436 protein-coding genes, 3 tRNA genes, 1 other RNA gene, 1 pseudogene and 2 riboswitches (2 of these 443 cut by a window edge) are annotated in these 454055 nt (G+C 68.7%); of the genes and pseudogenes, 213 read left to right on the forward strand and 228 right to left on the reverse strand.

What is annotated here, in order from left to right:
* From L3Q65_RS33730 to L3Q65_RS33765, 8 genes are all read right to left on the reverse strand, one after another.
* Nucleotides 1–500, reverse strand: partial view of an ABC transporter permease gene (locus tag L3Q65_RS33730; protein ID WP_182892650.1) — the start only. The gene continues 502 nt to the left of window position 1, outside the view; 500 of the gene's 1002 nt are visible here — the first part of the coding sequence; its start codon is at nucleotides 498–500; the stop codon falls past the left edge of the window.
* Between the two features lie 87 nt (nucleotides 501–587).
* A complete protein-coding gene (locus L3Q65_RS33735) occupies nucleotides 588–2264 on the reverse strand; it encodes an ABC transporter substrate-binding protein (RefSeq protein WP_182892651.1) in 1677 nt (558 codons plus the stop codon).
* 426 nt (nucleotides 2265–2690) lie between these two features.
* On the reverse strand, nucleotides 2691–3167 hold the full coding sequence (locus L3Q65_RS33740) for a uridine kinase (protein ID WP_237597529.1): 477 nt from the start codon (nucleotides 3165–3167) through the stop codon (nucleotides 2691–2693).
* Nucleotides 3168–3211: 44 nt separating this feature from the next.
* The gene (locus L3Q65_RS33745) at nucleotides 3212–3649 is read right to left on the reverse strand and encodes a DUF2304 domain-containing protein (RefSeq protein WP_237597530.1); all 438 of its coding nucleotides are present in this window, start codon (nucleotides 3647–3649) and stop codon (nucleotides 3212–3214) included.
* Between the two features lie 10 nt (nucleotides 3650–3659).
* Nucleotides 3660–4415, reverse strand: coding sequence for a glycosyltransferase family 2 protein (locus L3Q65_RS33750; protein WP_182892653.1), 756 nt, complete (start codon nucleotides 4413–4415; stop codon nucleotides 3660–3662).
* A gap of 6 nt (nucleotides 4416–4421) precedes the next feature.
* On the reverse strand, nucleotides 4422–6377 hold the full coding sequence (locus L3Q65_RS33755) for a DUF6541 family protein (protein WP_237597531.1): 1956 nt from the start codon (nucleotides 6375–6377) through the stop codon (nucleotides 4422–4424).
* Nucleotides 6378–6460: 83 nt separating this feature from the next.
* Nucleotides 6461–7744 carry a hypothetical protein gene (locus L3Q65_RS33760; protein ID WP_237597532.1) on the reverse strand — a complete coding sequence of 428 codons (1284 nt, stop codon included), beginning with the start codon at nucleotides 7742–7744 and terminating at the stop codon, nucleotides 6461–6463.
* The gene (locus L3Q65_RS33765; RefSeq protein WP_182892656.1) at nucleotides 7741–8760 is read right to left on the reverse strand and encodes a glycosyltransferase family 2 protein; all 1020 of its coding nucleotides are present in this window, start codon (nucleotides 8758–8760) and stop codon (nucleotides 7741–7743) included. Before L3Q65_RS33765 ends, L3Q65_RS33760 begins: the two co-directional genes overlap by 4 nt.
* A gap of 86 nt (nucleotides 8761–8846) precedes the next feature.
* Here L3Q65_RS33765 and L3Q65_RS33770 point away from each other — a divergent pair, with 86 nt between their 5' ends.
* Together L3Q65_RS33770 and L3Q65_RS33775 are read left to right on the forward strand one after the other, a co-directional pair.
* Nucleotides 8847–9944, forward strand: coding sequence for a UDP-N-acetylglucosamine 2-epimerase (locus tag L3Q65_RS33770; protein ID WP_237597533.1), 1098 nt, complete (start codon nucleotides 8847–8849; stop codon nucleotides 9942–9944).
* 145 nt (nucleotides 9945–10089) lie between these two features.
* Complete coding sequence (locus L3Q65_RS33775; protein WP_237597534.1) at nucleotides 10090–10560, forward strand: hypothetical protein; 471 nt, start codon at nucleotides 10090–10092, stop codon at nucleotides 10558–10560.
* 51 nt (nucleotides 10561–10611) lie between these two features.
* Here L3Q65_RS33775 and L3Q65_RS33780 read toward each other — a convergent pair whose 3' ends face one another.
* The 4 genes from L3Q65_RS33780 to L3Q65_RS33795 all read right to left on the reverse strand — a co-directional run bounded on the left by L3Q65_RS33780 (nucleotide 10612) and on the right by L3Q65_RS33795 (nucleotide 15751).
* Nucleotides 10612–11067 carry a hypothetical protein gene (locus L3Q65_RS33780; RefSeq protein ID WP_182892659.1) on the reverse strand — a complete coding sequence of 152 codons (456 nt, stop codon included), beginning with the start codon at nucleotides 11065–11067 and terminating at the stop codon, nucleotides 10612–10614.
* Nucleotides 11068–11077: 10 nt separating this feature from the next.
* Entirely contained in the window at nucleotides 11078–14593 is a 3516-nt protein-coding gene (locus L3Q65_RS33785) for a chemotaxis protein (RefSeq protein WP_237597535.1), read from the reverse strand.
* A 201-nt stretch (nucleotides 14594–14794) separates the two neighbouring features.
* On the reverse strand, nucleotides 14795–15391 hold the full coding sequence (recR, locus tag L3Q65_RS33790; protein WP_182892661.1) for a recombination mediator RecR: 597 nt from the start codon (nucleotides 15389–15391) through the stop codon (nucleotides 14795–14797).
* A 3-nt stretch (nucleotides 15392–15394) separates the two neighbouring features.
* The gene (locus tag L3Q65_RS33795) at nucleotides 15395–15751 is read right to left on the reverse strand and encodes a YbaB/EbfC family nucleoid-associated protein (protein ID WP_067577153.1); all 357 of its coding nucleotides are present in this window, start codon (nucleotides 15749–15751) and stop codon (nucleotides 15395–15397) included.
* 103 nt (nucleotides 15752–15854) lie between these two features.
* Between L3Q65_RS33795 and L3Q65_RS33800 the strand changes: the two genes are divergently transcribed.
* Both L3Q65_RS33800 and L3Q65_RS33805 read left to right on the forward strand, forming a co-directional pair.
* Nucleotides 15855–16712 (forward strand): N-acetylmuramoyl-L-alanine amidase, encoded by an 858-nt coding sequence (locus L3Q65_RS33800; RefSeq protein ID WP_237597536.1) that lies wholly within the window; start codon nucleotides 15855–15857, stop codon nucleotides 16710–16712.
* 105 nt (nucleotides 16713–16817) lie between these two features.
* Nucleotides 16818–19922 carry a TIM-barrel domain-containing protein gene (locus L3Q65_RS33805; RefSeq protein WP_237597537.1) on the forward strand — a complete coding sequence of 1035 codons (3105 nt, stop codon included), beginning with the start codon at nucleotides 16818–16820 and terminating at the stop codon, nucleotides 19920–19922.
* A gap of 67 nt (nucleotides 19923–19989) precedes the next feature.
* Here L3Q65_RS33805 and L3Q65_RS33810 read toward each other — a convergent pair whose 3' ends face one another.
* Nucleotides 19990–22059, reverse strand: coding sequence for a DNA polymerase III subunit gamma and tau (locus tag L3Q65_RS33810; protein WP_237597538.1), 2070 nt, complete (start codon nucleotides 22057–22059; stop codon nucleotides 19990–19992).
* A gap of 87 nt (nucleotides 22060–22146) precedes the next feature.
* Between L3Q65_RS33810 and L3Q65_RS33815 the strand changes: the two genes are divergently transcribed.
* Nucleotides 22147–22956 (forward strand): spermidine synthase, encoded by an 810-nt coding sequence (locus L3Q65_RS33815; protein WP_237600977.1) that lies wholly within the window; start codon nucleotides 22147–22149, stop codon nucleotides 22954–22956.
* A gap of 8 nt (nucleotides 22957–22964) precedes the next feature.
* On the opposite strand, the gene ffs is transcribed toward L3Q65_RS33815, so the two are convergent.
* The 4 genes from ffs to L3Q65_RS33835 form a co-directional block, all read right to left on the reverse strand.
* An RNA gene (gene ffs, locus L3Q65_RS33820) (signal recognition particle sRNA small type) lies at nucleotides 22965–23064 on the reverse strand.
* 5 nt (nucleotides 23065–23069) lie between these two features.
* Nucleotides 23070–23564 carry an ATP/GTP-binding protein gene (locus tag L3Q65_RS33825; protein ID WP_182892665.1) on the reverse strand — a complete coding sequence of 165 codons (495 nt, stop codon included), beginning with the start codon at nucleotides 23562–23564 and terminating at the stop codon, nucleotides 23070–23072.
* Between the two features lie 3 nt (nucleotides 23565–23567).
* Nucleotides 23568–23987 carry a roadblock/LC7 domain-containing protein gene (locus L3Q65_RS33830; protein ID WP_009084595.1) on the reverse strand — a complete coding sequence of 140 codons (420 nt, stop codon included), beginning with the start codon at nucleotides 23985–23987 and terminating at the stop codon, nucleotides 23568–23570.
* The gene (locus tag L3Q65_RS33835) at nucleotides 23984–26311 is read right to left on the reverse strand and encodes an ATP-binding protein (RefSeq protein ID WP_237597539.1); all 2328 of its coding nucleotides are present in this window, start codon (nucleotides 26309–26311) and stop codon (nucleotides 23984–23986) included. Before L3Q65_RS33835 ends, L3Q65_RS33830 begins: the two co-directional genes overlap by 4 nt.
* Nucleotides 26312–26571: 260 nt before the next feature.
* Between L3Q65_RS33835 and L3Q65_RS33840 the strand changes: the two genes are divergently transcribed.
* Entirely contained in the window at nucleotides 26572–27477 is a 906-nt protein-coding gene (locus L3Q65_RS33840) for a serine/threonine dehydratase (RefSeq protein ID WP_182892667.1), read from the forward strand.
* Here the strand turns inward: L3Q65_RS33840 and L3Q65_RS33845 are convergent.
* The 3 genes from L3Q65_RS33845 to L3Q65_RS33855 are packed head-to-tail and all read right to left on the reverse strand — an operon-like array spanning nucleotide 27464 to nucleotide 31517.
* On the reverse strand, nucleotides 27464–29257 hold the full coding sequence (locus L3Q65_RS33845) for a glycosyltransferase family 39 protein (RefSeq protein WP_182892668.1): 1794 nt from the start codon (nucleotides 29255–29257) through the stop codon (nucleotides 27464–27466). The genes L3Q65_RS33840 and L3Q65_RS33845 overlap by 14 nt on opposite strands.
* A gap of 45 nt (nucleotides 29258–29302) precedes the next feature.
* Nucleotides 29303–30790, reverse strand: a complete 1488-nt coding sequence (locus tag L3Q65_RS33850) for a cell wall metabolism sensor histidine kinase WalK (protein ID WP_237597540.1) — start codon at nucleotides 30788–30790, stop codon at nucleotides 29303–29305.
* Nucleotides 30765–31517 (reverse strand): response regulator transcription factor, encoded by a 753-nt coding sequence (locus L3Q65_RS33855; RefSeq protein WP_009084604.1) that lies wholly within the window; start codon nucleotides 31515–31517, stop codon nucleotides 30765–30767. The genes L3Q65_RS33850 and L3Q65_RS33855 overlap by 26 nt, the downstream gene beginning before the upstream one ends.
* A gap of 170 nt (nucleotides 31518–31687) precedes the next feature.
* On the opposite strand from L3Q65_RS33855, the gene L3Q65_RS33860 reads away from it, so the two are divergent.
* Both L3Q65_RS33860 and L3Q65_RS33865 read left to right on the forward strand, forming a co-directional pair.
* Nucleotides 31688–32257 carry a hypothetical protein gene (locus tag L3Q65_RS33860; protein WP_182892669.1) on the forward strand — a complete coding sequence of 190 codons (570 nt, stop codon included), beginning with the start codon at nucleotides 31688–31690 and terminating at the stop codon, nucleotides 32255–32257.
* A 63-nt stretch (nucleotides 32258–32320) separates the two neighbouring features.
* Nucleotides 32321–32515: a hypothetical protein gene (locus tag L3Q65_RS33865; RefSeq protein ID WP_182892670.1), complete on the forward strand. Its 195-nt coding sequence runs from the start codon at nucleotides 32321–32323 to the stop codon at nucleotides 32513–32515.
* Nucleotide 32516: 1 nt separating this feature from the next.
* Here L3Q65_RS33865 and L3Q65_RS33870 read toward each other — a convergent pair whose 3' ends face one another.
* Nucleotides 32517–32966 (reverse strand): nitroreductase family deazaflavin-dependent oxidoreductase, encoded by a 450-nt coding sequence (locus tag L3Q65_RS33870; RefSeq protein ID WP_182892671.1) that lies wholly within the window; start codon nucleotides 32964–32966, stop codon nucleotides 32517–32519.
* A 125-nt stretch (nucleotides 32967–33091) separates the two neighbouring features.
* Here L3Q65_RS33870 and L3Q65_RS33875 point away from each other — a divergent pair, with 125 nt between their 5' ends.
* Genes L3Q65_RS33875 through L3Q65_RS47430 form a run of 4 tightly spaced genes read left to right on the forward strand, consistent with a single transcriptional unit; the run spans nucleotide 33092 to nucleotide 35788 of the window.
* Nucleotides 33092–33772, forward strand: coding sequence for a TetR/AcrR family transcriptional regulator (locus L3Q65_RS33875; protein WP_182892672.1), 681 nt, complete (start codon nucleotides 33092–33094; stop codon nucleotides 33770–33772).
* Between the two features lie 46 nt (nucleotides 33773–33818).
* The gene (locus L3Q65_RS33880; protein WP_182892673.1) at nucleotides 33819–35336 is read left to right on the forward strand and encodes a 3-hydroxyacyl-CoA dehydrogenase; all 1518 of its coding nucleotides are present in this window, start codon (nucleotides 33819–33821) and stop codon (nucleotides 35334–35336) included.
* Between the two features lie 34 nt (nucleotides 35337–35370).
* A complete protein-coding gene (locus tag L3Q65_RS33885; RefSeq protein ID WP_255751113.1) occupies nucleotides 35371–35679 on the forward strand; it encodes a VOC family protein in 309 nt (102 codons plus the stop codon).
* Nucleotides 35588–35788, forward strand: a complete 201-nt coding sequence (locus L3Q65_RS47430; protein WP_370648139.1) for a VOC family protein — start codon at nucleotides 35588–35590, stop codon at nucleotides 35786–35788. The genes L3Q65_RS33885 and L3Q65_RS47430 overlap by 92 nt, the downstream gene beginning before the upstream one ends.
* Before the next feature lie 447 nt (nucleotides 35789–36235).
* Here L3Q65_RS47430 and L3Q65_RS33890 read toward each other — a convergent pair whose 3' ends face one another.
* From L3Q65_RS33890 to L3Q65_RS33905, 4 genes are all read right to left on the reverse strand, one after another.
* A complete protein-coding gene (locus tag L3Q65_RS33890; protein ID WP_182892675.1) occupies nucleotides 36236–37198 on the reverse strand; it encodes a threonine/serine dehydratase in 963 nt (320 codons plus the stop codon).
* The gene (gene folP, locus L3Q65_RS33895) at nucleotides 37195–38046 is read right to left on the reverse strand and encodes a dihydropteroate synthase (protein ID WP_237597541.1); all 852 of its coding nucleotides are present in this window, start codon (nucleotides 38044–38046) and stop codon (nucleotides 37195–37197) included. Before folP ends, L3Q65_RS33890 begins: the two co-directional genes overlap by 4 nt.
* A gap of 25 nt (nucleotides 38047–38071) precedes the next feature.
* Nucleotides 38072–38162, reverse strand: a riboswitch (ZMP/ZTP riboswitch).
* A 78-nt stretch (nucleotides 38163–38240) separates the two neighbouring features.
* Nucleotides 38241–41222, reverse strand: coding sequence for a PQQ-dependent sugar dehydrogenase (locus L3Q65_RS33900; RefSeq protein WP_237597542.1), 2982 nt, complete (start codon nucleotides 41220–41222; stop codon nucleotides 38241–38243).
* 92 nt (nucleotides 41223–41314) lie between these two features.
* Nucleotides 41315–41947, reverse strand: a complete 633-nt coding sequence (locus tag L3Q65_RS33905; RefSeq protein ID WP_182892678.1) for a L,D-transpeptidase — start codon at nucleotides 41945–41947, stop codon at nucleotides 41315–41317.
* A 262-nt stretch (nucleotides 41948–42209) separates the two neighbouring features.
* Between L3Q65_RS33905 and L3Q65_RS33910 the strand changes: the two genes are divergently transcribed.
* Nucleotides 42210–42722 (forward strand): hypothetical protein, encoded by a 513-nt coding sequence (locus tag L3Q65_RS33910; protein ID WP_182892679.1) that lies wholly within the window; start codon nucleotides 42210–42212, stop codon nucleotides 42720–42722.
* On the opposite strand, the gene L3Q65_RS33915 is transcribed toward L3Q65_RS33910, so the two are convergent.
* Nucleotides 42712–43599: a serine/threonine-protein kinase gene (locus L3Q65_RS33915; protein ID WP_182892680.1), complete on the reverse strand. Its 888-nt coding sequence runs from the start codon at nucleotides 43597–43599 to the stop codon at nucleotides 42712–42714. The two genes, L3Q65_RS33910 and L3Q65_RS33915, sit on opposite strands and share 11 nt — an antisense overlap.
* Before the next feature lie 17 nt (nucleotides 43600–43616).
* On the reverse strand, nucleotides 43617–45359 hold the full coding sequence (locus L3Q65_RS33920; RefSeq protein WP_237597543.1) for a class I SAM-dependent DNA methyltransferase: 1743 nt from the start codon (nucleotides 45357–45359) through the stop codon (nucleotides 43617–43619).
* 77 nt (nucleotides 45360–45436) lie between these two features.
* Here L3Q65_RS33920 and L3Q65_RS33925 point away from each other — a divergent pair, with 77 nt between their 5' ends.
* From L3Q65_RS33925 to L3Q65_RS33960, 8 genes are all read left to right on the forward strand, one after another.
* A complete protein-coding gene (locus L3Q65_RS33925) occupies nucleotides 45437–46186 on the forward strand; it encodes a PP2C family serine/threonine-protein phosphatase (RefSeq protein WP_182892682.1) in 750 nt (249 codons plus the stop codon).
* 63 nt (nucleotides 46187–46249) lie between these two features.
* A tRNA-Ser gene (locus L3Q65_RS33930) sits at nucleotides 46250–46334 on the forward strand.
* A 261-nt stretch (nucleotides 46335–46595) separates the two neighbouring features.
* Complete coding sequence (locus L3Q65_RS33935; RefSeq protein ID WP_182892683.1) at nucleotides 46596–47564, forward strand: pentapeptide repeat-containing protein; 969 nt, start codon at nucleotides 46596–46598, stop codon at nucleotides 47562–47564.
* A 360-nt stretch (nucleotides 47565–47924) separates the two neighbouring features.
* Nucleotides 47925–48302, forward strand: a complete 378-nt coding sequence (locus L3Q65_RS33940; protein WP_237597544.1) for a nuclear transport factor 2 family protein — start codon at nucleotides 47925–47927, stop codon at nucleotides 48300–48302.
* 361 nt (nucleotides 48303–48663) lie between these two features.
* Complete coding sequence (locus L3Q65_RS33945; RefSeq protein ID WP_009084635.1) at nucleotides 48664–48924, forward strand: hypothetical protein; 261 nt, start codon at nucleotides 48664–48666, stop codon at nucleotides 48922–48924.
* 5 nt (nucleotides 48925–48929) lie between these two features.
* On the forward strand, nucleotides 48930–49178 hold the full coding sequence (locus tag L3Q65_RS33950) for a hypothetical protein (RefSeq protein WP_009084637.1): 249 nt from the start codon (nucleotides 48930–48932) through the stop codon (nucleotides 49176–49178).
* A gap of 7 nt (nucleotides 49179–49185) precedes the next feature.
* A complete protein-coding gene (locus tag L3Q65_RS33955) occupies nucleotides 49186–51936 on the forward strand; it encodes an FtsK/SpoIIIE domain-containing protein (RefSeq protein ID WP_237597545.1) in 2751 nt (916 codons plus the stop codon).
* A complete protein-coding gene (locus L3Q65_RS33960) occupies nucleotides 51933–52304 on the forward strand; it encodes a hypothetical protein (protein ID WP_037808549.1) in 372 nt (123 codons plus the stop codon). Before L3Q65_RS33955 ends, L3Q65_RS33960 begins: the two co-directional genes overlap by 4 nt.
* A 61-nt stretch (nucleotides 52305–52365) precedes the next feature.
* Here L3Q65_RS33960 and L3Q65_RS33965 read toward each other — a convergent pair whose 3' ends face one another.
* Nucleotides 52366–54759: an endonuclease/exonuclease/phosphatase family protein gene (locus L3Q65_RS33965; protein ID WP_304504529.1), complete on the reverse strand. Its 2394-nt coding sequence runs from the start codon at nucleotides 54757–54759 to the stop codon at nucleotides 52366–52368.
* Nucleotides 54760–54992: 233 nt separating this feature from the next.
* Between L3Q65_RS33965 and L3Q65_RS33970 the strand changes: the two genes are divergently transcribed.
* The gene (locus L3Q65_RS33970; protein WP_237597546.1) at nucleotides 54993–56009 is read left to right on the forward strand and encodes a CapA family protein; all 1017 of its coding nucleotides are present in this window, start codon (nucleotides 54993–54995) and stop codon (nucleotides 56007–56009) included.
* Between the two features lie 378 nt (nucleotides 56010–56387).
* Here the strand turns inward: L3Q65_RS33970 and L3Q65_RS33975 are convergent, their stop codons facing one another.
* The gene (locus tag L3Q65_RS33975) at nucleotides 56388–57086 is read right to left on the reverse strand and encodes an alpha/beta fold hydrolase (protein WP_182892687.1); all 699 of its coding nucleotides are present in this window, start codon (nucleotides 57084–57086) and stop codon (nucleotides 56388–56390) included.
* 92 nt (nucleotides 57087–57178) lie between these two features.
* Between L3Q65_RS33975 and L3Q65_RS33980 the strand changes: the two genes are divergently transcribed.
* Nucleotides 57179–57742 (forward strand): TetR/AcrR family transcriptional regulator, encoded by a 564-nt coding sequence (locus L3Q65_RS33980; RefSeq protein WP_182892688.1) that lies wholly within the window; start codon nucleotides 57179–57181, stop codon nucleotides 57740–57742.
* 2 nt (nucleotides 57743–57744) lie between these two features.
* Here the strand turns inward: L3Q65_RS33980 and L3Q65_RS33985 are convergent, their stop codons facing one another.
* A complete protein-coding gene (locus L3Q65_RS33985) occupies nucleotides 57745–58671 on the reverse strand; it encodes a TauD/TfdA family dioxygenase (protein ID WP_182892689.1) in 927 nt (308 codons plus the stop codon).
* A 325-nt stretch (nucleotides 58672–58996) separates the two neighbouring features.
* Here L3Q65_RS33985 and L3Q65_RS33990 point away from each other — a divergent pair, with 325 nt between their 5' ends.
* On the forward strand, nucleotides 58997–59290 hold the full coding sequence (locus tag L3Q65_RS33990) for a hypothetical protein (protein ID WP_220507595.1): 294 nt from the start codon (nucleotides 58997–58999) through the stop codon (nucleotides 59288–59290).
* Nucleotides 59290–59859, forward strand: coding sequence for a hypothetical protein (locus L3Q65_RS33995; RefSeq protein ID WP_237597547.1), 570 nt, complete (start codon nucleotides 59290–59292; stop codon nucleotides 59857–59859). The genes L3Q65_RS33990 and L3Q65_RS33995 overlap by 1 nt, the downstream gene beginning before the upstream one ends.
* On the opposite strand, the gene L3Q65_RS34000 is transcribed toward L3Q65_RS33995, so the two are convergent.
* The 5 genes from L3Q65_RS34000 to L3Q65_RS34020 form a co-directional block, all read right to left on the reverse strand.
* Complete coding sequence (locus L3Q65_RS34000) at nucleotides 59856–60650, reverse strand: SAM-dependent methyltransferase (RefSeq protein WP_182892692.1); 795 nt, start codon at nucleotides 60648–60650, stop codon at nucleotides 59856–59858. The genes L3Q65_RS33995 and L3Q65_RS34000 overlap by 4 nt on opposite strands.
* Before the next feature lie 21 nt (nucleotides 60651–60671).
* Nucleotides 60672–60995 (reverse strand): hypothetical protein, encoded by a 324-nt coding sequence (locus tag L3Q65_RS34005; protein ID WP_182892693.1) that lies wholly within the window; start codon nucleotides 60993–60995, stop codon nucleotides 60672–60674.
* A gap of 243 nt (nucleotides 60996–61238) precedes the next feature.
* Nucleotides 61239–61325, reverse strand: a tRNA-Ser gene (locus L3Q65_RS34010).
* Nucleotides 61326–61368: 43 nt separating this feature from the next.
* The gene (locus L3Q65_RS34015) at nucleotides 61369–61809 is read right to left on the reverse strand and encodes a nucleoside deaminase (RefSeq protein WP_237597548.1); all 441 of its coding nucleotides are present in this window, start codon (nucleotides 61807–61809) and stop codon (nucleotides 61369–61371) included.
* Between the two features lie 23 nt (nucleotides 61810–61832).
* On the reverse strand, nucleotides 61833–62315 hold the full coding sequence (locus tag L3Q65_RS34020) for a tRNA adenosine deaminase-associated protein (RefSeq protein ID WP_037354362.1): 483 nt from the start codon (nucleotides 62313–62315) through the stop codon (nucleotides 61833–61835).
* 76 nt (nucleotides 62316–62391) lie between these two features.
* On the opposite strand from L3Q65_RS34020, the gene L3Q65_RS34025 reads away from it, so the two are divergent.
* Both L3Q65_RS34025 and L3Q65_RS34030 read left to right on the forward strand, forming a co-directional pair.
* The gene (locus tag L3Q65_RS34025) at nucleotides 62392–63621 is read left to right on the forward strand and encodes a M20 family metallopeptidase (RefSeq protein ID WP_237597549.1); all 1230 of its coding nucleotides are present in this window, start codon (nucleotides 62392–62394) and stop codon (nucleotides 63619–63621) included.
* Nucleotides 63622–64135: 514 nt separating this feature from the next.
* A complete protein-coding gene (locus L3Q65_RS34030) occupies nucleotides 64136–65038 on the forward strand; it encodes a dihydrodipicolinate synthase family protein (protein ID WP_237597550.1) in 903 nt (300 codons plus the stop codon).
* 4 nt (nucleotides 65039–65042) lie between these two features.
* On the opposite strand, the gene L3Q65_RS34035 is transcribed toward L3Q65_RS34030, so the two are convergent.
* Complete coding sequence (locus L3Q65_RS34035; protein WP_237597551.1) at nucleotides 65043–66008, reverse strand: RNA polymerase subunit sigma-70; 966 nt, start codon at nucleotides 66006–66008, stop codon at nucleotides 65043–65045.
* A 210-nt stretch (nucleotides 66009–66218) separates the two neighbouring features.
* Between L3Q65_RS34035 and lysA the strand changes: the two genes are divergently transcribed.
* Complete coding sequence (lysA, locus tag L3Q65_RS34040) at nucleotides 66219–67553, forward strand: diaminopimelate decarboxylase (RefSeq protein ID WP_237597552.1); 1335 nt, start codon at nucleotides 66219–66221, stop codon at nucleotides 67551–67553.
* Here the strand turns inward: lysA and L3Q65_RS34045 are convergent.
* Nucleotides 67550–69076 (reverse strand): APC family permease, encoded by a 1527-nt coding sequence (locus tag L3Q65_RS34045; RefSeq protein ID WP_237597553.1) that lies wholly within the window; start codon nucleotides 69074–69076, stop codon nucleotides 67550–67552. The two genes, lysA and L3Q65_RS34045, sit on opposite strands and share 4 nt — an antisense overlap.
* 191 nt (nucleotides 69077–69267) lie before the next feature.
* Between L3Q65_RS34045 and L3Q65_RS34050 the strand changes: the two genes are divergently transcribed.
* Nucleotides 69268–69765, forward strand: coding sequence for an Lrp/AsnC family transcriptional regulator (locus L3Q65_RS34050; protein WP_009084674.1), 498 nt, complete (start codon nucleotides 69268–69270; stop codon nucleotides 69763–69765).
* A gap of 1597 nt (nucleotides 69766–71362) precedes the next feature.
* Here L3Q65_RS34050 and L3Q65_RS34055 read toward each other — a convergent pair.
* Together L3Q65_RS34055 and L3Q65_RS34060 are read right to left on the reverse strand one after the other, a co-directional pair.
* The gene (locus L3Q65_RS34055) at nucleotides 71363–73192 is read right to left on the reverse strand and encodes a LamG-like jellyroll fold domain-containing protein (protein WP_237597554.1); all 1830 of its coding nucleotides are present in this window, start codon (nucleotides 73190–73192) and stop codon (nucleotides 71363–71365) included.
* A gap of 124 nt (nucleotides 73193–73316) precedes the next feature.
* Nucleotides 73317–73763: a DUF6328 family protein gene (locus L3Q65_RS34060; protein ID WP_043834838.1), complete on the reverse strand. Its 447-nt coding sequence runs from the start codon at nucleotides 73761–73763 to the stop codon at nucleotides 73317–73319.
* A gap of 1183 nt (nucleotides 73764–74946) precedes the next feature.
* Between L3Q65_RS34060 and L3Q65_RS34065 the strand changes: the two genes are divergently transcribed.
* The gene (locus tag L3Q65_RS34065; protein ID WP_182892701.1) at nucleotides 74947–75534 is read left to right on the forward strand and encodes a superoxide dismutase; all 588 of its coding nucleotides are present in this window, start codon (nucleotides 74947–74949) and stop codon (nucleotides 75532–75534) included.
* Between the two features lie 10 nt (nucleotides 75535–75544).
* Here L3Q65_RS34065 and L3Q65_RS34070 read toward each other — a convergent pair whose 3' ends face one another.
* Both L3Q65_RS34070 and L3Q65_RS34075 read right to left on the reverse strand, forming a co-directional pair.
* Nucleotides 75545–75946, reverse strand: a complete 402-nt coding sequence (locus L3Q65_RS34070; RefSeq protein WP_182892702.1) for a TIGR03667 family PPOX class F420-dependent oxidoreductase — start codon at nucleotides 75944–75946, stop codon at nucleotides 75545–75547.
* A 182-nt stretch (nucleotides 75947–76128) separates the two neighbouring features.
* On the reverse strand, nucleotides 76129–78699 hold the full coding sequence (locus L3Q65_RS34075) for a DUF2339 domain-containing protein (RefSeq protein ID WP_237597555.1): 2571 nt from the start codon (nucleotides 78697–78699) through the stop codon (nucleotides 76129–76131).
* A 94-nt stretch (nucleotides 78700–78793) separates the two neighbouring features.
* Between L3Q65_RS34075 and dusB the strand changes: the two genes are divergently transcribed.
* The 3 genes from dusB to L3Q65_RS34090 all read left to right on the forward strand — a co-directional run bounded on the left by dusB (nucleotide 78794) and on the right by L3Q65_RS34090 (nucleotide 80705).
* The gene (gene dusB / locus L3Q65_RS34080; protein ID WP_182892703.1) at nucleotides 78794–79966 is read left to right on the forward strand and encodes a tRNA dihydrouridine synthase DusB; all 1173 of its coding nucleotides are present in this window, start codon (nucleotides 78794–78796) and stop codon (nucleotides 79964–79966) included.
* A gap of 303 nt (nucleotides 79967–80269) precedes the next feature.
* Nucleotides 80270–80422, forward strand: coding sequence for a hypothetical protein (locus L3Q65_RS34085; protein WP_237597556.1), 153 nt, complete (start codon nucleotides 80270–80272; stop codon nucleotides 80420–80422).
* 49 nt (nucleotides 80423–80471) lie between these two features.
* A complete protein-coding gene (locus L3Q65_RS34090; RefSeq protein ID WP_182892705.1) occupies nucleotides 80472–80705 on the forward strand; it encodes a DUF2306 domain-containing protein in 234 nt (77 codons plus the stop codon).
* Nucleotides 80706–80878: 173 nt separating this feature from the next.
* On the opposite strand, the gene L3Q65_RS34095 is transcribed toward L3Q65_RS34090, so the two are convergent.
* On the reverse strand, nucleotides 80879–81298 hold the full coding sequence (locus L3Q65_RS34095) for an Hsp20/alpha crystallin family protein (RefSeq protein WP_134727607.1): 420 nt from the start codon (nucleotides 81296–81298) through the stop codon (nucleotides 80879–80881).
* A 165-nt stretch (nucleotides 81299–81463) separates the two neighbouring features.
* Between L3Q65_RS34095 and L3Q65_RS34100 the strand changes: the two genes are divergently transcribed.
* The 5 genes from L3Q65_RS34100 (at nucleotide 81464) to phoU (ending at nucleotide 89004) form a co-directional block, all read left to right on the forward strand.
* Nucleotides 81464–82297 carry an alpha/beta fold hydrolase gene (locus L3Q65_RS34100; RefSeq protein ID WP_182892706.1) on the forward strand — a complete coding sequence of 278 codons (834 nt, stop codon included), beginning with the start codon at nucleotides 81464–81466 and terminating at the stop codon, nucleotides 82295–82297.
* Between the two features lie 148 nt (nucleotides 82298–82445).
* Nucleotides 82446–83009, forward strand: coding sequence for an isopentenyl-diphosphate Delta-isomerase (gene idi / locus L3Q65_RS34105; protein ID WP_182892707.1), 564 nt, complete (start codon nucleotides 82446–82448; stop codon nucleotides 83007–83009).
* Between the two features lie 115 nt (nucleotides 83010–83124).
* Nucleotides 83125–83784 carry a GGDEF domain-containing protein gene (locus L3Q65_RS34110; protein WP_182892708.1) on the forward strand — a complete coding sequence of 220 codons (660 nt, stop codon included), beginning with the start codon at nucleotides 83125–83127 and terminating at the stop codon, nucleotides 83782–83784.
* 3072 nt (nucleotides 83785–86856) lie between these two features.
* Nucleotides 86857–88245 carry an LCP family protein gene (locus L3Q65_RS47720; protein ID WP_182893018.1) on the forward strand — a complete coding sequence of 463 codons (1389 nt, stop codon included), beginning with the start codon at nucleotides 86857–86859 and terminating at the stop codon, nucleotides 88243–88245.
* A gap of 84 nt (nucleotides 88246–88329) precedes the next feature.
* Nucleotides 88330–89004 carry a phosphate signaling complex protein PhoU gene (gene phoU, locus L3Q65_RS34120; protein WP_182892710.1) on the forward strand — a complete coding sequence of 225 codons (675 nt, stop codon included), beginning with the start codon at nucleotides 88330–88332 and terminating at the stop codon, nucleotides 89002–89004.
* A gap of 109 nt (nucleotides 89005–89113) precedes the next feature.
* Here the strand turns inward: phoU and pstB are convergent, their stop codons facing one another.
* From pstB to L3Q65_RS34150, 6 genes are all read right to left on the reverse strand, one after another.
* Nucleotides 89114–89890, reverse strand: a complete 777-nt coding sequence (gene pstB, locus L3Q65_RS34125; RefSeq protein ID WP_237597558.1) for a phosphate ABC transporter ATP-binding protein PstB — start codon at nucleotides 89888–89890, stop codon at nucleotides 89114–89116.
* Nucleotides 89891–89893: 3 nt separating this feature from the next.
* A complete protein-coding gene (pstA, locus tag L3Q65_RS34130) occupies nucleotides 89894–90808 on the reverse strand; it encodes a phosphate ABC transporter permease PstA (RefSeq protein WP_037718612.1) in 915 nt (304 codons plus the stop codon).
* A gap of 2 nt (nucleotides 90809–90810) precedes the next feature.
* Entirely contained in the window at nucleotides 90811–91731 is a 921-nt protein-coding gene (pstC, locus tag L3Q65_RS34135; protein ID WP_037808608.1) for a phosphate ABC transporter permease subunit PstC, read from the reverse strand.
* Between the two features lie 185 nt (nucleotides 91732–91916).
* Nucleotides 91917–93044, reverse strand: a complete 1128-nt coding sequence (gene pstS / locus L3Q65_RS34140) for a phosphate ABC transporter substrate-binding protein PstS (protein ID WP_182892711.1) — start codon at nucleotides 93042–93044, stop codon at nucleotides 91917–91919.
* A 239-nt stretch (nucleotides 93045–93283) separates the two neighbouring features.
* A complete protein-coding gene (gene mshD, locus L3Q65_RS34145; RefSeq protein ID WP_182892712.1) occupies nucleotides 93284–94183 on the reverse strand; it encodes a mycothiol synthase in 900 nt (299 codons plus the stop codon).
* 22 nt (nucleotides 94184–94205) lie between these two features.
* The gene (locus L3Q65_RS34150) at nucleotides 94206–94937 is read right to left on the reverse strand and encodes a response regulator transcription factor (protein ID WP_037809366.1); all 732 of its coding nucleotides are present in this window, start codon (nucleotides 94935–94937) and stop codon (nucleotides 94206–94208) included.
* A gap of 175 nt (nucleotides 94938–95112) precedes the next feature.
* Here L3Q65_RS34150 and L3Q65_RS34155 point away from each other — a divergent pair, with 175 nt between their 5' ends.
* The 10 genes from L3Q65_RS34155 to L3Q65_RS34200 all read left to right on the forward strand — a co-directional run bounded on the left by L3Q65_RS34155 (nucleotide 95113) and on the right by L3Q65_RS34200 (nucleotide 102536).
* Nucleotides 95113–96015, forward strand: a complete 903-nt coding sequence (locus tag L3Q65_RS34155) for a DUF2993 domain-containing protein (RefSeq protein ID WP_182892713.1) — start codon at nucleotides 95113–95115, stop codon at nucleotides 96013–96015.
* 5 nt (nucleotides 96016–96020) lie between these two features.
* Nucleotides 96021–96455 carry a thioredoxin family protein gene (locus L3Q65_RS34160; protein ID WP_182892714.1) on the forward strand — a complete coding sequence of 145 codons (435 nt, stop codon included), beginning with the start codon at nucleotides 96021–96023 and terminating at the stop codon, nucleotides 96453–96455.
* Between the two features lie 422 nt (nucleotides 96456–96877).
* The gene (locus L3Q65_RS34165; protein WP_182892715.1) at nucleotides 96878–97312 is read left to right on the forward strand and encodes a DUF4395 domain-containing protein; all 435 of its coding nucleotides are present in this window, start codon (nucleotides 96878–96880) and stop codon (nucleotides 97310–97312) included.
* A 31-nt stretch (nucleotides 97313–97343) separates the two neighbouring features.
* Nucleotides 97344–98180 carry a sulfurtransferase gene (locus tag L3Q65_RS34170; protein WP_182892716.1) on the forward strand — a complete coding sequence of 279 codons (837 nt, stop codon included), beginning with the start codon at nucleotides 97344–97346 and terminating at the stop codon, nucleotides 98178–98180.
* Nucleotides 98180–98485, forward strand: a complete 306-nt coding sequence (locus L3Q65_RS34175; RefSeq protein ID WP_009084726.1) for a DUF1416 domain-containing protein — start codon at nucleotides 98180–98182, stop codon at nucleotides 98483–98485. The genes L3Q65_RS34170 and L3Q65_RS34175 overlap by 1 nt, the downstream gene beginning before the upstream one ends.
* 101 nt (nucleotides 98486–98586) lie before the next feature.
* A complete protein-coding gene (locus tag L3Q65_RS34180; protein ID WP_182892717.1) occupies nucleotides 98587–99921 on the forward strand; it encodes an MFS transporter in 1335 nt (444 codons plus the stop codon).
* 129 nt (nucleotides 99922–100050) lie between these two features.
* A complete protein-coding gene (locus L3Q65_RS34185) occupies nucleotides 100051–100662 on the forward strand; it encodes an FABP family protein (protein ID WP_182892718.1) in 612 nt (203 codons plus the stop codon).
* A gap of 16 nt (nucleotides 100663–100678) precedes the next feature.
* Nucleotides 100679–101281: an allophanate hydrolase subunit 1 gene (locus L3Q65_RS34190; protein WP_182892719.1), complete on the forward strand. Its 603-nt coding sequence runs from the start codon at nucleotides 100679–100681 to the stop codon at nucleotides 101279–101281.
* A complete protein-coding gene (locus tag L3Q65_RS34195; protein ID WP_182892720.1) occupies nucleotides 101281–102132 on the forward strand; it encodes a biotin-dependent carboxyltransferase family protein in 852 nt (283 codons plus the stop codon). Before L3Q65_RS34190 ends, L3Q65_RS34195 begins: the two co-directional genes overlap by 1 nt.
* 2 nt (nucleotides 102133–102134) lie before the next feature.
* Nucleotides 102135–102536: a hypothetical protein gene (locus L3Q65_RS34200; RefSeq protein WP_182892721.1), complete on the forward strand. Its 402-nt coding sequence runs from the start codon at nucleotides 102135–102137 to the stop codon at nucleotides 102534–102536.
* Between the two features lie 43 nt (nucleotides 102537–102579).
* Here the strand turns inward: L3Q65_RS34200 and L3Q65_RS34205 are convergent, their stop codons facing one another.
* The gene (locus tag L3Q65_RS34205) at nucleotides 102580–103425 is read right to left on the reverse strand and encodes an aminodeoxychorismate lyase (protein WP_182892722.1); all 846 of its coding nucleotides are present in this window, start codon (nucleotides 103423–103425) and stop codon (nucleotides 102580–102582) included.
* A gap of 31 nt (nucleotides 103426–103456) precedes the next feature.
* Between L3Q65_RS34205 and L3Q65_RS34210 the strand changes: the two genes are divergently transcribed.
* The 3 genes from L3Q65_RS34210 to L3Q65_RS34220 are packed head-to-tail and all read left to right on the forward strand — an operon-like array spanning nucleotide 103457 to nucleotide 106135.
* Nucleotides 103457–104578, forward strand: coding sequence for a folate-binding protein YgfZ (locus tag L3Q65_RS34210; protein WP_182892723.1), 1122 nt, complete (start codon nucleotides 103457–103459; stop codon nucleotides 104576–104578).
* A gap of 49 nt (nucleotides 104579–104627) precedes the next feature.
* Nucleotides 104628–105194, forward strand: a complete 567-nt coding sequence (locus L3Q65_RS34215; protein WP_182892724.1) for an aerial mycelium formation protein — start codon at nucleotides 104628–104630, stop codon at nucleotides 105192–105194.
* Nucleotides 105191–106135, forward strand: coding sequence for an asparaginase (locus L3Q65_RS34220; RefSeq protein WP_237597559.1), 945 nt, complete (start codon nucleotides 105191–105193; stop codon nucleotides 106133–106135). The genes L3Q65_RS34215 and L3Q65_RS34220 overlap by 4 nt, the downstream gene beginning before the upstream one ends.
* Here the strand turns inward: L3Q65_RS34220 and L3Q65_RS34225 are convergent.
* The gene (locus L3Q65_RS34225) at nucleotides 106116–107012 is read right to left on the reverse strand and encodes a hypothetical protein (protein ID WP_182892726.1); all 897 of its coding nucleotides are present in this window, start codon (nucleotides 107010–107012) and stop codon (nucleotides 106116–106118) included. The genes L3Q65_RS34220 and L3Q65_RS34225 overlap by 20 nt on opposite strands.
* 207 nt (nucleotides 107013–107219) lie before the next feature.
* On the opposite strand from L3Q65_RS34225, the gene L3Q65_RS34230 reads away from it, so the two are divergent.
* From L3Q65_RS34230 to L3Q65_RS34240, 3 genes are all read left to right on the forward strand, one after another.
* Entirely contained in the window at nucleotides 107220–107402 is a 183-nt protein-coding gene (locus L3Q65_RS34230) for a DUF3073 domain-containing protein (RefSeq protein WP_037716129.1), read from the forward strand.
* 114 nt (nucleotides 107403–107516) lie between these two features.
* Nucleotides 107517–108377, forward strand: a complete 861-nt coding sequence (locus L3Q65_RS34235; protein WP_078870267.1) for a 3-hydroxybutyryl-CoA dehydrogenase — start codon at nucleotides 107517–107519, stop codon at nucleotides 108375–108377.
* A 68-nt stretch (nucleotides 108378–108445) separates the two neighbouring features.
* Nucleotides 108446–109279: an alpha/beta fold hydrolase gene (locus L3Q65_RS34240; protein ID WP_237597560.1), complete on the forward strand. Its 834-nt coding sequence runs from the start codon at nucleotides 108446–108448 to the stop codon at nucleotides 109277–109279.
* Here the strand turns inward: L3Q65_RS34240 and L3Q65_RS34245 are convergent.
* The 4 genes from L3Q65_RS34245 to L3Q65_RS34260 are packed head-to-tail and all read right to left on the reverse strand — an operon-like array spanning nucleotide 109272 to nucleotide 113365.
* On the reverse strand, nucleotides 109272–110057 hold the full coding sequence (locus L3Q65_RS34245; protein ID WP_182892728.1) for an ECF transporter S component: 786 nt from the start codon (nucleotides 110055–110057) through the stop codon (nucleotides 109272–109274). The genes L3Q65_RS34240 and L3Q65_RS34245 overlap by 8 nt on opposite strands.
* On the reverse strand, nucleotides 110054–111652 hold the full coding sequence (locus L3Q65_RS34250; RefSeq protein ID WP_182892729.1) for an ABC transporter ATP-binding protein: 1599 nt from the start codon (nucleotides 111650–111652) through the stop codon (nucleotides 110054–110056). Before L3Q65_RS34250 ends, L3Q65_RS34245 begins: the two co-directional genes overlap by 4 nt.
* The gene (locus tag L3Q65_RS34255; protein WP_182892730.1) at nucleotides 111649–112728 is read right to left on the reverse strand and encodes a CbiQ family ECF transporter T component; all 1080 of its coding nucleotides are present in this window, start codon (nucleotides 112726–112728) and stop codon (nucleotides 111649–111651) included. Before L3Q65_RS34255 ends, L3Q65_RS34250 begins: the two co-directional genes overlap by 4 nt.
* Nucleotides 112715–113365, reverse strand: a complete 651-nt coding sequence (locus tag L3Q65_RS34260; protein ID WP_237597561.1) for a hypothetical protein — start codon at nucleotides 113363–113365, stop codon at nucleotides 112715–112717. The genes L3Q65_RS34255 and L3Q65_RS34260 overlap by 14 nt, the downstream gene beginning before the upstream one ends.
* Before the next feature lie 12 nt (nucleotides 113366–113377).
* Nucleotides 113378–113507: riboswitch (cobalamin riboswitch) on the reverse strand.
* Nucleotides 113508–113554: 47 nt separating this feature from the next.
* Between L3Q65_RS34260 and L3Q65_RS34265 the strand changes: the two genes are divergently transcribed.
* Both L3Q65_RS34265 and L3Q65_RS34270 read left to right on the forward strand, forming a co-directional pair.
* The gene (locus tag L3Q65_RS34265; protein ID WP_182892732.1) at nucleotides 113555–114451 is read left to right on the forward strand and encodes a Gfo/Idh/MocA family protein; all 897 of its coding nucleotides are present in this window, start codon (nucleotides 113555–113557) and stop codon (nucleotides 114449–114451) included.
* Between the two features lie 176 nt (nucleotides 114452–114627).
* Complete coding sequence (locus L3Q65_RS34270) at nucleotides 114628–115359, forward strand: GNAT family N-acetyltransferase (protein WP_237597562.1); 732 nt, start codon at nucleotides 114628–114630, stop codon at nucleotides 115357–115359.
* Here L3Q65_RS34270 and arfB read toward each other — a convergent pair.
* The 7 genes from arfB to L3Q65_RS34305 form a co-directional block, all read right to left on the reverse strand.
* The gene (gene arfB / locus L3Q65_RS34275; RefSeq protein WP_182892734.1) at nucleotides 115356–115784 is read right to left on the reverse strand and encodes an alternative ribosome rescue aminoacyl-tRNA hydrolase ArfB; all 429 of its coding nucleotides are present in this window, start codon (nucleotides 115782–115784) and stop codon (nucleotides 115356–115358) included. The genes L3Q65_RS34270 and arfB overlap by 4 nt on opposite strands.
* Nucleotides 115785–115817: 33 nt before the next feature.
* Nucleotides 115818–116888, reverse strand: coding sequence for a phosphoribosylformylglycinamidine cyclo-ligase (purM, locus tag L3Q65_RS34280; RefSeq protein ID WP_182892735.1), 1071 nt, complete (start codon nucleotides 116886–116888; stop codon nucleotides 115818–115820).
* A gap of 31 nt (nucleotides 116889–116919) precedes the next feature.
* The gene (purF, locus tag L3Q65_RS34285) at nucleotides 116920–118458 is read right to left on the reverse strand and encodes an amidophosphoribosyltransferase (protein WP_182892736.1); all 1539 of its coding nucleotides are present in this window, start codon (nucleotides 118456–118458) and stop codon (nucleotides 116920–116922) included.
* Nucleotides 118459–118911: 453 nt separating this feature from the next.
* Nucleotides 118912–119304 carry a hypothetical protein gene (locus tag L3Q65_RS34290; RefSeq protein ID WP_182892737.1) on the reverse strand — a complete coding sequence of 131 codons (393 nt, stop codon included), beginning with the start codon at nucleotides 119302–119304 and terminating at the stop codon, nucleotides 118912–118914.
* On the reverse strand, nucleotides 119291–119530 hold the full coding sequence (locus L3Q65_RS34295; RefSeq protein WP_020664000.1) for a DUF397 domain-containing protein: 240 nt from the start codon (nucleotides 119528–119530) through the stop codon (nucleotides 119291–119293). The genes L3Q65_RS34290 and L3Q65_RS34295 overlap by 14 nt, the downstream gene beginning before the upstream one ends.
* Before the next feature lie 489 nt (nucleotides 119531–120019).
* A complete protein-coding gene (locus L3Q65_RS34300; RefSeq protein ID WP_116204924.1) occupies nucleotides 120020–120898 on the reverse strand; it encodes a helix-turn-helix transcriptional regulator in 879 nt (292 codons plus the stop codon).
* Between the two features lie 169 nt (nucleotides 120899–121067).
* A complete protein-coding gene (locus tag L3Q65_RS34305) occupies nucleotides 121068–121448 on the reverse strand; it encodes a sterol carrier family protein (RefSeq protein ID WP_182892738.1) in 381 nt (126 codons plus the stop codon).
* A 59-nt stretch (nucleotides 121449–121507) separates the two neighbouring features.
* On the opposite strand from L3Q65_RS34305, the gene L3Q65_RS34310 reads away from it, so the two are divergent.
* Together L3Q65_RS34310 and L3Q65_RS34315 are read left to right on the forward strand one after the other, a co-directional pair.
* A complete protein-coding gene (locus tag L3Q65_RS34310; RefSeq protein WP_182892739.1) occupies nucleotides 121508–122161 on the forward strand; it encodes a type VII secretion system-associated protein in 654 nt (217 codons plus the stop codon).
* A 119-nt stretch (nucleotides 122162–122280) separates the two neighbouring features.
* Nucleotides 122281–123069, forward strand: a complete 789-nt coding sequence (locus L3Q65_RS34315; RefSeq protein ID WP_220507647.1) for a lysozyme — start codon at nucleotides 122281–122283, stop codon at nucleotides 123067–123069.
* Between the two features lie 46 nt (nucleotides 123070–123115).
* On the opposite strand, the gene L3Q65_RS47435 is transcribed toward L3Q65_RS34315, so the two are convergent.
* Nucleotides 123116–123250 (reverse strand): hypothetical protein, encoded by a 135-nt coding sequence (locus L3Q65_RS47435; RefSeq protein WP_255443103.1) that lies wholly within the window; start codon nucleotides 123248–123250, stop codon nucleotides 123116–123118.
* Here L3Q65_RS47435 and L3Q65_RS34320 point away from each other — a divergent pair.
* The 4 genes from L3Q65_RS34320 (at nucleotide 123243) to L3Q65_RS34335 (ending at nucleotide 126754) form a co-directional block, all read left to right on the forward strand.
* Nucleotides 123243–124133 (forward strand): lysozyme, encoded by an 891-nt coding sequence (locus L3Q65_RS34320; protein ID WP_182892741.1) that lies wholly within the window; start codon nucleotides 123243–123245, stop codon nucleotides 124131–124133. The two genes, L3Q65_RS47435 and L3Q65_RS34320, sit on opposite strands and share 8 nt — an antisense overlap.
* 189 nt (nucleotides 124134–124322) lie before the next feature.
* A complete protein-coding gene (locus L3Q65_RS34325; protein WP_237597563.1) occupies nucleotides 124323–125129 on the forward strand; it encodes a hypothetical protein in 807 nt (268 codons plus the stop codon).
* Between the two features lie 4 nt (nucleotides 125130–125133).
* Nucleotides 125134–126075, forward strand: a complete 942-nt coding sequence (locus tag L3Q65_RS34330) for a pentapeptide repeat-containing protein (RefSeq protein WP_182892743.1) — start codon at nucleotides 125134–125136, stop codon at nucleotides 126073–126075.
* Between the two features lie 16 nt (nucleotides 126076–126091).
* Complete coding sequence (locus tag L3Q65_RS34335; RefSeq protein WP_182892744.1) at nucleotides 126092–126754, forward strand: nitroreductase; 663 nt, start codon at nucleotides 126092–126094, stop codon at nucleotides 126752–126754.
* Nucleotides 126755–126790: 36 nt separating this feature from the next.
* On the opposite strand, the gene purL is transcribed toward L3Q65_RS34335, so the two are convergent.
* Nucleotides 126791–129097: a phosphoribosylformylglycinamidine synthase subunit PurL gene (gene purL, locus L3Q65_RS34340; protein ID WP_237597564.1), complete on the reverse strand. Its 2307-nt coding sequence runs from the start codon at nucleotides 129095–129097 to the stop codon at nucleotides 126791–126793.
* Nucleotides 129098–129205: 108 nt separating this feature from the next.
* Between purL and L3Q65_RS34345 the strand changes: the two genes are divergently transcribed.
* From L3Q65_RS34345 to L3Q65_RS34365, 5 genes are all read left to right on the forward strand, one after another.
* Nucleotides 129206–130840: an ABC transporter ATP-binding protein gene (locus L3Q65_RS34345; protein ID WP_182892745.1), complete on the forward strand. Its 1635-nt coding sequence runs from the start codon at nucleotides 129206–129208 to the stop codon at nucleotides 130838–130840.
* Entirely contained in the window at nucleotides 130837–132579 is a 1743-nt protein-coding gene (locus L3Q65_RS34350) for an ABC transporter ATP-binding protein (RefSeq protein ID WP_182892746.1), read from the forward strand. Before L3Q65_RS34345 ends, L3Q65_RS34350 begins: the two co-directional genes overlap by 4 nt.
* A 108-nt stretch (nucleotides 132580–132687) precedes the next feature.
* Nucleotides 132688–134037: a PQQ-binding-like beta-propeller repeat protein gene (locus L3Q65_RS34355; protein ID WP_237597565.1), complete on the forward strand. Its 1350-nt coding sequence runs from the start codon at nucleotides 132688–132690 to the stop codon at nucleotides 134035–134037.
* Nucleotides 134038–134073: 36 nt separating this feature from the next.
* Nucleotides 134074–134256, forward strand: coding sequence for a hypothetical protein (locus L3Q65_RS34360; RefSeq protein ID WP_237601043.1), 183 nt, complete (start codon nucleotides 134074–134076; stop codon nucleotides 134254–134256).
* Nucleotides 134257–134399: 143 nt separating this feature from the next.
* Nucleotides 134400–134819: a pyridoxamine 5'-phosphate oxidase family protein gene (locus L3Q65_RS34365; RefSeq protein WP_182892748.1), complete on the forward strand. Its 420-nt coding sequence runs from the start codon at nucleotides 134400–134402 to the stop codon at nucleotides 134817–134819.
* 63 nt (nucleotides 134820–134882) lie between these two features.
* Here the strand turns inward: L3Q65_RS34365 and purQ are convergent, their stop codons facing one another.
* Nucleotides 134883–135560 (reverse strand): phosphoribosylformylglycinamidine synthase subunit PurQ, encoded by a 678-nt coding sequence (purQ, locus tag L3Q65_RS34370; protein ID WP_237597566.1) that lies wholly within the window; start codon nucleotides 135558–135560, stop codon nucleotides 134883–134885.
* Nucleotides 135557–135796, reverse strand: a complete 240-nt coding sequence (purS, locus tag L3Q65_RS34375; RefSeq protein WP_037808692.1) for a phosphoribosylformylglycinamidine synthase subunit PurS — start codon at nucleotides 135794–135796, stop codon at nucleotides 135557–135559. Before purS ends, purQ begins: the two co-directional genes overlap by 4 nt.
* Nucleotides 135797–135889: 93 nt before the next feature.
* Between purS and L3Q65_RS34380 the strand changes: the two genes are divergently transcribed.
* The 3 genes from L3Q65_RS34380 (at nucleotide 135890) to L3Q65_RS34390 (ending at nucleotide 139237) form a co-directional block, all read left to right on the forward strand.
* Nucleotides 135890–136765, forward strand: coding sequence for a hypothetical protein (locus L3Q65_RS34380; RefSeq protein WP_237597567.1), 876 nt, complete (start codon nucleotides 135890–135892; stop codon nucleotides 136763–136765).
* Between the two features lie 82 nt (nucleotides 136766–136847).
* Complete coding sequence (locus tag L3Q65_RS34385) at nucleotides 136848–138428, forward strand: GMC family oxidoreductase (RefSeq protein WP_237597568.1); 1581 nt, start codon at nucleotides 136848–136850, stop codon at nucleotides 138426–138428.
* Nucleotides 138425–139237, forward strand: coding sequence for a bifunctional 2-polyprenyl-6-hydroxyphenol methylase/3-demethylubiquinol 3-O-methyltransferase UbiG (locus L3Q65_RS34390; protein WP_237597569.1), 813 nt, complete (start codon nucleotides 138425–138427; stop codon nucleotides 139235–139237). The genes L3Q65_RS34385 and L3Q65_RS34390 overlap by 4 nt, the downstream gene beginning before the upstream one ends.
* Here L3Q65_RS34390 and L3Q65_RS34395 read toward each other — a convergent pair.
* Nucleotides 139234–140418 (reverse strand): glycosyltransferase 87 family protein, encoded by a 1185-nt coding sequence (locus tag L3Q65_RS34395; protein ID WP_182892753.1) that lies wholly within the window; start codon nucleotides 140416–140418, stop codon nucleotides 139234–139236. The two genes, L3Q65_RS34390 and L3Q65_RS34395, sit on opposite strands and share 4 nt — an antisense overlap.
* A 98-nt stretch (nucleotides 140419–140516) precedes the next feature.
* On the opposite strand from L3Q65_RS34395, the gene L3Q65_RS34400 reads away from it, so the two are divergent.
* Complete coding sequence (locus tag L3Q65_RS34400) at nucleotides 140517–140858, forward strand: hypothetical protein (protein WP_182892754.1); 342 nt, start codon at nucleotides 140517–140519, stop codon at nucleotides 140856–140858.
* 4 nt (nucleotides 140859–140862) lie between these two features.
* On the opposite strand, the gene L3Q65_RS34405 is transcribed toward L3Q65_RS34400, so the two are convergent.
* Both L3Q65_RS34405 and L3Q65_RS34410 read right to left on the reverse strand, forming a co-directional pair.
* The gene (locus L3Q65_RS34405; protein WP_237597570.1) at nucleotides 140863–142026 is read right to left on the reverse strand and encodes a lactate 2-monooxygenase; all 1164 of its coding nucleotides are present in this window, start codon (nucleotides 142024–142026) and stop codon (nucleotides 140863–140865) included.
* Nucleotides 142027–142035: 9 nt separating this feature from the next.
* Nucleotides 142036–143532, reverse strand: a complete 1497-nt coding sequence (locus L3Q65_RS34410) for an aldehyde dehydrogenase family protein (protein ID WP_182892756.1) — start codon at nucleotides 143530–143532, stop codon at nucleotides 142036–142038.
* Between the two features lie 200 nt (nucleotides 143533–143732).
* Between L3Q65_RS34410 and L3Q65_RS34415 the strand changes: the two genes are divergently transcribed.
* On the forward strand, nucleotides 143733–144368 hold the full coding sequence (locus L3Q65_RS34415) for an MBL fold metallo-hydrolase (protein ID WP_182892757.1): 636 nt from the start codon (nucleotides 143733–143735) through the stop codon (nucleotides 144366–144368).
* On the opposite strand, the gene L3Q65_RS34420 is transcribed toward L3Q65_RS34415, so the two are convergent.
* The 6 genes from L3Q65_RS34420 to L3Q65_RS34445 form a co-directional block, all read right to left on the reverse strand.
* Nucleotides 144365–145063, reverse strand: a complete 699-nt coding sequence (locus L3Q65_RS34420; protein WP_182892758.1) for a DUF2334 domain-containing protein — start codon at nucleotides 145061–145063, stop codon at nucleotides 144365–144367. The genes L3Q65_RS34415 and L3Q65_RS34420 overlap by 4 nt on opposite strands.
* A 90-nt stretch (nucleotides 145064–145153) precedes the next feature.
* On the reverse strand, nucleotides 145154–146014 hold the full coding sequence (locus L3Q65_RS34425) for a class I SAM-dependent methyltransferase (RefSeq protein WP_182892759.1): 861 nt from the start codon (nucleotides 146012–146014) through the stop codon (nucleotides 145154–145156).
* 71 nt (nucleotides 146015–146085) lie between these two features.
* A complete protein-coding gene (locus L3Q65_RS34430; RefSeq protein WP_370648233.1) occupies nucleotides 146086–146610 on the reverse strand; it encodes an NADPH-dependent FMN reductase in 525 nt (174 codons plus the stop codon).
* A gap of 449 nt (nucleotides 146611–147059) precedes the next feature.
* Nucleotides 147060–147896, reverse strand: a complete 837-nt coding sequence (locus L3Q65_RS34435; protein WP_182892761.1) for a patatin-like phospholipase family protein — start codon at nucleotides 147894–147896, stop codon at nucleotides 147060–147062.
* A gap of 30 nt (nucleotides 147897–147926) precedes the next feature.
* Entirely contained in the window at nucleotides 147927–148748 is an 822-nt protein-coding gene (locus L3Q65_RS34440) for a helix-turn-helix transcriptional regulator (protein WP_182892762.1), read from the reverse strand.
* A 62-nt stretch (nucleotides 148749–148810) separates the two neighbouring features.
* On the reverse strand, nucleotides 148811–149692 hold the full coding sequence (locus tag L3Q65_RS34445) for a phosphoribosylaminoimidazolesuccinocarboxamide synthase (protein ID WP_182892763.1): 882 nt from the start codon (nucleotides 149690–149692) through the stop codon (nucleotides 148811–148813).
* 47 nt (nucleotides 149693–149739) lie between these two features.
* Here L3Q65_RS34445 and L3Q65_RS34450 point away from each other — a divergent pair, with 47 nt between their 5' ends.
* Entirely contained in the window at nucleotides 149740–150534 is a 795-nt protein-coding gene (locus tag L3Q65_RS34450; protein ID WP_182892764.1) for an S-adenosyl-l-methionine hydroxide adenosyltransferase family protein, read from the forward strand.
* On the opposite strand, the gene L3Q65_RS34455 is transcribed toward L3Q65_RS34450, so the two are convergent.
* From L3Q65_RS34455 to L3Q65_RS34490, 8 genes are all read right to left on the reverse strand, one after another.
* Nucleotides 150417–151304, reverse strand: a complete 888-nt coding sequence (locus tag L3Q65_RS34455) for an MOSC domain-containing protein (protein WP_237597571.1) — start codon at nucleotides 151302–151304, stop codon at nucleotides 150417–150419. The two genes, L3Q65_RS34450 and L3Q65_RS34455, sit on opposite strands and share 118 nt — an antisense overlap.
* 178 nt (nucleotides 151305–151482) lie before the next feature.
* On the reverse strand, nucleotides 151483–152223 hold the full coding sequence (locus tag L3Q65_RS34460) for an amino acid ABC transporter ATP-binding protein (RefSeq protein ID WP_182892766.1): 741 nt from the start codon (nucleotides 152221–152223) through the stop codon (nucleotides 151483–151485).
* Nucleotides 152220–152963 (reverse strand): amino acid ABC transporter permease, encoded by a 744-nt coding sequence (locus L3Q65_RS34465; protein WP_182892767.1) that lies wholly within the window; start codon nucleotides 152961–152963, stop codon nucleotides 152220–152222. Before L3Q65_RS34465 ends, L3Q65_RS34460 begins: the two co-directional genes overlap by 4 nt.
* A 4-nt stretch (nucleotides 152964–152967) precedes the next feature.
* Nucleotides 152968–153729 carry an ABC transporter substrate-binding protein gene (locus L3Q65_RS34470; protein WP_237597572.1) on the reverse strand — a complete coding sequence of 254 codons (762 nt, stop codon included), beginning with the start codon at nucleotides 153727–153729 and terminating at the stop codon, nucleotides 152968–152970.
* Nucleotides 153730–153749: 20 nt separating this feature from the next.
* Nucleotides 153750–154553, reverse strand: coding sequence for an ABC transporter substrate-binding protein (locus L3Q65_RS34475; protein ID WP_237597573.1), 804 nt, complete (start codon nucleotides 154551–154553; stop codon nucleotides 153750–153752).
* A gap of 145 nt (nucleotides 154554–154698) precedes the next feature.
* Entirely contained in the window at nucleotides 154699–156126 is a 1428-nt protein-coding gene (gene purB / locus L3Q65_RS34480; RefSeq protein ID WP_182892770.1) for an adenylosuccinate lyase, read from the reverse strand.
* A gap of 34 nt (nucleotides 156127–156160) precedes the next feature.
* Nucleotides 156161–157309, reverse strand: coding sequence for a galactonate dehydratase (gene dgoD, locus L3Q65_RS34485; protein ID WP_237597574.1), 1149 nt, complete (start codon nucleotides 157307–157309; stop codon nucleotides 156161–156163).
* A gap of 8 nt (nucleotides 157310–157317) precedes the next feature.
* Nucleotides 157318–157998, reverse strand: a complete 681-nt coding sequence (locus L3Q65_RS34490; protein ID WP_182892772.1) for an SDR family NAD(P)-dependent oxidoreductase — start codon at nucleotides 157996–157998, stop codon at nucleotides 157318–157320.
* 79 nt (nucleotides 157999–158077) lie between these two features.
* On the opposite strand from L3Q65_RS34490, the gene L3Q65_RS34495 reads away from it, so the two are divergent.
* Genes L3Q65_RS34495 through L3Q65_RS34505 form a run of 3 tightly spaced genes read left to right on the forward strand, consistent with a single transcriptional unit; the run spans nucleotide 158078 to nucleotide 160382 of the window.
* Nucleotides 158078–158692, forward strand: coding sequence for a bifunctional 4-hydroxy-2-oxoglutarate aldolase/2-dehydro-3-deoxy-phosphogluconate aldolase (locus L3Q65_RS34495; protein ID WP_237597575.1), 615 nt, complete (start codon nucleotides 158078–158080; stop codon nucleotides 158690–158692).
* The gene (locus L3Q65_RS34500; protein ID WP_182892774.1) at nucleotides 158689–159675 is read left to right on the forward strand and encodes a beta-propeller fold lactonase family protein; all 987 of its coding nucleotides are present in this window, start codon (nucleotides 158689–158691) and stop codon (nucleotides 159673–159675) included. Before L3Q65_RS34495 ends, L3Q65_RS34500 begins: the two co-directional genes overlap by 4 nt.
* Nucleotides 159672–160382: a FadR/GntR family transcriptional regulator gene (locus L3Q65_RS34505; RefSeq protein WP_182892775.1), complete on the forward strand. Its 711-nt coding sequence runs from the start codon at nucleotides 159672–159674 to the stop codon at nucleotides 160380–160382. The genes L3Q65_RS34500 and L3Q65_RS34505 overlap by 4 nt, the downstream gene beginning before the upstream one ends.
* Here the strand turns inward: L3Q65_RS34505 and L3Q65_RS34510 are convergent.
* Nucleotides 160358–161290, reverse strand: coding sequence for a GlxA family transcriptional regulator (locus L3Q65_RS34510; protein WP_237597576.1), 933 nt, complete (start codon nucleotides 161288–161290; stop codon nucleotides 160358–160360). The genes L3Q65_RS34505 and L3Q65_RS34510 overlap by 25 nt on opposite strands.
* Nucleotides 161291–161362: 72 nt before the next feature.
* Here L3Q65_RS34510 and L3Q65_RS34515 point away from each other — a divergent pair, with 72 nt between their 5' ends.
* Nucleotides 161363–162019: an HD domain-containing protein gene (locus L3Q65_RS34515; protein ID WP_220507599.1), complete on the forward strand. Its 657-nt coding sequence runs from the start codon at nucleotides 161363–161365 to the stop codon at nucleotides 162017–162019.
* A 13-nt stretch (nucleotides 162020–162032) separates the two neighbouring features.
* Nucleotides 162033–162446 carry a RidA family protein gene (locus L3Q65_RS34520; protein ID WP_237597577.1) on the forward strand — a complete coding sequence of 138 codons (414 nt, stop codon included), beginning with the start codon at nucleotides 162033–162035 and terminating at the stop codon, nucleotides 162444–162446.
* A gap of 6 nt (nucleotides 162447–162452) precedes the next feature.
* Here L3Q65_RS34520 and L3Q65_RS34525 read toward each other — a convergent pair whose 3' ends face one another.
* Genes L3Q65_RS34525 through L3Q65_RS34535 form a run of 3 tightly spaced genes read right to left on the reverse strand, consistent with a single transcriptional unit; the run spans nucleotide 162453 to nucleotide 164287 of the window.
* On the reverse strand, nucleotides 162453–163058 hold the full coding sequence (locus tag L3Q65_RS34525; RefSeq protein ID WP_182892778.1) for a TetR/AcrR family transcriptional regulator: 606 nt from the start codon (nucleotides 163056–163058) through the stop codon (nucleotides 162453–162455).
* A 37-nt stretch (nucleotides 163059–163095) separates the two neighbouring features.
* Entirely contained in the window at nucleotides 163096–163785 is a 690-nt protein-coding gene (locus tag L3Q65_RS34530; protein WP_237597578.1) for a hypothetical protein, read from the reverse strand.
* Nucleotides 163778–164287 carry a SigE family RNA polymerase sigma factor gene (locus L3Q65_RS34535; RefSeq protein ID WP_237597579.1) on the reverse strand — a complete coding sequence of 170 codons (510 nt, stop codon included), beginning with the start codon at nucleotides 164285–164287 and terminating at the stop codon, nucleotides 163778–163780. The genes L3Q65_RS34530 and L3Q65_RS34535 overlap by 8 nt, the downstream gene beginning before the upstream one ends.
* 141 nt (nucleotides 164288–164428) lie before the next feature.
* On the opposite strand from L3Q65_RS34535, the gene L3Q65_RS34540 reads away from it, so the two are divergent.
* Both L3Q65_RS34540 and L3Q65_RS34545 read left to right on the forward strand, forming a co-directional pair.
* Complete coding sequence (locus L3Q65_RS34540) at nucleotides 164429–165445, forward strand: low specificity L-threonine aldolase (protein ID WP_237597580.1); 1017 nt, start codon at nucleotides 164429–164431, stop codon at nucleotides 165443–165445.
* Between the two features lie 16 nt (nucleotides 165446–165461).
* A complete protein-coding gene (locus tag L3Q65_RS34545) occupies nucleotides 165462–166043 on the forward strand; it encodes an HAD family phosphatase (protein WP_237597581.1) in 582 nt (193 codons plus the stop codon).
* Nucleotides 166044–166111: 68 nt separating this feature from the next.
* Here L3Q65_RS34545 and L3Q65_RS34550 read toward each other — a convergent pair whose 3' ends face one another.
* Entirely contained in the window at nucleotides 166112–166297 is a 186-nt protein-coding gene (locus tag L3Q65_RS34550) for a hypothetical protein (RefSeq protein WP_182892783.1), read from the reverse strand.
* Between the two features lie 386 nt (nucleotides 166298–166683).
* Here L3Q65_RS34550 and L3Q65_RS34555 point away from each other — a divergent pair, with 386 nt between their 5' ends.
* Both L3Q65_RS34555 and L3Q65_RS34560 read left to right on the forward strand, forming a co-directional pair.
* Nucleotides 166684–167859, forward strand: coding sequence for a S53 family peptidase (locus L3Q65_RS34555; RefSeq protein ID WP_237597582.1), 1176 nt, complete (start codon nucleotides 166684–166686; stop codon nucleotides 167857–167859).
* Nucleotides 167860–168042: 183 nt separating this feature from the next.
* Nucleotides 168043–169020: a hypothetical protein gene (locus L3Q65_RS34560; RefSeq protein WP_182892785.1), complete on the forward strand. Its 978-nt coding sequence runs from the start codon at nucleotides 168043–168045 to the stop codon at nucleotides 169018–169020.
* Between the two features lie 98 nt (nucleotides 169021–169118).
* Here the strand turns inward: L3Q65_RS34560 and L3Q65_RS34565 are convergent, their stop codons facing one another.
* From L3Q65_RS34565 to purD, 8 genes are all read right to left on the reverse strand, one after another.
* Nucleotides 169119–170285, reverse strand: a complete 1167-nt coding sequence (locus tag L3Q65_RS34565) for a pyridoxal phosphate-dependent aminotransferase (protein WP_182892786.1) — start codon at nucleotides 170283–170285, stop codon at nucleotides 169119–169121.
* Between the two features lie 41 nt (nucleotides 170286–170326).
* Nucleotides 170327–171475, reverse strand: a complete 1149-nt coding sequence (locus L3Q65_RS34570) for a transglycosylase SLT domain-containing protein (RefSeq protein WP_237597583.1) — start codon at nucleotides 171473–171475, stop codon at nucleotides 170327–170329.
* A gap of 22 nt (nucleotides 171476–171497) precedes the next feature.
* The gene (locus tag L3Q65_RS34575; protein WP_037808762.1) at nucleotides 171498–171809 is read right to left on the reverse strand and encodes a hypothetical protein; all 312 of its coding nucleotides are present in this window, start codon (nucleotides 171807–171809) and stop codon (nucleotides 171498–171500) included.
* A 188-nt stretch (nucleotides 171810–171997) separates the two neighbouring features.
* Entirely contained in the window at nucleotides 171998–172756 is a 759-nt protein-coding gene (locus L3Q65_RS34580; protein ID WP_182892789.1) for an ESX secretion-associated protein EspG, read from the reverse strand.
* Nucleotides 172753–174363 carry a hypothetical protein gene (locus L3Q65_RS34585; protein ID WP_182892790.1) on the reverse strand — a complete coding sequence of 537 codons (1611 nt, stop codon included), beginning with the start codon at nucleotides 174361–174363 and terminating at the stop codon, nucleotides 172753–172755. The genes L3Q65_RS34580 and L3Q65_RS34585 overlap by 4 nt, the downstream gene beginning before the upstream one ends.
* Nucleotides 174364–174372: 9 nt before the next feature.
* Entirely contained in the window at nucleotides 174373–174975 is a 603-nt protein-coding gene (locus L3Q65_RS34590) for a DUF3558 domain-containing protein (protein ID WP_237597584.1), read from the reverse strand.
* Complete coding sequence (locus L3Q65_RS34595; RefSeq protein WP_037354127.1) at nucleotides 174956–175345, reverse strand: PE domain-containing protein; 390 nt, start codon at nucleotides 175343–175345, stop codon at nucleotides 174956–174958. Before L3Q65_RS34595 ends, L3Q65_RS34590 begins: the two co-directional genes overlap by 20 nt.
* A gap of 99 nt (nucleotides 175346–175444) precedes the next feature.
* Nucleotides 175445–176704 (reverse strand): phosphoribosylamine--glycine ligase, encoded by a 1260-nt coding sequence (gene purD / locus L3Q65_RS34600; protein WP_237597585.1) that lies wholly within the window; start codon nucleotides 176702–176704, stop codon nucleotides 175445–175447.
* A gap of 241 nt (nucleotides 176705–176945) precedes the next feature.
* Here purD and L3Q65_RS34605 point away from each other — a divergent pair, with 241 nt between their 5' ends.
* Entirely contained in the window at nucleotides 176946–178082 is a 1137-nt protein-coding gene (locus L3Q65_RS34605; RefSeq protein WP_182892793.1) for a glycerophosphodiester phosphodiesterase, read from the forward strand.
* A gap of 68 nt (nucleotides 178083–178150) precedes the next feature.
* On the opposite strand, the gene L3Q65_RS34610 is transcribed toward L3Q65_RS34605, so the two are convergent.
* Complete coding sequence (locus L3Q65_RS34610; protein WP_237597586.1) at nucleotides 178151–178597, reverse strand: nitroreductase family deazaflavin-dependent oxidoreductase; 447 nt, start codon at nucleotides 178595–178597, stop codon at nucleotides 178151–178153.
* Between the two features lie 291 nt (nucleotides 178598–178888).
* Here L3Q65_RS34610 and L3Q65_RS34615 point away from each other — a divergent pair, with 291 nt between their 5' ends.
* Together L3Q65_RS34615 and L3Q65_RS34620 are read left to right on the forward strand one after the other, a co-directional pair.
* Complete coding sequence (locus L3Q65_RS34615; protein ID WP_237597587.1) at nucleotides 178889–180424, forward strand: amino acid permease; 1536 nt, start codon at nucleotides 178889–178891, stop codon at nucleotides 180422–180424.
* Between the two features lie 603 nt (nucleotides 180425–181027).
* Nucleotides 181028–182665: a Na+/H+ antiporter gene (locus tag L3Q65_RS34620; RefSeq protein ID WP_182892796.1), complete on the forward strand. Its 1638-nt coding sequence runs from the start codon at nucleotides 181028–181030 to the stop codon at nucleotides 182663–182665.
* Here the strand turns inward: L3Q65_RS34620 and L3Q65_RS34625 are convergent.
* Complete coding sequence (locus tag L3Q65_RS34625; protein WP_182892797.1) at nucleotides 182646–183548, reverse strand: TIGR03564 family F420-dependent LLM class oxidoreductase; 903 nt, start codon at nucleotides 183546–183548, stop codon at nucleotides 182646–182648. The two genes, L3Q65_RS34620 and L3Q65_RS34625, sit on opposite strands and share 20 nt — an antisense overlap.
* 150 nt (nucleotides 183549–183698) lie before the next feature.
* Here L3Q65_RS34625 and L3Q65_RS34630 point away from each other — a divergent pair, with 150 nt between their 5' ends.
* Complete coding sequence (locus tag L3Q65_RS34630) at nucleotides 183699–184196, forward strand: OsmC family protein (RefSeq protein ID WP_182892798.1); 498 nt, start codon at nucleotides 183699–183701, stop codon at nucleotides 184194–184196.
* 9 nt (nucleotides 184197–184205) lie between these two features.
* On the opposite strand, the gene L3Q65_RS34635 is transcribed toward L3Q65_RS34630, so the two are convergent.
* Entirely contained in the window at nucleotides 184206–185420 is a 1215-nt protein-coding gene (locus L3Q65_RS34635) for a pentapeptide repeat-containing protein (protein ID WP_237597588.1), read from the reverse strand.
* Nucleotides 185421–185459: 39 nt separating this feature from the next.
* Complete coding sequence (locus L3Q65_RS34640; protein ID WP_067577432.1) at nucleotides 185460–186746, reverse strand: adenylosuccinate synthase; 1287 nt, start codon at nucleotides 186744–186746, stop codon at nucleotides 185460–185462.
* A gap of 76 nt (nucleotides 186747–186822) precedes the next feature.
* Here L3Q65_RS34640 and L3Q65_RS34645 point away from each other — a divergent pair, with 76 nt between their 5' ends.
* From L3Q65_RS34645 to L3Q65_RS34655, 3 genes are all read left to right on the forward strand, one after another.
* The gene (locus L3Q65_RS34645) at nucleotides 186823–187494 is read left to right on the forward strand and encodes a hypothetical protein (RefSeq protein WP_237597589.1); all 672 of its coding nucleotides are present in this window, start codon (nucleotides 186823–186825) and stop codon (nucleotides 187492–187494) included.
* A gap of 151 nt (nucleotides 187495–187645) precedes the next feature.
* Complete coding sequence (locus L3Q65_RS34650; RefSeq protein ID WP_043834747.1) at nucleotides 187646–188284, forward strand: HNH endonuclease family protein; 639 nt, start codon at nucleotides 187646–187648, stop codon at nucleotides 188282–188284.
* 49 nt (nucleotides 188285–188333) lie between these two features.
* A complete protein-coding gene (locus tag L3Q65_RS34655) occupies nucleotides 188334–189233 on the forward strand; it encodes a glycosyl hydrolase family 18 protein (protein ID WP_182892801.1) in 900 nt (299 codons plus the stop codon).
* Here the strand turns inward: L3Q65_RS34655 and L3Q65_RS34660 are convergent.
* Nucleotides 189223–191100: an FAD/NAD(P)-binding domain-containing protein gene (locus L3Q65_RS34660; RefSeq protein ID WP_237597590.1), complete on the reverse strand. Its 1878-nt coding sequence runs from the start codon at nucleotides 191098–191100 to the stop codon at nucleotides 189223–189225. The two genes, L3Q65_RS34655 and L3Q65_RS34660, sit on opposite strands and share 11 nt — an antisense overlap.
* A 317-nt stretch (nucleotides 191101–191417) precedes the next feature.
* Here L3Q65_RS34660 and L3Q65_RS34665 point away from each other — a divergent pair, with 317 nt between their 5' ends.
* The 3 genes from L3Q65_RS34665 to L3Q65_RS34675 all read left to right on the forward strand — a co-directional run bounded on the left by L3Q65_RS34665 (nucleotide 191418) and on the right by L3Q65_RS34675 (nucleotide 194869).
* The gene (locus tag L3Q65_RS34665; protein WP_182892803.1) at nucleotides 191418–192677 is read left to right on the forward strand and encodes an MFS transporter; all 1260 of its coding nucleotides are present in this window, start codon (nucleotides 191418–191420) and stop codon (nucleotides 192675–192677) included.
* A gap of 323 nt (nucleotides 192678–193000) precedes the next feature.
* The gene (locus L3Q65_RS34670) at nucleotides 193001–194188 is read left to right on the forward strand and encodes a GGDEF domain-containing protein (protein WP_246412172.1); all 1188 of its coding nucleotides are present in this window, start codon (nucleotides 193001–193003) and stop codon (nucleotides 194186–194188) included.
* Nucleotides 194189–194350: 162 nt separating this feature from the next.
* Nucleotides 194351–194869, forward strand: coding sequence for a GNAT family N-acetyltransferase (locus tag L3Q65_RS34675; protein WP_237597591.1), 519 nt, complete (start codon nucleotides 194351–194353; stop codon nucleotides 194867–194869).
* On the opposite strand, the gene L3Q65_RS34680 is transcribed toward L3Q65_RS34675, so the two are convergent.
* Together L3Q65_RS34680 and L3Q65_RS34685 are read right to left on the reverse strand one after the other, a co-directional pair.
* Nucleotides 194850–195743 carry a Scr1 family TA system antitoxin-like transcriptional regulator gene (locus L3Q65_RS34680; RefSeq protein ID WP_182892805.1) on the reverse strand — a complete coding sequence of 298 codons (894 nt, stop codon included), beginning with the start codon at nucleotides 195741–195743 and terminating at the stop codon, nucleotides 194850–194852. The genes L3Q65_RS34675 and L3Q65_RS34680 overlap by 20 nt on opposite strands.
* Before the next feature lie 111 nt (nucleotides 195744–195854).
* Entirely contained in the window at nucleotides 195855–196265 is a 411-nt protein-coding gene (locus L3Q65_RS34685; protein WP_182892806.1) for a DUF3151 domain-containing protein, read from the reverse strand.
* Between the two features lie 234 nt (nucleotides 196266–196499).
* Between L3Q65_RS34685 and L3Q65_RS34690 the strand changes: the two genes are divergently transcribed.
* Nucleotides 196500–197669, forward strand: coding sequence for a hypothetical protein (locus tag L3Q65_RS34690; RefSeq protein WP_237597592.1), 1170 nt, complete (start codon nucleotides 196500–196502; stop codon nucleotides 197667–197669).
* Between the two features lie 12 nt (nucleotides 197670–197681).
* The gene (locus L3Q65_RS34695; RefSeq protein ID WP_237597593.1) at nucleotides 197682–199610 is read left to right on the forward strand and encodes a UvrD-helicase domain-containing protein; all 1929 of its coding nucleotides are present in this window, start codon (nucleotides 197682–197684) and stop codon (nucleotides 199608–199610) included.
* On the opposite strand, the gene L3Q65_RS34700 is transcribed toward L3Q65_RS34695, so the two are convergent.
* Complete coding sequence (locus tag L3Q65_RS34700; protein ID WP_237597594.1) at nucleotides 199607–201373, reverse strand: hypothetical protein; 1767 nt, start codon at nucleotides 201371–201373, stop codon at nucleotides 199607–199609. The genes L3Q65_RS34695 and L3Q65_RS34700 overlap by 4 nt on opposite strands.
* 196 nt (nucleotides 201374–201569) lie before the next feature.
* Here L3Q65_RS34700 and L3Q65_RS34705 point away from each other — a divergent pair, with 196 nt between their 5' ends.
* Together L3Q65_RS34705 and L3Q65_RS34710 are read left to right on the forward strand one after the other, a co-directional pair.
* The gene (locus L3Q65_RS34705; protein ID WP_237597595.1) at nucleotides 201570–202985 is read left to right on the forward strand and encodes an alpha-L-fucosidase; all 1416 of its coding nucleotides are present in this window, start codon (nucleotides 201570–201572) and stop codon (nucleotides 202983–202985) included.
* Nucleotides 202986–203020: 35 nt separating this feature from the next.
* Nucleotides 203021–203200, forward strand: a complete 180-nt coding sequence (locus L3Q65_RS34710) for a type II toxin-antitoxin system Phd/YefM family antitoxin (RefSeq protein WP_182892810.1) — start codon at nucleotides 203021–203023, stop codon at nucleotides 203198–203200.
* A gap of 158 nt (nucleotides 203201–203358) precedes the next feature.
* Here the strand turns inward: L3Q65_RS34710 and L3Q65_RS34715 are convergent, their stop codons facing one another.
* The 3 genes from L3Q65_RS34715 to L3Q65_RS34725 all read right to left on the reverse strand — a co-directional run bounded on the left by L3Q65_RS34715 (nucleotide 203359) and on the right by L3Q65_RS34725 (nucleotide 206096).
* Nucleotides 203359–204015, reverse strand: coding sequence for an MBL fold metallo-hydrolase (locus L3Q65_RS34715; RefSeq protein WP_182892811.1), 657 nt, complete (start codon nucleotides 204013–204015; stop codon nucleotides 203359–203361).
* Nucleotides 204016–204138: 123 nt separating this feature from the next.
* A complete protein-coding gene (gene fbaA, locus L3Q65_RS34720) occupies nucleotides 204139–205170 on the reverse strand; it encodes a class II fructose-bisphosphate aldolase (protein WP_182892812.1) in 1032 nt (343 codons plus the stop codon).
* Between the two features lie 104 nt (nucleotides 205171–205274).
* Entirely contained in the window at nucleotides 205275–206096 is an 822-nt protein-coding gene (locus tag L3Q65_RS34725; RefSeq protein WP_182892813.1) for an LLM class F420-dependent oxidoreductase, read from the reverse strand.
* Between the two features lie 62 nt (nucleotides 206097–206158).
* On the opposite strand from L3Q65_RS34725, the gene L3Q65_RS34730 reads away from it, so the two are divergent.
* From L3Q65_RS34730 to L3Q65_RS34740, 3 genes are all read left to right on the forward strand, one after another.
* Nucleotides 206159–207073, forward strand: coding sequence for an aldo/keto reductase (locus tag L3Q65_RS34730; RefSeq protein WP_237597596.1), 915 nt, complete (start codon nucleotides 206159–206161; stop codon nucleotides 207071–207073).
* A gap of 82 nt (nucleotides 207074–207155) precedes the next feature.
* Complete coding sequence (locus tag L3Q65_RS34735; protein WP_182892815.1) at nucleotides 207156–208046, forward strand: SDR family oxidoreductase; 891 nt, start codon at nucleotides 207156–207158, stop codon at nucleotides 208044–208046.
* 8 nt (nucleotides 208047–208054) lie between these two features.
* Nucleotides 208055–208528 carry a pyridoxamine 5'-phosphate oxidase family protein gene (locus tag L3Q65_RS34740; RefSeq protein ID WP_182892816.1) on the forward strand — a complete coding sequence of 158 codons (474 nt, stop codon included), beginning with the start codon at nucleotides 208055–208057 and terminating at the stop codon, nucleotides 208526–208528.
* Here the strand turns inward: L3Q65_RS34740 and L3Q65_RS34745 are convergent.
* Nucleotides 208525–209568, reverse strand: coding sequence for a zinc-binding dehydrogenase (locus L3Q65_RS34745; protein ID WP_237597597.1), 1044 nt, complete (start codon nucleotides 209566–209568; stop codon nucleotides 208525–208527). The two genes, L3Q65_RS34740 and L3Q65_RS34745, sit on opposite strands and share 4 nt — an antisense overlap.
* Nucleotides 209569–209636: 68 nt before the next feature.
* Here L3Q65_RS34745 and L3Q65_RS34750 point away from each other — a divergent pair, with 68 nt between their 5' ends.
* The 4 genes from L3Q65_RS34750 to L3Q65_RS34765 all read left to right on the forward strand — a co-directional run bounded on the left by L3Q65_RS34750 (nucleotide 209637) and on the right by L3Q65_RS34765 (nucleotide 213801).
* A complete protein-coding gene (locus L3Q65_RS34750) occupies nucleotides 209637–210404 on the forward strand; it encodes a helix-turn-helix transcriptional regulator (RefSeq protein WP_182892818.1) in 768 nt (255 codons plus the stop codon).
* Nucleotides 210405–210479: 75 nt separating this feature from the next.
* Nucleotides 210480–211949, forward strand: coding sequence for an NAD(P)/FAD-dependent oxidoreductase (locus L3Q65_RS34755; protein ID WP_182892819.1), 1470 nt, complete (start codon nucleotides 210480–210482; stop codon nucleotides 211947–211949).
* Nucleotides 211946–212806 carry a metal-dependent hydrolase gene (locus tag L3Q65_RS34760; protein WP_182892820.1) on the forward strand — a complete coding sequence of 287 codons (861 nt, stop codon included), beginning with the start codon at nucleotides 211946–211948 and terminating at the stop codon, nucleotides 212804–212806. Before L3Q65_RS34755 ends, L3Q65_RS34760 begins: the two co-directional genes overlap by 4 nt.
* Nucleotides 212803–213801 (forward strand): PDR/VanB family oxidoreductase, encoded by a 999-nt coding sequence (locus L3Q65_RS34765; RefSeq protein ID WP_182892821.1) that lies wholly within the window; start codon nucleotides 212803–212805, stop codon nucleotides 213799–213801. Before L3Q65_RS34760 ends, L3Q65_RS34765 begins: the two co-directional genes overlap by 4 nt.
* Here the strand turns inward: L3Q65_RS34765 and L3Q65_RS34770 are convergent.
* The gene (locus L3Q65_RS34770; protein ID WP_182892822.1) at nucleotides 213798–214082 is read right to left on the reverse strand and encodes a YciI family protein; all 285 of its coding nucleotides are present in this window, start codon (nucleotides 214080–214082) and stop codon (nucleotides 213798–213800) included. The genes L3Q65_RS34765 and L3Q65_RS34770 overlap by 4 nt on opposite strands.
* 197 nt (nucleotides 214083–214279) lie before the next feature.
* Between L3Q65_RS34770 and L3Q65_RS34775 the strand changes: the two genes are divergently transcribed.
* The 4 genes from L3Q65_RS34775 (at nucleotide 214280) to L3Q65_RS34790 (ending at nucleotide 217502) form a co-directional block, all read left to right on the forward strand.
* Complete coding sequence (locus L3Q65_RS34775; RefSeq protein WP_051172562.1) at nucleotides 214280–214855, forward strand: SigE family RNA polymerase sigma factor; 576 nt, start codon at nucleotides 214280–214282, stop codon at nucleotides 214853–214855.
* A gap of 52 nt (nucleotides 214856–214907) precedes the next feature.
* Nucleotides 214908–216098, forward strand: coding sequence for an N-acetylglucosamine-6-phosphate deacetylase (nagA, locus tag L3Q65_RS34780; RefSeq protein ID WP_237597598.1), 1191 nt, complete (start codon nucleotides 214908–214910; stop codon nucleotides 216096–216098).
* A 32-nt stretch (nucleotides 216099–216130) separates the two neighbouring features.
* On the forward strand, nucleotides 216131–216655 hold the full coding sequence (locus L3Q65_RS34785; protein ID WP_182892824.1) for a hypothetical protein: 525 nt from the start codon (nucleotides 216131–216133) through the stop codon (nucleotides 216653–216655).
* 142 nt (nucleotides 216656–216797) lie between these two features.
* Nucleotides 216798–217502: a DedA family protein gene (locus L3Q65_RS34790; protein ID WP_037808826.1), complete on the forward strand. Its 705-nt coding sequence runs from the start codon at nucleotides 216798–216800 to the stop codon at nucleotides 217500–217502.
* A gap of 63 nt (nucleotides 217503–217565) precedes the next feature.
* Here the strand turns inward: L3Q65_RS34790 and L3Q65_RS34795 are convergent, their stop codons facing one another.
* The 3 genes from L3Q65_RS34795 to L3Q65_RS34805 all read right to left on the reverse strand — a co-directional run bounded on the left by L3Q65_RS34795 (nucleotide 217566) and on the right by L3Q65_RS34805 (nucleotide 220548).
* Entirely contained in the window at nucleotides 217566–218960 is a 1395-nt protein-coding gene (locus tag L3Q65_RS34795) for an FAD-binding oxidoreductase (RefSeq protein WP_182892825.1), read from the reverse strand.
* A gap of 50 nt (nucleotides 218961–219010) precedes the next feature.
* A complete protein-coding gene (locus tag L3Q65_RS34800) occupies nucleotides 219011–219592 on the reverse strand; it encodes a bifunctional 2-polyprenyl-6-hydroxyphenol methylase/3-demethylubiquinol 3-O-methyltransferase UbiG (RefSeq protein WP_182892826.1) in 582 nt (193 codons plus the stop codon).
* A 74-nt stretch (nucleotides 219593–219666) separates the two neighbouring features.
* Complete coding sequence (locus tag L3Q65_RS34805) at nucleotides 219667–220548, reverse strand: NAD-dependent epimerase/dehydratase family protein (RefSeq protein WP_237597599.1); 882 nt, start codon at nucleotides 220546–220548, stop codon at nucleotides 219667–219669.
* Between the two features lie 90 nt (nucleotides 220549–220638).
* Between L3Q65_RS34805 and L3Q65_RS34810 the strand changes: the two genes are divergently transcribed.
* Complete coding sequence (locus L3Q65_RS34810) at nucleotides 220639–221214, forward strand: TetR/AcrR family transcriptional regulator (protein ID WP_237597600.1); 576 nt, start codon at nucleotides 220639–220641, stop codon at nucleotides 221212–221214.
* A gap of 266 nt (nucleotides 221215–221480) precedes the next feature.
* On the opposite strand, the gene L3Q65_RS34815 is transcribed toward L3Q65_RS34810, so the two are convergent.
* Nucleotides 221481–222995 (reverse strand): MFS transporter, encoded by a 1515-nt coding sequence (locus L3Q65_RS34815; RefSeq protein WP_182892829.1) that lies wholly within the window; start codon nucleotides 222993–222995, stop codon nucleotides 221481–221483.
* A gap of 89 nt (nucleotides 222996–223084) precedes the next feature.
* Here L3Q65_RS34815 and L3Q65_RS34820 point away from each other — a divergent pair, with 89 nt between their 5' ends.
* Nucleotides 223085–223657 carry a TetR/AcrR family transcriptional regulator gene (locus L3Q65_RS34820; RefSeq protein ID WP_182892830.1) on the forward strand — a complete coding sequence of 191 codons (573 nt, stop codon included), beginning with the start codon at nucleotides 223085–223087 and terminating at the stop codon, nucleotides 223655–223657.
* 493 nt (nucleotides 223658–224150) lie between these two features.
* Here L3Q65_RS34820 and L3Q65_RS34825 read toward each other — a convergent pair whose 3' ends face one another.
* A complete protein-coding gene (locus L3Q65_RS34825) occupies nucleotides 224151–224576 on the reverse strand; it encodes a PPOX class F420-dependent oxidoreductase (protein ID WP_237597601.1) in 426 nt (141 codons plus the stop codon).
* A gap of 252 nt (nucleotides 224577–224828) precedes the next feature.
* On the opposite strand from L3Q65_RS34825, the gene L3Q65_RS34830 reads away from it, so the two are divergent.
* From L3Q65_RS34830 to L3Q65_RS34845, 4 genes are all read left to right on the forward strand, one after another.
* Nucleotides 224829–225356 (forward strand): MarR family winged helix-turn-helix transcriptional regulator, encoded by a 528-nt coding sequence (locus L3Q65_RS34830; protein WP_182892832.1) that lies wholly within the window; start codon nucleotides 224829–224831, stop codon nucleotides 225354–225356.
* Nucleotides 225353–227980: an MFS transporter gene (locus L3Q65_RS34835; RefSeq protein WP_237597602.1), complete on the forward strand. Its 2628-nt coding sequence runs from the start codon at nucleotides 225353–225355 to the stop codon at nucleotides 227978–227980. The genes L3Q65_RS34830 and L3Q65_RS34835 overlap by 4 nt, the downstream gene beginning before the upstream one ends.
* Nucleotides 227977–228801, forward strand: coding sequence for a YceI family protein (locus tag L3Q65_RS34840; RefSeq protein ID WP_182892834.1), 825 nt, complete (start codon nucleotides 227977–227979; stop codon nucleotides 228799–228801). Before L3Q65_RS34835 ends, L3Q65_RS34840 begins: the two co-directional genes overlap by 4 nt.
* Before the next feature lie 165 nt (nucleotides 228802–228966).
* A complete protein-coding gene (locus tag L3Q65_RS34845; RefSeq protein WP_182892835.1) occupies nucleotides 228967–229644 on the forward strand; it encodes a DedA family protein in 678 nt (225 codons plus the stop codon).
* Between the two features lie 4 nt (nucleotides 229645–229648).
* Here the strand turns inward: L3Q65_RS34845 and L3Q65_RS34850 are convergent, their stop codons facing one another.
* From L3Q65_RS34850 to L3Q65_RS34885, 8 genes are all read right to left on the reverse strand, one after another.
* A complete protein-coding gene (locus tag L3Q65_RS34850) occupies nucleotides 229649–230059 on the reverse strand; it encodes a VOC family protein (RefSeq protein WP_182892836.1) in 411 nt (136 codons plus the stop codon).
* A 132-nt stretch (nucleotides 230060–230191) separates the two neighbouring features.
* Nucleotides 230192–230935: an SDR family oxidoreductase gene (locus tag L3Q65_RS34855; RefSeq protein ID WP_237597603.1), complete on the reverse strand. Its 744-nt coding sequence runs from the start codon at nucleotides 230933–230935 to the stop codon at nucleotides 230192–230194.
* Between the two features lie 3 nt (nucleotides 230936–230938).
* A complete protein-coding gene (locus L3Q65_RS34860) occupies nucleotides 230939–231463 on the reverse strand; it encodes a hypothetical protein (protein ID WP_220507670.1) in 525 nt (174 codons plus the stop codon).
* An 18-nt stretch (nucleotides 231464–231481) separates the two neighbouring features.
* Nucleotides 231482–232117, reverse strand: coding sequence for a nucleoside/nucleotide kinase family protein (locus L3Q65_RS34865; RefSeq protein ID WP_009084950.1), 636 nt, complete (start codon nucleotides 232115–232117; stop codon nucleotides 231482–231484).
* Nucleotides 232114–232980, reverse strand: coding sequence for a PfkB family carbohydrate kinase (locus L3Q65_RS34870; protein ID WP_237600978.1), 867 nt, complete (start codon nucleotides 232978–232980; stop codon nucleotides 232114–232116). Before L3Q65_RS34870 ends, L3Q65_RS34865 begins: the two co-directional genes overlap by 4 nt.
* 7 nt (nucleotides 232981–232987) lie before the next feature.
* Nucleotides 232988–233809 carry an ATP-binding cassette domain-containing protein gene (locus L3Q65_RS34875; protein ID WP_237597604.1) on the reverse strand — a complete coding sequence of 274 codons (822 nt, stop codon included), beginning with the start codon at nucleotides 233807–233809 and terminating at the stop codon, nucleotides 232988–232990.
* The gene (locus tag L3Q65_RS34880) at nucleotides 233806–234795 is read right to left on the reverse strand and encodes an ABC transporter permease (RefSeq protein ID WP_182892840.1); all 990 of its coding nucleotides are present in this window, start codon (nucleotides 234793–234795) and stop codon (nucleotides 233806–233808) included. The genes L3Q65_RS34875 and L3Q65_RS34880 overlap by 4 nt, the downstream gene beginning before the upstream one ends.
* Nucleotides 234792–235811 carry a substrate-binding domain-containing protein gene (locus L3Q65_RS34885; protein ID WP_182892841.1) on the reverse strand — a complete coding sequence of 340 codons (1020 nt, stop codon included), beginning with the start codon at nucleotides 235809–235811 and terminating at the stop codon, nucleotides 234792–234794. The genes L3Q65_RS34880 and L3Q65_RS34885 overlap by 4 nt, the downstream gene beginning before the upstream one ends.
* 131 nt (nucleotides 235812–235942) lie before the next feature.
* Between L3Q65_RS34885 and L3Q65_RS34890 the strand changes: the two genes are divergently transcribed.
* A complete protein-coding gene (locus tag L3Q65_RS34890) occupies nucleotides 235943–236965 on the forward strand; it encodes a LacI family DNA-binding transcriptional regulator (RefSeq protein WP_182892842.1) in 1023 nt (340 codons plus the stop codon).
* Between the two features lie 134 nt (nucleotides 236966–237099).
* Nucleotides 237100–237966, forward strand: coding sequence for a LacI family DNA-binding transcriptional regulator (locus tag L3Q65_RS34895; RefSeq protein WP_182892843.1), 867 nt, complete (start codon nucleotides 237100–237102; stop codon nucleotides 237964–237966).
* 3 nt (nucleotides 237967–237969) lie between these two features.
* On the opposite strand, the gene L3Q65_RS34900 is transcribed toward L3Q65_RS34895, so the two are convergent.
* Nucleotides 237970–238860, reverse strand: coding sequence for a glycoside hydrolase family 76 protein (locus tag L3Q65_RS34900; protein WP_237597605.1), 891 nt, complete (start codon nucleotides 238858–238860; stop codon nucleotides 237970–237972).
* Between the two features lie 60 nt (nucleotides 238861–238920).
* Between L3Q65_RS34900 and L3Q65_RS34905 the strand changes: the two genes are divergently transcribed.
* Nucleotides 238921–239160, forward strand: coding sequence for a hypothetical protein (locus L3Q65_RS34905; RefSeq protein ID WP_237597606.1), 240 nt, complete (start codon nucleotides 238921–238923; stop codon nucleotides 239158–239160).
* A 417-nt stretch (nucleotides 239161–239577) separates the two neighbouring features.
* Here L3Q65_RS34905 and L3Q65_RS34910 read toward each other — a convergent pair whose 3' ends face one another.
* The 10 genes from L3Q65_RS34910 to L3Q65_RS34955 form a co-directional block, all read right to left on the reverse strand.
* Nucleotides 239578–240237 carry an RNA methyltransferase gene (locus L3Q65_RS34910; protein WP_237597607.1) on the reverse strand — a complete coding sequence of 220 codons (660 nt, stop codon included), beginning with the start codon at nucleotides 240235–240237 and terminating at the stop codon, nucleotides 239578–239580.
* A 16-nt stretch (nucleotides 240238–240253) separates the two neighbouring features.
* A complete protein-coding gene (locus tag L3Q65_RS34915) occupies nucleotides 240254–240652 on the reverse strand; it encodes a DUF2784 domain-containing protein (RefSeq protein WP_067577513.1) in 399 nt (132 codons plus the stop codon).
* A 492-nt stretch (nucleotides 240653–241144) separates the two neighbouring features.
* A complete protein-coding gene (locus L3Q65_RS34920; RefSeq protein ID WP_237597608.1) occupies nucleotides 241145–241447 on the reverse strand; it encodes a hypothetical protein in 303 nt (100 codons plus the stop codon).
* Nucleotides 241444–241806, reverse strand: a complete 363-nt coding sequence (locus tag L3Q65_RS34925; RefSeq protein WP_237597609.1) for an Asp23/Gls24 family envelope stress response protein — start codon at nucleotides 241804–241806, stop codon at nucleotides 241444–241446. The genes L3Q65_RS34920 and L3Q65_RS34925 overlap by 4 nt, the downstream gene beginning before the upstream one ends.
* Nucleotides 241803–242360, reverse strand: a complete 558-nt coding sequence (locus tag L3Q65_RS34930; protein WP_182892847.1) for an Asp23/Gls24 family envelope stress response protein — start codon at nucleotides 242358–242360, stop codon at nucleotides 241803–241805. Before L3Q65_RS34930 ends, L3Q65_RS34925 begins: the two co-directional genes overlap by 4 nt.
* On the reverse strand, nucleotides 242351–242905 hold the full coding sequence (locus tag L3Q65_RS34935; RefSeq protein ID WP_037808869.1) for an RNA polymerase sigma factor: 555 nt from the start codon (nucleotides 242903–242905) through the stop codon (nucleotides 242351–242353). The genes L3Q65_RS34930 and L3Q65_RS34935 overlap by 10 nt, the downstream gene beginning before the upstream one ends.
* 92 nt (nucleotides 242906–242997) lie before the next feature.
* Entirely contained in the window at nucleotides 242998–243561 is a 564-nt protein-coding gene (pyrE, locus tag L3Q65_RS34940; RefSeq protein ID WP_182892848.1) for an orotate phosphoribosyltransferase, read from the reverse strand.
* Nucleotides 243562–243601: 40 nt separating this feature from the next.
* Nucleotides 243602–246025: an ABC transporter permease gene (locus tag L3Q65_RS34945; protein ID WP_370648140.1), complete on the reverse strand. Its 2424-nt coding sequence runs from the start codon at nucleotides 246023–246025 to the stop codon at nucleotides 243602–243604.
* Nucleotides 246026–246039: 14 nt separating this feature from the next.
* The gene (locus L3Q65_RS34950) at nucleotides 246040–246786 is read right to left on the reverse strand and encodes an ABC transporter ATP-binding protein (RefSeq protein WP_182892850.1); all 747 of its coding nucleotides are present in this window, start codon (nucleotides 246784–246786) and stop codon (nucleotides 246040–246042) included.
* A 78-nt stretch (nucleotides 246787–246864) separates the two neighbouring features.
* Complete coding sequence (locus tag L3Q65_RS34955; RefSeq protein ID WP_182892851.1) at nucleotides 246865–247632, reverse strand: SDR family oxidoreductase; 768 nt, start codon at nucleotides 247630–247632, stop codon at nucleotides 246865–246867.
* A gap of 61 nt (nucleotides 247633–247693) precedes the next feature.
* Between L3Q65_RS34955 and L3Q65_RS34960 the strand changes: the two genes are divergently transcribed.
* Together L3Q65_RS34960 and L3Q65_RS34965 are read left to right on the forward strand one after the other, a co-directional pair.
* Nucleotides 247694–248563: a hypothetical protein gene (locus L3Q65_RS34960; RefSeq protein WP_220507605.1), complete on the forward strand. Its 870-nt coding sequence runs from the start codon at nucleotides 247694–247696 to the stop codon at nucleotides 248561–248563.
* A gap of 240 nt (nucleotides 248564–248803) precedes the next feature.
* The gene (locus L3Q65_RS34965; RefSeq protein ID WP_237597611.1) at nucleotides 248804–251995 is read left to right on the forward strand and encodes an arabinosyltransferase domain-containing protein; all 3192 of its coding nucleotides are present in this window, start codon (nucleotides 248804–248806) and stop codon (nucleotides 251993–251995) included.
* A gap of 50 nt (nucleotides 251996–252045) precedes the next feature.
* Here L3Q65_RS34965 and L3Q65_RS34970 read toward each other — a convergent pair whose 3' ends face one another.
* Nucleotides 252046–253194 carry a glycoside hydrolase family 105 protein gene (locus tag L3Q65_RS34970; RefSeq protein WP_182892854.1) on the reverse strand — a complete coding sequence of 383 codons (1149 nt, stop codon included), beginning with the start codon at nucleotides 253192–253194 and terminating at the stop codon, nucleotides 252046–252048.
* A gap of 281 nt (nucleotides 253195–253475) precedes the next feature.
* On the opposite strand from L3Q65_RS34970, the pseudogene L3Q65_RS34975 reads away from it, so the two are divergent.
* Nucleotides 253476–254129 (forward strand): annotated as a pseudogene (locus L3Q65_RS34975) (hypothetical protein); the annotation flags it as partial.
* A 240-nt stretch (nucleotides 254130–254369) separates the two neighbouring features.
* On the forward strand, nucleotides 254370–254912 hold the full coding sequence (locus tag L3Q65_RS34980) for a hypothetical protein (protein WP_237597612.1): 543 nt from the start codon (nucleotides 254370–254372) through the stop codon (nucleotides 254910–254912).
* Nucleotides 254913–254955: 43 nt separating this feature from the next.
* On the opposite strand, the gene clpB is transcribed toward L3Q65_RS34980, so the two are convergent.
* The 4 genes from clpB to L3Q65_RS35000 form a co-directional block, all read right to left on the reverse strand.
* A complete protein-coding gene (clpB, locus tag L3Q65_RS34985; RefSeq protein WP_182892857.1) occupies nucleotides 254956–257550 on the reverse strand; it encodes an ATP-dependent chaperone ClpB in 2595 nt (864 codons plus the stop codon).
* 93 nt (nucleotides 257551–257643) lie between these two features.
* Nucleotides 257644–258831, reverse strand: coding sequence for an MFS transporter (locus tag L3Q65_RS34990; RefSeq protein WP_182892858.1), 1188 nt, complete (start codon nucleotides 258829–258831; stop codon nucleotides 257644–257646).
* 138 nt (nucleotides 258832–258969) lie between these two features.
* Complete coding sequence (locus L3Q65_RS34995) at nucleotides 258970–261090, reverse strand: MFS transporter (protein ID WP_237600979.1); 2121 nt, start codon at nucleotides 261088–261090, stop codon at nucleotides 258970–258972.
* A gap of 38 nt (nucleotides 261091–261128) precedes the next feature.
* The gene (locus L3Q65_RS35000) at nucleotides 261129–261614 is read right to left on the reverse strand and encodes a MarR family winged helix-turn-helix transcriptional regulator (RefSeq protein ID WP_182892859.1); all 486 of its coding nucleotides are present in this window, start codon (nucleotides 261612–261614) and stop codon (nucleotides 261129–261131) included.
* Between the two features lie 345 nt (nucleotides 261615–261959).
* Here L3Q65_RS35000 and L3Q65_RS35005 point away from each other — a divergent pair, with 345 nt between their 5' ends.
* Both L3Q65_RS35005 and L3Q65_RS35010 read left to right on the forward strand, forming a co-directional pair.
* Nucleotides 261960–263138, forward strand: a complete 1179-nt coding sequence (locus L3Q65_RS35005; RefSeq protein ID WP_182893026.1) for a globin domain-containing protein — start codon at nucleotides 261960–261962, stop codon at nucleotides 263136–263138.
* A gap of 4 nt (nucleotides 263139–263142) precedes the next feature.
* Nucleotides 263143–263850: a dienelactone hydrolase family protein gene (locus tag L3Q65_RS35010; RefSeq protein ID WP_182892860.1), complete on the forward strand. Its 708-nt coding sequence runs from the start codon at nucleotides 263143–263145 to the stop codon at nucleotides 263848–263850.
* On the opposite strand, the gene L3Q65_RS35015 is transcribed toward L3Q65_RS35010, so the two are convergent.
* Nucleotides 263829–264527 (reverse strand): hypothetical protein, encoded by a 699-nt coding sequence (locus L3Q65_RS35015; protein ID WP_237597613.1) that lies wholly within the window; start codon nucleotides 264525–264527, stop codon nucleotides 263829–263831. The two genes, L3Q65_RS35010 and L3Q65_RS35015, sit on opposite strands and share 22 nt — an antisense overlap.
* Nucleotides 264528–264662: 135 nt before the next feature.
* Here L3Q65_RS35015 and L3Q65_RS35020 point away from each other — a divergent pair, with 135 nt between their 5' ends.
* Both L3Q65_RS35020 and L3Q65_RS35025 read left to right on the forward strand, forming a co-directional pair.
* Entirely contained in the window at nucleotides 264663–265721 is a 1059-nt protein-coding gene (locus L3Q65_RS35020; RefSeq protein ID WP_237597614.1) for a sensor histidine kinase, read from the forward strand.
* The gene (locus L3Q65_RS35025; RefSeq protein WP_182892861.1) at nucleotides 265714–266373 is read left to right on the forward strand and encodes a response regulator transcription factor; all 660 of its coding nucleotides are present in this window, start codon (nucleotides 265714–265716) and stop codon (nucleotides 266371–266373) included. Before L3Q65_RS35020 ends, L3Q65_RS35025 begins: the two co-directional genes overlap by 8 nt.
* Here the strand turns inward: L3Q65_RS35025 and L3Q65_RS35030 are convergent.
* Nucleotides 266370–267296 (reverse strand): SDR family oxidoreductase, encoded by a 927-nt coding sequence (locus L3Q65_RS35030; protein ID WP_237597615.1) that lies wholly within the window; start codon nucleotides 267294–267296, stop codon nucleotides 266370–266372. The two genes, L3Q65_RS35025 and L3Q65_RS35030, sit on opposite strands and share 4 nt — an antisense overlap.
* 100 nt (nucleotides 267297–267396) lie before the next feature.
* Between L3Q65_RS35030 and L3Q65_RS35035 the strand changes: the two genes are divergently transcribed.
* The gene (locus L3Q65_RS35035) at nucleotides 267397–267966 is read left to right on the forward strand and encodes a TetR family transcriptional regulator (protein ID WP_182892863.1); all 570 of its coding nucleotides are present in this window, start codon (nucleotides 267397–267399) and stop codon (nucleotides 267964–267966) included.
* Nucleotides 267967–268438: 472 nt separating this feature from the next.
* Here the strand turns inward: L3Q65_RS35035 and L3Q65_RS35040 are convergent, their stop codons facing one another.
* From L3Q65_RS35040 to L3Q65_RS35070, 7 genes are all read right to left on the reverse strand, one after another.
* Nucleotides 268439–268873 carry a heat shock protein transcriptional repressor HspR gene (locus tag L3Q65_RS35040; RefSeq protein WP_037808901.1) on the reverse strand — a complete coding sequence of 145 codons (435 nt, stop codon included), beginning with the start codon at nucleotides 268871–268873 and terminating at the stop codon, nucleotides 268439–268441.
* Nucleotides 268874–268878: 5 nt separating this feature from the next.
* A complete protein-coding gene (gene dnaJ, locus L3Q65_RS35045) occupies nucleotides 268879–270060 on the reverse strand; it encodes a molecular chaperone DnaJ (protein WP_237597616.1) in 1182 nt (393 codons plus the stop codon).
* Between the two features lie 33 nt (nucleotides 270061–270093).
* Nucleotides 270094–270804: a nucleotide exchange factor GrpE gene (grpE, locus tag L3Q65_RS35050; RefSeq protein WP_182892865.1), complete on the reverse strand. Its 711-nt coding sequence runs from the start codon at nucleotides 270802–270804 to the stop codon at nucleotides 270094–270096.
* Nucleotides 270801–272666 (reverse strand): molecular chaperone DnaK, encoded by a 1866-nt coding sequence (dnaK, locus tag L3Q65_RS35055; RefSeq protein WP_043831585.1) that lies wholly within the window; start codon nucleotides 272664–272666, stop codon nucleotides 270801–270803. Before dnaK ends, grpE (L3Q65_RS35050) begins: the two co-directional genes overlap by 4 nt.
* Nucleotides 272667–272853: 187 nt before the next feature.
* Complete coding sequence (locus L3Q65_RS35060) at nucleotides 272854–274260, reverse strand: alpha/beta hydrolase (protein WP_182892866.1); 1407 nt, start codon at nucleotides 274258–274260, stop codon at nucleotides 272854–272856.
* Nucleotides 274257–274475: a hypothetical protein gene (locus L3Q65_RS35065; RefSeq protein WP_182892867.1), complete on the reverse strand. Its 219-nt coding sequence runs from the start codon at nucleotides 274473–274475 to the stop codon at nucleotides 274257–274259. The genes L3Q65_RS35060 and L3Q65_RS35065 overlap by 4 nt, the downstream gene beginning before the upstream one ends.
* Nucleotides 274476–274494: 19 nt before the next feature.
* Nucleotides 274495–275271 carry a DUF4097 family beta strand repeat-containing protein gene (locus L3Q65_RS35070; protein ID WP_182892868.1) on the reverse strand — a complete coding sequence of 259 codons (777 nt, stop codon included), beginning with the start codon at nucleotides 275269–275271 and terminating at the stop codon, nucleotides 274495–274497.
* A gap of 162 nt (nucleotides 275272–275433) precedes the next feature.
* Between L3Q65_RS35070 and L3Q65_RS35075 the strand changes: the two genes are divergently transcribed.
* Nucleotides 275434–275973 carry a YbhB/YbcL family Raf kinase inhibitor-like protein gene (locus tag L3Q65_RS35075; protein WP_182892869.1) on the forward strand — a complete coding sequence of 180 codons (540 nt, stop codon included), beginning with the start codon at nucleotides 275434–275436 and terminating at the stop codon, nucleotides 275971–275973.
* 8 nt (nucleotides 275974–275981) lie between these two features.
* Complete coding sequence (locus L3Q65_RS35080) at nucleotides 275982–276479, forward strand: NUDIX hydrolase (RefSeq protein ID WP_182892870.1); 498 nt, start codon at nucleotides 275982–275984, stop codon at nucleotides 276477–276479.
* Here L3Q65_RS35080 and L3Q65_RS35085 read toward each other — a convergent pair.
* The 3 genes from L3Q65_RS35085 to L3Q65_RS35095 are packed head-to-tail and all read right to left on the reverse strand — an operon-like array spanning nucleotide 276457 to nucleotide 277824.
* Nucleotides 276457–276897, reverse strand: a complete 441-nt coding sequence (locus tag L3Q65_RS35085; protein WP_116199406.1) for a GNAT family N-acetyltransferase — start codon at nucleotides 276895–276897, stop codon at nucleotides 276457–276459. The genes L3Q65_RS35080 and L3Q65_RS35085 overlap by 23 nt on opposite strands.
* A gap of 43 nt (nucleotides 276898–276940) precedes the next feature.
* On the reverse strand, nucleotides 276941–277501 hold the full coding sequence (locus L3Q65_RS35090; RefSeq protein WP_009085017.1) for a TetR/AcrR family transcriptional regulator: 561 nt from the start codon (nucleotides 277499–277501) through the stop codon (nucleotides 276941–276943).
* Complete coding sequence (locus tag L3Q65_RS35095) at nucleotides 277498–277824, reverse strand: multidrug efflux SMR transporter (protein ID WP_182892871.1); 327 nt, start codon at nucleotides 277822–277824, stop codon at nucleotides 277498–277500. The genes L3Q65_RS35090 and L3Q65_RS35095 overlap by 4 nt, the downstream gene beginning before the upstream one ends.
* 169 nt (nucleotides 277825–277993) lie before the next feature.
* Here L3Q65_RS35095 and L3Q65_RS35100 point away from each other — a divergent pair, with 169 nt between their 5' ends.
* From L3Q65_RS35100 to L3Q65_RS35110, 3 genes are all read left to right on the forward strand, one after another.
* Complete coding sequence (locus L3Q65_RS35100) at nucleotides 277994–280285, forward strand: (Fe-S)-binding protein (protein WP_182892872.1); 2292 nt, start codon at nucleotides 277994–277996, stop codon at nucleotides 280283–280285.
* A 172-nt stretch (nucleotides 280286–280457) separates the two neighbouring features.
* Nucleotides 280458–280676: a hypothetical protein gene (locus tag L3Q65_RS35105; RefSeq protein WP_182892873.1), complete on the forward strand. Its 219-nt coding sequence runs from the start codon at nucleotides 280458–280460 to the stop codon at nucleotides 280674–280676.
* A gap of 10 nt (nucleotides 280677–280686) precedes the next feature.
* Nucleotides 280687–281679, forward strand: coding sequence for a cation diffusion facilitator family transporter (locus tag L3Q65_RS35110; RefSeq protein ID WP_182892874.1), 993 nt, complete (start codon nucleotides 280687–280689; stop codon nucleotides 281677–281679).
* On the opposite strand, the gene L3Q65_RS35115 is transcribed toward L3Q65_RS35110, so the two are convergent.
* The 4 genes from L3Q65_RS35115 to L3Q65_RS35130 form a co-directional block, all read right to left on the reverse strand.
* Nucleotides 281673–282356: a CAP domain-containing protein gene (locus L3Q65_RS35115; protein WP_237600980.1), complete on the reverse strand. Its 684-nt coding sequence runs from the start codon at nucleotides 282354–282356 to the stop codon at nucleotides 281673–281675. The two genes, L3Q65_RS35110 and L3Q65_RS35115, sit on opposite strands and share 7 nt — an antisense overlap.
* Nucleotides 282357–282525: 169 nt before the next feature.
* Entirely contained in the window at nucleotides 282526–285135 is a 2610-nt protein-coding gene (gene rph / locus L3Q65_RS35120; RefSeq protein WP_237597617.1) for a rifamycin-inactivating phosphotransferase, read from the reverse strand.
* Nucleotides 285136–285308: 173 nt separating this feature from the next.
* Nucleotides 285309–289304 (reverse strand): hypothetical protein, encoded by a 3996-nt coding sequence (locus L3Q65_RS35125; RefSeq protein ID WP_237597618.1) that lies wholly within the window; start codon nucleotides 289302–289304, stop codon nucleotides 285309–285311.
* 63 nt (nucleotides 289305–289367) lie between these two features.
* A complete protein-coding gene (locus L3Q65_RS35130; RefSeq protein WP_182892878.1) occupies nucleotides 289368–289838 on the reverse strand; it encodes a MarR family winged helix-turn-helix transcriptional regulator in 471 nt (156 codons plus the stop codon).
* A 71-nt stretch (nucleotides 289839–289909) separates the two neighbouring features.
* Here L3Q65_RS35130 and L3Q65_RS35135 point away from each other — a divergent pair, with 71 nt between their 5' ends.
* Nucleotides 289910–291109 carry an NAD(P)/FAD-dependent oxidoreductase gene (locus tag L3Q65_RS35135; protein WP_237597619.1) on the forward strand — a complete coding sequence of 400 codons (1200 nt, stop codon included), beginning with the start codon at nucleotides 289910–289912 and terminating at the stop codon, nucleotides 291107–291109.
* Here L3Q65_RS35135 and dcd read toward each other — a convergent pair.
* Together dcd and L3Q65_RS35145 are read right to left on the reverse strand one after the other, a co-directional pair.
* Nucleotides 291106–291687 carry a dCTP deaminase gene (dcd, locus tag L3Q65_RS35140; RefSeq protein ID WP_037354328.1) on the reverse strand — a complete coding sequence of 194 codons (582 nt, stop codon included), beginning with the start codon at nucleotides 291685–291687 and terminating at the stop codon, nucleotides 291106–291108. The genes L3Q65_RS35135 and dcd overlap by 4 nt on opposite strands.
* Nucleotides 291674–292882 (reverse strand): oxygenase MpaB family protein, encoded by a 1209-nt coding sequence (locus L3Q65_RS35145; protein ID WP_182892880.1) that lies wholly within the window; start codon nucleotides 292880–292882, stop codon nucleotides 291674–291676. The genes dcd and L3Q65_RS35145 overlap by 14 nt, the downstream gene beginning before the upstream one ends.
* A 114-nt stretch (nucleotides 292883–292996) precedes the next feature.
* Between L3Q65_RS35145 and L3Q65_RS35150 the strand changes: the two genes are divergently transcribed.
* Nucleotides 292997–293067 (forward strand) — tRNA-Gly (locus tag L3Q65_RS35150).
* A gap of 766 nt (nucleotides 293068–293833) precedes the next feature.
* Here the strand turns inward: L3Q65_RS35150 and L3Q65_RS35155 are convergent.
* From L3Q65_RS35155 to L3Q65_RS35170, 4 genes are all read right to left on the reverse strand, one after another.
* On the reverse strand, nucleotides 293834–294247 hold the full coding sequence (locus L3Q65_RS35155) for a type II toxin-antitoxin system VapC family toxin (protein WP_237597620.1): 414 nt from the start codon (nucleotides 294245–294247) through the stop codon (nucleotides 293834–293836).
* 378 nt (nucleotides 294248–294625) lie between these two features.
* Nucleotides 294626–295942: an amino acid permease gene (locus tag L3Q65_RS35160; protein WP_237597621.1), complete on the reverse strand. Its 1317-nt coding sequence runs from the start codon at nucleotides 295940–295942 to the stop codon at nucleotides 294626–294628.
* A gap of 196 nt (nucleotides 295943–296138) precedes the next feature.
* The gene (locus tag L3Q65_RS35165; protein ID WP_182892883.1) at nucleotides 296139–296789 is read right to left on the reverse strand and encodes a hypothetical protein; all 651 of its coding nucleotides are present in this window, start codon (nucleotides 296787–296789) and stop codon (nucleotides 296139–296141) included.
* Nucleotides 296790–296791: 2 nt separating this feature from the next.
* On the reverse strand, nucleotides 296792–297460 hold the full coding sequence (locus tag L3Q65_RS35170; protein WP_237597622.1) for a hypothetical protein: 669 nt from the start codon (nucleotides 297458–297460) through the stop codon (nucleotides 296792–296794).
* Between the two features lie 114 nt (nucleotides 297461–297574).
* Between L3Q65_RS35170 and L3Q65_RS35175 the strand changes: the two genes are divergently transcribed.
* Both L3Q65_RS35175 and L3Q65_RS35180 read left to right on the forward strand, forming a co-directional pair.
* Nucleotides 297575–297952, forward strand: a complete 378-nt coding sequence (locus tag L3Q65_RS35175; RefSeq protein ID WP_182892884.1) for a nitroreductase family deazaflavin-dependent oxidoreductase — start codon at nucleotides 297575–297577, stop codon at nucleotides 297950–297952.
* A 12-nt stretch (nucleotides 297953–297964) separates the two neighbouring features.
* Complete coding sequence (locus L3Q65_RS35180; protein WP_237597623.1) at nucleotides 297965–298495, forward strand: GNAT family N-acetyltransferase; 531 nt, start codon at nucleotides 297965–297967, stop codon at nucleotides 298493–298495.
* Between the two features lies 1 nt (nucleotide 298496).
* Here the strand turns inward: L3Q65_RS35180 and L3Q65_RS35185 are convergent, their stop codons facing one another.
* From L3Q65_RS35185 to mug, 4 genes are all read right to left on the reverse strand, one after another.
* Nucleotides 298497–298772 (reverse strand): GlsB/YeaQ/YmgE family stress response membrane protein, encoded by a 276-nt coding sequence (locus L3Q65_RS35185; RefSeq protein WP_043831620.1) that lies wholly within the window; start codon nucleotides 298770–298772, stop codon nucleotides 298497–298499.
* Between the two features lie 159 nt (nucleotides 298773–298931).
* On the reverse strand, nucleotides 298932–300776 hold the full coding sequence (locus tag L3Q65_RS35190) for an acyl-CoA dehydrogenase (protein WP_182892886.1): 1845 nt from the start codon (nucleotides 300774–300776) through the stop codon (nucleotides 298932–298934).
* A 158-nt stretch (nucleotides 300777–300934) separates the two neighbouring features.
* On the reverse strand, nucleotides 300935–301723 hold the full coding sequence (locus L3Q65_RS35195) for a response regulator transcription factor (protein ID WP_182892887.1): 789 nt from the start codon (nucleotides 301721–301723) through the stop codon (nucleotides 300935–300937).
* A 245-nt stretch (nucleotides 301724–301968) separates the two neighbouring features.
* The gene (gene mug, locus L3Q65_RS35200) at nucleotides 301969–302547 is read right to left on the reverse strand and encodes a G/U mismatch-specific DNA glycosylase (RefSeq protein ID WP_237597625.1); all 579 of its coding nucleotides are present in this window, start codon (nucleotides 302545–302547) and stop codon (nucleotides 301969–301971) included.
* A gap of 29 nt (nucleotides 302548–302576) precedes the next feature.
* Between mug and L3Q65_RS35205 the strand changes: the two genes are divergently transcribed.
* Nucleotides 302577–303215 (forward strand): bifunctional 2-polyprenyl-6-hydroxyphenol methylase/3-demethylubiquinol 3-O-methyltransferase UbiG, encoded by a 639-nt coding sequence (locus L3Q65_RS35205; RefSeq protein WP_237597626.1) that lies wholly within the window; start codon nucleotides 302577–302579, stop codon nucleotides 303213–303215.
* Between the two features lie 183 nt (nucleotides 303216–303398).
* Here L3Q65_RS35205 and L3Q65_RS35210 read toward each other — a convergent pair whose 3' ends face one another.
* Nucleotides 303399–304040 carry a VanZ family protein gene (locus tag L3Q65_RS35210; protein WP_182892889.1) on the reverse strand — a complete coding sequence of 214 codons (642 nt, stop codon included), beginning with the start codon at nucleotides 304038–304040 and terminating at the stop codon, nucleotides 303399–303401.
* Nucleotides 304041–304143: 103 nt separating this feature from the next.
* Nucleotides 304144–304335, reverse strand: a complete 192-nt coding sequence (locus tag L3Q65_RS35215) for a hypothetical protein (protein ID WP_237597627.1) — start codon at nucleotides 304333–304335, stop codon at nucleotides 304144–304146.
* Nucleotides 304336–304439: 104 nt separating this feature from the next.
* Here L3Q65_RS35215 and L3Q65_RS35220 point away from each other — a divergent pair, with 104 nt between their 5' ends.
* Together L3Q65_RS35220 and L3Q65_RS35225 are read left to right on the forward strand one after the other, a co-directional pair.
* Complete coding sequence (locus L3Q65_RS35220) at nucleotides 304440–306128, forward strand: bifunctional UDP-sugar hydrolase/5'-nucleotidase (protein ID WP_182892890.1); 1689 nt, start codon at nucleotides 304440–304442, stop codon at nucleotides 306126–306128.
* Nucleotides 306129–306234: 106 nt separating this feature from the next.
* Nucleotides 306235–306567, forward strand: coding sequence for an MmcQ/YjbR family DNA-binding protein (locus L3Q65_RS35225; RefSeq protein WP_182892891.1), 333 nt, complete (start codon nucleotides 306235–306237; stop codon nucleotides 306565–306567).
* On the opposite strand, the gene L3Q65_RS35230 is transcribed toward L3Q65_RS35225, so the two are convergent.
* The 3 genes from L3Q65_RS35230 to L3Q65_RS35240 are packed head-to-tail and all read right to left on the reverse strand — an operon-like array spanning nucleotide 306557 to nucleotide 310583.
* Nucleotides 306557–308395: a VanW family protein gene (locus L3Q65_RS35230; protein WP_182892892.1), complete on the reverse strand. Its 1839-nt coding sequence runs from the start codon at nucleotides 308393–308395 to the stop codon at nucleotides 306557–306559. The two genes, L3Q65_RS35225 and L3Q65_RS35230, sit on opposite strands and share 11 nt — an antisense overlap.
* 24 nt (nucleotides 308396–308419) lie before the next feature.
* Nucleotides 308420–308752: a co-chaperone GroES gene (locus tag L3Q65_RS35235; RefSeq protein WP_037808959.1), complete on the reverse strand. Its 333-nt coding sequence runs from the start codon at nucleotides 308750–308752 to the stop codon at nucleotides 308420–308422.
* 1 nt (nucleotide 308753) lies between these two features.
* Complete coding sequence (locus L3Q65_RS35240) at nucleotides 308754–310583, reverse strand: thioredoxin-like domain-containing protein (protein WP_182893030.1); 1830 nt, start codon at nucleotides 310581–310583, stop codon at nucleotides 308754–308756.
* A 169-nt stretch (nucleotides 310584–310752) separates the two neighbouring features.
* On the opposite strand from L3Q65_RS35240, the gene L3Q65_RS35245 reads away from it, so the two are divergent.
* A complete protein-coding gene (locus L3Q65_RS35245; RefSeq protein WP_182892893.1) occupies nucleotides 310753–311325 on the forward strand; it encodes a hypothetical protein in 573 nt (190 codons plus the stop codon).
* Between the two features lie 3 nt (nucleotides 311326–311328).
* Here L3Q65_RS35245 and L3Q65_RS35250 read toward each other — a convergent pair whose 3' ends face one another.
* Both L3Q65_RS35250 and L3Q65_RS35255 read right to left on the reverse strand, forming a co-directional pair.
* A complete protein-coding gene (locus L3Q65_RS35250) occupies nucleotides 311329–311784 on the reverse strand; it encodes an SRPBCC family protein (protein WP_182892894.1) in 456 nt (151 codons plus the stop codon).
* 17 nt (nucleotides 311785–311801) lie between these two features.
* The gene (locus L3Q65_RS35255) at nucleotides 311802–314105 is read right to left on the reverse strand and encodes an oxidoreductase (protein WP_182892895.1); all 2304 of its coding nucleotides are present in this window, start codon (nucleotides 314103–314105) and stop codon (nucleotides 311802–311804) included.
* Nucleotides 314106–314373: 268 nt separating this feature from the next.
* On the opposite strand from L3Q65_RS35255, the gene L3Q65_RS35260 reads away from it, so the two are divergent.
* The 4 genes from L3Q65_RS35260 to L3Q65_RS35275 are packed head-to-tail and all read left to right on the forward strand — an operon-like array spanning nucleotide 314374 to nucleotide 317490.
* Entirely contained in the window at nucleotides 314374–314880 is a 507-nt protein-coding gene (locus tag L3Q65_RS35260) for a PE domain-containing protein (protein ID WP_182892896.1), read from the forward strand.
* Nucleotides 314881–315486, forward strand: a complete 606-nt coding sequence (locus tag L3Q65_RS35265) for a DUF3558 domain-containing protein (RefSeq protein WP_182892897.1) — start codon at nucleotides 314881–314883, stop codon at nucleotides 315484–315486. It begins immediately after the preceding gene.
* Between the two features lies 1 nt (nucleotide 315487).
* Nucleotides 315488–316714, forward strand: a complete 1227-nt coding sequence (locus L3Q65_RS47440) for a hypothetical protein (RefSeq protein WP_182892898.1) — start codon at nucleotides 315488–315490, stop codon at nucleotides 316712–316714.
* Between the two features lie 26 nt (nucleotides 316715–316740).
* Nucleotides 316741–317490 carry an ESX secretion-associated protein EspG gene (locus L3Q65_RS35275; RefSeq protein ID WP_182892899.1) on the forward strand — a complete coding sequence of 250 codons (750 nt, stop codon included), beginning with the start codon at nucleotides 316741–316743 and terminating at the stop codon, nucleotides 317488–317490.
* A 540-nt stretch (nucleotides 317491–318030) separates the two neighbouring features.
* Here the strand turns inward: L3Q65_RS35275 and L3Q65_RS35280 are convergent.
* From L3Q65_RS35280 to L3Q65_RS35290, 3 genes are read right to left on the reverse strand one after another with little or no spacing between them, the layout of a single operon-like run.
* Nucleotides 318031–318804 carry an amino acid ABC transporter ATP-binding protein gene (locus L3Q65_RS35280; protein ID WP_182892900.1) on the reverse strand — a complete coding sequence of 258 codons (774 nt, stop codon included), beginning with the start codon at nucleotides 318802–318804 and terminating at the stop codon, nucleotides 318031–318033.
* Nucleotides 318801–319760 (reverse strand): amino acid ABC transporter permease, encoded by a 960-nt coding sequence (locus tag L3Q65_RS35285; RefSeq protein WP_182892901.1) that lies wholly within the window; start codon nucleotides 319758–319760, stop codon nucleotides 318801–318803. The genes L3Q65_RS35280 and L3Q65_RS35285 overlap by 4 nt, the downstream gene beginning before the upstream one ends.
* A 23-nt stretch (nucleotides 319761–319783) precedes the next feature.
* Nucleotides 319784–320701, reverse strand: a complete 918-nt coding sequence (locus tag L3Q65_RS35290; protein ID WP_182892902.1) for an ABC transporter substrate-binding protein — start codon at nucleotides 320699–320701, stop codon at nucleotides 319784–319786.
* A 166-nt stretch (nucleotides 320702–320867) separates the two neighbouring features.
* Between L3Q65_RS35290 and L3Q65_RS35295 the strand changes: the two genes are divergently transcribed.
* The 3 genes from L3Q65_RS35295 to L3Q65_RS35305 are packed head-to-tail and all read left to right on the forward strand — an operon-like array spanning nucleotide 320868 to nucleotide 324332.
* A complete protein-coding gene (locus L3Q65_RS35295) occupies nucleotides 320868–322529 on the forward strand; it encodes a circularly permuted type 2 ATP-grasp protein (RefSeq protein WP_037808973.1) in 1662 nt (553 codons plus the stop codon).
* Nucleotides 322530–322545: 16 nt separating this feature from the next.
* Entirely contained in the window at nucleotides 322546–323493 is a 948-nt protein-coding gene (locus L3Q65_RS35300; RefSeq protein ID WP_182893031.1) for an alpha-E domain-containing protein, read from the forward strand.
* Nucleotides 323490–324332 (forward strand): transglutaminase family protein, encoded by an 843-nt coding sequence (locus L3Q65_RS35305; RefSeq protein WP_182892903.1) that lies wholly within the window; start codon nucleotides 323490–323492, stop codon nucleotides 324330–324332. Before L3Q65_RS35300 ends, L3Q65_RS35305 begins: the two co-directional genes overlap by 4 nt.
* Here the strand turns inward: L3Q65_RS35305 and L3Q65_RS35310 are convergent, their stop codons facing one another.
* Entirely contained in the window at nucleotides 324333–325313 is a 981-nt protein-coding gene (locus L3Q65_RS35310) for an iron chelate uptake ABC transporter family permease subunit (RefSeq protein ID WP_182892904.1), read from the reverse strand.
* On the reverse strand, nucleotides 325310–326326 hold the full coding sequence (locus L3Q65_RS35315) for an iron ABC transporter permease (protein WP_182892905.1): 1017 nt from the start codon (nucleotides 326324–326326) through the stop codon (nucleotides 325310–325312). Before L3Q65_RS35315 ends, L3Q65_RS35310 begins: the two co-directional genes overlap by 4 nt.
* 62 nt (nucleotides 326327–326388) lie before the next feature.
* On the opposite strand from L3Q65_RS35315, the gene L3Q65_RS35320 reads away from it, so the two are divergent.
* Nucleotides 326389–327402 (forward strand): ABC transporter substrate-binding protein, encoded by a 1014-nt coding sequence (locus L3Q65_RS35320; protein ID WP_182892906.1) that lies wholly within the window; start codon nucleotides 326389–326391, stop codon nucleotides 327400–327402.
* 96 nt (nucleotides 327403–327498) lie between these two features.
* Here the strand turns inward: L3Q65_RS35320 and L3Q65_RS35325 are convergent, their stop codons facing one another.
* Nucleotides 327499–328920, reverse strand: a complete 1422-nt coding sequence (locus L3Q65_RS35325; protein ID WP_237597628.1) for a M20/M25/M40 family metallo-hydrolase — start codon at nucleotides 328918–328920, stop codon at nucleotides 327499–327501.
* Nucleotides 328921–329281: 361 nt separating this feature from the next.
* Between L3Q65_RS35325 and pdhA the strand changes: the two genes are divergently transcribed.
* The 12 genes from pdhA to L3Q65_RS35385 all read left to right on the forward strand — a co-directional run bounded on the left by pdhA (nucleotide 329282) and on the right by L3Q65_RS35385 (nucleotide 340444).
* Nucleotides 329282–330487, forward strand: a complete 1206-nt coding sequence (pdhA, locus tag L3Q65_RS35330; RefSeq protein ID WP_182892908.1) for a pyruvate dehydrogenase (acetyl-transferring) E1 component subunit alpha — start codon at nucleotides 329282–329284, stop codon at nucleotides 330485–330487.
* Nucleotides 330487–331479 (forward strand): alpha-ketoacid dehydrogenase subunit beta, encoded by a 993-nt coding sequence (locus L3Q65_RS35335; protein WP_182892909.1) that lies wholly within the window; start codon nucleotides 330487–330489, stop codon nucleotides 331477–331479. Before pdhA ends, L3Q65_RS35335 begins: the two co-directional genes overlap by 1 nt.
* Before the next feature lie 16 nt (nucleotides 331480–331495).
* Nucleotides 331496–332845 carry a dihydrolipoamide acetyltransferase family protein gene (locus L3Q65_RS35340; protein WP_237597629.1) on the forward strand — a complete coding sequence of 450 codons (1350 nt, stop codon included), beginning with the start codon at nucleotides 331496–331498 and terminating at the stop codon, nucleotides 332843–332845.
* Between the two features lie 110 nt (nucleotides 332846–332955).
* Entirely contained in the window at nucleotides 332956–333528 is a 573-nt protein-coding gene (locus L3Q65_RS35345) for a TetR/AcrR family transcriptional regulator (RefSeq protein ID WP_237600981.1), read from the forward strand.
* 20 nt (nucleotides 333529–333548) lie between these two features.
* On the forward strand, nucleotides 333549–335483 hold the full coding sequence (locus tag L3Q65_RS35350) for an ABC transporter ATP-binding protein (protein WP_304504589.1): 1935 nt from the start codon (nucleotides 333549–333551) through the stop codon (nucleotides 335481–335483).
* 31 nt (nucleotides 335484–335514) lie between these two features.
* Complete coding sequence (locus L3Q65_RS35355; protein WP_237597630.1) at nucleotides 335515–336099, forward strand: ATP-binding cassette domain-containing protein; 585 nt, start codon at nucleotides 335515–335517, stop codon at nucleotides 336097–336099.
* Nucleotides 336096–337280: a hypothetical protein gene (locus L3Q65_RS35360; protein WP_237597631.1), complete on the forward strand. Its 1185-nt coding sequence runs from the start codon at nucleotides 336096–336098 to the stop codon at nucleotides 337278–337280. The genes L3Q65_RS35355 and L3Q65_RS35360 overlap by 4 nt, the downstream gene beginning before the upstream one ends.
* Nucleotides 337281–337297: 17 nt before the next feature.
* Nucleotides 337298–337798, forward strand: a complete 501-nt coding sequence (locus L3Q65_RS35365; RefSeq protein WP_237597632.1) for a DNA topology modulation protein FlaR — start codon at nucleotides 337298–337300, stop codon at nucleotides 337796–337798.
* Nucleotides 337799–338097: 299 nt separating this feature from the next.
* Nucleotides 338098–338355 (forward strand): hypothetical protein, encoded by a 258-nt coding sequence (locus L3Q65_RS35370; protein WP_237597633.1) that lies wholly within the window; start codon nucleotides 338098–338100, stop codon nucleotides 338353–338355.
* A gap of 54 nt (nucleotides 338356–338409) precedes the next feature.
* Nucleotides 338410–338877, forward strand: a complete 468-nt coding sequence (locus L3Q65_RS35375; protein WP_037808993.1) for an FxsA family protein — start codon at nucleotides 338410–338412, stop codon at nucleotides 338875–338877.
* A gap of 12 nt (nucleotides 338878–338889) precedes the next feature.
* Nucleotides 338890–339318: a very short patch repair endonuclease gene (locus L3Q65_RS35380; RefSeq protein ID WP_101436811.1), complete on the forward strand. Its 429-nt coding sequence runs from the start codon at nucleotides 338890–338892 to the stop codon at nucleotides 339316–339318.
* 10 nt (nucleotides 339319–339328) lie between these two features.
* Nucleotides 339329–340444, forward strand: a complete 1116-nt coding sequence (locus tag L3Q65_RS35385; protein WP_237597634.1) for a DNA cytosine methyltransferase — start codon at nucleotides 339329–339331, stop codon at nucleotides 340442–340444.
* A gap of 102 nt (nucleotides 340445–340546) precedes the next feature.
* On the opposite strand, the gene L3Q65_RS35390 is transcribed toward L3Q65_RS35385, so the two are convergent.
* Complete coding sequence (locus tag L3Q65_RS35390) at nucleotides 340547–340999, reverse strand: very short patch repair endonuclease (RefSeq protein ID WP_370648141.1); 453 nt, start codon at nucleotides 340997–340999, stop codon at nucleotides 340547–340549.
* An 86-nt stretch (nucleotides 341000–341085) separates the two neighbouring features.
* Between L3Q65_RS35390 and L3Q65_RS35395 the strand changes: the two genes are divergently transcribed.
* Nucleotides 341086–342372: a DNA cytosine methyltransferase gene (locus L3Q65_RS35395; RefSeq protein WP_237597636.1), complete on the forward strand. Its 1287-nt coding sequence runs from the start codon at nucleotides 341086–341088 to the stop codon at nucleotides 342370–342372.
* A 22-nt stretch (nucleotides 342373–342394) separates the two neighbouring features.
* Here L3Q65_RS35395 and L3Q65_RS35400 read toward each other — a convergent pair whose 3' ends face one another.
* The 4 genes from L3Q65_RS35400 to L3Q65_RS35415 form a co-directional block, all read right to left on the reverse strand.
* Nucleotides 342395–343354 (reverse strand): NaeI family type II restriction endonuclease, encoded by a 960-nt coding sequence (locus L3Q65_RS35400; protein WP_237597637.1) that lies wholly within the window; start codon nucleotides 343352–343354, stop codon nucleotides 342395–342397.
* 57 nt (nucleotides 343355–343411) lie between these two features.
* Nucleotides 343412–345238 carry a DEAD/DEAH box helicase gene (locus L3Q65_RS35405; RefSeq protein WP_237597638.1) on the reverse strand — a complete coding sequence of 609 codons (1827 nt, stop codon included), beginning with the start codon at nucleotides 345236–345238 and terminating at the stop codon, nucleotides 343412–343414.
* Nucleotides 345239–346636: a transcriptional regulator gene (locus tag L3Q65_RS35410; RefSeq protein WP_237597639.1), complete on the reverse strand. Its 1398-nt coding sequence runs from the start codon at nucleotides 346634–346636 to the stop codon at nucleotides 345239–345241.
* Nucleotides 346637–346703: 67 nt separating this feature from the next.
* A complete protein-coding gene (locus tag L3Q65_RS35415) occupies nucleotides 346704–347474 on the reverse strand; it encodes a hypothetical protein (protein WP_237597640.1) in 771 nt (256 codons plus the stop codon).
* A 591-nt stretch (nucleotides 347475–348065) separates the two neighbouring features.
* Between L3Q65_RS35415 and L3Q65_RS35420 the strand changes: the two genes are divergently transcribed.
* Entirely contained in the window at nucleotides 348066–348740 is a 675-nt protein-coding gene (locus L3Q65_RS35420) for a hypothetical protein (RefSeq protein ID WP_237597641.1), read from the forward strand.
* Between the two features lie 524 nt (nucleotides 348741–349264).
* Here L3Q65_RS35420 and L3Q65_RS35425 read toward each other — a convergent pair.
* Together L3Q65_RS35425 and L3Q65_RS35430 are read right to left on the reverse strand one after the other, a co-directional pair.
* Nucleotides 349265–349843, reverse strand: coding sequence for an alkyl sulfatase C-terminal domain-containing protein (locus L3Q65_RS35425; RefSeq protein WP_182892920.1), 579 nt, complete (start codon nucleotides 349841–349843; stop codon nucleotides 349265–349267).
* Nucleotides 349844–349873: 30 nt separating this feature from the next.
* Nucleotides 349874–350518 (reverse strand): SCP2 sterol-binding domain-containing protein, encoded by a 645-nt coding sequence (locus L3Q65_RS35430; protein WP_237597643.1) that lies wholly within the window; start codon nucleotides 350516–350518, stop codon nucleotides 349874–349876.
* Nucleotides 350519–350639: 121 nt separating this feature from the next.
* Here L3Q65_RS35430 and L3Q65_RS35435 point away from each other — a divergent pair, with 121 nt between their 5' ends.
* A complete protein-coding gene (locus L3Q65_RS35435; RefSeq protein WP_037808998.1) occupies nucleotides 350640–351299 on the forward strand; it encodes a TetR/AcrR family transcriptional regulator in 660 nt (219 codons plus the stop codon).
* On the opposite strand, the gene L3Q65_RS35440 is transcribed toward L3Q65_RS35435, so the two are convergent.
* On the reverse strand, nucleotides 351288–352127 hold the full coding sequence (locus L3Q65_RS35440; protein WP_182892922.1) for a MaoC/PaaZ C-terminal domain-containing protein: 840 nt from the start codon (nucleotides 352125–352127) through the stop codon (nucleotides 351288–351290). The genes L3Q65_RS35435 and L3Q65_RS35440 overlap by 12 nt on opposite strands.
* A gap of 3 nt (nucleotides 352128–352130) precedes the next feature.
* The gene (locus tag L3Q65_RS35445; RefSeq protein ID WP_182892923.1) at nucleotides 352131–353465 is read right to left on the reverse strand and encodes a 3-oxoacyl-ACP reductase; all 1335 of its coding nucleotides are present in this window, start codon (nucleotides 353463–353465) and stop codon (nucleotides 352131–352133) included.
* A 95-nt stretch (nucleotides 353466–353560) separates the two neighbouring features.
* On the opposite strand from L3Q65_RS35445, the gene L3Q65_RS35450 reads away from it, so the two are divergent.
* Nucleotides 353561–354850, forward strand: coding sequence for an acetyl-CoA C-acetyltransferase (locus L3Q65_RS35450; RefSeq protein WP_043831675.1), 1290 nt, complete (start codon nucleotides 353561–353563; stop codon nucleotides 354848–354850).
* Between the two features lie 49 nt (nucleotides 354851–354899).
* On the opposite strand, the gene L3Q65_RS35455 is transcribed toward L3Q65_RS35450, so the two are convergent.
* Nucleotides 354900–355406, reverse strand: a complete 507-nt coding sequence (locus L3Q65_RS35455) for a DoxX family protein (RefSeq protein WP_182892924.1) — start codon at nucleotides 355404–355406, stop codon at nucleotides 354900–354902.
* A 185-nt stretch (nucleotides 355407–355591) separates the two neighbouring features.
* Here L3Q65_RS35455 and L3Q65_RS35460 point away from each other — a divergent pair, with 185 nt between their 5' ends.
* The 5 genes from L3Q65_RS35460 (at nucleotide 355592) to L3Q65_RS35480 (ending at nucleotide 359556) form a co-directional block, all read left to right on the forward strand.
* Nucleotides 355592–356350 (forward strand): MerR family transcriptional regulator, encoded by a 759-nt coding sequence (locus L3Q65_RS35460; RefSeq protein WP_237597644.1) that lies wholly within the window; start codon nucleotides 355592–355594, stop codon nucleotides 356348–356350.
* A 130-nt stretch (nucleotides 356351–356480) separates the two neighbouring features.
* The gene (locus L3Q65_RS35465) at nucleotides 356481–357671 is read left to right on the forward strand and encodes an ATP-binding protein (RefSeq protein ID WP_182892926.1); all 1191 of its coding nucleotides are present in this window, start codon (nucleotides 356481–356483) and stop codon (nucleotides 357669–357671) included.
* 256 nt (nucleotides 357672–357927) lie between these two features.
* Complete coding sequence (locus tag L3Q65_RS35470) at nucleotides 357928–358077, forward strand: hypothetical protein (RefSeq protein WP_162836041.1); 150 nt, start codon at nucleotides 357928–357930, stop codon at nucleotides 358075–358077.
* Between the two features lie 222 nt (nucleotides 358078–358299).
* The gene (locus L3Q65_RS35475) at nucleotides 358300–359268 is read left to right on the forward strand and encodes a GNAT family N-acetyltransferase (RefSeq protein WP_370648142.1); all 969 of its coding nucleotides are present in this window, start codon (nucleotides 358300–358302) and stop codon (nucleotides 359266–359268) included.
* A complete protein-coding gene (locus tag L3Q65_RS35480) occupies nucleotides 359269–359556 on the forward strand; it encodes a hypothetical protein (RefSeq protein WP_182892928.1) in 288 nt (95 codons plus the stop codon).
* Here L3Q65_RS35480 and L3Q65_RS35485 read toward each other — a convergent pair.
* Entirely contained in the window at nucleotides 359544–360119 is a 576-nt protein-coding gene (locus tag L3Q65_RS35485) for a peroxidase-related enzyme (protein ID WP_182892929.1), read from the reverse strand. The two genes, L3Q65_RS35480 and L3Q65_RS35485, sit on opposite strands and share 13 nt — an antisense overlap.
* 106 nt (nucleotides 360120–360225) lie before the next feature.
* On the opposite strand from L3Q65_RS35485, the gene L3Q65_RS35490 reads away from it, so the two are divergent.
* Entirely contained in the window at nucleotides 360226–360876 is a 651-nt protein-coding gene (locus tag L3Q65_RS35490; protein WP_237597646.1) for a hypothetical protein, read from the forward strand.
* Between the two features lie 7 nt (nucleotides 360877–360883).
* Here the strand turns inward: L3Q65_RS35490 and mctP are convergent, their stop codons facing one another.
* Together mctP and L3Q65_RS35500 are read right to left on the reverse strand one after the other, a co-directional pair.
* Nucleotides 360884–362548, reverse strand: a complete 1665-nt coding sequence (gene mctP / locus L3Q65_RS35495; RefSeq protein WP_182892931.1) for a monocarboxylate uptake permease MctP — start codon at nucleotides 362546–362548, stop codon at nucleotides 360884–360886.
* A complete protein-coding gene (locus L3Q65_RS35500; protein WP_182892932.1) occupies nucleotides 362545–362823 on the reverse strand; it encodes a DUF3311 domain-containing protein in 279 nt (92 codons plus the stop codon). Before L3Q65_RS35500 ends, mctP begins: the two co-directional genes overlap by 4 nt.
* Before the next feature lie 304 nt (nucleotides 362824–363127).
* Here L3Q65_RS35500 and L3Q65_RS35505 point away from each other — a divergent pair, with 304 nt between their 5' ends.
* The gene (locus L3Q65_RS35505; RefSeq protein WP_182892933.1) at nucleotides 363128–363397 is read left to right on the forward strand and encodes a helix-turn-helix domain-containing protein; all 270 of its coding nucleotides are present in this window, start codon (nucleotides 363128–363130) and stop codon (nucleotides 363395–363397) included.
* A 139-nt stretch (nucleotides 363398–363536) separates the two neighbouring features.
* On the opposite strand, the gene L3Q65_RS35510 is transcribed toward L3Q65_RS35505, so the two are convergent.
* Nucleotides 363537–364388 (reverse strand): LysR family transcriptional regulator, encoded by an 852-nt coding sequence (locus L3Q65_RS35510; RefSeq protein WP_182892934.1) that lies wholly within the window; start codon nucleotides 364386–364388, stop codon nucleotides 363537–363539.
* A 76-nt stretch (nucleotides 364389–364464) separates the two neighbouring features.
* Here L3Q65_RS35510 and L3Q65_RS35515 point away from each other — a divergent pair, with 76 nt between their 5' ends.
* A complete protein-coding gene (locus L3Q65_RS35515; protein WP_182892935.1) occupies nucleotides 364465–365178 on the forward strand; it encodes an SDR family oxidoreductase in 714 nt (237 codons plus the stop codon).
* 4 nt (nucleotides 365179–365182) lie between these two features.
* On the opposite strand, the gene L3Q65_RS35520 is transcribed toward L3Q65_RS35515, so the two are convergent.
* From L3Q65_RS35520 to L3Q65_RS35580, 13 genes are all read right to left on the reverse strand, one after another.
* Nucleotides 365183–365758 (reverse strand): EndoU domain-containing protein, encoded by a 576-nt coding sequence (locus tag L3Q65_RS35520; RefSeq protein WP_182892936.1) that lies wholly within the window; start codon nucleotides 365756–365758, stop codon nucleotides 365183–365185.
* A gap of 46 nt (nucleotides 365759–365804) precedes the next feature.
* On the reverse strand, nucleotides 365805–367073 hold the full coding sequence (locus L3Q65_RS35525; protein WP_237597647.1) for a DUF6297 family protein: 1269 nt from the start codon (nucleotides 367071–367073) through the stop codon (nucleotides 365805–365807).
* Entirely contained in the window at nucleotides 367067–367672 is a 606-nt protein-coding gene (locus tag L3Q65_RS35530) for an ABC transporter ATP-binding protein (protein WP_182893034.1), read from the reverse strand. Before L3Q65_RS35530 ends, L3Q65_RS35525 begins: the two co-directional genes overlap by 7 nt.
* Nucleotides 367669–368562 carry a TIGR03621 family F420-dependent LLM class oxidoreductase gene (locus L3Q65_RS35535; RefSeq protein ID WP_237597649.1) on the reverse strand — a complete coding sequence of 298 codons (894 nt, stop codon included), beginning with the start codon at nucleotides 368560–368562 and terminating at the stop codon, nucleotides 367669–367671. Before L3Q65_RS35535 ends, L3Q65_RS35530 begins: the two co-directional genes overlap by 4 nt.
* 85 nt (nucleotides 368563–368647) lie before the next feature.
* Entirely contained in the window at nucleotides 368648–370468 is a 1821-nt protein-coding gene (locus tag L3Q65_RS35540; RefSeq protein ID WP_182892939.1) for a phosphoenolpyruvate carboxykinase (GTP), read from the reverse strand.
* A 439-nt stretch (nucleotides 370469–370907) separates the two neighbouring features.
* The gene (locus L3Q65_RS35545) at nucleotides 370908–371603 is read right to left on the reverse strand and encodes a DUF6802 family protein (RefSeq protein WP_182892940.1); all 696 of its coding nucleotides are present in this window, start codon (nucleotides 371601–371603) and stop codon (nucleotides 370908–370910) included.
* Between the two features lie 100 nt (nucleotides 371604–371703).
* Entirely contained in the window at nucleotides 371704–372255 is a 552-nt protein-coding gene (locus L3Q65_RS35550; RefSeq protein WP_182892941.1) for a hypothetical protein, read from the reverse strand.
* A gap of 7 nt (nucleotides 372256–372262) precedes the next feature.
* Nucleotides 372263–374089, reverse strand: coding sequence for a dynamin family protein (locus tag L3Q65_RS35555; RefSeq protein WP_182892942.1), 1827 nt, complete (start codon nucleotides 374087–374089; stop codon nucleotides 372263–372265).
* Nucleotides 374086–374550, reverse strand: coding sequence for a nucleotide exchange factor GrpE (grpE, locus tag L3Q65_RS35560; RefSeq protein ID WP_182892943.1), 465 nt, complete (start codon nucleotides 374548–374550; stop codon nucleotides 374086–374088). Before grpE (L3Q65_RS35560) ends, L3Q65_RS35555 begins: the two co-directional genes overlap by 4 nt.
* 68 nt (nucleotides 374551–374618) lie before the next feature.
* A complete protein-coding gene (locus L3Q65_RS35565; protein ID WP_237597650.1) occupies nucleotides 374619–375221 on the reverse strand; it encodes a TetR/AcrR family transcriptional regulator in 603 nt (200 codons plus the stop codon).
* 7 nt (nucleotides 375222–375228) lie between these two features.
* Nucleotides 375229–375708 carry a hypothetical protein gene (locus L3Q65_RS35570; protein WP_182892945.1) on the reverse strand — a complete coding sequence of 160 codons (480 nt, stop codon included), beginning with the start codon at nucleotides 375706–375708 and terminating at the stop codon, nucleotides 375229–375231.
* Between the two features lie 76 nt (nucleotides 375709–375784).
* Nucleotides 375785–376378: a hypothetical protein gene (locus tag L3Q65_RS35575; RefSeq protein ID WP_067577726.1), complete on the reverse strand. Its 594-nt coding sequence runs from the start codon at nucleotides 376376–376378 to the stop codon at nucleotides 375785–375787.
* A gap of 32 nt (nucleotides 376379–376410) precedes the next feature.
* A complete protein-coding gene (locus tag L3Q65_RS35580; protein ID WP_182892946.1) occupies nucleotides 376411–377955 on the reverse strand; it encodes a dynamin family protein in 1545 nt (514 codons plus the stop codon).
* 166 nt (nucleotides 377956–378121) lie between these two features.
* Here L3Q65_RS35580 and L3Q65_RS35585 point away from each other — a divergent pair, with 166 nt between their 5' ends.
* The 8 genes from L3Q65_RS35585 to trmB all read left to right on the forward strand — a co-directional run bounded on the left by L3Q65_RS35585 (nucleotide 378122) and on the right by trmB (nucleotide 385176).
* A complete protein-coding gene (locus tag L3Q65_RS35585; protein WP_237600983.1) occupies nucleotides 378122–379333 on the forward strand; it encodes a sensor histidine kinase in 1212 nt (403 codons plus the stop codon).
* Entirely contained in the window at nucleotides 379330–379986 is a 657-nt protein-coding gene (locus tag L3Q65_RS35590) for a response regulator transcription factor (protein ID WP_037364307.1), read from the forward strand. The genes L3Q65_RS35585 and L3Q65_RS35590 overlap by 4 nt, the downstream gene beginning before the upstream one ends.
* Nucleotides 379987–380221: 235 nt before the next feature.
* The gene (locus L3Q65_RS35595) at nucleotides 380222–381157 is read left to right on the forward strand and encodes an ABC transporter ATP-binding protein (RefSeq protein WP_182892947.1); all 936 of its coding nucleotides are present in this window, start codon (nucleotides 380222–380224) and stop codon (nucleotides 381155–381157) included.
* A gap of 28 nt (nucleotides 381158–381185) precedes the next feature.
* Nucleotides 381186–381932: an ABC transporter permease gene (locus L3Q65_RS35600; protein WP_182892948.1), complete on the forward strand. Its 747-nt coding sequence runs from the start codon at nucleotides 381186–381188 to the stop codon at nucleotides 381930–381932.
* A gap of 157 nt (nucleotides 381933–382089) precedes the next feature.
* Nucleotides 382090–382998, forward strand: coding sequence for an ABC transporter ATP-binding protein (locus tag L3Q65_RS35605; RefSeq protein ID WP_182892949.1), 909 nt, complete (start codon nucleotides 382090–382092; stop codon nucleotides 382996–382998).
* Nucleotides 382995–383738 carry a hypothetical protein gene (locus tag L3Q65_RS35610; RefSeq protein ID WP_182892950.1) on the forward strand — a complete coding sequence of 248 codons (744 nt, stop codon included), beginning with the start codon at nucleotides 382995–382997 and terminating at the stop codon, nucleotides 383736–383738. The genes L3Q65_RS35605 and L3Q65_RS35610 overlap by 4 nt, the downstream gene beginning before the upstream one ends.
* Before the next feature lie 215 nt (nucleotides 383739–383953).
* Nucleotides 383954–384448 carry a hypothetical protein gene (locus L3Q65_RS35615; protein ID WP_220507610.1) on the forward strand — a complete coding sequence of 165 codons (495 nt, stop codon included), beginning with the start codon at nucleotides 383954–383956 and terminating at the stop codon, nucleotides 384446–384448.
* A gap of 20 nt (nucleotides 384449–384468) precedes the next feature.
* Nucleotides 384469–385176, forward strand: coding sequence for a tRNA (guanosine(46)-N7)-methyltransferase TrmB (gene trmB, locus L3Q65_RS35620; RefSeq protein ID WP_182892951.1), 708 nt, complete (start codon nucleotides 384469–384471; stop codon nucleotides 385174–385176).
* Between the two features lie 338 nt (nucleotides 385177–385514).
* On the opposite strand, the gene L3Q65_RS35625 is transcribed toward trmB, so the two are convergent.
* Nucleotides 385515–387785, reverse strand: a complete 2271-nt coding sequence (locus L3Q65_RS35625; protein ID WP_237597651.1) for an FtsX-like permease family protein — start codon at nucleotides 387783–387785, stop codon at nucleotides 385515–385517.
* Nucleotides 387782–388477: an ABC transporter ATP-binding protein gene (locus tag L3Q65_RS35630; protein ID WP_037809043.1), complete on the reverse strand. Its 696-nt coding sequence runs from the start codon at nucleotides 388475–388477 to the stop codon at nucleotides 387782–387784. Before L3Q65_RS35630 ends, L3Q65_RS35625 begins: the two co-directional genes overlap by 4 nt.
* 187 nt (nucleotides 388478–388664) lie before the next feature.
* On the opposite strand from L3Q65_RS35630, the gene L3Q65_RS35635 reads away from it, so the two are divergent.
* Genes L3Q65_RS35635 through L3Q65_RS35645 form a run of 3 tightly spaced genes read left to right on the forward strand, consistent with a single transcriptional unit; the run spans nucleotide 388665 to nucleotide 392455 of the window.
* A complete protein-coding gene (locus L3Q65_RS35635) occupies nucleotides 388665–390467 on the forward strand; it encodes a sensor histidine kinase (RefSeq protein WP_182892953.1) in 1803 nt (600 codons plus the stop codon).
* Complete coding sequence (locus L3Q65_RS35640) at nucleotides 390464–391117, forward strand: response regulator transcription factor (protein ID WP_182892954.1); 654 nt, start codon at nucleotides 390464–390466, stop codon at nucleotides 391115–391117. Before L3Q65_RS35635 ends, L3Q65_RS35640 begins: the two co-directional genes overlap by 4 nt.
* Before the next feature lie 30 nt (nucleotides 391118–391147).
* A complete protein-coding gene (locus L3Q65_RS35645) occupies nucleotides 391148–392455 on the forward strand; it encodes an amidohydrolase family protein (RefSeq protein WP_237597652.1) in 1308 nt (435 codons plus the stop codon).
* A gap of 39 nt (nucleotides 392456–392494) precedes the next feature.
* Here the strand turns inward: L3Q65_RS35645 and L3Q65_RS35650 are convergent, their stop codons facing one another.
* The 6 genes from L3Q65_RS35650 to L3Q65_RS35675 all read right to left on the reverse strand — a co-directional run bounded on the left by L3Q65_RS35650 (nucleotide 392495) and on the right by L3Q65_RS35675 (nucleotide 400386).
* The gene (locus L3Q65_RS35650; protein ID WP_237597653.1) at nucleotides 392495–393172 is read right to left on the reverse strand and encodes an SDR family oxidoreductase; all 678 of its coding nucleotides are present in this window, start codon (nucleotides 393170–393172) and stop codon (nucleotides 392495–392497) included.
* A 52-nt stretch (nucleotides 393173–393224) separates the two neighbouring features.
* A complete protein-coding gene (locus L3Q65_RS35655; protein ID WP_182892957.1) occupies nucleotides 393225–394907 on the reverse strand; it encodes a hypothetical protein in 1683 nt (560 codons plus the stop codon).
* 82 nt (nucleotides 394908–394989) lie between these two features.
* Nucleotides 394990–396387: an SdrD B-like domain-containing protein gene (locus L3Q65_RS35660; RefSeq protein ID WP_237597654.1), complete on the reverse strand. Its 1398-nt coding sequence runs from the start codon at nucleotides 396385–396387 to the stop codon at nucleotides 394990–394992.
* A 54-nt stretch (nucleotides 396388–396441) separates the two neighbouring features.
* Nucleotides 396442–398523 (reverse strand): PhoX family phosphatase, encoded by a 2082-nt coding sequence (locus L3Q65_RS35665; RefSeq protein ID WP_182892959.1) that lies wholly within the window; start codon nucleotides 398521–398523, stop codon nucleotides 396442–396444.
* 160 nt (nucleotides 398524–398683) lie between these two features.
* Nucleotides 398684–399904, reverse strand: a complete 1221-nt coding sequence (locus L3Q65_RS35670; RefSeq protein WP_182892960.1) for an MFS transporter — start codon at nucleotides 399902–399904, stop codon at nucleotides 398684–398686.
* On the reverse strand, nucleotides 399901–400386 hold the full coding sequence (locus tag L3Q65_RS35675) for a MarR family winged helix-turn-helix transcriptional regulator (RefSeq protein WP_182892961.1): 486 nt from the start codon (nucleotides 400384–400386) through the stop codon (nucleotides 399901–399903). Before L3Q65_RS35675 ends, L3Q65_RS35670 begins: the two co-directional genes overlap by 4 nt.
* 85 nt (nucleotides 400387–400471) lie before the next feature.
* Between L3Q65_RS35675 and L3Q65_RS35680 the strand changes: the two genes are divergently transcribed.
* Together L3Q65_RS35680 and L3Q65_RS35685 are read left to right on the forward strand one after the other, a co-directional pair.
* The gene (locus L3Q65_RS35680) at nucleotides 400472–401128 is read left to right on the forward strand and encodes an HAD family phosphatase (protein ID WP_237597655.1); all 657 of its coding nucleotides are present in this window, start codon (nucleotides 400472–400474) and stop codon (nucleotides 401126–401128) included.
* An 85-nt stretch (nucleotides 401129–401213) separates the two neighbouring features.
* Nucleotides 401214–402071, forward strand: a complete 858-nt coding sequence (locus L3Q65_RS35685; protein WP_182892963.1) for an SAM-dependent methyltransferase — start codon at nucleotides 401214–401216, stop codon at nucleotides 402069–402071.
* Nucleotides 402072–402134: 63 nt separating this feature from the next.
* Here the strand turns inward: L3Q65_RS35685 and L3Q65_RS35690 are convergent, their stop codons facing one another.
* Nucleotides 402135–403223, reverse strand: coding sequence for an inositol-3-phosphate synthase (locus L3Q65_RS35690; RefSeq protein ID WP_182892964.1), 1089 nt, complete (start codon nucleotides 403221–403223; stop codon nucleotides 402135–402137).
* 66 nt (nucleotides 403224–403289) lie between these two features.
* Nucleotides 403290–403847 (reverse strand): PadR family transcriptional regulator, encoded by a 558-nt coding sequence (locus tag L3Q65_RS35695; RefSeq protein WP_037716279.1) that lies wholly within the window; start codon nucleotides 403845–403847, stop codon nucleotides 403290–403292.
* A 245-nt stretch (nucleotides 403848–404092) separates the two neighbouring features.
* On the opposite strand from L3Q65_RS35695, the gene L3Q65_RS35700 reads away from it, so the two are divergent.
* The 3 genes from L3Q65_RS35700 (at nucleotide 404093) to L3Q65_RS35710 (ending at nucleotide 410328) form a co-directional block, all read left to right on the forward strand.
* On the forward strand, nucleotides 404093–404494 hold the full coding sequence (locus L3Q65_RS35700) for a DUF5318 domain-containing protein (RefSeq protein ID WP_182892965.1): 402 nt from the start codon (nucleotides 404093–404095) through the stop codon (nucleotides 404492–404494).
* Nucleotides 404495–404564: 70 nt separating this feature from the next.
* Nucleotides 404565–407468 (forward strand): transglycosylase domain-containing protein, encoded by a 2904-nt coding sequence (locus L3Q65_RS35705; RefSeq protein WP_237597656.1) that lies wholly within the window; start codon nucleotides 404565–404567, stop codon nucleotides 407466–407468.
* A 532-nt stretch (nucleotides 407469–408000) separates the two neighbouring features.
* On the forward strand, nucleotides 408001–410328 hold the full coding sequence (locus tag L3Q65_RS35710) for a transglycosylase domain-containing protein (RefSeq protein ID WP_220507712.1): 2328 nt from the start codon (nucleotides 408001–408003) through the stop codon (nucleotides 410326–410328).
* Nucleotides 410329–410395: 67 nt separating this feature from the next.
* Here the strand turns inward: L3Q65_RS35710 and L3Q65_RS35715 are convergent, their stop codons facing one another.
* Entirely contained in the window at nucleotides 410396–411454 is a 1059-nt protein-coding gene (locus L3Q65_RS35715) for a Gfo/Idh/MocA family oxidoreductase (protein ID WP_182892967.1), read from the reverse strand.
* A 57-nt stretch (nucleotides 411455–411511) separates the two neighbouring features.
* Here L3Q65_RS35715 and L3Q65_RS35720 point away from each other — a divergent pair, with 57 nt between their 5' ends.
* Nucleotides 411512–412579: an ROK family transcriptional regulator gene (locus tag L3Q65_RS35720; protein WP_237597658.1), complete on the forward strand. Its 1068-nt coding sequence runs from the start codon at nucleotides 411512–411514 to the stop codon at nucleotides 412577–412579.
* Nucleotides 412580–412614: 35 nt separating this feature from the next.
* Complete coding sequence (locus tag L3Q65_RS35725; RefSeq protein ID WP_237597659.1) at nucleotides 412615–414186, forward strand: glycosyltransferase family 87 protein; 1572 nt, start codon at nucleotides 412615–412617, stop codon at nucleotides 414184–414186.
* 54 nt (nucleotides 414187–414240) lie between these two features.
* On the opposite strand, the gene L3Q65_RS35730 is transcribed toward L3Q65_RS35725, so the two are convergent.
* Nucleotides 414241–415014: a deoxyribonuclease IV gene (locus L3Q65_RS35730; RefSeq protein ID WP_037809070.1), complete on the reverse strand. Its 774-nt coding sequence runs from the start codon at nucleotides 415012–415014 to the stop codon at nucleotides 414241–414243.
* Between the two features lie 116 nt (nucleotides 415015–415130).
* Between L3Q65_RS35730 and L3Q65_RS35735 the strand changes: the two genes are divergently transcribed.
* The 9 genes from L3Q65_RS35735 (at nucleotide 415131) to L3Q65_RS35775 (ending at nucleotide 421094) form a co-directional block, all read left to right on the forward strand.
* Entirely contained in the window at nucleotides 415131–415955 is an 825-nt protein-coding gene (locus L3Q65_RS35735; protein ID WP_182892970.1) for a hypothetical protein, read from the forward strand.
* Nucleotides 415956–416090: 135 nt separating this feature from the next.
* Complete coding sequence (locus L3Q65_RS35740) at nucleotides 416091–417032, forward strand: hypothetical protein (protein ID WP_182892971.1); 942 nt, start codon at nucleotides 416091–416093, stop codon at nucleotides 417030–417032.
* A gap of 129 nt (nucleotides 417033–417161) precedes the next feature.
* On the forward strand, nucleotides 417162–418082 hold the full coding sequence (locus tag L3Q65_RS35745) for a hypothetical protein (protein ID WP_182892972.1): 921 nt from the start codon (nucleotides 417162–417164) through the stop codon (nucleotides 418080–418082).
* 101 nt (nucleotides 418083–418183) lie between these two features.
* Nucleotides 418184–418507: a 30S ribosomal protein S6 gene (gene rpsF, locus L3Q65_RS35750; RefSeq protein WP_093572314.1), complete on the forward strand. Its 324-nt coding sequence runs from the start codon at nucleotides 418184–418186 to the stop codon at nucleotides 418505–418507.
* A 29-nt stretch (nucleotides 418508–418536) separates the two neighbouring features.
* Entirely contained in the window at nucleotides 418537–419067 is a 531-nt protein-coding gene (locus L3Q65_RS35755; RefSeq protein WP_037809077.1) for a single-stranded DNA-binding protein, read from the forward strand.
* Nucleotides 419068–419101: 34 nt separating this feature from the next.
* Entirely contained in the window at nucleotides 419102–419350 is a 249-nt protein-coding gene (gene rpsR, locus L3Q65_RS35760; RefSeq protein ID WP_009085242.1) for a 30S ribosomal protein S18, read from the forward strand.
* 14 nt (nucleotides 419351–419364) lie between these two features.
* Nucleotides 419365–419829, forward strand: a complete 465-nt coding sequence (rplI, locus tag L3Q65_RS35765; protein ID WP_009085244.1) for a 50S ribosomal protein L9 — start codon at nucleotides 419365–419367, stop codon at nucleotides 419827–419829.
* Between the two features lie 238 nt (nucleotides 419830–420067).
* On the forward strand, nucleotides 420068–420475 hold the full coding sequence (locus L3Q65_RS35770; protein ID WP_237597660.1) for a hypothetical protein: 408 nt from the start codon (nucleotides 420068–420070) through the stop codon (nucleotides 420473–420475).
* 7 nt (nucleotides 420476–420482) lie between these two features.
* On the forward strand, nucleotides 420483–421094 hold the full coding sequence (locus tag L3Q65_RS35775) for a DUF3558 domain-containing protein (protein WP_237597661.1): 612 nt from the start codon (nucleotides 420483–420485) through the stop codon (nucleotides 421092–421094).
* Nucleotides 421095–421097: 3 nt separating this feature from the next.
* Here the strand turns inward: L3Q65_RS35775 and L3Q65_RS35780 are convergent, their stop codons facing one another.
* Nucleotides 421098–421613 (reverse strand): hypothetical protein, encoded by a 516-nt coding sequence (locus L3Q65_RS35780; protein WP_237597662.1) that lies wholly within the window; start codon nucleotides 421611–421613, stop codon nucleotides 421098–421100.
* On the opposite strand from L3Q65_RS35780, the gene L3Q65_RS35785 reads away from it, so the two are divergent.
* The 3 genes from L3Q65_RS35785 to dnaB all read left to right on the forward strand — a co-directional run bounded on the left by L3Q65_RS35785 (nucleotide 421587) and on the right by dnaB (nucleotide 425417).
* Nucleotides 421587–422489 carry a hypothetical protein gene (locus tag L3Q65_RS35785; protein ID WP_237597663.1) on the forward strand — a complete coding sequence of 301 codons (903 nt, stop codon included), beginning with the start codon at nucleotides 421587–421589 and terminating at the stop codon, nucleotides 422487–422489. The two genes, L3Q65_RS35780 and L3Q65_RS35785, sit on opposite strands and share 27 nt — an antisense overlap.
* 11 nt (nucleotides 422490–422500) lie before the next feature.
* Nucleotides 422501–423298, forward strand: coding sequence for an ESX secretion-associated protein EspG (locus L3Q65_RS35790; RefSeq protein WP_237597664.1), 798 nt, complete (start codon nucleotides 422501–422503; stop codon nucleotides 423296–423298).
* 715 nt (nucleotides 423299–424013) lie between these two features.
* Nucleotides 424014–425417 carry a replicative DNA helicase gene (gene dnaB, locus L3Q65_RS35795; RefSeq protein ID WP_037809085.1) on the forward strand — a complete coding sequence of 468 codons (1404 nt, stop codon included), beginning with the start codon at nucleotides 424014–424016 and terminating at the stop codon, nucleotides 425415–425417.
* A 238-nt stretch (nucleotides 425418–425655) separates the two neighbouring features.
* Here dnaB and L3Q65_RS35800 read toward each other — a convergent pair whose 3' ends face one another.
* Nucleotides 425656–426189: a YciI family protein gene (locus L3Q65_RS35800; protein ID WP_182892976.1), complete on the reverse strand. Its 534-nt coding sequence runs from the start codon at nucleotides 426187–426189 to the stop codon at nucleotides 425656–425658.
* Nucleotides 426190–426292: 103 nt separating this feature from the next.
* Here L3Q65_RS35800 and L3Q65_RS35805 point away from each other — a divergent pair, with 103 nt between their 5' ends.
* Nucleotides 426293–427072, forward strand: coding sequence for a dioxygenase (locus L3Q65_RS35805; RefSeq protein WP_182892977.1), 780 nt, complete (start codon nucleotides 426293–426295; stop codon nucleotides 427070–427072).
* Nucleotides 427073–427153: 81 nt separating this feature from the next.
* Here the strand turns inward: L3Q65_RS35805 and L3Q65_RS35810 are convergent, their stop codons facing one another.
* Together L3Q65_RS35810 and L3Q65_RS35815 are read right to left on the reverse strand one after the other, a co-directional pair.
* Nucleotides 427154–430261 (reverse strand): PE-PGRS family protein, encoded by a 3108-nt coding sequence (locus L3Q65_RS35810; protein WP_237597665.1) that lies wholly within the window; start codon nucleotides 430259–430261, stop codon nucleotides 427154–427156.
* A gap of 191 nt (nucleotides 430262–430452) precedes the next feature.
* On the reverse strand, nucleotides 430453–431487 hold the full coding sequence (locus L3Q65_RS35815; protein WP_237597666.1) for a hypothetical protein: 1035 nt from the start codon (nucleotides 431485–431487) through the stop codon (nucleotides 430453–430455).
* A 299-nt stretch (nucleotides 431488–431786) separates the two neighbouring features.
* On the opposite strand from L3Q65_RS35815, the gene L3Q65_RS35820 reads away from it, so the two are divergent.
* The 3 genes from L3Q65_RS35820 to L3Q65_RS35830 are packed head-to-tail and all read left to right on the forward strand — an operon-like array spanning nucleotide 431787 to nucleotide 434793.
* Nucleotides 431787–433007, forward strand: coding sequence for an AI-2E family transporter (locus L3Q65_RS35820; RefSeq protein WP_182892980.1), 1221 nt, complete (start codon nucleotides 431787–431789; stop codon nucleotides 433005–433007).
* Nucleotides 433004–434140: a MacS family sensor histidine kinase gene (macS, locus tag L3Q65_RS35825; protein ID WP_182892981.1), complete on the forward strand. Its 1137-nt coding sequence runs from the start codon at nucleotides 433004–433006 to the stop codon at nucleotides 434138–434140. The genes L3Q65_RS35820 and macS overlap by 4 nt, the downstream gene beginning before the upstream one ends.
* Nucleotides 434137–434793 (forward strand): response regulator transcription factor, encoded by a 657-nt coding sequence (locus tag L3Q65_RS35830; RefSeq protein WP_182892982.1) that lies wholly within the window; start codon nucleotides 434137–434139, stop codon nucleotides 434791–434793. The genes macS and L3Q65_RS35830 overlap by 4 nt, the downstream gene beginning before the upstream one ends.
* Before the next feature lie 2 nt (nucleotides 434794–434795).
* On the opposite strand, the gene L3Q65_RS35835 is transcribed toward L3Q65_RS35830, so the two are convergent.
* On the reverse strand, nucleotides 434796–435845 hold the full coding sequence (locus tag L3Q65_RS35835; RefSeq protein WP_237597667.1) for a hypothetical protein: 1050 nt from the start codon (nucleotides 435843–435845) through the stop codon (nucleotides 434796–434798).
* A gap of 72 nt (nucleotides 435846–435917) precedes the next feature.
* Here L3Q65_RS35835 and L3Q65_RS35840 point away from each other — a divergent pair, with 72 nt between their 5' ends.
* Nucleotides 435918–436580 carry a DUF1707 domain-containing protein gene (locus L3Q65_RS35840; protein ID WP_182892983.1) on the forward strand — a complete coding sequence of 221 codons (663 nt, stop codon included), beginning with the start codon at nucleotides 435918–435920 and terminating at the stop codon, nucleotides 436578–436580.
* A 58-nt stretch (nucleotides 436581–436638) separates the two neighbouring features.
* On the opposite strand, the gene ptsP is transcribed toward L3Q65_RS35840, so the two are convergent.
* From ptsP to L3Q65_RS35855, 3 genes are read right to left on the reverse strand one after another with little or no spacing between them, the layout of a single operon-like run.
* Entirely contained in the window at nucleotides 436639–438312 is a 1674-nt protein-coding gene (ptsP, locus tag L3Q65_RS35845) for a phosphoenolpyruvate--protein phosphotransferase (RefSeq protein WP_182892984.1), read from the reverse strand.
* On the reverse strand, nucleotides 438305–439036 hold the full coding sequence (locus L3Q65_RS35850; RefSeq protein WP_182892985.1) for a hypothetical protein: 732 nt from the start codon (nucleotides 439034–439036) through the stop codon (nucleotides 438305–438307). Before L3Q65_RS35850 ends, ptsP begins: the two co-directional genes overlap by 8 nt.
* Before the next feature lie 28 nt (nucleotides 439037–439064).
* Nucleotides 439065–439937 carry a ribokinase gene (locus L3Q65_RS35855; protein ID WP_237597668.1) on the reverse strand — a complete coding sequence of 291 codons (873 nt, stop codon included), beginning with the start codon at nucleotides 439935–439937 and terminating at the stop codon, nucleotides 439065–439067.
* A 343-nt stretch (nucleotides 439938–440280) separates the two neighbouring features.
* Between L3Q65_RS35855 and L3Q65_RS35860 the strand changes: the two genes are divergently transcribed.
* Nucleotides 440281–441018, forward strand: a complete 738-nt coding sequence (locus tag L3Q65_RS35860) for a TetR/AcrR family transcriptional regulator (RefSeq protein ID WP_182892987.1) — start codon at nucleotides 440281–440283, stop codon at nucleotides 441016–441018.
* On the opposite strand, the gene L3Q65_RS35865 is transcribed toward L3Q65_RS35860, so the two are convergent.
* Entirely contained in the window at nucleotides 441015–441752 is a 738-nt protein-coding gene (locus tag L3Q65_RS35865; protein WP_182892988.1) for a 3-oxoacyl-ACP reductase family protein, read from the reverse strand. The genes L3Q65_RS35860 and L3Q65_RS35865 overlap by 4 nt on opposite strands.
* Nucleotides 441753–441905: 153 nt before the next feature.
* Here L3Q65_RS35865 and L3Q65_RS35870 point away from each other — a divergent pair, with 153 nt between their 5' ends.
* Entirely contained in the window at nucleotides 441906–442781 is an 876-nt protein-coding gene (locus L3Q65_RS35870; RefSeq protein ID WP_182892989.1) for an ABC transporter ATP-binding protein, read from the forward strand.
* A complete protein-coding gene (locus L3Q65_RS35875; RefSeq protein WP_182892990.1) occupies nucleotides 442778–443545 on the forward strand; it encodes a hypothetical protein in 768 nt (255 codons plus the stop codon). The genes L3Q65_RS35870 and L3Q65_RS35875 overlap by 4 nt, the downstream gene beginning before the upstream one ends.
* Before the next feature lie 7 nt (nucleotides 443546–443552).
* On the opposite strand, the gene L3Q65_RS35880 is transcribed toward L3Q65_RS35875, so the two are convergent.
* The 3 genes from L3Q65_RS35880 to L3Q65_RS35890 all read right to left on the reverse strand — a co-directional run bounded on the left by L3Q65_RS35880 (nucleotide 443553) and on the right by L3Q65_RS35890 (nucleotide 448451).
* A complete protein-coding gene (locus L3Q65_RS35880) occupies nucleotides 443553–444191 on the reverse strand; it encodes a hypothetical protein (protein WP_220507613.1) in 639 nt (212 codons plus the stop codon).
* 51 nt (nucleotides 444192–444242) lie between these two features.
* Complete coding sequence (gene leuS / locus L3Q65_RS35885; RefSeq protein WP_182892992.1) at nucleotides 444243–447131, reverse strand: leucine--tRNA ligase; 2889 nt, start codon at nucleotides 447129–447131, stop codon at nucleotides 444243–444245.
* A gap of 159 nt (nucleotides 447132–447290) precedes the next feature.
* Nucleotides 447291–448451, reverse strand: a complete 1161-nt coding sequence (locus L3Q65_RS35890) for an esterase-like activity of phytase family protein (RefSeq protein ID WP_182892993.1) — start codon at nucleotides 448449–448451, stop codon at nucleotides 447291–447293.
* A gap of 65 nt (nucleotides 448452–448516) precedes the next feature.
* Here L3Q65_RS35890 and L3Q65_RS35895 point away from each other — a divergent pair, with 65 nt between their 5' ends.
* Nucleotides 448517–448936 carry an SdpI family protein gene (locus L3Q65_RS35895; protein ID WP_009085294.1) on the forward strand — a complete coding sequence of 140 codons (420 nt, stop codon included), beginning with the start codon at nucleotides 448517–448519 and terminating at the stop codon, nucleotides 448934–448936.
* On the opposite strand, the gene L3Q65_RS35900 is transcribed toward L3Q65_RS35895, so the two are convergent.
* Nucleotides 448933–449514 (reverse strand): YqgE/AlgH family protein, encoded by a 582-nt coding sequence (locus tag L3Q65_RS35900; RefSeq protein WP_037809108.1) that lies wholly within the window; start codon nucleotides 449512–449514, stop codon nucleotides 448933–448935. The genes L3Q65_RS35895 and L3Q65_RS35900 overlap by 4 nt on opposite strands.
* A 1022-nt stretch (nucleotides 449515–450536) precedes the next feature.
* On the opposite strand from L3Q65_RS35900, the gene L3Q65_RS35905 reads away from it, so the two are divergent.
* From L3Q65_RS35905 to L3Q65_RS35920, 4 genes are all read left to right on the forward strand, one after another.
* On the forward strand, nucleotides 450537–451850 hold the full coding sequence (locus L3Q65_RS35905; RefSeq protein WP_237597669.1) for an MFS transporter: 1314 nt from the start codon (nucleotides 450537–450539) through the stop codon (nucleotides 451848–451850).
* An 80-nt stretch (nucleotides 451851–451930) separates the two neighbouring features.
* Nucleotides 451931–452233 carry a hypothetical protein gene (locus L3Q65_RS35910; protein WP_182892995.1) on the forward strand — a complete coding sequence of 101 codons (303 nt, stop codon included), beginning with the start codon at nucleotides 451931–451933 and terminating at the stop codon, nucleotides 452231–452233.
* 20 nt (nucleotides 452234–452253) lie between these two features.
* Complete coding sequence (locus tag L3Q65_RS35915; protein ID WP_370648143.1) at nucleotides 452254–453624, forward strand: TNT domain-containing protein; 1371 nt, start codon at nucleotides 452254–452256, stop codon at nucleotides 453622–453624.
* On the forward strand, nucleotides 453625–454055 hold the 5' end (the start) of the coding sequence (locus L3Q65_RS35920; protein WP_182892997.1) for an ADP-ribosylglycohydrolase family protein. It continues 1798 nt past the right edge of the window; 431 of the gene's 2229 nt are visible here — the first part of the coding sequence; the start codon lies at nucleotides 453625–453627; the stop codon falls past the right edge of the window.

Consider the following 454055-nt stretch of genomic DNA (forward strand, 5'->3'; position numbering starts at 1 on the left):
TGCCTGCCCTGCGACGGCAAGCCGAGCGGCGTGGAAAGCAGGTCCTGCATCATGTAGCCGAGGAAGAAGATCGGCACCGCGACGCCGACCAGGGTCAGCACGATGATGACGTTGTCGACGATCTGCCCGCGGAACCGCGCGGCGAGATAGCCGAACGAGATCCCGAGCGCCACGGCGATGATCATCGCGGTGATGCCCAGTTCAATGGTGGCCGGAAGGAACGTGCCGATCTCCGACATCACCGGCCGCGACGACACGAGCGAATTGCCGAAATCGCCGGTGACCGCGCGGCCGAGGAATTTGAAGTACTGCACGAAAATCGGCTGATCGAGGCCGAGCACGTGGTTCAGGTTCGCGAGTTTTTCCGGAGTCGCCTTGTCCCCGAGCAGAGCGGACGCGGGCCCGCCGGGGAGTGAGCGCAACCAGGCGAACACCAGGATGGACAGGATGAGCAGCGTCGGGATCGCTTGTAGCAGCCGACGCACGAGAAAACGGAGCACGAGTAGTCCTTTGTGTACAGCCCGGGAACGAGGCCAAGGGCAGGCGCGGTAGCACCTGCCCTTGGCCTGGCTGCTCAGTGGAGCACGTCAGCCGATCGTGACGTTGTTGAAGCGTTCGTCAGTGAGCGGGCTGGCCACCACGCCCTTGATCTTCGGGCCGACCACGATCGCCGGCGTCGGGTAGGCGATCGGAATGGCGGGCAGGGCGTCCATGATCTTCTTGTTGGCGTCCTGGTAGGCCTTGGTGTGCGCGTCGCCTGCCGGCGAGGCGTCCGCGGCGGCGAGCGTGTTGAAGATGTCGGTGTCCTCGAGGCCGAATTCCGGCTTCGGGCGGCCGAAGAAGGTGCCGACGAAGTTGCCCGCGTCGTTGTAGTCACCGGTCCAGCCGAGCAGGTGGATGTCCTGCTTGCCGTTCTGCTGCACGTCGTCCTTGTACCCGCCGTTCCAGGACTCGGCGACCGGCTGCACGTTGATGCCGATGGCCTTCAGGTCCTCGGAGATCGCGGTGTAGGTGTCGGCCGGGTTCGGCATGTAGGGCCGGGTGACCTCGGTCGGGTAGTAGAACTTCAGCGTCATGCCCTCGGCGCCGGCGTCCTTCAGCAGCTGCTTGGCCTTGGCCGGGTCGTACGGGTACTTGGTGACGTCGTCGGTGTAGCCGGAGATCGCCTTCGGCACGAACTCGGTCGCGACCTCGGAACCCTCGGCCAGCTTGGAGCGCACGAACTGCTCGCGGTTGATGCCGTAGGCCAGCGCCTTGCGGACCTCGGGCTTCTTGAGCAGCGGGTTGCCCTTTTGGTTGATGCCGAGGTAGAGCACGTTGAACGACGGGCGGATCAGCACCTGCTCGCCGTCGTTGCGCAGCAGGCCGTAGTCGGCGGGGGCCGGGAAGTCGTACCCGTTGATGTCGCCCGCCTTGAGCGCCTGCTTGCGGGCGTTCTCGTCCGGGATCACCTTGAACACGAGCTTGTCCAGCTTCGCCGGTGCGGGCATCGTGCTGGTTTCGTTGCGCACCAAGGTGATCTGGCCGTTGCCCTGGTCCCAGCTCTCGAACTTGAACGGGCCGGTGCCGGTCGGGTGCTTGTAGGCGTACTCGGAGTACGTGATCGAGGTGCCGGAGCCGGTGACCTTGTCCGCGTTGTACTTCTTCAGCGCGGTCGGGCTCTGGATCGCGAACGACGGCAGGGTGAACGCGGCCGGGAAGGCGCCCTTCGCGCGGGTCAGGTTCAGAACCGCGGTGTGGTCGTCCTTCGCTTCGCAGCTCTTGTAGAGCGGATCGCCCTTGGTGATGCCTTCGTTGTGCGCGAAGCCGCCCCAGACGTCGCCGTAGTAGATCATCTGGCTCTGGGCGGTGGCGCCCTTCATGTTGTACCAGCGGTCGAAGTTGAAGCAGACCGCCTTGGCGTCGAACGGGGTGCCGTCGCTGAACTTGACGCCCTGCTTGAGGTCGAAGGTCCAGGTCTTGCCTTCGTTGCTCGACGTCCACTTCTCGGCGAGCGACGGGGCCAGGTCCGCGGTGCCCGGCTTGTTCTGGATCAGCGTGTCCAGCATCTGCCGGGTGATCCGGAGCGTCTCGCCCTCGTCGGCGAAGATCGGGTCGAACACCTTCGGGTTGCCGGTGTTGCCGAAGACCATGGTGCCCCCGGACCCACCGCCTCCGGCCTCGTCCCGCTTCGATTCCGCGCACGCGGACAGCGAGACCGCGAGCACGCCCGCGAGCCCGATCAGAGCTGCCCGGCATGTTCGGGTCAGCCGCAATTGCTGCATCTGGCACCCCTTGGGAATGTTCGGTGTATCGAAATGCACCGTCGGCGGTCAGTTCGGGAAGACCAGTGCGATCGGTGTGTTCGGTGACACTAGCGGGAACTCGGCCGCCGCTTAAGCACGTGAGGTTACGATCGCGCTACGTAAGGCCCAAATTGAGTGCAATGTGTCGGCAATTATGCGCGCAGCGTAGCGAAAACCGCCGGTTTGGTACGTTGAGTGGCGGTTTGCTCACCCGGTTGGCCTAGCGGTCCGGGTTGTCCGTTCCGGGTGCCGTGGATGTTCCGGAACCCCGCCGGAGGGCCTTTGGCGTTGCCCGCGAAGGACCCGGAAAGCGCCCGAATGTACTCGAGTCGCCAGTGCTCGCGCATTCCGCGCAATAGCCGTTTCGCCTGCCGCAAACCGATGTCGAGCCGAGATTCCGGTTGTTCAGACCAGCTGGTCGGCGGCCTCCCGGGTGCCGTCCACCGCGAACCAGCCGCGCTCGAACAACTGCCAGCGGCGGAGTTCGGCCCGAGCCGTCTCGCCGTCCCGGGCGACTGCCCTGGACAACCGTTCAGCCTCGGTGCCGCCCTCGATCCAGCACAGCCACGATAGCCGGGACCGCAGTGCGCGGCGTCCGCTCGACACGCCTTCCAGCACCAGCACCTCGGGAACTTCGACGCGCACCAGCTCGCCGGGACGCGGAGCGCCGGAGGTCCAGTCCATCCGCCGATACTCGCCGGGCAGGCCCTGTGCCAGCGGCGTCAGCACGCCGTCCTCCAACTGCGGCCACCACGCGACAGGATCGTCCCAGGTAGCGAAGGCATCCGTGCTGACCAGCGCGGCACGCGAACCGAGAGCTTCGACCGTCTCGGCGGCGAGAGTGGATTTCCCGGCTCCGGACGGACCGTCGACGGCGAGCACCCGGACGCCGCCGAGCCGGGGCGGAGCGGCGAGCAGTGCGGAGATCAGAGAACGCGTGCCGGCCTCGCTTCGGGCAGGCCGTCCACAGTGTCCGGCGCGGTCGTGCGCTTCTCCAGTTCGGCGATGCGTGCTTCGAGGGCGCGCTGGGTGTCTTCCAGTTCGCAGCGCAGCAACGCGGTCTCCTCGACCGCAGTCCGCACCTCTTCCTCCAGGTGCCCGACCTCGGTCGAGAGCTGCAGCGAAACCATCGCGAGGACCACTCCGGACAGGAAGAAGACGAAGTTGGACGGGGTCTCCACGCCCGTCAGGTGCGCCACGAAGTTCGCCACCGCCGGCACCACCGCGAGGATCACGACGCCGATGGCCACCACGAGCCAGATGCCAGCGTACTTCTCGCGCAGCTTGCGCCGCCGCATCATCTCGATGACGACGAACAGCACGAGACAAGCGATGACGATGCTCAGTACGCGCCAGCCTGCCATGGTGGCCTCCTTACGCGGCGTCGGAAGAATCGACGGACGGACGGCGGCGGACCAGCGCCAGCAGCAGCGCCAGCCCCGCGCGACCCAGGTACACGGCGGATTTCACCGGCGATTGGCTCGGTGTGCCGCCCGCCCGCTCCCGCATCAGGACCGGGGTTTCCGCGATCGTGAGCTTCGCCCGGATCGCCAGCACGAGCGCCTCGATCGTGTCGCCGAGGTATTCGGCCGGATAGCTGGCGGCGAACAGCCGGATCGCGCGCGGCCCCATCGCCTTGAACCCGGACGTGACGTCGCTGAGCCTGGTCCCGGCCAGCTTGCTGAACACCAGCGACAGGACGGCCATCGCGCACTTGCGCGGACCGACCGCCCGGTACGAGCCCTTGCCCGCGAACCGGGAGCCGATCGCGAGGTCGGCCCCCTCGTCGAGCAGTCGCAGCAGCGCGCCGACCTCAGCCGGATCATGCTGTCCGTCGGCGTCGACCTGGACCACCGCGTCGTAGCCGCGCGAGACGGCGTAACGGAACCCGGTGCGCATCGCGCCGCCCACGCCGAGGTTCACCGACAGCCGGACCACCCTGGCTCCCGCCTCGCGGGCGAGTTCGGCGGTGCGGTCGAGCGAACCGTCGTCGACGACCAGCACGTCCATGCCCGGCAGCGACCGCTTGATCTGGGCGAGCACTGCCGAGACGCTGTCCTGCTCGTTGAAGGCCGGGATCACGATGAGCACGCGGCGGGTGTTCACGAGCGTGCCGGACAAGTCAGCCATGAGCGCTCACTCCCCGTGCGAAGTGCTCGGCGCGGGTTCGGCGGCGACGCCGGACTGTCCCGCGATCTCGTAAATCGTCGCGTCGGAATTGCGGAAGACGACGTGGAACATCGGGCCCTCGGCGATCCGGGCGACGCCCGCCGACTGGATCGCGGTGACGGTGGCCAGTCCCTTGCCCTGGATGACATAGCGCACGTGCAGGTCGGTGAGGTCCCTGCGGACTCGCGGCGACCTGCCGACCTGGTCTACTTGGTCGCTGAGGTACGCGGCCGTCGTGCCCGGACCGGCTCCGTAGAAGCTCCACTCGACCGGCGTCACGCCGGACAGCGCGTACATCCACGCCGAACCGTCGGCCTTGTTGTTCATCACGCGTTCGCCGGGCACTGTGTGCTGCGCGAGCCAGTCGTACGCGGCTTCCTCCGCTTTGGACACCGTGGGCCCGTCCTGGTACCTGGCTGCCAGCCGCACCGCGTTGCGTCCGATGTAGCCGCCTCCGCTCAGCCCGCCGAGCACCACAGCCAGCAGCAGCACGGCAACGCCGGTGAGCACGACCGGCTTGAGCTTCACCCGCGGCTGCGCCTTGCGCACCAGCCAGGCGACGAAAGTGTTCGTGAACTCGCCGAAGGCCACCGCGCCGGCGAGCGGCACGAGCGCGGCGATCCGCCAGTGGTCGTTGTAGAAGACGCTCGTGACCGCCCGCACGAGGTTCGAATCGAGCGATACGGTGACCATGAACAGGCCGCCGAACACGACGTACGCGCCGACCAGCCACAGCATCCGCCGGTGCCGCACCATCAACACGATGCCGATGAACGCGGGAACGCCGACCCACCACTGCGGGAACTCCGACATCGGGGAGAAGGTCAGCGTCTCGCCGAGGCCCCCGGCGACGGTCGCCTCCGACGGCCAGTGCGCGCTCGTCACGCCACTGGCGTTGTACAGCGACGGCAGCACGAGAGGCACGCCGAGCACGATCGCCAGCCCGACGGTCGCGATCAGCGAAGGCGCGCTGCGCCGCCATTCGATCTTCTCGTAGCGCAGCAGCACCGCGAGCAGGATGAGCAGGAAGTACACGCCGAGCACGAATACGAGACTGGTGTGCAGGCCGCACAGTCCGGCGACGCCGACTCCGAGCGCGACCGGGCCCGCCACGCCGTCCGGCTTCAGCAGGTACCGCGCGAGCACGAGCATCGCCGGGATCAGCGCGACGCCCGCGACGTACGGCCACAGAGGACCACGCCACAGCGAGTCGTACGGGAACGCGCTGAACCACGTGGTGACCGCGGCGGCCGCGGCGGCGCCCAGCGCGGGCATCCCCCACACCCGGCACAGTGCCGCGACGCCGACCGGCACGGTGAAGATCACCGCCAGCGCGGCCAGATTCAGCGTGGGCATCATGGTGAGCCCGGCCTTGCCGAACACCAGCGAGAGCAGCGCGTGGTAGGTGTCCGGGTAGAAGTAGTCGGTCTGGTCGGGCAGGTTCGCGATCGTGCCCACGGTGGACGGCCGGGCGTCGCCGTGTTCGGCGATCCAGCGGATGAGGTTGCCGTGGAACGGCGCGTCCCAGCCCTGCTGGACGGAGTTGATCCCGTTGGTGCCACGCAGGAAAGCGACCGCGCCCACGGCGAGGCCCGCGGCGACGCCCGCCGCCATCACGACGTGGTCGCGCAGCGGGAGCTTCGGAAGCTCCTCGACCGTCCAGTCCGGATGGCGGCGTGCGCGAAGGCGACGCACGGCGAACGCCAGCCCGAAGCCGGCGATCGCGAGCACCAGCGTCCAGAGCGCGACGGCGAGCATCGTCCAGCGGATGCCGAGCCCGCCGAGCACCGGGACGCCGAGCGCGACGACTCCGAAGGTGAGCAGAGGCGCGGTGGCGGCGAGCGTCCATCCGCGCAGCCGGACGGCAGCCCCGAAGACGAGCCCGGGCACCCAGAATGCGAGCAGCACCAGAAGAACGTTCATCGGATTCGCGTTCCAACCGTGAGCACCATTTTGCCTTCGCCGCACACCGATGCCGGAGGCTGCCAAGTCACACTACTGCGGCGCTATTCCGCCGTTTCATCGGAGTCGCGCATTGCCCTCGCCGACGAATTGACGAGAACGAATGCGAGCACAACCGCGAGGCCGGTCATTGGCGCGGCGGCGAGTGCGACGACTGCACGAAACACGGTGTCTCCGGGCACGGCCAAAAGCAGCACCGAAGCCGTGGCCGCGACCACCGTCCAGGTGATCAACACGCGCCTGGCCTGGGCGCGCGCGACGAGCACGGCGGTGAGCAACTGCATGGGCACCAGCAGCACCGAGGACCAGACGAGCCCGGCTACCGCCCAGCCGTCCACCTGGTAGCCGGCGCCGTAGACGAACCCCACTGCCCACGGGCCGAGCAGCAGGCCGACCAGCGCGCCGAACGCGGCCAGCGCGAGCGAGGCGGAGGTGCCGAGCAGCAGCACGCGCCGCAGCCGGTGCCGTCCGGCCTCGCTCGCGGAAAGCCGTACGACGAACGGCACCGCAAGCGATTGCACCGGCCCTACCAGCGTCAACGGCAACCGCGCGATGACCAGCGCGGCGAAGACCGCACCGAGCCGGTCGCGGTCGCCGCCCGGGGCGAGCAGGCCGACCAGCGCGGGATATCCGGTGATGACGCTCGCGGTGAGCGCGGCGCCGAGCAGCAGCATCAGCATCCGGCGGACAGTCACCGGCCAGCCGTCGCCCTCGGCGCGGACGTCGAGCAGCCGCCAGCCCTGGCGGACGAACAGCAGCCAGGCGAACGAACCCGCCGCGACTGCCAGCGCCAACGGCACCAGCTGGTAGGCCGTCGCGATGACCAGCAGGCCCAGGACCAGGGCACGAACCGCCGGTTCGGCCACCACCAGCCAGGCGAAATGCTTCACCTGGTGCTGTCCGATCAGCAATCCGCGGATGCCGAACTGGCAGGCGAACGCGACGCCGCCGGCCAGCACGACCAGGGCGAGCTCCCCGGATCCAGGGAAAAGCCGGTCGTTGACCGGCGGGACGAACAGCGCTAACCCGAACGCGGCGGCCACCGCGGCGGCGGTGGCCACGGCCCGGAGCGCACCCCGGCCGGCGAGGCCGCCGGTGAGCGCCGCGACCGCGGACTGCCGGGAAAGTTCCTGCTCAAGCGGGGAAAGAGCGCTGCCGAGGCCCATCAGCAGGCCCCAGAAAGTGACGAACGTGGCGTACTGGTCGGGCGGGAGAAGCCGCGCACAAGCGACGGTGAGGACGTAGCCGAGGACGATCGACGCGATCAGCGAACCGCCGAGTTTTCCTGCGGTGCGGTGGGTGTCGCGGACGACTCCGGTCACGCTCATCGACGCCGCAGCCGTGCGCGTAACGCGAGGTAGAGCCCGCGAAACACCCCCGAGCCGAAGCCGACCGCGAAGACCGGCAGCAGGGTGCCGACCGCGCGCGCCTCGGCGTTGGTGGCCCCGCACTTCTTCACCACAGCGGCGGCCGCGACGCTTCCAGCCACGCCGAGCGCGGCCGTTGTCTTCGGCTTTTTCACCGCCAGTCCGGCACCCATCGCGCCTACAGCGAGCGAACAAAATAACGCGTTTCTCGCTGGACCGGGTGAATTTAGGTAGGAATCAACATAGGTTGTCCCCCGAAAGAATGACTGAGCGTAGAACTTTGTGAAGGAATCACGCCCGTGGTAGATCGCGGAGAACTGCGGGGCCAGAAAAATCCGCGATCGTTCGGCGATCCAGCGCAGCATCCGGGTGTCGTCGCTGGCGAGCCGGACGTCGTCGAACAGCGAGGCGAACGCGGCCGCCGAGCCCTCCAGCAGGTCGCGGCGCGCGCAGAAGAACGTGGTGCCCTTGGGGTAGCCGTCGAACTCCTCGATGCCGAACGACGTCAGCTTCGGGTCCGCGAAGTACCGCCGCCAGCCGATGGCGACGAGGCCGGACATGAAGCCCGCGTAGGGGTTGTGCTCGGAGGCGACGTGGATGTGGCCGTTCCAGACCGCGCGCTCCGGGTGTTCGACGAGTTGCTCGCGCAGGAACGCGAGGCTGCCCGGGTCGACGATGACCCGGCTGTCGAGCAGCAGCAGCCAGTCGCCGGAGGCCTTCGCCATCCCGGCCCGGCGAGCCTCGAACCGGCCGCCGTTGGGCTGGGTCAGCACCGTGATGCCGTGCTTCTCCTGCAGCCGGGCGAGCCGTTCGGGCGTGCCGTCGGTGCTCCCGTCGTCCACGACGAGCACCTCGACCGGCCACCGGGCCGCCGCCGCGGAGGCGATCAGCGCGCCCACGCTGCGTTCGATCCAGTCCTGTTCGTTGCAGACCGGGATCACGACGCTGAGCGACGGAACGAGCGGGTGAGCACTCACGCGGCGAGGCTACCCTGCGCCTGACCGGCGCGAATGCCCAGTATCCTTGCCGCCGTCGCTAACCCTCTGTTGATTGGGCGTCCTCGGTGATCTCCTTCGTCGCCGGCACCACCGCGGAACTGATCAAGATCGCGCCGGTCTTCCACCGCATCGCCGAGCGCGGAGCGACACCGAAGCTCTGGTTCACCGCACAGCACGTGGACGAGGTCGCCGACGTCCTGTCCGATCTGCGGCTGCCGGAACCCCACTTGTGGTTCGTGCCTCGCGCACAGGCGCGCGACCTCGAATCCCCGGCGCAAGTGCCCGGCTGGGCCGCGCAGGTCATGCGCACGGCGTGGAGCCGCCGCGCCGAACTCCGCGCCCAACTGACCGCGGACGGCCGCCCGCCGCTCGTGCTCGTGCACGGCGACACGTTCACCACGCCGTACGGGGCGTTGATCGGCAAGAAGATCCTGAAGGCCCGCGTCGGGCACATCGAGGCGGGCACGCGGTCGGGCAGCATCCTGTCGCCGCTGCCGGAGGAGCTGAACCGCAAGATCGCCGGGAAGTTCGTGGACATCCACTTCTCGCCGAGCGAGCGCGAAGTGCACAACCTGCGGGGCGCCCGCGGTGTCGTGGTGAACACCGAAGCGAACACGGCGATCGACTCGATGCGCCAGGTCGTCGATCAGCCGCTCGACGTGCCGAACCTGCCGGAGAAGTTCGGCCTGGCGACGCTGCACCGGTTCGAACTGGTGTCGCGGGCGGACAAGTACCGCGAGGCACTGGAAATCCTGCGCGCGCAAAGCCGCACGATGCCGGTGCTCTACCTGGCCGGCGCGCCGGAGCGGGAGAAGATCCGCGCGCTGGGCTTGGACAGCCTGTTCGACGACAAGTTCATCGCACAGCCGAAGATGCGGTACCTGAAGTTCCTGCCGCTGGTCGCGCGAGCCGAGTACGTCGTCACGGATTCCGGTGGGCTGCAGGAGGAATGCGGCTACCTGGGCGTGCCGTGCGCGGTCCACCGGGCCCGCACCGAACGGCACGTGGGAATCGGCGAGAACGTCGTCCTGACCGAGATGCGCGGCGACCGGCTGCGGGAGTTCCTTGCCACGTACCAGAATCGCCGCGGGGTGTCCTGGACGGACAAGTACCATCCGTCGGACATCGTGGTGAACTCGCTGGCACAGCTGGGTTATTGCTGACCGGGCTGCCAAGGCTCCCGCACTGGGCTGAACGCGCTAACCAGCACGCGTTTTCCTACGCCTTGCCCACTTTTCGTGGACGGGGTTTCCCGCACCATGGTAGGCATATTCCGCACTTTTGGGATAAACCATGGGGAGTACCTCGATGCAGACACTGAGAAGATCCTTCGCCGTCACCGCAGTCGCCGCACTTGCCTTGACCGGAACCGGTACCGCCGCGTTCGCCGACGACGGACCGCCGCCCATCGTCGAATACTACGACTACCCGGGCGCAGACCAGATTTTTGCGGAGCATGGAATTCGCCTGCTCAAGGGCGACGGACACATTTTGTTCACCGACTGCGCGGCGCCCGGAAGCCGAGTCGAGATCTGGAGCCGCACCAGCACAAAGTCATTCTGTTTCCGGATCACCGCGGACAAGGGATACCTGAGCCTCGACCTGGCCAAGGTTTACCTGATCTGGGGCGACAACCACGCGATGACCGCGACGATGACGACCAACGGCCAGACCAAGCAGGTCAAGATCGAGAAGAATCAATGGAATTCGGTCGGCGAGCCGACCGATCCGGACAAGAACCCGTCCTCACTGGTGGAGCTGAATTCCGGACCGGCCTGATTCCGGGTTCCGGCGGCGCACCGATGTCGATGCGCCGCCGGAACGCAGCGTTCACTCCCCAGTCAGTTTTCGCATCTCCGCGCCAAAACCCCGCGCCGTCAGCTCGGTCATCTTTTCGTAGAACTCCACCCCGCCCGCGACGAGCGCCGACAGCAGTTCTTTCTCTCCTGCCACCGAAGTGCGCTTCCAATCTTTGCCGCTCACCGTGATTCGCAGCAGACCTCGCGGCACCGGCTCGAGCGCGATGTCCACCGGTTGATCCGGAAAGGAAGACTCCGCGCGCCCGTTCTTCCGATAGCCGTCGACCAGATTGCCGACGGAACCCCACAGCGATTCGATGTCCGTGACCAAATCCTCGTCGATCACGGGCACCTGCGACACCGTCAGCATGATCACGCCGCTGAGGTCGTCCGCATACCGCACGCGCGGAAGTTCCGTGCACTCCCGGATGTCCACGAACACCGGTTCCACCCAGAGAACCGTCCGGACCCGCTCTACCCCGTTCATTCCGACGATCCTACTTCGGGAAGAACTGGACGACCCGGCCGCCGCGGACCGCACCCTTGTAGGTCACGCCGTTGACGATCCCCTCGATTTCCGTATTCGCCATGGTGCCGCCGTTCTGGATGATCTTGGCCTGGTTCTGGTTGATCACCTGGCGAAGGGCGTCCTCGATGTCCTGGATCGTCGTCCGTGCGTCGAAGAACGATTGGTCCTTCGCGAAACTGCCGTCCCAGTACTTCGGGTGGTGCCGTTCGAGGATGTGCGCCATCCGTTCCCTCGTCAGCAGCGCGCTGTCCCCGCCGATATTGATCGTCTTGCTCGTCCAGTTGGTCAGGATGCCCGCGGATCTTCCGGGAAGAAGCTTGAGCTTGTTCGCGACCTCCCCGGCCGCCTTGAGCTTGAGCATCCGCTGCAGCATCTTCGAGAATGGCTTCCCGATGCCCATTTCCTGCGGGATCATCAGGTAGCCCTCGAGGGACTTCAACTGCTCGCGCAGTGCGGCGCTGCACTCCCCGCCCTTGTCGCAGTACTCGCGAAGCAGCAGGTCGGCCAGGTCGCCACCCGCGGCCGAAGCGTTTCCGTACTCGTCGGCGTGTTCGGTGAGCCACCGGTCGAAGTTGCGGCCGACTGCTTCGCACGCGGAGAGGCCGTAGTCCTTGAACGGCAGGACGTACCCGTTGACCAGGCAGGTCCCGTCGGTGAACAGGACCATCACGCCGTTCTCGAACTGCGCGGCACGGTACCTCTGGGGTTCGCCGTTCGCCTGCTCGTTGTTGTGCGTACGCAGAAACGCCTCAGCAGCCTCGGCGGCCGCGTCCGCTGCTTCCCGGGCGCTCTTTCCGGCGTCCGCGGCCGCTTGCCGAGCCTTTGCCGCCGCGTCAGCGGCACGTGCTGCCATGGCCCGCGCCACGGCAGCGGAATGCGCGGCTTTGGCCGCGGACGCCGCCGCGCTGGCTGCGGCTTGCTGCGCTGTCGCAGCCGCGTCGCGTGCCTGTTTAGCCGACTGCGCGGCCCGCTCCGCTGAAGCCTGCGCGTCCTCCGCCGACTTCTTGGCCTGCGCCGCGTACGTCTTCGCGTCATCAGCTGACTTGCGCGCGGCTGCGGCGTATCCGGCTGCCGCGTCGGATGCCTTCCGTGCGTTGGCTGCGGCCTCTCCGGCCTTCGCGGCGGCTTCCTGTGCCGATGCGGCAGAAGCCGCAGCCTCGGACACATACCGCTGGACCACCGAAACGTGCGTCGCGGTGTCCTGATCACGGCGCTGTGCCTGCGCCTGGCCGACCTGCATGAACTCGCGCAATGCCTCGTCCGGGCCGGACAGCGCGATCTGCGCCGCCGCCTTGACCTCAGGGCTGCCGTTCGCCAGCGCCTGCGCGACGGCGATGCGGTCGTCCTTTACCGCAGCGGCGAACTGGCCAGTACGAAGGAAATCGCGTCGGTCAGCCGCGGTCCCGTTGAGCGCGGCCTGCGCGGCTTCGCGCGTGGCCGAACCACCGGTCGTGAGCAGTTGCGCGATAGCGACGCGCTCGTCGTGTTCCCGGCCTTCGTAAGGCTGGTAGCGCAGAAATTCCGTTACCTGGGCACCGGTTCCGTTCAACGCAGCTGTCGCGGCCTGTGCCAGTGCGGTGTTCTCGTTCTTGGTCAGGTACCCGACACGGGCTCGGTCGTCCTGCTCGGCCGCGGCGGTGAGGCCACCGGCCACATAGGCGACGACGTCGTCGTCAGTGCCGCCGAGCACTGATTCAGCGCGCGACCGGGTGATCGGCCCCGCGGCGGTGAGCTGCTTGACGGCGATCTTCCGGCCGTCCGCGACTACGGTCTCATGCGGCGCACCGGGTGCGGACGCTTCGGCCAGCAGTCGTTTGGCCTCGGCATCCATCCGGTCGATTTCCGGGATGTCCCAAGGGGTTTCCGCCGGAACTGCTTCGGCCGCGGCACGCAGCGCCTGCGCGAGTTCGACCGCTTCCTCGGTTTCCGTCGCCAGCCGCTCGGCTTCCGCCTGCCGTGCCTTTTCCTGCGTCCGGCTCGCCTGTGCGGCTGCCGCGGACGCCGCGTCCGCGGCCAGCTTCGCGGCCTTGGCGTGGGCTTCGGATTCGGTTGCCGCCTTGTCGGCTTCGCCCGCGTGCAAGGCCGCTTCGTCAGCTGCCGACGCCGCGGCGTCGGCATGCTGGGCAGCGCTGTTCGCGGAGGCCTGTGCTTCCTGCGCGGCAGAGGCGGCCTCGGCGGCCAAGGCACCAGCCGCATTGGCCGCACGAGTCGCACGGCCCGCCGCGCGCTTCGCGTCGGCGGCAGCTCGTTTCGCGCGCTCAGCCTGCACACCGGCCGCGGCGGACTGGCCGGCGGCAGCCGCTGCCGCGTCGCCTGCCTTTTGCGCGTTCGACGCGGCGGAACTCGCTGCCGACACTGCGGCACCGGCGGCTCGCGCCGCGTCGCCGACTGCCCGCGCGGCGTCGGCGGCTAGCCGAGCGCTGACCGCTGCCTGCCGGGCCCCGATAGCCGCTTTGCGGGCGTCGTCCGCGTGGCCCGCGTCGATCCGCGCATCGGCCGCCGCACGCTGCGCGGTACCAGCCGCTTGTCCGGCGAGAACCGCTGCGACAGCTGCTCGTTGCGCTGCCGCGGCGGCTACCCGGGCAGCCCTCGTCGCTTCATTGGCCGCTCCGATCGCTTCCCGGGCCGCCGCCGCGGCTCGCGTCGCTGCATCGGCCGCTCGGCCGGCCGCGGAAGCGGCTTTCGCGGAGTCGTCTTTCGCCGCCTCGGTTTCCGCGGCCGCGGTCTCGGCGGCCTTACGTGCTAGTTCGGCAGCCTGGACAGCGCGATCCGAGGCTTCCTTCGCCAGCTTCGTTTCCATCGCGGCGCGATCGCCCGCTTCCTTCGCCGCCGCGGCGAGGCTGGCTACGGTCGCGACCTCGTTGTCCCGTTCGCGAGCGGCGAACTGGCCCGTCTCCAGGAAGTCTTTCTTCTCTTCCCGCGTACCGGACAGCGCGATTTGAGCCGCGTGCTTGACCGCCGGCCCGCCCGTCGCAAGCAGGTGCGCGACCTCGACTCGCTCGTCCTGCTCCTGCGCGATGTCCCGGCCGGTCAACACAAACCGGGCGAGGTCCGCGACAGTACCGCTCAACGCGGCCTGCGCGGCTTCCTTCACCCCGGGGCCACCGACAGCGAGCGCCTCCGCGACGCGCACGCGAGTGTCCTGCTCCCACGGTGCTTGCACCCCGGTGGAAAGGAATTCCCGCATCTTCTCCGGCGGTCCGGACAAGGCCGCCTGCGCCGCTGTCTTCACCGCCGGGCCCGCGGTGGCCAGCAACTGGGCCACCTGTACCCGGTCATCCTGCACGCGGTAGTCGGCGAAACCTTGGTCGAGGAACTGCCGGACCGCGGCATCGGTGCCGGTGAGCGCGGCCTCGGCCGCCTCTCGCACCCCAGGACCGCCGTTACGCCAGGCTTCGACGACCTTGTTCCGGTCAGTGAGAACCGGAGTCGGGTCTCCTTCGTCGGCCGTCGCCGGCTCGGCAACCGCAGGAGTGGTCAGCAATCCAGCCAGAACACAAAAAAGGAACGCGACGATCGTCGCGTTCCTCAAATGTGTTGTCGTGCGTCTGAACACAGCTCTGAGCTTCATCGCGGGCTTCCCCCCTGAGTGGCGCGCGTAGACAAACCAGACAGTAAAGGGATGGTGATCAACAGGTCAATGACCTGTCACCCGATGCGACGCAGCCGGATGCCGCAACCGCCCTCAGAGCGCGCGCCGCCCGGACAACGCACGTCCCAAGGTCAGCTCGTCCGCGAACTCCAGGTCCCCGCCCATCGGCAACCCCGACGCCAGCCGTGTCACCGACAGCCCCGGGAAGTCGCGCAGCATGCGCACCAGGTACGTGGCCGTCGCCTCGCCCTCGGTGTTCGGGTCTGTCGCGATGATGATCTCCCGGACGTCCGCCTCGCCGATGCGCTTCAGCAGTTCCCGCATCCGCAACTGTTCCGGGCCGATGCCGGACAGCGGGTCCAGTGCGCCGCCGAGGACGTGGTAGCGGCCCTTGAACTCGCGGGTCCGCTCGACCGCCAGCACGTCCTTCGGCTCCTCGACCACGCAGATCACCGTGAGGTCGCGGCGTTCGTCGCGGCAGATCCGGCACGTTTGCTGTTCCGAGACGTTGCCGCAGATCTCGCAGAACTGCACGCCTTCCTTGACCTTGCCCAGCACGTCCTGCAGCCGCGCGATGTCCGCGGGGTCGGCGGCCAGCAGGTGGAACGCGATGCGCTGGGCACTCTTCGGACCGACGCCGGGCAAGCGGCCCAGTTCGTCGATCAGGTCTTGGACGACACCTTCGTACAAGTGTCAGCCGCCGAAGCCGAGGCTGCCGAGGTCCGGCATGCCGCCGCCGAGGCCGCCGGCCAGCGGGCCCAGTTTCTGCTCGGTGAGCTTCTGCGCGCTCGCCGACGCGTCGCGCACCGCGGCGACTACCAGGTCGGCCAGGGTTTCGACGTCGTCGGGGTCGACCACCTTCGGGTCGATGACGAGGCTCTTCAGCTGGCTGTCGCCGGACACCGTCGCGGTGACCAGTCCGCCGCCCGCGGTGCCGGTGACCTCGGTGTTGGCGAGTTCCTCCTGGGCCTCCACCAGCTTCTGCTGCATCTGCTGGGCCTGCTGCATGATCTGCGACAGGTCGAAGCCGCCGCCGCCGGGTTGCACCATGATCGCACTCGGTCCTTCCGCGTTTGGGTGTTCCTCCCCAGCCTAGCCGCGCGCCCGGCGCGTCCGTCCCTGCGGCACGCGTGTGCTGTGGCACCGTTGTCGCGTGCGAGCGAAGACACTCCCGCTGCTGACCGGCTTGCTGCTGCTCACAGCGTGTTCCGGCGGCGGCGAGACGCCTCCCTCACCGGCCGCTGCGCCGACGTCGCCGCCGAGCTCAGCGGCCCCGAGCCCGTCGTCTTCGAGCCCGCCGCCGGCGCCGTCCTCGTCTTCGAGTCCGCCCTCGACGTCCGCGGTGCCACCGGTCGGCTCGGGCAAGGTCGTGGTGCTCGATCCCGGCCACAACGGCGGCAACGCCTCGCACCCCGGCGAGATCAACCGGAAGGTGCCCGCCGGACGCGGGCAGACGAAGCCGTGCAACACCACCGGCACGTCGACCAACGCCGGGTACCCGGAGCACGCCTTCACCTTCGCGGTCGCGCAGGAGGTCGGGAATGCGTTGGCGGCCAAGGGAATCAAGGTCGTCTACACCCGGCAGAACGACTCCGGCGTCGGCCCGTGCGTCGACGAGCGCGCGAAGATCGGCAACGACGCGAACGCTGACGCAGTGGTCTCGATCCACGCCGACGGCTCTACTTCGCCGACCGCGCACGGCTTCCACGTCGCGTACTCCGCACCGCCGTTGAACGCGGCGCAGGGCGAACCGTCTCTGAAGCTGGCACGCACGATGCGCGACGGAATCCGCGACGACGGCTTCGCCACCTCTACTTACATCGGCTCGGCGGGTCTTTCGCCGCGGAATGATCTGGGCGGCCTCAACTTGTCGACCCGGCCCGCGGTGCTCGTCGAGTGCGGCAACATGCGCAACGCCGACGAGGCTGGGCAGATGTCGTCCGCCTCGGGCCGGGCGCACTACGCGCAGGCCATCGCGAAGGCGATCGAGGCGTACCTGGCCGGTGCCTGACGCAGGGAGCCGAAAGGGCTACTGAACGGACAGAACACCGGACACCGTCTTCTCTCTTGATCGGTCCCGACCTACCGTCGCTGGGAACCTGTCGAGGAGGCGCCGGTGGCAACTTCACTCCGAGGACGACTGGCACGGCTTTTCGCCGTGACAGCCATGGCGGGCACGCTCGTGTCGACGGGAGTCGCCGAGGCCGCTCCGCAATCGGTGACCGCCGGGCCAGCGCGGTTCGAAGTCCTGTCGCCGACGCTCATCCGCACCGAATACGCGGGTGACGCCAAGTTCGTCGACGCGGGCACGTTCAACGCGGTCGGCCGCGACAGTTTCCCAAGAACCCCCTACACCGCAACCAAACGCGACGGATGGCTGACCATCCGGACCAGTGCCGTCCAGTTGCGCTACAAGCTCGGCTCGGGCGCGTTTTCCGACGACAACCTCACCGTCCAGCTGCGAACCGGCGGCCAGGACGTCACCGCACGGCCATGGGCGGGCAAGCTGACTCCGGTCTGCGCGTTCAACACCCTCTGCGAGGCCGAACAACTGCAGCTCAATGGGCCAGGCGCGGCCAGTGACCACCGCGGCTACACCGGTGACGGTTTCGCGGCGGGCTTCGCCAACTCCGGCGACAACCTCGCCTTCCGCAGCACCGCTTCCGGTGAGCACCAGCTGGATCTGCGCTACGCCAACGGAACCGGCGGCGACGGGCAGCACACGACCCGCACGCTCAGCGTCCTCGTGGACGGCACCAACGCACGCACCATCACGCTGCCAGCCACCGCTGACTGGGACACCTGGGCGCTCGCGACCGTGCCGATCACGCTCCCCGCGGGAGAGCACCAGGTGACCGTCAAGCGCGGCCCCACCGACTCGGGCAACGTCAACATCGACAGCCTTGCCCTGGTCAACACCGGTGCCGAGTACCCGCAACCCGTGCCGCCCGCGCCGACGCCGTGCGCGTTCGGTGTCCTTTGCGAGGCCGAGCAAGGCGCGCTGTCCGGCGGCGCGCGCCCGGCCAGCGACCACGACGGTCACTCCGGCAAAGCTTTCCTGGCAGGTATGGAGCGACCCGGCGCGTCGGACGCGCTGACGATCACCGGCGTCCCCGCCGACGGTGCCTACGACCTCCAGCTCCGCTACGCGGACGCGACCGCCGCTTCCGGCCAAACCCAGCCAACTTCGTTGACCCTCCAAGCCGGCGGCACCTCCACCAACCTGACTCTTGCGTCGACCAGCAGCTGGAATTCGTGGCGCACCAAGGCAATCCCGGTCAACCTCAAGGCCGGCACCAACACCGTCACACTGTCCTGTCCGGACTCGAACTGCCACGTCAACCTCGACACCGTCGCCGTCACGGCCGCGCATTCGGTGTTGCTCGCCCCGCACGCACCGCTCGGCGGTTACCGACGCGGACTCGACGGTGTCGACGGAAGTGCAGTCTCCGCACCCGGAATCCTTTACCAGGACGGCTGGTCGCTCCTCGACGACACCGCATCGGCGCTGTACGACCCTCGCACCAAGAGCGTCACCCAGCGGTCCAGCAGCGAGAACTACCAGGACGGCTACGTCTTCGCTTACGGCCAGAACTACGACCAAGCGCTGCGGGAGCTGTCGCAGCTGACCGGACCGTCGCTCTTGCTGCCCCGCTGGGCTTACGGCGTCTGGTACTCCGAGTACTACGACCGCACAGCTGCCGACTTCGAGCAGACGATCGTGCCGAAGTTCCGCGCACAGCACGTGCCGCTCGACATGCTCGTCGTCGACACCGACTTCAAGTCGCCGGACCGGTGGAACGGCTGGGAAATCGACCCGAGCCGCTTCCCCGACCCGAAGGCGTTCTTCCAGTGGGCCCACGACCAGGGCCTGCACACGTCGCTGAACATCCACCCGAGCATCCGCGGCGACGACCCGCAGTTCCAGGCCGCACAGGCGACCGCGAAGGGCAAACTCCAGTCCAGCTGCGGAAAAGACTGCTACGTCTTCGATTTCGGCGACCCCGACCAGCTGCGGGCCTACTTCGACCTGCACCGGCCGATGGAACAGCAGGGCAACGACGTCTGGTGGCTTGACTGGTGTTGCGACGCCTCGAAATCCAGCCTCGCCGGCGTCACCCCGGATGCGTGGATCAACCAGCAGTACGCAGAGCACGGCGGCTTCGCTTTCTCCCGCGCGTACGGCTCGCTGCAAGCCGGCGGATACAGCTCGCCGACCGCCGTGCCGACCGGCCCGTGGGCGGACAAACGCACCACTCTGCACTTCACCGGCGACACCATTTCCGACTGGGCGACGCTGGCCTTCGAGGTCGGCTACACTCCCGGCGAATCCGCCGCGACCGGCCTGGCTTCAGTGAGCCACGACATCGGCGGCCACACCGGCGGATTGCAGCAGCCGGGCACGGAACCAGGCAGCACGAAACTGCCGGACGATCTGTACGCGCGCTGGGTGCAACTCGGGACGTTCCAGCCGATCGACCGGCTGCACTCCAACCACAGCGACCGGCTGCCCTGGCAGTACGGAGCCGCCGCGGACACGTCAGCGACGAAATTCCTTAACCTGCGCGAAAATCTCGTGCCGTACACGTACACGCTCGCGCAGCAGGCGACCGCGACGGGAATGCCGATCGTCCGGCCGCTGTACCTGCAATATCCGGACCAGCAGGAGGCGTACGCCCAGGCTGGCGGCGAATACCTGTACGGCCCGGACGTCCTCGTGGCTCCGGCGACCAGCCCGGGTGCCACGGCGACCACGAGCGTCTGGTTCCCGCCGGGCAACGACTGGACGGACTACTTCACCGGCAAGACCTACCGCGGCGGCACCACCGCGCAGATCACCACGGGCTGGGACACGATGCCGGTGTTCGTGCGCTCGGGCGGAATCATGGTCACCCGTAGCGGAAACGTCGCTGGCGACGCGCACGATCCGCTTGCCGCCGCGACCGTCACGGTGGCTGGCGGCCACAGCGGCGCGTTCACTCTCCAGGAAGAACGGTCGGCGACTGCGTTGCGCTACACCGAAAATGCGCACTCGGCAACGCTGACCATCGGTGCCTCGCAACGCGCTTGGACCGTCCGGTTCACCAACGCTGCGGCACCGTCGGCGGTGTATGTGGACGGTCGGCGCAGCGGAGCCTGGAGCTGGGACGCCGCTACCCGGACGGTGACCGTGCAAGCGCCGCCAGCGCAGCATCCGCACATGGTCCGCCTGGTGTCGTGACACCAGCGGACGGCGGGCCGGAGCTTGCGACGGGCCTGCTGCCGCGGCACCGCCACTCACGAGGCGGCTAGTCGAGCGGACGCGCGCCGAGGTGGTCCGAGAGCAGTTTCCGCGCGATCTGCTCCGGGTCCTCCTCCGCGGGCGGCGGCGGAGGCGGCGGGACCGGGCTGGAGTCCTCGGAGTAGATGTCGTCGTCCTCGTCCGTGGGCTCGGGCGGGAGCGGGATGTCCGGTTCGCTCGTGGTGACGCGCGGTCGGCTCGGCGCTTCCGCCGCGGGCTTCGGCGGGGCCGGCGGAGCGGCGGCCGCCGGGGCCTGGGCCGCCGCGGACGGACGCGTGAACGACCGTTCCGGAGCCGGTGCCGCCGGTTGCTGCCGGGGAGCCTGCCTCGCCGGGGCGGCGGCCGCGGCCGCGCCGTGCACGCAGCGGACCTGCCATTCGCCGCCGAGCACCTCGCTCAGCCCGGCCGCGATCTTGCTCGCGTTGCCCTGGTCGCTCAGCCGCCGGGCGAGCGGTTCGGACTTGTGCGTCAGCGTGACCGCCGAACCGTCGACCTCGGCGACCGTCGCCTGCGTGAGCATGGCTTCGAGCGCGCGGCCGCCGGTGAACTTCCGCAGCGACGCCAGCAGTTGCGGCCATTTCTCGCGCACCTTGGCCGCGTCGATTCCGCCCGCGACCGGGGCTTCCTCCGCTACCGGCGCAGCAGCGGGCGCTTCCGAAACAGGGGCAGGCTGTTGCGCGGGGGCAGGCGGTTCCGCGGGTGCCGGACGGCTGACCTCCGGCCGGGCCGGACGCGCCGGTTCCTCCGCGGCCGGACGGGCCGGTGCGGCGGGAGCTTCCTGCGCCGGACGCTGCGAAGGCCGCTGGAACGACCGCGCCGGAGCGTCCGCGGGAGCAGCGGCGGCAACCGGAGCAGGCCCGGCGGCCGGAGCGGGAGGAGGACCGGGCGCGACGGCGGGACCAGCCGCAGCGGGCGCGCCGGCGGGCCGCCGCTCGAGCCGCTCGATCCGCGCCAGCAAGGCTTTCTCCGCCTCGGTAACCGACGGCAGCAGCATGCGCGCGCAGAGCAGTTCGAGCACGAGCCGCGGCGACGTCGCGCCGCGCATCTCGAGAAGTCCACTGTGGACGATGTCGGCGTAGCGGGACAGCGTGGCCGGGCCGAGCTTCTCGGCCTGCTCGGTCATCCGCTTCAGCTCGTCGTCCGGCGCGGCGACCAGGCCGCGTTCGCCCGCTTCCGGGACCGCGCGCATCAGCAGCAGGTCGCGCAACCGGTCGAGCAGGTCGGTGGCGAACCGGCGCGGGTCGTGTCCGGCGTCGGCCAGTTTCTCGACGGTGCCGAACACTTCCGCCGGGTTGTCGTTCGCGAGCCCGTCGATCACCGCGTCGATCAGCGCGGTGTCCGTGACGCCGAGCAGCGACACCGCCCGCGGGTACGTGACGCCTTCCGGACCGGCCCCGGCGAGCAGCTGGTCCAGCACCGACTGCGTATCGCGAGCCGAACCGCCGCCTGCCCGGATCACCAGCGGGTACACCGCCGGTTCGACCGTCGCGCCCTCGGCGGCGACGTTGCGCTCCAGCAACTCTCGCATCGAACTCGGCGGGATCAGCCGGAACGGGTAGTGGTGCGTGCGCGAGCGGATGGTGGTGAGCACCTTGTCCGGCTCGGTGGTGGCGAAGATGAAGATCAGGTGCTCAGGCGGTTCTTCGACGATCTTCAGCAGGGCGTTGAAGCCCTGCGTGGTGACCATGTGCGCCTCGTCGATGATGAACACGCGATAGCGCGATTCGGCGGGCGCGTAGAACGCCTTGTCCCGCAGTTCGCGGGCGTCGTCCACACCGCCGTGGCTGGCCGCGTCGAGTTCGGTGACGTCGACGCTGCCAGGGCCTTCCGGCGCGAGCGCGCGGCACGAGTTGCACTCGCCGCACGGATCCGGGGTCGGGCCTTTGGCGCAGTTGAGCGAGCGCGCCATGATCCGCGCACTCGACGTCTTGCCGCAGCCGCGCGGCCCGGAGAACAGGTACGCGTGGTTGATGCGCCCGGCGGCCAGTGCCGTGCGCAGCGGTTCGGTCACATGCTCCTGGCCGACGACCTCGGCGAAGGTCGCCGGACGGTACTTCCGGTACAGCGCGAGAGCCACGAGCCCGAGACTACAGTGAGCACGGTGAGCCCCTCCCGTTCCGGTCGCGGCCGTGCGCCGAGCGGCCCGCGACCGGGCACGTACCCGGTGCGGTTCGGGACCGCCGAGCTGCTGCGCGACGCCGATCGGCCCAACGCGTGGATGCTTTCGGTGGACGGGGTGGCGCAGTCCTACGTCGATCTGGACGACCCGACGAACCTGGAGTTCGACTACGTGCGCCGGCTCGGCGATCTGGTCGACTTCCTTCCGCCCGGCCCGCTCGAAGCACTGCACGTCGGCGGCGCGGGCTGCTCTCTGCCGCGTTATGTCGCCGCGACGCGACCGGGTTCGCGCCAGCTGGTCTTCGACGCCGACGAGCCGCTGATCGACCTGGTCCGTGAACAGCTCGACCTGCGCAGCGTCCCGAAGCTGCGGGTACGGATCGAGGACGGCCGCGCGGGCGTGCGCAGCAGGCACGACGCGACAGCGGACTTGATCGTGATCGACGCCTTCGAACGCGCGACGCTGGCCGGCGGCTTGGCGACCGTGGAGTTCGTGACGGATGTGGCCCGCGTGCTGCGGCCGGGCGCGACGATGCTGGCGAACATCTCCGACGGCCCTGGGCTGCCGTTCGCCCGCCGGTTCCTCGCGACGCTGGCGGAGGTGTTTCCGCACGTCGTCCTGCTGGCCGAGCCCAGCGTGCTGCGCGGCCGCCGATTCGGGAATCTCGTGCTGGCCGCCTCCCGGCTCGACCTGCCGACCGCGGAGCTGACCCGGCGCGCGGCGTCCTCGCCGTATCCGGCGCGAGTGGTGCACGGGGCTGAGCTGCGGCAGCTGCGAGGGAAGGCCGCACCGGTCTTCGACGCGGAATCGCTGCCCTCGCCGACGCCGCCGGACGACGTGCTGGGGCTGTTCTAACCGCATAAAAAAAGCGGGTTCCCCCCGTACCCGCCAGAGCCCGCTTATCCTTGCTGCCTTCCGGCCCTGGGGAAGTTCACAGGGTGGACGCCACGGGGGGTCCCCGCAGACGACTATAGCGGACTCGGTTGCCGCGCCCGCGCCCCCTCGGTCACCCCCGCCGCGACTAGGTCGAGCACCTCCCGCACGGACGCCGGGTCGCGGGCGTCGAACGGGTGCACCGGAATGCCGTCGCGCACGGTCAACGCCCAGCGCACGTCGTGCAGCGGTCGAGTGAGCAGCCCGTCGAAGCAGTTCACCCCGACCACGAACGGCAGCCGCAGCCCTTCAACCGCGTCGAGCACCGGATAGGCGTCCGCGATCCGCCGCGGGTCGACCACGACGAGCGCGGCGTCCGCGCCTCGCACGAGGTCGGGCCAGCGGAACCAGAACCGGGCCTGTCCCGGCGCGCCGAACAGGTACCGCCGCCGCTCGCCCTCGCCGAGTCTGCCGAAGTCGAGCGCCGCGGTGGTGTCGCCGGCGTCGGTGCGCACCGGCGCGATCTCCGAAACGGCGTGCACCGCCGTCGTTTTCCCGGCTCCGGCCGGGCCAAGCACGAGAATCTTCACGGGTCAGGCGAACGCGGTGTTCTTCAACTCCTCGACCAGCGCGGGGGTAAGGACTTCGGAGGCGCGGTTGGCGAACATCGCCATCTCGTAGGCGATCGTGCCGAGGCTGGCCTGCTTGTTGGCCAGCACGCCGAGCGAGCAGCCGATGCTGATGGTGCAGACCACGAGGTAGCCGCGTTCCAGCTCGACCACGACCTTGTCCGGATCGCCGAGCGGATGGCTTTCGGACACGCTCTGCGCCAGCGCGAGCATCGCCGAGCAGGTCGCCGCGAGCCGGTCGGCGTCCGCGCGGTCGAGGTCCTGCGACGCGGCGATCAGCAGCCCGTCCGCGGACACGGCGAGCGCGGCGATCGCGCCGGCGGTGTGCAACGCGAAGCGGTTGACCAGCCAGTTGAAGTTCTGCGCGGCGGCGGGAACGGTCATGATCCTCCTTGATCGGCCTGCTGAGCGGTGACTTGCTGTGCTTTGGCGACGCCGTCGGAAAACGAGTCGAAGGTGGCCCGTTCGGCGGCCGGATCGCGCAATTCGCGACGCGGCAACGGGGTGCGGACGATCTGCGGCAGTTTGAGCCCCGGGGCCAGCTGCGCGCCGGGGACGCGGCGGAACACGCCGTCGCGGGATTCCGGTTGCACCACGGTGAACTGGTGCGTCGGCGACGGGTCCGCGGTGTCCTGCGCGTCCGGAACGTCCTCTGTGGACTCTTCGGTTTCCTCGGGGAGTTCCAGTGTTCCGGCGAGGGAGGCGAATTCCGGCTCGGCTTCCGGCCATTTCGGAGCTTCTTCCGGGTTCGCGTCGCCGGCTTCCGGCTCCGGCGGGTCGGTGAACCAGCGGAACCCGGCCGGGGTCGGCGTGGACAGCGCGGCGATCGCAGGCGCGGGGAGCAGCACCGGTCGCGGGTCGGGCACCTGACCCGGCTCGAAAAGCCCGGGCCCGCGGCGGAAATCGACGTCGCGGGTGAACAGCGCCTGCGGCACCGAGACCATTGCCGTCACCCCACCGTCCGGAGTGGACTCCAGTTCGACGCGCAGCGAATGCCGCTGCGCGAGCCGTCCGACCACAGCCAGGCCGAGTTGCTGCCCGGACGCCGCGTCGACCGGTTCGGCGAGCCTGCGGTTCTCCTGCGCCAGCCGGTCCGCGGACAGCCCGACGCCGTGGTCGGCAATGCTCACCAGCAGATCGCCGGACGGCTGGAACTCCGTCGAAATCTCCACCGCCGACTCCGGCGGCGAGAACGCGGCGGCGTTTTCCAGCAGTTCGGCGAACAGCAGCACCAGGTCGATCCCCAGCGACGGCGCGAGCAGTGCCTCCGCCGGTTCGCCGAGCCGGATCCGGGATTCGTCGTCGATTTCCGCGGCCGCCGAACGCAGCGCGGTGGCCAGTTCGATCGGACCGCCGACCCGGGTCTCGTCGCGGTTTCCGGTCACCACAAGCAGATCGTCCGCGGTGCGCCGCAGCCGGAGCGCGGCGTGCCCCACGCGGTGCAGTCCGGCGAGCAACACCGGATCGTCGGCGCTGCGCGTCAATTCCTCGAGCACCGTGCGCTGGCCCGCGACCAGGTTCTGCGTGCGCTTGGCCGCTCCGACCAGCAGCTGCACCCCCGCTCGCCGCAAGTTCGCCTGTTCGGTCACCGCTTCCGCCCCGGCGCCGCGGAGCCGGTTGAACGCATCCGCCAGCTCGGCCAGTTCGCCGCCGGTGTCCGCCTCGATCGCGGGCAGCAACGGTTGCGGCGGACCCGATTCCGGCTCGGCGACCTGAACCAATTCAGGGGCGGCCAGATCGGCGGTCGAGCGGGCTTGGCTCGCTAACCGCCGCAACGGCCGGGCGACGGATCGCGCGGCCAGCACCGACAATGCGGCAACCAGTCCGAAAAGGACAATCGCGGCACCGCCGACGATGAAGGCCGTCCGGGTGGCGCTGGACGCTTTCGCGGAGGCAGCATCGGCGATCGCCCCGGCGATCCGGGTCTCCGCCGCGTCGCGCTGATCGGCGAGCTGAGTACCCGCAGTGACCACATCGGACACAAACTGCCGGTCTTGCCGCGGCGCCGCGGCGAGCCGGTCGAGTTGCTGGGCCGTCGCTCCGGTCTCGACCGCGACGAGCTGCGCGGCGTCCTGCTTCCCGGCCAGCCGGGCGAACTGTTCTCCGTAGACGGCAGCGCGCTGACCTGCTCGATCAGCTCCAGTGGACGCGATCAGCGCGGTCGCCCGGGCCGCTCGCTGTTCGTCGGCGCGCAGCAGGGCGTCGAGCGTCCTGGCATCGGAGCTGTCCGAAGTGGCCAGCCCCAGCGCGTCGATCAGGCTTGCGGACATGGAATCGTAGCCAGACGCGATATCAACTGCGGAAATCTGACGATTGAGCGCGTTCTGCCGCAGTTTCGACAGTGCGCCACCGGGGCTGACCAGGCTGTCCGCGACGCCGTGCGCAGCCCTGTCCACTGCCTGCTGCTGCCGGACGAGCGCCGAATTGGTGGCCGACGGGTCAGCGAAAAAAGCGGCCGCGAGCAGGCTTTCCCGCTGCAACTGGCCAACCAGGCCGCCCACCCGCTGCCCCCGGGCCGCGGTGTCCGAAGTGGTCGCGGCCGCCGACGCGGCGGCGACCTGGGTGACGACGAGCGGAACCGCCGCCGCCACGACCAGGACCAGCGGAGCCACGACCAGCACGGTCACTCGCGCCTGCACGGTGCGGATCCCGAGGCGGTCAAGCAGCCGCGCAGCGGATTCCCGCGACCGGGCCGAGCCGTCGCGCATCCACGTCACCTTCCGTTCCCGAGGAGTCCCGACGAGACCGAGGCGTGAAGTGCACCGAACGGGGACACCCGCAGGACGCTACTACTCTCGGTAGTACTCGTCGCGGTACGCACATGGTCGGACACCCCACGTCTGCGCAGAGCTTAGCGAGATCCGCAAGATCTAGACAATGCCCTCTTGTCCCGTGTCGCGCCCTGACACGCTGGGGTTTTCCCGGCGAGCGGCACCCGAGCGAGGATGCCGGGAGGAGAATGGCCGATATGCGCACCGCACCTGTCGCCGCCGACGTCGCCGCTGCCCATCTCCGCCTCCGACCACACGTCCGGTGGACGCCGCTGTTACGCACCGAAATCGACGGTCGTCCCCTCGTGCTCAAGCTGGAGCAGCTCCAGCGGTCTGGTTCGTTCAAGCTCCGCGGCGCGGCAAACGCCCTGCTCACCGGGCCGAAACCGAAGCGCGTGGTCACGGCGTCCGGTGGCAATCACGGCCTCGGCGTCGCCACCGCCGCGCAGGCGCTGGGCGTCCCCGCAGTCGTCTACGTGCCGGAGTCCGTGCCCGAGGCGAAGGCCGCCGGCATCGAAGCGGCCGGCGCGAAGCTCATCCGGCACGGCGCGACGTACGGCGAGGCCGCGGCAGCCGCGCTGACCGTCGCAGAAGAACCCGGCACCCGCTACCTGCACGCGTACGACGACGCCGACGTGATCGCCGGACAAGGAACCGCGACCGCGGAGATCGTGGCCGACGCACCGGACGTCGACGCCATTGCCGTCGCAGTGGGCGGCGGCGGGCTGGCGTCCGGCGCGACACTGGCCGCGGACGGCCGTCAGGTGTTCGCGGTGGAGCCGGAGCACTGCCAGGCCTTGCACGCCGCCCTCGCCGCGGGCGAGCCAGTGGACGTCACCATCGACTCGGTCGCCGCCTCCGCACTTGGCGCGACCCGCGTCGGCGAGTTGGCGTTCGGCGTCCTCAGCTCGCCAGGCGTCACGTCCGTGCTGGTGTCCGACGCCGAGATCCTCGCCGCGCGCGACCTGCTGTGGCGCGACTTCCGGCTCGTCGTCGAACCGGCCGCCGCAGCTCCGCTGGCCGCCTGGCTGGCCGGACGCGTACCGGCCGAATTGCCGTGTTTCGTCTTGTGCGGAGCCAATACCTCGGTCACTTTTGCATGAGGTCGTAGACCTTCGCGCCGCCGACTGCGGCGGGATGGAAATGCTGCTCGACCCAGGCAGCGATCTTCCCGGAGGTGCCGCGGCTGCCGTTCGGGCCGCCGCGGCCGTTTCGCGCGCCGACGACGAAGTAGTGGATGTCCCCGCTCGCCACGTACTGCTGGAATTGCGCGAGTGTCGGAGCTGGATCGCCGCCGCTGAACCCGCCGACCGCGAGCACCGGTTTGCCGCTGCCCAGCGCGAGCCCAGCAGCCTGCATCGCACCGGTTTCCGCGGCAGCCCACTTCGTCGTCGTGGTCTCGAGCAGCCGGTTCAACTCCACATTGGACTGCTGTGGCCCGCCGAAGCTGGTGCGTCCCTTGTGCGGCGGCCCGGACGCCGGACTTCCTCCGGTATGCGCCGTCGCCGCGGTCGCCACGGTGAAGGACGCCATCCCCAGCAGGGCGGCCACCAGCGCCAGCAGCGCGACAGCACGGCGGGCGGCCCCGAGCGCCAGCGCGACCACGCCCAAGACACCGAGCACCAGCACGGTGTACCGCACCCACGGCTGCCAGTTCGGCGTCCGATCCAGCAGCACGAAACTCCACGCGACGGTCGCCGCCAACATCGTCGCGAGCACCGCGCGTGGGGCGAAATAGGCACGTCCGCGCCATAGTTCCGTCGTGGAAATCGCTACAGTGGCGGCGATTCCCGGGGCGAGTGCGACTGTGTAGTACGGGTGGATGATCCCGCTCATGTAGCTGAACACGAGGGCGCTGATCACCGTCCACGCACCCCACAGCAGCAACGCCGCGCGAGTCCGGTCAGTGCGCGGCGCACGCCGGGTAAACCACAACCCGGCCGCCAGCCCGATCAACGCGGCGGGCAGCAGCCACGACGCCTCGCCGCCGAACTGCTGAGTGAACAGGCGCGTCAAGCCCGCCTGGCCGCCGAAGCCATGTCCGGCACCGGAAAAATCCGGCATTTTCGGTCGTGCGTCGCCGCCGTGCGACTGTCCGAAAATCCGGCCGAGCCCGTTGTACCCGAATGCCAATTCCAGCACGCTGTTGTTCGTCGATCCGCTGATGTACGGCCGATCCGCAACGGGCCACAACGCCACCGCGAGCACCCACCAGCCCGCGGAAACCACCACCGCACCGGCGGCGGCGAGCAATTGCCGCACCCGCCGTCCCCACGAAGTCGGCGCGGCAACCGCGTAGGCGAGCACGAAGGCAGGCAACACCAGGAATGCCTGCAACATCTTGTCGAGGAACCCGAAGCCGATCGCGACGCCCGCCAGCAGCAGCCATTTCGTACTCGCGTTTTCCAGCGCCCGCACCAGGAAATACGCACCCGCGACGAGCAGCAGGACCAGGAACGCATCGGGGTTGTTGAACCGGAACATCAACGCGGCCACCGGGGTGAACGCGAGCAACGCTCCGGCGAGCAATCCGGCGACCGGGCCGGAAAGCCGCCGCACCGCCAGGTACAGCAGGCCGACCGAACCCACGCCCGCCAACGCGTCCGGCGCCAGCATGCTCCAGCTGGAGAATCCGAAGACCCGCCCGGACAATCCCATCATCCACAGGGAAAGCGGCGGTTTGTCGACGGTGACCACATTGCCCGGGTCGAGCGAACCGAAGAACCATGCTTTCCAGTCCCAGGCGCCCGCTTGCACGGCCATCGCGTAGAAATCGTTTCCCCAGCCGGAAATCGCGACATTCGTGAGATACAACGCGGCGGTGCCCAGCAGCAGCACCGCGACGGCGGGGCGCACCCAGCGTGGCGCGACGACAGTCGTCATGCCCGTCATTCTCACGGTCCGTGCTGTGCGCGGGCTGTGAATCGCTCACGAAGAAGTGTTGCCACCGTCACGCAATTGCGGGAACGAAGCCACGAATTCGGTGCGCCCTGGACCGCTGTTGACCATCACACGTCCGGAATGCGCGGCCACGACCGCGGCGACAATCGCCAGCCCCAGCCCCGTGCTCCCGGCAGCGCGCGAACGCGAATTGTCGCCGCGGGCGAACCGCTCGAATACCTCGGGCAGGATTTCCGGCGGAATTCCCGGCCCATCGTCCACAACGGACAAAGTAACCCAGCCGTCTCGTGTGGACAGTGCGGTGGTCACCGTGGTGCCCGCGGGCGTGTGCGTGCGGGCGTTGCCGAGCAGGTTCAGCACCACCTGGTGCAGTTGCCCGGAATCGCCGAGCACCGCGATCGGCTCGCCGGGAAGTTCCAGCAGCCACTTGTGTTCCGGACCGGCGACGTGCGAATCGGCGACCGCGTCCGCGACCAGCCGGGACAAATCGACCGGCTCGTGCACGACCGCACGTCCGGAGTCGAGCCGGGCGAGCAGCAGCAGGTCTTCCACGAGCGTCGTCATCCGGGCCGATTCGGATTCCACCCGGCTCATCGCGAACGCGATGTCCGGCGGCACCTGTTCGCTGCCGCGCCGGGTCAGCTCGGCATATCCGCGAATCGCGGCGAGCGGCGTACGCAATTCATGGCTCGCGTCCGCGACGAACTGCCGGACGCGGCTTTCGCTGGCGTGCCGGGCGGCGAGCGCTTCGGCGATGTGCCCCAGCATCCGGTTGATCGCCGAACCGACCTTGCCGACCTCGGTGCGCGGGTCGGTGTCCACCTCGGGCACTCGCTCGGACAACGCGACCTCGCCGCGATCCAGCGGCAGCTCGGACACCCGGGAAGCGGTGGCGGCGAGCCGATCCAGCGGGGCCATCGTGCGCCGGATCGTCACCGCGCCGGCGAACCCGGCGACGAGAATCCCGCCGAGCGCGACACCGCCGAAGATGAAACCCAGCCGCCACAACGTTTCCGAAACCCGGCTCATCGGCAGCCCGATCACGGTGAACTCGCCGCGCGGCGAATACGTCGCGATCACGCGATATTTCTTGAGACTCCCGGGAAGCTCGACCGTGCGGCTCTGACCGTTCGGCGCGAGCACGAGCAGAACCCGGTCCTGCTCCGGCGTCAGCGGGACGAGGCCGAACGGACCGATCACCTGCCCGTTGACCTGTCCGTCGCGCACGACCAGGCTGAGCGTCCCCTCGGGCTGGCCGAGCACGCGCAGCGGATCGGGCGGCAGTTTGCCGGAGCCGTTGATGGGCGGACGCGGCACGCCATGCCGGAACCCGCGGTCGCTCGCCGCCGACAGCTGCTGGTCGAGCTGCCCGACGAGAAAGCCGTTCAACGCGAATTCGGTGACCACGCCGACCACCACGCAGACCAGCGCGAGCAGCGCCGCCAGCTGAACGATCAGCCTGCGGCGCAACGACCACGGACGGCGGCGCTCAGCCCGCGGCGGGTTTGAGGACATACCCGGCGCCGCGCATGGTGTGGATCATCGGTTCCCGATCGGCGTCGATTTTCTTGCGGAGGTAGGAAATGTACAGCTCGACGATATTCGCCTGGCCGCCGAAATCGTAGCTCCACACGCGGTCGAGGATCTGCGCCTTCGACAGCACCCGGCGCGGATTGCGCATCAGGTAGCGGAGCAATTCGAACTCGGTCGCGGTCAGCGGCACCAGATCGCCGCCGCGGTGCACCTCGCGGCTGTCCTCGTCCAAGGTCAGATCGCCGACCACCAGCTGCGACCCGGTCGCGCCGGAAACACCGCCCGCCCTGCGCAGCAGCGCGCGCAGCCGCAGCGCCACTTCTTCCAGGCTGAACGGTTTGGTCACGTAATCGTCGCCGCCCGCGGTGAGCCCGGCGATCCGGTCTTCCACCGCGTCTTTCGCGGTCAGGAAAAGAACCGGCAGATACGGCGTTTCGGCGCGCATCCGGCGCAACACCTCGAGCCCGTCGAAATCGGGCAGCATCACGTCGAGCACCACGGCGTCCGGCCGGAAATCGCGGCCGATGCGCACCGCCTCGGCACCGGTGCCCGCGCTGCGCACCTCCCAGCCCTCCATCCGCAGGGCCATGGACACGAGTTCGGCCAGCGTCGACTCGTCGTCGACGACCAGCACGCGGACCGGGCTGCCGTCCGCGCGGCGCAGTTCGGCCTTGCCCCGGCCGGCAGACGCGGCGTTCACACTGCTCATGGTGCCATCTTCGGGCCCTGTCTTCAGGTCGAGCTGTGCCCCGGCTGTGTGTTTCCTGTGCGACGTTCCCCCGCTGAGGTGCACAGGTGTCCCCCACGTCCGGCACAGCTTCCGCACAGCGGCTGCCCCGACGCTCGGGAAGAACCAGCTCGAACGTTCCGGAGGAGACCATGACGACCGATCCAGCAGAGGGCGCGACCTGGGGAGAGCAGCCCGCTCCCGCTTCCGGCGGCAGCGGCCAGGGGAGGGCGTGGTCGGGCCGGAAAACCGCGATCGCGGCGGGCGTCGCGGTCGTGATCGCGGTCGGCGGCGGGCTGGCGATCTGGGCGGGCACCAGCGGCAACAACGCGACCGCGCAGCAAGGTCCCGGCGGATTCGGCGGTCCAGGCGGGCCCGGTGGGCAAGGCGGCTTCGCCGGCCGCGGCGGCATGGGCGGGATGGCCGCGCTGCGAGACGCGCTGCACGGCGATTTCGTGGTGACGGATCCGGCAGGCGGGTACGTGACCGAACGACTGCAGACCGGGACGATCACCGAACTCAGCGCCACCTCGGTGACCCTGACCAGCAAGGACGGCTACAAGCAGACCTACACGCTGGATTCGGCCACGCAGAAGACCGGTTCGCCGAAGTCCGGCGACAGCGTCACCGTGGTCGCGAAGGTCCAGGGCACCACCGCCACCGCGACCTCGCTCGGCGAGGCACAGCAGTTCGGCAACGGACAGCCGCGCCGCCGCGGGTAACCCGTTCGGAAGGGAACCTTGAGACACTTCCCCGAGGTTCCCTTCCCGAGCGAGGAGATGGTCGTGAAGCGGTGGATCACGCTGGCGTGCGGTGTGGTGCTGGTGCTCGTCGGCGCGGTGTGGGTGCTGCAGGGCGTTGGCGTGCTGACCGGCAGTTTCATGACCGGCCAGAAGCTCTGGTTCCTCATCGGACTGGTCGCGTTCCTGGTCGGCGTGGTCCTCGTCGCGGCCACCGCGTTCCGCAAACGCGCTCGCTGACTCATCGGGTGAAGACCTCGAACACCGGGTAGCCCGGCGCGATCTCGAGCAGCTTCTCCTCCGGTGCCTTCGCGTCCACGCCTTCGAAGAACGTGCCGACCTCGAACGCCCAGCGCTTGAGGTACGAGCGCAGGATGGCGGGCTTCTCCTCGTCGGACAACTCGCGGTAACCGAACGTCTCAGTGCGGCGTCCGACGGTCAGCTGGCCCTCGCCCGCGGCGCGCAGGTTCCGCACCCACTGGGTTTCGCCGCGCGCGGCCACCAGGTACTGCTTCCCCTCGAATGGCAGCAAGTTGACCGGCACCTCGCGCAGTTCGCCGGACTTGCGGCCGCGGACGCCCAGCACCCGGCTGCCCCACACGCTGAAGCCCCGTTTGGTGAGCCAGCGGACGCAGCCGTTGAACGCCGCCGACGCCTTGCCCGGTTCGAGGTAACGAGTGCTGCTGGTCATGGGGTCCTCCTCGGTTTTGAGAGCGGTGCTCTCTGTTGTGAACAGTGAACACCTGCGCGCTTGCCGCTGTCAAGAGCAGTGCTCTCGGTTTTGCGCAGCGCTCTCATTCGAGGCACACTGATCGCATGACTGCCGCACCCCGGACCGCCCGCGAACGGGTCCGCGCCGAGCTGACCCGCGAGATCAAGGACGAGGCCCGCCGTCAGCTGGCCGAGGTCGGCGCGCACGGACTTTCCCTGCGCGCGGTCTCCCGTGCGCTGGGGATGGTCTCGTCGGCGCTGTACCGGTACTTCCCGAGCCGGGATCACCTGCTCACCGCACTGATCGTCGACGCGTACAACGCGGTCGGCGAGGCCGCCGAACAGGCCGATCCGCACACCGGCGACCCGCGCGAACGCTGGCGAGCCATCTGGCGCGCGACCCGCGACTGGGCCCGCGCGAACCCGCACGAATACGCGCTCATCTACGGCTCGCCGATCCCTGGCTACCAAGCTCCGCAGGACACCGTCGGCCCCGCCGGGCGAGTGGCGTTCGCGCTGGTCGCGGTGCTGCGCGACGCACATCCGCACGAGCCGGCGGTCACCGCGCCGATGTCGGAAGAGCTGCGCGCGCAGGCCGACCAGCTCACCCGGATCCTGGACCTCGACGCGCCCGCGGAGGTCGTCATGCGCGCCATCGCCGCCTGGACCCAGCTGTTCGGCGCGCTCAACTTCGAGCTGTTCGGCCAGTACGTCGGCAGCGTCGCCCCGGCGGACGCGTACTTCGAGCACCTCGTCGGGCAGATGGCGGACTTCGTCGGCCTGTAGTCCGGGGTAAGTTCGCCGTGGCGCCAAAGCGAAAGGCAGGTTCGACGTGACGGGATGGGCCGGACGGGTCGGCAGGATCCGGGTGATCGGCACCGGGGTGATGGGACGCGGCATCGTCCAGCTCGCCGCGACCGGCGGGGTCACCGTGGAACTCGCGGATGTACAGCCGGAAGCGGTCGCGGCGGCGATCGACCACGTCGGCGCGATGGTCGACCGGCTGGTCGCCAAGGAGAAGCTGACCGAGGAGAACGGCCGCGCGGCGAAGGAACGCCTTGTTCCGGTCGACGGCCCGCTCGCTCCCGCCGACGGCGTCGACCTGGTGCTGGAAGCCGTCCGCGAAGACCTCGAAACGAAGCAGACGCTCTTCGCGGGTCTCGAGAAAATCTGCGGCCCTGACACGATCTTCGCGACCAACACCAGCTCGCTGTCGGTCACCGAAATCGCCGCCGGAATCTCTGACCCGACGCGAATGATCGGTCTGCACTTCTTCAACCCCGTCCCGCTGATGCGCCTGGTCGAGGTCATCCCCGGCGCGCGCACCGCCGACTGGCTGCCCGGCGAAGCCCTCGAACTCGTCCGCGGCTGGGGCCACGAACCGGTGCTGGCGAAGGACGCTCCCGGCTTCCTCGTCAACCACGCGGGCCGCGGCCTGAACACCGAGGCGCTGCAGATTCTTTCCGAATCCCTCGCCGCTCCCGCCGAGATCGACCGGATCGCGCGCAACGTCCTCGGCCTCAAGCTCGGCCCGTTCGAACTGCTGGACCTCACCGGTTTGGACGTCTCGCACGCGGTGCTGGAAAGCATCTGGAGCGGATTCCACGCCGAACCGCGCCTGCGCCCGTCGTGGCTCACCCGCCCGCGCGTCGCCGCCGGGCTCTTCGGCCGCAAAACCGGCGAAGGTTTCTACCGCTATGTCGACGGGAAACAAGAAATCCCTCCGGAGCCCACGGCCCCGCCCGCTCCCGCCATGCCGGTCTACGCCGCCGACGAACGCCTAGGCCGCCTTCTGTCGGCAGCAGGCGTCGACGTCGTCCCGGACGCCTACCCCGACACCGTTCTCCTGGTGACCCTGCGCGGGGAGTCCACTGTGGAGGCTGCGCGGCAGTTGGAACTGCCCGCCGCGCGCGTCGTCGGAATCGACGCCCTTGGCTACGAATCTCGCTTCACCATGTCTGTCCACCCTGGACTGGACCCGCACTACGGCCGCGCCGCCTGGGGCGCTTTGGCCGCAACCGGAACCCCCGTAACCGTCGTCCGCGACGGTGCCGCCCCCATCGCCCAACGCCTGCTTGCCTCGATCATCAACACGGCTTGTTACATCGCCGACCAAGGTCTCGCGGCCCCCGCCGACATCGACACCGCGGTGCGCCTGGGACTCGGCTATCCCCGCGGCCCCCTGGAATGGGGCGACCTGGTCGGCCCGGAAAAGGTCCTGCGAATCCTGAACGGTCTCCTCCGCGCTACTGGGGACCCGCGCTACCGCCCGAGCAACTGGCTGACCGAACGGGTGGCGCTGGGCCTGCCGCTCGCCTCCACGGGCACCCGTCCGGCTGATCTGGCCTGAGTTTTTGTCGGTGGTGGGCAGTAGCTTTTCTGGCATGACTGTCACCTTCGACCTGACCCTGGACTGCACCGACGCACAACTTCTCGCGGCCTTTTGGAAGACGGCACTGGGTTATGTCGACAAACCTCCGCCGCCGCCGTTCAGAACCCGCGGGGAATGGCTCGCGCAATTCCACCTGCCCGAGTCCGCTGGGGATGACGCCTGGCTTGTGCCATCCCCAGCGGGCTGGGCCTCGGCTGGCGATCCTGAAGGTGCCGGAACCGAAGACGGTGAAGAACCGGCTGCATATCGACATCCGGGTGCCTCGGGATGGGGATCCGGCTGCGCAGTGGGCACGGGCTGAACGTTTGGCGGGGGCGGGAGGGGCGATCCTGGTGGAGGCAGAGGGACATCATGTGGTGCTGGGGGATCCGGAGGGGAACGAGTTCTGCGTCGCGGCCGCATCGGCTTAGGTCCGGCCTGATGCGGACGCCATGCGGCGACGGGCTCCGGAGCAAGACCAGTTCCGCATCGCCGCCGCCTCGGCACAGGTCGCCGGACTGCTGCATAGACCAGGCGGCGGCAGGTCTGGTTTGGGGCGAGCCCTGGGCCCGGCTGCCTCGGCACAGGTGCCGGACTGCTGCATAAACCAGGTGGCGGCAGGTCTGGTTTGGGGCGAGTCCTGGGGCCCGGCTGCCTCGGTGCGGGTCGTTGGGTCGCTGCGGACACCGTGCCGTGATGGCGCTTCCCGAGCGGAACGAACTCTGTGTCGCCGCTGCCTCAGTGTAGGTCGCTGGACTAGGTTGCGGCGCAACGAAGTCACAGCGAAGGGACCCTTCACAACCCAAGATTCCTTAGCAGAATTCCTTCAGCCGCCGCGAAAACCGTCCCAGCCCTTCCGCCGCCCCAGCGAAACCGGGTCAGGATTCCGCCCCGATCCAGCGGCGGTAGGAAGCTGCGTCGACATTGCTCCCGCAAACGACAGTGACCACATGCCGTCCAGCAAACCGGTCAGGGTCTTCGAGAATCGCCGCGACGCCGAGCGCGGCCGACGGCTCGACGATGAGTCCGGCGCGCTCGAACAGCATCCGCATACCAGCGATGATCGACGCCTCTTGGACCAGGACAGCGTCGTCGGCAACGAGAAGGAGGTCGTTCAAGACAGCCGGGATGGGGAACCGGCCGGCGACGCCGTCGGCGATGGTGTCGGTCGAGTCGGTTGAGATGACGCGTCGTTGGTGCCAGGAGCGCGTCATCGCCGGTGCGCCCAGTGGCTGGACGCAGATCACCTCGACCCCTGGCGCGCACTCCTTGAGCACGTGCCCCACCCCGGTGGCCAGCGCGCCTCCGCCCAGAGCGATCAGTACGGCATCGAACGCGGGGACCGCATCCACCAGTTCGAGGCCGATGGTTGCCGCGCCCTCGCAGGTCTCGAGGTCCAGGCTGTCTTCGACCAGCCGGATGCCGTCGTGCCGCGCGATGGCGGCGGCTCGGTCGCGCGCCGTCTCGATGTCGCCGTCCACCAGTTCCAGCCGGGCGTCCAGTGCGCGGATGCGATCGAGCTTGGCGGCGGGTGCGAAGCGGGAGGCCACCACGGTGACGTCGAGTCCCCGGCCGCGCCCGGACCAGGCGAGGGCCTGGCCAAGGTTTCCCGCGCTCGCGCACACGACAGCGGAGGCACGGCTGTCGGCGAGCGCGCTCGCGACGACTTCGGTACCGCGCGCCTTGAAGCTGCGGACGGGGTTCGCCGTTTCGAGTTTGATGCTCACCGCGCAACCGAGGTCGCGCTCCAGCGCCTCACAGCGGTACAGCGGAGTGTCGAGGAAAGCAGGGTCGATCCGCTGGCGAGCAACTCGGATCCGAGCGGTGTCGAGGCGCGTCATCGGCTGGCTCCTGCGTACTGGTTCAAAGCAGTGAGGACGGTGAGCGCGTCCCGAAGCGCCGCGACGTCGTGAGTCCGGATGAAATCGACGCTGTGACTGGCGGCGTACAGCTCAGCGGCCAGGCTGGCCGGTCCGATCTCCGCGAGCTCGCGCCCGGTGATCGCGCGGAGAAACGACTTCCGGGACGGCGAGACCATGATCGGGACGCCGAACCGGGTCCTGATCGCGCGAAGCGCCGCCAGCACTGCCAGCGACGGTTCCGGCGTGGCACCGAGAAAGTATCCGAGCCCGGGATCGATGATCAGCCGTTCGCGGTCGATGCCCGCCGCTTGGAGCGCGGCCAGCCGCTGATCGAAGAAACGCTCCAGAGCCGTCAGCACCGTCTGCGGATCGGTGCGCACTTTGGTCGCGGGGCCCCGCCGCTGCACCGAGTGCATGACGACGAGGCGGCATCCGGTATCGGCCAGCTCCGCATACCGGGCAGGGTCCGGAAATCCCTGGATGTCGTTGAGAAACGCGGCACCACGAGCGGCGGCGAACCGGTGGGTCTGCGGCTGGAACGAGTCGACCGACACGGGGATGCCTTCGGCGACCAGGCGGTCCAGGACCAGATCCAGCCGCCGCACTTCCTCGTCGGCGGTCACCGGCTCCGAGCCCGGATGACTGGCCGCGGGGCCGAGTTCGACGACGTCCGCGCCGGCCGCCAGCAATCGGCGCGCATGGGCGAGCGCGTTCGCCGGGGCAAGGAATCTGCCGCCGTCGGAGAACGAGTCCGCGCTGACGTTCACGATTCCCACCAGCCGCGGCCGGTGCCAAGACTCTTCCGAAAAGGCCAGAGGTTCAACCATCGCCGTGTCTCCCGGATCTCGATCCCACAAGAGCCCAGGCGTACGGCACGACGTCACGAGGACGAGGCCGCTCCCCGATGGTGATCCATCTTCACACGCCAGTCACGGCCTAACGACACAGTAACAAGAAATCCCGGTGCGGAGCCAGCGGCAGCCGTCGGCGATGGTGCGCCGACGGCCGCCCCGAGAATGGCTCACCACCGGTAATTCGTGGTTACCCCATACCGGAAAATCACGTATCCGCCCTGGAAATCGCTTCGGGCACCTCCGCTGATCGGATACTCATCCGAGGTCGGCAATCCCAAATACCCCCGTTCCCATCCCAGCGCGGCCCACCGCTTCCGAATCTCTCCCTGCACCATGTGCGCCCCGGTACGCGGGCTCCAGTAGATCGACCCGCCTCCGTTGAAGTGGTTGTAGCGCGCGATCCCGTTCGGAGTACCGGTTTCGTCGGTAGTGGGATAGCCGAGACCGCGCTCCCAGCCGAGCGCAGCCCACTTATCCCGGATAGCCCCGCCGATTTGGTGCGCACCGGTAGACGGCGTCCAATAGATCGACCCGCCGATCGTGAAGTGGTTGTACCGCCCGACCCTGTCCGGCGTCACGGACTCATCCGTGGTCGGGTAACCAAGACCCCGCTCCCAACCCAGCGAAGCCCACTTATCCCGGATAGCGCCGCCAATCTGATGCGCTCCGCCGGTAGGCGTCCAATAAATCGACCCGCCGGTGAAGTGGTTGTACCGCCCGATCCCGTCGGGAGTCCCGGACTCGTCGGTGGTCGGATACCCCACCCCGCGTTCCCAGCCGAGCGCGGCCCACTTAACCCGGATCTGCCCCTGGACCGAATGCGCTCCCGTAGAAGGCGACCAGAAAATAGACGTGGCCTGGCTGCCCGGCGTGCCGATCAAATGGTTGTACCGGCCCACCCCGTCCGCCGTGCGGGTCTCATCGGTCGTCGGCGGCCCGTACACCTGATGCCCGCCGATCGCGAGATACCGGGCCAGGATCGCCCCGCCGATCTCGCGCACCCCGGTAGCCGCGGACCAGTACAACCGCCCGTTCGCATACGGCCGATACCGCACCGGCCCGTCGACAACCTCAGGACCCGTCGGCGCGCCAAGCGAACTCCGCAACTCCGGCTCAGCCGCATACCGCTGGTCGATCGCCGTCAGATAGTCGGCAGTCAGCGTCAGGTCACCAGCGCCGACGGTGATCGACCACGAAGGCGTAGCCGGACCGCCCTGCCAACCGGTGAACTTGGAAACCCCATCGGTGCCAACCAACGCGGCAGTCACGTCAAACGTCGCACCCTCAATGACCATGGCACTGCTGACGCCGCCCTCGCTAGGGATGCTCAACGCGGCGGGCTGCGTGCCCACCAACGTCAACCGATGCTGGCGCGGATAAGCGACATATGTCTTGCTCGCCTGCACCCCGGCGCTATCGGTGACCGTCGCGGTGAATTCCATCCGGGAATCCGTGTGATCGGTAAACGGAACCGTCAACGTCGGCCCCGTCGCACCATCGCCGGGATGCACGTGGCAGGCACCGAGATCCGGACAGTGCCGAATCAACGACGTCCACGTAACGGGAAGCCCGCCATCCTCGGCATCAGTCGCCTTGGCGGACAACGAAACCTGCTCACCCACCGCGAAAGTCTTGTCCGGCGCGGTCAGAGTCAGCACCGGCGAGTGATTGCCCGGCGCGACAGCGATCTTCGCCGTCCCGACACCGCCAAGCGGATCCGAAACGGTCAACGTCGCGGTGAACGAAGCACCGTCCCCGTACTGATGGCTGGCCTGAACCCCGGTGCCGGTGCTGCCGTCGCCGAAGTCCCAGGAATAGGCAAGACGATCGCCGTCAGCGTCAGTAGAACCACTGGCGTCAAAGGAAACCGTGCGAGTATCCGGATCCGTCGAGGAAGTGGCCTTTGCCACCGGTGGAGCGTTGTTGGTCGAGTAGCTCAACCGGCGCAGCACCCCAGAGTTGAGATCAGTGAAGACGATGTCCCCGTTGGGCGCGGCGGAAATCCGGGTAACTCCGCCGACGTTCTGGAATGGCGCGGGGCTCGTGGGCGCTTGCGTGAGCTTGCCCTGCGCGTCATACCGCAGCGTCCAGATCTTCTGCCCCGCGTAGTCCCCGAAGAAGTACGCACCCTGGTAAGCGGCCGGATAGGTCGTGCCGCCATACACAATCCCGCCAGTGACGCTGTTGCCCTGCGCAGGACCGGTGCCGTGCTGGTAGTCCCACAACGGCGGAGTGTTCACCGCCAACGCACAACGCGCGTCAGCCGAATAGCCCGGCGTGAGATGATTCCCCTCGTAGCAGGGCCAAGCGAGATTCGCGCCCGGCTGCACGACATCCAGCTCTTCCCACGTGTACCAGCCGACGTCGCCGACCACCGGCAGCCCGCTCTTCGGGTCGAGGCTGAACCGGAACGGGTTGCGGAATCCGCTCGCGAACACCTTGCTGCGAGCGGAATCCGGCGCGGCGGCGTTGTAGTACGGATTGCTCGGCACCCCCTTGCCGTCCGCGGTGAGGTGCAGGATCTTGCCGAACGGCGAATCGAGGTCCTGTGCGACGAAGGCGACCGGATTGGTCTTGCCCGCGTCGCCGTTGTCGCCGACGGAGTACCAGAGGGTGCCGTCCGGCGCGGGGTAAACCGTGTCGAGGCCGTGGATGTAGTACGGACTGCCGGGCAGGTCGAAAATCACCTTCTCGCCGGTCAGCCCGGACGGATGCCCCGCGCCGTCGAGCTGAACGGTGAACTTGGCGGCGCGCAGCGTGTACTGGCCGTTGCCGAGCGAGACCGAACGGTTCAGGTAGATCTGGTGCGAGGTGGCGTAGTCCGGCGCGAGCGCGATGCTCGTGAGCCCCATGTCGCCCTGCGTCTCGACCGGGAAGGTCGCGATCCGCTCCGGCGCGCCGCCGCCCGCGGCCGGGACCCAGTTGACGACGCCGGACTTGCCCAGCGCCAGCACGCTGTCGTCGGGCAGCCAGGCGAAGTCGGTGAACTCGTACTGCCCGAGTCCGGTGGGCAGGTCCCGCAAGACGAACCCCGGCGGCAGCGCCGGGGTGTCGGCTGCTGCCGCCGGGGCGACGGCGGTGACCAGGGTGGGGACGGCGAGGGCCGTGAGTGCGGCCACCAGCAGGGAACGGAGCTTGCGCCAGGCCATTCAGGCCCCCTTTCTCAGCGACCGGTAATCGCTCAGAAGGGGGAGGAAGTTGCCTCTATCGGGTGATATTTATTCGACCGTGACGCTCTCGGTCAGGGCACGACCTGGACCACGTCGCCGATGTGCAGGGTGTTGAAGAACCGCAGCGACGACGTCGCCGACAGGTGGATGCAGCCGTGCGAGTACACCTTCAGGCTGCCGGTGTGGAACGCGTCGCCCGGGTAGAAAAAGACCGAGTTCGGCATCGGCGCGTTGTCGAACTGCTTGCTCAGGTGCAGCTTTTCCTTCGACAGCACGTGGAACGTGCCGGTCGGGGTCGCGTGCCCCTTGCGTCCGGGCAGCATCGAGACAGGCCCGTAGATCACCTTGCCGTCCTGCAGCAGCCAGGCGCGGTGCGCGGAGATGTCCACGCAGGCGCTGGTGCCCGAAGCGGCGGCGGCCGCCGCGCACGGGACGTCGGCGGTGCTCGGCTCCGGGTCGGCCTTCGGCTTGGGCGCGGGCTTCGGCGTCGGTTTCGGGGTCGGCTTCGCGCTGGTGCTCTCCGGGCTGCTGCTGGTCGCCGGGGCAGAACTGCTGGTCGGCGCGCTGGACGACGACGAGGTGGGCACGCTCGCCGCCGCGGGCACCGCGCCGCCGCCGGAAGCCGACCCGGCCGTGCCGCCGGAGCACGCCACGAGCCCGAAAGCCGCGGCCAGCGCCGCCATCCCCACCAAAACCCTTTTCACGATCCGGTACCCCCGCGTTCGGTCGGGTCGCATTCGGCAGGACCCGTATCACCCGAATAGACGACCATCACCCCTTCGTGGTTGCTCGGCAATGGTCACGATCCGGCGTCTCCACCTCCGGGTTGAGCCGCGGATCCACCCGATGCCAGCCCGTACGCCGACGAAAACCGCACCGGTCCCGGCGAGGCTGGAAGCACGCCGGGCAGCCTCCCGGCACCCGCCGCCGGCCGGGCGAAGCCGACCAACTCCGCGAAGGAGCACCGTGAACCTCGGCCCGCTCACCATCGTTCTCTACGCCGCGATCGCCGCACTCGTCCTCTACCGGGTCGTCTACCGGCAGTGGCGCGGCACGCTGCTCAGCCGCAAGCGGTTGCTGACGCTCCCGTTCATCCTGACCGCGATCGGCGTGTTCTCCGCCGCCACCGCCTTGCAAAGCGCGACCGCGACGGAGTACGCGCTGCTGGCTGGCGACGTCGTGATCCTCGGACTGCTGGGCGTCCTGCGCAGCTCCACTTCGGTCCTCAGTGCTCGCGAAGGCACGACGTTCGTGAAGGGCACTCCGCTTACGCTGGTGCTGTGGTTCGCCACCATCGGCGTGCGGGTCGGCTTCTCCTTCCTCGGAGCAGCGCTCGGTGTCAGCAACACCGTGACGTCCTCGACGATCATGCTCACGATCGGCGTCAGCATCGGCGTACAGAACGCCTTCACCTACTACCGCATTCAGAAGCGCGGTCTGCCGCTGTCGGAGCAGACGCCCGTGAGCATCAGCCGCTAAGCCCCACCATGCGCGCGTACATCCGCGAAGGACTCAGCACCGTTGCCGGGTGCAGGAATCCCGGCAACGGCGGCAAGTCCCGCGCGAAGGGCACGAGATGCGCGTACAGCACTTCCGCCCCAGACGGTCGCGCTGAAGGATCCTTCGCGAGCGTCGCGGCGAGAAGCGTGTTCAGCTCGCGAGGTACGCCGGGAACGACTGGAGCTGGCTCCTTCACCTGCTTGTCGAAGACCGCGTACGCCGTCGGCCCGGTGAAGACCGGACGGCCAGTGAGCATCTCGTGCAGTACGCAACCGAGCGCGTACAGGTCGCTTCGCGGCTCCGCGTGCCCACGCTGGATCTGCTCCGGAGCCATGTACGACGGCGTACCCAGCAACTGTCCCGCACGCGTGAAGCGAGCAGTGTCGGCTTCGCGCAACACGGCGAGCCCGAAGTCCATCACCTTCACACTGCCGTCCGGACAGAGCATGAGGTTGGCCGGCTTGAGGTCACGGTGGCAGACCGCGCGAGCGTGCGCCGCTGACAGCACCGCAGCCGCTTGCGCCGCGATCGCTGCCGCCCAGGACACCGGCAGCGGACCGTGTTCGGCAAGCAGATCGTCCAGCGTCACGCCTTCGACGAACTGCATGACCTGGAACAACCGGTCGTCATGGGCACCGAAGTCATACAGTGTGGGCGCGCCGGGATGGTCGAGCGTGGCAAGGATCCGCGCTTCGCGGGCGAAGCGTTCCTCTAGCTCTTCGTCGCCGCCGGGAAGCCGAAGCAGCTTGATCGCGACTTGCCTGCCGAGCCGCCGGTCGAGCCCGCGGTGCACTGAACCCATGCCGCCCCGGCCGAGCGGCAGATCGTCGACCTCGTAGCGGTCCGCGATCAGCATGGGCCCCCTCACAGCGCTCACCCGCCACCGGGCTTCAGCCGTCCTTCGGCGAGTGCGGCAAAGCCTAGCCGCACCAGGTCGCGGCCGATTTCCGCGGTTTGCCGCAATGCCCGGTCGAAGTCCGCGAGCGCGCGGAAAGCGACGCCGTACGCACGCTGCGTTTCGAGCGGATGCCGCGGCACCTTGAGCCGGCGCGCGTCGATCCGGGTCGACGCACTGTGCACCGGGAAGTCCGCGGCGCGCAGACATCCGGCGAGGAATTGCGCATCGAGCAGCTGCGGATCCACGCGATAACGGGAAAGCGCGGGCCCGAGCCGCACCGGAGCTCCACTGTGGACGATCACCGCGCCGGTGACCGACGCGACCACGTCGCCTTCCTTGGCGAACACCGCCGCCGGATCCGGCGCGGCGTGCCCGGTCGGCGGGCCGCCGATCAGGACGTCGTCGGTGGTCAGCACGGGTTCGTCACCGTCGGCGGTGCGCGGCGGCGCGTGCGTGATCCGCAGCGCGCCCGCCTTCACCAGCTCGCCGACAGTCGTGTACGCCGTCTCGCCGGACGCCGGTTCCAGCGCGGGCAGCTCGATCCCGATTTGCCCGAAGAGCCGTTGAGCGGCAAGGAAAGCCTCGCCGGAATCCGTCTCGCCAGGACGGCCGGACGGGGTCAGGTCGACGTCGTCGTCGAGCACGTCGATGATGCGTTCTCCGGTGTCCGGATCGGCCAGGAAGTCCTGCCACACCTGTTCGACGTCGTCCGCGGTGGTGTCGGCGATCAGCACCGTCGCCGGCGCGCGCTGTTCCGGTTCCGGTCGCGTGAGCAGCCAGAGATCGGTGCCCGGCGCGAGCGTGCACACCGCGCGCAGCGCGCCCGCCCGAAGCAAGTTCGCCCGGATGCGTTTCCCGCTCCGCCGTCCGGCCGCTGCTCCCGGCATCAACACCGCCACCGCGCCACCGGGTTTCACGTGCGCGAGGCAATGCTGCACCCACGCCAGCTCCGACTCGCCCCGCGGCGGCAGCCCGTACTCCCACCGTGCGTCGCCGACGAGTTCCTCGTGCCCCCAGCCGCGCTCGTTGAACGGCGGATCGCACAGCACGACGTCGGCCAGCCGGTCGGCGAAAGCGTCCGCGCGCAACGCGTCCGCGGCGTGCACCTCGGTGTCCGCGCCGTGCAACCGCAGCCGGATGCCCGCGATCCGCGCGGTGTCCGAGTCGATGTCCTGCCCTCGCGCCCGGGTCGCCGCGGCGGCCAGCAACAGCGACCCGAACCCGCACGCCGGGTCGAGCACCGTGGCCCCCTTCGCGCCGGTCAGCCGCACCATCAGGTCGGCGTACGCGGTCGGCGTCGTGGAGAGCCGACGAGCGTGCGCCTCGAAGAACCGGTCGCAGAGCTGCTCGAACGTCTCCGCCGCGCCTTCGTTCGAGGCCAGCTGGGAGATCAGCGCCAGCAGCTCCGGATCGCCGGGCCCCTCAGCGTCGTCCGCGAGGTACTCGCCGACCGCCGCCAGCCGCGCACCGAGGTCAAGATCGTCGCCGAGCGCGCGCAGCCGTTGCCACGCTTCGTCGATCGGCGACAGCTCGAACGGCCGACCGCGCCCACGCAGCCACGCCTGCACCTCCGGAAGCGAAAACAACGGGCTGGACGCCGTGCCGCCCACCGGTTTGGGAAAATCGTCATGGCGGCGCCGCCAGTTGCTCACCGCCGCCCGGCGCACGCCCGCCAGGCGCGCGATGTCGGCCGCACTCACCGCCGCGTCGTCTGCCATGTCGAGCACGATAGCCGACGACAGCGGTTTCCATCGTTTTGCTTGTTAACTCAGTCAACCAATGGTTTTATGGGGGCATGGCCACCGAGCAGACCCGGTTCACCCTGCGCTACTCCGCGGGCTCAGACCAAGGGCGACGACGCACCAACAACGAGGACTCCGTCTACGCCAGCGGGCGGATGCTCGTGGTGGCCGACGGGATCGGCGGCCAGCCGCACGGCGAAGTCGCCAGCTCGACCGCGGTCAGCGTGCTGGCCTCGCTGGACGCGGAACTGCGCACGCTCGACCTCACCGCGCACAACCTGTCGAACCTGCTCTCCGACGGCGTCCGCCGGATCGCCGAAGAGCTCGCCCAGGTGGCCGAGGAAACCCCAGCCACGCAAGGCATGGGCACCACCCTCACCACGCTGCTGTTCGACGGCACCCACTTCGCCGCGGCGCACGTCGGCGACTCCCGCGGCTACCTCCTGCGCGACGGCGAACTGCAGCGCATCACACGCGACCACACCCTGGCCCAGGCCCTGGTCGAAGACGGCACCATCAGCGCCGCCGACGCCGACCACCACCCGCGCGGCTCAATGCTGATGAAGGCGCTCCTGAGCACCGGCTCGGCCGAACCGGACGTCTGGGAGTTCACGCCGCAAGCAGGCGACCGCTATCTGCTCTGCTCCGACGGCCTCACCGCGGGCGCCAGCGAACCGGCCATCCTGGACGTCCTCTCCGATGGCGCCCCCGAGGAAATCGTCCCGCGGCTCATCGCACTGGCCAACGAGGGCGGCGGCCCGGACAACATCACCATCGTGGTCGCCGACGTCGTACCGGCCTGAGCCCAACCCCGCAGGTCGGACCACCTGCGAAAGGCCGGAGGACCATCCGGTATTCTTCCCCACGGAGGATTGGCCGAGCGGCCTAAGGCGCACGCTTGGAAAGCGTGTTGGGTTCACGCCCTCGCAGGTTCGAATCCTGTATCCTCCGCCGCAGTAACCAGCGGAAACGCCGGTCGACCCAGCTTCGGGCCGACCGGCGTTTCCCGTCTTAGCCTCATTTCCAGTCTCAGTTGACCCTGGCTAGGCCACCTTCAGCTCTTCGCGGAAGTCGATGCCACGCCAGTCGGGTCATCGCGCGCGCTTCCGCGGAGCCCGGCTTCAGTAGGCGAGACTGGACAGCGTGAACTTGATCAGGAGTGTCAGCCGCGGGTGGCGTCGGCGTGGCGGGACGTGGTGGTGGAACATCCTCGTGATCGTCGTGCCGGTCGCGGTCATCGCCGCGACCGCAGTGACAGTGCTGCTGTTGTTCGTCGGCGGCTCCACCCCTTCGGACCGGATCGAGCTGATCAAGACCGGTCTCACAGTCGGCGCGGGCACCGGCGGGATGGTCGCGCTGGTCCTCAACGGGCGGCGGCAGACGACTACCGAGCACGATGCCAGCGAACGCAGGCTCACCGACCTCTACCTCAAGGCGGTCGAGCAACTGGGGTCCGACAAGGCCGCCATACGGCACGGCGGCTGTTTCGCGCTCGAACGCGTCGCACAAGACAACCCCGGTCAGCGGCAGACCGTCGTCAACGTGCTTTGTGCGTACCTGCGTACGCCCTACACAGAACCGGCGCCCACGAAGACAGGGGTACGGCGGCCGCTCGTGGCCAACCGCCGGCTTGGCCTGCGATTGCCTCCTCCAGGGGTGGACAGGCTGGCCGGCGAAGTGCGACAGGAACGGGGGGTCCGGCTCACCGTCCAGCGGATCCTTACCCAACACCTCAACCCAGGCACGGACCCAAGGCATCCGGACATCACGTTCTGGCCTGGCATCGACCTAGACTTAACCGGTGCCACCCTCGTCGAGTTCAGCCTTCTCGGCTGTCGCGTCCGCGAAGCAATCTTCGCCGGTGCCACTTTCCTCGACGACGCCTGGTTCGACTTCACGACCTTCACCGACGTCGCCACGTTCGAAGGCGCAACGTTCACCTCTGACGCCAGGTTTAACCACGCGGTGTTCGGCAGCGCCGCGTGGTTCCTCGACACCACCTTCGCCGCTAACGCTGGGTTCAACGGGACGGAGTTCCTCGGAGGCACGATGTTCACCCGAAGCATGTTCGCCAAAAACGCCGCTTTTGACGGAGCGATCTTCGCCGAGGACCGCGAGATCGACGGTGCCAGTTTCGCTCGATCGCCGACCTTCGAAGATGCTGAGTTTCGCGGGCGCTAGAGCGGAGGAATCACGACGTCTGAGTGTGCTGCGCCTTCGGCGTTGACGTCCAGGTTCCCACACTCGACTACCAGCGCGCGACTAAGAAGAACTCTTTCGCTCCCCAGACGTCGGAGCCGAACCCGGGTCTGGCCTGGTCGCATTCCCCCCGGGTCGCCCCGGTTCCCCGACCACTCCATAGGGCGCTGACCTGGGCATCCGCAACCCGAGTCCCCCGGTGAACACCCGTGAGCAGACTTGGAAAGCGTGGTGGGTTCACGCCCTCGCAGGTTCGAATCCGGCATCCTCCGCCGCAACGCCGAAGGTGTTTTTGCGTAAATCCCTTGCCTGGCAACGATATTCCGCTGGCAGAATCCATTCATGGACCACAGTGCAGCTCAAGAGTTCGCCGCGCATTGGGCACAGGCTTGGAACGCCCACGATCTCGACGCCCTGATGACCCACTTCGCCGACGACGTGACCTTCCGGTCACCGGTCGCGGTCCAGGTAGTCGGCGGCGACGGCGTCATCCGGGGCAAAGCCGCGCTGCGCACGTACTGGGCCGAGGGGCTGCGCCGGATCCCCGATCTCCGCTTCGAGGTCGTCGGCGTCTACGTCGGGCTCGGCGCGCTGGTCATCAACTACCGCAACCAGAAGGGCGGATTGGTCAACGAGGTCCTGGTCTTCGACGGCCCACTCGTCGTCGAGGGCTACGGGACTTACCTCGGCGACGACCCGAATCCGGCGGGCGCTCGCTGAAGCCCGTCGCTGTCCGCAACCGCGGCAGGGGCTGGGATCGGCCGAACGGTCCTACCCGCTAGGCTTCGCCGCAGACTTGATCGCAGCTGTCCGGAGAGGTTCGCCGGTGTCACGAATACCGTTTTGACCTGGGCGTTGGCCGTCGCGCACGCACCACGAACCCGCAGGTCAGAAGGCTGACACGCGGGTTTCGGGCCCCGCGTGCGCACCCATGGATCCAACGCCCGACTGGCCCCGGACTGCCGACCGCGTCCGGGGCTTTGTCGATTCTCCCGCCCTCACTTACTTACCGAAAACACTTGATCACGCTAAGTTTGTACGTGGTCGTTCCAGCCCCTGACGTACCGAGGAGCCCGCCCCCATGGCCGGAGTGGAAGAGATCCGCGCTGGTATCGCGCTCGCGAACGAGAAGGCGTCCGCGAGCATCGCCGCGCTGCAGCAGGCAGCGCAGGCACTCGAAGAAGCACAGCTGTCGCTGTCCCAAGCCACCCAGGGCAGCAGCCAGCACGAGGTGAACCAGGCGCACGGCCTGCTCGCCGAAGCGCTGCAAGGGATCACCGGCATGCAGAGCACCATCCAGGCCGGCATCTCGTCGGCCGATTCCTACTCGGCGCGGCTTTAACGCCGATGTCGGGGCTCGCCGAAATCCACCAGTTGCTCACCGCCGCGCGAGCGGGGGTCGGCGACGGACGGGCGCACGCCGAGCGGGCGAGGACCCTGCTCGGCGACGCCCGGCGCGCACTCGTCGACGCGCAAGCCAAGGCAGATCCGTGGCTGCCGGGGCAATTGGCGCAGGCCGACGAGGCGCTCGAGCACCTCCTCACCCGTTTAGCCGCCGCCGACGATTTAGTGGGCGGCTACCAGTCACGCCTGTAGGGATGAGATGGCCAGCAAGGCAGCCGAGCAACGCAATCGTGTGCAAACCGCCCTCGACCGGGTCCGGCACCAGATCGGGCTCGTGCTCGGGGCCGCGGCGGGCGCGCGCGAAATGGCCGAGGCCGAGGTGGCGCGGCTGACGCTGGAACAGGAGATCGTCCGGGTCGGCATGGACCACGCCGATCCGGCGCAGCAGACGGAGTGGGCCCGGCATCCGGCGGCGCACGAGGTGTTCGCCGCGCTCGGCGGCACCCGCACCGCCTTCTACACCGACTGGAGCGCCGGTCCCGGCGAACTGCGCGACCTCGTCGCCGCGCACGCGCCGGGCCCGGCCGGACGGCCGCCGAGCGAATGGCTCGGCCGCGTCGGCACGAATCCCGGCGTCGCCGCGCCCGCGCTGTGGCGGGTCGGTTCGGCCACCGCGGCCGGACGCGACATCTCGCGCACGTTCGACGTCGCCGTGCCGTTGCTGGACGAATCGCACCTGGCCATCACGTCCGCGCCGAAAACGCGGCCGGTGGTGGACGGGATCGTGCAGGGCCTGCTGATGCGCGTGCTGTCGGCGTTCGAGCCCGGTGCGGTGAAAATCCACCTGTGGGACGTCGGGCAGCTCACCGCGATCCTGCCGGACCTGTACCCGCTCAGCCGCACGAGCGCGCTGTCGCTGTACGACCCGACACGGCTGGAGGATCTGCTCGACGAACTCGCCGGGCACATCCGCCGGATCCACGCCACCGGCATGCAGGCGGGCCACACCTCGTTGCGGGAGCTGCGAAAAGCCACCAACCAGCGCCTGGAGCCGTACCGGATCGCGGTGCTGTACGGCAACGGCGAAACCCTCGACGCGGAACGCGCACGCGACCTCAAACGCGTGGCCAGCGGCGCGCTCGCGGCTGGGATCTGCCTGATCCTCGTCGATGTGCCCACCGCGGTGAGCGCGTCGATCGAAACGCTCAGCCTGCTGGACGAAAGGCGCGCGGTCAGCAGCATGACCGGCAGCGACCTGGTCGTGGACCTTGATCCGCCGATGCCGTCCGGGCAGGTCATCCGCGCGGCCAATCGCATCGCCGAAGCGCTGATCGCTCGCCAGGGCGGCCCGCGGTCGTTCGCCGACCTGATGCCCGCCGAGATCGGCCAGGAAAGCTCCGCGCGGGAGCTGCGCGCGCCGATCGGGTTCCACGAGGGCGAAGCCGTCGAAGTGGTGATCGGCGACGCGAGCCCGCACGCGCTCATCGGCGGCCCGAGCGGTTCCGGGAAAACGAACTTCCTGTACGCCTTGCTGGGCAGCCTCGCCGCGCGCTACACGCCGGACGAGCTGGCGTTGTACCTGCTGGACTTCAAGGAAGGCGTGTCGTTCGCCGGTCTCGCACCCGGCCGCAAGGACTCCAGCTGGCTGCCGCACGCGAAACTGGTCGGGGTCAACGTCAACACCGACCGCGAATTCGGGTTGGCGCTGCTGCGTTTCCTCGCCGACGAATTGCGCCGCCGGTCTGCCGCGGCCAAGGAACACGAGGTCACGAATCTCGCTGACCTGCGGGAACAGGATCCGGGCGGACACTGGCCGCGGATCGTCGCGGTGATCGACGAATTCCAGTACCTATTCGCCGGACGCGACCAGGTCACCGCGCAGGCCACGCAATTGCTCGAAGACATCGCGCGGCGCGGACGTTCGCAAGGCATCCACCTGGTGCTGGCCAGCCAGGACGTCGCCGGGATCGAGGCGTTCTGGGGCAAACCCGCGGTCTTCGAACAGTGCACGCTGCGCATCGCGATGCCGAAGGCGCGCCGGGTGCTCGCGGAAACGAACAACGCGGCCGTGTCCGCACCCAAGTGGCACGCGGTGATCAACCACGATTCCGGTGTCGCGCACGGTAATCAGCTCGCGCACGTCCCGGATGCGAGCACTCGCAACGTTTTCGTGAACCTGCAGCAAAAACTGTGGGAACTCTACGCTGGCCGCTTCACCCGGCCGCGACTGTTCGACGGTGCGCATTCGCCCGTGCTGGAACAGTTCCCGGCCTATCTGGAGCTCAAGCCGAGCCCCCAGCCGCGGGCGATTCTCGGCCAGTCGATCGACGTCACCGAGGCTGCTTGCGGCGTCGAACTTCCTCGGGTCCCCGGCCGGAACGTCGCCGTGCTTGGCGGCGCGACGGCGGAGGCATTGTCCATTATGGACTCCGCGGCTCGCTCGCTTTCCAAACAGCTCAAGGAAGGCGAGGTCGAGTTCCTGCTTCACTGTCCGATCGAAGCGAGCTCTTCGGCGGTCTTGGACCTCAAGGACCGGCTAGTCGCCGAAGGACATCTCGCGACGCTGACCGACAACCTGTCGGCCGAACTGGAGACGATCGTCGAATCGCTCTCCACGACGACGCCGCGCATCCTGCTGCTGTACGGAGTGGACGCCGCGCTGCCCGCTTTGGAAGCCAAGGCTGTCGGCCAGCTGAAGAGCGGTCTGGACCACCTTCGCACGCTGCTGAAGAACGGGCCCTCGCACGGCGTCCACACCATCGGCTGGTGGCGCAGCACCGCACGGCTCAAGGACACCCTCGGCTTCGGCGGCACAGACGACATCGGCACTTGGGCCGCGCTGGACGTTCAGGGCAATGATCTGTCGCCGTTCGCCGCGGGTCAGGTCGTGCACTGGTCGCCGCGACCGGGCCGGGCTTTGTTCTTCGACCGCACCACGCACGGGGCGCCGGAAGTCATCATCCCGTTCCAGCGCCCAGAAACCGAGCCGACCGCGGGAGGCACGCCGTGACCGAAGGAACCACCAGCCCCGCCATGCGGTACAAGGAAATCGTGGGCTTGGCCCGCGGTTCGGCGGACAGCCTGCGCGCATGGGAACTGGCCCGAGCGGACGAAATCGAACGCCAACTGGCGGACGCGCACGCCGCGGTTGCTGCCGCGCAGGATCGGGAGGAGAAGACCCGGGAGCGCGCCAATCGGTGGTGGAAGATGGCGCTGCATAACGTTTCGCGGCTGAGTTTCGTGGAGGCGCTGGACGATCCGCAGCCGGTGACTACTGCTCGGCCACAGTATTTGGACCGGTATTTGGAAGAGGTCAAGCCGAGTTATCAGGAGCTGGTACAGGCGGTGCTGGGGCTTGGCTGGCGGGCAAAGCGCTAAAGCCGTGAGGGGAATCCTGAGGGAATCTGATTCCCGCAGGGTTCCCCTCACGGACAACTAGCTACGCCGTCCGGTGAAAGAACCGGTCCAGCTGATCAAGCAGGTCGTTGGCGAAGTCCGCGAACGCATTCCCCGCCGAAGGACGGAACCGCACCACCTGCGGGTCATGATCGCTGGCCTGGTCAGCGAACTCGGCATTGACATGCACCACGTCGTAATCCACGCCACGCGGAGCAGCCGAGGCCAAAATGTGGTCCAGCACCTGCGACTGCCCCTCGAACACATAGCTGTACCGCTCAGCCGGAGGCAACGTCGAGATCAGGTCCTTCAACAACCCACCCGACGTCAGCTTCGCCAGCGCGGGCGAGAACTGGTAGTCGTTCAAGTCACCGGCCACCACGACGTTCGCCCGCGGGTCCGCGCCCAGCAGCTGTGCCACGAAACCCTGCAGCACAGTCGCCTGCTTCTGCCGCTGCACCTCGGAGCTGCGCGTCGGCGGCTGGTAGCGGCCGTGTGTCGGCTGGTCGCCGCCCTTCGAGTTGAAGTGGTTGGCCAGCACGAAAACGGTGCGGCCGCGGAACACGAACTCCCCGGCCAGCGGTTTGCGGCTGTCCTCCCACGCTTCGTTGCCCGGGTCGACCCGGCCCGGCGACTGCGTCAGGTGCGCCTTGCCGTGGTCGGAGACCACGCCCACCGAGGCCGTCGGGCTGCCGCCCGGTCGATCCACAAAGGACACTCGGGCGGGATTGAACAGGAAGCCGACGCGGATGTTGCCGCCCGGCTGTCCGCCGTCCTCGTCGTTCACCGGGTTGATCTGCCGCCACTGGTACCGCGGGCCGCCGGCGGCGACGATCGCGTCGGTGAACTTCTTCAGCGTCGCGTCGGCGTCGACCGTTCCGTCGTCGGTCGCGCCGCTGTTGTCCTGGATTTCTTCCAGGGTAACGATGTCCGGCGTCGCGAGGTTGTCGACGATGCCGTGCGCGAGCTGCGCGTACTTGGTGTCCGAATCGGACGGTGCGAGGTTCTCGACGTTGTACGTCGCCACCGAAAGCTCGCCAGGACGCTGCTTGCGCGTGGTTTCCTTCTGCAGCTTGTTGTCCTTGGCCGCACCCAGCTTAGACGCGAACAGCGTGTACCCGCCGAAGTTGCTGTACTCCACCGGACCGGAGGTGACGCCGGTGAGCACGTCGCCGGTGTTGACCTTCGGAGCCGCCTGCTGCGCGGAAGGAATGATCGACTGAACCTTCAGCACGCCGGTGTTGATCTTGTCGTAGCCGAGGTAAACCGTGCCACCGCGCGGAGTCGGGTTCTGCTGCGGCTTTGTGGTCACGTAAAGCTCGCCGTACTTGTTGCTCGGACCGACCACGCGCGCGTCGGAAACCTGGACGATCTCGCTTTCGTGCGCTTCCCAGAAGTCCAGTGCGTACTTCGACGGCTCGAGCGGCAACGGCTCGATGTTGCCGTCCGCCTTGGGAGCCAGCACATCCGGCACCTGGTCCGGTGTCAGCACGGTCGGGGCGGGCAGCGGGTTGCCCGAAGAATCGACCGTCCACTGTGCACTCGTCAGCTCGGTGAGCGACTGATAGTTCGAGGTCGCGGGTGCGTCCGGGTAGTACTCCTTGACCTTGCCCTGCGCGGTGACCGCGTCGCCGACCGCCACCGCCGGGGTCGTCGATCCGGTGAACACGAACAGGCCCTCGCTGGTGCGCGGGTCGCTGTCCGGATGCGGGTCGGTGATCCAGAACCCGCGTGCCGAACCGAAGCTCCGCACCGCGGTGACGATGCCGGTGACGTCCTCGACCTGCTTGTCCTTGAACGGCGAAATCCGCGTCGTGCCCTGGATGTCGTGGATCTTCGCCGGAACGCCGGGTTCGCCGGGCTGGGTGCCGGTGGTTTCGCCCTTGGTGTTGGTGGGCGTCGGGTCGCCGACCGCGAAATCCGCACTGTTGTCGTCGGTGTCGGCGAGCGTCGCCGCCCGCGCGACCGAAGTCGTGTTCGACGGCGCGGCGGCCGGATTCCCCTCGCGGACAACGGCATCACCGAAACCGACGAGGTCTTTTACGCGGCTGTCGGCCGCGCAGTCGGCGGCGCTCTTGCAGGTCAGCGGCGCGCTGTCGGACACGAGCGCGACGGTGCCCGCGGTAGCGGACATCGCGATGCCCCCGGTCGCGTCCGGCGTCGGCAGCGCGACCGTGCCGCCGTTCCCCTTCCCCTCCGCGACGAGGTAGCGGCCCTTCGGCGCGACGGACCCGGCGAGCGGCGTGACCTGCCACTTGCTCGACGCGCTCGCCGAAGCGGGCAGGTACTGGACGCTGTAACCGTCGAGCGCGACCGGCGCGCCGCCGTGGTTGGCCAGCTCGATGAAGTCGTTGGTCAGCGTGGCGCCGGAATTGCCGCCCCCGCCGTAGACCTCGGCGATCAGGGCGTCCGCGCTCGGCGCCGCCGAAGCGGGCACGGTCAGTCCGCCGAGCGCGAGAGCAGCGGCGGAGGCGGCAACCGCGCCTCTGGTCAGTCTTGCCCCACCGGCGCTGCGGCCCCCGGCGGGACGACGGGATATGGTCACCCTGAGTCCCCTCTGCATGTCAACGGTCGAGGCATCGTCCCCCGAACAAGCGAAGCAGAGGAAGACGAAAGGGCAACGATTCGTAACGAGCTGGAGGGATTTCCTCCTTTGGACGGGTTGACGCAATGATCACGCTCGTACTCGGCGGAGACGTCAACCTGCAGGGCCGCGCGAACCCGGAAACGGCGTTCCACCCGTTGACCTCGCTGCTCACCGGCGCCGACGTGCGGTTCGTGAATCTCGAAGGACCGCTGTCCGGCTCGACCGGGTTGGACATCCCGCACAAGCCGAACTGGCGGCACTCGCCGCCGGAGATGGTCACCGCGCTGACTGCCGCCGAGATCGACGTCGTATCCGTCGCCAACAACGTCACCTACCCGCCGGCCGCGGCGATGGCGAGCCTCGCCGTGCTGGATCGCGCCGGAATCGCGCATTGCGGCGCGGGCGCGAACCTCGCCGAGGCGCGCGCGCCGGCGATCCTCGAACGGCCCGGCGGCCGGATCGCGTTCCTCGCCTACACCTCGCTGTGCTGGCCCGTCGGACAGGAAGCGACGGAAGACTCGCCGGGTGTCGCCGCGGCGGGCGCTTACACGTCGTACCAACCGGATCCGCGCGTCCTGGACGTCCCCGGCCGCCCGCCGATCGTGCACACCACGCCGGTCCGCCGCGACCTGGAGCTGCTGCTGGCCGACATCCGTCGCGCCCGCACCGAGGCCGACCACGTCGTGGTGTCGATGCATTGGGGCATCCCCGGCGAAGAACTGACCGAGTACCAGGTGACCTACGCGCACGCGATCATCGACGCCGGCGCAGACCTGGTCGTCGGGCACGGACCGCACACCGTGCAGCCGGTCGAGGTGTATCGCGGCCGCCCGATCCTCTACAGCCTGGGCAATCTCGTCTTCGACTGGCCCGCCATGCGCGACCGGCACCGCGACGGCCTGCTCGCCGGCTGCGTCGTCGGCGAGCAGATGCGGGTCGAATTAGTGCCGATCCGCCGCGACGAAGACAACGAATGCGTACCGTTGACGGGGGACGACGCCGATGAAGCACTGCAGCGGTTCGTGGAGCTGTCCGCGCGCCGCGGCACGAGCGTGACGGTCAGTGACGGCTTCGCGACCGTTGAAGGACTTCGCGGCTAGACCGCTGGTCCCGCCTTCACCCGGACGGCGCATCTGCCTTAAATGCAGCTCAAGCCCGGGGTCGACTGGTACCGGGCGGGAGTACCTTACCGATGAGCACGGAAACTGTGGCCCAGACCACTTTTGGGCCGCACCGGCGCTCACGGGTAGCACCTCGCGGGGGAGGCGACACGGTCACGTGGGGGTTGACCGTCGTCGAGTGCGCAGGTGCCACCACCGGAGGAAAACAGCCGCGGGCGCGGGACTTTCCGCTTCGCCCGCGACCGCGGCTCCACGGATTTGCCCCGGGGAAGCCTCGCGAGTGGCGAGGCGCCGCCTTGACCGCGCGGGGGAGCGCGGGAGGGGGAGGAAGGCGGCCCGCCTCGCCACTCGTGAGCATTAATCGCTGAGCAAAGCCGTCGCCCCGGCAACCGCTCGCGCGCAGATCTCGCCGTGGGTGAGCGGCAGGTAGTGACCGGCGCCCGGCACGATCTGCAGCGCGCCGTCCTGGCAGGCAGCCAAAAATCGGCGTTCGCCGAGGCGGAAGTGATCGCGGCGGCCGTTGAGCAGCAGTACCCGCCCTGGGTACCGCGCGAGGTCGGCGAGCGGATCCATCCCGGCCGCCATCACGTCGGGGATGACTTCGGAAGCGATTCCCGCCGCGATGACCGGCTCGGCGACTTCCGCGGGGAGAACCCGGCGGAGCAGCCACGCGCTGAACGAAGCGCCGTCGTCAGCGGTCGTCGCCAGGCCCCGGCGCGCGAACCGGAATCCGCCGCGCAGCACCGAACTGGGCACCAGCGAACATCCAGCTCCCACCAGGGAAATGACCCGCTCCGGATGACGGGCCGCAGTCGCGATCGAGACATAGCCGCCGAGCGAATGCCCCACCAGAACCGCCCGTCCGCCCACCTCGTCGATGGCCTCGGCGACCGCGTCAACCGCACCGTCGAGCGTGAACCGTTCCCCGCGCCGGGCCCCGTGTCCCGGCAGGTCCGGCGTCGCGACCCGACCGCGTGCCAGGCGTTTCTGCTGCTGCCAGCACGCTCCCGACAGCCGGATGCCGTGCACGAAAACCACCGGCAGTACTTCGCTCATGTCTCCACCTTCGCCCAGTTTGCAACGGAGCGTTGCATGCCACCGGTCTACCGAATGCAACGCACCGTTGCAAACCGGGCTAGGATCAGGCCATGGACCGGACCGCCTCCCGCCCGCGCAAGGCGGACGCCATCTTCTCCGCGACCCTCGCGCTGCTGGCCGAACGCGGTTACGACGCACTGACGGTCGAAGCGGTCGCAGCGCAGGCCGGAGTGCACAAAACGACGATCTACCGCACCTGGGCGACCAAGGACGAGGTCCTCGCCGATGCCCTCGTGCAGGCCCCGGAACTCGCCTTCGCGATCCCCGACACCGGTTCCCTGCGCGGCGATCTGCTCGAACTGGCGAAGCAGATCCACCGTCTGCTGTCCGATCCGGCGACCCGGCGCGTCATCACCGCCGTCGTCTCCGCACTGCCGGACCGGCCCGCCACCGCCGAGGCCGCCGGACGGTTCTTCGCCGACCGCCTCGGCCGCGAGCAGGCCGTCTTCGACCGTGCCCACGACCGAGGCGAACTCGCCGACGCCGCGGATTCAGAGATGATCATGGATCTGCTGGGCGGAAACCTCTGGTTCCACACCCTGATCCGGGCGAAATCCGCCGACGACGCCTATCTCGAACGACTTGTCGACACCGTCCTCACCGGAGTCTCGTGAGGTCAGTACGGCCGGTCCCCGACGATCGCGACGCGCTCGGCGATCCGGACGTGCGGGTGGTAGTCGTTGACCGCGTAGTGCTGGGTCGCGCGGTTGTCCCAGAACGCCACCGAATCCGGCTCCCAGCGGAACCGCACCTGGAACTCCGGCGTGTGCGCCTGGAGGAACAAATACCGCAGCAGCCGGTCGCTTTCGGCGCGGTCGAGGCCGACGATGTGCGTGGTGAACGCCTGGTTCACGAACAACGTCCGCCGCCCGGTCTCCGGATGGGTCCGCACCACCGGGTGCTCGACCGGCGGGTACGCGTCCTGCCACTGGGCCAGCAGGTCCGGGTCGGTGAACCGGTCGAAACCGGGGACGAAATCGTGCACCGCGGTGAGTCCGTCGATCCGCTCGCGGACGTCGGCGGGCAGGTTGTCGTAGGCGGCGGCCATGTCGGCCCACATCGTGTCGCCGCCGATCGGCGGGACCTCGACCAGCCGCAGCACCGAACCGAGCGCCGGATTCGGCCGCCAGGTGACGTCGGTGTGCCAGATGTTCTCGTACCCGGGCATCCCGGCGGTGCGGGTGAACCGCACGACCTGATCGGAATCTCCGCGCGGGATGAACGGGTTGGTTTCCAGCTCGCCCCAGTTCGCGGCGAACGCGCGCTGCTGCTCAGAGGTGATGTGCTGGTCGCGGAAGAACAGCACCTTCCACTCCAGCAACGCGCGGTTCAACTCGGCGCGCAGCCGCGGCGACACCGGCGCGCCGAGGTCCACTCCGGAGATTTCCGCGCCGATCACCCGGCCGAGCGGACGCAGGGTGAAAAGCTCGTAGGGACGTTCTTCAACGCCGTCCGGAAGGCGGCGCAGCACGCGCGGTCCTTCGAGGATCCCGTCGTCCGGGGTGACGGACGAGCGCAGGCGGGCAGGCAGGTCTACAGACATGGCGGTACTCCCGGAAGAATAGGTGAATTCGGCTGCAGCAGCGGAAAAACGCCTACGCGGGAGGAGAGCCGAGACGACCGCGACGCCTCAGGAGAGCGGCTACGCCCTCGCCGTCCGACCGCGCCGGGGCACGGCCGGCTTGCGGCACTACCCGGTTCTCTGGCATGACTCCAATTCTGGCCGGGTACGGATCCGCCGGTCAAGGATCCCCACGATGTGGAATCGTCGCACGCCCGGCCGAGTGACCCGGGCGGCCTCGATGGGGTTAGATCTCTCCAGAGGGTGGCGGGCCGCGGTTCGCGCTCTCCCGGCAGCGGAGGTCCCCATGGCAGGTTCGACGAGCGAGCGGCTCAACGCCGCCGCGGACGCGCTCGATCGAGCAGCTGCCGACGCGGACCGTGCGGCGGGCCGGTTCGCCGAAGCCCGTCTCGAATCGACGCCGTGGGGCATTTCCGCGCCCGCGCGGGAAATCGCCGCCCGATGGGAGGCCGCGCTCGCCGCACGGGACGTCGACGCGCGCATCCTCGGCGACGCGACGTCCGACCTCGCCGGCCAGCTGCGGATGGCCGCCCAAGGCCACCACCACCGTCCGACGATCGCGACGGCGCTGCTGAGTTGATGCCGTTCCTCCACCCGGCGCTGGACAACGCGGCCGCCGGGCTTGCTGCATTGGGCGCCGCGGCCGCCGCGATCGGTGCCCCGGACCCGATCGCCGCGTTGCGCCAGATCGACTGTTCCCCGCAGACGATCCGCGAATCCGCGCGCACGTTGTCGGGCGGCCGCGACGTGTTGGTGATGGCACGGCTGGAGTTCGAACGCGGGGCGCACAGCGCGGAACGCAAATGGGGCGGCGAACCGGCGGCGCAATTCCGGGGCAGCGCGGACGAACTCGACGCGCACTACCGCCAGGCCGCCGAAGCCGCCGCGCGGACCGCGTCGGTCGGCCTCGATCTGGCGGATTTGCTTGACCGGCTGGCAGATCAGACCGCGGCGCGCGTCATGCTGATCGCCGAAGGAGTGTCCCCGGCGGCCGTCGCGCTGCTGGCGGGCGACCGATCCGCCGAGCCAGCGGTGCGGGAGGCGTGCGAGACCATCGCGGAAGCAGTCACTCGCGGCGTCGCAACCATAGGAGAGGCAACGACTTTCCTCGACGCTTTCGGCACACCGGTGTTGCAGGACGAGAATTAGCGGGTCGCGATCACGAATCCGCCGCGCGTGTGGTCCAGTGGCTCGCGTCCGTAACGGACGGAAAGTTCAGCCACCGTAACGGTTTCCGGCCGCCAGCCGCGCTCGGTAAGCCACTCCGGAGCATCTCCCGCGAGACCGCCGCGCCAGAGCGCCGTGACCTCGCCGCCGTATTTGCGCGCCCGCTCCAGCAATCCGTCCTGATCGCCGTCCGGCCGGTGTTCGAACGAAACCCGGCTGCCCGGCGCGGACAACTCGGTGACGGCCGTGAGCATCCGTTCCGCCTCGTCGCGGCTGAGGTAGACGAGCAGCCCCTCGGCGAGCCAGACGGTCGGCTGGTCCGGGTCGAATCCCTCGTTTTTCAACGCAGCGACCCAGTCGTCGCGCAGATCCACCGGAACCGTCGTGCGCTCGCAGCGAGGCCGCGCGCCTTTTTCGGACAGCACGGATTCCTTGAAGGCGAGCACATCCGGCAGGTCGACCTCGAACACGCGCGCACCGTCGGGCCAGTCGAGCCGGAACGCACGAGCGTCGAGACCGGCCGCGAGAAGCACCGTCTGGGTCCCGCCGGAGACGAAGTCGTCGAAGAACCGAGTGCGGATCGCGACCTGGTGCGCGAACACCATCCCGAGCTGGTGATGGCGTTCCTGGCCCGCGAAGAGCGCGCGCCCAGCCTGGAAGAACGCGCCCGCGTAGGGATCCTCGAACAGCCGATCCGGCCGCCCGCTCTCCAACGCCCGAAGCCCAGCCACCCCAACCGCGGTCTTGCCGACCGGCGGAAGCTCTTCGCTCATGCGGCCAGCCTACGGAAGAAGCTACTTCGGCATCGCCGCCTTGATGGCCTCGACCAGCTGCCGCACCTTCTTCCGGTCGGACGAGCTGTAGTAAAACGTGCACATATCGGCTTTGTCTCCGCCCGAGGCCGGGTTCTCGATGACCGCCGTCGACGCCCCGGTCACCTTGAACTTGAGACACCCCGGGCTGAACGCGCGGGGTTCGGTGTTGCTGACGTCGCTGATCCGGCTGACCGTGAAGGTGTGTCTCTTGTCCGCTCCGAACAGGCCGTCCTTGACCGCGGCCTTGATCGTGACCTGCTTGCCGCTGAACGTGAGCGAACGACGCCGGGCATAGATGTACAAAGCGCCACCTCCGGTACCAGGGACCAGCTACCGAAGCACTAAACGAACACCCCCCACCCAAAGTGCCCGCCAGCTACGCCCGCTAAGCCCCAGCGTGCGTCCCAAGACCAAGGCGACCCACCACCTCCGGGGGGGTCCGGGGGGCGAAGCCCCTCCGGGCGGGGCCTGGGGGTTGCACCCCCAGAAACGAGGCGAGCGGGCCATGCCGACGCTTCCTGTCGGCATAGCCCGCCCACCCGCGAGCGGTGGCGGTGGGATTTGAACCCACGGACGGGATTAACCGTCACACGATTTCGAGTCGTGCTCCTTCGGCCGCTCGGACACGCCACCGCCGAGAACAATACCGGACCCCCTCCGCGGCTTGCGGCGGGGGCTACTCGGCCCCTAGCCGCCGGTCCGCGAAGTACGCCTCGAGCAGGGCGGCGCAGTCGCTTTCGAGCACTCCGCCGTGGACTTCCGGCCGGTGGTTGAGGCGGCGGTCGCGCACGACGTCCCACAGTGACGCCACTGCGCCGGTCTTGGGCTCCCATGCCCCGAACACCAGCCGCGCGACGCGGGCGAGCACGAGCGCGCCGGCGCACATCGTGCAGGGCTCCAGGGTGACCGCGAGCGTGCAGCCCTCCAGCCGCCAGCCGTCGCCGAACTCGCGGGCCGCCGCGCGCAGCGCGAGGATCTCCGCGTGCGCGGTGGGGTCGGCCAGTTCGACGCGCGCGTTGCGAGCCGCTGCCAAGGGGCGCCCGTCGGGGTCGAAGACGACCGCGCCGATGGGCACGTCGGCACCAGGGGCGCGGGCCGCGTCCAGCGCGGCCCGCACGGCCTCGGTGTCGTCCGGCCGTCTCAGAGCTGGTCCAGCAGTTTCGAGAACTCGGCCTCGAACCCGCACCGCTGGGCGATCATCTGCAGCTGTTCGTCCGGGTAGAGGTCGACCTCCCCGACGATCACCTCCAGTTCGCCGCCGGGCAGGCCGAGGTCGGCCAGGATTTCGAGGTCGCCCTCGGGCCAAACGGCGTCGTCGTCCTCGTCCGGAGGGTCTACGCGCAGGACGTCGAGGACGTCGGCCGCGATGTCGTAGTCGAGCGCCGCGGCGGCGTCCGACAGCAGCAGCGACGGTCCCCTCGGGCTCGGCCGGACGATCACGAAGAACTCGTCGTCGACGGCCAGCAGGCCGAACGCCGCTCCGGTCGACCGGAGCTTGCCCAGCTCGGTGATCGCCGCATCCAGCTCTGTGAGCGCCGAGGAATCGAGCGCACTGCACCGCCACCGACCGTCTTCACGGACCACAGCTATCGCGAAGCCCGTGACCGGCTCTTGCACCGCCATGCGCACACCGTATTCCGCCTCGCTGGCGAACGCACGCACGGTGCGCCGGAAGCGTGCGAGGTGCCACTATCGAGCCATGACCGGACCCACCGACCTCCCCACCCTGCCCGGCAACCGGCACGCCGGGCTGCTCGACGCCGCGCGGCAGCTGCAGGACCGCACTGTCGAGCTTCGCCGCGCTGTGCACCGGCATCCTGAACAGGGCTTGCAGCTGCCGCGCACCCAGGCGGCGATCCGCGCCGCGCTGGCCGACCTGCCGATCGAACTCACCGACGGCCGCTCCACGACGTCGCTCACCGGCGTCCTGCGCGGTGCTCGTCCTGGCCCGGCTGTGCTGCTGCGGGCGGACATGGACGCGCTGCCGCTGACCGAGGACACCGGTCTGGAGTTCTCGTCCGAGATCGACGGTTCGATGCACGCCTGCGGACACGACACGCACGTCGCGATGCTCGCCTCCGCGGCGCGGCTGCTGTCCGAGCGGGTCGACGACCTGGCGGGCTCGGTCGTGTTCATGTTCCAGCCGGGCGAAGAGGGCATGCACGGCGCGCGGCACATGATCCACGAGGGAGTGCTGGACGCGGCGGGCACGCGCGTCACGCGAGCCTTCGGCCTGCACACGATCGCCAACAGCCCGAGCGGCGTCCTGCAAGTGCGCGGCGGGCCGATGATGGCGTCGGCCGACACGTTCAGTGTCGAGATCACCGGCCGCGGCGGCCACGGTTCCGCCCCGCAGGACGCCATCGACCCCGTTCCCGCCGCGGCGGCGATGGTCGGCGCGATCCAGACGATGGTCACGCGCCGGATCAGTGTCTTCGACCCGGCGGTGGTCTCGGTGACCCGCATCCAGGCCGGAACGACGACGAACATCATCCCCGAGACGGCGGTGCTCGAGGGGACCATTCGCACCCTGTCGGAGTCGACGCGGTCCTTCGTCCGCGAGGAACTGCCGAAGGTGTGCGAGGCAGTCGGTGCGGCGCACGGCTGCCGCGTGTCGGCCGGCGTGGACCCGGGCTACCCGACGACGGTCAACGACCCGGCAGTGGCGGCCGAGGTGTTGTCGCTGGGCGCCGAGGTGCTGGGAGCGGACAACGTCGAGGAGCTGAGCACGCCGATCATGGGCGCCGAGGACTTCTCGTATGTCCTGCAACGAGTTCCGGGCACGTTCGCGTTCATCGGCGCCCGCGAGCCGGGAGCGGATCCGGCTACCACCGAGGACAACCACTCGAACCGGGTGAAGTTCCACGAACCGGCGATGGCCGCCGGGGTGGCCATGTACACGGCGTTCGCGTTGGACGCCCTGCGCTGAGGATTCGGCACGTCCCCTTCGCCGGGGGCGTGCCGACTCACTCGGCCTTGGCGAGGAAGACGAACTCGCGGTCCGGGCGGTCGGAGCCTTGCCGGACGTCCAGGACCCGATAGCCCTCGACGCGCCTCGACCTCGCCCTGACTGCGGAATCGGAGGGTCGAGTCCGAGGTGAGGACGCTGCCGTCGGCCAGGAACGCGCACTTGGTGCGGAACGAGGCGAGCGGCAGCCGGACTTCGGTGACCTCGACCCGCTGCTCCACCGCCCCGATCCCCGGCACTTCGCGGGTGTGCGGCGGCACGTCCCAGGTCTCCCACGCGCGGTAATCCGGCCGGCGGGTCTCGGACACCAGGTATCCGCCGGGCCGCAAGACGGCCAGGCAGCCGGCCCTACAGCCGGTCGGGCCGCCCTTCGGCATTGACCTGGGACGCATATCCCAAAGATCAGGACGATTGTCCTGCCCGCTCGTGTTACCCTCCGACGGTCGAGACATCATATATCAGATCGGATCTGCTCGTGGCGTTCGAGAAACAGCGACAGCGGCTCGCCGGCGTGGTGGCGATCCCGGTGACCCCCTTCACCGCGGCCGGGGACGTGGACGCCGAGACGTACGAGCGGCTAGTCGAACGGCTCGTGCTGAGCGGCGTCGAGGTCGTCACGCCGAACGGCAACACCGGCGAGTTCTACGCGCTCGAAGAGCAAGAAACGCGACAGTGTCTCGAAGTCACCGCGAAGGCTGCGCGGGAGGCGAGCGTCCTCGCAGGCGTCGGCCACGACGTGCGCACAGCCGTGAAGGCCGCGAAGCACGCGCGCGCTTCCGGAGCGGACATGGTGATGATCCATCAGCCCGTGCACCCGTACGTATCGCGCGCGGGCTGGATCGACTACCACCGCGCTATCGCGAACGAAGTGCCCGAACTCGGGGTTGTCCTGTACGTGCGCAACCCCGCCATCGAGGGTGAAGATTTGGCGCAGCTCGCCGACGTCGCGCCGAACGTGCTTGGCGTGAAGTACGCGGTGCCGGACCCGGTGCGCTTCCGCACCGTCGCACGCGACGCGGGGTACGAGCGCTTCGTGTGGATCGCCGGCCTCGCCGAACTGTCCGCCCCTGGGTACTTCGCAGTCGGCGCGACAGGCTTCACCTCCGGCCTGGCGAACGTCGCACCGCAGATCTCGCTCGACCTGTTCCGCCGTCTCCGCAACCGCGACTTCGACGGAGCGATGGAGATCTGGGACCGCATCCGCCCGTTCGAAGAGATGCGCGCCGCGCACGGGAACGCCAACAACGTCAGCGTGGTCAAGGACGCCCTCTCGCAACTCGGCCTGTGCCGCCCCGACGTGCGGCCGCCGAGCAGGCTGCTGACCGCGGCGGAACGGGACCAGCTCTTCGGAATCCTGTCCTCGTGGGGGCTTTCGTAACGCGTCAGGCGAGCGCGGGCGGGAGGTCGAAGGCCGGGAACACTTCCGGACCGAACGTGGTCACCTCCGCGACACGGCCGCCGTCCAGCCGCAGTGTCACCAGCCCGAAGGCCCGGAACTCACCGACTGTGCGCGCGTACGTGGCGAGCGCGGGCAAACCGTTCGAGCGGGTCTCGACAACGCGGAACTCGGCAGCGTCGCCACCGTGGAATGCCGGAGCCCAGCTTTCGAGCACTGTGTCCCGCCCCGCGTACCAGGTCGGCTCCGACCCCATGTGCCCGCCAGCGCCGGGAGCGTGACTACAACGCACGTCTTCGCGCAACAGTTCAGCGAAGGCCGCTTCGTCGTGCTCTACGAGCGCCTTCACGTACTTCGCGACGACAGCGCGTTCCTCCTCGCTCGCGGACGCAGACGCCCACTCCGTACGTCGCGTAGGCAAGTGCTCCTGCAACTCGGCCCGCGCGCGCAACACATTGCTGTTCACCGACGCGGGCGTCGTACCAAGCGCTGAAGCCGTTTCACGCGCAGACCAGCCGAGTACGTCGCGAAGCACCAACGCAGCACGCTGTCGCGGCGAAAGATGCTGAATGGCGGCGAGGAACGCCAGCTCCACCGTCTCGAGCGCGACGACGACACCGTCCGGCTGAAGCGCGCTGTCGGGTGCAGGCTGCAACCACGGCACCGCGACATCGGGACGCGGTGCGAGGTCGGAGTCGTGCGAAACCGGCAGATCGAGCACCGGCAACTCCCGCGGGTGTGCTTCGAGGTGATCGAGACACGCGTTGGTCGCGATCCGATACAGCCACGCCCGCAGGCTCGCGCGGCCCGCGTACGTCGAACGGCCGCGCCACGCGCGCAGCAGAGTCTCCTGGACCAGGTCTTCCGCCTCGTCGAACGAGCCCAGCATCCGATAGCAGTGCACCCGAAGCTCGTGCCGGTACGGCTCGGTCTCGTTCGCGAAGTCCGTCATCTGTTCAACCATGGCCGATAAGACGGCCGAACTCCGGAAAACTCAGCAAAGCCCAGCTCAACCAGGGTGTGGCGGAAGTTACTCGCGCGTTAAGAACGCGTCAGCACGACCGCCGGGGCCGTCAGAGGCCCGTTTCCGGGACGTTCCGGTCCGGGGTCGGCGCAGTGTGCTGGCGATGTTCGCCGCGATCGACATCGACCGGAGGTAACCGTGACACTCAGCGAGCTGCTCCCGAGTCTCGGCTGCGAGGCCGCCGACCATCTAGAACCGGGACTCTGGCCGCAAGGCACAAAGCTCGGCGAAGGCGGCGAGTTGCTCTTCGCCGGCGCACCGGTCAGCCACCTGGCGGCGCGCTTCGGTACGCCCGCGTACCTCCTCGACGAAGAACAGGTGCGCGAAACAGCCCGCGCGTACCGCCGTGCGATGCCGGAGGCCGACGTCGCCTTCGCGAGCAAGGCACTCTGCACGCGAGCAGTGTTGCGTTGGGTCGCTGAAGAAGGACTGTCGCTCGACACGTGCTCCGCTGGAGAGATCGCTGTCGCACGCGCTGTTGGCTTTCCCGCGGAGCGCATCCTATTACACGGCAACGCGAAGACTCCTGAAGATCTGAAAGCTGCACTGCAGTACGGCGTCGGCCGCATCGTCCTCGACTCTCTCGACGAAGTCGAACAACTCGGCGCGCTCGCGCACGGCGCACAACGCGTCCTTATCCGCGTCACGCCCGGCGTCAGCGGCGACACGCACGCTGCGATCACCACCGGCACCGAAGGACAGAAGTTCGGCTTCTCGCTACGCCCCGACGTACGCGACAACGTTGACCGCGCTGTCGCCGCAGTGCTTTCGCAGCCGAGTCTGCAACTGACCGGACTGCATTGCCACATCGGCTCGCAAGTGTCCCGTGTGGACCGTTACGAGGAAGCCGCACGACGGATGGTCGAAGTGCTCGTCCACATCCGCGACCAATACGGAATCACATTGCGCGACTTGGATCTCGGCGGCGGACACGCGGTTCCGTACGCCGACCGTGAAGCGTCCTTCGACCTCGACGGGTACGCACGCCGCCTCCGCGTCGCCCTGAGCTACGAATGCTTGTCCCACGACTTTCCCGTGCCACGCCTGACAATCGAGCCCGGTCGCGCGATCGTCGGACCGGCCGGGATCACCGTTTACCGCGTGTGCGCTGTGAAACGCGGCGCACGCACCTTCGTCGCTGTCGATGGCGGCATGAGCGACAACCCGCGCCCCGCGCTGTACGGCGCGCGCTACACCGCGCGTCTCGTCGGCCGCCGCACGAAGGCCGCGCGTACGCCGATGACGGTGGTCGGACGACACTGCGAGTCCGGCGACGTACTGGCGGACGTCTGCCTGCCCGACGACATCCACGTTGGCGACCTGTTGGCCGTACCGTGCACCGGCGCGTACCACCACTCGCTGGCGTCGAACTACAACCTCGTCGGCCGCCCACCGCTTGTCGGCGTACGCGACGGGCACGCGACGCTCCTCGTACGCCGCGAAACCGAAGAAGACCTGCTTCGCCGCTGCTAGCTTTCGATGGTCTGACCGCCGCGGGCAACGGCGCCGCGCGTCAGACTTCGCCCGGCGAAGAAGTCACGGCAGGCGCGTTGCACGGCGAACATCAACGGAAAGCCCACGAGGATCGCGACGACACCAATCACCGCGACACCGCCGATGCCGAACACAGTGGTCTCTCCGGAGTCAGGCCTCGCGTACGCGATCGCCGCGAGCACCAGTACCGCCAGGAAGAACACGCCACCCACGAAGGGTAGTAAGCCGCGAAGCAGGAAATTGCGCACGCTCGACAACAGTGTCCGGCGAAACACCCATACGCACGCAAGCGCCGTCACCGTGAACTCGATCGCGATCGTGAGCCCGACCGCGTCGACCGAATCCGCGAGCACGTTCCGGCTCCACAACGCCAGCAGCACGTACAAGGCGAGCGACACCAGCCCGAACGCCCAGGTGGTCACCGACGGCGTCTGATACTTCGGGTGCACGCGGCCGAACACCTTGGGCAGTGCGCCGTGGCTGGCCATCGACAACGTGGTGCGCGCGGCGGGCATGATCGTGGCCTGGCTCGTGGCCGCGCCGCTGGTCAGCACGGACACGATCAGCAGCAACCCCATGACCTTGCCGAACCCGGACGTCCCGAACACCGCGCCGCCCAGCCCGGCGAGCACGTCCTCGGCGTTCGCCTCGTTGGCCAGCCCGATCCCGTGCTCGCCCACGCCCGCGAAAGCCAGCGACGCGACGGTCACCAGCAGGTAGTTGAGCACCAGCAGCACGGTCGACAGGATCGCCGCCCGGCCCGGCGCGTGCCGCGGATCAGCCGATTCCTCGTTCACCGAAAGCGAACTCTCCCAGCCCCAGTAGATGAAGACCGCGAGCAGCACCGCCGACACCGCCGTCCCGACACTCACTCCGCTCGGCCACAGCCAGTCCCACTGCGGCGTGGTCGCTTGCGGGCCCGCAGTGCCGCTGTAGACGCGCGTGAGCGCTACAACGGAAAAGATCACCAGGACGGCGAGTTCGATGCCGAGGAGGACCCACTGCGCCCGCGCGGACACCTCGATGCCGCGGTAGCAGAGCCAGCAGAGCGCGAGCAGCCACGCGCATCCGATCGCGGTCGTCACCGCACGGTTGTTCGCGAGGTCGTCTAGACCAAACAGCAGCAGCGTGTACCGGCCGGTCAGCGCGGATTGACTGCTCATCACCAGCAGCTGCTCCACCAGGACGACCCACCCGGTCATCCAGCCGACGCGGCTGCCGAACGCGCGGGTGGCCCAGGTGAAGTTGGTGCCGCAATCGGGTTCGGCGGCATTCAGTTCCCGGAAGGCACACGCGACGAACAGCACCGGGACGAACGACAAGAGCACGAACGCGGCGGCTTTGAACCCCGTTCCGGCGAGCACGATGAACCCGAGCGTCGCGGCGATCGAATACGCCGGGGCGGTCGACGACATCCCGATCACCGTCGAGGACACCATGCCCAGCGCGTTCGAACGGAGTCCCTTGGCCGGCACCACAGGCGCGGCGACGGCTTCGGTCATTGGAATATTCCTCCTCGGGATCGGCGGTTCGCGACCGTACCCGCTGTTTGCCGGAGCCAGAACGGGGGCGTGCGGGAGCGCACATGTCCGCCATCTGGAGAAGAAAACGGGAAAGGGTCTCCTGCTCTCCGGCTCCTGCCGATACGCTGCGCGTCTGACGAATCACATGCCGAAACACAGGGAGGGACGGCATGGGTGACGAAAACCGTACGAAAATCGAGGAACCGCGTGCTCCGAGAGCGCTAGACGGGACCGACCGGACGCTCATCACGCTGTTACAGGAAGACGGCAGGGCGTCGTTCACCGCACTGGCCAAGGCGGTGGGTCTTTCGGAGGGCGCGGTGCGGCAGCGAGTACAACGGCTGCTGCGAGAGGAAATGGTGCAGATAGTCGCCGTGACCTCGCCGGAACACGTCGACCTGACCCGAAGGGCGATGGTCGGCATCACGGTGGACGGAGACGCCCGCGAAGTGGCCCAGCAACTGGCCAAGGTCGCCGACGTACACCAGGTGGCACTCTGCTCGGGCCGCTTCGACCTGCTGGCGGAACTGCTCTGCCGCGACGACGACCACCTCCTGTCCGTACTCGGCGACGAGGTACGGCCAATCGCGGGCGTCGTCTCGACGGAGCTGTTCGTGTACCTGAAGCTCGCGAAACAGGACTATTCGTGGGGACGGCTCACCGCCTGATCCACGGGTTTCGCGGCCGGGTGCGGGCAAGGTGCACGGTCGGGTTTCGCCGATCGGGTTTCGCGGCAGGGCACAGGGCTGGGTTCACGGGTTGGCGTGCTCAGGCTGAGTTCTCGGTGGGGTTCTCGGTCTGAGGTGCCGGCTGAGCTTTCGGCGCGGCGCGGCCGGACTGCTTGCTTGGCGGGGTCCTTGAGCTGGGCTCGTGGTCTCGGTTCGGGGCTGCCGTGCCCGGACTCGGGTCCTCCGGCGAGGTCCACGGGCTCCTGCGGGCCAGCGCGGTCGGCCCGACGCTCCGGCTGCGCCGGACTGGTTCAGGCTGGCACCTGGACTGGACCGGCTGGCTCTCGGGCAGAACCAAGTGGTTCCCAAGGCGCGGTCCTCGGACACAGCTCCCGGCTGGTATTCCCAGCCCGGATCGGCTGTTCCTCGGACTGGACCACCTTGGTTCCGCGGCACGCTCCCCGTCCGCGGCGAGTTTCCCCGGCCTCGTTCGGCCGAATCCGGGACTTGCCAAGGCGGGACCGTCCAGGCCAGAGCACCGGCTTCGGAGTTCCGTTCCAGCATCAACGCCGGTCCCGGTTCTGAAAGCCCAGCACGAGCGTCAGTCCCGGCAGCTCCGGCCAAGCCGCCAGCCCGGCGCGCTCCACTGCTGGCCCAGCAACGACGCTGGCCAGCACGGGCTTCCACCCGTTCCGGCAACGACGCTGGCGCGGCATCCGGTTCCGGCCGCAGCCAGCAACGACGCTGGCCGCACCTGATCCATCGCTCCGGCAATGACGCTGGCGCACCGCACAGTTCCGGCCGTTGGCTCCAGCAACGATGCTGACTCCACCGGCTCAGCAACGACGCTGCCCGACCGGCGAAGCGGGCCTAGCCGCCAGCTCCGGCAACGCACCCGGTCCCGGCACCAGGCCCGAACACCGGTTCCAGCACCCGTGCTGATCTCGGCAACGAACTCCAACCGCCGGCAGTACCTGGCAACGAGTTCCGACACCAGCGATCAGCCTCCACGCCGGACCCGGCAGCGGGCCCAAGCCATCCGCGTCCATGCCCCCAGGCACGGACGCGAGCCACCGGCACCCGTGCCGACCAGGCAACCGGGACTCCGACCCCAGCACCGACGCTGGCAGGAATCCCGGCAACGGTCCAGCATCGACGCTGGCAGGAATCCCGGCAACGGTCCAGCATCGACGCTGGCCCGCCTGAGACCGCACACCGACGTTCCCTGCCCCAGTCCCCGGCACGGGAACGCTCGCCGATCCCAGCACGCCTTCAGCAAGCCCGGTCCCGCTCACCGGCACACCGCCGGCCTAGGCGAATTAACCGGATCGGCACTCGCCCGAACGAATTCACCCCGCTCCGGCCCTGCTTCACGAAGACTATTACCGCCTTTCCCCGATTAGACCGACTGGCCGAAGCCATCAGTTTCGCTAATACCCCCGAACGGCCGCACTGGTCGAATGTGCCCACCGCGCAATCGGAATAACGTGCCCGGGGTTCCGTATCGACGTTCGGTCAACAAGCCCGTTCCGGATCCAATCCCAGGCCCGCGCACCCCGCCTTCCGCAATTGCCGAGCAGCCAATCGGCGCGGCTTATCACCCCAGCAGAAATTCCCGCGGCGCGAGCGCCCGGTCGACCACGCGGGCTTCGCCGATCTCGCCGTAGAAGCTGCGCTCCACCTTGCCCCGGTACGACGAGGCGCCGACCAGCCAGCTGCCGCCCGGGTTGGCCAGACCGATCGCCGGCGTCTTGGGATTGCGCAGCAGCGGGCAGCCGTCGACGTAGAGCGTGCTGCGCCATCCGTCGTTGACGACCGCGACGTGCCACCACTTCGCCAACGGCAGTTCGTGGCCCCAATTGGTCGAAATCCCGTTCTGGTTCACCGGGAACACCGCCCACTGCAGCTCCGCGCCGTCCGAGACGCTGAACGTCGCGGCGGATTCGTTGGGGTCGTCGCCGGACTTCCCGGCCGCGCCGCCGTTGCCTAGGCGCGCGAAGATGCCGCACCAGCCGTGGGTGCCGTCGCGGAAGTCTTCGGGCAGCCGGATGAACGCTTCGACGGTATAGCCGCGCTGGAAGGTCAGGTTGTTCATCGGCGCGCTGTCGACGGTCTGGAGATACGCGCCGCGGCCAGGGTTGCGCGCGCCGTCGAACCGAAGGCTCGCCCGCGACGGTTGGCGGGGCGAGAAATCCGCCGAGTAAGTCAACGCGTCAGGCCCGCTGCCCGGCACGGTCGCGCGGCGCAGGTCGTTGCCGCGGCCGGTGAGGTCCTTGATCAGCGCGTTGTCCGGAACCGGAGCCCCCGCGCGGCCGCCCTCGAACCGCCAATACGCGACGGTGCCCGGCACGAGCTGCGGCTTCACCGGACGGGCAGGCGGCACCGGCACGGGCGCGAAACCGGCGAACCGCTTGTCGAAGTCGATGTCGATGCTGAAGTAGTCGACGTCGGTGCTGCGCTCCGCTTCGATGCGCTCGAGTTCGGTGAGGTCGCGCCGCCCGTCGAGCCACGGCGAGAAGGTGCGGACGTCGATCACGCCGCGGGCAACGTCGAACTGGTACAGCCGGATCATGCCGCTGCCGCCGTAGTAGCGGTCCTGGTAGTTCGTGAGGTGCAGGTGCACGTCGTGGCCGGCGGCGTTGCGCTTCACCAGACGACTCGGCGGCCAGTAGTGGCCGTTGAGGGTCAGGAAAATCTGGTCGCTTTCGTTGACGAACTCGTCCCAGACCTGTTTGCCGAAGTCCGACAGGAACGCTTTGCCCTGCTCGTCGGAGTTGACCAGCTCGTGGATCGTCAGGATGGCAGGCATCTTAGGGTGCTGCGCGAGAACCTGCTTCGCCCATGCGAATCCGCTCGCCGACGGACGCCAGTCCATCGCGAGCACCAGCCATTCCCGACCGGCGGCCCGGAACACGTGATAGGTGTTGTAGCCGTCCTTCGAGGAACCGCGGAACGTCGGCGAGTTCCGCTGCCGCTGCGGCCCGAACGCGTCGAGGTACGGCGTCCGGCCGCGCTGGTCGTCGGTGGAACCGTCGATGTCGTGGTTGCCCGCGAGCGTGCTGTACGGGAACCGGAACCGGTCGAGCACCTGGAACGACCGGCTGATGCCAGCGAACTCCCGAGCTTGGCCGTTCTGCGTGAGGTCGCCGAGGTGCGCGAGGAAGACAACGTTGTCGTCCTGCGCGTGCCGCAGCAGGTACGACAACGAGGCGTCCACCGGCGTCGAGTCGCCCCGGTCCTCGTCGAACAGGTACTGCGTGTCCGGCATGACCGCGATCGTGAACCGCGGGCTGTCACCGTCCGGCCGCCGAGCGACACCGGGATCAGCCGCGGCGATCCCGTTCAGACCAGGAAGCGCGGACACCGCCGCACCGGCACCGAGGATTCCGGCACCGCGTAGGAAGTTCCGCCGTGAAGAGTCAGTCACGAGCAGGAAGCTACGGGCCGGTCCCGACCGCTACGGCAACAATTGCCGACGGCTCGATGAACAGCTCCGCGCCCCCGGCGTTTCTGTCCTGCGCAGGACAAACAGCGGTCCGCACCGACGCCGCTCAGTGACCGTCGCGTCGCCTTTGGTCGCCGACAAGCATGCCCGGCACCGCAAACCACAGCAGCCCGAACAGCAAGATCGCCATCCCGCCGACGAGCCCCATCGCAACCGGTCCGAATGAGACCTTCGCGATCAGCGCGACAGTCACCGTGATCGCCGCGGCAAGACACCCAAACCCAACGAGCACGACCCGGTTGCCGACCCGCAGGATCTGCTCCCTTCGCCCAGTCCGGAACAGCATCCGATGCCACGCCGCAGGAGCGATCAGCAATGCCGTCGCCGCGACGGTGAGCAGCACCGCGAGCAGATGCAGCGTCTTCTCGAACCCGCTGGCGTCATGGAACCGGCCCGTGAAGACCACCGACAGCAGGAACCCGAACAGGATCTGGACGCCCGCCTGCGCGACCCGCAGCTCCTGCAGCAGTTCGCCGACGTTCCGCTGCAACATCTGGTTCCGTGTCTCACCGGTGTGCTCGACGTCGTCGACAACCTCCGCCGGTCCGTCGACGCCCGCCGGTCCGTCGACCCCCGCCGACCCCTCGACGTCCGCCGACCCAGCGACCTGCGCGGGACCACCGGCCTGCACCGATTCGCCCGCCTCAGCCGACCGAGCGGCCGCTGCCGATCCCGGGGCCTGCACCGACCCACCGACCACAGCCGACCGACTGGCCTCCGCCGATCCCGCGGCCTCCGCCGATCCCGGAGCCTCCGCCGACCCACGGCCCTGCACTGGTCCGCTGTCCTGCGTCGATCCGGTCGCCTGCACAAGCCCGTTGGGTTGCGTCGACCCGGTCGCCTGCACAAGCTCGCTGGGTTGCGTCGACCCGGTCGGTTGCCCCAGTCCGGCACTCTCCGCCGCTCCGCTAGCCCGCGCCGACCCGCTCGATCGCGGCGGTCCAGGGACCTGCGCAGATTCTCCAGCCCGCGCTCGCCCGCTGGAGTGCGCTGGCCCGCCGCTGCCCGCCGGCCCGCCGCCGCTCGATCCGCCGTCAGCCGACCCGCCACTGCTGGCCTGCCCTCTGGAGTCCGCCGACCGACCGCTCTCCGACGGCCCACCGACCTCGGCCGACCCACTAGTGGCTGCCTGCTCGTGGTCGTCCGCGCGACGGCCGTCAAACCCCATGGCGCTGTTCGGGTCATCAGGCATGTCAGGCTCCACCGGTGCTCGCCAAAGCATCGCCGGGCAAGTCCGACGCTGCCACGCTGCCAAGTACCCAAGGCGGCAAGGCCCGAAAACTCGCCAGGCCAGCCGGGCGACCTGCAAGGCCGCCACAGCCGCCGTTCCGAGCTCCGTCACCTCGCCAGCCGCTCTTGCACGCAGCGCATGCCTCGAACCGCACCAGAGCGCCTCGGAGCCTGTCCGCGACGAGCACGAGCGAGCACCAGCACTGGACTCGCCCTCACGCCCCACATCCGGACAGAGCCCCAGGCCCTGTCTGACCAGGCCCACGTCTGACCTGTCCCTCGTCCGGCCCAGCCAACTTCTGAATCTGGCTGATCCCGACGCTGTCCCGCCCAGCGACCCCACGCACCTCACTCCGGCAGGGAAAGCCATCCCGAGATCCGGGCGACCTCCACACGTTCGAGTGGAGAACATGGCACGGCACGCACCGACTGGTTAGAGAAGTTCCATGCGTTTCCTCCCTAAGTTCCTTTCCGCGGCCTTCGCCGCCGGTCTCTCCGTCACGAGCCTCTCGGCCACTTCCGCCGCAGCCGCTCCGGCCACAGCCTCTCCGCTGCACTTCACCGCCGCCCGCGGCACATTCGAGGCATACGCACCGGGCAGCCATGCCGTCACCTACCGTCCGGATCTCGTGCCCGCCGGTGCCAAGGCGCACGTCTCCGCCCTGTCCGCCAGTCGCGTCGGCACCACCACCGTGCTGGTGATCAGCGGCCTCCTGCCGCAGCACGAATACGGTGCACACGCGCACGTCAACTCCTGCGGCGCCACCGGTGACGCCGCGGGCGGACACTTCCAGCACGTGCCGGACCCGGTGAAACCGTCGGTGGATCCGGCCTACGCCAACCCGCGCAACGAGATCTGGCTCGACTTCACCACCGATCGCTCAGGCATCGGTCATGCAACCTCCATTGTGGACTGGACATTCGACGGACGACGGGCGAAGTCCGTGGTGATCCACGAAACCCACACCCACACCAACCCCGGGCACGCCGGAACCGCGGGTGGACGGCTGGCTTGCCTGGACGTCGGCTTCTAAGGGGCCGCCCTCAGAATCCCCAGGACTTCTCCGGCACGATCCGGATCCGCACGGAGTAGTCGGCGTCGAAGGCCGCTGGATCGGCGAACCCGATACCGGCGTAATGCCGCTGGTACTTCGCCAGGTAGCCGGGCGCTTCGGAGGCCTTGGCCTCGTCGATGTGCGCACGTCCGTTGACGACGATGATGCTCCCGCCGTGTTCGTCGCTGTTCAGGTGGAAACTCACCTCGGGATTGGCGGCGAGGTGCCGGAGTTTGGCGGTGCCTGGCCGGCTGAAGACCACGATGTCCTCGCCGTCGAGCACGAACCAGACCGGCCGCGGCGCGGGGCGGCCGCTGGGAGTCACGGTGGTGAGCCAGGCGACGGATTCGCCCGCGCGTTCAATGAGTTTCGAGTCGTGAGTGTAGGTCATGGTCGGATACCTCCTCGGTAGGTTTCCCAGGTAACCACGAGCCACCGACAGTTCTGCCCCGCCGACCTTCACGCACCATCTAGAACCACCGCCCTGAGACAACTCACTTTTGTTGCCACACAAGGAAAAACCCCGATCCGAGATCAATCTCGATTCCCCGGATCGGGGGACTTCCCGCAAGCTCAGCGCGACGCGACAACCTTCGCGTACCGGGCACCCGCCACAAGCAGGATCACCCCAGCGCCGAGGAACGCGCCCACGCGAGCCAACCCGTCCAGTGCGGCAAGGTCGAACAACACGAGCTTCGCGACAGCAGCGGCCACCAACACCAGCCCGGCGATCCGCAACGCGACCACCTCGATCCCCCGCAGAAGAAGAACGAACGCCACCACGGTCCAGGAAACCGTGACGAGCGTGTGGCCAACCAGGAATCCGACGCGACCAGGGGCTACGAGCATGGACGCGGCGAGCACCAGCCCAGCAGCGCCGTAGAGCGCGCACAATCCCGCAGGCAGCCAAGGCGCAAGACTGGCCGACTTCACCACATCGAGCCGAATTGCCGCCCACGGCAACGCAATCGCCGCAGCGAGGAGAAGCGCGGCCGAGGCCAGCGCGGTCAGGAGAAGGTCTCGCGGATGCCAATGCGGGAGCACCAGCAGCGCCGGGGTCACCTCCGACCCGAGCGCGAACAGTCCACCGATCACGGCGAAGACGAGAGAACCGCCTAGCGCGAAACGGTTTCGAGCGAACTTCGCCGCGAACGCGAGCACTACTGCTTCGCCAAGCAAGACAGCCCCGCCATCGAACTGCGTGACGGTCGCCTGCATCGCGGCGACGAGACCAGCGATTCCCGCGACAGTACCGGAATTCCCTCGAACGAGGATCCAGGTCGCGATGAGCACGGCCGCCGTTCCGCCCGCGAGAAGCACCGATTCCGGCCTGTGCAGAACCAGCGCGGCAACCAGGATCGGCAGCGGGGAAACAGCCAGGACGGACAGCGAGTAGGGCTCATTGTCATTGCGCCGCAACGAGATCAGCGCTGCCGCCGCGCTGGCCACACCAGCGGCGAGCACTGCCCACACCGGCAACGTGCGCAGCCCGATACCGATCATCGCCGCTGTCAAGGGAGGAATGGCCGCAGTAAACGAAAGGGGCCACCACGACCGTCGAAGCTGGACAGGGACGGTCGCGATCTGGATCATGAGAAGGAACGTCACGAGTTCATCGGTGAAGCCCCAAGTGATCAGGGGCGCACACACTCCGCATCCTCCCACCACGGCAGTCGCCAGGAGAGGGGAATCCCATTTGACCGCAAGCACAAGTCCGCCCACCGCGATCGCCAAGCCGACCGCGAGCCCGGCGGGAACCGGCAAGAAATCGAACAAGGAGGTGGCAGCGACAGTGTCAAGGTAGAGCGTCGCGATCCCAGTGGCGACAAGGGCGAATGCTCCCGTGCGCGCCGCCGGCTTGCGGTGCAGCCAAGCACCCGCGCCGACCAGGATCCCGCCGAACGCAGCACCGACCGCGACCCGCGGCAACGGTCCGAGCCAGCCGCGCTGGATGGCCAGGATCAGCAACAGGACGACCCCGAGCAACGTCACCGCGCCGCCGACCCACGCCAGCAGCCGCGAACCGGCACCTTCACGGCCGAGTCGCTCCCGCAGCGTCGGAGGCGGGGTGTAAAGCGGCGGAGCGTAAGGCGGCTGACCGTATGGCGGCTGGCCATACGGTGACTGTTGGAAGGTTGCCTGCGGGTGACCTTGAGCGGACTGGTCGGCGGTCGGCTGCCCGTGGCTCGGTTGGGCGGCGGACTGTCCGGCTGCAACATCGCCAGAGGCGGGTTGCCCAGTCCCGGTTTGTGGCGTCGACGGGTGGGTCGCGCCAGCCATGGGTTGGGCGGAATACGTTGCTGCGTAAGGGTTGTACGCGTAGTAGCCCGGGTGGGGGTGGAAGGCTGCCCCATGCGCGGCTGAGTAGGCCGGGTACAGGTACGGACCCGTGCCCTGCGCAGCTTGGTAGCCCTGGGCGGGCGAGTGACCAGGAGCAGTCGGATAGCTGTGGCCAGGTGCAGGAGGCTGGCCAGGTCCGGCAGGGTGGCCCGGTGCGACGGCATCGCCCGGTTCGGCAGCTGTGCCCGGCTCGGCAGGGCGACCTGACGCGGACGGCTCGCCCGGTGCGGTGGCCTTGTCCGACGCGGACGGCTCGCCCGGCGCCGCGGTCTTGCCCGACGCGGACGGCTCGCCCAGCGCCGCGGTCTTGCCCGACGCGGTCGTCTTGTCCGGCGCGTCGGTCTCGCCCGGCGCAGCAGCCTGGTTCGGGCCAGCGGCGGTCCGGTCCGGCGCAGGGGCGACTTGGTCCGGCTCAGCGGCAGTCTGATCTGGCAGGGCGGCAGCCTGTTCCGGCGCGACGGAAGGGACTGCCTTGTCGGCAGGCCCCTGCGCAGCCGGGCCGTCGGAGCCGAAGCCTGGCGCGGCCGGGTAGCCGGAGCCGACGGGCTGAGTGCCGCCAAGCGGGTAATCCGCCTGCGACGCCTCCCCGGTCGACGCTGCCGGCTCGGCGTGGCCGCCCGGGTGGCCCGGCGTCGGCTGGGAGCCCGCGGCCGTGTCCAGGACGGATGCCTCGTCGGGCTGGTCGGTGGCCGGCTCAGGCTCGGGGCGCACTGCGCGAAGTTCCGCGCCGACGTGGGTCAGGCGGCGGCCGAGGTCGTCCAGTTCGCCGGCCAGGCGGTGGAGCGTTGCAGCTTCCGTGGTCATACCGGACAGCGTGGGTGAAACGGCACGATGATCGGATCCGTAGCACTACTCAAGGCTGGACACGAGATGGTCTCGCGACCGCCGACCTGCCCGGATGCGTGTGCCGTACGTCACGGGCGACAATGGAAGAGTGACTGCCACCTTGAGCGCGCCCACGTTGAAGATCGGCCCCTACCAGGTCGATCCTCCCGTCGTGCTCGCGCCGATGGCGGGGATCACCAACGTGGCGTTCCGGCAGCTCTGTCAGGAGTACGGTGCCGGCATCTACGTGTGCGAGATGATCACCGCCCGCGCGGTCGTCGAGCGGCATCCCGGCACGATGCACATGATGACCTTCGGCGAGCACGAAAAGCCGAGGTCCATGCAGCTTTACGGGGTCGACCCGAAGACGATGGCCGAGGCGGTCCGGATCATCGTCGGCGAGGGGCTCGCCGACCACGTGGACAGCAACTTCGGCTGTCCGGTCGCGAAGGTGACGCGCAAGGGCGGCGGTGCGGCGCTGCCGTTCAAGCGGCGGCTGTTCGCGGACATCGTGCGCGAGTCGGCGAAGGCGGCGGCTGAGGGCGGCGTTCCGTTCACCGTGAAGTTCCGGGTCGGCATCGACGACGACCACCAGACGTTCCTCGACGCCGGGCGCATCGCCGAAGCCGAGGGCGCGGCTGCCGTCAGCTTGCACGCGCGCACGGCCGCTCAGCGCTACTCCGGTCAGGCCGACTGGTCGAAGATCGCAGCACTGAAAGAGGCGGTCACCAGCATCCCGGTGCTGGGCAACGGCGACATCTTCAGCGCGGACGACGCACTCCGCATGGTCGCCGAGACCGGCTGCGACGGTGTGGTCGTCGGGCGCGGCTGCCTCGGTCGGCCGTGGCTGTTCGGCGAGTTGGAAGCCGCCTTCCAAGGTCGCGAGATTCCGGAGGGACCGAACCTCGGCGAAGTCGCGCGTGTCCTGCGGCGGCACACGGAGCTGCTGATCGAGCACGACGGCCCGGACAAGGCCATGCGCGACATCCGCAAGCACATGGCCTGGTACCTGATGGGCTTCCCGGTCGGCTCCGAGCTGCGGCGCGGCTTCGCGATGGTGACGAGTCTGAACCAGCTCGACGACCTGATCGCGCAGCTGGACCACGACGCTCCGTTCCCGAGCGCGGCGACCGGACCGCGCGGGCGGCAGGGCTCGCCGGGCAAGGTGACGCTCCCGCACGGCTGGCTGGACGACCCGGACGACGATTGCGTCCCCGAGGCCGAAGACATGCACTCCGGCGGCTGATCGCGACCTGGTCAGGGCAATCGAACGCGCCCTGACCACGTGGGGACCAGCGCGACCAGGTCAGTCGGCGGCAACAGCAGACACGGCAGTGGTCCGAGGGAAACCTCGCCGCGCGCACCAGCGAAGCTCAACAGGCGACCACGAACTCCCAGCCGCGGCAACCGCATCGCATACCACCGATGTACGCAATTCTCACCGACGCGGCCATCCCGAGACGCTCCCTGCACAAAGCCAGTCTGAGCAGGGGTTTCGTGATGACTTTCGCCGTTTCCCACAGTAGCCGTCGCCTGGGCCGCGGTCGCGGTGTCCGCCATCGGCGTCGAGCTGTTCTCCGCCGCGACTTACCTGACCGGCGGCCCGACGCTGAGCCGGATCCCGCTCAACCCGGCGACCCCCTCGCCCTACCTGACGATCGTGCTGCGCGCCGCGCCCGCGCGCCTGGTGCTGCCGATCTGACCGTTCCCGTTCGCGACGAGATTGCGCCAGACAGCCAAAACTGCACCGCGTGCTCGGCCGGATCTACGTGGTGAGCATGATCTTCGCCGCGGTCGCGGCGGCGACGTTCTCAGTCGACGGCATCTCGGCGCAAACCACCTTCTGCCTGCTGTCCGTCGCGTGGCTTTACACGCTCTACCGCAGCTACCCCTCCATCCGGCCGGGCCGGGTCAAACTCCACCGCATCCGGATGATCCGCAACTACGCGCTGGGCTTCGCCGACATCTGCCCGACGAGCGCTTAGGGCTCGATGACGGTGCGCTCGTCGCGGAAGACTTGATCCTCAACCGGACGATCGCTCCTCTGGTGCGCAGGCGGTTGCAAGCCTAGCCGGGTTCACCTGCGCAGATAGCAACTGTCCCCAGGTTATCCACAACCCACTGTGGACAACCTGGGGACAACTTGGGTACAGCGACCTCAGGCGTCGATCTCCTGCGGCGCGCCACCGACGGTGATCTTGCGCGGCTGGGCCTTCTCGGCGACCGGAATGCGCAGCGTCAGCACGCCGTCGACGTAGTCCGCGGCGATGCGCGTGGTGTCGAGCGTGTCACCGAGGAACAGCTGGCGCGAGAACTTGCCACGCGGCCGCTCGGACACCTGGACCTGCGCGTCCTCGACCGCGACAGGCGTGCGCTCGGCGCGGACGGTGAGCACGTTGCGCTCGACGCTCACGTCAATGGAGTCGCGGGCGATCCCCGGGAGGTCGAACTGGATGACGTACTCGTCGCCGGCGCGGTAGGCGTCCATCGGAACGGAGCGCGGCGCGGTGCCCTGACCGCCGAAGAACTGCTGGGTCAGACGGTCGAACTGGGCGAACGGGTCGGTGCGGATCAGCATTGTCGAATCCCCTTTCGGACAACTGCGGCCAGCCGCTGGGGCGCTGACCAAGCCTTGCAAAGTTGCCAACGCACGACTCAACTTATTTGTTCCCTTGTAGCTCACATCACAGCGCAGGCGCGATACCGGCCAAAACTGTCGGCACCAGTCCGTAGAGTGCGTCTCGTGATCGACCAGCTGACCATCCCGACCGACGCGGGATCCTTCGACGCCATCGCCGCCGGACCTGAAGACGGCCGCCCGGTACTGCTGCTGCACGGCTTTCCCCAGGCCGCCGTGGAGTGGGAGCACCAGGTGGCGACGCTCGGTGTGCTCGGCTACCGCGCGGTCGCGCCGGATCAGCGCGGTTATTCGCCGGACGTGCGGCCCGAGCGCCCGGCCGAATACGGCATCGCGACACTGGTGTCCGATGTCGTGGCCATCGCCGACGCTCTCGGCTGGAGCAAGTTCGACCTGGTCGGCCACGACTGGGGCGGCGCGGTCGCTTGGTGGACGGCGGACGAGCACCCGGAGCGCCTGCGCAGCGTCACCGTGGTGTCCACTCCGCACCCGGGCGCGCTCGCCGAGGCGATGCGGACTGACGAAGACCAGCACCTGCGGTCGGCGTACATGACGGAATGGCGCCAGACCCCCGCGACCGAGCGTCGCATGCTGGCCGACAACGCCAAGGCGCTGCGCGACATCTTCGACCGGCGCATCCCGCCGAGCAAGATCGACGAGTACGTGCAGCGACTGTCCGAACCGGGCGCGCTCACCGCCGCGCTGAACTGGTACCGAGCCGGCCGTCCAGGCGGGAAGATCGGCAAGGTCTCGGTGCCCGCGATGTACGTGTGGTCCACAGAGGACGTCGCCTTCGGTTCCACCGCCGCGCTCGACACGGCGAATTGGTGCACCGGGCCGTATCGGTTCGAGATGCTGGAGGAGGTGTCGCACTGGGTAGCGGAGGAAGCGCCGGAGGCATTGACCTCGTTGATCGTCGAGCATCTCGGCAGCCGGTGACACCGGGGCTGGCCTGCGCCATCGTTCGGTTGGGTGTCCGGCGGACTGGGGATTCGAGCGGTGTGTGAAGGTCTGACACTCGAATCGGGCGAAACGGCCACCCGGCTCGCGGTATCGGCCGGTTGGTGCGTGGTGTTCAGTATCCGGAGTGGACACCAGCACTGAAGCCGAAACCGAACGCGTCGTCTTCGTGACCGAGGACGGCGTGCCGACCGGGGAGACCGGGCCGAAGCTCGCCAGTCATCACGCGGAGACGCGACTGCACCTCGCGTTCTCCTGCTACGTCCTGCGCCGTTCGGACAACGCCCTGCTGATCACCCAGCGCGCGCTGCACAAGAAGGTGTGGCCTGGGGTGTGGACCAACAGCGTGTGCGGTCACCCGGCTCCCGCCGAAGCACTGGAGACCGCAGTGCGCCGGCGGGCTTCATACGAGCTCGGGTTGCCCGAACTCGACGACCTCGAGTGCGTGCTGCCCACGTACCGCTACCGCACGCCGCCCTTCCAGGGGATCGTGGAGAACGAGTTCTGTCCGGTGTTCGCCGCCTGGACGGAGGTCGACCCGCGGCCGAATCCCGAAGAAGTGGGCGGCTGGCGATGGATTTCCTGGGCCGATTACACACAGTGGATCACAGATCCGGCGACTGACGCGAGTTACTGGGCGCGTGATCAATTCGCGCAGCTCAAGGACAAAAAGCCCTTCTCCGCGCTCTGAGGCGAAGAACTCCGCTGAGTGACAACAGCGGAAGTCCGTCGTCCACTTGAGCGAAATTCACCTTCGTACGTACCGATCACTCAAGCCACCGCTCCTTTACGACGAAAACGATGGAGTGGCGGAGGTCAGAGTGGCGACGGACGACGAGCTCGGAACGGGGGATACCGCACCAGACTTGCTCACGTTGCACGAGTCCATCGCGGACCTGTTCGCGACGCGCGGCGACTGGCGGCGGGCCTACCGGCACCTGCGCTCCGCGCTCGACATCGCGCGAGCGGGCAGCCTGCGCGATCCGCTCACCTCCAGCTACAACCGCCGGTACCTCGACCAGCGGCTGCCTGAACTGCCCGCCGCGGTGGCCGTCGCACTGGTCGACCTCGACCGGTTCAAGTCCGTGAACGATACGTACGGTCACCTTCTCGGCGACCGCGTTCTCTGCCGGGTCGCTGATCTCCTGCAAGAGGGACTGCCCGCCGATGCGTTCTGCGCACGCTACGGCGGCGAGGAATTCGCTCTCGTCCTGCCGGGAATCGATCACCGGGGCGCCATCCGGGTCGCCGACGCCGCCCGCCTTCGAGTTGCCCGTCATCCCTGGTCAGAACTCCAGGCGGGCCTGCGGGTTACGATCAGCGTCGGCCTCGCGCACGGCACCGAATCCGGACCGCGCCAGCTCCACCGAGCCGACAATCTCCTTTACGCCGCGAAGCGGGCGGGGCGCAACAAGGTCGCTTTCCATGACCGCGAGACCGCTCAGGTAATTACGCACTCTGAGTAACGCACCTCTGCGATTACTCCATTCACTGAACCCGATCTTCACCTGTTCGTCCGCTTCAGTGCGCCTTAGGGCGACGCATGGTGAAGAAATTCGCGGGAGGGTGTCGTCACGAACGGCGGGTATCCGTACGATAACGAAAAGCTCCCCCGGTACGACGAGTCCTGGGAGACCCGGCGAAGCCGTCGGGTGTTCAAAGGTAAGCCGCCCCAGCCTGGCGCCTGACGTGCGAGAGGAGACCGAGTGCCCGACGAGCGCAACACCCCCGGCACCGGTCGCCATTCCGACACCACGGCTCGCCCCCGCGGCGGACGCCGCCGTTCGATGGACACTCACGGCGGCATCAGCGTGTCCGACGTGGTCGCGCGGCACACCGGCGAACGCCCCGCCTTCTCCGACGATCCCGGAACCCGCCATGCGGAACCGGTGAGCCGGCTCGCGGAACCGGGCACCCGCCGGGCTGAGGCTGGTCGTCGCCGAGCGGATGCCGAGCGACCCGAGCCAGGACGACGGCGAGCGGAACCGGACGCCGGTTTCCCGGGGGCGAACGGTCGCGCTGGGTTGCCTGCCGAGCCGGGTCGACGGCGGGCGAATGGGCACGCCAACGGGGCCGGCAGTCGGCACGCTGGAGCCAGCTCGGATCTGGGCGAGCTGGCAAATGGACAGGTAAACGGGGTTGGCGGGCGGCACGGCGAGCCTGCGGAAGGCGACGCTGCGCCAGCCGGTGGACGAGCGAACGGGGTCGGCAACCGCCACGCCGAGGCGGCCGGAGGAGACACTGGCTCGACCGGCAGGCGGGCCAAGCGGCACAGCGAGCCTGCGGAAGACGCCGGATCAGCTGGTGGGCGGACGAACGGGCACGTCGGCGAAGTCGACGGTCGACACGGCGGGGCTGCTGGAAACGACACTGATTCGGCCGGCAGGCGAGCGAACGGGCGCGGCAGCCGACACGGTGGCCCGGCAGCAGACGATGCCGGGCCAGCTGGCGGAAGTGGGCCGGTCAATGGCCTCGGCGGTGTCGGCAATCGGCACAGCCGGGAGGTAGCCGACGGTTCCGAGTTCAGCAACGGAGTCAGCAGGCCAGCTGACGATGTACCTGCGCTGGGGACTTCGGCCAACAGGGTCGAAGACCGGCGCAGTGGTCCTTCAGGCGGACGTCGGAATCGGCGGGATGGCAGCTCGGACGTCGAGAACGGCAATGGTTCCGGGCCCGCGCGAGTGGGTGGGCGTGCGCTTCTTGGCGGAGCGGTGCCGGACGGCGTCGGCGAACCGGATGCTGTCGCCCGAGACGCGCGGACTCGGAAGACTGGGGCCTACCAGGACGAGTCGGGTGAAGGGCTTGGCGAGACTGGCTCCGCGATGCCAGGTGGCCGGCGGGCTCCGTCTGCCGACGTTCGCGGCGGGACCAGGCATGCCGCGCCGGATTCTGAGCTTGGCGAGTATCCGAGCGGGCCTGGACGTCGCAGCGGTTTGAGCGAGCGGCCCGGCGAAGCGGTCCCCGGCGGACAGGCCGAGAGGGCTGGCCGTCGCGGGGAGCCGAGTGGGGCTCGTGTGCTGGGGCCCGGCGGGCAGTTCGACGGTCCTGACGCTTCTTCGGTGGGGCCGGGCGGGCAGGTTCGGCCTGGTCCTGGTGAAGCCGCTGGGTCGGGGCCGCAGAGTCGGCAGTCCGGGCCTGGGGCGGTGGACGACAGTGCACAGCCGGGGAGCGCCGAGCTTGGTTCTCCGGAGTCGGGGATGCGACCGCGGCGCCGGCGGGCGGATGGTCTTCCGCCTCGGCCTCGGCAAGGTGGCGGGGCCCCGGTTTCGCCGGAGCCGCCCGGGCCGCGGCGTCCGCACGGTGCGGAGAACGCTCCTGGGCAGCGAATGCCCGGTTCGGAAGTGGACGGGCCGCGAGTGTCCGGGCCGGACGCAGGCGGGTTGCCTGGGCCGGAGCTGGACGGGCCGCGGATGGCTGGACCGGATTCCGCTGGGCAGGCGCTGGCCGGGCCCGGTTCGGCGGGGCAGCGGAGGTCCGTCGAGCAAGCGCCGCGGATGCCTGGCGGCCCCGGGCCCGCTGCGGATTCGGCGGCGCCGCCGATGCCGGGAGGGCTCGAACCCGATGGGCAGCGAGCGCCGGGAGCTGACTTCGCTGGGCGGCGGAAGCCCGGACAAGACTCTGGCGGGCACCGGGTGCCTGGGCCGGAAACAGGCGGGCCGCGAATGCCCGGTCCGGCGAGGCGACGGGCGGCTGCGCCCGAGGCCGTCGGACAGCCGATGGCCGGGGCCGAGTCGGCCGGGCTGCCGATCGAGCCTGACGGGCAGCGCGCGGCCGGGCAGGACTCCGGCGGGCACCGAGTGCCGGGGCCGAACGCGCCTCGTCGTCGTCCGGCAGGCCCTGGACCGGCCGGGCGACGCCCCGGTGATCTCGACGGAACGCCTGGCGGAGCGGAACCTGAGGACGAGCTTGAGCGGACGCAGCTGAGCCCGGCGCTCGAGCCGGATCGGTTGCGGGGCAAGCAGGCTGGTCAAGGGCGCAACGGGCAGGCTCCGTCGCCGCGGCGTGGGCGAGTCGGCGCGCCGGACGGAGCCGAGCGCGGTGGGCCGGGTGCGGCTCAGGGGCTTGAGCAGACCCAGCTCAGCCCGGTGCTGGACGGCGGCCGGAGCGCAGGTCCTCAGCTCGAGGGCGGCCGAAACGCGGCCCAAGACCCCGAACGAACCCAGCTCAGCCCCGCGCTCGACGCTGACCTGGACGGCGAACGCCCACAGCGCGCCTCCGCGCCCAAGGACGGACGTCCCCGCCGCAGACCCGCGCCGAACGCCCGGCCGCGGGGCGGTCCGGAAGTCGAGGGCGAACGGACCCAGCTCAGCCCGGTTCTAGACGGAAAGCAGCCCCTCGCAGCGGATCGGACGCAGTTCACCCCGGTCAAGGGGATCGGGCTCGGCACTGCCGAGGACGCCGAGCAGACGCAGCTCAGTCCGGCGGCGAAACCCGCCTCCGATCCGGAGCGCACTCAGCTGAGCCAGGCCGTCGAGGGGCCGAATGGCAAGCGGCCTCGGCGCACCCCGGCCAGGCCGGCCGCGGCGGTTCGGGCGGAGATGGATCCGCTCACGATGACCGACGAGATGGAGGCGATCGACGAGGCGACTCAGTACCGTCGCAAGATCGATCACAGTCTCGCTCGGTTCTCGGCCGCGCATGATGACGCGGCTGCCGAGGAAGCGAAGCGCCGGGAGCGGCGGGAGCGGCTCACTACCCGGTCGATGGCTTTGTTCGAGCAGACTCGGACTGCGTTGCAGCGGGTCGTATTGCTCGACAAGGAAGAGGAAGAAGAGCAACCCGCCGAGAAGCCGGAGCAGACTCGGCTTCAGGAGAAGAAACAGCGGCATACCGCGCGCAACGTCCGGATCGGGCGGATCGCGCTGATCGTCGTTGTCGTGCTTATTTTTGTCGGCACGGGCGTCGCGTGGGGTGCGGTTACCTGGTTTGACGCTAAATTCGCCCAAGTGTCCGCGCTGGACGAAAACTCCTCGGACATCCAGAACGCCGACGCGCAGGCCAACGACGAGAACTTCCTCATGGTCGGCTCCGATTCACGCGACGGTGCTTCCGCCGAGGAGAATGTCGGGGACGCGTCCAATATTCCGGGCGCGCGGTCGGACACGGTGATGGTGGCGCACGTTCCCGCGGACCGGAAGCGGGTCGTGGTCGTTTCGTTCCCGCGCGACCTTGAGATCGACCGGCCGGATTGCAACCGGTGGGATCCGGCGAAATCCCAGACCACCGACGAGGTCGTGCGCGAGCAGAAGATCGCCAAGCTCAACACGGCCTACGCGGTCGGCGGCCCGCAATGCATGACGAAGGTGATCCAGAAAATCACCGGGCTGCGGATCAACCACTTCGTCGGCATCGATTTCAACGGGTTCAAGGAAATGGTCGACGCGGTGCACGGGGTGACCGTGCACAACGAGAAGCCGATCATCGACACCACGCTCGGCAAGGTGCTGACCGAAACCGGCGACGTGACCATTTCCGGCGACCAGGCGCTGAGTTACGTGCGCGCCCGCCATGTCATCGGCGACAAGACCTCCGACTACGGCCGGATCAAGCGGCAGCAGGGATTCATCGGAGCGCTGCTCAAAAAGGTCATGTCCTCGGATGTCGTGCTGGACCCAGGAAGACTGTCCGGCTTCATCACCGCGTTCGCGCACGCCACGTTCGGCGACAACCTCGGGGTGCAGCAGATGATGACGCTCGCGCAATCGATGCGCGGGCTCGATCCGGCCAACATCAACTTCCTCACCGTGCCCACCGTCGGCCTGCCGAACAAGCGCGGCAACGAAGTCCTGATCCAGGAAAAGACCAAGAGCCTCTTCGACGCGTTGCGCGACAACACTCCGCTGCCGGGCAGCCAGCCCGCCGAAACCGCGGCCAATGCGCCGCCGCCCGCGAACGCGGGCTCGGGCAAAAACACCAACACCGGCTGAGCACTTCGGATTCGTTAGGCGGGGTTCATATGCGGTTCACCCAGCGATGCGGTATTCGGCCAGTCCACGTCGTAGGGTGTGCTCATGCGTGAGGCCTACCATGTCGAACTCGATCAGCTCGCCGAAAACCTGGCCGCGATGTCGGTCCAGGTTGCCGACGCCATGGAGCGGGCCACCAAGGCACTGCTGGAGGTCGACCTCGGCCTCGCCGAGCAGGTGATCAGCGACGACGCGAAGGTCGACGACGCGCGCGCCGAATGCGAGGAGCAGGCGTACGCGCTGCTGGCGCTGCAGGCCCCGGTCGCGACCGATCTGCGCACCGTGCTCGCCGCCATCCACGCGGCGGAAAGCCTGGAGCGCATGGGAGATCTCGCCCTGCACGTCGCCAAGGCCGCCCGCCGCCGCCACCCGGACCCGGTGCTGCCGGACGCCGTCAAGCCCTACTTCGCCGAGATGGGCCGGGCCGCGGTCAAGCTCGCCCGGCAGGTCGAGGCGATCATCAAGACCAAGGACGTGTCCGCGGCCAAGGACCTCGAGACCGAGGACGACCAGGTCGACGACCTGCACCGGCACCTGTTCACCGTGCTGATGGACCGCGAGTGGCCGCACGGCGTCGCCTCCGCGGTCGACGTCACGCTGCTCGGCCGCTTCTACGAGCGCTACGCCGACCACGCGGTGTCCGTCGCCAAGCGGATGATTTTCGTGGTCACCGGCCGGATGCCCGGCTACGGCACCGACGACGAAGACCTGACCATCTGACCTACCACGAGAAAACCGCCACCTGAGCCAACAGGTGGCGGTTTTTTAGTACCCAGTAATGAAAACGGCCGCCCTGGCACGGAAACCAGAGCGGCCGTCCACAGTGGAATCAGCCGAAGCGGCCCGAGATGTAGTCCTCGGTGGCCTTCTCGTCCGGGTTGGAGAAGATCTTCTCCGTGTCGTTCAGCTCGATCAGCCGACCGGGCTGGCCGACGCCGGCCAGGTTGAAGAACGCGGTCTGGTCCGAAACCCGCGCCGCCTGCTGCATGTTGTGCGTCACGATGACGATCGTGTAGTCCTTCTTCAGCTCGCCGATCAGGTCCTCGATCGCGAGCGTCGAGATCGGGTCCAGCGCCGAACAAGGCTCGTCCATCAGCAGCACGTCCGGCTGCACCGCGATCGCCCGCGCGATGCAGAGCCGCTGCTGCTGGCCGCCGGAAAGGCCGCCGCCCGGCTTGTTCAGCCGGTCCTTGACCTCGTTCCACAGGTTCGCGCCGCGCAGCGCGCGCTCGGCGACCTCGTCGAGCTGCTTGCGGCCCTTCACCCCGCCGAGCCGGAGCCCGGCCACCACATTGTCCTTAATGGACATCGTGGGGAACGGGTTCGGCCGCTGGAACACCATGCCGATGGTGCGGCGCACCTGCACCGGGTCCACCGCCGAGGCGTAGATGTCCTCCCCGTCGAGCAGCACCTGGCCGTCGACCCTGGCACCCGGAATGACCTCGTGCATCCGGTTCAGCGTGCGCAGCACGGTCGACTTGCCACACCCCGACGGGCCGATGAACGCGGTCACGTTCCGCGGCGGGACGTTCAGCGTGACGCTGTCCACGGCGTGGAACTTGCCGTAGTAGATGTCCAGGTCTTTGACGTCGATTCGCTTGGCCATGACTCACTTCTTCTTCGGGGCGACGATGCGGGAAAGGACCGTGGCGAGCAGGTTGATCACGGCGATGATGAGCACCAGGGTGAGCGCGGCTCCCCAGATCCGGTCGAAGCCGACGCTGCCGGGGTCCATCGAGTTGGTGGCGCGTTCGTTGTTCATCACCAACGGAAGCGACGCCTGCTCCCCGCTGAAGATGTTCCAGTTGACGTAGGACGTGTACCCGACGAGCACCAGCAGCGGCGCGGTTTCGCCCATCACGCGGGCGAGCGCCATCATGATGCCGCCGAGAATGCCCGACAGCGCGGTCGGAAGCACGATCTTCATGATCGTCTTCCACTTCGGAACGCCCAGTGCGTAAGAGGCCTCGCGCAGGTCGTCCGGCACGATCCGCAGCATTTCCTCCGCGGAGCGGACGACCACCGGGATCATCAGCAGCACCAAGGCGAGCGACACCGCGAACCCGCTGCGCGGCAGGCCGAGCGTGGTGACCCACAGCGCGTAAATGAACAGAGCGGCCACAATGGAGGGAACACCGGAGAGGATGTCCACCATGAACGTGGTGGCCCTGGCCAGCTTGCCGCGGCCGTACTCGACGAGGTAAATCGCGACCAGCAGGCCGATCGGCACCGAGATGACCGCGCACACCAGACCCTGCAGCAGGGTGCCGATGATCGCGTGCAGCACGCCGCCGCCGACCTCGTCGCCGAGCACCGAACCGAAGTCCTGGCCCCACCAGTTGCTGTACGGGATCCGCTTGATCCCGTTGGCGATCACCGTGTACAGCACCCACACCAGCGGGATCACGGCGATCAGGAACGACAGCCACACCAGCACGGTGGCGACGCCGTTCTTGACCTTGCGGGCCGCGCTCACCTGCTGGAAAGCCGGTGTCGTCGCGGGCCGTTCGAGGGTGGTCGACACGGTCACTCCCCCTTCTTGCCGACGATCGAGCGGGCGGCGAAGTTGACCAGGAACGTGAGCACGAACAGCACCAGTCCGGCCGCGATGTAGGCGCCGGCCGAGGTCGGGTTGTTGAACTCGCTGTAGTTCTGGGCGATCTTCGAGGCGAACGTCGCGCCGCCGTCGAAGAGGCTCCAGTCGAAGTTGCGGCCCTGCGGGATCAGCAGAATCACCGCCAGCGCAATGGTTTCACCGAGCGCGCGGCCGAGACCGAGCATCGACGCACCGACGAAACCGGCCTTGCCGAACGGCAGCACCGTGGTGCGAATGACCTCCCAGCGCGTGGCCCCGAGCGCGAGCGCGCCCTCGACCTGCGCGGTCGGCGTGCGCTCGAAAACCTCGCGGGTCAGCGACGTGATGATCGGCAGGATCATCACCGCCAGCACGATTCCGGCGGTGAAAATGGTGCCGCGCACGTTCGGCGCGATGTTGCCCGGCGCGAAAATCGGAATCCACGAGAAGGTGCTGTTGACCCACTCGGAAAACGGCTCGATCGCGGGCGCGAACACGAGAATGCCCCACAGGCCGAAAATGATCGACGGCACCGCGGCGAGCAGATCCACGACATAGGCGAACGGCCGGGCCAGTTTCGCGGGCGCGTACTGGGTGAGGAAAAGCGCGATGCCCAGCGAAATCGGCATCGCGATGATCAGCGCCACCAGCGAGGTCGCGACGGTGACCTCGGCGAGGTCGGCGATGCCGAACGCCATGTTCGCCGGGTCGTTCGTCGACCACCCGTGGTTGAACAGGAAGTTGACCTTGTCCGCCTTCAGCGCCGGGATCGCCTGGACGACCAGGAAAATCCCGATCAAGGCGATCAGGGCGACGACGAAGATCCCGGCCCCGGTGGTCAGATTCTGGAAGATGCGGTCACCGGCTCGCACCTTCGTCGGCTTCTTCCGCGCGGGCGGCGCTTCCGGCGCCGGCGCGGGTGGCTTGTCCGAAATCGGATCCTCCGGGAACGCTCGGGCGAACGACGAACGCCCACCGGGGTCGCCGGTGGGCGTTCGCGTCGAGGATTGGTCGCTCATCGACAGTCTCTAGTCAGCCTTTGTACCAGTCAGGCGATTCAGGAGATTTCCTTGACGGCCTTCAGCACCTTGTCCTGGAGGCTCTGCGGGATCGGCACGTAGCCCTTGGCCGACAGCGGCTGCTGGCCCTCGGTGGCGGCCACCGTCAGGAACGCCTTGACGGCCTTCGCGACGTCCGGGTTCGAGTACTTCGAGCACACGATCTCGTAGGTCGTCAGCAGCAGCGGGTAGGCGCCCGGCACGTTGCTGGAGTAGATGCCGTTGAGGTCCATCGCCAGGTCGTTGGTGCCCGGGTGGGCGAACTTGGCGGCGTCGAGGGACTTGGCCACGTTCTCCGCGCTCAGCGCGACGCCGCCGGAGCCGCTGTCGATCTTGGCCGGGGTGACGCCGTCCTTGGCGAACGCGCTCTCCACGTAGGTGATCGAGCCGTCCGCGCCCTTGACGGTGCTCGCGACACCGTTCGAGCCCTGCGCACCGTTGCCGACGCCGCCGGCGAACTTCTTGCCCGCACCCTGGGTCCAGACGTCCTTGGCAGCCGCGCCGAGGTACTTCTGGAAGTTGTCGGTGGTGCCGGACTCCTCGGAGCGGGAGACGACCTGGATCGGCTTGTCCGGCAGGTTCAGGCTCTCGTTGCCCTTGACCGCCTTGATGGCCGGGTCGTTCCAGTTCTTGATGCCGCCGTTGAAGATCTTGGCGATGACCTGCGGGGTCAGCGTCAGGTTGTCCACGCCGGACAGGTGGTAGCCGACCGCGATCGGGCCGACGACCAGCGGGATGTTCAGCGCGGGCGAGCCGCAGCGCTTGGTGGCGGCCTCGAGGTCGGCGTCCTTGATCGGCGAGTCCGAACCGCCGAAGTCGACCTGGTTGGCATTGAACTGCTTGACGCCGGCGCCGGAACCGGTGCCGTTGTAGTTCACCTTCTGGCCGGAGCACTTCTTGTTGTAGGCCTGGTTGAACACCTCGATGGCGTTCTTCTGGGCCGTCGAGCCCTCAGCGGAAAGCGGGCTCTTGCCCCCGCAGTCGACCTGGGCGGTTCCGGTGGCGGCGGGAGCGGCGGAGTTCGAGCCCGCGTTGTTCGACGCCGAAGGGTCGGAGCCACAAGCGGCGAGCACGAGCGCGGCGCTCGCCACGATGCCGACGGCACCCAGGGGCCGCATGATCTTCACTGCATTTCCTCCACTCGGAGATGTGCCTTTTTGAATCCGGTCGGGATTGGCGGCGGGTGAGCCGCACCGGAACCGGACACTAGGCAGCCTCGGTGGACGGTCGTCCTTGGTTGCATGAACGGGAGGTGAACAAGTCACCGGTTGTGAGCAGGACTACTACCCCGAACGGGTGCCGTGGCCTGGTCGTGACCTGCTAGTACGCAGAAAGTAACACGGGTCACCAGTCGCGTCGACCGTGATCACTCACCGTACTGGACGTCGGTCTCGAAACGCTGGAACCCCAGCTTGTTGTACACAGCCAAAGCCGCGGCGTTGTCGCCCTCGACGTAGAGGATCACCCTCGGTAGTCCCCGAGAACGCAGGTAACGGAGTCCGGCCAAGGTCAGCGCCTTGCCGAGGCCACTACCCTGAGTAGCAGGATCGACGCCGACCACGTAGACCTCCCCGACCGGGTCGCCGTCGAACCGGCCGGGCACCGGATCGTGCACCTTCGTCCAGTGGAAGCCGGCGACCTCGCCGTTCTCGTTCTCCGCGAGGAAGAAGCCCGCCGGGTCGAACCAGGCCTGAAGTTCCTCGGCGCGCACCTCGGCGGCGGTCAGCGCGCCCTGTTCCGGATGCCAGTCGAACGCGCGCGCGTTGACCGCGACCATCGCGTCCTCGTCCTGGCCGGGCACGAAGGTCCGCAACCGGAAACCGTTGCGCAGCACCGGTTCCGGCCAGTCCGCAGCGGACACGGCGACATGCAGGACCAGCAGTTCGCGCTGCCTGCCGAGGCCGAGTTTCGCCGCGATCGCCGCCGCGCCAGGGTGATCGCCGTGCGCCCACACGCGCAATCCCGCGTCGGCGCGCTCGACTACGGCCTTCGCGAGCGCGGTGCCAACGCCGCGACGCCGGAAATCCGGGTGCACGACAAGCTCCGCGACCTGATGACCGTGGGAATCGCCTTCGGTGTCAAGGTGGACGTATCCCGCGGGCGCGCCGTCGAAGCGGGCGAGGAGATGCAGCCCGCCTTCGAATTCGCGCGGCAGCGGCCCGGTCGCGTCGACCTCGGGACGGCCGTCAGTCGCTTTGACCGCGAGCAGCACTTCGCGCACCGCGTCGTCGGGATCGGTCGTCCAGTCGCCAAGGTCGATAGCCACAAACCGACCTTACCGGCGAACGTCAGCGAGAGGTCAGCTCCGAAGCGTCGGCCGGAACGGCGACAACCGGCTTCGCGCCCTTCGCCGGCCGCTCGAACTTGTAACCGACGTTTCGCACAGTGCCGATCATCTGCTCGTGCTCCGGACCGAGCTTCGCGCGAAGCCGCCGTACGTGGACATCGACCGTGCGCGTGCCGCCGAAGAAGTCGTAACCCCACACTTCCTGCAGCAGCTGCGCGCGAGTGAACACGCGACCGGCGTGCTGAGCGAGGTACTTAAGGAGCTCGAACTCCTTGTACGTCAGCTCAAGCGTGCGACGGCGCAGCTTCGCCGTGTACGTCGCTTCGTCAATGACAAGGTCGCCTACGCGCAGTTCGGCGTCTGCCTGCAGTCCGATGCCGTCACGAGTGGTGGCCAGCCGCAGCCGGGCGTCGACCTCCGCGGGACCAGCAGTGGGCAGCAGGATGTCGTCCGTGCGCCACTCGGCGTTGACCGCGACCAGACCGCCTTCGCCGACGACCGCGATGACCGGCGTGCCCGATTCGTCCTCCGCGCCCTTAAGCAGGCGGCACAGGCTTTTCGCGGACGCGAGGTCGCTGCGCGCGTCGAGCAGGATGACGTCCCGGTGACCCGCGTCGAGCAGGGCCGTCACTTCCGGCTCGCGTACGCGTACGGTGTGCGGCAGCAGGTCCAGCGCGGGTAGTACGGAGGTAGCGTCGAGTTCCCCCGTCAGCACCAGCAGGTCCAAGCTCATGATTCCGCACCGCCTTCAGATTCGTCGCCTCAAACGTGGCGTCGGTCGGTGCTAAGTGAGAATAGCGGGTGAACACGCCGGTACCTAGCTCCTGCTGGATCGATCACACCTGGTCGAACAGTCCCGGCGTGACCCGCACCACGACGAAATCCACCCGAACAGGAGAACCGAGGCGATGGCGAGCAGGCCCGTGACCCGGGACGACCGACCGGCCCAAAACCCCGGCAGCGGCCGCCGCGGCAGGCGCGTGCGGCGGTGGCTCATCGTGCTGGGAGTGCTGGTGCTCCTGCTGGTCGGTGCGGATTTCGGAGCGGCGGCCTTCGCCGAGCACACGATCTCGCAGAAGGCCCGCGCACAGCTCGGGCTGAGCGACGATCCGTCGGTCAATATCCACGGCTTCCCGTTCACCGTGCAGGCGCTCTCCGGTGACTACAGTCACATCACGGTTTCCGCGGACGGCGTCCCGGTCGGCAACGAACTGCGCGACCTGCGCGTGAGCGCCGAACTGGAGGACGTGATCGCGCCGCTGTCGGATCTCACCTCCGGCAACACCAAGGCGGTGAAGATCGGCAAGCTCACCGGTGCGGTGACGATCAAGGCGTCCGACCTCGCCCGGGTCTCGCCGCTGAACAAGATCCAGAACCTGAAGATCGAGCAGTCGACCCAGGCGTACGTGAAGTACGGCGACACCGAACAGGGCAAGCAGCCGGACCCGACGCCGACCAACGCCGACGGCGAACCGGCCGACGGCACCAGCGCGGGCGTGCGGATCTCCGGCGACGTGCAGGTGGCCGGCCAGAAGGTGGAGATCTTCTGCTTCGCGCTGATCCAGCTCAAGGAGAAGACGATCTCGATCGTGCCTTACCGGTTGCAGTTCGGGAATGACCAGAGCACCACGATCGTTCCGGAAGCTGTGCAGAAAGCTCTGCTGCCGAACTTCCGGGCCAGCATTTCGACGACCCGGCTGCCGCTGTCGGTCACCCCGACCGCGGTCCGCGTCGACAGCGGTTCGGTGACCATCAAGGGCGAAGCGCACGACGTCAACTTCGCCGACCTGTCCACCAACCACGGAGGCTGATCCCGGTGACCGGAGTGTGGGTGCTGCTGGCGACGCTGGTCGTCGCGACGGCCGCGGGCCTGGTCCTGCGCGCCCGCAACGGCCGGATCCGCGCGGCCAAACCGGCCGCCGCGACCCGCTCGCTCCCCGCTCCGGTCTCCGAGGCCCTTGATCCGGAATCCGCCGTCACCCTGGTGCAGATCTCCACCACGTTCTGCACCCCGTGCCGGCACACGCGGGCGATTCTCTCGTCGCTCGCGGAGAAGACCGACGGCCTGCACCACGTCGACCTGGACGTCACCGAACGTCCCGAGGTCGCGCAGGCGCTGTCGGTGCTCAGCACGCCGACCACGCTCGCGCTGGACCCGGAGGGCCGGGAACTGCTGCGCGTGGGCGGCGTGCCCAAGGGCCCGGAGCTGCTGGAAGCGCTCCGCCCGCATCTGGCCGCCGCGCCACGCTGACTCTCGCCGCCCGGCTCCAGCTGCCCCTCGCACCCAGCCCCGTCAAAGCTCCCCAATGTGGCATTGGGTGCATCTGACGCACCCAATGTGGCCTTCGGTGCGTCCCGCGCACCCAATGCCACATTGGGGCAGTGCCCAGCCGGGCGTCCGCGGCGGTTGATTCTCAGGATCCGGACCTCGTCCCAAGGAATGAACATGGTTCCGGGAGCGAGCGAGCCTGGGTACCCTCCCCCCTGTGGACGAGCTGCCCATCACCCTTCTGACGCAGCGCCGCGCGGTCGATTTCTGCCGCGTGCGCAGCAGCTTGTGTCTGCCTTTTTCCGGCCGGCGCTGAAGCACGTCTCGCGCCGTTTCGCAGCTCCGCCCGTCTTCGCCGCGTGCTGTCCGCACGCCTTTCCCCTCGCACTGAGCAGGAGGAACCCATGTCCGCCGGACCGGCCGTAGACCCGCGAGGTCCCAGGTTCGCCGCGATCGTGACCACGGTGGTGCTCGCCGTCGTGCTGGTCACGCAGTGGTGGCCGTTGCTCGCACTGCAGACCGTGGTCTTCGCGATCGGTGCGTTCGTCGGGCTCAAGCCAGCGCCGTACTCGGTGCTGTACCGGCTCGCGATCGCGCCGCGGCTCGGGCCGCCGACCGAACGCGAGGACGCCGCCCCGCTGCGGTTCGCGCAGGCGGTCGGGTTCGTGTTCGCGCTCGTCGGCACGATCGGCTTCGCGACCGGCGTGACGCCGCTCGGCGTCGTCGCGACCGCGTTCGCGCTCTTCGCGGCGTTCCTCAACGCGGCGTTCAACTACTGCCTCGGGTGCCAGATGTACCTGCTGATCAAGCGTTTCAGCCCCGCGCGGGCGTCCTCGTAAAACCCTTAACCCAGAAAGAGAGTCAGTCTCCATGAGCCGAGAAGACGTCCTGGTCACCACGCAGTGGGCCGAGGAAAACCTGGACACCCCGGGCGTGGTGTTCGCCGAGGTCGACGAGGACACGACCGCTTACGACAACGGGCACATCCGCGGCGCGGTGAAGCTCGACTGGCGCAAGGACCTCCAGGACGGCGTCCGCCGCGACTTCGTCAACAAGGAGGGCTTCGAGAAGCTCCTGTCGGAGAAGGGCATCTCGAACGACGACCGCGTGATCCTCTACGGCGGCAACAACAACTGGTTCGCCGCCTACGCGTACTGGTACTTCAAGCTCTACGGCCACGAGAACGTGCAGCTGCTCGACGGCGGCCGCAAGAAGTGGGAGCTCGACGGCCGCGAGCTGAACTCCGACGAGGTCAAGCGCGAGGCCACGAACTACCAGGCCAAGGACCAGGACCTGTCGCTGCGTGCGTTCCGCGACGAGGTCGTCCAGTCGATCGGCTCGAAGAACTACATCGACGTGCGCTCGCCGGACGAGTTCTCCGGCAAGCTGCTCGCCCCGGCGCACCTGCCGCAGGAGCAGTCGCAGGTGCCGGGCCACATCCCGGGCGCGCTGAACGTGCCGTGGGCGAAGGTCGCCAACGAGGACGGCACCTTCAAGTCCGAGCAGGAGATCAAGGACCTCTACGCCGAGGCAGGCTACGACGAGGGCAAGCCGACCATCGCGTACTGCCGCATCGGCGAGCGTTCCTCGATCGCCTGGTTCGCCCTGCACGAGCTGCTCGGCCAGTCGGACGTGAAGAACTACGACGGTTCGTGGACGGAATACGGTTCGCTGGTCGGCGTTCCGGTCGAGTTGGGAGCTAAGTGATGGCAGACGGCTGCAGCGCACCGGCACAGGTCGCGACCCCGGCAGACTTCGACACCAACGGCCAGGTCGTCCTGGCAGGCAAGGTCACCGGCGCCGAGGGACCGGTCGGCGGCGCGTTCGTCCGGCTGCTCGACGGCGGCGGCGACTTCGCGGGCGAGGTCGTGTCCTCGGCGGACGGCGACTTCCGTTTCTACGCGGCCGAGGGTTCCTGGACGGTGCGCGCGCTGCACCGCACGGGCAACGGCGAGGCCAACGTCACCGCGGAAGGCCCTGGCCTGCACCAGCTGGCCATTTCGGTTGCCTGACAACGCTTTCGCGCAGAAGGGCCCCTCGGTTTCCGAGGGGCCCTTCTCGTGTCCCGGGGAGACTTGACCTCAAGTCGGCTTGAGGACCCAAGCTCGCGGACGTGTCGCAAACGAAAACCATTGCGCGGAGCCCGCTGCTGGCCACCGCTGTGTTCCTTGGCAGCTTCATGGCGTTGCTCGACGCGAGCGTGGTGAGCGTCGCGCTGCCGACCATCCAGCGCGAGTTGCACGCCGAATTCACTGACCTGCAATGGATTGTGGACGGGTACACCGTCGCGCTCGCCGCGCTGATCCTCACCGGCGGCACGCTCGGCGACCGCTATGGCCGCAAGCGGATCTACCTCGGCGGCCTCGCGGTGTTCACGCTCGCTTCGCTGGGCTGCGGCCTCGCCCCGACGCTCGGACTGCTCATCGCCGCGCGCGCAGGCCAAGGAATCGCGGCCGCGGCGGTCATCCCGGGCGGCATCGCTCTCCTCGCGCACGCGTATCCAGAGCCGCGGGAACGGGCCCGGATGCTGGGGGCGTGGGGCAGCGTGGCCGGATGCGCGCTGGTCATCGGTCCCCTCATCGGCGGACCGATCACCGACGCGCTCGGCTGGCCGACCATCTTCCTGATCAATCTGCCGATCGGCGTTCTCGCGGTACTCGCAGGTCGCCGGGGCCTCGACGAATCGTCCGATCCAGCGCACGGCGCGCTGGACCTGCCCGGGCAGGTGCTCGGCGCGTTGTGGATCGGTTCGTTCACCTACGCCGTGATCGCGTCGGACGCGGTGGCCGCGGCGGTTGGCGCGCTCGGGCTGATCGCGTTCATCGTCGTGGAACTGCGCGCCCCGCATCCGATGCTGCCGATCCGGCTGTTCGGCAAGTTCCGGTTCGCCGCTTCGATCTTCACCTCGTTCGTCATCGGCTTCGCCTGCTACCCGCTGCCGGTGCTGATCGCCGTGTACCTGCAGCAGGCCTGGGGCAGCACCGCCTCGACGACAGGGGTGCAGATGCTGCCGTACGTGGTCGCCAACGCCGTTCTCGCGTTCTTCTCCGGACGGCTGGCCGGCCGGTTCACCGCGGAACGCGTGCTGCCGATCGGTCTCGCCATCACCGCGGCGGGGAGTTCCGCCTTCCTGCTGGTCGACCCGGCGAGCCCGGATTGGCTGCTCAGCGTGCCGCTGACGCTGTCCGGCGTCGGGCTCGGCTTGAGCATCACCCCGACGAACATCGTCGGTCTCGCCGGGCTCCCGGCGCAGCGCACGGGCACCGCGGCGGGCACGGTGAACGCCGCGCGCCAGGTCGGGATGGCGCTCGGCGTGGCCGCGCTCGGAGCGCTTCTCGATCACGGGAGCACGCTGACGACCGGGCTCCAGACCGCGATGGCGGTGGCCGGCGCGGCGCTGCTGGCGGTGACCGTCCTCACCGCCGCGACCCTGCGCAGCGCTAGATGAGCCGGGGCGGACTATTGTCCTCGCTGTGGAGACCTTGTTTACGACCCTGTTGATCATCGCGGGCATCGCCACCGTGTGGTTCGCGGTCTACGTCGTCTACCGGCTGTACGCCGACCAGCGCTGATCAGCATGACGAGTGGCGACGAAGCCATCGCAGCAGCCGAGGAGCGGGCCGCCAGCACGCGCGACCGCAACCTGCCGTTGTGGGACGACCTGCCGATCCCGAACGACACGGCGAACCTGCGCGAGGGCCCGAACCTGAACGACGCGTGCCTCGCCCTGCTGCCGCTCGTCGGCGTCTGGCGCGGCGAGGGCGAGATCGACTACCCAACGATCGACGGGCCGATCAAGTTCGCCCAGCAGCTGACCGTCTCCCACGACGGCCGCCCGTTCCTGTTCCACGAGGCGCGCTCGTGGCTGCTGAACGAGGACGGCAGCGTGCTGCGGCCCGCCGCCCGCGAAACCGGGTTCTGGCGGCCGCAGGAGGACGACACCCTGGAACTGCTGCTCACGCACAGCTCCGGCATCGTCGAGCTGTACTACGGCAAACCGCGCAGCCAGACGGCCTGGGAACTCGGCACCGACGCGGTCATCCGCACCGCGACGGCCAAGGAGGTCACCGGTGCGCAGCGGCTGTACGGCCTGGTGAACGGCGACCTCGGGTACGTCGAGGAACGCGCGATGGTCGGACAGGAAATGCAGCCGCACGCCTCCGCGCTGCTGCGCCGCGTGGTGGGCTGAGGCTCCGGGAGACGCCGTGCGCTGGCGGCGGTACGGCGAACACGCCGCCCTGCTCGACTGCGCCTCGCTCGAGGAGATGAGCGCGGCAAGGGCGACCCTCACCGAAGCCGCGCTCGACGGCGTCACGGAGATCGTTCCCGGGGCCCGCACCCTGCTGGTGGTCGCGTCCACGAGCGCTCTGGAAGCTGCGCGTTCCTTGCTGGCTTCGGCCGATCTGGATCATCCGCCTGCCGGGGATGCCCGCGAAGTCGTTTTGGACGTCCGGTACTCCGGCGAAGACCTTTCCCTGGTCGCTGAGGACGCGGGGCTCAGCGTGGCCGAGGTCGTCGCTCTCCATACTCGTGCGGTCTACACGGTCGCGTTCACTGGTTTCGCGCCCGGTTTCGGTTATCTCGCCGGGCTTCCCGCCGAACTCCAGCAGTCGCGGCTCAGTTCGCCACGCACTCGCGTCCCCGCCGGGTCGGTGGCCATCGCCGACGAGTACACCGGCGTCTATCCGCGGGAATCCCCTGGCGGCTGGCGGTTGATCGGGCACACCGAGGTGACGCTCTTCGAGCCTTCCGCCGCGCAACCGGCGTTGTTCACGCCCGGTCTCCGCGTGCGGTTCCGGAGCGTTTGATGCGCGCGCTGGAGATCGTCTCGCCCGGTTCGCTGGCTTTGGTGCAAGACCTCGGCCGTCCCGGCTACGCACATCTGGGCGTCCCACCGTCGGGTGCTCTTGACGTCGCGGCACTGCGACTCGGCAACCGGCTGGTCGGCAATCCCGAGGACGCCGCCGGGATCGAAACCGTGCTGGGCGGGCTCACCGTCCGGGCCGTGGTTTCGTGCACCGCGGCGGTGACCGGACCGCCGGTCGCGGTGTCCGTGGACGGAAGGGAAACCGGCTCGCACACGCCGATTCCGTTGCGGCCAAGCCAAAAACTGACAATCGGCCGACCCGCCACCGGACTGCGCTGCTACCTGGCGGTGTCCGGCGGCATCGCGGTGCCACCCGTCTTGGGGAGCCGATCGACCGACGTCCTGTCCGGACTCGGCCCCTCGCCGCTGGAAGCTGGCGCGAGCGTCCCCCTCGGCCCCGTCACCGGTGTTCCGTCCGGTGCCGACGTGGTCACCGCCTCGTCCGCGCCGCCCCAGCTGGCAGTGCCGGTTTTGCTCGGCCCTCGCGACGATTGGTTCGCCGACGCGCGGGCCTCGCTCAACGCACAGTGGACAGTCACCGCGGAATCCAACCGAGTGGGGGTCCGCCTTGACGGGCCGCCATTACGTCGAGTGTCCACTTCGGAGTTACCGAGCGAAGGCGTGCTCACTGGCGCGATTCAGGTCCCGCCGAACGGATTGCCGCTGGTCTTCCTCGCCGATCACCCGACCACGGGCGGTTATCCGGTGATCGCGGTCGTGAGACGGGGGTCACTCGGAGCACTCGCTCAAGCACGCCCCGGAACCTTGGTGCGGTTCCACGCGTCCTTCTGAGCGTGGAACGGGTAACGATCACCGGCGGCGCGGGTTTCCTGGAGCTGAACACCGGAGGACGGGCGGAGCTGCCGCAGTCGCTGCGCATCGCGCTCGCGACCGGTCAGCTACGCCTCCCGCTGGCGGAAACCCTGCGCGAGCTGCTGGCGTTGCTCGTCGACGGCCAGTACCGGGTCAGCGGCCCGCAGCGGTTCGAGGCGGTGGATCTGATCCCGGCGAGCGACTGGCCGGACGACGACGATGCCCGGGTCGCGTACTACCGCACGGCGATCCGGTCGGGACACCGGCCGGTGGCGGTGGTTTTGTCCGGTACGCGGCCGTTGCTGGTGGACGGGCACCACAAGATCAGCGCTTACCGGGCGGAAGGGGTCACGCCGTCGGTGGTGCTGATCAGCGGGTCGTGAGTGTTCATGCCGGTGAGAACCGGCACCAACACTCACGAGACGCTCAGTACTCGCTCTCGTAAGCCGCCACCAGCTCCTCGTGCAGCGCCGTCGAATCCGGCAGCTGCGTGCCGTTCAGCGTGTGCACCCGGGTCACCTTCCGGACCGACGACGTAAGAAAAACGCCGTCCCCGTCCAGCAAGTCCACCACCGAAAGCGGCTCCACCTTCACCGACCAGCCCGCCTTCTCCGCGCCGCGGAACAACGCGTACTGAGTCGTTCCTGGCAGGATGCCAACAGTGGCCGGCGGGGTGTAGAGCGTCCGCTCCTTCGCCAGCACGACCGTCGACGTCGGTCCTTCGAGGACCGAATCGTCGGTAGCGGTGAAGATCACATCTTGAGCTCCGCGACGGGTCGCCTCGCGCAGGGCGGCCATGTTCATCGCGTAGGAAACCGTTTTCGCGCCGAGCAAAAGCCACGGGGCGCGCTCGGCGAGTTCGGGGCCGAAACCGCGTTCCAGGGTCACCACGGAAACACCTTCGGTGCGCGCCCGCAGGACCTTCTCGTCGACCTCCAGGCCCATCGCGAACGCCGTCGGCTTGCCTTCCGGATCGCCGTCGACACCCCGCGTGTACACGAGTTTCAAGGCAATCTCCGGGCCGCCCCGCCACGCGTCGACGACTGCCTGCGCGGCTCGGGCGAAGCCGTCGAGGTCCGGGGCGGGCAGGTCCAGCATCGCCGCGGAACGGGCGAGCCGGTCGAGGTGCGGACGCATTTCCCGCGGCTTTTTCACTGCTACGAGGATCGTTTCGAACACCCCGTCTCCGCGCAGCAGGCCGAGGTCGTCCACCCGGAGGTGAGCGGCTTCGGGGTCGGCCAGTGAACCGTCTAGGAAGGCGAGAACGCGCATCCCCTCAAGGTACTCACTTACCCTTAGAGCTATGCCGTACAGCTCGCCGCTGCTCGAAATCCCCCGCGCGGTCGCCGCGCCCGAGGGCCATCCGGAAGCCGGAGTTCCGTGGCACTGGGGCGATCCGTTCGCCGAGCAGCGCACCGCCGCCCGAGGAGTGGTCGTCATCGACCGCTCGCACCGAGAAATCCTCGCCGTCACCGGCGAGGAACGCTTGTCCTGGCTGCATTTGGTGATCTCGCAACACGTCACCGAACTCGCCGCGAACACCGGCACCGAAGCGCTCGTCCTCGACAGCCAAGGCCACGTCGACACCCATTTCGTGCTCGCGCACACCGGCGAGACGGTGTACCTCGACAGCGACCCCGGCCCGCTCGTGACGAGCGCGTTGCCCAAGGGCGGCAAGCAAACCCTGCGCGAGTACCTCGAAGCGATGAAGTTCTGGTCCAAGGTCGAGATTCGCGACGCGACCGAAGAACTGGCCGTTCTTTCGGTGCTCGGCCCGGAGACCGACAGCGTGCTCGGCGTCGAACTCGGCACCGAGCCGTATTCGGTGGCCGCGTTGCCCGAAGGCGGTTTCGCCCGGCGGATGCCGTGGCCGACGCGAGCGGGCGCGGATCTCGTGGTGCCGCGCGCGCAGCTCACTCAATGGTGGCAACGGCTCACCGACGCGGGGGCGCGTCCGGCTGGTTCGTGGACCTTCGACGCGCTGCGCGTGGAATCGCGGCATCCGCGGCTCGGCGTCGACACCGACGAACGGACGATCCCGCACGAGGTCGGCTGGATCGGCTCGGCCGCGCACGTCGCGAAGGGCTGCTACCGCGGCCAGGAAACCGTCTCGAAGGTGCACAACGTCGGCCGCCCGCCGCGGTATCTGGCGCTGCTGCACCTCGACGGTTCGCCGGAGATCACGCCGGAGACCGGCGATCCGGTGAAGCTCGGCGAGCGCGTGGTCGGCCGGATCGGCACGGTCGCGCAGCACCACGAACTCGGGCCGATCGCGCTCGCGCTGGTCAAACGCTCGGTTCCGGGCGGGGCGGAGCTGCTGGCAGGCGACGAGGACCGAGTGGTCCAGGCCACTGTCGATCCGGACTCGGTGCCGGGCGAGCACGCGGCGCCCGGACGGGAAGCGGCGCAGAGACTGCGGGGCTGAAGTGAACTCGACGGTAGCGTCGTCGCCGAATGTGGAGCAGGATGTGCCCGTGATCGAAGTGCGTCCCGGCGGGCGGCGACGGATCGACCGCGTCCTCGGCCCGGGATATCTCACCGGATTAGGCGACTTGCCGCTCCCGGTGCTGCGCGAGCGGCGCGACGAGGCCGCGCAGGAAGAGACAGACCTGTCCTACCTGCGCCGGCTCCTGCACGCCCGCATCGACATCGTGCGCGCCGAACAGGAGCGCCGCTCGTCCGGCGGGGAAAGCAGCATTGTCGACCGGCTCGCGTCCATCCTCGCCGACAACGCGCTCGGCCCGGCCGCCGGTTCCGGCCGCCACCAGCAACTCGAACCGTCCCGCGCGGGCGAGCACCGCAGGCACGCGGAGGCGCTGATCGGCGACACCGGGCTCACCGACGTCGGCTCGCTCACCGACGACAAGCTCGCCGCCGCGCTGGACACGTACGCGGCCGAGGAAGCCTCCGTGTCCTCCTTTCGCCGCCAGGTCCAGGGCGTGATGGACACGCTCAACGCCGAGATCGCCGCGCGCTACAGCAGCGGAGCGGCCACTGTGGACCAACTGCTGGACAGCGAACTGGGGCGCGTCGAGGAATGACCGGCCAGCCGATCCTCGTCGAGGTCGTCCGGAATGGGTTCGTCGAGAGCGTCCACCACGGATGTCTTGTCGTCACCGCGCCCGACGGCTCCGTCCAGTTCTCCGCGGGCGACGTGACCAGCCCGTTCTTCCCCCGGTCGGCGAACAAGCCGCTGCAAGGCGTCGGGATGCTCCGGGCCGGGCTCGGCTACGACGGCGCGGACCTGGCGCTGGGCTGTGCCTCGCATTCCGGCGAAACCGGACATGTCGAGCGCGTCGCCACGATGCTGTCCGGCGCCGGGCTCGACCCGGCCGCGCTGGCCTGCCCGGCCGAACTGCCGATCGGCGAGGACGCCCGACGTGCGGCCGACGAGCCGCGGAAGATCACCATGAACTGCTCGGGCAAGCACGCCGCGATGCTCGCCACGTGCGTCGCGAACGACTGGCCGACCGAGGGCTACCAGCTGCCGGACCACCCGTTGCAGGTCCAGCTGGCGAAGACGGTCGAGGAGCTGACCGGCGAATCCATCGCCGCGGTCGGGGTCGACGGGTGCGGCGCGCCGCTGTTCGCGTTCTCGCCGACCGGCCTCGCGCGGTCGTTCGGCAGGCTCGTTCAGGCCGAGCCGGGCACCGACGAGCGCCGGGTGGCCGACGCGATGCGGGCCCACCCCTGGCTGGTCGCGGGCACCGACCGGGAAGACACCCGGCTGATGCAGGGCGTGCCGGGATTGCTGTCGAAGAGCGGCGCGGAAGGTGTCCTGGCGTTCACGCTGGGCGACGGCACCGCGTGCGCGATCAAGATCGCGGACGGCAACAAGCGGGCCTTGGCTCCGCTGGCCATGGCCGTGCTCGCGCACCTGGGCATCGAGACACCGGAAGAGCTGTCCGACCTGGCTCACCCGCCGGTTCTCGGCGGCGGCAAGCCCCAGGGCGAGCTGCGGGTCAGTTGGAGTGTTCCTTAGCCGCGAGGTCGCCCCAGAACTCGCGCAGCTGCGAAAACAGCTCGGCCAGCTCTTCGACGTTCCCGGTGCGCAGTGCGTCGAGGATGTCGTGGACCTCCTCCGCGGTGGAGTCGGCGTCGAGCAGCGAGTCGGCGAACAGCTGCACGAGCCCGCCGTAGTCCAGTTCGACGACCGAGTCCGGGTCGAAGCTCTCCAGCCACTGCCGGGTCTGCGAGAGCACCCGGCCGGGACCGGAGTCGCCGAAGGTCGTCTCGATCAGCTCGCCCGCCTCGGACGCCCGCCGGAGCGCGGCTGACATCGGCGTGCGCCAGGACGCCTCCCGCGCGGGGTCGGCCGGGCCGCTGCCGAGCACGAGCTTGCGTTCGTCCGGATCGACCAGCGAGAACCAGGGCAGCGGGACAGTCCAGGTGGTGGTGAGGGTGTGCGCGGCGGTGGCGGTGAGGTCGGTCATCGCGGCCTTGGTCTGCGCGCGGGCCTTGTCCGCGGTGACGCCGCCCGCGTCGAGGACCGCGATCCGCAACGCGGGCTCGGCGTCGGCGAGGAAGGTGCTCAACGCCGCGGCGGAGCGGGCGCGCAGTTCGAGCGGGCACGCGAACGGGCCTTCGGCCGAGTGTCCGGCGGGGACCTCGGCCGGGTCGAGCACGAGCACGTCGGTGACGAGACTCGGCGAGGGCCGTCCGTCGCGCAGCTGCGCGGGCAGCAGCCGCACCGGCGCGGCCGCCTGTGACTTGAGCCACATCTGCTGTTCGCGTTCGCCGATCCCGATCCGGCTGAGCCCGCCCGCGGAAACGGCCTCGACCAGCTGTTGCGCGGGCGGATCGCCCAGCGCGCGCAGAGGTTCGTACACCCGCAGATAGGCCACGAAGGGTCGGAGCACCCGAGCATCGTGGCACGCCGACCAGCGCCGATCGGCATCGACGTGCCGGTAACCGGCGTCCGGCGGACACTGTCGCGACGAGCACACCGTGCCACGTCGCATCCAACCCCCGGGACACGGTACGGTGTCAGCAGGAAAGAACTGTCGAGACGATGCGGGGCCGCCGATTCCCCCGGCCGCCCCGCCCCTGTGCGAGGGGGTCGAGCCATGGGGCGCGGCCGGGCTAAGGCCAAGCAGACGAAGGTGGCGCGCGAGCTCAAATACAGCTCCCACGAAACCGACTTCGATGCTTTGCAGCGCGAGCTGTCGAGTAGTTCCTCGGACAACCACGAGGACGACAAGCGGTACGAGGACCCGTACGACGACGGGTACGACGAGTACCGCCGTTGACGCAGGCACACGACACGCGAGGGCGGAATCGGACCTAGGTCCGAGACGCCCTCGTGCGTTGTGTGCTGCCCGTTTTCTCGGCACTGCCGGTGAGGTGACGAAGGAGTTGGACGGGTGAGCGACATCGCACGAGTAGGTGTGGTCGGGGCCGGGCTGATGGGCTCCGGCATCGCCGAGGTGCACGCCAGGTCCGGGTTGGACGTGCTGGTCACCGAGGTGAACCAGCCCGCCCTCGACGCGGGCAAGGCGCGCATCGAGAAGTCGCTGCAACGCGGCGTCCGCAACGGCAAGCTGGCCGCCGAGGACGCCGAGGCGGCGCTCGGGCGGCTGCGCTTCACCACGGACATCGCCGAGTTCGCTGACCGCGATCTCGTCGTCGAGGCCATCCTGGAACAGGAGCAGGCCAAGGTCGACGTGTTCCGGGCACTGGACAAGATCGTCGAGCGCGAGGACGCGGTGTTCGCGTCCAACACGTCGTCGATCCCGATCATGAAGCTCGGCATGGCCACCGGCCGTCCGCAGCAGGTCGTCGGCATCCACTTCTTCAACCCGGTGCCGGTGCTGCCGCTGGTGGAACTGGTGCCGTCGCTGCTGACCAGCGAGGAGACCGCCCGCCGGGCCGAGGAGCACGCCACCGGCGCGCTGGGCAAGACGGTGATCCGGTCGCAGGACCGGGCCGGGTTCATCGTGAACTCGCTGCTGGTGCCGTATCTGCTGTCGGCGATCCGGATGATCGAATCAGGCTTCGCCTCGGCCGAGGACATCGACCGCGGCATGGAGCTGGGCACGGCGCATCCGATGGGTCCGCTGCGGCTGTCCGACCTGATCGGCCTCGACACCATCAAGGCCATCGCGGATTCGATGTACGCGGAGTTCAAGGAGCCGCTGTACTCGTCGCCGCCGCTGTTGCTGCGCATGGTCGACGCCGGACTGCTCGGCAAGAAGACCGGCCGCGGCTTCTACTCGTACTCCTGACTTTAGTTGCGGGTCTGATCAACTTTCCCCCGCTGTGCGCGGCGAGGCGGATCGCTTGACTGTGCGGCATGACTTCGACGTTCGTCTTCGCCGCCGGCGCCAACGGCGTGTCCGCCGCCCCGCCGGAACTCGTGCTGCGCGGGTATCGCGGGGTGGGAGTGCCGCAGCCGGAGCAGCAGTTCCGCCTGTCGTACCAGGCCCCGCAGGATCTCGACGCGTTCGCCACTGAGCCGTCGGCGTTGGCTGGGGTCACCGTGGCGGATCAGGTCGCGACCACTGTGGACGTCGTCCGCCGGGCCGCCGAGCTCGGTCCGGTCGTGCTGGTCGGGTCGAGCATCGGCGGCGCGCTGGCCACGCTCGTCGCCGAAGAGGTCCCGGAGCTAGTGTCGGCGCTGGTCTACGACGCCGCGTTCTGCTGCGTCGAACTGCCGACGCCGGAGGAATACCTGGCCACGCCAGAAGCCGCGTCGTCGCAGGTCGGAGCGATGCTCGGGTTCATCGCGGCCGACCCGGCGGTGATCGGCGCGATGCGGTTCAACTGGCGATCTTCGTCGGCGGAGGCGTTGACGGCGGCGAAAGCGGCACTCTGCGCGGACGCTACCGACGGCGAGTTCTACGCCCTGCTCAACGCGATGGCTCCGGACGACATCATCGGCCGCAGCTCGACCGACTCGCGCGGCACGCCGGAGCGGTGGGGGCGCGTCCCGCGGTACTACGTCCGGCATCTCCAAGACCGTCTGGTGCCGCTCGCCCTGCAGGACCGGATGATCGCCGAGGCCGACGCGCGCACGCCCGGCACGCAGTTCGAGGTGCACGACATCGACACCTCGCACTTCCCGAACGCGGCCGCGATGGCCCAGTTCGTCGAGGTGCTGGACAAGGTCGGCCAGTCGGTCAGCTGAATGCCGCTCGTCGTGCGGCCCGGCGCAGCACCGTCAGGATCGCCGGGCCCAGCACGAGGATCGCGACCAGGTTCGTGAGCGCGCGGCCGGTGTCCCAGCCCAAAGTGGACGTCAGCACGGTGAAGACCAGGAACCGGTGCAGGTTCTCGCCGAGCGGGCCGCCCGGGACGAAGTCCAGCGCGGTGTGGCTCGCCAGGAACGGCCAGGTGAACAGGCTCATCGCGAGGCCGTAGAAGTAGGCGGCGACCACTCCGTAGAGCGCCAGCAGCGCGATCTCCCACCGGCCCTTCACCCGGCGCGGCAGCAGCCCGGCGCCAAGGCCGACCAGCGACGAGGCCAGCATCTGGAACGGCAGCCACGGCCCGACGCCGCCGGTGAGCAGCGCGGACGCGAACAGCGACGTCGAGCCGAGAACGAATCCGAAGCCCGGTCCGAAGACCCGTCCGGCCAGCACGAGCAGAAAGAAGACCAGCTCGATCCCGCCGGTGCCCGCGCCGAGCGGACGCAGCGCGGCGTTCACCGCGGACAGCACGCCGAGCAGCGCGAGCGCCTTCGCGTCGAGTCCGCCGCTGGACAGTTCGGCCAGCACGATCAGGATCAGCACCGGCAGCGTCACGAGGAAAACGAACGGCGCGTCGGTGACGTGCGCAGAGGTGCCGACGGTGCTGCGGGCCAGCAGCGGCCAGCAGAACATCGCCAGCCCGACCACGACGGCCGTCGTCAGCACCAGCGCTGTGCGGTGCCGGATGCGGACGGCTGGCCCCAGGAAATCGGTCACGCCAGCGCCTTCGCCACCGCGTCCACGGTCAGCCACGGCTCCGGCGCGAGGATCTTCGCCACCTGCGGCGCGAAGGCGGGCGAGGCCACGACGACGTCCGCGGTCGGGCCGTCGGCGACCACCTCGCCCTCCGCCAGGACCACGACGCGGTGCGCGGCGGAGGCGACGAACTCGACGTCGTGGGTGGCCAGCAGCACCGCGTGCCCGTCGGCGGCCAGGTCGGCGAGGATGGTCGCGAAGTGCCGTTTCGCCGGGTAGTCCAGACCGCGGGTCGGCTCGTCCAACAGCACGACCGGCGGGGCGGCGGCCAACTGCACGGCCAGGACCAAGGCGAGCCGCTGGCCTTCGGAGAGGTCGCGCGGGTTGGTGTCGTCTTTGATACCGGGCACGAGCCGGTCGAGCAGCTTCCGGGCAGTGCCCGCGGCGACACCGGATTCGACGTCGGCCTGGCGGCATTCCGCCCCGACCGAATCGAGATACAGCAGGTCAGACGGGGTTTGCGGGACCAGCCCGACGCGCGTGCGGGCGGCCCGCGACCGGAGCGTCTTCGGGTCCGCGCCGAGGACGTCGACTATGCCTTCGGAGCGGGGCCCGCTGCCCTGCAACGCCCACAGCAGCGAGGATTTGCCGGAGCCGTTCCGGCCCATCAGCGCGACGACCTCGCCGCGGTCGAGCCGCAGGTCAACGCCCCGCACCGCGTTCACGCCGCCGTACCGGACCCGCACGCCGCGCGCACTGAGGACCGCTTCGCCAGAGCTTTGCGCTGCTTGAGCGGGTCGTCGCTCGGCGAGGCGTTCTCGGAGCGGACGGGCGAGACGGCGGGCATCGCGGACCGAGAGCGGCAGCGGCGACCAGCCCGCGAGGCGGCCCAACTCCACGATCGGCGGGGCGACATCGGTCTCGGCGAAAACCTCCGAGGGCGGCCCGGAGACGACGGTGCCGTCGCCGGGCAGGTAGAGCAGGCGGTCCGCGTACTGCGCGACGCGTTCCATTCGGTGCTCGGCGACGACGACAGTCGTGCCCAGGTCGTGCACCAGGCGGGTGATCGCGGCCAGGACCTCCTCGGCCGCGGTCGGGTCGAGCGCCGACGTCGGTTCGTCCAGCACCAGCACGTTCGGGTGCGGCGTGAGCACCGCGCCGATCGCGACGCGTTGCTGCTGACCGCCGGAGAGCGTCCGAAGTGGACGGTCGCGAAGTTCGGCGATGCCCAGCAGGTCAAGGGTTTCCTCAACGCGCTTGCGCATCACGTCTGGCGCGACGGCGAGCTGCTCCATCGCGTACGCGAGTTCCTCCTCGACGGTGTCGGTGACGAATCCGGCCAGCGGATCCTGTCCGACCACCCCGACGACCGACGCCAGTTCGCGCGGCGGATGCGTCGCGGTGTCGAGGCCGCCGACCTTGACACGGCCGGCCAGCGTGCCGCCGGTGAAATGCGGGACCAGGCCGTTGATCGCACCGAGCAATGTCGACTTGCCGACACCGGTGCGTCCGGCGACGAGGCAGAGTTCGCCCTCTTCGATCGTGCCGTCGACGTCGCGGAGCACTGGCCGGTCCGCCCCGTCGTAAGTGACGCTGACGTGTGAAAACTCGATCATCGGGCGACCTCCGACACCAGCGCCGGACGCGGCGCGAACCAAGCGGGCAGCACACTGATCAGCACCGCGACGGCCGGCAACGGCGGCAGCTCCGGCCAGGTCAGCGGGCTGGCCGGGGTGGTGAGCGAAACCGGGTCGGCGAGCAGCACGAGCACCGCGGTCGCGACGCCGCACAGCACGACCAACGTCTCCGGCAGCCGCCACGGATCGGGCCGGTAGGTCGTGCGGCGGATCTGCCGTCCGCCCAGCACGAATCCGGCGACGGCCAGCACCAGACCGGCGATGAGCATCGGCACGCCGAGCCACGACGCGGACCCGTCGAGCACGCCGTAAACCCCAACCGCGACGCCGACCAAACCGGCCAGCACGCAGGTCGCGATCAGCATCCGGACGCGCGGCGAGAGGTAGCTGCGCCGTCCGTAGCCGCGGGAATCCATGGCCGCCGCGAGTTGCAGCGACCGGTCCATGGCGTCGGCGAGCACCGGCACGAAAATCCCCTTCACGAAGCGCAGGCCGCGCGTCTTCCCGGAGCGCAGCCGACGCGCGCGACGCACCCGCTGCACGCTCTCGACCAACTGCGGAGCCACGGACAGCGCGACGGTAACTGCCGTCCCTACCTCATACAGCGCCCCGGGTACGGCTTTGAGCAGGCGTTTCGGGTTCGCCAGCGCATTCGCGGCACCAACGCAGAGCACGATCGTCGCCAGCCGGAGCCCGTCATACAGCCCGCCGAGCAGTTCCTCGGCCGAAGTGGGGCCGAGCAGCTGAATGCCGGCCGCGACGCTCGGGAGCGGGATGGTCGGCAGCGTGAACAGGATGTGGCCGCCGTCCTCGCCGCCGATCAGGATCCGGAACAGTACGCGGGAGGCCAGGATCACCGCGGCGATCCAGGCGTACATCCGGAACGCCAGAGCCCACGGCGCGTCGCCGCGGCGGAGCACCACGACGAACCCGGCCACCGCGATCACCAAGGCGAGCAGAACTGGATTCGTGGTCCGGCTCGCGGCGACGGCGAGCGCGAGCGCCCACACCCACCACGCGCCGGGATGGAGCGCTCGCGGACTACTCCGCAGCACGCCTGCGGCGCACCGCGACGACCGTCCCAGCCACCACGAGCAGCACGACGACCACGATGCCGATCACCAGGCCCCACGGGAATCCACTGTCCGAAGTGGACTCCGGAGCCGCGGCGGGCGCGCTGGCCTTGCGCACCGGCTCGGTGCGCGGCGGCGGATACTCGGTGTAGGACTTGCCGATCGCGAACGACCAGCCCTCGAACGCCCCGGCGGGCGGCTTCCAGCTCTGCGCGCCGACCTGCGCCGACTCCCATTTGCCGCCGTTGGTGGCGGTCCAGAAGCTCCACGACGCCTTCTCCGGCGGCATCCCGGTGCAAGTCTGGTCGGCAGGCTTGTTCTCGATCTTGCACATCACGGCCAGGCCGTATTTGCCCGCGCCAGTGAGTTCGAACCCAGCGTTTTGCAGGGCGGTGACGCCGTTTTCCTGTTTGCCGGGCGCGCACCGGATGAGGGTTTCACCGCCAAGCCCCTGGAAGTCGACGATCACCGTGACGCCGTTGTCGTCCTGGCAGTAGCCGTCGGTGCCCTTGCCGGGCGTGGTGGCCGAGGCGGAAGAAGCACCGCCGAGGCCGGTAGCGACGAGAAGAGCGCAGCCGGCGAGGACTCGCCCCCAGTGCCGCGCGTGCACGAACCGCATGTCAGATGTACCTCGCATCGATCGGACCACGACGGGCGATCCGGCTCGCGGTCCCTCCGGGGCCGCTCACGGTTGCGGGCCAGCGCCGGATTCTCACCGGCTTCCCCCGTTCGTGGCGAAGAACTTGTCGACGTTAACGCACCGCAGGCCCCGCCGGTAGCGACCGCGGCCACACCTACACTTCCGGGCGTGGGACAGGACCAGCTGCGCGTCGGCCTCGTTGGAACCGGACCGTGGGCCACCACGGTGCACGCTCCCGGCCTCGCGGATCATCCAGGGACCGTGCTCAGTGCTGTGTGGAGCCGACGGCCGGAAGCCGCCACCGCGCTCGCGCAGGCCTACGACGCCGTCCCCACCAGCGACCTGGACGAGCTGTTCGAGCAGGTCGACGCACTCGCGTTCGCCGTGCCGCCGACTGTGCAGGCCGAGCTGGCGACCCGGGCCGCGGAGGCGGGCAAGCACCTGATCCTGGAGAAGCCGATCGCCCCCGACCTCGCCTCGGCGCAGCGTCTCGCCGACGCCGTGACGTCCGCTGGCGTCGCGTCGCTGGTGATGTTGACGCTGCGGTTCGCCCAGCAGACGCGCGACTGGCTGGACGGCGTCACCGCTGCTGGCGGCTGGCGCGGCGGCAGCGTGCAGTGGCTGTCCGGTGCCCTGCTCGCTGGCAAGTACGCGACCTCAGCCTGGCGGCAGGATCCGGCGGGCGGCGCGCTCGCCGACATCGGCCCGCACGCGTTCGACCTGCTCGACGCCGCCCTCGGCCCGATCACCGACGTCCTCGCCGCGCACCGCGGGCCCGAGGACCTGTGGCAACTGCTGCTTGAACACGAAGGCGGCATCACGAGCACTGCGACGCTCAGCCTGCGCCTGCCGGTGCAGCCGACGGTGGTCGAGTACTCGGTCTTCGGCGAACACGGCCTCCGCACCCTCGGCCGCACCGGCACGGCGAACGACGCGTACACCGCGCTGCTGGACGATTTCGCCGCGATGGTGTCGTGCGGAACGACCACGCATCCCTGCGACGTCCGCCGCGGCGTGCACCTGGCCCGGATCGTGGACCAGGCCCGCGCCGCGCTGAGCCGTTAATTCGGTTGCCCGGCCTGAGAGGATGAGCGGGAAGTTCGTTTCGGACGAAGGAATGCCTATGTGCTCCGCCACGGCCCACCCCGGCCGCTTGGCCTGAGCTGTTCGGCCTGCGCGCCCGGCGTGGGGTTGCCGATTTCGTGCTGCCCTTCCTTCTTCTCGAAAGGCTTCCACCAGAGATGTCCGCCCTTCAGGCATACGTCCGCGCGACCGCACCGATCGGCCGCGACACCGAGCGAATCGGCCCGTTCCTGGCGACTTTCGCCAAGGACAGCGCTCATCCGATGGAGAACTACGCCATCCCCGACGACGGCGCGAAGCCCTCGCCCGCCGAGATCGCTCTCCTGATTTCCGCTTACCGGCAACGAGATCTCCTGCCCCGGCTGGAGTTCTTCACCGACGCCGCCCCTGACGTCGAGGCAGCCCTCGTCGCCGCCGAGTTCACGTTGGAACGACGAGTGCCGGTGATGACCTGCGGCACCGAAGACCTCGTCGATTGTGATGCGCCAGAACACATTCAGCTGCGCGAACCGTCGTCCGACGACGAATTCCGCCGCCTGAGGTCCGTACAGAACGTCGCTTTCGGCGAGTCGCCCGATGTGTCGGACGCCGATGTCGAACGCAACCGCAACTACCTGACCGTTCTAGCCGAACACGGCGAAACCATTGTGGGCGGCGGAATCGCGTTGGACATCGTGTCCGGCGCGACGGAAATCGTCGGCATCGCCGTGGCCGCCGAACACCGCGGCCAAGGCATCGCGGCGGCGATCACCGCGCACCTCACGCGCCTCGCCCACGAACGCGGTGCGCGCACGGCGTTCCTCACGCCAGGCGATGTGGGGATCGGAACGGTGTATCGCCGTGCTGGGTACCGCGTTGCCGGCGAGTGCGTGCACCTGTCGCTGAGCTAGTCGTCGTACCGGCCGCCGCGGCCGCGCTTCACGTCGCTGCGGCGTTTCTTCGCTGCCAGACGGCGTTCCTTCGAGCCTCGCGAAGGCTTGGTGGGACGCCGTTTGGCCGGCGGCGGCGCGGAAGCCTTCGCCAATACCTCGGCGAGCCGCTCCCGTGCCGCGTCGCGGTTCATCAGCTGCGAGCGGTATTCGCTGGCCGCGATGGTCAACACCCCGCCGACCAGCCGGGCGCCGAGGCGAGCCGTGATGCGTTCCTTCAGCGCAGGCGGGATCACGGCGGAGCTCGCGACGTCGAACGACAGCTCGACGCGCGAGTCCGTCGTGTTCACGCCCTGTCCGCCCGGTCCCGAGGATCGGGAGAACCGCTCGCGCAGTTCGGCGCCCGGGATCACGAACCGGGCGCCGACGCGTACGTCCTCCGCCATGTCCTCAGTGTCTCAAGACGAGGCAAGCGGCTTTCAGAACCGCGGGTGGTCGCCGGACAGCACCGCGCGCGGGCCGTCCGGGTCTTCGGCGGGCTGGACGTCGCCGAGGATCCACGCGGGCACGTGCCGCGCGGTGAGCACCGCCAGCGCCCGGTCGACGTCCTCGGCGGACACGATCGCGACCATTCCGACGCCCATGTTGAACGTCTTCTCCAGCTCGGCGCGCTCGACCTTGCCGCGCTGCCCGATCAGCGCGAACACCGGGGCCGGCGTCCACGTGCCGCGTTCGAGCTTGGCGACGAGGCCGCGCGGCATCACGCGCGCGAGGTTGGCCTCGAGGCCGCCGCCGGTGATGTGCGCGAACGTGCGCACCTCGGTCTCGGCGACCAGCGCGAGGCAGTCCTTCGCGTAGATCTTGGTGGGCTCGAGCAGTTCCTCGCCGAGGGTGCGGCCGAACTCCTCGACGTGCCCGTCCAGCGGCATCCGCGCGATGTCCAGCAGCACGTGCCTGGCCAGCGAGTAGCCGTTGGAGTGCAGCCCGGACGAGCCCATCGCGATGACGACGTCGCCGGGACGGACCTTCTCCGGCGACAGCAGCGCGGACGCCTCGACCGCGCCGACGCCGGTGGCCGACAGGTCGTAGTCGTGCTCGCCCATCAGGCCGGGGTGCTCGGCCGTCTCGCCGCCGAGCAGCGCGCAGCCCGCCTGGACACAGCCCTCGGCGATGCCGCCGACCAGCGCCGCGATCTTCTCCGGCACGACCTTGCCGACCGCGATGTAGTCCTGGAGGAACAGCGGCTCGGCCCCGGTGACGACCAGATCGTCGACGACCATCGCGACCAGGTCGATGCCGACCGTGTCGTGCTTGTCGAGCGCCTGCGCGACCGCGATCTTGGTGCCGACGCCGTCGGTCGACGACGCGAGAATCGGCTCTTTCCACTTGTCGAGCTTGAGCGAGAAGAGCCCGGCGAACCCGCCGACCCCGCCGCGCACCTCGGGCCTTGTCGCCCGCTCGGCGTGTGGCTTGAGCAGCTCGACGGCCTGGTCACCGGCGTCGATGCTGACCCCGGCGGCTGCGTACGTGGCGCTCGTGGACTCGCTCACGGAAGCGGACTCCCTACTGGACATGCTTGGTTCACGGACGCCGGACGGCGTCTTCGGCACCGTACCCGGCGGCGCTGACGGGAGTCGCCGCGCCACCTGCGGCGTCCATGCTCTCGAGCAGGTGCTTGCCGATGAGCGCGTCCTCGGGCAGCGGAATCGGGTACTCGCCGGAGAAGCAGGCCGTGCACAGCCGCGACTTCGGCTGTTCGGACGCCGCGACCAGGCCGTCCAGCGAAATGTAGCCGAGCGAATCGGCCCCGATCGAACGGCGGATGCCGTCGAGGTCGACGCCGTTGGCGACGAGTTCGGCGCGCGAGGCGAAGTCGATGCCGTAGAAGCACGGCCACCGCACCGGCGGCGACGCGATCCGCACGTGCACCTCGAGCGCACCGGCCTCGCGCAGCATCCGCACGAGCGCGCGCTGGGTGTTGCCGCGGACGATCGAGTCGTCCACCACGACCAGGCGCTTGCCGCGGATGACGTCGCGCAGCGGGTTCAGCTTCAGCCGGATGCCGAGTTGCCGGATGGTCTGCGACGGCTGGATGAAGGTGCGCCCGACGTAGGCGTTCTTGACCAGGCCGGTGCCGTACGGCAGGCCGGAGCCCTGCGCGTACCCGATCGCGGCCGGGGTGCCGGACTCCGGCACCGGCATCACGAGATCGGCGTCGACCGGGTGCTCGGCGGCCAGCTTGCGGCCGATCTCGACACGCGTGGCGTGCACGCTGCGGCCGGCGATCGACGTGTCCGGACGGGCGAGGTAGACGTATTCGAAGACGCAGCCCTTGGGCTCCGGGTTCGCGAAGCGAGAGGAGCGCAGCCCCTCGGCGTCGATGGCGATCAGCTCGCCCGGCTCGACCTCGCGCACGAACGACGCGCCGCAGATGTCGAGCGCGGCGGTCTCGCTCGCCACGACCCAGCCGCGCTCCAGCCGACCGAGCACCAGCGGGTGCACGCCGTGCGGGTCACGCGCCGCGTAGAGGGTGTTCTCGTCGGCGAAGACCAGGCAGAACGCGCCCTTGAGGGTCGGCAGCAGTTCCAGCGCGGCGGCCTCGATGCCCTTGTCCGCGGCGTTCGCGGCGAGCAGCCCGCAGACCAGGTCGGAGTCGCTGGAGGACCCGGTGAGCCCGGCGTGCGGCTTCAGCCCCGCGGCGACCGTGCGATCGCGCAGTTCGGCGGTGTTGACCAGGTTGCCGTTGTGCGCGAAGGACAGGCCGCTGCCGGTGTCCGTGGTGCGGAAGATCGGCTGGGCGTTCTCCCAGATCGTGGCCCCGGTCGTGGAGTACCGGCAGTGCCCGACGGCGATGTGCCCCTGCAGCGACTGCAGGACCTGCTCGTCGAAGACCTGGCTGACGAGCCCGAGGTCCTTGAACACGACGATCTGCGAGCCGTCCGAGACGGAGATGCCCGCTGCCTCCTGCCCGCGGTGCTGCAGGGCGTAGAGGCCGTAGTAGGTGAGCTTGGCGACCTCTTCCCCGGGAGCCCAGACGCCGAAGACGCCGCACTCCTCACGGGGTTCCGGTTCGGGTTGATCTTCGGGTCGATCAGTACTGGCGGAGGGGTCGGAAACCACCGAGGAGCTCCCAGGAAGACGCGGGCGGGCCGAGTCCAAGTGTAAGGGGTGGATGAGGGGGTGCGGCGGGTTGCGGGGTGGTTCTGACCACTACGGGGGAGTTCTTTGTGAGCGGTGATCTCGGTTTGGAGCGGATGTTCGGCTCGTCGCCTGACGGCGACGTTGCCGCGGGGTTGGCGGGCAGGCACCCCGAAGCCGAGTGCGCTGACGGCCTGAGGGCGGCTTCGTACCGGGGTGCAGGGCGGGGATGGCTGCATGGATCAGCGGGCGTGCGAGTTGCGGTTGTCGGCGGAGGCGGCGCGCGGGGTCGTCCGCGAACGCAGACAGGGTGGCCGTGAGGGGAACGGCGGGGAAGAGAAATGAGCCAGGCCCCGTACGAAGTGGATTGGGCCACTTCGTACGGGGCCTGAAATCAGGGGCACCGGTGGGGAACAGCGCGGAGCGAGAGGTGAATCAGCGGGCGGCCAGCCACTTCGAGCGGCCGCCTCGGCCTGGGACCCAGCAGCCGTTCGCGGTGGAAACGGCAGTGGAGGCCGGTTGGCGCTCGGGGAGGGCCAGCACTTCGCCCAGTACCTGGCTTGCTTCGCCGCGCGAGCGCCACAGCGTGGACGCGGGGGCGAAGATGTTCTGCTCGCTGCCAGGGAGGCGCGTGGCCTCGACGTCGTCTTCCGCGTTCAAGCGGACGACGTCCACCACGTTGTCGTGGACTCGCACTCCGACCACGGCCTGCACTTCGCCTGCTCCGTTCGTCGGGTGGACGAACTGGTAGCCGCGGGCGATGAGCTGCTGCAAGCCCTGCTCGATGTCGAAGGCAGAGCCTACGACGTCGGTCTCAGCCGAGGACATCGTCGAATTCGCCGTCCTTCGCGCCGGCGAGGAACGCGGCCATTTCCGCACGCGTGTAGACGAGCGCCGGACCCTCCGGGAAACGGGAGTTCCGCATCGCGATCTCGCCCGAGGTCAGCGGGGCCACTTCGACACAGTTGCCTACCGCGCCGCTGTAGCTCGCCTTGCGCCACTGTGCGCCGGTCAGACGGTCGGCCGGAATACCGTTCTCGAACCGCTCAGCCATGATGCCACCTTCCGGGAAGGACGATGAAAAGCTCAGGAATCTGCATGTGCATCTGCCTGTGACTTCGACGCTAGCACGCGCGCATGCAGCGGTAAATGCACGTGCAGAATTTTCTGCAAATTTCTCACTGCGTGACGACACGGTTCAGTAGAAGTTCCCAAATAGGTGATTCGAGCACTACCCTAACGGGCTAATTATTACCTTAAGTCACGATATTGGCGTTCTGATAACGCACCGCGTTCGTGACTCGCCGCCTCCGGGTGCAGCGGGTGAATGAAGAACACTTACCGTGATGGCCGGAGCAACGATAGGAAGGACTGCGACCGGGTCAGTGGAAGCTGGTTTCCGGACTTATGCACGCTCGGTGATGAGAATGCGGTGAGGCGTTCTCTATTCGGCTACCCGACAGCTCGGACGGGCGGAGCGGAATTCCCGGCAGGGAGAATTTCACCGGGGACGGTGCCTCGGTGCGGCAATAAGAAGGAAGGCTTAGATCTCGGCCTTGCGCTTGGCGATGCGGGCCCGGCTGCGTTCGGGGGTCTCCGCGTCGACCGCGAGCAGGTCCAGTGCCCGGCCGTACTTCTCGATCTCGTCGCGCTTGTCCAGGTAGTGCGCGCCGGTGAGGTACTCGACGTAGACGATGTTCGGCAGTTCCGCCTCGGCGAAGCGCAGCAGCGAGAACGCGTGCTCCGCCGACAAGCCGCTTCGGCAGTACGGCAGGATCTGCACCGAAACGTGCGGCAGAGTGGTGACCTCGAGCAGGTACTCCAGCTGCTGCCGGAACACCTTCGGCCCGCCGATCGGCCGGTACAGCACCGATTCGTCGAGCACCGCCCAGATCCGCGGCGCGTCCGGGCGGGCCAGCATCTTCTGCCGCCGCATGCGCAGGGCTACCAGCTGGTCGACGCGTTCGTCGGCCATTTCCGGGCGGCCGTGGCTGAAGATCGCTCGCGCGTAGGGCTCGATCTGCAGCAGGCCCGACACGAACAGCGGCTCCCAGATCTGGATGCGGGACGCCGCTTCCTCAAGGCCGACGAGATCGGTGAACCAGCCGGGCACCGTCTCCCCGAACTTGCGCCACCAGCCCGCCTCGTTCGACTGCTTGACCATGTCGAGGAACGCTTTGCGCTCGTCCTCGTCGGAGACTCCGTACATGGTGAGCAGGTCGGCGACGTCGCGTTCCTTGAAGCCGACGCGACCGAGTTCCAGCCGGGAGATCTTCGATTCCGAACCGCGGATGTTGTAACCGGCCTGCTGGCGCGTGATCCCGGCTTCCTCGCGCAACCGGCGAAGCTGCGAGCCGAGGATCATCCGGCGCGCTGTCGGGCCGAGGCTCTGCTCGCCGGCGGACACGCCTACCGCGTTCATGACCAGGGCCCTTCCATCGCCGCTCGTTCATCTCGGGAATCGCAATCCGACTACCCAAAGTACACGCAAGGCACTGCCCCGGACAGCGTGGCACAGGCCTCGGCTCAGGGGATTCTACGGAGTGTGTGCCTCAGAAGACACTCCTGAGAGAACAATTGCCCTCGGAAAATCAGATCCGCACGACCGGAAGCCAGTGCGAAAGGTCCGCGCGGCTGCCCGAGGCGGACACCCGGGCGGCGCCGAGCGCGTCGTCCCAGTCCAGGAGGCCGGTGGCCAGTTCGAGCCAGGTCCGCGGGTCGGTCTCGACGACGTTGGGGGGCGTGCCGCGGGTGTGCCGCGGGCCTTCGATGCACTGCACCGCGGCGTACGGCGGCACCCGGACCTCGACCGTGTGACCTGGCGCGTCCTGCGCGAGCGTCCGCAGCGTCGCGCGCACCGCGGCGGCCAGCTCAGTGCGCGCCGGATCCGGTCCGGCACCACGCAACCAGTCCGAAACGGCCAGCACCGCCGCTCGTAACTGAGCGGGATCGACCGAACGCGAAGAGGCCATGCGACAACAGTAGAGTGGCCGCGGACGGAGTTTCAGGCACCCGGCACCGAGGGACGGCGATGGCGCAGCGGGACGAGGCAGATCGGATGGTTTCCCGGACCCCGGCGGGCAAACGCGCGCGCCGGAACGCTTATCCCCGCCGCGGCCCGCAAGGAAAACCCGAGATCACTCCCGAGATGCGGGCCAACGCGCGGACGAACCCGAACAGCTGGCTGTATGTCATCGACGAGGCCTTCGACGCCCGCGGTCCGGTGCCGTCGTGGGCGGTCGTCGGCGCGTATCCGGTGAACGGGACGGGAGAGGTCGTCGAGGACTTCCACCCCAACGACCGGTACCGGCCCTCGCCGAAGGCGCTCGGTTTTCCCGAACCGCGCAACGAACTCGAGCGGCTGCTGCAAATGGTCCGGACCGAACACCGGCCCGCCGAGGACCTGCCGCGCGTCATCCTCGATTCGACGCTGCTGGTCTACGCCCTGTCCCCGGTGCAGCGCACGGTGATCGGCTTCCACAACGCCGACGGCAGGGTGATGGTGCCGGCGTACACGTCGAAGTCGCTCGTGCCGCGCGAATGGCCGCACGCCCGGGCGGTGCTCGGCCGCGACATCGTCGGGCTGCTCGCCGGGCATCCGCTCGCGATCAACCCGCACGACCTGATCACCGCCGTCGTCCCGGCCGAGCACCTGATGAAGGCGCTGGCCGAAGAACGGCGCTGACCTGGGCAGACCACACTGCCGAGTGATCATGATTCGCCGAAACCCGCGCATCCGGGCATCGTGACGCAGTAGGAGTACACGCGTCCGGTGAGGAGTCCTGGGTGAAGCGTCATCTGCTGCTGCGCTGGAGCGCGGTTCTCTTCGCCGGGATCACCGGCACGTCCCTGTGCGAAACGGCGGAGGCGGCGCCGAGCTACGCCGGGGCCGCAGACAACTACGCCGGTTCGCAAATCGCGAAGCACGAAGGCGTTCTGGGAGCGCCGAACATCTCGTACACCGCGCAAGACCAGTACCTCGGCCACGACGTCAGCGGACACCAGGGCCCGGTCGACTGGCCCGCCGCGGCGGGAGCGGGCGCGAAGTTCGTGTACGTGAAAGCGACCGAGGGCACCGGGTTCGTCAGCGGGCAGTTCGCCCAGCAGTACAACGGTTCCTACCAAGCCGGGATCGTCCGCGGCGCCTACCACTTCGCGCGGCCGGACGTGTCCGACGGCGCCTCGCAGGCCAACTACTTCCTCGCGCACGGCGGCGGATGGTCGGCCGACGGCAAGACGCTTCCGGGCGCACTCGACATGGAATACAACCCCTACGGCGAAACGTGTTACGGCAAGGACGCGAACGGGATGGTCGCGTGGGTCCGCGCGTTCTCCGACACCTATCGCGCCCGCACCGGGCGGCTGCCGACGATCTATACCTCGACCAGTTGGTGGAAACGCTGCACCGGAAACAACCCTTCTTTCGGAGGGAATCCACTCTGGATCGCGCGCTACAACTCCTTCATCGGCGAGCTCCCGGCCGGCTGGGGACAGCACGCCATCTGGCAGTTCTCGAACAGCGGGACCCTGCCCGGCGACCAGAACTGGCTCAACGGAACCCAGACAGCGCTACGCAATCTGGCATTCGGGTGAACATTCGTGACGTTGTCACGAATTAGTCATCACCGCCCGATGAAAATCACCCACTCGCCCATTCATCTTCACGGAACTTGATGACAAACGACGATTCGTCCTCAAGAATCTCCCCCGTGGCGGCTACCTGCACATAGCCGCCCTCCGCGAGGGTATCTGTGAAGGGATCGACGATGTCCACTTCCCGAAGAGGGCGGCGCACCGCGCTGCTTTCCGCTCTGACCGTCCCGGTTGTCGCGCTCCTGCTCGGCGCTTCGACCGAGGCGACGGCCGCCCCGGCGGCTTCCCCGCTTTCGGCGCGGGAGATCAACGCCGTCAACACCGACATCCAGGCGAACAATCACGCCATGGGGTCGCAGATCCGGCGAGTCGAGGGGGATCAGTCCACCCCGGAGACAAAAGCCGCCGCCCAGCAACCGCAACCCGCCGCCGCGCTGCCGAACCAGGTGGCGGCCACCGTCGCGGGCATGGACGTCGCCAGCTACCAGGGCAACGTCAACTGGGGCAACTGGTGGAGCCAGGGCAAGCGATTCGTCTGGACCAAGGCGACCGAGAGCACCAGCTACACGAACCCGTACTTCGCCCAGCAGTACAACGGTTCCTACAACCAGGGCTTCATCCGCGGCGCCTACCACTTCGCCACTCCGAACACCTCCAGCGGCGCGGCGCAGGCGACCTACTTCGTCGCGCACGGCGGCGGATGGTCGGCCGACGGCAAGACGCTGCCCGGCGCACTGGACATGGAGTACAACCCCTACGGCGCGACCTGTTACGGCCTGAGCAAGGCGTCGATGACGGCGTGGATCAAGGACTTCCACGACACCTATCACGCGAAAACGGGCCGCTGGCCGGTGATCTACACGTCGACGAACTGGTGGAACCAGTGCGTCAGCGGCGATTTCTCCAGCACCGCGCCGCTGTGGGTCGCTCGGTACGCGTCCTCGGCCGGGACGCTTCCGTACAACTGGGGCTACTACACCGTGTGGCAGTACACCTCGAGCCCGCTGGACCAGGACACGTTCAACGGCGCCTACGACCGGCTGCAGGCACTCGCCAACGGCTGACCTGACGGCGCGCACGGACGCGGCTCCCGGTTCTCCCCGCCTCCTGCCGGGCGGGGCGGCCGGGAGCCGCTTTTGTGCGAGCTTTACCCGCCTTGCACAATGCAGACCTGGGGCGGAGACGGAACCGCCTGAGCCGGCGGGGCGTCAGACCGCGGCGCGAGTCGGTGCAGCAGGAAGGCGGAACCGGACATGACTTACCCACCGCAGCCCGGACAGGGCGGGGACCCCTACGGCCAGGGCTGGCAGCAGCCCGGCTCAGGCGGGGTGCCGCAGCAGCCGGGGTGGGACCCCAACCAGGCCCAGCAGCCGGGCGGATACCCGAACGCCCAGCAGCAGCCCGCGTGGGATCCGAACGCCCAGCAGCAGTACCCGGGGTACCAGCAGCAGCCGTACGGCGGCACCCAGCAGTTCCCGCAGCAGGGCTGGGACCAGGGGCAATACCCGGGCGGGCCGGGCGGCGAGCCGCCGAAGAACAACAAGACCGGCCTGTGGATCGGCATCGCCGTCGCGGTCGTCGTGGTGGTCGCGCTGGGCATCACCGGATTCGTCGCGCCGGGGTTCTTCCTGAGCAAGGACGACAAGGGCACCACGCAGGCGCAGCCGCCCGCCCCGGCCCCCTCCCAGTCGTCGGAGGCCCCGCTGCCGAGCGACTCGTCGTCGCCGTCCACGGATTCGAGCGAGGACCCGGGTTCGAGCGGGGCGTCGGGCGAGGCGAAGCAGGTCATCGACGACTTCCTCGCGAAGCTCAACGCCAAGGACGCCGCCGGGGCGACCGCGATGGCCTGCCAGGGCACCGAGAGCATGTCGAAGCGCAGCATCGACGAGACCACCAGCGGCGACCCGCAGCTCACGCTGAGCAAGGTCACCGCGGGCAGCGCCACCACGAGCGCCCGCATCACCGGCAAACTGTCGGGCAAGGACGCCAGCGGCACGATGGTCATCATGAACCGCAGCGGCGGCTACTGCGTGGGGCTTTACCTGATCCTGGCGTTCTGACCCGGTGCGCTCGCCGCTGCTGTGGACGTTGATCGCGTCCGTGGCACTGCTGTGCGGGGTCGGTGGCTGGTTGCTCACCGACCCCGCGACGAGCCGCAGCGAAGCGCTGAAAACCGCCGGCCTCGCCGGTGGCGCGGTCGTGGCGCTGTACGCACTGTGGCTCAACGATCGCCGTCGCCGCGTCGAGGAGGCGCGGCAGGTGATCGAGCAGCAGCGGCACGACGTCGACCGCGAGCGGATCTCCGACGAGCGGTTCGCCAAGGCGGTCGAATTGCTCGGCCATGAGGCCGATCAGGTGCGGGTGGGGGCGTTGCACGCGCTGGCCGGGCTGGCACGGACGCGGCCGGAGTATCGGCAGACCGTGCTGGACGTGCTGTGTTCTTATCTGCGGCGGCCGTTCACGCACGGCCGCTATGCCAAGTCGGAAAAGAGCGGCACTCCGGAAGAGGAACGCGAGCTGCAGGTGCGGCTCACCGCGCAACGGCTCATCCGGGATCTGCTGCCACCGTCCGATGTGGACGGGCCAGGGCCGGATCTCGATCTGACCGGCGCGGTGCTGGAGTATTTCGACCTTTCCCACCGCCGGATCGGCGGACTGCTGCTGCGGCACGCTTCGCTGTACAGCAGCACGAATCTCAGCGGCTGCGTCTTCACCGGGCAGGTCTATTTCACCGCCGCGGGCACCGGGCCCGGCCGTCTGGTGGGCGTTTTCCGTTGCCGCGGAACGACTTTCCTCGACCGGGCCTGGTTCTCCGGCACCGAGTTTTCCGAGCGGGCCGACTTTTCCGGCACCGCCTTCGCCGGGCGGACCACCTTCAAGGGTGCGACTTTCGCGAAGGAAGTCCTGTTCGGCGGGACGACTTTCGCGAACGCGACGGAGGCGCGGCCGCCGGACGGATGGGAACTGAAACCGCAGAATGGCGGCTATGTCGCGGTGCCGATCTGAGTAGCATCAAGAAACCGTGGACGTCTACGAAGCGGTGCGTTCCCGGCGGTCTGTCCGCGGCTTCCTCGGCAAGCCAGTACCCGGCGAAGTCCTGACCCGAGTCCTCACCACGGCGTTGCGCGCCCCTTCCGGGGGAAATCTGCAGCCGTGGCGGATTTACGTCCTGTCCGGCGCGAAGCTGGCCGAGCTGAAATACCTGGTCGGGGAGCGCATCGCGGACGGCGATACCGGCGATCCGCCTCAGGTGCTGCCCTATCCGCCAGCCCTGCCCGAGCAGTACGCGCGGCGGATGGAGGAGCTAGGAGCGCTGCGCTACGGCGCGGTCGGGGTCGCGCGGGAGGACCACGCGGGCCGCGAGCGGGTCCGGGTCCGGAATTGGGACTGCTTCGGCGCTCCGGTCGCGCTGTTCTGCTACCTGAACGAACAGATGCTTCCCCCGCAATGGCTGGACGCGGGGATGTTCCTGCAGACCGTGATGCTGCTGCTCCGCGGGGAAGGGCTCGACAGCTGCGCGCAGATCGCGTGGGGCCGTTACCACCGGAGCGTCACGGCGATCGCGGAGCCGCCGGCCGGATATGTCCTCGGCTGCGGCATGTCGATCGGATATGCCGATCCGGACGAGCCTCGGCCAGCGATTCCGCGGGCAGAGCTGGCGGAGGCGGTCACCTTCCGGTCGTGAGTGCCGGTGCCGGTCAGCACCGGCACTCACGAGGGCTCAGTCGAACAGAGCCGGGAGCGTCTTCTCCCAAGTCTCGCGGAGCTCCTCAAGGGAGAACTCCGTGATGCCCTGGATCTCCAGCGTTCCGGAATCCGGGTCGACGACGCCGGTCTTGCGCCACGGCAGGCCGCGGGCGGTGCACATCTCGGTGAACCGCAGCTCCTCCGTGCGCGGGACCGCCACCAGAACGCGGCCGGACGACTCGGAGAACAGCTGCACGAACGGGTCCTGGTCGCGGTCGAGGAACACCCGGGCCCCGCACTGTCCGATGAGGACAGTCTCGGTGAGGGCCTGTGCCAGACCGCCGTCGGCGAGGTCGTGCGCGGCGGAGATCATGCCGTCGCGCGAACCGGCGACCAGGACGTCGGCCAGCAGCTTCTCGCGGGCCAGGTCGACGCGGGGCGGGACGCCGCCGAGGTGCCCGTGCAGTTCGCGGGCCCAGGCCGAACCGTCCAGCTCGTCGTGGGTGTCGCCGAGCAGCAGCAGGGTCTCGCCCGCTTCCGCGCCGATGCCGGTCGGGATGCGGCGGGTGACGTCGTCGATCACGCCGAGCACCGCGATCACCGGGGTCGGCAGGATCGCCGTGTCGCCGGTCTGGTTGAAGAAGCTGACGTTGCCGCCGGTGACCGGGATGCCCAGCTCGACGCACGCGTCGGCGAGACCGTGCACGGCCTGCTCGAACTGCCACATCACGCCCGGGTCGGTCGGGGCGCCGAAGTTGAGGCAGTCGGAGACCGCGACCGGGGTCGCGCCGCCGGTGGCGACGTTCCGGTACGCCTCGGCCAGCGCGAGCTGCGCGCCGCGGTACGGGTCGAGGTAGACGAACTTCGCGTTGCAGTCGGTGGCCACCGAGACGCCGCGGTTGCTCTCCTCGTCGATCCGGATCATGCCCGAGTCGGACGGCTGGGACAGCACTGAATTCCCGCGCACGTAGCGGTCGTACTGCGCGGTCACCCATTCCTTCGACGCCTGGTTCGGCGACGCGATGAGCTTCAGGAAGTCCGCGCGCAGTTCCTCGGGCGTCGACGGACGCGGCAGGTTCGCGGAGGTGTCGGCGATCAGACCGTCCTGGAACGCGGGGCGCTCGATCGGGCGGTCGTACACCGGGCCCTGGTGCGCGACGGTGTGCGCGGGCACGTCGACCACGATCTCGTCGTTCCAGGTGATCACGAGGTGCTCGCCGTCGGTGACCTCGCCGATGTCGGTGGCGATGACGTCCCACTTGGCGCAGACCGCCATGAACGCCTCGACGTTCTCCGGCGAAACGACCGCGCACATGCGCTCCTGCGATTCGCTGGAGAGCACCTCGGCGGGCGTCATTCCGGTGGCGCGCAACGGAACCCGGTCGAGGTAGATGTGCATGCCGCCGTCACCGGCCGCGGCCAGCTCGGACGTCGCGCAGGACAGTCCGGCGCCGCCGAGGTCCTGGATGCCGACGACCAGCTTCTCCCGGAACAGGTCGAGACAGCACTCGATGAGCACCTTCTCGGTGAACGGGTCGCCGACCTGCACGCTGGGCAGCTTGCGCCGGCCGGCCGCGGATTCGTCGCCGGAGAAGGTGTCGCTGGCGAGCACGGACACGCCGCCGATGCCGTCGAGGCCGGTGCGCGCGCCGAACAGGATGATCTTGTTGCCCGAACCGGACGCGAACGCCAGGTGCAGGTCCTCGGTGCGCATCGCGCCCACGCACAGCGCGTTGACCAGCGGGTTGCCCGCGTACGACGGGTCGAAGACCAGCTCGCCGCCGATGTTCGGCAGGCCGAGGCAGTTGCCGTAGCCGCCGACGCCCGCGACCACGCCGGGCAGCACGCGCTTGGTGTCCGGCGCGTCGGCCGGGCCGAAGCGCAGCGCGTCCTGCACCGCGAGCGGCCGCGCGCCCATCGCCATGATGTCGCGCACGATGCCGCCGACGCCGGTGGCCGCGCCCTGGTACGGCTCCACATAGGACGGATGGTTGTGGCTTTCCACCTTGAAGGTGACCGCCCAGCCGTCGCCGATGTCGACGACGCCCGCGTTCTCCCCGATGCCGGCCAGCATCTTGGCCTTCATCTCGTCGGTGGCGGTCTCGCCGAAGTAGCGCAGGTGCTTCTTCGAGGACTTGTAGGAGCAGTGCTCGCTCCACATCACCGAGTACATCGCGAGTTCGGCGTCGGTGGGCCGGCGGCCGAGGATTTCCCGGATCCGCGCGTACTCGTCTTCGGCGAGGCCGAGTTCGACGTACGGCTGGCTCGTTTCCGGGGTCGCCGCGGCCACTGCGGTGGTGTCAACTGTGCTGGTCACGGTGTCCGTGTCAGGGTTCGCCACAAGGCCAAGACTACGTGTCGGCCGGGTCACACCCGCAGCCGCCCAGGCTGCTCGCGCGGGGATAAATCAGTCGCGCTGGACACTCCCGGCGGCTTAGCGTCAGTGATCGTGCTTTCCGCCACGTACCGCTTTCCCGACATCCGACTCCCAGAACGTCCGACGCCGGTCCGGTATCTGCTGGCGGTCCTGCGCGCACGGCCGGGGCTCGTCCTCGCCGCGATCGTCACCGGGGCCGGCTGGTCGCTGCCGAGCGCCCTGCTGCCGCTGGTGATCGGCCGGGGCGTCGGGGCGATCGCCGCGGGCGACTCGTCCGCGCTGTGGCGCTGGGCGCTGATCGCGGCCGCGCTCGGCGTGACGCAGGCGCTGCTCGGCACCGGACTGCACTTCGCTTCGTACGGCATGTGGATCCACGGCGCGGGCACCACCCAACGCCTGGTCACCGACCACACGACCCGGATCGGCGCGTCCCTGCGCGACGCCACCACCACCGGCAACGTCGTCGCGGTCACGTCGTCGGACATGAACTGGGTCGGCAACGCGTTCGAGGTCATCGGCCGCACGTTCGGTTCGATCGTGGCGTTCGTGGTCATCGGGATCGCGATGCTCGGCACCTCGCCGGTGCTGGGCACGATCGCGCTGGTCGGCGTCCCGCTCGCGGTGCTCGGCATCGGTCCGCTGCTCGCGCCGCTGCAGAAGCGGAAAACCGCGCAGCGGGAGAATCTGAGCGAGGTGAACGCGCTCGGCGCGGACATCGTGTCCGGGCTGCGGATCCTGCGCGGCGTCGGCGGCGAACGGCGGTTCCTCGCCCGGTTCCGCGACGCCAGCCAGCTGGTGCGGCGCTCCGGGGTCGAGGTCGGGCGCAGTGAATCCTGGCTGGCGGGCGCGGAGGTGCTGCTGCCCGGTCTGGTCACCGTAGCGATCACCTGGCTGGGCGCGCGGCTCGCGCTCGACGGCACGATCAGCGTCGGCGAACTGGTGGCGTTTTACGGGCTTTCGGCGTTCCTGGTGGTGCCGGTCGCCACGGCGACCGAACAGGTCAGCTCGCTCAGTTCGGGGCTGGTCGCGGCGCGCAAGGTGTGCGGGCTGCTGGCTCTGCGGCCGAAGCTCGCCGAGCCGGTGTCGCCGCAGCCGCTGCCGGACGGACCGCTGGAGCTGGTGGACACCGCCAGCGGAATCCGGATCGCGCCGGGCAAGCTGACGGTGGTCGACCTTGGCGCCGAGGCGGAGGCGATCGCCGCGCGGATGAGCCGGTTCGCGGACGCGGACGAGGGCGAACAGGCGCTGATCGGCGGGGTACCCGCGGATCGCGTCGCGATCGCCGAACTGCGCAGGCGGGTGGTGTACGCGCACAACCAGGACCTGTGGTTTTCCGGTGTGCTGCGCGATCAGCTGACCCCGGAGCACCCGCGCGGGGTCGACATCTTCTCGGCGCTGCGCGCAGCGGACGCCGAGGACATCATCGAGGCCCTGCCGCGCGGCGTCGACGAGCTGATCGGCGAACGCGGCCGCGAGGTGTCCGGCGGACAGCGGCAGCGGCTGAGCCTGGCCCGCGCGCTGGCGATGGACTCCGACGTGCTGCTGCTCGACGAGCCGACGTCGGCGGTCGACGCGCACACCGAGGCCCGGATCACCCAGCGCACCAAGGAATTGCGGACCGGAAGGACCACGGTGGTGTTCAGCCAGAGTCCACTGTGGAGGAACGTGGCCGACGAGGTCGTGCACGGAAAGGCAGTGACGGTATGACGACGCGGCTCCCGCTGGCGTCGAAACGCGAAGTGCGGCGCTGGGCGAAACGCGTGGCGGTCGAGCACCGGCGCGAGTTCTCCGTGATGCTCGGGCTGTTCTGCCTGGCCACCGTGGTCGGGCTGGCCGGTCCGCAGTTGCTCGGCAAGCTTGTGGACGGCGTGGTCGAACACGGCACGACGCTGCAGGTGGACCTGCTGGCAGTGGCGTTCGTGGTGGTGCTCGTGCTGCAGGCGTGGGCGAGGAAGGCGGCGCGGCTGCGCGGCCGGATGTTCGGCGAGCGGGTGCTGGCGCAGACCCGCGAACGGTTCGTCACGAACGCGCTCGACCTGCCGCTCGGCACTGTCGAGGCGGCCGGCACCGGCGACCTGCTCAGCCGGGCGACCACCGACATCAACCGGCTGGACGTCGCGGTGCGGTTCGCCGCGCCGGAGATCCTGATCGCCGCGGTAACCCTGCTGTTCACCACCATCGCGATGATCGTGACCTCGCCGCTGCTCGCGCTGGCCCTGCTGGTGGCGGTTCCGATCCTGGTGCCGGTGAACATCTGGTATCAGCGGAAGATCCCGAGCGCGTTCGCGTGGATGCTCGACCGCTGGGGCGATCTGCAGTCGATCACCCACGAGACCGTGGAGGGCGCGCGGACGTCGGAGGCGCTCAGCCTCACCGAACGGCGAGTCCGCGCCGGGCATCACGCGCTCGACCAGGCGACGCTCGGCGAACGCCGGATGCGTGCGCTGCAGATGCGCTGGCTGCCGTCGCTCGAGATCAGCTACGTGCTGCCGATCGCCGCGCTCCTGCTGCTGGGTTTGTTCGCCTACAGCCAGGGCTGGGCCGGGCTCGGCACGATCACCACGATGCTGGCGTACGCGCAGGCGATGACCGCTCCGCTCAGCGAGGCGTTGTTCTGGCTGGAGGACTTGCAGGTCGCGATAGCCGCGACGCGCCGGATCATCGGCGTGCAGCCGGCCGAATCGGCGGACAAAGTCACCGAGGTGCCGCGCGGGCGCGACATCGAGGTGCGCGACGTCCGGTTCGGCTACACCTCCGACCGCGAGGTGCTGCACGGCATCAGTTTGAGCGTGCCGCGAGGAGAACGGCTGGCGATCGTCGGGCCGTCCGGTGCGGGCAAGTCGACGCTGGGCAGGCTGCTGGCCGGGATCTCGGCGCCGACGGCGGGTTCGATCCGCGTCGGCGGCACCGAGGTGTCGACACTCGCGGACGACGTGCTGCGCGGCGAGGTTCTGCTGCTGACGCAGGAGCACCACACGTTTTCCGGCACGCTGCGCGAAAACCTGGCGCTGCCCGCCCGGCGCGACGGCGGGGATTGGACCGACGAGGAACTGATGGCCGCGCTCGCATCCGCCGGTGCCGCGGAGTGGGCGGCCGGGCTGCCGGACGGGCTGGACACGAAGCTCGGCTCAGGCGCGTACGCGGTTCCGGCCGGTCTCGCGCAGCAACTGGCGCTGGCCCGGGTCGTGCTGGCCGACCCGCACACGCTGGTGCTGGACGAGGCGACCTCGCTGCTGGACACCGGTTCGGCGCGCGAGCTGGAACGGTCGCTGAACGCGGTGCTCGAAGGCCGCACAGTGATCGCGATCGCGCACCGGCTGCACACGGCCGCTGCGGCGGACCGGGTCGCGGTGGTCGAGGGCGGCCGGATCACCGAGCTCGGCCCGCATCAGGACCTGATCGCGGCTGGCGGCCCGTACTCGCGGCTGGTTGAGGCGGCGAGCTAAAGCGCGATTCCCGGACGACAAATCTGGCGCGGCGAAAGCTGCCGCGGAACTTTGGTGAGATCAGATTTCCCCAAATACACTACCCGCATCGAAAGGGGGGAGCGGGTAGTGATTGAGAAAATGGGTGGCCGGCGGGCTCTCCTCGCAAGCTCGGCATTTCTGGCCGCCGTGGTGATCGCGGCGATCGCGGTACCGCTCGCACTCAACAGCGGCACGGTGCCCGGCCACGCGATCGCGGTGTCCCAGGCGGGTCCGTGGCAGCTGGGATCGGACCGGGTCCCGCCCTACGAGAACGGCATCGATTCCTGGGTCGTGGGCGACGATCTGGTGCTGGTGAACGACACCTATGCGGTCGCGTACGCACGGAGCGACGGCAAGGAACGCTGGAGGATCCCCTCCCCCTCCGGCCATTTCTGCGGGGCGAGCACCTCTGTCGTCGATAACCACATCGCCGTCGGCTATGGGGATCTCTGCTCGAGCGCGGCCGTGCTGGATGTCAACGCGGGAAAGCTGCTGTGGCAGCGGGCAATGCCCATCACCTCGTCGGGAAGCCCATCGGAGGCGAAACTCGACGAGCACGCAGTGCTGGAGATCGTCGGCGGTTCGGTCGTGGTCGTGCACTACCAACAACTTCTCGGGCTGGACGCGGCCACCGGCGCCGTCCGCTGGTCCGAGGTCACGCCACCGACCGACGAGAAGGTGTACTCGAACTGCATCCCGTCGGACGGGATGCCGCGGAGCACGGACTTCGTGCTGCTGTCCCACTGCAGCGCCAAGGACTCCGGCGACGACTTGTACGTCGCCGTTGCCGTCGATCCCGCGACCGGAAAACCCAAGCAGCACAACGAGTTCGTGAAGAGCAAGTCCTACCTCACGATGGCGTGGGTGAGCGCGTCGCCACTGGTCGCCTACCTCAGCGATGCATCGAAAGGGGTGTACGAAACTCTCGACGACTCGCTCGAACCGGTTTCCACCATCGAGGCCGGAGACGCGTTGAACGGCTTCATGGGCGACGACGGATTCGGCTACAGCCTGAGCGGGATCTCCAACGGCACGTCACATCGACGTTCGCGAGCACTCGTCACGGGCACCACGATGCTCGCGCTGACAAGCCCGCAGAAGCCCAATCGCCTCGCCGCGTTCGACCTCCGCACCGGTGCCAAACGCTGGGAAGCCCCGGCGCCCGGCGGCGGCATTGTCGCGGCACCGCTCGCGGTGGACCACGGGCAGGTGATCGCCGTGGTCTCCGCTGGCCAGGACAGTCCCGATCAGCGCATCGTCAAGTTCTCACTGGACACCGGAGCTGTGACTCCCGTGCGCACGGTCTCGCTCAGGGGTTCCGGCGATCGCCGCTTGGCACCGTGGTTCTGCCGTTTGTTCTGGGCAGACGGGGTCGTTTTCGGAGTCCGCGGGATCTACAGCGGGCAGTCCGCGGCACTGGTGTTCCGACTCGGCTGAACACGGTCAGCCCAGCCCAAGTCCGTGAAGGGAACTGTGCGGGACTCGGAGTCCCGGCTGATTCCCTTCACGGATCTGGACGAGGCGACGTCTCTGCTGGACACCGGTTCGGCGCGAGAGCTGGAACGATCGCTGAACGCGGTGCTCGAAGGCCGCACAGTGATCGAGATCACGGAGCTCGGCCCACATCAGGACTTGATCGCGGCGGGTGGTTCTTGATCAAGCCTGGTCGAGGCGGCCAGCTGAGCAGTGTTATCTGCCGCTGCTTCGCCGAGGCAGCAAGCTGAATCCGGAATGTTCGCCATAAATCCGGCGTTGGCCTCAAGCGGATCCTGATCTTCCTAGCCTGGGGGTGACGCCGGATGGCGGTCATGACGGTGGACGAACGAGAGAAGTTCCTCGCCGAGAAGCGAGTGGGCGTGCTGTCGATCGGCCGGGACGGCGCGGCTCCGCTCGCCGTGCCGGTCTGGTACGACTACGAGCCCGGCGGCGACCTGCTGATCTGGATGGACCGCGGATCGGCGAAGGACCGCGCGATCGAGGCGGCGGGCCGGCTGAGCCTGACGGTGCAGCAGGAAACCCAGCCGTACAAGTACGTCACGGTGTCCGGTCCGGTCGTGGACCGGTCCTCGGCGCCGACCGAGGAACAGGCGCTCGCCATCGCTACGCGGTACGCGCCCGAGGCCGAGGCGCGGAAGTTCGTCGAGGGCTCGCTCACGGAGAATTCGGTGCTGGTGCGGGTGCGCACCGAGCGCTGGCTCTCCAGCGATCACAGCAAGTAAAAGCCGTGAGGGGAACCTTGAGGGAATCCGCTTCCCTCAAGGTTCCCCTCACGGACGTTTGGTTCAGGCTTTCACGAGCGCGTCGACCGCGCTGTAGAACATGCCGAGGCCGTCGTCGGACGGGCCGGTGAGGGCGTCGATCGCGTGCTCCGGGTGCGGCATGAGACCGACCACTCGGCCGTTCTCGCTGGTGACGCCCGCGATGTCGTTGCGGGAGCCGTTCGGGTTGCCCCCGACATAGCGGAACGCCACCCGGCCCTCCGCCTCCAGCATGTCCACAGTGGACTGCTCGGCGACGTAGCAGCCGTCGTTGTTCTTGAGCGGAATCAGGATCTCCGCGCCCGCCTCGTAGCGCGTGGTCCACGCGGTGGCGTTGTTGTCCACGCGCAGCCACTGGTCGCGGCATACGAAGTGCAGGCCGACGTTGCGGATCATCGCGCCGGGAAGCAGACCGGCCTCGCACAGGATCTGGAAGCCGTTGCAGATGCCGAGCACCGGCATGCCCTTGCGCGCGGCGTCGATGACCGAGGACATCACCGGCGCGTAGCGGGCGATCACGCCGGCGCGCAGGTAGTCGCCATAGGAGAAGCCGCCCGGGACGACGACCGCGTCGACGCCCTTCAGGTCGTCGTCGGCGTGCCAGAGCGAAACCGCCTCGGCCTCGGCGTAGCGGACCGCGCGGGCGGCGTCGCCGTCGTCGAGCGTGCCCGGGAAAGTAATGACGCCGATGCGGGCGCTCACGCCTCCACCCGCCGGATCGTCCACTGCTCGATCACCGGGTTGGCGAGGAAGCCCTCGGCCATCTTGGCCAGCGTCTCGTCATCGACGTCGTCGTCGACCTCGAGTTCGAAGTGCCGCCCCTGGCGCACGTCGGCGACCCCGGAGAAGCCCAGCCGCGGCAGCGCGCGCGCCACCGCCTGGCCCTGCGGGTCGAGGATCTCGGGTTTGGGCATGACGTCGACAACGACTCGAGCCACGGCTGGCTGCTCCTTATTTCTGCAGGTCGTGGGTGCACTTGAAGCGTACTTCACTAGCCTGACCGGCAGACAGACCGGTATCGAGGGGGAGACATGAACCACCCGCCGCAGGGCCCATACCCGCAGCAGGGTCCTGTTCCGCCGCGCGGGCCGCGGCCTGGGCAGTTCCAGCAGCAGTACCCGCCGTCTTTCGGGCACTACCCGCAGCCGCCGAAGAAGAAGTCGAAGGCCGGGCTGTGGATCTCGCTCGGCGCGGCGGTCGTGGTGCTCGGCGGCGCGGTCGCGTTCACCGGCTGGGTGACGCCGGGGTTCTTCAAGGAGAAGCTGGACACGACGTCGCGGGGCACGCCGGAGCAGACGGCCCAGTCGGTCGCGAACTCGATCACCGAGCAGACCGGGCTGGATCGGCTGTGGTGCAAGATCCGGTCGAAGCGGACCTACACCGCCGACGAGTTCTTCCGGAACGCGAGGGGCGAGGCGAAGATCAGCAATCCGGTGCATCCGACCGGCCAGCAGGAGCGCGCGGCCACGATCACCGCGGGCGACCTGACCTACGGCATCGCGATCATCCCGGACGGCAACGGGTGGTGCGTGCGCGACGCCAAGTCGGGCGGCGAACCGGCGCCGCTGGCCAGCCTGTCGACCGATCCGAAGCCGCGTCCCCAGGTCAAGGACGGAACGGACGCCGCGACGAAGTTCATCGACGCGGTCAACGCGCGCGACATCCCGGGGGCGTTGTCCGTCATGTGCCGGGACGCGCCGGACACCACCCGCAGCGGCACCCAGCAGTGGATCTACGGCGAAACGAAGCTGACCGTTCGCAAGACGGACGTGCTGCGGACCGCGGGCCGGACCATCGTGCACGTCGACGCCAAGGTCGACGGCACCTCCAGCGAGGGCCGGGTGGAGACCGACGACGACGCGGCGGACGGCGCGTGCGTCACCTCCTTCGACCCCACTTCCGACTGATCGGTTTTCCGGGGACTTGCGCGTAGCGTGACCTGCGCCATGATGTGTCGTTGACAGGGTGTCAACACCACCGGGAGGCAGCGTGCCAGAGCAGGACTCCTTCGACTACGTGATCGTCGGCGCGGGCAGCGCGGGCTGTGTGCTGGCGAACCGGCTGAGCGAGGACCCGTCCGCGCGGGTGCTGCTGCTCGAGGCGGGCGGCGAGGACACCGCGAACGAGGTCCGGATCCCGGCGGCGTTCGCGTCGCTGTTCAAGACGAAGTGGGACTGGAACTACGAGACCGTCGAGCAGAAACACACCGGCAAGAAGGAGTACTGGCCGCGCGGCCGGATGCTCGGCGGCTGCTCGTCGATCAACGCGATGATCTACATCCGCGGCAACCGCGCCGACTACGACGGCTGGCGCGATGCGCACGGAGCCGCCGGCTGGGGCTGGGACGACGTGCTGCCGTACTTCAAACGCGCCGAGGGCAACCAGCGCCTCGGCGGCCCGCTGCACGGCACGGACGGCCCGCTGCACGTCGAGGACCGGCGGTTCACCCACGAGCTGTCGCACGCGTGGGTGGACAGCGCCGTCGCGTGGGGGCTCAAGCACACCGACGACTTCAACGGCGAATCGCAGGAGGGGGCCGGGCTCTACCAGGTCACTTGCAAGCGCGGCCGCCGCTGGTCCACGGCGGACGCCTACCTGCGGCCCGCTTTGTCGCGGCCGAACCTGACCGTGCGGACGAACGCGCAGGTCACGCAGGTGGTCTTCGAGGGCACTCGCGCGGTCGGAGTGTCCTACCTGGACAAAGGCGTGCCGACCACGGTCCGGGCGGACGCCGAAGTGCTGCTCTCCGGCGGTGCGATCAACTCGCCGCAGTTGCTGATGCTGTCCGGCGTCGGACCGGCCGAGCATCTGCGCGAGCTAGGCATCGATGTGGTCGCCGCGCTGCCGGGCGTCGGCGACAACCTGCACGATCACCCGGCGGTCGGCGTGATCTGGTCGACGAAGGGCACCACCGACATCGCGGACTCCGCGACGCCTACCGGACTGGTGCGCTACCAGCTGACCAAACGCGGCCCGCTCGCGTCGAACATCGGCGAGGCAGGCGCGTTCTACTCGACCCGCGACGGACTGGCCGCGCCGGACATGCAGATCCACGTGGCCCCGACGTTGTTCTACGACAACGGAATGCGCGAACCGACGTGTCCCGGCTTCACCTCGGCGGCCACGCTGGTCGACGTCGCGAGCCGCGGCCGGCTGCGGTTGAAGTCGGCGAATCCGTTGTGGAAGCCGGAAATCGACCCGGCTTACTACGCGGAGTCGATCGATCTGGAGTCGGTGAAGTCCGCCTTGCGATCGCTGATCGAGATCGGCCGGTCGGGTCCGTTGGCGAAGTTCCTGGACCGGCCGTTCTTGCCTGCGACGCATGAGCTGTCGGACGAGGCGTTGACCGAGCATGTCCGGGAGAACACGCAGACGCTGTATCACCCGGTCGGCACGTGCGCGATGGGCAGTGGCGAGCACGCGGTCGTCGACCCGGATCTGAAGGTGCGCGGGGTTTCGGGGCTGCGGGTGGTGGACGCTTCGGTGATGCCGGTGGTGCCGCGCGGGAACACGAACGCGCCGACGATCATGGTGGCGGAGAAGGCGGCGGACCTGATCCGGGCTCGATGACCGCTCTGTCAACCTGGCGGGATCTCCTTGCCGCCTGGGCGATTCCGGAAACCGTGCACCCTCCGGAATCGCCTTGGGTCCTCCCGCGTGAGGTGTTCCTGCGGCGTGCCGACCGGCAGATCGCCGCGCCGATCGGGGCGACTCACCAACTGGCTGCCGAGGCGTTGCAGGAGCCGGGCACGGTGCTCGACATCGGCGCGGCGGCCGGGGCGGCGAGTCTGCCCCTGGTCGGCCGGTCGAACGTCACCGCGGTGACAGCGGTGGACACCGACGACGAGTTGCTCACGGCGTTCGCCGAGCGGGCCGCGGGCGTGGAGCATCGGCTGCTGTCCGGCCGGTGGCCCGATCTCGCCGACGAAGCCGGTGCGGCGGACGTTGTCGTGTGCGGGAACGTGGTTTACAACGTGCCCGACCTGGCCCCGTTCGCCGCGGCGCTCACTGCGGCGGCGCGGCGGCGGGTGGTGGTCGAGACGGCCGCGCGGCATCCGTTGACGGAGCTTAATCCGTTGTGGCAACGGTTTCACGGCATTGAACGACCGGAGGGGCCGACTGCCGCGGACTGTCTCGCGGCGCTCGCGGAAGCGGGGATCGAGCCGGAAGTCGTGGAATGGCGGCGGCCGCCGGAGCCGGAGTACGCGGAATTCGCGACCATGGCGGACGTCGTCCGGCGGCGGTTGTGCTTGCCTGCCGACGCGGCCGCAGACGTCGAGCGGGCGTTGGCGGACCTGGGGGTTGACCCGGAAATGCCGCCCGATCTCGGATCCTCCGGCCGGGATCTGGTGACCCTGACATGGCCCGGTTCCGCTTAACGGACCCGTTCCAGCGCGGGGACACGGGCGAACTGCATTGCGAAGAGCTGCCAGGCAAGGAAACCCAAGCCGAGGAGGACGTAGGCGTCGCCGACGAGGTGCTGCCACGGTTCCCACGCGAGTTCCCTCATCCCGCTGGAGGGCACGAAGGTGTGCGGCGCGGCGATGAAGACCGCCGCGCCCGCCGCCAACGCCGCGCCGGCGCGAAGTGTGCGGACGCGGGCGGCGAGGATGAGCATTGCGGGCACGACCCAGACCCAGTGGTGCGACCAGGAAATCGGGGACAGGACAAGCACCGCCGCCGCGTTGACGACGAAGCCGAGCGAACTGTCGACGCGCCGCATGACCAGTACGGCGGCGACCAGGACGAACGCGGACAACGACAGCCACAGCAGGTCGTGGGCCCGCGGCAGCAGCGCGAGGCGGTTGAGGGCGCCTTGGATGGTCTGGTTGGTCGCGTAAGGCGAGCCGCTGAAGCCGTCGGCGCCGGTGAGTCCGCCGCCGAAGAAGTACTCGACGGACGCGTGCGGGGCGACCAGGAAGCCGAGCAAAGTCGTCCCGGCACCGGTGAGCAGTGCGTTGCGGGCGGCGCGGAAATCCTTGGCGATCAGGAAGAACAACAGGAAACCGGCGGGTGTCACTTTGATCGCGGCGGCCAGGCCGACGAGTATTCCGCGCGGCCAGCGCGGGTTGGGCGCCAGGCAATCCACGCCGACCAGGGCCATCAGGACGAGGTTGATCTGTCCGAAGCCGATAGTCGAACGCACGGGCTCGAAGGCAAGTGCCGCAACGGTCAGCGCGGAGGCAGTGAGCACCGCGGACCGGCGATTCCAGTCGCGCCACAGGCGGCGGACCGTGGTGTACAAGACGATCCAGAGCGACGCGGCGGAGAGGAGGTCGAGCAGAACTGACGCGACCGGCAGCGGCGGGAGCGCCAGGGCGGAGAAGAGCATCGCGGCGAAGGGCGGGTAGATGAACGGCAGCATGGACCCGGCCGTGGTGGTCGGGAGCGGACCGTACAGGTCGCCGCCACGGACGGCGGCATCCGCTCCGAAGCGGTAAACCTGCAAGTCAACCGGGTTGAAGCTGCTGATGACGGCCGCTGCGCCCGCGACGAGGGCTACCGCGCCGAGTGCGGACGACCAGGCGAGGATCCGCCCGGCCTTTCCTTGAAACCACATACGGGCGGCGATTGTAGCTGCCTGCGCAACAAGCGGGCGGACTGTTCCGGATGACCGTTTTCACGGAATTGTCGTACCCCGTCGTTACAGTCGGCCCCATGAGCACCTCCCTCTACTACAACGCGAGCCGGGCATCCGCGCTCACCGCTGCCGAGACCACCGCCATCGAGCGCATCGTCACCGCCCGGCAGGCGTCTTTTCCCTGTCCCGACGAGGAATCCCTCTTCCTGTACGAGGAGGGCGGCGACGAGCCGGACGCGATCGTGGCCGGGTCCACCAAGATGCCGTTCGAAGTCGACCACGTGATGCCGGTGCTCGAACACGTCCTTGGTTCGGTGACCGAGTTGCGCCGTGCCCTCCCGGACGCGCAGTGGCACGTGCACCTGGACGATTTCGACATCCCGTGGGACGAGAGCGAGGGGTATTTTCTGCCCTCGTAAGCGGCTAGCCGACTCTCCGCAGTGCCTCGCGGGTGAGGTCGGCCAGGGTCGGATAGCCGTCGACGGCCATGATCAAGTCAGCTTCGGCGAGCAAGGTACGCAGCACATGGACAACGCCGTCCTCACCAGCCAACGACAATCCCCAGGCGTACGGGCGGCCGACGCCTACCGCGGTCGCGCCCAAGGCCAGCGCCTTGACCACGTCGGCTCCGGAGCGAACGCCGGAGTCGAACAGCACCGGCGTGCCGTCCGCGGCGTCGACCACTTCGGCCAGGCAGTCCAGCGCCGGGAGGCCGCCGTTGGCCTGCCGTCCGCCGTGATTGGAGCAGTAGATCCCGTCGACCCCGCCGTCGATCGCGCGGCGGGCGTCGTCGGGATGCTGGATGCCTTTCACCAGCAGCGGAAGCTTGGTCAGGGACCGCAGCCAGGGCAGGTCTTCCCAGGTCAGCGGGTTGCCGAAAAGCTGAGCCCACAGTCCGACGGCGGCCGCCGGGTCGTCGTCGGGAGCCTTGCCGAGCCGTTTCCGGAACACCGGGTCGGTGAAGTAGTTGGCCAGGCAATGCCCGCGCAGCTGCGGGAAGTTCGCCGTCGACAGGTCGCGCGGCCGCCAGCCGGTCACCCAGGTGTCGAGCGTGACCACGATGCCGCGGAAGCCCGCCGCCTCGGCGCGTTGCACGAGCGAGGCGGCGACGTCACGGTCAGTTGGCGTGTACAGCTGGAAAAATCCGGGGGTGTCGCCCAGTTCCGGGACGAGCGTTTCCATCGGGTCGACGCTCAGTGTCGAAGCGACCATCGGCACGCCTGTTCGGGCGCTGGCCCGCGCGGTCGCCAAGTCGCCGTGGCCGTCCTGCGCGCACAGGCCGATAACGCCGACCGGCGCAAGGAACAGCGGCGACGGCAGGTTCATGCCGAACAGGTCCACCGACAGGTCGCGTTCCTGCGCACCCACGAACATCCGCGGGACCAGACCCCAGCGCTCGAATGCCTCGACGTTCCCGCGCTGGGTCCGCTCGTCGCCCGCTCCACCGGCCACATAGGACAGTACAGACGGCGGAAGCGCTTGTGCCGCACGCGCTTCCAGTTCCGCGTATGCCATCGGCAGGTCCGGAACGCGGCCGGACAGCCCGGCGAAGTAGATCTCGTGCTGGAAATCGCCGAAGCCGGGCAACAGTTCTCCTCAGCGCTTGCCGTGCAGGACGGTCACCAGCTTGGCGACCAGTGCGTCCGTGGATTCCTTGCGGGAGAAGGAAGTGAGCGTGAGCGGCGCGGTGAACCGCTGCCGGGCCACTGCCTTCGGGCGGGCGAACTCGCGCAGCCCCTCCGGGCCGTGGATCCGGCCGAACCCGGAGTCGCCGACGCCGCCGAAGGGCAGCGAGGCGATGCCGGCGAACGAAAGCGGCGCGTTCACCGAGGTCATGCCCGCGCGCAGCCGCGAGGCCAGCTCGGCGCCGCGCGCCCGCGAGAACACCGTGGAGCCGAGGCCGTACTTGGTCGCGTTCGCCTTCTCGATCGCTTCGTCCATGTCGCGGACCCTGGCGATGGTGACCGTCGGGCCGAACGTCTCCTCGCGCACCGCCTCGGAGTCCTCCGGGACGTCGACCAGCACGGTCGGCTGGACATAGCGGTCGCCGACGCTCTCCACGCCGCCGACCAGCGCTTTCCCGCCGCGCTTCAGTGCGTCCTCGATGTGGCTGCGGATCACCGAAAGCTGCGAGGGCATGGTGATCGGACCGTACTGCGCGTCCTCGTCGGAGCCGGCGCGCACGTTCTTCGCCTTCTCCACCACCCGCGCGACGAACTCGTCGGCCACGCGTTCGTGCACGTAGACGCGCTCGACGCCGATGCAGGTCTGACCGGAGTTGGAGAACGCGCCCCAGACAGTGGCGTCGGCCGCGGCTTCGAGGTCCGCGTCCGTGTCGACCAGCAGCGCGTCCTTGCCGCCCGCCTCGATCACGACCGGGGTGAGGGTGTTCGCGGCGGCGGCCATGATCTTCTTGCCGGTGGCCGCGGAGCCGGTGAACGCGATCTTGTCCACGCCGGAGCCGACCAGCGCGGCACCGGTCTCGCCGAAGCCAGTGATCAGCTGCAGCACCGGCTGCTCGGGCACGATCTCGGCGAACGCGTCGACCAGCCATTTTCCGACGCCGGGGGTGTACTCGCTGGGCTTGAAGACGACGGCGTTGCCCGCGGCCAGCGCGTACGCGATGGAGCCGAGCGGGGTGAACACCGGGTAGTTCCAGGGCCCGATCACGCCGACGACGCCGAGCGGGAGGTACTCGACGGTCGCGGCCTGGTTGGCCATGAGGAGGCCGGACGAACGGCGGTGCTTGCCGAGCACCTTGCGGGCGTTCTTCGCCGCCCACGCGATGTGCTCGATCGCCAGCACGCTCTCGAGCTGGGCGTCCGCGATCGGCTTGCCGGTTTCGTCGCGCACGACCTGGCACAGCTGCGGGAGCCGCCGGGTGAGCACGCCCTTCCAGCGCTGCAGCCGCTCCGCGCGCCCGGCGAAGCCGAGGCCGTCCCACCAGCGCGCGGCCGCCCTCGCCCGTTCGACAGCGGCGTTGACCTGCTCGGCCGTGTGCACCGGGTAGGTGCCGACGACCTCGTCGGTGGCCGGGCTGAGCGAATCGAACGTCTCGCCGACGGGCGTCGGCTTCGGCTGGACCGCGGTCATCGGCGTCTCCCCGTGTCGGTGAACCCCCAGGCTACGAGGTTGCTGACACTCTGCCAACAGTTGCCCGGGCTTCCCGCCAGCATGGCATCTCAGGAGCTGGCGCGGAAAGTCCTCCGACCGGGAGTCCTCGCTGCACACCCTCGTGGACCAGGCACGGAGCGTAGGGTTGAACCGACCGATCTTGGTAAGGAGAAAACCTGATGCGGATCGTCCATTTCGGACATTCCTGCGTACTGCTCGAGACCGCCGCGGAGCGGATTCTGCTCGACCCTGGCACGTTCTCCACCGGTTTCGAGAACGAGCGCGAACTGTCCGCGGTGCTGATCACCCACCAGCACTTCGACCACCTCGACGTCGAACGGCTGCCCGGCCTGCTCAAGGCCAACCCGGACGCGAAGCTGATCGTCGACCCGGGCTCGGCCGAGGCGATCGAGAAGCTGCACCTGGAGTTCGAGGTCGCACGGCCCGGCGACGCGTTCGAGTTCGGCGGCACGTCGGTGTCGGTCGTCGGCGGCGAGCACGCGGTGATCCACGCCGACATCCCGGTGATCCCGAACATCGGCTACCTCGTCGACCACGGCGCGTTCTACCACCCGGGCGACTCGTTCTTCGTGCCCGAGCAAAAGGTCGACGTGCTCGGCCTGCCCACCGGGGCCCCGTGGCTGAAGGCGGGCGAAGCCGTGGACTTCCTGCGCGCGGTCGCGCCGCGCCGTTCGGTGCCGATCCACGAGGCGGTGCTGGCCAACCCGGCAATGCACTACGGGCTGTTCCAGAACCTCGCTCCCGAGGGCACCGAGGTGAAGGTGCTGGATCGAGGCGTCGCGACGGAACTCTAGGCGGGAGCGGTGTGGCGCAGGGAGCCGTAAGTGCTCCCGAAAGCCCGGTTTTCCAGGGCGACGTCCACCGCGTCCAGCAACGCCTGCCGCAAGCCGGGGCGGCTGAGGTCAGCGGCGTCAATGCCAAGCCGCACCAACCCGCCTCGGCGCGCGGCCCGCGCGGAAGCCAGTACGAGCGCGAAGCAGCGGACAGTCTCCGTACGGTGGGACTGACTCGTGAAGTCCTGCACCCGCGCGCGCCGGACCTCGCCGGTCACCAGGTCCCGTACGGCGTTCTGGTCGGCGCACAGCGTGAAGCCATGCTCCCGCAACGCCTGCACAGTGCCAGGCGACGCCAGCCAACGCGGCGGCGCGAAGCCGTCGACAGTCACGCCGGTCGCATCGAGGGCAGCCTTCGCGGCGATGAGCCGAAGCCGTGCTTCGTGCGCGGGGAGCACGGCGAACTCAGCCTTGCGCCCCAGGTGCACGGCGCGATGCGTCGGCGGAATGCGGTGGTCGTAGCCATTGAGCAACACCGAGTCGCCCGCCGCGGCGCGCGTACGGACCCAGGCCGTGACGGGCCCGTCCTCGGTGCGCGCGACATGCAGGATCGACAGCGGGACGTGCCGACGTTCGAGTTCGGCCGCCAGATGCGCACAACGGTGCAGCGTGCGCGTGGTGACCCCGGACAGCGAGACCAGCAGGCGAGCATCCACACCACCATTGCGCCGCAGCCGTGTGGCGACCGCCTGACCGCTCCGTGAACTGCGAGTGAGACTTACCCGGCGGACAGTCACCGCTGGGTTTTATCCGGCTTTGCGGCAGTGCCAGATGAGCAGCGACGGCACGTCTTTCGCCGCCGCGGCCAACGCGTCCGGCACCAGGCCGTTCAGCGACCACGGCCAGAGATCCCACGGCCCGCCACCAGGCACGTAGCGCGGTTCCGCAGGTGCGGGCCTCGGTTCCTGACAGCTCACCGGCGCGAGGCCCGCAGCGAAGAACGCACGCAAGTAATCACCAACGCGGTGCTGCCTAGTCCGCACCCGAGCCGGGTCACCGCCGTCCGTGCGCACGGACGGGATCGATCCGCGCTGGACCTGCTCAGGATGCACATCCGAGAGAACAAGGTGCCCACCCGGCGCGAGTACCCGGGCAAACTCCGCGACCACCGGCATCAGATCCGGCACGTGCGGCAGTGCGAGGCCGCACAGCACGACGTCCTGCGACCCGTCGTCAACCGGAAGTTCATGCAGGTCAGCGACAAAAGTCGAGTCGGCCTCAGCGTGACTGAGCATCTCCGGCGAACCGTCGACGGCGACGACGCGGTGGCCGCGTTCGACCAGGAGGCGGGTGAGACGTCCGGTGCCGCAAGCAGCGTCGAGCGCACGCCCCGGCGGGATGGCGTCGAGGATCGCCGCGACGTGGGGCTCGTCAGCGAACGCGGCGTTCTCACCGGAGTCATACGCCGCTGCCCAGCGCGCATAACCGTCTCGCGGGGCGAGCTGCGCTACCTCGACCCCCTTGGCCAGGCCTTCGTCCGCCAGCAGCGCACGAATTTCAGCGAGCCGCGCTTCGACGAACTCGCGATCATGCTCGCCGGTGAACGCGCGGAGCAACGCCGCGCCTTCGATGCCGACGAGGTAAGCGAGGGGATGCTCGTAACTCACGCCTGCGGACGCTAACCGGGCAAATGCCGCAGTGCCACCGATTTTCGCGCTAGCCGACTGGGCTCAGCAACTCACGGATTGGCCGGTTTGGCCGCCTCCACCAGTCGCCGCACCGCGACCGCGATCCGCCCCCGCAGGTCGGGATCGATGAGGGCCCCGTTCTCGACGGCTTGGCGGGGAATCGGAATCCGCGCACAAGCGTCGTCGACGATGCGAGTGCCCGCGTAGGTGAGGGTTTTGCGGAGAGATTCGTGCGCGTCCGCACCCCCAGTCGGCGCGGCAACCGAAGACGCGTTGATCCACGCGACGGGTTTGCCGTACATCTCGCCGCCGCCGATCGTCCAGTCGAGCAGATTCTTGAAGGAACCCGGCAGGCCGCCGGCGTACTCCGGGGTGCAGAACAAGACGCCGTCCGCCGCCCCGATCGCCTCCCGCAACGCCGCGACTTCGACCGGCAACGGATCCCGGTCAAAGTCCGGATTGAAGTGCGGCAGCCCAGCGAGCCCACCGTACACAGTGGACGCCGTAAAGCCAGCCGCGGTCGCGATGACAGCCGCGTTGACCGAACCGGCCCGCAGGCTGCCGCTGATGAGCAGAAGCACGAGGCCCAGTGTGCCAGTGCCAGGGCGGCCGCGGGGTCGGCTTTTCGGGGCGCGCCTGACTTTCACCCACTGCAACCGCCCGAACGCAATCACCACCCGATGCCAGCCCTGACGCGCTTCCGGCGCGCGCCGACCTTGGCGGTGAACGCTTGGTGACGAACCGGGTTGCCCAGCGGAGCGCAGACTCCGGAGCAGCCTGAAGCCAACGCGTCCCGCTCCGACGCTGGCAGGGCTCGGCGACAGCCGGCCGGACACGACCTGCGCGCTGGCCTGGAGCCGACAGCGACCAGCCCTCGTCTGAATGCGGTGCCCAGCCCGCCGAGGTCAGCGACCAGCCCTCGCCTGAACGCGGCGCCCAGCCCACCGAGGCCAGCGACCAGCCCTCGCCTGAATGCGGTGCCCAGCCCGCCGAGGTCAGCGACCAGGCTGGTGCCAGGACGAACTCACTCCCACACCACCCCACCCCGTTGTCCCTGTGCCAAACCGGCCGCCGCGGCTGCGGAGCGGGTTTCCGGGTCCAGCGGGTTCGGACCGATCGCCGCGACCGATGCCTCGTCTGGTTCCAAGACCGCGACCTTCGCGCCTGCCGAGCGCAGATCCGCCACCACCTGACCGAACGGTCGCTCCGTCGGGAATGCCTCTGCCGCGCCCATCGGGACGACCACTGTCACCTGGGCGAAACCTGTTGCATAGTCGGCATTCGCGGAGGAGCGGACGCCGCCGTCGACATACCATCCTCCGTTGATCGGCACCGCTGGCCAGACGCCGGGCACTGCGCAGCTTGCCTCCACTGCGGCGACCAGCGAGACACCGGACGAGCGCTCGAACACCGATGGCTCACCGGTTTCCGCTTCTACCGCAACGATTTTCATCGCACGATCGGGCCAATCGTGGGACGGCAGGCGGGATTCGATCACTGCGCGCCGCCGCGGTTCCGGGACGGTTTTCGCGGCCAGGGCGTATTCTCCCATCGCCTGGCGGATTTCCGCCGCGGTGCCGCCGTCGGCCAGCACCGCGGCGAAATCCTCGCCGAACTTTTCCGGGTCGAACTCGGCCGCGATCTCCGCCGCTTGCAAGGACGGGTCGGTTTGCCTCGCGTACAACTGCGGCAGCGGCAGTCCGCTGCCCAGCTGTGCCGCCACCGCCGCACCCGCTGACGTGCCGATCAGCACGTCGGCATCGGTCACGTCCTGGCCCGCTTCCGCCAGCCCGGTCAGCAAACCGGTCGCCCACGCGATCCCGGCGACGCCACCGCCGCCCAACACCAAAGCTCGGCTCATGCCGCTCCTTTCACCGGCACCCACTCTGCCCTACGGCACCGACAACTTCCGAAGCGCCGACTCCAGCAGGGCGTCCGTCTCGGGTTTCGGCAACGACAGCTCCAGCAGCGTTTCCGCTACCTCACGGTATTTCGCGACCCGCGCAGGACTCGAACTGCTGGCACTTTCCCGCAGCAACCGCTCGTGGACGATCGAGGGCAGGTCCGCGAAATCGAAAATCGTGAACGCCCTGCCCAGATCGGGGCGGCGGTCCGCCGGGACCACTCGCACCTCGACCTTGCCTTCCGCCAGCCGCTCGCGCAGATGCCACAGCTGTTCCGCCATCGCTTCCGCGCCACCGATCTTCTTGTGCAGCGCCGTTTCCCCCAGCACCAACACACACCGCGCGCCCGAATCGAGCACCACTCGCCGCGACAGCCTCTCGGCTACGCGCGCATCCACTTCGTCCGCGGCAACGGCCGCAGAACTCGACAGCAGCGCTCGTGCGTACCCGCTCGTCTGCAACAGCTGCGGCACTGCTTCCGGCTCCCAGCCGAACACTGCCTCCGCCGTGCGTTCCCACTCCAGGTACGGCTCTTCTCCGCCGCTGTCTATCCAGTCCTGCTCTCGCGCTCCTCGCGCCATCTCCACTATTCGCCTGCGGTCCGGCCCGATCACCCTGCAGTGCGCCAGGACCGCTCCGATGTCCTCCGGCTTCGGCAGCCGCAGTCCTCGTTCCCAGTTCGTCACGAAACCAGGCGTCATCCCCAGCAACCGGGCCAACTCTCTTACACCCAGTCTTCTTCTCTCCCGCGCCGCGCGTAACTCCAGGCCCAATGCCCTCGCGCGCGGTGTTGCGTACGGTGTGGTCATGGTTGCAGTGTGTCAGGGGGTGCCGACAGTTTTCGGGGTTCTCTCCCCAGGACCCCCTCGGGCTACAGCCAGTCCTCCAGCGACAACCCCGTCATCCTCTCGTACGCCTCCACGTACCTTCCCCTCGTCGCCTCCACCACTTCACTCGGCAACGGCGGCGGCTGTACGTTCGACGCCCTCTCCCAGCCCGACTCCGGGCCCGTCAGCCAATTGCGCACGTACTGCTTGTCGAACGACGGCTGCACCCTTCCCGGCTCGTACCCCTCCGCCGGCCAGTACCGCGACGAATCCGGCGTCAGCACTTCGTCCGCCAGCACCAGCGCGCCCGTCTCGTCCACGCCGAACTCGAACTTCGTGTCCGCCAGCAGGATTCCGCGCTTCGCCGCCACTTCCGCGCCACGGCGGTACACCGCGAGCGTCGCCTCGCGTAGCTCCTCCGCGCGCTTCGCACCGATAGTCGCGACCACTGCGTCGAACGAAACGTTCTCGTCGTGCTCGCCGAACGCCGCCTTCGTCGCGGGCGTGAAGATCGGCGACGGCAGCTTCGAGGCCTCCACGAGCCCTTCGGGCAGCTCTACGCCGCACACTGCGCCCGTGCGCTGATAGTCCGAGTAACCGGACCCCGTGAGGTACCCGCGCGCGACAGCTTCGACCGGAAGCATGTCGAGACGGCGGACGAGCAGCGCGCGCCCGCGTACCTCTTCAGGGATGCGCGGGTCGTCGTACGCGACAAGGTGGTTCGGGACCAGGTCCGACAGCTGCTCGAACCAGAACACGCTCATCGCCGTGAGCACGCGGCCCTTGTCGGGGATGGGCGTGTCCAGGATGAAGTCGTAGGCGGAGATGCGGTCCGAGGTGACCAGCAGCAGGTGGTCGTCCCCGACCGCGTACAGGTCCCGGACTTTTCCGGCAGCGATCTTCGGGTAATCGGCGAGCGTCGTCACTGCTGCACCCTAACCCGAGCACCGCTACAGCGAGGATGATGCAGGTCATGGCCTACCGCTGGATTTCGTTCACCTCCGACTACGGGCTGCACGACGGCTTCGTGGCCGCTTGCCACGGGGTCATCGCCGGCATCGCGCCCGACGTACGCGTTCTCGACGTGACTCACCTCGTCCCGCCGCAGCAGGTGCGCTCAGGCGCGGCAGTGCTCGCGCAGACCGTGCCGTCGCTGCCTAAGGCAGTACACCTCGCTGTCGTCGACCCAGGCGTCGGCACTGAGCGCCGCGGCATCGTGGTGGTCGCGACGCACGGCATCCTGGTCGGCCCGGACAACGGCCTGCTCCTACCCGCCGCAGAGGCACTAGGCGGCGTGTACGCGGCGTACGTGATCGACGTGCGCACCCCGACGTCCGCGACCTTTCACGGCCGCGACATCTTCGCGCCGACCGCCGCGCGGATCGCGATGGGCGCACACCCCGGTTCCTTCGGCCCCGCCATCCGCGACCTGGTGCGACTGCCGGAACCGCTGGTCGCGGCGTTCCCGGGCAAGCTCGTGTCGGACGTGCTGACGGTCGACCACTTCGGCAACGTCCAGCTCGCCGCCACCCCCGCCGACCTCGAACTGACCGGGTTGACCGGTGCGGTGACCGTGCACAGCGAGCACGTCGCGGTGCCCGCCACGATCGGCCGGACCTTCGCCGACGTGCCGCGGGGCGCGAACCTCGTCTACACCGACTCGGCGGGCAAGCTGGCCGTCGCGGTCAACGGCGGTTCGGCGGCTTCGGTGCTGCGGATCGGGCCGACCGAGGAATGCACCATCACCTCGTCGCCGACCGCCAGCTGACCGGGCCGGGTCACTGCCGCCTTCATGCCGAAGAGGACGCCGCCCGCCGGGTCGCGGTGGTACGCCGCGAGCGAGCGAATCGGCTCCGGGCCGGACCGCTTGCCGGTTTCCTGATCGACCATCGGCACCGCGCAGCGGACGCACAGCTTCGCGTAGGCGAACTCGGCTCCGCCAGCTTCCATCCGGCGCACCGAATCCTCGGCGTGCGGTTCCGCCCAGCCGCGGATCACGAGATTGGGCCGGAACCGGTCCATGGGCACGGGTTCGCCGCCGCGCTCGGCGATGCGTTCGTTGAGGTGGTCCAAAGAGGACTCGGAGATGACGAGGATCGCGTGGCCATCGGCGAACCGCGCGGTGCCAGCGGTCTCACCGCTCGTGACGCGGTCATGCTCCGGGGTGACGCCGAGCAACACGGACGGCTGGCCGACCACGGTGGAGAACCACTCAACGGCGTCGGCGCCCTGGTGGACGCCCTCGCCGGTCCAGGTGAAGGTGGACGCGGGGTGGCGTTGGCCGTCCTTCTGGACCTCGATGGTCAGGTCTTCGATGCCGGGCGCGGACAGGGCGAGGCGAGCGCCGCCGTCCAGGAGGCGGGGCCGGATTGCGGCCATGACCGGGAAGCGGCGCTGGCTTCGGAAGTCGCCGTCGGCCGCGGCGACGATGAACTCGCGGTCGTGCGCGAGACCGGCCGGGGTCACGTCGGCGGACTGGACGGTCGTGCCGGCACAGCCTTTGACCGGGTAGTACGTGAGCCGCGAGATCGTCCCCATGGGGTTCACGGTACCTGCTCGTCCGAAGGGGACCGGGCGTCGCAGCCATCCCGCTGGGGCCGCGTTCCCGCGAAAGTCCGTGCGGGGAACCCCGACGGAATCAGATTCCCCCAGGGTTCCCTCGCCGACCTCGGCATCGCACGCCGGGCCGTCGCCGGGCGTTAGGGCGGTCAGCCGATCACAACACCTGTGACAAAAACTGCTGCAACCGAGGGCTAGCCGGTGCCTCGAACACCTGCTCCGGCGTCCCCTGCTCCACGATCCGGCCAGCGTCCATGAACGCGACCTCGTCGGCCACGCTCCGGGCAAACCCCATCTCGTGCGTCACCACGATCAACGTGAGACCCCGCGAAGCCAACCCAGCCATCAGGTCCAGGACGCCCTTGACCAACTCCGGGTCCAGCGCACTCGTGGCCTCGTCGAAGAGCATCACTTCCGGTTCCATCGCCAGCGCACGAGCGATCGCCACCCGCTGCTGCTGGCCGCCGGACAGCGCAGCCGGGCGGTACGGGGCCTTGTCCGCGAGCCCGACTTCCGCCAGGCGCGTCCGGGCGACCTCGGCCGCGTCCTCTTTGGACAGACCGCGCACGCTGCGCAGCGGCAGCACGATGTTGTCCAGCACCGAACGATGCCCGAAAAGGTTGAAGTGCTGGAAAACCATCCCGACCCGCTGGCGCAGCGCGTCCGGATCCGAGGCGATAACGCTCTCCCCGTCCAGCAGCAAATCACCGCTGTCGGGCTCCTGCAAGCGGTTCACACAGCGCAGCAAAGTGGACTTGCCGGAACCGGACGGGCCGATCACGCACGTGGTGCTGCCGCTGGGCACCTTCAGGTTCACCCCGCGCAGCACCTCCAGCGTCCCGAAACGAACGTGGATGTCCTTCAGTTCCACCGAAGAAGAACGAATCGCCGTGCTCATATCGCCGCTCCGCCCGCGAGCATTTCGTTGTTCTCCGCTGTCACCTTGCGGCCGGTTTGCAGCCGCTTGTCGATGTAGTTCACCAGGTGCGTCAGCGGAACCGTGATCACCAGGTAGACGGCACCGGCGGCCACCAGCGGCGACAAGTTGCCCGTGTTGGCCGCGAGGTCCTGGCCAATCCTGAACAGTTCTCGTTGCGAGGTAAGGAAACCGAGGAAGTACACCAGGGTCGAGTCCTTCACCAGCGCGATGAACTGGTTCACCAGCGCGGGCAGCACCCGCCGAACGCCCTGCGGGATCACCACCAGCAGCATCGCCTTGGAGTAGCTCATGCCGAGCGCGCGGCTCGCCTCCAGCTGTCCTTTGTCGACGCTCTGGATGCCCGCCCGGAAGATCTCGCCGATGTACGCGGCGGCGATCAGGCTCAGCGCGGCGATGCCCAGCGGGTACGGGTTGTTGCCCACCACATTGCGGGCGAGCAGGCCGACGCCCTGACCGATCACCAGGATGGTCAGGATCGCGGGCAGCCCACGGAAAATGTCCGTGTACACCCGCGCCGGCCAGCGCAGCCAGCGTTTCGCGGACAGGCCCATCACCGCGAGCACCATGCCGAGCAGGGTCCCGATGACAGCCGCCGCCACCGAAAGGATCAGGGTGTTCAGCAGGCCGGTCTTGAGCAGGTCCGGGAAAACCTCCCAGATGTACTGCCAGTTCAGGAAAGTGTCGAAAAACTGATCCATCAGGCTACTTCGTCTTGAAATCCGCGGGAACCGGAATGCTCGGCTCGAACTGCTGGTGCACCTTCGCCCAGGTGCCGTCCGCGACGGCCTTCTTGATGCCGTCGTTCAGCTTGCCCAGCAGTTCGGTGTTGCCCTTCCGCACCGCGTATCCGTGCGGGATGCTGGTCGTGATCGCCTTCGTGACCTTCAGCTCGGGGTTCTTGGTCGCGTAGTCCTCCGCGGACACCTGGTCGAACACCGCGCCGTCGATCGCCGAGGACTTCAGCGCGCTCAGCGCCGCCGCGTCGTTCGGGAACCGGACCGCCTGCGCTTTCGGCGCGTTCGCGGCGAGCCAGGTGTCCGACACCGTGCCCTGCACCACGCCGATCCGCTTGCCGGTCAACGAGTTCTCGTCACTGATGCCCGCGCTCGCCTTCGCTTCGATGCCGAGCGACTGGTAGTTGTACGGATCGCTGAACGCCACCGTCTTCTTGCGCTCGTCGGTCTGCGCGATCGCCGAGCTGCCGATGTCGAACCGGCCGTTCGCGACGCTGCCGAGCAGTGCCGAGAAATCGGTCGCCACGAATTCCAGCTTCAGGCCCTCTTTCGCGGCGATATCCTTCAGCAACGCGTTGTCGAAGCCGGTGAATTCGCCGTTTTCCTGGTACGCGTTGGGCCGGGAATCGCTCAGCGTCCCGACTCGCAGGGTCTCGCCCGCGTCGCCACCGCACGCGGTGAGACCGGCGACCAGTGCCGCCGCGAAGGCGGTGACGATCAGTTTCTTCATGCCACCAGTGTGCCTGGGCATCAGGAGTTCGCCACCGGGAGGCCGGGGCCGCCCTTCTCCAGCTCCTTCGCGACCGGCGCCTCCTTGAAGAACTGCGCGTGCAGCCGGGCCGCGGTGCCGTCGGCGATCGCCTTGGCCAGTCCGTCGTTGATCTTCTTCAGCAGCTCGGGGTTCGACTTGGCGACCGCGAAAGCCGACGGGGTGTCCTTGTCCGCGACCGTGTAGCCGAATTCGAGCGGAATCGTCGGGTTCTGGTCGATGTACTTCTGGCCGATGTCCTTCGGCACGACCCAGCCGTCGAGACCGCCGGTCTTCAGCTGCGCGAAACCGGCGTTGTAGTCCGGGAACCGGACAACCTGCGCACCGGCGAGCTTGCCGGCGAACTCGTCCTGCACCGAACCCTGCACGACGCCGACCCGCTTGCCCGCGAAGGAGTTAGCGGCGGGCAGCGCGGCGCCCTTCTTGCTGACGACGGTCGTGTAGCTGGTGTCGTAGCCGTTGCTGAACGCCACGGTCTTCTTGCGCGCGGCGGTCGCGGAGATCGTTGAGCTGCCGATGTCGAGCTGGCCGCCGGCCACCTTCGCGAGCAGGCTGGAGAACTCGGTGCCGACGAAGTCGACATTGAAGCCCTCGCGCTTGGCGATGTCCCGCAGCAGTTCGTTGTCGTACCCGGTGAACTGGCCGTTTTCGAGGTAGATGCTGGGCGGGGCGTCGGTGAGGGTGCCGACGCGCAGGGTCTCCCCGGAAGCGTCCGAGGATCCGCACGCCGTAAGGCCCGCGGTGGCGGCGACTACGACGGCGAGCGTGCTGAGGATCTTTCTCATGACTTCTTCCTGAATATCCGGCGTGCGCAGACAAGAAGCGCCAGGCCGCGGGGTGGCGGCCTGGCGCTTCCGGGTTCGGCACGAAGACTAAAAGCTTCGCCCGATCGAGTAATGCCGTCTCAGCACGTGGACGACGTGCGCGCACTCACAGAATCGGCTGCGGCGCGTACGCCGCGGCCTCCGGGAATCGCTTGAGCACGTCCTCGACGCGCGCTGCGACCTCTTCGACCTGGCGCGGGGCGACGCCGGTGAACGAGATCCGGTCGGCGAGGAGTTCGTCCAGGTCAGCGCGGTCGAGCGGGAGGCGTTCGTCGGCCGCGAGCCGGTCGAGGAGGTCGTTCTCCGCGCCGCGTTCACGCATCGCTAGGGCGACCCCGACGGCGTTCTCCTTGATGGCCTCGTGAGCCGTCTCACGCCCGACGCCCCGGCGCACCGACGCCATGAGCACCTTCGTGGTCGCGAGGAACGGGAGATAGCGATCAAGCTCACGCTCCACGACGGCCGGGAACGCGCCGAATTCGCCGAGCACGGTGAGGAAGGTTTCGAGCAGGCCGTCGAGCGCGAAGAACGCGTCCGGCAGCGCGACGCGGCGCACCACGGAATCCGAGACGTCGCCCTCGTTCCACTGGTCGCCGGCCAGTTCGCCGATCATCGACAGGTAACCGCGCAACACCACCGCGAGACCGTTCACGCGCTCGCACGAGCGGGTGTTCATCTTGTGCGGCATGGCCGACGAGCCGACCTGGCCCGGTTTGAAGCCCTCGGTGACCAGCTCGTGCCCGGCCATCAGCCGGATCGTCTTGGCGAGGCTGGACGGCGCGGCGGCGAGCTGGACCACAGTGGACAGCACGTCGAAGTCGAGCGAACGCGGGTACACCTGCCCGACGCTGACGAACCGGTTGCCGAAGCCGAGGTGCTCGGCGATCCGGGATTCCAGCTGGTCCAAAGTGGACTCGTCGCCGAGCAGGTCGAGCATGTCCTGCGCGGTGCCGACCGGGCCCTTGATGCCGCGCAGCGGGTAGCGCTCGATCAGGTTGTCCAGCCGCGAGAACGCGACGAGCAGCTCGTCGGCGGCGGTCGCGAAGCGCTTGCCGAGCGTGGTCGCCTGCGCGGCGACGTTGTGCGAGCGGCCGGCCATCACCAGGTCGGAGTGCTCGACGGCGAGCGCGGCCAGCCTCGACAGCACCGCGGCGACGCGGCCACGGACCAGCTCCAGCGAGCGCAGCTGCTGCAACTGCTCGACGTTCTCGGTGAGGTCGCGCGAGGTCATGCCCTTGTGCACGTGCTCGTGCCCGGCGAGGGCGTTGAACTCCTCGATCCGGGCCTTCACGTCGTGCCGGGTGACGCGTTCGCGCGCGGCGATCGAGTCGAGGTCGACCTGCTCGACCACGCGCTCGTAGTCGTCGAGGACGCCGTCGGGCACCTCGACGCCCAGTTCGGCCTGAGCCCGCAGCACGGCGAGCCACAGCCGCCGCTCGAGCACGACCTTGCGTTCGGGCGACCAGAGCGCCACCAGCTCAGGCGAGGCGTAGCGGGCGGCGAGCACGTTCGGAATGCGGGGCTTGTCCGTCACGCGGCCACGATACCTGCGCAGGTCAGCGCTGCGGTCACCACTCCGTGAAGCTGCCGTCGGGCAGCCGCCACACCGGCGACCGCCAGGCGTGCCCGGTCTCGTCGGCGCGGCGGACCGCCGCCTCGTCCACCTCGATGCCGAGGCCGGGCGCGGTCGGACGCGCGGCGTAGCCGTCGGCGAACCGGAACAACGCGTCGTCGGCGAGATAGGCGACCGGTTCGCGGCCGTCGTGGTAGTGCATGCCGAGGCTTTGCTCCTGGATGAGGAAGTTCGGCGTCGCGAACGCCACCTGCAGCGCGGCGGCCAGCGAGATCGGGCCGAGCGGGCAGTGCGGGGCGAGATTCGCGCCGTACACCTCGGCCAGCGCGGCGATCCGGCGCAGCTCCGAGATGCCGCCCGCGTGCGACGGATCCGGCTGCACCACGGCCACACCCGCGTCGAGCACGGGTTTGAACTCCCAGCGCGAGAACAGCCGTTCCCCGAGCGCGATCGGCACCGTCGAGGCCTCGACCACCGATCTGACCACGTCAGCGGGCAGTTCCGGCAGCACCGGCTCCTCGACGAACATCGGCTGTACCTCTTCGAGCATCTTCACCAGCCGGCGCGCCATCGCGGGCGAGACGCGGCCGTGGAAGTCGATCGCCAGGTCCCGGTCGGGTCCGAGCGCTTCCCTCGCCTCCCGGGCGCGGGCCAGCGCCGCACTCGCTTCGGCCGGAGTGGCGATCGGCCCGAGCGGACCGGCGACGTTCATTTTCACGGCGGTGAAACCCCGCTCGACCTGCGCGGACACCGCGTCGAAGATCCCCGACGGACGGTCGCCGCCGACCCACGAATACACCCGCACGCGGTCGCGCACCGGACCGCCGAGCAGCTCGTGCACCGGCGCGTTCCTGGCTTTGCCCGCGATGTCCCACAACGCCTGGTCGAACCCGGCGAGCGCGCTGGAAAGCACCGGACCGCCGCGGTAGAAGCCGCCGCGGCGAAGCACCTGCCAGTGGCCCTCGATACGCAGCGGATCCTTCCCGACCAGCAGCTCGGCCAGCTCGTGCACAGCCGCGCGAACGGTTCCGGCGCGCCCTTCCACGACCGGTTCGCCCCAGCCGGTGATGCCCTCGTCGGTGCTGATTTTGAGGAACAACCAGCGCGGCGCGACGAGAAACGTTTCGATCCCGGTGATCTGCACCTTGTCTCCTAAGCGGAATCTTTCGCGGCCGACCAGCCGCCGTCGACGGTCAGCTCGGCTCCGGTGACGAACGACGCCGCGGGCGAGAGCAGGAACGCGATCACCGCGGCGACCTCCGCCGGGTCGCCGAGCCGTCCGGCGGGTGTCGCGCGAGTGCTGCGTTCGCGATCCTCCACGCTGATCCGGCCCCATGCCTCGGTCTCGACCGGACCGGGAAGCACCGAATTCACCCGCACCTCGGGCGCGTACTCGACGGCCAATTGCCGCGCCAGAGATACCAACGCGCCTTTGCTGGCCGCGTATGCCGGATGTCCGGGCAGCCCGAAACGCGCGTGCACCGAGGAAACCAGCACCACTGAGCCGCGCCGAGACCGCAGCGAAGGCAGGCACGTCCGGACGGCCAGGTACGACGCGGTGAGGTTCACGTCGAGCTGTCGTTGCCATTGCGCGCGATCGGTTTCGTGCAGTGGGCCCAAAGTCGGCAGGTACGCGTTGCTGACCACCGCGTCGACCTCGCCCGCCAGGTCGAGAACTCGTTGCCAGGTCTCGTCATCCGTCACATCGCCCCGTACGCCGCCCGGCACCGGGGCGAGGTCGACGCCGATCACCCGGTAGCCGTCGGCTTCGAGCTGAAGGGCGGTCGCGGCTCCGATCCCGGACGCCGCACCAGTCACCACGGCAGTGCGCATGGTTCGCCAGCATGCCGCACCGCTGCAAGGTCGGCAAGAATAATTAGTAATTTATAATTTGCCTGCTAGGCTGGCCGCCATGGGATACCGGTGGGAGATCACGCGCGAAGCGGTGCGCCAGGGCGTCGTCGGAATCGTGCGGACGGCGGACGCCGCCTCGGCCGTCGCCGCCGCGCGGGCAGTGCTCGACGCCAGGTTGAAGTCGGTCGAAGTCCCGCTCACCAACGCGGGCGCGCTCGCCGCGATCGAGGAGCTCGCCGCCGCGTATCCGGACGCGACGATCGGGGCGGGCACGGTGCTCGACGAGTCGTCCGCGACGGCCGCGATCCGGGCAGGGGCCCAGTTTCTCGTGTCCCCGTCGCTGCACACCGAGGTCTTGCGTACCGCTCATCGGTACGGCGTCGCGGCGCTGCCCGGCACCGGTTCGGTCACCGAAATCGTGCGCGCGATGGAGGAAGGTGCTGACGCCGTAAAGGTTTTCCCCGCGTCCGCGCTCGGCCCGCAGTGGATCAAGGACGTGCGCGCCGCGCTTCCGCAAGCCCCGCTCGTGCCGACGGGTGGAATCGCTCCCGAGGACGTGCCACGCTGGCTCGACGCGGGCGCCGTCGCCTGCGGGATCGGGTCGGCGCTGACCCGAGGATCCGCTGAGGACATCCGGGCCCGAGTGGCCGCATTGGTGAGGGAGAGCTCGTGAGCGACGTCGTACTCGTCGGCTGCCGTACCGCCGAAACCGGCGGGAACGGCACAGGAATCGCGGTTTTCCGGCGCTCCGGCGGCGAACTGATCGCGGATTCGACGCTGCCGATGGTGTCGCCGACCTGGCTGACCCAGCATCCCGCGCTGCCGATGGTGTACGCGACCAACGAGACGAGCTACGGCGAGATCACCTCCGTTTCGGTCGCCGACGGCCTGGTCGCGCTCGACGTGGTCGAATCCGGCGGGGCAAGCCCGTGCCACCTCGCGGTGACACCGGACGGCCGGTTTCTGTTGTGCGCCAATTACGGGGGCGGCAGCCTCGCCGTGTTCGCCTTGCGCGAGGACGGCCGGATCGACGGCCGCACGGACCTGGTGCAGCACACCGGAAGCGGGCCGCGCGCCGACCGGCAGGACGGTCCGCACGTCCACATGGCGGTGTCGTCGGCGGACAGTTCGGTGGTGAGCGCCGTCGACCTCGGCACCGACGAAATCCGCAGCTACACCCTGTCGCCGAAAGGAAAGCTGACTCCGCTGGCCGTTTCGTCGCTGCCGCCGGGAACCGGACCGCGGCAGCTCGTGCGCGGCGCGGACGGAATCGCTTACGTCGCCGGGGAATTGTCCGGCGAGCTGATTACCCTGCGGGAGACTTCGCCGGGAGCGTTCGAGTTCGTCGCGGCGGCTCCGGCGACAGCGGCCGGCGGCGAATCCCTGGTGGCGCACCTGGAAGTCCTCGAATCCGGGATCTACCTGTCGAATCGCGGCCCGGAATGCATCACGTCGTTCGCCGGAACCCCGCTGCGCGCGACGGCCGATCAGCCGTGCGGCTCGTACCCGTGGAATTTCGCGGTCGCGGACGGAACCTGCTACACCGCCGCTTTCCGGGACGACGTCATTTCCGTTTTCCCGTTGAAGGACCTGGGGAACGCGGAGGTCCGCAACTACCCGACCGGCTCCCCGACGTGCGTGCTCCCGCTTCGGTGACCGACCATCGCCCGCGCGGCCTGCACGAACAGACCGTGGAAACGCTCGCCGCGCGTATTCTGTCCGGCGAATGGCACGAGGACATGGTGCTGGACCTTCCCGCGTTGCGCGAGGAGCTGGACATCAGCCTCACCGCCCTGCGGGAAGCACTGAAGGTGTTGGCAGCAAAGGGAATGATCGGGGCGCGGCAGAAGCACGGTACTTACGTGCGGCCGCGCGAGAGCTGGCAGCTTCTCGACGCCGACGTCATGCGCTGGCAAACCACCGCCCGTGGAAACGCCGGCCTGCTGGACGAATTGGCCGAAGTCCGCGCCGTCGTCGAACCCGCGGCGGCACGGATGGCTGCGGAACGCGCGACCGCCGAAGACCTCGCCGCACTCGAATCCGCGCTTGACGCGATGGTCGCCGCGCCGGACCTGGAAGCGAGCGTCGAAGCGGATCTCGCGTTTCACCGCGGACTGTTGACCGCCGCGCACAACAACTTCCTGCTCCAGATCGAACGCGTCATCGCGATCGGCTTGGCGGAGCGGGACAAACTCGTCCACAGCGCCGGTCCCACGGACGATCCAGTGCCGAGTCACCGCCGGGTGCTGGAGGCCATCGCCGAACACGACCCGGACGGCGCGGAGAACGCGATGCTGGAACTGCTGGTGAAATCCGCCGCCGACGCGAAGCGGACGGGTCAGGAAGTGAACGCGCGGCGGTAGGCAGTCGGCGTGGTTCCGAGGGTCCGCCGGAAGTGCAGCCGCAGGTTGGCCGGGGTGCCCAATCCGCAGTCTCGCGCGACCCGGTCCACCGAACAGTCCGTGGTCTCCAGCAGTTCGCGTGCTTTGCCGAGACGCGCGTTGAGCAGCCACTGCAACGGCGTCGTCCCGGTTTCCTCGGCGAACCGGCGCAGGAAAGTCCGCTGCGACATCCCCGCGTGCCGGGCGAGCAGGCGGATGCTGAGCGATTCGTCCAGTCGCTGCAACGCCCATTCGCGCGTAGCCGACAGCGAAGCGTCGCCCGCATCCGCGAGCGGCGCGGGCACGTACTGGGCCTGCCCGCCTTCTCGATGCGGAGCAGCGACCAGACCGCGCGCGATCCGATTAGCGACCGCGGCGCCCAGGTCGCGGCGCACGATGTGCAGGCACAGGTCGATGCCGCAGCACACGCCTGCTGAGGTGAGCACGTCGCCCTCGTCGACGTAGAGCACATCCCGGTCGACCTGTACCGAAGGATATTCCCGCTCGAATTCGTCGATATATTCCCAATGCGTCGTGGCGTGCAGACCGTCGAGAATTCCTGCCGAGGCCAGCGCGAACGCACCCGTGCAGATGGACACCACCCGCCGGCCCCGGTCACGGGCTTCGGCCAGGAGCTCGATCGCCGCTTCCGGCGTCTCGCGGATCGGGTCGTACCCCGGCACGATCACCGTGTCCGCCGCGCGCAGCTCCTCGACCCCGCCTTCGGCGGCCAGCTCGAACCCGGCGCTGGTGGGAACCGTCGGACCGAGCGCGCACAGCGACATCTCGTAGCGGGTTTGCGGCCGGGCCTGAAACACCTGCGCCGGTATCGCGAGGTCCAGCGGGAGGACCCCGTCGAGCGCCAGCACCGCGACCCGATGCACCGTCATGGCAAGATTCTATCGAAGTCCGGCAAACTTGCCACTCACCAGGTCAGGGCCTTGCGAGCCACCCTTGAAGGCATGACCGAACTCCTTCCGGACCCGGTGATCGCCCTGCCCGCGACTCCGCTGGCGGACGCCGTTCTCGACGTCGTCCGCCCGCTGGAATCGCAGTCGGTGTTCAACCACAGCGTCCGTAGCTACCTGTTCGCGCGGCTGGTCGCCGATCGGCTGGCCGAGTCCGATTTCGACGACGATCTATTGTTCGCCGCGTGCGTGATGCACGACATCGGCGTCGCGCCGGACGGCCCGCATGTGGAGCGATTCGAGGTCGAAGGCGCCGACCGGGCTGCCGGGTTCCTCGCGAAGCAAGGGATTTCCGCCGCGGACGCCGACGAGGTCTGGCAAGCCATCGCCCTGCACACCTCCGCGGGCATCGCGGAACGCCGCGGCCCGCTGTGCGTGCTCGTGCGCGCCGGGGTCTCCGTCGACTTCGGCGGCCCGGTCGGCGCCGAATACCTCGAAGCCGTCACCGACGAGCAGGGTGCGGCGATCCACGCCGCTTACCCCCGGCTCGAGATGGTCCGCTCGCTCACCGACGCGATCGTCGCGCAGGCCGCGAAAAACCCGAAGAACGCGCCGGTCCCGTCTGTTCCCGCAGATTTCCTGCGGGAGCGTGAGGCCGACGGCGAAACCCGGCTGGAACGCGCCAGCCGTGCGTCCCGCTGGGGCATCTGAGAAAGGGATCCACATGCACTCCGTCACAATCCCCGAGGACTCCGAGGTTTTCGGCCCGTCCGGGGCGTCCGCCTTCTCCCGCTTCGGCTACTCAGCCGCCGTTCGCGCGGGGAATCTCCTGTTCATCGCGGGCACGATCGGCCGCCGCCCGGACGGTGCGATCGCGGAAACGATCGAGGAGCAGACCGAGATCGCGCTCCGCCGGATCGAGGAAATCCTTCGCCTGGAAGGACTCGGCCTCTCCGCGCTGGTCGACATCACGAGCTACCACGTCGACATCCACCAGCACCTGCCCGGTTTCCTGGAAGCCAAGAAGCGCCTCGTGACCGCCCTGCCTTACCCGGCGTGGTCGATGATCGGCGTCAGCGGGCTCGCCAGCCCGGGCTTGCTGATCGAAATCCGCGCCACGGCGGCGTATCCGGAGTAACTGTCCTCAGTGGACGGACTCGGCGAGCGCGGTCCGCAGCATCCGCCCGGCCGCGGCGCGCGGAGCCGGGTCGACCGCGATGAGCGCGTTGACCACGGCCCCGTCGACCAGAGCGACCAGCCGGTCCAGCTCGTCCTTGGCCACCGGCGTCCCGGAACGGGCGAAGATCTCCGTCAGCAGTTCGTTGAGCTGCTGGGACAGCGTCCGCATCAACGGGCGCAGGTACGGCCGTCGTCCGGTCGCGACCAGGCGTTCGTAGCGCAGCAGGACCGCCTCGGCGTCGGCTTCCGGATCGCCGCTCTGCGGGCCGAGCAGCATGTCCAGCACGAGTTCCACGGTCGCCTGCACGCCCCGGTTCCGGGTCGTCAGGTCGTCGAGCTGCCGTCGCCCGTTCTCCAGCTCGGTCTGCCCGTGGTGCTCCACCGCGGCGGTGACGAGCTCTTCCAGCGAGTCGAAGTAATACGTCGTGGACGCCAGCGGCAGACCAGCCCGCTCGGCGACCGCGCGATGCCGGACCGCGTCGAAACCGCCCTCGGCCAGCAGCTCAGCGGCGGCTTCGACGAGCGCCGCCCGTCGTCGCTCGCCCTTGGGGGTGGTGGCTGCTGCCGTCATGTCCGGTCATTCTGCCAGCCGCCCCGATAGCCGCCGATCAGAACCGGGTGGCCAGCGAAGCGGCGAAGCGCGCGAGGTCGGTTGCGTACGGTGCTGGGTGACCGGAAGTCCCTGGCACGCTGACCAGCACGAGAGTCCCGCCACTGCCGGTTTGCTGACGCACGGTGACGGCTCCGGCTGGTTGCGTGGGCACGTTCACCGCGGCACCGCGAGCGAACACCGCCGCGCCGATCATCCCGTCCGGAAGCGGGAACCCGGCACCGCGCGACGACGTCGTACAAACGCTGCCTGGGGAAGCCTGCGCGGCATTCAAGTGGCCTGGGAGCTCGCCAGCGAGGGCAGTGGCGAGCTCCCAGTCCACCCGTCCGCACCCGGAGGTGCCTTCGACCCGAGGGCCGGTCCTCCCGGTTTCGCCGGCTCCCTGCCGAGACGGCTGACCCGGGAAGTCATCCCCATTGCTGAAAGGACGCGCCGCCGACCCGCCGGGTTGCACCGGCGCGGCCACGGAATTCGCGCTTGAATCGGACTTCTCGCTCGAAATGCCCACAATTCCCCAGGTGCCGAACCCGGCGGCCACGACCACGGCCGCCGCGCCGGCAGTGATCCGGTTGCGCCGGCGCAGCGTCTCGCGCTTCGAACGGCGCACCACGTCGTCCACCGAGAACGTCGGCGGCGGCACCTCGCCGGGAGCGGCGGAGAACAACGTCTCGGCTTCCCGCTCATCCATTGGTCTCCACCTCCCGTTCCAGCACCTGACGCAGATTCGCCAGCCCGCGCGCCGTCTGGCTTTTCACGTTGCCTTCGCTGCAGCCCAGCGCCGTCGCCGCGGCCCCGACGTCCAGTCCGTCGAAGAACCGCAGCACCAGCACCGCCCGCTGCTTCGGCGGCACTTCCTTCAGCGCCGCGAGCAGGTCCTCGCGAGTCGCGACGCGTTCGGCGAGCCCGGGACTGTCGTCCACGGGCTCCGGCAGCACCTCGGACTGCCGCTCCCGCCGCCACGGACGGCGGGACTCGTCGATGACCGCGCGCACGAGCGTTTTGCGCACGTACGCGTCGGTCGCCGCACGGTCTCTGATCTTCTTCCACCTCCGGTGCAACGCGACGAACGCCGTCTGCGCGAGGTCGTCGGCTTTGTGCCAATCCCCGCACATCAAATAGGCAGTCCGGCGCACGGCGTCCCTCCTCGCGGCGAAGTACTCCGCGAACTCCTGTTCGTCGCGCTGGTCCACGCGCTTTGCAGCTCCGCTCTGGCCATGTCCGGTGAAGGGACGGATCCGGGGGCGTCCACGGTTGCACGTCCGGCCGGAAACGTTCCACCCCCCGTCGCATTGATGCCGCGCCCACCTGTGTGATGTGATCGGACTGTGACCATGACTGGGCAGCTGATCGACTTCCGTTCCGACACCGTCACCCGCCCGGACGCGATCATGCGCGCGGCCATGGCCGAGGCCGAGGTCGACGACAACGTCATCGGCACCGACCCGACCATCGCCGAACTCGAACGCCGGGCCGCGCAGACGCTCGGGATGCCCGCGGCGCTGTGGACGCCGAGCGGGACGATGGCGAATCTCATCGCGCTGAGCGTCCACCTCCAGCGCGGCGACCGGTTCCTCGCCACCCGCGGCGCACATGTGCTCGTCAACGAACTCGGCTCGGCCGCCTGGCTGGCCGGCGGCATGCCGGACATCCTCGAACACGACGCGGGCCCCGGCCGGTGCCTGCCGGAAACGCTCGAAGCGGCGATCGGCAACCCCGGCCCGTACTTCACGCTCCGCACCACGCTGCTGTGCCTGGAGAACACGCACAACGCGGCCGGCGGCGCGGTCACTCCGCCCGACGAGCACGCGCAACTGCTGTCCGTCGCGAAGCAGGCCGGGCTCACCGTGCACCTCGACGGCGCGCGGATCTGGCACGCGGCCGTCGCGTTGCAGGTACCGCCCGCCGCGCTGACGGTCGGCGTGGACTCGGTGTCGGCGTGCTTCAGCAAGGGCCTCGGCGCGCCGGTCGGCTCGGTCGTCGCGGGCAGCGTCGAGTTCGTCGAGCAGGCCCGCCGGATGCGGCAGATGCTCGGCGGCGGCGTGCGTCAGGGCGGGGTGCTCGCCGCCGCGTGCCTGGTCGCGCTGGACCGCGTCGACGAACTGGCCGAGACGCATGAGTTCGCGAAACGGCTGGCCGGCGGTCTCTCCGAACACGGCTGGGACGTGCGGACGCCGGATACCAATATCGTTCTCGCCGGGGTGCCGGACGTGCCGACCGCGCTGAACTGGCTCGGCTCGCTCGGCATCCAGGCTCTGCCCATGGCGGGCAAGGTCCGGTTCGTGACGCACCGAGACCTGTCGTCCGCTGACATCGACGAAGCACTGCGCCGGATCAAAACCGGTGCCTGAACCCTGGGGGACTTAGGTGACCAACTGGATCGTGTTCGACTACGGCGAGGTACTCAGCGTCCGCACCGCCGCGGTGCCGAAGCTGGCCGCCGCGATGGGCGTCTCGCTCGAGACGTTCGAACCGGTGTACTGGAGCGTCCGCGACCCGTACGACCGCGGCTGTCCTGACCTGGAGTACTGGACGTCGATCGGCGACCAGGTGGGCGCGAAGGTGGACGACGCGCTGTCGGCCGAACTGACCGCGCTCGACGTCGCGGGCTGGGGACAGCTCGCGCCGGGATCGCTGGACCTGCTGCAGTCGCTGTCCGACGCCGGAGCCTCGCTCGCGCTGCTGTCGAACGCGCCGTCGGCGTTCGGCGTCTGGGTCCGCGAGCAGGAGTGGGCGAAACTGTTCAAGCACACGCTGTTCTCCGGCGACGTGAAGGTCGCGAAGCCGGACGCCGAGATTTTCCAGCTGCTGCTGGACAAACTGGGTGCGAAACCGGACGAGTGCCTGTTCTTCGACGACCGCCAGGTCAACGTCGACGGTGCCCGTGCGGTCGGCATCCGCGCACACCTGTGGGACGGCGCCGAGGCCGCCCGCGCAGCACTGGCCTGAACCGCGAACGGCTCCCGCACTTTCTCGGTGCGGGAGCCGTCGGGTGCCTCAGTATGGTTCGGCGCCGGTCAGCGGGTGATCCGCTTCGACTGCTTCTTCCCGGTGATCGCCCCGTAGGCCGCGGTGCCCAGGAACAGCACCCCGCCGATGATGCCGATCCACAGCACGGCCTTGAACAGGAAGCCGATCACAGACCCGACCACCATGAAGGCGATCCAGGCCACGACGAGCGCTCCGACGATCTTCCAGAACATGGCTCCTCCGATGCCGTTTCCGCGCCACGTCGGCCCGGTGCCCTCCAGCGTGCCATCCGTGCGACGGAAACTCTCTACGCCAGCCCAACGTTCAGGGGGATCTCCGGGTTCCCCCTGAGCCGGCTTACCTGATCGTCTCGTCCGGCGGGTCCGGCTCGAGTGCCCGAACCCAGCGCCGTGACCAGTGCCGCCCGCGCGGCGGCAGAGCGACCTGACCCCCTTGGTCATCGGACCGGCCGGGCACTGGCCGAGATCTCACGGAACGCAGTTTTTACGGCTTTCCGACTGTCCGTTGAAAGGCACCTACTATCGGCCCGTTGTTCACTCGGCACCCCGGACCAATTATTAATGGTGAATTATTCACCACTGAGTCGGGAGCAAAATCAATGCGCAAGAAATTGATCGCAGGCGGTGCCTTCGCCGTCGCGCTCGCCCTTACCACCGGTGGAACTGCCACCGCGCAGCAGTTCTCCGCCGCCCCCGCGGCCGCCAGTGGTCCGACGGTGAAAAACGCCTGTGCGCAGGTGCGCGCGGCAGGCCACATGTCCTGCTTCGCACAGGTGCGCACCGACATCAAGCAGGCCCGGCGCGCCCCCGGCGCCGCCCCCTCCGGCTACGGCCCCGCTGAGCTGCAAGCCGCCTATCAGCTGAAGGCCGACGGCGGTGCGGGCCAGACTATCGCCGTCACCGAGTCCGGCGATTATCCCTCTCTCAAAGCAGATTTGGCCGCCTACCGCAAGCAGTTCGGATTACCCGCGGGCGACGTGCAGATCGTGAATGAAGACGGCCAGGAGAGCCCGCTGCCGGCCGCCGACCCGGACTGGGCCGTCGAGACCGCGCTGGACGTCGACATGATCGCGGCGACCGCGCCGAACGCCAAGATCCTCGTGGTCGAGGCCAAGCAGGCCAGCACTGACGACCTGGGCAAGGCGGTGGACACCGCGGTCAAGCTCGGCGCGAAGTTCGTCTCCAACAGCTGGGGCGGCGACGAGTCCGAGGGCGGCGCGGGCGACGCGCACTTCAAGCACCCCGGCGTGGCGATCACCGCGTCCAGCGGTGACAACGGCTACGGCGCGAGCTGGCCGGCGTCCTCCCCGTACGCCGTCGGCGTCGGCGGCACGACCCTGAAGAGCAGCGGCGGCTCGTACACCGAGACGGCGTGGAAGGGCGCGGGCTCGGGTTGCTCCAGCTACGCGGCGAAGCCCGCTTACCAGACCGCCGCGACCGGCTGCGACAAGAAGGCCATCGCGGACGTCTCCGCGGTCGCCGACCCGGCCACCGGTGTCGCGGTGTATGACACCTTCCAGCAGAGCGGTTGGCAGGTCGTCGGCGGCACCAGCGCTTCGTCACCGATCATCGCGAGCGTCTACGCCGATGCCGGCACCCCCGGTGCGCAGGACTGGCCCGCCCAGTACCCGTGGTCGCACACCGACCAGCTGACCGACGTCACCTCGGGCAGCAACGGCAGCTGCGACACCAAGCAGTGGTGCAACGCGGGCACCGGCTGGGACGGCCCGACCGGGCTGGGCACCCCGAAGGGCACCGCCGCCTTCACCAAGTAAGAATCAACAATTTCAGATAGTTCACCTTAATCGGGCATAATAGCGACCAGCGGTCGGGCGGAACAAATACGACGTTCCTCCCGATCGCTCGTCGTTACCTTTGTCTAGCCCCTTTCACTCGATAGGGTTCCGAACGAGGGAAGGTGCCACCGGCACAGGGAGCCGCAGCGGAGGTGACGCGCGTTGACGCTCCACGATTATTCGAACGCGGCGCACAGTCCCGATCAGCAGAACAATTTTGACTCCCTCGGCCTGGCCGGGCCCTCCTTCGCCGAAACGCTGCGCGGCGCGATCGATGCCAGCGGCCTCACCCTGGAACGCATCCGGGCCAGGCTGACCGAGCGCGGGAGCCGGGTCAGCCTGGCGACGCTGAGCAACTGGCAGTCCGGCAGCCGCCAGCCCGAACAGCGCCGGTCGATAGAAGCAGTGCGCCAACTCGAGAACGTCCTCGAACTGCCGATGGGCAGGCTGTCCGGCAGGCTGGGGCCGCCCCGGCCGAGGGGCAGGCAAGTCGCCGCCGAGGAGTCCGCCGCGCCCGACGAGCAGTGGCTGGACTCCAGTGGCCTGTCGGCGCTGATGACCGACGCCGACATCGCACCGCAGAACGGACTGCGCCGGATCAGCTTGCACCTGCGCTGCCACCTCGACTCCGACCGGGCTGTGCACCGGATCAGCTACCGGCACGTCCTGCTGGCCGAACAGGACGGCATCAGCCAGGACCTCAACCTGCTGGAGCTCTCCCCGGGCTCCCGCAGGCGGCCAACGCTCATCCCGACGTACAACTGCAGGCTGGGCCGCCAGTCGGTGAGCGAAGAGAAGCACCTGATGATCAACGAACTGCTCTTCGACAGTGCGCTTCGCCGCGGCGAAACCGTGGTCCTCGAATACGAGATCGAGTTGTACCCCGAGCCTGGACAGCCGTCCGACAACGGCTGGACCGCCAGTTTCCGGCTGCCCATCCAGGAGTTCCTGATCGAGGCCCGGTTCGGCCCCGGTGCCGTCCCGGTCCGGTGCCGGGAGGTCCGCCGCCCGTTCAGCGATCCGACCCCGACCGAACGACCTGTGCGCATCGGCGAATCGGCCAACACGCACGCCGTCATGCTCGGACTGCGCGCCGGGAGGTACGGGCTCGAATGGGACTGGCCCGAGCAGCACGGCTGACCGGACCGCTCAAGCCCGCGGGGCGGAACCACGCTGCCTCGACGCACCAGCAGGTCAGCGGCCGATGGCCAGAGATCTCCGGGTTCCCCTGACCGGTTTCACCCCAGCCAGCCGCCCAGCCGACGCAGCCCCTCGGTCACGTCCTCGGTCGCGCCCGCGAAGGAAAACCGCACGTAACGGCCGCCGTCGACCGGGTCGAAGTCGATACCCGGGGTGATCGCGAGGCCGGTGTCGGCGAGCAGCCGCTGGCACCAGCTCAGGCTGTCGGTGGTGTGCTCGGAGACGTCGGCGTAGGCGTAGAACGCGCCGTCGGCCGGGGCGAGCTTGTCGAGGCCGATCTCGCGGAGCCCGGCGAAGAGCAGGTCGCGGTTGCGGCGGTAGTGCTCGACGTGCGCGTCCGCTTCGGCGTAGGACTCCGGCGTGAAGGCCGCGACCGCCGCGTACTGCGAAACAGCGGGCGGGCAGATGGTGAAATTGCCGGTCAGGACGTCGACCGCGCGGTGCAGCCGCTGCGGCACCAGCATCCAGCCGAGCCGCCAGCCGGTCATCGCGAAATACTTCGAGAACGACCCGAGCACCAGCGCTTCCCGGCCGTACTGCCAGGCGCAATCGAGCTGCTTGCCGTACGAGATGCCGTGGTAGATCTCGTCGCTGATCAGCTGCACGCCGTGCGAGGCGCACCAGCCGGAGATCGCCGCCAGCTCGCCCGGCGGCAGCACGGTCCCGGTGGGGTTGCTGGGACTCGCGACGATCAGCCCGTCGATCGGCCCGAGCCGGTCGAGCTGCTCGACGGTCGGCTGGAAATTCGTCTCGGACGTGGTCGCGAACTCGACGACCTCGCAGCCGAGGACGTTCAGCAGATTCCGGTACGCCGGGTAGCCCGGGCGAGCCATCGCGACCCGCGCGCCGGGGTCGAACGCGCTGAGGAACGACAGCAGAAACCCACCGGACGAACCGGTGGTCATGACCACGTCGGAGGCGGACACGTCGATGTCGTACGTGCGCCGGTAATGCCCGGCGACGGCTTCGCGCAGCTCAGGAATGCCGAGCTGCTCGGTGTAGCCGAGGGTGTGCCGGCTCAGTGCTTCCTGCGCCGCTCGCAGCACCGCCGCCGGAGCGGGCACGGACGGCTGCCCGGCGGCCAGCGAAATCAGGTCGCCGTGGCTGCGCTGCCGGGCCTGTGCCGCGGACAGCACGTCCATCACGTGAAAAGGAGGCACGCCTGCCCGCAACGCGGGCCCGCCGAAAGCACCGATGTCGACCATGCGGCCAGGCTAACCGGCGGAACCGCGTGCGGGGTGTGCCGTCAGTAACCGCGGTACGCACCGCCGTGCGCCATCGCCGCGATGCCCGGGACGTTGGACATCGAGCCGTACCGGTCGAGCGAGTACCGCACGCCAGCGATGATGTTGTCGACCGGGTTGTAGATGTTGTCGTGCCCCGGCAGCTTGTGCGCGTTGAACGTCGAGTCGATGCACTGCATCAGGCCCTTGGACGGATGCCCGGCCGCGGCGTTCGAATCCCAGTTGTTGATCGCGTTCGGATTGCCGCCGGACTCGTGCTGGATGATCGCCCAGATGTTCTTGATGTCCGCGTCGGTCACGTTCACGCCCGCGGCCTGCAATGCCTTGATCGCTTCCTGGATCCACTGCTGAACGTTGCCGGGCGGAGGCGAGGAGGGCGGACCGCCGCTCGGGCCGAGACCGCCGCCGCCACCGGACGCACCGCCGCCACCGCCGCCGTGGTGACCGCCTCCGCCGCCACCCCCGCCGCCGTGTCCGGTGTGCAGACCGCCGGTGCTCTGCGGGACGGTGCCGTCGGAGTTGGGCAGCGGGACCTTGGAGTAGCCGCCCTCGATCTGGGTCTTCATCAGATCCTGCGACTTCTTGACCATGTCATCGGCCTGCTTCAGCAGCGGGTCGATGGTCTGCTCGGCCGCGGTCGCGTCCTTCTGGTTCGCCTCGTTCGCGTCGGAGATGATTTTCGCCGACGTCGGGCTGGGCGGCGGGCCCTTCTTGTCCGACTTATCGTTGGCGTACGCCGCCTCGGCCGCCTGCGTCTTCTGCGCTTTGTCCGACTCGGTCTTGATGCGGTTGTCGATGTTCGTCTTGGCGGTGTTGAAGGCCTCGGTGACCTTGCTCTTGATCCCGCCGAGGTCGCTCGACAGCTGGGTGAGGTCCTTGCCGACCTCGTCAAGATGCCCCTGCACCTTGTCGCCCGCTTTGGTGATCTGCGTGACGTACTCGACGAAGGAGTCCGCCGCCGGACCCTCCCATACTCCGCCAGCCAACGACTTCGTGGAATTGTTCAGCGCGGCACTGTGGTCGCCCGCCTGCTTCGCGGCGTCGCTGAACTGCTTCCCGGCGTTGCTGATCGCGCCCGGGTTGATCTTGTCGACCTTCTGTGCTTTTTCGACAACGCCGTTCCAGTTCGGCGGGTAGTCGATCAGCGCCATGCTCTTGCCCCCTCGTGCCTGCTCAGCGGTCTTCGTGGACGGTCAGGTCGGTCTTGTGGACCTGATCGGTCTCCTGGATCAGCCCCGCGGCCTTCTTGATGATGAAGCTGGTCGCCTCCATCAGCTTCCCGGCCGCGTCGAACTCGCTGTGCACGCCCTGTTTGAACGTGCCGACCGCGCCGTGCACGTCCTTCGAGCCGCCCATCGTGCCGAACGGGCTTTCCGGCTCGTCGTCAACGCCGGTGAGGTGCTTCTTGGACTTTTCGAACTCGTCCTTCAGCTTCTCCACGTTCCTGGCGGCAATGGCCATGGAATCCGGATCGTAGACAGGCACCGTTCGTCATCCCCTTCGCGCGACACTCGCTTCCCGACCAGTTCGGACGCTCCGCTCACCAGGTCGGTTCCCTGCTTACTCTAAGACTTCGAGCGCGTGCCGTGTGCAGTTCCGTCCGACTTCCGGCCGCGAACCCCCGGACCGGGTTAGAGCGCGATCGAAAAGGGGTAAAACGGTCACGCCAAGCGTCAAATCGCGGCCTGCAACTCCCGCACCCGCTCCGCCAGCATCGCGTTGTCCGCCGGACTCACCGTCGCCCACGTGTGCCCGTCCGAATCGTCGGTGAGCTGGAACAGATACCGCCCGGAATCGGTGTCGTAAAACGCCGCCACGTGCGGCGACCGGCGCACCGTCCCGTCCCGAAGGACCCGTTCCGCGCAGAACTGTCCCCGGGCGGCCTGTCCCATCAACATGCCCGCCAGTTCCTGCGCTTCCCACAACGCCATGCCTCGGTCTTCCAAGGCCGTGACCAGCGCTTTCGGATCGCCCGCGGCAGCCGTGTCGGCGGCGACGAGCGTGCTGTGCGGTACCGAGATCGACTGGCCGATGCCTGGGTCGAGCGATCCGGCCACCGACACCACGGCGTCGGCGAGCCCGCTGGCGTCAGCGGGGATCAGCCACACCTCGTCCCGGTCGACCACCGCGAGCACGGCTTGGCTGCCCCGGCTCACCGCGCGGCCGCGGATCTCGCGGTCCGCCCACACCCAGACGTCCACCGCTTCCCGTGGACGCGCCAGCAAATGCAGCTGATCGAGCACTGTCCCGGAAGGACGGCGGCCGCGCGCGAGCCGGCGTTGCGCCAGCGAGTCCCAAACGGACTCGATCAGCTCGGCCCGCTCGGTGTGCGTGCGCCCTGGCGACGGAACCGCGAGCGCGGCCGGACGCCCGCCCAGGTCCAGCGATTCCCACAGCACATCGAATTCAAGGGCGGTCAGTACCAGGTTCACGGCCGGCGCACGTCTCCCGTGCCGTCGCCGAGGACGTCGCGCGTCACCATCCGGCCGTCGGCGAACAGGTCCTTGTCGTCGACGCCGAAGCGGCGCACGTGCTCGTCGTCGCTTTCCTGCGGTGCGGCTTCGGAGAGGTACTTGGCTTCGCCACCGGCCGATTTGGGCGCGATCTGCTCGGCTTTCCGCAGTGCGACGGCTTCTTCCTCGGGAAGCTCGTCCACCGGCAACGGCCGCACCAGGCCCTTCGGCTGACCGTCTTGTGCGCGGCCTTGCCGTTCGCGGTCGCCGGAAAGCGCGCCACCGGCCACTCCCGCGCCCAAAGCCGCGGCGCCTGCTCCGATTTCTCCGGCAGACGCGCCTCCCGCACGCGGGGCCGGAGCGTTGCCGGGGGTTTCGGCGACGGGAGCAGGCGGCGGCTGTTGGACGCTGCCGACCAGACGACCTCGTTGCAGCGCTTGGTTTTCGTGCCCGCTGCCGGAGTAGTTGCCCCCACCCGGGCCGCCGACCGCGGGACGGCTGGAACCGCTTGCGCCGCCAAGACTTTCGGACACAGTTCCCCGGTTGACCGGCGTGCCCTCGGACCCGCTGCTCGTCCCGCGCGGACCAGTCGGCAGGAACGTGCCGGATTCCCCGGGCCGTGCCCCGCTCGGAACCCGCGTCCCGCCTGAGGCGCCTGGGCCGCCCGAAGTGCTTGGCCCGCTGGGGATTCCCGGCCCGTTGGTCGAACCGACCGACCGAGGCGGATTGGCGTGCGGTGCCGGTCCCTTCTCCCATCCTGCGGGCGGCGGCGAGGTCGGCGGCACGTAGCTGGCCGCGACCACCGGCGCGGCTGGCCGAGCAGCCGGTGCCTGCGAGGGGGTGCCGTACGCGGGCGTCGGCGGATCCACCACCGAAGCGGCTGGAGGGGCCGGAGGCGGCGGGGGAACGTATTGCGACTTCACCGACGCCGCGGCGGGCCGCACCTGGCCGTCCGGCGTCACCTCGACCGCCGCGGCCGCGCGGTCGACCGGGCTCGGCCCGCTGCCGGGCTGGACCATGGTGAGCGACTGCGGCTGGCTCAACGGTTCGGTGGACAGCAGGTTTTCGCCGCTCTGCTGGGCGTAGGCGTTCAACGCCTCGACCGCTTGGCCGCGCGCGTTGTCCGCGGCCTGCACCGCGGCCGCGTGATCGGTCTCGAATCCGAGGAAGCTCGCCACCGAATCGACGAGCGTGAGACTCTCCGCGCCTTTGCGGACCGCGGCGGGGTCGGGCAGCTTGTACTTGGTGCGATTGAACGCTTCCCCTTGCGCGAAAAGCATTTCCGCGGTGTGCGCGACCTTCTGCATCGCGTCGTGGGAGAAGCCGGCCTGGTCCGACAGCACCTGCCCGGCCTGCCCGCCCGCCTGGCTCTGCCATTCGACGCCGAGCTTCGCCAACTGGTCGCGCAGCGTGTGGTCGGTGCCCGCGAGCGCGGTCGCGATTTCCCGCAGCGCCTCGACCGCGGTGGCGATGCTGGCGATTCCGTCGCCGGTGCCGAACTTCTCGATCTCGTCGGCGATGGCGGTGTCGGTCCACCCGTCGAAACGGTGGTCGCGGATCCTGCCCGCGAGTTCAGAGATCTCCACGCGCCCTCCCTAGGTCCGGTTCTTCAGGCCCTGCACGGCCAGGCCGGCGGCCTGGGTGGCGATTTCGCACAACTGCGGCTGGCTGAACGCGCCCGCGGTGACCGCGAACTCCTGTGCCGCCATGGTCTGTCCCGCGGCGACGCCGACGAGCACCTCGCAGTCGGCGGGGGTGCCTGCCGCGCGGTAATTCGTGATCGCCGGATAACCCTCGACGCTGGTGGCCGCGGTGGTCATGCTGTTCTTGCGCCGCGATCCGGTGAGCCACTCCTGCACGTCCGCGTTGACGATCCGCAGGTGCAGCGCGTGGAACGGTTCGGCCTTGTCCGAATCGAACACGCAGGTGGGCCCGTCCTTCGGCTCGGCGGCCTTGCGCGGCACGCTCGTGACCTTCAGCAGGTCGAGCTGCGCTTGGCCGAGCAGGGCGCACGGATCGGTCCCGGCGATCGGCAAGTCCGACGGCCGCTGCGGCAGTGCGGCCGCTTTCGTCTGCTGCGCCAGGGAACTCATCGCGGGCTGTACGGGGTACGCGGTGCCCTGCTCACCCGACGAGCAGCCAGCGACCCCGAGCACCGCGACGACGGCGAGAATCGGTTTAGTGGATGCCGTGCGCACCGCGGTCCCCGAAAGCCGCGGCCTTGTCCGCGTCGCTGGCCTCGTACGTCTTCGCTGCTTCGCGCAGCTGTCCGACAAGCTTGTGCAGATTGGCGACGTACGCGCGCACCTGCGCGGCGTACGACTGATCGCCTTCCGCGACCACGGTGTTCCACGCAGCCATCGCGTTCACGCTCACCGTGTCCGACGAAGGAGTGTCGACGCGCAGTTCGCCCAGCCGCGTGAGGAGCTTGTCCTCAAGCGCGCTGACCTGCTCATCGACCACTCGCGCGACCTCGAGCAGCTTCGCCGGCTCGACCACGATGTCCGCCACGCCCGGCGCTGCCGGAACCGACGAAGCCAGGTCGGTGAGCGGTGTGCTTCCCGGCATGCGCTAACCCCTCCCGTGATACGGACGGTGACCGTACGGACCCGTTTCGAGGCTACCAACCGGCGCGTGAACCCGAGGCGAACTTCGTGGAGAAGCTGTTCAGGCGGGAGCGCTTACTTCCCCGTTGGCCGCGCGCAGTGCGATATCGGTGCGATGGTGCGAACCGGCGAGGTGTACGCGCTCGACAGTCTCGTACGCGTGCTTACGCGCCGCCTTAAGCGACTTACCGGTGCCGACAACTGACAGCACACGTCCGCCAGCCGAGATCACCGCACCGTCGTCGCGACGCCGCGTACCTGCGTGAAGCACGCCTTCGATCTCTCCGCCGGTGATGACGTCACCAGTGCGCGGCTTGCCCGGGTACCCGTCCGCAGCGATCACGACGGTGACCGCGGCCCCGCCCGACCACTCCAGCGGCGGCAGCTCGGCCAGCTTCCCGGTAGCCGTCGCGTTGAGCACAGTGGCCAGCGACGTACGCAGCAGCGCGAGCACAACCTGCGTCTCGGGGTCGCCGAAGCGGCAGTTGAACTCGATCACCTGCGGGCCTTCCGAGGTGAGCGCGAGACCGGCGTAGAGCAGGCCGGAGAACGGGCTGCCCCGGTCGGCGAGCTCGTCCACCACCGGCTGCACGACCCGCGCGACGACGTCGTCCACCAGGTCGGCAGGTGCCCACGGCAGCGGTGCGTACGCGCCCATGCCGCCGGTGTTCGGGCCGGTGTCGCCGTCGCCGACGCGCTTGAAGTCCTGCGCGGGCAGCATCGGCACCACGGTGCGGCCGTCGACGAAACAGAAGAGCGAGGCCTCAGGGCCATCCAAAAAGGACTCCAGGAGGACCGGGTGACCGCCGTCGAGCAGCATCAGCGCGTGTTTGCGCGCGACCTCGACGTCCTGGGTCACGACCACGCCCTTGCCTGCGGCGAGACCGTCGTCCTTCACGACCCAGGTGGGCCCGAAGCGCTGAAGCGCGGCGTCGAGGCGCGCGGGAGTGTCGACGACCTCACTGCGGGCCGTCAGCACCTTCGCGGCCGCCATGACGTCCTTCGCGAACGCCTTCGACCCCTCGATGCGCGCGGCCGCGGCAGACGGTCCGAAGCAGGCGATGCCGGCGTCGCGCACCGCGTCGGCGACGCCCGCGACAAGCGGCACCTCCGGCCCGATCACGACGAGGTCGGCCTTCCACTCCTTGGCCAGGGCCGCGACAGCCTCCGGCTCGGCGAGCTCGACCCCGAGCTGCTCCGCGACCGCAGTCGTGCCGGCGTTGCCGGGGGCGCAAGCGAGCGCCGTGACCGCGGGGTCGCCTGCCACCGCGAGGACGAGTGCATGCTCCCGGGCGCCGGAGCCGATTACCAGTACGCGCACGCCGGACAGCGTAACGGTGCGTGTCGCGCCGCGGCAGCGCGCCGTCCGCGACCCCGGCCCGGACCAGGTGCGCGACTGGTCCGGTCCCGGTCGCGCGGTGTCCGGATTCGCCTGCCATCCACCGTTTACCCGGTTGTCAACCGCCCGTCCGGCTGGTGCCGCGCGCCCGACGCTTGCGGCGGTGAGGGTGACGCGGTAGTCGTGGCGAGCTGCGGATCGCCCGGTAGAGAAAGGTCCCCCCATGAAGCGCAAACGCCTCGGCGTGCTCGCCCTGTCCGGCCTGGCCCTGCTCGGCGTCGCGGGTCTCGCGATCGGCCCGGCCGCCGCGAGCGAGGAGACGGCCGCGGGTGCGGCCGCGCACGGTCCCCGGCACGATGGCCCGGTGATCGTCGGACACCGGGGCGCGCCCGGCTACCGCCCGGAGCACACGCTCGCGTCGTACGAACTCGCTTACCGGATGGGCGTGGACTACGTCGACGTCGACCTGGTGCCGACCAAGGACGGCCAGCTCGTCGCCCGGCACGAGCCGGAAATCGGCGGCACCACCGACGTCGCGGCCCACCCGGAGTTCGCCTCGCGCAAGACCACCAAGGTCATCGACGGAACCAAGATGACCGGCTGGTTCACCGAGGACTTCACCCTCGCCGAGCTGAAGACGCTCTACGCCAAGGAGCGGATCCCGCAGAACCGGCCGAACAACCAGCTCTACGACGGCCGCTACCGGATCGCCACCTACCAGGAGGTGCTCGACCTGACCCGGCGGCTCGGCCACGAGCTGCACCGGACGCTGGGCACCTACCCGGAGGTCAAGCACTCGACGTACTTCAGCTCGATCGGCAACCCGACCGAACCGAAGCTCGTGTCGATCCTCGACCGCAACGGCCTGAACCGGCCGAACGCGCCGGTGATCATCCAGTCGTTCGAGGTGTCGAACCTTCAGGCGCTGCACAAGCAGGTGCGGGTGCCGCTGCTGCAGCTGACCGAGGCGAAGGGCGCTCCGGCCGACTTCGTCGCGAAGGGCGACAAGCGCACGTACGCCGACCTGGTCACGCCCGCCGGCCTGCGCGAGATCGCGAAGTACGCGAAGTACCTCGGCCCGGAGAAGGGGCAGATCATCCCGCGGGACGCGCAGGACAACCTCGGCAAGCCGACCACGCTGATCGCCGACGCACACCGCGCCGGGCTTGAGGTGCAGCCCTACACCTTCCGCAACGAAAACCCGTTCCTTCCGGCGAACCTGCGCTCCTCGGCCAGCCCGAGCGCGTTCGGCAACGTGTTCGCGGAGGAAGCGGCGTTCCTGAAGGCCGGGGTCGACGGATTCTTCGCCGACCAGCCGGACACCGCGCTGGAATCGGTGCGGGACTTCACCGGTCGCTGACTTTCCCTTCACGGATCTAGCTTTTCTTTCGGCCCGTCGGTGCCAGGTCACCGGCGGGCCGTTTCGCGTCAGCCTTGCGGAGCGAGCAGAACGATCGGGATCACGCGGTCGGTTTTCTGCGCGTACTCGTCGTACAGCGGGAAAACGCGCGCCATCTGCGGCCAAAGCACCTCGCGCTCTTCCGGAGACGCGACGCGAGCGCGAGCGGTCAACCGGCGCGCGCCGACCTGCACACCGACGCTCGGTTCCGCCCCGATGTTCTTGAACCACTCCGGGTCCTCGTCGGCTCCGCCCTTGGAAGCGACGACCACGAATTCGTCGCCGGAGGTGCCGTAGATCAAGCAGGTGCGCCGGGGCACGCCGGTCTTGCGTCCGGTCGTGGCGAGCACGAGCATGCGGAGACCGTCGGATTCGTGGCCCTCCGCGCCGTTCGAGGCCAGGTATGCCCGAGTCTGCTCGGCGACCCAGTCCCACTGGGAGTCAGTAGCGCGGTCAATGTCTTCGGCGACAGCCATGGCGGCGATCCTTTCCGGTGCGGACGGTGAGTCTCTCGCCCCGGGGACGGAGCCGCCGCGTCCTTCTCGACATCATGGCGGCGCCGAACAGAGCACCGTTTCGAGTGATGCGCACTCGAACAATTGTTCGACATACTGGTCCCATGTTGATCACTCAGCCCCGGACCGCCCTGCGCCGTTCGGAGGAGCTTCCGCCCAGCCACCAGCGAAACCTTGACACCCGCGAACGCCGGGGGCTAACTTCTGCGCACTCTCAATGGTCTGTCCGCATACCTTTCAGGTGGGTGCCCGATGGATGTCTCCGACCAGCAGACCGGACAACCCGACGAAGACAGCGCTCGCCTGCACGCGCTCGGCTACGCGCAGGAACTCAAACGCACGATGTCGGCGTTCTCGAACTTCGCCGTGTCGTTCACGATCATCTCGATCCTGTCCGGCTGCCTCACGCTGTACGGCTTCGGCATGAAAACCGGCGGCCCGGCGGCGATGATCTGGGGCTGGCCGCTGGTCGGGCTGTTCGTGGTGCTGGTCGGACTGGGCATGGCGGAGGTGTGCTCGAGCTACCCGACCGCGGGCGGGCTTTACTACTGGGCCGCGAAACTGGCGACCCGCAACGGTCCGGCGTGGTCGTGGTTCACCGGCTGGTTCAACCTGATCGGGCAGATCGCGGTCACCGCGGGCATCGACTTCGGAGCCGCGCTCTTCCTCAACGCGTTCCTCGATCTGCAGTGGGGCTTCAGCGCGACGCCGGGCCACACGATTTTGTTGCTGGCCATCATTCTTGTCGTGCACGGGGTGCTGAACACCTTCGGCGTGCGTGTGGTGGCGGTGCTGAACAGCGTCAGCGTGTGGTGGCATTTGCTTGGCGTGCTGGTGATCGTGGGCGTGCTCGTGTTCGTGCCGGCGAAGCATCAAGAAGCGTCGTTCGTGTTCGGCAGCTTCGCAAACCAGACCGGCTGGGGATCCGCGCCGTACGTGTTCTTGCTGGGTTTGTTGCTGGCGCAGTACACCCTCACCGGCTACGACGCCTCGGCGCACATGACGGAGGAAACCAAGAACGCCGCGAAAGCGGGCCCGCGCGGAATCATCAACTCGATCCTCGTGTCGCTGGTCGCGGGCTGGATCCTGCTGATCGGCCTGACATTCGCGATCCAGGACTACGACGGAGCCGTCAACTCGGCGACCGGCGTGCCGCCAGCCCAGATCTTCATCGACGCGACCGGCGCGGTGACCGGCAAATTCCTCCTCCTGATCTGCATCGGAGCCCAGTTGTTCTGCGGCATGGCCTCGGTGACCGCGAACTCCCGGATGATCTACGCCTTCGCCCGCGACGGAGCGATCCCGGGTTCGAAGATCTGGCACAACATCAACAAACGAACCCAAACCCCAACCAACGCAGTATGGCTAGCAGCGGGCGGCGCGTTGGTGCTAGCGCTGCCGTATCTGTGGAGCGCGACGGCTTACGCAGCAGTCACTTCGATCGCGACAGTAGGCCTATACGTCGCGTACGTGATCCCGGTCTTCCTCCGCGTCCGCCGCGGCGACAGCTTCGAGAAGGGCCCCTGGAACCTGGGCCGCTGGGGCAAACCAATCGGCATCGTCGCGACGGTCTGGGTCGTGGTGATCTTCGTGCTCTTCATGCTGCCCCAAGCAAGTCCCGTCACGGTCGACACGTTCAACTACACGCCGATCGCCTTCCTGGTCGTCCTTGGCGGGGCAGCCCTGTGGTGGGTCTTGTCAGCACGGAAGTGGTTCACCGGCCCGAAGGTGCAGGGTTCGGCGGACGAGTTGGCCGCGGTGGAAAAGGAACTGAAGGAACTCGGCTAGGCCGGAGGGTGCTCGCGACGGACGACCGTTCTCCACCAGGTGTCGCTCCGTTCCGCAGCACTCCACCCAGCATCGCTCCGTTCCGCGTCGCTCCACCCAGCGGCGTTCCACCCGACACCGCGTCGGAGCTGAGCACCTGACCGGAGTCCGCGAGCAGGACCGACCTTTGCCGAACCAACGCGGGCCGACCAAGCCTCACGTGCGGCGAGGTGAACCGGTCGTCACTACGCCGCCGCGCCGGTCTGCTCCGACTCCGCGGTGTCGCCCGCCCCACTCGCGCGGCAGCGACCGGCTATCTCGCCCGTCGCTGCCCCGACCGCCACACCGCTGCCCGACCGCCGCCCCGGCGATTCGCCTCCGCGTCAACGCCAAACGGCCGTTCCCTCCGAGCGGGCACGCCGCTGCCCGCCCTCACCGTCCGCCGACCACCAGCCAAACCCGACCCTTGAAGCCCCATGCCCACCCCATTCACCAACGCCCCGCGCGCCCCACCACCGAGCCGTCCGCTTCCCGCAACCGACCCGTCCACCTCGTCCGAAGGGAGTCCCGACACGAACCCACACCATCCGCGTCCGGCCGGATTCATGAGTCAAGATGCGAAGCATGGAGACCTTGACGCTGGTCGGCGTGCTCGCCGGGTCGCTGGGGCTGACCGCGGTCGCTCGGCGGTTCAACCTGTCCGCGCCGCTGCTCATCGTGGTGGTCGCGCTGGGGATCGCGTTGATTCCCGGTGTTCCGCGGGTCGAGCTGGAGCCTGAGCTGATCCTGACCGTCGTGCTGCCGCCGTTGCTGTACTCGACGTCGCTGGAGAGTTCGATCTCCCACTTTCGTGCGAACTTGCGGCCGATCATCACGCTCGGCGTGCTGCTCGTGGTGGCTACCGCGTTCGTGATCGCGTTCGTCGTGCATCTGCTGCTGCCCGATTTGCCGTGGGCGTCGGCGTTGGTGCTCGGGGCGGTCGTGTCTCCGCCGGATGCCGTGACAGCTGTCGCGATCGGGCGGCGGCTGGGGCTGCCGCGCGGGGTGATGACGGTGCTCACCGGCGAGAGTCTGGTCAACGACGCGGCCGCGCTCACGTTGTACAAGGTCGCGCTCGCGGCGGTGGCCGGGACGGCCGGATCGCTCGGGCACGGGTTCGCGGTCTTCGCCGTCGCGACGGTGGTCGGCATTCTCGTCGGGCTGGTCGCGGGCGGGGTCGTCGAGCTGATCCGCACGAGGCTGGACGATCCGCTGCTCGAATCGGCGTTCGGGATCGTGGTGCCGTTCGCGGCGTACGTCACCGCCGAACATTTGCATCCGTTCGGGGCGGAGTTCAGCGGGTCCGGCGTGCTGGCGGTCGTCACGGCGGGGCTGTTCCTGGGGCACCGGTCGTTGCGGGCGTCGCCCGCGACGCGGGTGCAGGACCGGTCTGTCTGGGCATCGATCGACGTCATGCTCGAGGCGCTGGTGTTCGCTTTGATGGCGTTGCAACTGCCGTTCGTGCTCGACGGGGCGCAGCATGCGGCGCGGGACAACGGGACGCTCGCGTTGTCGGCGATCATCGTGTTGCTCGCGACGATGTTCGTGCGGATTCCGGCGGTCTTCCTGTCCAGCTATCTGCCCCGGCCCCTGCAACTTCTCAGACGCACCAAGCACGACCCGCCTGCCTGGCGGTCGCTGGCGGTGATCTCCTGGACCGGTATGCGCGGCGTCGTCACCATCGCCGCCGCGTCCGGTGTGCCCGCGGATACGCCTGGCCGCGCGGAGATTCAGCTGTTCGCGTTCGCCGTCGCGGTCGGGACCGTGCTGATCCAAGGGCTCACGCTGCCGCCGCTGATCCGGTTGCTCAAAGTCCAGGATCCGGACGAGGACGCCCGCGACCAGGCCGAGGAGCTGGCCGCGCGCAAGGTCGCGCAGAAAGCCGCGCACGAACGGTTGCGCGAGCTTGCTCGCGACCAACTATCCACTTTGGACATGGAACCGGAGAAGATGAAGCGGCTCGAACAACGGCTCGAACGCGTGGTGGACACTCGCTACCGGTTCGCGCAGGCCGCGATCACCCTGTCCGGCGAGGAGCGGCGCGACAGTCCGCAGGCGCAGTTCGCCAAGGCGCGGCGGGAACTTCTCATCACCCAGCGCGCGGCGATGATCGAGGAGAACCGCGCCGGCCGCCTTGACGACGACGTCCTGCAAAAAGTCCTGCGTGAACTCGATCTGGAGGAAATGTCCGTAACGACAACCCTTACGAACCGGATGAGTTGAGCTCGCCCGTCAGCCGCCAGGTACGGCGGCGGTCCTCGTCGGTGTGCAGGGCGGTCTGGGTGAGCAACACGTCGGTCGCACCCGCGTCGAAGTAGCGCCGCACCCCGGCGGCGACCGTCTCCTCGTCGCCGATCAGCACCAGTTCCGCCGCGTTTTCGACGCCGCCCTCCTTCAGCACACGCTGGTACGACGGGATCGAGCCGTAGAAACCGAGTTCCCGTGCCGCGATCTCACGGACCGCGTCGACGTCGCTGGTCACCACAGCCGGGACAGCAGCGATCACTCGCTTGCCCGGGCCGATCCCAGGCACGATCAGGTTCGAGAGCGCACGCGGGCTGGCCAGGTACGGCAGTGTGCCGTCGGCCAGTTCGCCGGTGACGCGCAACGCCTGCGGACCCATCGCGGCGACGATCACCGAGATCGGTGCCGCAGGCGCGGGCTCCGACAGATGGGCTTCCACCGTCGAACCGGAGAAGTCGACTTGCTCCCCGGCGAACAACGCACGCAAGACGGTCAAGTACTCCCGAAGGTGCCGCACCGGCGGCGGATACGGCGTGCCGTAAACAGGTTCGAGGAAGTTCTTCGCGCCAAGGCCGATGCCCAACGTGAACCGTCCGCCGGACGCCTCGCTCGCCGTGCGCGCGGCAGCCGCCAGCGCCAGCGGATGCCGCGGGTAAATCGGGACGACGGACGTGCCGATTTCGGCCCGGGAGGTCACCTGTCCGGCCAGCGCGGCCAGCACCAGTGCGTCGTGACCCGAGGGCAGTTGGGAAAACCAGATCGACGCCGCGCCAGCCTCCTCGGCCTCGCGCGCCTGGTCCAGCACTTCGGTCACGGTGATGTTCGCCTGCGGACGGGCAGGCACGGTCAGTCCGACGCTCATACCTTCAAATTATTCAGGCACACCACCGGTTTCTCACCAGCCGAAACAACCGTACGGCTTTGTGCCAGCCGGATTCTCAGCCGACGAGAGCCCCTGCCCGGCACCGCGGCAGACCCGCACCCTGGACGCCCGACGACTCCAGGAGGACCGATGTCACTGACCGACGTCATCGACGGCACCCGGCAAGCCGTGCAGACGGACCGGCACAACGCGGCGGTGTCGTTCAGCGTCGACCACGCGCTGGCCGCGAACACCGCGACGGTGGTGGACGTCCGGGTGCGCGACCACGCGTTCACCGTGGACGAGCCGCCCGCCCTCGGCGGCACCGACCAGGCGGCGAACCCCGTCGAGTACGCGCTGGCCGCGCTCGGGTCCTGCCAGGTGATCACGTACCAGTTCTGGGCCGCCCGCCTCGGCATCCCGCTGGACGGAGTGCGCGTGAAGGTGGACGGAGACCTGGACCTGCACGGCTTCTTCGGCTTCGACGAATCGACCCGGCCCGGCTTCAGCGACGTGCGGGTGACCGTGGAACTCGACGGTCCGGCCGCGCCCGAGGTCTACGAACAACTCCGCCGCGCGGTGGACGAGCACTGCCCGGTGCTCGACCTGTTCCGCAACCAAACCCCAGTCACCACAACGGTTCGCTGAGCACGCCGATCACGACGGATCCAGTTCGCCGCGATAGGTCAGCGTCCCGTCAGCGCCAACACGCCACCGGTCGGGCAGCGTCGGCTCCTCCGCCAGCTGCCCGATCCTGGCACCCCGGAAGTTGAAGCGGGTGCTGGGAAATTCGTCCCACGACCACGTACCGCCGACCTGCTCACCGAGCTTCGGCCGCTCGTCGAACTCGATGAATCGAGCGAACTCCCCGTCGCGGAAATCGCATATTCCGCAAAACTCCGAGGGAGTAAACCAGGCTCCGCCGAGAAATCGCGTGCCTCTCGCCAGGAGATTCCAGCCGAACCGGGCACCCGTGAAGACGGCCCGATCGACAAACTTCGCCCCGGAGAAGCTCGCCAGCCGGTCGAAATCGGACTGATAGAACCAGGTCTCTCCGTGGAAGACGGTGTTGTCGAACCTGGCCACGACCAAGAACAGGGTGCCGCGGAACCGGGCTTTGCCGACAGCGCACCCCTCAAACCGGAAATCGATCAAGACCGCGCGGCTCAGGTCCAGGTCGAGGGGACCCCATTTCTCCGGGGAGCCGTCCGCCTCCCGGAGGTGATCCGCCAGCACTCCCTGCGCGGCGAGCCGTACCGGAAGTTCCTCGCGTTCCCGCCGCTCGGCCTCCGACATGCCGCTTTCCAGCTCGGCCGCTCTCGAGCTTTCGTAGTCCCACGAAGGCTTCGGAAACGGCATCCGGAGATACGCGCAAATGACATTGACGACGGCCTGTCGAAGCGTCGGATTCGCGTTGGCCAGCCGTTCGAGCGCATACAACCCGCCCAGCCGAACCGGTGCCTTGTCCGAACCGATCTGTTCGACAGCCTTGGCGTACAGCTCGGTGATCCGCCGCTCGGTCAGGTCGAACTCCGTCGCGAGCTGGACCCGCTCCCGGTGGCGCTGGTCCTCGGCGGTGGCGGCGATCGTCTCTCGGATCTGGATTTCCGTCGACCGCTGCCGTCGCGCGGCGAGCCACAGCGCGAACGCGCCGCCCGTGCCGACCGCGAGGCTCAGTGCCGTGCGGATGGCGTCCAGTTCGGCTCTGGCCGTGTCCGACGTCGGAGCCGTCGCTACCTGGCTCACGAGCAGCCAAGTAGCCGCGGCGATCAGGACCGCGGTCGCCGCGGCGGCAGCGGCTACCCACCACCACCGCAGCTCCGGCAGTTTCTGCACCCGGCCTGGCCGACCGGCAGCGTCGTCCGTCGTCATGCCGCTCTCATCGAACGGCAGACGACAGACGCAACAAACTCAGGCGAACTCGTGCCGCACGATCGTCTGCTCCCGGCCGGGGCCGACGCCGATCGCCGAAACCCGTGCGCCCGACAATTCCTCGATCCGCTCGACGTAAGCCCGCGCGTTGGCAGGCAGCTCGTCGTACGTGCGGCAGTTCGAGATGTCCTCGAACCAGCCCGGCAGCTCTTCGTAGATCGGGACCGCGTGGTGCACGTCGGTCTGCGTCATCGGCATGTCCGAGGTGCGGAAGCCGTCCACCTCGTAGCCGACGCACACCGGGACCTTCTCCAGGCCGGACAGCACGTCCAGCTTGGTCAGGAAGTAGTCGGTGATTCCGTTGACCCGCACCGCGTACCGGGCGATCACCGCGTCGAACCAGCCGGTGCGCCGGGAGCGGCCGGTGGTGACGCCGAACTCGCCGCCCTGCTTGCGCAGGTACTCGCCGGACTCGTCGTCGAGCTCGGTCGGGAACGGGCCGGAGCCGACGCGGGTCGTGTATGCCTTCAGGATGCCCAGCACGGTCGTGATGCGGCCCGGGCCGATGCCCGAGCCCGAGCCCGCGCCGCCGGACGTCGGGTTCGACGACGTGACGAACGGGTACGTGCCGTGGTCCACGTCGAGCAGCGTGCCCTGCGAGCCCTCCAGCAGCACCGTCTCGCCGCGCTCCAGGGCCTGGTTCAGCTGCAGCCGCGTGTCGGCGATGCGGTGCGCGAACTTCTCGCCGGCGGCGAGCACCTCGTCGGCGACCTGGTCGGCGTCGAGCGCCTTGCGGTTGTAGACCTTGACCAGCACCTGGTTCTTGAATTCCAGTGCCGCCTCGACCTTCTGCCGGAAGATCTTCTCGTCGAGCAGGTCCTGCACGCGGACACCGACCCGGGCGATCTTGTCCTGGTAGCACGGGCCGATGCCGCGGCCGGTGGTGCCGATCTTGCGGCTGCCGAGGTAGCGCTCGGTGACTTTGTCGATCGCCACGTGGTAGGGCATGATCAAGTGCGCGTCGGCCGAGATCAGCAGCTTGCTGGTGTCGACGTCGCGCTCCTCGAGACCGGCCAGTTCGTCCAGCAGCACGCCGGGGTCGATGACCACGCCGTTGCCGATGACGTTCGTCACGCCCGGCGTCAGGATCCCCGACGGGATGAGGTGCAGCGCGAAGTTCTCGCCGTTCGGCAGCACGACCGTGTGGCCCGCGTTGTTGCCGCCCTGGTAGCGGACGACCCACTGGACGCGGTCGCCGAGCAGGTCGGTGGCCTTGCCCTTGCCCTCGTCCCCCCACTGGGCACCGATCAGCACGATGGCCGGCATGTGACACTCCAGGTGTTCGGCAATAGGAATAGTGACCCCGGACGGGGACACGGGTGGCGCTGGTAAATGCCGGTGCATGACTTTAACGGAGGACGCCGGAGTGCGCGGAATAGTGGTGGCCTGCGGCGCCGCGGCGGATCTCCCCGCGCGGCTCGGCGACGTCCCGCTGGTGCACGCCGGACCCCGTCCCGGCAAGACGGAAATCGACCCCTTGCTGGGGGAACACGACCGGCTCGTCGTGCTGGGCTCCGACGCCGACCTCGCCACCGTGGTGGTGCGTCTCATGCGCCGCGAAGTCCTCCCGGGCGTGTCAGTCGGTTTCGTGGCCACTGAGTCCGCCTCTCGCGTCGCCGCGCACTGGCGGCTGCCTTCGGACCCGGACGAGGCGTTCGCGCTCGCCTGGAAGGGCGAGGACGCCGAGATCTCCCTCGTCCGCGACGACACCGGCGGCGTGCTCCTCGGGCACGCGACCCTGCGCGATGTCAAGGGCCAGGCGTATTGCGACGAACAGGTGGCTTTCGACGGTTCGGTTTCCGGCATCGAGGTCGCACCGGACGACTCCGGAGTGACCGCTCGAATCACCCGCGGCAAGCTCCTCAAACGGTCCGCGACGTTCCGCGGGCGCGCCTTCCAGCTCGGCTGCGTGCCGACGTCTTCGCTGGTCATCGATGGTGTCGCGCAGGATCGCGAGATTACCCGGCGAACCTGGTACCGGCACACAGTCGATCTTCGAGCGGTCCGCGGCTGACCCGATAGCGCGGACGAGGTTCAAGCAAACTTGGACTCTCGGTGACTTTCCGTTTACAGAAGGTCGGCTTCCTGTCACCTGACGGTGTTGCGCACGCCACTTTCGTGGTCAAAGGTGAATCAGTCCCGCATCTGACCAGGAAGGCAGCAATATGCCGACCACACGTACAGTTCGCAACTCCTTGACCGTCCTGGCCGGCGTCGCGCTGCTCGGCTCGGTCACGGTCGGCGTCGCCGACGCCACCCCGCCGGGCATTCCGTCGGCGGACACCGCGAAGAGCCAGCTCGCCGGTCTCACCGTGAAACCGGACGGCTCGCAGGACGGCTACAGCCGCGACAAGTTCCCGCACTGGATCGACCAGGGCAACAGCTGCAACACGCGCGAGATGGTGCTCAAGCGCGACGGCACGAACGTCCAGGTCGGCTCCGACTGCTATCCGACGTCGGGCAAATGGACCTCGCCGTACGACGGGGCGACCTGGAGCTCTCCGTCCGATGTGGACATCGACCACGTGGTGCCGCTCGCCGACGCGTGGCGCACCGGAGCCTCGTCCTGGACCCAGGACCAGCGCCAGGCCTACGCCAACGACCTCTCCGACCCGCAGCTGATCGCGGTGACTGACAACGTGAACCAGGAAAAGGGCGACAAGTCGCCGGACCAGTGGAAGCCGCCGTCCACCGGTTACTGGTGCACCTACGCCAAGATGTGGGTGACGGTCAAGTACAAGTTCAAGCTCACCGTGAATTCGGCGGAGAAATCTGCGCTGACGGACATGCTGGGCCGCTGCTGAGTCGATCGGCCCTACCGCGGGCACCGCTGCCGTCCTATGGTCCGAAGCCATGCGGAAGATCACGGCGGCGGTGCTGGCGGTGTTCCTGGTGCTCTGCGGGGCAGTCCCGGCGACGGCGGCGACCGGACGCAGAGTCGTTGTCTACTACCAAACGACGCACCAAAACGGGTCGTACATCTCTCCGTTGGGGCTCACCGATCACGACACCGGCGTCACTGACGTGATCGTCGGAGCCGTGCACCTCAACGACGGCGGAACCATGACGCTCAACGACGATCCGCCGTCGGACGCCAAATTCACGCAGATGTGGGCTGATCTCGCCACGATGCGAAGCAAAGGCGTGCACACGCTCGCGTTCGTCGGCGGTGCGGCGAAGGGCAGCTTCCAGCGCCTCGAGCAGGACTTCGACACCTACTACCCGTTGCTGCGCAACCTGATCCGCGACCATTCGCTGTCCGGCATCGACCTCGACGTCGAGGAGCAGATGTCGAACGACGCGCTGAACCGGGTGATCGACGCGCTGCGCAACGACTTCGGCCCGGACTTCCTGATCACCCTCGCGCCGGTCGCGACCGAACTCAGCGGCGGGGGCGGTCTTTCCGGCCTCGACTACGACCGGCTCTACCGCGAACGCGGTGACAAGATCTCCTGGTTCAACGCCCAGTTCTACTGTGGCTGGGGCTCGCTGGCGGACACCTCGGGCTACGATCAGATCATCGGCCACGGCGTCGTTCCGGCGAGCAAGGTCGTGGCCGGAACGGTCACGAATCCGGCTAACTGCAACGGTTACGTCGACATGCCGACGCTGAAGAACACGGTCGGCGGCCTCGTTCAGAAGTACTCGGATTTCGGCGGCATCGACGGCTGGGAGTACTTCAACTCGCTGCCCGGCGACACCGCCGCGCCGTGGGAATGGGCGCAGCAGATCGCACCGGCGGTCAAGGGTTAGCCAGCCGCAGGATTTCCCTTGCCAGCGCGTCGTTCTGCCGAAACGAGATCGCATTCGTGCGCGGCCTCGTGAAGGCTCCTGCCGAGCGGACGCTCGTGTGCGGGCCCACCGCGAACCGCCGCGGATGCGCCGATCCGTCCACAGTGACCAGCCGGAAGTCGTTGAGCGTCGTGGCGATCCGCCCGGACGGCAACGTCGCGCCATCGACGTCCGGCACGGTTTCCTCGGCCAGCGCACCAGTATCCCGCAGATTGCGCAGCAGCGGGTCGGACACTCGCGGAACGCTCGCGTCCGGCAGGCGCGCCTCGATCAACGTACGCGCGGCGACGGTGTCCGGATGACTGGTGCTCGACGCGACGAACGTTCCGGCCGTCTCGTCCGCGGCGATCGAGATGTCCGCGCCGAGGAACGACACGACGCCAGCGTCCGCTAGAGCGAGCAGTTCGTCGAGCCGGCGCGGCGGTGGGCCGCTCGCGTAGTAAGAGAAGAATCCGTGGAACCAACCGTCCATATCGGATACTTGAGACGCGGCGGTCAGCCGCCCGGTCGCGAGCAGCGCGGGCAGTTGACCGATCACGGACAGCAGGGCCATGAACGCGCCGAGGTCCGCGCTGTAGTGCACGTCCGCCCGGCGTGCCAGATCGGACTCGATGTATTTCCGTACCGCTTTCCCGAATTCCTCGCCGGAATCGAACCGGCGGCCCGCGAACGGCCGGTCCAGCCGCTCCAGATCGAGCCGGTCTTCCAGCGCGGGCACCGCAGTCGCGATCAGATCGCCCATTTCGGACGAACACCACGGCAGGTCGGCGAATTTGTCCGCGAAGATCGCGAAATCCGTGCGCACGCGATCCGGATGCCCGGTGAACAGCTCGGTGTAGTACGCCCAGGCGAGTTCCTTCGCGATGAGCGGCCACACGTCCGCGCGGAAGTCGAGCGGACCGGTCAGCCCGTCAATGGCGCGCTTGTCAAAGAATCTGGGCAGCTGCAACGGTTTCCCGCGCAACCGGTAGCCAGTCTTCGCGTGATACGGAACCCCGCGCCGGGAGCCGACGTGCAGCACCGGCTCGGCGCCGCTCGGGTGGTAGCGCAAGCCGCCACACGGCAGTTCCTCGAACCGGCCGCCCCGCCCCTCCGTGAGCAACAGCATCAGATCGACGAACGCGAGGCCAAAACCGCGTACTAGCACCGGTTCTCCGGCGGGCACCGCGGAGTAGTCGACGTCCGCGGTGTAGCCAGCGGGGTAGTAGGACAGCTCGTGCTGCTCGGCGAACGACTCCAACTCGCGTTCGCGAGAGTCGGGGACCGCGTCGAGGTGGCCGACAGTCAGCACCACGGCGTCGGCGGACACGGTCGTGCCGTCGGAAAGCCGCACGGTCTCGTCGTCGTCGATGCTCTCGGCCGTGGCGAGGTGCTCGACCACCGTGATGCCGGGCGGCAATTCGGCCACCACCTCGCGGTAGAACCACTCCAGGTACCGGCTTTGCAGCCGCCGGGTCGGGAAATCCGTAGAGGCGAGGCTGTCGAACTCGGCGCGGACGTCGTCCGGCACCGGATAGGCGAGCTTGCCCGCGCGCACCTGCCGCACCCACTCGATCAGCGACGGACCCGGCCGCACCGGACCGTCGATCCGGACGGTGTCGTCGGTGAACACGGTGACGTCCTCGGGCATCGAGTTCATCCGCAGCAGCGGCGACTGCTCGTACCGCCACACGCGGCCGGGGCCGGGCGGGAACGGGTCGATGAGATGGACTTCGATCCGCCGGTCGCCGAGCAGGCCGGCGGCGTTCGCGGACAGCCGTTCGAGGACGCCGACCCCGCGAGGTCCGGCGCCCACGATGGCGAGCGTGAACGTCGGGAGAGCGGTCACTCGGGCGAAGCTACGCGGCTGGGTGGCCGCGCGGCGGCCGTTCCACTCTGCGGACGGGCCGCTCGAACGGATGTGGCACAAACCACAAAGATCGAACCGGCCCCGGCGGGGAGTGCGGAGCGCTATCGTCTGGACACGTGGCGAACTGACCGTGACCTGTCGGATACCGGCGAAAGAACCTAGAGAATCACCAACAGTCACGAGACACTGAGCTTGACAACTCACTTCGTGTGACCGACCCGTGACCAGGAGGATCTAGGGTCACCCGTTGGTCACAAGTGCGGCACCGTCCGCGCACAGCAGCGGGGAGAACACGCATGACGACAGCACCACACCGGGTCACTTTCCGCGAGGTGTTCGGAGTCGCCGAGTTCCGCGCGATGTGGTTCGGCGAACTGCTGTCTATCGCCGGTGACCAGCTGGCCCGAGTCGCGTTGTCCGTCCTCGTCTACGCCAACACCGGTTCGGCGACGCTGACCGGTCTCACCTACGCGCTCACGTTCTTCCCGTCGCTGCTGGGCGGCATCTTCCTCACCGGACTCGCCGACCGCTTCCCGCGCCGGGCGGTCATGGTCACCGTCGATGCCACACGTGCGGCGCTGATTCTGTGCGTTGCCATTCCCGGATTGCCGTTCTGGGCACTATGCGTGCTCGTCGGCTGTGTTTCACTGCTGAATCCGCCGTTCAAGGCGTCTCAGCTGGCATTGCTGCCACAGGTGCTCGAAGGCGACCGATTCGTGGTCGGCATGGGCATCCGGAGCATGACGGTCCAGTCGGCGCAGCTGCTCGGTTTCGCCGGCGGCGGCGCGCTGCTGCTCGCGATGGACGCCCGCCTCGCCCTGGTGCTCGACGCGGGCACCTTCGTGCTCTCCGCGCTCTTCCTCCGCTTCGGACTGAAGGCCCGCCCCGCGGCGGCCAGCGGCGAAAAACGCAAGCCGTTCTTCTCCTCGCTGAGCGCGGGCGGCCGCGTCGCCTTCGCGACCACGGCGTTGCGTTCCTTGATGGTCTTCACGTGGCTCGCCGGGCTGATGCCGGTGTATGAGGGCATTGCCGCGCCGTACGTCGCTTCCTCGGGCGGCGGGTCCGAGATGATCGGCTTCCTGCTCGCCGCCGACCCGGTGGGCAGCGTGATCTTCACGTTCGTCTACACGCGCTGGGTGCCCGCCGGGATCCGGCCGAAGCTGATCGGCCCGATGACCGCGCTCGCCGCGATCCCGCTGCTGCTCTGCTTCCTGCAGCCGGGCCCGGTCGTCTCGGTGATCCTGTTCGTGATCTCCGGCGGCTTCGGCACGATCGCGCTGCTGCAGGCGACGGCGTCGCTGACGGTCGCGGTCCCGGACGAGAGCCGGGCGCAGACGATGGGGCTGTCGAACACCGGATTGACCACGACGATGGGCGTGACGCCGCTGATCGGCGGGGTCATCGCGGACCACGTGAGCGCGCAGACGACGGTCGGGATCTTCGGATTGGCCGGCCTGCTGATCACGATTCCGCTCGCGATCGCGTGGCAGCGGAGTGTTTCCGGGCAGGCTGAAGACGGGTCAGCGAAGGAAGCCACACGCGCCGAACATGCCTAAGTACCCCGACATGCCCCGCGCGTGAGGCTCTGACCTGCGCGACCTTGCGGTGCTGCTACGCGGTCACTGTTCCTTGCTGCGCATCGCTGGTCACCCTTCATCCGGCGTGTTCGGGAAAAATGTACACACCTAAGGCCCTTGTGGACAGGCGGCAAACGGTCTGAAACTGTGAGTAAGGCGAGTGTCACTGGAGATCCGCGCAAGACCCGGGGGGAAGAATGGTCACATTGGGGGAATTTTCTGGTCTGGGGCTGCGCGATGCGGTTTCCCGGTGGTCGCTCTGGACTCGACCGCGTCAGTGGGTCGCGGTCACGCTGACGAGCATGGCCGTCACGGTGGTGCTCACCGTGGTCAGCACGCTGGTGTTCCCGGTCAGTCTCGGCCAGATCGGCATCCTGTGCATGCTCGTCGGACTGGCGATCGCGCAGACTGAGGTCACCCGGCAAATCGAGCGGCAGCGCCGGATGCTGAGCCAGGGCCCGCACATCACCGTCACCTCGGTGTGGCTGCTTCCGGCGGCACTGCTGGTGCCGCCGCAGCTGGTGGCCGCGCTGGGCGTGATCATCTACGTCTACCTGGCGTTCCGCAGCTGGAACGGCACGCGCCCCGGTGAGGCGCACCGCGTCGCGGCCAACGCGACCACGATGATCCTTTCCGGTTTCGGCGCCGCGCTGGCCGGACACCTCGCGGACGGCCACAGCGTCACCACCGTGGTGGCGGGCGCACTCGGATACTTCCTGGTCAACACCGCGCTGACCGGCCTTGGTCTGTACCTCGGCGACCCGGCGAAGGCGACGGCCGAATCGTGCCTGGGCACGATGGACGACAACCTGCTGGAACTTGCGACCCTGTGCGTCGGCGGGCTGCTCGTGATGGTGCTGAGCCACGAACCGCTGCTGTCGGTGCTGGTGATCCTGCCGCTCTACGTGCTGCAGCGGTCGATGCTGATCAAGCGGCTCGAGGAACTCGCGACCACGGACCAGAAAACGCAGCTGCTCAACGCCACCACCTGGCAGGACGGCGCGCAGCGCGAGATCTCCCGCGCCGAGCGCGAGAACGGCAGCTTCGGCGCGCTGATGATCGACCTCGACCACTTCAAGCGGATCAACGACACGTTCGGCCATCTCGCGGGCGATGACGTGCTCAAAGCCGTTGCCGCCGTGGTGAAACAGGAAACCCGGGCACACGACCTCGTCGGCCGGTTCGGCGGCGAGGAGTTCGTGGCGCTGCTGCCGTCGACGTCGAAGGAAGACGCGATCGTGACAGCGGAACGAATCCGGCAGCGGATCAGCGAGCTGGTGATCCCGACCCAGACGAACGAAGGCGAGGCGGTCTCGATCGAGAACCGGACCGCGTCGATCGGGGTGGCCGCGTTCCCGCTGGACGGGACAAGCATCGAGGAAGTGATGGCCGCGGCCGACGCCGCGGTGTATGCGGCGAAGAACAGCGGCCGAAACCGGGTCGTCGGCTCGGTCACGCCGCCGACCCGGGAACTCGCGGCAGTCGCCTGACGACCTCGGACCCGGCCGGCACCCTCCCCCGGCCGGCCGGGTCCATCCTTCGTCAGCCCCGGAATTCGGAGACACTGTGCCGATGATTGCTAATCCGGCCACCGTCACGGCCTAATGGCTTCGTAGCAACGGTTACGTACCGAAGGGGGGTCCGGCCTACTTATGGTCGGATTAGTAAAACCTGTGCCGCTCACCGAGATCCGCCCAGCCCGCGACGACGAACTCCCCGCCGTCGCCGCGTTGCGCTGGCGGTGGGTCACCGACCAAGGCGGTCCGCTGCACTGTGCTCAGGCCGATTTCGTCCGCGAGTTCGCCGCTTGGGCTCGCGCGCACGCCGAAACGCATCACTGTCTGGTCGCGGTGCGGGACGAACACGTGCTCGGCATGGCCTTCCTCGCGCTAACCCCCAGAGTGCCGACACCGCACGACTTTTCGCGGGTCTGCGGCGACGTGCAATGCGTGTACGTGGTGCCGGAGGCGCGTGACAGCGGCGTCGGCGGGCTCCTGATCGAGGCGACGCTGCGGCTGGCCGCGGAATTCGGGATGGAGCGGGTGACCGTGCATTCCTCGGATCGCGCGATCCCGGCTTACCTGCGGCACGGGTTTTCGGTGTCGAAGAACCTGCTGCAAAGCGAACTGCGGATCGCGGTCGACGTACCGGCTAACCGAGCATATTCCTAGGCCCCTCCGGCTTTTTCCCCTGCGCGATCTCCCTGAACTCCTGCGCGGTGCGCTGCACGAACGCCGCCGACGCGCGGGAATCCAGGGAGACTTCGCGGATCCGGTCCGCGACCTCGCAGTAGGTGTCGGTCCCCTCGTCGAGGAGGAAGGCCCCCGAGTGCTGGTGCTCGAAGTAGACGATCGGGTCGCCGACCTCCACGTAGTACACGCAAAACCGGCCGGCCAGACCGGGATGTCCGCCGTAGCCCGCGGGCACGACGCGGACCGACAGCTTCGCCGACGTCGCCATGAGATCGGCGAGGAAACGCAGCTGCCGGGCCATCGTCGCCGGTCCGCCGACCGGATTGCGCAATGCTGCCTCGCCCAGCAGCACCTCACACGGAATCGCGCCGGGGCCGACCACCAGCGGACGGCGCATCATCCGGATCTCCGCCTGGCGTTCCGCGTCCTTCAGCGGCAATCCGTCGGCGAGGAACAGCGCCCGCGCGTAATCCGGGATCTGCAGCAGTCCCGGCACGAGAAGCGGCTGCCATTCGACGACCGACGTCGCGGCGCGTTCGCACGCGAGCAGCCCGCCGAGATGGTCCGGGTCGGACTGTTTGCCTCGGGCGACCCAGCCCGGTTCGGCGGTGCCGCGCGCCAGTTGCAGGATCCGTTGTTTCTCCGCACCCACGACGCCGAGCGCGCCGAGGATGCCCGCGACGTCCTCGAGCGCGGGAACCCGTTGTCCCAGCTCCCAATTCGACACCAGCGCGGGGTTGGTGCCGACTCGCCGGGCGAGTTCGCGCAGTCCGAAACGGGCGTCGATCCGGGCCTCGCGCAACGCGGTGCCGAGGGTGCGGATCCGGGGGGTGAGCATGGCCGTGCCTCGCATGGCCGCCTTTGTAGGTGTCACCAAATGCGAACACCTCTAGCTGTCACCCGAAGGTGGGCAGGCGGCCCGGTCGCGCCCGGGTTTTCGCCGGGGCGCGACCGGCGGCCCGCGTCACTTCAGGCCGGTCGCCTCGGCCGCGGCCGGGTCGGAGTCGGCGAGGAACGTCTTGCAGCGTTCGTACTCCTCGGACTCGCCGATCCGGCCCGCCGCGGTGCCGAGCGCGGCGAGCGCGCGCAGGAAACCCTGGTTCGGCCGGTGTGCCCACGGCACCGGGCCGAAGCCCTTCCAGCCGGCGCGGCGGAGCTGGTCGAGACCGCGGTGGTAGCCGGTGCGGGCGTAGGCATAGGCGGCGACGGTCTCGCCGTCGGCGAGCGCGCGTTCGGCGAGCGTGGCCCAGGCCTCGCTGTAGTCGGGGTGTTCGGCGGCCACGGCGGACGGGTCCGTCCCGGAGTCGAGCGCGGCCTGCGCGTCGGTGTGCTCGGGCAGCAGCGTGGGCTCGGGGCCCAGCAGGTTGTGCGTCATGCCGCCATTGTGCCCACGATGCTCCCGGCTCAGAGGAACAGGCTGGTCAGCACGCCTCCGCCGGCCAGAACGAGTGCTGCGATCAGCACGGCGGCGACGGCTCGTTTCGGCATCATGGGCCGACACCCTGCCGTGCCGGGCGGCGCGAGGGCAAGTCCGCCACCCGTAGGGGTGAACCCCGGTTTTTGCCCCTTCTCCCGCCGCGTCCTCTTGCGGCAGGGAATGATGGCGCCTATGACAAAGGCGGTTGAAGACGTCGCCTGCCCCGCGGTCCCGCGCGGACCCGTGGGCAAGACCAGGCTTTTCTTCGCGACGCACTGGCACCGCGGCGCGCCGGGAGCACCGACGCCGGCGTGGGTGCTGCGGTTCTGTTACGGCATGTGGCTGACCGCGTTCGCGTTCAAGCTCGTCGGGTCGTCGTGGGACATGTCGTGGCACTTCAAGTGGCTGCGCGACGACCTCGCCCCGCCGCACCTGATCAACACCGTCGGCACGGTGATCGTCGTCGTGCTGGTGGCGATCCACAGCTACACCGGCCTCGGCTGCGACCGGCGCTCGCTGCGGCTCATGCAGGCCGGGCTGATCGTGTTCCTGGTCGCCGCGCCCCTCGACGTGATCAACCACCGCGTGAACGGCCTCGACCTGACCGCGTGGAGCCCGTCGCACATGATGCTGTACCTCGGCACCGGCATCATGCAGGCGGGCGTCCTGCTCGGCTGGCTGCGGCTGTCCCCGCCGGGCCGTTTCCGCACCGGGGTGCTGCTCGCGCTGTGGGCGTTCTTCCTGGAGAACACCTTCTTCCCGAACGGGCAGCAGGAGTACGGCATCCTCGGCCTGCGGGCCTGGGAACGCGGCACGCCCGAGGCGGAGCCGACACTGCTTTCCTTCGCCGCCAACCAGATCGGCCACCCGGTCGACCGGGCCGCGGTGGTGCACTTCACGATGCCGATCCCGGAGTGGGTGTACCCGCTGTGGGGCATCGGGGTTTCGGCGCTGATCCTCGTGCTCGCCCGCAAGACCGTCGGACGGCGCTGGGCCGGGCTGACCGTGGCCGGCGCGTATGTCGCGTACCGGTGCGTGATGTGGCCGCTGCTGCTGGCGCTGGGCTTCCCGGTGTCGACGGTGCCGTTCTATCTGCTGGCCGTCGGGATCGCGGTGGACCTGGCCTTCCTTCTGCCGCGACCGGCGCTGACGGGGGCGGTTTTGGTGACCGTGCTCGGGTACGGCGCGTTCTGGGTGCAGTCGCGGATGCGGCCTTGGCTGCTCGGGGAACGGCAGACGGAGTCCGCGCCGCCGGTCGCGTACTGGACGGCTTTGGTCGCTGTGGTGGCGGTGTTCGCGTTGTGGGCCGGGGCTGGCCCGGCGAAGGAGTGGTGGGCTTCGCGGCGTGCGGTCGCGGCGTAACGCGGGGGTTCCGTGGGACTCAGCACGCACGCCCGCAGGCAGGTCCAGCGGCAGGCCACGCGACTGATCGCGGAGCGGTTCCGGGATCCCCTGCGGCGCAACGCGCTGGCCGGGTTGCTGGAGCGGACCGCCGAAGGCTGGCATCTGGCGGTGCGCACCGGAGCCCCGGGGACCGCCGACGCCTTCCTGATCGGCCGCGCCGGGGTGTTCGCAGTTGTTGTCACCGATCCCGCGCCGGACGAGGCGACGATGCGAGAGGTGGCGCGGGACGCGGAAGAACGGTTCGCCGGACTGCCCGGCCCAGGCGGACAGCGCATTGCCCGGAGCGCGGTGACGCTGGTCGCGATCGTCGGCGCGGATTCTCCGCCGGGGCCGCGCAACGCCGGGCCGTTCTGGTCGTTGCCAGCGGCCAAACTGGACCAGCTTTTCCGGCGCGACACGGTGCATCTGACCGCGCGGCAAGCCGCCAAGATCGCCGACGGGCTCGCCGCGCGGTTGCGTGGCTACGAGTGGCTGACGGTCTCGGCTCCGGAGAAGGAAGCCGGGTCGTTCGAGCTGCTCTCGGCCGAGAGCGTCGCGGACGAGCAGTTGATCGCCGCGGTGGAGCGGCCGTTCGAAACGTGGATGACGTTTCTGCATCCCGACCAGGCCGCGCTGGCGGCGCGGAACTACTCCGGTCCGGCGCGGATCAGCGGTCCGGCCGGGACCGGGAAGACCGTGGTCGCGCTGCACCGGATGCGGCACGTCGGCCGCCGGAGCACCGGCCCGCTGCTGTTCACGACGTTCGTGCGCACGCTGCCGCCGGTCAACGAGACCACGTTCCGGCGGCTGGCCCCGGAGCTGGCCGATCGAGCGCAGTTCGTCAGCCTGCACGCGTGGGCGCGAGCGTTCCTCCAGCGGCGGGGCATCGAGCTGAACACCCATTCGCGGCTCACCAAGGACGCGTTCGGGCGCGCGTGGAAGGAGCATCGCGAACCCCTGGAGCGGCTGGGTCCGAACTACGACTACTGGGAGACCGAGGTCCAGCGCATCATCAAGGGCCAGGGCATCCGGACGCTGGAGAAGTACCAGTCCATTCACCGAGCCCGGCGCGGGCTCCGGCTCGACCGCGGCCAGCGCGAGAAGGTCTGGCAGCTGTACACCGCGTACGAGGAAAATCTGGCCGCGAACGGGTTGCACGACTTCCATGACCTGCTGTCCCGGGCGAGCATCGAACTCGAACGACAGCCGCTCGAAGAGCCTTATGCGTCCGTGGTGGTGGACGAGGCGCAGGACATGACGTTGACCGGCCTGCGGCTGTTGCGCACGATCGCCGGCGACGGGCCGAATCAACTGCTGCTCGTCGGCGACGGACAGCAGCAGGTCTATCCCGGTGGCTGGCGGTTGTCCGACGCCGGGATCCCGATCCAGGGCCGCGGCGAGGTGCTCAAGGTCAACTACCGCAACCGTGCGAGCATTCTCGACTTCGCCCGGCGGATCAACGCGGTGGACGATTTGGACGGCGCGGCGGGGGTTGCGCTGCGGGACGCGGATTCGGTCAACGAGGGCGGCGTAGTGCAGTCCTGGACCGGCACCCCGGCCGAACTGCCGGACGCACTGGCTACGGCTGTCCGTGCGCTGGAGATTCCGCTCGGGGAGACAGCGTTGATCACCTTCAGCAATGCGGATGCCGATCAGTGCCGGCGGCTGCTGGAATCCGCTGGCGTTCCGACGCGTGCTCTCGAACGGTACGTCGGAGCGGCCGAGGACCGGCTGCACGTCGGGACTGTGCACCGGGCGAAGGGGCTCGACTTTCGCGCGGTGCTGGTCGTCCAATTGCCGCGTCCTGCGCCGGAAGACCCTGCGGAGCAAGAGGAACAGCACGAGTTGCGCAGTCGGCAGCGACTGGTCGCGGCTACCCGGGCGCGGGACTTTCTGTGGTGGGGCGTCGTTCAGTCCTAACTGGACAGAAAGCGACGGTAATAGTCGGTGGCCGGTTTGATGCCGTGGTCCGGGTCGGCGTTGTACAGCCCGTCCGGGCCTTTCGGGCCGAAGCTGTACGGCTGGTACAGCGTCGCGCAGGACGGCTCGGCTTTCGCAAGTCGTTGCCAGCGTTGCCATTCCGCGTCGTAGCAGGCGAGGTGGTAGCGCAGCACGGCTTTGTCGTACCCGCCAGCGTAACCGCGCAGCATTACTTCCCAGCCGTGGTGCACGACGCGGTGCCAGGATTGACCGTAGCGCGCGGACACTCGCAAGTAGGTTCGGTCAGCGTGATCCCGCAGCGGAAGCGTGCCGGACAGCGCGACGATTTCGTCCCACATCCGGGCCGCGGCGGCTTTCTCGGCGAGCACCGACTCGACCCGCCCCATTGCGATGATTGCATCATAATCGCTGGCCAGATCCTTGTCGGAGCCGCCGAGGAACTGGTCGCGGGTCCACATCAGCCTGCCCATCGGGTGCACCGCACTGTAGTGCCCGCGCAGTACGGCGGCCGCCGACAGCAACGCCAGCCGGCGGAAGCGGCGGACCTGGTCGCCGTGCAGGCCGAGGCGCGTCGTCGCGTATTCGGTGAACGCGCCTTCCTCGCCGAGGCCGGTGTCGCGAGTCCAGCGGGCGATGACCCAGGTGTTGAGGTCGCACCACAGTTCGTTCCGCAGATACGGTCCGCGCCATCCGCCGCCGCGGGACCAGGTCCAGATGCCGGCGACGATGGGATTGTCGGCGACCTCGGCGAGCCCGATCGGACCGGTGCGCGGCTGGGTGCGGAATTCTTCGAAACCGTTGACTACGCCATCGATCACGTAATTCGGGAACGCGCCTTTGCCCTCGTATTCGCGCTGGCATTCCACTTCGATGATCTGCCGGTGGTTGCCGACCCCGATGGTGCGGTTGAACGGGATGGTCCGCCAGAAGTCTTTCGCGGTGTGCTTGATCGAGAAGATCAGGTTTTCGTGCGTTTCGACCTGGTCGGTGACCTGCCGGTAGAAGTCCGGGTCGCTGGTGAGCTTGTCGCCGCCGGTCGACCAGGTGCGGTAGAAGACCCGCTTGCCAGCGCGTACGCACAACTCGTCGCGGAGGATGCCGAGCAGGGTCAGATGACTGGTGGCGCCGTTGGTGATCGGATTGTTTCCAGTGTGGAACGGGACGTTCTGCACGTACGTCTCGCCGGTGCGCACGACAATTCCGTCCAGGCCGGGAAAACGCGCGCAGATCTCGCGCAGCATGCGCCGGTGGATCTGCTGCGTGAGCGGGCGGTCGAAACTGATTCTGCCTTGACTGTCGAGAATTTGGTCGCCGTACAGTTCGACCAGGCGTTTCGGCAGCACGATGATGTCGGTGAAGAAATACGCCGCGATGCCCGCCGCGTGCGCTCGCGCGATGTGCGCGTCGATCTTCTCCGCGGTGGCATCGACCCACGCGCGACCCGTTGAGCCAGCGGGGAAAATGCGCTCGTCGAACGTCTCGAAGGTGATCGCGGTTTGCGGCGGGGTGAATTCGTTGATCACCTGACCGTCGTAGCCGTACGCCTTCAACGTCGCAGGATCGTTGAAGCGACTGGAAAACAGTGGTTCGCCGGGATTGTTCTGGACCATGTCGAGCAGGAACGGCAACCGTCGCCCCGGCTTCGGATCAGCGAACGCGGTCCCCGCGGTGGCAGCCAGAGCCGCGAGGACTGCCCCGCCGCGCAACGCCGTCCGCCGACTGGTTTCCCACGCTGCACCCATGGCGGCCACCCGTCGATAGATCTGATGTATTCACTCGACCATAAGAACGGCACTCGACCGCGTCAATCGGCCAACCGTCGTGTTCATGCTTGTGAACAACTGTCTCGGCGAGACAGGAGGCTTGCCGGTCGTTCGCCGAGCTGGTACGCCTGAAAGGCCAAGACATCTGATGACCGCCGCCAACGGGAGTGGATGCATGGACCAGGCAGGAATCAGCCGCCGCAGCGTACTCGCCGCCGCGGGCGCCGCCGGTTTGCTCGGACTCACCGCGACACCGGCCCAAGCCGCCGCCACGCCTTGGTACCCCTCCGCCAAATTCGGCGTGTTCATCCACTGGGGCGCTTACTCAGCCGCCGCTTGGGGCGACGCCAAACACGCAGCCGAGTGGTACCTGTACGCCATGAACGTCACGGACCCCGCGCGCGGCACCGGAACCCGGGACCACCACCTGAAAACCTACGGCGCGGATTTCGCCTACGACCAGTTCATCCCGCGCTTCACCGCCCGCCGCTACAACCCGCACTCCTGGGTACGCCTGTTCGAACAAGCCGGAGCCCGGTATTTCGTGCTGACCTCCAAGCACCACGACGGTTTCCAGCTGTTCCGCAACACCGCGTCCGACCGCAATTCCGTCCGCCTTGGCCCAGGCCGCGACCTGGTCGGAGAGCTCTTCTCGGCCGCCGCGAACACCCGGCTCAAACGGGGCCTCTACTACTCCCTAGGCGAGTTCTACAGCCCCGCGCTCGGCACCGCTCCCAGAAACCCTTACACCGGCGCGGAAATCCCCTACACCGGTTATCGCCCAGTCACCGACTACGTGTCTCAATACGAGCACGTACACCTGAAAACCCTGATCGACCACTACGATCCGGATATTCTCTGGGCCGACGGCCAGGGCTACCACGAATTCGGCGGCGGCCCGATCTTCCGGTCGAAGACGTGGGACTGGCGCAGCGACGAAATCCTGGCCTACTACTACCGCAACGCCGCCGGCCGCCCGCACCCGAAGAGCGTCCTGGCCAACGACCGCTTCGAGGCTTCGCACGCGGATTTCGCGACCGTCGAAGGGGATAACAAGAAGTACGTCCTGCGTCCGGATCCGTGGGAAGCCTGCCTGAATATCGGAAAGTCCTGGGGCTACAACGAGAACGAGGATCCAGCGAAGATCAAATCCTCGGTGCAGCTGATCCGCTTGCTCGCCGAGGTGGTGAGCAAGAACGGAAACCTGCTGCTCAACATCGGCCCCCGAGAGGACGGCACGATCGCGGACTGGATGAGTTCGCGCCTGCTGGACATGGGCCGTTGGCTGCGCATCAACGGCCGCGCGATCTATGGGTCGAAGCCTTGGATTCGGGCGATGGACGGGGACCTTTGCTACACGCGGGCGCGCGGCGCGTTCAACCTGATCCCGCTCCATTGGCCGGACGGTCGGCTTCTCGTACCGGGTGACGTGCCGATCAACGATCGCTCGCGAATCCGCTTGCTGGGCGGGCATTCCCGACCGCTGCCGTGGACCCGCACAGCGGACGGGATCGTGATCGACCTGCCCCGGCACCGGACAGATGACTTCACGGAGGAGTTTCCGGCGGTGCTCTCGGCGACGGATTGGTAGGGCGAACCGCCGCGACAGCAGGCTACGTTGATGTCGTGAAGGTGATTACTCAGCGCGAGTTCCGCAACAACTCCGCTGCCGTCATGGACGCCGTCGAAGCGGGCGAGGTCTATTGCGTCACTCGCAACGGCGTCGAGGTGGCCGAGTTGCGGCAGGAAGCTGACGAATTCTTCGGCACTGAGGACCGGCTAGATCCTGACGACGCGTGGGAGTGATCTCATGACCGAACGCCACGAGAAAGGCGTGCTCGACACCAGCACTTGCATCGACCTGGGCTTGTCGCGCTGGTTCTCATGATCGCCGCCATCGCATCCTCACGAGAACTGCCGCTCTGCACCCGTAACGCAGACGACTCCAAAGGACTGGGCACCATTCACCAGCCGCGTTCGCGCCACTCGGGGAGCTTCGGCCGTTCCGCCCCCAACGTGGAATCGCCGCCATGTCCAGGATAGAACCACGTCTCGTCCGGCAACTCCCCGAAGATTTTCTCCTCCACATCCTTCAGCAACGAAGCGAAGCGAACCGGATCCTGCTCCGTGTTCCCGATCCCGCCCGGGAACAGCGAGTCCCCGGTAAAGAGATGCGGAATCCCCTCCGGATCCCGGTAAACGAGCGCGATACTCCCCGGCGAATGACCGACAAGATGCCGAGCCGTCAACTCGACCTCGCCGACGCGGACAGTGTCGCCGTCGTCCACCGGAACGTCGATGCGAGCCTTGATTCCGTCGACGTCGTCGCGCCCAGCATAGGTACGGGCCCCGGTTGCCTCGGCGACTTCCGCGAGCGCGATCCAGTGGTCCCAGTGCTGATGCGTGGTCACGATCGATGCCAGACCACCGTCGCCGGCCAGGGCGAGCAGCGTTCGCGGGTCGGCGGCCGCGTCGATCAGCAGTTGCTCTCCGGTGGCTCGGCAGCGCAGCAGGTACGCGTTGTTGTCGATCGTGCCGACGGAGACTTTCGAGATGGTCAGCCCGCTGGTTTCCCGCACGTCGGCGGGGCCGCCGGTGGTCACCACTCCGGTGTAGGTCATGGAGTTCCTCCCTCGTCACGGTCCAGCCAACCGATGCCGCGAGCAACCGTCAACAACTGACCACCCCGCGCAAAAAGGGAGGCCGCCCCGACCTAGATCGAGACGGCCTCCCCGAAAACAACGTCAGCCCAGCTTCTTACCAGCCGAGCCCAGTGCCTGCGTAGCCTCGACCACCCGGGTCGCCATGCCCGCTTCGGCGGCCTTCAGGTAGCTGCGCGGGTCGTACACCTTCTTGTTGCCGACCTCGCCGTCGATCTTCAAGACACCGTCGTAGTTCTTGAAGAAGTGGTCCGCGATCGGGCGGGTGAACGCGTACTGCGTGTCGGTGTCCACGTTCATCTTCACCACGCCGTACGAAACCGCCTCGCGGATTTCCTCCGGGAGCGAGCCCGAGCCGCCGTGGAAGACGAGTTCGAAGGGCTTCGAGCCGGCGTCCAGGCCGAGCTTCTTCGCCGCCGCTTCCTGGCCGCCCTTGAGCACGTCCGGGCGCAGCTTCACGTTGCCCGGCTTGTACACGCCGTGCACGTTGCCGAACGTCGCGGCCAGCAGGTAGCGCCCCTTTTCGCCGGCGCCCAGCGCGTCGATCGTCTTCAGGAAGTCGCCCTCGGCGGTGTACAGCTTCTCGTTGATCTCCGCCTCGACGCCGTCTTCCTCACCGCCGACGACGCCGATCTCAACCTCGAGGATGATCTTCGCCGCCGCGGCCTTGGCCAGCAGTTCCTGCGCGATCTGCAGGTTCTCGTCCAGATCGATGGCCGAACCGTCCCACATGTGGGACTGGAACAGCGGCAGGCCGCCGTTACGCACGCGCTCGGCGGAGATCTCGATCAGCGGGCGGACGAAGCCGTCCAGCTTGTCCTTCGGGCAGTGGTCGGTGTGCAGCGCGACGTTGACGTCGTACTTCGCCGCCACCACCTGAGCGAACTCGGCCAGCGCGGTCGCGCCGACAACCATGTCCTTCACCTTCTGCCCGGACGCGAACTCCGCGCCGCCGGTGGAGAACTGGATGATCCCGTCGCTCTCCGCCTCGGCGAACCCGCGGATCGCGGCGTTCACGGTTTCCGACGAGGTCACGTTGATGGCCGGGTAGGCGAATTCGTCGTTCTTCGCCCGGTCGAGCATCTCCGCGTACACCTCGGGGGTGGCGATGGGCATCGGTTCCTCCTCGAGACGACTGGCTTCTACAGCGGCATCGTACGAGGTGGACCGGCCGGGCCGACCGGTCCTACCTCACACGAGACGAAACCGACTGGAGCGATTCAGAGCAGCTCCGCCGCGATTGCCCGGTAGGCAGGGAACGGATCCTCGTCCAGCGACTGCACGCTGACGTGCTCGGCTCCCGCGTCGAGGTGTGCTTGCAGGCCCGTGGCCAGCGCTTTTCCGTCGCCGTGGACGGCGAGCGCGTCGATCAGCCGGTCGCTGCCCTTCCCCGCGATGTCCTCCTCGGAGAAGCCGTACTTGCGCAGGTTCGCGGTGTAGTTGGACAGGCCGAGATAGAACTGCACGGTCTTGCGGCCGGTCTCGCGCGCCCGCTCCGGATCGGTGTCGAAGACGACCTTCTGCTCGGGGGCGAGCAGCGCGCCAGTGCCGACGATCTCCCGCGCGGCCCGGGTGTGCTCCGGAGTGGTCAGGTACGGGTGCGCGGCCGCGGTGCGGTCGCGAGCGAGTTCGAGGACCTTCGGGCCGAGCGCGGCCAGCGCGCGCGATTCCGCGGGCACCCCGGCGGCGTCGAGTGCGTCGAGGTAGTCGACCAGCGCCGCGTACGGCTTCTTGTACTCCTGCGTGTGCTCGCGGTGGCCCGCGCCGACGCCGAGCAGGAAGCGTCCCGGGTGCTTGCCCTCGATGCGGTGGAAGGCCCGCGCGATGTCCTCGGGTGCGTCGGCCCAGATGTTGACGATGCCGGTGGCGATCTTGATCCCCTCGGTCGCGGCCAGCAGTTCGTCGACGATCGCCAGGTCGCCGCCGGGAGAGCCGCCGAGCCAGATCGTGCCGTAGCCCAGTTTCTCCACCTCGGCGGCGAACGTTCCGTCCACCGCGGCCGACATCCGCCACACGCCTAGCTTGCCCAGTTCGATAGCCATGTCCCGCCCAACGCGCGAGAACCCGGTTTTCCTCCCGCCCCGGCCGGATTAGGTTCGAAAGCATGACGAAGCTCGGCACTACGGAACTGGACATCCACGGCCTCAACCTCGGCTGCAACGTCTTCGGCAACACCGCGGACGAACCCACGTCATTCGCTGTTCTCGACGCGTACACCGCGGCCGGCGGCAATTTCCTGGACACCGCCAACATCTACGGCGGCGGAGGCGGTTCCGAAACGATCATCGGCAACTGGCTCGCCAAGCGCGGCCGCCGCGACGACATCGTCATCGCCACCAAGGTCGGCGGGGGAGACCAGCGACCCGGCCTCTCCGCGAAGAACATCGCCGCGGCGGTCGACGAATCGTTGCAGCGTCTGCGAACCGACCACATCGACCTGTACTACGCACACGTGGACGATCTCGACACCCCGCAGGAAGAAACCGTGGGCGCGTTCGACCAGCTCGTCCGCGACGGCAAGGTCCGCTACATCGCGGCGTCCAACTACGAACCGGACCGGCTCGCGTCCGCGCTGTCCATTTCGGACCAGAACGGGCTCGCCCGATACGTTGCCCTGCAACCGCATTACAACCTGGTCGAGCGGGATTACGAGCGCGAGCTGGCCCCGCTGGTCGCGCGCGAGAACCTGGCGACGCTGCCGTATTTCGGCCTGGCCAAAGGATTCCTCACCGGCAAGTACCGGTCGAAGGACGAGCCGGGCGACTCGCCGCGCGCTCCGCGCGCACTGGCGTACCTCGACGCCCGGGGCGAACGAGTGCTCGCCGCACTGGACGAGGTGGCCGCCGCGCACCGCACTTCGGTCGCCAGTGTCGCGCTCGCGTGGCTGCGTCAGCAGCCGACCGTCGCCGCGCCGATCGCCAGCGCGCGGACCCCGGAGCAGCTCGTTGACCTGCTCGCTTCGGTCGAGCTGAACCTGACCGACGCCGAACTCACCGCTTTGGGCGAAGCGTCGAACTGATACTTACCGAAGAGTAGCTTACTGCGGGTAGGTTGTTGTACGGTGCCCTCCGGACAGGCAAAAACCGGCTCAGGAGGGCACCGTGGCTCAGAAGCAGGTCGACGGCAAGGTCGTGCTCATCACCGGAGCCGCTCGCGGGATCGGAGCCGGCCTGGCCGAGCGGCTCGCCGCGCGCGGAGCCAAGGTCGCGCTCGTCGGCCTCGAGGCCAGCGAACAGGAGGCGGTCGCCAAGCGGATCGGACCGAACGCGAAGTCCTGGGAAGCCGACGTGACCAGCTGGGACGACCTCGAGCGCGTCACCGAGGGCGTGGTCGAGCACTTCGGCGGCATCGACATCGTCATCGCCAACGCGGGCATCGCGACCGCCGGATTCGTGCGCTCGGTGGACCGCGCCGCGTTCGAGCGGGTGATCGAGGTCGACCTGCTCGGCGTGTGGCGCACGTTCCGCGTCACGATGCCGCACGTCATCGAACGCCGCGGCTACCTGCTCGGCATTTCCTCGCTCGCCGCGATCACGCACGCGCCTGGCATGGCGAACTACGCCGCCGCGAAGGCCGGCGTCGAGGCGTTCTGCAACAGTCTCCGCGCGGAGGTCGCGCATCTCGGCGTGAAGGTCGGCGTCGCGCACCCGACCTGGATCCGCACCGACCTGGTCGAAAGCGCCGACGCGCACCCGGTGTTCGGCAAACTGCGTTCCGGGATGCCGGGTTTGCTCGGCAAGACCTACCCGCTGGACGTCGCGCTCGACGACCTGGAAGCCGGGATTCTGCGCCGCGCGCGGACGATCCACGTGCCACGCTGGGTCGGCGGCCTGAAGCTGCTGCGCTCGTTCCTGCCGCCGATCGTCGAACTCGGCGCGCGGACCCGGGTGCCGGCGGCGGACCGGGCCGCGCTGAAGGACGTCGAGGAGCGCGGCGCGTTCGAGTCGTCGGTCAACGGCCACGGCGGACGCGCGGCCACCAAGCGCAGCTGAGGAGCGCCATGTCCCGTCGCGACCAGATCCGGATGACTCCGGACGAAGTGCAGGCCTACCTGGCCGAGCAGAAGGTCATCAACGTGGCCTCGGTCGGCCCGAACGGCAGGCCGCACCTCACCGCCCTCTGGTACTACCCGCACGAGGGCGGGGTCGCGACGTGGACCTATGGCACCTCGCAGAAAGCGAAGAACCTGCGCCGGCTGCCCGAGGCGACCGTGCTGATCGAAAGCGGCGATTCGTACGACCAGCTGCGCGGGCTTTCGTTCGAGGCGGACGTCGAGTTCGTCGAGGACACCGAGCAGGTCACGGCGATGGGGATCGCGCTGATGATGCGCTACTCCGGAGCCGAACCGGGCGCACCGGCACCCGACGAACTGCGGACCTTCATCGAACGGCAGGCCCCGAAGCGGGTCGGGCTGATCCTGCGTCCGACGAAGATCGCGAGCTGGGATCACTCGAAACTCGGCGGCGGCTACTAAGGGACGAGAGCCACGAAGCTCAGCCCGGAGGTACGTTCAGCCAGGTCGAGAGCGCTTTCTGGATCGTCCAGGCTGGCCTTCAGCAGTTCGACGGCGGCAAGGTCCAGCGCACCCGAGCGGACGAGGTTCCACACCGTCCGCACCGTCTCGTCGTCGCTCATCCAGGAACCGCGCAGGGTGAGCCTGCGGTGCATGAATTCGCCGTACGGAATGGTCAAATCCTGGCGTACGCCGCCGACGAGCACCAGGGTGCCGCGCACGCGCAGGCTGTCGTAGGCCGCCATCGTCGCGTCCGCCGTCGGGGTGGCACCGAGAGCGTCGAGGGCCACGTCCACCGGGCCGATCGCCGCCGCGTCCGTCGTGCGATCGCCGGTCAGCTGGTGGGTACGCACGCGCGGACCGAGCTCGCCCAGCCGGTCGAGTGCCTCCTTGTTGCGGCCCACCGCCGTCACGGTCGCCGCGCCTTCCGCCAGCGCCAGCAACACGGCAGCGCCGCCCATCTGACCGGTCGCGCCGATCACCGCGACGTCGCGTCCGGCCAGCGGATCCGCGGTGTGCAATCCCGCGGCGGCAACGCAGAGCCACGGCAGAAACGCCAGCCGTGCCGGGTCGGGGTAATTTTCGGCACCGGGCAGCTTGACCATCGTTTCCTTGGCACACAACGCTTTTTCCGCGAACGCACCGTCGCGCCAGACCTCGCGCATGCGGTCCGTGCGTTCGGTGCTGCCAGAAGCGCCGAGGCCCACCCAGCCGACCAGGATCTCGTCGCCGTCGCCCGCGTTGAGCAACGCCGTATCCAGCACGATGTCGCCCGGCGCGACATGGAATACGTCCGGCGCGACGTCAGTCACGCGGCCAACGCACGAAGGGCCGAGGATCAGCGGAATCGGCAGGCCACCGCGGCCTCCCGCCACCACCGCCTTCGTGTAGGCCGGGAGGTGCGCGGCGAGCACCTCCACGACTACGCCACCGCCCTGCAGCGTGGGTTCCGGTGCCTCCGAGAGGCGCAGGCCTTGTGCGTCAACAGTCCAAGCTCGCATGAATCCAGCCTCGCGCGCCGTTAAGCTGGTATCCAGAATCGCGTTATTCTGGTACTGGAGGTTCTAGGGTGAGCGCCGAACTGGGCACCTTCCTGCGCAGCCGCCGCGAGCGGATCGCCCCTGCCGACGCGGGCCTGCCGGTCACCGGACGCCGCCGCACCCCCGGATTGCGCCGCGAGGAGCTGGCCCTGCTGGCCGGGATCAGCGCCACCTGGCTCACCTATCTCGAGCAGGGCCGCGACGTCCGCCCGTCCGACCAGGTGCTCGACGCCCTGGCCCGGGCACTGCGGCTGACCAGCGCCGAGCAGGAACACCTGCGCCGCCTCGCCGATGGCGGAGCAACCGCCGAGGACGCGCCCGAGGAAGCCGCGCCCGAGGTCGCGGGCGTCCCGGCGATGCTCGGCGACAACCCCGCGTACGTCACCGGCATCTGCTACGACCTGCTCGCGTACAACGACGCCGCCGCGGAACTGTTCCAGCACATCGAGCCGGGTGCGAACGTCGTCCGCTGGATGTTCACCGAGCCCGCCGCCCGCGAGATCCTCGTCGACTGGGAGCAGGAGGCGCGCAACATCCTGGCCCGGCTGCGCGCGATCGCCGGGCGGCATCCCGGCCACCCGCGCGTGACCCGGCTCGTAGCCGAGCTGACCGAGGCGAGCCCCGAGGTGCGCGAGTGGTGGCCGCACTACGAAATCCAGTTCAGCCACGCAGGTCAGAAGCGCTTTCGGCACCCCCGGCTAGGCGTGGTGACGGCGACGCACGCCGCGTTCCACGTGGCCGAGCGTCCGGAGCAGACGCTGGTGGTCTACCGCCTGCCGAGTGATACTGACGAGTAGGAAGTACTTTCGAGTAACTGTTACCTGAGGTAACATCAACGCTGCCAGACCCCCAGCGCAGCGGAGGCCGACAAGATGACCGAGCGGTTCAAGGTCGTGATCGTGGGCACCGGGTTTTCCGGGCTCGGCCAGGCGATCCAGCTCGAAAAAGCAGGCATCCGGGACTACGTGATCCTGGAGAAGGCCGACGAGGTCGGCGGCACCTGGCGGGACAACTCGTACCCGGGCTGCGCGTGCGACGTGCAGTCGCACATGTACTCGTTCTCCTACGCGCAGAACCCGGACTGGAGCCGGTCGTTCTCGCCGCAGCCGGAGATCTTCGACTACCTCAAGGGCGTCGCCGACAAATACCGGCTGCGGGACAAGATCCGGTTCGGCACCGAGATCACCGGTGCGCACTGGGACGAGAGCGAACGCCGCTGGACGGTGGAGACCAAGGGCGGCACCGAGTTTTCCGCGCAGTTCCTCGTCGCAGGCGTCGGCGGACTGCACATCCCGCAGATCCCGAAACTGCCGGGCATCGCCAAGTTCAAGGGCCAGACCTGGCATTCGGCGCAGTGGAACCACGAGTTCGACCTGGCCGGCAAGCGGGTCGCGGTGATCGGCACCGGCGCGAGCGCGGTGCAGTTCGTGCCGAAGATCGCGCCCGAGGTCGGCGAACTGACGCTGTTCCAGCGCACTCCGCCGTGGATCATGCCGAAGCCGGACCACGCGATGCCGGGCTGGGCGAGGCAGTTGTTCAAGCGCGTTCCGGGCACGCAGCGGCTGTATCGCAACGCGTTGTACTGGATGCTCGAATCCCGCGCGATCGGGTTCAACGGGCATCCGAAACTCATGCAGGCCGCCGAGGTCCTCGCGCGCAGGCACATCGCGAAGGGCATCAAAAACCCCGCGCTGCGCCGGAAAGTCACGCCCGACTACACGATGGGCTGCAAACGCGTCCTGCTGTCGAATGACTACTTCCCCGCACTGGACCGGCCGAACGTCGATGTCGTCACCGACGGCGTCGCCGAGGTCCGCGCGCACAGCATCGTCGACACCGCCGGGGTCGAGCACGAGGTCGACGCGATCATCTACGGCACCGGCTTCAAGGTGACCGACGCGCTGGAGTACCTCGACATCACCGGCGTCGGCGGCCGCGATCTCGCGAAAACCTGGGCCACCGAAGGGATCCAGACGCACAAGGGGATCACCGTGTCCGGGTTCCCCAACCTGTTCTTCCTGCTCGGCCCGAACACCGCGCTCGGCCACAACTCCGTGGTGTTCATGATCGAATCGCAGTCCCGCTACGTGGTCGACGCGATCCGGCTGGCCGATTCCCGCGGCGCGGCGGCACTGGACGTGCGCCCGTCGGTGCAGGACGAATTCCAGGAACAGATCCAGGACAAGCTGGTCAAGGGCGTGTGGACGCAGGGCGGCTGCAAGAGCTGGTACCTCGACGCGAAGGGCGTCAACCGGACGATCTGGCCGGGCTTCACCTGGCGGTACTGGCTGGAGACGCGGCGCGTCGAGCCGAGCGACTACGAGCTGAGCGGCCGGTCATGAGTGCCGATCACGAGCAGATCGTGCTCCACGCGCGCGACGTGGAGTTCGACTGGTCGAAGCTGCCGATGCACTGGATTCCCGGGCAGCCGCAGGCCACGCACAGCATCAACGTGCTGCACCTGGCGCTGCCCGAGGGCGAACGCTGGTTCGTCGAGGTGTTCAAGCAGGCTGTCCCGCTGATCCGCGACGAGCGGCTCAAGGAGGACGTGCTCGGCTTCATCGGCCAGGAGGCGATGCACGCCGTGGCGCACGATGGCGCGGCAGAGCACCTGGAGTCCGCCGGGGTTTCCGTGCGGCCCTATATCGCGCAGATGGAGTGGATGTTCCGGCGGCTGCTCGGCGACCGGCCCGGATCGAGCCGGGAATGGCTGATCGAACGGCTCGCGCTGGTCGCGGCGATCGAGCACTACACGGCGTTTCTCGGCCAGTGGATCCTCGACGCGAAGGAACTCGACGCGGCGGGCGCGGACGAAACGATGCTGGATCTCCTTCGCTGGCACGGCGCGGAGGAGGTCGAGCACCGATCGGTGGCCTACGACCTGTTCTGCCACCTCGACGGCCGCTACGGTCGGCGAGTGCGTTCGATGCTCGTAGTGACGCCGGTACTGGCGTGGATTTTCCTTCGTGGCACCCGATTCCTGATGAAGAACGATCCGACTCGACCCGGCCGCACCAGCTGGCGGGCCTACCGGCGCGCCGCCCGGCAAGGCTTGCTGCCCGGACCGCGCGAACTGCTGCGCGAGATCCGGCCGTACTTCCGGAAGTCGTATCACCCCACCGAAACCGGCAACACCGACCAGGCGGTGGCGTACCTGGCGAGTTCGCCCGCGGCCAAGGCCGCCGACGCTCCGCGATGACCGCACCGCAGTTCCCGCCCCGGCTCGACGGCAGCGGCAGGCGCGACCGGCTGATGTCCACATTGGTCGCGGTCGGCGCGGCTTATCGAAGGCTGGCCGAGGTTTCCGGCCGGCGTCGTCCGCCGGTGCGGGAGGTCGACCGTCGCCTTCCGTTGGTGATCGACGCGGTGCGCGCCGAGGCCGTCGGCGTGGTGAGTCTCCGGCTCGTGCGGCCCGATTCAGCACCGTTGCCCGCGTGGCGTCCGGGCGCGCACATCGACTTGATGCTGCCTTCGGGAGAAGTGCGGCAGTACTCGCTGTGCGGCTCGCCTTCGGACCTGTCGCACTACCGGATCGCCGTGCGGCGCATCGGTTCCGCGTCCGCCGAGGTGCACGCGCTCACCGCCGGAACCCGCGTCACTGTGCGCGGCCCACGTAACGCTTTCCCGTTCGTCGCCGCGCCCGCGTATCACTTCGTGGCGGGCGGAATCGGGATCACGCCGATCCTGCCGATGGTGCGTCGCGCCGAAGCGAGCGGCGCGGATTGGCGGCTGGTTTACACCGGCCGAGACCGGGATTCGATGCCGTTCCTCGACGAACTCCCGGCCGAGCGAGTGCGGATCCGGCCGGACACGGAGTTCGGCATCCCGGCGTCCGGTGCGGAACTGCTGGAGGAAATGCCCGCCGGCGCTTCGGTGTACTGCTGCGGCCCGGTGCCGATGATCACCGGCGTCCGCGTCGACCTGGCCCGCGCGGGTGCCGCCGCGGTCTACTTTGAACGGTTCTCGCCGCCGCCCATCGTGGACGGCGAACCGTTCCGCGTGGTCCTGCGGCGCAGCGGCCGCACCCTCGACGTGCCTGCCGACCGCTCCACGCTCGACGTGGTGCGCGAGGTGCTGCCGGACGTGCCGTACTCGTGTCGCCAGGGTTTCTGCGGCACCTGCGAGGTAGCCGCCGAGGACGGCGGGCGCGTGCGGATTTGTGTCGACCGCGGGCCCGCCGTCCTGGAGCTTTAGTTCTGCGGGGGAACCCAGTCGCCGAGCACCGGCTTGAACTCGCGAACCGTGCGCTCGGCCACGACGCCTTCGAGCGCGTACGGGTCGTTGTCGATCAGCTCGGCCAGCGCCGTCTCGTCCTCGGCCTGCCAGAGCACCAGCCCGCCGGAGTTGTCGGCGAGCGGACCGGCCACCGCGACGCGGCCTGCCTCGATGTGCTCTTTCAGGTAGTCCCGGTGCCGCGGCCGGACGTCGGCCAGCTTCTCCTGGACATAGCGGATTTCGACGAGGTACCAGGCCATGCGCTTACTCCCGGGGTGGACACGACGGTGACGCCGCAGACGCTACCGGTGACCGCCGGGCGGACGCACCATGCGAGCGGTGGCAGCGGCAGGCCAACCCGATAGGCTAGGCGCGGGCGGAACCTGTGTGCACGCTGTGCCTATCGCGCACGCGTTGGGGCCTGCGGAGCGGACACGTCGAGGACAGGCGGGGATACATGCTGGAGGGGAACGCGGAACGCAGCGTCGAGGCGACCCTCGGCCACCTGCGGACCATGGACGGGCCGGTCCCGGCGCAGCCGCCGACCGCCCCGTTGAACCTGGAAGACCTCTACCGGCAGCACCGGATGCGGCTCGTGCGCCTCGCCATCCTGCTGGTCGACGAGCCCGCCACGGCCGAGGACGTCGTGCAGGAGGCGTTCACCGGCCTGCACCGCAACTGGGGCAGGCTGCGCGACGCCGCCGCGGCTGTCGGCTACCTGCGCACCGCGGTGGTCAACGGATCGCGCAGCGTGCTGCGCCGGCGCAAGACCGCCCGCGAGTACGTGCCCCCGCACGCGGTGAACGCCCGGTCCGCGGAAAGCCTCGCGATGCTCTCCAGCGAGCACCAGGCCGTGGTCAACGCCCTGTCGAAGCTTCCGCCGCGCCAGCGCGAGGTGCTCGTGCTGCGCTACTACGGCGGGCTGAGCGAAGCGGAGATTTCGGAAGCCGCGGGCATTTCGAAGGGCACCGTGAAGTCAACCGCCAGCCGGGCGCTGGAGGCGTTGCAGAAGGCAATGCAGCCGCCTCAGTGACCTGGGCGGACCAATCTCGCGCTGGTCGGCCCTCCTTGGTCCAGACCAATATATGCTGGACCGCGTGAAGCACCCCGGAGACTTCGTCATCACGGGCGGCCGCGTCGTGGCCCCGGACCGCGTACTCGACGACGGCTGGCTCGCCGTGTCCGGCGGACAGATCGCCGCGGTAGGCACCGGCACGCCCCCGAGCAGCCCGGACGCCGCGACGGTCGACGTCGCCGGAGCGCTGGTCGTGCCCGGTTTCGTGGACACCCACTGCCACGGCGGAGGCGGCGCGTCGTTCTCGACGCTCGACCCGGACGAGATCCGCACCGCGGTCCGCGCGCACCGGCGCCACGGCACCACGACCATGCTCGCGAGCCTGGTCTCCGACCCGATCGACCTGCTCACCGAGCAGATCGCCGCACTGCGCGAACTCGTGCAGGAGGGCGACCTCGCGGGCATCCACCTGGAGGGCCCGTTCATCTCGCGCGCCCGCTGCGGCGCGCACGACCCGGACACTCTGCGTGAACCGGACACCGGGACGGTCGAGAAGCTGCTGCGCGCCGGGCACGGCTCCATCCGGATGGTCACGCTCGCGCCCGAGCTGAACGGCGGCGTCAAGGCCGTCCGGCAGCTCGCCGAGTCCGGCGTGATCGCCGCGATCGGCCACACCGACGGGGTCGCTGACCAGCTGGTTCCGGCCATCGACGCCGGCGCGACGGTCGCCACCCACCTGTTCAACGGCATGCGCCCGCTGCACCACCGCGAGCCGGGCCCGGTCGGCGTGCTGCTCGACGACGAGCGGGTGACGGTCGAGTTGATCTGCGACCTGGTCCACCTGCACCCGACGGTCGTGCGGCTGGCCGCGCAGCACGCGGGCCGCGGCCGGACGGTGCTGATCACCGACGCCATGTCGGCCACCGACGCCGCCGACGGCCGCTACACCCTGGGCAGGCTGGAGGTCGACGTCCACGACGGCGTCGCCACCCTGGACAACGGTTCGCTGGCCGGAAGCACGCTGACCATGGACAACGCCTTCCGCAACCTGGTGAAGGGTGCGAAACTCGACGTACTGGACGCCGTCCGGGCGACGTCGGCGCGACCCGCCGAACTGCTCGGCATCGCCGACCGCACCGGCGCACTGCGCCCCGGCCTCGCCGCGGACGCCGTGATCCTGGACGACGACCTGCGCCCGTCCCGGGTACTGCACCGGGGCGAATGGGTGGCCGAGGCGGGCCGGGCTACCTTGAGTACGTGACGAGCTAGCACTTCGACAGGCGGACGGAGCGGATGAGCGAGCCGAAAGACCCGGAACGGTTACTGGCCGACGCGCTGCGTGCACAAGCCGTCTTCGCTCCGCACGTCGTGGCGAACCCCGCGGAAGAGCAGGCTGGTTCCGAAGCTTCGGGCACTGGCTCGGTCCAGCCCGGCGCTTCCGGAACGGGCTCGTTCAGCGCAGCCGGCGGCCCTGGCATTTCCGGCCCCGGCGCTGGCGGAACCGGCTCGTTCGGCGCCGCGGCCCAGACTGGCGCGCCGTCGCAGACCGGCCCGACCACCGAACTGCCGCCCAACTACGGCCTGCTGTCCGGAGCGGGCGCCGACTCGCTCGCCCGCGAACGCGCCGCCCTCGACGCGGCCGACACGTCGCCCGGAACCACCGGCTCGATCCCGCCGGTCGGCGCCTCCGACGCGACCGTCCGCCGTCCCGCTCAGGCGGCGCAGAACGGCCCGCTGCCCGCGCACTGGGTCCTGCTGCTGGCAGTGCTGCTCGGCCTCGCCGCCGGGTCCGTCATCGGCCTGCTGACGCTGATCTGAGCCGCGCCGCCGCCCGCGCTTGCCCGGACGACCACTCCGGCAAGGCACTCCAGGGCCAAGTTCTTAACCCCGATCCCACACCGGTGACCTGCGATTCCTTGCCCGATGAGGCCACCGTGAGTCACCCTGTACCGTTTTCGGTGTGATTCTCGCCCAGAACACAGTGACCACCATGTCCCTGCTGCCGTCGTGGCTGGACCCGCAGCATCTGCTGAACGGGCTGACGGCCCCCGTGATCGCCGTGCTGTGCTTGATCATCTTCATCGAGAGCAGCATCTTCCCGGTTCTTCCCGGCGACTCGCTGCTGTTCACCGCGGGCCTGTTCATCGCGAACGGCACGCTGAAGGCTCCGCTGTGGCTGGTGTGCGTGCTGGTCACGGTCGCCGCTCTGCTGGGCAACGTCGTCGGGTACTACCTCGGCTACTTCGTCGGGCCGAAGCTGTTCAGCAGGCCGGACTCGAAGTTCTTCAAGCAGGAGTACGTCGACAAGACGCACACGTTCCTGGAGAAGCACGGCCCGAAGGCCGTCGTGCTGGCCCGGTTCGTGCCGTTCGTGCGGACGTTCATCACCTGGATCGCCGGCATCGGCCGGATGGACCCGAAGCGCTACTTCACGTACACGGTCATCGGCGGCATCCTGTGGGCCGCGGGCATCACCGTGCTGGGGTCGCTGCTGGGCAACATCGGCTTCATCCGGGACAACGTCGACGCGATCTTCGTCCTCATCGTGCTGGTGTCGGTCGTGCCGATCGCCATCGAGTACCTGAAGAGCCGCCGCGAGAAGAAGGCCCGTCCGGCCGACGGTTCGGCCGACGTCACGCAGCAGATCCCGCGCGTGCGCGACTGAGGTTTCTTGGCTGATCGAAGCGGCGTCCGGACTTTCCGGACGCCGCTTCGATCGTTTCCGGGGTCAGTCGGTCATCGAGAACATCGAGCCCGGGTTGAAGAGGTTCTCCGGGTCGAGCGCCTGCTTGATCTGCCGGTGCACGCGGATCCCGACCGGGCCGATTTCGCGGGCGAGCCATTCGCGCTTGATCTTGCCGACGCCGTGCTCGCCGGTCACTGTGCCGCCGAGCGACAGGCCGACCTCAAGGATCTCGTCGAACGCCTGCTGGGCGCGCGCGAACTCGTCCTCGGAATCGGGCGCATAAACGATGGTCGGGTGCATGTTGCCGTCCCCGGCGTGGCCGACGACAGCGATCTTGAGCCCGACCTTCTCGCTGATCCGTTCGCAGCCGCGGATCAGCTCGGCGATCCGGGTGCGGGGCACGCTGACGTCGTCGGTGAGCCAGACGCCGTAGGTCTCCAGCGCGGTCAGCACGACGCGGCGGGCCTGCAGCAGCATCTTGCCCTCTTCGAGGTCGTCCGTGGCGTAGACCAGGTCCGCGCCGCAGTCGGTGCAGATCTGTTCGAGGAGCGCCAGTTCGCGGCGGGCCGCCTCGCCGCCGGCGTCGGACTGGCCGAGCAGCAGGGCCTGACAGTCCGAGCCCGCGCCGAGGTCGGTGTTGAGGTAGGTCTCGGACGCCTTGATCGACGCCGCGTCCATGATCTCCAGCAGCGACGGCACCAACCCCTCGCGCACCGCCCGCGCGACCGCCTCGCCGGCCGCCTCGGTGGTGTTGAACCCGGCGACAAAAGTGGCCGGGGCCTGCGGAAGCGGCCGCAGCGAGACGGTCGCCTGGGTGATGACGCCGAGCGTGCCCTCGCTGCCGATGAACAGCTTGGTCAGGTCGTAACCCGCGACGCCCTTCACCGTGCGGCGACCGGTCTTCAGCAGCGATCCGTCGGCGAGCACGACCTCAAGGCCGAGCACCGAATCCGTGGTCACGCCGTACTTCACGCAGCACAGGCCGCCCGCGTTGGTGGAGAGGTTGCCGCCGATGGTGCACCAGTCGTAGCTGGACGGGTCGGGCGGATAAAACAGGCCGTGCTTCTCGACCGCGGAGCGGAAGTCGAGGTTGACGACGCCCGGCTGCACGACGGCGAGCCGGTTGCCCGCGTCGACCTCGACGATCTCGTTCAGTTTGGTCAGGGAAAGCACGACACAGCCGTCGATCGCGTTGGCCGCACCGGAAAGCCCGCTGCCCGCCCCGCGCGGCACGATGGGAACTCTCGCTTCGGCACAGGCACGGACAGTCGCCTGCACTCCCGCGGTATCCGCCGGAAGCACTACCGCCAACGGTTTTCCCGAGGGAGCGAGCGGCATCATGTCGCGCGCGTAGGCGTCGGTGACGTCAGCGTCGGTGAGCACCGCGGCCGGGCCGAGGTCGTCCCGAAGCCGCTGGAGGAGGGCGTCGTTGCTCATCTCCGCATGGTAAACCGGGATCTCCGCAGTGCGGAATATTAATTCCGATATTAGCTGGTCCGCAGGGCGCGCAGCACGGTGTCCCGGGTGTGCGCGGTGCCCGGCGGAGCTGGCATGACCCGCGGCCGGCTCTCGTTGACGAGGACAGTCCACTCCTCGCCGAGAGCTTGCGCGATGTCGTCCGGCTGACAGTAATCCGCGTGCTCCTCCGACAGGTCCCGCGGATCGTGACCGGCGAAGAGAAACGTCCCGCCCGGCGCGACGGCGTCGAGCAGTTTCCGCAGCACCCGATCGTCTTTGCGGAGCGGGAAATACTGGACGCTGACCAGGTCGAACGCCCTCGCCGGAAGCGGACTCGCAGCCAGATCCGAACACACCCAGGCGATCCCGGCATGAGCGGCGGCCGCCCGCTGCAACGCGGTGCGCGAGATGTCGAGGGCCGTCACCTGCCACCCGCGCGCCGCCAGCCACCGCGCATCGGCCCCTTCGCCGCACCCGACGTCCAACGCCTGCCCCGGCGGCAGCCCCTCGGCCTCGGTGACGAGCACTCCGTTGGGCTCGCCACTGAACACCTGCGCACGACTGCGGTAAAGGTCTTCCCAGAACTGCGCGGTCTCCCCGGACGGAACCATTTTCGCGACCACCTCCGCCGTTCACGATTCCGCTGACCGCGCTGGACAGCAAGGTTCTTTGCCGGAACCGCAATTCAGGCCCGGATGTTCTCCAGGTCCGCCAGCAGGCCGGGGTGTTCCGGTGCCCAGCCGAGCGCTTGCTGGGTGTGCGCACTGGAGGAGGGTTGGTCAGTCGCGAAGAGCGACCCAAGCGGCCCGTAGGTCTCCTCCGGCACCGATTCGACCGGAAGCCCCAGCCGCCGTCCGATGACCGCCGCGGTGTCCACGACCCGAACGCCTTCGTCGGCGACCGCGTGCCAGGCCGTACCAGGCTCCGCCTTCTCCAAAGCGAGCCGGAAAAGCACCGCCGCGTCGAGCGCGTGCACCGCGGGCCACCGCTGCGTCCCGTCGCCCGGATAACCGGACACTCCGGTTTGCCGCGCGATGGTGGTCAGCAGACCGGCAAATCCGCCCTCACCGTTGTTGTGCACCGTGCGCGGCAGGCGTACCGCGGACGTCCGGACCCCACGGTCCGCGAACTCCAACACCTCGGCGACCGTGCGCCCCCTGCCGCCGACGGGCCCGTCAGTCGCAACCGGATCAGCCTCGGTCGACGCGCGACCCGGCGCGTACGGCGTCCCCGAAACCGTGACCAACGGCCGATCGCTTCCGACGAGCACCTCGGCCTGCACCTTGAGCGCCGCCGTTTCCTCGGCGACCGCACTGGCGAGGGCTTCGGCGCTGCTGAACGCATTGGCGAAGGCGAGGTGAATCACCCCGTCTGCTTTGCCCGCGGCCTCGCGGATGACGTCCAGATCAGCCAGCGCACCCCGCACCGGCTCGGCACCAGCCTTCTCGGCCGCCGCGGCGGAAGCTTCCGACCGAGCAAGCGCGACGACCGAGTGGCCATGACCCAGCAGTTCGGCAACGACCGCGGAGCCAATCAACCCGGTCGCTCCGGTGACGAACACGCGCATTGGATTTCTCCCTCACAGTGATGGGACTCTTGTCCCGTCAGACGCTACCAGAGTGACGGGACAAAGGTCTCGTCACATAGGATGGTTTTCATGGCCCGATGGGAACCCGGAGCACGCGAACGGCTGGTCGTAGCGGCCGTCGACCTGTTCGCAGAACAGGGCTACGACGCCACGACGGTCGCGCAGATCGCCGAACGGGCGGGCGTCACGAAGAGCACGTTCTTCCGGCACTTCCCGGACAAGCGGGAGTTGCTGGTAGCGGGACAGGAAACGCTGAGCCGACTGCTCGCGGAGGGAATCGCCGACGCCCCCGCCGACGCCAGCCCGCTGGAAGCCGTCGCGAACGGCCTGCGCCGTGCTGCGACCGCGATGGGCCCGATGAACCGGGAACTCGCCCCGCGATTGAAGGCTGCCGTCGCGGCCAGTACGGAATTGCAGGAACGGGACGCGCTGAAAAGCGTCGGCCTCGCTGCGGCGATGACCGCCGCCCTGACCGCACGGGGACTGCCCGACGCGACTGCGGCGCTCGCTAGCGAGTTGGGGGTGCTGGCTTTCAAGCGGGGGTATTTCGCGTGGTCGGAGAGCGACCACGGGGATGACGATCCGGCGGAGTTTTTGGTGGCCGCACTGGAGGAACTTCGCGCGGCGAGTGCTTCGCTGGACTGACCGGCAGAGCCGAGTCGCAGATTGGCCCGGCGGGCGATGCCGAGGCCCGTGCGGGGAGCCCTGAGGAAAACAGAGTCCCCCAGGGTGCCCCCGCACGGAGTTTCGCAGGAGCGAACGCACCTGACCCCCAAGCAGCGCCAAGGGTTTTCGCTCGCCAAGCGTCGACGGAGCGCAGCCCGACAAGAAGTCTTTTCCTTGTCCGCCAGGCGAAACTGCACAGCCCGGCAGGCAGGCGAGTCTTTGCTCGCGTGCCTGCCGGAACCGAATCACGCCGACATCGCGGCTTCTTCCCGCTGCGCCGCCTGCGGGCGGTTTCGGCGGCGTCCCAACAAGAAGTACGCCTGCAGTGCCGTGTACACGAGGATCGCGGCACCCACCCACGCGCTTGTGTGCAGTGCCGTCACGAAGGATTCTCGGGCGGTGTTCAGCAGTTCCACGCCCTCGGTGGCGGGCAGGGAGTGCGCGGTGGCTACCGCACCGCCCAGCGTGTCGTGGGCTGCGGCGGGGGCGGTGGCTGGCAGGCCTGACTGGTAGACCGCCGTGGCGAGGCTGCCCAGCAGGGCGGTGCCGAGTGCGCCGCCCAGTTCGTAGCCCGTTTCCGAGATCGCCGACGCGGCACCGGCGCGGTTGACCGGGGCGGCGGAGATCACGAGGTCGTTCGTCAGGGTTTCCGACAGGGCCACCCCGCCGCCGACCAGGACGAACGCGATCACGACCGCGGCAAGTCCGGCGTCGGCTCCGATGGTGGTCAGGACCAGGAAGCCGGCCGCGCCGAGCAGCAGGCCCAGGCTGATCAGGACCGGCACCCGGACTCGACGGGCGAGCCAGGCGGCCGCGAGAGCGCCGACGACTCCGGCGACCGTCGCGGGCAGCATCCACAGTGCCGCGACCAGCGGCTTCAGCCCGAGGACCAACTGCAGATACTGCGGCAGCAGGAACAGCAGCCCGACCAGGGCGAACACGCCCAGCAGGTTCGTGATCACCGAGCCGGCGAACTTGCGGTTGGCGAACAGTCGAAGGTCCAGCATCGGCTGGTCGAGCCGCCGCTGCCGGCGGACGAACGCCGCGCCCAGCGCGAGGCCGAGCACCATCGCGGCCCCGGCCAGCCAGGTCAGTCCTTCGGTCGCGGCGATCTTCACGCCGTAGACGACCGGCAGCATCGTGCCGAGCGACAGCAGCGCCGACCACGGGTCGAAGCGGCCCGGGTTCGGGTCGCGGAACTCCGGCAGCAGCAACGGGCCCGCCACGAGCAGCAGCACCATCACCGGCACGTTGATCAGGAAGACCGAACCCCACCAGAAGTGCTCGAGCAGCCATCCGCCGACGACCGGGCCGACCGCCATCCCGCCGGAGAACGCCGCGCTCCAGATCGCGACCGCGGTACGTCGCGTGCGGTCCTCGGTGAAGATGCTGCGGATCAGCGACAGCGTGGACGGCATCAGCGTCGCGCCGCCGACGCCCAGCAGCGCCCGCGCGACGATCAGCATCAGCGGCGACGTGGCGAACGCCGCCAGCACCGAGGCCGCGCCGAACGCCGCACCGCCGATGAGCAGCAGCCGCCGTCTGCCGATCCGGTCGCCCAGCGTGCCCATGAAGACCAGCAATCCGGCCAGGACGAACGAGTAGACGTCGACGATCCACAGCTGTTCCGCACCCGTGGGCGCGAGATCCTCGCTGAGATAGGGGAGGGCGAACCCCAGGACTGTCGTGTCCACGCTGATCAAGAGCACTGGCAGCACCAGCACTGCCAAAGCCCACCACTGGCCTCCGCGCCGCACCATGGCGCACTCTTCCTTCCTTGTACCGTCCAGACGGTACAGTTTCGTTCCTGAGGTAGAAGGTAAACCGTCTGGACGGTATAGTCAAGGCGATGGCTAAACCTTCAGCACGTGAACGCATCCTCGGCTCGTACGAGGTCATCCTCGCCGACCGCGGCCCGGCCGAGATCACGCTCGACGCGGTCGCGGCGCACGCCGGGGTGTCCAAGGGCGGCCTGCTCTACCACTTCGGTTCGAAGGACGCCCTGCGCGACGGCCTGCTCGAACGCCTGGAGCGGCTGACCGACGAGGACCTCGAACGCGCGCGCAACGCACCGGAGGGCGTGGTCCGGCACTACCTGCGTTCGTCGATCACCGACGTCACGAGCGATCTCGCGCTGCACCGCACGACGATGGCCGCGCTCCGGCTGGTGCTCAACGACCCGATCGCGGCGGAGGTGTCGCGGCGCTGCACCGAGCGCACCCGCGCGGTGATGCTCGAGCACGTCGAGGACCCGCTGACCGCGGAGCTGGTGATGCTGGTCGGCGAGGGCCTCTACATGCGCGCGGCGCTGGGCGAGGAGGCGACGGACAGCCTCCTGGCGCAGATCGAGGACATCGCCGACCGGATCGAGGCCGGGGCGCCGGTCAAGGCGACGGTCGCGGCGGGACACCGGAAGGGCTGAGCCGCCGGGGCGGCAGGGCACGGCGAAAGCCGGCGCGACCAGACTGGTGCCGGGCAACACGAATGCCGGAGCACCCGCACGAATCGACTGGTCTAAGGCCGAGAGCCAGAACCCCCCGGGGCACCAGTCAAAGCGGCAAAAGGCGGCCGGGCTGGCGGCCCCAGCGAGGCAACCCAGGATCGAAGCCAGCCCGAAATCCCCCAGGGCACCGGCTCAAGCGCCCAAAGACAGCCGAGCTCGCACCCCAGCGAAGCGAGCCCGAACCGAGGCCAGCGCGAGACCCCCAGGGCACCGGCTCAAGCGCCCAAAGACAGCCGGACTGGCGACCCCAGCGAAGCGACCCCGAACCGAGGCCAGCCCGAAACCCCCAAGGGCACCAGCCCAAGCACCCAAAGACAGCCGGGCTCGCACCCCCAGCGAAGCGACCCCGAACCGAGGCCAGCCCGAATCCCCAGGCGCGCAAGCGAAATCCCGCGAAGGACAGCCGCAAACCTCAGCGCGCCAGCCCGTAAACCCGCTCGATCTCCACCGTCAGCACCAGCCGCCGATCCGCCACCATCGCCGCGCGGTACTCCGCCCAGTCCGGATGCTCGCCCGCCACCTTGCGGTACAGCGCGATCAACGCCTCCACCGCCTCGTCGTCCGGTGCCGCGGCGACCGGCGACAGCACCGCCCGCCCCTCTGCCACCGCGTACGACCAGCCATTCGACGACGCCACGTGGTAGCTCACCCGCGGATCCCGGCGCATGTTCTTCGTCTTCGCGCGCGTGTCCGTGATCGACACCTGCAACTGGCGAGCGTCGCGGTCGAAGTAATGCGTCACCGTCGACAGCTGCGGGCGGCCGTCCCGTTTCAGGGTCGCCAGCACCCCCTGCTTGCCCGCCGCGATGAGGTCGTAGAGCGCTGTGTCGTCAGTCATACCTCTATGAAACCCGGGCGAGGAGGATCTGTTCCCGCTCCGAAACCCCCAGTGACCAGCGGTGTCCCCATATCGGGTGAAACCGGACGATACCCCTCCGGTTGAAATCTGCTTGCATGCGGCAACTAAAGTGTCTTGTGACACAACCGGGGGTCGGCCGCTTGCGAAATACGCCGTACGGGCACACTCTTGCTTAAGGCAACTAGTTGCAGTCGCCAACCAATGGTTTGCTCCACCCCAAGGAAGACCCACATGGCACCTCAGAACTCCGCCGTCAGGCCAGAGGCCGACCTCGACCTTGCCGACCAGCTCGGACACGAGCTGGTCCGGTTCATGCGCTTGATCACCAAGGCGAAGTCCCAGGTCGCCAAGCACGGACCGGACGGGATCGAGAGGGCCGCGTACGCGATCCTCTTCTGCCTCGTCCACGAAGGCCCGCAACGCACCAGCAAGCTGGCCGAGTTCCTGCACTCGGAGATCTCCACGATCAGCAGGCAGTCCAGCTCGCTCGTGCAGCACGGACTCGTCGAACGGCAGGCCGACCCCGAGGACGGCCGCGCCTGCTTGCTCGCCCCGACCGCCGAAGGCCTCCGCGTCTTCGACGAAAACCGCAAGCACCGCGCCCGGTGGCTGGCCGAAGTACTCGGCGATTGGAGCCAGGAGGAGCGCGAGACGCTCAACGAGCTTCTCGCGCGGCTCAACACAGGTATCGAAAAGAACAATCCGTCGCTGTCCGACACCGCGGCGACGGCACAGGCCAAGGGGGCCTCGAACGCATGACGTCCACCGTTGAAAAACAACCTCAGTCGCGAGGGGGAGCGCCCGCTGAAGACAGCGAGGGCGGTCCGCGGCTGACCCACCGCCAAATCGTCACGATCATCAGCGGCCTGATGTGCGGCATGTTCCTCGCCGCGCTCGACCAGACGATCGTGGGCACCTCGATCGTCCGGATCGCCAACGACCTGCACGGCTTCGATCTGCAGGCGTGGGCGACCACGGCGTACCTGATCACCTCGACGATCGCGACGCCGATCTACGGCAAGCTTTCCGACATCTACGGCCGCAAGCCGTTCTACCTCGCCGCGATCGCGATCTTCGTCGTCGGTTCGGCCGCCGCGTCGGCTTCGACGACGATGTACGAACTGGCCGCGTTCCGCGCGGTGCAGGGTCTCGGCGCCGGCGGTCTGATGTCGCTGGCCATGACGATCATCGGCGACGTGGTCCCGCCGCGGGAACGCCCGCGCTACCAGGGCTACTTCCTCGCCGTGTTCGGCATCTCGACTGTGCTCGGCCCGGTGCTCGGCGGCTTCTTCGCCGGCTTCGACACCCTCGGCGGCCTGCACGGCTGGCGCTGGGTCTTCCTGATCAACGTGCCGATCGGCATCGTCGCGCTGTTCGTCGTCGCGAAGGTGCTGAACGTTCCGCACAACCGCCACGACCACAAGATCGACTGGTGGGGCGCGCTCACCATGGTCATCGCCGTGGTGCCGTTCCTGATTGTCGCCGAACAAGGCCAGAAGTGGGGCTGGGGCGACCAGAAGTCGATCTGGATGTACGTCATCGGCGGCGTCGGCGTCGTGTTGTTCATCGTCGTTGAGAAGCTGATGAAGGACGCCGCGCTGATTCCGTTGCGGCTGTTCAAGAACTCGACCTTCACCGTCGCCATCATCGGCGGCGTGATCGTCGGTGTGGCGATGTTCGGCGCGATCACGATGATCCCGCAGTACCTGCAGGTTGTGCAGGGCTACTCGCCGACCGAATCGGGTCTGCTGATGCTGCCGCTGATGGTCGGCATCATGTCCGCCTCGATCATCTCCGGCCGGATCACCTCGAAGACCGGGCGCTACAAGATCTTCCCGGTCGTCGGCACGATTCTGATCGCGGCGGGCGCGTTCTTCTTCGCGCTGGTCAAGTACGACACCCCGATCTGGCACCCGCTGGTGGCCGCGCTGATCATCGGTCTCGGCCTCGGCCAGTGCATGCAGACGCTGATCATCGCGGTGCAGAACGCGGGCCCGCGCAAGGACATGGGCGTGTCGACCGCGTCGGCCACGTTCTTCCGCCAGATCGGCGGTACCGCGGGTGTCGCGGTGTTCCTGACGATTCTGTTCAACGTGCTGCCGGGCAACATCACCAAGGCCTTCGGCGGCCACCTGCCTCCGGGCGGGGGCGCCAACCTCGGCGACCTGTCGAGCAACACGAGCGTCATCCAGACGCTGCCGGAAGCGGTGCGCACGCCGATCCTGATCGGCTTCACCGAGTCCATCACCACGGTGTTCTGGGTCGCGGGCGGCGTCGCGCTGCTGGCCACGCTGGTGCTGCTGTTCATGAAGGAGATCCCGCTGGCGGGCATGAACCCGGCCGCGGCGGCCGTCGAAGGCGGCGAAGCGCTGCTGGACCTGGACGAACCCACCCCGGCCCCGGCCGCGGACGACACCGCCGAGATCAAGACCGGTTCGCTGTTCGAAGAAGCCCCGAAGGAGCCGGTGCTCGTCGGAGCGGGCGGGAGGCACGCGTTGACCAACGGGCACGGCGACCCCCAAGCGGTGACTGACGCCCGGCCGATGCCGATCACCAACTCGGTGGCCGACGCCGAATTCGGCACGGCCACCGGCTCGGGCGGCGTCCCGGTCACCGGCCACGTGCGCCGCCAGGACGGCAGCCACGTGAGCGCGGCCGCGCTGACCCTGATCGACCAGCAGGGCCGTCAGGTGGCGCGGGCGACCGGCAACGGCGACGGCAGCTACTCGATCCCGACCCAGGGTCCGGGGACGTACGTGCTGATCGTGTCCGCGCCCGGGCACCAGCCGCAGGCCTCCAGCGTGGTGGTCGGCGGGCACCCGGCGAACCTCGACGTCACGCTCACCGGGTCCGGCGAGCTGACCGGCGTGGTCCGTTCGATCGGCACCGCGACCCCGCTGGCCAACGCGACGGTCACGCTGACCGACTCGCGCGGCGAGGTCAACGGCGCGTTCATCACCGCCGAGGACGGCGTCTACACCTTCAGCGGCGTCGGCGCCGGGCAGTACACGCTGGTCGCGAGCGGCCCGCACTACCGCCCGGTCGCGGTCACGCTGACGGTGCCGGACAGCGGTGTGCTGCGCCACGACGTCGAACTCGCTGGCGCGGTGCTGCTCCAGGGCGTCGCGCGCACCGAGGGCGACCGGATCGTGCCGGACGCGCGGATCACCGTGCTCGACGCGAACGGCAACGTCGCGGCGGTGGCCCGCACCGACAGCGAGGGCCGCTACGTGGTCAGCGACCTGCCGATCGGCTCCTACACGGTCGTGGCGAGCGGGTACCCGCCCGCCACCAGCCAGGTGACGCTGAACGACGGCGAGGCCCAGCACGACGTGCGGCTGAGCTATGACCAGGCGCTCGACGAGCTGGTCGACCGGTCATGAGCGGGGGCCTGCGCGCACAGCTGCGCTCGAACGGCGGATGGCCGGTCGAGAACGCGGTGCTCACGGTCACCGACTTGAACGGACGACAGGTCGCTCGGCAGGTCACGGACGCGAAGGGGGCAGTGGTCACTGACCCGCTGCCCCCGGGCGTCTACACCGCCGTGATCACCGCGCCGGGGTACACGCCGCTGGCCCGTACCGTGCAGATCGGTTCCGACGGGGCCGGGCTGCTCGGCGACATCGCGCTCGTGCCGGTTTCCGGCGCGGTCGAGCTGCCGCCGGAGGGTCCGTGGACGATCGACCCGATGCACTCGTCGGTGGTCGCCACTGCGCGGCACATGGGCATCGCGAGCATCAAGGTGCGGTTCCCGGACGTGGCCGGCCGGATCGAGGTCGCCCGGCCGGTCGAGCGGTCGAGCGTGCACGCCGAGATCAAGGCGGGCAGCATCGAAAGCGGCATCAAGATGCGGGACGACCACCTGCGTTCGGCCGAATTCCTCGACGTCGACGCGTATCCGCTCATCACGTTCGAAAGCACCGGGCTTTCCCAGCTCGGCACGGACAACTGGGCGCTGCGCGGCGTGCTGACGCTGCACGGCGAACGCCGCGACGTCACGCTCGACCTGCGCTACACCGGGCACGGCCCGGACCCGTGGGGCGGCGTGCGCGCCGCGTTCCACGCCGAAACGCAATTGCACCGCAACGATTTCGCGATCAACTACAGCGCGATGGTGCGGGCGGGCGTGGCCGCGATCGGCACGACCGTCAAGGTGGAGCTGGACATCGAGGCGGTGCAGGGCGAGTCCCTGCCGCAGTTCTAGAGAAAACCGCGACGGGCCGCCCGGGAACTGTTCCGGGCGGCCTGTTCGTTGTCCTGGGCGAAAAGGGTGAACAGTCTGGTTATCCCAGGAATACCCAAAGTCACCGTATGCGGAGGATTCGATGGTTGCGTACTGCAGCCGGTCCCAGCCACGTAGGCTCTTCGCGTGAACCTCGACGCCGCCCAGCCCGCGCACGCCGCGGGAATCGGCCTGAGCTGGCTGGACACCGCCGGCCCGGTGCTCGTCTGGGTCATCGTGCTGTCGTTCGTGCTCATCGAGTGCGCGCTCATCATCGGGCTGTTCCTGCCGGGCGATTCCCTGCTGTTCGGCGCGGGCGTGGTGCTCGCGCAGCACGGCTCGGACCTCAACGCGTGGCTGCTTTCCGGAGCCGCACTGGTCACCGCCGTGTTCGGCAACCAGATCGGCTACTACATCGGCCGCGGCGCGGGCACCACGCTGATCGCCCGGCGCGGCGGGCGGATGCTCAACCGGCACAACCTCGAACGCGCGCAAGCCTTCCTGGACCGCAAGGGATTTTTCGCGATCGTCGCGGCCAGGTGGATCCCGTGGATCCGCACGCTGGCCCCGCTCATCGCGGGCGCCGCGCGGATGGATTCGCGGCGGTTCCTGCTCGCCACCACCGTCGGCGGGCTGCTGTGGGTGCCGACGCTGGTGCTGCTCGGCTACTACGGCGCGGGCCTGCTCGACGCCATCCCGTGGGTCAAGACCGCCGCACTGTGGGTGAGCATCGCGTTCTTCGTGTTCGGCACCGCGTACGGCGTGCTGCGCTACCGCCAGGAAATGCGGCGTCCGGTCGACGAACCCGACGACGCGCACGCCTGAGTTTTCAGGACGGGTCGGACCAGACTTCCAGCTGGATACCGTCCGGATCGCGGAACACGATCACCGCGGAGCCTTCGAAGGTCTGCGATTCCGTCGCGGGCAGGTAGGAAACGCCGTACTCCCGCAGGCGGTCCTCCCATTCGGCGACCTCGGCGCGGGACGACACCGAGAACGCGACATGGTCCAGACCAGTTCGTCTTTCGTCGAACGCGGGTCTCTCGGTGTCGGGATGCTGGACCAGCACGACGGAGAATCCGTCTCCCGCCGAACGCAGAACTACTTTGCGCACCCCGGTTTCCGGGTCTTCGCGCCGATGGCTTTCCTCGAGGTCGAGCACCCGGACGTACCAGGGAACACTTCGGTCCACATCGGTCACGGTGAGCGCCAGATGGTGCACAGACGTGAGCTTGGGCATGACTTTCGCGGCCGTCCTTTCAACCCCTCGTTCCAGACTCGCACACCGGGACAACCGCTACGGGCGAGTTGACCGAGTTCCGGGGTCAATCGTGATCTGCCCGTCTCCCGGCGTCTCACTGTCCGAGATGGATCAGCGGCCGCCGCCGACCTCCAGCACCGCGCCCACCGTGAAGGACGCCTCCGGGGAGAGCAGCCACAGCACGGCCGCGGCGATCTCTTCCGGCTGGCCCGCGCGCCGGAGCGGGATCACGGCGCTGAACCGCTCGGGCCGGTCCGGCATCCCCGCGGCGGCGTGCAATCCGGTCTCGACCAGGCCTGGCGACACGGCGTTGACCCGAATCCCCTCGTCGGCGACTTCCTGAGCGAGACCGAAGCTGAGCGTGTTGACCGCGGCCTTGGACGCCGCGTAGTGCACCCATTCGCCTGCCGACCCGGTCCGCGAGGCCGTGGAGGACACGTTCACGATCGCTCCGCCGGACCCGCCGTAGCGCGTCGACATCCGCCGCACCGCCTCCCGGCAGCACAGGAAAACGCCAGTGACGTTGATGTCCAGCACCCGCCGGACGGTCTCGGCGCTCTGCTCGTCGAGCCGGCCGGGGGTGTTGCCGGTGATGCCCGCGTTGTTCACCAAGCCGACAAGCAGCCCCAGCTCGACCGCCGCCGAAAAAAGGCCGCTGACCTGCTGTTCGTCAGACACATCGGCACGGTGCGCAAGCGCTTGCGCACCGTGGGACCGCGCCCGCTCGGCGACCTCCTCGGCCGGTGCCGAGTCGCCGGAGTAGTTCACCACCACGTCGTAACCGCGGGTCGCGGCCAGTTCACAGATCGCCGCGCCGATGCCCCGGCTGCCGCCGGTGACGACCAAAACCCCCACCGCTCACTCCCCGCTTGGCTTGAGCGGCTCGACGAACTGGGCGTCGAGCCAGCGCATCTGCGCCATCCACATCCACCACGTCGCGTCGTCCGGGCAGTGCTGCCCGTCCACCGCCTCGCCCCGCAGCCACGCTCCCAGCAGCGCGGTGATCGCCGTGCACACGTCGAGCAGCGCGCGTCCCCACCACCATTGGTGCGCCGGGGTGTGCAGCTCCAGGACGCCGCCATGTTCCGGCAGCACCGACAACGCCCAGTCCAGCCGGGTCCGGACGTCCGCGAGCACCTGCGGCTCGAGCTGCGGTTCGCTGGTGGTCTCCTGCATCCGCTCCACCAGCAGCGCCAGCCGCGGATCCGCGACCGGTCCCGCGGGCTCGGACAACCGCCGGTCGACCAGCGCCCGCAGCCCGTTCAGGTGGGTGCGGATGAGCGGGACGTACGGCGGATACAGCACGGCGATCCGGGCTTCGCCGGCCCGGTCCCAGGTGACCGCGCCGGCGTAGGGATCCGTCGTCGCCGGATCGGAGAACATCACCTGCGCTGAGCCTGCTCAGAGGGCGAAATTCGTCAGCGGCAGGTTCTCGAGCACCAGGTCGGCCCGGTCCCGGGTGTTCGCGATCAGGTCCGCGTTGCGCTGGTCGGAACCGAGCGCGCGCTGCCGGGCCTCGACCAGCGAACGGCCGTAGCGCCGGTGCCGGGACACCAGCCGTTCGATCCGCTCCGGCTCGTCCGGGGCAAGGAACCACGCCTCGGTCAGGTACTGCCGCACGCCGCTCCACGGGTCGTCCGGGAGCAGCAGGTAGTTGCCCTCGGTGATGACCAGCTGCACCTCGGGCGCGACCGGGACCGCACCGGCGATCGGCTCCTCGATCTCGCGGCGGAACTCCGGCGCGTACACCGTCTCGCGGCCCTCGGCGAGCCGGCGGATCAGGTGCACGTAGCCGGCGGCGTCGAAGGTGTCCGGCGCGCCCTTGCGGTCGGTGCGACCGAGCCGCTGCAGTTCGACCTGGGCCAGGTGGAAACCGTCCATCCCCACGACCGCGGCCCGCGAACCGAGCGCGTTGGCGATCGCCCAGGCCAGCGTGGTCTTTCCGGAGGCGGGCGCGCCGATGATGCCGAGCACGTGCCGTTCCCGCGGTTTGGCCAGCTTCTCGGCCCGCGCCAGCAGATCCTCGAACGCCGTCATCGCACTCCCTCTTCTCTGCTCTTCGCCAGTTCCCCGACCGGTCCGGTCCACGAACGCGGACCCACGTGCCGGACCCGTTCCGCTGCCACCGCGTTCGCGTATTCGATCCAGTCGGCGACCGCGCCTTCCCGGGTCGCGACCGCGTACGCGAGCGCACCGTGCCACACGTCTCCGGCCCCCAGGGTGTCCCGCGCTTCGACGAGCGGCACGGGGACCTGCCCAGAGTCTTCCGTAGTGCTCCAGGCGACCGGCTCCGGGCCTGCCGTCGTGATCGTCACTGACACTCCGCGTTCGGCCAAACTCGGTGCGGGAGCACGGAACCGCGCGGAACAGGCTGCCACGTGGACCAGTGGCAGCAACTGGTCCAGTACCGGTTTCCAGCTGCCCGCGTCGAGGATGACCGGCGCTTCGCGGGCGCGGGCTTCCTCGGCGACAGCAAGCGCTAGCTCGGGATGGTGGCCGTCGACGAGGACGGCGTCCACGCGGTCGAAAACCGGGGCGAGGTCAGGCAGTTCCAGCGGTTTGTCGGCGGCGGCGTTGCGGGAGACGACAGTGCGTTCGCCGTCGCCGTCCCGCACCACGACCGCGCTGACCGGCGGTGCCTGCGTGCGTTCTGGAGCGAGATCGACCAGGTCGACGCCGCAGGCTTCGAGGTCGGCCCGGGCGAGCGCGGCCAGCGGGTGGGTACCGAGGGCCGTCAGGAGGATCGCTTCGGCTCCGAGCGCCGCGACGGTCACCGCGGCGTTCGTCGCCGGCCCACCGGCCGCGACATCCACCTGCAGCGACTGCACTTTCTCGCTCGGCTCCGGGAATTCCGCGACCCGCTGTACGACATCGACGGTGCACAACCCCGCCAGCAGCACTCGCACGTCAGGTCAACCCGGCATGCGTGGTGGACGCGACCTCGACGACTTCGCCGTTCTCGTCGAGCTTCAACGCACCGGTGAGCAGGCCGACCACCTGGTTCATGCTGTGCGTCTTCGGCGTCACCACGGCGACGCGCTTGCCGAGCCGGTGCACGTGGATCCGGTCGGCGATTTCGAAGACGTGCGGCATGTTGTGGCTGATCAGCACGACCGGCAGACCGCGGTCGCGGATCCGGCCGATCAGTTCCAGCACCTTCGCGGATTCCGCGACACCCAGCGCGGCCGTCGGCTCGTCCATGATCACCGCTTTGGTGCCGAACGCCGCCGCGCGCGCCACCGCGACGCCTTGCCGCTGCCCGCCGGACAGCGTTTCCACCAGCTGGGTAATGGATTTGACCTTGATGCCGAGGTCGTCCAGGATCCGCTGCGCCTCAGTGCGCATGGTCGCGCTGTCGAGCTTGCGCAACCCGATGCCGAACGGTCCCTTCAGCCGCTTTTCCCGGCCCAGAAACATGTTCGACGCGATGTCCAGTGCCGGCGCGACCGCCAGATCCTGGTACACCGTCTCGATCCCGTAGTGCCGCGCGTCCAACGGGGACTTGAAGTGGACCGTCTTGCCGTCCACTTTGATCTCGCCTGCATCCGGCACCACCGCGCCGGACAACGCCTTGATGAGACTGGACTTTCCGGCCCCGTTGTCGCCGACCACGGCGAGCACTTCGCCGGGGTAGAGGTCGAAATCGGCGCCGTCGATGGCGGTGACCCGGCCGTAGCGCTTCACCAGGCCGCGTGCGGAAAGAGTCGGCTGCTGCTGCGTAGTAGTCATGACTGCTGCTGCCTCCGTGCGATCCGGTCCACGACCACCGCGGCGATCAGCAACGCGCCGGTCGCCAGGTCCTGGTAGTTGCCGTCGACGCCCATCTGCGTCAGCCCCGAGCGCAGCACGGCGACGACCAGCGCGCCGAACAGCGTGCCCAGCACCGAACCGCGTCCGCCGAACAGGCTCGTGCCGCCCAGCACCACCGCGGTGATCGAGTCGAGGTTGCCGAGCTGGAACTGGTTCGGGTCGGCGTTCGGCGTGCGGCCGAGCGCCTGCCACGCGGCGATGCCGAAGCACAGACCGGCGACGAGGTAGACCGACAGCACGGTGCGGTTGACCTTGATCCCGGACAGCCGCGCGGATTCCGGCGCGTTGCCGACGGCGTAAACGTGCTTGCCCCACGCGGTTTTCGTGAGCGCGTACCAGACGGCGAGGAACATGAGCAGTGCGAGCGTCATGCCGTAGGTGATCGGGATGCCGCCGAAGAGGTACCGCTTCGTGCCGAGCCAGGTGAGCAGCCCGTCGGACACCGGAACCGCCTGGCCGCCCGCGATCAGCTTCGCCACCGCGGTCAGGCCGGTGAACGTGCCGAGCGTGATGATGAAGGCGGGCAACTTGATCCGCGTCGCCAGGGTGCCGATGAACAGGCCGACGAGGACGGTGAGCACGACGCCGGCCAGCAGCGCGAAGAAGACGTTCGTCACTGCCGCCAGTTTCGCCATCACCAGCGTCGCCACGACCATCGACGACGCGTTGGACAGGTCGATGCCCGCGATCAGGATGATCAGCGTCTGGCCGAGCGCGAGCGTGCCGACCACCAGCGATTGCTGGACCACTGTGGACAGATTGTCCAGGTCGAAAAACGTGTCCGTGGCGAAGGAAAACACCACGACCGCCACGACCAGCGCCAGCGCGGGACCGACCGCCGGCGCGCGGAGGAAGAACTCGCCGAGCGTTTCGCGCTCGCGGTTGGTGACCGTCGCGCTCGTCATTTCCCGCCTCCCCAGCAGTTCTGCAGACCCCAGGCGGTGTCCTTGCTCGGCACACCCGGCATCGGGTGGTCGGTGATCGCGGTCGAGCCGGTGTTGACGAACCCGCTCGGCTTCTTCCCGGTCTTCGCGTACTCGACCGCCGCGAGCACGCCCTGTTCGGCCATCTTCCGCGGGAACTGCATCACGGTGACGGCGAACTGGCCGTTCTTGACGTTCTGCACGCCCTCGCAGCCGCCGTCGATGGAGCCGACGGTGAGCTGAGCGTTGAGCCCGCGAGCCTTCAGCGCCGCGTACGCGCCGCGGCCCATCGGCTCGTTCATCGTGTACACGGCGTTGAGGTCGGTGGTGCGCTGGAGGAGGTTCTCCATGCCCTGCTGGGCGAGGCTCTGGTCGCCGTTGGCGTTGGTGTGGCCCTTGATCTCCGGCGCGCCGTCCTTGAGCCCGATGCCCTTGAGGAAGCCGCCGTGCCGCTGGGTGTCGACCGAACTGCCCGCGGTGCCGTCGACCATCAGAAGCTTCGGGTCCGCGCCCTTGAGCGCCGCCTTGACGTACGCGCCCTGCTGCTCGCCCGCCGCGAAATTGTCGGTGGCGAAGGTGGCGTCGACCGCGTCCGGCGGTTCGGTGGCGGTGTCGAGGGCGATCACCAGAATGCCTGCGTCGCGGGCGTCCTTGATGGCCTTGAGCACGCCGGTCGACGAGCTCGGCGTGATCAGGATGGTGTTGACGCCCTGCTGCATCAGGTTCTCGATGGCACGCACCTGACCGTCGTTGTCGCCGTCGAACTGGCCGGCGAGCGCGCTGAAGTCAGCGCCGTTGGCCTTGGCCGCGGCGGACGCGGCGTTGCGCAGTTCGACGAAGTACGGGTTGGTGTCGGTCTTCGTGACGAGGCCGACCTTGGCCTTGCCGCTGCCGCCGGTTTTGGAGCTGCCGCCCCAGTGGCGTTCGACGGTGCACCCGGCGGTGGAGACCGCGACAGCGGCCGCCAAGGCGAGTGCGGTGAGACTCCGGTGTCTCATGGAGATGCCCTCCGAATCGAGGTGCGAGCTTGCCGATGGACGGGAAGGTAGACAGACTCTGTGCTAGACGCAAGCGTTTGCGCAAACGCTTGCCAAAGCTCCTGGTTTCGCTCTCCCGATGAAGGACAGACATGCCGCGACCTCGCTCGACCCGCCCGACCCAGCGCGACATCGCCGAAATGGCGGGAGTGTCGATCACGACGGTCTCGCACGTCGTCAACGGCACGCGGGCGGTGGCTGAGGAGACGAAAGCCGCGGTGCTGCGGGCGATCGAGACCACCGGGTACACCGGCGACGCGATCGCACGCTCACTGGTCACCGGGGGTACGCGCTCCATCGGGATGGCGATCTCGCTGGTCGCGAACCCGTACTTCGCGGCGCTGATGCACGCGATCGAGCGAGAGGCGTCGGCGAACGGATACACCGTGCTGCTCGCGGACACGCACGACACCGCGGGCACCGAACGGGACGTGGTGCGCGCGCTGCGGTCGCGCCGGGTCGACGGCCTGCTGATCACACCCGCGCCCGGCGACGGGTCGGTGCTGGGCGAACTGGTGTCGCTGGACGTGCCGACCGTGCTGATGGACCGGCTCACCACCCGGACCGACATCGACCAGGTCGGCGCCGAGAACATCCAGGCGACCTCGGCGCTGACCGCGCATCTGGCGTCGCTGGGCCATCGCCGGATCGGCATGATCTCCGGCGCGCCCGGGCTCACGACGAGCGACGAACGCGTGCTGGGCTACCGGCTCGGACTCGGCCGGTCGGGCTTGAGCTGGTCGCCGGATCTGGTGGCGTGCGGACAGTCCTCACGCGACGGTGGCGGCTTGGCGCTGAGCACGCTGCTGGCGCTGCCGGATCCGCCGACCGCGCTGGTGGTGGCGAACGACAGCATGATGGTCGGCGTGCTGCACGAGGCGCGGCGGCGGGGTTTGCGGATCGGCCAGGACCTGCCGGTGGTGGTGTACGACGACGTCGAATGGGCCGATCTCGTGGACCCGCCGCTGACGACCATGGCCCAGCCGATCGACGAAATCGGCCGCCGGGCGGTGCAACTGCTGCTCGCTCGACTGGCGGATCCCGGACGGCCCGCCGAGACTGTGCGGTTGCCGCCGACCTTGCGGCACCGGGCTTCGTGCGGGTGCGCGTCCTGACTGCCCCGCGTAACCAGGCACGCAGCCGTTCACTCACCTCAGTGATTCTCGGGACCCGATCGTCTCGGACCCTCTCTTGTGCGGCACGACAGTGGCTACTGTTGGGTAGGTAACGACGACGAGGGCCATGAGAAATGACCGTTCTGGCGCCGGAGGTCTCCCACTGGGACCTGCCGGTCACCCATCGGTTCGGGGTGGCATTGGGGAGGCACGCCAGCCCGTACCACGACCAGCTGCTGCGTGCCATCCGCGGCGCTGCCGCGCGGGCGGGCTGCGACCTGCTGCTGGCCGACACCAGCGACTGCCCGCGCGAGGAAGCCGAAGTGCTGCGCGCACTTCAGGCGGATCACGTCGATGGCGTCCTTCTGGTGCCCGCTCCCGGTGACGAGGCTGTCGTGAACGGACTCGTGCGCACTGGGGTGCCCACGGTCCTGGTCGACCGGATCGCCGGCCGCAACGACGTCGACCAGGTCGGTTCGGAGAACTTCCAGGCCATGTCCGCGCTGGTCGAACATCTGGCCTCGCGACGGCACCGGCGGATCGCGCTGATCACCGGCACCGAGGGCACCACGGTGAGCGAAGAACGCGCCCTGGGATACCGCCTTGGCCTTGGCCGCGCCGGGCTGCGATACCACCCGGAACTGGTGGCGTCCGGCCAGTCCACCGCAGGCGGCGCGGCGCGCGCTGCCGCCAAACTCCTGGACGGCTGGCCTTCGCCGACCGCCCTGGTGGTCGCTGGCGAGGCGATGCTGATCGGCGTGCAGTGGGAAGCACACCGCCGCGGCATCCGGATCGGATCGGAACTGGCGGTCGTCGGTTACGGCGACATGGACTGGGCGCGCACGGTTTCGCCTGGCGTGACGACGATGGCGCAGCCTATCTCGGAAATCGGCCGCCGGGCGGTGCAGTTGCTGCTGGCGCGCTGCCGCGAGCCGGAGCGCCGGCCGGAGTCCGTCCGCCTCGCGCCGCGGTTCCTGCACCGCGCTTCGTGCGGCTGCTGAGTTTCACAGCGTTGCCGCGGCCTCCAGCAGCATCCACCCTCCAATTTGGACAGACAGATCCCGTTCCGCCTTGCCCGGCGGATTCGGTGCCGACCTATCCCAGTACGCGCTGAACAACGGTCCGGTTTTCTCCTGCGCCGCACCGTTCCAGCACGCTTCCGCCGATTTTTGCACGATCCCCTTCGCCGTTTCGGCTTCCGCCCTGGGCAGGTTTTTCGCCGCGAGCGCCAGGTAGCGGGCGGCGATCGCCGAGAAGAGTCCGCCGTCGCCACCCTCCGAACCGGGGAGGATTCCCTCTGGCGCCATGTGCTTCTCCACCGCCCGGATCGTGCGCGCGGCGTCGTCCCAGCGGGACTGTTCCAGGCATGCGCCGAGGTAAACCCCTTGGCAGTACGAGAAAATATGCTTGACCACTTCGCCGGTGTCCGCCCGGACCCCGTCCCAGACGAGGCCGGTCTCCGGGTCGACCAGGGTCTCGGTGAGCCATTGCGTCATGGCGCCGGCGCGTTGTTGATCACCCTTCCGGGCGTGAAAGATAGCGGCCGGACCGTTGGCGGGGGTATTCTTGAAGGAGTCGCCGCGCCGCCACCAAATTCCCCCGCCAAGGTCTTGTGTCCAGCCTTCGTGCAGCCGTGCGCCGATAGCCTCGATCGGTTCGTCCACTGTGGATAGTTGGAGTTGGCGTACTCGCTGCAGCGCGAGCCCTAGCCAGGCTATGTCGTCGTAGTAGTCGTTGACCCAGGAACCGAAATTGCGCCGGTGCACGGTCGTGATGAAGCGGTTGATCAGCTGTGCGCGTTCTTGGGTGGGCTGGCGGAGCTGGGCGTCGACGAGGCTGTCGAGGAGATGGGCCTGCCACCAGTAGTTCCAGTGCCAGTGCAGCCGTTGGCTCATGGTGGGCGGCCAACCGCTGCGGCCGAGGACGGTGCCGGGGAGGGCCCACAGGCGGCGGAGGTGCCTGGCACAGACTGCCCGCTCAGCGGCGGCAGCACGGTCGACGGCGGCAGCACGGTCGACGGCGGCGGCACGGTCAACCGCTTCGGCACGCCCAGCCGCGTCAGCACCGCCAACGGCGACCGCGCGCCCAACCGCGTCAGCACCGCCAACGGCGACCGCACGCCCAGCCGCTTCGGCGCGGTCAACTGGCTGAGCGGTGTTCTTGGCCGGGTTGGCCGGGCCCTCAGCCGCCGCTGAAGGTTCTGCAGGGTCTGTCGCACCCCCGGCCGCCTTCGCCGCATCCTTGGCCGGGTTCGCCGGGCCCTCAGCCGCCGCTGGAGGTTCAACAGGGTCTGTCGCACCCCCGGCCGCCTTCGCCGCATCCTTGGCCGGATTCGCCGCGCCCTCAACCGCGTTCGCCGCGCGATCGGCAGGGCCGACCGGGCGCGCCATGGCAGGGCGGGCCTGATCGCCGCGGGCAGTGGAGTCGGCTGGCTCGGATGAATCGGCGGTCATGGGTCGATTCTGCCTGTGCTGCGGCGAACTTGCCTCTCCACGCCGATCCCGGACGCCTGCGAGCACGCCGAACCGCGCGGGCGGCAGTGGGGCGGGATTCTCGTGAGTGTTTGTCCCGGTTCTAACCGTTGCAAACACTCACGAGCACCCAGCCGCCGGTCACCAGGCTTGGGACAGGTCCGCGTGCTGGCGGATCCACGCGTGCATCACGATGCCCGCCGCGACGCCCGCGTTAATCGACCTTGTCGTGCCGAACTGGGCGATGGACACCACTTTCGCGGAGTCGGCCTGGGCGGCTTCAGACAAACCCGGGCCTTCCTGGCCGAACAGCAGCAGGCACTTCCGGGGCAACTCGGCGGTTTCCACCGGCTCGGCACCGGGAGTGTTGTCCACCGCTACCACCGTCAAGCCCTCCGCGGTGGCGAATTCCAGCAGGCTCGCGACGTCCTCGTGGTGGCGGAGGTGCTGGTAGCGGTCCGTCACCATGGCGCCCCGGCGGTTCCAGCGGCGGCGGCCGACTATGTGCACTTCCGCGGCGGCGAAGGCGTTCGCGGTGCGGACGACCGTGCCGATGTTGTGGTCGTGCTGGAAGTTCTCGATCGCGACGTGGAACGGGTGCCGTCGAGTGTCCACATCGGACACGATTGCCTCGCGGCGCCAGTAGCGGTAGGCGTCGACCACGTTGCGGCGGTCGCCGTTGGCCAGGAGGTCGGGGTCGTAGCGCGGGTCGTCCGGCCAGGTTCCTGGCCAGGGGCCTACGCCTACCTCCTCGCGGTTCACCCACTCGGTGGGGCCCGCTTCGGGTTGTTCCGTCGTCACGAAGGACGATTCTCGCTCAGCCCAGGCTGACGCCGTGCGCCGGACTGTCGTCGTGACGGTGGCGCCACCTCAAGTAGGCACCCAGGTAGGAGATCACCAGCACCGCCAGCGCCACCACGACCACCACCGGCAGCAGCGAGCGCGGGATCACCGTGCCGTAGAGGTAATACGCGTTGAACCCGCCTGGCAGGTCGCCGAGACCCTGCTGATGCCGGAAGAAATCCTCCAGCGCGGTGAGCGGGCACGGAATCGGCGTGACGTTGACCAGCACGCCCCACACCGCGAAGAAAATGTGCACGAAAATAACCTTCGGCCATCGCCACGCGAGGAAGCCGCCGAAGCCGATGAAGAGCAGGGCCAGTACGTGCACCGCCACGGTGACGTCGGCGAGAACGTGCGCGACCGTCGTGTCCACCTTCGCCCCCTTCCCAGTGCACCTACCAGCGACGTTACTCCGATTACCCGCCCAGAGAGCGGGAAATAGGGGGACCTGATGTGATGTTCGACCCACCGGAGCAACGAGTTCACCCGGCAGGTAACGGAGGGATCACTCCGGGTAGGAGACACTGCGGAACACGCGCACGAGTGGACCCGACGCGCGGTAAATGACTCCGTTCCGTGCACGCGGACGGGGACGCGAATCGTCGGAGAAAGCGGGCGGAAACGCGGTTGACAAACGCGGGAGAGGGAACTCGGCCTGTGCCGTCGAACCCCGGACAGAGGATGACTGCGAAGGCGTCGGGGCGGGAGGACATCGCCGTCCGCCCAGCCAGCCTCGGAGTCGGCGTCAAAAGTCGCCTCGAAGGCCACGTCGGCGGGGTGCGCCAACTCGATCGATGCCGAGAACGGCCTCGCCGCCCTAGGAGTTCGCGGGTCGAAGCTGACGTACCGGCAGGGGAGGCAGCGTTCAGCCAGCGAACGCCGACCCGTCGATGTCGGTCACTACCAAGCGGATGCGCGCGTCCGCCCACTCCGTCCCGTCGAGCACTTCACGCACTCGAGCCTCGGCGGCCGAGAGCAACGGCGGCAGCGGCAACCGCAAAGCCACCAACCGAACTTCCACCGACTCCGCGGTCAGATCTACCGAGCCACCAGCGGGATCGGTCGGGAGCCAGCTGATCTCCGCGGCCGCGCTCGTCGCGGGGCGGAGGCCGTCGACTGATGCCAGGGCGTCGGCGATTCGTCCGGCCAGCGAACGCGGGTCGGTCACTGCCGCCCCACTTCGATGTCCAAAATGGACACTCGCACGGCGTCCACGGAACGGCCGGTCTGCGCGAGGACTTCCCGGAATACCGCGCGCTGCACGGCGCGGCCCACGGCGGCGGCTTGGTCCGCGCCCGAGATGATCACGTCGACCTCGACAGTCAGGCGGTCCTCGTGGGCGCGGACCCGGACGCCGTCCGCGGGGGCCGGTTCCAGGCCTTTCCAGCGTTGCCGGGCCTCGCGGGCCCAGGCGGTCGCCAAACCGCGCAGGCCGGGTTCCAGACGCACGACTCCGGCGGTTTCGGCGGCCGCGCGGGCGGCAACGCTCGCGATCACCGGGGCGGCGATCACGTATTCGGCGGTCATTCCCCGTCCTCGTACACGTCTTCCACCAGCAGATCCAGGCTGATCAACGAGATACCCACTCGCGAGGTCGCGGCAGCGGACACCAGTTCTCGTACGCGGGCCAACGTGTCAGCGCCGCTCGTGTTCCCCAGGCGCGTCGCGAGGGTGAGTTCGACCTCGACCTGAGCCGCGCCGGAAGAGTCGACGCCGACCTTGCGCACCCGGACCCGGCGGGCGCGGACGTCGCCGGCGGAGTCGGCCGCATAGCGGAGCACGACCGCGACGGCTTGCTCGCTCACCTCGACCGAACCAGGTTCGGCGGCGGAAAGATCCAGCATCTGGCCGCGGCGGACCTCGGCGCGGACGGCCGACATGATCCGGCCTACCAGGTCCGGCGGGGTCGGGTCGGGCTCGTCGATCAGCTCCTGCGTCGCCGAGCGCAGGGCGAGCAGGCTTTCCCGCGCGGTGCGGCAGTGGACGCACTCCGCCTGGTGGTCGTCGGCCTCGTCCAGGTTCTCCCAGAGCGTTTCCAGTTCCCGGCCGCACGGCAATTCGTAGTCCTGGTTCACCTCCACGGCTTCATCACCTCCGCCAGCTGCGCACGGGCCCGGGCGATGCGCCCCCGGACCGCGGTGGGGTTCGCGCCGACGATCTCGCTGATCTCGTCGTACGACCGGCCGTGCACCTCACGCAACAGCCAGCACGCCCGTTGCTGCGGGGTGAGCGTCTGAAGCGCCTCGTCGAGCGCCGCGAGCTGGCCGCTGACCTGCACCGCGTGCTCGGGTTGCGTGTCGCGGCGCGGCGATTCGGCGAGGTCGAGGTCGACGTCGGCCTGCGGGCGGCGCGCCCGGATCACATTGAGGCAGCGGTTGGTCGTTCCGCGGTAGAGCCACCCGACGAACGCGTTGTCGTCGTTCAGCTGCGCCAGCTTCCGCCACGCGCCGAGGAACGCTTCCTGCACTACGTCCTCGGCGTCGCCGCGGTGATGCAGCATTTTCAGGGCAAGCCGGAACATCGGGCCCTGATAACGCTGCACGAGCTGTTCGTACGCGCGCACGTCGCCGTCTCGCGCACGGCCGACGAGGGTGGCGTCGTCGAGCGGGACACTGGTCGTGGTCACGGCACCCCCTTCCGTCAGGGGGACACCGAGTGGCGGGCATTCGTCACGCACGCATTGTGAGTGACTGTGCTCACTCGCGCTCGGCCGAGCACTCAGTCGAGGCCGAGGTCGTCCTTGCTCAGCAGGTACCGGTACTCGAGCCCGGCCTTCTCGATGGCTTCCCGCGCGCCGGTGTCGCGGTCGACGACCGTCGCGACGCCGACCACGGTGGCCCCGCCTTCGCGCAGCGCCTCGACCGCGGTGAGCACGCTGCCGCCGGTGGTGGAGGTGTCCTCGACGGCCAGCACCCGCTGCCCGCGCACCTCCACACCCTCGATCCGGCGCTGCATCCCGTGTTCCTTGATCGCCTTGCGGACGACGAACGCGTCGAGCACTACGCCCTCGGCGGCGGCGGAGTGCAGCATCGCCAGCGCCACCGGGTCCGCGCCGAGGGTGAGCCCGCCGGTCGCGACGTAGTCCCAGTCAGCGGTGAGCTGCCGCAGCAGCTTGCCGATGAGCGGGGCGGCCGCGTGTTGCAGCGTCGCCCGCCGGAGATCGACGTAGTAATCGGCTTCCTTGCCCGAGGCCAAGGTGACCTTGCCGTGCACGACGGCCAGTTCGCTGACCAGCCTGGCCAGTTCGAGCTTCGCAGTTTGATCCAACCCGGGGTACGCCACGGCCGAGAGTCTTACACACGGCACCGACAACTTCCGCGCGTCACTCCCCGGTCGCGACGGCCGTCACCGGACGCGTCCGCGTCGCCACCCAAGCGGGCAGGACCGCGGCGGTCAGCGCGAGCACGATCGCGGTCGCGATGATCACCAGGTACACCGACACCGGACCCTCCGGAAGCACCCGGCCGGTCGCGACGAGACAGAACGGCACGATCGCGCCCGCGGACACCGCGGTGCCTGCCACGATGCCGATCGCGGCGATCAGACCGCCTTCGCTCGCGGCCATCCGCAGCACCTGGCCGCGGGTGAAGCCGCCGAGCCGTTGCAGGCCGAACTCCCTCCGGCGGCGCGAGGTGGCCATGACCAGGGTGTTCACCACGGAGATCACCGTGTAGCCGACGATCATGCCGACCAGCAGGTAGTTCACCCACGCGCCGGTCTCGTCGTTCTTGGCGTTCGCGGCGGCCAGCGTGCTCCGGTCGCCGACCGACACCGGGAGACCCGCGGTCGCGGCGGTCAGGCTGCGCGTCAGCCGGGCCTGGTCGACCCCGGGCGCGGCACGGACGAGCACCTGCCGGGCGAGACCGGACGTGGTGTGCCCGGCGAGCAGGTCGGCGGGCAGCAGGAGCTGTTCGGCTCCGGCCCGCTGGTGCACGATCGCGACGATGCGCAGGGTCCGGTCGCTCCCGTCGCCGAGACGGAGCGTGACGGATTCGCCGACCGATCGCGACACCTCAGCGGTGTCCGGCAACGCGACCGTGTCGCCGGTGAGGTCGGCGAGGTTGCCGCGCACGACCGTGGCGGCATTGGTCGACCCGTCGGTGAGGCCGAGCGCCGGGTAGCCCTTCTTGGTCTGGTTCTCGTCGAACGGCGCGGTGATGAACGCGCGGCTGGCGAGGTACGGCGAGACCGCCGCGACGCCGTCCGCGTGCCGGATCCGGTCGATGGCTTCGGGAGAAACCCCGGTCGGGCCCGCGACGACCGCGTCGGCGCGGAGGTCTTCGGCGAAGGCCTGCGCGGAAGCGGCGGTGGTCGTGGTCTGCAGGTAGATGTTGGCGGTCGCGATTCCGACCGCGAGCATGATCGGCGTGACCGCGCCTGCCACCCGGGTGGCCGCGTTGCGCGTGTTGGTGATCGCCAGCCAGCCGGTGACGCCGCTGAACAGCCGCATCGGGCCCTGCAACAGGATCGCGGTCAGCTTCGTGACGCCAGGGCTGATCATCGCGACGCCGACCGCCCACAGCATCACCGCCGGACCCGCCGTGCTCGCCGCGATGGGTCCCGTCATCACCGCGAGCGTGACTATGCCCAGCGCGGTCCCGCCGCCGAAGCACAGCAGCGCGACGATCAGTCGCAGCGGTGTCAGCCAGCCGCGCGGCACGGAGGCTTCGGCGAGCGCCTCGGTCGGCCGGATGCGGCCGACCCGGAATCCGGCCACCAGCGCGGAAATCCCGACGGCGAGCAGCGTCGCGCCCGCCGCGATGATCATCGGGATCCAGCCCTGGTGGAACTGCACGGCGGGGGAGATGAACCCGCCCGAGGTGAACTGCTCGAACAGCCACCGGCCGAACACCGGACCGAGCGCGGCCGCGGCTGCGGTCGCGAGCACGCCGATGACCAGCGCTTCGCCGAGAACCATGCGCCGCAGCTGCCGCGGCGTCGTGCCGATCGCGCGCAGCAAGGCCAATTCACGCTGCCGCTGGCGCACCGACAGCATCAGCGTGCTGGCGATGACGAACACCGCGACTGAAATCGAAAGTCCGCCCGCGACGCCGGACAGCGGGATCAGCCGGCCGCCGCTCGCCTGCGCTTCCGGGAATTCGGCGAGGCCGCGCTCATCCCCAGTCAGCACGGACACCCCCGATCCGAGGTGCAAGGCGGCCGGATTGTCAGTGACGACACCGAAATAGTCGACCTTGCCGGGGTGGCCGGAGAGCTGATCGGCGACATTGTCGGCGAAGAACGCGTCGGGACGGTCACTGATCTGAGCGACGCGGTATTGGCGCATCGACCCCTGCACCGCAATGTCCACAGTAGATCCAACTGACACGCCGCTGGCAGCGGGCAGCACCACTTCGTCGGCTCGCGGCGCAGGACCGGGCAACCGAGCGGACTCCCAGCCGTGCGCGACAAGAGGCTTCTTCCCCAGCGATACCGGGAAACTCACCTCTCCAACCACAGTGGACACACCGGGCGTCGCGCGGATCGTCTCCGCCAGCGACCGGTCCAGCCGGACCCGCTCCGGCAGCGCGACCGACTGCGTCTTGGGCTTCTCGGAATTCTTCCGCAGCTCGAAATCCTGTTGTCCGGCAACGACAGCCGACGCCCAGGCGAGCCGGTGCGGCGGAGCGGCGGACCGGATCCCGGTCTCCATCAGACCGGCGCAGGCGGACACGATCACCGCGCCGAGGAACGCGGCCACGAACGCGGCGATGAACCCGCCGGTGCGGAAACGCAAGGTACGCAAGGCAAGACTGAACATCAGAAACCGCCCACCGGCATCCGGTCGGCCCAGGCGCCGAGGTGCGTCATGCGTTCGGCGACGGCCGTCGCGGTCGGCCGGTGCAGTTCACCGGCGACGCGGCCGTCCGCGAGGAAGACAACCCGGTCCGCATAGGAGGCCGCGACGGGATCGTGCGTCACCATCACGACGGTCAGGCCGCCGCGCACCGATTCCGAAAGCAGGCCAAGGATTTCGCCGGCGGTACGGGTGTCGAGCGCGCCGGTCGGTTCGTCGGCGAACAGCACCGCCGGACGGCTGACCAGCGCGCGAGCGATCGCGACCCGCTGCTGCTGACCGCCGGACAGCTGACCCGGCAGGTGCTTGCGCCGGTCGCTCAGCCCGACATGCCCGAGCATCTCCGCGACGCGGCGGCGGTCCGGACGACGGCCGGCCAGCCGCAGCGGCAGCACGACGTTCTGCTCGACGGTCAGCGCGGGCAGCAGGTTGAACGCCTGGAAGACGAACCCGACCTTGTCCCGGCGCAGCTTCGTCAGCTGCGTTTCGGAGAGCTTGCCCAGCTCCTGGTCGTCGAGCAGGACCGAACCGCTCGTCGGCCGGTCGAGTCCGGCCGCGCAGTGCAGGAACGTGCTCTTGCCCGAGCCCGACGGGCCCATCACCGCGGTGAACCCGCCGCGCGGAAAGGACAGGCTCACCCCGTCCAGTGCCGTGACCCGGCCGTATTCCTTGCGGACGGATTCGAGCCGCACCGCTTCCCCAGTCGCCATGGGGAAAACGCTATGGCCTGCCGGGGGAAAACACCCTGGGGCGCACACGCCGGGACGGGGTAGGGCTGTCCCTACCTCTCAGGTGCGGCGGCGGTTGCCGAACCCGCCCGCGAGCTTGCGCAGCACCGGACGCGGCAGCAGTCCGCCGATCCCGACCAGGGCCTTGTACTGCAGGCTCGGCACCGAGATCACCTTGCCGCGGCGCAGGTCAGCGAGGGCTTCGTCGACGACCTGGGCCACGTCGAGCCAGAAGGCCTTCGGACCCTCCCGTTGCAGACCGGCGCGCTCGTGGAACTCGGTGTGGGTGAAGCCGGGGCACAGCGCCATCATCCGCACGCCCTTCGGCAGCGACATCGCGATGCCCTCGGTGAACGACGTGACCCAGTTCTTGCTGGCGGTATAAGTCGAGCCGCGGCCGGAGAAGAAGCCGGCGACACTGCTGACATTGATCACGGCACCGCGGCCGCGCTCGACCATGCCCGGCAGCGCCGCCCGGGTCAGCTGCAGCACGGCGGTCACGTTCACGTCGAGCTGACGCTGCAGGTCCTCGGCAGGGATCTCCCAGAACTCGCCGCTCAGCCCGAAGCCGGCGTTGTTGACCAGCAGATCGACCGGCCGGGTTTCGAACAGATCGGCGACCCGGCCCCGGCCGTCCACTTCGGACAGATCGGCGGGCAGCACGGTCACCTCGACGCCGTGCTCCGCGCGCAACTGCCCGGCCAGCGCGTTCAGCCGGCCCTCGTCCCTGGCGACCAGGACGAGGTCGTGCTTCTCGGCGGCGAGCCGGCGCGCGAATTCCGCCCCGATGCCCGCGGTGGCCCCGGTGATCATGGCTGTGGTGGTCATGTGGGTGAAGCTACCCGTTTTTCAGCTGCGTCCGCCCTGGTGGCGCAGTATGGTCCGGCACATGGGCAAGCACACCAAGCGGACGCCCGGATATCTGCCCCGGATGGCCGCCGGTGCGGCGCCCCTCGCTCTGTTGCTCGCCGGCCCGGCCGCGGCGCTGGCGGACACCCCGCGCGGGGGACTGCCGCTCGAGGAGCACCAGCACGGTTCCTTCTCCGACCTCCAGTTCACCCGCGACGAGGCGATCGCGACGCAAGATCTGCCCGCGTCCGCCGCGTCGAACCTGCACCAGGCGCTCGCCCCGGACGCCGCGGGCCAGTCCCAGACCCACGACCTGCGCCTCGGCGAGGCAGGCCGCGCGTTCACCGGCAACGACCTCGCCGCGCACCACACGCAGCCATTCGACGGTGCGCACGTGGCCGGTCTGGACCAGTCGATGCGGCACGGCGTCCGGCTCCCGCAGGGGGTCGAAGCGCTGTCCAGCAGCAAGACCAGCGCCGAGTCCGGGCTCGCCGGCCGGTTCTCCGGCGACCTGCTGAGCGGCACCCGCGTCGAACGCACCTCCGCGGACGCCGTCGACCTCGGCCCGGCGGGCTCGGTCGTCGCGAACTCCGACGAAAGCGTGCTCGGCCAGTTCACCGGCAAGCTCGACGTGACCCGGCTGGAGTCCACCGAGCGGCACAGCGTGTCCGGCGACCTCGGCCCGGTGCACACGCTGGCCGCGGCGAGCCAGTCGACCGCCGAGCGCACGGAGCGGTTCCACGGCGAACTGTCGGCCGCGGACCTCGCGGCGGCGCGCGCGAGCACCGCTTCTACCGTGGGTGTTCCGGTTACCCGGAGCCAGCACGTGGGCGCCGAGGTGCTGGGAAATCCGGTCATCGACAACGGATGGACAGTTTCCGGGCCGCCGTTCACTTTCTCGCCCGGCTGAGTTCATCGCGGTGCCGGGTCCGCTTTCGGCAATCGAGTCCGGACCGTTTCCGGATCGCGAAACGGCCCTCGGCGCGAGCCCTCGTGAGCTGCGGAGCATCACCCGTTCGCCCTAAAGCGGGCCGCGTTTCCTTTACCCACCGTGGCTATTCGGGGAGGGAATCCGGGCTCCACCAGGTGGCGCCGTCCCCTGGAGAGTCCCCAGCGGGAGGCTCGCATCCGCTTGGATAGCCTGCTGGGCGTGGTCGACCTCGAATCCGTTGCCGCCGAATCGGCGTCTCCGACAGCTGTCGGCAAGAGCAAAGCCGGGCGTCGGACGCGGCTGCTCGCCGCGGTTTTCGGAATCGCCGGCGCGATCCTCGCGATCGCGATCCCGTTCCTGCCCGTCACGCTTGAGCAAACGACCCTCGACTGGCCGACCGCCCAGGGCACCAGAGCGGTGTCCGCCCCGCTGACCGCGCAGGCGCCGATCTCGCTCGACGCGAAGGTCCCGTGCGCGACCGCGCGGGCGCTGGACGCGCGCACCGCGGGCAACGCCGTGCTGTTCAGCACCAACCCGCCGAACTCCAGCATCGGCACCGTCACCGGGATGGCCTTGCAGGTCGGCGACGGTCAGCTCACGCTCTCCTCACAGGGCCAGCAGCTCGGCGCGGCCCCGCTCGGCGAGGGCGACTGCACGATCACCGTGCATTCCGACCCGAAGCACACGACCGCGTCCGTCGGCGGCACCCACCTGGCGGACGTCAGCGACGACCGCAGGCCGCAGCTCACCGGTTTCTTCTCCGACCTGACGAACCAGGACGACACGCACGGCCTCTCGGTCTCCGCGCAGGTCGACAACCGCTGGGCCAGCACCGCGACCGGCATCAAGCTGGCCGCCATCGTGCTGTCGGTGCTCTGCTTCATCGGCGCGGTGCTCGCGCTGTACCGCCTCGACCGGCTCTCCGGACGGCGCGCGCCCCGGCTGGCCGCGCGGGGCTGGTGGAAGCTGAAATTCCTCGACATAGCCGTGCTCGGCACGCTCGGCGTCTGGTGGCTGATCGGCGCGATGACCGCCGACGACGGCTACTTCACGACCATGGCGCGCGTCCGCGGCGACGCCGGGTACATCGGCGAGTACTACCGGTGGTTCGCCGCGCCGGACGCGCCGATGGCGTGGTTCGTCGACATCTACGCGGCCATGACCAAGATCAGTTCGCTGACGCCGTGGATGCGGCTGCCGTCGCTGTTGATGGGCGTCGCCTGCTGGATGCTGATCAGCCGAGGGGTGCTGCCGCGGCTCGGCAGGCAGGTGCGGATCAGCAGCGCGGCCGGCTGGGCGGCGGGCGCGGTCTTCCTCGCGTTCTGGCTGCCCTACGACAACGGCCTGCGCCCGGAAAACCTGGTCGCGCTGCTGTCGCTGATCACGATCTGCTCGGTCGAACGCGCGGTGGCCACCCGGCGGCTCGGCCCGGCGGCGGTCGGACTGACCGTCGCGGCGCTGTGCGTCTCGGTCAACCCGCACGGGCTGATGGCCGTGCTGCCGTTCGTGGTCGGGCTGAAGCCGCTGGCGAAGATCGTGCTCCGACACGCCCGCCAGTTCGGCTGGGTGCCGGTGCTCGCGCCGGTCGCCGCCGCCGGACTGGTGATCCTCGCGCTCATCTTCTGCGACCAGACGCTCTCCGGCGCGCTCGAATCGGTGCGGCTGCGGTCCTCGCTCGGCCCGACCGGGGCCTGGTACAACGAGCTCGACCGGTACACGATGCTGTTCAGCAACGGTCCGGACGGTTCGATGACGCGCCGGTTCCCGGTGCTGCTGATCTTCCTCTGCCTGGCGACCTGCGCGGTCGTGCTGCTGCGGCGCGGGAACATCCGCGGCGCCGCGCTCGGTCCGAGCCGCAGGCTGCTCGGCATCAGCGCACTGTCCTTTGTGGTCCTCGCGCTCGCCCCGACCAAGCACTCGCACCACTTCGGCATGCTGGTCGCGGTCGGCGGCCCGCTCGCCGCGCTCACCGCGTTGTCGACGAGCACGACGGTGCTGCTGTCGCGCCGCAACCGCGCGGCGTTCTTCGCCGGGCTGATGGTGATCGTCGCGCTGGCTTCGACCGGGCCGAACGCCTGGTGGTACGTCTCGGCGTGGGGCGTGCCGTGGTTCGACCTCCCGCCGCAGGTGTTCGGCATCAAGCTGAGCACGATGGCGCTCGTGGCGGCCGCGGTCGCGCTGGCGATCGCGGCGATCGAGCACATGAAGCACAACGAGCACGAACCGTTCGTCCCGCCCGCGCCGGTGGCGAAGGGCGACCTGGAAAACCGCGGCCGGGCACTGCGGCTCGGGCTCGCACCGCTGTCGACGGTGTGCGCGATTCTCGTGCTGTTCGAGATCGGCAGCATCGCCAAGGGCATCCAGAAGCGCTGGGACACCTACAACATGGGTGCTGACAACATCCGCCAGCTGGCCGGGAAGAGCTGCGGGCTGTCCGACTACATCAAGGTCGAGCGCGACCCGAAGGCCGGGCTGCTGGAAGCCGCGCCGCAACAGCCGCAGAACGCCGCTCCCGGCTGGCAGGTGCCCGCGGGCGCCGACCGCGGAACCACGCCGCAGGAATGGCTGACCAGCACCCAGAAGGGCTTCGTCACCAATGGCGGGCTGCCGACGGACGACAAGTGGAAGCCGCCGCACGACTTCGGCAAGGACGGCGCGCCGATCTGGGGCAGCTACCACGAGTCCGGCGACGGCGCGGGCGACCTGCGCACCCAGTGGTACTCGATCCCGGAACGCGCGCGCGACGGCTCGGTGCCGATCGTGGTCGCGCTCGCGGGCAAGACCGAGGACCCGAACGGGCTGACCGCCGAATTCGGCAAGTACACCCCCGCCGGGTTCGAGGTGCTCAGCCGCGAGAAGCTCGACGCGAAGAAGAAGGACACCGACTGGCGGGATGCGCGGGTCAGCGTGCCCGAAGGCGCCGACCAGGTGCGGATCGTGGCCAAGGGCCGCGGGCTCGGCAGCGAGGGCTGGGTCGCGTTCAGCGCGCCGCGGGCGCCGAAGATCGCGAAGATGACCGACGTGGTCGGGCAGGACCCGGTGTTCCTGGAGTGGGCCGCCGCCGCGCAGCACCCGTGCCTGCGCCCGTCGTCGATCCACAACGGGATCGCCGAGGTGCCGAAGTACCGGATCAGCGCGGGCGACGACCTGCGCACGGTGGGCCGGTACTGGTCCTCTCCGGCGGGCGGCGGGCCGTTCGTGTGGATGAACGCGAGCGTCCAGATGGAGGCGTTGCCGACGTACCTGGAAGGGGACGTCGATCGGGACTGGGGGACGTTGTACGAGGTGTCGCCCGACGTCGCGAACGCGCTTCCGGCTTCGGCGGCGCTGCATCAGCAGTCGGTGACGCATTCCGGATTGTGGTCGCCCGGACCGCTGGCCAAGCCTGCCAACCCGACTGGCGAGACGTAAAACCAGACGTGCCGCGAAGGGCCCCTTGAGTCTCTCAAGGGGCCCTTCTTTCAGCAGCGATACCGGGTGAACTGCTCGTTCATGATCAAGAACGCGCCGAGCCCGTGGAAGTCGTTCGTCAACCGCTTCCGGGCGAAGTAGAACTTCAGGTCTCCGACGTTCGTTCCTTCGCAAATGTCGGCGATGTTCGTCAGCCCGTCCGATCCGATCGACACCTTCTGCAGCACTCCCGCATACCCGCGCTGGGCGACCGAGGCATAAGAAGCAGGCAGATATCCGCGCTCGATCCCGCGGGAGACGGTGAACGCGTACATCGAGGACGCGGACGTCTCCAGCCAGTTCCCGTCGTCGCCGCCGTGGTCGACGACCTGGTACCACCGGCCGGTCCGCGGATCTTGGAACCGGCGGTACCCCTCGGCGAGGAACTGGACGATCCCGACCAGCTCCGGCCGTCGAGGATGGTCGGCGGGCAGCACCTCGAGGATGTCGATCGCCGCCATCCCGAACCAGCCGACGGCGCGGGCCCAGTGGAAGCTGGAGTGCTTGCCGGGGCCGGTCGCCCACGGCTGGCTGCCGCTTTCGTCGTAGGCGTGGTAGATCAGGCCCTTCGCGGGCTCCTTGAGGTGTCCGAAGTAGACGGACAGGTTCTTGGCGGATTCCTCGTAGCAGTACGTCGGATCGTGGAAAACCTTGCCGTACAACGCGAGGAACGGCTGCGCCATGTACACGCCGTCGCCCCACAGCTGGTGCTGACGGCTGACCGCGTGCCACATCCCGCCGTCGCTCGTGCGCGGGTAGGTCTCGAAGCGTTTGCGCAGCTGGTCGGCGGCCTTGCGGTACTTGGCGTTGCCGGTTTCGTTGTACAGCAAGGGAAGCATCTGGCAGGCGCGCATCGAGTCGAGACTGCTGAAGCTGTTGGAGATGCCGTCGTCGGTGATGAACCGGTCGTACCAGGCGACGACGTAGTCGAGGTACTTGCGTTCCTTGGTCCGCCGGTAGAAGAGGTACTGGCCGTAGAAGTAGAGACCGAGCGGATAGCTCCAGCCGCCGATGGACGCCGGGGTGTAGCGCTGCATGGTGGAGTCGATGACGGCGCGGGACCAGTCGCGCGCGCCCGCTGCCGCCGCGGCCCCGGGCAGCGCGAGCGCGCCGAGTGCCGCCGCGGTCCCGGTCAGTACCGATCTTCTCGAGAGGGACATGCGGGTGTCCTTCCTGCTGTCGGCGGCGGCGGGAAAGGCTGTCGAACGACCTCTACCCGGCTCCGGAGCGATCCGGCAAGGTTCCTGTCCGGGATGTCCGGCGCGATCGCTGGATAGGCGCAGCGGGCCCTCCGGTCAGCGGGAACCCGTCCGCAATGGACACCCGAGCCGGGCGATTAGCCGATTTGTCGACGCGACCTGGACGGTTCCGGCCAAACGGGGCGCGCCGACACGGTGCGGCCGTCCCGGTAGGAGGGCTCGGCAGCGATACCCTGACCGGCGTGGGTATCTCGGCGTGGATCTGGTTCGTCATCGCCGCCGTCGCGCTGGTGGCGGGGCTTGGCCTGCTCTTCGCGGACCGGGCCAGGGAGGGCTCGCGCAACCGTGAACGGCAGCGTTGGGCCCAGTTGCGCGGCTGGCAGTTCGTGGAAGAGGACGAACGGCTGCCCCGGCAGTGGTCGGGAGGCGCGATCGGGTACTTCGGAGCCGACGCGGCGGTGAACGTCGTCGCGGGCTCCACCTTCACCTCCGACGGCCGCCGTCCGGTGTTCATCTTCGACATCGAGTCCCAGGGCCAGGTGCCCGCGGTGGTCGTGGCCGTGCGCTGCAACAAGACGCACCGGGTGCCGGTCGAGATGTGGCTGTCGAGCGTGCCGTTCCAGCGGGAGAACATGCCGGAGATGCTCGGCCCGATCGGCCAGCGCTACGCCTTCGCGGACGACTCCGAGGGCGCCCGCCAGGTCATCACCCAGGACCTGGTCGACGCGGCCGACCAGCTGGGCGGCGACGTCGGCGTGGCGTGGCTGGAGAACGAGTGGGTGCTGGCGAGCGTCGTGCCGGGGGCTGGGCCGTCGCGGCTTGAGCGCTTGCTGCGCGACCTGGGCGAGATCGCCGACATCGTGGACCCGTTCGACGAGGACTACGACTCGAACCGCACGTGGACGCCGTCGGCGGGCACCCCGGCCGCGCCGCCCGCCCCGACGAGCGCCCCCTCCCCGGCGGACACCCAGGCGACGAGGCCGGTCGACACCCGCGCGGTCGAGACGTCGGCACCGTCTCCGGCGGATACGCGGATGACGGAGCGGCAGCCGTCTCCGCCCGCGCCGCGTACTCCGCCTGGTCGGGGTGCGCATCCGGCGGAGTCGGAGCGGGGCGAGGACGCCTGAGAACTTGAGATGGGGAACCGCCCGGTCGCGTTGTCGCGGCCGGGCGGTTTCGCGTTCGGGGGCTGGCATCCTGACGCGGTGCTGCTGAGATGGATCCGCGAGGTCGCGGACGAGCCGTTGCTCATCGATCCGGCCCACCGGGATCTCGAGAGCCGAGAGAACACCTGGTCGCTCTCGCTGGCACCCGAGAAGCACGGTTCCTCGTCGGCACACGAGGTCGTTGCCGCGTTCGAGGAGTGCGCCTCGGTCCTGCGCGAGCGGGTGCGCTCGCTGGACTACGACGGGCCAGTGACGTTCTATGTGTGGCACGACCAGCAGGCCGGGCAGTTGCGCTGCTCGACCGCCTCGTTGCCGGAGGACGAGTTGCCCTTCGGGGCGCGAGTCGAACTTGTTTCGCTGCACTCCATCGCCGAGGAGTTTCTCGACGACGAGGTGCCAGGCCTGGTGCGGCGGGCGGATCTTCGTCCGCCATCCGATGACGAAGCCGAGGAAACGGGACCAGCCGAGTTCGTAGTTCGCGTCTGGACCACGCTCCTCGACAAGACGCAGTGAAGGCCTCCCCGCGGTAACTCCGCGAGGAGGCCTTCGCAATCCGTCAGACCCGCGACACCTTCAGCGTGTCACCGGTCTCCAGCTCCGGCAGGTCCACCCGCACGGTGTCCCCGTCCCGAACCTCACCGGACAGCAGCTGCTTGGCCAGCTGGTCCCCAATCGCCGACTGCACCAGCCGGCGCAGCGGACGGGCGCCGTAGATCGGGTCGAAGCCGTTCAGCGCCAGCCATTCCCGGGCACCGTCCGTCACCTCGAGGTGGAGGCGGCGCTGGGCGAGCCGCTTGGCCAACCGGGCCACCTGGATGTCCACAATGGACGTCAGCTGCTCGGTGCCGAGCGCGTGGAACACCACGATGTCGTCCAGCCGGTTCAGGAACTCCGGCTTGAACTGCCGTTGCACGACCTCCATCACCGCGTCGCGGCGCTGGCGTTCGTCCAGCGACGGGTCGGCGATGGCTTGCGAGCCGAGGTTCGACGTCAGGATCAGGATGGTGTTGCGGAAGTCCACCGTCCTGCCCTGGCCGTCGGTCAGCCTGCCGTCGTCGAGGACTTGCAGGAGCACGTCGAACACGTCCGGGTGCGCCTTTTCGACCTCGTCCAGCAGCACCACCGTGTACGGGCGGCGCCGGACGGCCTCGGTCAGCTGGCCGCCCTGGTCGTAGCCGACGTACCCCGGAGGCGCACCCACGAGCCTGGCCACCGAGTGCTTCTCGGAGTACTCGCTCATGTCGATGCGCTGCATCGCGCGCTCGTCGTCGAACAGGAACTCCGCCAGCGCCTTCGCCAGCTCGGTCTTGCCGACACCGGTCGGGCCGAGGAACAGGAACGAACCGGTCGGCCGGTCTGGGTCGGCTACGCCCGCCCGGGCCCGGCGCACGGCGTCCGCGACGACCTGGACCGCCTGGTCCTGGCCGATGACGCGGCGGTTCAGCTCCTCTTCCATCCGGAGCAGCTTGCCCGTCTCGCCTTCGAGCAGACGCCCGGCCGGAATACCGGTCCACGCGCTGACCACGTCGGCGACGTCGTCCGCGCCCACCTCTTCCTTCAGCATGACGTTCTGCTTGCTGGCCTCGTTCGCGGCCATCGCGGCCTCGAACTCCTTCTCCAGCGCCGGAATCCGGCCGTACCGCAGCTCGGCGGCCTTGCCGAGGTCGCCGTCGCGTTCGGCGCGTTCCGATTCGCCGCGCAGTTGTTCCAGTTGCTCCTTCAGCTCACGGACGGTCTCGATCGAGCCCTTCTCGTTCTGCCAACGGGCGGTCAGCGCGGTGAGTTCCTCGCGCTTCTCGGCCAGTTCGGCGCGCAGTGCGGTCAGCCGTTCAAGAGAGGCGGCGTCGTCCTCTTTGGACAGTGCCATCTCCTCGATCTCCATGCGCCGCACGGCCCGTTCGACCTCGTCGATCTCCACCGGCCGCGAGTCGATCTCCATGCGGATCTTCGACGCGGCCTCGTCGACCAGGTCGATCGCCTTGTCCGGCAGGAACCGCGCGGTGATGTAACGGTCCGACAGCGTCGCGGCGGCGACCAGCGCGGCGTCCGTGATGCGGACACCGTGGTGCACCTCGTAGCGCTCCTTCAGCCCGCGCAGGATCGCGATGGTGTCCTCCGGCGACGGCTCGCCGACCAGCACCTGCTGGAAGCGGCGCTCCAGCGCCGGGTCCTTCTCGATGTGCTGGCGGTACTCGTCGAGCGTGGTCGCGCCGACCATGCGCAGCTCGCCACGAGCCAGCATCGGCTTGATCATGTTGCCCGCGTCCATCGCGCCCTCGCCGGTCGCGCCCGCGCCGACGATGGTGTGCAGCTCGTCGATGAACGTGATGACCTCGCCCGCGGAGTCGGTGATCTCCTTGAGCACGGCCTTCAACCGCTCCTCGAACTCGCCGCGGAACTTGGCGCCGGCCACCATCGACCCGAGGTCGAGTGCGACGACTCGCTTGCCGCGCAACGATTCCGGCACGTCGCCCGCGACGATCCGCTGGGCGAGGCCCTCGACGATCGCCGTCTTGCCGACGCCCGGTTCGCCGATCAGCACCGGGTTGTTCTTGGTACGCCGGGAAAGCACCTGCACGACCCGGCGGATCTCGGTGTCGCGGCCGATGACCGGGTCGAGTTCGCCCGATCGGGCCCGCTCGGTGAGGTCGACGCCGTACTTCTCCAGCGCCTTGAACGTGCTTTCGGGATCCGCACTGGTGATCCGGGCCGACCCGCGCACCTTCGCGAACGCCTCGCGCAGCGCGTCCGGCGTGGCGCCGTGCCGCTTGAGCAGGTCCGCGACCTGAGCGCCTTCGGTGGCGAGGCCGACGAGCAGGTGCTCGGTCGACACGTACTCGTCGCCGAGTTCGGTGGCGAGCTTCTGTGCCTGCGAGAGCGACTTGACCGCGGGCGCGTCGAACTGCGGGGTCGACACGGTCGCGCCGGTCGCCGACGGCAGCCCGTTGATGATCGGCTCGAGCTCCTTGTGCACCGTTTCCGGGTCCGCCCCGACCGCGGTCAGCAGCGGTGCGGTGGTCCCGTCACCCTGCGCCAGCAGGGCGCCCAGCAAATGGGCGGCCGACACGTGCGGGTTGCCGGCCACGGTGGCCGCCTGCGCCGCGGACGAGATCGCCTGCTGGGTCTTCGTGGTCGGGTTGAAAGCGTCCATCCCTCACCTCATGCGTTCGTGGAAATACCTGGTGACAGGCCCGACCAAGGCCCGTCGACAGGTATAACGTCAGCAAAGTTGAGTCTGTTCCGCTCAACTCTGAATTGGTGCCACCGCAGCCGCGGGCAGCCTTGGCCCCAGCCTGCCGAGCCCGAGCGCGGCGAGGCAAGCGCAACCCCCGACCAGGACCCAGGGTAACCACGCCGCCACGGAAAACAACGACACGATCGCTGGAGCCAGCACCTGAGCCACAGTGAACGCGTATTGGAACGCGGCGAGGTAACGACCCTTCGCTTCGGGTGGCGCGGCGGCCTCGGCGAGCGCGCCGGAGCGCGGGCCGAACACCAGGTCACCGGCGGCGAACACGAGCGTCGCGGCCAGCAGGTACGGCACCTGCCAGCTGCGCGGAACCAGCAGCACGCCGACGCTCGTCAGGCACCACGCGGCGAACAGCGCGGACCCGGCGCGCATCGCGTTGATCCGGCTGAGGCCGCGGGTGAGCCGAAGCGCGATCGTGCCGCCGGCACTGGTCAGCACTGTGAGCAGGAACAAGATCGCACCGGGCAGCCAGGTCGGCGCGTGCAGCCGGTCGAGCACGAACACCGGGGTGCCGATGAGGAAGAAGTCGAGCGAGAGCCCGAACAGGCCGCTCAACAGGATCAGAGTCAGGTACGGGCGGTCGCGCCACACGCCGCTTCGCACGCGTGCCACGGGCGCGAACCGGCGGCCGGGAGGGATGAACACCGCGACGAGGCCTGCCGCGGCGAGAAAAGTCAGCACGTCCACGACGAGCGCGACGCTGTAACCGCTGTCGCCGAACCAGGTGAGCAGTGCCGACGACATCAGCCCGCCGAGCCCGAATCCGCCCGCGCGCACCATTCCGACCTCGGCGAACGGCCGGTCCTTCGGCACGTCCCCGGCGACTTCGGAGACGAGCGCGAACAGGCAGCTGTAGAACAATTGTTGCCCGGCACCAAGAAGGATGGCAGCCACCACAACGCCGCTGATGTCGTGTGCGAACAAATACGCGCTGATTCCGGCAGCCTGCAACAGTTGCGCCGCGAGAACTCCGGCTCTCGGTCCGGCGCGATCCACCAGCCGCCCGGCGAGCGGCGGCATGAGAAGCCCCGCTGTGGTCCCCACCGTGACCGCCGTGCCCGCTTCGACGAGCGGGATTCCGATCACCCGCGTCACGTAAAGCAGTGCGAGCGGAAGGAAAAGTCCGGAACCGAAGTTGTCGATTCCCATAGCCAGCAACATCGCGACCCTGCTTCGCGTCACATATTCGACGCTACCTCCGGGGAAGGGGGACGAGGCAGGGCCGGGAGGGCGCATCGCTCGGCGGCAAATGCCACTCCCAGTAGAAAGCTCGTGAGTGTCCGCCGCGGCGTGCACCGCGGCAAACACTCACGAGCCCCTTTAGTCGACGCTGAGTGTTCCTTGGTGCCTAACGAACTCTCGTTCCATGGCTTCGCTCAACTCGACATCATGTTGTGCGGCCGCACCATCGCCGACCGTCATCGGTTCGGCGTGCGGCGTGTATCCGTGTGCCGACACAGTGAGCGTGTACGCGCCCGGCTCGATCCCCGTGAAGCGGTAAGCGCCGTCGCCACCCGCGATGTGCGTTGCGGTGACAGTGCCCAAGCGGTCGGTGAGAGTCAGCACCGCGCCTGCGACGGCGGCATGGCGACCGGCCACGCGTACGCGACCCGAGATAGCGCCCTGGCTGTCCAACAGCAAGTCGTGCCAACGCGCGTTGCCGTTAAGCCGCACAGTGGACACCGCGGGCCGCGTCGAACCAGCTGTCGCGAGAAGGACGTGCTCGCCCACAGTGTTCGCCGACAGCTCGTACGCGCCAGTACGTCCCGTACGCCCGACGTCGACCTGACGCCCCGACATGTCGGTGAGCGTAAGCACGACACCGGACACTGGACGGCCGCCCGCGTCGAGAACCCGCCCGCGCAGCACGGAGGTCATCTCGACCGGAGCTTCGACCACAGACACCGCCTCGACCGAGACAGCAGCCGCGGCCGGTGCGGGCGCGTCCGCGTCGAGCGTCCGGCGCAGCGGCACCTCCTTGATGAACAGCACCGCGAGGAAGGTGACCACCGCGATGCAGCCCGCTACGAAGAACACCGTGCCGGTCGCGTCGCCGAAGGCCCCGCGCACCACCGGCTGCAGCGCCGGCGGGAGCGACGAGATGGCGAACGTGCCGCCACCGCCGGAAACCGCACCACCACTGTGAATACCCATGTGCGACAGCGAGTTCGCGATGTTCGTCGCCACCCGGGCGGCGAGCACCGCACCGAGCGCGGAGACGCCCGCCGCGCCGCCGAGCGATCGGAAGAAGGTGACGACCGAGGACGACGAGCCGATGTCCTTCATCGCGACCGTGTTTTGGACTACCAAAACCAGGTTCTGCATCAGGAAGCCCAGCCCGAGGCCGACCAGCGCGAGGTAACCGCCCATCAGCGTCAGGTTCGTCGCGTGGTCCACCGTCGAGAGCAGGAACAGCCCGGCCAGCAGCGAAATCCCGCCCGCGACCATGAACGGCTTGGTGCGCCCGGTCCGGGAAATGACCTGCCCCGCACCGGTCGAAGCGACGGCCAGCCCCAGCACCATCGGCAGCGTCATCAGGCCGGCGTGCGTCGGCGAGAAACCGCGCGCGATTTGGTAGTACTGCCCGAGGAACACCGAACCGCCGAACATCGCGGTGCCGACCGCCAGCGAGGCGAGCACCGACAGCGTGAAGGTGCGGTTGCGGAAGAGCCGCAGCGGAACCACCGGCTCCGCGACCCGGGATTCGACGAGAACCGCCAGCGCCAGCGCGACGATCGCACCGCCGACGTACGCGGCGCTCGACCACGAAACCCAGCCGAAGCTGCCGCCCGCCAGCGAAACCCAGATCAGCAGCAGCGCGACACCGCCGACCAGCAGGGTCGCGCCCAGCCAGTCGATGCGCACCTTGCGCTTGAGCACCGGCAGCTTCAGCGTCCGGCCGAGCACGATGAACGCGACGACGGCCAGCGGTACGCACACCCAGAAGCACCAGCGCCAGCCGAGCGGCGAGTCGACGATCAGCCCGCCGATCAACGGGCCGGAAACGGTCGCGACGGCGAACACCGCGCCGGTGTAACCGGTGTAGCGGCCGCGGTCGCGCGGCGCGATCATCGCCGCGATGACGACCTGGATCAGCGCCTGCAGCCCGCCGAGCCCGATGCCCTGCAGTGCACGGTAGGCGATGAGTTCGGGCATCGACTGCGCGATCCCGCCCAGTGCCGAACCGACGGTGAAGACGACGATCGCGATTTGGTACAGCAGTTTCTTGCTGAACAGATCGGAGAGTTTGCCCCAGATCGGGGTGGTCGCGGTCGACGTCAGCAGCGTCGCGGTGACAACCCAGGTGTACTCGCTCTGCGAACCGTGCAGGTCGGCGAGGATCGTCGGCAGCGCGTTGGACACGATGGTCGACGACAGCAACGCCACGAGCAGGGCCAGCAAGAGACCGGTGAAGGCCTTGAGGATTTCCCGGTGCGTCATCGGCTGCCCGGATGCGGTGGTTTCCACTATTCGCTACTTCACTTTCCCGACTGCGGCGCGCCGGCGCAGTACCCGGACGGGCCGAGCGTCGCGCGCAGACCTTCGTTCAATTCGGCGAGCTGCGACGTGAGGCCGGAGATCCGGTCCTCGTCCCAGCCGCCCAGTGCTGTCTCGAAGAATTCGAGGTACTGCTTGCGCCACAGTTCGAGCCGGGCGAGACCCTCCTCGGACACGCTGATCAGCGACGCGCGCCCGTCCTCGGGGGCGGGGCGGCGCTCGATCAGCCCGGCGGCCTGCAACTGGGCGATCTGCCTGCTGATCACCGACAGGTCGACAAGCCTGCGCTTGGCGACCTCGGACGGACGGGCCTCGCCGTGCTTGGCGAGGTCGGACAGCAGCATCGCCGAGGCCGGGTGCAGCCCTGGCTCGTTCTGCCACGCCTGCATGATCCACAGGTGCTGGAGCTGGGCGGACGCCTTCAGCTCCCGCAGCAGTTCGAGCCGCACGTCGTCAGCTGGGCTCATCGTTCCTCCCGGGCCTGGTGCCCACTTGCTTGTATTCTACAAGTTTAGCTGCCAAAGGTTGCGTAGGACAACTATCTAATCGGTGAGCTGCCCCACGTCCCGACCGGCCGGTAACCCGACCGGAGCAACGATGCGGGCATTCCGCCTCAGTGCGGCTACTCTGCGGACCAGACGCCCCGCGATGCCGACGCGGCGAGCACGTCGTGGACAACGAGGAGCAGGAGTGGCGAATTCCCCCGCGCGACGGCGCGAGCCGAATCCGACAACCTCGGCCGCCCTGCTCTCGTGACTCCTCCTTCCCAGCCCCCCGGCCTCCGGTCCCGACCCATGAACGACGACAGCCCGATGACAGCCGATTCGATCAGCCCGCTCCCGCGGACCTCAGCCGCGCCCCGGCAGGCGCCCGCTGCCGTCGTCGCGATGGTGCAGCTCATCCGCGACACCTGGGCCAAATCGGAGCCGTACGCGCCGGAGATCTCCCAGTTCTTCTACGGGATGCTCTTCACCCTCGCGCCCGCCACGCGCGATTTCTTCCCGATCAACATGGAAGTGCAGGGCGGGCGCATCATCCGCGCGCTGGCCCGTGTCGTGCAGATGGTGGACCGGCCGGACGACCTGCTGCCGTTCCTGCGCCAGCTCGGCCGCGACCACCGCAAGTTCGGCGTCGCCCCCAAACATTACGAGGCCGTCGGCACCGCGTTGCTGGCCGCGCTGAAAAACCACCTCGGCCCGGAGTGGACGCCGGAGGTCGAGCGCGCGTGGGCGGAGGCGTTCACCATCGTCGCGCGCGCGATGCAGGAGGCCGCGGCGGCGGACGAGAACCCGGCGTCGTGGTCGGCCACCGTGGTCGAGCACCGGCGGCTCACCTGGGATCTCGCGCTGGTGCGGGTGATCCCGGACCAGCCGGTGCCGTATTCGCCGGGCCAGTACATGAGCGTCGAGGTGCCGCAGCGGCCGCGGTTGTGGCGGTATCTGTCGCCGGCGAACGCGCCGCGCGAGGACGGCGGCATCGAGTTCCACGTGCGCGCGGTCGACGGCGGCTGGGTGTCGCGGGCGATCGTGAGCCACACGCAGGCGGGCGACGTCTGGCGGCTCGGCCCGCCGCTGGGCCGGATGACCGTCAACCGCGAACAGTCGCGCGGCGTGCTGATGGTCGCGGGCGGCACCGGGGTCGCACCGCTGCGGGCGATCCTCGACCATCTCGCACTGTGGGGCGAGAACCCGAAGACCAGGCTGTTCTACGGCGGCCCGACTCGCGAAGATCTCTACGACCTCGAAGAACTGCGCGCGCTCGCCGCGACCAACCCGTGGCTCACCATCACCCCGGTCGTCGAACGCGGCGACCATCTGCCCGGGTGCGAACACGGCACGCTCGCCGAGGCGGTCACGCGGTACGGCGCGTGGCCGGACCACGACATCCTGGTGTCCGGGTCGCCCGCGATGATCCGCGCGACGGTGTCGCGGATGCTCGTCGCGGGCAGCGCGCTGGACCAGATCCAATACGACCCGTTCACCGCGGACTGAGGCCATGGACATTCGGATTCCAGCAGCAGACGGAGAAATCGACGGCTACCTGGCGGTGCCGTCCGGCGACGGCCCGTTCCCGGCGGTGGTGCTGATCCACGACGTGTTCGGGCTGAACCAGGACGCGCGCGAGATCACCGACCGGTACGCCGCGGCGGGTTATCTCGCGCTGAGCCCCGATCTGTACTCGCGCGGCGGCATGATCCGGTGCGTGAAGCGGACGTTCCAGGACCTGTTCGCTCGCGAAGGCCGGGCGTTCGCGGACATCGAGGCGGCGCGGGCGCTCGTCGCCGGACGGGACGACGCGACCGGCAAGGTCGGCGTCGTCGGGTTCTGCATGGGCGGCGGATTCGCGTTGGCGGCCGCCTCGCGGGACTTCGACGCTTCCGCACCGTACTACGGGCAACTGCCGAAGGATCTGTCCGCTTTGGACGGTGCGTGCCCGATCGTCGGCAGCTTCGGCGGCAAGGACTTCTCCCTGCGCGGCGCGGCGGCCAAGCTCGAAGCCGCGCTCACCGAACGCGGAATCCCGCACGACGTCAAGGAATACCCGGACGCCGGGCACGGCTTCGCGAATCACTACCGGCCCGCGCCGCTGGCCGCACTCGCGAAGGTCACCGGGATGGGCTATCACGAGCCGTCGGATTCAGACGCCTGGCGACGCGTCATCGCGTTCTTCGAGGAGCACCTTCAGCCCAGCGTGCTCAAGTAACCGAGCGCCCCGACGGCGACCGCGCCAAGGCTAGCGAGGCCGAACGTGCGTCGGCCCGGCCGTTCGGCTTCTTTCAGCAGTTGAAGGCCAGCGGGGATGAGCGCCACGCACAGCCCGGCCGCGGCGACGATCGACCACGCCGTCGTTCCTTTGAGGACACCGAGCGGCATGACCGTCGCCGCGGCGAGCGCTGCTGCGCGCACCCGACCGAGTACCCCGGCGCGGTAGGCCGCGAAAGCCAGCAGCGGCCAGCCGAACATGATCGTGAACGACAAGAAGCTGAACAAGTGCAGGTCGCCGTAGGCGTCCGCGACGAACTCGGTCGCGTAGCCCGCTCCGCGATGCCGGGCGAGATCCGTTGCGGCCTGGTCGAATCCGGCATGGAAGACCCGCTCCACCAGACCGATCAGCACAAGAGCGCCGGACCACGCCGCCCAGCGCGGCTTCTCGATCGCGATCTGGCGGACCACTGTGGACACTGCGAAGAGAAGAACCACCTGACCGGCGACGAAACAGGTGGCGGCCGCGGTCATCTGGGCCGGATGCCGAACCGAAGCGGCGAGCTGGTGCGGGAAGAAGAACGGATACGGCAGGCGCAGCAGCACGCCGGCGAGCACGAGCACCGGGCCGAGAACGAGCGCCGCTCCGCCGAGGCGAGGGCCGGGAAAGGTCGACATGCCGCTCACCGTGCCCGGCCGGGCGCCCCGCGCACATCGGTCCGGGGCGGACAGTTCCACGCCACGGAACTAAACCAGGGGATGACCCACCACAGCACGATGTGCGCGCCCGCCGCACTGGCTAACGTTGGTGCTATGTCCCCTTTGCGAGTGAGTGACGTCGCGCTGGCGGCGGGCCTGCTCGTCATGGACGTGGGGCTCGCCGGAAACTTGCTGATCGACGAGGAGCCCTGGCGGCTGCCGGTCTCCGCGGTCATCGCGACGCTCATCGCCGCCGCGGTTCTGCTGCGACGGCGGGCTCCGGTGCCGCTATTGATCGGCACCGTGGTGGTTTCCGCGTCCGCCGCGGCTTTCGGGCTGTTGTGGGATCCGTTCGTCGGGGCGGCTCTCGTGCTGTACGTCGTGCGTCCGCCGCGCGCTTTGCCTGCCGCGGCCGGGGTTGCGGCGGTGTCGGCGGCTACCGCGGTCGTGGGGCAGTGGTGGTACGCGTTCGGCGTTCCGCTGGCGTTGCTCACCTGGGGACTGGCCGAAGCGGTGCGGTCCTGGCGCGCGCAAACGGCGCGGCAGGAACGGCAACGCGAGCACCGGATCCTGGTCGACGAGCGCGTCCGGATCGCGCGCGAACTGCACGACGTCGTCACACACGGGATGGGCTTGATCGCGGTGAAGGCGGGCGTCGCCAACCACGTCGCGGACAGCCGCCCGGAGGAAGCGCGCGACGCGTTGCGGGTAATCGAGCAGACCAGCCGCGCGGCGCTCGGCGAGATGCGGCGGTTGCTGCATGTGCTGCGCGACGAGACCGACGAAACCCCGGCCGATCCGCTGGCCGCGTTGCCGCAGCTCGCCGAACGCGCACGGCAGGCCGGGGTCGACGTCGAGTTGTCCGTCCTCGGCACCGCGCGGGTGCCGGAACCGGTCGCGCTGGCCGCATACCGGATCGTGCAGGAAGCGGTGACGAACGTCGTCAAACATGCCGCGCCGGCCCGGTGCCGAGTGGTCGTGGCGGTCGCCGCGGCCGAGATCCGGATCCAGGTCAGCGACGACGGCACCGCTCCGATCGGCGAGTTCCGGCTCGGGCACGGGCTGACCGGTATGCGCGAACGCGTCGCCCTCTACGGCGGCGAACTCGTCGCCGGCCCCGGTCCGGACGGCGGGTTCCGCGTCGCCGCCACGCTCCGGTGTGCCGATGCCTGACCAGATCCGGGTCGTCGTCGCGGACGACCAAGCTCTGCTGCGCGGGAGTTTCCGGCTGCTGCTCGACAGCGAACCGGACTTCACCGTGATCGGCGAGGCCGCGACCGGGGCCGAGGCCGTCGAGCTGGCGGTGGCGGAAAAGCCGGACGTGGTGCTGATGGACGTCCGGATGCCGGTGATGGACGGCATCGAAGCGACCCGGCTGATCGGCGAACGCGCCCCGGACGTGCGGGTACTGGTGCTGACCATGTTCGACCTGGACGAGCACGTCTTCGCCGCACTGCGCGCCGGAGCGACCGGCTTCCTGCTGAAGGACACCCGTCCGGCCGACCTGTGCTCGGCGGTGCGCGTGGTGGCTTCCGGAGACGCGTTGCTCGGCCCGTCCATCACCCGTCGGTTGGTCGCGCAGTTCGCGCGGATCCCGGACGCCCCGCCGCGCGCGGACGTCGCTGCCTTGGCTCCACGCGAACGCGAGGTGCTCACGCTCGTCGCGAGCGGACTGTCCAATGTGGAGATTACAGAGCGGATGCAGCTGTCGATGGCGACGGTGAAGACCTACGTCGGACGGCTGCTCTCGAAACTCGACGCCCGGGACCGCGCACAGCTGGTGATCGTCGCGTACGAATCCGGTTTGGTCCGCGCCCGGAGCTAGCGCCACACCGCCTCGGCGCGATCGCTGGCTTCCTGCGTGAAGTAGTCGCCCGTCTCGAGGTCCTCCAGCAGCGTCGGATGGTTCGGCGTCCAGCCCAGCAGTTGTTGGGTGTGCGCGCTGGACGCAGGCACGTCGAGCGAGAAGAACCTTGCCAGGAAAGGGTTTCCGAGGTGTTCGGCGGCTTCTCCGAGCGTCAGTGAGGCCGTGGGGATGTCGAGCAACTGCGCGATCTTCTCCGCGACGCTCTTGATCGTGACGGTTTCCCCAACCCCGTGCAGCACACCCCCCGCTTTCTCCAGCGCCAGCCGGAAAAGCACCGCCGCGTCGTCGCGATGGACGGCAGGCCACCGGTTGGCGCCGTCGCCGATGTACGCCGAGACACCCGCCCGCCGCGCACCCGCGATGAGCGCCGGGATGAAGCCGTGATCGCGCGGTCCGTGCACGGTCGGCGCGAGCCGCACGACGCTGGCGCGGACGCCCCGGTCGGCGAACCCGAGGCAGGTCTGCTCGCCGGGGATGCGGAAATAGGCGACCGAATCGGGATCCGCCGGGTCGAGTTCCGTGCTGACCTGGTCGGCTTTCATCACCAGCGTGCCCGACGTGCTGACGAACGGTTTGCCGGTGCCGGCCAGCGCCTGGCCCAGCGCATCGATGGCCGCGCAGTCGCGGCGGATGAGGTCGTCCGGGTCGGCGTAGCTGCCGCCCTGGGCCATGTGCAGCACGCCGTCGGCGGCTTCAGCACCGCGGCGCAGGCTGTCGAGATCATCGAGATCGCCGGGATGCGGCGTCGCGCCGAGCGATTCCAGCCGCGCGGCGGAGGCGTCCGAACGAGCCAAGCCGGTGACCGTGTGCCCGGCCCGGACCAGCTCAGCGACGACGGCGGGACCGGTCTGACCGGATCCGCCGGTGACGAAGACATGCATGAAAGGCTCCTTAGCGTCAGTCACTGACTCTACGCGTAGCGACAGTGACTGACGCAATGTGGTGTCAGTCACTGGCGCAACCGCCGGGTAGGCTCAGGACGTGCCACGGAGCGGAGCAGAAGCGCGCAGCCGCCTCAAACAGGCGGCGCTGGAGCTGTACCGGGAAAACGGGTTCGACAAGACGACCACCGCGGAGATCGCGGCCCGGGCAGGCGTCACCGAGCGCACGTTCTTCCGGCACTTCCCGGACAAACGCGAGGTGCTCTTCGACGGCGAGGCCGACCTGCGCTCGGACCTGACGAAGTCGGTCGCCGAAGCCCCGGAAGGCCTGGCTCCGCTGGAAATCCTGCTGCGCGCCTTCAAGAAGGCCGGGCGGATCATGGAGCGCAACCTCCCGTTCGCCGAACCCCGGCGCGACCTGATCGCGGCGACGCCGACCCTGCGCGAACGCAACCTGGCCAAAGCCGCGATGCTCGCCGAAGCCCTCGCGGAAGCGTTGCGGGAGCGAGGGGTCGAGGATCGGCTGGCACGGTTGGCCGCTCATGCCGGGTGGGCGACGTTCCATCACGCGACACAGGCGTGGATCAGCGACCCTGGGCGGGGGTTGGATGAGTACCTGGACGAGGCGTTCGCCGATCTGCGGGAGCTGGGGGCGCGGGGAGGGTTGTGAGTGTTTATGCCGGTTCTAACCGGCATGAACACTCACGAGACCCGCGCCCATGCCACCCGGCCGTGCAGACGTGCGGTGGGGATGAATGCGCGGCCTGGGGCGGGGAGGGCTGGTGCAGAAGGCTTGCCGCGCGGAGCAGCGGAGGGCTGAGCGCAGAGGGCTGAACGCGCGGCCAGAATGCGGAGCCGGCGCGAGAGCCAGCGCGGAGGGCTGATCGCAGAGGGCTGAACGCGCGGCCAGAATGCGGAGCCGGCGCGGGAGCCAGCGCGAAAGGCTGAGCGCAGAGGGCGGAGCGTGGAGCCCCAGCTGCAGCGGGCTGCGGCGGGAAGGGCCTGGGTGCGAAGGCTGGAGGGCGGAGAGGGGCGCGGGGAGGCGAGGCAGGCAGCAAAAAGCCCCTTCCGCGGCGGCAGGAGGGGCGGGTTCTCGTGAGTGGCGATCCCGGTTAGAACCGTGATCGCCACTCACGACACGCTCAGCGGCGCTTGGGTTTCCACACCACCAGGGAGGTGGTCTGCCGCAGCGGCACGAGGTCCTTGCGGTAGGACGCGTGCACCGCGGCGGCGGCCTGTTCGGCGGCCGCGTACGCGGCGGCGAGTTCTTCGGTCAGCTCGTGCACCCGGGACTGCAGTGCGTCGACCTGGTTCTCCAGTTCGATGATGCGCTTGATGCCGGACAGGTTGACCCCGTCCTCCTGCGAAAGGCGCTGGACCTCGCGCAGCAGGGCGATGTCGCGCAGCGAGTAGCGCCGTCCGCCGCCGGCGGTGCGGCCTGGCGAGACCAGGCCGTGCCGGTCGTAGGAGCGCAGTGTCTGCGCGTGCAGTCCGGAAAGCTGGGCCGCCACCGAAATCACGAACACCGGGGTGTCCTCGTCCGCGCCGTGCGGGAGTCCCGGATTACCGCCGAACATCACCCTCACCTGCCTTCGAGCAACTCGGTGATCTCAGGCCGCGGGTCGTGGCCCTTCATCGCCTCGGCGTAGGCCTCGAGTGCCGACCGCGCCTTGTCGTCGAGCTTCGCCGGGACCGCCGTTTCCAGGGTGACCAGCAGGTCGCCTTGCGCGCCGTCCCGCTTCTGAATGCCCTTTCCGCGCACTCGCAACACTCGCCCGCTCGCGGTACCCGCGGGCACCTTGAGCGAGACCTTGCCTTCGAGCGTCGGCACCGTGACGGTCGTGCCCAGCGCGAGTTCGGTGAAGTCCACCGGCACGGTGAGCGTGAGGTTGAGGTCCTTGCGGCCGAACAGCTTGTGCGGGGCCACGTGCACGCGCACGTACAGGTCGCCCGCCTGTGCGCCGCCCCGGCCGGGTTCGCCCTGGCCGGCCAAGCGGATCCGCTGGTCGTCCTTCACGCCCGGCGGGATGCGCACGGTGAGCGTGCGGGTGCGGGTGCTCACGCCCTCGCCGCCGCACTCCGGGCACGGGTCGTCGATGATCTTGCCCCGGCCGCGGCAGTCCTGGCACGGCTCGGAGAACGCGAACGCGCCCTGGCTGCGGCTGACCAGCCCGGACCCGCTGCAGGTCGGGCAGATCCGCGGTGAGGTGCCCGGCTTCGCGCCGTTGCCGCCGCAGGTGGAGCAGGTGGCCGGGCTCGACAGCCGCAACGGCAGCGTCGCGCCCTTGACCGACTCGAGGAAGTCGATCCGCACGTCGGTCTCGACGTCCGCGCCGCGCTGCGGCCGGTTCGCCGTGGCACCGGCGGCTCCGCCCCGGCCGCGGCCGAAAATGCCGCCCAGGATGTCGCCGAGACCGCCGAATCCGCCCTGCTGGCCCTGCGCGCCCGCCTGGTTGAACAGGTCGCTCATGTCGAACCCGCCGGCGCCGCCACCGGGGAAGCCGCCGAATCCGCCCGCGCCGCCGGAGCCGAAGAGCGTGCGCGCCTCGTCATACTCCTTGCGCTTGGCCGGATCGGACAGCACGCCGTACGCCTCGGACACGGCCTTGAACTTGTTCTCGGCAGCGGTGTTGCCCGCGTTGGCGTCCGGGTGGTTTTCCTTGGCCAGCTTGCGGTAGGCCTTCTTGATCTCGTCCGAGGTCGCGTCGGAGGAGACACCCAGCTCTTTGTAGAAGTCCTTGCCGATCCACTCCCGAGCACTCATCGGGTGTCTCCTCCTTTCGCTGCGAACCGATTGTTACTGCTGGCCGGACTCATCGACCGAACCGTCGAGCGGCAGTTCGCCGCCGACCGGCGGATCGACCGGCTGCTCCGCCGGGGCTTCGCCGGGCTCGTGGTCGGTCACGCCGACCAGCGCCGCGCGCAGCACCCGCTCGCCGAAGCGGTAGCCGCGACGCATCACCAGGGTGACCGTCGGGCCCTTCACGTCCGGGGACGTATTGTGCTGCACGGCCTCGTGGATGCTCGGGTCGAACTCTTCGCCCTCGGCCCCGAACGCTTCCAGGCCGGACCGCTCAAGGCTGGAGACCAGCTTGTCGGCCACCGCCTTGAACGCGCCGGTGAGATCGCCGTGCTGCTCCGCGCGCTGGAGGTCGTCCAGCAACGGCAGCAGATCGCCGACCACGGACGCCTTCGCGCCCTGCACCACCGCCTCCCGGTCGCGGTCGACCCGCTTGCGGTAGTTCGCGTACTCCGCCTGCAACCGCTGCAGGTCCGCAGTGCGCTCGGACAGTTGCTTTTCGACGTCCGAAGACGACACCGTGGCCGGTTCCTCTGCGGAATCGCCCAGCGAGGGGCCCGCGTGCTGCACGGGCTCCTCACCGGCCGGAGTCTCCTCCGCGGCGGGCGGGCGGACCTCGCCGGTCTGCGGGTCCACCCGTCGCCGATCCCGCACGACTACCGGTTCCTCGGGGCCAGGACCCTCGGTCTCGGAGTGGCGGGGGGTCACTTCTTCTCGTCCTCTTCCACGATCTCGGCGTCGACCACGTCGTCCGCCTTCGACTTCGGAGCGTCGCCCGCGGCACCGGCCGCGCCCTCAGCACCCGGAGCGCCTTCGGCACCCGCCGCGCCGGCGTTCGCGTACAGCGCGCTGCCCATCTCCTGCGAAGCGGTGTTCAGCTTCTCGATGGACTCGCGGATCTTGGCCGAGTCGGTGCCCTTGAGCGCCTCGTTCGCCTCGTCGATCGCGGTCTTGACCTTGCCCTTGAGGTCCTCGGGCAGCTTGTCGTCGTTGTCCTTCACGAACTTCTCGGTCTGGTAGACCAGCGTCTCCGCCTGGTTGCGGGTTTCCGCTTCCTCGCGGCGCTTCTTGTCTTCCTCGGCGTGCGCCTCGGCGTCCTTGACCATGCGCTCGATGTCGTCCTTCGGCAGCGCCGAGCCGCCGGTGATCGTCATCGACTGCTCCTTGTTCGTGCCGAGATCCTTCGCGGTCACGTGCACGATGCCGTTGGCGTCGATGTCGAAGGTGACCTCGATCTGCGGCACGCCGCGCGGCGCGGGCGGAAGACCGGTCAGCTCGAACATGCCGAGCTTCTTGTTCGCCGCGGCGATTTCGCGCTCGCCCTGGAACACCTGGATCTGCACCGACGGCTGGTTGTCGTCCGCCGTCGAGAAGATCTCGGACCGCTTGGTCGGGATCGTGGTGTTGCGCTCGATCAGCTTGGTGAAGACGCCGCCCTTGGTCTCGATGCCCAGCGACAGCGGGGTCACGTCGAGCAGCAAGACGTCCTTGACCTCGCCCTTGAGCACGCCGGCCTGCAGCGCGGCGCCCACCGCGACGACCTCGTCCGGGTTCACGCCCTTGTTCGGCTCGCGGCCGCCGGTCAGCTCCTTGACCAGTTCGGACACCGCGGGCATGCGGGTGGAACCGCCGACGAGGACCACGTGGTCGATGTCGCCGACCGCGATGCCCGCGTCCCGGATGACGTTGTTGAACGGCTGCCGGGTGCGCTCCAGCAGGTCCGAGGTGATCTTCTGGAACTCGGCGCGCGACAGCGTCTCGTCGAGGAACAGCGGGTTCTTGTCCGCGTCCACCGTGATGTAGGGCAGGTTGATGCTGGCGGAGTTGGAGCTGGACAGCTCGATCTTCGCCTTCTCGGCCGCCTCGCGGATGCGCTGCAGCGCCATCTTGTCCTTGGTCAGGTCAATGCCGTTGGTGGCCTTGAACTTGTCGACCAGCCAGGTGACGATGCGCTCGTCCCAGTCGTCGCCGCCGAGGTGGTTGTCACCGGAGGTGGCGCGCACCTCCACGACGCCCTCGCCGATCTCCAGCAGGGACACGTCGAACGTGCCGCCGCCGAGGTCGAAGACCAGGATGGTCTGTTCCTTCTCGCCCTTGTCCAGGCCGTAGGCCAGCGCGGCCGCCGTCGGCTCGTTCACGATCCGGAGCACGTTCAGGCCCGCGATCTGGCCGGCTTCCTTGGTGGCCTGCCGCTGCGCGTCCTCGAAGTACGCCGGGACGGTGATCACCGCGTCGGTGATCTCCTCGCCGAGGTACGCCTCCGCGTCGCGCTTGAGCTTCATCAGCACACGCGCGCTGATCTCCTGCGGCGTGTAGGCCTTGCCGTCGATCTCGGTCTTCCAGTCGGTGCCGATGTGCCGCTTCACGGACCGGATCGTGCGGTCGACGTTCGTGACGGCCTGGTTCTTCGCCGGCTGGCCCGTCAGCACTTCGCCGTTCTTGGCGAAGGCGACGATGGACGGGGTGGTACGGGAGCCTTCCGAGTTGGCGATGACCGTCGGCTCGCCGCCCTCAAGGACGGCGACGACCGAGTTGGTCGTGCCGAGGTCGATGCCGACCGCTCGCGCCATGGTGCTTCCTCTCGTGTTCTGGACTGGGTTGCTGCTATGTTCGTGACCTGCGGTTTCGAGGCACTCTTGAGTACCTTCTTAGCAGGTTCGGAAGGTCTCGCGCACGGCCTGGTCCACCAGACTTGAGCCGACTGCGCTCAACCTTGCTATCAGGATAACGGCGGACCCCCCGGTCTTGTTCCCGGGTTCACCCGCAGAATTCGCCCCGCGGTGGTGTGACGCCACTCACCAGGTACCGGGCCTCGGCGCTCCGCACGCATTCGGAGTTGAGCAGTCCGGTGTGGCCGTCGGAGAGGTACGTGAGCAGCACCGATCCGTCGATGCTCGCGGCGAGCCCGTGTGCCCATGGCAACGGCGTCGCCGGGTCGTGCGCACCGCCGACGACGAGGATCGGCGGCGCTCCGTGCACCGGATGCGGCTGCGGCGGGTTCAGCGCGGGCAGCGGCCAGCCGGTGCAGCCCGCGCCGATGTCCCAGTACTCGCTGTAGCGCCAACTGTGCGGGGCGACCGCGCGGATCACCCGGGCGGTCGCGCGCAGGTCCGCGAGCCCGGTGAACGGCGACGGGAAGTCCTGGCAGCCGATCGAGCGGTACGCGCCATAGGTGTCACTCGCGAACGACGAGTTGGTCGCGAGCGCGCTCGCGTCCGGGTCCGCCAGCGCGCGGCCCAGTGCCGGCCACTCGGCTGGAAGATAGAGGTGTCCGTACGCGCCGGAGGCCAGCTCCTCGCCGGTCGCCTTGCGGCCCAACACTTTCGCGTACGCGCCGTGGGTGACGAGGTCGTCGTAGCGGGCGAGCGCGTTCTTGCCGTGCAGCGCGCACTCCGGCGAGCGGTCGCACCACGCGGCGAACCGCAGCAAGGCGTCCTCGGTGGCAGCGGCCTCCTCGACCATCGCCTGCCGCGTCGGCCGGGCATGGTCGACCGCGCCGTCGAGCACCATCGTGCGCACCCGGTCCGGATGCTTCGACGCGTAGACCGCGCCCAGTTCGGTGCCGTACGAGACGCCGAGCCAGGAGATCTTCCGCTCGCCGAGCGCGCCGCGGATCGCGTCGATGTCGTCGGCGGCGCTTTGGGTGTCGACGTGCCCGAGCATCGGGCCGGTCTTGGCCAGACAGTCCTCGCCTGCCGCGCGGTTGTGCGCGACGAAGGCGTCGTACTGCTGGCGCGTGCTGGGGAAGAGGCCGATCTTCGGGTCGTACAGCTTCGCCTGGGCACAGCTGATCTTCGGATCGCTGAACCACACGCCACGCGGGTCGAAGCCGATGATGTCGAAGCGGTCGCGCAACGGTTTCCGTGCCGAGCCGATGACCTTGGTGTCGAGTCCGCCGAAGCGCACGAAGCCGACTCCGGATCCGCCCGGCCCGCCCGGATTGACCAGCAGCGAACCGACCCGATGCCGCTGGTCGGCCGCGGGCAGCCGGGTGAGCGCGATGTGCGCCGTGCCGGTTTCCGGATGAGCACGGTCGATCGGCACCTCGATCTGGCTGCACTGCGCGGTCGGTTCCTGGTCGGTCCCGCACGGCGTCCAGGTCAATGCCGGGGTTGGTGCGCTGACCAGCGGAAGCAGGGTCAGCACGGCAGCGGCCAGGTTCATGCCCGGCGCACCTGCGCCGCCCGGTCGTCGGCCGCGGTGCGGAGCACGACCGTCTCCGCGTTCCGGACGACCCCTTGCTGCACCGGGATTTCCACCACCGCGACCGGCGTCGTGGCCTGCGGTTCAGGCGAGTGGCCGATCGCCGCGGTGATCGCGAACGCCCCCACCGCGCCCGCCAGCACCGCGGCCAGCAGCCGCGTTTCGAGTTTTCGCATGATGTGTCTGTTCTCCCCTTCAGACGGCCTTGACGGTGACGCTGCCGCTGTCCGTGTTCAGCTCGAGCGTCTTCGCGTCCGGACCTGAGTTCTGCGGAATGTCGATGCTGCGGCGACCGCTCTCGCTGCTGCCGGTGACCTGGTAGGACCCGGTGCGCGGCACGGACACCTCGACGCGGCCGGAATCGGCCTGCGCCTTGACGTTGCTGGGCTGGGTCAGCGTGAGCTCGATCCGCCCGCTGCCCGCCGAGACGTCGACCGGCCCGCGCAGCCCGTCGCCCTCGATCCGGCCGGACTGGCTGTGCACCTGCACCTCGCCGACGTTGTGCAGTTCCGTCGAGCCGCTGTCCATCCGGAGCTTGACCGGGCCCGCGACGTCCTGCATCCGAGCCTGCCCGGAATCGGCGGTGACGTCGACGCTGCCGACGCCCGCGAAGTCCAGCGTGCCGGAGTCGGAGCTGCCCGTGACCGGAATGCCTGCCGGGACGATCAGTTCCATGTCGGCGGTGCAGTTGCGCCCGCAGTCGACGATGACGAGCTGGTCGCCCTCGACGCGGTAAGCGTCGCCGGGTTCGCCGCTGAAGTGGTAGCGAAGCGTCTGGTGCACGCGAGCCGCGCCGGCTGCCGTGCGGATGCGCACGTCGCCGGAACCGTTCTCCAGCTTCACCCCGCGGATCTCCTGCGTCAGCGTCGCGTCCCGCGAAACCGTGGAACCGAACCCCCACCCGCCGAACCCGATCGCCACCCCAACGCCGATCACCGCGATGCCGGCCACTGCCAGAAGCGGGCGTGCCATGTCAGTTCCCCTCAGTACCACTCTCGGCTGTCTGGAAAGACGTTAGAAGGTGCGGGCCCCCGGGGACATCCGGTAAACCCCCCGAAACATCCCTGAGGCGGCGGCGCTCAACCCGGGGTCTTAACCTGGCGGCCGGAGAGCCCCGTTGATCAGGAGGAACCCATGCCCCAGCCGCCCAATCCCTACGACTACCTGCCGTCGGTTCCCTCGTTCACCCTGCGCAGCACGGACATCGCCGACGGCGAGACCCTGGCCCAGCCGCACCTGTCGGGCATCTTCGGCGCCGGCGGCGAGGACCGCTCGCCGCAGCTGGCGTGGGAAGGCTTCCCGGAGGGCACCCGCAGCTTCGCGATCACGGTGTACGACCCGGACGCCCCGACCGCCAGCGGTTTCTGGCACTGGGCGGTGTTCAACATCCCGGCCTCGGTGACTTCGCTCGAGGGCGGCGCTGGTGACTCCGCGGGGTCGGGACTGCCTTCGGGCGCGGTCTCGCTGAAGGGGGACGGCGGGGTGAAGCAGTACCTTGGCGCCGCACCGCCTCCCGGACACGGGCCGCACCGGTACTTCTTCGTGGTGCACGCGCTGGACGTGGAAACGCTGGAGGTTCCGGAGGACGCTACGCCCGCGTTCCTGGGATTCAACATGTTCGGCCACACGCTCGGGCGGGCCACGTTGGTGCCGGTTTACGAGAACAAGGGCTGAGTTCGGCCATGGCGGAGCCGACGGTGGAGGTTGCGGACGGCGTGGTCTTTCCGCAACCTCTGCCCGACACCGCGGGCGGAGTGGTCCTCGGCGCCGACGGACGCGCGTTCGTGCAGTTCCGCAGCCCGGACCGGCCGCGGTATCCGAGCACGTGGGACGTCGTGAGCGGCCACCTCGAACCGGGCGAGACGACGCTGGACGCGCTCGCCCGCGAGGTCTTCGAGGAAACCGGCTGGCGGCTGCGCCGCGTGGCAGGGAACCTCGGCCGCCACCGCTGGCCGCTCGACGACGGCGAAGAGATCGGCGATTTCTACCTGATCGAGGTCGAGGGCGACCTCGCCCGCCCAGTCCTGGAATGGGACAAGCACCCGCACAGCGCCTGGTTCGGCAAGGAAGACCTGGACCGGCTGCTGGTGAACTGCGCACCCGGCGACACCTTGATCCGGGACGTCGTGGCCGCCGCCCTCTCCGTCCACAATGGATCTACCGGAGAGACTCCCGGTTGACCCCCTCGCGTTCGAGGAACCGGCCCTTCGTGTGCTCCTCGAACCCGAACTGCCGGTACAACCCGTGTGCGTCCGCCGTGTGCAGCATCCACCGGAACTGCGCGCCCGGCCCGTGGTCGATCATCTCGCGCACGAGTTCCTTGCCCAATCCGCTTCCGCGCGCGGACTCGACCACGAACACGTCGCCGAGATACGCCGAGGTCACTCCGTCGGAGAAGGCTCGCGCGAATCCGACCTGCCGTCCGTCCGCGCGCGAGTAGGCCCCGACGACCCGCCACGATCCGGCGATCGCCGCTTCCACCTGTTCCCGCGTCCGCCAACGGCCCCAATAAGCCTCGGTGGAAAGGAATTCCCACAGCACGTCGAGGTCGAGCCGCTCCCGCCGGTCGTCGACCTCGTATTCACCCACGACCCTCATGCCCGGCAAGCTAGCCGACCGGGTCCCGGTAACTCCACCGAATTCAAGCGGGCTTGAGCAGATAGTCCACCACCGGCCGCAACTCCTCCGCGGACGGCGGCTCGTCGTCGATCAGTCCCTGGATCAGCAGCCCGTCGATTCCCGCGAGGAACACCCGGAACGCGACCTCGTCGTCGTGCCGGACCATCGAGGTCAACACATCCAGCCAGCGCCGCGCGGCGGGGCGCAGCTCCGGTTTGCGCGCGGCCAGCAGGTACAGCTCGTACTCCGCCATCGTGCGGCCCCGGCGCGGCCCGAGCGCCTCCGCGAGCAGGCCAGCGACCTCTTCCGCACCGCGGCTGCCGCGCGAGCGGGCGCGGTCGATCATCCAGTACACCTCGGTCGCCATGTCGCGCGCGCACGAAATGAGCGTCGCCACGAGCAGGTCGTCCAACGAGGAGAAGTGATAGGTCGTGGACGTCGTCGGCACGCCCGCTTCGGCCGCGACCGTGCGGTGTGTGACCCCGGCGACGCCGTCGCGTTCGATCACCCGCAGGGTCGCTTCGATGATCTCCGTGCGCCGCTTCTCGCCGCGGGCCTTGCGGCCGTCGGTCTGGATTTTCACGACTGGCTCCCGACCTCGATGAGCACCACCCCGCCGATCACGAGCACCAGCCCGGAGATCACCGCGAGGTTGATCGGCTCCTTCAGGAACAGCACGCCGACCAGCGCGACCAGCGCCACGCCCGCCGCCGCCCAGATCGCGTAGGCCACCCCGATCGGCAGCCCGAGCTTGAGCACCCGCGACAGCGCGAAGAACGCCAGCCCGTACCCGAGGACCACCAGGATCGACGGCGTCACCTTGGCGAAGCCCTCGGAGAGTTTGAGCGAGACGGTAGCGGTCACTTCTGCGGCGATGGCCAAAGCGAGGTACAAGTAAGCACCCATAGCTAACTAAATTACCTGAACGATCGTCCCACTTGCTAGCGAGGCGTGCACCACATCGGTGGGACTTGGGGCCGCCACACCGGTTACCCATCAGTAAGAAGCGTTACCCTGCTCGGCACCGGCGCGCTCGCGCGGCGGCACCACCACACCGGACGAAAGGCACCCGACGATGGGCGCTGTACAGCTGACGCTCGGGGGGATCTCCGTCCTCCTGGGCATCGTCGCCTGGGGAATGTTCATCGCGACCATTGCCCGCTTCGTGCGGGTGATCAAGCTCGGCCAGCCGGACGCGACCCGCAACGGCCCGTTCCTGCCGCGCTTGATGACCCTGATCAAGGAGTTCGCGGCACACACCCGCATGGCGAAGTTCCGCCAGGTCGCCCCGTGGCACTGGCTGGTCATGTGGGGCTTCCTGATCGGGTCGCTCGCGCTGTTCGAGGCCTACGGCGAGGTGTTCGTCCCGACCTGGGGCTGGCCGATCCTCGAGGACTGGTCGCTGTGGAGCCTCCTGATGGAGCTGCTCGGCGTCGGCACGGTCGTCGGCGGCGTCGCGCTCGCGATCATCCGGCAGCTGAACCACCCGCGCCGGGCCGACCGGCTGTCGCGGTTCGCGGGCTCGAACTTCAAGTGGGCCTACTTCGTCGAGGCCGTGGTGATCGTCGAGGGCATCGGCATCATCGGCGTGCGCGCGGGCAAGGCCGCGATGCACGTCCACGAGACGCCGACCTGGGCCGCGTTCGTGTCGAACCCGCTCAGCGAGCTGCTGCCCTCGAGCGCGGCGCTGGTGTCGGTGTTCGCCTTCATCAAGCTGATGAGCGCCACGGTCTGGCTGATCGTCGTGGCCCGCACGATGACCATGGGCATCGCCTGGCACCGGTTCAGCGCGTTCTTCAACATCTACTTCAAGCGCGAGGCGGACGGCGGCGTCGCGCTCGGCAAGGTCAAGCCGATGATGAGCAAGGGCAAGGTGCTCGACCTCGAAGAGGCGGACCCGGACGAGGACACCTTCGGCGTCGGCGCGATCGAGGACTTCAGCTGGAAGGGCTGGCTGGACTTCTCCACCTGCACCGAATGCGGCCGTTGCCAGTCGCAGTGCCCGGCGTGGAACACCGGCAAGCCGCTGTCGCCGAAACTGCTCATCACGCAGCTTCGCGACCACGCCTACGCGAAGGCTCCGTACCTGCTCGCGGGCGGCAAGCGCGACATGGCCGGCGACGAGGTCGGCTTGTCCGGCGACAACATGTACGCGGGCATCGACGTCCTCGCGATCGCTGAGTCGCAGAAGGCGCTCGTCGGCGACGACGGCGGCGTCATCGACCCGGACGTGCTGTGGTCCTGCACTTCCTGCGGCGCCTGCGTCGAGCAGTGCCCGGTCGACATCGAGCACGTCGACCACATCGTCGACATGCGCCGCTACCAGGTGATGATCGAGTCGTCGTTCCCCACGGAGCTGAACGGCATGTTCAAGAACCTGGAGAACAAGGGCAACCCGTGGGGCCAGAACGCCAAGGACCGGCTGCAGTGGACCGAAGACCTCGACTTCGAGGTCCCGGTCTTCGACGGCGACCTCGGCGACGCGGAGTACCTGTTCTGGGTCGGCTGCGCCGGCGCGTTCGAGGACCGCGCGAAGAAGACCACGCGCGCGGTTGCCGAGCTGCTGCACATCGCGGGCGTCAAGTACACCGTGCTCGGCTCGGAGGAGTCCTGCACCGGTGACCCGGCTCGCCGCGCGGGCAACGAGTTCCTGTTCCAGATGCTGGCGCAGCAGAACGTCGAGGTGCTGAACTCGGTGTTCGAGGGCCGGGAACGCAAGGCGCGCAAGGTGGTCGTCACCTGTGCGCACTGCTTCAACACCCTCGCCAACGAGTACCCGGAGCTGGGCGGCCAGTTCGACGTCGTGCACCACACGCAGTTGCTGAACCGCCTGGTGCGGGAGAAGCACCTGACGCCGGTCGCGCCGGTCGCCGAGGACGTCACCTACCACGACCCCTGCTACCTGGGCCGGCACAACAAGGTCTACGACGCTCCCCGCGAGCTCGTCGGCGCGTCGGGTGCGCAGCTGCGCGAAATGCCGCGGCACGGCGACCGCTCGATGTGCTGCGGCGCGGGCGGCGCGCGGATGTGGATGGAAGAGAAGATCGGCAAGCGGATCAACGTCGAGCGCGTGGACGAGGCGCTCGGCACCGCTCCGTCGAAGATCGCCACCGGCTGCCCGTTCTGCCGCGTGATGCTCACCGACGGCGTCACCTCGCGCCAGAGCGACGGCATGGCGAGCGAGAAGGTCGAGGTCGTGGACGTCGCGCAGCTGCTGCTCACCGCGGTGAAGCGCAAGCCGGAACCGGCGCTGGTCGCCTCGGGCGCGCCCTCGCTGGACGAATCGGACGCGGAGCTGTCGGCCAAGCCGGACGTTCCGACCGACGAGAAGCCGACCGGAACGCCGTTGCCCGAGGGCGACGACTGAGGTTCTCCCTGACGACGGCCCCTGGCATCCGCGGATGCCAGGGGCCGTTCTGTTTCACGCGGCCCGGGACATTTGCCAGTGCGGATGATGATGTCCTGCTTGGCGACCAGTCCCTGGGGTCCGCCGGAAACCGGTGCGCGGCAACGGCTGGCTCGGGTTCGCGGTCAGCCTGATGGCAAGCACTGCGTTTCAGCTCGTCATGAAGGCGGATCTGGCTCCATGGCCGACTGTTGCCGTCATGCTGGCATTGGTGTCGTACAGCTGGGTCGGGTTGCCGAAAGCTTCCAACGCGGGTTTCGCCGCGACAGTCGAACAGTCGGTGTTGGTCGCGGGCGTATTAGTCCTCGTCATCGCCGCTTGCAGCAGGCGGCGTACCCGGCAGTGCAGTTAGTCTTTCTCGCGTGAGCGACGAATCGGAAGGCGGCGGCGAAAGCACTCTCACCGTGGTGCTGGCCGGTGGAGTGAACCTGGCGATCGCGATACTGAAGCTTGTCGCGGGCATCATCACCGGATCGGGCGCGATGCTGTCCGAGGCCGCGCATTCGGTCGCCGACACCATCACCGAGGTGCTGCTGCTCACCGCTTTGAAACGGTCCGAGCGGCCGGCCGATCGCCGCCATCCGTTCGGGTACGGCAAGGAACGGTACTTCTGGTCGCTGCTCGCCGCGGTGTCGATCTTCGCTTCCGGTGCGGTCTTCGCGCTGTACGAAGGATTTACCACCGTTTTCGGCGAAGGCGCGGAGCAGACGAAACCGATCGTCGGCTACATCGTGCTGGCGCTGGCTTTCGTGCTCGAATCGGTGTCGTGGGCGCAGGCGGTCCGCCAGGTCCGTCGCGACGCGAAAGCCGAGCAGCGGCCGTTCTTCGCTTACCTGCGGATGATCGACGACCCGGCGCCCAAGACGGTGCTGTTCGAGGACTCCGCGGCACTGGTCGGCCTGCTGCTCGCGTTCGCCGGGATCGGGCTGCACCAGCTGACCGGCTCGGACGTGTGGGACGGCATCGCGTCGATCCTCATCGGCGTGCTGCTCGCGTGCGTCGCGTACCTGCTCGGCAGCACGAACCGCGGTCTGCTGGTCGGCAGGCAAGCGGATCCGCGCCTGGTCCGCGGCATCCGGGATCACCTCGGGGCCGCGCCGGAAATCGACGCCTTGGTGGATCTGCAGACCATGCTGATGGGCACCGATCACGTCCTCGTGTGCGCCCGCGTGGACTTCGACGACGCACTGCGCGCCGCCGACCTGGAATACGCCTGCGTACGGCTGGCGAACGAATTGAGCGAGCGGTTCCCGGACGTCTCGGAGGTGTTCATCGAGCCGGTGCCGCGCACGGACCCGCAACTGCGCGCGACAGTGCTGGCCCGTTACGGCCTACCGCCGCGGCCGAATCAGTAGCCGAAGTCCTGCGTCCAGTACCAGCCGTCCGTCGTGACGCCGACGCCCAGCTTCTTCAGCGAGCAGTTGAGGATGTTCTTGCGGTGCCCGCTGGAGTTCATCCACATCTGCATCACCTGGTCCGCGCTGGTCGCGCCCTTCGCGATGTTCTCCGCGCCCGGTTTCGGGTATCCCGCGGCGGTGATGCGGTCGGCGAAGCTCTCGCCTTCCGGGGTGTCGTGGGAGAAATAGTCGCGCTCGGACATGTCGTCGCTGTGCCCCTGCGCGGCTTTGTCGAGGTGTGCTTCCTCGGCGACCGGATCGCAGCCCGCCTTGTCCCGTTCGTCGTTGACCAGCGCGACGACCTGGCCCGCCAGCGTCGGCGCGCTGCGCGGCTTCGGCGACGGCTTCGCGCTGCTGCTCGTCGGAGTGTCCTCTTTGGACTCCGCAGGCGGCGGCGGAGGCGGCGCGGGCGTGGCCGAGGTCGTCGGCGGCGCTGTGGTCGCGGGCGCGCTGCTGCTGGGTGTCGCCGACGCGGAAGACGCCGGCGACACCGCGAACGGCCGCAACGCACCCGCGGACACCCCGTCGTCACGAGTCTCCGGGACGGCAACGCTCAGTGTGTCGAGGTGCCCAGAGCGCAGCGCGAACGTCCCGCCGGCTGCTCCGAGACCCCCGAAGAGAACACTGAGAGTCACACTCACGACCCGGACGCGCACACTAATGGAGGACACAGCCGCGGAAACTATCACGAACTGATTACGATGGTTACCTCCAAATGGCGCAGTGGCCGGAGACCCACTAGCGAGCACCATCGCCAGAAATCAGACGACACGAGCCCCGGACGGGTGGTCGTCCGCGAGGCAATCAATCGGACATTTCGCCGAGGCTGGCGTCGAGAACCTCGACGTACCCGTCCGTCCCGTTGACGCGGATCCGCTGTCCGTCCTTGATCAGCCGAGTGGCGTTCTGCACCCCGACGACCGCGGGCAGGCCGTACTCCCGCGCGATCACCGCGCCGTGCGTCATCTGGCCGCCGACCTCGGTCACCAGGCCGGTGATCGCGACGAACAGCGGTGACCAGCTCGGATCCGTGTATGCCGTGACGAGGATGTCGCCCGGTTCGAGGTCGGCTTCGGCGAGATCCAGGATGACGCGGGCGCGACCCTCGATGGTCCCGGCGGACACCGGCAGCCCGCCCAGCGCGCCTTCGGGCAGGTCGTCGCGGCGGTAGCTGCCGGAAACAGCCTCGCCGTCCGACGTGAGCACGCGAGGCGGCGTCAGCGATTCGTAGGTCCGGAACGCTTCCTTGCGCTGCTGGATCAGCTCGCGGTCGGCCTCGTGCGTCCGCACGAGGTCTCGGAATTCCTGCAATCGCAAGAAAAAGAGGTCCTCCGGCTCGTCGAGCACGCCGGCCCGCACCAAGCGCTCGGCCTCGCCCAGCAGAGCTTCCTTGTACACGAAGTAGCGGCTGACCATGCCGTACTTCGGGTACTCCCGGTATCCGGTGAACGTGCGGACGCGCTCGATCATCCGCTCGGTTTCCTCGGCCTTCGCCTCGCCGTCCGGCAAGGCGCGCAGCCGTTCCAGGACCTCCTGCGCCTTGTCCAACGCTTCCCGGCGGCCTTGTTCGAAGCGGCGCTGCCCGGCTCCCGGCTCGAAGTTTTTGATGTTGGACAACAACATCGGCACCAACGCGACCGGCTGTTCGCTCCACCGCGGCCGGGTGATGTCGATCTCGCCGACGCAGCGCATGCCGTACTTGTCGAGGTACCCCTGGATCGCGGCGCGCGCTTCCTCCCCGCCGGCCAGTTCGGGCAACTCGGCCAGGAACCCGTTGTCCTCGACGTCCTGGAGGAACGCGATGACCTCGGGACGGGTCCGGAGCACGTCCGCGACGTCGAGGAGCGCCAGCCCCATCTCCGAGGTGATGTTGTGCGGGACGGACTGGGTAAGCGTGTCGGCGACGTTCTTTTCGCCGAGCCACTCTTGCAGGTGATCGTTTAGCCACCAGGACGCCTGCATCGCCGCGGTGAATACCTGATGGCTGCGCGGATCGAAGAGGATCCGGCGCATTTCCTCGATGTCCTCGAAGATGAAGTCGAGCAGTTCGCTGCCGGACTTCGCCGCGATCTCGCGTTGCAGCGTGGCAATGGAAGCCTCGCTGTGCTGGATCAGTTCGGTGACGACGGCCGGATCGGTTTCGATGGTGGCCGGCGCGGCCCCGGGGATCTGCTCGCCGGGTCCGTCGTCGTCTGCCATTTGGATGAAGCCCTCGCGGGAAAGGACGGTCTCCAGCGCGTCACCCATCAGTGGGTCGGATTTCCCCACCACAGCAAGGAAACTGGTGCGGCTCTTGGGAACGGACAGGAGTGCGGTGGCATCCGCGAACAGCCGCCCGCCCGCCTCGGCCATCGGGCGCGGCGTCGTCAGCTGCCAGACCGAAAGGCCCAGCGGCTTCATCGCGTCGGTCATCATCTGCTGGTGGCCGACGGAGAGATAGACGTGGTTTTTCTCGTCGACGGCTTCCGGAATCGGGAACAGCGTGGTGATCGGGCGGCTCTGGACGATCTGGAATTCGCCGTCGGCCAGGCACCATTCGATGTCCTGCGGGCCGCCGAAACGCGCCTCGATCGTGCGGCCGAGTTCCACGAGCCGGAGGACCTGGTCGTCGGTCAGCGCGGCCTGCTCCTGCTGGTCCGCGTCAATCGCTTGCTCTTCGGTGCCGCCGCCCTCGACGGCAAGGATGGCCCGCTGCTTGGCGGAGATCGCCTTGTCGACGATCGCGCCGTCGCGCACCTGGTAGTTGTCGGCGTTGACCAGGCCGGAAACCAGTGCCTCGCCGAGGCCGAAGCTGGCCTCCACGACGGCGGTCTTCCGGTTGGACGTCACCGGGTCGGCGGTGAAGAGCACCCCGGCAGCCTGCGGGAAAACCATCTGCTGCACGACCACGGCCATGTGGACTTTCCGGTGGTCGAAGCCGTTGCGCAGCCGATAGGTCACCGCGCGTTCGGTGAACAGCGACGCCCAGCACCGGCTGATGTGCCGCAGGACCGCTTCCGCGCCAAGGACATTGAGGTAGGTGTCCTGCTGACCGGCGAAGGACGCACCCGGAAGGTCCTCCGCGGTCGCGCTCGACCGGACCGCGTAGGCGCGTCCCGCCACCAGCGCGTCGGTGATCTCCGCCGCCAGATCGTCCGGAATGACGATCGCTTCCAGCGCCTGCCGGACCTCCGCGCTGCCCTCGCTGATCGCGTCCCGGTCGTCCGGGTTCAGCTTCGCCAGCCGCTCCAGCGGGCCGGCCAGTTCCGGCGCGTTCTCGATGATCCGCTCGAACGCTTCGGTCGTCACGCAAAAACCGGGCGGCACGCGGACCCCGTCGATCCGCGCGAGTTCGCCCAGATGCGCGCCCTTGCCTCCGACGATCGCGACCTGCTCCCGGTCGATCTGCTGGAGACCGAGCACGTAGCTGCCCATTCGTTCGTTTCCCCCGTCTGTGGTCGTTCCCGGCTTTCGTTCGCCCTCGAGCGGCAGCCTGTTCGGCTGGAGATTCTGCGGGACCACCCGGGTCTTGCGGCAAGCCCCCCAATGCGTTATAAGTTAAATACGGCAGGGAGAGATGTTCTTCGCTGCCTTTTCTTTTGCCTTCCTCAAGGGCTCACCTTCGTCGTCGTGGTGGCTTCCTTGGTGACCGGTCGTCCGGTCTGGTCAGTCCCGGTCGCGGTGGTGGTCGTGGTGGCGTCCGCGCGAGCCGAAAGCGTGCAGGCTCGGGTGACCTGTTCGCCAGGGGCCAGCTGGGTGACGGTGAACGAGCAGGCCGGATCCGCGTCGCGAACGGTCACCTCGTGCAAGAGTGCGTCGCCGGTGTTGCGCAGGGTGCTCACGTACGTCACCGGATCACCCGGCCGGATCGGCTGCTCCAGGTGCTCGCGACGCAGGTCCAACGCCGGATGAAGCACCGCGAAGTCCGGTTTTCCGGTCGCGGTGACCGGCGGGCCCCAAGGGGCGGCCGCGGTCGCGGTTGCCAGGGCGGCGGCCGTCGCGGCGGGAGCGACGCACTGGTAGCGCTGGGTTCCGCCGACCGGCAACTCGGCGAATGCGTGCCCGCAGGCGGGGCCGTCGGCCACCCGGACGTCGTGCAGCGGCTGGTCACCGGTGTTGGTCAGCACGACCTCGAACGGCACCGCATCGTCGGTTCGATACGCGCTGCCGGTGGCGTGTTTGGCGACGGCCAACGCGGGCTTCTTCACCCTGAACGACGCCTGGGCGGAAGCGCTCACCGTTCGCTGGGTCGGGTCGGTGCCGGTCACCGTCGCGGTGTTCGTGAACCCGGCCGCTCCTGCGGTGATCGAGCACTGGTACTCGATCTGGGCGTCCGGTGCCAGGCTCGGGATCTGGTGCGCGCAAGCCGGGGTGCGATCGTCCACGACGGACACCGCGGTCAGCGGGACGTCGCCGACGTTGCGGACCAGCAGCGAGAAGGTGACCTTGTCGCCTTGGCGCACCTCGTACGGCTGGGCGTCCTTCATGATCGCGATTTCCGGGTGGATGACGTCGATCTTCGCTGAGCCGGACGCGGTGACCGGGCGGTTCGTCGGGTCGGTGCCGGTCAGGGTGGCGAGGACGGCGAAGTCGTCCGGTTTGGCCTTCACGGTGCACTGGTAGCTCTGCGCGGCACCGGCTTCGAGGCGGTCGAACTTCTTCGGGCAGACAGGATCGGCGCTGGTCACCGCGGTGAGCGGGACGTCGCCGGTGTTGGTGACGGAGACCGTCACGGTGAGGGTGTCGCCGGCCCGCGCGACGGTCGGGTTCGCCGAGGTCATCACGGTGAGCGCGGGATGGATCACGTCGATGTGCGCGTCGGCGGACGCGGTGAGCGGCGGGCCGACCGGCGGGGTGCCGGTCACGTGCGCGGTGCTGACCGCGTCGTCGGCTGGGGCGGGGATGGTGCAGTCGTAGGCTTTGTTCGCTTTCGGGGCGAGTGTGTCGAGGGCTTTCGCGCACGGGCCCTGGTCGGTGACCTTGACGGCGGTCAGCGGGGCGTCGCCGGTGTTGGTCGCGGTGATGGTGAAGGTGACCTGGTCGCCGGCGCGGAAGGGGCCGCCGTGGACGATCTTCGTCAATGACAATCCCGGGTGCACCACGGTGAACGCGGCGTCCGCCGTGGCGGTTACCGTGCCGCCGATCGGGTCTGCGGCGGTCACCTTCGCGGTGTTCGAGTAGCCGTCATGCCCGGCTTTGGCGGTGCAGGTGTAGTGCTGTTCTTCGCCTGCGGCCAGGGTGGGGAAGTCGCGGGCGCAGCCGGGGGTCTTTTCGTCCACAATGGACAATTTGGTCAGCGGGACGTCTCCGCTGTTGCGCACGGTGACGGTGAAGGTGACTTGGTCCCCCTCGCGCACCTGCGTCGGCGTGACAGTCTGGGTGAGCTCGACAGCGGGGTGGATGACGTCGACGTGCGCGCTCGCGCTCGCGGTGACCGGGCGGCCGGACGGGTCGGTGCCGGTGACGGTCGCTTCGCTGGTGAGGTCGTCAGTCGCGGGCCGGGTGCAGGTATAGGTCTGCTTGGCTTGCGGGGCAAGAGTTCCCAGCCGCTTCGCGCATTCCGGGACGGCGGGGTCCGCGACCTGGATGTCGTGGAGTTCGGTGTCCCCGGCGTTGCTGACGGTCAGGGTGAACGTCGCGGGCTCGCCCGGGCGCACGACGGTCGGCGTCACGCTCTGCGCGAGCGTGACGAGCGGGTGGATCACGTCGATCGCCGCCTCGGTCGCCGCCGTCACCGGTGCTCCGACCGGCGCTTTCGCGGTGACCTGCAGTGCTTCGGTCACGTCGGCACCCGGTGCGGTGGTGGTGCAGTCGAACGTCCAGTTGGTTCCAGGAGCGAGCGTGTCGTGTTGCTGTGCGCAGCCTTCGGCGCGAGCCATCGTCGTGACGGCCAGTCCGGTGAGCGGCACGTCGCCGGTGTTCGCCACGATCACGTGCACCGCCACGGCGTCATTTTCGCGGAATGGTCCACCTTGGACAGTCGCGGTCAAGCTGACCGCCGGGTGCTGCACGGTGAACGACGCGCTCGCCTTTGCCGTGACGGGTCGGCCGGTCGGGTCGGTGCCGGTGACGGTCAGATCGTTCGTGAAGCCCTGCGTTCCGGCGACCGTGGTGCAGGTGAAGGTCTGCTTTCCTTGGGCGGCAACAGTTCCGAGAGTTCGCGCGCATTCCGCAATCCGGTCGTCTGCCACGGCGACGTCATGGAACTCGGCGTCGCCGGTGTTGCTTACCGTGACTGTGAAGGTGACTCGGTCCCCCTCACGCACCTGCGCAGGCACCGCTGCGACGGTGGCCTCCAGTGTCGGATGAACCACGTCGACCCGCGCCTCCGCGGTTGCACGCTGTGTCGTGCCGAGCTGATCTTTGCCAGTCACGACAACGGCATTCGTCACGTCGTCCGCCGGGGCTAACTGTTCGCACTTGTACGTCTCGACTGCATTGGGCGCCAATGTGCCGAACTTGCGGACACAACCGGGCACGCTCTCGTCGGCCACCGCGACCTCGTCGAGCGGCACATCACCGGTGTTGCGCACGGTGATGGTGAAGGTGACGCGGTCCCCTTCGCGCACCTGCGCGGGGGAGACGGCAGCGGTGACCGCCAAGGCCGGATGGATCACCGTGACGGTGGCCGAGGACTTGGCCGTGACCGGTCGACCGGTCGCGTCCGTGCCCGTGGCGGTGACGCTGTTTGTGGTGGTGAACGCGGGTTTCGCGGTGCAGGAGTAGCTCTGCTCGGTGCCAGGCGTGAGTACACCGAAAGACCGCGAGCACTCCGGAGTCGCGTCGTCAGTGACGTCGACTGGGTTGAGCGGACTGTCGCCGGTGTTGCGTACGGTCACCTTCCAGGTGATCTGGTCCCCGCCGTGCACCACCGGCGGAACAGCGGCTTTCGAGACGGACAGCGCAGGCGTGATGAGGGGGACTTTCGCGTCCGCGGTCGAGCTGACGACCTTGCCCAGCGGATCGATGCCCTTCACGGTGGCGCGGGCTCCGTCTGGCAGCGGCACGGTTGCCGTGCAGGTGCCCACCACCGATTGTCCCGGCGCGAGGGATCCGATGGGGCGTGCGCACGAGGGGACCGCTGGGTCGGCAATGGTCACGTCGTGCAGCGGGACGTCGCCGGAGTTGGTGGTCTTGAGCGTGAAGGTCGCCTGATCGCCAGCGCGGTAAGCCGGTTTGTCGACCTGTTGACTCAACGTCACGGCCGGACGGAGGACATCGACGTTGCTGCCCGCCGAGGCCGACAGCTTCTCCCCGCCGGAGCCCACGCCCGTCGCCTTGACCGCGGCGACGAATCCCTTCTCCGGCGCGGCGAACGTGCATTGATAACGCGTGCTGGCACCCGGAGCCAAAGTTCCGATCTTCTTGCCGCACTGCGGGTTCCGCTCGTCCACGACGTCCACATCGGACGCCGGGGCAGCAGCCGGGTTCGTCACGCTCACCGTGAACGTCACTTGGTCGCCGGCGTGCACCCGATGCGGTTCGGCGACCGCCGTGACCCGCAGTTCCTGCCCTGGCCCGGCAAGCGCCGCCGGCGCGGCGGGGGTCAGCGGAGTGGCCACCAGGCCGAGGACTAAGAGCAGACGTTTCCCGGCCGAAACCATGCGCGCAAGTTTTCCACCATCCGGTGACGTCGCGGCGATTTCCTACCCGGCAGTGGGATTACCTCACTCCGCTGAGCGATCAGTGAGACGCACGGTTGACTCGTGGGTGATCGCCGCTGCCTGATCGAGGAAGCCGATCACCGTTTGGAGTTGCTCATCGGAGTAGCCGGCCGCGATCGACTTCATCGCCGCGATGATGTAGTCCCACAGCGGAGCGACGCGCTCGACGTTCGCCGGGTCGACGCGGACGAGGACCTTCCGCCGGTCGTCCGGATGCGGCATCCGGTTGACGACACCCTTGCGCTCGAGCCGGTCGACCAGCGCGGTGACGGACGCGGGCGCGAGCCCGGCGTACTCGGCCAGCTCCTTCGGAGTGAGCGGACCGAGCCGGGCGAGGTAGTCGGTGACCTTGCTCTCGACCGGCGAAAGCCCATTCTGCTCGGCGAGCGCGGTGTGGAACATGACCGTCTCGGTCGACAGCACCCGGGAGCGAAGCAGCAGCTCAGCGACCAGATCCTCGCGTTCGCTTGACATGCCCGGGAGTCTAGCGAACTATTTAGTTCGATAGAACGAATTACTTTCCAAGATATTCGAAGGGGTGAACCATGGCACGGATCCTGATCGCGGGCGGGGGTATCGCGGGGGCGATCACCGCGATCGCGCTGCACGAGGTGGGGCACGAACCGGTCCTGTACGAGGCTTACGACCGCAGCGCGGAAGGCGTCGGCGCGTTCCTGACGCTCGCGGTGAACGGCCTCGACGCGCTGACGCCGTTAGGACTGAAACCGCTGGTCAAAGACCTGGGCTTCGACACTCCGCGGATGACGCTCGGGCTCGGCAACGGCCGCAAGCTCAGCGAGTTCCCGCTCGGCGGGGCGCTGCCGGACGGCACCGTGAGCCAGACCGTCCTGCGCTCCGATCTCTACGTGGCGCTGCGCGACGAAGCAGTCAGACGCGGCGTGCGCACGGAGTTCGGCAAGCGACTGACGGACGCGAAACAGACGGCGGACGGCGTCACCGCGTCCTTCGCCGACGGCACAAAATCCGAAGGCGACCTGCTGATCGGCGCGGACGGGCTGCGGTCGACAGTCCGCCGGATCCTGGATCCCTCCGCCCCGTCGCCGCGGTACGTGCCGCTGCTCAACACCGGCGGTTTCGCGCGCGGCCTCGACCTCGACGACGAACCGGGCATCATGCACATGGTGTTCGGCCGCAAGGCGTTCTTCGCGCACGTGCTCGCCCCGGACGGCGCGGTCTGGTGGTTCGCGAACGTGCCGCACGCCAGCGAGCCGACCGAATCCGACCTCGCCTCGATGCGCGGCCCCAGTTGGCGCGAACGACTGCTCGACCTGGTCCGCCCGGACCGCACTCCAGCCACCGCGATCATCGAGGCCAGCGAAAACATCTACGAACCATGGGCGACGTACGACTTCCCGACAGTCCCGGTGTGGCATCGCGGCCGGATCGGCCTCATCGGCGACGCCGCGCACGCGACGTCACCGGCGGCCGGTCAGGGCGCGGCGATGGCGATCGAGGACGCGGTGACGCTCGCGATGTGCCTGCGCGACGTCTCCGACCCGGCGGCCGCGTTGACCACCTTCGAGGCGTTGCGCCGCGAACGGGTGGAAGCCGTTGTGGCCCAAGGCAAACGCAACGGCGACGCCAAGGCTCCCGGCCCGGTCGGCCGGGTGCTGCGGGACTTCTTCATCACGCGCGCGATGCGCAAACCGGCCACCGACGACCCGAACCGGTTCATGTGGGAGCACCGGATCGACTGGGCGTCCCCGGTCTCGCGAGTGGGCTAGCGCCAGGTGTCGACGCGGTGGAAGTTCTTGTACGCGCGGCTCGGTGTCGGCCCGCGCTGCCCCTGGTAGCGGGAGCCGGCCTCGCTGGAGCCGTACGGGAATTCCGCCGAGCTGGACAGCCGGAAAATGCACAGCTGACCGATTTTCATCCCGGGCCACAGCGTGATCGGCAGGTTCGCGACGTTCGACAGCTCGAGCGTGATGTGCCCGGAGAAGCCGGGGTCGATGAAGCCCGCGGTGGAGTGGGTGAGCAGCCCGAGGCGGCCGAGCGAGGATTTGCCCTCGAGCCGTCCGGCGAGGTCGTCGGCGAGCCGGACCTGCTCGAACGTGGACCCGAGCACGAACTCGCCGGGGTGCAGCACGAACGGCTCGTCGCCCTCTTTTTCGACCAGCGAGGTCAGCTCGTCCTGCTGCAGCTGCGGGTCGATGTGGGTGTATTTGCTGTTGTCGAAGACCCGGAAGTAACGGTCGAGCCGGACGTCGATGCTGGACGGCTGGACCATGGCAGGGTCGAAGGGGTCGATGCCGAGGCGGTCGGCGTCGAGCTCTTTGCGGAGGTCACGGTCACTGAGCAGCACGGATGCAGCCTATCGGGCGGGCAGGCGCGGCCGGGGCACCCCTCCGTCCGAACACCGCGTCCATCCGCTTGAGATACCGCCGCCGCCCGAACGCGCCGAGTGCTTCCTGCAGCGCAGTCGCGCCGGGGACGAGCTGCCGGACCGTCTCGGCCGCGTAATTCACCCCCGCCGCGGCGAGCACCGCGGCCTGCGCGACCGGGTTGTCCGGCAGCCCGAGAAAGTCGGCGTTGTCGCGGCCGAGCACGAGTCGGCTGATCGCGGAGTGCACGCCGACGTTCACCTGCGCGAGCACCTTCCCGGCGGCCCCGCGCCCCTCGCCGATCGCGGCGTGCGTGTCGACGAGGGCGCGGGCGAGCCGTTTGGAGTCGTCGTCGGGGATGAACTCGGTGGCGGCGAGCATCCAGAGCAGCCGCCAAGCGTCGTCCTCATCGGCGGGCAGCAGTTCGTCGGCGACGCCCATCAGCCAGCCGACATAGCGCCAAAGATGCAGGATGTCGGCCTTCTCGCGGGCGGTGTAGCGGAGGCCGAGCAGCTGGGTGCCGAAGACGTAGACGAGCGAGAAGAGGAGAAGCGTGCCCGCGGTCTGGACCTGGTTGACCGGCCGGTCCCACCGGTCGTAATCCCAGTCCGGCCGGTTGTTCATCGCACGCCGGACGTGCGCGTGCACGAGCCGGATCCTCAGCGCTGCTTGGTACCCCGTGCCGTGTTTTTGGAGCGCCCCCGGCGTGGTGACGTCAATCCACCAAGCCGCGGTCTCCACCAGCCGCCGCGGTGCCCGATGCTCGATTTCCCCAGTGCCGACCAGCGATTTCGTCGCGCGCGAGGCCAGGTAGCCGCCCATGAGCGACATGTCGCCAAGCGGGAAGAGCCCAAGCAACCCGGCGCGAGTGATCGCCTTCGCGCCGCGGAGGAGCCGTTCCTGGTCGACCCAGTACGGGGTGGCTTCGACCTGCTCGACGAACTGCTTCAGTTCCGGCGGCGCTTGCTCCCCGGCGAGCGCCCGGTCGACTCGGCTTTGATTGTGCGGTTCCCGATGCAGCCACTCGACGACCGCGTCGGCCAGGGCGTCTTCCTGCTGCGCGAAGGTCCGGAGCCGGTTGAGCTGCGCTTCGTCCGCGGTGGCACCTCGGGTCCGGGCTGCCAGGCGGAACCCGCCTTGGCGGAACATCTCGGGAGACATCTCGGGGTCGTCCATCGCGCACCTCCGCACCGTGGGTCGACAACAAGTGTTGTCACTTTGCCGGGCGGGCGTCAAGGCGTGGCCCGCTGGACATGGGGGTGCCGTGGTTGTGTATGCTGGCGGAGCACTGCGGATGTAGTTCAATGGTAGAACATCAGCTTCCCAAGCTGAATACGCGGGTTCGATTCCCGTCATCCGCTCTCATAGAGAAGCCCCAGGTCAGTGGTTGTCCACTTTAGACCTGGGGCTTTTTTTATCCGCGCTTTTCACTTCTCGGGTGCCATTAACTGATCGACGTCCAAGCCTGAGCCCTCGGAGAGGGGGAGCCCGCGGACTAACGTCGACCAAGCGTAGGCAGGCCGCCGCTGACGATCCGGACATACCTGCGCCTGCCCTTGCCGACGCCGTGTCCCTCTGTGTTCCGGGAGGTTTGGCCGTCAGTTCGCAGGCGACCGTCCGCACGGCAACTCGTGTCGCTCATTCGCCCCTCAGCAAAGTCAGGCGTGTGACGCACGGAGCCGCGTCTGCTCTGGGTCGGAGTCGCGATCGGCGACTCATTGAGCTTGGTGCGGCACCGTTCCGCCCGCGTGAGGAGTTCGTCTCGCCGCCACACATGCTCAGGCAGATTTTCGAACGCCTTGATCAGGGTTCCTGCTTCGTGGTGCAACCCCACGCGCCTGCTCTCGGCGACGAGGGGTGACTTGAGTTTGTTCTTCCCCTGAGAGACTTGGTACGTCGCCAAGTGAGCTCTCACCCCACGTTCCAGTAGGTCGAGCCGCCGAAGCAGGCTCCGATACCTCTTGAGAAGCCGCTCGTCTCCTCCCACGAGATAGCGAGCGGCCGCCTTCCGTCCTGCCATGTAGCTGCAATCGCGCGAGCCAAGCTGGACGTTCCGCCGCGCAGATCACAATTCATCCGACACGGTCGTCGCAGCGGCCTTCTCGCGTCGTGCCTCTGCCGGAAGCGCTAGGAAGGCAACAAGGTGAACGAGGAAATATGCCTTGGCTTGACAATCGAGAAATGACGCGTATCGAGGGTGGCCACCCGCGTGATGCCAAGACGCTCGGCCAGCGCGATGACGCACGCATCGGCGGTGCCCAACGGGAGATCAGCGTACTTCTCCACCAGGTCGGCTGCCCGCGCGATATCGGCGAGCATCATGGACTCGACGGTGTAGAGACCATCCGCGACGTCGCGAAGAAAATCGGCTTCCGCTGAGGCGCCAGCACGCGAACCAAGCATGTAGCCAATCTCCACGAGCAGCGACTCCGGCAGGACTAGTGGCTCCAGAGTCGAAGCCAGAAGTTCGGTACAGCGTTCATGGTCGTCATCGCGCCGGTTGCCCATGGCGACCACGACTCCAGTGTCGACCAGGATCACGCCGACTTGCCCGATCCGCCGCCAAGCTCTCGACGGGCCACTTCCTTGGCACGTCGGCCGAGATCATGTTCGCCTTCGAACACACCTACCGTGCGAAACCGGCGACGTGGCGGTTCAGCGCCTGGTGGCACCTCCGCCAGTTGCCGAAGCGCCGCCAACGCAGCGGATACCCGTTCGTCAGGAACCGCCTCGAGGAGGCGGCGAGCCTCTTCACGAGGAGCACCCGGATCCGGGGCTTCGCTAGTCGCCATGCCCCCATCCTAGCTGCAACCACACACAATTCCGACGAACGCGAACTACGCAGTGCTGTCGTGGGCACACTTGGCGTTGCCCCACTGGTTAAGTACGACCTCGCAGCCGGACTTAGTGTTGCCCGTACTACCCCGCCTCGGACATCGCGTCTTCCTTCGGAGCAGACGGCGTTGCCCTTCGGTGGAACCAAAACAACCCGCACAACACCACCAGCCACACCACTCCGACCACCAGCGCCAGGCGGGTGTCCTCGGCGAACGCCATCACCACGAAGATGAACACCATGAACACCATCGTCAAAACCTGACCCACCGGCCAGAACGGCACCGGGAACGCCAAATCCGCAGCGGACGAACCGCGGCGGGAGCGGTAGTGGGTAAGCAGGATCATGAACCACACCCACACCGTCGCGAACGTGCCCACCGACGCGATCAGCAGGAAAGCGCTGTCCGGCAACAGGTAGTTCAGAACGACAGCGAGGCTCAGGGCCGCGGCGACGACGAGGACGGTCATCCACGGGATGCCGTTACGCGTAACCCGGGCCATGATCGCGGGAGCCTGGCCACGTCGAGCCAGGCCGTAGATCATCCGTCCGGCGCCGAAGATGTCGCTGTTGATCGCGGACAACGCGGCGGTGACCACGACGATGTTCAAAACTGTTGCGGCGGAATGCAATCCCAGGCCGGCGAAGATTTGGACGAAGGGGCTTCCGGAGGTGCTGATCGTGTTCCACGGGTTCAGCATCATGATGATCGCCAGCGTCGCCACGTAGAAAAGCAGCACCCGAACCGGGACCGTATTGACCGCCTTGGGCATGGCGGTGCGCGGGTCTTCGGATTCGGCTGCGGTGAGGCCCAGAATCTCCGTGCCGCCGAAGGCGAACATCACCAACGCGAACGACGCGATGAAACCGCTGATGCCGTTGGGGAACCAGCCGCCGTGGGACCACAGGTTGGCGACACCGCCGGAATTGGCGCCGAGGCCGAAGATCAGGATTGCGGCACCGCCGAGGATCATCGCGACGATGGCGACGACCTTGACCAGAGTGAACCAGAATTCCAGCTCACCGTAGACCCGTACGCTCACCAGGTTCGCGGCGGCGATGACCAGGATCGTCAGCACCACCCAGATCCAGCGTGGCACGTCGGGGAACCAGAATCCCATATACACAGCCAAAGCCGTGACATCGGCGACGCAGACGATCACCATCTCGAACGCATACGTCCAGCCGGTAAGAAACCCAGCCAAGGGACCCAGGTGCTTCCGGGCGTATTCGCCGAAAGAACCGGGCGCGGGATCGTTGACGGCCATCTCGCCCAAAGCGCGCAGCACGAAGAAAATCGCCGCGCCGCCAATGAGATACGCGAGCAACACCGACGGCCCGGCCTTGGCGATCGTGTCCGAGGAGCCGTAGAACAATCCGGTGCCGATCGCCGAGCCCAAGGCGATGAACCGGATGTGCCTGCCGTTCAACCGGCGGCTCAAACCATCCCCGGACTTCGTCGTCATTGACGGTTACCTCCCGAAATCGGCGGCCCGCGGCGCGAGCGGGTCGGCACAGTAGAACTGATCCGGCCTCGGCCGCCCAACCGACGACAACGGGAAAGCGTCTGCGATTTCAGACAGTCCACATAGGACGTCAGCCTTCCACCAATTCCCACGGCGCGCCCGGCTCCGCCCGGTCGAACACCTGGCCCGGCGCGGCGAGCAGGGTCGACGCGACGTCCGGGTACAGCTGCACGACGTGTTCCAGTTCCAGGCCCTCCACCTCGAAATCCTCCGCTTCGGGAACCTCGAAGCCGACGAACAGCCACGTGCCGTCCTGCTCGCGGACCACTTGGCGGACCGCCCGCGCCGGCGCGTCCGCGGTCGTTCCGATTTCGGTCAATCCGGTGCTCAGCTGGACTTCCTCCACCGGCGAACCGGGGTGCGTCCAGGCTGCGATCCGGGCCTCCCGGTGCACGAGATCCTCGTCCAGGTCATCGGAATCCGACACCGAACTGAGCAGCCAGGTACGGCGGTCCGGGTCCCAGTCCGCGGCCATCCCCGGCGGCACGTCGGCCAGCGCGACCAGGTGCGGCAGCAGGGTCACCGCCTCGCGCAGGGCCGTCGCGCCGAACAGCTGGCGGTTGACCTCCATGTCCTCTTCGAACTCGGCGCCGTCGCTGATGAACCAGTCGTCGTCATCGTCAAGGACGACGAAGGCCAGCTTCTCCGGATGATCCACCAGGTCGTGCGCGATGATCACCGGGGATTCCGGGTCCTGTCGCAGCGGCCATTCCTCGGACATGTTCACTCCCCGTCGTCGATTACCTGCAACCACTCGGCATCCGGAGCCTCGCGGAAGAACACCTCGCCCGGTTCCGCGTCCAGCAACTCGACGACGTCCGGGTACAGCTGCGCCACGTGCCCGAGCTCCAGGGTGTCAACCTCGACGTCGGTCTGCTCGTCGGGATCCGGCACCTCGAAGCCGACGAACATCCACGTGCCGTCTTCTTCCCGGCTGACGTAACGCACACTGCGCGCCGGTGCGTCCGCCGCGGTGCCGATCTGCATCAACCCCAGGCTGAGGTTCACCTCTTCCATCGGCGATCCGGCGTGCGGCCAAGCAGCGGCGCGCGCCTCCCGGTACGCGCGGGCCTCGTCGTCATCGCTCGGCACGAGCGGCGAAATCAGCACCCAGGTCCCGTTGCCCGCGTCCCACTCCGCACCCATCCCGGCTGGCAGCTTGGCCAGCGCGGTCAGCTGCGGCAACAGCTCGACGACGTCGTGGAGGCACATCGTGGCGAACTGCTCTTCGTCGAGTTCCGGGTCTTCGCCGAACTCCGTGCCGTCGCTGACGAACCAGCCTTCCTCGTCGTCGAGCAGCACGTGATCCAGCTCCTCGGGCCGCTCGATCAGCCCCCGGGCGACGAGCACCGCCGCGTGCGGTTCCTGCCCCATCGGCCAGTCCTGCGCCATCCCCGCTCCCCACCTCGTGTCCACGTGCGGGCCCATCCCACCAGACCCGCCCGCTCAGGTGCACAGCGCGTCTCCGGCAGGAAATTCCACGCTCGTTGGATTAGGCTCGAGGGCATGGTGCTGCCCGAACGTCTCGCCCGGTTCAACCGCGTGGTCACCAACCGGGTCACGAAACCCTTCGCCGACAAACTGCCCGGATTCGGGGTGGTCGTGCACCGCGGCCGGAAGTCCGGCCGCGAATTCCGCACCCCGCTCAACATCTTCCGCACCGACGACGGATTCGTCGTCGCGCTCACCTACGGACCGGACGCCGACTGGGTCCGCAACGTCCGCGCCGCGGGCGAAGCGGAGGTGATCACGCGCGGCCGTAAATACCGCGTGCGCGATCCGGAACTCGTGCATGATGAGTCGCGCCGGCCGATGCCGCCCGGGGTGCGGCAGTTCCTCGGACTGGTCGGCGTCACGGATTTCCTTGTGCTGAAACGAGAATGAGGGGGAGCGCGGATGCTCACGGGGAAGCTGGTGCGGCTGCGGGCGATCGAACCGTCGGACGCCGAATCGATCTACCGGTGGATCCATGATCCGGCGGTGGGCCAGTACATGACCAGCGACTACCCGCGCTCCCTCGCCCAGTTGCGCAAGCGGGGCGAGGAACGACCGGCGAACACCTACGAAAACGTCGTGCTCGGCATCGAATCGATCGAGGCCGGAAAACTGATCGGTGTCGTCGACCTGCGTGACGCAAGCCCAGAGGTCGGTCGCGCCGAACTGGACATCTACATCGGCGAGACCGACCACTGGGACGGCGGATACGGCACCGAGGCGTTGAAACTCATGTGCCGCTACGGGTTCAACGTGATGCGGCTGCACCTGATCGCGCTCTGGGTGGTCGCCGAGAACGAGCGCGCCCGGCACGTCTACCGCAAGGTCGGGTTCGTGGAGGACGGCAGGCACCGCGAATGCCATCGCGGGCCTGACGGCAAGTACCACGACATGTACCTGATGAGCCTGCTCGAGCCGGAGCTGAACGACTGAGCTAGCTCTTGACCTGCCGCTTGCCCCACAGGCTGGCGGCGAGCGTCACGCCGATCGCGGCCAGCACGACCTGGGTGATGATCTCCAGCCAGTCGATGCCCTTGGTGTCGGCGTAGCCGATCCCGCGGGCGATCGCGGTGCCGACGAACGCGGCGACGATGCCGACGATGATCGTCAGCCAGATCGGGATCGCTTGCTTTCCAGGGGCGACCAGCTTGCCGAGCAGGCCGAGGATCAGGCCGATCACGACCGCGCTGATGATGCCGGAAACCGCCATGGCGAAACTCCTTCTGCCGAGAGGATCGGGCCCGACCGGTTTAGCCCGGAACCCGAGGCGCCAAACCCGGCTTACCGCCCGTCCGCCCGCACCGCTACCGGAAGCAGGAAAAATGCCCCGGTCCGGGTGCGGAGCGGGGCATTTTTCCAGCGAGTGCGATCAGAACGCGGCTTCGTCGATCTCCATGAGCGCGTTGTCCGCGGCCTCCACGATGGCGCGGCGCGAGGTCAGCTCCGGCAGCACGCTCTTCGCGAAGAACGACGCCACCGCCAGCTTGCCCTCGTAGAACGGCTTGTCCTTGGCCGACGCGCCGTTGTCGAGCTTGGCCAGCGCGACCTCGGCTCCCTGCAGCAGCTTCCAGCCGACCAGCAGGTCGCCCACCGACATCAGCAGCCGCACGGTGTGCTGGCCGACCTTGTTGATGTTCTGCGGGTCTTCCTGCGACGAGGTCAGGTAGCCGATCAGCGAGCCCAGCATGCCCTGGGTGTCCTCGAGCGCCTGCTTGAGCAGCGCGCGCTCGTTCTTGAGCCGGCCGTTGCCCGCCTCAGACTCGATGAACTTGGTGATCTCGCCCGCGACGAACGCGAGCGCCTGACCCTTGTCCCGGACGATCTTGCGGAAGAAGAAGTCCAGCGACTGGATCGCCGTGGTGCCCTCGTAGAGCGAGTCGATCTTCGCGTCGCGGATGTACTGTTCGATCGGGTAGTCCTGGAGGAAGCCGGAACCGCCCAGCGTCTGCAGCGACTGCACGAGCTGCTCGGTGGCGCGCTCGGAGCCGACGCCCTTGACGATCGGCAGCAGCAGGTCGTTGACGCCGTGCGCCAGCTTCAGCGCGGCTTCGTCGCCCTCGCCGGTCCACAGCTGGTCCTGGAACGACGCGGTGTACAGGTAGATCGCGCGCAGGCCCTCGGCGTACGCCTTCTGCAGCATCAGCGAACGACGCACGTCGGGGTGGTGCGTGATCGTGACGCGCGGCGCGGCCTTGTTCAGCATGTTCGGCAGGTCAGCGCCCTGCACGCGCTCCTTGGCGTACTCAAGCGCGTTCAGGTAGCCGGTGGACAGCGTGGCGATCGCCTTGGTGCCGACCATCATCCGGGCGTACTCGATGACCTGGAACATCTGCGCGATGCCGTCGTGCACCTCGCCGAGCAGCCAGCCCTTGGCCGGGGTGCCGTGCTGGCCGAAGGTCAGCTCGCACGTGGTGGACACCTTGATGCCCATCTTGTGCTCGATGTTGGTGACGTAGGCGCCGTTGCGCTCGCCGAGCTCGCCGGTCTTCGAGTCGAAGTGGAACTTCGGGACCAGGAACAGCGACAGGCCCTTGGTGCCCGGCTTGGTCTCGATGCCGGGACCCTCGGGACGGGCCAGCACCAGGTGCATGATGTTCTCGACCATGTCGTTCTCGGCCGAGGTGATGAACCGCTTCACGCCGTCGATGTGCCAGGAGCCGTCCTCCTGCTTGACCGCCTTGGTGCGGCCCGCGCCGACGTCCGAACCGGCGTCCGGCTCGGTGAGGACCATGGTGGCTCCCCAGCCGCGGTCGATCATCAGCTGAGCCCAGTGCTTCTGCTCTTCGGTGCCGTTCTTGTCCACGATCATGGCGAAGTTCGGACCCGCCAGGTACATGAACAGCGGGGCGTTCGCGCCGAGGATCAGCTCGGCCGCGGCCCACTGCACCGTCGGAGGCAGGCCGAAGCCGCCAAGCTCGTTGGTGAGGCCGAGCCGCCACCATTCGCCGTCGACGAGCGCCTGGTAGCTCTTCTTGAACGAGTCGGGAATCGTCACGCTGAACGTCTTGGGGTCATACACCGGCGGGTTGCGGTCCGCGTCGGCGTAGGACTCGGCGAGCGGGCCGGTGGCGAGGTTGTTCAGCTCCGACAGCACGCCGCGGGCGGTCTCCTCGTCCGATTCGGCGAGTACGCCCTTCCCGAGCCGTTCCTGCACGCCGAGCACCTCGAAGAGGTTGAACTCCAGGTCTCGGACGTTGCTCTTGTAGTGGCCCATGTCGTCACTCCGTGTCGTGTTCGGCTTTCCGGCCGGGCACTGGTTCCCTTACTCGCCGGTAACATCAGGATATTACCTACCAGTAACCAGAGCAAGCGAATCCGCCCTTCCAGGGGTGGATATTCGCTCGGAATGACGGGTCGACCAGGGGGCCGGGCTCACCGGGTGCTGCGCGCCACGGCCTCCTGCACGGCCGCGGGGCCGGCGCTGTCGTCAAGCTGAGGGACCAGGATGCCGCTGCGGAACGCGATGGTCACCGCGTGTGTCCGGTCGCGGGCGGAAAGCTTGCGCAGAATGCTCTTCACGTGGGTCCGCACGGTTTCCACGGACAGGAAGAGCAGCTTCGCGATCCCCGAGTTCTCCAGCCCTTCGGCGACGAGCTGCAAAACCTGGTACTCGCGCCGGGAAAGCGGCATGGCGCCCTTGGGCTGCACGAGGTGACCGTCGACCGGAGCGGCTCTTGGCGACGGCTCGCGCTTGGGCCGCGCGGTGAGCGCGGACAGCGCCGGGTCGATGTAGCGCCGGTCGTGGTGCGCGCGCCGGACCGCCTCGGCGAGCCGCCGCGAATCGACCGCGCGCGGAACGATGGCGTGCGCGCCCGCCCCGATGGCGGCGGCGAGGTACTGCTGGGTGCGGTTCGTGTCGCGCACGAGGGTGACCAGCACGAGTGCCGGATCGCCCGCGTTGAGCAGCTTCGCGAGGTGGCAGTTGGGGTCGAGCGCGGAGTCGAGGATCACGACGTCCGGACGGACCTGCTCGCACAACTGCATCGCCGCGTGGTGGCTCGCCGCCTGGCCGGACCAGTGCAGGCCCAGCGTGCGGTGCACCATCGCCGCGATGCCCTCGCGGAAAATCGGGATCGGGTCGACGACCGCGACTCCCAGGCTTCGACCGCCGGCTGGCTGACCGGCCGACATGGGCGTTCGGTGGGGCTCGATGCCACGCATCTCGGGCCTCCGTCCATCTCGGTCGCTCCCGGTGACCGGCACGCCCCCTCGGCGTGCCCGCCGGTCCCCCTGCCGGAACCGGCCGGGAACGACACCTTGTCCCTGGTTCGACTCCGCCGAGAGCGGCTTGTGACGCGGTTTCCCCCTCATGGCCGTAACGGGTGGTCGCAGCAAACTGTGAGTAGAAAAGTGGCCGTGAAATGCGGGCGGACGGCGCAGCGAGGGGCCGCCCAGGCGGGTTAGCTCTACTGAGGGTTTAACTGCTCGGGTGAATCTCCGATGACCGCCCGTGCGCGCAGTCGACCGAACTCCTCGGCGAGCGTTTTCGGGGTCCAATGGGCGTTCAATCCGCTCGGATTGGGCAGCAGCCAGACCTTCGTTGTCCCAATTGTCCGATCCTGCGGCCCGACGGCGGCGCGGCGATCGCCGAACGCGACGCGGTAGGCGGTGATTCCCACCACTGCCAGCCAGCGCGGGCGGTACTTCTCGACTTTCTTGGTCAGGATCTGCCCGCCCTCGCGAAGTTCGTCGTCGGTGAGCTCGTCGGCGCGGGCGGTGGTCCTGGCCACGACGTTGGTGATGCCCAGGCCGAGGTCGAGGAGTTCGTCCTGTTCGCTCGGGTCCAGCAGGCGCGAGGTGAAGCCGCTGGCGTGCAGAGCGGGCCAGAAGCGGTTGCCGGGACGGGCGAAGTGCAGGCCGAGCGCGCCGGAGTAGAGGCCGGGGTTGATGCCGCAGAACAGCACGTTCAGGTTGGGGGCCAGGACGTCCGGGATGGTGGTCCCGTGCGCGGCGGCTTGTTCGGCCTTGGTGGGTTTGGCGGGCATAGGTCCAGTTTCCCGGCACGCTGGACGGTATGAGCGTGACGCCTGACGGCTGCCCGGTCGACCTTTATCTGCAACTGCCCGCCGCCGGCGAGCCGGAGGTGATCCACGGTGCGATCCCGGCGGGTGCGGCGGTGCTTGAACTCGGCTGCGGATCGGGCCGCGTGACGCATCCGCTGCTCGCGCTCGGACATCCGGTGGTCGCGGTCGACGAATCGGCGGAGATGCTCGCGCACGTCGCCGGCGCGGAGACCGTCTGCGCGCGGATCGACGAGCTTCGGCTGGACCGGCGGTTCCCGGTCGTCGTGCTCGGCAGCCATCTGGTCAACGGGCCGGATCGGCAGGCGCTGCTGACGGCGGCGCGGCGACATCTGACCGCGGACGGACAGCTGCTGGTCGAGTGGCATCCGCCCGCCTGGTTCGATCAGGTCGCCGACGGCTCCGGTGGCCGGCTGGGCGAGGTGCGCATCGCGCTGGAAGGCGTCCGGCGGGACGGCGACCGGCTCTGCGCCACCGTCGTCTACGCCCTCGGCGGCCAGACCTGGAAACAGTCCTTCACCTGCGAAAACTTTCCCCTCGGCCCCGCGCTCGACCAAGCCGGGCTGAGGTTCGAGCGCTGGGTCACCGCTGACCGGGACTGGTTCTCCGCACGACCTTCGAACGCGGGGTAGCCAACCCGGCGCCGGGCTCGGTAGCCTGTGTGATCTCTCGCACAACGGCGTCGATGAGGAGAGCACATGCAACTGTGGCTAGTGCTCGGCCTGGTAGCACTGATCATCGCCATAGCCTCGTTGATCGTGATCCTGGAAGACCGCCGCGCGGCGCGCCAAGCCGCGATCGCGAGACGAGCGCGGTTAGCGCGTCTCGGCGAGATCGATCCGCTCGCTCCGGGCAGGCTCCACGCGGAGGGTTGAAGAGATCGGCCGGAGAGCGAGCAGCAGCGCGCCGGCCAGCCAGCCGAGACCGGATCCGAACGTGTTGGTCATGAGGTCGTCGACGTCGAAAATCCGGTAGACGAACGGCGCGGTCCCGAAGTTCGCCGTGAGCTGGGTGATCTCGACGGCCAGTGAGGCCGCGAAGCCGATCGCCAGCGCGCCCACCAGACCACGCCGCCACAGCACCCTGGCGAAGAAGCCGAGCGGGACGAACAACAGCACGTTCATCGCGGCCTGCTGGAAGGTCTGGGTGGTGAACCAGTCCGCCGCCGACAGACCGTGTTTCACCAGTTCGGTGTGGATGTCCGCGATCCACTGGAACGGCTGCAGCTGCACCGTCTGCTCCAGCCGCCTGCTGTGCGGGCCGGGCAGCGGAAGGAAGACGACCGCCAGCGCCATGCACGCGTAGAACACGACCGCCGCCGTGGTCGCCAGGCCGCGCAGTTGCGGGCGGCCGTGGCGCGCGAACTGGAGCACGAGCTGCGGGACCAGAATCGTCGCCCATACGGCGAGGAACCCGATGAACCCGTACTGCAGGGCGGTGACCTGTGCGTTCGTCATACCGAGAACGCTATTGATCTTGCCGGCGCGGCACTTCGGTCGAAGAGCCGGAGCCGTCGCGACCGGGATCGGCCAGATGGCCGAGTGCTCGCCGACCGATCGGTCAGCCCTCGCGCGACGGCGGTTCGTCGTCGCGGTCGACCCGCTCCGAGCGCCAGGCCGCGAAGACGGTGCCGGCGATCAGCAACAGCACCACGGCAAGCGTGAGCACGACGAGCTGCAATTCCATTTCGTCCCCCTCGGCACCCAACGCACAGATCGGCGCGGCGCGGGCGAACGTTACCGAAACTTTCACCCGGCACCGGCCGTTCTGCCCTGGTCAGGACCGTCCGATTTGGGCAGACTGCTTCGCCGGGCGTCCGCATCAGGGGTCAAGCGGGCGCGAACACCGGAGGAAACATGAAGCTCTTCACCCGGCTCGCGGCCACCGCCGCGGCCGCACTGGCCGCCGTGGCCGTCACGAGCGCGCCCGCCGAGGCCGCACAAACCGCCGACGTCCGGATCATCGCGTTCAACGACCTGCACGGGAACCTCGAACCGCCGTCCGGGTCGAGCGGCCGGATCACGCTCCCGGACGGGTCCAAGGTGGACGCGGGCGGCGCGGCCTATCTCTCGACGCACGTCAAGCAGCTCGAGGCGCAGGTGCGCAATTCGATGGTGCTGTCCTCGGGCGACAACATCGGCGCGTCGCCGGTGATCTCGGCGCTGTTCCACGACGAACCGACCATGGACTTCCTCAACGAACTCGGCGTGAAGGCGTCCGTGGTGGGCAACCACGAGTTCGACGAGGGCTACCAGGAGCTGCTGCGCATGCAGTTCGGCGGCTGCAACAAGACCGACGGCTGCCAGTTCCGCAAGAGCTACGACGGCGCGCGCTTCCCGCTGCTCGGGTCCAATGTGTACTTCGACAACGGGCTGCCCGCGCTGCTGCCGTTCAGCATCCAGTACTCCGGCGGCGTCCCGGTCGGCGTCATCGGCGCGACGCTCAAGGACCTGCCGTCGGTCGTGACGCCGGAAGCCATCAAGGGCCTCAAGTTCGGCGACGAGGTCGAGGCGATCAACCGCACCGCGAACATCCTCGACCGGCTCGGCGTGAAGGCCCAGGTCGTGCTGCTGCACCAGGGCGACGAGGCGCTGCCAGGGGCGGGCCCGAACGACTGCAAGGTCCAGCCGGACGGCGACGCCGCGACCATCGCGAAGAACGTGACGCCGAAGGTCGACGCGATCTTCACCGCGCACAGCCACCAGCAGTACAACTGCGTCGTCAACGACCCGGCGGGCCAGCCGCGTCCGGTGATCCAGGGCGCGTCGTTCGGCCGGCTGCTGTCGGTGGTGGACCTGAAGATCGACCGCCGCACGCGTGACGTGGTCCGGTCGCAGACCAAGGCGCACAACGAGATCGTCACCCGCGACGTCACCCCGGACCCGGCCGTGACGAAGCTCGTCGACGAGGCCAAGACGAAGGCCGCGCCGATCGCGAACAAGCAGGTCGGCACCATCACCGCGGACCTGCCCGCGGCAGGCGGACCGTCCGGCGAATCGCCGCTCGGCGACGTGATCGCCGACGCCCAGCTCGAAGCGACCAAGTCCAACAACGCCGTGATCGCGATGACGAACCCGGGCGGCATCCGCGCCGACCTGACGTACAAGTCGTCGTCGGCGGGCGAAGGCGACGGCGTCGTCACCTACGGCGAAGCGTTCACCGTGCAGCCGTTCTCGAACATCATGCAGACGATCACGCTCACCGGCGCGAACCTGAAGAACGTGCTGGAACAGCAGTGGGGCCAGTCCGGCGGCACCAAGATCCTGCAGATCTCGAAGTCGCTGCACTACACGTATTCGGCGGCCGCTCCGGTCGGCTCGCGAGTCTCGAACATCACGGTCAACGGCACCGCGGTCGACCCGGCGGCCAAGTACCGGGTGTCGGTGAACAACTTCCTCGCCGCCGGCGGGGACGGGTTCACCGAGTTCACCAAGGGCACCGACCTCGCGGGCGGGCCGGTGGACCTGGACGCGTTCATCGCCTACCTCGGCGCGCATCCGGGCATCGCTCCGCCACCCGCGGACCGGATCACCGCGACTCCGTAGTTCCGTCCGGGAAGGACTCCTTGAGGGAATCTGATCCTTCGAGGAGTCCTTCCCGGCTCTCGTTTCTCCAAGACGTCGGCGGGCAAGTGGGGGCACGATGGTCGACATGACGATGACCTGGGACGACGTGACCGCGTGGGCACGGGAGGAGCTGCCGGAAACCGAGGTGGCCACCTGGTACCGCACGCCCGCGCTGAAGGTGGCGGGCAAGGGTTACGCGCGGCTGCGCACCGAGGCCGAAGGCGGGCTGGTGCTGTTCGTCGGGCTCGACGAGAAGGCCGCGCTGCTCGCGTCGGGCGATCCGGCATTCTTCACCACGCCGCACTACGACGGGCACGGCTCGATCCTCGTGCACCTCGACCACGTCGATCCGCAGCAGCTGCGGGAGCTGCTCACCGAGTCCTGGCGGTCGAAGGCCCCGGCCCGGCTCAGCAAATGACGATCGGCTGCGGCGAGTACGTCGTGCTGCGGCTTTCCTCGCGGACCTCGCCACCGCTGGCGAGGTCGTAGAACACCCTGGTGTCGCTGACGGTGAACCCGGACGCGCCCGGCGAGGCGTGACACTGACCGTCCGGACCAGGCCCCAGCTGCACCGTCGGCGGCACCTGGTTCGACGGCGCGCCGCTGCGACCTTCGACACGGAAGTGCTTGGTGCCCCAGATCTTCACCGTGACCGAGCCGCCGCTGACGCTCGCCTGGATCGCGAATCCGGTCGGATCGTTGTTGGCCAGCTTGAGGTCCACGGCGTTGCCGGAACTGTCCACGGCCACCGCGTCGCGGCCAGCCGGGTAGCGGTCGATGAAGTGGTCGTGTGCCGCGTGGCCGCCGTCGCCGAGACCCGCCAGGTAGGCCGCGTTGTACAAAGTGGACGAAAGCTGCGAAAGCCCGCCGCCGGTGACCGCCGGGCCGGTGCCGTCCTCGTCGACCGGCGCGGACGCGTAGCCGCCGCCGCGATAGTCGTTGAGGCTGAACGACTCTCCCGGTTTCACGACGACGCCGTTGATGCGTCCGGCGAGCGTGGCGACGTTCGCCGCGGCCGGGCCGCTGAGCCCGCCGGTGGTGTACTCGCCGATGACCTCCTTGACGCCCAGCGCGTTCGCGCCGTCGGTGGTCAGGTTCGGGTGCTTCTGGTCGTAGGCGACCGGCAGATCGCGGCCAGCCGGCTTCGCGAGCACCTCGGTGAGGGTCTTGAACGTGTTGGCCCAGTTGATCTTTCGCCCGTCCTCGGACGGGGTGACGGCCGGTACGCCGGAGTCGAGGGTGATCTGTGCGTCCTTGCCGTCCGCCTCGGTGGACGCCAGGTCCGGCTGGACGGCCGCGCGCAGCTTCTCCTGGTCGATCCGCAGTTCGAGGCCGCCGCCTCCGTTGGGCTGGAACTGGAACGAAGACGCGATGGCCGTCGGTTGCAGCGTGGTGTCCTTGCCCTCTCCGTGCAGCACGACCGGCGCGGCGACCGCGGGCGCGACCACGGTGTCCAGCAAGCGGTGGACATCGGAGGAGGTGGTTTTCGCCGGGGTCACGGCCATCTTCACCGTGACCCCGCGGGGTGAAAGCCAGTCCGCCACCACGGATTGCACCGCGGCCTGGACGTCAGTTAGCTCCTGGCCCTGCCGCGGCTCGACCGCATACGCGGCGACCCCGTTGTTTTCCTTCGGCGTGAACCCGATGCTGCCCTCGACCAGCGGATGGTTGAGCTGCTTGCCCGCGAGTTGCTGAACCGCGTCGGTCACCTCGAGCTGGTCGCTGCGCGTCACGACGCCCACCTCGCGGGTGGTGAAGAACGACAGCAGCCGGGTGACCGGGCTCCACGGCTGGTGCCCGGCCTGGGCGAGCGTGCCCGGCCAGTCGAGGCCGAGCCCGGAATCCGCGGGCACGAGCGTCGCGGTCACGTCTCCGGCGTGGACCGGCACCGGACGGGTCAGCCGCGGCTGGAGTTCGCTGTGCAGCTTGGCTTCCGCCTCGGCGTACGACAGGCCGCCGACGTCGATCCCGGCCACCTGCACACCGCGCGGCACGTCGCCGGCGCTGGTCATCAGGTCGATGGTGTAGAGCAGCACGAAAAGCCCGAGCAGACAGCCGACGATCATGAAACTGCGGCCGACGCGTTTGCGGAAGCGGCGGAAAGGCGTGTCCGGCGGCGGGGGCGCGTCGGCCACCGCGAAGATCTCCGTGGCCAGATCGGATTCGCTGACCAGGGCGGGGTCGTTCAGCAGCTCGTCGCTCAGCAGGTCGTCGGCGAAAGCCGACGAACGGTCTTCTTCACGCAACGCCTGCCTCCCCTGGTACGGGAGCTACAGGTAAAGCCCCGTGCCGTGTTCGGTCCGCTCCGTGGCCACCGCGTGGATGTCGCGCTCGCGCATCACCAGATGGCCCTCGCCCTGGATCTCGACCTCGAGCTGGTCCTCCGGGTTGAACAGCACCCGGTCTCCCTGCTTGACGTTCCGCACGCTGTTGCCGACACCCAGTACATCACCCCACACCAGCCTGCGCGCGACTTGCGCGGTGGCGGGAATCACGATGCCGCCGCTGCTGCGGCGCTCGCCTTCCTCCTGCGACAACCGCACGAGGACGCGGTCGTGCAGCATCTGGATCTCGAGCTTCGGCGTGTCCGGCACGCCAGCCATGCTACTGACCGGTTGCCGCAGCCTTCGGCTCGCCCGCCATCATCAGGCTCAGCGCCTTCCCCCCTCCGTTCTCGAACCGCACCGGAACGCCCCAGTCCTGCCGGGTGATCCGGCACGCCGGGTGCTCGCCGCCGTCGTCGCAGCTCGCGGCCTGCGCCACTACCTGCAAGACACCTTCGGTCGCGCCCTCGGCGAACTTGATCCGCCGAACGAGATCAGTTCCGACCCCGGCCCCGTCGGCGAGCAGTTCCGGCGGCGACGCGGTGATCTCCAGCCGCGTCGAAGGCCCGTACCGCTCGTCGAGCTTCTCGCCCGGTGGCGGGGTGAACACGACGGAAAACTCGATCTCGCCAGGCGCGAGCACGGTCGGCGGACGCTGCACGGCTTGCCGCGTGCCGGCGACGGCGGTCGCTTGGCCATTGCCCCCGAGCGGGGTAACCCGGTTGCCCGCCGACTCCACGACGTACAGCTCGCCATCGTGGCGCACCAGGCCCTGCGGTTCGGCGAACCCGGTCGCGAGCGTCGTGACGTCGCGAGTGAACGGGTCGTAGCGGCGGATCGCGCCGTTGTAGGTGTCGGCGATCGCGACCCGGCCGTCGGGCAGCACGGCGAGGCCGAGCGGATGCTGCAGCAACGCCTGGTCGGACGGGCCGTCGGCGTGGCCGAAGGTGAACAGGTCCGTGCCGACCGCGGTGTGCACGGCGAACGATTCGCCCGCCGGTTCGATCCAGCGCAGGGCCGAGGTTTCCGCGTCGACGAGCCACAGTTTCTGGCCGTCCACGGCGAATCCGGACGTCTGCGCGAAGAACGCCTCGTGCACGTCGCCGTCGCGCAGGCCCTCGACGGTGGTGCCGGCGAACCGGCGGATGGCGCCGGAGACCGGGTCGAACACGCTCAGCGTGTGGTTTCCGGCCATCGCGACCACGACGCCGCCCGCCGGGGCCCACCAGGTGACGTCCCAGGGACTGGTCAGGTCGATGTCCAGCGCTTTGCCGGTGTCGGTGCCGTCGCGCCACTGTTTCCCGGTTCCGGCAACGGTTTTCACCTCGCCGGTGTTGAGGTCGAGGCCGCGCAGGCGATGCCCGGCGGTGTCGGCGACGACCGCGTGATACCCGGCACGCTCAGCGACTTCGTTGGGCAGCAAGGCGATTCCGGCCGGTTCGGCGAACTGGGCCAGGTCGAACGGCCCGTCCTGCGTCCCGCGCACGCCGCTGCCGAAGCGGCGGATGACGGTCTCGCCGTCCGAAGCGAACTCGACGATGGAGTGATGTCCGGTGTCCGCCACCAGAATCCGCCCGCCCGCGGTCACCACGGCCTTGCTGGGGAAACGCAGTTCGGTGCGCTGCTCTTCGACCGGCACGTACGGGCTGCCGCCGCGGCGGAGGGTGCCCTTCGCCTCGTGCTTCGCGACGAGGTCGGCGATCACGCGGCGTAGCGCCTCGCCATGGCCTTCCCCGGCCGCGACGTGCACGACGTAGCCCTCGGGATCGACGACGACCAGCGTCGGCCAGGCCCGCACGGCGTACTGCGACCACAGCTCCATCTTCGGGTCGTTGACCACCGGATGGTGCACCTCGTACCGGCGCACCGCGGCTTCGATCGACGTGCGCTCGCCCTCGCGGCTGAACTTCGGCGAGTGCACCCCGACGGTGACCAGCACGTCGGCGAATTCCTGTTCCAGCGGACGCAGTTCGTCCAGCACGTGCAGGCAGTTGATGCAGCCGCTGGTCCAGAAGTCCAGCAGCACCACGCGTCCGCGCAGTTGCGCCAGAGTCAGCCGGTTGCCGCCGGTGTTGAGCCAGACGTCGCCGGTCAGCTCGGGCGCGCGCACGCGGGCTTGCCGGGCTTGCGGTGAGGAAGTCACGGGAGGAGTGAACTACATCCGGTCACGCAGTGTTCCGTCAACCACGGCTGGAGAGAAGAACCTCACCCCGGCGAGGGAGCTCATTCCGGCGAAAAAGGACGCGCGGACGCGGGGCGGCGCTACGTACGCTTCGGGCATGACACACGTTCAGCCGGCCGAAGCCTTCACCGTGGAGGAGGCCCGCATCCTGCAGCAGAATCTCGGCGAGCCCTTGCGGCCTGGCCTCACGCCCGCCGAACTGAGCGACGTCGAGGACCAGTTCGGCTTCACCTTTTCCGACGACCACCGGGTTTTCCTCACCGCGGGGGTGCCAGTGGGCGACCGCTGGCCCGATTGGCGCCACGGCGACCCGGACCAGCTGCGCAAACGCCTGGACTGGCCGGTCGACGGCGTCCTGTACGACGTGGAAAACAACGACCTGTGGCTGCCCGAATGGGGTGCCCGGCCGAGGTCGATGTGCAACGCGCTCGCGGTCGCGCGCCGGCACCTGGCGACGGTGCCGCAGCTCGTGCCGGTGTGCGGACATCGGTACCTGCCCGCGACGGCCGGGGAATCCGGGTATCCGGTGCTGTCGGTGTACCAGACCGACGTGGTCTATTACGGCTGGGACCTGCGCAGTTACCTGCGGCACGAATTCGGCGGGGAGCCGCTGGGAGAGGAACCCGCGAACGTCCGCGTCGTGGAGTTCTGGTCCCGGTTCGTGGAATGAGCGCTACTCGACCGCGCTCTTCAGCCGCGCGAGCGTCTCCTCGATGTTGAGACGGTTGGTCACCGAACGGTCCTTGACCCCGGTGGCCACCACGGTCAGTGGGGTGAACCAGCCGGGCCGCTGGTCCCACATGCTCTCGGTGACGACGCAGCCGTCGCCCGCGGGCTCGATCACGTACTCCCAGCGGGAGACCGGGATCGGCCCGAGCTTGACGTCGAAGGCGAACCGGCGTCCCGCGTCCGCGGCCGTGATGACGACCGTCGTGGACCACCGGCGCACGCCGCGTCGGTTGCTGCCGCGGAATTTCGCGCCGACCGCCGGGCCGGTCGCGCCGCCGAGCCAGCGGTGCCCGCAGTACTCGGTGGCCGCCCCCGCCAGCGCGCCCGGGTCGCTGACCAGCGCATACACCTTCGCCGGAGCGGCGCTGACCTCGATCTGACCCGTCGCATCAGGACTCACATACCCAGGGTATGGGATCAGGACTCCCGGCGCAGCATCCGGCTCACGCCCGCCGCGACCGTCGTCGCGAGGATCCAGCCGGACGCGGTGAACCCGGCCGCCACCCAGTTGTCCGCGCCGTGCATGTACCAACGCGACTTGTTGCCGAAGTCGACGATCGGCACCAGCAGGTCGGCGGTGTAGATGACCGGGTTCCACTGCAGGCCGGAGTCCTGCTGGTTGACGAGACACCGCGGACCGCTGGTCATGTAGCGGCCGGTGTGGTCGTTGACGCAGTCGTCCTTGCCGAGGCCGAACCACAGACTGCCCAGCACCAGCAGCGTGAACAGCCAGCCGAGCGCGCGCACCGGACGGAAGCCGTAGCCGACCATCGACCGTTGCAGCCAGCTCCACACGCGGACGCCGGGGCCGAAGAACTTGAAGCCCTTGGCGAGCGCTTCGTAACGGAACTGCTGCTTTCGCAGGGCGACCGTCGAGGCATGCTCTTCGTTTCCGGCCGCACGCAGGGTTGCGGCGAGCTGGTCGTACGGCCCTGGTCGATAGCCGCGCATTGCCTTGCGCAGCAGCTCGATCCGATGGTCCAGCGCTTTGTCGTCGTCGAGCGCGATGCCGTGTTTCAGCGCGTCGTAACGGAAATCCTCGAGTTCGAGACCGTCGGTGGCATTCCAGATCTCCTCGTTGTCGGCCAGCGCACCGCAATGCGCTCTGCGCAGCCGGACCGAGCCGGTCGGCGCTTCGGCAGGAGACAGAATGAACTCGTCCGCCGTGACGTCGCTGGCGTCGAGCGCGATATCGTGCGGGGCAAGGGATCCGAGCTTCGCGCCGTTCATGTCGAGCCTTCGCGCGATCTGCGCGCCGTCGAGGTTCACGCCGCCCTCAGCGAGGAACGGGCGGTCTTTGTCCTCGGTCAGCACCAGGTCGCGGCCGATCCGCGCGGTACGGATGTCGAGGGAGAAGCTGCTCGATTTCCGTTGTCCGGGCTCGGTTAACAGCGTGCCGAACATGTTCACGCTGCCGCCGACTTCCGCCCCCTGCAACCTCAGCGTGCCCTGCAGTGTGGCGTCCGTCAGCTGGAAATTCCCGGAGATTTTGGCCCTCCGCGCGGAAAACACGTCCCGTCCCGGGTGCAGGAACATCGAATTCCAGGCGAGGAAGTTGCCGCCGACAGTGACGTCCGCGAGCCGCAACTGCCCGATCGGCACCCGGAGATTGGTCGCCTCGATGTCGCCGCCGATCGTGGACCCGTCGAGGTGCAACGCCCGGTCGTAATACGGCGTGGCACGGCCGCGCACCATGGTGATCTCCGCGCCCGCGAGCCGCAATGAGCCGCCGATGCGCGCGTTGACCATGCGAAGCGTGCCGAACGCCCGGAGCCCGTCGGACAACTCGAGGTTGCCGTCCACCTTGAGCCGATCCGCGACCAACGCCGGCCGCGGATCGAGGTACGGATCGCCGGATTTCCAAGCGTCCACGACGATCGGCCCACGCTGGTCGACCTGAAGCCGCGCCTCGCGCATGACGATGTCACTGTCCACAGTGGCGCTTGGAAGGTAAAGGACTCCCTTGGCGGAGAACCGCTTCCGCTCGCTCGCCGGACCGTAGTTGTCGACCTCGCACAGCAGGCTGCCGCCGATGTGCAACCCGTTCCCGTTGAACGCGAAGCCATCCGGGTTGTCGAACGTGGCCCCGGAGAAGTTGACGTTACCGCCGGTCCGCATGCCCGGAAGGCGCACCTCGCCCTTGGCGACCATGCGATAAGCCAGCAGAGCACCGGTAATCACCAGGCGATCGCCCTGAATCGCCTTGCCGTGCGGATGGCTGATCGTGGTCCGCGTGAGCACGACCGACCCGTCGATCACCGCGTCGGTGAGATTGACCGCGGCGTTGGGCATCCCGCGCTCACGATCGTCCCCGCGCTGCACGGTAGTCGTCTCCAGCTCGAATTCGTCCGCCGCGATTTCCACCGTGCTGCGAATGAGCCTGACGTCATTCCGGCTGCGTAAATTGCGCGCCCTCAACCCGGGAAGCCAGCATTTCCGGAAAACGAGTCCGAGCAGCGTCGCCTCGCGCACGTCCGGCGGATGCTCGAACCGGCAGCGTTCGAACTGGAAGAGAAAATTGAGGTCGGCGGCGCGAAGATCAAGGGTCCCGGTGATGTAGGCGTCCTCGACCAGCACGATCGGCGCGTTGGTGGCCTGCCGTCTCCAGCGAAGGATGCCGCTGCTGCCAGGTTTCAGCAGGTCCGCGGCCTTCACCTCGTACCGCTTGTCGGGAACCCCGGCAAACGGATCAAGCGGCGGCAAGGTCGTATCGGTCGGCACGAGCCCCTTCTCCCCACGATCGTCAGCCCTCAGGGAATCGGATCAACGGCGGATGGGCAAGGGGCCGGGCGGAGTAGTGCGCGGGGGTCCTTCGCTCGGTTACTGGCCGCTTGCGGATGACTACTGGATTGATCCACTGTCCGAGCGATCTCGCTGGAACCCGCCCTCCTGGGGTGGGCGTGACTGCTATGGTCACTTGCCGAAGCTGATCAAGAACAGAGGGTAGGCCGCCCCCGTGAAGCCGCGGCCCGTGCGGGGAGGCACGACAATGCCAGACGGAACGAACAGCGGACTGCAGGGCGTCCAGAACCAGCTCATCTCGACCGCCCCGACCGCTCCTCCGCCCGGATCCGGGCTCATCGCGGGAGCCAACGCGGCCACGCCACCACCACCTCCGCCGAATTTCGCGGCCCTCGGGTCAGGCCAGGCCAAAGCGGACTTCGCGGCGGCCGCGTCCAACGGCGGCTGGGAATTCAACCCAGAGGCGATGGACAAGGTGATCCAGCAGCTCGAGGACAGCCTCGACAACGAGTACTCGAGGGCCCGGACCATCGCGATTCAGTTCGCGCAACTCGGCCAGCCGGGTTCGGACACCGTCACGACGGCATACTCGAAGGCGGCGGATCGCGCGACCACCGCGTACAACGAATTTCTCCGCGGAACGGTCGACTACCTGGATTCTTATGTCCAAACCCTCAAAGACATCCGAACCGCTTACGTGAAGCAGGACCACGCCGCGATCGACGCGCTGCGCGGAACCCGAAAGGTCGACTGAATGCGAATTCGTCGCGTCTGCCAACTCGTGCTCGCCGGTGGGGGTGCGCTGCTGCTGGCGGCTTGCGGAGGCGGCTCGACCGGAGGACAACCGACCCCAGCGCCAGCCAGTTCCCAACCGGCAGAAGGCATGCTCGCCCCGAAGGTCGCAGTGCCGCTGACCAACACCGCCCCGTACGAAGCCGACCCCTGCTCCGCCCTCCCGACGTCCGAGGTGGAGAAGGCGGGCGGCAAGGTCAAAGGCACCTCTGTCGCTCAGTCGATCGTCGGCAAATCCTGTCAATGGACGTTCGACGGAGGCGGCGGCAACGTCAGTGCCGGCTTCTTCTCCGGGAACAAGCGCGGTCTCAACAGCCTCTACCTGGAGAACCAAGCAGGGAGGCTGACCACTTTCAAGCCGCACGCGCCGATCCTCGGGTATCCGTCGGTCGTCTACAGCAAGGGTGACGAAGGAACCGGCTCGTGCGCGCTGGCGGTAGGGGTGCGCGACGACCTCACCTACACCGTCAATACTCAGCTGCGGTCGGGAAGCCCCGCGGTAGCCGACCCGTGCGGCATGGCGGAGAAGCTGGCTGCCGCCGAGATCACCCGGCTGAAGGCAGGTTGAGGTGGCGGTCACCGGTCATGACATCTACAACCAGCTGCACAGCCCTGGCGACACGACCGGCCTGGACGCGATGGGCGGCGGATGCGGCGACCTCAAATCCATCCATAACGCGGTAGCCGCCAAGCTCACCGAAAGCCAAGCGGCGCTCAACTCCTTCTGGAAAGGGCAGGCCGCCGAGACCGGCAAGGCCGGGCTGGCCCCGTTGATCGCCACGTCGCACATCGCGGCGGAAAAGATGGACTCGATGCAGAAGTCCATCGCGGAGCAGTCGGCAGCGTTCAACTACGTGAAGAACGCTGTTGTACCCGTCGCGGAGACCAGGCCTGACGACCAGAAGCTCTCGGACTACGTTTCGCTCGGAGCGAGCGACGACGAGATCGCCGCCGCGGAGTTCGACGACAAGACCAAGAAGAACGTCGAGGCCTACGGCCAGTACCAGCTGAGCACCGATCCCCGAACCCAGACCATGCCCATGGACTATCCGGCCGCGCACGATCCGGATGTGTCCTCGACGGGCATTACCCCGGATCAGCCGACTCCCGGGACCGCGACCGGGCGGATCGGCTCCGGTATTGGCCACCATTCGTCCGGTGGCGGTTCGTCGCACAACTACGGCGGCGGCTACAGCAGCGGGCCCAGCGCCTACTCCGCTCCTCCCGGGGCGGCTGGCATGCAGGCGCCACCGCCGCCCGGGCATGGCGGGGTCGTGACTCCGCCCGTGTCGCCGCCTAATGACAGCACCAGGGCGGCTTGGGCTGATCCCACGCCGCCTCCGTCAACGCCTCCCACTTGGCAGCCGCCGTCCTCGTCTCCGGTTGGCGGGAATCCTGGGACGGGCGGGGTGAACGGCGGTTTCGGTCCGGTCAGCGGGTTCGGCGGCGGCTTCGGGCCGACCGCCGGCGGGAGTGGCAGTGGCGGGTTCGGCCCCGGCGGGTCCGGTTCCGGTGGCGCGGGCAGCAGTGCCGGACCGCGGGGTGTCGGAGGCGGTACTGGTGCCGGGGCGCTCGGCGAGAGTGCGGGTGCAGCGAGGCCTGGCGCGGGTGGTGCCGGCGCGGCCGGAGCGAAAGGTCAGCCCGGGATGGGCGGCATGGGCGGCGGCGGCAAGGGCGGCAAAGGCCCTGAGGACGAGGAACATCAGCGCAAAATCCTGCTGGCCGAAGAAGACCCGGATTCGATTTTCGGGGGTTACGACGGCAATCGGCCTACGCCGCCGGTTATCGGGGCCTAGCGGAATGGCGAGGGGAGGAAAAGCCGGTGCTGCGCAAGCCCGTTGAGCTGAGCCTGCAAACCTTCGAAGTGCTGCTGGAACGCCTGAACCTCGGCGACATCCATCCGACGCTGGTTCGCGGCGCTCTCTGGTACTCGCCGGAGGAAAGACGGCAACTGGCGGCTGACACCGACCGCGAACTGCATAATGTCGGGCTGATGCAGCGTGGACGGCTCAGCGACGAGTTCGTCGAGACGATGCATTTGCTGCAGCGTCCGGGTGTCGAGTACTACTCATGGGTGAAATCGGATCGTGGCGAGCGGACGGTGCGTGCCGCCGCGAGCGGCCGGGACGCGGCGACTGTCGTTGCGGTGAACCAGAAGTTGTACATCGCGCCGTGTTCGGCGGATACGTTGGTTCGGGAGTTCATCGCGCTGCTGCCGGAGGCTCAGGCTGCGCGGGTTCTTTCGCTTAACTGTTCCGACGAGGACCTCAACCTGGTCAAGAACGGCAGCCAGCCGTCTGGGCGGACGAGTCCGAGTGTTCGGGACGCCAAGCAGGTACTGCAGTGGCTTGACAAGCCGCACACGTACTTCGGGCGGCTGTACGTCGCGGTCCGGGACAGTCGCGGGAAGCGGCGGCGCAACGAGAATCCGCCGGGGTGGGCGGATATGGAGGAGGGGCGGATCCTGTTCGGGGTGGACAAGTCCGGATGGATCAGCTTGGCCGGGGCTGGGCCGCAGGAGATGGCGAAGAAGGTGCAGCAGTTGGAGAACGAGCTGCGTTCTGGACGGTGAGCTGCCCATCACCGCCGTTATCTAGCGCCGGGAATGCTCTGCCATCGCACGGTGCACCAGCCGTGCCTGCGCCCAATCGCCACCACTGCCGAGGTTGAGTCTGGCCCTTGCCGTGCCGTAAGCACGGCACAGGTGGAAGGGTTAGGGACCAAGGTCGTCAACGCCGCGATGGAGGGCGACCAGAGCGGGAAGAGTTGCGTGGACCTACGCCGGCGAGTACGGCACCGCCAACGCTGGCCTTGCTCCCGGCAACAAGGACGGCCTCAGCAGCCGGTACGCCAGCAGCGAAGACGGCACATTAGCTTCGCTCACCCCGCTGTCAGCTACGCGCAGGGAGGGGAGGGAGAAGGCGTCTGCACACTGGCAGCCGGAGTCCGGGACGATCTTCTCTTCACTGTGATTGCCCGGCTGGACACCGGAAATCCGCATTTTTCCAACCCGTCTCGGCCAAGATCGCCAGTTTCGGCATCCAGCACCTGAAATCCACACACCACTCATAAAAAGGGCCGCCCGGAGAATCTCCGGGCGGCCCCACGAACCTCAAGCGTTCGGGTTCAGCACCCGAGCCAAGAACGACTTCGTCCGTTCATGCTTCGGATCCCCGATCACCTCGTCCGGAGAACCAGACTCCACGACAACCCCGCCGTCCATGAAGAAGACCTTGTCGGCCACCTCGCGGGCGAACTGCATTTCGTGGGTTACCACGACCATCGTCATGCCGTCCTTGGCCAGTTGGCGCATGACGCCGAGGACGTCGCCCACCAACTCCGGGTCCAAAGCGGACGTCGGCTCGTCGAAGAGCATCAGCTTCGGTTGCATCGCCAGCGCTCGTGCGATGGCGACCCGTTGCTGCTGGCCGCCCGAAAGCTGGCCGGGGTAGGAACGGGCCTTGTCCGCCAGGCCGACGCGGTCCAGCAGTTCCAGAGCCCGTTCCCGGACCTGGCCCCGAGGCTCCCGGCGGACCTGGACCGGGGCCTCCATGACGTTTTCCAGCGCCGTCATGTGCGGGAACAAATTGAACCGCTGGAACACCATGCCGATGTTCTTGCGCTGCTCAGCGATTTCCTTGTCGCGCAGCTCGTGCAGCCTGCCGCCGCGTTCGCGGTAGCCGACTAGCACTCCGTCGACATACAGCCTGCCCGCGTCGATTTTCTCCAGGTGATTGATACAGCGCAGCAGGGTGGACTTGCCGGAACCGGACGGGCCGATCAGGCAGAGCACCTCTCGGTCGTGCACTTCCAGGTCGATGCCCTTCAGCACGTCGAGCGAGCCGAAGCTCTTGCACACCTTTTGCGCGGAAACGACGGGAGTCACTGCACGCTACCCCCGGATCCGCTGCCGCCACTGCCGAAGCGGAAGCCCAGCATTCGCGCTCCCCACTTGTTCTTCTGTGCGGTCGCCCGTGAGGTGCCGCGGGCGAAATACCGCTCGATGTAAACCTGCACGACCGTCAGCACCGACGTCATGAACAAATACCACGTCGCCGCGACGATCAGCAGCGGCACTGTCTTGTAGTTCTGCGAATAAATCGTCTGCGCCGACACGAACAGCTCGAAGTATCCGATGACGACGACCAGCGACGTGGTCTTCAACATCGAGATGGTCTCGTTGCCGGTGGGCGGGATGATCACCCGCATCGCCTGCGGCAGGATGATCCGGCGCAAGGTCTTGCCCCGGCTCATGCCCAGCGCGGACGACGCCTCCAGCTGACCGCTGTCGACGGACTGGAGGCCGCCGCGGACGATTTCCGCCATGTACGCCGCCTCGTTCAGGCCGAGGCCCAGCAACGAGGCGACGAACTGGTTGATCAGCGTGTTCGTGTCCCAGCTGATGAAGGTCGGCCCGAACGGGATGCCGAGGCCGATTTTCGGGTACGCCAGCGCCAGGAAGTTCCAGATCACCAGCTGAGCGATCAACGGCGTGCCGCGGAACAGCCAGATGTAGATCGACGCTGCGCCCGACATCAGCAGGTTCGGCGACAGGCGCATCACCGCGAGCAGTACGCCGCCGACAATGCCGATGAGCATCGAGAGCACCGTGAGCAGCAACGTGTTCCGCAGGCCGTTGAGAATCCGGTTGTCGAAGAGGTACTCGCCGACGACCGGCCACTGCAACGCGGAATTCGTGACGACGCTGCGGATCACGATGAACGCGACGAACACGATGATCACGCCGGCGATCCAGCGTCCGTAATGCCGGACCGGGACCGCCTTGATCGGGGTGGTGTCGACCTCCTGCCAGGAATCGGCGGGGCCGGGGGGAGTGGACACGAGTAACTAAGTCCTCAGTTTCGTCAGGAAGCGGACGGGTTGATCTCCGACTTGGTGATGGCACCGGAACCCGACAAGCCCCACTTGTCCAGGATCTTCTTGTAGATTCCGCTGTCGATCAGCTTCTGCACGGCGCCCTGCACGGCCTTGCCGAATTCGCCGCTGCCCTTCGGGAGCACGATCCCGTACGGCGCGGTGTCGTACGGCGCGCCCGCGGACTCCAGCTGACCGCTGGTCTGCTTCACCGCGTAGTCGATGACCGGCGAGTCGGCCAGTTCGGCCTGCACGCGCTTCGCGGTCAGCGCCAGGTTCACGTCGGTCTGCGCCTGGAACTGGGTGATGTTGATCGGCTGCTTGCCCGCCTTGGTGCACGCGGTGTTGCGCTTGCCGAGATCGTCGACCTGCGTGGTGCCCTTCTGCACGGCCACGTTCTTGCCGCACAGGTCGTCCACCGAGATTTTGTCCGGATTGCCCTTGAGCACCGCGAGCGAGGTGCCCGCGCTGTAGTACGAAATCATGTCGACGGTCTGCATCCGCTCGGCGTTGATCGTGAACGACGAGATGCCCATTTCGTACTTCTTCGCCGAAATACCGGGAATGATGCCGTCGAACGCCGAGTTCTGGAACTCCGTCTGCACGCCGAGCACCTGGCCGACCGCGGTGGCGAGGTCGACGTCGAAGCCGGTCGCCTTGCCGTTCTCGACGAATTCGTTCGGCGGGTAGGTCTGGTCCTGCCCGATCACGATCTTGCCGTCGGCCTTGATGTCGGCGGGCACCATCGCGGCCAGCGCCGCGTCCTTCTGCGCGGTCGGCGCGCTTTCGGCTCCGCCGGGAGCCTGGCTGGAACCCGCGTCGGTGCCGCCAGATCCGTTGCCGCCCGCGCCGCACGCCATCGTCATGCCGACCAGCGCGAAAGCGGGGAGAAGGGCGAGTGCCTTCATTTGCTGTCCTCGGGCCACTTCGTCACTCCTCGTAGTTCTCAAGGGCTGAGAGCTGGCATATTGCCACTCGGAAGCGGGTATGCACAGCACTGGTGCGTCACGGGGAAGTTTCGCACAGGACTTGCCGGAAGACGGGTGTCACGGCCGCTCGGCGCGGTAAGTCAGGATGTCTCCCATGAACAGCAACCCCGGTCCCCGGCTGCCGCCAGCCGGACGACGTGCGCGAACGGTGAAAGGCCGCCGCGCGGCCCGGCCCGGCGCGCAGTTCGACGGCTACCTCGCCCCGGAGCGGCCGCACGCCGGCGCGTACGACGAGATGTTCGCGCCCGACGGCACGGTTCGCGGCCCGTATCGCGCGCTGTACGGCTCGATCGCCGCGCTCGACGCCAGCGACCTCACCAATCGCTCGCAGGCGCTCGACCGGGCGATGGTGGACCAGGGGATCACGTTCTCGCTGTCCGGCCAGGAACGGCCGTTTCCGCTCGACCTCGTGCCCCGCGTCATCCAGGCGACCGAATGGTCCCGGCTCGAACGCGGCGTGACACAGCGTGTCCGGGCGCTGGAGGCGTTCCTCGCCGACGTCTACGGCGACCGGCAGATCCTGCGCGACGGCGTCCTGCCGCGCAGGCTGATCACCTCGTGCGAGCACTTCCACCGCGAGGCATACGGGATCAAACCGCCCAACGGCGTGCGGATCCACGTCTCCGGCGTCGACCTCGTCCGCGACGAAGAGGGCACGTTTCGCGTCCTGGAGGACAATCTCCGCAACCCGTCCGGCGTGTCCTACGTGATGGAGAACCGGCGCACGATGGCGCGCGTGTTCCCGGACCTGTTCGCGCGACACCGGGTCCGGCCGGTCGGTGACTACGCGTCACATCTGCTTCGCGCACTGCGAGCGGCGGCCGCGCCGAACGTCGCCGACCCGATGGTCGTCGTGCTCACCCCCGGCGTCTACAACTCGGCCTACTTCGAGCATTCGCTGCTCGCCCGGCTGATGGGCGTCGAGCTGGTCGAGGGCCGCGACATGTTCTGCCGCGACAACGTGGTCTACCTGCGCACCACCGAGGGCGAACGCCAGGTCGACGTCATCTACCGGCGGATCGACGACGAGTTCCTCGACCCGGTGCACCACCGGCCGGATTCGGTGCTGGGCGTCGCGGGCATCCTCAACGCGGCTCGCGCGGGCAACGTGGTGGTGGCGAACGCGGTCGGCAACGGCGTCGGCGACGACAAGCTCGTCTACACCTACGTGCCGGAAATGGTGCGCTACTACCTGAACGAGAAACCCATCCTGCCCAATGTGGACACTTTCCGGTGCTGGCTGCCGGACGAGTTCGACCACGTCATGCAGCACGCCGACGAATTGGTGATCAAACCGGTCGAGGGCTCCGGCGGATACGGCATCGTCTTCGGACCGGACGCGTCCAAAAAGGAGCTCGACGCGTTGCGCCGAAAGGTGCGCGCGAACCGGCGCGGCTGGATCGCGCAGCCGGTGGTGCAGCTGTCGACCGTTCCGTCCAAGGTGGACGACCGACTCGCGCCGCGACACGTGGACCTGCGGCCGTTCGCGGTCAACGACGGCAAGGAGATCTTCGTGCTGCCCGGCGGGCTCACCCGGGTCGCACTGCCCGAGGGCAGCCTCGTGGTGAACTCGTCGCAGGGCGGCGGTTCGAAGGACACCTGGGTGCTCGCTTCGCGGTCCTCGACCTCCGAGCAGGAACTCGACCGTCCCGCGCTCGGTGACGTGTCCGTTGTGGACGGTGTCGCCGCGGAACAGGGCCCGGAACTGTCCACGTCGCAGCAGCAACAACAGCAACAGCAGAGCTGAGGGAGGGAAATCCATGATGCTGGCCCGCAACGCGGAGTCGCTGTACTGGATCGGCCGTTACGTCGAACGCGCCGACGACACCTCCCGCATCCTGAACGTTTCGGTGCATCAGCTGCTGGAAGACGCGAGCGTCGATCCGGACCACGTCAGCCGTCAGCTGCTCGCCGTGCTCGGCATCCCGTTCGACGCGGGTGACGCGCTCGACGTGTGGAAGCTGACCGAACTGGTCGCCTACGCGAAGGACAATCCGTCGTCCATCGTCGGTTCGATCAACTCCGCGCGCGAGAACACCCGCGGCGCGCGCGAGGTCGTTTCGACCGAGCTGTGGGAATGCCTGAATGCGACCTGGAACGCGGTGCCCGACCGGCAGCGTTACGCCCGCCGCGCCGGACCGCACGCCTTCTTGTCCTTTGTGGAGGAACGGGCGGCGATGTTCGCCGGGCTCGCCGATTCCACGATGAGCCGCGACGACGGCTGGCTGTTCCTGGTGCTCGGCCGATCGGTTGAACGTGCGGACATGGTGGTGCGGCTGCTGCTTTCGCGGGTTTCCGACCGCGCGTCGTCGCCGGGGTGGATGACCGTGCTTCGCTCAGCGGGTGCGCAGGACACCTATCTGCGCACCAATCGCGGCGCACTCGACGCGGCGCGCGTGGTGCAATTCCTGCTCCGGGACACGTTGTTCCCGCGTTCGGTCTTCCACGCGTTGCGCCAGGCGGAGGATTGTTTACGCCAGCTCGATCCGGGAATCAACGCTCGGGGCAACGAAAAGTCCGAGGCCGTCCGGCTGCTCGGCCGCGCCCGCAGCGAGCTGGAATTCCTCCACCCCGCGGCACTGCTGGACGACCTGCCGCGCCGGCTGCGCGGATTGCAGGAAGCGATCAAGGAAATCGGGGAAGCGGTGTCCATGCAGTACTTCCACACGTCGCCGTGGGTGGCGTGGAGCGGTGCGGAGGTGTCCCTGTGACCTGGCAATTGCGGGTGACGCACCGGACCGGCTACCGGTACGCGACGCCGGCCACCCAGTCGTACAACGAAGCCCGGCTCACCCCGCGCTCGGACCGGCGGCAGACCACTTTGGCCACCCGCATCGAAACCTCGCCAGCCACCCGGGCTTATCGCTACACCGATTACTGGGGCACCGACGTCACCTCGTTCGACCTGCACGCGCCGCACACCGAGTTCACCGTGCTCGCGACGTCGGTGGTGGAGACCGCCGACGAAGCCGAACCGGTGCGTTCGGCGACGTGGAAGGACCTGCAGAGCGAGACCGTCCGCGATCAGCGCACGGAGTATTTGACGCCGACGCCGTACACGCCGAACGACCAGGAACTGTCCAAACAGGCCCGAGCGCTGCGCAAGGGATTGGACCCGGCGGACGCGGTGCTCGCGATCTGCGGCTGGGTGAACGAGCAGTTGAAATACCAGCCGGGCACCACCGGCGTGCACAGCACGGCGACCGATTCGTGGCGGGCGCGCGAGGGCGTGTGCCAGGACTTCGCGCACGTCACGCTGGTGATGCTGCGGGCGATCGGCATCCCGGCCCGGTACTGCTCGGGGTACCTGCACACCAAACCGGAGGCCAAGCTCGGCGAGAAGGTGGAGGGCGAGAGCCACGCCTGGGTCGACGTGTGGACCGGCGGCTGGTGGGCGCACGATCCGACGAACGCGATCCCGGTCGGGCCGCGGCACGTGTGGGTCGCGACCGGCCGGGATTACGCGGATGTGGCTCCGCTGAAGGGGATCTTCACCGGGGCCAGCCAGTCCACTTTGGATGTTTCGGTGGAACTGACCCGGATGGCTTGATCACGCGGTCTGGCGGCGCCGGGAAACTGTCAACAGCCACAACAGATACCCGCCGCCCAACGCGGCCGCGACGACGCCCACCGGCAGCAGCGAAGCGTCCAGCACCCGCTGGCCCACGAAGTCCGCCGCCAGCACCAGCACCGCGCCCATCGCCGCGGAGGCGAGCAGGTTCGGGCCTGGTCGACGGGTCAGGCGGCGAGCGAGTTGCGGCGCGGCAAGGGCGACGAACGGGATCGGCCCGGCCGCGGCGGTCGCGGAAGCGGCCAAAGCCACTGCGGCCAACAGCACCACCGCGCGCACTCGTGGCACCGCGACCCCGACGGCGACCGCCGCGTCGTCGCCCATTTCCAGCATTCGCAGCGCGGGCTGGTGCACGAAGATGAACGGCGCGAGCACCACGACGGCCAGGCACAGCGGGATGAAGTAGTTCCAGTCGCGGCCAGCAAGATCACCGGTCAGCCAGCCGACCGCCTGTGCCGCGGCTTCGAGTTTCGCTTGCACCAGCAGATAACCGTTCACCCCGGCCAGCACCGCGCTCACCGCGATGCCCAGCAGCACCAGCCGTGAGCTGAGCAAACCGTGCGGGGCGCACAGCGCGGTGACCAGCAACGCGGTGAGCAGGCCGCCCGCGACCGCGCCGACCGACACCAGGCCGGGGCCCGCGCCGAACAGCAGGATCATCATGATCCCGCCAGTCGCCGAGCCGGTGGTGAAGCCGATGATGTCCGGGCTGCCGAGCGGATTCCGGGTCACCGTCTGGAAAACCGTCCCTGCCAGCGCGAGCGCGACGCCGACGAAGATCGCCACCAACGCGCGCGGCAGGCGACCGGTGACCACCAGGTACTGCGCCTTCGTGCCGGATCCGGCGAGCGTGCGCAGGACTTCGAGCGGCGACATCTCGTAATCGCCGGTGCCCACGGCGAGCACCAGAAGCACCGCCGCCACCAGCGCCAGCAAACCGACGACCAGCCACGTCCTCATCGCCGCACCGCCTTCAGCCGCCGCGCCACGATCACGAAGGCGACGCCGCCGATCACGTCCGTCATCAGGCCCACCTGGATTTCGCCATTCCCGCCGAGCAGCCGCCCGAGCACGTCGCAGCCGAGCAGCAGCACCGGCCCGAGCAGCGCGGACAACGGCAGCACCCACCGTTCGTCCTGGCCGACCAGCGCGCGCACGACGTGCGGGATCATCAGCCCGACGAACGCGATGGGTCCGCACGCCGCGGTCGCCGTCGCGGAGAGCAGGCCGACCGCGATCATGCCGACCGCGCGGGTCAGCGCCGGGTTCGCGCCGAGGCCGCGCGCGCTGTCGTCGCCGAGCGCGACCGCGTTGAGCGGCCGGGCGAGCACTCCCGCGACCACCAGCGCGGCCAGGAAGAACGGCAGCAGTCCCGCCAGACTGCCGAGGTTCCGGTTCACCAGCGAGCCGACGAGCCAGTACCGCATCTGGTCGAGGCTGTGCGTGTTGATCATCTGCATGCCCTGGTTGATCCCGACGAACACGGCCTGGACCGCGACGCCCGCGAGCACCAGCCGCAGCGGGCTCACCGACCCGCCGATCACCGTGACCAGGACCGTTCCGGCCAGCGCGCCGAAAAACGCGAACCACACCAGTTGCTGCGGCGAAGACACCGAGAACACCGCGCCGCCCAGGACGATCGCTACCGCCGCGCCGTGGTTGATGCCGAGCAGGCCGGGGTCGGCGACCGGGTTGCGGGTGATCGCCTGCAGCAGCGCGCCGGCCAGCCCGAGCCCGACGCCGACGGCGAGGCCGAGCAGCGTCCGCGGCAGCCGGTCGTCGCGGATGACGACGTCGGAGAACGTGCCGCTGTAGGAGAACAAGGCGTGCCACACGCTGCCGAGCGGCAACCGGTTGGAGCCGAAGGCGATGGACAGCACCACCACCGCGACGAGTGCGACGAGCGCCGCGACCAGGACTGTCGCGCGGACGCCCCAGCGCCGGGATGTGACGCGCTCCCCAAGCAGGACCATGGCGTTAACCCTAAGGCAAGGCTAACCTCAGGCGGTACCTCACCCGATCCTCCGGAGTTCCGATGACCCTCTCACCGGCGCGGCTGTCCCGCCGCGGCTTTCTCGCAGGCACCGCCGCCGCGGGCACCCTCGGCCTGCTGAGCGCCTGCGGGTACAAAGACGACCAGCCCGCTGCCGGCGACGGCGCGACGTGGTCCTTCACCGACGACCGCGGCCGCAAGCTCGACGGCAAGCGTCCCGAACGGATCGTCGCACAGGTGACCGCGGCGGCCGCGCTGTGGGACTTCGGGGTGAAATCGGTGGGCATCTTCGGCCCGTCGAAGCTCCCGGACGGCAAGACCGATCCGCAGGCGGGCGGCGTCGACCTGAAATCGGTGACCTCGCTGGGCAACGTCTGGAACGAGTTCAACTTCGACAAGTTCGTCTCGCTGAACCCGCAACTGCTGGTCAGCGTGATCTACCTGAAGCAGCAGATGTGGTACGTGCCAGACACCTTGGCGGACAAGGTGGACAAGGCCGCGCCGAGTGTCGGCATCGGACTGCAGGACATCTCGATGCCGCAGGGGATCGCGAAGTTCGAGGCGCTGGCCAAGGCGCTCGGTGCGAACGTCGCGACGCCGGAGATCCAGCAGGCCAAGGAAAAGTACGAGGCTGCGGACGCCAAGTTCGCCGACGCGGTGAAGAAGACGGCCGGGCTGAAGGTCGTGCTGCTGTCCGCGCAGAAGGACACGGTGTACGTGGCCAATCCGGCGAAGTTCGCGACCTCGAAGCACTACCAGGACAAGGGGATGCAGTTCGTCCTGCCGGAGAAGCCCGACGAGAGCCAGGGCGGCTACTACGAACAGGTGAGCTGGGAGAACGTCGGCAAATACTCGGCCGACGTGATCATGTACGACTCGCGCGGCGGTTCGCTGTCGCTCGGCCCGGACGGGCTCGGCGGCGTCCCGACCTGGCAGCAATTGCCCGCGGTGAAGGCGGGCAAGCTGATCCCGTGGAACAACGAGACGCCGTTCTCGTACCAGCGGTTCGCGCCCGAGCAGACCCGCATCGCCGACGCCCTCGCCAAGCTGGCCTAAAGCACACCCCAATGTGGCATTGGGTGCATGTGACGCACCCAATGTGGCATTGGGTGCGTGAGATGCACCCAATGCCACATTGGGGCGTTCGCCGGGTCAGCTGCGGGCGTGCGCGTCCAGCACGTGCGCCACCGCTTCGGTGACCTGCTGGGCGTAGTCCAGGTTCAGCCACTCGTCCGGCACGTGGATGTTCGAATCCGCCCCGCACGCGCCGGTGACCAGGAACTGCGCCTCCGGGTACTTCTCGCCGAGCATGCCCATGAACGGGATCGTCCCGCCCATGCCCGTGGCGCGGTGCGGACGGCCGAACACCTCGTCGTCGACCCGGCGCAGCGCGTCGGTCAGCCACGCGGCTTCCTCCGGCGCGTTCCAGCCGTTCTCGGCCTGCTGGCCGTCGGCGATGGTGACCTTCGCGCCGTACGGAACGTCCGTGGTGAGCACGCGCTTGATCGCCGCCAGCGCGTCGTCCGCGACCGCGGTCGGCGGCAGGCGGAAGCTGAGCGTGAGCGTGGTGCTCTGCCGCAGCACGTTGCCTGCCTCGGCGGGCTTCGGAAGTCCTTCGCCGCCGATGATCGACAGCGTCGGCCGCCAATAGTTGTTCAGCAGCAGCTCAAGCGCGTCCTCCGACACCGTCTTTCCGCCGCTCACCAACGGGAACGCGGTGCGCAGCGCATCCGGGGCCACCTCCGCGACCGCCTCGATCTCGGCCCGGCGGCTGGCCGGCACCTCGACGTTCAGCTCGGACAGCTTGATCTCGCCGGTTTCCGCGTTCTCGATCCGCTCCAGCAGCTGCCGCAGCACGCGGAACGAGCTGGCGACGACACCGCTGGCCAGCCCGGAGTGCTGTGCGGTGGCGAGCAACTGGACGTTGACCGTCAGGTGCACCATGCCGCGCAGGCTCGTGGTGAGCCACAGCCGCTCGTAGTCCATGCCGCCCGCGTCGAGGCAGACGACGAGGCCGACTTCGCCGAGCCGTTCGCTCAAGTGCTCCAGGTAGGCGGGCAGGTCCGGACTGCCGGATTCCTCGCCGGTTTCCAGCAGCAGCGCGATTCGCGCGTGCTCGCCGCCTGCGGCGTGCACCGCTTCCAGCGCGGCACTGGCCGCGTACCCGGAGTAGCCGTCGTCGACCGAACCGCGGCCGTACAGCCGCCCGTCGCGGATCACCGGGGTCCACGGGTCGAGGCCTTCGGACCAGCCGCCGACCGGAGGCTGCTTGTCCAAGTGGCCGTACATCAGGACCGTGCCCTTGCCGGTCGCGCCCGGGGTGGCCGGCACGTCGACGTACAGCAGCGGGGAACGGCCTTCCAGCTCGACGACCTCGATCCGCGCGCCCGGCAGGTCGCGCCCTTCGAGGTAGCTCTTGACGTGCTGGACAGCGGCGGCGAGATGCCCGGTCGACGCCCAGTCCGCGTCGAACGCCGGGGACAGCGCGGGGATCGCGACCAGACCGGACAGGCTCGGCGTGACGTCGTTGATCCACGTCGAGACCACGGATTCGCGTACGGATTTTTGTTCCACAGCGCCATCTTGCCACGGTGACCGACGTCACCGGCACGAGTGAACGTCGTGAGTGCGCAGTCCGCTCGGCCGCGCCGGTGCCGCCGGCGAGGGCAGGTAGGACGCGGGATGGCCGCCCGACCATCGCCTCTCCCATACTCGGGCTTCCAAACGTTTCCCCTGTTCAGCGAGGTTTTCTCAGCAACAAATCAGCAACTGCGGCTCTCCATCGGAGCAATTCTCGTGCCAGGATGTGGCCACGAACCGTCAACGCCGACGGTGACCGGGGTGCCTCGGACCCGAGGCGCCGGTCCCCGCCGGTGCAGTCGCTGTGGCCGCCACAAGCGGCCGTCAGAGGCGCCGACACCGAGGAGAACAGCTCATGCCGTCCGAACAGTGGACGCACCCGGAACCTGGAGACGGCCCGGCCGCCGTAGCGGCCCAGCCTTCCCCCGAACAGGTGATCGCCGGTTTGCGAGCGACAAGTGAAGGTGGCGCTGAGCTCACTCAGCTGCTCACCCCCGAGGGCCAGCGGGTCCCGTCCGAGCGGTTCGACCGCTACGTCGAGGACGTGGACGACGAAACGCTGAAGAACCTCTACCGCGACATGGTGCTGGTGCGCCGCGCGGACCGCGAGGCCAACGCGATGCAGCGCCAGGGGCAGCTGGGCATCTGGGTGCCGCTGCTCGGCCAGGAAGCCGCGCAGGTCGGGTCCGGTCGCGCGCTGCAGCCCCGCGACATGGCGTTCCCGAGCTACCGCGAGCACGGCGTCGCGTACACGCGCGGCATCGACATGCGCGACCTGATCGGGATTTTCCGGTGCACTGACCACAGCGGCTGGGACTACCAAGCCCACCGGTTCCACCCGTACACCATCGTGATCGGCAACCAGGTGCTCAACGCGGCCGGTTACGCGATGGGCCAGAAGTTCGAGGGCAAGGTTGGCGACGAGGGTGGCGAGGCCACCATCTGTTACTTCGGTGACGGCGCGACTTCGCAGGGCGACGTCCACGAAGGATTCGTCTGGGCAGCGGTGTACGACGCCCCGCTGGTCTTCTTCTGCCAGAACAACCAGTGGGCGATTTCCGAGCCGACCGAACGCCAGTCGCGGCTGCCGCTGTACCAGCGCGCCCGCGGTTACGGCTTCCCCGGCATCCGCGTGGACGGCAACGACGTCCTCGCCTGTCTCGCGGTCACCCGCTGGGCGCTGGAGGAATGCCGGCACGGCAACGGCCCGGTCCTGATCGAGGCGTTCACCTACCGGATGGACGCGCACACCACGACCGACGACCCCACCCGCTACCGGCTCTCGGACGAGCTGGAGGAGTGGAAGCTCAAGGACCCGATCGAGCGCGTCCGCGCGTTCCTGGCCCGCGGCGGACACGCCGACCAGGCCTTCTTCGACAGCGTCCAGGCCGAGGCCGACCAGTTCGCCGCTGAGCTGCGCGACTACACGTTCAACATGCCGGAGCCGCCGCCGGATCGGGTGTTTTCCCAGGTGTACGCAGAACCTTCGCCGGTGCTGGAAGCGCAGCGCGAGGAGTATCTGTCCTATCTCGACGGTTTCGCGGCGGCAGGTGAGCACTGATGACTGACTTGCAGAAGCTCACCATCGGCAAGGCGCTCAACCTCGGTCTCCGTCGCGCGATGGAGGAGGACCCGAAGGTCCTGATCATGGGGGAGGACGTCGGCAAGCTCGGCGGCGTCTTCCGGATCACCGACGGGCTGCAGAAGGACTTCGGCGAGCAGCGCGTGCTGGACACGCCGCTGGCCGAATCGGGCATCATCGGCACCGCGGTCGGCCTCGCCGTGCGCGGTTTCCGGCCGGTGTGCGAAATCCAGTTCGAAGGCTTCATCTTCCCCGGCTTCGACCAGATTTCCTCGCAGCTGGCGAAACTGCACTACCGCACGCAGGGCAAGGTCAAGATGCCCGTCGTGATCCGGGTGCCCTTCGGCGGCGGGATCGGCGCGGTGGAGCACCACTCGGAATCGCCGGAATCGCTGTTCTCGCACATCGCCGGGCTCAAGGTGGTGTCGATTTCGAACGCGGTGGACGCCTACTGGGGCATCCAGGAGGCGATCCGTTCGGACGACCCGATCCTCTTCTTCGAGCCCAAGAAGCTGTACCACTCGGGCGCGCTGAAGATGGAGGTCGACACCTCGACGGCACCGTCGCGGGTGTTCGCGTCGCAGGTGGTGCGCGCGGGCACGGACGCCACCGTGGTCGCGTACGGCCCGTCGGTGAAGGTGGCACTCGACGCCGCCACTGCCGCCGAGGCCGAGGGCAAGTCGCTGGAAGTCATCGACCTGCGCACGCTCTCGCCGCTCGACCTGGGGCCGGTGTTCGAATCGGTCCGCAAGACCGGACGGCTCATCGCGGTCAGCGAAGCGCCGTCGGAATCCTCGCTGACCTCGGAGATCGCGGCCCGGGTCCAGCAGGAATGCTTCTACTCCCTTGAGTCCCCCGTCCTGCGCGTGACCGGATTCGACACGCCGTACCCGCCTGCGAAGCTCGAGGAGCACTACCTCCCCGACCTCGACCGGGTCCTGCACGCTGTCGACCGATCTCTCGCCTGGTAAGGGGGTTCTGCAAGAAATGCCCGAGTACAAACAGTTCCCCTTGTCGGACACGGCGGAGGGGCTCACCGAGGCCGACATCCTCGCCTGGCGCGTGAAGCCGGGCGACACGGTCACGGTCAACCAGATCGTGGTCGAGGTCGAGACCGCGAAGGCCGCGGTCGAGCTGCCGATCCCGTGGGCCGGTGTGGTCACCGAGCTGCACGTGGAACCGGGGCAGACGGTCGAGGTCGGCACGCCGATCCTGACCATGGACGTGGACCCGGACGGGAAAGCCGCGCCCGCTCCTGCCGCTGAGCCCGCTGCCGCGGCTCCGGCTGCTCCGGTTGCTCCGGCCGAGGAGGAGATGAAGCCGCTGGTCGGCTACGGCTCCAAGGCGGCCGGGACTACCCGGCGGGCGCGCAAGGGAGCCACCCCCGCTCCTGCCGCAGCACCGGCTCCGGCGCCCGTCGCGGCCGCTCCCGCACCGGTGGCCGAAACCCCGCGCGGCGGTTACGTCCCGCTGGCCAAACCGCCGGTCCGCAAGCTGGCCAAGGACCTCGGCGTCGACCTGCACTCGCTCACCGGCAGTGCGGACGGCGGCGTGATCACCCGGGAGGACGTGCACCGCGCCGCCAACGGTTCCGCCGCGCCCGCGGTGTCCACTGTGGAGAGTGGCTACGACCCGGCGACCCGCGAACGGCGCGTGCCGATCAAGGGCGTCCGCAAGGCGACCGCGGCCGCGATGGTGCAGAGCGCGTACACCGCTCCGCACGTCACGGAGTTCCTCACCATCGACGTCACGCCGATGATGGAACTGCGCGAGAAGCTCAAGAAGTCGCGTGAATTCAGCGGCGTCAAGCTCACTCCGCTGGCGTTCGCGGCGAAGGCCGTGTGCCTAGCGGCGAAGCGCACGCCGGACGTCAACGCGGTGTGGGACGAGGCCGCGCAGGAGATCGTCTACAAGGATTACGTGCACCTCGGCATCGCGGCGGCGACCCCGCGCGGTCTCGTGGTGCCGAAGATCCGGGACGCGGATTCCTTGTCGCTCAAGGAACTCGCGGTCGCGCTCACCGAGCTGACCGACGTCGCGCGCGAGGGCAAGACGACGCCGGCGGCGATGCTGGGCGGCACGTTCACGATCACCAACGTCGGCGTCTTCGGCGTCGACACCGGCACGCCGATCATCAACCCGGGCGAGTCGGCGATCCTGGCGGTCGGGGCGATCCGCGACACCCCATGGGTGGTCGACGGCGAGATTCAGGTGCGCAAGGTGATGCAGCTGTCGCTGAGCTTCGACCACCGGGTGGTCGACGGGCAGCAGGGGTCGGAGTTCCTCGCCGACGTCGGTGCGCTGCTGGCCGATCCGGCGGTCGCGATCACGTACTGAGCCGAGGGGCCGTGTCCGCCTGGGCGCGGCCCTTCGTTTTATCCCGTTGACGGAGTGAGTGCTCACTCCGTACCGTGGAGAGCATGGAGACGAGAAAACGAGCGCCCGGGATGGCGCCGGACGACCGGCGGCGGATGATCGTCCGCGCGGTGCTTCCGCTGGTCGTCGAGCACGGCCGCGGGGTCACGACCGCGCAGATCGCCCGCGCCGCCGGGATCGGCGAGGGCACCATCTTCCGGGTTTTCCAGGACAAGGACGAACTGTTCGACGCGTGCGTGGAAGCCGCGCTCGATCCGGCGGAGGCACTGGAGATGATCGGGGAGATCCCGGCTGAACTGCCGTTGGAGAAGCGACTGGCGGAGGCCGCCGAAGCGATGAACGCGCACCTCCAGCGCATGGGCGCGGTGATGGCCGCGACGATGAAGGGACGGACGCGCGCCGCCGCGGAAGAGGCGCGCAACCGCAAGTCAGTGACCGGGGACAGCAGGCGCGAGTCGCTCGAGGCGATGCAGCGCGCGGTGCGGGAACTGTTCGTCCCGGACGCCGCCCGGCTGCGGATGCCGGTCGACAAAGCTGCTTCGCTGTTCCTGGCGCTGCTGTTCACGCAATCCCGCCCGATGCCGGGCGCCCCGACTACCGACGAGGTCATCGACGTCTTCCTGCACGGTTCGGTGCTGGCGTGATCCCCGGCGGTGGGGGCGGGATCGAGATGGCCCTCGGCCGCCGCGGTCGCAGGCGGATGGCGCAATCCGTGCCGGACAGCGGACTCACCGGGCCGGTCGACATCCCGGAACCGGAGCAGCCGGAACAGCCGAAAGGCCTGCGGGCGCGGCTGTCGCGGATGCGCACTTCGGTGGCGGGCACCGTCCGCGGCCTGCCGAAGGTCGCGAAGCTGACCTGGCAGGCCAGCCCGACGCTGACGATCGTGCTCGCGGTGATCACGCTGGCGTCCGGCCTGCTGCCGACGGTCACCGCGTACATCGCGAAAGTCCTGCTCGACTCGGTGGTCGCGGCGATCCAGCATCGCGGGTCGACCGCGGACATCGTGCGCATCACGCTGTTCCAGTTCGGCGTGCTGGCGGCGACCGCGATCAGCAGCGCGCTCACCACGATCGCACAATCCCTGTTGCAGGAACGGATGACGCTCACCATCCGGCACCAGGTCATGAAGCACGCGAGCGATCTGCACCTGGCGTACTTCGAGGGTTCGGCGTCGTACGACATGCTGCGCCAGGCCGCGCAGGAAGCGCCGACGCGTCCGTTGTCGATGATGACCTCGGCACTCGGCCTGATCCGGACGATGATCACCTTCGCCAGCATGATCGCGCTGCTGGTGTCGATCAGCCCGCTGCTCGCGCTGGTCGCTTTGCTGGCCCCGATTCCGGCGTTCATCTCGCAGTCGAAGTACGGTTCGCGGGCGTTCTGGCTCACGTTCATGATGTCGCCGATCAAACGGCGGATGGACTATCTGTCCTCTTTGGTCACAACGGATACGTATGCCAAGGAGACCAAGCTGTTCGGGCTCGGCCCGTACTTCGTGGACCGGTTCCGGAAGCTCGGCGTGGTGGCTTACGAACGGCAGCGGAAGCTGACGGTGAAACGGAATGTCAGCTCGACGTCGTGGGGATTGCTGAGCACGCTGGTCGGCTCTGGGATCGCGTTGTACATCGCACTGGAAGCGGTCGGCGGACGGCTCACGCTGGGCGATCTGGCGCTGTACACCGCCGCCGCGACGTCCGTGCAAAGCTCGGTGACCGGGTTGTTCACCGCGTTTTCCGGGATGTACGAGAACAATCTCTACCTGGACACGCTGTACAAATTCCTCGACACCACACCGGAAATCACCGCACCGGCGAAGCCGCGGCCGCTTCCGTCCACTGTGGAAGGACATATCCAGTTCGAATCGGTGAGCTTCAGCTATCCGGGTGCGGACGAACCGGCGCTGCACGGGGTGAGCTTCGAGATCCGTCCCGGCGAAACCGTCGCCGTGGTGGGCCGCAACGGCGCGGGCAAGTCGACGCTGTTCAAGCTGCTGTGCCGGCTTTATGACCCGACAGCGGGCCGGATCCTGCTGGACGGCGTGGACATCCGCGAGTACGACCCGGTCGAATTGCGCACCAAGATCAGCGCGATGTTCCAGGATTACGTGACCTACCAAGGAACCGCGGCGGAGAACATCGGTCTCGGCGACCTGAACCGGCTCACCGATCGCGAGCACATCGAGGACTCCGCCCGCCGCGCCGGAGCCGACGAGCGCATCGCCCGGCTGCCGACGGGGTACGACAGCCCGCTCGGCCGGTGGTTCGACCAGGGCGTGTCGCTCTCCGGCGGGGAATGGCAGAAAATCGCGCTGGCCAGGGCTTTCCAGCGCGAGGCCCCGATCCTGATCCTGGACGAGCCGACGTCGGCGCTGGACGCGCAAGCCGAGCACGACCTGTTCGACCGGCTGCACACGTTGTCGCGCGGGCGGACGACGCTGTACATCTCGCACCGGTTCTCGACGGTCCGCCAGGCCGAGCGCATTCTGCTGCTGGACCACGGGAAGGTCGCGGAATACGGCACGCACGAAGCGCTGATGGCGGCCGACGCCGGGTACGCGGAACTGTTCACGCTGCAAGCGGAGGCGTACTTGAGGTGACTATCTTGGGGTGATCAGCCGAGGGGGTTTCGTGCTCATCACCACTCAAGACCTGGGGGTCACCGCGGGCGAGACAGTGCTGTTCAGCGGTCTCGACCTGGCCGTCGACGCCGGCGAATGCCTGGTCGTCCGCGGTGCCAACGGAGCGGGCAAATCGACGTTGCTGCGCTGTCTCTACGGGAATCAGGCGCCGACGTCCGGTTCCGTGTCCGTCTGCGGCGGACCGCCGGACGAGCGGTCCGCCGCTTTCCGTCGCCGGGTTTCCGTCCTTTTCGACGATTCGGCGCTCTTCGACGAGCTCACCCCGCGCCAGCATCTCGACCTGCTGCGCAATTCCTTCGGCGGCGAACTGGCCGAAGGCCCGGTTCCGGCTCCCGATGTGCCCGCGGCGGAACTGTCCGCCGGACAACGCCGCCGGCTCCTGCTGCACGCCGCGGTCGCGCGTCCGCACGAAGTGCTCTTGCTGGACGAACCGGAACGCGCCCTGGACGCCGAGGGCCGCGCCTGGCTGTCCACCTTGGTCCGCACCAGCACGGAGCGCGGCGCGGCGGTCGTGGTGGCGAGCCATCACCCGCCGCTCGCGGACGAGGTCGCGGATTACGTGGTGGACCTGTGAAACGCCCGGATCTGGTCCTGGCGCTGGTCATCGCGGCCGGCCTGCTGGGATCGCCGTTCTACAACACCGAACTGGTGCGCAGCCAGCTGATCGGCAACGCACCGGTGGGCGCGCTCGGCAGCGTGCTCGTGCTGTGCATCTCCCTCGCCCTGGCCTGGCGGGCAACGCTGCGCCGCGGGTACGTCTGGGCCCATCCGGCCACGCTGACCTGGGACGATTTCGACGGCCAACGCCCTGCCGTGCTCACCCGACGGCTCGTACTGGACTGGGCTGCCCGGTTCGCGGTGGCGGCTTATTTCTTCGCCGTGTCCGGGATGCTGATCGGCTTCCCCAGCTCGGTTGCCGGCCCGATCGCGCTCCTCGTGGTCATCGCCGCGCTGGCCTTGCTGATGGGCCGCCGCCGCTCGTTCCCCAGCGAATCCCTTCTCCCGCTTACCCTCGCGCTGGTGTTCGTCGTTCCACTGTGGACATATGTGGCCGCGGCCGCCCTCGCGGCGGTCGCCTTGGCCCGGTCTTCTTCCTTGTCGCACACGGCTTCCCGCGACACCCTGATCCGGCACTACACCGAGCGCATGGTGCGCCGGACGTCCGCCGCCTTCCTCGATGTCTGGGCGCTGCTCCCGGCCGGACGTCCGGTGCCGTGGCGGAATGCGCTCGCCAGCCGGTTCGTCGTCACCCGATACGTCGTCACCGGAGTCCTCGCCCGGCGCTCCGCACTCGGCCTGCCGGTCTTCTTGGCCCTCGCCGTCGTCGCCACCCACGCGACCTTCCCGGCGGTCACGTCGGTCTGGCTGATCGGCATCGGCGGCTACCTCAGCCTGCTGCCGTTCACCGCCCCGGTCGCGCAGCTGCATCGGGTACCCGGACTGCGTCGGTGGCTAGCCGCGTCCGACCTGCAGCTACATGCCGTGACCTGCGCTTTTCTCTGTGTCCTTGCCCTGCTCTGGACCGGCGTCGTCCTGCTGCTCGGCATCCCAGCGTCACTCGGCACGATCGCGGCGGCCCTGATCGCGGCGCTGTCCGCCGTCCGCTCGGTGACCCGCGGCCCGCTCGACTTCAGCTCGATGGGAATGGTGCTGTACGAGGGCGTCCTGATCCCCGCGGGCCTGGTGCGGCAACTCGTCCGAGGCCCGGAACTCCTTGTGCTGGGATTAATTGCCGCGAGCTTTGTCCCGGTCTAGCCCTACGCTCCCCACCCATGGGGCGACGCATCATGGTCACCGGATGCTCCGGTGCCGGAAAATCCACCCTGGCCAGGCAGATCGGCGCAACCCTCGACCTCCCGGTCACGCATCTGGACCGGCTCTACTGGCGTCCCGGCTGGATCCCGGCCCCGCCCGAAGAGTTCCGAGCCGCGGTCGCCGAAGCCGCCAGCACGGACAGCTGGGTGATCGACGGCAACTACAGCAAGACCTTTGACCTGCGCCTGCCGTTCGCCGACACCGTCGTGCTGCTGGACGCGTCGCGCTACACCTGCCTGCTCCGCGCCGTGCGGCGGCAGCTGCGCGAATGGGGCCAAGAGACGCAGGCCGCCGGATGCGTGTCGAAGATCGACGCCGAACTGGTCCAGTGGATCTGGAAATGGCCGACCCGCCGTCCGCTGATGCTGCAGCGGATCGCCGCCGAAGCCCCGTCCGCGCGACAGGTGCTGCTGCGCTCGCCACGCGAGGTGGCCGCCTTCCTGCAGAGTCTGCGGTGATCGCATGACGGCCTGATGCATAGAGGACGGGAGCGGCCGCGGAGACCGCCGCATAACTGGAAGCCGAGCTGGAGCGGTATCCCGAGGAACGGGGACCGATCCTGATCGAGGCAGCCACGGCGTGGCGTCAGGCCGGTGACGACGACCGCGCCATCGCACTGCTCGCCCAGGCTGCCGCTCTGGACGGCGAGGACGGCGGCAACGCCCGGGCAGAACTCGCCGAGCTGCTGTTCGATCTCGGCCGGGCCGAGGATCTGGTCGGGTCTTTCGCCGAGCCAGCGCCGCCCGGGGAAGGGCGAGTGTTGTTCTGGCCCCGGGAGCTGTCCGAGGCGGGCGTCGCCCGGATCCTGCTGGTCCCGTTGACCACCGCGAAACTCCGGGAGTTCGCGACCCGCACCGGCAGCGACCCAGCTGCCGAGGACACCCGGCTGGCCTGCCTGGACGAGGTCTTCGAGGAAGGCGGCGCGATCCACTGGCCGCCGGCGCGCAACGAGCGCTGCTGGTGCGGATCGGGCGGGAAGTGCCAGAAATGCCGCGGCCGCCCCGCAGCCACCTGACCAGCACTTATCTCCCCTCGGGAGCAAATCGCGGCACTCGTTCGTTCACTGGGTATGGCTGTCGTGTTCCTGCTCTACGTCATCGCTGAAGTCGCCGCCATCTGGGCGGTCGGCTCGGTCGTCGGTGTGCTCGGCACGATCGGCTTGCTGATCGCGGGCGCGTTCGTGGGCTCGTGGCTGGCGCGTCGCGAGGGCGGCAAGGCGATGCGCGCGTTCATGGCGACCGCGCAGTCCGGCCGCAATCCGGAGAAAGAGCTGACCGACGGCATGCTCGTCGCGCTCGGCGGCGTGCTGATCATGGTCCCCGGTTTCGTCAGCGACGTGCTGGGCCTGCTCTTCCTGCTGCCGCCGACCCGCTCGATCGCCCGGCGGTTCTGGCTGCGCCGCGCGGAGAAGCGCGCCATCCGGTACGCCAACCAGCGCCGCGGTCCGGTGATGGTGGTGGACAGCGAGGTCGTCGCGGAGGAACCGCGGCAGGCGAAGAACCACCCGGTGATCGAAGGCCGGATCGTCGAAGGCTGAGCCTTTGCCACAATGACTCCCGTGGAGCGGCTGGAAACGACTTCCGCGGTAAGCGCCCGCATGAGCAAACAGAAGTCCCGCAACACCGGGATCGAAATGGCGCTGCGCAAGATCCTGCACGCCGCCGGGTACCGCTACCGAGTGCACCGACGTCCGGTGAAGGGCGTCCGCCGCGAGGCTGACCTGGTCTTCGGCCCCGCCCGGGTAGCGGTTTTCGTGGACGGCTGCTTCTGGCACGGCTGCCCGGAACACGGCACCTGGCCGAAGAACAATGCCGATTATTGGCGGACCAAGATCGAAACCAACCGCCGCCGGGACGCGAATACCGACGCGCTGCTGCTCGAAGCGGGCTGGCTGTCGGTGCGAATCTGGGAACACGAAGCGACCGATGTCGCCGCGTCGCGGGTGATCGAGACCGTGAAGGAACGCCGGCCCCATTAATGTTGGCCCCATGCCTGAACCGGGTCAGCCCACCGCCGCGGAGTTCTTCGCCGGCATCGGTCTCGTGCGCCTAGGCCTCGAACCGGCCGGCTTCGACGTCGCGTGGTCCAACGACATCGAACCGGCGAAGCAGGCGATGTACGAGGCACACTTCAACGACCGTGGCGCGCACGAGTACGTGCTAGGCGATGTCGCCGCCCTCCGCGGCACCGATCTGCCCGCCGGCCTCAGCCTGGCCTGGGCTTCCTTCCCCTGCACAGACCTTTCGCTGGCCGGCTGGCGCCGCGGCCTGGCGGGCTCGCACTCGTCGACGTTCTGGGAATTCACCCGCATCCTCGACGAACTCGGCCCAGACCGCCCGCCCGTCGTAGCGCTGGAAAACGTCGTAGGCCTAGCGACCAGCCACGGCGGCGACGACCTCCGCGCGGCGATCCGCGAACTCAACCGCCTCGGCTACTCAGCCGACGTCCTCACCCTGGACGCCCGGCGGTTCGTCCCGCAGTCCCGGCCGCGGTTGTTCATCGTCGGCGCGCAAAATCCTCCCTCGGACTCGCCTGCTCCGTCGCCGCTCCGCCCCCCTTGGCTTGCGCTCGACCCTTCCTTGCGGACACATCGCGCCGCCCTGCCCGCGCCGCCACCTCTGCTGGTCGCCGGGCTGTCCGCCGCCGTCGAACGCCTCTCCGCCGATGACGAACGCTGGTGGAACCCGCACCGCACTTCGGGGTTCATCGGCTCGCTGTCGCCGCTCCAGTTGGAACGGCTTACGCAGCTCCAGGCGGGGAAGAAGCTGGTGTACCGAACGGCGTACCGGCGCACGCGGAACGGGAAACCAGTGTGGGAAGTCCGGCCGGACGACATCTCCGGCTGCCTGCGAACCGCGCGCGGCGGGTCGTCCAAACAGGCCGTGGTGCAAGCAGGCCGCGGCTCAGTGCGGGTCCGCTGGATGACGCCCCGCGAGTACGCCCGGCTGATGGGTGCGGGGAAGTACGCACTGGATGGACTACGGAACAACCAGGCGCTGTTCGGCTTCGGGGACGCGGTGTGCGTGCCGGTGGTGCGGTGGCTGTCGGAGAATTACCTGATGCCGTTGGCTCGTGGGGAAATGAGTCTTGAAGCCGCTGGCTAACGATAAGCTGCTGTCACTCTTTTGCGCAGCTAGGCGGCGCGCCGCATGCGCGTTTGACGGATTTTGTCGGTCCTTCGCACTACTGTCGAACACGTGTTCCAGTTAGCTCATCGCATCAGCGACCGCGGCCACTGCCTCCGGCAGCGGAACGTGTTCCCAGATGCGAACCACGTTCCATCCCGCTTCGCGCAACGCGCCGGTCACCAGCTCGTCCCTGGCCATGTTGCGTTGCAGCTTCGGCGTCCAGTACCACTCGTTGCTCGTCGGCTGCCGTCCGTGCTCGGGACACACATGCCAGAAGCAGCCGTCCACGAAGACGGCGATCTTGCGCGCGGTGAAAACGATGTCCGGCCGCACCCGGACGCCTCCGTCAAGCACCAGAGGAAGATCCTTCCGGTACCGGTAACCAAGCCGATGCAGTTCCTTGCGGAGCGTCACCTCAGGCTTGGTGTCCGTGCGGCGGTTCGCGCGCATGTTCCTCGAACGACCCTCGCTGGCAGGAGCAGGGTAAAGCCCCTTGGCGTGCGCTTTGCCTCGAGCGTCGCTGCCTGCCATCGACACCCCTTCCCGCAGGGTTCAAGCCATGAGGAAAGATACCGTTCCGCGCCCAAGCATCTCGCGCGAGCCTTGAGGAGGTTGCTGTGAGTGAGACCTTCGAGGTCATCGAGATCTGCGCTGGCGCCGGCGGTCAGGCACTGGGCCTGAAAAAGGCTGGCTTCACTCATCGGCTCGCGATCGAGCTCGACCACAACGCGTGCGCGACTTTGAGGGCCAACTTCAAGGGCGAGGAGGACATCGTCCGAGAGGGCGACGTCGCCGATCCCGACACGTGGGTACCGGAGGATCACCGGCCGGACAAGGAGGCGGGGTTACCAGAACTCGCGCTCCTAGCAGGCGGCGTTCCGTGCCCTCCGTTCACCATCGCTGGCAAGCAGCTGGGCGCGAACGACGAGCGTGATCTGTTCGCCTGGGCCGTGGAGCAAGTCAACGTCATCAAGCCGCGCGCTGTGATGCTTGAGAACGTCCGCGGCCTGAGCATGCCCCGTTTCGCCGGCTACCGCCAACATGTGATGGACCAGCTCGTGAGCTTTGGTTACGTCGCCGAGTGGCGGCTCCTGCACGCAGCCGGATTCGGCGTGCCGCAGCTCCGGCCACGTTTTGTACTCGTCGCACTCCAGAAGGAGTACGCGGACCACTTCTCCTGGCCGGAAGAGTCCGAGCACGAGGTCACCGTCGCGGATGCCATCGGAGATCTGATGGGCAAGCACAACTGGGAAGGCCTCGAAGACTGGAAGAAGAAAGCCAGCAAGATCGCCCCTACCATCGTCGGCGGTTCGAAGAAGCACGGCGGCGCGGATCTCGGACCGACTCGAGCGAAGCGCGCATGGGCCGAACTCGGCGTGGATGCGATGGGCCTCGCCGACGACGCACCAAAACCGGGTGATAAATTCGAAGGAAAGCCCGGACCCAAGCTGACCAACGAGATGGTAGCTCGCATTCAAGGCTGGGCAGAGGAGTTCGGCGACTGGGAATTCACTGGCCGGAAGACCTCCAACTACCGGCAGATCGGCAACGCATTCCCGCCACCCATGGCATTCGCCGTCGGGAAAGCAATTATGAGGGCCTTGCAGAAGCAGGGGAAAGTCAGCGACCGGCAGGTAAACCAGGAACATGACCCGGTTTATCGAGCCCTGCGAAAAGCCGGTAAATTCGTCACGGTAGAGGACCTCAAAAAGGAATACGGACTTCAGCTGGATATTCCAGAGCTGGAGAAACGAATCAGCCTGATCAGCCAGGACTTCGAGGTGAAGATCCACGAGGGCGCCAAGGGCGTCGAGTACAAGCTCGGCGACTTCAAAGCATTCGTCGGCCAGGACGACCATGTCCGGCACGAGGCGTTTCAGAAGAACCGGACCAAGATCAGCTGAGCCCGAGCGCCTGGAGCCGCCGTCAGACTCGCGGCAGGTCGGGTGCAGGCCTTGTGAGCTGTTCGCCTGGAGACGCGACCACCCACTCCTCACCGTCCAGTTTCACAGAAGGACCTAGGTCGTTCGCAGCCTTCGGTCGCAGCCGAACGCTGACGAACTCGCCTTCACCCGGCTCAGCTACACTCAAGGCCTTCGCGACGTTAACGTGGTTGACATAGTCGCCAAGGATGACGATTCCTTCGCGTTTCAGGATAGTGCGTGCCCCACCATTTCCTCGAACGCGCTTCATATAGTCGGCCTGCATAGCGACTGTGGCGACGACGTTACGCGATACTCGCCTTCCTGTGGCTACGCGAAACAAGGCGTTGACTCTCTGCTGGCCAAACCGCGATGCGAAGATTTGCTTGATTTCAGCCTCGTTGAGGTGCAACAGCAAGTTCTCCTGCAGCGGAGCATCACGAAAGATCCAGCGAACCTGCCCCTTACCGTAGGTGCTGAGGGTGCGCTTACCATCCCGGTTCTGGCTGATCCCCAGATATTCCCGCCTGGCTCGCACCAGACCCACACACCACCGAGACGCCTCGTCGCTGGCCCACACCACCATAAGAAGGTGATTATCGGCTTCCGGCGGAATCATCCAGGCACCGTTCCGCTGAGAGAATTTGCAATCGACGTCGATACCGCCAATCGCGTAGTCCATCGACACGCCACCGGTGAACTCGAACTCTCGCTGAATGTTGATCTCGATCAGCGTGCCAGCGTGCGTCTTCTCGGTCTTGTGCAACTGGTCCCAGCGGTAGCGGCCAGTGTTCTGGCCATCGAGCAGCATGTCGATGCTCCGCCGGATCGCTCTCCCGAATCGCCGCCCGTCCGGGTCGGCTTTACAAAGGATCGCAGCGACCTCTTCGAGTTCGGGATCCGGGTCCTGACGGACAGGCTCGCTCCACAACTCTGCTTGGCCACCCTGCCCATCGTCCACCATGCGACCGACATTAGTTCGCTCCGCGGCCCACCCGCAGCGATTCGCCGAATTCCACGCTCACCTGTTGCGTGCCGCGATGTGCCGCATCAGCGCCTCGACGTCCGCTGAATCCATGCCGGCCACTGCCGCCGGTTCATCGTCTGGGTCGCCGAGCTGCCGCACGGCGGAGTCGTCGAGGATCCTGCCCATGAAGTCGAGCTTCTCGTTGAGCCGCAACGCAACGACCTCGTCGATCGTTTCCCGCGCGGTGAGGATGGTGACGTTGGTTTTCGCGTCCGGTGCCAGGCCGAGCCTATGGATCCGGTCCAAGCTCTGCAAAAAGCGCCCCGCTTGGAAGTCGCGGTCGACATAGACCGCGTCATGGCAGATCTGGTGCAGGCTGATCCCCTCACCAAGCGTCGCCGGGTTGGAAATCAGCACCTGGCACGCCGGATCAGTCCGGAACCGATCGATCTGCTCCTGGCGGTCCGGTGTGCCACCGTGCACCACCGCAGGCGAGAAGTCGGCGAGCAAGCTCTCCAGGGTGGTGATGCTGCGCACGAAGCTGGCCCAGACAAGAGTCTTCCGTCCTTGCGCCGCGTTGCCGGCCACGATCGCGAGTGCTTCCTGATACTTCGGCGGTACCTCGTATTCGCCCAATGAACCGAGCAGCTCGTAGAGCGGGTTTTCGGGAGGTACCTCCAGTGGAGGGACCTGCAAAGATATCGGCTCGTAGCGAGAAGCCCCTTGCGAGAGCAGGGCAGGGCTGGTCGCGGCCATGATCATGCGAAGAACAGTCCTCCCCAGCGAGTCGAAGTCCGACCGGCTCCGTTCCGCGCGCGCAGATGCGAATTGCCCCAGAAGCGCGTCGTAGATCTCCCGATGCAAAGGAGGCATGTCGACCGCGCGAACCCGGAGGCTGACGGGCGGCAGACCCAGTTCTTGTTTCGTCGTACGGGCATACATCGGCTTCAGCGCACGGCTGGCGTAGTCCAGGTTGCCGCCCGCAACGGCCTGGCTCACCACCCGCCGGCCACGACCGGGCCAGACGAAAGCGAGCAAGCTCTCCAGGTCGCGGGCTCCGTTGGGGGCCGGTGTGCCGGTCAGGATCAGCCGCGCCTTGCTCAACGGAGCGAGCGACATGCAGGCCATGCCGTAGACGCCGGCCGTGCCCAGCTTCATCCGATGAGCCTCGTCGAGAATCATCAGTGCAGGACCCGCGTTCAGCCAGTCCGCCAAGGTTTCAAGCGAGCGGCCAAGCCTCTCGTAGTTGACGATCAGCAAGTCCGCGGCGCGGAAACCAGCTCGGCCCAGAAATTTCACGGCAAAGCCGTCGTCGAAACACTCCTGGCTCTCGTCCACCCACGCTTCGTACGCGGACTTCGGGCTGACCACCAGCACGCGGTCGACCTTCCGCTGTTCCCGCAAAGCCGAAAACACCGCGAGCGCAACGCGAGTCTTGCCGGCACCGGGAACGCTGAAGTTCGCCCCGTGTCCCAGAGAGAGAAGCTTGGCGACGTCGCGGCGCTGGAATTCCGTGAGGTCCGCCGTCCACCTAGAGCCGAGGACCTCGGGGACATCCTCCGAGGAGACCTGGTTGCTGCCCAGATCTCCGGCCAGGATCTGCTCCGACCGTTCCGCGTCTTCGAGCAAGGCCAGAGCCCGGGTGCGAAAACCCTCTTCCCAGACGACCGTAGCACGTTCAGGCCAGTGCGCCAGTTCTTCGAGACCAGCCAGAAACTCGTCTATCGGCACCTGGGCAGCCAAGCGGTCCACCATCCGGCCGCCTGGAAACCGCGCCATCAAGCTGGCCAGCGATTCCCGGTAGGACGGTTGCGTACGGAGTTCTGCACGCGTCCGGGTCTGGTCAAAGGCCAGCACCAGGCTGGGCGACGATTCAGCCACTCAGGAACCAGACTCGAGCATCACGTGGCGCAGCCAATCGACGCCCTCGCCAGGGTCATTGACCGTGCGCGTTCCTTCAACCGCCAGTCGGCGAAGAACCTTCTTCAGCTTCAGCAGCGCGTCGTTGAACGCTTCTTCGTCGAGCGATCGGTCGGCACGCGACATCACCAGGTCTGTCACGCACTGCTGCAGCTGGTCGGTCGCGGCAGTGACCCGGTCCGATACTTTTCGCTTCTTCTTCGTCAGTGTCTGATCGCTGCCGGCGAGCTTGATCGCGTTCTCCACCAGGCTGTGAACTTCTGTCCAAGAATCGGGTGTTCCGTCGGCGGTAGCCGACTTCTCAGCTACCGCGCGCAGCACCTTGTCAGTGAACGCTCTGGCCGTAGCGGCTTGGCTGGACCCCGACTTCACCGACCTGCCCAATCCAGGGATAGCGACTTCGGCTGACTCGCTCTCGGGGATGAATCCATCCGGCAGCCGGGGAGAGAGGTAACGGTCCAGGAAATCCGGCTCGATGAACCGGACATCTGTCTTGGAAAAGTCCAGCGCGATCGCGGCGAGACGGACTTCCTTCAGGACTTCAGCATCGTCCGGCCTGACCGCTTTGACCTTCTGGTAGGTACGTGCCAGCTCCCGCATCTTCTCCTGGTCGCGCTCAAACTCGATGAGCGGGATGCGCCGCCCGTCGGCCTCGCTGCGCTCGATCATCGACTTGATCGCGGAGAAGACCCACAAGTCCTGCTCGCACGCCGACGCTGTACTGCGAAAAGTCTGCGCGATAGCTGGCATCGGGACGCCCTGGCTGACCAGTTCGTCAATAGCCAGCAGCCTGTTGATGTACGAGTAGTCGCGCCGATGTTCCTTCCGCAGCTGGAGAGATAGCTCAACGTCTCGCACATCTGACCAGTCACAGGAGGCCGGCAGCACCGCAACGCGCATCGTCGCTTCAGGACCGTGAAGCTCCATCAGCGCAGCACGGCGGGTGTTCCCATTGACGAGCACACCGTCGACGGTCGTCAGCCCTGGCTCGGTCTGTTTGTACTCCCGGAGACTATCCTTCAGCTCCATGAACGCGGGATCGATCTGCGTCGGGTCCGCCGACAAATTCTTCAGAAGCTTGTCGAGGTACTGCTGGCTTTCGACAGACCAGGGGTCTTCGTCCACCAGTGCGTCAAGCCGCGGATCGTGGCTGCGTTGTGCGCGGACCCGGTGGGTCGCCGGGTTGTAGTAGAGGTCCCCGATTTTCACCTCGACGACATCGAGGTGGACCTGCTTGCCGCGCCAGTCGACGGTCTGGGTTTCCCGCGGGCCGGTTGAGTCACCAACCTCCTTGAGCCGGCGCTCGATCAGACTCCGGATCTCGTCAGCTCGGGGCGGTTGCCCATAGTCTTTGATCATCACCACTCCTGCGCCGGCCACGGGCTTCCCGACAGAAACGATATCCCGGCCCTAGCCCGGGCCCGCCTCAGTCCAAGCCAATCGCACTGCGGACACTGGCCCGCGCCTCGGCCGGCAACGCGCGATAGCTGGCCCACACGCGCTCGACCTCCCGAAAGTCCCGTTCGCCGGCTTCGATCCAGCTTGCCAGGACCCGCTGGTCCTTCTCGCTCAAGCCTTTCGCCCGAGCTTCCACCCCGGCGGCGTCCGCGACCAGCTTGTTCCCTCCGAGCCGGCACCTGCGGCACTCGGCTACAAGCTGCACCGCCACGCCACCGTCCGGAACTCGTACCTTGCGGCGCGCGATATCGAGCTGCGCACCTTCACCCGTATCTTCATGCACGTCACCGGGAGTAATACCGCACGAGCGGCACATGTTGTCGTCATGGGCGATGATCTCCCGGCGGCGCGTGGCCCCGATGGCCGGCGCATGCGACGGCCTGGACGTCACCCCCTTCTCCCACACCGGCTGGCCCTGCTTCACGAAGCGCTGCTCCGGGGCGGCCAGGGTGACGTCCTCCCGGTTCGTGTCGATGCGCCATCCGAAACTCCGGAGATCCCGCATCCGCCGGTCGATCTGCGAGACACCGGGAAAGGTGTCGCGCAACTGGGCCTTGGTGAACTTGTTCCCTTCACCAACTTCGGAAACAAGCCACAAAGCAACCCTTTTCATGGTGCCCAGGTTTTCATCCTGCCACGAAAGCGGCATCTCTCCTCCGTCACGCGCGAGTCCGGCCGTAAAGCCCTTCTTCGCCGATTTATACCAGCAACCGGAGAACCTGTCTGCAACTGCAGACATAATGCAATTATTGCAAAAAGTCATCATCGCAGCGATTATTGCAGTAAGAATCGATTCTTTACTCGGTAAAATTTCATCATGCGGACTTGCCGTTCCGTCCTGCGAAATATTATAAATATCGACTTATCGACCCGGGAATCAGCGACCGGCATAGAACGGATCTCCCGGCCACGTACGCGTACCGAAGCGCCGCGAAGAGCGCGTACGCGACCGACACTCCGTACATAAGACGCGTACGCGACCGACACTCCGTACATAAGAACTGTTGCCGCTTCGCATGCGAAGGCTGCTAGGCTCGCCGCGCACCACCATCACAAAAATTGAGCACCGGAGACTTGAGCACCGGAGACAGGGGGCCGCGCCGGAGCTAACCGACCATCGAAGCAGTACCTCCATGAGCTAGACCTCGCGTACTCAAACCCATTGGGAAGCAACGGGTCTAGTGGCACAGGAGGTTTACTGACACTGCTACCGCGCCCGGTCTTAAGCCATCGCGCAGCCGGTCTTAGGCGCGCGCTCCGCAATGACCTGGACGTCGGCACCAGCACAGCCAAAACCGGAATCAGAGTTCATAAAAGGAGCTCGAGGAACATGCCAGCCTTGGGGCAAGTCGGTAAACGGCTCGGACGCCCTCCGACCCCGGAAGTAATCGCGTTCGCGACCACGCTCAAGAAACTGTATCTCCGCCTGCCGAAGCAGAGCATGGTGCGCAACGCTGCCATCCTGCACGTATCACAGCCCGCGCTTTCCCAGTACCTGAACCTGGCAAGGGTCCCGCCCGCGCCCTTCCTCAAGACGATCTACCTGACGGCCGCAGCCAGGAGCCCCGAGGGCGAACTGCCGTGCGGTTTAAACGAACTCATCGAGATGCGCCGCGCGGCCAAAGGGAGCCTTTCGCACGCCGGTACGCGGGATCAAGACGCTAAGAATGGCGTGGCGCACACCACAGCCTGCGGTAAACCAGCAGGAAAAAAGGACCGGCGCAACGGCAAGTCGTGCCACCCGCGGGACCGGCGCAACGGAAACCGCGTCGCGTCGCCCGAACCGGGCGGCGGCGTGAACGAAAACGAAAACGCGTGGCCCGCCTCCGGTGATCCACGCTCCAAGGTCGATGACCGGAAGGTTCCGTCGAGAACCACGCCCGCCTTGGCCGCCGCGGACATGATCTCGGCAGCGCTCGCGTCTCTGCAGCGACGCGACTACGCGACCGTGCGCGAACTGCTTGAGCAAGTCGAACCGTTACTACACAGGGTAACTGCCGCTTGAGCATGACATCCCGTGACCTCGGCGAAGACAGACTACGGAAAGAGCCAATTGGGCACTTACTGTGAACGACGCTTGTGGAACATCTCACGCACCCGCATAAGCAGTTGGCGGGAATGCGCCCGGGCTCCGCCGCGCGACCTTTTCCGCGGACACCCCGAGACGGGACTGACCGAGTTGCCGGCATGCGATCGGCCAGCCCCATCCCTTCGAACACGACCCAACGGCTAGGAAGGCCATGTTCTATGGTCAATAGTAAGCGTGACCTGCACCGGAAGCGGCCGGGCCGGGGAATCATCACTCCGTCCGGCAGTCGCTGGAAGCGGAAGATCGCCCGTACCAGCGTCACCATTCGCCGACGCTGGAAGCAGATCTGCAAGGCAGTCGAGAGCCCTTGGTTCAGGATCATGACGATGCTCTTCAGGCTGCTGCCACTGATCATTCCCCTGACTCACTGGCACTGGTGACCCGCGCGGAGCACTTCGGCCTGCGTGCCGGCGTGAACGACCTTCACGCCGGCACGCAGGCTAGTCCGCCCCAGTCGGCTTAGGAATGTCGAAGTACCCCGACAACCGCACCGCCGGCGCGTACTCGCCCTTGACCTTCACCTTCCCCGTCACAAACATCGCCGCCACCGCCGCGTTCCCGGTAGCCATCCGGATGAAGTCCTCCACCGCCACCGTGATCGTCGTGTCCGGAGTGCGGGCCAAGTCCGTGCTCGACACGCACAACCCGTCCTCGATCACCGTTTGGTAGCGGTCGAAATCGTCTCCTGCGGGGAAGCGCCAGGAGACCACGATGTCCACGTGGCGGGCCCGTTCTGGGCGGAAGTGTTCCGACATCCGGCGGAAGATCTCGTCCAGGAAGACCGCGCGCAGTTCGTCGTGGTCGGCGATGCCTTTCAGCTGTTCCCGGGTCGCCGCGGCCACGACATCGACCAGGGACTGCGTGGTCAGCGAGGCGATATCGATGCCGGCTCCGGCCGTGCCGAGCATGTGCAGCGTCTCCAGGACCTGCACGAACTGTTCCGGGGTCAGTTTGCCCACCTCGAGAGTGCGGGCGAAACCGTTCACCGCGTGCTCACCGGGTGAGTGCGCGGCACGCATGCGCGAGCGCCAGCGGGACACCGGAGCGGCTCAGGCCGGTCGGGGGAGGTCGAAGTGGCCGACCAACCCGGCTGCGAAGGCCAGGTCGCCCTTGACCTTCAGTTTTCCGGTGACGAACAGGACCGCGGGCGTTGCCTGGTGGGTGATGATGCGGAAGAAGTCCACGGGCGAAAGCGTAATCGTCACGCGGGGTTTCTCGCGCATTTCGCGGGACACCGTGCAGGTTCCGTCGGAAAGCACCGTCTCGTAGCGGTCGTAGCCGCCCTCGCCGGTGCCGCCGGACAGCCGCCAGTGCACCACCGCGCGCAATGACTTCGCCCGGATGTGCGCTCCCATGCGCGCGAAGATCTCGTCCAGCACCCGCTCGCGCAGCGGACGTTCGGCGACCACGGCCTCCAGCTGGGCCCGCGACGCGCGTGCGACGAGCGTGGCGAACTTTGTCGGGTCGACCTTGTCCAGCGAGAACGCCGGCACCTGCTCCGAAAGCCGCATCAGCGCCTTCAGCAGCCGGTTCATGTCGGAGCGGCCCAGTTCGCGGGGGTCGATGGCGTCCGCGACCGCGTTGACGTCGAGCGCGCTCGCGTCGACGGCTTCGGTGCGGTCCAGCGCGTCCAGCAGCGCGACCCCGCGCAGGCCGGCCAGGTCAGAGCTGGTCGCCTCCGGGTTGTCGGCCATCTTCCACCCCTTCCGGAACTTTCCGCCGTAAGGCTACCGGTGAGTAGGTAGCGCGGCAAGCAACGCCGCCGACCTGGGGACGGGTACCGTCCGTGCCAGCGAGAGGGAGGAAACAACCACCGTGTCCGACGAAGATCAGCGCCCACCCGAGCGAGCGAGACGGCTCCCGAGGGCGGTCCGTGAACGCCAGATCCTGGACGCCGCGGTGCAGGTGTTCTCCCAGCACGGCTACCACTCGGCGTCGATGGACGAGATCTCCGAGGTCGCGGGCGTCTCCAAGCCGATGATCTACACCTACCTCGGCTCGAAGGAAGACCTCTTCGGCAAGAGCATCCAGCGCGAGGCGACCCGCCTGCTGGAAGCCATCCAGGCCGGCGTGCAGCCCGATCTGCCGCCGGACATGCAGCTGTGGCACGGCCTGCGGTCCTTTTACCGCTTCGTCGCCGAATACCGCGAGTCCTGGACCGTGCTGCACCGCCAGGCGTTGACGGTCGGCGGCGGGTTCGCGGCGGAGATCACCGCGATGCGCACGCGCGCGATCGAACTGGTCGCGGCGCTCGTGGTCGCCGCGGGCACCCGCAAGGGCCTCGGCGAGCAGACGGAGTTCTCCGGGCCTGGATTGGCCGCGGCGCTGGTCGGCGCGGCGGAATCGCTGGCCGACTGGGCGCTGGACCACCCGGAGATCTCCGACGGCGTGCTCGCGTCCTGGCTGATGAACCTGGTCTGGCTCGGGTTCAACGACCTGGTCGAGGGCCAGGTCTGGAAGCCCTCAGAGGGCTGAGATCACCCCGTCCAGGTGCGGTTTCGGCTTCCGGGCGTGCCACAGCTCGAAGGCCCACCCGTCGTCGGTCTGCCAGGTCGTGAAAGCCGCGCGGCCGGGCAGCAGCACCGGCTGCTTGAACCGCACCGCCACGCGGTACGCGTCCGGCAGCCGGCCTTCGAAGGACGCCAGTGCGTGCGCCTTCGTCCACATGCCGTGCGCGATCGCCTTCGGGAAGCCGAACAAGCGCGCGGTCAACGGGTGCAGGTGGATCGGGTTGCGGTCGCCGGAGACCTCGGCGTAGCGGCGGCCGATGTCGCCGGGGACGTGCCACAGCGCGGACGGTTTCGGGGGCGTCAGCTGGGTGCGCGGCCCCCCGGAACCCGAGCCCGAGCCGGTGCGGCGGAGGTAAGTCGACACCTCGCTCCACACGGTGTCCGCGCCGGAGTGGACCTCGCTCACCATGTCGAACTGGCTGCCTTTTTCGTGCGGGCGCAGGTTTTCCGCGCGCACGCTCACCCGGAACGTCTCGCCCAGCAGCAACGGGCGGTGCTGGGTGATCTGGTTCTCGACGTGCACCAGACCCAGCAGCGGAAACGGGAAACCCGGTTCGGTCATCAACGCCATCTGCAGCCCGAAGACCAGCATGTGCGGATACGTCGCCGGAAGCTCGTCCGAGAAGCGGAATCCGCAGACTTCGTTGTAGGCCGCGACATGTGCCGGGTCGATGACGACCTCGGGGCGCACCAGCTCCGTCGTCGGGAGGGTCGAGCCGCCGCCGCGGCGCAGCAGGGCTTTCGGGTACAGCGTCGCCAGGCTCGGCGCGCTCGTCACTTCACGAACGGCCATCCCTCACGCCCCCAGCAGCGCCTGGCCGCACACGCGGACCAGGTTCCCGTTGACCGCCGCCGACGCCGGGTTGGCATACCAGGCAATGGTTTCCGCGACATCCACCGGCAGTCCGCCCTGTCCGAGACTCGACAGCCGACGCCCGGCCTCGCGGATGAACAGCGGTACCGCGGCGGTCATCTTGGTCTCGATGAACCCGGGCGCGACCGCGTTGATCGTGCCGCCGTACTCCGCGAGCTGCGGCGCGCCGACGTTCACCATCCCGATCACGCCCGCCTTCGACGTCGCGTAGTTCGTCTGGCCGACGTTGCCCGCGATGCCCGCGATCGACGAAACCCCGATGACCCGGCCGTTTTCGCGCAGGATCTTGTCGCCGAGAAGCTTGTCGTTTACCGCGAGCTGCGCGGCGAGGTTCACCGCGATCACCGAATCCCAGCCGCCCTCGGTCATGTTGCCGAGCGTCTTGTCGCGAGTGATGCCGGCGTTGTGCACCACGACATCCACGCCGCCGTGGCGCGAAGTCAGGTACTCGGCGAGCTTGGCGGGCGCGTCCGCGGCCGTGATGTCCAGTTGCAGCGCCGAACCGCCGATCCGGTTGGCCACGGTGGACAGATCGCCGCCCTGTGCGGGGATGTCCAGCGCGACCACGTGCGCGCCGTCGCGGGCGAGGGTTTCGGCGATCGCCTCGCCGATGCCGCGTGACGCACCGGTCACCAGCGCGACCTTGCCGTCCAGCGGCTTTTCCCAGTTCTCCGGCGTGGGCGCGGTCTTGGCGTGCGTGCCGACGCGGACGACCTGGCCGTCCACGAACGCCGACTTCGCCGACAGCAGGAACCGCAGCGTCGACTCGGCCGCGTCCTCCGCCCCTTCGGCGACGTACACCAGCTGCGCCGTCGCGCCGCGCTTGAGTTCCTTGCCGACCGAGCGGACGAACCCTTCCAGCGCGCGCTGCGCGATCCGCTCGCGGCCCTCGGCCAGCTCCGGGGGCGTGCCGAGCACGACCACCCGGCCGGATGAACCGACCTTGCGGATCACCGGGTGGAAGAACCGGTAGACCTCACGCAGCTGTCCAGGGTCCTTCACGCCGGTGGCGTCGAAGACCAGCGCGGCGTGCCGGTCGGCGGGCGCGCTGATCACCTCGATGCCCGCCTCGGTGAGCTGCGCCCGGACGGTCTTCTCCAGCCGTCCGCCCGGCGCGGCCCCGAGAAGTGCGGGACCCTCGAGTGCGGGCTGGCCGGGACGGTACCGGCGCAACGTCGCGGGGTTGGGCAGGCCGAGCTTCGGCACCACGAATTTCCCCAGCGGGGTCTTCGTGAACTGCTGGTACCTGTCCGCCATCACGTGCCTCCCGTGCAGTCTGCGTCACGTCGCAGTCTAACCTACTCGCTAGTAGGTTACAGTGTGAAAGGCACGACTCCAGAGAGGTGGACGGCATGGCGACCAGGAAAACCCCGGCGGTGCGCAAGGTCGCGATCGTCGGCGGGAACCGGATCCCCTTCGCGCGGTCGAACGGCCCGTACTCCCGGGCCTCGAACCAGGACATGTTCACCGCCGCGCTGGACGGTCTGGTCAGCCGGTTTTCGCTGCAGGGCGAGGTGATCGGCGAGGTCGCCGCCGGTGCGGTGCTCAAGCACTCCAAGGACTTCAACCTCGCCCGCGAGAGCGTGCTGGGCAGCAAGCTCTCGCCCGCGACGCCGGCCTCGGACGTCCAGATGGCGTGCGGCACCGGATTGCAGGCAGTCATCAACGTCGCCCACAAGATCGCGCTCGGGGAAATCGATTCGGCGATCGCAGGCGGCGTCGACACGACGAGTGATGCTCCGCTGGCCGTGAACGCCAACCTGCGCCAGATCCTCGTGCAGCTCAACGCGGCGAAGACGCTCGCCGACCGGCTCAAGCTGGTCGCGAAGATCCGCCCGGGCCACATCGTGCCGGAGATCCCGCGCAACGCCGAACCGCGCACCGGGCTCTCGATGGGGGAGCACGCCGCGCTCACCGCGCAGGTCTGGGACATCACCCGCGAGGCGCAGGACGAACTGGCCGCGACCAGCCACCGCAATCTCGCCGCCGCCTACGACCGCGGCTTCTTCGACGACCTGGTCACGCCGTACCTCAAGCTCGCCCGCGACCAGAACCTCCGCCCGGACTCCTCGGTCGAAAAGCTCGCCAAGCTCAAGCCGGTCTACGGCGGCCCGGACGGGACCATGACCGCGGGCAACTCGACCCCGCTGACCGACGGCGCGTCGACCGTCCTGCTCGCGACCGAGCAGTGGGCGAAGGCGCACAAGCTGCCGGTGCTGGCGTACCTGACGTTCAGCCAGACCGCCGCCGTCGACTATGTCCACGGTGACGAAGGCCTGCTGATGGCACCCGCGTACGCGGTGCCGCGGATGCTCGAACGTGCCGGATTGACGTTGCAGGACTTCGACTTCTACGAGATCCACGAGGCGTTCGCGTCGCAGGTGCTCGCCACGCTCAAGGCGTGGGAGGACCCGGCGTTCGCCAAGGAGAAGCTCGGCCTCGACGCGCCGCTCGGCTCGATCGACCGCACCAAGCTGAACGTGAACGGGTCCTCGCTGGCGGCTGGACACCCGTTCGCCGCGACCGGCGGCCGGATCGTCGCGACGCTCGCGAAACTGCTGAACGAGAAGGGTTCCGGGCGCGGCCTGATCTCCATTTGCGCGGCGGGCGGCCAGGGCGTCACCGCGATTCTGGAGAAGTAAGCGCATAAGAAAAGGCCGCCTGGGCAGCCGGGCGGCCTTTTCTTATGCGTCAGTCGGTGATCGACTTTTCGGCGCGCTTGGCCAGTTTGTCGGCGCGTTTGCCCGCCTTCTTCGCCGCGCGCCGGGCCCGCCAGCCCAGCGACGGCTTGCCCGCCGTGTCGCCCGCGGCCAGCAACAGCCCGCCTGCCAGCGACGCGTTCTTGAAGAACTGGATCTGCTGGGCCTGCTTCTCGCCCGGATCGCTCAGTTGCCAGAACCGGTGCGCCGACAGCGTCGTCGGCACCAGCGAGCCGAGCAGCGCCACCGCCGCCAGCCGCGGAGCCTTGCCGCTCGCCAGCGCGAGTCCGGCCCCGATCTTGACCGCCGCGTCGATCCGCACCAGCGTGGCCGGATCGCGCGGGACCTGGTCCGGAACCAGGCCCTCGACCTTGTCGAAGGTCTCGGTGAGGAACGGTTCCGCCGCCTTCGCGTGGCCCTGGGTGTCACGCAGGGCACCGATGCCGCCCAACACGAAGATCGACGCGAGCAGTGGACGTGCCACCCGGCGCAGTATCACGGTCTCGCCTCTCTGGTCTGGAATCCCTGTAGAAGAACCTACAACCGGGATTGCCCGCCACGCTCCTCGCCGAACCGAGCTAGCGATACCTAGCCAAATATTGCTCTCATTCTAGATTTCCCTAGACAGTTCTAGCGGTCCTCGGGCTTGACCTTGACGCTACGTCAACCTCTACCGTCGAAGCCGTGGTCAGGACGGAATGGTCGATCCAGGACATCGCCCGATCCGCGGGCACGACGAGCCGGACCCTGCGGCATTACGACGCCGTCGGGCTCCTGCCGCCGACGCGGATCGGCAGCAACGGCTACCGCTACTACGACGAGGACTCGCTCGTCCGGTTGCAGCGGATCCTGCTGCTGCGCGAACTGGGACTTGGGCTGCCCGCGATCGCCGAGGTGCTCGACGGCCAACGCGACGGCGTCGCTGCCCTCGAAACGCACCTGGCGCTGCTGGAGCGAGAGCGGCAGCGGATCGGGCGGCAGATCGAGTCCGTGCGGACCACGCTCCAGAAACTGAAGGGAGGTGAACAACTCATGGCAGAGGAAATGTTCGACGGGTTCGACCACACCCAGTTCGAGGAAGAGGTCACCCAGCGCTGGGGCGCTGACGCCTATCGCAAGGGCGACCAGTGGTGGCGGTCGCTGTCCGAGGACGAGAAGAAGGCCCACCAGCAGGAACAGGTCGACATCGGCTTCGCGTTCGGAGCCGCTCGCGACGCTGGTCACGACGCCCGTTCGGCCGAAACGCAGGCTGTCACCGCGCGGCTGCACGAGTGGCTGAAGCCCACCGGGATGGAGATCTCGAAGGGCTACTTCGCCGGTCTCGGGCAGATGTATGTCGACGACCCGCGGTACGGCTCGTACGACGAGAAGCACGGCCCCGGCACGGCCGAGTACATCCGCGACGCGATGAAGATCTACGCGGAGCGGAACCTGACGGACTAACGCTCCGTCAGAAGGTGCGCTGGGGGTAAGGATGGACGGGGCTGCAGACCCGCCATCCTTCTAACAACACGCGCTAGGTATCTATGGCCAAATATCGGGCTGTCCCTAGATACCTCGATACGGTGACAGAGTGGACCCCATCCGCAACCCCTTCGCGCCCGGCGCCGGGCAGCGGCCGCCCGAGCTGGCAGGCCGGGAAAGGGAGCTGAAGGCGTTCGAGGTCGTCCTTGAACGCGTCGCTCGCGGACGGCCGGAGCGCAGTCTCGTGCTGACCGGCCTGCGCGGGGTCGGCAAGACGGTGCTGCTGGGGGAGCTTCGGTCGATGGCCGTCCGGCACCGGTGGGGCGCGGGCAAGATCGAAGCGCGGCCGGACGCGGAACTGCGGCGTCCGTTGTCGGCAGCCTTGCACCGGGCGATCCGCGATCTCGCCGTGCGGCATCGCGCACCGGACCGGGTCGAGGAAGTGCTCGGGGTGCTCAAAGCGTTCGCGCTCAAAGCGAACAAGCCGGACGCGAAGCTGCGCGACCGCTGGCAGCCCGGTATCGACGTGCCCGCCGCGCAGGGCCGGGCGGATTCCGGCGACATCGAAATCGATCTGGTCGAGCTGTTCACCGACGTCGCCGAGCTGGCCGCGGACGTCGGCACCGGCGTCGCGCTGCTGATCGACGAGATCCAGGATTTGCAGCCGGACGACGTCTCGGCCCTGTGCGCGGCTTGCCACGAGCTGTCGCAGTCCGGCGCGCCGCTGGTCGTCGTCGGGGCGGGGCTGCCGCATGTGCCCGCGGTGCTGTCGGCCTCGAAGTCGTACTCCGAACGGCTCTTCCGTTATTCGCGCATCGACCGGCTCAGCCGCGAGGACGCCGACTACGCGGTGCTGGCTCCGATCGAGCGCGAGGACGCCGGGATCGAACCGGAGGCGCTCGACGCGCTGTTCGACGCGTCCGGCGGTTATCCGTATTTCATCCAGGCCTACGGCAAGGCCGCTTGGGACGCCGCGCCCGCCGACCCGATCACGGTCAAGGACGTGCAGGTCGCCGCGCCCGAGGCGGAGTCCGAGCTGGCGGTCGGGTTCTTCGGATCGCGCTACGAACGCGCGACGCCCGCCGAACGCGAGTACCTGCTCGCGATGGCCGAGCTGACCCAAGGCCGGGACGAGGCCGCGGGCACCGCCGATGTGGCCGTCTACCTGGGACGCAAGCCGTCGTCGCTGTCGCCGGCACGCGACAGTCTCATGAAGAAAGGCCTGGTCTACTCCGCTGAACGCGGGCAGATCGCCTTCACCGTGCCGCATTTCGGGCACTACCTGCTCGGCCGCGACTGAGCGGATCTTCCCTTCGCTACCGCTCTATGCGGCTGCCTAGGTCTTTCTAGTGATTCTGCTAGATATCCGTAGAGGGCGTTAGCGCGTTAGCGGCTTGTGACCGCCAACACGCGATCTGTCCGGTGATCTTCAGGAGACTGCCGATGATTCTTCGGCAAGTGCCCCATGTCACCGTAGATTCGTTGGCTTCCTTGTGAAAAAAGGTGCATACTAGAGACACAGCCACCGAAGACCTCCGAAGGGGATGCAGAAGACAATGAGCAACATCGCCGCCAAGCTCCGTGCCCGTCGCGCCGAGGCTCGCACTCGCCGGGCACTGAACCGGGCGATCGACACCGCGGCCACCTCCACGGTCCGCCAGGAGCTCATCGCCCTCGCCCAGGCGCGTCAGCCGTTCATGCGCTGACCTGCACAAACAACCTGTTGGTGGGTCACTCACGCGAGTGATCTAGACCACAGCGAACGCTGGGTGTAACGCCGCGGAGAGCCGCGTCGATACCCACTACGACCCCGTGATGCTGGCGGACCCCCGACCTGGCAGCATCACGGGGTTTCCATATGTCTGGACCAATTCCGCCACCGGTCCACCACCGGGGGAATTCCCTTGCCCCGAGCGGGCGACAGGGCGATGCTTGACTCAGTCAACGATCGAGTCAAGGTGGTCCCCGTGCCGGATTCCGTCCTCACCGAACGCGTTGCCACGGTTCGCGCTTTCAACCGGCTCTACACCGGCGTGATCGGCGTCCTCGACGAGGGACCGGCCGACGCCGAATACTCGCTGAGCGAAGCGCGGGTGCTGTTCGAACTCGCCCAACAGGACCAGCTGCAAGTCAGTGATCTGCGCAAACGGCTGTCCCTCGACGGCGGCTACGCGAGCAGGCTGCTCAGCAGGCTGGAAACCCGCGGTCTCGTCACCCGCGAACGCTGCGCGGACGACGCGCGCCGCCAGCTCGTCACGCTCACCGAGGACGGGCGCGCCGCCTTCGCCGATCTCGACCACCGTTCGGCCAGCCAGATCGGCAGCCTCCTCGACCAGTTCGCGGACGCCGACCAGCGCCGCCTGCTCGGCGCGATGGGGACCATCACCGCGCTAGTCGGCGAATCGGCACCGGAACCGACAGTCGCCCTGCGCGCCCCACGTCCGGGCGACCTCGGCTGGGTGGTGCACCGGCACGGCGCGTTGTACGCCGACGAGTACGGGCTCGACGAACGCTTCGAAGCCCTCGTCGCGCGCGTGATCGCCGATTTCGCCGAACACCGCGACGACCCGCGCCAAGCCGGCTGGATCGCCGAACTCGACGGCGAGCGAGTCGGCAGTATTTTCTGCACCCCCGGCGACGAAGGCGGCACCGCGAAGCTGCGGCTGCTTCTGCTGGAACCGGCCGCGCGCGGACACGGCGTCGGCAAGCGCTTGGTGCGCGAATGCGTCGAATTCGCCAGCGCACAGGGGTATCGGTCGATGGAGCTGTGGACGCTGTCGCTGCTCGCCGCCGCGCGCGGGATCTATCGCAGCGCGGGTTTCGAGCTCGTCGGCGAGGAAGAAACGGACGCGTTCGGCCCCCTCGTGACCGGCGAAACCTGGCGGCGGGAGTTATAGATGTTCGTCTTGTACTGCGCCGTGTGCGATCGCCGCACGCTGCTGGGCGTCGACGAGGTCGACTGGGTCGAAAACCTGACGCGCGGCGTGATCTCGGTGTCCGGCCACTGCCCGCTGGGCCACGACGCAGTGATCCTGACCGGAGACGCGTTCACCCCGCACGCGGACCCGAGGTATTTCGGGCCCGCGCCGCGAGTGTGGACGAAACCAGTGCACCGCCTGCGCGGCTGGCTGCGCACCCGGTTCGAGATGAGCCGAGACCTGCCCGGCCCGTTCTATCGTTTCTGACGCCCCATCAAGTAAAACTCGGGATTCGGCTTGAGCGCGGTCAGATGCGCGAGCCGGTTGGACATCGCGAACAACGCGGTGATCGCGCCGACGTCCCAGATCTCGTCCTCGGTCAGCCCCGCCTCGCGCGCCAGCGCCAGGTCGCCCTCGCCGAACAACGCGGAATCGCGGGACAACGCCAGCGCGAGATCCACGATCGCCCGGCCGCGCTCGTCGAGTTCGACCTGCCACGGATTCGTCGCGACCTGGTCGGACAGCTCCGGGTCCTTGGCGCGGATCCGCAGGATCGCCCCGTGCGCGACGATGCAGTAGGTGCAATGGTTCGCACCGGAGGTGGCTACGACGACGAGCTCGCGTTCGGCTTTGGTGAGTCCGCCGTCGCGTTCCATGAGCGCGTCGTGATAGTCGAGAAACGCCCGCAGTTCGGCGGGGCGGTGGCCTAGGGCGCGGAAGATGTTCGGCGTGAAGCCGGATTTCTCCGCGATGGCACCGATGCGCTCGCGGAGATCGTCGGGAAGGTCTTCGAGTTCCGTCACGGGGAACCGGCTCACGGGGTTGGTCATGCCGCCCACGCTAACCCGCGCGGTTCGCGCACGGGAGGGGGCGCGGTTGCCCGCACCGACTGACCCCGGATGCTCACCGTTCACCCGGAAGGGGTTTGCTTACCCGGTGAACTGGACCGCGTACGTGGACGGTTACTGCGAGCGCACCGCGCCCGGACTCTGGGGAGAGCCGCTCAACGACCTGGCCAACCTGGCCTTTCTCGGCGCCGCCGGGATGGTCTGGTGGCGGGCCGACGGGCAGCGCACCGGGCGGGTGCTCGCTGCCCTGATCGGGTTGATCTTCGTTGCCAGCAGCGTCTTCCACCTGGTCGCCACGCGATGGGGAGCGGTCGCCGACTCCGCCGCCATCCTGCTCTTCACCTTGTTCTACGCCGCGGCCTTTCCGAGGGTCTTCTTTCAAGCGAAAGCCAAGTGGTCCTGGCTGGGGGCACCAGTATCCCTGGCGATCACCGGCGCATCGGCGGCGCTTGGGGGCGGGCTGTATCTGCCAGCGCTCGTGGGCCTCGCCGGGTTCGCGGTCGCGTTGGGGATAAAGCGCGATCCGTACTGGCTGCACTTCGCCATGGCCGCCGCGGTGTTCGCGTTGTCGTTGTCTTTCCGCACCATCGACGGGGTGATCTGCGGAGACTTCCCGGCAGGAACGCATTTCCTCTGGCATTTGCTCAACGCGGTAGTCCTGTACATCGTCGCGAAGGCGATGATCGGCAAGACACCAGAGGCCCCCGCGCCGGAAGACGACGCGGGGGCCTCTGTCTAAAAAGGACTCAGTGCGCGCCGATGGGGCGCAGGTCCTTGTCGTTTTCGTCGGCGTGGTAGTCCTCGGGTGCGGTTTCGTCGTTGCCGGGACTCCACTTCAGGGCCCGTGCGATGACCGAGACCACCGCGGCTACCACGATGTTCGCGATCAAAGCCACGAAACCGGGGTAGATCTGCACCGCGGCGAGACCGGTGCCGCCGAAGGGGTGCCAGCCGAAGATCGACAGGTTGCCCATCGCCAGCGCAGAGCCGCCGAAGTGGTGTTTTCCGTTGGCGGGGTTGGGGATTCCGTACAGCATGATCAAGCCCCAGCCCATCCCGACGATCCAGCCTGCGATGAGACCCGCCTTGTGGAACCAGCGCGTGTACAGGGCGATCGCCACCGCGGGCAGGGTTTGCAGGATCAGCACGCCGCCGATGAGCTGCAGGTCGATCGAGAACTGCGGGTCGATCAGGATGATCACCAGCACCGCACCCAGCTTGACCACCAGCGACGCCAGTTTGGCCTGCTTCGCCTCCTGTTTCGGCGTCGCGTCCTTGCGGATGTACTCCTTGTAGATGTTGCGCGTCCACAGGTTCGCCGCGGCGATCGACATGATCGCGGCGGGCACCAGGGCGCCGATGCCGATCGCGGCGAAGGCGATGCCCGCGAACCAGTTCGTGAACTGCGAGTCGAACAGCAGCGGGACGATCGTGTTGCCGTCCGGCTTTCCCGTGGCGGCGTTCTTCAGCGGCTTGACGCCCGCCGAGATCGCGACGTAGCCCAGCAGCGCGAGCAGGCCCAGCACGAACGAGTAAGCAGGCAGCGCCACCATGTTCCGCTTGATCACGTTGCGTCCGCGCGAGGCGAGCACGCTCGTGAGCGAGTGCGGGTACAGGAACAGGGCGAGCGCCGAACCCAGTGCCAGCGTCGCGTACTGCAACTGGTTGCTCGAGGTCAGCAGGATCGAACCGGCGGGCTTGCCCGTGTTCGGGTTCGGCTTGGCGAGCGTTTCCTTGGCGGTGCTGAAGATGTGGTCCCAGCCGCCGAGCTTCGAGGGCAGATAAATGACTGCCACGATGATCACGATGTAGATCAGGATGTCCTTGACGAACGCGATCAGCGCGGGCGCGCGCAGGCCCGACTGATACGTGTAGAGCGCCAGGATGATGAACGCGACCAGCAGCGGCAGGTGCCCGACGATGCCGGAACCGTTGATGCCCATCGTGCGCAGCACGGCTTCCAGGCCGACCAGCTGCAACGCGATGTACGGCATGGTCGCGACGATGCCGGTGATCGCGACCAGCAGCGCCAGCGTCGGCGAACCGAAGCGGCCGCGGACGAAGTCGGCGGGGGTCACGTAGCCGCGCGAACGGCTGACCGACCACATGCGCAGCGCGGGCAGCAGGACGATCGGATAGACGACGATCGTGTAAGGCAGCGCGTACAGGCCGAGCGCGCCGGCGCTGAACACGAGCGCGGGCACGGCGACGAAGGTGTACGCGGTGTAGAGGTCGCCGCCGAGCAGGAACCAGGTGATCCACGAACCGAACTTGCGGCCGCCGAGGCCCCATTCGTCGAGGTGGTCGAGGCTGCCGCCGGCTTTCCACCGCGAAGCGACGAAGCCGAGCACGGTGACGACGACGAACAGGAACGCGAAGACGATGAGTTCGACCCACTGGATGTTGCTCATCGGGCGTCCCCCTCGTCCAGGTCGTCGACGCTCAGCTCGTCCCGGCCGCCACCCCGCGGCTTGTTTTTGGTGGCCAGGTAGACGATGCCGGTGCACAGCACGCCTGCCACCACGAACGCCAACTGGAACCAATAGAAGAACGGAAGGCCGAACAGCCGCGGCCCGTCGAAGTTGAACAGCGGCGTGACCAGGATCAGCAACGGGATCAGCAACAGCAGGTTCCAGGCACTGAACTGGAACCCGCGCACCCGACCGCCCGGTTTGGCAGTGGACATCGAACCTCACCTAACACTCACGTGACACGCGACCGCCTGACCCTAGACCTCGGTCATCCCGCCGTCATACGACTTCGATATCGATTCGATCAGCACTACGAACACGTTCCAGGGTGTGGACAACCTCGGGGACAACCCGCTCCGGCGCGGCCCCGGCAAGCCGTGCGCTACCCCTATCGGCGGGACCGGGCCGCCTCGAATGCCCCAAGAGCTTGTGCCGGACGGTGGTTGTCCACGGGGTTCGGCAGCTTGTGCACAGAGTTATCCACAGGCAGTGGACAACTCTGTGGCTAAACTGAACGGCATGGTCCGCGTGCCCCTCACCGACGAAGAACGCTCCCGCGGCGAGCGGCTCGGCCTGGTGCTGCGCGCCGCCCGGGCCAGCCGCAGCATGGTCGACGTGGCCGCCGAAGCGGGCATTTCGGTCGAAACCCTGCGCAAGATCGAAACCGGCCGGATTCCGACGCCCGCGTTCTTCACCGTCGCGGCGATCGCCGACGCGGTGGGCATGCCGCTCGACCGGCTGCGCGTCGCATGCGAGGGCGACGCGGCGGCGTTTTCGCAGGCCAGCTGACGTTTCGTGGGCTGATCGGGCAGTGCCGCGAGGCGGTTGAGGCAAAGCGGGTCGATCCGGCCGCCGAGGGCAGCGCCAGCGAGCAGATCGGGCAATCCCCAGCCGCGTGATCCGCCTGTGGACAAGTCCTGGCCAGCGCTCAGCCGACTGGCGACTCCGTGCGCAGCGCGACCGCGGCGCGGACCAGCGCGGCCACCTCGGGGGAGCGGCTGTTCGGCGGCCAGCCGATCACCGTGGTGACGTCCGGGGCGTCGAGCACTGGGACCGCGACGTGTTCCGGCCACTGCCAAGCCCGGCTCGACGCGGGGATCACCAGCAGAGTCCGGCCGAGCGCGACGAGCTGGGCGAGCTTCGACTGGGTGCGCGCCTCCGGACCAGGACCGTCCGGGTAGCTGCCGTCGAGACGGGGCCAGCGGGCGATCGGCAGGTCCGGCACGTCGCTGACCTCGGCCATGGTCAGCGTTTCCCGCGCGGCGAGCGGATGTCCGGCCGGGAGGATCGCGACCTGGCCCTCGACCTGGAGAGCCTCGGTGTCGAAGCCAGCGAGGTCGTCGTACGGATGGTGCATGATCGCGACGTCAGCCGAACCGTCGCGCAGCAGACCGGCTTGTTCGCCGACCTCGCACAGCAGGATCTCGACGGGCGGCGCTGCCGGGGAGTCCAGAAGTCGTTGCAGGAGGTCGTGCGACGCCCCGGCTTTGGTCGCCAGCACCAGCGGATGAGTCCCGGCTCGGCGCGTGTGCCGGGCAGCGGCCGCGACGGCGTCGAGGGCCAGCCGGGATTCGCGGAGCAGTACTCGACCGGGCTCGGTCAGCGCGACGCCACGGCGGTTTCGTTCGAGGAGCTGGACGCCGAGCCGCCTTTCCAGCTGGGCGATCGCGCGCGAGAGGGGCGGCTGTGCGATCCCGAGCCGTTCGGCGGCGCGGCCGAAGTGCAGTTCTTCGGCGACCGCGGCGAAGTAGCGGAGTTCGCGGGTCTCGAGATCGTCCACCAGAGCCAGCGTAATACCTGGCGGGTATCACAGCGGACCTCATCGATCTTGGACGGGAGCCCGCCGCGCGCCAACCATGGACGGAGTGAACGACACGAAAATCGCGCTGGTCACCGGCGCGAACAAGGGAATCGGCCTCGCCATCGCGCACGGCCTCGGCTCGATCGGCTTCACCGTCGCCGTGGGTGCGCGGAACGAAAACAACCGCGAGCAGGCGGTCAAGGAACTGCGCGCCGCGGGCATCGACGCGTTCGGGGTCGCGCTCGACGTCACCTCCCAGGACAGCGTCGCCGCCGCGGCCAAATCCGTCGAACGGCTCGACGTCCTGGTCAACAACGCTGGCATCGGCGGTCAGCTCGACGGCGGCGCCCAGGACCCGACGACGCTCGATCTCGATGTGGTCCGCGCGGTCCTGGACACGAACGTCTTCGGCGTCGTCCGGGTCACGAACGCGATGCTGCCGCTGCTGCGCGAAGCCGAGTCGCCGCGCATCGTCAACATGTCCAGCAACATGGGTTCGCTGAAGCTGCGATCCGGCCCGATCCTCGCCGCTTACGCACCGTCGAAGACGATGCTCAACAGCATCACCGTGCAGTACGCCCGTGCGCTCGCCGACACGAACCTCATCGTCAACGCCGCCTGTCCCGGTTACGTGGCAACGGATTTCAACGGGTACGCCGGCATCCGGACACCCGAGCAGGGCGCGGCGATCGCGGTCAAGCTCGCGACCCTGCCGGACGACGGGCCGCGCGGCGGGTTCTTCGACGACGCCGGGGAAATCCCTTGGTGACGCCTCAGCCGCGCAGGTCGGCGAGGACCCGTTCGCGGTCGTTGAGGTAGCGGCAGTCGCGGACCGGCAGTTCGAACGAGTTCAGCAGCTTTGCGAAATCCGCGTACTCGTCCGGGTTGAGCTGGATGCCGGTCACCTCGAAGTGCGCGGCGAGGGTGTCGGCCAGCTCCTCCCATTCGCCGGACCACTGCAGATCCCGGTAGTGCTCCAGGTCCTCCGGCGGCATCCGGTCGGCGAGCAGGCGCAGGACGCTGTCGACGAAGTAGCTGATCCGGTTGCCCGCGCGGTCGTCGACAGTCGGGTTCGCCGGGTCCCGCGCGGCGTCCGCGTTCCGGACGACGCCGGGGCCCGGCAGCGGGTAGCTGGTGTGCACGAGACCGTCGCCGTTGACCAGGACGACCACGCGCACGCCGTACCGTTCGCCGACGCAGCGCCAGCGGCCGTTGTACTGCTGCCGCCGGGGTTCGCCCGGATCGTTGGCGACGTCCTTGACCACCGCGATGATCTGCTCGTCGCTCCATCCGGGCGGGAACTCGCACGTCGCCCTGCGTCCGATGCCGGAAGCGTGTCCACCGCCCACCTTCGGCTCCTCTCGTCGGCACGGAGCCTAACCCGGGCGCGGCCGTTCAGCCGAGTTGTGCCAGCACCAGGATCCCGAGCGCCAGCAGGTCCGGACCGCGGAACAGTTGCCGCATAAGGTTTGCCGGCATCGGACCGGCGGGGGTGTCGACGAAACCCGCGCTGCTGTAGTCAACCGGCTGCCGCGTGACGGTGCGCAACACCGACAGCACCGCTAGGGCGACGGTCACCCACGAGAGCGGCGAAAACGCGGTACCCAAAGCCAAAAGCGCCACTGAGAGCAGCCCGCACCACACCAGCGCGACCACAGTCAGCGCAACGCCGTGGGCGATCACCAGTTCCTGTGACGACGAGCCCAGCCACCTTCGCCGCCCCGGATTCCGCCACAGCACGCCGAGACCGGCCCCGAAAGGAGTAAGCGCCACGTACGCGCCGATCCCGACGAGCACCGGGCCGGGCAGAGTGGGAACAGCAACATGTCCGACGGCTACCGCGAAAGCCACTAACAGAACCGCGCCCGCGTACCGGGAACGGCCGACGATCCCGACCCACGCGAGCCGGAACGCGGCAGGCGTGCGCAGCGACCACGAACCGGCGGGCGCGGACTCCGGCAGCATCATCATCGGGTCGAGGAACGTCACCGCCATCGCGCGCAGTACCCGCGCGTTCCAGCCGTCGAGCAGCACGGCGCGGCCAGCACCGCTGACCGCCTCGCCGCCAAAAGCCAGCAACAGACCGCATAACGCGAGCGCCGCGCCGACGTACTGCACCGCCATCGCGTCGAGCCTCGCTGCGGCGATGACCACGCCAGCCACCGCGAGGAGCAGCGGTCCGGCGGCTTCGAAAAGGAACGCGGTACGACGCGCGGTGGTGAACGCGAGGATCGTGCCGCCCGCGACGACGGCAGCCGCGGCGCGCCACCAGTCGACCGAACTGCCGCCGACCGCCAGCATCAGCGCGGCGAGATATCCAAGCACCACAACAAATCCGGTGAGCACGCCGGCCAGCCGGGTCGCGACCACGCGGCGGCGGTCCACCTGGGCGAAGTCCATCCAGGTCAGCTCGGCCGGTTCGGCCCAGACGAAACCTCGGCGCAGCAGGCTTCGCCAGCCCACCGCGGCACACAACGCGACCAGGCCCAGCACCGCCGAATAGTCCACTGCGGACGGTCCAAAGAGGACTCTATGCCAGGCGTCGGTGCGGAAAAAGGCGGTGAAGAGGAAGCCGACACCGAAGATCAGCACGAACGTAGGACTGTCACCGCTGAAAATGCCGCCGAACCGCTTGCGGCCGGGCACACGCAACCGGGTCACCACAGTTCGAGCACGCTGTCTGCCGTGTCCAGCAACGGTTGATGGTGCGTGGCAACGACAACTGCCGCACCTGCCGCGGTGGAGCGGCCGATCAGTTCGACCAGCCACTCCTTGCCCGCGGTGTCGAGCGCGCGTTCGGGCTCGTCCAGCAACAGCACGCGATGCGGCCGCGCGGTGACGCCCAGCAGCAGCAACCGGCGACGCTGTCCGGCCGAGAAATGCCCCGCGGTGACGCGGGCTCGTTCGGCGAGACCCGCGTCGGCGAGCAATGCTTCGAAATCTCCCAGATCCTCGCCGAACGAGCCGGAAAGCAGCTCCAGATGCTGCATCGGAGTGAGTTCGGCGAAGAAGTCGGAATCGTCGAAGAGCACGGACACTCTGCGGCGGAAGGAAACGCTGCGTTCGTCCGGTTTGGCGCCATCGATCAGCACCCGGCCTCGCTGCGGTTGCTGCATCCCGTACAGGCACCGCATCAAAGTGGACTTCCCGACGCCGTTCGGCCCGACGAGCACCGCGCATTCGCCCGGGTCGACCGAGAAATCGAGATCCTCCAGCAACCACAGGTCACCGGCCTTCACGCCGAGCCCGCGGGCGTCCACTATCGGCGACACAGCAGCTCCACCATCGGGGCCAGCACTTCGAGGTTCGGCTCCAGGACCGTGAAATAGCTGAAACCGAACCGAGCGCGGTGCGCGACCAGCTGCTCAGCGATTTCCTCGACGGTGCCGACCAGGACCGTGGGCGCTTCGGCCAGTTCGTCCAGCGTAAGCATTTCGCCCACGCGCGCATGGATTTCCCGCAACGCGCCTTCGCGATCATCAGTGATCTGGACGAATTGCACGAGCAGGTTGAATTCGGCGTCGCGGCCCGCGAGCCGCTCGGTGACAAACCTCGTGCGCTCTTCGACTGCATCCGCCGTCGCCAGCATCAGCGGTGAACCGTCACGCACCTTTGCCGTGCCGCTGAAGGCAATCGTCGCCGCGTGCTCGGCGGCGAGCGACAGCAGCCGGTCGCCGCGGCCCCCGATCATCAGCGGGGGACCGCCGGGCTGCACGGGTTTCGGCGCGTATTCCGGATCCGCGTACAGCCGCGCGAGTTCCTTGATCGCGAATTCGAGGTGATCGACCCGCGCGCCCGCGCTGGGAAAGGGCATTCCGGCGGCTTCGAACTCCGCTTTGACATAGCCGGCGCCGAGCCCGAGTTCGAGCCGTCCGGACACGAATTGGTCCGTGCCCGCGACGTCGCGCGCGAGCAGCACCGGATTGTAGAACGGCGCGTTGAGCACGAAAGTGTTGAGCCGCACCCGTTCGGTGACCGCGCCGGCCAGCACGAGCGCGGGAAACGGCGGCGCGATGCCGAGGTGGTCGGCCACGCTCAGCACGTCGTAGCCGAGTTCTTCGACCCGGCGGCACTTCGCGACCCACTCGTCGCGCGAGCCGGGAAGCACCAGGTTCACGCCGAACCGGAAAGCCTTCTCCCCATCAGAGACCATGCGGCCCACGCTACCGTTACCCGAACACGAAGAAGGGGACGTCCGCGCCCGGTGCGAACGTCCCCTTCCTACCGCAGCTGTGGCGTCAGCCCAGACGCTGGGCCAGCGCGTCCAGCTCGTCCCGCAGCGAGGACGGCACCTCGCCGATCTTCGCGAACCACTCCTCGATCAGCGGCAGTTCCTCGCGCCACTCCTCGTTGCGGACCTCCAGCGCGGCCTGGATGTCCTCGACCGGCTCGGAAAGGCCGTCGAGGTCGAGGTCCTCGGCGTTCGGCACGAACCCGATCGGCGTCTCGACCGCGTTGCCCTTGCCCTCGACGCGCTCGAGCACCCACTTGAGCACGCGCGAGTTCTCGCTGAAGCCCGGCCACAGGAAGCGGCCGTCGTCGCCGCGCCGGAACCAGTTGACGTAGAAGATCTTCGGCAGCTTGTTCGCGTCGGCGTTCTTGCCGAGGTCGAGCCAGTGGTTGAAGTAGTCACCGGCGTGGTAGCCGAGGAACGGCAGCATCGCCATCGGGTCGCGGCGCACGTTGCCGACCGCACCGACCGCCGCGGCGGTGGTCTCCGACGACATGGTCGCGCCCATGAACACGCCGTGCTGCCAGTCGCGAGCCTGGTTCACCAGCGGCACCGTCGTCTTGCGCCGGCCGCCGAACAGGATCGCCGAGATCGGCACGCCCTTCGGGTCGTCCCACTCCGGCGCGAGGATCGGGCACTGCGACATCGGCACGCAGTAACGCGAGTTCGGGTGGGCGGCCTTCTCCTCCGAGTCGGGCGTCCAGTCCTGGTGCTTCCACGAGGTGGCGTGCGCGGGCTTGTTCTCCATGCCCTCCCACCACACGTCGCCGTCATCGGTGAGCGCCACGTTCGTGAAGACCGTGTTGCCCTTTTCGATGGTGCGCATGGCGTTCGGGTTCGTGTGGTTGTCGGTGCCCGGCGCGACGCCGAAGAAGCCGAACTCCGGGTTCACCGCGTACAGGCGGCCGTCCTCGCCGAAGCGCATCCACGCGATGTCGTCGCCGAGGGTCTCCGCGCGCCAACCCGGGATGGTCGGCTGCAGCATGGCGAGGTTGGTCTTGCCGCAGGCGCTCGGGAACGCCGCCGCGACGTAGTGGACCTTGTCCTCGGGCGAGATCAGCTTGAGGATCAGCATGTGCTCGGCGAGCCAGCCCTCGTCCCGGGCGATGACCGAGCCGATGCGCAGCGAGTAGCACTTCTTGCCCAGCAACGAGTTGCCGCCGTAGCCAGAGCCGTAGCTCCAGATCAGCCGCTCCTCCGGGAAGTGCGAGATGTACTTGGTCTCGTTGCACGGCCAGGCGACGTCCTTCTCGCCCGGGGCCAGCGGCTTGCCGACCGAGTGCAGCGCGGGCACGAACTCGGCCTCGGTGCCGTCGGCCTTGACGAACTTGTCCAGCGCGGCCTTGCCTGCCCGGGTCATCACGCGCATCGACGCGACGACGTAGGCGAAGTCGGTGATTTCGATGCCCAGCTTGGGGTTTTCGTCGCCGAGCGGACCCATGCAGAACGGGATCACGTACATCGTGCGGCCCGCCATGCAGCCGCGGTACAGCTCGGTCATGGTGGCCTTCATCTCGGCCGGGTCGACCCAGTTGTTCGTCGGGCCCGCGTCCTTCTCCTCCTTCGAGCAGATGAAGGTGCGGTCCTCGACCCGCGCGACGTCGCCGGGGTCCGAGGTGGCCCAGTAGGAGTTCGGCTTCGCGTCCAGCTTCACGAAGGTGCCGGCGTCGACCAGCTCCTGGTTGATCCGGGCGGCTTCCTCGTCAGACCCGTCGACCCACACCACGCGGTCCGGGGTGGTCAGCTCGGCGACCTCCCGGACCCAGGACAGCACGCCACTGTGCGTCGTCGGCGCGTTGTCCAGTCCGGGGATGGCGACTGCGGTCATCTCTACTCCTGACTTCCGACGACAAAAGAGCCCACACCGCGAACGACAGTGTTCTTGGTGCGGGCTTCGTTGCCGGCGACCGAATGGCTTCGCACACCGGCGGAAGACCGGTGTGCGGGTTTTGGGATTCCCCGACTGTAGCCGGATGGACGGCAGGTAACCGAGAGCTGACCTGTCGGTTCTCTCACAAGAACGATAAGGGAATCGATTCAGTTTCACCGGAACGGGCCAGCGCCGAAAATCTTTCCGCGTGGCCCGCGTCGCATTCGTGCCCGATGCCGGGAGCCGGTCTGATCAGTCCTGATCTTGCGGGCACGCTGCCGGGCGCCGGTTCGCCGGACGCGGGCGGATGACGCCAGGACGTGGCGGTGCCGGAAACGACGAAACGGGCCCGGCGCGCGGCCGGGCCCGTTCTCGTGTGACGTCAGTTACCGCGGACTCAGTTGGGGCTGATCCACTGCCCGGTTCCGCTGTCGATCTTCGCGACGCCGCTGAGCAGCTGCGCGCCCTCGCCGCCCCAGGCCGAATCGCTGCCCGGGTCGGCCGCCGCGTGGTTCGAGCCGCCGTCGGTCTCGGTCCACTGGCCCTGGCCGGTGTGCTCGAAGGTGTGGGTGGAGCCGTCCGCGCCGACCTGCACCGCGACGTCGGCCTGGCCGTCGCCGTTGGTGTCGGTGAACGCGATCGTGCCGCCGGACTTCGTCTCGACCACGGCGGTGTCGTTGTGCCCGTCGTGATCGGTGTCGATGGTGGCGACCCCGGCGTCGACGTTGCCGTCCGGAAGGTCGGCGTGGATGTGCCCGGTGGTCGAGGTGTCCTGCGAATGCGGGTCGGTGCCGTCGGAGCCGGACTGGCCGTGGCCGGATTCGACCCAGCTGCCGCTCTGCTCGTCGTAAACCGCCTGGTCCACGACGTGCCCGGTCGAATCGAGCACCGCGTAGTGATCGGCGACGCCGTCGTGGTCGGTGTCGGCGAACGCCTGCGCGGTGCCGTCGTCGTGCTCGACGACCGCGGTGTCGGAGACCCCGTCGTGGTCGGTGTCGTAGTTGACCTCGGCCTGGTACTCCTGGCCGTCGACGTGGACGGTCAAGGCCTCCGGGCCAGTCGCGTCGGTGCCGCCGCTCTCGTCGACCCACATGGGTTGGTCCCCCTTTGGTACGCCGGGTCTGCCGTTTCTCGCTCGGTATGACTCACGTTAGGCCGGTTCGGTTCCCGTCCACAAGCCGATCACCGCCTGCTCACGGCGGCAAGTCGGGCGGAAGGCCGTGGCCGGTGACGAAGACGCACCAGGTCCCGGCTTCCTCCCGGTTCAGCTCCAGCCGCGTGGTCGTCGGCGGATGCGCGGCTCGGCTGACCTCGGCCTCGAAGAACGCGCCGGCACCGGGGCCGGTGGTCGGCTTACCGAGGCTGATCCGGACGTTGTCCCGGATGAATCCCTCGACCGACCGCGTCGCTGGGTACTCGCTGGAGGCGTGGCAGTTGACGTTCTGCAGGCCGATCGGGTCGCGCTTGTTGACCGCGTCGACGTAAGCCTGGACGACGACTTCGGGCCCGCCTGCCGGGCGATGCACCTCGACGCTGTCGTCGGTCGCGACGATGAAGACGGCGAAACCGCCGCCAGCGAGCAGCACTACGGCACCGAGGCAGGTCCCGATGATCAGTCCGGTCCGGCGGCGCTTCTTCGGCGGTTGCGGCGGCTGCCACTGCTGCGGCGGCGGCCCGCCCCACTGCGGAGCGGGCGGCGGTGCTCCCCACTGCGGAGGTTGCGGAGATCCAGGTCCGTACGTCACCCGCTGATCATGCCCGATCGCGGACCGTGCGGATGCGGGAAAGCAGCGTTTCGGCCCGGGTATGGCCTTCGGTCACGTCCTTGAGGCGTTTCGAGACGATCGCGATCTTCTTCGCCCGCTCCTGCGCGCTCATCTTGATCGTCTGGTCCACCTCCTTCAGCTCCGCCTCGATCGCCTCGATGCGGCGGCCCAGTGCCTCGTCGAGGGCGAGCGACAGCTGCTGCTCAGCCTCGATGAGCTGTTCGGCGATCAGCTGGTCGAGCGTCGAGCGGGCGTCGGCGATCGCTTCGACCAGCCATTGCTTCAGATGCTGTTTGTCCGACGCGTGCTTGCGCGTGCGCGCCATCCACCAGCCCGCGCCGAGGCCGATCACGATCGTCGCCGGAAGCACGACCGGGTTGAGGATCGCGACGCCTGCCAACGGCAACGCGGCGATCTTTCCGGCACCGACGCCGCCGGAAATACCCATGAACACCAGCAGTTTGTCTTCGGCGGTCGGCGGTTTCTTGTCCGGCGGGCGCAACACGACCGGCGGGCCGCCGGCGCGGGCGAACTGAGCGCGGATCACGTCGAGTTCTTCGGCGGAGAACAGCTCCGACAACGCTGTGTTCGTCACCTGGTTCAGCCGTTGCGACAGCTGCATCGACACCCGCTGCGACGCGGTCTGCAGTGCGATGTCGACTTCCTGCGGCAGCGCGGCCAGTTCGTCGCGTTTGGCCGCGTCGATCCGCTGGCGGAAATGCGCCTGTGCCTCGCGCATTTCGCGGCTGCTCTCGTGGCCGACCTCGACCCGAGTGCGCTGGATTTCGCCGCGCAACCGCAGTTGCCAGCCGCGGGTGGAGGTGCGGCGCTGGGACTGGAGATCGTCGCGGCGGGCGCGGAGTTGTTCGGCTTCCGCTTCGCCGGCTGACAACGCACGGCTTTCCGCTTGCAGCTTCGCCTTGATCCCGGCCAGCGCGCTCGACAGCGAGCGGAGTGTGTTGGCTTCCTTGAGCATCATCGACCGGCCGACCAGCAGTTCCTGCAGCGCGACCTGCACCGCCGCGATGCCGGACTTCTCCCGCAGCATCGCGGCGACCTGCGCGTTCGGCGCTTTCGCGGCGGTCTCGAACACGCGGGCCGACACCGGGTGGAAGACCGCGTCGGCGAAGCGCGGCGCGTGTTCGGCGAGCAGTTGCCGGTCGGCTTCCAGAATCTCGCGCCAGCCGCGGAAGGCGTCGGTTTTGGCCAGTACGAACACCACCGTCTCGACCCGGTCCGCGACCTCGCGCAGGAACTGCAGCTCGGTGGAGGTGAACGGGGCCGACGCGTCGACCACGAACACCAGCGCGGTCGCGCCAGCGGCGGCTTCCTTCGCGAGTTCGCCGTGCAGCGAATCGAGCCCGCCGACGCCGGGGGTGTCGACCAGAGTCAGCCGTTCCAGCAGCGGGACCGGGCCGGACACCTCGACGTAGCGCGGCGGCAGCTGTCCCGGCGGCAGTTCGTGCGAGGCGGACACCCAGTCGACCAGCTGCGTCAGCTCGAACGGGACCGACGCCAGCTGGCCGGGGTAGCAGGCCTGCGCGCCCCACTGCTGCGCGTGCTCGAAAACGAGGTAGGTCGCGGTGGCCACGTCAGCGTCCACAGGGGACAGTCCCGGGGTCGCGAGCAGGGCGTTGACCAGCGAACTCTTCCCGCGGTTCGTCTCGCCGACGACCACCACGGACGGTTTCTCCGAACGGGCCTTGCGCTGGTCCTCGACCCACTTCGCGGCCTGCGGATCCGCCTCGCGGACGACGCCCAGCAGCTGTTCGCGAGCGGCCTGGACCTGTGCGGGAAGCGTCGGTGCGGTCACTGCGCCCGCTTCGCGTAGACGGTGACGATCGGCGCGCGCAGCAGCCGGTCCTGGTCGGCGAACCCGACGACCTCGGTCTCCGCGACGACGCCTTCCAGCTCCGGATCGTCGGTGGGCACCGCACCGCCCGCCTCGTGGCGAGCCGGGTCGAAGCGTTCGCCCTCGGCGCGCAACGCGGTGACGCCGATGGCGGCGAGCCCGTGTTCGAGCCGTTCCACGACGCCGCTGCTGCGGGCGCGGTCCAGCGCGTACAGGCACAGCTGGATGAGCGCCTGCCGGTCGGAAAGCGCGCGTTCGAGGTCACCCGGGGCAGCTACGAGGTCCACATCGGGATCCGACGCATCCGCCGCCGCGGCGGTTCCGTCCGCCTCGGCGATGATCCGCGCGAGAGCCTCCGCGCTGATCTCGCCGGTCGGCGCTTCGGCCGCGTCGGCAGCTTCCTCGTGGCCGAACCACGCCATGGAGACCCTCCCCTGGTCGTCTCGTGATTCCACCAGTTTGCGGTACCGCGCCGCGCGGCGGGGGCGGATCACTCAGACGGGCCGAGAATCCGGGTCAGCAACTGCCGCAGCACCGCCTGCTCGTGCTCGACGTCCAGGCCGGGATCGAGACTCGCGCGGGAAAGCAGCGCGTCGACCAGTGCGACGACCCAGTTTCCCGCGTCGGCCGGGGCCAGCATGGGGGAGAACCGGCCGGTCCGGACGCCGCGTTCGATCAATCCCACGAGGCCGACGCGCATGACGTCGTCGTTGCTGCGGATCAGCTCGTTGAACTCCGGATCGCGGGCGGCCTGCGCGGCCGCTTCGAGGATCAGCCGCACGACGCCGGGCAGGACGATCGCCGACGTCATCCGCGCGACCACCGCGAGCACGCCTTCCCACGGGTCGGCCATTTCCACCGCGGTGGCGAGCAGTTCCTCGTTGTCGGCGGTGTCCGCCTCGAAAATGCCGACGAAGACCGCGCGCTTGCTGGGAAAGTAGTGGAACAGGCTGCCGGAGCTGATCCCGGCGGCGCGGCAAATGTCCGCGGTGGAGGTCTTTTCGAAACCGTCGCGCGCGAAGCACCCGGCTGCCGCGTCGAGAATCGCGCGTCGTTTCGCCGCGTGCTTCTCCGGATCGACCGTCCTCACCACGGGGACATCATCGCTCAGGCGGTGGTTCGTCGAGCCAGGGGCGGCCATGCGCGGTGAACGCTTCGGCCAGTTGCCGCCTGGAGAGGTCTGTCTTCTCCCTGGCGATCTCCCGGTCGTTCTCGCCGAGCAGCACGAGTTTGCCGTCGTCGACGAACACCGCGGCGAGGGGAGTGTCGATGCGCCGGCGGCGTTCGCGCCGTTCGAGGGTGACGCGGGTTGCGGACACCGTGACGATCAGCCGGTCCCACGCCCACATCCAGGCGAACCCCACCCCGAGCAGCACACCGACGACGACCGCGCCGATCAGCCGCCACGGCTGCGGGATCTGGTGCAGCAGCCGGAACGGGCCCTGCACCGGGAACCACGGCAACGACGTGATCCAGTCGGCGAGCGCCTGCACGCCCCAGCCCAGCAGCGCCCCGGCGGCAGGGCAGGCCAGCCAGGACCCGCGGCGCACCCACGCCGGTTCGTCGACCACTGTCTCCATGCCGAGCAATATTAGACCGAGTACTCGGTTTATGAATACCCGGCCTGGTCCGCAGTGAAGTACTCGCCGGGGGAGGTCAGGCGAGTTCGTGGATCAGCGAGCGCATGGCCTGGTCGAGCGCCGGGACGTCCGCGGCCAGCCGGGACGACACCAGCAGCTGGTGCTCCGCCGTCCGCAGCCACACCCGGCCCGCGACCGGGATCTCCAGCACCGACAGCCGGAACGGGCGGGCGCGACGGCCCAGCTCCACCTCGGTCTCGCGGACCAGGCGGCCCAGCCGTTCCCCGGCGAGGATCTGGCGGCGGTGGAAGCCGGACGAGACCGGACGGCGGGCGGCGGCGAAGTGTTCAGCGGCGGCGGGCGCGAAGTGCTGTGCCGCGAGGTCGATCGCCGAACCGTCGCCGGGAGCGGGGCTTTTCCGGCGGGTGCGCGCGGAACCGCGCTCGCGGAGGAAGGTCAGCAGGCCGTTCCACCACGGTTCCCACTGCGCCTGCACCGCCGCGCGGTCGAGAGCGGGCGGGACGTGCACCGGGACCGCGGGTTCCACCGGCGGCAGCAGCTGGCCGTCGGCGATCGAGAGCGCGAGCACGTCCCGGAGGAACAACGCCACGTCGACGTCGTGGTCGCTCCCCCAGTTCACCCGCCACGAGGTGGTGTCCTCCAGCCGCACGACATTCAGCCTACGCGTCGCGGACGAGTTGTTTACTGTTCGCGAATCTGTTGCCAGATCAGGAAATAGGCGCGGTGCACGACGTGGGCCACGCGGCTTTGCGCCGGGGTCGCGCCGAAAGACGCGAAAGACCGCCACCAGCCCGCGCGTTCCAGCGCGTGCGCCGCCAGCTCCGGACGCGGGGCCCCGGGAAGGCCGAGCTGCGCGCCGATGTCGGCGTTGCTGCCGACCCGAAGCACCTCTTCGGCCAGGTCTTCCGGCATCTCGACCGCCCCCGACGCGACGAGCGTCAACGCTTCCAGCAACCGCAGCTGATGCGCTTCCGGACGGGCCAGCAGCACCTCGATCGCGTCGTGCACGCGCTGCCGTTCGCCCGGGTCGCCGGACGCGTGTGCCAGCGCGGTCACCGACGCCAGCGCGGCCGCGGCCTTGATCCCGTCCGCGCGCGCGGCGAAGACGATCGACAGCCGGCGGCGGACCGCGTCGAGTCCGGAGATGTCGAGGAGCTTGCGCCGCAACGCTCCCGCGGTGATCTCCGGTTCCGCGCGGATCTTCTCGACCGCGCAGCGGATTCCGAAGAGATCGAGTTTCTCCAGCAGCCGCAACCGGATTCCGGTCGGGATGTCGCACTCCCAGCTGGTGAAGATGTCGGCCGCGATGAGCATCGTTTCGAGGACGTCGTCGTCGAGCGCGGCGAGCTGGCCGAGCGCTTCGGCATCGGCGGAGGTGAACCCGCCGGACTCGGCCGATTCGGCGATCAGGCCGATCACCGGCAGCACGTCCGCGACGCGCGGCTTCAGCGTCGCGGCCTGCTTCTCGGCGAGCAGTTGCGCGGCCTTCCAGACGTCTCCGCCGGAGCCTTCGACAGTTTCCGCGACGATCGTGTCCGCCTTGTTCAACACGGCGATCGCGTTGACCGGACCCGCGTCCCGGCTCGCGGTCGCGGCGGTGAACGCGGCCAGCGCCTGCTGATCGTCCGCGCGCACGCCCTGGGTCACCACGTACAGCACGGCCTCCGCGCCCGCGACGGCGTTGCGCGAAGTGTCGTCGAGGTCGTCGGAACCCTCGTCCTGCTCGGCCGCGCCCAGCAGCTGCTCGGTCCGCGACACCGAAGCGGCGTCCAGCGAGCCGAGACCGGGGGTGTCGATCACCGTCATGTCCTGCAGGACCGCGTTGGTGAGGTAAGCCTCGAGGTGCGACACCTCGGAGATGTCGACGCCGAGCTCGGCCGGGATCGACCCGTCCGCGGCGAACGGCAGCACCTGCTTGCGACCGTCGAGGAACACCACCTCGACGCGGTCGACGGTGCCGTACTGGAACCGCGTGACCAGCCGCGTGCACTCGCCGACGTCGGTGGGCGCGACCAGCCGCCCGATCAACGCGTTGACCAGCGTCGACTTGCCCGATTTGATCCGCCCGGCGACCGCGACCTGCAGCGGCGCGCCAAGCCTGCGCAGCACCTCGGCGAACCCGGCGGCGGTGCGCGGGGACACCTGGGACCGCAGCCGGTGGCACAGCTCCGCCACCGACGCGGACAGTGGGCCGGCGAGCCGTCCCCGTTCCGCCGCTGCCGTCACCGCCCCGGCCCCCTTCCGGCTCGTTCGCTCACCTGAGCAGGAATCGTCGCATGCCGGTCATCCTTCGGTCGCACCGAAGGTGCTACCCGGGGCCGACGCGGCCGCCCGCGCCGCGACCTACTGTTGAGTCGTGCGACGGCTCAGCCTGTGGATGCGTGGCCACCCGATGGTGGGCGACTCGCTGCTGGCGTTCCTGCTCGCCGCGTTCGACATCCTGATGTTCGCCAGCGGCGGCGTCGACCCCGAACTGCCCGGACCGGAGTGGTTCGTCGCGGTCCCGATCGACCTCGCGGTGGTCGCGCCGCTGGTGTTCCGCCGCAAACGGCCGCTGATCGCCGCGTACGCCGCCTACGTCATCTCCTACGCGCACGGCGCGCTCGACCTCGGGGTTTCCGGGCTGGCCGCGCTCGCGATCAGCCTCTACTCGGTCCAGGTCTACGTCGGCCGGAAACAGGGGCTCATCTACGGCGGCGCGTTCGTCGTGGCCATGGTCGTCACCGCGATCGTCAAACCCGAGCCGTCGATGTTGGCCCAGCTGGTGTTCAGCGCCTTCACCATCGCCTTCTGCTGGCTGCTCGGCGAATTCATGTACGCCCGCCGCGCCTACCAGCGCGAACTGGAGGCCCGGCTGCATCTGCTGGAGACCGAACGCGACCAGGCCGCGCGCATCGCGGTGGCCGAGGAGCGCGGCCGGATCGCCAGGGAACTGCACGACGTGGTGGCGCATTCGGTGAGCGTGATGGTCGTGCAGGCCGACGGCGCGGCGCTCGCCCTGAAATCGAATCCGGAGCTGGCCGGACGCGCGCTCGGGACGATCTCCGAAACCGGCCGCGGCGCGCTCGGCGAACTGCGCAGGCTGCTCGACGTGCTGCGCAACGACCGCGGCGACGACGAACCGCGGGTGCCGCAGCCGGACGCGACCGCGCTGGGCGACCTCGCCGACCGGATGCGCGCCGCGGGCGTCCCAGTCGACCTCGCTCTCGGCGACGGGCTGGACGAACTGCCCGCCGGGGTGTCGCTCGGGATCTACCGGATCGTCCAGGAATCGCTCACCAACACGCTCAAGCACGCCGGGGCCGGGGCGAGCGCCGCGGTCCGGGTGCGGCGGACCGGCGACCAGGTCGAGGTGGTCGTGCGCGACGACGGCGCGGGACGCGCGCGGCGGCTCGAACAGGTCGGCGCGAACGGGGCTGCGGCGACGGCCGGGCCGGCGATCACGGCCCGGCAGCCGGTGCCGCGGCTGTCGGTCGCGGGCGGGAACGGGCTGATCGGGATGCGGGAGCGGGCGCACGTGTACGGCGGGACACTGGAGGTAGGCCCCGCCGCCGGCGGTGGCTGGCAGGTGCGAGCGGTGCTGCCGGTTAGGTTGAACTCGTGATCCGAGTGGTGGTCGTCGACGACCAGGAACTGATGCGCGTCGGGTTCCGGATGGTGCTGGGCGCGCAGGCCGACATCGACGTGGTCGGCGAGGCCGGCGACGGCGCGCAAGCCGTGCGGATGGCCGCCGAACTGCGGCCCGACGTGGTGCTGATGGACGTGCGGATGCCGGTGCTCGACGGCGTCGAGGCGACGAAGCAGATCGTCGCGGCGGGTACCGCGCGGGTGCTCGTGATGACCACCTTCGACCTCGACGAGTACGTCTACGCCGCGTTGCAGGGCGGCGCGTCCGGCTTCCTGCTCAAGGACACCCAGCCGGACTACCTGGTGTCCGCGCTGCGTTCGGTCGCCGACGGCGACGCGGTGATGTCGCCCTCGGTCACGCGCAGGCTGCTCGACCGGTTCGTCGGCGCCGGCGGTTCGGAAATGCGCGATCCGGCCGAACTCGACGTGCTGACCGACCGCGAACGCGAAGTGCTCGTGCTGATCGCGAAAGGCATGTCGAACGTCGAAATCGCCGAGACGTTGTTCCTTTCCGAGGCTACGGTGAAAACACACGTCGGGCGGATCCTGTCGAAGCTCGACCTGCGCGACCGCGTGCAGGCGGTCGTCCTCGCCTACGAGACCGGGCTCGCCCGGCCGGGGATCGGCTGAAGCGTCCAATTCGGACACTGTCCACACCGGACCCCGCTGCGGATTTCGTAGCGGGGTCCGCGCGGATCGGGCAAAGTTCAGGGTCGGCTCAGGGGCATCCCCCATCCCGCTCCACCCTGGGACACGATTGAGTACTACTCAGGTCGGGTAGCCGGTTCGATCCACAGGATGACGCGAAAACGGCCGCGCTGAGACAGGATGAATTCCGTTAGCACCGCCGTAGAGGGAGCAGGGGATGATCGAGGCAACAGGTCTCACCAAGCGTTACGGGAGCACGCTCGCGGTGAACAACCTGTCGTTCAGCGTGGCAGCGGGGAAAGTCACCGGATTCCTCGGCCCGAACGGCGCCGGCAAGTCCACGACCATGCGCATGATCCTCGGCCTGGACAACCCGACCGCGGGCCAGGTCCGGATCGGGGGAAAGCTCTACCACGAACTGAAGGAACCGCTGCGCGCGGTCGGCGCGCTGCTCGACGCGAAATGGGTGCACCCCAACCGCTCGGCGCGAGCGCACCTGCAGTGGATGGCCCGGTCCAACCGGATCCCGGCCGCGCGGGTGGAGGAGGTGCTCGACACCGTCGGGCTCACCAGCGTCGCGGGCAAGCGGGCGGGCGGGTTCTCGCTCGGCATGTCGCAGCGGCTCGGAATCGCCGCGGCGCTGCTCGGCGACCCGGAGGTGCTGCTGTTCGACGAGCCGGTGAACGGCCTCGACCCGGAGGGCATCCTCTGGATCCGCAAGTTCATGCAGCGCCTCGCGGCCGAGGGCCGGACCGTGTTCGTGTCGAGCCACCTGCTTTCGGAGATGGCGCTCACCGCGACCGACCTCGTGGTCATCGGCAAGGGCCAGCTGATCGCGCAGTCCACCACTGAGGAATTCGTGGCGCGGGCCGCGGAAAACACCGTGAAGGTGCGCTCGCCGCAGCTTCCGGCGCTGCGCCAGCAGCTGATCTCCGCCAGCGCACAGGTCACCGACGCCGGCGAAGCGCTCATTGTGTCCGGAATGGACAGTGCGAAGATCGGCGAGATCGCCGCTTCGGCGAACCTCGTGCTGCACGAGCTGAGCCCGCAGACCGGCTCGCTCGAACAAGCCTTCATGCAGATCACCGGCGACTCCGTCGAGTACCACACCGGGCTCGAGGCAGAGGCGCAGCAGGCCGCGGCCATCCGCTGACCACACTCTCGTTGGGAAGAGAAAAATCATGACTTTGCTCGCGGTCGAACGCATCAAGCTCTTCACCACCCGGTCGCCGTGGTGGTGCGCCCTCATCGCCGTCGCGCTCACCGTCGGCTTCGCCGGCCTCATGGCCACCGCGTTGCCGAGCGGGGAAACGATCTCTGTCGCCAACACCCAGGCCGGGCACCAGTTCGGCATCGCGGTGATCATGGTGCTGGCGGCGCTGTCGGTGACCACCGAATACCGCTTCGGCACGATCCGCACCACGTTCCAGGCGGTGCCGCACCGGGGCAGCGTGCTCGTCGCCAAGGCCACCGTCGTCGCGCTGCTGTCGCTCGTGATCGGCGAGATCGCCGCCTTCGGCGCGTGGGCGCTGGGCTACGCGATCCGTCCGTCGGACTCGGTGGCGCTGCAGACCTCCGCGGACTGGATCAACGTCGCGGGAGTCGGCGTGGTGTTCGCCTTCGCCGCGGTGATCGCGGTCGCCGTCGGAACGCTGATCCGGCACAGCGCCGGTGCGCTCTCGCTGCTGCTGATCTACGTGCTGGCAGTGGAAAGCCTCGTGCAGCTGATCCCGACCGTCGGCCCGAAGATCCACCAGTGGATGCCGTTCAACGTCGCGGAGCGCTTCCTCGGCGGTTCGGCTTCCTCGCGGGGCCCCGGCCTGCCGGACGCGGTCCTGTCGCAGTGGGGCTCGCTGGCCTACTTCGCCGGGGTGGCCGTGGTGCTGCTGGCCATCGCGATCGGCGTCGCGAAGAAGCGCGACGCGTAAAGACCCACAGGGGCGTTCGGACGAGTCAGGCGGGGGCCGGGCGGAGCCGAACAAGGGGAAAAAAGGGGAAAAGGGAACAAGATCCGGGTCGCCATTCGGGGGGCGGCCCGGATCTTTCCGTTTCGGTAGAGTTCGGGTCCACGAGAAGGGGGACGGCGTGCTCCAAGCGACTGGACTCACCAAGTCCTATGGCGACACCGTCGCGGTGCGGGACCTGACGTTCACCGCGGAAGCCGGTCGCGTCACCGGGTTCCTCGGTCCGAACGGTGCGGGCAAATCCACCACGATGCGACTGCTGCTCGGGCTCGACGCGCCCACCGCGGGCACCGCGCACATCGAGGGCAAGCCGTACCGGCAGCTGTCCGATCCGCTGCGCACGGTCGGCGCGCTGCTCGACGCGACGTGGCGGCATCCGGGCCGTTCCGCCCGTCAGCATCTGCGGTTCCTGGCCGCGACGAACGGGCTGCCGGACCGGCGCGCCGACGAGGTGCTGGAACTCGTCGGGCTGTCCGCGGTGGCTCGCAAGCGGGCGGGCACGTTCTCGCTCGGCATGCTGCAGCGCCTCGGCATCGCGAGCGCACTGCTCGGCGACCCGCGCGTGCTGCTGTTCGACGAACCGGTCAACGGGCTCGACCCGGAGGGCGTGCACTGGGTGCGCCAGCTGCTGCACGGGCTCGCCGCGGAAGGCCGCACGGTGTTCGTGTCGAGCCATCTGCTGCCGGAAATGGAGCAGACCGCGCAGGATCTCGTCGTGATCGGCCGCGGCCAGCTGATCTACCAGGGCACGATGGCCGATTTCGTGGCCCGCGCCGGATCGCGCGGGGTCCGGGTGCGCACGCCGCACGCCGACGCGCTGCGAAAGGCGCTCACCGAAGCGGGCGCGGTTTTCACCGAGGATTCCGGTGCGTTCCTGGTGTCCGAATTGGACAGTGACGCGATCGGCGAACTCGCCTACGCCGCACACGCGACGCTGCACGAGCTGAGCCCACTGGCCGGTTCCCTCGAACACGCCTACCTCGAATTGACCGGCCAGGCGGCCGAATTCACCAGTGGAGGTGCGCGGTGAATCTGCTGCGGGCGGAACGCATCAAACTTTTCAGCACTCGCGCGCCGTGGTGGTGCGCGCTGATCGCGGTGGCCGCGCCGATCGCGTTCACCGCGTTGTTCCTCGGGCTTTCCGGGGCCGAAATCACCGCGGACGTGAGCAATACTCAGCTCGCCACGAGCACCGGCCGCACGGTCGCGCTGGTGCTCGCGGTGCTCGCCGCGACGGCCGACTTCAGCTGGGGCACGCTGCGGCTCACCTTCCAGGCGGTGCCGACGCGGACGCCCGCGCTGCTCGCCAAGGGCGCCGTGGTGTGCGCGGTCTGCGCGGTGCTCGGCCTGCTCGCCGGCGTCGGCTCGTGGGGGATGGCACACCTCGTGCGCCCGGACGCCGACCTCAGCCTGCACTCCGGGGCGGACTGGCGCATCGTGTTCGGCCAGATCCTGACCTTCGCGCTGACCGGGCTGCTCGGCGTCGGCGTCGGCCTGCTGCTGCGCAGTTCCGCGCTGGCGCTGGCGATCGTGCTCGTGTGGACCCAGCTGGTCGAGGGCCTGGTGCTGCTGATTCCCAAGATCGGCAGCGATCTCTACCAGTGGATGCCGTTCTACGCCGCTTCGCAGTTCGCCGGTGGCGATTTCACCAGGACGACGCTGAAACTGTCGCCGCCTTTCGGACCGTGGGGTTATCTCGCGTATTTCGCGGCGATCAGCGCGGTGTTGTTCGCCGCGGGCGTGGCCACCGCGAATCGGCGGGACGCCTGACCTGCACGTGCACATTCCCGATTGCGCGGCGGGCATTCGGATTAAATTCACGTAAACCGGTGTGGCTTCTCTCACAGGGAGCGGACATACTGTCGGAAAGCCACGGATATTCACAGCAGAGCCCCGTCTCAGCTCTCCGGAGGTGAACCGTGACGGTGGACGTTGATCAACTCGTTTCCCGCGACGCTGCGGTACCAACCCCTCGGCTCGAGCCGATGCTGGACCTCGAATGGTCCCAGGCGATCGAACTGCCGCGATTCGCGCTGCCCGCGACCCGGCCCGCCGAACTGCGCCAGGCGTGGGTGCATCGCGCGCCCGAGGACGCGGTGCTCGGGCTGTACCGGCGGGCGAGCGGAGCCGATGACGCACTGCCCGCGCCGTGGTGGCTGCGCGCGGTCGCGAGCGGACGGCTCGAATCGCGCGAACTCGGCTTCCGCATCGAAGACCGGGTGGCGCAGCTGCTCGGCAAGCGGATGGGCTGGGAGTTCGTCCCGTGGGCGGCCGACGGCGAATCCGGGTATTGGGAGTTCATGCCGTCCGAACGCGGCAAGTCCGGCCATTCCATCCCGACGACCGTGCTGAACACCGACCGGCACGACGGCTGGATCGACGTATTGCCCGCGCATTCCGCCCGCGCCCCGGAGCCGGTGGCGGTCGCCGGACTCGCCGGACTGCGCTCCCGGCTCGGGGAGTTCGAAGCGGTCCGCTGACGCGCCCGTATGTTGTCCGGGTGGAAAACGAGGACCAGCCACGGCTGCGCAGCGTGGTCAGCTACGTCAAACGCGGCGGACGGATGACCGTCGGCCAGCAGCGAGCCTGGGAAGAACACTGGCCGCGACTCGGCCGGACGGTGTCGGAACTGCCTTCCGGACCGGTCGACTTCACGGCATGGTTCGGCCGCGAGGCGCCAGTGATGCTGGAGATCGGCTCCGGCATGGGCGAGACGACCTCGCAGCTGGCCGCCGCCGCGCCGGAGCTGAACTACGTGGCCGTCGAGGTGTACGACCCCGGGCTCGGGCAGCTCATGCTGCGCGCGGAGAAGCTCGGAGTGACAAACCTGCGCCTCATGCACGGCGACGCGGTGGTCCTGCTGACGTCGCATGTCTCGCCGGGAACGCTGTCCGGCGTGCGGCTGTTCTTCCCGGACCCGTGGCCGAAGAAACGCCACCACAAGCGGCGGATCGTGCAGCCGGAATTCGTGGCGTTGATCGCGTCGCGGCTGGCTCCCGGCGGGACGTTCCATATGGCCACTGACTGGGAGCATTACGCGGAGCAGATGCTGGAGGTTTGTTCGGCGGAGCCTGCGTTGCGGAACCGGTACGCGGACGAGCCTGGCGGCTGGGCGCCGCGGCCGGAGTGGCGGCCGGTGACGAAGTTCGAACAGCGGGCGGACCGGGAGGGGCGGGTTTCGCACGATTTGATCTTCGAGAAGCGCTGATCTCGGGCTTGCTCTTGGGCCTATCGCGGCCTGGGCTCGGATGAATCTTGCGCTGACGCGCTGGGCCTGACCTCGGCGGGACCATGCGCTGGCTCTGCTCTGAAGTGCCCCAATGCCACATTGGGTGCGTCAGATGCACCCAATGTGGCGTTCGGTGCGTTGAGCGCACCCAATGTGGCATTGGGGCGGGTTGGCGGCGCGCGAGGCTGGGCGGTCGGTGAAGCGAGCGAAGCGACGAAACTGACGAAGGGCCGTCACCGGGTTCCCATCCCCGGCAACGGCCCTTCGCTTCCTTCACCCCCGGTGCCGCCCCTCCCCCGACGAGGGGCGGCGGCCCGTTATTCGTCGGCCAGTGGTTCTGCCTGCACTCGCTTCAGCGCGGGCGTGCAGACCGACGCGCCGAGCAGGGCTACCCCGATCCCCAGCACCACCGGCGCGGCGATCCACGGGCTGAACACGACCGACCCCCGTTCCATCGTCGCCATGAACAACCCGAGTCCGACCGCGACGCCCACCACGCCCGCACCGATGGTCGCCACTAGCGCGGGCAGTGCGGCTTCCATCCGCAACGCCCGGGAAAGCACCCGCACCGGGGTGCCTGCCGCCATCAACGCTCCGAACGTCCGGCGGCGGTCCATGACCGAGCCTGCGGTCGCGACCGCCGCACTGCAGCCAGCGAGGATGCCTGCTGCGACGAGGCCGATCACGGTGACCCGGCGCAGGTCGCTGAGCTGCACCTGCTGTCCGTAGAGGTGCTGCTCGCGGCTGCCGATCTCCGCCCCGACCGCGTTGGGCACCAGTGCGGTCCGCACGATCTCGCGGTTGGTCTCGGCGGTCGGCACGACCAGGGTGACCTGGTTCGCTTTGACCCCGGCCGGCACCGCGGACGGGTCGATCACGTATTCGCCGAAGCTGTTGTGCCGTTCCGGGTGATAGGTCCCCAGGTTGACCGCACCGAGCGGGGTGCCCGTGCTGTCCTCGCCGCCGTACCGCGCGACTCGCAGGTTGTTCGTGTCCAGCTGGTACGGGGCGTACAGCCCGACGCCGGGCTTGCAGTCCTGCTGGGTGATCCCGAGCCGGGTCAGTTTGGCGGCATCGGTGCAGGTCATGACGTACGCGCGCTGCATCGACCGGTAGTTCCCCTCGCCCTGCATCACGTAGACGCTGGCCACCGGGATGACGCGTTCGGACAGTCCGGCCTTCGCGAGCGTGGCGTTGGTCCGCTCGGTCGCTTCGGGGGCCCGGTCCGCGGTGACGTCGACGTACAGCGCCGAGTCCACGTACTGGCGTCCGCCGCCGGCGAGGGATTCGATCGACGGCAGCAGGGTGAGCGCCATCGATCCGGTGAACACGGCGAGCACGATCCCGGCTGAGGCCCGGTAAGAACCCTTCGGGTCGTTGCGCAGCCGACGTCCGGCCAGCAGCGACGACGGCCGCCGCCAGATCCGTACGAACGTGCCGCCGACGGCGGAGGTCACCCAGGGTCCGACCACCATCGCCGAGGCGACCACGAGCAGCAGGCCGAACAGCACCAGGTTGCCACTGCCTCCGCTGCGTGCGCCGAAAACGGTGTAGAAGAAGAACAATCCGGCCGCGGGCAGCGCGAGCAGCCGCCACCAGCGCAACGGTTTCACGGCGTGCCCGCCGGTCGCGAACAGCGGCGTGCGCACCACCCGGCGCAGGCCGAGCACCCCGGCGAGCACCACGAGCAGCGGAACCACCAGCACCGCGAGCACGGTCAGTGCCACCGGAAGGGAGAAGTCCGAGGCAAGCCAGGTCCCGCCGTCCCACGGCACGAACGTGGCCAAACCGCGCAACGCGGGGCTGAGCAAGAGCCCGAGCAAGGCGCCGACGCCCGCGGACAATCCGGTTTCGGCGGCGACCATCGCGGTCACCTGGCCAGGGGTCGCACCGGCCAGCCGGATCGCGGCGAGCCGTTGTTCGCGGCGGGCGGCGGTGAGCCGGGCCGACGACGCGACGAGCACCAGGCTCGGCACGAGCAGCACGATGATGCCGACCCAGGACAGCACCGTCAGCAGGCTGTCCGGATGTCCCTGCCCGTTCGGGAAGGCCGCGGCCGGGAAAGCGTCCTGGCCAGGCTGATCCTTGTGCCCGTACGGCCGCATCTCCTGCGGGCTGTGCCCGACGAGCGCGACAAGCTGCTCCGGGTACCGCAGCGCCTCGTCGCCGAACGCGGCGACCGGTTTGCCGAAGCGGTTCCCGAGCTGGTCGGCCGGAGTCGCGTTGAGCAGTTTCCCGAGCGCGGGCGACACGATCGTCTCGCCGGGACCGGGCAGTTGCGGGATGCCCGGCGGCAGGCGCAGCGAGTCGGCCGAGCCGGTGACCGCGATGTCGACGCGGGCGACCTGCTTGCCGTCGAAGTAGTCCTTGGAGGAGTTGACCAGCAGGGCGTTCTGCTGGCCGGAGTCGTAGCGGCCGCTGTTTTGCCACAGCGCCCGCTGCTCGCGCGCCTGCGTGGCGTACGGCAGGGTCGCCAGCAGCAGGACGAGCCCGGTCGCGACGGCGACGCCGACCGCGGTGAGGATCGCCGAGGTGCGGGTCCGCCGGTCGCCGCGCAGCACCCGCAGGGCGAGCTGGAACGGGTTCATGCCGCGAGCCTCGTCGCGATCAGGCCGTCGCGGATCGCCACGGTGCGCGGCATCGATTCGGCGAGTTCCCGGTCGTGGGTCACCACGAGCACCGCGGCGCCGGACGCCTGCGCGGCGGCCAGCAATGCGTCCATCGTCTCGCGGCCGGTGCGGGTGTCGAGCGCGCCGGTCGGCTCGTCGGCGAAGATCACCTTCGGCCGGTGGGTGAGCGCGCGGGCGATCGCCACGCGCTGCGCCTCGCCGCCGGAAAGCTCGCCAGGACGGCGCGCTTCCTTGCCGGCCAACCCGAGTTTGCCGAGCCATTCCCGTGCCGCGGCAATGGCCTCGCCACGAGTTCCGCCTGCCAGCAGCGAGGGAAGTGCGACATTCTCTTCCGCGGTCAGCTCGGACACGAGCATTCCGGACTGGAAGACGAAACCGAATTCGGTGCGCCGCAGTTCGCTGCGCCGCTTTTCACCGAACTGGTCGATCCGCTGTCCCTGCAACCAGATCTCGCCGCTGTCGGCGCGCAGGATGCCTGCCAGCACGTGCAGCAGCGAGGTTTTGCCGGATCCGGACGGGCCGACGATGGCGATCGCTTCCCCCGGCTGGACGTCGATGTCGATTCCGGCCAGCGCGTGCTGCTGCCCGTAGCGCTTCACCAGCCCGCGCCCCGACAACACCGGTCCGGCGCTCCACTGTGGATTCGTCATCCGCCAGCTCTCTCCCTGTCTCCGTCATTCGTCTTCGACTGCGACGGAAGGCAGCTTCGCGGATTCGAGCGGGTGTCCACTTCGGGCAGACGGCCGGTAACCGCGGAGCCGCCATCGGCCGATCGGCCGATGGCGACGAACCACGTGGCCAAGGTGCGCACGGGCGCGAATCATCTACCGTCACGGTGTGCCGCACTCCCCGCCGTCGAAAACGCTTGCCGCGCGGGCGACCGAACTCGCCCGCCGCCTCGACATGTCCGTGCTCGTGTTGTTCGCCGCGCTGGCGTTCGACCTCGTGTTCGTGACCGACGCGGCACTCGACAACGTCGGCCCGCGATTCGTCGACCTCGGCCTGTTCCCCGGCGTTTTCGCGATGGCGGCGTGCGCGTTCTGGGCGCGCAAACGCGCGGCGGTGGCGGGCGTATTCGGCGCTCTGACGCTGATGTTCTGCACCTTCGTCATCCGCTATCTCGGCATCCCGACGTACTCCAGCGTGCTGGCGAACCTGACCGTCACCGAGTTCGTCGCCGGGATCGAGATGGTCTATTTCCTCGCCCGCCGAGCCCGCCCCGGGGTCGCCTTCGCGGTGATCAGCGCGCTGGTGATGGGCGCGCTCACCGCGGTGTTCGGCCGCGGCTCCTACCGCGACCTGAGCGCCAGCAGCATCGCGCAGACCATGCTCTTCGGGTTCCTGTTCCTCGTCGGGACGGTGATCACCGGCGTGGTCGGCCGCCCGCGCCGCGAACGGGACCCGGTGACGGTGGAACGCCTCCGCACCATGCACCGGTTCACCGAACTGGTGCGCGGACAGTGGCCGTTGATCGGCATGCTCAGCATCGGGGTGCTGATCGAATTCGGCTACACCTACGAAAGCGGCAGCCGCGGTTTCCCGCTGCTGGCCTGCTCGATCGGCGCCGCCGCGGTGACCGCGCTGTCGCCGCGCCGTCCACGGGATTCGATCCTGGTGGTGGCCGGGCTTCTCCTGCTTTCCGCGCTCGCCACGCCGTTCCTGCATCCCAGCCACAGCTATCAGCTGCTCGGCGGCATCCCGCCGACCCAGATCGTCGCCGCATTCGGCGTGGTCGTGAACGTCGTGCGCGCGGTGCCGCTCGCCCGGGCGTGGCCACGGATCGCGTTGCTGTCCGGCGTGGTCGCGGTCGGCACGATCCTGAACTTCAGCCAGTACCGCACCGGCCGCCTGCTCACCGACCCGATCACGCTCGGGATGCTCGCCACCGTCGCGGTCCTGCTGCTCGGCATCGCCATCGCGATCGGCCTCTACTTGCGTTCCCGCGATTCCGAACGCGCGCAGGTGGTGAAATCGGCGGTCACCGACGCGCAGACGTCCGAGCGGATGGCGCTGGCCAGGGAGCTGCACGACGTCGTCGCGCACCACGTGACCGGCATCGTCGTGCAGGCGCAGGCCGCGCGGATGATGGGGGAGAAGAACCCGGAGCTCGCGCTGGAGGCGATGGGCCGGATCGAGAACGCGGGCGTCGAGGCGCTCGCCGCGATGCGCCGCCTGGTCCGCAGCATGCGGGGCGACGCACCGGCGGGGTCGGGCGAGTTCACTGAGCAGGCGACCACTGACCTGGCCGCTGACCTGCGCAAACTCGTAGACGCGGGCAACCACGGCATCCCGACCCAGCTGCGGCTCGACCTGCCGGCAAACCTGCCGCACGAGGTCGGCCGGTCCGCGCTGCGGCTGATCCAGGAGTCGCTCACCAACGTCGGCAAGCACGCCTCGGACGCCACCGAGGCGCTCGTGCTGGCCGAGGTCGTCGACGGCGAACTGCACTTGCGGGTGACCGACAACGGCAGCGGGCAGACGCATCGTCCGCCGGGCGGGTCGGGCGGATACGGTCTGGTCGGCATGCGCGAACGCGTCGCGCTGCTGCACGGCAGGCTTTCGGCAGGCCGCGAGCCGAACGGCGGCTGGCGGGTCGAGGCGTGGCTGCCGCTCGAGGCGAACGGGGAGACTGACAGGTGATCCGGGTACTGATCGCGGACGACCAGGAAATGGTGCGGATGGGCTTCCGCATGATCCTGGACGCCCAAGACGACATCGAGGTGGTCGCGGACGTGCCGGACGGGGTCTCCGCGGTCGCCAAGGCGCGCGAACTGCGCCCGGACGTCTGCCTGCTGGACATCCGCATGCCGGGCCTCGACGGGCTGGAGGTCACCCGTCAGCTGGCCGGGCCGGACGTCGCCGACCCGCTGAAGGTCGTCGTGGTCACCACCTTCGACCTCGACGAATACGTGCACACCGCACTGCGCAACGGCGCGAGCGGCTTCCTGCTCAAGGACGCCGGACCGGCGCTGCTGATCGAAGCGGTGCGCGCGGCCGATCGCGGCGACGCGCTGGTGTCTCCGCAGATCACCGTGCGGCTGCTGAAGCATTTCGACGGCGGGACCACCGCCAAACGCGAGACTCCCGCACCGTCGGAGCCGCTGACCGCGCGCGAACTGGACGTGGTGAAGGCCGCCGCGCGCGGGCTCACCAACACCGAGATCGGCGCGGAGCTGTTCCTGTCCCTGTCGACCGTCAAGACGCATTTGGCCTCGGTGCAGGGCAAAGTCGGCGCGCGTAACCGAGTGGAAATCGCAGCTTGGGCCTGGCGTAGCGGCGTAGTGGATTAACCGCTACTGGGACGCCCGTACTATCTCGTTATGTCGCGTCGATTCCATGCTCCGGTTGTTCTGCCCGCCGACCCGTCCTGTTCGCTGCTCCGCGACGCCGTCGTCGATGTCGACGACGAGGGCCGGATTTCCTACGTCGGACCGGCTTCGAGCGCGCCGGAGTTCACCGGCGAGGTGACCCGGCTGACCGGAATCCTGTTGCCCGGCTTGGTGAACTCGCACGCGCACAGCCCGATGACGCTGCTGCGCGGCATGGGCGGCGACCTGCCGCTGCTGCGCTGGCTGCGCGAGATCATCTGGCCGACCGAGGCGAAGCTGAAGCCGGCGGACGTGCGCACCGGCATGCTGCTCGGATCGGTCGAAATGCTCCGGCACGGCGTGACGACCAGCGCGGAAATGTATTTCGAAGGCGAGCAGCTCGTCGACGCGGTGCTCGCGACCGGCGGGCGGGTGCTCGTCGCGCCGCCGGTGATCGAACTGCCCGGGCTGGATTGGCGGGAGACGCTGGCCGCGATCGACCGGTGGATCGACGCCGACGGGCTGCGGTTCGGTCCCGGGGAGCGGATCGAGCTGGGTTACGGACCGCATTCGGCGTACATGCTGAACCCGGACGGGCTGCGGGCGACCGCGGAGTCCGCGGCTGCGCGGGGTGCTTTGGTGCAGATTCACATTGCTGAGGCTGCCGCGGAGGATGTGGAGCAGCGCAAGGAGTTCGGGTCGGTTCCGAAGCTGCTGGATTCGCTGGGGATGTTCAACGGGCGGACGCTGGCCGCGCACGCGGTGCATTTGTCGGACGAGGACATCTCGATCTTCGCCGCCCGCGGGGTCGGGATGGCGCATTGCCCTGGGTCGAACGCGAAGCTCGCGTCCGGAATCGCGCGGATCAGGGACCTTCGGGCGGCCGGGGTCGCGATCGGGCTCGGCACGGACGGTCCGGCCTCGAACGACGACATCGACCTGTGGGAAGAGCTTCAGCTGACGGCGATGCTGGCTCGGCTGGCCAACGACGATTCCACCGTGGTGACCGCGAAGGACGTCTTCCTGATGGCCACCCGCGGCGGCGCCGAAGCGCTCGGCCGCCACGACCTCGGCGTGCTGGAGCCGGGGCGCTGGGCCGACCTGGTGCACGTCGACCTCGACGACCCGGCCTTCGCCGCCGGTCTCGACGTGCCGGACGAGCAGCTGCTGGCGAACCTCGTGTGGGCCGCCGGGTCGCGCCGGGTGCGGGACGTGTGGGTCGCGGGCGAGCAGGTTGTCGCCGAGGCCGAGCCGACGCGGGTCGACCGGCGCGAGATCCAGGCGGCGGTGGCCGACACCGCCGCCCGGCTGCGGGCCTGAGAGTCACGAAGCCGTTCGTGAGGGAACCCCTTACGAACGTCAGCGCGGGCGGACCTGGATTTCGGTGAAGTGGGCTTCCGGGGTGGCGGTCACCGCGGTCAGCACGGCCGTCGCCACGGAGTCTGGGCGCAGGTACTTCTCGGCTTCGTACTCGCCGCCTTCCTGGGCGCGGGCTTCGCGTTGCATGTCGGTGTCCGTGCGGCCCGGGAACACCGAAGTCACGCGCAGGTCCGGTTCTTCCGCGCGCAGTGAGTCGGTGAAGGCCCGGACGGCGAATTTGCTTGCCGCATAAGGACCCCAGCCGGGACGAGCGGTGTAACCCGCACCGGAGTTGATCACTACGACGTGGCCGTTCGCGGCGCGGAGGGCGGGGAGCAACAGGCGGGTCAGCTCGGCGACCGCGATCACGTTGACCTCCAGGTTCGTCCGCCAGACCGAGGACGGCGAGTCGGCGACGGTGCCGATTTTGCCGATGCCCGCGGAGTGGACCAGCACGTCGAGGCGGTCGATCTTGCCGGCCGCGGCTTCCAGGGAAGCGGCGTCGGTGAGGTCGACCGGCCACGGCTGCGCGCCGGGCAGTTCCTCGGCCACCTTCGCCAGTGCGTCGGTGTCGCGGCCGCCGAGCAGGAGGCGGTGCGTCGGGGAGAGCTGGTGCGCGATAGCCGCGCCGATGCCCCGCGAGGCACCGGTGATCAGGGCGAGCGGGAGGTCGGTCATACCGGCCACGGTAGGCGTCCGCCGCTGGTTCGCCAGTCCGGGGAGTCGTCGATCACTTCGCCGGGGCGCACCCGACCGCGGCCCACGGGTCGCGCGGGTAGCGGATTTCCGTGCGATGCAGCGAGCCGGTGAAATTGTCGATAAACCGACTCCACGTGAGCGGTTGGCGCGTGGAGGCCAGGACGTCCTGCACGTCGGGGCAGCGCAGTGCGGTGCGGGCGGCGTCGATTTCGGCGGGCTGGAACATCCGGATCTCGCCGTCGGTGGCGTAGTCGCCGTAGCCGGCTTCGGCGATTTCCCACGCCGCGACCAGCCATTTCGAGTGCCCGGGGCGACCATTCGGGATGGATGACGAGTGTGCGGCCAGATCGCTTGCCAGGCCGTAGCCGTCGTGGATGCGCACGTCCAGGGACACGATGTTGCTGATCGCGCCCATGCTGTCGGCCGCCATGGTCACGTACGGCCGGTTGGTCGGGAAGCGGAACCACTGCTTCACGTCGCCGTAGCTGTAGACGAGCACGGCTGGCTGCTTCGTCTCTCGCACCGCGTCGACAGCGTGGCGGATGACGTCCTGGCCCAGGTAATCCGTCGCCAGGATCGGGTGTTCGTGTCCGGTCGCCCAGGCCCAATAGCCGCGTTCGTCGGTGACGCTCACCGCTTGATGGGTGCCTTCGTACGGCACCCGCAGCCAGCCGCCCGCCACGACGGACCACGCGGCGACCCCGGCGACGAACGCGATCGTCTTCTGCGTCAGCGGGATCGCCATGACGGGAAGGAGCAGCACGAACAACGCGGGCAGCAGCATCCGGCCGTGCATGAAATCTCCGCCGACGCGCACGACGTACAGCGCGAGCAGAAGCGCGGCGACCGCTGAAGTCAGCAACAGGATCCGCGACCGACGCACCAGTACCGCAGCAATAAGCAGTAGCAGCAACGGAATCCACAGCAGGTACGGGCTGATCAGGTCAGTCAGGTACGCGAAACCGCGTGGCCAGTCGCTGTTCGCCGCTTCCTTCGCGAGCGCGGTGTTCGGCGCGAGCAGTCCGTAGTAGCCCATCCGAAACACTTGGTATGCCACCGGAATCGCGACCCCGGCGCCGAGCCAGCCAAGCGCGGCAAACCATCGCGGGCGCAGCAGCAGCACCAGGGCGATAAAGCCGACCACACTGAACAACGCCAGATCCGGCCGGACGAGCGGGCCGAGTCCGAGCACGATCGCGGTGGCGATCGGCGTTGTGCCGCGCACCAGCAGCCACCAGCTCAGGCCGAGCCACAGCAGCACCAGACCGGTTTCCAGCCCGGAAGTCGCGAAATCGCGGAACGGCGGGAGTGCGCACACGATCAGCGCACCGGCGGGAGCCACCGGTCCGGCGTAGAGCCGACGGGCGCCGTCCAGACCGAAGAACAGGCCGCCGACAGCGCACAGGAGGCCGGTGATCACCGCGATCCATTCGAGCGGCGGCCCGGGAATCGTGCCGGCTCCGGCGAGCAGCCAGGTCCACAACGGACTCGTGCTCGCCTCGACGCGTTCGCCGACATTGAACACCGGACCGTTCCCGGCGAGGATCTGCCGGACGGTGCGCAGGACGAGCAGTCCGTCGTCGCTCATCCACCGGCGTTGCCAAGCGAGCACCGTGTACAACGCGAGGACCGCCCCGGTGGCGGCCCACGTCCAGGTCATCGGGCGGCGGTACCACGGGAGCGGGTCAGCGGGCAGGCCGGCGGCCGCGGTCATGATTGGTCCAGACCTCCCCCGAGACGTGCAATGCGGTCACAGTCTCGCATCCGCCCAAAGGCGACGCTCGGTGGTTCCGCCTTCAGCGGTCGGACGAGGCGGAGGCGGTCGGCATCGGCGGTCCGCTCGACGCGGGCGGGACGGTCGGCACCGGCGGGGCGAGGCCGATGTCCAGGTCCATCCGCTCGCGCTCCTTGCCGCCGAGAGTGAACGGCGAGGTGCAGCCGGTCGCCGGGTCGACGGCCGAGTCCAGACCCGGTGCGCCGGCGCCGCGCTGGGTGACGGTGAGGCCGTCCGGCAGCTTCGAGATGTCGAAGCACACCTGGTAGGTGCCGTCCTTGCGCTGGTCGAACAGGTAGCCGCCGTCGGCGTTCGTGCGCGTGGTGGCGACGGTGCCGCCCGCACCGTCCTTGAGCGTGACCGGCAACTCCGGGAAGCCGGGTTCGTCGTCCTCCTGCGTGCCGTTGCGGTTCAGGTCTTTCCACGCACGGTCGCCGATCTTGCCGACGGCGGGCTGCGGCGTGACGGTGACCGTCGCGGTCGCCTTCTGCTCGGCGAGCGGCCCGCCCGGCCCGGTGCCGGTGACCTTCGCGGTGTTGACGTGCCCGTTGTCGTCCTCGGTGAGGTTCGGATGGTCGCAGGGCAATTCCCGCGACGCGGCGGCGGCGAGGTCGAACGCGCCGGGAAGACCGGAGCACCACGGGTCCTTCACGAGCAGTCCGGTGAGCGGCTGGGAGCCTGTGTTGGAGACGGAAATGCGGAAGTGCGCGGCGTCGCCGGCCGGGATGGCAGCCGACGGGCCCCACGTTCCGTCCGCCGGATTCCGCACCTCCATCTTCACCGCGAACGAGGCGAGAGCCACGTGCACGCAGTCCCACAGCACCCAGTTGTGGTTGGTGCTGGCGAAAAACGAGACCGCCGCGGTGTCGTCCGGCGCGGTGAACGGCGGCAGGTCCTGCCGCGCGAGCCTGCCGTCGGACGCGACGTCGTGCGTCACCGCGAGCGGTTTCTCCGCCAGCACTCGACCAGCGCGGTCGGCGAAGCGCAGCCCGGTGGTCGCGCTCGCGTGCGAACCGAGGCCGGACGGCGCCGTACCCGTCCACACCGACAGCGAGTATTGCCCTCCGGGCACCGCTTTCACCTGCTGGGCGGCCGAGCTGACCCGGCCGTCCGGCGTCTGGATCTGGGCGTTGACGTGCCCGTCGACCGCGTGCGCGGTGCTGGTGACGAGCTTCGGCACCCGGTCCGGCGGGGTGCTGCGCGGAACCGGCGCGGCGGGGCTGAACAGGTACCCGCGCGGCGGTCCGCCGGGCGAACCGGCGTCCTCCACGCTCGGGTTGGCCGCGATGCCGCCGCACTCCGGGGCCCCCTCGGCGGGAGCCGATCCGGGAGTGACGACGGCGAGCGCGCCGACCAGCATCGCAGTGCCCGCCGCCGCGCCCGCCGTGCGTCCGATCGCGACTTTCCTTGCCCGCCTCACGCGGTGAAGCTAGACCCAGGAAGCCCGATCGGCGGTAAGAAACACTCCAAAGTGTTACCGGCGCCCGATCCGGCCGGGCAATCCGAAGGCACCCTTCTTCCAGACCGACACGATCGCGGGCCGCGGCTGGGAGCTGCCGCCGTCCGGCCAGTGCGAGGTCGGGTTCGCCGAACTCGGCGCGTCCTCGCCGGGGTGCTGCACCGCGACGAGCACGAGGTTCTCGGTGACGACCGGACCGCACGTCTCGGCGCCGACCGGCACGGACAGGAACTGCTTCACGTGCCCGCGCTCCGGTCCGGTCACCGGGACCGAGAAGAGGCCGTCGTTCGCGCCGAGGGTGTTGCCGTCGGTCGAGATCCACAGGTTGCCGTGCGGATCGAAGGCCACGTTGTCCGGGCACGAGATCGGGCTGACCTGGTCCTTCGGGAAACCGCCGAAGTAGGTGTCGGCCGTGGCCGGGTCGCCGCAGACGAGCAGCAGCCGCCAGGAGAACCGGGTCGCGGCACTGTCGCCGCGGTCCTCGTCCCATTCGAGAATGTGCCCGTTTTTGTTGCGGGTGCGCGGGTTCGCCTCGTCCGGGGCGGCCTTGCCCGCCGCGCCGCGGTCGGAGTTGTTGGTGAGCGCGGCGTAGATCCGGCCGTTGACCGGGTTCGGCTCGATGTCCTCCGGACGGTCCATTTTGGTCGCCCCGGCGCGATCGGCGGCTTGCCGGGTGAACACGTAGACCTCCTCCGCGGTGAATCCGTCCACAAAGGACTTGTCGCCGCTGGCAAGGGGAATCCACTCGCCGGTGCCATCGAATTCGCCATCGGCGGGCAGCTTGCCGGTGCCGTCGATCTCGCCGGGGCTGTTGCCGGAGAACTTCGCGACGTACAGGGTTCCGTCGTCCAGCAGCGCCGAGTTGTGCCGCCGGGCGAGCGCGGAGTGCCCCTTCTTGTACTTGCCCTTCGAGACGAACTTGTAGATGTACTCGAACCGCTCGTCGTCGCCGGAGTACACCGCGACCCGGCCGTCCGCGGTGATCTTGACGTTCGCCGCCTCGTGCTTGAACCGGCCGAGCGCGGTGTGCTTGACCGGGGTGGAATGCGGGTCGTTCGGGTCGATTTCGACGACCCAGCCGAACCGGTTGGGCTCGTTGGGCTCTCGCGACACGTCCCAGCGCTGGTCGAAGCGCTCCCACTTGCGCGTGCTCTCGCCGGTGCCGACCGCGTACCGTTTGAGCCGCGCGGCCTCGGTCGGGTCGGAAACCTTGTCCGCGTGGGCGAAGTACTGGTGGAAGTTCTCCTCGCCGGAGAGCACGGTGCCCCACGGCGTCACGCCGCCGGAGCAGTTGTTCTGCGTGCCGCGCACGCGCTTTCCGGACGGGTCGGCCGACGTCTTGAGGTACTTCGACCCGGCCGCCGGACCGCGCACCTCGAAGATCGTGTCGAGCGTGATCCGCCGGTTCAGCGGGCTCGGAACGGTGCGCAGCGCACCGCCGATCGGGTCGCGCAGCGTCTGCAGCACCGACAATCCGTGTGCCGCCCAGGCGATCTTCACCTGCTCCTCGGTGGGATTGGCCGGGTCGTACTGGTCGGCCGGGAACAGGTGCACCTCGGTGGTGTACTCGTGGTTGACCACCAGCAGATTGCGCAGACCCAGCGGGTCCTGCGGGATCAGGCCGACGAAGTCGTTGTTGTAGCCGAACTGCTTCGCTTGCGCGGCCGCGGTCTGCTTGCGGAAGTCGAACTTCGGCGCGCCGGGGACCACCGGGTCGCCCCAGCGGATCACCACATGCTGGGCGTAACCGTCGGGGATGCTGACGGCGTCGAGTTTGTTCGGCGGCACCGGCGTGAAGTCGGTGCCGGGCACCGCGCGGCCTTTCGCCAACGGCGCCGGAGCCTGGGCCGGGGTGGCTGCCGCGGCGGTGCCGGACAGCGCGGCGAACCCGCCCGCGGCCGCAGCCATCACCGCACCGGCCTTGAACACGCCGCGCCGCGAGACTCCCTTGGCGATGTCGCCGAAGTACTCGTTGCCAGTCGGATTCGGGGCCTCGTGCGCGCACGCGTTGCCGCAGCGGTATTCGCAGGTGATCGGTGACCGGCCGCCGGAATGCGCGGTGAACAAGGGCAGCAGTCGTCCGGGCTCCAGGGACACGGGGCCTCCAGGGTCGCTTCTCGGTGGGAACCCGGCGACCGTATGCGGCGAAAACCCCCTGAAACGGACCAAAAGGTTAACGGCGGATGTATTCGGCGAAAGACGACGATCGCCCCCGAACAGACAGTCCGGGGGCGATCGCCGAGCGTGCTGGAAAGGCTCAGAACTCCTCGTCGCCGACGAGCGCGGCCTCCTTCGGCACGGTGTGCGGGTCGGCCTTCTTCTCCCGCTGCGACAGCAGGACGGCGGCGATCACGCAGAGCACGGCGGCGATCAGGAACGGGCCCTGCTCCCAGCCCATCCACTCGGCGATGTGGCCGACGAGCGTGGCCGCGACCGCGCCGCCGAACCAGCGGCAGAAGTTGTACCCGGCGCTCGCGACCGGCCGCGGCGCGTCGCTGATCGACATCGCGGTCCCGGTGAACAGCGTGTTCAGCAGCCCGGAAACCAGACCGGACACGATGATCCCGACGACCACCACCGGCTTGCTCGGGATGGCCAGCACCAGCATCAGCACGGTGTAGCCGGTCACCGCCAGCGCGGCCGCGTGCCGTTCGCCGAAACGGGCGGCCATCTTCGGCGCGAGCACCACGCCGGCGATCGCCACGCACAGGCCCCAGCCGCAGAAGATCAGGCCGACCGCGATGGCGTTCCAGCCGAGCACGAACGGGGACCAGGCGAGCACCGCGAAGAACGCGGCGGTGTAGAGCGCGGAGGCGATCGACGTGCGCAGCAGGCCAGGGTGCTTGAGCGCGCGGAGCGGGTCGAGCAGCTTGATCGGTTCCCGCTTTTCGGCCGAGTCGCTCTTCAGGAAGATCGAGCACAGCACGAGCGCGGCGATCATCAGCACCGCGGTGCCGAGGAACGGACCGCGCCACGAGATCGTGCCCAGCAGCGCGCCCAGCAGCGGACCGACGGCGAGCCCGACACCCAGCGCGGCCTCGTAAAGCAGGATCGCGCCGGATTGGCCGCCGGTCGCGGCACCGACGATCACCGACAGCGCAGTCGCGATGAAGAAGGCGTTGCCCAGCCCCCACACCGCGCGCAGGCCGACGAGCTGTTCGATCGAACCCGCCGCGGCGCACAGCGCGGTCGCGGCGACGATCAGGGTCAGCCCGACCAGCACGGTCCGCTTCGCCCCGAACCGGGCGGACATCGCGCCGGTGAAGAGCATCGCGATCACCTGCACGCCGAGATACGACGTGAACAGCAGCGTGACCTGGGACGGCGAGGCGTTCAGGCCCTTGGCGATGGACAGCAGGATCGGGTCGACGAGGCCGATGCCCATGAACGCGATGACCGCGGCGAACGCGGTGATCCACACCTGTTTGGGCTGGCCCTTGACCGCGTCCAGCAGGCTCGAGTGGTGCTCAGCGCTCATCGCGGATCAGTTCCTCCTTCAGACAGTACGGCGAGTTCCGCGGCGGGGTCGTCACGGTGGAAGTCGGCGATCAGCTTGGTGAGCGCGGGGAGCGCGGCGTCGATGGCGGCGCGCTCATCCGGGTCGAGACGGTCGAGCCGCGCCCGCAGCTCCGCCTCCCGGCCCGCGATCATCTCGGCGTAGAACCGCTCGCCTTCCGGCGTGGCCTCCACGAGCACGGCGCGCCCGTCGTCGGGATCGGGACGGCGGGTCACCATGCCGAGCCGTTCGAGCCTGCGCACGACGTCGGTCATCGACGGCATCCGCACGCGTTCGAGGCGCGAGAGCCTGCTCATCCGGCTCGGACCCCGGCCGACCAGCTCCGACAGCACCGAACCCTGGGTCAGGGTCAGCAGCTGCGCGGATTCGCGGCGCACCAGGTAGTACAGCCGGAACACCACCGGCCGCAGCCGGTGCGCCAGGTCGCCCTTCGAGGAAGTCACTTAGCTAGGCTAACAAAAATTAGTTAGGGTGGCGAAGTAATTCGGCTCACAAGGTGGTCCAGTCCAGGACCCCTAGGCTGGACCGGTGGATGCGGTGATCTTCGACCTCGACGGCGTACTGGTGGACTCCGAGACGACGTGGGACGAGGTGCGCCGCGCCGTAGTCGCCGAGCACGGCGGGACCTGGCGGCCCGAGGCGACCCGCGCCCAGCAGGGGATGAGCACGCCGGAATGGGCGAACTACCTGGTGGAAACCCTGGGCGCGCGGCTCACCCCGGACGAGATCGCGCGCACGGTGATCGACGAGATGGCCGCCCGCTACGCCGACCGTCCGCCGGTGATCGACGGAGCCGACCAGGTCGTCCGCGAGATCTCCCGGCACTGGCCGGTCGCGATCGCCAGCTCGTCGCCGCCGGTGCTGATCCACTCGTTCCTGACCGCGTGCGACCTGACGTCACTGGTCCCGGTCGCGGTGTCGAGCGAGGAAGTGGCCGCGGGCAAGCCGGCACCGGACGTCTACTTGCGCGCGGCGATGCTGCTCAATGTCGAAGCCTCCCGCTGCGCCGCGGTGGAAGACTCGACCAACGGCCTGCGCGCGGCCTTCGCGGCGGACATGACGGTGTTCGCCGTACCGAACCCGCACTTCCCGCCGGACCCGGCCGTACTGCGGGATGCCACGGTGCTGCCGAACCTCGCCGCCTTGCCGCGATCCTTGAGTGACGCAGCCCACAGCGGCAAATAGCCCCAAAACGGTCGCTGCCGGTATCCGGCCAGTAGCACAGTGCCATCCTGAACGCCTGCCAACAAGATCGGCACAAGGGGTGGAAATGGCTGCACCGGAACAGGATTGGGACATCGTCAGCAGCGTCGGACTGACCGCGCTCGGGGTGGCCGCGGGCCGGGCGATAGCGACCGTGTCCCCGGATCCGCTGATCGAAGACCCGTACGCGGCGGAATTCGTCCGCGCCGCGAATCCGCCGCGGCCGATGCCGACGGAACCGCTCGAAGACCCGCTGTGGATGGCGATGTCCGACTACCTCGCGGTGCGGTCCCGGTTCTTCGACGAGGTGATCACCGGCACGGACGCGCCGCAGGTGGTGATCCTCGCCGCCGGGCTCGACGCCCGCGCCTACCGGCTCGACCTGTCCGGCCGCGACGTCTACGAAGTGGATCAGCCACGGGTGCTCGCGTTCAAACAGGACGTCCTGGACGGTCTCGGCGCGGCCCCGCGCTGCCGCCGCCACGCGATCGGAGCCGACCTGCGCGAGGACTGGCCCGCCGCACTGGAAAACGCCGGATTCGACCGCACCCGCCCGTCGGTGTGGATCGCCGAGGGGCTGCTGCCGTATCTGCCCGCGTCGGCAGAGGAACTGCTGTTCGACCTCGTGCACGCCCGGAGCGTGCCCGGCAGCCGGATCGCAATCGAGCACATCCCGGACCTCGGCAGCACCGACATCCTCGACACCATCCGGTCGTCGGACGCCGGAGCACGGCTCGGCCTCGACGTGAACGACGTGCTCTCGACCGAACCGCGCCGGGATCCGGTCGAATGGCTGGGCCGGCAGGGCTGGCAGACGAGGATCGACCGCGCGGGCGACCTCGCCGCCAGCTACGGCAAGCACCTGTCCGACCCGCTCGGCGACGCCATGACCAAAACCGAACTGGTCACCGCCGACCTGCCCTGACACCGCGAAGGGCCCCTCGCGGAGATTCCGGCAAGGGGCCCTTCACCGACGGTCAGGCTGGGCTCAGCGCTCCACTTCGCCGCGAATGAAGGCGTCGACCGAATCGCGCGCGGTCGAGTCGTCGTACTGCTCCGGCGGCGACTTCATGAAGTAGGACGACGCGGACAGGATCGGGCCGCCGATGCCGCGGTCCTTGGCGATCTTCGCCGCGCGCACCGCGTCGATGATGATGCCCGCCGAGTTGGGGGAATCCCACACCTCGAGCTTGTACTCCAGGTTCAGCGGCACGTCGCCGAACGCGCGGCCCTCGAGCCGGACGTAGGCCCACTTGCGGTCGTCGAGCCACTGCACGTAGTCCGACGGTCCGATGTGGACATTGCCCTTGCCGAGCTCGCGGTCCACCTGCGACGTGACCGACTGGGTCTTCGAGATCTTCTTCGACTCGAGCCGCTCCAGCTCCTTCATGTTCAGGAAGTCCATGTTCCCGCCCACGTTGAGCTGCATCGTGCGGTCGAGCTGCACGCCGCGGTCCTCGAACAGCTTCGCCAGCACGCGGTGCGTGATGGTGGCGCCGACCTGGGACTTGATGTCGTCACCGACGATCGGGACGCCCGCGTCGGTGAACTTCTTCGCCCACTCCGGGTCGGAGGCGATGAACACCGGCAGCGCGTTGACGAACGCGACGTTCGCGTCGATCGCGGCCTGCGCGTAGAACTTGTCGGCCTCTTCGGACCCGACGGGAAGGTAGGAGACGAGCACGTCGACCCGGGCGTCGCGCAGCGCGGCGACCATGTCGACCGGAGACTCGTCGGACTCCTCGATGGTCTCGCGGTAAAAGCGGCCGAGGCCGTCGTAGGTGTGCCCGCGCTGGACGGTGACGCCGAGCGGCGGCACGTCGGCGATCTTGATCGTGTTGTTCTCGCTGGCGGAAATCGCCTCCGAGAGGTCCCGGCCGACCTTCTTCGCGTCGACGTCGAACGCGGCGACGAACTCGATGTCGCGCACGTGGTAGTCGCCGAACTGGACGTGCATCAAACCGGGGACGCGCGTACCGGGATCCGCGTCGCGGTAGTACTGGACGCCCTGGACCAGCGACGAGGCGCAGTTGCCGACGCCCACGATGGCCACCCGAACGCGGCGGTTCTCGCCCATGCCGGTTTCTCCTTCAATCTCATTCACTTGCATCTGCAGGTCTGCCGCCCCGTTGCGGCCCGCCGCTCAACTCGGTCCCGGCTGCTCCGGGCCGCGCTGCTCGGCTTGTTCGTGCGCGATCAGCTCGTTGAGCCAGCGCACCTCCCGCTCGCTCGACTCCAGCCCCAGCCGGTGCAGCTCGCGGGTGTAGCGGTCGATCTTCTCCTCGGCCCTGGCCAGCGCGTCCCGCAAGCCTTCGCGCCGTTCCTCGACGCGGCGGCGGCGGCCTTCCAGGATGCGCATCCTGACGTCGGCCGGTGTCCGCGAGAAGAACGCCAGGTGGACGCCGAATCCCTCGTCGTCCCACGTCTGCGGTCCCGCGTCGCCGAGCAGTTCGGCGAAGCGTTCCTTGCCCTCGGCGGTGAGCTTGTAGACGCGGCGGCCGCGCCGGGACCACGCCCGGTCGTCCGCCTCGTCGAACTCCTCGACGAGGTAACCGGCCCGCAGCAGCCGGCGCAAGGTCGGATACAGCGAGCCGTACGAGAACGTCCGGAACATCCCGAGCGTCTCGTGCAAACGTTTGCGCAGCACGTACCCGTGCATGGGCGCCTCGTGCAGCAATCCGAGGATCGCGAGTTCGAGCACACCACACCCCATTCCGGGAATACGCCGCGGCCAGCCTCGTTGATCACCCGAGACCGGCTCAGCCAACCTACTCGCCGAGTATATCGCGCCGATACATCGAAGTGGCGGAAGTAACCCGCGACCAGCACCCTCCCGGCGATCCGTGACCAGAGCGTTATCTAAGTTTCGGCGTGTCCGAACGGTCTCCCAGGGTGCGGGAAAGCAGGGGGCACCGCGGACACAGAAAGAGCCCGTACTCTGTCCTCGTGCGAAACCAGCGGCAGGTTGTGGATTACGCCTTGCAGCGCCGTGCGCTGCTGGCCGGCGTCCGCTCCGGACGCGTCGGAGACCACGAGGTCTGCGACGCGAGCCCGTACCTGCTCCGCGCGGCCAAATTCCACGGCAGACCTGAGGACCGGGCCTGTCCGATGTGCCGCCGGGCTCCGCTGCACCTCGTCTCCTGGGTGTACGGCGACGAGCTGAAGCACGTCTCGGGATCGGCACGCACCCCCGCCGAACTGACCCGGATGTCAGGGGTTTTCGGGGAATTCACCGTCTATGACGTAGAGGTGTGCCGGACGTGCCATTGGAACCATCTGGTCCTGTCCTATGTCCTCGGCACGGGAGAGCCCCAGCCGACCCGGCCGCGAAGGACTGCCGGGCAGTGACGAGTACCACAACCGCTGCAGAACGCGGGGCGGCGCCAGTGCAGACAGTGCTGCCTTCGGAGGCCCATTCGTGAACGACGACCGCAACCGCTCCTGGCCGAGCCAGGAGCCAGATGCACCTCGCCGTGCCCGGCGACCGCAGGAGGACCCCGGTCCCGCCTGGCCGTCCGATGACGCCCCCCGGCGCCCCGCACCGCCCCGCCGTCCCCCCGCCGGCGGCCCGCGCCCGCCGCGCGCCCCGCAAGCCGGTCCCGAATGGCCGAGCGGCGACGAAGGCGGTCCGCAGTGGCCCGCCGACGAGCCGCGCCGTCCGCAGCGCCCGCCGCAGAACCGCGCGCCGCAAGGCCGTCCGCCTCAGGGTCCCGGCCCGCAGGACCGCGGCTCGGGTACCCGCGCGTCGCAGATCCTCGACGGACAGGGCGCGCCGCCGCGCCGCCAGCCTCCCGGCGGACGTCCCGGACCGAACGGCGGACCGAACGGCGGTCCTAACGGGAACGCCACCCAGGGCTTCCGGCAGCCGCCGCCCGGCGGACGGCCGCCCCAGGGCCGCCGGGTCCCGCCGCCGCCTCCGCCGTCCTATCCGGAGACCGACCGCGAACCGGACCTGATCACGCACGCCGCGCACAACGGTTACGCCCCCTACGACGACCGGTACGACGACGGCTACGACCCGTACGACGAGGAAACCCGCCTCGCCCAGTACTCGGACGACGCGGACTTCGAAGACGACCAGGAAGGCGAGGAGGACGGCAAGAAGAGCAAGGCCGACCTCACGCCGAAGCAGCGCCGCAAACGCCGGTGGAAGATCATCCGGCGTGTGCTGTACGCGATGTTCGGCCTGTTCGTCGTGGTGCCCGCGATCGCGTTCGTGATCACCTACTTCACCGTCGACGTGCCCTCGCCGCAGGAAGTGCTCGCGAAGCAGAGCCAGCCGATCACCTTCTATTACGGCGACAAATCGGTGATGGGCCGAGTGGTCCCGGAGGGCGGCGACCGCGAACTGCTGCAGCCCAACCAGGTGCCCGAGGTCGTCAAGCACGCCGTGTACGCGGCCGAGGACGCGACCTTCGAGACCAACTCCGGCTTCAACGTGATGGCGATCCTGCGGTCGGTCTTCAACCAGGCGACCGGCGGCACCGGCGGCGGCTCGACCATTTCGCAGCAGTACATCAAGCAGGCGACCAAGAACGACGACCCGACGCTGACGCGTAAGTGGACCGAGCTGGCGAAGTCGTTCAAGCTCAACAACGAGACGTCCAAATCGGACATCATCACCGGCTACCTGAACATCGTCTTCTTCGGCCGCGGCTCGAACGGCATCGCCGCCGCGTCGAAGGCGTACTTCGGCAAGGACGTCAGCCAGCTCAACGCTTCCGAGGCGGCGCTGCTCGCCGGGATGATCCAGGGCCCGAGCCGCGACCGCGACACCGCGTACGTCCAGAAGCGGTGGAGCTACGTGATGGACCAGATGGTGGCCAACCACTGGCTCTCGCCCGCCGACCGCAAGGCCGCGCAGCTTCCCACGATGATCCCGCGCGATTCGCAGAAAAAGGAGAACGCGGGCACCCTGGACTACTTCATCCGGCAGCGCATCCTCGACGAGCTGAAAGACAAGGGCTACGACGAGGACAAGCTGTACTCCACCGGCGCGAAGATCTACACGACGATCGACCCGAACGCGCAGAAGATCGCGGCGCAGTCCGTCCAGGACAACATGGAGGGCCAGACCGACGAGAACCTCCGGGGAGCGCTGGTCGCCGTCGACCCGAGAACCGGGGGCGTGCTCGCTTATTACGGCGGGCCGACCACGGTGAAGAACGACGCGGGCAAGGACGTGCTCGCCACGGACTGGGCGAACACCCCGCAGAACCCCGGTTCGTCGATGAAGGCCTACGACCTCACCGCCTGGCTCAAGATGGGCAAGGGGCTCGGCGAGGTGTTCGACGGCACCAACAACCGGGAGCTCGGCGGCCGCGTAGTCCGCAACGCGGGCGAAAGCGCCAGCTGTGGTCCGCAGTGCACGGTCAAGAAGGCCATGGAGGTCTCGGCGAACACCGTGTTCTACGACATGGTGCTGAACTGGACGAAACCAGCCAGGGTCGCGGAAGCCGCGAAGGAGGCGGGCGTGATTCCCGCCCCGAAGGGCAAGGCCAAGCTCGGCACGAGCGACGCCAACATCGCCCTCGGCGGTGGCGCCACCTCGGTCACCCCGGAGGACATGGCCGCCGGCTATTCGTCGTTCGCCTCCGGCGGCCTGCGCCGTGACCAGCACTTCGTCGCGAAGCTCACCAACTCCCAGGACGAGGTCGTCTTCGACGACACCAACGGACAGGGCAAACCCGCGTTCGACGACAACGCGGACAAGAGCAAGCAGATCGCGGGCAACGTGACCGAGGCGCTCGGTCCGGTCATCGCCGAGTCGCACCTGAAGTGCCCGAGCGGCCACGAATGCGCGGGCAAGACCGGTACCCAGCAGTACGACCCGCGAGACAGCGACCCGAGTTCGTACAAGGACCGCAACGCCCAGACCTGGATGGTCGGCTACACGCCCTCGGTGTCGACCGCGGTCTGGATCGGCGGCGACGGCAACAAGCCGCTGCACGACAAGAACGGCAAGCCGATCTACGGCAAGACCATCGCGGGTCCGACCTGGCAGGACTTCATGACGAACTACCTGCAGGACAAGCCGGGCGAGAAGTTCGACAAGGTGCAGCCGATCGGCAAGGACGCGGACGAGGTCGTCACGTCGAGCAAGGCGGCCCCGCCGCCGCGCGAAACGTCCAGCGAGCAGGCTCCGCCGCCGTCGACGACGTCCTCGTCGGCACCGCCGACCAGTTCGTCGCATCCGTCGTCCTCGACGGCGACCAGCCCGACCCGGCCGAGCGGCATCTTCGGCGGCGGCACCGAAGGCGGCAACCCCGGCAGCGGAGGCGGGCCCGTGGTGAACGGCGAACCGCCCCGGCGCACCGGCTGACCCGCGCCCGACCACGACTGTGCCGATCGTTACTAATCCGACCACAGCCACGGCCGAATGACTTCGCTGCAACGGTTACGTGCCGCTGCGGGGTCGGCCTACTTTTGGTCGGATTAGTAAAAGAGGCTCCTCTCCACCACGGAGAGGAGCCTCTTTTTGCCGGTACCGCCCGGCTGGGGGTGCGGTAGGTTCACCGACGGTCTCCTCCCCCGCGAAGGGGATCGGCCAGGAGAGTGAACCTCGACCGGGGTTGCCGCGTCTGGTCATCAGAGGGCCTTCTGCGTCCGCAGGCTGCCCGTGTCCGAGAAGAGGATCCGCAGTGAACGACGACCGCAGCCGCTCCTGGCCCGACCGGGATCCCGACCCGCGGCGTCAACCACCTCCGTCCCAGCCCGGTCCGCCGCCGTGGGCCCGCGGCCCGCAGCGTCCCGCCGCTGGTCCGACCGGTCCCGCGGGTTCTCCGCCGCCCGGCCGCCGTCCGCCGCCTCCCGGCCGTCGCCCGGTTCCGCCGCCGCAGCGCGAGCCGGAGCTGATGACCCACCGGATGATCGAGGACGACTACCGCGACCCGGGCTATCGCGACGCCGGCTACCGGGACGCGGAGTACCGCGACGAAGGTCCGCTCGATCCGGACGACGGGTACCCGCCGGAAGACCTGGACAAGAAGGGCCGCACGCCCGCACAGCGCAAAAAGAGACGCTGGAAGATCATCCGGCGCTGTGCGTACGCGTTCGTCGGCATCTTCGTCGTGATCCCGGCGATCGCTTTCGTGATCACCTATTTCATGGTCGACGTGCCCTCGCCGCAGAGCATCGCGCAGGGCCAGAACCAGGCCGTCACCTACCTCTACGCCGACGGCAGCCCGATGGGCAAGGACGTGCCCCCCGGCGGCAACCGGCAGATCCTCACCCCGGCGCAGATCCCGGACGTGGTGAAGCACGCGGTGATCGCGACCGAGGACTCGACGTTCGAGACCAACTCCGGCTTCGACGTCACCGGCCTGCTCCGCGCCGCGTTCAACCAGCTCACCGGCAAGGCGGGCGGCGGGTCCACGATCTCGCAGCAGTACATCAAGAAGGCCACCGACAACGACGCCCCGACGCTCACCCGTAAATGGACCGAGCTGGCGAAGTCCTTCAAGATGAACCAGACGTACGAGAAACAGGACATCATCACCGCGTACCTGAACATCATTTACTTCGGGCGCGGGGCGTACGGCATCGGCGCGGCGTCGCAGGCCTTCTTCCACAAGGACGTTTCGAAGCTGGACTACTCCGAGGCGGCGCTGCTGGCCGGGCTGATCCAGCAGCCGGGTCGTTCGGAGAACCCGAAGGTGGCCCAAGGCCGCTGGAACACCGCGCTCGACCGGATGCTCGAGAACAAGTACATCACCGCGCAGCAGCGGCAAGCGGCACAGTTCCCGGCCGTGATCCCGCTGGAGGAATCGAAGGACGACGCGAACGCGCCCTACAAGTTCGTCGTCACCCAGGTGAAGGCCGAGCTCCAGCAGCACGGCATCGACGACGACAAGTACTACGCGGGCGGCTACACGATCCAGACCACCATCGACAAGCACGCACAGGAGGTCGCGACCCAGGCCGCGACCGACGCGCTGAAGGACCAGTCCGACGACCGGCTGCTCGATTCGCTGGTGGCGGTCGATCCGAAGACCGGCGGGGTGCTGGCGTACTACGGCGGACCGGCGACCATCGACGTGAACGGGAAGAAGCAGGGCGCTCGCGACTGGGCGAACACGCCGCAGAACCCCGGTTCGTCGATGAAGGCGTTCGACCTCACCGCGTTCCTCAAGATGGGCAAGGGCATCAACTCGACGTTCGACGGCAGCAACAACCGGGTCTTCGACGGCCGCGTCGTGCGCAACGCGGGTCCCAGCTCCAGCTGTTCCGGGCAGTGCACGGTCGCCGAGGCGATGAAGCGGTCGGCGAACACGGTGTTCTACGACATGGTGCTGAACGAGACGCATCCAGGACCGGTCGGGCAGGCCGCCCAGGAAGCGGGCGTCAAGACCAAGGACAACGGCGGCCAGTCGCTGATCTCCACCGCGGACGCGAACATCGCGCTCGGCGGCGGGAACACCCAGATCACGCCCGCGGACATGGCCAGCGCGTACGCGACCTTCGCCGCCAATGGCATCCAGCGCGATCGGCACTTCGTGCTCAAGGTGACCAACTCGCAGAAGGAAGTCGCCTACGAGGCACAGCCGAGTGCGGGCAAGCCGGCGTTCGACAGCAGCGCGGACAAGGCCAAGCAGATCGCGGGCAACGTGACCATGGCGCTGGGTCCGGTGATCGACTTCTCGCACCTGAAGTGCCCGTCCGGCCACGAATGCGCGGGCAAGACCGGTACCCAGCAGCACACGAAGCGAGCGGGCGAACCGGCGTGGGCGGCGAACGCGAACGCACAGACCTGGATGGTCGGCTACACGCCGTCGGTCTCGGTCGCCGCGTGGGTCGGCGCGGACGGCGACCAGGCACTGCACGGTTCGGGCACGTCGCCGATCTACGGTTCGACGATCGCGGGTCCGCTGTGGCAGAAGTTCCTCGACGGGTACCTGAAGGGCAAGCCCGCCGAGAAGTTCGACCAGGTGCAGCTGATCGGCGCGCAGGCCCCGCCGCCGCAGGGGGACCAGAACGCGGGCGACGAGCAACCGCCGCAGCAGACCACCGGCAACCAACCGGAGGATCCCGGCAACGGGAACGAGCACGGCGGACCGATCACCGGCGGGCCCACTCAGCCGCATTGGCCGAGCGGGTTCCCGCACTGGCCGTCGGGCAAGCCGTCGACGCACAACCCGCCTAGCGGCGGTCCGTCGACCGGCGAGGATCCGCCGCAGGAGTGACGGAAAAAGGCCGTGGCCGCGACGGTGGGGGGAGGCCGTCGCGGCCACGGCCGTTCAGAGGGCGGTCTCAGCCGCCGAGCGTGATCACGCGGCCTTCGGCACCCGAGCGGTGCGCGGCTTCGATCACGCGCAACGCCTCGACCGCGCTCGCGGGGTCCACCGGGAAATCCGCCTCGCCGCGCAGCGCGTCCCGGACCTGGGCGTAAAACGCTTCGTAGCAACCGGTTTCGGTCGGCACCGCTTCGGTGTCGTCGTTCACCCCCAGCAGGCCGGCGTCGCTTTCCGGCTCTACGCCCCAGCCGTCGTCGCCGGGGCGGAGACCGGCCTTGATCTGCGGTTCCTGGACGTCGAGGCCGTACTTCGTGAACGTCGCCTGGTCGCCGAGCACGCGGAAGCGCGGGTTGCGGGTGCCGGCGAGCGCGGACGACCACAGGTGCGATCGCACGCCGTTCACGTGGTGCAGGGCCACGAACACGTCGTCGTCCACCTGCACGCCGGGGCGGCGGCGGTCGACCTCCGCGTACACCTCGCGAACCGGGCCGAACAGTCGCAGCGCCTGGTCGACGATGTGCGCGCCGAGGTCGTAGAGCAGACCGCCCGCCTCGGCCGGGTCGCCGAATTCGCGCCAGTTGTCCTTGATCTTCGGCACCCAGCGGTCGTAGCGGGATTCGAAGCGGAAGACGGTGCCGAGGCGACCGGATTCGAGCACCTTGCCGACGGTCCGGAAATCCGAATCCCAGCGGCGGTTCTGGAAAACCGTGAGGCCGACGCCCTTGGCTTTCGCCGCGTCTACAACCTGCTGCGCTTCGGCCGAGGTCGGCGCGAACGGCTTGTCCACGACCACCGGCAGCCCGGCCTCGATCGCGCGGAGGGCGAGCGGCACGTGCGTGCGGTTCGGGGTGGTCACCACGATCAGGTCGAGGTCACCCGCGCGGGCGAAAAGCGCGTCCGCGTCCGGGACCACCTCGGCTCCGGGATGCTCGGCGCGCGCCTGCGCGGCACGGTCCGGGTTCGCGGTCACGAGCACGGCCGGGACCAGGCCGGGGGTCGCCGCGACCAGCGGCGCGTGGAAGATCCGGCCGCCGATCCCGTACCCGAGGATGCCGACCCGCGCGTCATCAGCCATGACTCCCATTAAACAACACTGTTGCGTAATAGGCCACCCGTCCGAGATGATCGGCCGATGGCGGAAACCGGCGTCAACCTGCGCGGGCTGCGACGCCACAACCGCGCGCTGCTGCTCGGGCACATCCTGCGCGCGGGCGGGCTGAGCCGGGTCGAGCTCGCGCAGCGGTCCGGGCTGACCCAGCAGGCCGTGTCGAAAATCGTGTCCGACCTGCTTCCGGAAGGGCTGCTGGACGTCGAACGCGCACCCGCGGCCGGGGTCGGCAAACCGCGCACGATGCTGCGGCTGCGCGCGGAAGCCCGTTGCGCACTCGGCGCGCAGCTCGACCGCGACGGCTTTCTCGTGCTGCGCACCGGACTGACCGGCGAGGTCGAGGAGATCGTGGAGGGCCCGCTGCCGATCGGCTTCGGCCCGGAAGCCGCGGTGACCGCGATCGCCGACGGCGTGCGCAAACTGCTCGCCGACGTCGATCCGGCGCGCGTGCTCGGCCTCGGCGTGGGGGCGGTAGGTCCGCTCGACCACCACGCGGGCCGCGTCCGCGACGCCACGAACATGCCCGGCTGGCACGACGTCCCGCTGCGCGATCTGCTCGCCGAACGCACCGGTCTGCTGGTCACGCTGGACAAAAACACCAACTCCGCCGCGTTCGCGCACGCTTGGCCGGAGGAAACCTCGGCCGCGACCGCGGTGGTGCTCGTCGGCACCGGAATCGGGGTCGGCCTGCTGATCGACGGACGCGTCTACCGAGGCCCGCGCACCAACGCGGGTGAGTTCGGCCACACCACCATCGCCTACGCCGGACCGCGCTGCGCCTGCGGACGCCGCGGCTGCGTCGAGGTCATGCACCGCGCCGCCGGCACCCCGCACGACGCCGCCCGGCTGCTCGGCATCGGGCTCGCCGACCTGGTGCAGGTGCTCGATCTCGAACGAATCGTCCTGTTCGGACGGACCGTCCGCGGCGCGCCCGAGGTCTACCGCGAAACGGTTTCGCAGCAGCTGCGCGACCTGCTGCCGGTGCCGTACTGGCAGCGCATCGACGTCGAATTGAGCGACCTCGACGAGGAGGCGGTGGCCCTCGGCGCCGCTTTCGAGGTGCTTGCCGGGTTTTACGAGGATCCGAAATGACCGGCACCCCACCCGCGGACCGATAGCATCCCGACGTGTCCCGCGTCTCCCAGCCCGCCGCCGCCGAAGAGCCGGATTCGGCTCCCCGCACGCTCACCCCGGCGGAGCGGATCGCCCCCAGCCGGCACGACCCGCTGGTGGCCGCGGCGACGAGACCCGTCGGAGGTCCGATCGGCACGCACGCGGCGGTCGGCAGGCAGTGGTTCTGGTCGCCGCAGCGCGTCGGGCTCGCCATGGCCGTGCTCGCGCTCGTGGTGTGCTGGTTCGGCAAGGCGTCGTGCATTCAGCAGTACAGCGACTCCAACGGCGTACACCAGCTCGACTGGCGCTCCGGCCGTCCGTTCGTCGCGATGTGCTACTCCGACATCGTCCCGCTCTACAGCTCGGAAAAGCTCGACGACGCGAAGACCTTCCCTTACGTCACGTCGTGGCAGGAGGATTCGCAGACTGCGGAGAACCAGACCCGGTACATGGAGTACCCGGTGGTCACCGGCCTGTTCCAGTGGATCAACGCGAAACTCGCGGCGGGGTGGACCTCGGTCGCGAACGCGGGCTGGCTGCCCGGCGCGCTGCCGGTGGCGATCTACTTCAACATCTCCGCCTTCTGGCTCGCGCTCGCCTGGCTCGTCACCGTGTGGGCGACCGGGCGGACCACGAAACGCAGGCCGTGGGACGCGGTGCTCGTCGCGATCTCGCCGCTGGTACTGGTCCATACCTTTACGAACTTCGACGCGCTCGCCACCGCGGCCACCGCCGCCGGGATCCTGGCGTGGTCGCGAAAACGCCCCGAGGTCGCCGGAGTCCTGTTCGGACTCGGCGTCGCCACCAAACTGTATCCGCTGCTGCTGCTCGGCGTGCTGTTCCTGTTGTGCCTGCGCGCCGGGAAACTGCGCGCGTGGAGCCGGACCGCGGCGTTCACCGTGCTGGCCTGGCTGGTGGTGAACGTCCCGTTCATCGTGGCCGCGCCGCGCGGCTGGTGGGAGTTCTTCCGGCTCAACACGTTGCGCCCGATGGACCCGGATTCGCTCTACAACGTGGTCTCCTACGCCACCGGCTGGGCGGGCTTCGACGGCGTGCTCCAAAAAGGACAGACGCCGACCGTGCTGAACATCGTCGTGGCGGTGCTGTTCCTGGCCTGCTGCGCGGGAATCGCGTACGTCGCACTCACCGCGCCGCGGCGGCCGCGGTTCGGGCAGCTGGCTTTCCTTGTCGTGGCGGCATTCCTGCTGACGAACAAGGTGTGGAGCCCGCAATATTCGCTGTGGCTCGTCCCGCTGGCGGTGCTGGCGATCCCGCGCTGGCGGCTGCTGCTGGGCTGGATGGTCATCGACGCGGCGGTGTGGGCGCCGCGGATGTTCTATTACCTCGGCGTCGACCACAAAGGACTGCCTGCGGGCTGGTTCCTCGGCGGCGTGGTCATCCGCGACCTCGCCGTCGTCGGGCTGTGCGTGCTGGTGCTCCGCGAGATCTACCGGCCGCGCACCGACCTGGTCCGGCTTTCCGGCGACGACGACCCGGCGGGCGGCGTGCTGGAACGGGCGCGCGACAAGGTCGTCTTCGCGTCCTTCCGCCGCTCGCGCCCGCAGCCCCAGCAGCCGGTCTCGTGATCCGGGAAGGACTCCTTCCGGGAACCTGATTCCCCAAGGAGTCCTTCCCGGACCTCAAGCGAGCTGTTTGCGCAGGTAGGCGATGTCGGCGGCCTGGCCTTCGCCCGGCGTCTCGACGACCACCGGCGCACCCGCCTGGCGCACGACCTCGGCGAGCAGTTCCGGTTCGATCGTGCCGTCGCCGTCGACCACCGACGCGTGCCGGTCGCGGTTGGAACCGTGCTCGTCGCGCGAGTTGTTGCAGTGCACCAGGTCGATCCGGCCGGTGATGGCCTTGACCTTCTCCACCGCGGTCGCGAGATCCCAGCCCGCCGCGTAGGCGTGGCAGGTGTCGAGGCAGAAGCCCGCGCCGAACTCGCCGACCTTGTCCCACAGCCGGGCGATCACGTCGAGTTCGCGGGTCATCGCGTTGTCGCCGCCCGCGGTGTTCTCGATCAGGATCGGCACCGCGAAGCCGCCCTTTTCCGCCTCGCGCTCGAAAAGCTTGCGCCAGTTGACCAAGCCCTCCTCGACGTCGTCGCCCGCGCCGACGTGCCCGCCGTGCACGATCAGGCCCTTCGCGCCGATCGCGGCGGCCCCGTCGGCGTGCTGGGTGACGTTCTTGCGGGACGGGATGCGGATCCGGTTGTTCTTGGACGCGACGTTGATCAGGTACGGCGCGTGGATGAACACCTCGACCGGGGAGGCCTTGATCTCCTCGCCGTGCGGATGCGGTTTCGGTGCCTTCCACCCCTGCGGGTCGGAGAGGAAGAACTGGACGACGTCGGCTTCTCGCTCGGCGACGGCGGCCAGCGGATCGTCGTCGCGGACATGGGCGCCAATCTGCATGCCCTGACGCTACTACCGGGCGAATCTGCCCCTTCCGCCCGAGTTGGTGACGCTCGTGGAGTACCGTGAGCGCGTTCCGTGATCCATTCGGAGTGAGCAAGTCGGGGGAGGAAGGCATGCGGAAGCGCGCTGGACGGATGACCGCACTCGGGGTCGCGCTCGCGGCGCCGCTGCTGTCCGCGGTTCTGACGTTTCCCGCCACCGCGTCCGCGGACCCGAACCCGACGGTGAGCGGCGACTGCGAATCCACGCTGCAGAACGGCAAGAACGGCACCGGCCTCGCCCTCGACGCGGGCGCTCCGCTCAACGCGCCGAACCGGGTGACTGTTGGTCTCGATTCGAAGGCGAAGCAGGCCGACGGCAACAACACGTTGCTCACGCTCCCGGTCGGCGACACCGTCCGCACGCTGGGCGTCGGCGAGGTCCCGGTGGTCGGCGAAACGGCCGCGAAGGACACCTGCCCGATGGTGCAGGCCGCGGCGAATGGCGTCGGCAACGCGACCCAGGGACTCGTCGGCGGACTGCCGGGAACCCCGCTTCCCACACCGCCGCCGACACCCAAGCCACCGAACCCCACGCCCAACCCGCCGTCCCCGGCTCCCGGCCCCGGCGGCCCGGGCCAGCCCGTCCCCGGCGGCGACACGCTCGGCCCGGTGACCTCTGGCGGCGGACTGTCCGGGCTCGACTCGGTGTCCGGCATCTTCACCGGCGCCGCGATGCTCCCGGCGAGTTTCGTGCAGGCCCCGATCGTCACCCAGGTCGTGCCCGGCCAGCTGCCGCAGGACCAGGTGCCGACGGTCGACGCGAAGAAGTCCGGCACCGCCGAGGCGCTGCCCGCGGCCAACCCGCCCGCCCGGCTGCCGCTGCTGATCGCCGTGCTCGCGCTCGCGATGGTGGCCGCCGCGCTGGTGCGCGCGTGGCTGCGCCGCAAGCCCGCCTGAACTCTCACCCTGAGTAGCGCCCGCTTCCACCCGAATGCCTGACCTCGGAGGGGAGGCGGGCGTTACTCGTCTTCGTTACCGTCGTTGTCCTCAGCAAGGCAGGTACAGCGGGACTCGGCGAAAGGGTCGACGGCCATGCAGCAGCACCGGGCACGGAGGGCCACCGCGGTGGGCGCCGCCGCTTTCGTCCTGGCCGGCTCGGCCGCGCTCGCCGCACCAGGCACCGCGTCGGCGGACACGCTGACCGCGACCTGCGGCTCCACCATCACCGCCAAACCGGGCGACCACGTCCAGGCGACCACGCCGCTGCTCGGCCTCCCCATTGATCTCGGCATCGTCGGCCAGGTCTCGGGCGTGCTCACCGGCACCATCAACACGGTGCTCGGCACGGTCTGCAAGGTCACGGTGAACGTGGTCAACACCGTCGTCTCTCCGGTCCCGGTGGTCGGCGCGCCCGTCGCGAGCGCGGTCAACGGCGCGGTCGCGGGCGGAACCAACGCGGTGCAGCAGGGCGTCGCCGCCGTCGGCCAGGGCTTCACCGGCAGCCAGCCGGGCAAGCAGAACCCGGGTCCGAACCCGCAGCAGCCGCCGTCCGGCGGAAACAACGGCAGCCCGCAGCAGGGCGGCTCGCCGGGCCAGCAGTCTCAGATGCCGGGCTCGACCAGCCCGGTGCTCGGCGATTACGGCGGCGCGGGCGGCGGGGCCGCGCCGTTCTCGGCCTTCCTGCCGAACTTCAGCAATTTGTCGTACGGCTACAACACCGGATACGCGCCGATGCGCGATTACAGCGGCATCCCGATGGCGATGGCCGGGTTGTTCAGCCCGTCGCCCTCGCTGCGCTACGGCAGCCAGATCCCGGGCTACGCGCCGCAATACGGCATTTCGAACCCGGACGGTTCGGCAGGCGGCGACCGCACGATCCAGAACGCCGGTAACGCCGAAGCATTGCCGGGCACCGGCGGTAACCACACGAACGGGTTGGACTGGCCAGTTCTGGTGGCAGTTTTGGCACTCTCCGGAGTCAGCGCGGGCCTGGTCCGCACCTGGGTGCTCCGCCGAATGGCCGCTGCAGGTTAGCCCGCCCCGCCCCGCCACCACCCTCAGTCGAGCGGCTTCGCCGCACTGTTGTCACAGCGCCAGTATCTTTACCGGAGTCCGTTCGTTGTTCCTGACGCGACGAACCATGCCCGCGGACCCCGGAGGATAGTGCTCGTGCGGAACATCCCCACCTGGAAGCGAACCCGTCGAGCACTCACCGTCACCGCTCTCGCCGCCCTCTTCACCGGCGGCGCGTTCCTGGGCACCGGCACCGCGTCCGCGGCGACCACGCTCGCGAACCAGTGCAAGGGCTCGGTCACCGGCGGCATGGGCGATTCGGTCGCCGTGCCCGGCTCGGCGGTCAAGGAGATCGTCCGCCAGTCGGCCAGGGACCAGGTGACGTTCTGGAGCTTGGCCACCGTGTGGCCGGACTCGCTGGCGAACGCCATCGCGAACAAGGGCAACCTGCAGGTCGGCGCGATCCCGAACGCCGCGGGCGGCACGATCAGCGGCGGCGCGATCGGCCAGGTCGTCTCGGACGCGCTGAAGAACGAGTGGGGCCTCGGCGTCCTGCCGGACACCAAGACCAAGGTGCTGAACGGGATTCGCAGCGGCGTCGCGTCCGCGTGCGGGCTCACCACGGTGGCGAACAACTACCAGGCGCCGTCGTCCCCGAGTTCCCCGTCGAACGGCGGAACCCAGCAGAACGGCAGCGCGCCCGCGCAGAACGGCGGCGGCAACCCGCTCGGCAACTACCAGCCGGGCTCGACCGGGATCGCCCCGCCGCGCGACTACGGCAACATCCCGACCGCTACCCCGGGCAACCCCGGCGTGCTGGGCACCGCCATCGCGCCCGGCGCGCGGTACGGCACGCTGCCCGGTTCCGGCGCGCTGCCGCAGCAGCCGTCGGCCGGACAGGACCCGCAGGGCCAGCAGGGCCCGGACATCCGCAACGCGGGCAACGCCGAGGCACTCGCGAGCCAGGGCGGGGCCTCGGACGTCCAGCTGCCGATGCTGCTCGCGGTGATCGTGCTGGCCGGCGTCACCGCCGGGCTCGTCCGCACCTGGGTGCTGCGCCGCGTCAGCTGACCCGCCGCACCGGACTGTCGGACCCGCCGGGTACGCTTACCTGGACAAACCCTCCTGTCACGGAACCGCCGTGACCGCGAGCCCATAGGAGGTGAGTGGTTATGTCACGCCATTACGAGGTAATGGTCATCCTGGACCCGACGCTCGACGAGCGTACGGTCGCGCCCACGCTGGACAACTTCCTCAACGTGATCCGCACTTCGGGCGGAAGCGTCGAGAAGGTCGACGTCTGGGGCCGCCGTCGCTTGGCGTACGAGATCAAGAAGAACGCCGAGGGCATCTACGCGCTGCTGGACCTGAACTCGACGGCCGAGGCCGTCAAGGAACTGGACCGCCAGCTGTCGCTGCAGGAAACCGTGCTGCGCACCAAGGTCATGCGCCGCGAGGTCAAGGCCGCGGCCAAGCCCGCGCCCGCCAAGGCCTGATCCGAGCCCGATCCGAAGGGACGCCATCCGTGGCTGGAGACACCGTCATCACCGTGGTCGGGAACCTGACGTCCGACCCGGAGCTGCGCTTCACCCCGTCCGGTGCGGCGGTCGCGAACTTCACCGTCGCGTCCACCCCGCGCACGCTCGACCGCCAGAGCGGCGAGTGGAAGGACGGCGAGGCGCTGTTCCTGCGCTGCAACATCTGGCGGCAGGCGGCGGAGAACGTCGCCGAGTCGCTCACGCGGGGTGCCCGCGTGGTGGTGCAGGGGCGGCTGAAGCAGCGGTCTTTCGAGACCAAGGAAGGCGAGAAGCGCACCGTCGTAGAGCTCGAGGTCGACGAGATCGGCCCCTCGCTGCGCTACGCGACGGCGAAGGTCAACAAGGTCAGCCGCGGTGGCGGCGGCGGTGGTGACTTCGGCGGCGGAGGCGGCGGCTTCAACGGAGGCGGCGGCAATCGCGGCGGCGGCGGCAACAGCGCGCCCGCCGACGACCCGTGGGGCTCGGCCCCGCCCGCGGGCGGTGGCGGCGGAGGCTTCTCCGACGAACCCCCGTTCTGATCTCATCTCTTTCTAGAATTCCAGGAGTACAACAGTGGCCAAGCCACCCATTCGCAAGCCCAAGAAGAAGGTCTGCGTGTTCTGCAAGGCCGAGAAGAAGGGCCGCCCGGAGACGATCGACTACAAGGACACCAACCTGCTGCGGAAGTACATTTCCGACCGCGGCAAGATCCGTGCCCGTCGCGTCACCGGCAACTGCAGCCAGCACCAGCGCGACATCGCCATCGCGGTGAAGAACTCGCGCGAGATGGCTCTGCTGCCCTACACGTCCACCGCGCGCTGAGGGGAGCACTAGTCATGGCGAAGATCATTCTCACCACCGACGTGGCGAACCTCGGCGGCCCCGGCGACATCGTCGAGGTCAAGGACGGCTACGCCCGCAACTACCTGCTGCCGCGCGGCTACGCGATCGTGGCCAGCAAGGGCGCGGAGAAGAACGTGCGCACGATCCAGCGCGCACAGGAATCCCGCCGCATCCGCGACCTCGACCACGCCAAGGAAATCAAGGCGACCCTCGAGGGCCTCGGCGCGATCCAGCTGACCGGCAAGGCCGCGGCCGGCTCGAAGAAGCTCTTCGGCTCGATCACCGCCGGCGAGATCGTCGACGCGATCAAGGCACAGGGCGGCCCGCTGCTCGACAAGCGCGTCCTCGACCTGCGCGACCACATCAAGACGGTCGGCAAGCACTCGGTCAACGCCCGCCTGCACCCGAACGTGAAGGTGGACCTCCGCCTCGAGGTCAAGGCTGTGGCCGCGAACTGACGGATCCTTTCCGTGAACCGCCCCTGGGAGATTCTCCCGGGGGCGGTTTCGTTTTCACCCTCTTCGGCCACCCGGCTCGAGCGCACCCGCCGACCGTGGAACTACCGCAGGTCCCCAGCTCAGAAGCCCTCCAGCGAACTTGCCAACAGCGAGCGGGAACCAACTCGGGTGCGTTAACATCCAAGATGCTGATCTCGCCGGGGAAGAGCGAGGCATGGGTTATAAGGGGGCTAGCGAGATGCCTGAAGGATCTCCCGCATCCGGTGCGAACTCGGGGGCGCAGGTGCCCCCAGTCCCGCCGATCATGGTGGGCAGCTACGGCAAGGCCGGCGGCTACAAGTTCACCGAGGACGAGGTCGACTCAGTCATCAAGCAGTGGCAGGACCTGCTCACCGACCTGACCAAGGACCGCCAGCACGCCGAGATCATCGCGACGGTGACGCCGCCCGCCGACGAAGTGGCCAGCCATACCTTCGTCGAACGGGGTGCCAACCCTTCGGGGAAGAGCCTGTTGACCGAGCACGAGAACATGGTCACGTACACACAGAACTTCATCGATGCGCTCACCGCGGCGAAGAAGAAGATCAGCATAACCGAGCTGCACAATGCCGAAGAGATGAAGAAGCAGACACAGAGTGGGCTCTGATCAGCACATGCCAAAACACATCACCCGGCTCGCTGCCGGCACTTTCGTAGCCCTCAGCTTGCTGACCGCCTGCAGCGGCGGCACCGGCGGTACTGCTGAGCCCCCCGCGTCCGGCAACCCCAGCTCGTCGAGTCCCGACAACTCGTCAAGCAACGGCGTGCCAAAGGTCCCGGCGCCGCTTCCGACCGAGAAGCTGCTCGCCGATCCGTGCTCGGCCCTCGGCGACGACGCCAATGCCGTCGGCCTCGCCTCGCCCGGGAAGCTCAACGACATCACGCCGCGCGGGTGCGACTGGCAGTCCTCAGACCCGGACCTCAAGGCGAACGGGGTCACTCTCGCGCCGGTCCCTCAAAACAAGAACGGCCTCGCCGACACCTACGCGACGAAATCCCGCCAGGCGTACTTCGAGCCGACCCAGATCAGTGGCTACCCAGCGGTTTTCACGGCTGAGCGCGACTCGCGCAAGAACGGCGTATGTGATCTCGTCATCGGCGTCACCGATCAGCTCACTGTCGTCATCGTCGATTCCCTTACGAAGGGCAAAAACCTCGACAACCCGTGCGAGCCGCTGACCAAGATCGGCACCGCGATGATCAACCACCTCAAGACAGAGTCTTGATCGCTACACGGCTGTAGCAGGCCCGGAAGGAAGATTCTCATTATGGGGAATGAGGACAACAGCACTGGCAGCACGCTGAAGAACACTGCTAAGGGTGCGGTAGTCGGTGCCGCCTACGGTGCCGTGCTCGGGCCGGAAGGGGCAGTGATCGGCGGTGTAGTCGGCGGCTTGGTCGGTGCGGCATCCAGCATCTTCAGCGGCGGGCCGCACGCCGAACATGCCCAAGCGAACGTCGGCGGCGGGTCGATCGACGCGTACACGATTTACGAGAAGATCAGCAAAGGCAACACCAGTTCGCTCGACGGCGGCAGGAGCGCAGCCGACGCGCTTCAGAAGCTGCACTCCGGTCGTTCTCAGCAAATCGAAGCGCTGAACAACAAAATGAACAGTGCTTGGCAGGGCAGCAGCGCAGGCGCGGCCCAGTCGGGCGCGAATGCGCTCAAGATCTGGCACGACGACTCTGCCAAAAATCTGGGCACGAGTCAGACCTTCATGACCAACCAGGTCGACGCGTTCCACGACGTGCACGGCAAGGTCCAGGAACTGCCCAAAGACCCGCCTGAAATGAAGTGGTACGACCACCAGCCGTTCAGCGACAAAGACGACGAGATCGACAAGTACAACCAGAACAGCCAGACGAACGTCCAGGCCTACACCGCGTACTACGGCTCGAGCTCCCAGAACGCCGGCGGGATGCCGCAGTACAACGTCTGGCAGGGCAACAACATCTCGGACGGCAACACCGACCCCGGCAAGTACGGCGGCGGCCCTGGCACCGGTCCCGGCGGCAGCGGCGGATTCAGCGGCGGGCCGGGCGGTGTCGGCGGCGGCGGTTTCACCCCGCCGAAAACGGACCCGCCGAAGTTCACCCCGCCGGGCGGTGGCGGCGGCGGCAACTACAAGCCGCCCAAGTTCACCCCGCCGGGCGGTCCCGGCGGGCCAGGTCAGTTCACCCCGCCTGACGACGGCACGAAGACCTCGGGCTGGACGCCGCCGACCACGAACCCGGCGAAGTTCGACCCGAGCACGTTCGGCCCGACCGGCGGCGGCAGCGGGTACGGCGGTGGAAGCGGCGGCGGCAGCGGTGCCGGTGCTGCCTTCGGACCAGGCGCATTCGGCGGTGCGGGCTTCGGACCCGGCGGCAGCGGTTCCGGTGCGGCGGCAGGCGGTGCCGGTGCAGGCGCAGGCGCTGGTGGCGCAGCGGCGGGCGGCATGCGTGGCGCCGGTGCGGCTGGCAAGGCCGGTGCGGCAGGCATGGGCGGCATGGGCGGCGGAGCCAAGGGCGGAAAGGGCCAGGAGGACGAGGAGCACCAGACCAAGTACCTGCTGGAAGAGGACGGCAACGATATCTTCGGCTCCGACCAGATGACCGTTCCGCCGGTCATCGGTGAATGAGGATCGGCGACGTGATCACTCTCGACCGGCCCGTGACCTTCACCGCCTACACGCTCTGCAACCTGATCCGGCGACGTGGCGCGGAGCCGCACAAGGTTATCGGCGAGACGGCCGCGTTCTACGTGCCAGAGGACCAGCGCAAGCTGGACGAACAGGTCAATGCAGGTCTGCAGCAGGCAGGGTTGATGGGGCCGCGGGGGATCGACCGCGATCTGCTCGCGTTGATCGACTCCATCTCGCGGCCGCATTTGGAGTACTACGGCTGGTTTGACGGCCAGTTCGAAGACGGCAGCCCGGCCAACTTTTCCGCGCTGGTGGGCAGTGGCAACGGCGGCGGCTTCGGACTGGTCAGGGTCGGCCGCCAGCCGACGGTCGCGGTCACCCGGCAACGGCCGGAACTGCTCCTCGAGACCTTCCTGGACATCGTTCCGACCGCTCGAACGCCGCCTGGCCAAGCCCTGCTTGTCGACCGCAAGGAATTCGAGACCGGGCGAGCCAATGACTCCGGCGAGCAGCGGAGTTCGATCATGGTCGGCGACCGTAGCCGGAACCACCAAGCCTCGCCGCTGAAAGAGATCCAGCGGATCATGCAGGCACCGCGGATCGGCAATGGCACGTTGTACGTCGCTGCCAGGACGGCAAGCGGCGCACGCAGGCGAATTCCCAAGCCGATCAACTTCGTGGACATCGACGAAGGGCGCTGGCTGATGGAGGAGCGGCCGGGCCGCGAATCCATCTTGGTGTACACGCCGTGGTCCAGGCAGGCGGTCTCCGAACGGCTCCGCCAGGCGCAAAGCGCCTTGGGCTGAGCGCCCCGAGCGTTACTCCGGGTGGGGTTCCCGGCACGGCACCGTGAGGTGTCCGGCCGGTGAACCTCACCCGGTTTCGCGTTTGCACGCGGTTAACCTGCGCTTTTGCTCGATCGCTCACTGTGCGCAGCCATCGGATAGGCCGCGTGGGGAATTCTCCTTCGTTCAGCCCATCGGGTCGGTGATCTACCGTGCGTAGCAACCATCCACAGGGCGGTGGACCAACCTGGGTGCGACACGCCGAAGAACCAGTTCGACACGACACGCCGGACGAGTTTTCGCGAAGTTCTCCACAGTCTCTGCACAGGGTTTGACCTGCGGGTTCAGTGAAGCCGATCTGCACTGTCCCCACTTTGTCCACAGGCTCACGGATACCTGTGATTCGTTGCCCCCAGTCATCCACAGGTTATCCACAACACGGTCAACACCCGGGTTTGCGCTCGTCCTTCCGGGGGACCTAGCGTGCGTTCGCGCCCAGTACTCCCGGTGGCTCCGCGTGGCGGTCACCGGCGCGGGGAACCGTCCGGTCCATCATCGAAGCGGACCGGTCGGGCGGGTGGGAAAGCCGGGCCGACTCCGGCATACTCGAACAGGTGTTCGCCTGGACTGGCCTCCGCGCGAGGCGGCGGGCGGACGCGGTTCGGCACAGGACAGGCGCACGCGAGACGACGGGGACGGCCGGTTCGACGGCTGGGCGAGGGGAGGTGTCCGGGCAGTGGCGGTGACCGATGACCGCGGTCCGGCGTACGCGGAGTCCGATCCGGGTCCGAGCGACCCCGGCCCTGGCGGGTTCGACCGCCAGCCGCCGCAGGACATCGCGGCGGAGCAGTCAGTGCTCGGCGGCATGCTGCTGTCGAAGGACGCGGTCGCCGACGTCATCGAGGCGCTCGGCCCCGGCGACTTCTACCGGCCCGCGCACCAGGCCGTGTACGACTGCATCCTCGACCTCTACGGCCGAGGCGAACCGGCCGACCCGATCACCGTGGCGGCCGAACTGGAGCGGCGCGGCGAACTCGGCCGCGTCGGCGGCGCGCCGTACCTGCACACCCTCATCGCGACCGTGCCCACCGCGGCCAACGCGGGCTACTACGCCGAGATCGTGTCCGAGAAGGCGGTGCTGCGCCGTCTCGTGGAGGCGGGCACGCGCATCGTGCAGTACGGCTACGGCGCGGCCGCGGCCGACGGCGCGAACATCGACGAGGTCGTCGACCGTGCGCAGGCCGCGATCTACGACGTCACCGAGCGCCGCACGAGCGAGGACTACGTCGCGCTGGAGGACCTGCTCCAGCCGACCATGGACGAGATCGACGCGATCGCCTCGCGCGGCGGCCAGTCCCAGGGCATCCCGACCGGATTCGCCGACTTCGACGAGCTGACCAACGGCCTGCACCCCGGTCAGATGATCATCGTCGCGGCCCGGCCCGGTGTCGGCAAGTCGACTCTCGGCCTGGACTTTGTCCGTTCCGCGTCCATCAAACACGGCCTGACCAGCGTCATCTTCTCGCTGGAAATGAGCCGGACCGAGATCGTGATGCGCATGCTGTCGGCCGAGGCGAAAATCCGCCTCGCCGACATGCGCGGCGGCAAGATGTCCGACGACGACTGGACGCGGCTGGCCCGGCGGATGAGCGAGGTGTCGGAGGCCCCGCTGTTCGTCGACGACTCGCCGAACATGACGATGATGGAGATCCGCGCGAAGGCCCGCCGGCTCAAGCAGCGGCACGACCTCAAGCTCGTGGTCGTCGACTATCTGCAGCTGATGACGTCCGGCAAGCGCGTCGAATCACGGCAGCAAGAAGTCTCGGAGTTCTCCCGTCAGCTCAAGCTGCTGGCGAAGGAGATCGAGGTGCCGGTGATCGCGATCTCCCAGCTGAACCGTGGTCCGGAACAGCGCACCGACAAGAAGCCGATGCTGTCGGACCTGCGTGAATCCGGCTCCCTGGAGCAGGACGCGGACATCGTCATCCTGATCAACCGCCCGGACGCCTGGGAACGTGACGACCCGCGCGCCGGGGAGGCCGACCTGATCCTGGCGAAGCACCGTGCGGGTCCGACGAGCACGATCGTGGTCGCGCACCAGCTGCACTACAGCCGGTTCGCCGACCTGGCCCACGACTGACCCGAGCCCTCGGACCGGCGCTGCTGGCCACCAGTCCGCTGCGGGGTCGCGTGCATGGGTGCAGTGCTGGTCGCTGCGCACGCACAATGGATCACGCCATCGTCGTGACCGCTGTGCTCGCGGGGAGCCGCGCAGGAGCTCGGTCAATTTGGCGGGCTCACGCTGATCAGCACCTCAACGCCCGAGCGGCGGCGCAACTTCGGCCACCCGCGGCCGGTGGAAGCGTCTCGCGGTCAGGTCAGGACCGGCCGCCGGGTGCCCAGTCATGCACCTCGATCGCGGCGTAGTGCTCCGCAGTAAGGAGTCCGCGGGCGGCGTCGGCATCGGCGGCTTGCGCTAAGGCTGCTGTGCCGAGCCACGCGGTGCCGTCGTCGGACCACAGCGGGCCGTAGGCGATCAAGGACGCCGTGTCGGACGGTTCGAGGTCGACGGCGGGGCCGGAACCCAAGCCCAGCACCAAATACAGGTTCGCCGCCTCCGGATCACCGGGGAATTCCCACATGGTGCGGCCGAGAGCGTTGTCCCAGCGGCGAATCAGGACGTCCCGGTAGGCACCGGCCTGATAATTCGGTTCCGCGAAAGCGAATTCGCGGGCCGCGGCGGCGTCCGGGAGGTCGACGATGTGCACGCTGCCGGTCGGCACTTCGCCGTCGAGGGTCGGGCCGCGGGCAATCAACTCGAAACCATCCATATAGGACCAATGCGCCTCGAGCAGCTCGACGCGCAACGCGGCGGAGCCTGGGCGGTCCCGGTGATAGCAGAAGAACTTCACCGGCCGAGTTTGCCGCACCGAGGACACCGCCGAGGACGAATTCGCCAAGTCCGCGAACAAGGCGTACCGTAGTAGTTGAAGTTTCAAACACTTGGAGGCAGTCATGGCGACCCGCACCCCGGTCCTGTACCTGAGCCACGGTGCGCCGCCGCTCGCCGACGACGCGACGTGGACCCGCCAGCTCGCGGAATGGTCCGCTGACCTGGCGAAACCTCGTGCGATCCTGGTCGTTTCGGCGCACTGGGAAGAGGCACCGCTGACGCTCGGGGCAACCACGACGGTCCCGCTCGTCTACGACTTCTGGGGCTTCCCCGAGCGCTACTACGAGGTCAAATACGCCGCACCCGGTGCGCCGGAGCTCGCCGCGCAGGTGCGCAAGCTGCTGCATTCGACCCACACCCCGGTGCACGACGCCCCAGATCGCGGCCTCGACCACGGCGCGTACGTCCCGCTGGTCGAGATGTTCCCCGACGCCGACGTCCCGGTCCTGCAGATTTCCATGCCCTCGCTCGACCCGCGGGCGCTCTACGACCTCGGCCGCAAGCTCGCGCCGCTGCGCGACGAGGGCGTGCTGATCATCGGCAGCGGATTCTTCACCCACAACCTCCGCGCGATGCAGGAAGTCAACGGCACCAACGGAACCCCGCCGGGATGGTCCGCGGAATTCGACCACTGGGGCGACGAGGTGCTGCGCGCCCGCGACCTCGACGCGTTGCTCGACTTCCAGCACAAGGCTCCCGCCGCCGCGATGGCGCACCCGCGGATCGAGCACTTCGCACCGCTGTTCGTGTCGCTCGGCGCCAGCTCGGCCGAAGGCGAGGGCCGCACGGTGATCGACGGTTTCTGGCACGGCCTGGCGAAGCGTTCGCTCGAATTCTCCTGACCCAGCACAAAAAACGGGCCCGGAAGCACGTGGCTTCCGGGCCCGTCCGGGTTATCCCCGGCTCGCTTCAGGCGAAGCGGTTCACTTCTTGAAGATGCCGGTCAGCTTCGCGGCCAGCTTCTGGAACGCACCCAGCGGGGCGGTCGCGTCACCGGCCGCCGGAGTGGTCGGCAGGGTCGTCGGCGCACCCGGGACGGCGGGCAGCGCGGTGACGGCAGGCAGCTGGTTCAGCGTCGGCAGCGAGGTCTTCACCGGCAGCTGAGCGGGAACGGCCGGAACGTCAGCGCGCTCGGCACCCGCACCCGGCAGGGCCGGAACGCCCGGCAGAGCCGGAACGGCCGGGGCCGACGGCAGGTGGATGCCGTTCTGCAGCCCGGACACCGACGGCAGCACCGAAGCACCCTTCAGCTGGTTCAGCTGACCCAGCGCGGACAGGCCGCTGACCTGCGGCACGTCGGCCCGCTCGGCACCCGGCAACGCCGGGGCGGGCAGCGTGGTGGCGGTGGGCAGACCCGACAGGCCCGGCAGCGCCGGGGCCGAGGGCAGCGACGGAGCGGCCGAGGAACCGCCCGGCAGACCCGGCACGGCGGGCAGCGCGGGGAGCTCGTCGGCACCCATCTCGCCGCCGATCGGCACGTCGATGGCAGGCGGCTCTTCGACGTCGGTCGCGTTGGGGGCCTCGGCGGTGGCCACGCCGAGCACCTCCAGCGGAACGCCGAAGACCTGCACCAGCGCACCCAGCGGGTGGTAGTAGTCGAAGCCGGACAGCGCCGAGCCGGTGCCGTCGGTGTGGGTGGCGTCGTCGCCGTCGGTCACGTTGGTGACGTTGTCGCCGACCGCGTGCGCCACGCCGCCCGCGGCGACCCCGTCGCCGAAGACCTGCGCGACGGCCGGGACCGGGAGGTCGAGGATATCGCCCGAGATCGAGCCCTCGGTGCCCGAGGTGGCGTCTTCGCCGGCGTCGGTCACGACGGTGTTGTTCATGGCGTCGCCCGAGGACACGCCCGCCGCGGAAACCGCGTCGCCGAAGACCTGCGCCACCGGAGCGGCGTCCGCGCCGACGATGTCGCCCGCGACCGCGCCGCCGTCACCGTCGGTGGTGGCGGTGCCGCCCGACGTCGAGGTGACGTCGTTGGTGGCGGTGCCGTGGCCGATCGCGCCCCCGGCGACCCCGTCGCCGAAGATCCCGCCCGCACCGGCGATCGGTGCCTTGACGATGTTGCCGGCGAGCGCGCCGTCCTTGCCGTCGGCGGTGGCGTTGCCGCCCGCCTTCGAGTCGGTCAGGTTGTCCGACATGCCGGTGCCGATGCCGGCCACCGAGCCGCCGACGCCGTGGCCCTGCACCGGCAGCGAGACCGGAGCCTCGACGAGGTTGCCCGCACCCGCGCCGCCGGCGCCGGTCGCGTGCACGTCCTGGCCCGCGGTGGAGGTGGTGTCGTTGCTGGCCTTGCCGTGGCCCTGGCCGACGAACGAGCCGCCGATGCCGAACAGCTGCACCGGGGTCGACACCGGGACGGTGCCGAGGTTCGAGCTGAGGAAGCCGTTGTCGTCAGCGGTGTTGCCGCCGCCGCCCGCCTTCACGACCTTGGTCTCGGAGCCGTCGGCCGAGCCCTGCCCGATGAACGAACCGCCCACGCCGAACACCTCGGCCGGCGCGGCAACCGGGACCTGCACGATGTTGCCCGAGCCGGACGAGTCGTTGCCCTGGGTGCCGTCGTAGTTGCCCGCGGTGACGGTCTTGGTCTCGGTCGAGGTGCCCGAGGCGTTGCCGATGTGGCTGCCGCCGATGCCGTGCACCTCGGGGGCGCCCGCGACCTGGGTGTTGACGATGTTGCCGGTCAGCGTCGAGCCGTTGCCGGTGGTGTAGCTGCCGTCGCCGGAGGTGGCGGTGGTGGTGTTGTCGCAGTTGGCGACCGCGCGGCCGATGTAGGTGCCGCCCACGCCGCACGCCTCGACCGGGAGCGCCACTGCCGGGTCGACCACGTTGGCCGAACCGGCGGCGTCGTTGCCGGTGGTCTTCACGAAGCCGCCGGAGGTGGCGGTGGTCTCGTGCGTGGAGGAGGACGCCTGGCGGTCGAGCGCCTGGCCGGTGGTGGCGTTGCCGATCCACGAGCCGGCGACGGACGCGACGTTCGCGACCGGGCTGGCCTGCGCGGCGGCGGCGTTGCCGGACAGGAACGACTGGTCCCCGTCGGTCTCGATGTAGGTCGGGATGCCCTTCAGGCTGCCCGGACGGGTGTCGCCCGCCTTGGCGTCGGCCGAGGAGTTGGACGTGGAGTCCGCGTCCGAGCCCCACACGCCGCCCGCGTTGCCGTTGAACTTGACCGGCAGCGCGATCGGAGCGCCGACCACGTTGCCGCTGCCCGCGGCGCCCTTGCCGTTGGACTTCATCGAACCGCCGGAGGTGGCGGTCGTGTCGGCGTTGTACCCGCCGCTGTAGGCGTTGCCGAGGATCCAGGACGCGGCGTTGCCGGTCACCTGGACCGGGGTCGCGAACTGGCCGCCGACGACGTTGCCGGACAGGCCGGAGCCCTCGCCGGTGGTGTCGATGTTGCCGGTCTCGCTGGTGCTCTGGTGCGCCGAACCGCCGTGCACCGCACCGCTGCCGCCAGCCAGGCCGACGCCGTTGCCCGCGATCTGCACCGGGAGCGCGTAGTCGAGCGCCACGACGTTGCCCGCGATGCCGGAGTACTTGCCGTCGGTCGCGACGTCCTGGTTGTGGCTGTAGGTCTGGTCGTGGTCGCCGCCCTGCACGTGGGCGTCGCCGATGACGCCGACCGCGTTGTCCACGACCTGGATCGGGACGACGACGTCGCCGTTGACCTTGTTGCCCTTGAACGCGTCGTGGGTCGGCGTGATCTGCCGGGGCGCGTCAGCCTTCGGGAGGCTGTCGGTCAGGCTGCCCGCGGAGCCGCCGGGCGTCTTCGCCGAGGCGAGCGCTCCCTTGACGGCGGAGGTGACGGGCTTGGTGCTGATCTCGTTGTGGTGCGCCGGGAGGTCGACCTGCCCGAGCGGGGTGCCGATCGCGTTGTTGGCCTCGTCGATCGGGACGGTGACGTTGAGATCCAGCGGGGAGGCCGGGGTGTCCGGGTTGACGTTCTCGTCGGCCGAGGCGATGCCGGTGCCCAGCATCAGCAACCCACCCGTGACCAACGCGGTCTGGAGTCCGCGCTTTGCCCAGGTCTGCATGGGATTTTTCTCCTTCATATCGGGGTCCCTTGCGGGTTTGTGGCGGTGCGACCTTGTCGTCAGGAATGCACCGGGGAATGCGTGCGCGGAAATTGCGCAGCGCGCGAAAAACCCGCGGGGTATCTGTCGATGACGGCGACGGCACACGAAGGCGGCCGTGGGTACGTCAAAGACCCCGCGGGTGAAGTGGATCAGTCAGGAGTGACGCCGGGCTGCTCGCCCGGGGTGCGCGGCGTGTGCGCGAGGCCGGTGCGGGTCGAACCCGCCACGGCGTTGTCGACGGCGGCGACGACCCAGGAGGGAACGCCGAAGTTCAAGCCGTCGAGGTGTCCGCCGGGCGCGGTGCTGCCACCGGCCGGGGAGTTCGGGATGGAAAGCGGCGCGGCGGGAAGCTGCGCCGGGGAGAACGGAGCGCCGGGCAGACCGCGGTCGCCGCCGTGGTGGCGCTGCGGCAGTTCGGCTCCCTGCACCGGATCCGCGGACTGCGCGGCGTCCATCGCCGGAAAGACCGACTGCAGTGCGTCGGACGTGGTCATCGCTGCGGCACCGAGGTTTTGCTCCGCCTCGGCGGGCTGCTCCGGAACGCCGGGCGCGGGAAGCTGCTCGGAACCGGGAACCGGAGCCGAGGGCAGTTTCGGCAGGTCGACCAGGTTCGAGGGAGCGCTCGGGTCGAGCAGATCCCACAGCTTCCGGCCGAAATCCTGTGCGGCGTGCGGCGGAGTGGTCGCGTCGGCGATCACCTGGCGGGCGTCCTCCGGCTTGCGCGCGATGTGCTCGAGCGAGCCGAGCGTGCGCTCCACCGGCTTGACGACCGCGTGCTGGCCGAGGTCGCTCACCGCGTCGCTGACCTTTCCGGCGGCCTCCTGGCTGCCGGCGAGATCGTCGCGGTGCGCGCCGAACTGGTCGAGCGAGCAGGCGGGCCGCGACGTGCCTGGTTCAGACCACGTGGTGGCTCCCTGGCCGCACGACGAAAGCCCTTGCACCGCACCGGTGACGTCGCCAGCGAACCGGGCCGCGCCGTCGGTGACGTCGCCGATTCCGGCGGCCGTCGCGTCGGTGACCGGCGTGACGCTCGCGTCGACCGGGTCCGCCGAAGCGGCGGAAGAGGAGACGGTCCACGCGGCCGCGGTGGCCGCGAGCGCGCCGCCGACGACGAACAACGCACGCGACGCGAGACGGCCGAAGCGCGTCGCGCCTCGCCTCTCGTGCACAGCGTCGTTCGTCACAGGTGATTTCTCCTCAAGGGTAAAAAATGATTTCGGTTTTTGGCGGGAACAGCACAGTTCCGCGGTGGTGCAAAACCGAGACAACCAAATTTGTGGGCCGCCGCGCATCCTTGACACGGCTTGATGCCACCATCGTGTGAACAACACAGAGTGTGGCCGGGTCTCACGATGGGTCATCCCCGGAGAAGACGGCCGGTTACTCCGGAGTCGGTTCGCGCGACCGCGGCGAAGCGGTGATTCGCGCCCTGCCCCGGGCGATCCGCCCGGTTTCGGTCGACGGGGCCGATACGGTTGACCCCGTGAGCCAGCCAGGGCGCGGACAACGCGAACAACCGTCCCTTTCCGAACCAGTCGTCGACGTCACCGGCTTCATCCCGCGCGGCCTGCGCGTATCCGCCGCGCTGTCGTGGCGGTTCATCGTGGTGATCGCCGCGTTGTACGCGGTGGTGTGGCTGCTGGGCTACCTCGCCTCGGTCGTGGTGCCGGTATCGATCGCGCTGCTGCTTTCGGCACTGCTGGCCCCGGCGGTGTCGCGGCTCGTGCAGATCCGTTTCCCACGCGGGCTGGCCACGGCGATCGTGCTCGTGGCCGGGCTCGCGGTGCTCGGCGGCTTGCTGACCTTCGTGATCACCCAGTTCTCCAGCGGGCTTCCGGAACTGCAGCAGCAGCTGACCACGAGCCTCAACCAGATCAAGGACTGGCTGATCAACGGTCCGCTGCACCTGCGCCAGGAGCAGATCCAGGACTTCATCAACCAGGCCATCGGCTTCCTGCAGAACAACCAGGCCTCGATCACCACCACCGCGCTGACCACCGCGGGCACCGTCGGCGAGATCCTCACCGGCTTCGTGCTGACGCTCTTCGTCACGATCTTCTTCCTCGCCGGCGGCGACGGCATCTGGTCGTTCCTGGTGCGCGGCGTGCCGAACCGGGTGCGCAAGCGCGTGGACGTGGCGGGACGGCGCGGTTTCGCGTCGCTGGTCAGCTACATCCGCGCGACCGCCGCGGTGGCCGTGGTCGACGCGGTCGGCATCGGCATCGGGCTGTGGATCGTCGGCGTGCCGCTGGTGATCCCGCTGGCGACGCTGGTGTTCCTCGGCGCGTTCATCCCGATCATCGGCGCGCTGATCACCGGCGGCGTCGCGGTGCTGATCGCGCTCGTGTCGAAGGGCGTCATCGGCGCGGTGGTCGTGCTGGCCATCGTGGTCGGCGTGATGCAGCTGGAAAGCCATGTGCTGCAGCCGCTGCTGCTCGGCCGCGCGGTGCGGCTGCACCCGCTCGCGGTGGTGCTGGCGATCGCCACCGGCCTGGTCGCCGCGGGGATCGCGGGCGCGCTGCTCGCGGTGCCGCTGCTGGCCGTGCTCAACGCCGGGGTCCGGTCGCTGCTGCACGAACACGATCCGGATCCGGCGACCGTCGACGCGCTGCACAGCCAAGCCGCCAACCCGAACAACGATCCGGCAGAGGGCGCGGACGGTGGCTCCGAAGAAGGCACAGAAAGCACAGAAGACGAGAAGTGACCGTTCAGCCCACCCGAGATCCGGCGACGCCGCTGTGGCGCGGTGTCGTGGTGCTGCGCGTCGTCACGTGGTTGTTCGCGCTGGCAGTGGCGATCGCGCACCACACGGGCTTCCAGCGGCCGTGGCTGGGCTGGCTCGTCATCGGAGTGATGGCCGTGTGGTCTGTCGTGTCGAGTTTCGCGTACATGCGCGAGAACGGACGGCACCGCTGGCTGGTGATCTTCGACCTCGTACTCACCACAGCGCTCATGCTCACGTCGCCGTGGATCCTGTCGGACGCGCAGTTCGACAACGCGACGACGCCGTTGATCACCACGGTCTGGGCGGCGGTAGCGCCGATCGCGGTGGCAACGCGCTTCGGCTCGCGCCGCGGCGTACTAGCGGGCCTAGTCGTGGCAGTAGGTACTGGTGTCGCGCGCGCGAACGTCGACATCGACGTCATCCGTGACGGGGTGCTGTTGTGCGCGAGCGGTCTCCTTGTCGGTATGGCGGCGACGCTCGCGCGTAGCTCCGCCGAAAAGCTCGCGCGCGCACTTCGCGCCGAAGCAGCGACGGCCGAACGTGAACGGCTCGCGCGCTCGATACACGACAGCGTGCTTCAGGTACTCGCGCGCGTACGACGTCGCGGTCTCGAAGTAGGCGGCGAAGCAGCGGAGCTGGCGAGGCTCGCGGGAGAGCAGGAGATCGCGTTGCGCGCGTTGGTGAGCAGCGAGCCGACGCGGTCCGGCGACACCGCGGACCTCCGTTCGGCGTTGCAACTGCTGGCGACCACGTCGGTGCAGGTCTCGACGCCGGCCGGCACAGTGGACCTGCCCGCGCACGTCACCGAGGAACTCGTCGCGGTCACCCGCGAAGCACTGGCTAACGTGGAGAAACACGCTGGCCCGGACGCGCATGCCTGGGTGCTGCTGGAAGACCTCGGCGGCGAGGTCGTGGTGAGCATCCGCGACGACGGGCCGGGGATCGAGGGCGGCAGGCTGGAACGAGCGGCCGCCGAGGGCCGTCTCGGGGTAGTGAAGTCGATTCGCGGCCGGGTGGAGGACCTCGGCGGGACCGCGGTGCTGGACAGCGCTCCCGGCAGGGGAACGGAGTGGGAAGTGCGGGTGCCAGCCACGATGAGGGACGGGCGATGACGGAACGGACGATCTCCGTGATGGTGGTCGACGACCACCCGATGTGGCGCGACGGAGTAGCCCGCGACCTCAGCGAGAACGGGTTCGAGGTGGCCGCGACCGCGCCGGACGCCCCGGCGGCGATCCGGATCGCGCGCGCGGTGCGGCCGGACGTGGTGCTGATGGACCTGAACCTCGGCGGCACGTCCGGCGTCGAGGCGACCCGCGAGATCACCACGGCGGCGCCGGACACGCGCGTGCTGGTGCTCTCGGCCAGCGGCGAGCACAGCGATGTGCTGGAAGCGGTGAAGGCGGGAGCGTCGGGCTATCTGCTGAAATCGGCGTCCGCGACGGAACTGGTGGACGCGGTTCGCCGCACGGCCGACGGCGATCCGGTGTTCACCGCCGGGCTGGCCGGCCTGGTGCTCGGCGAGTACCGGCGGATGGCCGACGTTCCGGACGGCGCGCCAGAGCCGCCGCGGCTCACCGACCGGGAGACCGACGTGCTCCGGCTGGTCGCCAAGGGGCTGACCGCACGACAGATCGCGGAGCGGCTGGTGCTGTCGCACCGGACGGTGGAAAACCACGTGCAGTCGACGTTGCGGAAGCTTCAGCTGCACAACCGGGTCGAGCTGGCGCGCTACGCGATCGAGCACGGCCTCGACGAGGACTGAGCTCAGAAGGTCGCGACCCCGGCGGCCTGCTGCGCCGCGGCGAGTTTCGCCTTCCCCAGCCGCCAGGCCGGTTCGCCCGGATGCCACGCCGCGACCGCCCCGTCGTCGATGACCAGGTCGCCCGCTTGCGTCCACTCCAGGCCGGAGCGCTTCAGGTTTTCCGTCGAATACGGCATCGACGGCGCTTGCTGCCAGGTGCCGTCGCGCAGGTTCAACAGCCACAGATCCCGGGTCTGCGTACCGGTTCCGGGGAACGACGGGGTGCCGAAATCGACCGCGGCGACGTCGCCGGCGCGGCTCGGCAGGACATACGGGTTGGGTGCGGGAACCGGTAGAGCCACTGGTTTCCGCGCTCCGCTGCGCAGGTCAAGGATCGTCAGGTCGGTCAACCCGCCGAGGACGAGCCGATCACCGGCCGCGGCGAGAATGCGCGGAGACTGCTGCACGGTGCGTCCGGTGGCCGGGTCGATCAGAACGTCAACGGTTTCGGCGGTGCCGCCGCCGACGGTGATCAACAGCCCGTGCGCCGTCTCCACCCGGACGAGCGTGCGGCACGACGCCACGGTTCCCCGGCCGAACGAAGTGCCGGTGAGCGCGACATGTTCCAACCGGCACAGGTCCGGGCCGTCCTCCCGGATCAGCCACACGCTGCTGCCGTCCTCGCCCGGAGCCGCACTTACCGCTTTGCCGAGCGACCGCGGAGCCGAAAGTCCCAGGTAGACATACACCTCCGCCGGATCGCAGACGGCCTGCGAGCAGCTCGGCGCGGTCAGCACGACCGGGGTGTGGCCGACGCGCAGCACGGACACCACCCGCTGTCCGCCGGGTACGCCGGGCAGTGTTCCGCGCACACCCGAATCGGAGTCGAACACCGTCGGCGGCGACGTGGCCAGCAGCAACTCCACGCCGATGCCGCCGGTGGCGACGAGCCCGTCGAGTCCGGTCGGCGGCGGCGTGGTCGGAGTCGGACGCGCTGAGCTCACCGGAGCGGGCGCGGGAGCCCCGCTCATGCACGAGGTCAGCAGGCAACAGGCCGCGGCCAGGGCGACCATCGCGCGAGGTACGGGTCCGTTCAGGGTTTTTCCCCGATCTGCCAGCGGAAATCGAGTTCTACCATCGATGTCATGGCCGAGGAAGAGACGACCGCCGCGCAGCCCGCGACCGAGACCAAGCCGTTGACCGCGCGCGACATCCGGGTGTCCGACGACGAACGCGAGCACGTCGTGGGCGTGCTGCAGAAAGCCATCGGACAGGGGATGCTCACCCTCGACGAGTTCACCGAACGCACTGACCAGGCGCTCGCGGCCCGCACCAGGGGCGACCTCAACGCGGTCCTCGCCGACCTGCCCGGGCTCGTGCACCCCGGCGCGGCCCCGCAGTACACTCCGCTGCCCGAACCGCCCGGCTACGGGCCGAACTACGGACTGGGCCAGCGGCTCGAACTCAACGCCAAGTACTCGTCGCTGCAGCGCAGCGGCCCGTGGCAAGTCCCGGCCGCGATGGTGGTGCGCAACAAGTACGGCAGCACCAAACTCGACTTCACCGAGGCCCGCGTCGCCACCCCGGTGGTGCAGATCGAACTCGACTCGAAGTGGGGTTCGGTCGAGCTGATCATCCCGCAGCACGCGGCGGTGGACTACAACTCGATCACCGAGATCAAGTTCGGCTCGCTCGACGACAAGACCGGCAGCAACGGCCGCGCGGGCACCCCGCGCTACGTGCTGACCGGCCGCATCCACGGAGGCTCGCTGGTCATCCGCCACCCTCGGCGGGGCATCTTCGGCTGACCAGCGTCCGGCGCCGGATCCGGTACCCCATCTCTCACCCGGATCCGGCGTCCCCCTGCTACGAAACGGCGTCCGCGACGGCCTTGCGCGCGGCGGCCGGATCTGCGGTGGCCAGCGCCGCCGCCGCGATCTCCCGGGCTTTTTCCCGGGACACGGTCGCCAGGCTCGCGCCGACGGCGCGGATCGCCGGGGCGTTCATCGACAGACTCGTCAGACCGAGCCCGGCCAGCACCAGCGCGAGCCGCGGGTCGGCAGCCGCCTCGCCACAGACGCCCGCCGGTTTGCCGGTCGCCTCCGCCGCGTCGCCGATCAGCTTCAGCAGACGCAGCAAACCGGGCTGCCACGGGTCGTTCAGCTTCGCCACCGCGCCGAGCTGGCGGTCCGCGGCGAAGGTGTACTGGGCCAGATCGTTCGTGCCGACGGACACGAAGTCGACCACCCCGAGAATCTCCCGCGCCAAAACCGCGGCGGCGGGGATCTCGATCATCACGCCCGCCCGCGCGATCCCCGCGGCGCGCACGCGTTCGGCGAACCAGGCGGCTTCCTCGACGGTGCCGACCATGGGGGCCATCACCGAAACCTCCGCGCCGGAATCCTCCGCCGCGCCCGCGATGGCTTCGAGCTGCCGGTCGAGCACCTCGGGCCGGTCGAACGCGATCCGCACGCCACGCACGCCGAGCGCCGGGTTGGGTTCGTCGTCCGGGGACAGGAAGGCGAGCGGCTTGTCCGCGCCCGCGTCGAGCGTGCGCACGATGACCGGCTTGCCGCGGAACGGCGAAAGCACTGCGGCATAAGCTTTTCGCTGCTCTTCGACGGACGGCTCGGCCGGTGCGTCGAGATAGCAGAACTCCGTGCGGAACAGCCCGACGCCCTCGGCGCCCGCGTCCGCGGCGGCCTGCGCGTCGGCCGGGGAACCGACGTTGCCGTACACCTTCACCCGGTGCCCGTCGGACAGTTCGCCGACGCCGTTCCATTCGGCCGGCCCGGAAGCGGCGGCGGTGACGATCGGCGCGGACGGGTCGACCGCCTCGATCACACCGGTGTCGCCGTCGACCGACAGCGCCTTGGCGTCGGAGGCCAGCAGCCCGCGCACCGCGACGACCGCCGGAATCCCCAGCGCCCGCGCGAGAATCGCGGTGTGGCTCGTGGGGCCGCCCTCCTCGGTGACCAGCGCGAGCACCTTCGCCGGGTCGAGCCCCGCGGTGTCGGCCGGGGCGAGGTCGCGGGCGACGAGAACGCTCGGCGAGGTCAGCTCGGGCACTCCGGGCGGGGCGACGCCGAGCAGTTCGGCGACGAGCCGGTCGCGCACGTCCCGGACGTCGCGGACCCGCTCGGCCATGTACCCGCCGGCGGCCGCCAAGGCGTCGGCGAACCCTTCGGCGGCCTGGTAGACGGCGCGGGCCGCGGGTAGGTTCCGCGCCGTCACCAGCTGTTGAGCCTGAGCGGCGAGCGCCGGGTCGGCGGCCATCGCGGCGGTCGTGACGAGGATCGTCGCGGCTTCGCCGGTCGCGGCCTCGGCCTGCGCTTCCAGCCGCGCGGCGACCGCCTGCGCGGCGGGTTCGATCCTCGCCGCCTCCGCCGCCGGATCGTCCGGCGCGGGCGTGCTGGCGGGTTCCCCGAGCGGCTCGGCGACCCGTACGACGGGTCCGCTCGCGCGTCCGGGGCTCACCGCGACCCCGGTCAGCGAGGAACCGGCAGCGGACTCGGCCGGAGCGGCAGCACTCTCAGACATGGTCTAGACCATAGCTCACGTAGACGGCGATCTCCCGGGGCGCCGCACCCGTTTCCCGATTTCGCACCCGTTCGACCACCGGACGAACCTCCTCGTGCCACCACGCGCGGGCCAGTTCCGCGCGGTCGCGCAGCACCCGGCCCCGCAAAGTCTGCCGGAAACCCCATGCCTCCGCCGAGTCCGCGAGCCGGAACCAGTCCGCCGGGTCGTCCAGCCACAGGTCGGTCCGGTCGGTGTCGGCGAGCGGAATCCGCTCCAGGAACATCCGCTCGGCCCGCTTCGACGGCAGGTCCGCCAGCGTCAGGCAGCGCATCGCGAACGCGACCGTGCAGACGGACCGCACCTCGGCGAGGACCCGCTCGGCCCCGCGCGCCCTGGCCAGCGCGATGCGGTGGTGCCCGTCCTCCACGAAGTACATGTCGCCCAACCGCACGAGCCGCACCGGCGGAAGCTCCCCGACGGCGTCGGCGATCGCCCGCCAGCGCTCGCGCAGCGCGCGGTTGCGGGGCCGGAACAACCGGTCGAAATCCTCGGCACGCGCGAGGGAGCCCACTACGCCGTCGACCGGGACCTGGCGGAGCCCCTCGTACGTTTCCGCGGTGCGCCCCAGCGCGGCCAACGTCTCGTCGAGCGGCATCAACGCCAGCGGATCACGCGTCCGCGCGATCCTCCGCAACCGGGTCGCGTACCCCTGCCACCACGCCGAACCGAACGAATCGCCCACGTGACCTGCAACACGGCCTGGACGTGTCTCATTCCAGCTCGGCGGCGGTCGGATACGACGGCTGAGCACCGCGGCGAGTCACGGTCACCGCAGCGACTTTCACCGCCTGCCCGGCGGCTTCGACCAGGTCAGCGCCGTCGGCGAGAGCTGCCGCCAGCGCACCGGCGAACGCGTCGCCCGCGCCCGTGGTGTCGACCGCTTCCACCTTGGGCGACTCGACGGTGGTCGACTTGGCGCCCTCGAGCACCGCCGCACCCTTGGCCCCGAGTGTGACGACGGCCGCGCGCGGACCGAGTTCGAGCAGCTTGCGCGGGTCAGCGTCCGCCGAACCGAGCAGGTAGGCGGCCTCGTGCTCGTTGACCAGCAGAACGTCCAGCGCGGCCAGCGTTTCCGGCGACACCTCGGCCGCCGGGGAGAGGTTCAGCAGCACCCGCACGCCGTTTTCCCGTGCCCGCACCACCGCGCGTTCGACCGTGGGCAGCGGCACTTCCAGCGAGGCGACGAGCACGCGTACGCCGTCCAGCGCCTCATCGGTGATGTCGCCGGGTTCCAGCGCGGAGTTCGCGCCAGGGGAGACGAGGATTGAGTTTTCCCCGTCCGGAGTCACGGTGATGTAGGCGATTCCGGTAGGCCGATCAACAGTGCGAACGAATTGCGTATCGACACCCGCATTCGACAACGAATCCCGCAGCAACTGACCATAGGGATCATCGCCGACCGCACCGAGCAACGCGACGTCCGCACCGAGCTTTCCCGCCGCGACCGCGGTATTCGCACCCTTGCCACCGGGGGACAACGCGGTGTCGCCGCCCAGTACGGTTTCGCCGCCGCCGGGACGACGGTCGACCGGCACCACCAAATCGGCATTCGCGGACCCGACCACCAGCACCGCAGCACTCATGGCCGCCACTCTGCCATGACCCGTCCTTTCCGCCATCTGTGCCCGAAAGTGAAAGCGTTTGTAACTTTCTTGGCGCTCAGTGCGACAATCAGGCGGAACAGCGGCTGTCCGTCACTCGATCGGGGGATCCGTATCCCCCAGGCGTCACTTCTGCGGCGGGCTTCGCTCTTCTTCGAGCGTCACCGGACTTGAGCCGATGACGTTGCCCCGACCGGAAGCGCACCGGAGAGGGCATCGGGTCGCCGGCGCCGATCACGTAGCCCCCCGAGTGATCGGCGTCGGCGGCGCCCCGGTTCTCGCGCCAAGTGCCGAAAAAGGTGTCCAGACCACCTAGACTGCCCGGATGAGCAGCCCCACACGCAGGGGTCGCGCGCGAGCGGCTACCGAATCCGACATCCGCCGGACCGCGCGGAACCTGCTGGTAGGCCAGGGCCCGGAAGCCGTCACGCTGCGGGCCATCGCCCGGGAGCTGGGGATTACCGCACCGGCTCTGTACCGCTACTACGAATCCCGCGACGACCTGCTGGAAAGCCTCCGCCTCGACGTCTGCACCGACCTCGCCGCCGAAATCGCCGAGGACATCGCGGAGCTGAAGGACGAGGGCCTGCTGCAGCTGTTCCAGATCTGCAAAGGATTCCGCCGCTGGGCACTGACCCACACCAAGGAATTCACGCTGGTGTTCGCGTCGCCGACCGGGGCCACCGGCACCGCGACCGGCAGCGCGCTGCGCAGGCTCGACGAACCGTTCGGCCGGATCTTCCTCGCCGCGGCGGGCCACGTGCTCGCCCAGCACGACCTGGTGATGCCGCCGAACGACGTGGTCCCGCCCGAACTCCGCGACGACCTCACCGCGTTCCAGCAGGATCTGCTGACGGTGCTCAAGGAGTCCGGGCGGGAGATCCCGCCGGAGAAGCTGGACCTCGGGCTCACCTACCTGATGATCACCTTCTGGGCGCGGCTCTACGGCCACGTCACCCTCGAGGTGTTCGGCAACTACCCGATCCCGGTGTCCAAACCGGACGTGCTGTTCGAGGCCATGCTCACCGACCTCGCCCGCGACGTCGGCCTGTACAGCGATTAGGCCGCGTGGCCGCCGTCGACCGAGATGGTCGAGCCGGTCACGTACGCGCTGGCCGGCGAGGCGAGGAACGCCACCGTGTCAGCCACTTCCGAGGGCTTGCCGTACCGGCCCGCCGCGGTCATCGATGCCTGGTCCGCGGCGTACGGCCCGTCGGCCGGGTTCATCTCGGTGTCGGTCGGTCCCGGGTGCACCAGGTTCACCGTCACGCCGTTCGCCGCCAGTTCACGGGCCAGCGCCTTGGTCAGCCCCACCATCGCGGACTTGCTGACCGCGTACAGCACCATCCCCGGCCCCGGCACGCGATCGGTCACGCAGCTGCCGATGGTGATCACGCGGCCGCCTTCGCCGAGGTGCTTGGCCGCTGCCTTGGTCGCGGCCAGCACGCCGCGCACGTTCACCGCGAGCACGCGGTCGACGTCGTCCATCCCGGTCTGCTCCAGCGGGCCGACGAAACCGACGCCCGCGTTGTTGACCAGCACGTCCAGCCGCCCGAACTCGGCGACCGCCGCCTCCACCGCGGCCTCGACCGCCGCCGAATCCGCGTTGTCCGCACCGACCGCGAGCGCCCGCCGCCCGAGCGCCTTGATCCGGTCGACCACGTCCGCGGCCTGCTCGGCGTTCACCGCGTAGGTGAGCACCACGTCCGCCCCAGCCTCGGCGAGCCGCAGTGCCGTCGCCGCACCGATTCCGCGGCTCCCGCCAGTCACCAGCGCCACTTTGCCGTCGAGGTTCATGTCCGTCCTTTCCGTTTGTTTCGCTTTCAACCATCGAAGCGCCGAACAGCGGGCGAGGCTGGCGTCTTTCGGTCGTGGCGGTTCGATTCCGCACCCGGGCGGCCACAGCGTGTGACAGACTCCGGCCAGCGGGAAAACGGGGAGGGGGACGGGTTGCTGCACGTCCAAGAGCTGGTGAAGGTCTACAGCCAGCGCCGCGTGGTCGACACCGTGTCGTTCAGCCTGCGACCGGGCACGGTGACCGCGTTCCTCGGACCGAACGGCGCCGGGAAATCGACCACGCTGCGGATGATCTGCGGCCTGACCACGCCGACGTCCGGCACCGCGACCATCGCCGGCCGCCGTTTCGGCGAGTGGCCCAATCCGGCACACGTCGCGGGGGTGCTGCTCGACGCGTCCGCCGTGCACCCGGGCCGCACCGGGAGACATCATCTGCTCAACGCCGCGAAACTCATGCGGCTGCCCGCCGCCAGGGTGGACCAGGTGCTCGGACAGGTCGGCCTCTCCGACGCGGCGAACCGGCGGATCGGCAAGTACAGCCTCGGCATGCGGCAGCGGCTCGGCATCGCGCAGGCGCTGCTGTGCGATCCGCCGGTGCTGATCCTCGACGAACCGATCAACGGCCTCGACCCGGACGGCATCCGCTCCACCAGGCAGTTGCTGCGCGGGTACGCCCAGCGCGGCGGCACCGTGCTGCTGTCCAGCCACGTGCTGTCCGAAGTGGACCAGACCGCGGACCGCGTGGTGATGATCGGCCAGGGCCGCGTCGTCGCCGACGGTCCGCTGGAGAGCTTCGCCGGACCGGCCCGCACGCTTATCCGCACCGCCGACCTTCCCCGGCTGACCTCGGCGCTGCACAACGCCAGGCTCGAACTGCGCCAAACCAGCGCGGACGGGGTGTCCGTCGCCGCCCCGATGAAACAGGTGTCCGACCTCGCGTTCGCCGCCCGCGTGCAGGTGCTGGAGCTGCGCGAGGAACAGCAGAACCTGGAAGAGCTTTTCTTCCGGCTCACCGGAGGAGCCCGATGATCCCGGCACAGGCGCCCGCCTGGCAGGCCCCGGCGCAGCGGCGCGCGTCGTTCGGCACCGTGGTTGGCGTCGAACTGCGGAAGATGACCGCGACGGTGGCGGACAAGATCCTGGTGCTCTCCGCGCCGATCCTGCTGGTGACGCTGTCGCTGCTGTTCTTGCAGGGCGGACTGCGCGACTACACGCTCGACAAGCAACTGCTGCCGGTGTTCCTCACGATCCGGCTCGGCGCGGTGCTGATGAACGTCGTGCTCGTGAAGCTGATCGCCGCCGAATGGCATTACCGCAGCTCGCAGCCGACCCTGCTCGCCCAGCCGTCGCGGCTGCGCTACGTGCTCGCGCAGGCCACCATCGCGGTCGGGGTCTGGCTGATCACTTCCGGGCTGAACCTGCTGATGACCTTCACCTACTACCGAAGCCAGCTCGAGGGATACGACACGCAGTTCCTGCTCGACGCCCGGCCGGGCGCGATGGTCACGACGATCCTGCTCGGCGGGTTCTGCATGACCCTGCTCGCGGTCACCATCGGCTGGCTGATCCCCAACACCGCCGGATCGATCACCGCCTACGTCCTGCTGTCGCTGCTGTTCGTGTTCCTGCAGAGCGGCATCGACTACGCGGGATGGGTCGATCCGGCCGAACCCGCGCGGCAGCTCGCGGGAATCGCCAAGCACGGACCGGTCGCGCTGGCCACGTCGCTGGTGGTGTGGATCGGCCTCGCCGGGGTCGCGATCTGGCGGGCGGGCACGCGCGAAGCGGCGTGACCGCGGGTCAGCCTGCCAGCGAGCCGCCACCGGGGTCGACCGCGTTCAGGTAGGCCTCGGCGGCCTTCTGCGCGTCCGGACAGAACTGCTGAGCGGTCTGGCGGTCGACGTCGACACTGTCGCCGGGGACCGGACCCTTGCCCGCCTCGGTGCCGACCCGGACCGTGACGACCTGCAGCGAGCCGGTGTTCACCGCGACCACGCAGCCGTATCCCTGGAGCTGGGAAACCGCGTAGTAGCGGTCCAGCACCAGCATCCGGCGGAAGTGGTGGACGCTGTAGTCGTAGACCTTCCACCAGCCGGGCCACGGCTCCGGAATGCGCTGGTCCGGGTCCATCGAGCCGACCTCGACCTGCGTGCCCGCCGACCGCTGCATGACGCAGGCCTTGGCATACGGGTTGAACATCGGCGAACTGCCGCCGAGGGCGCCCAGCAACTGCGGGTTCTTCTCGAACTGCGAACAGTCGCCGGGAAACAGCTTCGGCCTGCTCGTGATGACCGGCAGCGTGTCGTAAGCGATCGAATCCGCCGGCAGCCGCGGCGCGGGTTTCCCCGGCGGCGGAGCGGGCGCGACGGCGCACCCGGGCAGCAAAGCCGCCGCTGCGACAGCGCTCGCGATGATCGCGGTGATCGCTCGGTTACGCACGGAAAGCACAGTACCGGCCCGGGATCGGCTCCCGGGCCGGAACGAGCTTTTTCAGAGCACGATGTTGACCAGACGGCCCGGCACCACGATCACCTTGCGCGGCGTCTTGTCGCCGACCAGCGCGGCGATCTTCTCGTCCGCCAGCGCTGCTGCCTGCACCGCGTCGTTCTTCGCGTCCGCGGCCACGGTGATCCGCGAGCGGACCTTGCCGTTGACCTGGATCGGGTACTCGACCGAGTCCTCGACCAGGTACTTCTCGTCCACGACCGGGAACGGCCCGTGCACCAGCGAATCGGCGTGGCCCATCCGGTGCCACAGCTCCTCGGCCACGTGCGGAGCCAGCGGGGCCAGCAGCAACACCAGCGGTTCGGCCAGTTCGCGCGGGGTCGCCGCGGCCGAGCCGTACGCCTTGGTCAGGTGGTTGTTCAGCTCGATCAGCTTCGCGCCCGCGGTGTTGAACCGCATCTCCGCATAGTCCTCGCGGACCCCGGCGATGGTGCGGTGCAACAGCTTCCGGTCCGCCTCGGTCGCCTCGTCCGCCGAAACCCGCAGTTCGCCGGTCTGCTCGTCGATCAGCAGCCGCCACAGCCGCTGCAGGAACCGGTGCGCGCCGACGACGTCCTTGGTCGCCCACGGACGCGACATGTCCAGCGGACCCATCGACATCTCGTACAGCCGGAAGGTGTCCGCGCCGTAGGTGTCCGACATTTCGTCCGGCGTCACGGCGTTCTTCAGGCTCTTGCCCATCTTGCCGTATTCCTGCTTGACCTCTTCGTCGCCGAAGAAGAACTTGCCGTCGCGCTCGACGACCTCCTCAGCAGGCACATACACGCCGCGCTTGTCGGTGTAAGCGAACGCCTCGATGTAGCCCTGGTTGAACAGGCGGCGGTACGGCTCCTTCGAGGACACGTGGCCCAGGTCGTACAGCACCTTGTGCCAGAACCGCGAGTACAGCAGGTGCAGCACCGCGTGCTCGACGCCGCCGACGTACAGGTCGACGCCGCCCGGGTCGTCCACGCCGTGCTCGGCCGGGCGCGGGCCCAGCCAGTACGCCTCGTTCTCCGGCGCGCAGAACACGTCCTCGCTCGTCGGGTCGACATAGCGCAGCTGGTACCAGCAGGAACCGGCCCACTGCGGCATGACGTTGGTGTCGCGGCGGTACTTCTTCGGCCCGTCGCCCAGGTCCAGGGTGACCTCGACCCAGTCCTTCGCGCGCGACAGCGGCGGCGACGGCTCGGAGTCGGCGTCGTCCGGGTCGAAGGTCTTCGGCGAGTAGTCGTCGACCTCCGGCAGCACGACCGGCAACTGGTCCTCGGGCAGCGCGATCGGCAGGTTGTTCTCGTCGTAGACGATCGGGAACGGCTCGCCCCAGTAGCGCTGGCGGGCGAACAGCCAGTCGCGCAGCTTGTACTGCACCGTGCCCTCGCCCGCGCCGCGGTCCTCCAGCCAGGCGATGATCGTCTTCTTGGCGTCCGCGACGCCCATGCCGTTCAGGTCGACGGTGTCGTTGGCCGAGTTGATCGCCGGGCCGTCGCCGGTGAACGCCTCGCCCTCGAAGCCCTCGCCCGGATCGACCGTGCGGACGATCTCCAGCTCGAACTTCTTCGCGAAGTCGTAGTCGCGCTGGTCCTGCGCGGGCACCGCCATGATCGCGCCGGTGCCGTAACCCATCAGCACGTAGTCGCCGACGAAGACCGGGATTTCCTTGCCGTTGACCGGGTTCACCGCGTAGCTGCCGGTGAAGACGCCGGTCTTCTCCTTGTTCTCCTGCCGGTCCAGATCGGACTTGCGGGAGGCGGCGGCCCGGTAGGCGGCGACGGCCTCGGCCGGCGTCTTCGCGCCGCCGGTCCAGCTTTCCGGGTGCTCGCCCGGCCACTGCGCCGCGGTCAGCTTCTCGACCAGCGGGTGCTCCGGCGCGATCACCATGTAGGTGGCGCCGAACAGCGTGTCCGGACGGGTGGTGAAGACCTCGATCTTCTCGTCTCCCGCGGCGAACGAGACGCGCGCGCCCTGCGAGCGGCCGACCCAGTTGCGCTGCATGGACTTGACCTTCTCCGGCCAGTCCAGCAGGTCCAGGTCGTCGACCAGGCGGTCGGCGTACGCGGTGATCCGCATCATCCACTGGCGCAGGCTCTTGCGGAACACCGGGAAGTTGCCGCGGTCGCTGCGGCCGTCCGCGGTCACCTCCTCGTTCGCGACGACGGTGCCCAGGCCGGGAGCCCAGTTCACCGGAGCCTCGGAGATGTAGACCAGCCGGTGGTCGTCGATGATCTTGCGCTGCTCGACGGAGCTCAGCTCGACCCACGGACGACCGTCCGGCGTCGCGCGCTCACCCGCGGCGTACGCCTTCTCCAACTCCTCGATCGGCCGCGCCTTGCGGGCGTCCTCGTCGTAGTAGGAGTTGAAGATCTGCAGGAAGATCCACTGGGTCCACTTGTAGTAGTCCGGGTCGATCGTCTCGATCGACCGGCGCTCGTCGTGGCCCAGGCCCAGCCGCTTCAGCTGGCGGCGCATGGTGGCGATGTTCTGCTCGGTCGTGGTGCGCGGGTGCGTGCCGGTCTGCACCGCGTACTGCTCGGCGGGCAGGCCGAACGCGTCGTAGCCCAGCGTGTGCAGCACGTTCCGGCCGATCATCCGGTGGTAGCGCGCGTAGACGTCGGTGCCGATGTAGCCCAGCGGGTGCCCGACGTGCAGGCCGGAGCCGGACGGGTACGGGAACATGTCCTGCACGAACAGCTTGTCCGAGGGCACCGGCTCGCCCGCTTCCGCGAGCGGACCGACCGGGTTCGGCGCGTGGTAGGTGCCGTGGTCGGACCAGTGGTCCTGCCAGCGCTGCTCGATCTGCCCGGCCAGCTCCGCGGTGTAGCGGAACGGCGGGGCGTGCTCAGCGTCCGCGGCACTCTTCGCCGCGGCCCCGGTGGCCTCGTCAGACCCTGTCATCGCCGTCTTCCTCCGTGTCGAGCCACTCCCAGAAACAACTCGACCCCCCAAGCCAGAAGGCATGAGGGGTCGCCGCGCCGAGCCGGTCATCGGACCAGGTCAGCGCGGCAGGCCAAGGAGCAGCCGAGCCGTGTTCATGCACTCATCGTAACGCGCTGGTCAAAGCCGTTCCGACGGGACCGCCAAAGCGACGACCTGGGTGACTTGCGACGCGGAGAAGTTGTTGTCGCTCACGAGCACGAGACTGCGCTCCCCGGACGGCAGCGCCGGGCCCCAGGTCATCCCCTCGATGTTGTCCACAGTGGACAGCGGAAGAGCGGAAAGGTCGGCGAGCAGCCGCTTCTTCACCGGCTTGACGTGCTTGGCGGCGGTCAGCGACGGCGTGTTCAGGACGTTCGTCGCGCCCGTAGTGTCGATTTCGAAGATGCGCACCTTGTTGCCGACGCCGGTGACGAAGGACCGCTCCATCATCAGGAATTTCGTCGGATCGGCCTGGTTCACCGCGAGCATCGAGGAGACTCCGGTGTCGGCGAATCCCGTGGCGGGCTTCGGCTCGGCGAAAAGTTTCTCCTGCGGGTACGCGTACTGCGCGAGCACGTGCCCAAACCGGCTCTGCAGGGTGATCCGCGACAACGCACCCGACACCGGCGTCGGCGGCGGCCCGTCCTGCAGCAGCGGGGCCTCGACCTCGCTGGCCAGCAGCGTGCCGAACCCGGTGTAGGCGAGGCCTTCGAGGACGTAATTGCGGCGCGGACCGGCGTCCGGCGTCATCCGCTCGTTGGCGGGCAGCGGCAGGTCGCGGACATAGTGCCCGTCGCGGGTCGCCTCGCGGATCGACGGCTGGATCAGGTGCTGGTCGGCGAGCCGATCGCCTTCCTGCGACCAGGTGTAGTGCCCGGTCCACGGGTCGACGCGCAGTTCCTCGGGGTCGATCGTCTGCTCGTTCTGCGGAGCGGCCGGGTCGTTCTTCGCGAGCGGTGGGTAAGGCGTGCCGCTCGGGCGCAGCAGCGGATGCGTGCCGGTGAAGGTGACCGGACCCACACCGTTCGCGCCGACGTCGAACTTCGCGGTGTAGAAGCGGGCCGGGTTGATCGCGGACCGGTCGTCGCTGATGAAGACATAGCCGCCGGTGCGCGGATCGAAGTCGACCGACGACAACCCGCCGACTGTGGTGCCCTGGAACTGCAAGTTGTGCGGTACGAGCTGCTCACCGAGCAGCCGAACCGGCCGCGGCGCGGCATCGGCGGTTCCTGGGATGAGCAAGGACAGCGTGACGATCCCGGCGGCGGCGAGCAGCCGGTGTCGCGTGGACGAAGACATGGCCCGTAGCACAGCCGACGAGGGTATCCGGGACATTGCCGCGAGGTCACGCTTATCCTCAGAGGGTGTTCGCTATCGCGCTCGTTCCGATCGTCCTGGGTGTCGTCGTCGGCTGGGGTGGATTCCTCGGCGTGCGCGGACGGCTGAGCAGGGCAAGCGGAGCCGGAGTCCGGACCGAAGCCTCGATGCGCAGCGAAGAGGCGTTCAAACTCGCCAACCGGGTCGCCGGAATCCCGACCCTGGCCGGCGGCGCGGCCGCGGTCGTCTGCGGACTCGCCGGTCTCGCGATCCCCGCCACGGCGGGCCTGGTCGCCGCCGCGATCGTCGGCTTGCTCGGCCTGCTGGTGATGGTCGTCGCCGGAGCCCGGATGGGCGCGCGAGCCGCCTTGACCGTGCCCGCCCCGTCGCCGGTTCCCGCTGGCTGCAGCGGCTGCGCGTGCGGCGCTGGCGGCTGCGGAGTCCTGCAGAAGTCCAGCGAGGCCTAGTTCCGCTGCAAATCGCCAGGATGGGTGGCCAGCAACGCGAGCGGCACCCCCTGGCGGCGCAACACCTGACCCCACAGGTCACGGCTGGGCGGCGCGAGAATGTCGCTAGGCAGCGCAGGAACGATCACCCAGTCCTCGCGCTCGATCTCGCCCGCGAGCTGCCCCGAGTCCCACCCGGCATAACCCGCGAACACGCGCACGCCCCGCACCTTGGGCACGAGCACCTCGGGATCGCTGTCCAGATCAACCAGCGCGACCGGCCCCCGCACCGCGACCACCCCCGGAACGCTGGAAGCGGTCTCCCCGGTCCGCAACGCGGCGAGACAAAGCGCGGTCTTCTTGTCGACCGGCCCGCCGACGAACACCGACTGCGGCTCGGCGACATGCGCGCCCCACCCCGGCAGGACGTCATTCACCGGAACATCGGACGGCCGGTTCAAGACCACCCCGAGCGTGCCCTCCGCCCGATGATCGATCACGAACACCACGGTCCGCTTGAAGTTCGGGTCGAACATCGTGGGTGCGGCGACCAGGAGCGTTCCCGGTTCAACCTCGGCGTCCGCTGGCACGCCACCCATGATCCCATCACCCGCCACAGGAAATCCTCCCGGCACGGGAACACCAGCACCACCCGCCCCGTTGAGAACAATGAGCCGGCGCACTCGTGTCCCCCGGGCTCACTGAAGAACCGCCTTTGTGGAATACCGGTCCGGCCGGAGCCACACTGCGCCAAGCCGCCGAGAGGCGAAACGAGTGCGCCGGTGTTCTCTTCTCCTGTTCGGTGCTTCGCACCTTCCCCGTCCCACCGGCGCCGTGTACCCGGGGGGCCGAGCCCCCCGGACCCCCGCGGTGCCTTCGGTTGCGGTTTTCGGGGTGGGCGGGGGCGGAGCCCCCTTTGCTTGGGAGCCGTGGGTGGGGTTCTTCGGTTCGGTTTCGTTGGGGGCTGGGGTGGGTCTTCAACGCTTGAGGCACGCAGATCGCCACCTAAACCTGCCCATCGCCCAAAACCTGCCCTCGGCCAAGGCAGGAGGGCCTTCGAACTCCCTGCTGCCTGGCCACGTCAGCTCGCCAGTCAACAACGTTGCCCCGAACCAAAGCGGGTGGATCTTCGGCGTTTCGGGGTCGCTGCTCCCATCCATGCCAGCTCGCTGTCCAGCGAGCTGCCCCGAACCAGCGTGGGTGGATCTTCGACGCTTCGGCCCGCGGTTCGCCGCCCACGCCTGCCCACCGCCCAGCAACGTGCCTCGGACCAGCGCGGGTGGGGCTCAGCCCGTTCCGGAGGTCGCTGCTCGCGACCTCAGCGAGCTCGCTGTCCGGCGACCTGTGGATCTTCGTCTTCGGGCTTGTTGCTGGGCTAGCCAGGCCAACTCACCACCTGCCCCGAGCCGAGGCGGGTGGGCCTTTAACGCTTCGGGGTCGCTGCTGATCGCCCAAGCCGCTAACCATCGCAACCTCCCCGCCATCCCGGCGCGTTTGGTCCTGTGGGCTGCCGTTCCTAGGGGGCTAGCCCTTCGCGGGTTGCGGGCGTCTGTCGCGGGATGGGTTTTGTTGGCGGGGGCTCGGATTTCGTTGGTTTGTCGGGGTTGGTCGGTAGGGTTGTGTGGTGAGGGTGGGGGAGCGGGGGCAGGTGCGCGGGCTCGTCCGGGATCCGTCGTTTCGGCGGTTGTTGTTCACCCGGTTCGCGGCTCAGTGGGGCGACGGGGTCTTCCGGGCCGGGCTGGCCGGAGCCGTCCTGTTCAATCCCGAGCGGGCGACTGATCCGCTGGCCATCGCGGAGGGGTTCGCGGCTTTGCTGCTGCCGTATTCGCTGGTGGGGCCGTTCGCGGGGGCGTTGCTTGATCGGTGGGATCGGCGGCGGGTGCTGGTGTTCGCCAATCTCGGGCGGGCGGTGGCGATCGTGGCCTCGGTCGTCGCGGTGGGGGCCGGGGTGGGCGGGATCGGGTTGTTCTCGCTCGCGTTGCTCGCCGAGGGAATCAGCCGGTTCATTGGGTCCGGGTTGTCTGCTGCGTTGCCGCACGTAGTCGAGCCGCGAGCGGTGGTTTCGGCTAATGCGGTCGCGGCGACGCTGGGGTCGGCGATCGCGGTCGTTGGCGGTGGGTGCGCGATCGGGTTGCGGGCGGTGTTCGGGTCTGGAGATGTCGGGTCGGCGGAGACTACGGCGTTCGCTGCGGCAGGGGCGTTGGTGTCGGCGCTCCTTGCGCACCGGTTCGCGAAAGGCGTGCTGGGGCCGACTGTTGTTGATGAGCCGATTAATCCGGTGGTGGCCGTTGCGCGGGGGCTCGCTGACGGGGCTCGGCACGCGTGGCGGGCGCCTCGGGTCACGGCTGGGTTCGTGGCGTTGTTCGCGCATCGGGCGGCGTACGGGATTTCGTTGCTGCTCAGCGTGTTGTTGATGCGCAATTACTTCGCTGACGACGGGATCTTCCGCGCGGGACTGCCCGGGCTTGGGCAACTGGTCGCGTGCGCTGGGGCGGGCATTCTTGTCGCGGGGCTGGTGACGGCTCGGCTGATTCGGTCGCTTGGGCGGACTCAGGCGGTGCTGGGGTCGTTGCTCGTTTCGGCGGTCGCGCAGGCTGCGCTGGGGTTGCCGATGCTGCTGCCGTTGGCGTTGATCGCATCGTTCCTGATCATGGGGACCGGACAGGTCGTGAAGCTGTCCGTCGACTCGTCGGTGCAGCTCGATGTCGCGGACGAGGCTCGCGGGCGGGTCTTCGCGCTGTACGACACTCTGTTCAACATCACCCAGGTGGCGGCGGTTTCGCTCGCCGCGCTTTTCGTCAAGGACAACGGGTACTCGCCCGAGCTCATGGTGGTCGCGACCGCGCTCTATCTGCTGGGCGGTGCCGGATATCTGCTGGCCCGCCGACGTCACGGCGATTCGCTGCCGCAAACCGTTGAACCCAAACGGGGGTAGTAACTCACCGTCTGGCATTAGGGTGACTTGTGACCCGGTCGAGTTAATCTCGGCACGCGCAACAGACACGGGGGGCCACCGTGAGCACCATCGGCGACGACCGTGCCCGTCTCGACGCCGCTCCAGCTGTCCTGACCTCGCCCGACGGGCTCGTCCGCGCGACCGCCGGGCCGGCCGGCACGCTTGGCAGGCTCGAATTCGCCCCGGACGCCTTCGAGCGGACGACCCCCGCACAGCTCGCGTCGACCGTCCAGACGCTCGTGCAGCACCTGGCCGACGCACCCGAACCGCAGCACAGCTCCTCGATGCCCGCCCCGCGGCCGACCCCGCGCCGCGTCCGTCCGCGCGGAACCGTTCCGCAGAACCGCCGTCGCGGGTCCTGATGTCGTCCGCTCCGGACGAAATGATTCACGTGGAACCAACGGGTACCGGTCAGCAGGCGCTCGTCGAGATCGGCAGGCTGATCAAGGCGCACCGGGCCGATCCGGACGCGGCGGCCGGGATCGGATTCGCCCAGCTCGGCGACCATTTCGAGGTGCAGGCCCGCAACACCGTCGCCAGCACCGAGGTGGTCCAGCGGCTCACCGCGTTGCGTGCCGAGATGTATCGAGAGGGACTCGGCACCTGGGTTCAGGCACGTTACGTGCTCACCCCGGACGGTGCGTTCGACTTCGACTACTTCACCGACGACGAGCCCCCGTGGACGACGCCGCCCGATTCGTCCGCCTACCTCGCCGAACTCGCCACGTTCCCCCGCGACGACGAGCACCTTCCCGACTGGTGGCGGCTGCACGTCGGACTCCCGCTCGGCGTCGAATTCCGGCACGCCACCGCCGGAACCGGCGAACCGCTGCCGGAGGAAGAGATGCCGCTCGTGCTGCGGTATCTCGAACGCGAGGCTGAGGTCGGCGAAACACACCGCACTGACGGCACCTGGATTTGGCCGGTCGAAGTGGCCGAGCAGCTAAGAGAACACGGCACAGCGCCCGAGCCGGAACTGCTCCAGCACATCCGCGACCTGGGCTTTCATCCGCCGTACGTCGAGCCTCTGGTGCGCCGCACGGCGGAAGCCGACCTCACCGGGAAACCCCGGCCACGACCCACTCCGGACGACCTCCAGCGGACCGCGGGCGACGTCGCCGCGGAGCGGGAAACCAACCCGGATCCGGTCCTGTCCGACGCCGAACTCCTGACCTACCTCGGCCACCGGCTCGACTCGTTCGGCGTGTGGCGCGACGTCCGCTGCCTCGGCGGGCGCGAAGCCGGGAAATGGAGCCTCTACCAGGTCAAAGCCGGTTGGACCGTCGTCGCGCCAGACGGGCGTGAACAGATCTTCGGCCGTCTCGAAGACGCCGCCCAGCAGCTGCTCGGCGCACTCCTGATGCATCCCGCGCGCGCGACCGGCGGCCGCGAAACGCCGCTGGAAACGGCGCGAGAGGTCGCCGACTGGCCGGTCCAGCCCGCGCCGGGTGACCCTCCCCTCACGCTGCTGCGGAACAAGAGACTCACTCGGTTGGCGGAAGGTACCGTCGTTCTGCGATTCGGCGAAGAACCCGGCAACCTGGTCCACCACCAGGCGGTACGGTTCGCGACGACGTCCCTGCCACTCGAACGGGAGCGCATGACCAGCACTTTCCGCCTCCGAAGATCACTCCATGTGATCACCGGGGTGACGGTGCCCTGGGCGAACCTCCCCGGAGGCGCGGTGGCGTACGTCTTGCCCAAGCCGATCGCGGAACACGAGTCCGACGGAAGCCTGGAGAGGATCGAGTAGGTGGAAGCGGCGGAAGCGGTGGAGAAGGTCGGGAAGTGGTTGCGCGCCGTGCACGGCCCCGAGGTCTCCGGACCGGGCGGCCTCCGGGTCGACCACGACCGCGTGCTGCGGGTCCCCGAAGGCTGGTCGATCCCCTACAACACTGTCGCGTTCCTCGACGACGGACGCCCGGACAAAGAGCTGTTCCCCGCCCCGTCGGTGCTCGTGCGCGAGCCGGACGGCGAGTTGCGCCAAGCGCATCCGCATCCGGGCGGGCTCAGCACCCCGGTCGCGTACCCGGGCCAGGAGAGCTGGCGCGAGGTCGTCGACCCGGAGTACGCGAAGGCCGGGCTGGGCGAACTCGGCGTGCCGCTGCCCGCGGTCGCGGGCTGGGTGAAGGTCGACAACGACGGCCACCAGACCGGTGACGAACGCGAGAACCCCGAGTACAA

It is taken from the genome of Amycolatopsis sp. FU40 (genome assembly GCF_021903635.1).
Lineage (GTDB): Bacteria > Actinomycetota > Actinomycetes > Mycobacteriales > Pseudonocardiaceae > Amycolatopsis > Amycolatopsis dendrobii.

Bases quoted from the DNA above. Each gene is read 5' to 3' on its own strand.
- L3Q65_RS33735 (WP_182892651.1), bottom strand. From the start codon at position 2,264: ATGCAGCAATTGCGGCTGACCCGAACATGCCGGGCAGCTCTGATCGGG.
- L3Q65_RS33745 (WP_237597530.1), bottom strand. From the start codon at position 3,649: ATGGCAGGCTGGCGCGTACTGAGCATCGTCATCGCTTGTCTCGTGCTG.
- L3Q65_RS33750 (WP_182892653.1), bottom strand. From the start codon at position 4,415: ATGGCTGACTTGTCCGGCACGCTCGTGAACACCCGCCGCGTGCTCATC.
- L3Q65_RS33755 (WP_237597531.1), bottom strand. From the start codon at position 6,377: ATGAACGTTCTTCTGGTGCTGCTCGCATTCTGGGTGCCCGGGCTCGTC.
- L3Q65_RS33760 (WP_237597532.1), bottom strand. From the start codon at position 7,744: ATGAGCGTGACCGGAGTCGTCCGCGACACCCACCGCACCGCAGGAAAA.
- L3Q65_RS33775 (WP_237597534.1), top strand. From the start codon at position 10,090: ATGCAGACACTGAGAAGATCCTTCGCCGTCACCGCAGTCGCCGCACTT.
- L3Q65_RS33780 (WP_182892659.1), bottom strand. From the start codon at position 11,067: ATGAACGGGGTAGAGCGGGTCCGGACGGTTCTCTGGGTGGAACCGGTG.
- L3Q65_RS33795 (WP_067577153.1), bottom strand. From the start codon at position 15,751: ATGGTGCAACCCGGCGGCGGCGGCTTCGACCTGTCGCAGATCATGCAG.
- L3Q65_RS33830 (WP_009084595.1), bottom strand. From the start codon at position 23,987: ATGACCGTTCCCGCCGCCGCGCAGAACTTCAACTGGCTGGTCAACCGC.
- L3Q65_RS33835 (WP_237597539.1), bottom strand. From the start codon at position 26,311: ATGCGCGACGGCTCGGCCCGGTCGCGGGAATCCGCTGCGCGGCTGCTT.
- L3Q65_RS33840 (WP_182892667.1), top strand. From the start codon at position 26,572: ATGCGCACCGCACCTGTCGCCGCCGACGTCGCCGCTGCCCATCTCCGC.
- L3Q65_RS33845 (WP_182892668.1), bottom strand. From the start codon at position 29,257: ATGACGACTGTCGTCGCGCCACGCTGGGTGCGCCCCGCCGTCGCGGTG.
- L3Q65_RS33850 (WP_237597540.1), bottom strand. From the start codon at position 30,790: ATGTCCTCAAACCCGCCGCGGGCTGAGCGCCGCCGTCCGTGGTCGTTG.
- L3Q65_RS33855 (WP_009084604.1), bottom strand. From the start codon at position 31,517: ATGAGCAGTGTGAACGCCGCGTCTGCCGGCCGGGGCAAGGCCGAACTG.
- L3Q65_RS33860 (WP_182892669.1), top strand. From the start codon at position 31,688: ATGACGACCGATCCAGCAGAGGGCGCGACCTGGGGAGAGCAGCCCGCT.
- L3Q65_RS33870 (WP_182892671.1), bottom strand. From the start codon at position 32,966: ATGACCAGCAGCACTCGTTACCTCGAACCGGGCAAGGCGTCGGCGGCG.
- L3Q65_RS33875 (WP_182892672.1), top strand. From the start codon at position 33,092: ATGACTGCCGCACCCCGGACCGCCCGCGAACGGGTCCGCGCCGAGCTG.
- L3Q65_RS33885 (WP_255751113.1), top strand. From the start codon at position 35,371: ATGACTGTCACCTTCGACCTGACCCTGGACTGCACCGACGCACAACTT.
- L3Q65_RS33890 (WP_182892675.1), bottom strand. From the start codon at position 37,198: ATGACGCGCCTCGACACCGCTCGGATCCGAGTTGCTCGCCAGCGGATC.
- folP (WP_237597541.1), bottom strand. From the start codon at position 38,046: ATGGTTGAACCTCTGGCCTTTTCGGAAGAGTCTTGGCACCGGCCGCGG.
- L3Q65_RS33900 (WP_237597542.1), bottom strand. From the start codon at position 41,222: ATGGCCTGGCGCAAGCTCCGTTCCCTGCTGGTGGCCGCACTCACGGCC.
- L3Q65_RS33915 (WP_182892680.1), bottom strand. From the start codon at position 43,599: ATGCTGATCGCGGACCGCTACGAGGTCGACGATCTGCCGCTCGGCCGG.
- L3Q65_RS33920 (WP_237597543.1), bottom strand. From the start codon at position 45,359: ATGGCAGACGACGCGGCGGTGAGTGCGGCCGACATCGCGCGCCTGGCG.
- L3Q65_RS33925 (WP_182892682.1), top strand. From the start codon at position 45,437: ATGGCCACCGAGCAGACCCGGTTCACCCTGCGCTACTCCGCGGGCTCA.
- L3Q65_RS33940 (WP_237597544.1), top strand. From the start codon at position 47,925: ATGGACCACAGTGCAGCTCAAGAGTTCGCCGCGCATTGGGCACAGGCT.
- L3Q65_RS33945 (WP_009084635.1), top strand. From the start codon at position 48,664: ATGGCCGGAGTGGAAGAGATCCGCGCTGGTATCGCGCTCGCGAACGAG.
- L3Q65_RS33950 (WP_009084637.1), top strand. From the start codon at position 48,930: ATGTCGGGGCTCGCCGAAATCCACCAGTTGCTCACCGCCGCGCGAGCG.
- L3Q65_RS33955 (WP_237597545.1), top strand. From the start codon at position 49,186: ATGGCCAGCAAGGCAGCCGAGCAACGCAATCGTGTGCAAACCGCCCTC.
- L3Q65_RS33970 (WP_237597546.1), top strand. From the start codon at position 54,993: ATGATCACGCTCGTACTCGGCGGAGACGTCAACCTGCAGGGCCGCGCG.
- L3Q65_RS33975 (WP_182892687.1), bottom strand. From the start codon at position 57,086: ATGAGCGAAGTACTGCCGGTGGTTTTCGTGCACGGCATCCGGCTGTCG.
- L3Q65_RS33980 (WP_182892688.1), top strand. From the start codon at position 57,179: ATGGACCGGACCGCCTCCCGCCCGCGCAAGGCGGACGCCATCTTCTCC.
- L3Q65_RS33985 (WP_182892689.1), bottom strand. From the start codon at position 58,671: ATGTCTGTAGACCTGCCTGCCCGCCTGCGCTCGTCCGTCACCCCGGAC.
- L3Q65_RS33990 (WP_220507595.1), top strand. From the start codon at position 58,997: ATGGCAGGTTCGACGAGCGAGCGGCTCAACGCCGCCGCGGACGCGCTC.
- L3Q65_RS33995 (WP_237597547.1), top strand. From the start codon at position 59,290: ATGCCGTTCCTCCACCCGGCGCTGGACAACGCGGCCGCCGGGCTTGCT.
- L3Q65_RS34000 (WP_182892692.1), bottom strand. From the start codon at position 60,650: ATGAGCGAAGAGCTTCCGCCGGTCGGCAAGACCGCGGTTGGGGTGGCT.
- L3Q65_RS34020 (WP_037354362.1), bottom strand. From the start codon at position 62,315: ATGGCGGTGCAAGAGCCGGTCACGGGCTTCGCGATAGCTGTGGTCCGT.
- L3Q65_RS34025 (WP_237597549.1), top strand. From the start codon at position 62,392: ATGACCGGACCCACCGACCTCCCCACCCTGCCCGGCAACCGGCACGCC.
- L3Q65_RS34035 (WP_237597551.1), bottom strand. From the start codon at position 66,008: ATGACGGACTTCGCGAACGAGACCGAGCCGTACCGGCACGAGCTTCGG.
- L3Q65_RS34045 (WP_237597553.1), bottom strand. From the start codon at position 69,076: ATGACCGAAGCCGTCGCCGCGCCTGTGGTGCCGGCCAAGGGACTCCGT.
- L3Q65_RS34050 (WP_009084674.1), top strand. From the start codon at position 69,268: ATGGGTGACGAAAACCGTACGAAAATCGAGGAACCGCGTGCTCCGAGA.
- L3Q65_RS34060 (WP_043834838.1), bottom strand. From the start codon at position 73,763: ATGTTGCAGCGGAACGTCGGCGAACTGCTGCAGGAGCTGCGGGTCGCG.
- L3Q65_RS34065 (WP_182892701.1), top strand. From the start codon at position 74,947: ATGCGTTTCCTCCCTAAGTTCCTTTCCGCGGCCTTCGCCGCCGGTCTC.
- L3Q65_RS34070 (WP_182892702.1), bottom strand. From the start codon at position 75,946: ATGACCTACACTCACGACTCGAAACTCATTGAACGCGCGGGCGAATCC.
- L3Q65_RS34075 (WP_237597555.1), bottom strand. From the start codon at position 78,699: ATGACCACGGAAGCTGCAACGCTCCACCGCCTGGCCGGCGAACTGGAC.
- dusB (WP_182892703.1), top strand. From the start codon at position 78,794: ATGCGTGTGCCGTACGTCACGGGCGACAATGGAAGAGTGACTGCCACC.
- L3Q65_RS34095 (WP_134727607.1), bottom strand. From the start codon at position 81,298: ATGCTGATCCGCACCGACCCGTTCGCCCAGTTCGACCGTCTGACCCAG.
- L3Q65_RS47720 (WP_182893018.1), top strand. From the start codon at position 86,857: ATGGATCCGCTCACGATGACCGACGAGATGGAGGCGATCGACGAGGCG.
- phoU (WP_182892710.1), top strand. From the start codon at position 88,330: ATGCGTGAGGCCTACCATGTCGAACTCGATCAGCTCGCCGAAAACCTG.
- pstB (WP_237597558.1), bottom strand. From the start codon at position 89,890: ATGGCCAAGCGAATCGACGTCAAAGACCTGGACATCTACTACGGCAAG.
- L3Q65_RS34150 (WP_037809366.1), bottom strand. From the start codon at position 94,937: ATGAGCTTGGACCTGCTGGTGCTGACGGGGGAACTCGACGCTACCTCC.
- L3Q65_RS34155 (WP_182892713.1), top strand. From the start codon at position 95,113: ATGGCGAGCAGGCCCGTGACCCGGGACGACCGACCGGCCCAAAACCCC.
- L3Q65_RS34165 (WP_182892715.1), top strand. From the start codon at position 96,878: ATGTCCGCCGGACCGGCCGTAGACCCGCGAGGTCCCAGGTTCGCCGCG.
- L3Q65_RS34170 (WP_182892716.1), top strand. From the start codon at position 97,344: ATGAGCCGAGAAGACGTCCTGGTCACCACGCAGTGGGCCGAGGAAAAC.
- L3Q65_RS34175 (WP_009084726.1), top strand. From the start codon at position 98,180: ATGGCAGACGGCTGCAGCGCACCGGCACAGGTCGCGACCCCGGCAGAC.
- L3Q65_RS34185 (WP_182892718.1), top strand. From the start codon at position 100,051: ATGACGAGTGGCGACGAAGCCATCGCAGCAGCCGAGGAGCGGGCCGCC.
- L3Q65_RS34195 (WP_182892720.1), top strand. From the start codon at position 101,281: ATGCGCGCGCTGGAGATCGTCTCGCCCGGTTCGCTGGCTTTGGTGCAA.
- L3Q65_RS34205 (WP_182892722.1), bottom strand. From the start codon at position 103,425: ATGCGCGTTCTCGCCTTCCTAGACGGTTCACTGGCCGACCCCGAAGCC.
- L3Q65_RS34210 (WP_182892723.1), top strand. From the start codon at position 103,457: ATGCCGTACAGCTCGCCGCTGCTCGAAATCCCCCGCGCGGTCGCCGCG.
- L3Q65_RS34220 (WP_237597559.1), top strand. From the start codon at position 105,191: ATGACCGGCCAGCCGATCCTCGTCGAGGTCGTCCGGAATGGGTTCGTC.
- L3Q65_RS34230 (WP_037716129.1), top strand. From the start codon at position 107,220: ATGGGGCGCGGCCGGGCTAAGGCCAAGCAGACGAAGGTGGCGCGCGAG.
- L3Q65_RS34240 (WP_237597560.1), top strand. From the start codon at position 108,446: ATGACTTCGACGTTCGTCTTCGCCGCCGGCGCCAACGGCGTGTCCGCC.
- L3Q65_RS34250 (WP_182892729.1), bottom strand. From the start codon at position 111,652: ATGATCGAGTTTTCACACGTCAGCGTCACTTACGACGGGGCGGACCGG.
- L3Q65_RS34260 (WP_237597561.1), bottom strand. From the start codon at position 113,365: ATGCGGTTCGTGCACGCGCGGCACTGGGGGCGAGTCCTCGCCGGCTGC.
- L3Q65_RS34270 (WP_237597562.1), top strand. From the start codon at position 114,628: ATGTCCGCCCTTCAGGCATACGTCCGCGCGACCGCACCGATCGGCCGC.
- arfB (WP_182892734.1), bottom strand. From the start codon at position 115,784: ATGGCGGAGGACGTACGCGTCGGCGCCCGGTTCGTGATCCCGGGCGCC.
- L3Q65_RS34290 (WP_182892737.1), bottom strand. From the start codon at position 119,304: ATGTCCTCGGCTGAGACCGACGTCGTAGGCTCTGCCTTCGACATCGAG.
- L3Q65_RS34295 (WP_020664000.1), bottom strand. From the start codon at position 119,530: ATGGCTGAGCGGTTCGAGAACGGTATTCCGGCCGACCGTCTGACCGGC.
- L3Q65_RS34300 (WP_116204924.1), bottom strand. From the start codon at position 120,898: ATGAACGCGGTAGGCGTGTCCGCCGGCGAGCAGAGCCTCGGCCCGACA.
- L3Q65_RS34305 (WP_182892738.1), bottom strand. From the start codon at position 121,448: ATGGCCTCTTCGCGTTCGGTCGATCCCGCTCAGTTACGAGCGGCGGTG.
- L3Q65_RS34310 (WP_182892739.1), top strand. From the start codon at position 121,508: ATGGCGCAGCGGGACGAGGCAGATCGGATGGTTTCCCGGACCCCGGCG.
- L3Q65_RS34320 (WP_182892741.1), top strand. From the start codon at position 123,243: ATGTCCACTTCCCGAAGAGGGCGGCGCACCGCGCTGCTTTCCGCTCTG.
- L3Q65_RS34325 (WP_237597563.1), top strand. From the start codon at position 124,323: ATGACTTACCCACCGCAGCCCGGACAGGGCGGGGACCCCTACGGCCAG.
- L3Q65_RS34350 (WP_182892746.1), top strand. From the start codon at position 130,837: ATGACGACGCGGCTCCCGCTGGCGTCGAAACGCGAAGTGCGGCGCTGG.
- L3Q65_RS34365 (WP_182892748.1), top strand. From the start codon at position 134,400: ATGGCGGTCATGACGGTGGACGAACGAGAGAAGTTCCTCGCCGAGAAG.
- L3Q65_RS34380 (WP_237597567.1), top strand. From the start codon at position 135,890: ATGAACCACCCGCCGCAGGGCCCATACCCGCAGCAGGGTCCTGTTCCG.
- L3Q65_RS34390 (WP_237597569.1), top strand. From the start codon at position 138,425: ATGACCGCTCTGTCAACCTGGCGGGATCTCCTTGCCGCCTGGGCGATT.
- L3Q65_RS34395 (WP_182892753.1), bottom strand. From the start codon at position 140,418: ATGTGGTTTCAAGGAAAGGCCGGGCGGATCCTCGCCTGGTCGTCCGCA.
- L3Q65_RS34400 (WP_182892754.1), top strand. From the start codon at position 140,517: ATGAGCACCTCCCTCTACTACAACGCGAGCCGGGCATCCGCGCTCACC.
- L3Q65_RS34410 (WP_182892756.1), bottom strand. From the start codon at position 143,532: ATGACCGCGGTCCAGCCGAAGCCGACGCCCGTCGGCGAGACGTTCGAT.
- L3Q65_RS34415 (WP_182892757.1), top strand. From the start codon at position 143,733: ATGCGGATCGTCCATTTCGGACATTCCTGCGTACTGCTCGAGACCGCC.
- L3Q65_RS34435 (WP_182892761.1), bottom strand. From the start codon at position 147,896: ATGAGCCGAGCTTTGGTGTTGGGCGGCGGTGGCGTCGCCGGGATCGCG.
- L3Q65_RS34440 (WP_182892762.1), bottom strand. From the start codon at position 148,748: ATGACCACACCGTACGCAACACCGCGCGCGAGGGCATTGGGCCTGGAG.
- L3Q65_RS34450 (WP_182892764.1), top strand. From the start codon at position 149,740: ATGGCCTACCGCTGGATTTCGTTCACCTCCGACTACGGGCTGCACGAC.
- L3Q65_RS34455 (WP_237597571.1), bottom strand. From the start codon at position 151,304: ATGGGGACGATCTCGCGGCTCACGTACTACCCGGTCAAAGGCTGTGCC.
- L3Q65_RS34460 (WP_182892766.1), bottom strand. From the start codon at position 152,223: ATGAGCACGGCGATTCGTTCTTCTTCGGTGGAACTGAAGGACATCCAC.
- L3Q65_RS34465 (WP_182892767.1), bottom strand. From the start codon at position 152,963: ATGGATCAGTTTTTCGACACTTTCCTGAACTGGCAGTACATCTGGGAG.
- L3Q65_RS34470 (WP_237597572.1), bottom strand. From the start codon at position 153,729: ATGAAGAAACTGATCGTCACCGCCTTCGCGGCGGCACTGGTCGCCGGT.
- L3Q65_RS34475 (WP_237597573.1), bottom strand. From the start codon at position 154,553: ATGAGAAAGATCCTCAGCACGCTCGCCGTCGTAGTCGCCGCCACCGCG.
- L3Q65_RS34490 (WP_182892772.1), bottom strand. From the start codon at position 157,998: ATGCGCACTGCCGTGGTGACTGGTGCGGCGTCCGGGATCGGAGCCGCG.
- L3Q65_RS34495 (WP_237597575.1), top strand. From the start codon at position 158,078: ATGGGATACCGGTGGGAGATCACGCGCGAAGCGGTGCGCCAGGGCGTC.
- L3Q65_RS34510 (WP_237597576.1), bottom strand. From the start codon at position 161,290: ATGACGGTGCATCGGGTCGCGGTGCTGGCGCTCGACGGGGTCCTCCCG.
- L3Q65_RS34515 (WP_220507599.1), top strand. From the start codon at position 161,363: ATGACCGAACTCCTTCCGGACCCGGTGATCGCCCTGCCCGCGACTCCG.
- L3Q65_RS34520 (WP_237597577.1), top strand. From the start codon at position 162,033: ATGCACTCCGTCACAATCCCCGAGGACTCCGAGGTTTTCGGCCCGTCC.
- L3Q65_RS34525 (WP_182892778.1), bottom strand. From the start codon at position 163,058: ATGACGGCAGCAGCCACCACCCCCAAGGGCGAGCGACGACGGGCGGCG.
- L3Q65_RS34530 (WP_237597578.1), bottom strand. From the start codon at position 163,785: ATGGATGAGCGGGAAGCCGAGACGTTGTTCTCCGCCGCTCCCGGCGAG.
- L3Q65_RS34540 (WP_237597580.1), top strand. From the start codon at position 164,429: ATGACTGGGCAGCTGATCGACTTCCGTTCCGACACCGTCACCCGCCCG.
- L3Q65_RS34550 (WP_182892783.1), bottom strand. From the start codon at position 166,297: ATGTTCTGGAAGATCGTCGGAGCGCTCGTCGTGGCCTGGATCGCCTTC.
- L3Q65_RS34555 (WP_237597582.1), top strand. From the start codon at position 166,684: ATGCGCAAGAAATTGATCGCAGGCGGTGCCTTCGCCGTCGCGCTCGCC.
- L3Q65_RS34565 (WP_182892786.1), bottom strand. From the start codon at position 170,285: ATGGTCGACATCGGTGCTTTCGGCGGGCCCGCGTTGCGGGCAGGCGTG.
- L3Q65_RS34570 (WP_237597583.1), bottom strand. From the start codon at position 171,475: ATGGCGCTGATCGACTACCCGCCGAACTGGAACGGCGTTGTCGAAAAA.
- L3Q65_RS34595 (WP_037354127.1), bottom strand. From the start codon at position 175,345: ATGCCGGGAAGCACACCGCTCACCGACCTGGCTTCGTCGGTTCCGGCA.
- L3Q65_RS34605 (WP_182892793.1), top strand. From the start codon at position 176,946: ATGAAGCGCAAACGCCTCGGCGTGCTCGCCCTGTCCGGCCTGGCCCTG.
- L3Q65_RS34610 (WP_237597586.1), bottom strand. From the start codon at position 178,597: ATGGCTGTCGCCGAAGACATTGACCGCGCTACTGACTCCCAGTGGGAC.
- L3Q65_RS34615 (WP_237597587.1), top strand. From the start codon at position 178,889: ATGGATGTCTCCGACCAGCAGACCGGACAACCCGACGAAGACAGCGCT.
- L3Q65_RS34620 (WP_182892796.1), top strand. From the start codon at position 181,028: ATGGAGACCTTGACGCTGGTCGGCGTGCTCGCCGGGTCGCTGGGGCTG.
- L3Q65_RS34625 (WP_182892797.1), bottom strand. From the start codon at position 183,548: ATGAGCGTCGGACTGACCGTGCCTGCCCGTCCGCAGGCGAACATCACC.
- L3Q65_RS34630 (WP_182892798.1), top strand. From the start codon at position 183,699: ATGTCACTGACCGACGTCATCGACGGCACCCGGCAAGCCGTGCAGACG.
- L3Q65_RS34635 (WP_237597588.1), bottom strand. From the start codon at position 185,420: ATGACGACGGACGACGCTGCCGGTCGGCCAGGCCGGGTGCAGAAACTG.
- L3Q65_RS34640 (WP_067577432.1), bottom strand. From the start codon at position 186,746: ATGCCGGCCATCGTGCTGATCGGTGCCCAGTGGGGGGACGAGGGCAAG.
- L3Q65_RS34645 (WP_237597589.1), top strand. From the start codon at position 186,823: ATGACTTTAACGGAGGACGCCGGAGTGCGCGGAATAGTGGTGGCCTGC.
- L3Q65_RS34650 (WP_043834747.1), top strand. From the start codon at position 187,646: ATGCCGACCACACGTACAGTTCGCAACTCCTTGACCGTCCTGGCCGGC.
- L3Q65_RS34655 (WP_182892801.1), top strand. From the start codon at position 188,334: ATGCGGAAGATCACGGCGGCGGTGCTGGCGGTGTTCCTGGTGCTCTGC.
- L3Q65_RS34665 (WP_182892803.1), top strand. From the start codon at position 191,418: ATGACGACAGCACCACACCGGGTCACTTTCCGCGAGGTGTTCGGAGTC.
- L3Q65_RS34670 (WP_246412172.1), top strand. From the start codon at position 193,001: ATGGCCGTCACGGTGGTGCTCACCGTGGTCAGCACGCTGGTGTTCCCG.
- L3Q65_RS34675 (WP_237597591.1), top strand. From the start codon at position 194,351: ATGGTCGGATTAGTAAAACCTGTGCCGCTCACCGAGATCCGCCCAGCC.
- L3Q65_RS34680 (WP_182892805.1), bottom strand. From the start codon at position 195,743: ATGCGAGGCACGGCCATGCTCACCCCCCGGATCCGCACCCTCGGCACC.
- L3Q65_RS34685 (WP_182892806.1), bottom strand. From the start codon at position 196,265: ATGACGCACAACCTGCTGGGCCCCGAGCCCACGCTGCTGCCCGAGCAC.
- L3Q65_RS34690 (WP_237597592.1), top strand. From the start codon at position 196,500: ATGACAAAGGCGGTTGAAGACGTCGCCTGCCCCGCGGTCCCGCGCGGA.
- L3Q65_RS34700 (WP_237597594.1), bottom strand. From the start codon at position 201,373: ATGGGTGCAGCGTGGGAAACCAGTCGGCGGACGGCGTTGCGCGGCGGG.
- L3Q65_RS34705 (WP_237597595.1), top strand. From the start codon at position 201,570: ATGGACCAGGCAGGAATCAGCCGCCGCAGCGTACTCGCCGCCGCGGGC.
- L3Q65_RS34715 (WP_182892811.1), bottom strand. From the start codon at position 204,015: ATGACCTACACCGGAGTGGTGACCACCGGCGGCCCCGCCGACGTGCGG.
- fbaA (WP_182892812.1), bottom strand. From the start codon at position 205,170: ATGCCCATCGCCACCCCCGAGGTGTACGCGGAGATGCTCGACCGGGCG.
- L3Q65_RS34725 (WP_182892813.1), bottom strand. From the start codon at position 206,096: ATGGCTATCGAACTGGGCAAGCTAGGCGTGTGGCGGATGTCGGCCGCG.
- L3Q65_RS34730 (WP_237597596.1), top strand. From the start codon at position 206,159: ATGACGAAGCTCGGCACTACGGAACTGGACATCCACGGCCTCAACCTC.
- L3Q65_RS34740 (WP_182892816.1), top strand. From the start codon at position 208,055: ATGTCCCGTCGCGACCAGATCCGGATGACTCCGGACGAAGTGCAGGCC.
- L3Q65_RS34745 (WP_237597597.1), bottom strand. From the start codon at position 209,568: ATGCGAGCTTGGACTGTTGACGCACAAGGCCTGCGCCTCTCGGAGGCA.
- L3Q65_RS34755 (WP_182892819.1), top strand. From the start codon at position 210,480: ATGACCGAGCGGTTCAAGGTCGTGATCGTGGGCACCGGGTTTTCCGGG.
- L3Q65_RS34760 (WP_182892820.1), top strand. From the start codon at position 211,946: ATGAGTGCCGATCACGAGCAGATCGTGCTCCACGCGCGCGACGTGGAG.
- L3Q65_RS34765 (WP_182892821.1), top strand. From the start codon at position 212,803: ATGACCGCACCGCAGTTCCCGCCCCGGCTCGACGGCAGCGGCAGGCGC.
- L3Q65_RS34770 (WP_182892822.1), bottom strand. From the start codon at position 214,082: ATGGCCTGGTACCTCGTCGAAATCCGCTATGTCCAGGAGAAGCTGGCC.
- L3Q65_RS34775 (WP_051172562.1), top strand. From the start codon at position 214,280: ATGCTGGAGGGGAACGCGGAACGCAGCGTCGAGGCGACCCTCGGCCAC.
- nagA (WP_237597598.1), top strand. From the start codon at position 214,908: ATGCTGGACCGCGTGAAGCACCCCGGAGACTTCGTCATCACGGGCGGC.
- L3Q65_RS34785 (WP_182892824.1), top strand. From the start codon at position 216,131: ATGAGCGAGCCGAAAGACCCGGAACGGTTACTGGCCGACGCGCTGCGT.
- L3Q65_RS34795 (WP_182892825.1), bottom strand. From the start codon at position 218,960: ATGAGCAACGACGCCCTCCTCCAGCGGCTTCGGGACGACCTCGGCCCG.
- L3Q65_RS34800 (WP_182892826.1), bottom strand. From the start codon at position 219,592: ATGGTTCCGTCCGGGGAGACCGCGCAGTTCTGGGAAGACCTTTACCGC.
- L3Q65_RS34805 (WP_237597599.1), bottom strand. From the start codon at position 220,548: ATGCGCGTGTTCGTCACCGGAGCGACCGGGTTGATTGGCTCCGCGGTC.
- L3Q65_RS34810 (WP_237597600.1), top strand. From the start codon at position 220,639: ATGGCCCGATGGGAACCCGGAGCACGCGAACGGCTGGTCGTAGCGGCC.
- L3Q65_RS34815 (WP_182892829.1), bottom strand. From the start codon at position 222,995: ATGGTGCGGCGCGGAGGCCAGTGGTGGGCTTTGGCAGTGCTGGTGCTG.
- L3Q65_RS34820 (WP_182892830.1), top strand. From the start codon at position 223,085: ATGGCTAAACCTTCAGCACGTGAACGCATCCTCGGCTCGTACGAGGTC.
- L3Q65_RS34825 (WP_237597601.1), bottom strand. From the start codon at position 224,576: ATGACTGACGACACAGCGCTCTACGACCTCATCGCGGCGGGCAAGCAG.
- L3Q65_RS34830 (WP_182892832.1), top strand. From the start codon at position 224,829: ATGGCACCTCAGAACTCCGCCGTCAGGCCAGAGGCCGACCTCGACCTT.
- L3Q65_RS34835 (WP_237597602.1), top strand. From the start codon at position 225,353: ATGACGTCCACCGTTGAAAAACAACCTCAGTCGCGAGGGGGAGCGCCC.
- L3Q65_RS34840 (WP_182892834.1), top strand. From the start codon at position 227,977: ATGAGCGGGGGCCTGCGCGCACAGCTGCGCTCGAACGGCGGATGGCCG.
- L3Q65_RS34850 (WP_182892836.1), bottom strand. From the start codon at position 230,059: ATGCCCAAGCTCACGTCTGTGCACCATCTGGCGCTCACCGTGACCGAT.
- L3Q65_RS34860 (WP_220507670.1), bottom strand. From the start codon at position 231,463: ATGTTCTCCGATCCGGCGACGACGGATCCCTACGCCGGCGCGGTCACC.
- L3Q65_RS34865 (WP_009084950.1), bottom strand. From the start codon at position 232,117: ATGACGGCGTTCGAGGATCTGCTGGCGCGGGCCGAGAAGCTGGCCAAA.
- L3Q65_RS34875 (WP_237597604.1), bottom strand. From the start codon at position 233,809: ATGACTACTACGCAGCAGCAGCCGACTCTTTCCGCACGCGGCCTGGTG.
- L3Q65_RS34880 (WP_182892840.1), bottom strand. From the start codon at position 234,795: ATGACGAGCGCGACGGTCACCAACCGCGAGCGCGAAACGCTCGGCGAG.
- L3Q65_RS34885 (WP_182892841.1), bottom strand. From the start codon at position 235,811: ATGAGACACCGGAGTCTCACCGCACTCGCCTTGGCGGCCGCTGTCGCG.
- L3Q65_RS34890 (WP_182892842.1), top strand. From the start codon at position 235,943: ATGCCGCGACCTCGCTCGACCCGCCCGACCCAGCGCGACATCGCCGAA.
- L3Q65_RS34895 (WP_182892843.1), top strand. From the start codon at position 237,100: ATGACCGTTCTGGCGCCGGAGGTCTCCCACTGGGACCTGCCGGTCACC.
- L3Q65_RS34900 (WP_237597605.1), bottom strand. From the start codon at position 238,860: ATGAGCCAACGGCTGCACTGGCACTGGAACTACTGGTGGCAGGCCCAT.
- L3Q65_RS34925 (WP_237597609.1), bottom strand. From the start codon at position 241,806: ATGACCGCCGAATACGTGATCGCCGCCCCGGTGATCGCGAGCGTTGCC.
- L3Q65_RS34950 (WP_182892850.1), bottom strand. From the start codon at position 246,786: ATGGCGACTGGGGAAGCGGTGCGGCTCGAATCCGTCCGCAAGGAATAC.
- L3Q65_RS34955 (WP_182892851.1), bottom strand. From the start codon at position 247,632: ATGACCACCACAGCCATGATCACCGGGGCCACCGCGGGCATCGGGGCG.
- L3Q65_RS34960 (WP_220507605.1), top strand. From the start codon at position 247,694: ATGGGCAAGCACACCAAGCGGACGCCCGGATATCTGCCCCGGATGGCC.
- L3Q65_RS34970 (WP_182892854.1), bottom strand. From the start codon at position 253,194: ATGTCCCTCTCGAGAAGATCGGTACTGACCGGGACCGCGGCGGCACTC.
- L3Q65_RS34980 (WP_237597612.1), top strand. From the start codon at position 254,370: ATGGGGAACCGCCCGGTCGCGTTGTCGCGGCCGGGCGGTTTCGCGTTC.
- clpB (WP_182892857.1), bottom strand. From the start codon at position 257,550: ATGGACGCTTTCAACCCGACCACGAAGACCCAGCAGGCGATCTCGTCC.
- L3Q65_RS34995 (WP_237600979.1), bottom strand. From the start codon at position 261,090: ATGACGCACCGGGAAATCCTCAAGGCCTTCACCGGTCTCTTGCTGGCC.
- L3Q65_RS35000 (WP_182892859.1), bottom strand. From the start codon at position 261,614: ATGAGCCCAGCTGACGACGTGCGGCTCGAACTGCTGCGGGAGCTGAAG.
- L3Q65_RS35005 (WP_182893026.1), top strand. From the start codon at position 261,960: ATGACAGCCGATTCGATCAGCCCGCTCCCGCGGACCTCAGCCGCGCCC.
- L3Q65_RS35010 (WP_182892860.1), top strand. From the start codon at position 263,143: ATGGACATTCGGATTCCAGCAGCAGACGGAGAAATCGACGGCTACCTG.
- L3Q65_RS35015 (WP_237597613.1), bottom strand. From the start codon at position 264,527: ATGTCGACCTTTCCCGGCCCTCGCCTCGGCGGAGCGGCGCTCGTTCTC.
- L3Q65_RS35020 (WP_237597614.1), top strand. From the start codon at position 264,663: ATGTCCCCTTTGCGAGTGAGTGACGTCGCGCTGGCGGCGGGCCTGCTC.
- L3Q65_RS35025 (WP_182892861.1), top strand. From the start codon at position 265,714: ATGCCTGACCAGATCCGGGTCGTCGTCGCGGACGACCAAGCTCTGCTG.
- L3Q65_RS35030 (WP_237597615.1), bottom strand. From the start codon at position 267,296: ATGCATGTCTTCGTCACCGGCGGATCCGGTCAGACCGGTCCCGCCGTC.
- L3Q65_RS35040 (WP_037808901.1), bottom strand. From the start codon at position 268,873: ATGTTCGGCGGTAATCCGGGACTCCCGCACGGCGCGGACGAGGACACC.
- dnaJ (WP_237597616.1), bottom strand. From the start codon at position 270,060: ATGAGTGCTCGGGAGTGGATCGGCAAGGACTTCTACAAAGAGCTGGGT.
- dnaK (WP_043831585.1), bottom strand. From the start codon at position 272,666: ATGGCGCGAGCGGTCGGCATCGACCTCGGCACGACCAACTCGGTCGTC.
- L3Q65_RS35060 (WP_182892866.1), bottom strand. From the start codon at position 274,260: ATGAACCTGGCCGCTGCCGTGCTGACCCTGCTTCCGCTGGTCAGCGCA.
- L3Q65_RS35065 (WP_182892867.1), bottom strand. From the start codon at position 274,475: ATGCGAAAACTCGAAACGCGGCTGCTGGCCGCGGTGCTGGCGGGCGCG.
- L3Q65_RS35070 (WP_182892868.1), bottom strand. From the start codon at position 275,271: ATGGCACGCCCGCTTCTGGCAGTGGCCGGCATCGCGGTGATCGGCGTT.
- L3Q65_RS35075 (WP_182892869.1), top strand. From the start codon at position 275,434: ATGCCCCAGCCGCCCAATCCCTACGACTACCTGCCGTCGGTTCCCTCG.
- L3Q65_RS35080 (WP_182892870.1), top strand. From the start codon at position 275,982: ATGGCGGAGCCGACGGTGGAGGTTGCGGACGGCGTGGTCTTTCCGCAA.
- L3Q65_RS35085 (WP_116199406.1), bottom strand. From the start codon at position 276,897: ATGAGGGTCGTGGGTGAATACGAGGTCGACGACCGGCGGGAGCGGCTC.
- L3Q65_RS35095 (WP_182892871.1), bottom strand. From the start codon at position 277,824: ATGGGTGCTTACTTGTACCTCGCTTTGGCCATCGCCGCAGAAGTGACC.
- L3Q65_RS35100 (WP_182892872.1), top strand. From the start codon at position 277,994: ATGGGCGCTGTACAGCTGACGCTCGGGGGGATCTCCGTCCTCCTGGGC.
- L3Q65_RS35105 (WP_182892873.1), top strand. From the start codon at position 280,458: ATGGCAAGCACTGCGTTTCAGCTCGTCATGAAGGCGGATCTGGCTCCA.
- rph (WP_237597617.1), bottom strand. From the start codon at position 285,135: ATGGGCAGCTACGTGCTCGGTCTCCAGCAGATCGACCGGGAGCAGGTC.
- L3Q65_RS35125 (WP_237597618.1), bottom strand. From the start codon at position 289,304: ATGGTTTCGGCCGGGAAACGTCTGCTCTTAGTCCTCGGCCTGGTGGCC.
- L3Q65_RS35130 (WP_182892878.1), bottom strand. From the start codon at position 289,838: ATGTCAAGCGAACGCGAGGATCTGGTCGCTGAGCTGCTGCTTCGCTCC.
- L3Q65_RS35135 (WP_237597619.1), top strand. From the start codon at position 289,910: ATGGCACGGATCCTGATCGCGGGCGGGGGTATCGCGGGGGCGATCACC.
- L3Q65_RS35145 (WP_182892880.1), bottom strand. From the start codon at position 292,882: ATGGACGACCCCGAGATGTCTCCCGAGATGTTCCGCCAAGGCGGGTTC.
- L3Q65_RS35165 (WP_182892883.1), bottom strand. From the start codon at position 296,789: ATGTCCGAGGAATGGCCGCTGCGACAGGACCCGGAATCCCCGGTGATC.
- L3Q65_RS35170 (WP_237597622.1), bottom strand. From the start codon at position 297,460: ATGGCGCAGGACTGGCCGATGGGGCAGGAACCGCACGCGGCGGTGCTC.
- L3Q65_RS35175 (WP_182892884.1), top strand. From the start codon at position 297,575: ATGGTGCTGCCCGAACGTCTCGCCCGGTTCAACCGCGTGGTCACCAAC.
- L3Q65_RS35180 (WP_237597623.1), top strand. From the start codon at position 297,965: ATGCTCACGGGGAAGCTGGTGCGGCTGCGGGCGATCGAACCGTCGGAC.
- L3Q65_RS35185 (WP_043831620.1), bottom strand. From the start codon at position 298,772: ATGGCGGTTTCCGGCATCATCAGCGCGGTCGTGATCGGCCTGATCCTC.
- L3Q65_RS35190 (WP_182892886.1), bottom strand. From the start codon at position 300,776: ATGGGCCACTACAAGAGCAACGTCCGAGACCTGGAGTTCAACCTCTTC.
- L3Q65_RS35195 (WP_182892887.1), bottom strand. From the start codon at position 301,723: ATGCGTGGCATCGAGCCCCACCGAACGCCCATGTCGGCCGGTCAGCCA.
- mug (WP_237597625.1), bottom strand. From the start codon at position 302,547: ATGCCCGCCAAACCCACCAAGGCCGAACAAGCCGCCGCGCACGGGACC.
- L3Q65_RS35205 (WP_237597626.1), top strand. From the start codon at position 302,577: ATGAGCGTGACGCCTGACGGCTGCCCGGTCGACCTTTATCTGCAACTG.
- L3Q65_RS35210 (WP_182892889.1), bottom strand. From the start codon at position 304,040: ATGACGAACGCACAGGTCACCGCCCTGCAGTACGGGTTCATCGGGTTC.
- L3Q65_RS35220 (WP_182892890.1), top strand. From the start codon at position 304,440: ATGAAGCTCTTCACCCGGCTCGCGGCCACCGCCGCGGCCGCACTGGCC.
- L3Q65_RS35225 (WP_182892891.1), top strand. From the start codon at position 306,235: ATGACGATGACCTGGGACGACGTGACCGCGTGGGCACGGGAGGAGCTG.
- L3Q65_RS35235 (WP_037808959.1), bottom strand. From the start codon at position 308,752: ATGGCTGGCGTGCCGGACACGCCGAAGCTCGAGATCCAGATGCTGCAC.
- L3Q65_RS35245 (WP_182892893.1), top strand. From the start codon at position 310,753: ATGACACACGTTCAGCCGGCCGAAGCCTTCACCGTGGAGGAGGCCCGC.
- L3Q65_RS35260 (WP_182892896.1), top strand. From the start codon at position 314,374: ATGCCAGACGGAACGAACAGCGGACTGCAGGGCGTCCAGAACCAGCTC.
- L3Q65_RS35265 (WP_182892897.1), top strand. From the start codon at position 314,881: ATGCGAATTCGTCGCGTCTGCCAACTCGTGCTCGCCGGTGGGGGTGCG.
- L3Q65_RS35290 (WP_182892902.1), bottom strand. From the start codon at position 320,701: ATGAAGGCACTCGCCCTTCTCCCCGCTTTCGCGCTGGTCGGCATGACG.
- L3Q65_RS35295 (WP_037808973.1), top strand. From the start codon at position 320,868: ATGTCTCCCATGAACAGCAACCCCGGTCCCCGGCTGCCGCCAGCCGGA.
- L3Q65_RS35300 (WP_182893031.1), top strand. From the start codon at position 322,546: ATGCTGGCCCGCAACGCGGAGTCGCTGTACTGGATCGGCCGTTACGTC.
- L3Q65_RS35310 (WP_182892904.1), bottom strand. From the start codon at position 325,313: ATGAGGACGTGGCTGGTCGTCGGTTTGCTGGCGCTGGTGGCGGCGGTG.
- L3Q65_RS35315 (WP_182892905.1), bottom strand. From the start codon at position 326,326: ATGGTCCTGCTTGGGGAGCGCGTCACATCCCGGCGCTGGGGCGTCCGC.
- L3Q65_RS35320 (WP_182892906.1), top strand. From the start codon at position 326,389: ATGACCCTCTCACCGGCGCGGCTGTCCCGCCGCGGCTTTCTCGCAGGC.
- pdhA (WP_182892908.1), top strand. From the start codon at position 329,282: ATGCCGTCCGAACAGTGGACGCACCCGGAACCTGGAGACGGCCCGGCC.
- L3Q65_RS35335 (WP_182892909.1), top strand. From the start codon at position 330,487: ATGACTGACTTGCAGAAGCTCACCATCGGCAAGGCGCTCAACCTCGGT.
- L3Q65_RS35340 (WP_237597629.1), top strand. From the start codon at position 331,496: ATGCCCGAGTACAAACAGTTCCCCTTGTCGGACACGGCGGAGGGGCTC.
- L3Q65_RS35345 (WP_237600981.1), top strand. From the start codon at position 332,956: ATGGCGCCGGACGACCGGCGGCGGATGATCGTCCGCGCGGTGCTTCCG.
- L3Q65_RS35365 (WP_237597632.1), top strand. From the start codon at position 337,298: ATGGGGCGACGCATCATGGTCACCGGATGCTCCGGTGCCGGAAAATCC.
- L3Q65_RS35375 (WP_037808993.1), top strand. From the start codon at position 338,410: ATGGCTGTCGTGTTCCTGCTCTACGTCATCGCTGAAGTCGCCGCCATC.
- L3Q65_RS35380 (WP_101436811.1), top strand. From the start codon at position 338,890: ATGACTCCCGTGGAGCGGCTGGAAACGACTTCCGCGGTAAGCGCCCGC.
- L3Q65_RS35385 (WP_237597634.1), top strand. From the start codon at position 339,329: ATGCCTGAACCGGGTCAGCCCACCGCCGCGGAGTTCTTCGCCGGCATC.
- L3Q65_RS35390 (WP_370648141.1), bottom strand. From the start codon at position 340,999: ATGGCAGGCAGCGACGCTCGAGGCAAAGCGCACGCCAAGGGGCTTTAC.
- L3Q65_RS35400 (WP_237597637.1), bottom strand. From the start codon at position 343,354: ATGGTGGACGATGGGCAGGGTGGCCAAGCAGAGTTGTGGAGCGAGCCT.
- L3Q65_RS35410 (WP_237597639.1), bottom strand. From the start codon at position 346,636: ATGATCAAAGACTATGGGCAACCGCCCCGAGCTGACGAGATCCGGAGT.
- L3Q65_RS35415 (WP_237597640.1), bottom strand. From the start codon at position 347,474: ATGTCTGCAGTTGCAGACAGGTTCTCCGGTTGCTGGTATAAATCGGCG.
- L3Q65_RS35420 (WP_237597641.1), top strand. From the start codon at position 348,066: ATGCCAGCCTTGGGGCAAGTCGGTAAACGGCTCGGACGCCCTCCGACC.
- L3Q65_RS35425 (WP_182892920.1), bottom strand. From the start codon at position 349,843: ATGCGTGCCGCGCACTCACCCGGTGAGCACGCGGTGAACGGTTTCGCC.
- L3Q65_RS35430 (WP_237597643.1), bottom strand. From the start codon at position 350,518: ATGGCCGACAACCCGGAGGCGACCAGCTCTGACCTGGCCGGCCTGCGC.
- L3Q65_RS35440 (WP_182892922.1), bottom strand. From the start codon at position 352,127: ATGGCCGTTCGTGAAGTGACGAGCGCGCCGAGCCTGGCGACGCTGTAC.
- L3Q65_RS35445 (WP_182892923.1), bottom strand. From the start codon at position 353,465: ATGGCGGACAGGTACCAGCAGTTCACGAAGACCCCGCTGGGGAAATTC.
- L3Q65_RS35450 (WP_043831675.1), top strand. From the start codon at position 353,561: ATGGCGACCAGGAAAACCCCGGCGGTGCGCAAGGTCGCGATCGTCGGC.
- L3Q65_RS35470 (WP_162836041.1), top strand. From the start codon at position 357,928: ATGAGCAACATCGCCGCCAAGCTCCGTGCCCGTCGCGCCGAGGCTCGC.
- L3Q65_RS35475 (WP_370648142.1), top strand. From the start codon at position 358,300: ATGCTTGACTCAGTCAACGATCGAGTCAAGGTGGTCCCCGTGCCGGAT.
- L3Q65_RS35480 (WP_182892928.1), top strand. From the start codon at position 359,269: ATGTTCGTCTTGTACTGCGCCGTGTGCGATCGCCGCACGCTGCTGGGC.
- L3Q65_RS35485 (WP_182892929.1), bottom strand. From the start codon at position 360,119: ATGACCAACCCCGTGAGCCGGTTCCCCGTGACGGAACTCGAAGACCTT.
- mctP (WP_182892931.1), bottom strand. From the start codon at position 362,548: ATGAGCAACATCCAGTGGGTCGAACTCATCGTCTTCGCGTTCCTGTTC.
- L3Q65_RS35500 (WP_182892932.1), bottom strand. From the start codon at position 362,823: ATGTCCACTGCCAAACCGGGCGGTCGGGTGCGCGGGTTCCAGTTCAGT.
- L3Q65_RS35505 (WP_182892933.1), top strand. From the start codon at position 363,128: ATGGTCCGCGTGCCCCTCACCGACGAAGAACGCTCCCGCGGCGAGCGG.
- L3Q65_RS35515 (WP_182892935.1), top strand. From the start codon at position 364,465: ATGGACGGAGTGAACGACACGAAAATCGCGCTGGTCACCGGCGCGAAC.
- L3Q65_RS35535 (WP_237597649.1), bottom strand. From the start codon at position 368,562: ATGGTCTCTGATGGGGAGAAGGCTTTCCGGTTCGGCGTGAACCTGGTG.
- L3Q65_RS35540 (WP_182892939.1), bottom strand. From the start codon at position 370,468: ATGACCGCAGTCGCCATCCCCGGACTGGACAACGCGCCGACGACGCAC.
- L3Q65_RS35545 (WP_182892940.1), bottom strand. From the start codon at position 371,603: ATGTGGGTCGACGAGAGCGGCGGCACCGACGCGACTGGCCCGGAGGCC.
- grpE (WP_182892943.1), bottom strand. From the start codon at position 374,550: ATGGCGTGGTTCGGCCACGAGGAAGCTGCCGACGCGGCCGAAGCGCCG.
- L3Q65_RS35570 (WP_182892945.1), bottom strand. From the start codon at position 375,708: ATGGAGACAGTGGTCGACGAACCGGCGTGGGTGCGCCGCGGGTCCTGG.
- L3Q65_RS35585 (WP_237600983.1), top strand. From the start codon at position 378,122: ATGGTGGGCGACTCGCTGCTGGCGTTCCTGCTCGCCGCGTTCGACATC.
- L3Q65_RS35595 (WP_182892947.1), top strand. From the start codon at position 380,222: ATGATCGAGGCAACAGGTCTCACCAAGCGTTACGGGAGCACGCTCGCG.
- L3Q65_RS35600 (WP_182892948.1), top strand. From the start codon at position 381,186: ATGACTTTGCTCGCGGTCGAACGCATCAAGCTCTTCACCACCCGGTCG.
- L3Q65_RS35615 (WP_220507610.1), top strand. From the start codon at position 383,954: ATGCTGGACCTCGAATGGTCCCAGGCGATCGAACTGCCGCGATTCGCG.
- L3Q65_RS35625 (WP_237597651.1), bottom strand. From the start codon at position 387,785: ATGAACCCGTTCCAGCTCGCCCTGCGGGTGCTGCGCGGCGACCGGCGG.
- L3Q65_RS35630 (WP_037809043.1), bottom strand. From the start codon at position 388,477: ATGACGAATCCACAGTGGAGCGCCGGACCGGTGTTGTCGGGGCGCGGG.
- L3Q65_RS35645 (WP_237597652.1), top strand. From the start codon at position 391,148: ATGTCGCGTCGATTCCATGCTCCGGTTGTTCTGCCCGCCGACCCGTCC.
- L3Q65_RS35650 (WP_237597653.1), bottom strand. From the start codon at position 393,172: ATGACCGACCTCCCGCTCGCCCTGATCACCGGTGCCTCGCGGGGCATC.
- L3Q65_RS35655 (WP_182892957.1), bottom strand. From the start codon at position 394,907: ATGACCGCGGCCGCCGGCCTGCCCGCTGACCCGCTCCCGTGGTACCGC.
- L3Q65_RS35670 (WP_182892960.1), bottom strand. From the start codon at position 399,904: ATGAGCGCTGAGCACCACTCGAGCCTGCTGGACGCGGTCAAGGGCCAG.
- L3Q65_RS35685 (WP_182892963.1), top strand. From the start codon at position 401,214: ATGGCTGCACCGGAACAGGATTGGGACATCGTCAGCAGCGTCGGACTG.
- L3Q65_RS35690 (WP_182892964.1), bottom strand. From the start codon at position 403,223: ATGGGCGAGAACCGCCGCGTTCGGGTGGCCATCGTGGGCGTCGGCAAC.
- L3Q65_RS35710 (WP_220507712.1), top strand. From the start codon at position 408,001: ATGACCCACCGGATGATCGAGGACGACTACCGCGACCCGGGCTATCGC.
- L3Q65_RS35715 (WP_182892967.1), bottom strand. From the start codon at position 411,454: ATGGCTGATGACGCGCGGGTCGGCATCCTCGGGTACGGGATCGGCGGC.
- L3Q65_RS35720 (WP_237597658.1), top strand. From the start codon at position 411,512: ATGGCGGAAACCGGCGTCAACCTGCGCGGGCTGCGACGCCACAACCGC.
- L3Q65_RS35730 (WP_037809070.1), bottom strand. From the start codon at position 415,014: ATGCAGATTGGCGCCCATGTCCGCGACGACGATCCGCTGGCCGCCGTC.
- L3Q65_RS35735 (WP_182892970.1), top strand. From the start codon at position 415,131: ATGCGGAAGCGCGCTGGACGGATGACCGCACTCGGGGTCGCGCTCGCG.
- L3Q65_RS35740 (WP_182892971.1), top strand. From the start codon at position 416,091: ATGCAGCAGCACCGGGCACGGAGGGCCACCGCGGTGGGCGCCGCCGCT.
- rpsF (WP_093572314.1), top strand. From the start codon at position 418,184: ATGTCACGCCATTACGAGGTAATGGTCATCCTGGACCCGACGCTCGAC.
- rplI (WP_009085244.1), top strand. From the start codon at position 419,365: ATGGCGAAGATCATTCTCACCACCGACGTGGCGAACCTCGGCGGCCCC.
- L3Q65_RS35770 (WP_237597660.1), top strand. From the start codon at position 420,068: ATGCCTGAAGGATCTCCCGCATCCGGTGCGAACTCGGGGGCGCAGGTG.
- L3Q65_RS35775 (WP_237597661.1), top strand. From the start codon at position 420,483: ATGCCAAAACACATCACCCGGCTCGCTGCCGGCACTTTCGTAGCCCTC.
- L3Q65_RS35785 (WP_237597663.1), top strand. From the start codon at position 421,587: ATGACCAACCAGGTCGACGCGTTCCACGACGTGCACGGCAAGGTCCAG.
- L3Q65_RS35805 (WP_182892977.1), top strand. From the start codon at position 426,293: ATGGCGACCCGCACCCCGGTCCTGTACCTGAGCCACGGTGCGCCGCCG.
- L3Q65_RS35810 (WP_237597665.1), bottom strand. From the start codon at position 430,261: ATGCAGACCTGGGCAAAGCGCGGACTCCAGACCGCGTTGGTCACGGGT.
- L3Q65_RS35830 (WP_182892982.1), top strand. From the start codon at position 434,137: ATGACGGAACGGACGATCTCCGTGATGGTGGTCGACGACCACCCGATG.
- L3Q65_RS35835 (WP_237597667.1), bottom strand. From the start codon at position 435,845: ATGGTCGCCCTGGCCGCGGCCTGTTGCCTGCTGACCTCGTGCATGAGC.
- L3Q65_RS35840 (WP_182892983.1), top strand. From the start codon at position 435,918: ATGGCCGAGGAAGAGACGACCGCCGCGCAGCCCGCGACCGAGACCAAG.
- ptsP (WP_182892984.1), bottom strand. From the start codon at position 438,312: ATGTCTGAGAGTGCTGCCGCTCCGGCCGAGTCCGCTGCCGGTTCCTCG.
- L3Q65_RS35855 (WP_237597668.1), bottom strand. From the start codon at position 439,937: ATGAGTGCTGCGGTGCTGGTGGTCGGGTCCGCGAATGCCGATTTGGTG.
- L3Q65_RS35860 (WP_182892987.1), top strand. From the start codon at position 440,281: ATGAGCAGCCCCACACGCAGGGGTCGCGCGCGAGCGGCTACCGAATCC.
- L3Q65_RS35865 (WP_182892988.1), bottom strand. From the start codon at position 441,752: ATGAACCTCGACGGCAAAGTGGCGCTGGTGACTGGCGGGAGCCGCGGA.
- L3Q65_RS35875 (WP_182892990.1), top strand. From the start codon at position 442,778: ATGATCCCGGCACAGGCGCCCGCCTGGCAGGCCCCGGCGCAGCGGCGC.
- leuS (WP_182892992.1), bottom strand. From the start codon at position 447,131: ATGACAGGGTCTGACGAGGCCACCGGGGCCGCGGCGAAGAGTGCCGCG.
- L3Q65_RS35890 (WP_182892993.1), bottom strand. From the start codon at position 448,451: ATGTCTTCGTCCACGCGACACCGGCTGCTCGCCGCCGCCGGGATCGTC.
- L3Q65_RS35900 (WP_037809108.1), bottom strand. From the start codon at position 449,514: ATGGGTGGCGTGCCAGCGGACGCCGAGGTTGAACCGGGAACGCTCCTG.
- L3Q65_RS35915 (WP_370648143.1), top strand. From the start codon at position 452,254: ATGATTCACGTGGAACCAACGGGTACCGGTCAGCAGGCGCTCGTCGAG.